This is a genomic window from Arthrobacter sp. FW305-BF8, from assembly GCF_021789315.1.
GTDB lineage: Bacteria > Actinomycetota > Actinomycetes > Actinomycetales > Micrococcaceae > Arthrobacter.
Window position 1 is genome coordinate 3,380,011 of the sequence record NZ_CP084561.1, and the last position, 455,954, is coordinate 3,835,964.

The 455,954-nt window shown below is 65.5% G+C and carries 421 protein-coding genes, 5 tRNA genes and 4 pseudogenes (2 of these 430 only partly in view); 164 read left to right on the forward strand and 266 right to left on the reverse strand.

Annotation, left to right across the window (positions count from 1 at the left end; genetic code table 11):
* Positions 1 to 718: the beginning of an ABC transporter family substrate-binding protein gene (locus LFT45_RS15185; protein WP_236804311.1), read on the reverse strand. 1,061 nt of this gene lie to the left of the window's left edge; only the first 718 of its 1,779 coding nucleotides appear in the window; the start codon lies at positions 716 to 718; its stop codon lies off the left edge, out of view.
* Positions 719 to 1,044: 326 nt separating this feature from the next.
* Entirely contained in the window at positions 1,045 to 2,130 is a 1,086-nt protein-coding gene (gene ychF / locus LFT45_RS15190; RefSeq protein ID WP_111905334.1) for a redox-regulated ATPase YchF, read from the reverse strand.
* A gap of 90 nt (positions 2,131 to 2,220) precedes the next feature.
* Between ychF and LFT45_RS15195 the strand changes: the two genes are divergently transcribed.
* The gene (locus LFT45_RS15195) at positions 2,221 to 3,471 is read left to right on the forward strand and encodes a DNA recombination protein RmuC (RefSeq protein WP_236804313.1); all 1,251 of its coding nucleotides are present in this window, start codon (positions 2,221 to 2,223) and stop codon (positions 3,469 to 3,471) included.
* Between the two features lie 65 nt (positions 3,472 to 3,536).
* On the opposite strand, the gene LFT45_RS15200 is transcribed toward LFT45_RS15195, so the two are convergent.
* Positions 3,537 to 4,613 (reverse strand): 4-hydroxy-3-methylbut-2-enyl diphosphate reductase, encoded by a 1,077-nt coding sequence (locus LFT45_RS15200; protein WP_102973795.1) that lies wholly within the window; start codon positions 4,611 to 4,613, stop codon positions 3,537 to 3,539.
* Between the two features lie 41 nt (positions 4,614 to 4,654).
* A complete protein-coding gene (locus tag LFT45_RS15205; RefSeq protein WP_236804315.1) occupies positions 4,655 to 5,503 on the reverse strand; it encodes a hypothetical protein in 849 nt (282 codons plus the stop codon).
* 301 nt (positions 5,504 to 5,804) lie between these two features.
* Between LFT45_RS15205 and xseA the strand changes: the two genes are divergently transcribed.
* Both xseA and LFT45_RS15215 read left to right on the forward strand, forming a co-directional pair.
* A complete protein-coding gene (gene xseA, locus LFT45_RS15210) occupies positions 5,805 to 7,106 on the forward strand; it encodes an exodeoxyribonuclease VII large subunit (protein ID WP_236804317.1) in 1,302 nt (433 codons plus the stop codon).
* 78 nt (positions 7,107 to 7,184) lie between these two features.
* Positions 7,185 to 7,460, forward strand: coding sequence for an exodeoxyribonuclease VII small subunit (locus tag LFT45_RS15215; protein ID WP_236804319.1), 276 nt, complete (start codon positions 7,185 to 7,187; stop codon positions 7,458 to 7,460).
* A 54-nt stretch (positions 7,461 to 7,514) separates the two neighbouring features.
* On the opposite strand, the gene LFT45_RS15220 is transcribed toward LFT45_RS15215, so the two are convergent.
* The 8 genes from LFT45_RS15220 to LFT45_RS15255 form a co-directional block, all read right to left on the reverse strand.
* Entirely contained in the window at positions 7,515 to 8,369 is an 855-nt protein-coding gene (locus LFT45_RS15220; protein WP_236804321.1) for a PPK2 family polyphosphate kinase, read from the reverse strand.
* 35 nt (positions 8,370 to 8,404) lie between these two features.
* The gene (locus LFT45_RS15225) at positions 8,405 to 9,625 is read right to left on the reverse strand and encodes a pyridoxal phosphate-dependent aminotransferase (protein WP_111905289.1); all 1,221 of its coding nucleotides are present in this window, start codon (positions 9,623 to 9,625) and stop codon (positions 8,405 to 8,407) included.
* Between the two features lie 162 nt (positions 9,626 to 9,787).
* On the reverse strand, positions 9,788 to 10,747 hold the full coding sequence (locus LFT45_RS15230; protein ID WP_236804323.1) for an ABC transporter substrate-binding protein: 960 nt from the start codon (positions 10,745 to 10,747) through the stop codon (positions 9,788 to 9,790).
* Complete coding sequence (locus LFT45_RS15235; RefSeq protein ID WP_236804325.1) at positions 10,744 to 11,487, reverse strand: ABC transporter permease; 744 nt, start codon at positions 11,485 to 11,487, stop codon at positions 10,744 to 10,746. The genes LFT45_RS15230 and LFT45_RS15235 overlap by 4 nt, the downstream gene beginning before the upstream one ends.
* Positions 11,484 to 12,197 (reverse strand): ABC transporter permease, encoded by a 714-nt coding sequence (locus tag LFT45_RS15240; protein ID WP_236804326.1) that lies wholly within the window; start codon positions 12,195 to 12,197, stop codon positions 11,484 to 11,486. Before LFT45_RS15240 ends, LFT45_RS15235 begins: the two co-directional genes overlap by 4 nt.
* Positions 12,197 to 13,285 (reverse strand): ABC transporter ATP-binding protein, encoded by a 1,089-nt coding sequence (locus LFT45_RS15245; RefSeq protein ID WP_272912719.1) that lies wholly within the window; start codon positions 13,283 to 13,285, stop codon positions 12,197 to 12,199. Before LFT45_RS15245 ends, LFT45_RS15240 begins: the two co-directional genes overlap by 1 nt.
* A gap of 266 nt (positions 13,286 to 13,551) precedes the next feature.
* The gene (gene rsgA, locus LFT45_RS15250) at positions 13,552 to 14,577 is read right to left on the reverse strand and encodes a ribosome small subunit-dependent GTPase A (protein ID WP_236804328.1); all 1,026 of its coding nucleotides are present in this window, start codon (positions 14,575 to 14,577) and stop codon (positions 13,552 to 13,554) included.
* A 434-nt stretch (positions 14,578 to 15,011) separates the two neighbouring features.
* On the reverse strand, positions 15,012 to 15,473 hold the full coding sequence (locus tag LFT45_RS15255) for an NUDIX hydrolase (protein WP_236804330.1): 462 nt from the start codon (positions 15,471 to 15,473) through the stop codon (positions 15,012 to 15,014).
* Between the two features lie 56 nt (positions 15,474 to 15,529).
* On the opposite strand from LFT45_RS15255, the gene LFT45_RS15260 reads away from it, so the two are divergent.
* Positions 15,530 to 16,558 (forward strand): pirin family protein, encoded by a 1,029-nt coding sequence (locus LFT45_RS15260; protein ID WP_236804332.1) that lies wholly within the window; start codon positions 15,530 to 15,532, stop codon positions 16,556 to 16,558.
* 51 nt (positions 16,559 to 16,609) lie between these two features.
* Here the strand turns inward: LFT45_RS15260 and LFT45_RS15265 are convergent, their stop codons facing one another.
* On the reverse strand, positions 16,610 to 17,653 hold the full coding sequence (locus LFT45_RS15265) for an N-acetylglucosamine kinase (protein ID WP_442863563.1): 1,044 nt from the start codon (positions 17,651 to 17,653) through the stop codon (positions 16,610 to 16,612).
* 36 nt (positions 17,654 to 17,689) lie between these two features.
* Between LFT45_RS15265 and LFT45_RS15270 the strand changes: the two genes are divergently transcribed.
* Positions 17,690 to 18,721: a nitronate monooxygenase gene (locus LFT45_RS15270; RefSeq protein ID WP_236804334.1), complete on the forward strand. Its 1,032-nt coding sequence runs from the start codon at positions 17,690 to 17,692 to the stop codon at positions 18,719 to 18,721.
* A 79-nt stretch (positions 18,722 to 18,800) separates the two neighbouring features.
* On the opposite strand, the gene LFT45_RS15275 is transcribed toward LFT45_RS15270, so the two are convergent.
* A complete protein-coding gene (locus tag LFT45_RS15275) occupies positions 18,801 to 19,787 on the reverse strand; it encodes a LysR family transcriptional regulator (protein WP_236804336.1) in 987 nt (328 codons plus the stop codon).
* A 91-nt stretch (positions 19,788 to 19,878) separates the two neighbouring features.
* Between LFT45_RS15275 and LFT45_RS15280 the strand changes: the two genes are divergently transcribed.
* Both LFT45_RS15280 and LFT45_RS15285 read left to right on the forward strand, forming a co-directional pair.
* The gene (locus LFT45_RS15280; protein WP_236804338.1) at positions 19,879 to 21,141 is read left to right on the forward strand and encodes an MFS transporter; all 1,263 of its coding nucleotides are present in this window, start codon (positions 19,879 to 19,881) and stop codon (positions 21,139 to 21,141) included.
* 118 nt (positions 21,142 to 21,259) lie between these two features.
* Positions 21,260 to 21,769 carry an Lrp/AsnC family transcriptional regulator gene (locus tag LFT45_RS15285; RefSeq protein WP_236804340.1) on the forward strand — a complete coding sequence of 170 codons (510 nt, stop codon included), beginning with the start codon at positions 21,260 to 21,262 and terminating at the stop codon, positions 21,767 to 21,769.
* A 73-nt stretch (positions 21,770 to 21,842) separates the two neighbouring features.
* Here LFT45_RS15285 and LFT45_RS15290 read toward each other — a convergent pair whose 3' ends face one another.
* The 3 genes from LFT45_RS15290 to LFT45_RS15300 all read right to left on the reverse strand — a co-directional run bounded on the left by LFT45_RS15290 (position 21,843) and on the right by LFT45_RS15300 (position 24,153).
* A complete protein-coding gene (locus tag LFT45_RS15290) occupies positions 21,843 to 22,079 on the reverse strand; it encodes a 2-nitropropane dioxygenase (RefSeq protein WP_236804341.1) in 237 nt (78 codons plus the stop codon).
* Positions 22,076 to 22,807, reverse strand: coding sequence for an ArsR/SmtB family transcription factor (locus LFT45_RS15295; protein ID WP_236804343.1), 732 nt, complete (start codon positions 22,805 to 22,807; stop codon positions 22,076 to 22,078). The genes LFT45_RS15290 and LFT45_RS15295 overlap by 4 nt, the downstream gene beginning before the upstream one ends.
* A gap of 110 nt (positions 22,808 to 22,917) precedes the next feature.
* The gene (locus tag LFT45_RS15300) at positions 22,918 to 24,153 is read right to left on the reverse strand and encodes an MFS transporter (protein ID WP_236804345.1); all 1,236 of its coding nucleotides are present in this window, start codon (positions 24,151 to 24,153) and stop codon (positions 22,918 to 22,920) included.
* Between the two features lie 156 nt (positions 24,154 to 24,309).
* Here LFT45_RS15300 and LFT45_RS15305 point away from each other — a divergent pair, with 156 nt between their 5' ends.
* The 7 genes from LFT45_RS15305 (at position 24,310) to LFT45_RS15335 (ending at position 29,244) form a co-directional block, all read left to right on the forward strand.
* Complete coding sequence (locus LFT45_RS15305; protein ID WP_236804347.1) at positions 24,310 to 24,816, forward strand: Lrp/AsnC family transcriptional regulator; 507 nt, start codon at positions 24,310 to 24,312, stop codon at positions 24,814 to 24,816.
* Positions 24,817 to 24,825: 9 nt separating this feature from the next.
* Positions 24,826 to 25,251: a DUF1761 domain-containing protein gene (locus tag LFT45_RS15310; RefSeq protein ID WP_236804348.1), complete on the forward strand. Its 426-nt coding sequence runs from the start codon at positions 24,826 to 24,828 to the stop codon at positions 25,249 to 25,251.
* Between the two features lie 25 nt (positions 25,252 to 25,276).
* A complete protein-coding gene (gene corA / locus LFT45_RS15315; RefSeq protein ID WP_236804350.1) occupies positions 25,277 to 26,272 on the forward strand; it encodes a magnesium/cobalt transporter CorA in 996 nt (331 codons plus the stop codon).
* Positions 26,272 to 26,778, forward strand: coding sequence for an AFG1/ZapE family ATPase (gene zapE / locus LFT45_RS15320; protein WP_236804352.1), 507 nt, complete (start codon positions 26,272 to 26,274; stop codon positions 26,776 to 26,778). The genes corA and zapE overlap by 1 nt, the downstream gene beginning before the upstream one ends.
* Positions 26,779 to 26,853: 75 nt before the next feature.
* Positions 26,854 to 27,195: a hypothetical protein gene (locus tag LFT45_RS15325; protein WP_236804354.1), complete on the forward strand. Its 342-nt coding sequence runs from the start codon at positions 26,854 to 26,856 to the stop codon at positions 27,193 to 27,195.
* Positions 27,196 to 27,468: 273 nt separating this feature from the next.
* On the forward strand, positions 27,469 to 27,870 hold the full coding sequence (locus LFT45_RS15330) for a hypothetical protein (protein ID WP_236804355.1): 402 nt from the start codon (positions 27,469 to 27,471) through the stop codon (positions 27,868 to 27,870).
* A 195-nt stretch (positions 27,871 to 28,065) separates the two neighbouring features.
* Complete coding sequence (locus LFT45_RS15335; protein ID WP_236804357.1) at positions 28,066 to 29,244, forward strand: IS481 family transposase; 1,179 nt, start codon at positions 28,066 to 28,068, stop codon at positions 29,242 to 29,244.
* Positions 29,245 to 29,304: 60 nt separating this feature from the next.
* On the opposite strand, the gene LFT45_RS15340 is transcribed toward LFT45_RS15335, so the two are convergent.
* From LFT45_RS15340 to galU, 5 genes are all read right to left on the reverse strand, one after another.
* A tRNA-Ala gene (locus tag LFT45_RS15340) sits at positions 29,305 to 29,377 on the reverse strand.
* Positions 29,378 to 29,420: 43 nt separating this feature from the next.
* Complete coding sequence (locus LFT45_RS15345) at positions 29,421 to 30,221, reverse strand: SDR family oxidoreductase (protein WP_236804359.1); 801 nt, start codon at positions 30,219 to 30,221, stop codon at positions 29,421 to 29,423.
* Between the two features lie 33 nt (positions 30,222 to 30,254).
* Complete coding sequence (locus tag LFT45_RS15350) at positions 30,255 to 31,244, reverse strand: hypothetical protein (protein WP_236804361.1); 990 nt, start codon at positions 31,242 to 31,244, stop codon at positions 30,255 to 30,257.
* 127 nt (positions 31,245 to 31,371) lie between these two features.
* On the reverse strand, positions 31,372 to 31,992 hold the full coding sequence (locus LFT45_RS15355; RefSeq protein ID WP_236804363.1) for a GNAT family N-acetyltransferase: 621 nt from the start codon (positions 31,990 to 31,992) through the stop codon (positions 31,372 to 31,374).
* A gap of 6 nt (positions 31,993 to 31,998) precedes the next feature.
* The gene (gene galU / locus LFT45_RS15360) at positions 31,999 to 32,904 is read right to left on the reverse strand and encodes a UTP--glucose-1-phosphate uridylyltransferase GalU (RefSeq protein WP_236804365.1); all 906 of its coding nucleotides are present in this window, start codon (positions 32,902 to 32,904) and stop codon (positions 31,999 to 32,001) included.
* 88 nt (positions 32,905 to 32,992) lie between these two features.
* Here galU and LFT45_RS15365 point away from each other — a divergent pair, with 88 nt between their 5' ends.
* From LFT45_RS15365 to cpaB (LFT45_RS15375), 3 genes are all read left to right on the forward strand, one after another.
* Positions 32,993 to 33,604, forward strand: a complete 612-nt coding sequence (locus LFT45_RS15365; RefSeq protein WP_236804367.1) for a 5-formyltetrahydrofolate cyclo-ligase — start codon at positions 32,993 to 32,995, stop codon at positions 33,602 to 33,604.
* 147 nt (positions 33,605 to 33,751) lie between these two features.
* Positions 33,752 to 34,039 carry an FmdB family zinc ribbon protein gene (locus LFT45_RS15370; RefSeq protein ID WP_102973764.1) on the forward strand — a complete coding sequence of 96 codons (288 nt, stop codon included), beginning with the start codon at positions 33,752 to 33,754 and terminating at the stop codon, positions 34,037 to 34,039.
* Between the two features lie 352 nt (positions 34,040 to 34,391).
* Entirely contained in the window at positions 34,392 to 34,991 is a 600-nt protein-coding gene (cpaB, locus tag LFT45_RS15375; protein WP_336885578.1) for a Flp pilus assembly protein CpaB, read from the forward strand.
* Between the two features lie 72 nt (positions 34,992 to 35,063).
* On the opposite strand, the gene LFT45_RS15380 is transcribed toward cpaB (LFT45_RS15375), so the two are convergent.
* The 8 genes from LFT45_RS15380 to LFT45_RS15415 form a co-directional block, all read right to left on the reverse strand.
* A complete protein-coding gene (locus LFT45_RS15380) occupies positions 35,064 to 35,327 on the reverse strand; it encodes a hypothetical protein (RefSeq protein WP_236804370.1) in 264 nt (87 codons plus the stop codon).
* The gene (locus LFT45_RS15385) at positions 35,324 to 39,499 is read right to left on the reverse strand and encodes an AAA family ATPase (protein ID WP_236804372.1); all 4,176 of its coding nucleotides are present in this window, start codon (positions 39,497 to 39,499) and stop codon (positions 35,324 to 35,326) included. The genes LFT45_RS15380 and LFT45_RS15385 overlap by 4 nt, the downstream gene beginning before the upstream one ends.
* A gap of 158 nt (positions 39,500 to 39,657) precedes the next feature.
* Positions 39,658 to 41,247: a glutamine-hydrolyzing GMP synthase gene (gene guaA / locus LFT45_RS15390; protein WP_236804383.1), complete on the reverse strand. Its 1,590-nt coding sequence runs from the start codon at positions 41,245 to 41,247 to the stop codon at positions 39,658 to 39,660.
* Positions 41,248 to 41,335: 88 nt separating this feature from the next.
* Positions 41,336 to 41,836 carry a DUF3817 domain-containing protein gene (locus LFT45_RS15395; protein WP_236804384.1) on the reverse strand — a complete coding sequence of 167 codons (501 nt, stop codon included), beginning with the start codon at positions 41,834 to 41,836 and terminating at the stop codon, positions 41,336 to 41,338.
* Complete coding sequence (locus LFT45_RS15400; protein ID WP_236804386.1) at positions 41,833 to 42,693, reverse strand: SURF1 family protein; 861 nt, start codon at positions 42,691 to 42,693, stop codon at positions 41,833 to 41,835. The genes LFT45_RS15395 and LFT45_RS15400 overlap by 4 nt, the downstream gene beginning before the upstream one ends.
* A 110-nt stretch (positions 42,694 to 42,803) precedes the next feature.
* Positions 42,804 to 43,292: a PTS sugar transporter subunit IIA gene (locus LFT45_RS15405; RefSeq protein ID WP_111905253.1), complete on the reverse strand. Its 489-nt coding sequence runs from the start codon at positions 43,290 to 43,292 to the stop codon at positions 42,804 to 42,806.
* Positions 43,293 to 43,342: 50 nt separating this feature from the next.
* On the reverse strand, positions 43,343 to 45,094 hold the full coding sequence (locus tag LFT45_RS15410; RefSeq protein WP_236804388.1) for a glycerol-3-phosphate dehydrogenase/oxidase: 1,752 nt from the start codon (positions 45,092 to 45,094) through the stop codon (positions 43,343 to 43,345).
* Positions 45,095 to 45,191: 97 nt separating this feature from the next.
* Positions 45,192 to 46,328 (reverse strand): GuaB3 family IMP dehydrogenase-related protein, encoded by a 1,137-nt coding sequence (locus LFT45_RS15415; protein ID WP_236804390.1) that lies wholly within the window; start codon positions 46,326 to 46,328, stop codon positions 45,192 to 45,194.
* A 104-nt stretch (positions 46,329 to 46,432) separates the two neighbouring features.
* Here LFT45_RS15415 and LFT45_RS15420 point away from each other — a divergent pair, with 104 nt between their 5' ends.
* The gene (locus LFT45_RS15420; RefSeq protein ID WP_236804392.1) at positions 46,433 to 47,116 is read left to right on the forward strand and encodes a hypothetical protein; all 684 of its coding nucleotides are present in this window, start codon (positions 46,433 to 46,435) and stop codon (positions 47,114 to 47,116) included.
* Here LFT45_RS15420 and LFT45_RS15425 read toward each other — a convergent pair.
* The 7 genes from LFT45_RS15425 to LFT45_RS15455 form a co-directional block, all read right to left on the reverse strand.
* Entirely contained in the window at positions 47,034 to 48,947 is a 1,914-nt protein-coding gene (locus LFT45_RS15425; protein WP_236804394.1) for an ABC transporter ATP-binding protein, read from the reverse strand. The two genes, LFT45_RS15420 and LFT45_RS15425, sit on opposite strands and share 83 nt — an antisense overlap.
* A 37-nt stretch (positions 48,948 to 48,984) precedes the next feature.
* On the reverse strand, positions 48,985 to 49,497 hold the full coding sequence (locus LFT45_RS15430; protein ID WP_236804397.1) for a hypothetical protein: 513 nt from the start codon (positions 49,495 to 49,497) through the stop codon (positions 48,985 to 48,987).
* Positions 49,498 to 49,656: 159 nt separating this feature from the next.
* A complete protein-coding gene (gene guaB / locus LFT45_RS15435; protein WP_190604970.1) occupies positions 49,657 to 51,168 on the reverse strand; it encodes an IMP dehydrogenase in 1,512 nt (503 codons plus the stop codon).
* Positions 51,169 to 51,336: 168 nt separating this feature from the next.
* The gene (locus LFT45_RS15440; RefSeq protein WP_236804399.1) at positions 51,337 to 53,397 is read right to left on the reverse strand and encodes an acyltransferase family protein; all 2,061 of its coding nucleotides are present in this window, start codon (positions 53,395 to 53,397) and stop codon (positions 51,337 to 51,339) included.
* Positions 53,398 to 53,580: 183 nt separating this feature from the next.
* Positions 53,581 to 55,191: a chaperonin GroEL gene (gene groL / locus LFT45_RS15445; protein WP_236804401.1), complete on the reverse strand. Its 1,611-nt coding sequence runs from the start codon at positions 55,189 to 55,191 to the stop codon at positions 53,581 to 53,583.
* A gap of 84 nt (positions 55,192 to 55,275) precedes the next feature.
* Complete coding sequence (gene groES / locus LFT45_RS15450; protein WP_003805290.1) at positions 55,276 to 55,569, reverse strand: co-chaperone GroES; 294 nt, start codon at positions 55,567 to 55,569, stop codon at positions 55,276 to 55,278.
* 229 nt (positions 55,570 to 55,798) lie between these two features.
* Positions 55,799 to 56,215, reverse strand: a complete 417-nt coding sequence (locus LFT45_RS15455; RefSeq protein ID WP_236804403.1) for a hypothetical protein — start codon at positions 56,213 to 56,215, stop codon at positions 55,799 to 55,801.
* Between the two features lie 72 nt (positions 56,216 to 56,287).
* Between LFT45_RS15455 and LFT45_RS15460 the strand changes: the two genes are divergently transcribed.
* The gene (locus LFT45_RS15460) at positions 56,288 to 57,529 is read left to right on the forward strand and encodes a class I SAM-dependent methyltransferase (RefSeq protein ID WP_236804405.1); all 1,242 of its coding nucleotides are present in this window, start codon (positions 56,288 to 56,290) and stop codon (positions 57,527 to 57,529) included.
* A gap of 19 nt (positions 57,530 to 57,548) precedes the next feature.
* Here the strand turns inward: LFT45_RS15460 and LFT45_RS15465 are convergent, their stop codons facing one another.
* The gene (locus LFT45_RS15465; protein WP_236804407.1) at positions 57,549 to 58,355 is read right to left on the reverse strand and encodes a shikimate 5-dehydrogenase; all 807 of its coding nucleotides are present in this window, start codon (positions 58,353 to 58,355) and stop codon (positions 57,549 to 57,551) included.
* A 67-nt stretch (positions 58,356 to 58,422) separates the two neighbouring features.
* Entirely contained in the window at positions 58,423 to 60,234 is a 1,812-nt protein-coding gene (locus LFT45_RS15470) for a glycoside hydrolase family 3 N-terminal domain-containing protein (RefSeq protein ID WP_336885579.1), read from the reverse strand.
* A 115-nt stretch (positions 60,235 to 60,349) separates the two neighbouring features.
* Here LFT45_RS15470 and LFT45_RS15475 point away from each other — a divergent pair, with 115 nt between their 5' ends.
* On the forward strand, positions 60,350 to 61,501 hold the full coding sequence (locus LFT45_RS15475) for a glutamate--cysteine ligase (protein ID WP_236804409.1): 1,152 nt from the start codon (positions 60,350 to 60,352) through the stop codon (positions 61,499 to 61,501).
* Positions 61,502 to 61,584: 83 nt separating this feature from the next.
* Here LFT45_RS15475 and tsaD read toward each other — a convergent pair whose 3' ends face one another.
* From tsaD to LFT45_RS15505, 6 genes are all read right to left on the reverse strand, one after another.
* On the reverse strand, positions 61,585 to 62,745 hold the full coding sequence (gene tsaD / locus LFT45_RS15480) for a tRNA (adenosine(37)-N6)-threonylcarbamoyltransferase complex transferase subunit TsaD (RefSeq protein ID WP_236804411.1): 1,161 nt from the start codon (positions 62,743 to 62,745) through the stop codon (positions 61,585 to 61,587).
* Complete coding sequence (gene rimI / locus LFT45_RS15485) at positions 62,742 to 63,293, reverse strand: ribosomal protein S18-alanine N-acetyltransferase (protein WP_236809377.1); 552 nt, start codon at positions 63,291 to 63,293, stop codon at positions 62,742 to 62,744. The genes tsaD and rimI overlap by 4 nt, the downstream gene beginning before the upstream one ends.
* Before the next feature lie 44 nt (positions 63,294 to 63,337).
* Entirely contained in the window at positions 63,338 to 64,009 is a 672-nt protein-coding gene (gene tsaB / locus LFT45_RS15490) for a tRNA (adenosine(37)-N6)-threonylcarbamoyltransferase complex dimerization subunit type 1 TsaB (RefSeq protein WP_236804413.1), read from the reverse strand.
* Complete coding sequence (gene tsaE, locus LFT45_RS15495) at positions 64,009 to 64,611, reverse strand: tRNA (adenosine(37)-N6)-threonylcarbamoyltransferase complex ATPase subunit type 1 TsaE (RefSeq protein WP_236804415.1); 603 nt, start codon at positions 64,609 to 64,611, stop codon at positions 64,009 to 64,011. Before tsaE ends, tsaB begins: the two co-directional genes overlap by 1 nt.
* The gene (gene alr, locus LFT45_RS15500; protein ID WP_236804417.1) at positions 64,608 to 65,891 is read right to left on the reverse strand and encodes an alanine racemase; all 1,284 of its coding nucleotides are present in this window, start codon (positions 65,889 to 65,891) and stop codon (positions 64,608 to 64,610) included. Before alr ends, tsaE begins: the two co-directional genes overlap by 4 nt.
* Before the next feature lie 64 nt (positions 65,892 to 65,955).
* Entirely contained in the window at positions 65,956 to 67,047 is a 1,092-nt protein-coding gene (locus tag LFT45_RS15505; protein ID WP_236804419.1) for a carbohydrate kinase family protein, read from the reverse strand.
* Between the two features lie 125 nt (positions 67,048 to 67,172).
* Here LFT45_RS15505 and LFT45_RS15510 point away from each other — a divergent pair, with 125 nt between their 5' ends.
* The 3 genes from LFT45_RS15510 to LFT45_RS15520 all read left to right on the forward strand — a co-directional run bounded on the left by LFT45_RS15510 (position 67,173) and on the right by LFT45_RS15520 (position 71,834).
* Positions 67,173 to 68,624 carry a family 4 glycosyl hydrolase gene (locus tag LFT45_RS15510; protein ID WP_236804421.1) on the forward strand — a complete coding sequence of 484 codons (1,452 nt, stop codon included), beginning with the start codon at positions 67,173 to 67,175 and terminating at the stop codon, positions 68,622 to 68,624.
* Positions 68,625 to 68,822: 198 nt separating this feature from the next.
* Positions 68,823 to 70,100 carry a D-inositol-3-phosphate glycosyltransferase gene (gene mshA, locus LFT45_RS15515; RefSeq protein WP_236804423.1) on the forward strand — a complete coding sequence of 426 codons (1,278 nt, stop codon included), beginning with the start codon at positions 68,823 to 68,825 and terminating at the stop codon, positions 70,098 to 70,100.
* A 21-nt stretch (positions 70,101 to 70,121) separates the two neighbouring features.
* The gene (locus LFT45_RS15520; protein ID WP_236804425.1) at positions 70,122 to 71,834 is read left to right on the forward strand and encodes a formate--tetrahydrofolate ligase; all 1,713 of its coding nucleotides are present in this window, start codon (positions 70,122 to 70,124) and stop codon (positions 71,832 to 71,834) included.
* 239 nt (positions 71,835 to 72,073) lie between these two features.
* On the opposite strand, the gene LFT45_RS15525 is transcribed toward LFT45_RS15520, so the two are convergent.
* On the reverse strand, positions 72,074 to 73,033 hold the full coding sequence (locus tag LFT45_RS15525) for an endonuclease domain-containing protein (RefSeq protein ID WP_236804427.1): 960 nt from the start codon (positions 73,031 to 73,033) through the stop codon (positions 72,074 to 72,076).
* Between the two features lie 192 nt (positions 73,034 to 73,225).
* A complete protein-coding gene (locus LFT45_RS15530) occupies positions 73,226 to 73,762 on the reverse strand; it encodes a DUF2306 domain-containing protein (protein ID WP_236804429.1) in 537 nt (178 codons plus the stop codon).
* 98 nt (positions 73,763 to 73,860) lie between these two features.
* On the opposite strand from LFT45_RS15530, the gene LFT45_RS15535 reads away from it, so the two are divergent.
* Positions 73,861 to 74,484 carry a MerR family transcriptional regulator gene (locus tag LFT45_RS15535; RefSeq protein WP_236804431.1) on the forward strand — a complete coding sequence of 208 codons (624 nt, stop codon included), beginning with the start codon at positions 73,861 to 73,863 and terminating at the stop codon, positions 74,482 to 74,484.
* Positions 74,485 to 74,565: 81 nt separating this feature from the next.
* On the opposite strand, the gene LFT45_RS15540 is transcribed toward LFT45_RS15535, so the two are convergent.
* From LFT45_RS15540 to glmS, 8 genes are all read right to left on the reverse strand, one after another.
* Positions 74,566 to 75,651 (reverse strand): inositol-3-phosphate synthase, encoded by a 1,086-nt coding sequence (locus LFT45_RS15540; RefSeq protein WP_236804433.1) that lies wholly within the window; start codon positions 75,649 to 75,651, stop codon positions 74,566 to 74,568.
* A gap of 180 nt (positions 75,652 to 75,831) precedes the next feature.
* Positions 75,832 to 76,872, reverse strand: coding sequence for an L-glyceraldehyde 3-phosphate reductase (mgrA, locus tag LFT45_RS15545; RefSeq protein WP_236804435.1), 1,041 nt, complete (start codon positions 76,870 to 76,872; stop codon positions 75,832 to 75,834).
* Positions 76,873 to 76,959: 87 nt separating this feature from the next.
* Entirely contained in the window at positions 76,960 to 78,768 is a 1,809-nt protein-coding gene (gene treZ / locus LFT45_RS15550; protein ID WP_442863564.1) for a malto-oligosyltrehalose trehalohydrolase, read from the reverse strand.
* Entirely contained in the window at positions 78,765 to 81,107 is a 2,343-nt protein-coding gene (gene treY / locus LFT45_RS15555) for a malto-oligosyltrehalose synthase (protein ID WP_236804438.1), read from the reverse strand. The genes treZ and treY overlap by 4 nt, the downstream gene beginning before the upstream one ends.
* Positions 81,104 to 83,554: a glycogen debranching protein GlgX gene (glgX, locus tag LFT45_RS15560; RefSeq protein WP_236804440.1), complete on the reverse strand. Its 2,451-nt coding sequence runs from the start codon at positions 83,552 to 83,554 to the stop codon at positions 81,104 to 81,106. Before glgX (LFT45_RS15560) ends, treY begins: the two co-directional genes overlap by 4 nt.
* A gap of 110 nt (positions 83,555 to 83,664) precedes the next feature.
* The gene (locus LFT45_RS15565) at positions 83,665 to 85,194 is read right to left on the reverse strand and encodes an NAD(P)H-hydrate epimerase (RefSeq protein WP_236804442.1); all 1,530 of its coding nucleotides are present in this window, start codon (positions 85,192 to 85,194) and stop codon (positions 83,665 to 83,667) included.
* Between the two features lie 20 nt (positions 85,195 to 85,214).
* Complete coding sequence (locus LFT45_RS15570; protein ID WP_066277757.1) at positions 85,215 to 85,562, reverse strand: holo-ACP synthase; 348 nt, start codon at positions 85,560 to 85,562, stop codon at positions 85,215 to 85,217.
* Positions 85,563 to 85,566: 4 nt separating this feature from the next.
* Positions 85,567 to 87,459 (reverse strand): glutamine--fructose-6-phosphate transaminase (isomerizing), encoded by a 1,893-nt coding sequence (gene glmS, locus LFT45_RS15575; protein ID WP_236804444.1) that lies wholly within the window; start codon positions 87,457 to 87,459, stop codon positions 85,567 to 85,569.
* 181 nt (positions 87,460 to 87,640) lie between these two features.
* Between glmS and coaA the strand changes: the two genes are divergently transcribed.
* Positions 87,641 to 88,606 carry a type I pantothenate kinase gene (gene coaA, locus LFT45_RS15580; RefSeq protein WP_236804446.1) on the forward strand — a complete coding sequence of 322 codons (966 nt, stop codon included), beginning with the start codon at positions 87,641 to 87,643 and terminating at the stop codon, positions 88,604 to 88,606.
* A gap of 10 nt (positions 88,607 to 88,616) precedes the next feature.
* On the opposite strand, the gene LFT45_RS23535 is transcribed toward coaA, so the two are convergent.
* Complete coding sequence (locus tag LFT45_RS23535) at positions 88,617 to 89,012, reverse strand: hypothetical protein (protein WP_442863565.1); 396 nt, start codon at positions 89,010 to 89,012, stop codon at positions 88,617 to 88,619.
* Between the two features lie 25 nt (positions 89,013 to 89,037).
* On the opposite strand from LFT45_RS23535, the gene LFT45_RS23540 reads away from it, so the two are divergent.
* Positions 89,038 to 89,601, forward strand: a complete 564-nt coding sequence (locus LFT45_RS23540; RefSeq protein WP_442863566.1) for a M15 family metallopeptidase — start codon at positions 89,038 to 89,040, stop codon at positions 89,599 to 89,601.
* A gap of 74 nt (positions 89,602 to 89,675) precedes the next feature.
* Entirely contained in the window at positions 89,676 to 90,077 is a 402-nt protein-coding gene (gene mscL / locus LFT45_RS15590) for a large conductance mechanosensitive channel protein MscL (RefSeq protein ID WP_236804450.1), read from the forward strand.
* 110 nt (positions 90,078 to 90,187) lie between these two features.
* Here the strand turns inward: mscL and glmM are convergent, their stop codons facing one another.
* From glmM to rplM, 3 genes are all read right to left on the reverse strand, one after another.
* Positions 90,188 to 91,549, reverse strand: a complete 1,362-nt coding sequence (glmM, locus tag LFT45_RS15595) for a phosphoglucosamine mutase (RefSeq protein WP_236804452.1) — start codon at positions 91,547 to 91,549, stop codon at positions 90,188 to 90,190.
* Positions 91,550 to 91,744: 195 nt separating this feature from the next.
* A complete protein-coding gene (gene rpsI / locus LFT45_RS15600) occupies positions 91,745 to 92,251 on the reverse strand; it encodes a 30S ribosomal protein S9 (protein ID WP_102973654.1) in 507 nt (168 codons plus the stop codon).
* Positions 92,252 to 92,287: 36 nt separating this feature from the next.
* The gene (gene rplM / locus LFT45_RS15605) at positions 92,288 to 92,731 is read right to left on the reverse strand and encodes a 50S ribosomal protein L13 (protein WP_003805351.1); all 444 of its coding nucleotides are present in this window, start codon (positions 92,729 to 92,731) and stop codon (positions 92,288 to 92,290) included.
* Positions 92,732 to 93,036: 305 nt separating this feature from the next.
* On the opposite strand from rplM, the gene LFT45_RS15610 reads away from it, so the two are divergent.
* The 19 genes from LFT45_RS15610 (at position 93,037) to LFT45_RS15700 (ending at position 109,700) form a co-directional block, all read left to right on the forward strand.
* Positions 93,037 to 93,690, forward strand: coding sequence for a prepilin peptidase (locus LFT45_RS15610; RefSeq protein WP_236804454.1), 654 nt, complete (start codon positions 93,037 to 93,039; stop codon positions 93,688 to 93,690).
* A gap of 271 nt (positions 93,691 to 93,961) precedes the next feature.
* Positions 93,962 to 94,168, forward strand: a complete 207-nt coding sequence (locus LFT45_RS15615) for a Flp family type IVb pilin (protein WP_236804456.1) — start codon at positions 93,962 to 93,964, stop codon at positions 94,166 to 94,168.
* Positions 94,169 to 94,268: 100 nt separating this feature from the next.
* Positions 94,269 to 94,673, forward strand: a complete 405-nt coding sequence (locus tag LFT45_RS15620; protein ID WP_236804459.1) for a TadE/TadG family type IV pilus assembly protein — start codon at positions 94,269 to 94,271, stop codon at positions 94,671 to 94,673.
* Positions 94,661 to 95,677, forward strand: a complete 1,017-nt coding sequence (locus LFT45_RS15625; protein ID WP_236804461.1) for a Tad domain-containing protein — start codon at positions 94,661 to 94,663, stop codon at positions 95,675 to 95,677. The genes LFT45_RS15620 and LFT45_RS15625 overlap by 13 nt, the downstream gene beginning before the upstream one ends.
* A 56-nt stretch (positions 95,678 to 95,733) precedes the next feature.
* On the forward strand, positions 95,734 to 96,462 hold the full coding sequence (cpaB, locus tag LFT45_RS15630; protein ID WP_236804463.1) for a Flp pilus assembly protein CpaB: 729 nt from the start codon (positions 95,734 to 95,736) through the stop codon (positions 96,460 to 96,462).
* Positions 96,459 to 97,664: an AAA family ATPase gene (locus LFT45_RS15635; protein ID WP_236804466.1), complete on the forward strand. Its 1,206-nt coding sequence runs from the start codon at positions 96,459 to 96,461 to the stop codon at positions 97,662 to 97,664. Before cpaB (LFT45_RS15630) ends, LFT45_RS15635 begins: the two co-directional genes overlap by 4 nt.
* Positions 97,661 to 99,151 (forward strand): CpaF family protein, encoded by a 1,491-nt coding sequence (locus tag LFT45_RS15640; protein ID WP_236804468.1) that lies wholly within the window; start codon positions 97,661 to 97,663, stop codon positions 99,149 to 99,151. Before LFT45_RS15635 ends, LFT45_RS15640 begins: the two co-directional genes overlap by 4 nt.
* 2 nt (positions 99,152 to 99,153) lie before the next feature.
* Positions 99,154 to 100,098, forward strand: a complete 945-nt coding sequence (locus LFT45_RS15645; protein WP_336885580.1) for a type II secretion system F family protein — start codon at positions 99,154 to 99,156, stop codon at positions 100,096 to 100,098.
* Positions 100,099 to 100,114: 16 nt separating this feature from the next.
* Positions 100,115 to 100,993 (forward strand): type II secretion system F family protein, encoded by an 879-nt coding sequence (locus tag LFT45_RS15650; protein WP_236804473.1) that lies wholly within the window; start codon positions 100,115 to 100,117, stop codon positions 100,991 to 100,993.
* A 248-nt stretch (positions 100,994 to 101,241) separates the two neighbouring features.
* Positions 101,242 to 101,478: a Flp family type IVb pilin gene (locus LFT45_RS15655; RefSeq protein ID WP_236804476.1), complete on the forward strand. Its 237-nt coding sequence runs from the start codon at positions 101,242 to 101,244 to the stop codon at positions 101,476 to 101,478.
* Between the two features lie 619 nt (positions 101,479 to 102,097).
* Positions 102,098 to 102,334 carry a Flp family type IVb pilin gene (locus LFT45_RS15660; protein ID WP_236804478.1) on the forward strand — a complete coding sequence of 79 codons (237 nt, stop codon included), beginning with the start codon at positions 102,098 to 102,100 and terminating at the stop codon, positions 102,332 to 102,334.
* A gap of 135 nt (positions 102,335 to 102,469) precedes the next feature.
* On the forward strand, positions 102,470 to 102,859 hold the full coding sequence (locus LFT45_RS15665) for a TadE/TadG family type IV pilus assembly protein (RefSeq protein ID WP_236804480.1): 390 nt from the start codon (positions 102,470 to 102,472) through the stop codon (positions 102,857 to 102,859).
* A gap of 47 nt (positions 102,860 to 102,906) precedes the next feature.
* Positions 102,907 to 103,866, forward strand: coding sequence for a Tad domain-containing protein (locus LFT45_RS15670; protein ID WP_236804482.1), 960 nt, complete (start codon positions 102,907 to 102,909; stop codon positions 103,864 to 103,866).
* 9 nt (positions 103,867 to 103,875) lie between these two features.
* Positions 103,876 to 104,628 carry a hypothetical protein gene (locus LFT45_RS15675; protein WP_236804484.1) on the forward strand — a complete coding sequence of 251 codons (753 nt, stop codon included), beginning with the start codon at positions 103,876 to 103,878 and terminating at the stop codon, positions 104,626 to 104,628.
* A complete protein-coding gene (locus LFT45_RS15680; protein ID WP_236804486.1) occupies positions 104,625 to 105,824 on the forward strand; it encodes an AAA family ATPase in 1,200 nt (399 codons plus the stop codon). Before LFT45_RS15675 ends, LFT45_RS15680 begins: the two co-directional genes overlap by 4 nt.
* Before the next feature lie 188 nt (positions 105,825 to 106,012).
* Positions 106,013 to 107,299, forward strand: a complete 1,287-nt coding sequence (locus tag LFT45_RS15685; protein WP_236804488.1) for a CpaF family protein — start codon at positions 106,013 to 106,015, stop codon at positions 107,297 to 107,299.
* Positions 107,300 to 107,308: 9 nt separating this feature from the next.
* The gene (locus LFT45_RS15690; protein ID WP_236804490.1) at positions 107,309 to 108,241 is read left to right on the forward strand and encodes a type II secretion system F family protein; all 933 of its coding nucleotides are present in this window, start codon (positions 107,309 to 107,311) and stop codon (positions 108,239 to 108,241) included.
* A gap of 6 nt (positions 108,242 to 108,247) precedes the next feature.
* Entirely contained in the window at positions 108,248 to 109,129 is an 882-nt protein-coding gene (locus tag LFT45_RS15695) for a type II secretion system F family protein (RefSeq protein ID WP_236804492.1), read from the forward strand.
* Between the two features lie 109 nt (positions 109,130 to 109,238).
* Positions 109,239 to 109,700, forward strand: coding sequence for an Hpt domain-containing protein (locus LFT45_RS15700; protein ID WP_236804494.1), 462 nt, complete (start codon positions 109,239 to 109,241; stop codon positions 109,698 to 109,700).
* Positions 109,701 to 109,726: 26 nt separating this feature from the next.
* On the opposite strand, the gene LFT45_RS15705 is transcribed toward LFT45_RS15700, so the two are convergent.
* Positions 109,727 to 110,482 (reverse strand): response regulator transcription factor, encoded by a 756-nt coding sequence (locus tag LFT45_RS15705; RefSeq protein WP_236809382.1) that lies wholly within the window; start codon positions 110,480 to 110,482, stop codon positions 109,727 to 109,729.
* Between LFT45_RS15705 and LFT45_RS15710 the strand changes: the two genes are divergently transcribed.
* The 3 genes and pseudogenes from LFT45_RS15710 (at position 110,414) to LFT45_RS15720 (ending at position 114,322) form a co-directional block, all read left to right on the forward strand.
* A complete protein-coding gene (locus tag LFT45_RS15710; protein WP_236809491.1) occupies positions 110,414 to 110,560 on the forward strand; it encodes a hypothetical protein in 147 nt (48 codons plus the stop codon). The genes LFT45_RS15705 and LFT45_RS15710 overlap by 69 nt on opposite strands.
* Before the next feature lie 200 nt (positions 110,561 to 110,760).
* Positions 110,761 to 112,428: a sensor histidine kinase gene (locus LFT45_RS15715; protein ID WP_236804496.1), complete on the forward strand. Its 1,668-nt coding sequence runs from the start codon at positions 110,761 to 110,763 to the stop codon at positions 112,426 to 112,428.
* A gap of 83 nt (positions 112,429 to 112,511) precedes the next feature.
* Positions 112,512 to 114,322, forward strand: a pseudogene (locus tag LFT45_RS15720) (DUF222 domain-containing protein).
* Positions 114,323 to 114,348: 26 nt separating this feature from the next.
* Here the strand turns inward: LFT45_RS15720 and LFT45_RS15725 are convergent.
* From LFT45_RS15725 to rpsJ, 33 genes are all read right to left on the reverse strand, one after another.
* Complete coding sequence (locus LFT45_RS15725; RefSeq protein WP_236804498.1) at positions 114,349 to 114,834, reverse strand: sensor histidine kinase; 486 nt, start codon at positions 114,832 to 114,834, stop codon at positions 114,349 to 114,351.
* A 141-nt stretch (positions 114,835 to 114,975) separates the two neighbouring features.
* The gene (locus LFT45_RS15730; protein ID WP_236804500.1) at positions 114,976 to 115,854 is read right to left on the reverse strand and encodes a response regulator transcription factor; all 879 of its coding nucleotides are present in this window, start codon (positions 115,852 to 115,854) and stop codon (positions 114,976 to 114,978) included.
* A gap of 80 nt (positions 115,855 to 115,934) precedes the next feature.
* A complete protein-coding gene (gene truA / locus LFT45_RS15735) occupies positions 115,935 to 116,825 on the reverse strand; it encodes a tRNA pseudouridine(38-40) synthase TruA (RefSeq protein ID WP_236804502.1) in 891 nt (296 codons plus the stop codon).
* Between the two features lie 31 nt (positions 116,826 to 116,856).
* On the reverse strand, positions 116,857 to 117,432 hold the full coding sequence (rplQ, locus tag LFT45_RS15740; RefSeq protein WP_236804504.1) for a 50S ribosomal protein L17: 576 nt from the start codon (positions 117,430 to 117,432) through the stop codon (positions 116,857 to 116,859).
* 78 nt (positions 117,433 to 117,510) lie between these two features.
* On the reverse strand, positions 117,511 to 118,521 hold the full coding sequence (locus tag LFT45_RS15745) for a DNA-directed RNA polymerase subunit alpha (protein ID WP_003803733.1): 1,011 nt from the start codon (positions 118,519 to 118,521) through the stop codon (positions 117,511 to 117,513).
* 131 nt (positions 118,522 to 118,652) lie between these two features.
* The gene (gene rpsK, locus LFT45_RS15750; protein WP_003803734.1) at positions 118,653 to 119,054 is read right to left on the reverse strand and encodes a 30S ribosomal protein S11; all 402 of its coding nucleotides are present in this window, start codon (positions 119,052 to 119,054) and stop codon (positions 118,653 to 118,655) included.
* Positions 119,055 to 119,125: 71 nt separating this feature from the next.
* Entirely contained in the window at positions 119,126 to 119,500 is a 375-nt protein-coding gene (rpsM, locus tag LFT45_RS15755; RefSeq protein WP_003803743.1) for a 30S ribosomal protein S13, read from the reverse strand.
* Positions 119,501 to 119,672: 172 nt separating this feature from the next.
* Positions 119,673 to 119,786, reverse strand: a complete 114-nt coding sequence (gene rpmJ / locus LFT45_RS15760; protein ID WP_009358722.1) for a 50S ribosomal protein L36 — start codon at positions 119,784 to 119,786, stop codon at positions 119,673 to 119,675.
* 70 nt (positions 119,787 to 119,856) lie between these two features.
* Positions 119,857 to 120,078: a translation initiation factor IF-1 gene (gene infA / locus LFT45_RS15765; protein ID WP_011775571.1), complete on the reverse strand. Its 222-nt coding sequence runs from the start codon at positions 120,076 to 120,078 to the stop codon at positions 119,857 to 119,859.
* 169 nt (positions 120,079 to 120,247) lie between these two features.
* Positions 120,248 to 121,297: a P1 family peptidase gene (locus LFT45_RS15770; protein WP_236804506.1), complete on the reverse strand. Its 1,050-nt coding sequence runs from the start codon at positions 121,295 to 121,297 to the stop codon at positions 120,248 to 120,250.
* A 148-nt stretch (positions 121,298 to 121,445) separates the two neighbouring features.
* A complete protein-coding gene (map, locus tag LFT45_RS15775; RefSeq protein WP_111905200.1) occupies positions 121,446 to 122,273 on the reverse strand; it encodes a type I methionyl aminopeptidase in 828 nt (275 codons plus the stop codon).
* A 127-nt stretch (positions 122,274 to 122,400) separates the two neighbouring features.
* Positions 122,401 to 122,970, reverse strand: a complete 570-nt coding sequence (locus tag LFT45_RS15780) for an adenylate kinase (RefSeq protein WP_236809384.1) — start codon at positions 122,968 to 122,970, stop codon at positions 122,401 to 122,403.
* Between the two features lie 5 nt (positions 122,971 to 122,975).
* Complete coding sequence (gene secY / locus LFT45_RS15785; RefSeq protein WP_236804508.1) at positions 122,976 to 124,286, reverse strand: preprotein translocase subunit SecY; 1,311 nt, start codon at positions 124,284 to 124,286, stop codon at positions 122,976 to 122,978.
* A gap of 196 nt (positions 124,287 to 124,482) precedes the next feature.
* Positions 124,483 to 124,968: a 50S ribosomal protein L15 gene (rplO, locus tag LFT45_RS15790; RefSeq protein WP_102973683.1), complete on the reverse strand. Its 486-nt coding sequence runs from the start codon at positions 124,966 to 124,968 to the stop codon at positions 124,483 to 124,485.
* The gene (rpmD, locus tag LFT45_RS15795) at positions 124,968 to 125,174 is read right to left on the reverse strand and encodes a 50S ribosomal protein L30 (RefSeq protein ID WP_003803757.1); all 207 of its coding nucleotides are present in this window, start codon (positions 125,172 to 125,174) and stop codon (positions 124,968 to 124,970) included. Before rpmD ends, rplO begins: the two co-directional genes overlap by 1 nt.
* Positions 125,175 to 125,177: 3 nt before the next feature.
* Entirely contained in the window at positions 125,178 to 125,897 is a 720-nt protein-coding gene (rpsE, locus tag LFT45_RS15800) for a 30S ribosomal protein S5 (protein WP_111905197.1), read from the reverse strand.
* A complete protein-coding gene (rplR, locus tag LFT45_RS15805; protein WP_003803763.1) occupies positions 125,894 to 126,277 on the reverse strand; it encodes a 50S ribosomal protein L18 in 384 nt (127 codons plus the stop codon). Before rplR ends, rpsE begins: the two co-directional genes overlap by 4 nt.
* 2 nt (positions 126,278 to 126,279) lie before the next feature.
* On the reverse strand, positions 126,280 to 126,816 hold the full coding sequence (rplF, locus tag LFT45_RS15810) for a 50S ribosomal protein L6 (protein ID WP_111905196.1): 537 nt from the start codon (positions 126,814 to 126,816) through the stop codon (positions 126,280 to 126,282).
* An 18-nt stretch (positions 126,817 to 126,834) separates the two neighbouring features.
* Positions 126,835 to 127,233, reverse strand: a complete 399-nt coding sequence (gene rpsH / locus LFT45_RS15815) for a 30S ribosomal protein S8 (RefSeq protein ID WP_015937843.1) — start codon at positions 127,231 to 127,233, stop codon at positions 126,835 to 126,837.
* Positions 127,234 to 127,315: 82 nt separating this feature from the next.
* A complete protein-coding gene (gene rplE, locus LFT45_RS15820) occupies positions 127,316 to 127,897 on the reverse strand; it encodes a 50S ribosomal protein L5 (protein WP_003803769.1) in 582 nt (193 codons plus the stop codon).
* Entirely contained in the window at positions 127,897 to 128,256 is a 360-nt protein-coding gene (gene rplX / locus LFT45_RS15825; RefSeq protein ID WP_102973687.1) for a 50S ribosomal protein L24, read from the reverse strand. Before rplX ends, rplE begins: the two co-directional genes overlap by 1 nt.
* 3 nt (positions 128,257 to 128,259) lie before the next feature.
* On the reverse strand, positions 128,260 to 128,628 hold the full coding sequence (gene rplN / locus LFT45_RS15830; protein ID WP_003803789.1) for a 50S ribosomal protein L14: 369 nt from the start codon (positions 128,626 to 128,628) through the stop codon (positions 128,260 to 128,262).
* Between the two features lie 422 nt (positions 128,629 to 129,050).
* On the reverse strand, positions 129,051 to 129,356 hold the full coding sequence (gene rpsQ / locus LFT45_RS15835) for a 30S ribosomal protein S17 (RefSeq protein WP_076801234.1): 306 nt from the start codon (positions 129,354 to 129,356) through the stop codon (positions 129,051 to 129,053).
* Positions 129,353 to 129,682 carry a 50S ribosomal protein L29 gene (gene rpmC / locus LFT45_RS23295; RefSeq protein WP_003803792.1) on the reverse strand — a complete coding sequence of 110 codons (330 nt, stop codon included), beginning with the start codon at positions 129,680 to 129,682 and terminating at the stop codon, positions 129,353 to 129,355. Before rpmC ends, rpsQ begins: the two co-directional genes overlap by 4 nt.
* Positions 129,683 to 129,684: 2 nt before the next feature.
* Positions 129,685 to 130,101: a 50S ribosomal protein L16 gene (rplP, locus tag LFT45_RS15845; protein WP_102973688.1), complete on the reverse strand. Its 417-nt coding sequence runs from the start codon at positions 130,099 to 130,101 to the stop codon at positions 129,685 to 129,687.
* A complete protein-coding gene (gene rpsC / locus LFT45_RS15850; RefSeq protein ID WP_003803796.1) occupies positions 130,102 to 130,938 on the reverse strand; it encodes a 30S ribosomal protein S3 in 837 nt (278 codons plus the stop codon).
* Positions 130,939 to 131,304 carry a 50S ribosomal protein L22 gene (gene rplV / locus LFT45_RS15855; protein ID WP_003803798.1) on the reverse strand — a complete coding sequence of 122 codons (366 nt, stop codon included), beginning with the start codon at positions 131,302 to 131,304 and terminating at the stop codon, positions 130,939 to 130,941.
* Between the two features lie 38 nt (positions 131,305 to 131,342).
* Entirely contained in the window at positions 131,343 to 131,624 is a 282-nt protein-coding gene (gene rpsS / locus LFT45_RS15860) for a 30S ribosomal protein S19 (RefSeq protein ID WP_003803803.1), read from the reverse strand.
* A 12-nt stretch (positions 131,625 to 131,636) separates the two neighbouring features.
* Entirely contained in the window at positions 131,637 to 132,476 is an 840-nt protein-coding gene (gene rplB, locus LFT45_RS15865) for a 50S ribosomal protein L2 (protein WP_003803804.1), read from the reverse strand.
* A 29-nt stretch (positions 132,477 to 132,505) separates the two neighbouring features.
* Positions 132,506 to 132,811 carry a 50S ribosomal protein L23 gene (gene rplW / locus LFT45_RS15870; RefSeq protein ID WP_011692807.1) on the reverse strand — a complete coding sequence of 102 codons (306 nt, stop codon included), beginning with the start codon at positions 132,809 to 132,811 and terminating at the stop codon, positions 132,506 to 132,508.
* Positions 132,808 to 133,428, reverse strand: coding sequence for a 50S ribosomal protein L4 (gene rplD / locus LFT45_RS15875; protein WP_236804510.1), 621 nt, complete (start codon positions 133,426 to 133,428; stop codon positions 132,808 to 132,810). Before rplD ends, rplW begins: the two co-directional genes overlap by 4 nt.
* A 4-nt stretch (positions 133,429 to 133,432) precedes the next feature.
* Positions 133,433 to 134,083, reverse strand: coding sequence for a 50S ribosomal protein L3 (gene rplC, locus LFT45_RS15880; protein WP_102973689.1), 651 nt, complete (start codon positions 134,081 to 134,083; stop codon positions 133,433 to 133,435).
* Positions 134,084 to 134,100: 17 nt separating this feature from the next.
* Positions 134,101 to 134,409 carry a 30S ribosomal protein S10 gene (gene rpsJ / locus LFT45_RS15885; protein WP_003803825.1) on the reverse strand — a complete coding sequence of 103 codons (309 nt, stop codon included), beginning with the start codon at positions 134,407 to 134,409 and terminating at the stop codon, positions 134,101 to 134,103.
* A gap of 406 nt (positions 134,410 to 134,815) precedes the next feature.
* Between rpsJ and LFT45_RS15890 the strand changes: the two genes are divergently transcribed.
* Positions 134,816 to 136,276 (forward strand): GH1 family beta-glucosidase, encoded by a 1,461-nt coding sequence (locus tag LFT45_RS15890; protein WP_236804512.1) that lies wholly within the window; start codon positions 134,816 to 134,818, stop codon positions 136,274 to 136,276.
* Positions 136,277 to 136,305: 29 nt separating this feature from the next.
* On the opposite strand, the gene LFT45_RS23300 is transcribed toward LFT45_RS15890, so the two are convergent.
* The 7 genes from LFT45_RS23300 to rpoB form a co-directional block, all read right to left on the reverse strand.
* On the reverse strand, positions 136,306 to 136,431 hold the full coding sequence (locus tag LFT45_RS23300) for a hypothetical protein (protein ID WP_262982871.1): 126 nt from the start codon (positions 136,429 to 136,431) through the stop codon (positions 136,306 to 136,308).
* 162 nt (positions 136,432 to 136,593) lie between these two features.
* Positions 136,594 to 137,784 carry an elongation factor Tu gene (gene tuf / locus LFT45_RS15895; RefSeq protein ID WP_102973690.1) on the reverse strand — a complete coding sequence of 397 codons (1,191 nt, stop codon included), beginning with the start codon at positions 137,782 to 137,784 and terminating at the stop codon, positions 136,594 to 136,596.
* A gap of 255 nt (positions 137,785 to 138,039) precedes the next feature.
* Positions 138,040 to 140,154, reverse strand: coding sequence for an elongation factor G (gene fusA, locus LFT45_RS15900; protein ID WP_236804514.1), 2,115 nt, complete (start codon positions 140,152 to 140,154; stop codon positions 138,040 to 138,042).
* 69 nt (positions 140,155 to 140,223) lie between these two features.
* Complete coding sequence (gene rpsG / locus LFT45_RS15905) at positions 140,224 to 140,694, reverse strand: 30S ribosomal protein S7 (RefSeq protein ID WP_003803829.1); 471 nt, start codon at positions 140,692 to 140,694, stop codon at positions 140,224 to 140,226.
* A gap of 1 nt (position 140,695) precedes the next feature.
* Positions 140,696 to 141,070, reverse strand: a complete 375-nt coding sequence (gene rpsL / locus LFT45_RS15910) for a 30S ribosomal protein S12 (protein ID WP_003803830.1) — start codon at positions 141,068 to 141,070, stop codon at positions 140,696 to 140,698.
* 346 nt (positions 141,071 to 141,416) lie between these two features.
* Positions 141,417 to 145,316 carry a DNA-directed RNA polymerase subunit beta' gene (locus tag LFT45_RS15915; protein WP_236804516.1) on the reverse strand — a complete coding sequence of 1,300 codons (3,900 nt, stop codon included), beginning with the start codon at positions 145,314 to 145,316 and terminating at the stop codon, positions 141,417 to 141,419.
* Positions 145,317 to 145,454: 138 nt separating this feature from the next.
* On the reverse strand, positions 145,455 to 148,961 hold the full coding sequence (gene rpoB / locus LFT45_RS15920; RefSeq protein ID WP_102973693.1) for a DNA-directed RNA polymerase subunit beta: 3,507 nt from the start codon (positions 148,959 to 148,961) through the stop codon (positions 145,455 to 145,457).
* A gap of 393 nt (positions 148,962 to 149,354) precedes the next feature.
* Here rpoB and LFT45_RS15925 point away from each other — a divergent pair, with 393 nt between their 5' ends.
* Together LFT45_RS15925 and LFT45_RS15930 are read left to right on the forward strand one after the other, a co-directional pair.
* A complete protein-coding gene (locus tag LFT45_RS15925; RefSeq protein WP_236804518.1) occupies positions 149,355 to 150,554 on the forward strand; it encodes an acetyl-CoA C-acetyltransferase in 1,200 nt (399 codons plus the stop codon).
* Positions 150,554 to 151,036 (forward strand): aminoacyl-tRNA deacylase, encoded by a 483-nt coding sequence (locus LFT45_RS15930; RefSeq protein ID WP_236804520.1) that lies wholly within the window; start codon positions 150,554 to 150,556, stop codon positions 151,034 to 151,036. Before LFT45_RS15925 ends, LFT45_RS15930 begins: the two co-directional genes overlap by 1 nt.
* Positions 151,037 to 151,180: 144 nt before the next feature.
* Here the strand turns inward: LFT45_RS15930 and rplL are convergent, their stop codons facing one another.
* The 9 genes from rplL to LFT45_RS15975 all read right to left on the reverse strand — a co-directional run bounded on the left by rplL (position 151,181) and on the right by LFT45_RS15975 (position 157,862).
* On the reverse strand, positions 151,181 to 151,558 hold the full coding sequence (gene rplL, locus LFT45_RS15935; RefSeq protein WP_102973696.1) for a 50S ribosomal protein L7/L12: 378 nt from the start codon (positions 151,556 to 151,558) through the stop codon (positions 151,181 to 151,183).
* Positions 151,559 to 151,635: 77 nt separating this feature from the next.
* Positions 151,636 to 152,232: a 50S ribosomal protein L10 gene (rplJ, locus tag LFT45_RS15940; RefSeq protein WP_111905186.1), complete on the reverse strand. Its 597-nt coding sequence runs from the start codon at positions 152,230 to 152,232 to the stop codon at positions 151,636 to 151,638.
* A gap of 343 nt (positions 152,233 to 152,575) precedes the next feature.
* Positions 152,576 to 153,685 carry a GNAT family N-acetyltransferase gene (locus LFT45_RS15945; RefSeq protein ID WP_236804522.1) on the reverse strand — a complete coding sequence of 370 codons (1,110 nt, stop codon included), beginning with the start codon at positions 153,683 to 153,685 and terminating at the stop codon, positions 152,576 to 152,578.
* A gap of 80 nt (positions 153,686 to 153,765) precedes the next feature.
* Entirely contained in the window at positions 153,766 to 154,857 is a 1,092-nt protein-coding gene (locus tag LFT45_RS15950; RefSeq protein ID WP_236804524.1) for a GNAT family N-acetyltransferase, read from the reverse strand.
* Positions 154,858 to 155,043: 186 nt separating this feature from the next.
* On the reverse strand, positions 155,044 to 155,751 hold the full coding sequence (rplA, locus tag LFT45_RS15955) for a 50S ribosomal protein L1 (protein WP_111905184.1): 708 nt from the start codon (positions 155,749 to 155,751) through the stop codon (positions 155,044 to 155,046).
* A gap of 127 nt (positions 155,752 to 155,878) precedes the next feature.
* A complete protein-coding gene (gene rplK, locus LFT45_RS15960; RefSeq protein ID WP_018773647.1) occupies positions 155,879 to 156,310 on the reverse strand; it encodes a 50S ribosomal protein L11 in 432 nt (143 codons plus the stop codon).
* A gap of 132 nt (positions 156,311 to 156,442) precedes the next feature.
* The gene (gene nusG / locus LFT45_RS15965; RefSeq protein WP_236804526.1) at positions 156,443 to 157,309 is read right to left on the reverse strand and encodes a transcription termination/antitermination protein NusG; all 867 of its coding nucleotides are present in this window, start codon (positions 157,307 to 157,309) and stop codon (positions 156,443 to 156,445) included.
* A gap of 114 nt (positions 157,310 to 157,423) precedes the next feature.
* Positions 157,424 to 157,708 carry a preprotein translocase subunit SecE gene (secE, locus tag LFT45_RS15970; protein ID WP_236804528.1) on the reverse strand — a complete coding sequence of 95 codons (285 nt, stop codon included), beginning with the start codon at positions 157,706 to 157,708 and terminating at the stop codon, positions 157,424 to 157,426.
* A gap of 81 nt (positions 157,709 to 157,789) precedes the next feature.
* A tRNA-Trp gene (locus tag LFT45_RS15975) sits at positions 157,790 to 157,862 on the reverse strand.
* Positions 157,863 to 158,135: 273 nt separating this feature from the next.
* On the opposite strand from LFT45_RS15975, the gene LFT45_RS15980 reads away from it, so the two are divergent.
* From LFT45_RS15980 to LFT45_RS15990, 3 genes are all read left to right on the forward strand, one after another.
* Positions 158,136 to 159,353: a pyridoxal phosphate-dependent aminotransferase gene (locus LFT45_RS15980; protein ID WP_236804530.1), complete on the forward strand. Its 1,218-nt coding sequence runs from the start codon at positions 158,136 to 158,138 to the stop codon at positions 159,351 to 159,353.
* 242 nt (positions 159,354 to 159,595) lie between these two features.
* The gene (locus tag LFT45_RS15985) at positions 159,596 to 159,919 is read left to right on the forward strand and encodes a helix-turn-helix domain-containing protein (protein WP_236804532.1); all 324 of its coding nucleotides are present in this window, start codon (positions 159,596 to 159,598) and stop codon (positions 159,917 to 159,919) included.
* Positions 159,916 to 160,770, forward strand: a complete 855-nt coding sequence (locus LFT45_RS15990; RefSeq protein WP_236804533.1) for an IS3 family transposase — start codon at positions 159,916 to 159,918, stop codon at positions 160,768 to 160,770. Before LFT45_RS15985 ends, LFT45_RS15990 begins: the two co-directional genes overlap by 4 nt.
* Positions 160,771 to 160,996: 226 nt before the next feature.
* Here LFT45_RS15990 and LFT45_RS15995 read toward each other — a convergent pair whose 3' ends face one another.
* Both LFT45_RS15995 and LFT45_RS16000 read right to left on the reverse strand, forming a co-directional pair.
* Positions 160,997 to 161,674, reverse strand: coding sequence for a LuxR C-terminal-related transcriptional regulator (locus tag LFT45_RS15995; protein WP_236804535.1), 678 nt, complete (start codon positions 161,672 to 161,674; stop codon positions 160,997 to 160,999).
* Entirely contained in the window at positions 161,671 to 163,071 is a 1,401-nt protein-coding gene (locus LFT45_RS16000; RefSeq protein ID WP_236804537.1) for an ATP-binding protein, read from the reverse strand. Before LFT45_RS16000 ends, LFT45_RS15995 begins: the two co-directional genes overlap by 4 nt.
* 125 nt (positions 163,072 to 163,196) lie before the next feature.
* On the opposite strand from LFT45_RS16000, the gene LFT45_RS16005 reads away from it, so the two are divergent.
* The 5 genes from LFT45_RS16005 (at position 163,197) to LFT45_RS16025 (ending at position 167,586) form a co-directional block, all read left to right on the forward strand.
* Positions 163,197 to 164,870: a PspC domain-containing protein gene (locus tag LFT45_RS16005; protein ID WP_236804539.1), complete on the forward strand. Its 1,674-nt coding sequence runs from the start codon at positions 163,197 to 163,199 to the stop codon at positions 164,868 to 164,870.
* A gap of 1 nt (position 164,871) precedes the next feature.
* Positions 164,872 to 165,156, forward strand: a complete 285-nt coding sequence (locus tag LFT45_RS16010; protein WP_236804541.1) for a hypothetical protein — start codon at positions 164,872 to 164,874, stop codon at positions 165,154 to 165,156.
* 3 nt (positions 165,157 to 165,159) lie between these two features.
* Positions 165,160 to 165,414 carry a PspC domain-containing protein gene (locus tag LFT45_RS16015; RefSeq protein ID WP_236804543.1) on the forward strand — a complete coding sequence of 85 codons (255 nt, stop codon included), beginning with the start codon at positions 165,160 to 165,162 and terminating at the stop codon, positions 165,412 to 165,414.
* A gap of 315 nt (positions 165,415 to 165,729) precedes the next feature.
* Complete coding sequence (locus tag LFT45_RS16020; RefSeq protein WP_236804544.1) at positions 165,730 to 166,755, forward strand: 6-phosphofructokinase; 1,026 nt, start codon at positions 165,730 to 165,732, stop codon at positions 166,753 to 166,755.
* A gap of 114 nt (positions 166,756 to 166,869) precedes the next feature.
* Positions 166,870 to 167,586: a GNAT family N-acetyltransferase gene (locus tag LFT45_RS16025; protein WP_236804546.1), complete on the forward strand. Its 717-nt coding sequence runs from the start codon at positions 166,870 to 166,872 to the stop codon at positions 167,584 to 167,586.
* 14 nt (positions 167,587 to 167,600) lie between these two features.
* Here LFT45_RS16025 and LFT45_RS16030 read toward each other — a convergent pair whose 3' ends face one another.
* From LFT45_RS16030 to LFT45_RS16055, 6 genes are all read right to left on the reverse strand, one after another.
* Positions 167,601 to 169,118 carry a DHA2 family efflux MFS transporter permease subunit gene (locus LFT45_RS16030; protein WP_236804548.1) on the reverse strand — a complete coding sequence of 506 codons (1,518 nt, stop codon included), beginning with the start codon at positions 169,116 to 169,118 and terminating at the stop codon, positions 167,601 to 167,603.
* A 4-nt stretch (positions 169,119 to 169,122) separates the two neighbouring features.
* On the reverse strand, positions 169,123 to 169,539 hold the full coding sequence (locus LFT45_RS16035; protein ID WP_236804550.1) for an ankyrin repeat domain-containing protein: 417 nt from the start codon (positions 169,537 to 169,539) through the stop codon (positions 169,123 to 169,125).
* On the reverse strand, positions 169,536 to 170,621 hold the full coding sequence (gene ygfZ / locus LFT45_RS16040; RefSeq protein WP_236804552.1) for a CAF17-like 4Fe-4S cluster assembly/insertion protein YgfZ: 1,086 nt from the start codon (positions 170,619 to 170,621) through the stop codon (positions 169,536 to 169,538). The genes LFT45_RS16035 and ygfZ overlap by 4 nt, the downstream gene beginning before the upstream one ends.
* A 41-nt stretch (positions 170,622 to 170,662) precedes the next feature.
* Positions 170,663 to 171,385 (reverse strand): flavodoxin family protein, encoded by a 723-nt coding sequence (locus LFT45_RS16045; RefSeq protein WP_236804554.1) that lies wholly within the window; start codon positions 171,383 to 171,385, stop codon positions 170,663 to 170,665.
* A 133-nt stretch (positions 171,386 to 171,518) separates the two neighbouring features.
* Positions 171,519 to 172,151 carry an FABP family protein gene (locus LFT45_RS16050; protein WP_236804556.1) on the reverse strand — a complete coding sequence of 211 codons (633 nt, stop codon included), beginning with the start codon at positions 172,149 to 172,151 and terminating at the stop codon, positions 171,519 to 171,521.
* Positions 172,152 to 172,315: 164 nt separating this feature from the next.
* Positions 172,316 to 173,107: a permease gene (locus LFT45_RS16055; RefSeq protein WP_236804557.1), complete on the reverse strand. Its 792-nt coding sequence runs from the start codon at positions 173,105 to 173,107 to the stop codon at positions 172,316 to 172,318.
* Between the two features lie 222 nt (positions 173,108 to 173,329).
* Here LFT45_RS16055 and LFT45_RS16060 point away from each other — a divergent pair, with 222 nt between their 5' ends.
* The 13 genes from LFT45_RS16060 to asd all read left to right on the forward strand — a co-directional run bounded on the left by LFT45_RS16060 (position 173,330) and on the right by asd (position 185,911).
* The gene (locus LFT45_RS16060) at positions 173,330 to 174,028 is read left to right on the forward strand and encodes a winged helix-turn-helix transcriptional regulator (RefSeq protein WP_236804559.1); all 699 of its coding nucleotides are present in this window, start codon (positions 173,330 to 173,332) and stop codon (positions 174,026 to 174,028) included.
* Positions 174,029 to 174,291: 263 nt separating this feature from the next.
* Positions 174,292 to 175,263, forward strand: coding sequence for a mycothiol synthase (gene mshD, locus LFT45_RS16065; RefSeq protein WP_236804560.1), 972 nt, complete (start codon positions 174,292 to 174,294; stop codon positions 175,261 to 175,263).
* Between the two features lie 104 nt (positions 175,264 to 175,367).
* Positions 175,368 to 177,617 (forward strand): RNA degradosome polyphosphate kinase, encoded by a 2,250-nt coding sequence (locus LFT45_RS16070; RefSeq protein ID WP_236804562.1) that lies wholly within the window; start codon positions 175,368 to 175,370, stop codon positions 177,615 to 177,617.
* 11 nt (positions 177,618 to 177,628) lie between these two features.
* Positions 177,629 to 178,600, forward strand: a complete 972-nt coding sequence (locus LFT45_RS16075; RefSeq protein ID WP_236804564.1) for an NUDIX hydrolase — start codon at positions 177,629 to 177,631, stop codon at positions 178,598 to 178,600.
* A gap of 96 nt (positions 178,601 to 178,696) precedes the next feature.
* The gene (locus LFT45_RS16080; protein WP_236804566.1) at positions 178,697 to 180,370 is read left to right on the forward strand and encodes a hypothetical protein; all 1,674 of its coding nucleotides are present in this window, start codon (positions 178,697 to 178,699) and stop codon (positions 180,368 to 180,370) included.
* On the forward strand, positions 180,367 to 180,819 hold the full coding sequence (locus LFT45_RS16085) for a GntR family transcriptional regulator (protein WP_236804568.1): 453 nt from the start codon (positions 180,367 to 180,369) through the stop codon (positions 180,817 to 180,819). Before LFT45_RS16080 ends, LFT45_RS16085 begins: the two co-directional genes overlap by 4 nt.
* A gap of 9 nt (positions 180,820 to 180,828) precedes the next feature.
* Positions 180,829 to 181,632, forward strand: coding sequence for a thymidylate synthase (locus LFT45_RS16090; RefSeq protein WP_236804570.1), 804 nt, complete (start codon positions 180,829 to 180,831; stop codon positions 181,630 to 181,632).
* The gene (locus LFT45_RS16095; protein WP_236804572.1) at positions 181,629 to 182,213 is read left to right on the forward strand and encodes a dihydrofolate reductase; all 585 of its coding nucleotides are present in this window, start codon (positions 181,629 to 181,631) and stop codon (positions 182,211 to 182,213) included. The genes LFT45_RS16090 and LFT45_RS16095 overlap by 4 nt, the downstream gene beginning before the upstream one ends.
* Before the next feature lie 3 nt (positions 182,214 to 182,216).
* Positions 182,217 to 182,435, forward strand: a complete 219-nt coding sequence (locus LFT45_RS16100; RefSeq protein WP_236804574.1) for an NF038396 family protein — start codon at positions 182,217 to 182,219, stop codon at positions 182,433 to 182,435.
* A gap of 76 nt (positions 182,436 to 182,511) precedes the next feature.
* The gene (locus LFT45_RS16105; RefSeq protein ID WP_236804576.1) at positions 182,512 to 183,600 is read left to right on the forward strand and encodes a WXG100 family type VII secretion target; all 1,089 of its coding nucleotides are present in this window, start codon (positions 182,512 to 182,514) and stop codon (positions 183,598 to 183,600) included.
* A gap of 14 nt (positions 183,601 to 183,614) precedes the next feature.
* The gene (locus LFT45_RS16110) at positions 183,615 to 184,277 is read left to right on the forward strand and encodes a hypothetical protein (protein ID WP_236804577.1); all 663 of its coding nucleotides are present in this window, start codon (positions 183,615 to 183,617) and stop codon (positions 184,275 to 184,277) included.
* The gene (locus tag LFT45_RS16115; RefSeq protein WP_236804579.1) at positions 184,277 to 184,687 is read left to right on the forward strand and encodes a hypothetical protein; all 411 of its coding nucleotides are present in this window, start codon (positions 184,277 to 184,279) and stop codon (positions 184,685 to 184,687) included. The genes LFT45_RS16110 and LFT45_RS16115 overlap by 1 nt, the downstream gene beginning before the upstream one ends.
* 93 nt (positions 184,688 to 184,780) lie before the next feature.
* Complete coding sequence (gene asd, locus LFT45_RS16120) at positions 184,781 to 185,911, forward strand: aspartate-semialdehyde dehydrogenase (protein ID WP_236804581.1); 1,131 nt, start codon at positions 184,781 to 184,783, stop codon at positions 185,909 to 185,911.
* A gap of 130 nt (positions 185,912 to 186,041) precedes the next feature.
* On the opposite strand, the gene LFT45_RS16125 is transcribed toward asd, so the two are convergent.
* From LFT45_RS16125 to LFT45_RS16155, 7 genes are all read right to left on the reverse strand, one after another.
* Entirely contained in the window at positions 186,042 to 187,148 is a 1,107-nt protein-coding gene (locus tag LFT45_RS16125) for a winged helix DNA-binding domain-containing protein (RefSeq protein WP_236804583.1), read from the reverse strand.
* 62 nt (positions 187,149 to 187,210) lie between these two features.
* On the reverse strand, positions 187,211 to 188,266 hold the full coding sequence (locus LFT45_RS16130; RefSeq protein WP_236804585.1) for a UDP-N-acetylmuramate dehydrogenase: 1,056 nt from the start codon (positions 188,264 to 188,266) through the stop codon (positions 187,211 to 187,213).
* Positions 188,267 to 188,285: 19 nt separating this feature from the next.
* On the reverse strand, positions 188,286 to 188,723 hold the full coding sequence (locus tag LFT45_RS16135; protein WP_236804586.1) for a MaoC family dehydratase: 438 nt from the start codon (positions 188,721 to 188,723) through the stop codon (positions 188,286 to 188,288).
* A gap of 2 nt (positions 188,724 to 188,725) precedes the next feature.
* The gene (locus LFT45_RS16140; RefSeq protein ID WP_236804588.1) at positions 188,726 to 189,187 is read right to left on the reverse strand and encodes an FAS1-like dehydratase domain-containing protein; all 462 of its coding nucleotides are present in this window, start codon (positions 189,185 to 189,187) and stop codon (positions 188,726 to 188,728) included.
* A 45-nt stretch (positions 189,188 to 189,232) separates the two neighbouring features.
* Positions 189,233 to 189,457: a DUF3188 domain-containing protein gene (locus tag LFT45_RS16145; RefSeq protein WP_236804589.1), complete on the reverse strand. Its 225-nt coding sequence runs from the start codon at positions 189,455 to 189,457 to the stop codon at positions 189,233 to 189,235.
* 46 nt (positions 189,458 to 189,503) lie between these two features.
* Complete coding sequence (locus LFT45_RS16150; protein WP_236804591.1) at positions 189,504 to 190,463, reverse strand: DUF2797 domain-containing protein; 960 nt, start codon at positions 190,461 to 190,463, stop codon at positions 189,504 to 189,506.
* Positions 190,464 to 190,490: 27 nt separating this feature from the next.
* On the reverse strand, positions 190,491 to 191,354 hold the full coding sequence (locus tag LFT45_RS16155; RefSeq protein ID WP_111905150.1) for an HpcH/HpaI aldolase/citrate lyase family protein: 864 nt from the start codon (positions 191,352 to 191,354) through the stop codon (positions 190,491 to 190,493).
* 341 nt (positions 191,355 to 191,695) lie between these two features.
* Here LFT45_RS16155 and LFT45_RS16160 point away from each other — a divergent pair, with 341 nt between their 5' ends.
* Together LFT45_RS16160 and LFT45_RS16165 are read left to right on the forward strand one after the other, a co-directional pair.
* Positions 191,696 to 192,763, forward strand: coding sequence for an ABC transporter substrate-binding protein (locus LFT45_RS16160; RefSeq protein WP_236804593.1), 1,068 nt, complete (start codon positions 191,696 to 191,698; stop codon positions 192,761 to 192,763).
* A pseudogene (locus LFT45_RS16165) lies at positions 192,760 to 193,679 on the forward strand (TauD/TfdA dioxygenase family protein). The gene LFT45_RS16160 and the pseudogene LFT45_RS16165 overlap by 4 nt, the downstream one beginning before the upstream one ends.
* A gap of 94 nt (positions 193,680 to 193,773) precedes the next feature.
* Here the strand turns inward: LFT45_RS16165 and LFT45_RS16170 are convergent.
* From LFT45_RS16170 to LFT45_RS16190, 5 genes are all read right to left on the reverse strand, one after another.
* Complete coding sequence (locus tag LFT45_RS16170; RefSeq protein WP_236804595.1) at positions 193,774 to 194,739, reverse strand: aldo/keto reductase; 966 nt, start codon at positions 194,737 to 194,739, stop codon at positions 193,774 to 193,776.
* Positions 194,740 to 194,877: 138 nt separating this feature from the next.
* The gene (locus LFT45_RS16175; protein WP_236804597.1) at positions 194,878 to 196,587 is read right to left on the reverse strand and encodes a glycoside hydrolase family 13 protein; all 1,710 of its coding nucleotides are present in this window, start codon (positions 196,585 to 196,587) and stop codon (positions 194,878 to 194,880) included.
* A 52-nt stretch (positions 196,588 to 196,639) separates the two neighbouring features.
* Entirely contained in the window at positions 196,640 to 197,551 is a 912-nt protein-coding gene (locus LFT45_RS16180) for a carbohydrate ABC transporter permease (RefSeq protein ID WP_272912720.1), read from the reverse strand.
* Positions 197,551 to 198,498: a carbohydrate ABC transporter permease gene (locus LFT45_RS16185; protein ID WP_236804599.1), complete on the reverse strand. Its 948-nt coding sequence runs from the start codon at positions 198,496 to 198,498 to the stop codon at positions 197,551 to 197,553. The genes LFT45_RS16180 and LFT45_RS16185 overlap by 1 nt, the downstream gene beginning before the upstream one ends.
* A gap of 23 nt (positions 198,499 to 198,521) precedes the next feature.
* Positions 198,522 to 199,844 (reverse strand): ABC transporter substrate-binding protein, encoded by a 1,323-nt coding sequence (locus LFT45_RS16190; protein WP_236804601.1) that lies wholly within the window; start codon positions 199,842 to 199,844, stop codon positions 198,522 to 198,524.
* Positions 199,845 to 200,071: 227 nt separating this feature from the next.
* On the opposite strand from LFT45_RS16190, the gene LFT45_RS16195 reads away from it, so the two are divergent.
* Positions 200,072 to 201,274: an ROK family protein gene (locus LFT45_RS16195; protein WP_236804603.1), complete on the forward strand. Its 1,203-nt coding sequence runs from the start codon at positions 200,072 to 200,074 to the stop codon at positions 201,272 to 201,274.
* A gap of 49 nt (positions 201,275 to 201,323) precedes the next feature.
* Here the strand turns inward: LFT45_RS16195 and LFT45_RS16200 are convergent, their stop codons facing one another.
* The 3 genes from LFT45_RS16200 to LFT45_RS16210 all read right to left on the reverse strand — a co-directional run bounded on the left by LFT45_RS16200 (position 201,324) and on the right by LFT45_RS16210 (position 204,299).
* Positions 201,324 to 202,895: a Na+/H+ antiporter gene (locus LFT45_RS16200; RefSeq protein WP_236804605.1), complete on the reverse strand. Its 1,572-nt coding sequence runs from the start codon at positions 202,893 to 202,895 to the stop codon at positions 201,324 to 201,326.
* Between the two features lie 136 nt (positions 202,896 to 203,031).
* Positions 203,032 to 203,691, reverse strand: a complete 660-nt coding sequence (locus tag LFT45_RS16205) for an NAD(P)H-binding protein (protein WP_236804607.1) — start codon at positions 203,689 to 203,691, stop codon at positions 203,032 to 203,034.
* 35 nt (positions 203,692 to 203,726) lie between these two features.
* Entirely contained in the window at positions 203,727 to 204,299 is a 573-nt protein-coding gene (locus tag LFT45_RS16210) for a dihydrofolate reductase family protein (RefSeq protein WP_236804609.1), read from the reverse strand.
* 230 nt (positions 204,300 to 204,529) lie between these two features.
* On the opposite strand from LFT45_RS16210, the gene LFT45_RS16215 reads away from it, so the two are divergent.
* Positions 204,530 to 205,291: an HNH endonuclease family protein gene (locus LFT45_RS16215; RefSeq protein WP_236804610.1), complete on the forward strand. Its 762-nt coding sequence runs from the start codon at positions 204,530 to 204,532 to the stop codon at positions 205,289 to 205,291.
* Between the two features lie 284 nt (positions 205,292 to 205,575).
* Here the strand turns inward: LFT45_RS16215 and LFT45_RS16220 are convergent.
* The 4 genes from LFT45_RS16220 to LFT45_RS16235 form a co-directional block, all read right to left on the reverse strand.
* Positions 205,576 to 205,649, reverse strand: a tRNA-Met gene (locus LFT45_RS16220).
* A gap of 61 nt (positions 205,650 to 205,710) precedes the next feature.
* Positions 205,711 to 205,782: transfer RNA gene (locus LFT45_RS16225), tRNA-Thr, on the reverse strand.
* A gap of 282 nt (positions 205,783 to 206,064) precedes the next feature.
* Positions 206,065 to 208,173, reverse strand: coding sequence for a DEAD/DEAH box helicase (locus tag LFT45_RS16230; RefSeq protein ID WP_236804611.1), 2,109 nt, complete (start codon positions 208,171 to 208,173; stop codon positions 206,065 to 206,067).
* Positions 208,174 to 208,676: 503 nt separating this feature from the next.
* Positions 208,677 to 209,330, reverse strand: coding sequence for an MOSC domain-containing protein (locus LFT45_RS16235; protein WP_236804612.1), 654 nt, complete (start codon positions 209,328 to 209,330; stop codon positions 208,677 to 208,679).
* A 242-nt stretch (positions 209,331 to 209,572) separates the two neighbouring features.
* On the opposite strand from LFT45_RS16235, the gene LFT45_RS16240 reads away from it, so the two are divergent.
* From LFT45_RS16240 to LFT45_RS16260, 5 genes are all read left to right on the forward strand, one after another.
* Positions 209,573 to 210,265 (forward strand): Tat pathway signal protein, encoded by a 693-nt coding sequence (locus LFT45_RS16240; protein ID WP_236804613.1) that lies wholly within the window; start codon positions 209,573 to 209,575, stop codon positions 210,263 to 210,265.
* A gap of 2 nt (positions 210,266 to 210,267) precedes the next feature.
* Positions 210,268 to 211,488, forward strand: coding sequence for a glutathionylspermidine synthase family protein (locus LFT45_RS16245; protein ID WP_236804614.1), 1,221 nt, complete (start codon positions 210,268 to 210,270; stop codon positions 211,486 to 211,488).
* Complete coding sequence (locus LFT45_RS16250) at positions 211,485 to 213,008, forward strand: APC family permease (RefSeq protein ID WP_236804615.1); 1,524 nt, start codon at positions 211,485 to 211,487, stop codon at positions 213,006 to 213,008. Before LFT45_RS16245 ends, LFT45_RS16250 begins: the two co-directional genes overlap by 4 nt.
* Positions 213,009 to 213,030: 22 nt before the next feature.
* On the forward strand, positions 213,031 to 214,269 hold the full coding sequence (locus LFT45_RS16255) for an acyl-CoA dehydrogenase family protein (RefSeq protein ID WP_236804616.1): 1,239 nt from the start codon (positions 213,031 to 213,033) through the stop codon (positions 214,267 to 214,269).
* Between the two features lie 75 nt (positions 214,270 to 214,344).
* Positions 214,345 to 214,827, forward strand: coding sequence for a methyltransferase family protein (locus LFT45_RS16260; protein WP_236804617.1), 483 nt, complete (start codon positions 214,345 to 214,347; stop codon positions 214,825 to 214,827).
* A gap of 19 nt (positions 214,828 to 214,846) precedes the next feature.
* On the opposite strand, the gene LFT45_RS16265 is transcribed toward LFT45_RS16260, so the two are convergent.
* From LFT45_RS16265 to LFT45_RS16315, 11 genes are all read right to left on the reverse strand, one after another.
* Complete coding sequence (locus tag LFT45_RS16265; protein WP_236804618.1) at positions 214,847 to 215,479, reverse strand: hypothetical protein; 633 nt, start codon at positions 215,477 to 215,479, stop codon at positions 214,847 to 214,849.
* Positions 215,480 to 215,557: 78 nt separating this feature from the next.
* Positions 215,558 to 216,310, reverse strand: coding sequence for a DUF4386 domain-containing protein (locus tag LFT45_RS16270; RefSeq protein WP_236804619.1), 753 nt, complete (start codon positions 216,308 to 216,310; stop codon positions 215,558 to 215,560).
* A 35-nt stretch (positions 216,311 to 216,345) separates the two neighbouring features.
* Positions 216,346 to 216,615, reverse strand: a complete 270-nt coding sequence (locus tag LFT45_RS16275; RefSeq protein WP_440156507.1) for a hypothetical protein — start codon at positions 216,613 to 216,615, stop codon at positions 216,346 to 216,348.
* A gap of 182 nt (positions 216,616 to 216,797) precedes the next feature.
* A complete protein-coding gene (locus tag LFT45_RS16280) occupies positions 216,798 to 219,536 on the reverse strand; it encodes a LuxR C-terminal-related transcriptional regulator (protein ID WP_236804620.1) in 2,739 nt (912 codons plus the stop codon).
* Between the two features lie 58 nt (positions 219,537 to 219,594).
* Positions 219,595 to 220,338: an SDR family oxidoreductase gene (locus tag LFT45_RS16285; RefSeq protein ID WP_236804621.1), complete on the reverse strand. Its 744-nt coding sequence runs from the start codon at positions 220,336 to 220,338 to the stop codon at positions 219,595 to 219,597.
* Positions 220,335 to 221,714: a glycosyltransferase 87 family protein gene (locus LFT45_RS16290; protein ID WP_236804622.1), complete on the reverse strand. Its 1,380-nt coding sequence runs from the start codon at positions 221,712 to 221,714 to the stop codon at positions 220,335 to 220,337. The genes LFT45_RS16285 and LFT45_RS16290 overlap by 4 nt, the downstream gene beginning before the upstream one ends.
* A 92-nt stretch (positions 221,715 to 221,806) precedes the next feature.
* Positions 221,807 to 223,288: an MFS transporter gene (locus tag LFT45_RS16295; protein ID WP_236804623.1), complete on the reverse strand. Its 1,482-nt coding sequence runs from the start codon at positions 223,286 to 223,288 to the stop codon at positions 221,807 to 221,809.
* Positions 223,275 to 223,844 carry a winged helix-turn-helix transcriptional regulator gene (locus LFT45_RS16300; protein ID WP_236804624.1) on the reverse strand — a complete coding sequence of 190 codons (570 nt, stop codon included), beginning with the start codon at positions 223,842 to 223,844 and terminating at the stop codon, positions 223,275 to 223,277. Before LFT45_RS16300 ends, LFT45_RS16295 begins: the two co-directional genes overlap by 14 nt.
* A 32-nt stretch (positions 223,845 to 223,876) precedes the next feature.
* Positions 223,877 to 225,205, reverse strand: coding sequence for a glycosyltransferase 87 family protein (locus LFT45_RS16305; protein ID WP_236804625.1), 1,329 nt, complete (start codon positions 225,203 to 225,205; stop codon positions 223,877 to 223,879).
* On the reverse strand, positions 225,202 to 226,362 hold the full coding sequence (locus LFT45_RS16310; RefSeq protein ID WP_236804626.1) for a cystathionine gamma-synthase: 1,161 nt from the start codon (positions 226,360 to 226,362) through the stop codon (positions 225,202 to 225,204). The genes LFT45_RS16305 and LFT45_RS16310 overlap by 4 nt, the downstream gene beginning before the upstream one ends.
* A 13-nt stretch (positions 226,363 to 226,375) precedes the next feature.
* On the reverse strand, positions 226,376 to 227,761 hold the full coding sequence (locus LFT45_RS16315) for a cystathionine beta-synthase (RefSeq protein ID WP_236804627.1): 1,386 nt from the start codon (positions 227,759 to 227,761) through the stop codon (positions 226,376 to 226,378).
* Between the two features lie 119 nt (positions 227,762 to 227,880).
* Here LFT45_RS16315 and LFT45_RS16320 point away from each other — a divergent pair, with 119 nt between their 5' ends.
* The gene (locus LFT45_RS16320) at positions 227,881 to 229,014 is read left to right on the forward strand and encodes an SLC13 family permease (RefSeq protein WP_236809389.1); all 1,134 of its coding nucleotides are present in this window, start codon (positions 227,881 to 227,883) and stop codon (positions 229,012 to 229,014) included.
* Positions 229,015 to 229,151: 137 nt separating this feature from the next.
* Positions 229,152 to 229,583 carry a VOC family protein gene (locus LFT45_RS16325; protein ID WP_236804628.1) on the forward strand — a complete coding sequence of 144 codons (432 nt, stop codon included), beginning with the start codon at positions 229,152 to 229,154 and terminating at the stop codon, positions 229,581 to 229,583.
* A 19-nt stretch (positions 229,584 to 229,602) separates the two neighbouring features.
* Here the strand turns inward: LFT45_RS16325 and LFT45_RS16330 are convergent, their stop codons facing one another.
* Positions 229,603 to 230,007: a VOC family protein gene (locus LFT45_RS16330; protein WP_236804629.1), complete on the reverse strand. Its 405-nt coding sequence runs from the start codon at positions 230,005 to 230,007 to the stop codon at positions 229,603 to 229,605.
* Between the two features lie 152 nt (positions 230,008 to 230,159).
* Between LFT45_RS16330 and LFT45_RS16335 the strand changes: the two genes are divergently transcribed.
* Entirely contained in the window at positions 230,160 to 231,140 is a 981-nt protein-coding gene (locus LFT45_RS16335; protein ID WP_236804630.1) for a DNA-3-methyladenine glycosylase family protein, read from the forward strand.
* Positions 231,141 to 231,222: 82 nt separating this feature from the next.
* Here the strand turns inward: LFT45_RS16335 and LFT45_RS16340 are convergent, their stop codons facing one another.
* The 3 genes from LFT45_RS16340 to LFT45_RS16350 all read right to left on the reverse strand — a co-directional run bounded on the left by LFT45_RS16340 (position 231,223) and on the right by LFT45_RS16350 (position 235,215).
* The gene (locus tag LFT45_RS16340; RefSeq protein WP_236804631.1) at positions 231,223 to 232,140 is read right to left on the reverse strand and encodes a hypothetical protein; all 918 of its coding nucleotides are present in this window, start codon (positions 232,138 to 232,140) and stop codon (positions 231,223 to 231,225) included.
* Between the two features lie 129 nt (positions 232,141 to 232,269).
* The gene (locus LFT45_RS16345; protein WP_442863567.1) at positions 232,270 to 233,466 is read right to left on the reverse strand and encodes an IS30 family transposase; all 1,197 of its coding nucleotides are present in this window, start codon (positions 233,464 to 233,466) and stop codon (positions 232,270 to 232,272) included.
* A 75-nt stretch (positions 233,467 to 233,541) separates the two neighbouring features.
* The gene (locus LFT45_RS16350) at positions 233,542 to 235,215 is read right to left on the reverse strand and encodes an AMP-binding protein (protein WP_236804633.1); all 1,674 of its coding nucleotides are present in this window, start codon (positions 235,213 to 235,215) and stop codon (positions 233,542 to 233,544) included.
* Positions 235,216 to 235,249: 34 nt separating this feature from the next.
* On the opposite strand from LFT45_RS16350, the gene LFT45_RS16355 reads away from it, so the two are divergent.
* Positions 235,250 to 235,528 (forward strand): putative quinol monooxygenase, encoded by a 279-nt coding sequence (locus LFT45_RS16355; protein WP_111905119.1) that lies wholly within the window; start codon positions 235,250 to 235,252, stop codon positions 235,526 to 235,528.
* A gap of 119 nt (positions 235,529 to 235,647) precedes the next feature.
* Here LFT45_RS16355 and LFT45_RS16360 read toward each other — a convergent pair whose 3' ends face one another.
* The gene (locus tag LFT45_RS16360) at positions 235,648 to 236,097 is read right to left on the reverse strand and encodes a thioredoxin family protein (protein ID WP_236804634.1); all 450 of its coding nucleotides are present in this window, start codon (positions 236,095 to 236,097) and stop codon (positions 235,648 to 235,650) included.
* A gap of 406 nt (positions 236,098 to 236,503) precedes the next feature.
* Here LFT45_RS16360 and LFT45_RS16365 point away from each other — a divergent pair, with 406 nt between their 5' ends.
* Positions 236,504 to 237,592: a LysM peptidoglycan-binding domain-containing protein gene (locus tag LFT45_RS16365; RefSeq protein ID WP_236804635.1), complete on the forward strand. Its 1,089-nt coding sequence runs from the start codon at positions 236,504 to 236,506 to the stop codon at positions 237,590 to 237,592.
* Positions 237,593 to 237,838: 246 nt separating this feature from the next.
* Entirely contained in the window at positions 237,839 to 239,017 is a 1,179-nt protein-coding gene (locus LFT45_RS16370; RefSeq protein WP_236804357.1) for an IS481 family transposase, read from the forward strand.
* A 61-nt stretch (positions 239,018 to 239,078) separates the two neighbouring features.
* Here the strand turns inward: LFT45_RS16370 and LFT45_RS16375 are convergent.
* Together LFT45_RS16375 and LFT45_RS16380 are read right to left on the reverse strand one after the other, a co-directional pair.
* Positions 239,079 to 239,160 (reverse strand) — tRNA-Tyr (locus tag LFT45_RS16375).
* Positions 239,161 to 239,275: 115 nt separating this feature from the next.
* A complete protein-coding gene (locus tag LFT45_RS16380) occupies positions 239,276 to 239,530 on the reverse strand; it encodes a hypothetical protein (protein ID WP_102973875.1) in 255 nt (84 codons plus the stop codon).
* Positions 239,531 to 239,728: 198 nt separating this feature from the next.
* On the opposite strand from LFT45_RS16380, the gene LFT45_RS16385 reads away from it, so the two are divergent.
* Both LFT45_RS16385 and LFT45_RS16390 read left to right on the forward strand, forming a co-directional pair.
* The gene (locus LFT45_RS16385; protein WP_102973874.1) at positions 239,729 to 240,220 is read left to right on the forward strand and encodes a YajQ family cyclic di-GMP-binding protein; all 492 of its coding nucleotides are present in this window, start codon (positions 239,729 to 239,731) and stop codon (positions 240,218 to 240,220) included.
* Between the two features lie 98 nt (positions 240,221 to 240,318).
* Positions 240,319 to 240,774, forward strand: a complete 456-nt coding sequence (locus tag LFT45_RS16390; RefSeq protein ID WP_236804636.1) for a GNAT family N-acetyltransferase — start codon at positions 240,319 to 240,321, stop codon at positions 240,772 to 240,774.
* Positions 240,775 to 240,800: 26 nt separating this feature from the next.
* On the opposite strand, the gene htpX is transcribed toward LFT45_RS16390, so the two are convergent.
* Entirely contained in the window at positions 240,801 to 241,670 is an 870-nt protein-coding gene (htpX, locus tag LFT45_RS16395) for a zinc metalloprotease HtpX (protein ID WP_236804637.1), read from the reverse strand.
* A gap of 39 nt (positions 241,671 to 241,709) precedes the next feature.
* Positions 241,710 to 242,981: an MFS transporter gene (locus LFT45_RS16400; RefSeq protein ID WP_236804638.1), complete on the reverse strand. Its 1,272-nt coding sequence runs from the start codon at positions 242,979 to 242,981 to the stop codon at positions 241,710 to 241,712.
* A gap of 76 nt (positions 242,982 to 243,057) precedes the next feature.
* On the opposite strand from LFT45_RS16400, the gene LFT45_RS16405 reads away from it, so the two are divergent.
* The 3 genes from LFT45_RS16405 (at position 243,058) to LFT45_RS16415 (ending at position 245,935) form a co-directional block, all read left to right on the forward strand.
* Positions 243,058 to 243,552 carry a Fur family transcriptional regulator gene (locus LFT45_RS16405; RefSeq protein WP_236804639.1) on the forward strand — a complete coding sequence of 165 codons (495 nt, stop codon included), beginning with the start codon at positions 243,058 to 243,060 and terminating at the stop codon, positions 243,550 to 243,552.
* Positions 243,553 to 243,582: 30 nt separating this feature from the next.
* On the forward strand, positions 243,583 to 245,082 hold the full coding sequence (locus LFT45_RS16410) for a catalase (protein ID WP_236804640.1): 1,500 nt from the start codon (positions 243,583 to 243,585) through the stop codon (positions 245,080 to 245,082).
* A 217-nt stretch (positions 245,083 to 245,299) separates the two neighbouring features.
* Positions 245,300 to 245,935, forward strand: coding sequence for a DUF2461 domain-containing protein (locus LFT45_RS16415; RefSeq protein ID WP_236804641.1), 636 nt, complete (start codon positions 245,300 to 245,302; stop codon positions 245,933 to 245,935).
* 55 nt (positions 245,936 to 245,990) lie between these two features.
* On the opposite strand, the gene LFT45_RS16420 is transcribed toward LFT45_RS16415, so the two are convergent.
* The 7 genes from LFT45_RS16420 to LFT45_RS16450 all read right to left on the reverse strand — a co-directional run bounded on the left by LFT45_RS16420 (position 245,991) and on the right by LFT45_RS16450 (position 259,834).
* Entirely contained in the window at positions 245,991 to 247,538 is a 1,548-nt protein-coding gene (locus LFT45_RS16420) for an amino acid permease (RefSeq protein ID WP_236804642.1), read from the reverse strand.
* Between the two features lie 248 nt (positions 247,539 to 247,786).
* A complete protein-coding gene (locus tag LFT45_RS16425; protein WP_236804643.1) occupies positions 247,787 to 253,387 on the reverse strand; it encodes a peroxidase family protein in 5,601 nt (1,866 codons plus the stop codon).
* A 321-nt stretch (positions 253,388 to 253,708) separates the two neighbouring features.
* Positions 253,709 to 254,113: a DUF779 domain-containing protein gene (locus LFT45_RS16430; RefSeq protein WP_442863568.1), complete on the reverse strand. Its 405-nt coding sequence runs from the start codon at positions 254,111 to 254,113 to the stop codon at positions 253,709 to 253,711.
* A 13-nt stretch (positions 254,114 to 254,126) separates the two neighbouring features.
* A complete protein-coding gene (gene exaC, locus LFT45_RS16435) occupies positions 254,127 to 255,650 on the reverse strand; it encodes an acetaldehyde dehydrogenase ExaC (protein ID WP_236804644.1) in 1,524 nt (507 codons plus the stop codon).
* Positions 255,651 to 255,872: 222 nt separating this feature from the next.
* On the reverse strand, positions 255,873 to 257,246 hold the full coding sequence (locus LFT45_RS16440) for a GAF domain-containing protein (protein ID WP_236804645.1): 1,374 nt from the start codon (positions 257,244 to 257,246) through the stop codon (positions 255,873 to 255,875).
* A 61-nt stretch (positions 257,247 to 257,307) separates the two neighbouring features.
* On the reverse strand, positions 257,308 to 258,753 hold the full coding sequence (locus LFT45_RS16445; protein ID WP_236804646.1) for an FAD-dependent oxidoreductase: 1,446 nt from the start codon (positions 258,751 to 258,753) through the stop codon (positions 257,308 to 257,310).
* A gap of 82 nt (positions 258,754 to 258,835) precedes the next feature.
* Positions 258,836 to 259,834, reverse strand: a complete 999-nt coding sequence (locus LFT45_RS16450; protein ID WP_236804647.1) for a DNA topoisomerase IB — start codon at positions 259,832 to 259,834, stop codon at positions 258,836 to 258,838.
* Positions 259,835 to 259,949: 115 nt separating this feature from the next.
* On the opposite strand from LFT45_RS16450, the gene rarD reads away from it, so the two are divergent.
* The gene (gene rarD, locus LFT45_RS16455; RefSeq protein ID WP_236804648.1) at positions 259,950 to 261,050 is read left to right on the forward strand and encodes an EamA family transporter RarD; all 1,101 of its coding nucleotides are present in this window, start codon (positions 259,950 to 259,952) and stop codon (positions 261,048 to 261,050) included.
* Positions 261,051 to 261,104: 54 nt separating this feature from the next.
* On the opposite strand, the gene LFT45_RS16460 is transcribed toward rarD, so the two are convergent.
* The 3 genes from LFT45_RS16460 to LFT45_RS16470 all read right to left on the reverse strand — a co-directional run bounded on the left by LFT45_RS16460 (position 261,105) and on the right by LFT45_RS16470 (position 265,074).
* Positions 261,105 to 261,971 carry a universal stress protein gene (locus tag LFT45_RS16460; protein WP_236804649.1) on the reverse strand — a complete coding sequence of 289 codons (867 nt, stop codon included), beginning with the start codon at positions 261,969 to 261,971 and terminating at the stop codon, positions 261,105 to 261,107.
* A 285-nt stretch (positions 261,972 to 262,256) separates the two neighbouring features.
* Entirely contained in the window at positions 262,257 to 263,612 is a 1,356-nt protein-coding gene (gabT, locus tag LFT45_RS16465; protein ID WP_236804650.1) for a 4-aminobutyrate--2-oxoglutarate transaminase, read from the reverse strand.
* A 31-nt stretch (positions 263,613 to 263,643) separates the two neighbouring features.
* Positions 263,644 to 265,074, reverse strand: a complete 1,431-nt coding sequence (locus LFT45_RS16470; protein WP_236804651.1) for an aminobutyraldehyde dehydrogenase — start codon at positions 265,072 to 265,074, stop codon at positions 263,644 to 263,646.
* 142 nt (positions 265,075 to 265,216) lie between these two features.
* Between LFT45_RS16470 and LFT45_RS16475 the strand changes: the two genes are divergently transcribed.
* Positions 265,217 to 266,653 (forward strand): PucR family transcriptional regulator, encoded by a 1,437-nt coding sequence (locus LFT45_RS16475; RefSeq protein ID WP_236804652.1) that lies wholly within the window; start codon positions 265,217 to 265,219, stop codon positions 266,651 to 266,653.
* A 23-nt stretch (positions 266,654 to 266,676) separates the two neighbouring features.
* Here the strand turns inward: LFT45_RS16475 and LFT45_RS16480 are convergent, their stop codons facing one another.
* The 4 genes from LFT45_RS16480 to LFT45_RS16495 are packed head-to-tail and all read right to left on the reverse strand — an operon-like array spanning position 266,677 to position 272,072.
* Positions 266,677 to 267,351 carry an alpha/beta fold hydrolase gene (locus tag LFT45_RS16480; protein WP_236804653.1) on the reverse strand — a complete coding sequence of 225 codons (675 nt, stop codon included), beginning with the start codon at positions 267,349 to 267,351 and terminating at the stop codon, positions 266,677 to 266,679.
* Positions 267,352 to 267,385: 34 nt separating this feature from the next.
* Positions 267,386 to 267,664: a YciI family protein gene (locus LFT45_RS16485; protein WP_236804654.1), complete on the reverse strand. Its 279-nt coding sequence runs from the start codon at positions 267,662 to 267,664 to the stop codon at positions 267,386 to 267,388.
* A gap of 10 nt (positions 267,665 to 267,674) precedes the next feature.
* Complete coding sequence (locus tag LFT45_RS16490) at positions 267,675 to 270,380, reverse strand: PEP/pyruvate-binding domain-containing protein (protein WP_236804655.1); 2,706 nt, start codon at positions 270,378 to 270,380, stop codon at positions 267,675 to 267,677.
* 9 nt (positions 270,381 to 270,389) lie between these two features.
* Complete coding sequence (locus LFT45_RS16495; protein ID WP_236804656.1) at positions 270,390 to 272,072, reverse strand: CYTH and CHAD domain-containing protein; 1,683 nt, start codon at positions 272,070 to 272,072, stop codon at positions 270,390 to 270,392.
* A gap of 141 nt (positions 272,073 to 272,213) precedes the next feature.
* On the opposite strand from LFT45_RS16495, the gene LFT45_RS16500 reads away from it, so the two are divergent.
* The 3 genes from LFT45_RS16500 (at position 272,214) to LFT45_RS16510 (ending at position 275,427) form a co-directional block, all read left to right on the forward strand.
* Positions 272,214 to 273,467 carry an MFS transporter gene (locus LFT45_RS16500; RefSeq protein WP_236804657.1) on the forward strand — a complete coding sequence of 418 codons (1,254 nt, stop codon included), beginning with the start codon at positions 272,214 to 272,216 and terminating at the stop codon, positions 273,465 to 273,467.
* A gap of 6 nt (positions 273,468 to 273,473) precedes the next feature.
* Positions 273,474 to 274,154, forward strand: coding sequence for a FadR/GntR family transcriptional regulator (locus LFT45_RS16505; protein ID WP_236804658.1), 681 nt, complete (start codon positions 273,474 to 273,476; stop codon positions 274,152 to 274,154).
* An 82-nt stretch (positions 274,155 to 274,236) separates the two neighbouring features.
* A complete protein-coding gene (locus LFT45_RS16510) occupies positions 274,237 to 275,427 on the forward strand; it encodes an AI-2E family transporter (protein ID WP_236804659.1) in 1,191 nt (396 codons plus the stop codon).
* A gap of 115 nt (positions 275,428 to 275,542) precedes the next feature.
* Here LFT45_RS16510 and LFT45_RS16515 read toward each other — a convergent pair whose 3' ends face one another.
* The gene (locus LFT45_RS16515) at positions 275,543 to 276,076 is read right to left on the reverse strand and encodes a hypothetical protein (protein ID WP_236804660.1); all 534 of its coding nucleotides are present in this window, start codon (positions 276,074 to 276,076) and stop codon (positions 275,543 to 275,545) included.
* A gap of 167 nt (positions 276,077 to 276,243) precedes the next feature.
* On the opposite strand from LFT45_RS16515, the gene LFT45_RS16520 reads away from it, so the two are divergent.
* The 3 genes from LFT45_RS16520 to LFT45_RS16530 all read left to right on the forward strand — a co-directional run bounded on the left by LFT45_RS16520 (position 276,244) and on the right by LFT45_RS16530 (position 278,875).
* On the forward strand, positions 276,244 to 276,534 hold the full coding sequence (locus LFT45_RS16520; protein ID WP_190603679.1) for a hypothetical protein: 291 nt from the start codon (positions 276,244 to 276,246) through the stop codon (positions 276,532 to 276,534).
* A 180-nt stretch (positions 276,535 to 276,714) separates the two neighbouring features.
* Positions 276,715 to 277,440 (forward strand): DUF1206 domain-containing protein, encoded by a 726-nt coding sequence (locus LFT45_RS16525; protein WP_236804661.1) that lies wholly within the window; start codon positions 276,715 to 276,717, stop codon positions 277,438 to 277,440.
* 34 nt (positions 277,441 to 277,474) lie between these two features.
* Positions 277,475 to 278,875, forward strand: coding sequence for an SRPBCC family protein (locus LFT45_RS16530; RefSeq protein WP_236804662.1), 1,401 nt, complete (start codon positions 277,475 to 277,477; stop codon positions 278,873 to 278,875).
* Between the two features lie 149 nt (positions 278,876 to 279,024).
* Here LFT45_RS16530 and LFT45_RS16535 read toward each other — a convergent pair whose 3' ends face one another.
* Together LFT45_RS16535 and cobA are read right to left on the reverse strand one after the other, a co-directional pair.
* Positions 279,025 to 280,491 carry an FAD-dependent oxidoreductase gene (locus tag LFT45_RS16535; RefSeq protein ID WP_236804664.1) on the reverse strand — a complete coding sequence of 489 codons (1,467 nt, stop codon included), beginning with the start codon at positions 280,489 to 280,491 and terminating at the stop codon, positions 279,025 to 279,027.
* A 101-nt stretch (positions 280,492 to 280,592) separates the two neighbouring features.
* Positions 280,593 to 281,864, reverse strand: coding sequence for a uroporphyrinogen-III C-methyltransferase (cobA, locus tag LFT45_RS16540; RefSeq protein WP_236804666.1), 1,272 nt, complete (start codon positions 281,862 to 281,864; stop codon positions 280,593 to 280,595).
* Between the two features lie 268 nt (positions 281,865 to 282,132).
* On the opposite strand from cobA, the gene LFT45_RS16545 reads away from it, so the two are divergent.
* Positions 282,133 to 284,235 carry a hypothetical protein gene (locus LFT45_RS16545; protein ID WP_236804668.1) on the forward strand — a complete coding sequence of 701 codons (2,103 nt, stop codon included), beginning with the start codon at positions 282,133 to 282,135 and terminating at the stop codon, positions 284,233 to 284,235.
* A gap of 83 nt (positions 284,236 to 284,318) precedes the next feature.
* Here the strand turns inward: LFT45_RS16545 and LFT45_RS16550 are convergent, their stop codons facing one another.
* The 9 genes from LFT45_RS16550 to LFT45_RS16590 form a co-directional block, all read right to left on the reverse strand.
* A complete protein-coding gene (locus LFT45_RS16550; RefSeq protein WP_236804670.1) occupies positions 284,319 to 285,323 on the reverse strand; it encodes an ABC transporter permease in 1,005 nt (334 codons plus the stop codon).
* Positions 285,313 to 286,038 carry an ABC transporter ATP-binding protein gene (locus tag LFT45_RS16555; RefSeq protein WP_003804180.1) on the reverse strand — a complete coding sequence of 242 codons (726 nt, stop codon included), beginning with the start codon at positions 286,036 to 286,038 and terminating at the stop codon, positions 285,313 to 285,315. Before LFT45_RS16555 ends, LFT45_RS16550 begins: the two co-directional genes overlap by 11 nt.
* Positions 286,039 to 286,093: 55 nt before the next feature.
* Positions 286,094 to 287,227: an ABC transporter substrate-binding protein gene (locus LFT45_RS16560; protein ID WP_236809391.1), complete on the reverse strand. Its 1,134-nt coding sequence runs from the start codon at positions 287,225 to 287,227 to the stop codon at positions 286,094 to 286,096.
* 146 nt (positions 287,228 to 287,373) lie between these two features.
* A complete protein-coding gene (locus tag LFT45_RS16565; protein ID WP_236804671.1) occupies positions 287,374 to 288,540 on the reverse strand; it encodes an RtcB family protein in 1,167 nt (388 codons plus the stop codon).
* A 150-nt stretch (positions 288,541 to 288,690) separates the two neighbouring features.
* Positions 288,691 to 290,112, reverse strand: coding sequence for a sulfate adenylyltransferase subunit 1 (locus tag LFT45_RS16570; protein WP_236804673.1), 1,422 nt, complete (start codon positions 290,110 to 290,112; stop codon positions 288,691 to 288,693).
* The gene (gene cysD / locus LFT45_RS16575; protein WP_102971351.1) at positions 290,112 to 291,059 is read right to left on the reverse strand and encodes a sulfate adenylyltransferase subunit CysD; all 948 of its coding nucleotides are present in this window, start codon (positions 291,057 to 291,059) and stop codon (positions 290,112 to 290,114) included. Before cysD ends, LFT45_RS16570 begins: the two co-directional genes overlap by 1 nt.
* Positions 291,056 to 291,790 carry a phosphoadenylyl-sulfate reductase gene (locus LFT45_RS16580; protein WP_236809392.1) on the reverse strand — a complete coding sequence of 245 codons (735 nt, stop codon included), beginning with the start codon at positions 291,788 to 291,790 and terminating at the stop codon, positions 291,056 to 291,058. The genes cysD and LFT45_RS16580 overlap by 4 nt, the downstream gene beginning before the upstream one ends.
* Before the next feature lie 77 nt (positions 291,791 to 291,867).
* The gene (locus LFT45_RS16585; protein ID WP_236804675.1) at positions 291,868 to 293,607 is read right to left on the reverse strand and encodes a nitrite/sulfite reductase; all 1,740 of its coding nucleotides are present in this window, start codon (positions 293,605 to 293,607) and stop codon (positions 291,868 to 291,870) included.
* A 144-nt stretch (positions 293,608 to 293,751) separates the two neighbouring features.
* Entirely contained in the window at positions 293,752 to 294,555 is an 804-nt protein-coding gene (locus tag LFT45_RS16590) for a sirohydrochlorin chelatase (RefSeq protein ID WP_236804677.1), read from the reverse strand.
* Positions 294,556 to 294,615: 60 nt separating this feature from the next.
* Between LFT45_RS16590 and LFT45_RS16595 the strand changes: the two genes are divergently transcribed.
* Together LFT45_RS16595 and LFT45_RS16600 are read left to right on the forward strand one after the other, a co-directional pair.
* Positions 294,616 to 295,287, forward strand: a complete 672-nt coding sequence (locus LFT45_RS16595; protein ID WP_236804678.1) for a trimeric intracellular cation channel family protein — start codon at positions 294,616 to 294,618, stop codon at positions 295,285 to 295,287.
* A gap of 14 nt (positions 295,288 to 295,301) precedes the next feature.
* On the forward strand, positions 295,302 to 295,724 hold the full coding sequence (locus LFT45_RS16600; RefSeq protein ID WP_236804680.1) for a hypothetical protein: 423 nt from the start codon (positions 295,302 to 295,304) through the stop codon (positions 295,722 to 295,724).
* 106 nt (positions 295,725 to 295,830) lie between these two features.
* On the opposite strand, the gene LFT45_RS16605 is transcribed toward LFT45_RS16600, so the two are convergent.
* The 4 genes from LFT45_RS16605 to LFT45_RS16620 form a co-directional block, all read right to left on the reverse strand.
* Positions 295,831 to 296,670: a DUF559 domain-containing protein gene (locus LFT45_RS16605; RefSeq protein WP_236804681.1), complete on the reverse strand. Its 840-nt coding sequence runs from the start codon at positions 296,668 to 296,670 to the stop codon at positions 295,831 to 295,833.
* Positions 296,671 to 297,086: 416 nt separating this feature from the next.
* Complete coding sequence (locus LFT45_RS16610; RefSeq protein WP_236804682.1) at positions 297,087 to 298,187, reverse strand: polyprenyl synthetase family protein; 1,101 nt, start codon at positions 298,185 to 298,187, stop codon at positions 297,087 to 297,089.
* A 9-nt stretch (positions 298,188 to 298,196) separates the two neighbouring features.
* A complete protein-coding gene (locus tag LFT45_RS16615) occupies positions 298,197 to 299,543 on the reverse strand; it encodes a geranylgeranyl reductase family protein (protein WP_236804683.1) in 1,347 nt (448 codons plus the stop codon).
* Between the two features lie 4 nt (positions 299,544 to 299,547).
* On the reverse strand, positions 299,548 to 300,327 hold the full coding sequence (locus LFT45_RS16620; RefSeq protein WP_236804684.1) for a demethylmenaquinone methyltransferase: 780 nt from the start codon (positions 300,325 to 300,327) through the stop codon (positions 299,548 to 299,550).
* 118 nt (positions 300,328 to 300,445) lie between these two features.
* On the opposite strand from LFT45_RS16620, the gene LFT45_RS16625 reads away from it, so the two are divergent.
* From LFT45_RS16625 to LFT45_RS16640, 4 genes are all read left to right on the forward strand, one after another.
* A complete protein-coding gene (locus tag LFT45_RS16625) occupies positions 300,446 to 301,768 on the forward strand; it encodes an isochorismate synthase (RefSeq protein WP_236804686.1) in 1,323 nt (440 codons plus the stop codon).
* A gap of 208 nt (positions 301,769 to 301,976) precedes the next feature.
* Entirely contained in the window at positions 301,977 to 302,783 is an 807-nt protein-coding gene (locus LFT45_RS16630) for an ABC transporter substrate-binding protein (RefSeq protein ID WP_236804688.1), read from the forward strand.
* Between the two features lie 97 nt (positions 302,784 to 302,880).
* On the forward strand, positions 302,881 to 303,672 hold the full coding sequence (locus tag LFT45_RS16635; protein ID WP_236804690.1) for an amino acid ABC transporter permease: 792 nt from the start codon (positions 302,881 to 302,883) through the stop codon (positions 303,670 to 303,672).
* A gap of 11 nt (positions 303,673 to 303,683) precedes the next feature.
* Complete coding sequence (locus LFT45_RS16640; RefSeq protein WP_236804692.1) at positions 303,684 to 304,487, forward strand: amino acid ABC transporter ATP-binding protein; 804 nt, start codon at positions 303,684 to 303,686, stop codon at positions 304,485 to 304,487.
* A gap of 150 nt (positions 304,488 to 304,637) precedes the next feature.
* Here LFT45_RS16640 and LFT45_RS23370 read toward each other — a convergent pair whose 3' ends face one another.
* From LFT45_RS23370 to LFT45_RS16680, 8 genes are all read right to left on the reverse strand, one after another.
* Positions 304,638 to 305,240, reverse strand: coding sequence for a hypothetical protein (locus tag LFT45_RS23370; protein WP_336885582.1), 603 nt, complete (start codon positions 305,238 to 305,240; stop codon positions 304,638 to 304,640).
* 547 nt (positions 305,241 to 305,787) lie between these two features.
* Complete coding sequence (gene menD / locus LFT45_RS16650) at positions 305,788 to 307,467, reverse strand: 2-succinyl-5-enolpyruvyl-6-hydroxy-3-cyclohexene-1-carboxylic-acid synthase (RefSeq protein WP_236809394.1); 1,680 nt, start codon at positions 307,465 to 307,467, stop codon at positions 305,788 to 305,790.
* A gap of 361 nt (positions 307,468 to 307,828) precedes the next feature.
* A complete protein-coding gene (locus LFT45_RS16655) occupies positions 307,829 to 308,683 on the reverse strand; it encodes an IS3 family transposase (protein WP_236804533.1) in 855 nt (284 codons plus the stop codon).
* A complete protein-coding gene (locus tag LFT45_RS16660) occupies positions 308,680 to 309,003 on the reverse strand; it encodes a helix-turn-helix domain-containing protein (protein ID WP_236804532.1) in 324 nt (107 codons plus the stop codon). The genes LFT45_RS16655 and LFT45_RS16660 overlap by 4 nt, the downstream gene beginning before the upstream one ends.
* Positions 309,004 to 309,264: 261 nt before the next feature.
* Positions 309,265 to 311,349 carry a PhoX family protein gene (locus LFT45_RS16665; RefSeq protein ID WP_236804695.1) on the reverse strand — a complete coding sequence of 695 codons (2,085 nt, stop codon included), beginning with the start codon at positions 311,347 to 311,349 and terminating at the stop codon, positions 309,265 to 309,267.
* Positions 311,350 to 311,501: 152 nt separating this feature from the next.
* Positions 311,502 to 312,524: an o-succinylbenzoate synthase gene (locus tag LFT45_RS16670; RefSeq protein ID WP_236804697.1), complete on the reverse strand. Its 1,023-nt coding sequence runs from the start codon at positions 312,522 to 312,524 to the stop codon at positions 311,502 to 311,504.
* Positions 312,525 to 312,562: 38 nt separating this feature from the next.
* Positions 312,563 to 313,954, reverse strand: a complete 1,392-nt coding sequence (locus LFT45_RS16675) for a sensor histidine kinase (protein WP_236804699.1) — start codon at positions 313,952 to 313,954, stop codon at positions 312,563 to 312,565.
* A complete protein-coding gene (locus tag LFT45_RS16680; protein ID WP_236804700.1) occupies positions 313,947 to 315,521 on the reverse strand; it encodes a BTAD domain-containing putative transcriptional regulator in 1,575 nt (524 codons plus the stop codon). Before LFT45_RS16680 ends, LFT45_RS16675 begins: the two co-directional genes overlap by 8 nt.
* Before the next feature lie 486 nt (positions 315,522 to 316,007).
* On the opposite strand from LFT45_RS16680, the gene LFT45_RS16685 reads away from it, so the two are divergent.
* The 4 genes from LFT45_RS16685 (at position 316,008) to LFT45_RS16700 (ending at position 319,351) form a co-directional block, all read left to right on the forward strand.
* Positions 316,008 to 317,681, forward strand: coding sequence for a sensor histidine kinase (locus LFT45_RS16685; protein WP_236804703.1), 1,674 nt, complete (start codon positions 316,008 to 316,010; stop codon positions 317,679 to 317,681).
* Entirely contained in the window at positions 317,678 to 318,388 is a 711-nt protein-coding gene (locus LFT45_RS16690) for a response regulator transcription factor (RefSeq protein WP_236804705.1), read from the forward strand. The genes LFT45_RS16685 and LFT45_RS16690 overlap by 4 nt, the downstream gene beginning before the upstream one ends.
* Positions 318,389 to 318,489: 101 nt before the next feature.
* The gene (locus LFT45_RS16695; RefSeq protein ID WP_236804707.1) at positions 318,490 to 318,978 is read left to right on the forward strand and encodes a hypothetical protein; all 489 of its coding nucleotides are present in this window, start codon (positions 318,490 to 318,492) and stop codon (positions 318,976 to 318,978) included.
* A gap of 55 nt (positions 318,979 to 319,033) precedes the next feature.
* The gene (locus LFT45_RS16700) at positions 319,034 to 319,351 is read left to right on the forward strand and encodes a hypothetical protein (RefSeq protein ID WP_236804708.1); all 318 of its coding nucleotides are present in this window, start codon (positions 319,034 to 319,036) and stop codon (positions 319,349 to 319,351) included.
* 92 nt (positions 319,352 to 319,443) lie between these two features.
* Here the strand turns inward: LFT45_RS16700 and LFT45_RS16705 are convergent, their stop codons facing one another.
* Positions 319,444 to 319,839, reverse strand: coding sequence for a hypothetical protein (locus tag LFT45_RS16705; protein ID WP_236804710.1), 396 nt, complete (start codon positions 319,837 to 319,839; stop codon positions 319,444 to 319,446).
* A gap of 63 nt (positions 319,840 to 319,902) precedes the next feature.
* A complete protein-coding gene (locus tag LFT45_RS16710; protein WP_236804712.1) occupies positions 319,903 to 320,076 on the reverse strand; it encodes a hypothetical protein in 174 nt (57 codons plus the stop codon).
* Positions 320,077 to 320,192: 116 nt separating this feature from the next.
* Here LFT45_RS16710 and LFT45_RS16715 point away from each other — a divergent pair, with 116 nt between their 5' ends.
* The 7 genes from LFT45_RS16715 to LFT45_RS16745 all read left to right on the forward strand — a co-directional run bounded on the left by LFT45_RS16715 (position 320,193) and on the right by LFT45_RS16745 (position 327,125).
* Entirely contained in the window at positions 320,193 to 321,143 is a 951-nt protein-coding gene (locus tag LFT45_RS16715; RefSeq protein WP_442863569.1) for a phosphatase PAP2 family protein, read from the forward strand.
* A gap of 146 nt (positions 321,144 to 321,289) precedes the next feature.
* Positions 321,290 to 322,147: a class I SAM-dependent methyltransferase gene (locus LFT45_RS16720; protein ID WP_236804714.1), complete on the forward strand. Its 858-nt coding sequence runs from the start codon at positions 321,290 to 321,292 to the stop codon at positions 322,145 to 322,147.
* Positions 322,144 to 323,415, forward strand: a complete 1,272-nt coding sequence (locus tag LFT45_RS16725) for an aminotransferase class I/II-fold pyridoxal phosphate-dependent enzyme (protein WP_236804716.1) — start codon at positions 322,144 to 322,146, stop codon at positions 323,413 to 323,415. Before LFT45_RS16720 ends, LFT45_RS16725 begins: the two co-directional genes overlap by 4 nt.
* A gap of 207 nt (positions 323,416 to 323,622) precedes the next feature.
* On the forward strand, positions 323,623 to 324,729 hold the full coding sequence (locus LFT45_RS16730) for a serine hydrolase (protein WP_236804718.1): 1,107 nt from the start codon (positions 323,623 to 323,625) through the stop codon (positions 324,727 to 324,729).
* 542 nt (positions 324,730 to 325,271) lie between these two features.
* The gene (locus LFT45_RS16735; protein ID WP_236804720.1) at positions 325,272 to 325,430 is read left to right on the forward strand and encodes a hypothetical protein; all 159 of its coding nucleotides are present in this window, start codon (positions 325,272 to 325,274) and stop codon (positions 325,428 to 325,430) included.
* Between the two features lie 56 nt (positions 325,431 to 325,486).
* Positions 325,487 to 326,080: a hypothetical protein gene (locus LFT45_RS16740; RefSeq protein WP_236804722.1), complete on the forward strand. Its 594-nt coding sequence runs from the start codon at positions 325,487 to 325,489 to the stop codon at positions 326,078 to 326,080.
* Between the two features lie 364 nt (positions 326,081 to 326,444).
* Complete coding sequence (locus LFT45_RS16745; protein WP_236804724.1) at positions 326,445 to 327,125, forward strand: hypothetical protein; 681 nt, start codon at positions 326,445 to 326,447, stop codon at positions 327,123 to 327,125.
* 8 nt (positions 327,126 to 327,133) lie between these two features.
* Here the strand turns inward: LFT45_RS16745 and LFT45_RS16750 are convergent, their stop codons facing one another.
* The 6 genes from LFT45_RS16750 to LFT45_RS16775 all read right to left on the reverse strand — a co-directional run bounded on the left by LFT45_RS16750 (position 327,134) and on the right by LFT45_RS16775 (position 334,994).
* Positions 327,134 to 328,525: an MFS transporter gene (locus LFT45_RS16750; RefSeq protein WP_236804726.1), complete on the reverse strand. Its 1,392-nt coding sequence runs from the start codon at positions 328,523 to 328,525 to the stop codon at positions 327,134 to 327,136.
* A 12-nt stretch (positions 328,526 to 328,537) separates the two neighbouring features.
* Positions 328,538 to 330,280: an ATP-binding cassette domain-containing protein gene (locus LFT45_RS16755; RefSeq protein WP_236804727.1), complete on the reverse strand. Its 1,743-nt coding sequence runs from the start codon at positions 330,278 to 330,280 to the stop codon at positions 328,538 to 328,540.
* Entirely contained in the window at positions 330,273 to 331,118 is an 846-nt protein-coding gene (locus tag LFT45_RS16760) for an ABC transporter permease (protein ID WP_236804729.1), read from the reverse strand. Before LFT45_RS16760 ends, LFT45_RS16755 begins: the two co-directional genes overlap by 8 nt.
* Positions 331,111 to 332,052: an ABC transporter permease gene (locus tag LFT45_RS16765; protein ID WP_236804731.1), complete on the reverse strand. Its 942-nt coding sequence runs from the start codon at positions 332,050 to 332,052 to the stop codon at positions 331,111 to 331,113. The genes LFT45_RS16760 and LFT45_RS16765 overlap by 8 nt, the downstream gene beginning before the upstream one ends.
* A gap of 37 nt (positions 332,053 to 332,089) precedes the next feature.
* On the reverse strand, positions 332,090 to 333,637 hold the full coding sequence (locus LFT45_RS16770; protein WP_236804733.1) for an ABC transporter substrate-binding protein: 1,548 nt from the start codon (positions 333,635 to 333,637) through the stop codon (positions 332,090 to 332,092).
* A 145-nt stretch (positions 333,638 to 333,782) separates the two neighbouring features.
* On the reverse strand, positions 333,783 to 334,994 hold the full coding sequence (locus tag LFT45_RS16775; protein ID WP_236804734.1) for an MFS transporter: 1,212 nt from the start codon (positions 334,992 to 334,994) through the stop codon (positions 333,783 to 333,785).
* A 214-nt stretch (positions 334,995 to 335,208) separates the two neighbouring features.
* Here LFT45_RS16775 and glgX (LFT45_RS16780) point away from each other — a divergent pair, with 214 nt between their 5' ends.
* The 5 genes from glgX (LFT45_RS16780) (at position 335,209) to LFT45_RS16800 (ending at position 340,643) form a co-directional block, all read left to right on the forward strand.
* Positions 335,209 to 337,374, forward strand: coding sequence for a glycogen debranching protein GlgX (gene glgX / locus LFT45_RS16780; protein WP_236804735.1), 2,166 nt, complete (start codon positions 335,209 to 335,211; stop codon positions 337,372 to 337,374).
* 304 nt (positions 337,375 to 337,678) lie between these two features.
* Positions 337,679 to 338,332 carry a SipW-dependent-type signal peptide-containing protein gene (locus LFT45_RS16785; protein ID WP_236804736.1) on the forward strand — a complete coding sequence of 218 codons (654 nt, stop codon included), beginning with the start codon at positions 337,679 to 337,681 and terminating at the stop codon, positions 338,330 to 338,332.
* Between the two features lie 2 nt (positions 338,333 to 338,334).
* Positions 338,335 to 338,955: a SipW-dependent-type signal peptide-containing protein gene (locus LFT45_RS16790; RefSeq protein ID WP_236804737.1), complete on the forward strand. Its 621-nt coding sequence runs from the start codon at positions 338,335 to 338,337 to the stop codon at positions 338,953 to 338,955.
* Between the two features lie 13 nt (positions 338,956 to 338,968).
* Complete coding sequence (locus LFT45_RS16795) at positions 338,969 to 339,508, forward strand: signal peptidase I (RefSeq protein WP_236804738.1); 540 nt, start codon at positions 338,969 to 338,971, stop codon at positions 339,506 to 339,508.
* Positions 339,509 to 339,950: 442 nt separating this feature from the next.
* The gene (locus LFT45_RS16800) at positions 339,951 to 340,643 is read left to right on the forward strand and encodes a hypothetical protein (protein WP_236804739.1); all 693 of its coding nucleotides are present in this window, start codon (positions 339,951 to 339,953) and stop codon (positions 340,641 to 340,643) included.
* A 41-nt stretch (positions 340,644 to 340,684) separates the two neighbouring features.
* Here LFT45_RS16800 and LFT45_RS16805 read toward each other — a convergent pair whose 3' ends face one another.
* Together LFT45_RS16805 and LFT45_RS16810 are read right to left on the reverse strand one after the other, a co-directional pair.
* Positions 340,685 to 341,524, reverse strand: a complete 840-nt coding sequence (locus LFT45_RS16805) for a phosphatidylinositol-specific phospholipase C/glycerophosphodiester phosphodiesterase family protein (RefSeq protein WP_236804740.1) — start codon at positions 341,522 to 341,524, stop codon at positions 340,685 to 340,687.
* Between the two features lie 241 nt (positions 341,525 to 341,765).
* Positions 341,766 to 343,748, reverse strand: coding sequence for an amino acid transporter (locus LFT45_RS16810; protein WP_236804741.1), 1,983 nt, complete (start codon positions 343,746 to 343,748; stop codon positions 341,766 to 341,768).
* Positions 343,749 to 344,151: 403 nt separating this feature from the next.
* Here LFT45_RS16810 and LFT45_RS16815 point away from each other — a divergent pair, with 403 nt between their 5' ends.
* Positions 344,152 to 345,588, forward strand: coding sequence for a TrkH family potassium uptake protein (locus tag LFT45_RS16815; protein WP_236804742.1), 1,437 nt, complete (start codon positions 344,152 to 344,154; stop codon positions 345,586 to 345,588).
* Positions 345,581 to 346,273 (forward strand): potassium channel family protein, encoded by a 693-nt coding sequence (locus LFT45_RS16820; protein ID WP_111905044.1) that lies wholly within the window; start codon positions 345,581 to 345,583, stop codon positions 346,271 to 346,273. Before LFT45_RS16815 ends, LFT45_RS16820 begins: the two co-directional genes overlap by 8 nt.
* 33 nt (positions 346,274 to 346,306) lie before the next feature.
* Here LFT45_RS16820 and LFT45_RS16825 read toward each other — a convergent pair whose 3' ends face one another.
* A complete protein-coding gene (locus LFT45_RS16825; RefSeq protein ID WP_236804743.1) occupies positions 346,307 to 346,678 on the reverse strand; it encodes a hypothetical protein in 372 nt (123 codons plus the stop codon).
* 560 nt (positions 346,679 to 347,238) lie between these two features.
* Here LFT45_RS16825 and LFT45_RS16830 point away from each other — a divergent pair.
* A complete protein-coding gene (locus tag LFT45_RS16830) occupies positions 347,239 to 352,968 on the forward strand; it encodes a carboxypeptidase regulatory-like domain-containing protein (protein ID WP_236804744.1) in 5,730 nt (1,909 codons plus the stop codon).
* Between the two features lie 254 nt (positions 352,969 to 353,222).
* Complete coding sequence (locus LFT45_RS16835; protein ID WP_102971564.1) at positions 353,223 to 353,399, forward strand: CsbD family protein; 177 nt, start codon at positions 353,223 to 353,225, stop codon at positions 353,397 to 353,399.
* 12 nt (positions 353,400 to 353,411) lie between these two features.
* Here the strand turns inward: LFT45_RS16835 and LFT45_RS16840 are convergent, their stop codons facing one another.
* Together LFT45_RS16840 and LFT45_RS16845 are read right to left on the reverse strand one after the other, a co-directional pair.
* Positions 353,412 to 353,651 (reverse strand): carboxymuconolactone decarboxylase family protein, encoded by a 240-nt coding sequence (locus tag LFT45_RS16840; RefSeq protein WP_236804745.1) that lies wholly within the window; start codon positions 353,649 to 353,651, stop codon positions 353,412 to 353,414.
* A gap of 18 nt (positions 353,652 to 353,669) precedes the next feature.
* Positions 353,670 to 354,083 (reverse strand): (R)-mandelonitrile lyase, encoded by a 414-nt coding sequence (locus LFT45_RS16845; RefSeq protein ID WP_236804746.1) that lies wholly within the window; start codon positions 354,081 to 354,083, stop codon positions 353,670 to 353,672.
* Positions 354,084 to 354,212: 129 nt separating this feature from the next.
* Between LFT45_RS16845 and LFT45_RS16850 the strand changes: the two genes are divergently transcribed.
* Together LFT45_RS16850 and LFT45_RS16855 are read left to right on the forward strand one after the other, a co-directional pair.
* Complete coding sequence (locus LFT45_RS16850; RefSeq protein ID WP_236804747.1) at positions 354,213 to 355,121, forward strand: helix-turn-helix transcriptional regulator; 909 nt, start codon at positions 354,213 to 354,215, stop codon at positions 355,119 to 355,121.
* A 395-nt stretch (positions 355,122 to 355,516) separates the two neighbouring features.
* A complete protein-coding gene (locus tag LFT45_RS16855; protein WP_236804748.1) occupies positions 355,517 to 356,743 on the forward strand; it encodes a glycoside hydrolase family 3 N-terminal domain-containing protein in 1,227 nt (408 codons plus the stop codon).
* A gap of 83 nt (positions 356,744 to 356,826) precedes the next feature.
* On the opposite strand, the gene LFT45_RS16860 is transcribed toward LFT45_RS16855, so the two are convergent.
* Complete coding sequence (locus LFT45_RS16860) at positions 356,827 to 357,792, reverse strand: polysaccharide deacetylase family protein (RefSeq protein ID WP_236804749.1); 966 nt, start codon at positions 357,790 to 357,792, stop codon at positions 356,827 to 356,829.
* A 48-nt stretch (positions 357,793 to 357,840) separates the two neighbouring features.
* Entirely contained in the window at positions 357,841 to 359,373 is a 1,533-nt protein-coding gene (locus LFT45_RS16865) for a purine-cytosine permease family protein (protein ID WP_236804750.1), read from the reverse strand.
* Positions 359,374 to 359,500: 127 nt separating this feature from the next.
* Between LFT45_RS16865 and LFT45_RS16870 the strand changes: the two genes are divergently transcribed.
* The 4 genes from LFT45_RS16870 to LFT45_RS16885 all read left to right on the forward strand — a co-directional run bounded on the left by LFT45_RS16870 (position 359,501) and on the right by LFT45_RS16885 (position 362,778).
* Positions 359,501 to 361,039 (forward strand): PucR family transcriptional regulator, encoded by a 1,539-nt coding sequence (locus LFT45_RS16870; protein WP_236804751.1) that lies wholly within the window; start codon positions 359,501 to 359,503, stop codon positions 361,037 to 361,039.
* A 217-nt stretch (positions 361,040 to 361,256) separates the two neighbouring features.
* Entirely contained in the window at positions 361,257 to 361,601 is a 345-nt protein-coding gene (locus LFT45_RS16875) for a PadR family transcriptional regulator (RefSeq protein WP_236804752.1), read from the forward strand.
* The gene (locus LFT45_RS16880) at positions 361,598 to 361,993 is read left to right on the forward strand and encodes a hypothetical protein (RefSeq protein WP_236804753.1); all 396 of its coding nucleotides are present in this window, start codon (positions 361,598 to 361,600) and stop codon (positions 361,991 to 361,993) included. Before LFT45_RS16875 ends, LFT45_RS16880 begins: the two co-directional genes overlap by 4 nt.
* Before the next feature lie 89 nt (positions 361,994 to 362,082).
* On the forward strand, positions 362,083 to 362,778 hold the full coding sequence (locus LFT45_RS16885; RefSeq protein ID WP_236804754.1) for a maleylpyruvate isomerase family mycothiol-dependent enzyme: 696 nt from the start codon (positions 362,083 to 362,085) through the stop codon (positions 362,776 to 362,778).
* Positions 362,779 to 362,829: 51 nt separating this feature from the next.
* On the opposite strand, the gene LFT45_RS16890 is transcribed toward LFT45_RS16885, so the two are convergent.
* From LFT45_RS16890 to LFT45_RS16910, 5 genes are all read right to left on the reverse strand, one after another.
* A complete protein-coding gene (locus LFT45_RS16890; protein WP_236804755.1) occupies positions 362,830 to 363,411 on the reverse strand; it encodes a dihydrofolate reductase family protein in 582 nt (193 codons plus the stop codon).
* Positions 363,412 to 363,758: 347 nt separating this feature from the next.
* A complete protein-coding gene (locus LFT45_RS16895; RefSeq protein ID WP_236804756.1) occupies positions 363,759 to 364,520 on the reverse strand; it encodes an ABC transporter permease in 762 nt (253 codons plus the stop codon).
* Entirely contained in the window at positions 364,517 to 365,311 is a 795-nt protein-coding gene (locus tag LFT45_RS16900; protein WP_236804757.1) for an ABC transporter ATP-binding protein, read from the reverse strand. The genes LFT45_RS16895 and LFT45_RS16900 overlap by 4 nt, the downstream gene beginning before the upstream one ends.
* Positions 365,308 to 365,676, reverse strand: a complete 369-nt coding sequence (locus tag LFT45_RS16905) for a DUF1048 domain-containing protein (protein ID WP_236804758.1) — start codon at positions 365,674 to 365,676, stop codon at positions 365,308 to 365,310. Before LFT45_RS16905 ends, LFT45_RS16900 begins: the two co-directional genes overlap by 4 nt.
* 2 nt (positions 365,677 to 365,678) lie before the next feature.
* Entirely contained in the window at positions 365,679 to 366,008 is a 330-nt protein-coding gene (locus tag LFT45_RS16910) for a PadR family transcriptional regulator (RefSeq protein ID WP_272912721.1), read from the reverse strand.
* 128 nt (positions 366,009 to 366,136) lie between these two features.
* Between LFT45_RS16910 and LFT45_RS16915 the strand changes: the two genes are divergently transcribed.
* Positions 366,137 to 366,394, forward strand: a complete 258-nt coding sequence (locus LFT45_RS16915; RefSeq protein WP_236804760.1) for a hypothetical protein — start codon at positions 366,137 to 366,139, stop codon at positions 366,392 to 366,394.
* An 87-nt stretch (positions 366,395 to 366,481) separates the two neighbouring features.
* Here LFT45_RS16915 and LFT45_RS16920 read toward each other — a convergent pair whose 3' ends face one another.
* The 4 genes from LFT45_RS16920 to LFT45_RS16935 all read right to left on the reverse strand — a co-directional run bounded on the left by LFT45_RS16920 (position 366,482) and on the right by LFT45_RS16935 (position 370,125).
* Positions 366,482 to 366,856: a hypothetical protein gene (locus tag LFT45_RS16920; RefSeq protein WP_236804761.1), complete on the reverse strand. Its 375-nt coding sequence runs from the start codon at positions 366,854 to 366,856 to the stop codon at positions 366,482 to 366,484.
* Positions 366,857 to 366,980: 124 nt separating this feature from the next.
* Positions 366,981 to 367,307, reverse strand: coding sequence for a YciI family protein (locus LFT45_RS16925; protein ID WP_236809399.1), 327 nt, complete (start codon positions 367,305 to 367,307; stop codon positions 366,981 to 366,983).
* A 336-nt stretch (positions 367,308 to 367,643) separates the two neighbouring features.
* Entirely contained in the window at positions 367,644 to 369,305 is a 1,662-nt protein-coding gene (locus tag LFT45_RS16930; RefSeq protein WP_236804762.1) for an amino acid permease, read from the reverse strand.
* Between the two features lie 52 nt (positions 369,306 to 369,357).
* Complete coding sequence (locus LFT45_RS16935; protein ID WP_236804763.1) at positions 369,358 to 370,125, reverse strand: SDR family NAD(P)-dependent oxidoreductase; 768 nt, start codon at positions 370,123 to 370,125, stop codon at positions 369,358 to 369,360.
* A 362-nt stretch (positions 370,126 to 370,487) separates the two neighbouring features.
* Here LFT45_RS16935 and LFT45_RS16940 point away from each other — a divergent pair, with 362 nt between their 5' ends.
* The 7 genes from LFT45_RS16940 to LFT45_RS16970 all read left to right on the forward strand — a co-directional run bounded on the left by LFT45_RS16940 (position 370,488) and on the right by LFT45_RS16970 (position 376,014).
* Positions 370,488 to 371,279, forward strand: coding sequence for an amino acid ABC transporter ATP-binding protein (locus LFT45_RS16940; RefSeq protein WP_236804764.1), 792 nt, complete (start codon positions 370,488 to 370,490; stop codon positions 371,277 to 371,279).
* 5 nt (positions 371,280 to 371,284) lie between these two features.
* Positions 371,285 to 371,932, forward strand: coding sequence for an amino acid ABC transporter permease (locus tag LFT45_RS16945; RefSeq protein WP_236804765.1), 648 nt, complete (start codon positions 371,285 to 371,287; stop codon positions 371,930 to 371,932).
* Positions 371,932 to 372,594: an amino acid ABC transporter permease gene (locus LFT45_RS16950; protein ID WP_236804766.1), complete on the forward strand. Its 663-nt coding sequence runs from the start codon at positions 371,932 to 371,934 to the stop codon at positions 372,592 to 372,594. The genes LFT45_RS16945 and LFT45_RS16950 overlap by 1 nt, the downstream gene beginning before the upstream one ends.
* A gap of 56 nt (positions 372,595 to 372,650) precedes the next feature.
* Positions 372,651 to 373,517: a substrate-binding periplasmic protein gene (locus LFT45_RS16955; RefSeq protein ID WP_236804767.1), complete on the forward strand. Its 867-nt coding sequence runs from the start codon at positions 372,651 to 372,653 to the stop codon at positions 373,515 to 373,517.
* 120 nt (positions 373,518 to 373,637) lie between these two features.
* On the forward strand, positions 373,638 to 374,063 hold the full coding sequence (locus tag LFT45_RS16960) for a universal stress protein (protein WP_236804768.1): 426 nt from the start codon (positions 373,638 to 373,640) through the stop codon (positions 374,061 to 374,063).
* A 44-nt stretch (positions 374,064 to 374,107) separates the two neighbouring features.
* Positions 374,108 to 375,436 (forward strand): flavin monoamine oxidase family protein, encoded by a 1,329-nt coding sequence (locus LFT45_RS16965; RefSeq protein ID WP_236804769.1) that lies wholly within the window; start codon positions 374,108 to 374,110, stop codon positions 375,434 to 375,436.
* 146 nt (positions 375,437 to 375,582) lie between these two features.
* The gene (locus LFT45_RS16970) at positions 375,583 to 376,014 is read left to right on the forward strand and encodes a hypothetical protein (protein ID WP_236804770.1); all 432 of its coding nucleotides are present in this window, start codon (positions 375,583 to 375,585) and stop codon (positions 376,012 to 376,014) included.
* A 125-nt stretch (positions 376,015 to 376,139) separates the two neighbouring features.
* Here LFT45_RS16970 and LFT45_RS16975 read toward each other — a convergent pair whose 3' ends face one another.
* Positions 376,140 to 376,598, reverse strand: coding sequence for a hypothetical protein (locus LFT45_RS16975; protein WP_236804771.1), 459 nt, complete (start codon positions 376,596 to 376,598; stop codon positions 376,140 to 376,142).
* 1 nt (position 376,599) lies between these two features.
* On the reverse strand, positions 376,600 to 376,791 hold the full coding sequence (locus LFT45_RS16980) for a hypothetical protein (protein WP_236804772.1): 192 nt from the start codon (positions 376,789 to 376,791) through the stop codon (positions 376,600 to 376,602).
* A 220-nt stretch (positions 376,792 to 377,011) separates the two neighbouring features.
* Between LFT45_RS16980 and LFT45_RS16985 the strand changes: the two genes are divergently transcribed.
* The 3 genes from LFT45_RS16985 (at position 377,012) to LFT45_RS16995 (ending at position 378,933) form a co-directional block, all read left to right on the forward strand.
* The gene (locus tag LFT45_RS16985) at positions 377,012 to 377,563 is read left to right on the forward strand and encodes a dihydrofolate reductase family protein (RefSeq protein ID WP_236809400.1); all 552 of its coding nucleotides are present in this window, start codon (positions 377,012 to 377,014) and stop codon (positions 377,561 to 377,563) included.
* Between the two features lie 96 nt (positions 377,564 to 377,659).
* Positions 377,660 to 377,896, forward strand: a complete 237-nt coding sequence (locus tag LFT45_RS16990; RefSeq protein WP_236804773.1) for a hypothetical protein — start codon at positions 377,660 to 377,662, stop codon at positions 377,894 to 377,896.
* A 527-nt stretch (positions 377,897 to 378,423) separates the two neighbouring features.
* On the forward strand, positions 378,424 to 378,933 hold the full coding sequence (locus LFT45_RS16995; protein ID WP_236804774.1) for a hypothetical protein: 510 nt from the start codon (positions 378,424 to 378,426) through the stop codon (positions 378,931 to 378,933).
* Positions 378,934 to 379,448: 515 nt separating this feature from the next.
* Here the strand turns inward: LFT45_RS16995 and LFT45_RS17000 are convergent.
* Positions 379,449 to 380,645, reverse strand: coding sequence for an IS30 family transposase (locus tag LFT45_RS17000; RefSeq protein ID WP_442863567.1), 1,197 nt, complete (start codon positions 380,643 to 380,645; stop codon positions 379,449 to 379,451).
* 276 nt (positions 380,646 to 380,921) lie between these two features.
* Between LFT45_RS17000 and LFT45_RS17005 the strand changes: the two genes are divergently transcribed.
* From LFT45_RS17005 to LFT45_RS17015, 3 genes are all read left to right on the forward strand, one after another.
* Entirely contained in the window at positions 380,922 to 382,286 is a 1,365-nt protein-coding gene (locus LFT45_RS17005) for an MFS transporter (protein ID WP_236804775.1), read from the forward strand.
* Positions 382,287 to 382,319: 33 nt separating this feature from the next.
* Positions 382,320 to 383,591, forward strand: coding sequence for an aminopeptidase P family protein (locus tag LFT45_RS17010; protein WP_236804776.1), 1,272 nt, complete (start codon positions 382,320 to 382,322; stop codon positions 383,589 to 383,591).
* Positions 383,592 to 383,762: 171 nt separating this feature from the next.
* Positions 383,763 to 384,617, forward strand: a complete 855-nt coding sequence (locus tag LFT45_RS17015; protein ID WP_236804777.1) for an IclR family transcriptional regulator — start codon at positions 383,763 to 383,765, stop codon at positions 384,615 to 384,617.
* A gap of 104 nt (positions 384,618 to 384,721) precedes the next feature.
* Here LFT45_RS17015 and LFT45_RS17020 read toward each other — a convergent pair whose 3' ends face one another.
* Positions 384,722 to 385,024, reverse strand: a complete 303-nt coding sequence (locus tag LFT45_RS17020) for a helix-turn-helix domain-containing protein (protein ID WP_236804778.1) — start codon at positions 385,022 to 385,024, stop codon at positions 384,722 to 384,724.
* A 66-nt stretch (positions 385,025 to 385,090) separates the two neighbouring features.
* On the opposite strand from LFT45_RS17020, the gene map (LFT45_RS17025) reads away from it, so the two are divergent.
* Positions 385,091 to 385,867 (forward strand): type I methionyl aminopeptidase, encoded by a 777-nt coding sequence (gene map / locus LFT45_RS17025; protein ID WP_236804779.1) that lies wholly within the window; start codon positions 385,091 to 385,093, stop codon positions 385,865 to 385,867.
* Positions 385,868 to 385,914: 47 nt separating this feature from the next.
* On the opposite strand, the gene LFT45_RS17030 is transcribed toward map (LFT45_RS17025), so the two are convergent.
* Together LFT45_RS17030 and LFT45_RS17035 are read right to left on the reverse strand one after the other, a co-directional pair.
* Complete coding sequence (locus LFT45_RS17030) at positions 385,915 to 386,361, reverse strand: nucleoside deaminase (protein ID WP_236804780.1); 447 nt, start codon at positions 386,359 to 386,361, stop codon at positions 385,915 to 385,917.
* A gap of 113 nt (positions 386,362 to 386,474) precedes the next feature.
* Positions 386,475 to 388,049, reverse strand: a complete 1,575-nt coding sequence (locus LFT45_RS17035) for a M23 family metallopeptidase (protein WP_236804781.1) — start codon at positions 388,047 to 388,049, stop codon at positions 386,475 to 386,477.
* A 440-nt stretch (positions 388,050 to 388,489) separates the two neighbouring features.
* Here LFT45_RS17035 and LFT45_RS17040 point away from each other — a divergent pair, with 440 nt between their 5' ends.
* Positions 388,490 to 391,744 (forward strand): bifunctional cytochrome P450/NADPH--P450 reductase, encoded by a 3,255-nt coding sequence (locus tag LFT45_RS17040; RefSeq protein WP_236804782.1) that lies wholly within the window; start codon positions 388,490 to 388,492, stop codon positions 391,742 to 391,744.
* 55 nt (positions 391,745 to 391,799) lie between these two features.
* Here LFT45_RS17040 and LFT45_RS17045 read toward each other — a convergent pair whose 3' ends face one another.
* The 16 genes and pseudogenes from LFT45_RS17045 to LFT45_RS17115 form a co-directional block, all read right to left on the reverse strand.
* Positions 391,800 to 393,098: a PT domain-containing protein gene (locus LFT45_RS17045; protein WP_236804783.1), complete on the reverse strand. Its 1,299-nt coding sequence runs from the start codon at positions 393,096 to 393,098 to the stop codon at positions 391,800 to 391,802.
* Positions 393,099 to 393,272: 174 nt separating this feature from the next.
* Positions 393,273 to 393,425: pseudogene (locus tag LFT45_RS23545) on the reverse strand (hypothetical protein); the annotation flags it as partial.
* Positions 393,426 to 393,739: 314 nt separating this feature from the next.
* Positions 393,740 to 394,510 (reverse strand): toxin glutamine deamidase domain-containing protein, encoded by a 771-nt coding sequence (locus LFT45_RS17050; protein ID WP_236804784.1) that lies wholly within the window; start codon positions 394,508 to 394,510, stop codon positions 393,740 to 393,742.
* A 97-nt stretch (positions 394,511 to 394,607) separates the two neighbouring features.
* The gene (locus LFT45_RS17055) at positions 394,608 to 394,868 is read right to left on the reverse strand and encodes a hypothetical protein (RefSeq protein ID WP_236804785.1); all 261 of its coding nucleotides are present in this window, start codon (positions 394,866 to 394,868) and stop codon (positions 394,608 to 394,610) included.
* A gap of 13 nt (positions 394,869 to 394,881) precedes the next feature.
* Positions 394,882 to 395,469 (reverse strand): hypothetical protein, encoded by a 588-nt coding sequence (locus tag LFT45_RS17060; protein ID WP_236804786.1) that lies wholly within the window; start codon positions 395,467 to 395,469, stop codon positions 394,882 to 394,884.
* Positions 395,466 to 398,213 carry an FtsK/SpoIIIE domain-containing protein gene (locus LFT45_RS17065; RefSeq protein ID WP_236804787.1) on the reverse strand — a complete coding sequence of 916 codons (2,748 nt, stop codon included), beginning with the start codon at positions 398,211 to 398,213 and terminating at the stop codon, positions 395,466 to 395,468. The genes LFT45_RS17060 and LFT45_RS17065 overlap by 4 nt, the downstream gene beginning before the upstream one ends.
* A complete protein-coding gene (locus tag LFT45_RS17070) occupies positions 398,213 to 398,608 on the reverse strand; it encodes a nucleotide exchange factor GrpE (RefSeq protein ID WP_236804788.1) in 396 nt (131 codons plus the stop codon). Before LFT45_RS17070 ends, LFT45_RS17065 begins: the two co-directional genes overlap by 1 nt.
* A 97-nt stretch (positions 398,609 to 398,705) precedes the next feature.
* The gene (locus tag LFT45_RS17075) at positions 398,706 to 399,857 is read right to left on the reverse strand and encodes a tetratricopeptide repeat protein (protein ID WP_236804789.1); all 1,152 of its coding nucleotides are present in this window, start codon (positions 399,855 to 399,857) and stop codon (positions 398,706 to 398,708) included.
* Between the two features lie 37 nt (positions 399,858 to 399,894).
* A complete protein-coding gene (locus tag LFT45_RS17080; protein ID WP_236804790.1) occupies positions 399,895 to 401,427 on the reverse strand; it encodes an Hsp70 family protein in 1,533 nt (510 codons plus the stop codon).
* A 238-nt stretch (positions 401,428 to 401,665) separates the two neighbouring features.
* Positions 401,666 to 402,451, reverse strand: a complete 786-nt coding sequence (istB, locus tag LFT45_RS17085; RefSeq protein ID WP_236804791.1) for an IS21-like element helper ATPase IstB — start codon at positions 402,449 to 402,451, stop codon at positions 401,666 to 401,668.
* Positions 402,448 to 403,968, reverse strand: coding sequence for an IS21 family transposase (gene istA, locus LFT45_RS17090; protein ID WP_336885583.1), 1,521 nt, complete (start codon positions 403,966 to 403,968; stop codon positions 402,448 to 402,450). The genes istB and istA overlap by 4 nt, the downstream gene beginning before the upstream one ends.
* A gap of 186 nt (positions 403,969 to 404,154) precedes the next feature.
* Positions 404,155 to 404,481, reverse strand: a complete 327-nt coding sequence (locus LFT45_RS17095; RefSeq protein ID WP_236804793.1) for a hypothetical protein — start codon at positions 404,479 to 404,481, stop codon at positions 404,155 to 404,157.
* Positions 404,482 to 404,590: 109 nt separating this feature from the next.
* Complete coding sequence (locus tag LFT45_RS17100; protein WP_236804794.1) at positions 404,591 to 405,364, reverse strand: hypothetical protein; 774 nt, start codon at positions 405,362 to 405,364, stop codon at positions 404,591 to 404,593.
* 572 nt (positions 405,365 to 405,936) lie between these two features.
* A complete protein-coding gene (locus LFT45_RS17105) occupies positions 405,937 to 406,920 on the reverse strand; it encodes a hypothetical protein (protein WP_236804795.1) in 984 nt (327 codons plus the stop codon).
* Complete coding sequence (locus LFT45_RS17110; protein WP_236804796.1) at positions 406,913 to 408,121, reverse strand: sensor histidine kinase; 1,209 nt, start codon at positions 408,119 to 408,121, stop codon at positions 406,913 to 406,915. The genes LFT45_RS17105 and LFT45_RS17110 overlap by 8 nt, the downstream gene beginning before the upstream one ends.
* Positions 408,118 to 408,780, reverse strand: a complete 663-nt coding sequence (locus LFT45_RS17115) for a helix-turn-helix transcriptional regulator (protein ID WP_236804797.1) — start codon at positions 408,778 to 408,780, stop codon at positions 408,118 to 408,120. The genes LFT45_RS17110 and LFT45_RS17115 overlap by 4 nt, the downstream gene beginning before the upstream one ends.
* A gap of 240 nt (positions 408,781 to 409,020) precedes the next feature.
* Here LFT45_RS17115 and LFT45_RS17120 point away from each other — a divergent pair, with 240 nt between their 5' ends.
* A complete protein-coding gene (locus tag LFT45_RS17120) occupies positions 409,021 to 409,257 on the forward strand; it encodes a hypothetical protein (RefSeq protein WP_236804798.1) in 237 nt (78 codons plus the stop codon).
* An 18-nt stretch (positions 409,258 to 409,275) separates the two neighbouring features.
* On the opposite strand, the gene LFT45_RS17125 is transcribed toward LFT45_RS17120, so the two are convergent.
* Complete coding sequence (locus LFT45_RS17125) at positions 409,276 to 409,854, reverse strand: GNAT family N-acetyltransferase (protein ID WP_236804799.1); 579 nt, start codon at positions 409,852 to 409,854, stop codon at positions 409,276 to 409,278.
* Between the two features lie 210 nt (positions 409,855 to 410,064).
* Between LFT45_RS17125 and LFT45_RS17130 the strand changes: the two genes are divergently transcribed.
* On the forward strand, positions 410,065 to 411,165 hold the full coding sequence (locus tag LFT45_RS17130) for an ATP-binding protein (protein WP_236804800.1): 1,101 nt from the start codon (positions 410,065 to 410,067) through the stop codon (positions 411,163 to 411,165).
* A gap of 47 nt (positions 411,166 to 411,212) precedes the next feature.
* On the opposite strand, the gene LFT45_RS17135 is transcribed toward LFT45_RS17130, so the two are convergent.
* Both LFT45_RS17135 and LFT45_RS17140 read right to left on the reverse strand, forming a co-directional pair.
* Positions 411,213 to 412,460 carry an ABC transporter permease gene (locus LFT45_RS17135; RefSeq protein ID WP_236804801.1) on the reverse strand — a complete coding sequence of 416 codons (1,248 nt, stop codon included), beginning with the start codon at positions 412,458 to 412,460 and terminating at the stop codon, positions 411,213 to 411,215.
* A gap of 4 nt (positions 412,461 to 412,464) precedes the next feature.
* The gene (locus LFT45_RS17140) at positions 412,465 to 413,343 is read right to left on the reverse strand and encodes an ABC transporter ATP-binding protein (RefSeq protein ID WP_236804802.1); all 879 of its coding nucleotides are present in this window, start codon (positions 413,341 to 413,343) and stop codon (positions 412,465 to 412,467) included.
* 153 nt (positions 413,344 to 413,496) lie between these two features.
* On the opposite strand from LFT45_RS17140, the gene LFT45_RS17145 reads away from it, so the two are divergent.
* Complete coding sequence (locus tag LFT45_RS17145; RefSeq protein ID WP_236804803.1) at positions 413,497 to 413,916, forward strand: hypothetical protein; 420 nt, start codon at positions 413,497 to 413,499, stop codon at positions 413,914 to 413,916.
* Here the strand turns inward: LFT45_RS17145 and LFT45_RS17150 are convergent.
* Positions 413,913 to 414,158: a helix-turn-helix domain-containing protein gene (locus LFT45_RS17150; protein WP_236804804.1), complete on the reverse strand. Its 246-nt coding sequence runs from the start codon at positions 414,156 to 414,158 to the stop codon at positions 413,913 to 413,915. The genes LFT45_RS17145 and LFT45_RS17150 overlap by 4 nt on opposite strands.
* Positions 414,158 to 414,655: a DUF2975 domain-containing protein gene (locus LFT45_RS17155; protein WP_236804805.1), complete on the reverse strand. Its 498-nt coding sequence runs from the start codon at positions 414,653 to 414,655 to the stop codon at positions 414,158 to 414,160. Before LFT45_RS17155 ends, LFT45_RS17150 begins: the two co-directional genes overlap by 1 nt.
* A 205-nt stretch (positions 414,656 to 414,860) precedes the next feature.
* On the opposite strand from LFT45_RS17155, the gene rox reads away from it, so the two are divergent.
* The gene (gene rox / locus LFT45_RS17160; RefSeq protein WP_236804806.1) at positions 414,861 to 416,303 is read left to right on the forward strand and encodes a rifampin monooxygenase; all 1,443 of its coding nucleotides are present in this window, start codon (positions 414,861 to 414,863) and stop codon (positions 416,301 to 416,303) included.
* A gap of 21 nt (positions 416,304 to 416,324) precedes the next feature.
* On the opposite strand, the gene LFT45_RS17165 is transcribed toward rox, so the two are convergent.
* The 12 genes from LFT45_RS17165 to LFT45_RS17220 all read right to left on the reverse strand — a co-directional run bounded on the left by LFT45_RS17165 (position 416,325) and on the right by LFT45_RS17220 (position 433,465).
* On the reverse strand, positions 416,325 to 416,924 hold the full coding sequence (locus LFT45_RS17165; protein WP_236804807.1) for a dihydrofolate reductase family protein: 600 nt from the start codon (positions 416,922 to 416,924) through the stop codon (positions 416,325 to 416,327).
* A gap of 134 nt (positions 416,925 to 417,058) precedes the next feature.
* Positions 417,059 to 418,375, reverse strand: coding sequence for a S1C family serine protease (locus tag LFT45_RS17170; RefSeq protein WP_236804808.1), 1,317 nt, complete (start codon positions 418,373 to 418,375; stop codon positions 417,059 to 417,061).
* 130 nt (positions 418,376 to 418,505) lie between these two features.
* A complete protein-coding gene (locus LFT45_RS17175) occupies positions 418,506 to 420,677 on the reverse strand; it encodes a S8 family serine peptidase (protein WP_236804809.1) in 2,172 nt (723 codons plus the stop codon).
* A 244-nt stretch (positions 420,678 to 420,921) separates the two neighbouring features.
* Entirely contained in the window at positions 420,922 to 422,679 is a 1,758-nt protein-coding gene (locus LFT45_RS17180) for a CAP domain-containing protein (protein WP_236804810.1), read from the reverse strand.
* A 153-nt stretch (positions 422,680 to 422,832) separates the two neighbouring features.
* Positions 422,833 to 422,994 carry a hypothetical protein gene (locus LFT45_RS17185; RefSeq protein ID WP_236804811.1) on the reverse strand — a complete coding sequence of 54 codons (162 nt, stop codon included), beginning with the start codon at positions 422,992 to 422,994 and terminating at the stop codon, positions 422,833 to 422,835.
* A 161-nt stretch (positions 422,995 to 423,155) separates the two neighbouring features.
* Positions 423,156 to 423,620: a hypothetical protein gene (locus LFT45_RS17190; RefSeq protein ID WP_236804812.1), complete on the reverse strand. Its 465-nt coding sequence runs from the start codon at positions 423,618 to 423,620 to the stop codon at positions 423,156 to 423,158.
* A gap of 33 nt (positions 423,621 to 423,653) precedes the next feature.
* Positions 423,654 to 424,256, reverse strand: a complete 603-nt coding sequence (locus LFT45_RS17195) for a signal peptidase I (RefSeq protein ID WP_236804813.1) — start codon at positions 424,254 to 424,256, stop codon at positions 423,654 to 423,656.
* Positions 424,246 to 424,854 carry a hypothetical protein gene (locus LFT45_RS17200; protein ID WP_236804814.1) on the reverse strand — a complete coding sequence of 203 codons (609 nt, stop codon included), beginning with the start codon at positions 424,852 to 424,854 and terminating at the stop codon, positions 424,246 to 424,248. The genes LFT45_RS17195 and LFT45_RS17200 overlap by 11 nt, the downstream gene beginning before the upstream one ends.
* 70 nt (positions 424,855 to 424,924) lie before the next feature.
* The gene (locus LFT45_RS17205) at positions 424,925 to 425,476 is read right to left on the reverse strand and encodes an alternate-type signal peptide domain-containing protein (RefSeq protein ID WP_236804815.1); all 552 of its coding nucleotides are present in this window, start codon (positions 425,474 to 425,476) and stop codon (positions 424,925 to 424,927) included.
* 272 nt (positions 425,477 to 425,748) lie between these two features.
* The gene (locus LFT45_RS17210) at positions 425,749 to 426,795 is read right to left on the reverse strand and encodes an acyltransferase family protein (protein WP_236804816.1); all 1,047 of its coding nucleotides are present in this window, start codon (positions 426,793 to 426,795) and stop codon (positions 425,749 to 425,751) included.
* 127 nt (positions 426,796 to 426,922) lie between these two features.
* Complete coding sequence (locus tag LFT45_RS17215; RefSeq protein ID WP_236804817.1) at positions 426,923 to 429,028, reverse strand: acyltransferase family protein; 2,106 nt, start codon at positions 429,026 to 429,028, stop codon at positions 426,923 to 426,925.
* Between the two features lie 255 nt (positions 429,029 to 429,283).
* Positions 429,284 to 433,465 carry an FG-GAP-like repeat-containing protein gene (locus LFT45_RS17220; protein ID WP_236804818.1) on the reverse strand — a complete coding sequence of 1,394 codons (4,182 nt, stop codon included), beginning with the start codon at positions 433,463 to 433,465 and terminating at the stop codon, positions 429,284 to 429,286.
* Between the two features lie 771 nt (positions 433,466 to 434,236).
* On the opposite strand from LFT45_RS17220, the gene LFT45_RS17225 reads away from it, so the two are divergent.
* From LFT45_RS17225 to LFT45_RS17235, 3 genes and pseudogenes are all read left to right on the forward strand, one after another.
* Positions 434,237 to 434,527 (forward strand): hypothetical protein, encoded by a 291-nt coding sequence (locus LFT45_RS17225; protein WP_236804819.1) that lies wholly within the window; start codon positions 434,237 to 434,239, stop codon positions 434,525 to 434,527.
* Positions 434,528 to 434,772: 245 nt separating this feature from the next.
* Positions 434,773 to 436,010: pseudogene (locus LFT45_RS17230) on the forward strand (IS110 family transposase).
* Positions 436,011 to 436,052: 42 nt separating this feature from the next.
* Positions 436,053 to 437,390: an O-antigen polymerase gene (locus tag LFT45_RS17235; protein ID WP_236804820.1), complete on the forward strand. Its 1,338-nt coding sequence runs from the start codon at positions 436,053 to 436,055 to the stop codon at positions 437,388 to 437,390.
* Between the two features lie 347 nt (positions 437,391 to 437,737).
* Here LFT45_RS17235 and LFT45_RS17240 read toward each other — a convergent pair whose 3' ends face one another.
* The 7 genes from LFT45_RS17240 to pdhA all read right to left on the reverse strand — a co-directional run bounded on the left by LFT45_RS17240 (position 437,738) and on the right by pdhA (position 445,234).
* Entirely contained in the window at positions 437,738 to 438,973 is a 1,236-nt protein-coding gene (locus LFT45_RS17240; RefSeq protein WP_236804821.1) for a MinD/ParA family ATP-binding protein, read from the reverse strand.
* A gap of 266 nt (positions 438,974 to 439,239) precedes the next feature.
* Positions 439,240 to 439,392, reverse strand: coding sequence for a hypothetical protein (locus tag LFT45_RS17245; protein WP_236804822.1), 153 nt, complete (start codon positions 439,390 to 439,392; stop codon positions 439,240 to 439,242).
* Between the two features lie 427 nt (positions 439,393 to 439,819).
* Entirely contained in the window at positions 439,820 to 440,083 is a 264-nt protein-coding gene (locus LFT45_RS17250; RefSeq protein WP_236804823.1) for a hypothetical protein, read from the reverse strand.
* A 94-nt stretch (positions 440,084 to 440,177) separates the two neighbouring features.
* On the reverse strand, positions 440,178 to 440,993 hold the full coding sequence (locus tag LFT45_RS17255; RefSeq protein WP_236804824.1) for an MBL fold metallo-hydrolase: 816 nt from the start codon (positions 440,991 to 440,993) through the stop codon (positions 440,178 to 440,180).
* A gap of 365 nt (positions 440,994 to 441,358) precedes the next feature.
* Positions 441,359 to 442,861 (reverse strand): dihydrolipoamide acetyltransferase family protein, encoded by a 1,503-nt coding sequence (locus LFT45_RS17260; RefSeq protein WP_236804825.1) that lies wholly within the window; start codon positions 442,859 to 442,861, stop codon positions 441,359 to 441,361.
* A gap of 4 nt (positions 442,862 to 442,865) precedes the next feature.
* Positions 442,866 to 443,978 carry an alpha-ketoacid dehydrogenase subunit beta gene (locus LFT45_RS17265; protein WP_236804826.1) on the reverse strand — a complete coding sequence of 371 codons (1,113 nt, stop codon included), beginning with the start codon at positions 443,976 to 443,978 and terminating at the stop codon, positions 442,866 to 442,868.
* Positions 443,975 to 445,234 carry a pyruvate dehydrogenase (acetyl-transferring) E1 component subunit alpha gene (pdhA, locus tag LFT45_RS17270; protein WP_236804827.1) on the reverse strand — a complete coding sequence of 420 codons (1,260 nt, stop codon included), beginning with the start codon at positions 445,232 to 445,234 and terminating at the stop codon, positions 443,975 to 443,977. The genes LFT45_RS17265 and pdhA overlap by 4 nt, the downstream gene beginning before the upstream one ends.
* 159 nt (positions 445,235 to 445,393) lie before the next feature.
* Between pdhA and LFT45_RS17275 the strand changes: the two genes are divergently transcribed.
* The gene (locus LFT45_RS17275) at positions 445,394 to 445,864 is read left to right on the forward strand and encodes an Lrp/AsnC family transcriptional regulator (protein WP_236804828.1); all 471 of its coding nucleotides are present in this window, start codon (positions 445,394 to 445,396) and stop codon (positions 445,862 to 445,864) included.
* A gap of 34 nt (positions 445,865 to 445,898) precedes the next feature.
* Here the strand turns inward: LFT45_RS17275 and LFT45_RS17280 are convergent, their stop codons facing one another.
* Both LFT45_RS17280 and LFT45_RS17285 read right to left on the reverse strand, forming a co-directional pair.
* Positions 445,899 to 447,245: a hypothetical protein gene (locus LFT45_RS17280; protein ID WP_236804829.1), complete on the reverse strand. Its 1,347-nt coding sequence runs from the start codon at positions 447,243 to 447,245 to the stop codon at positions 445,899 to 445,901.
* A gap of 55 nt (positions 447,246 to 447,300) precedes the next feature.
* Complete coding sequence (locus LFT45_RS17285; RefSeq protein WP_236804830.1) at positions 447,301 to 448,776, reverse strand: polysaccharide biosynthesis tyrosine autokinase; 1,476 nt, start codon at positions 448,774 to 448,776, stop codon at positions 447,301 to 447,303.
* A 1,696-nt stretch (positions 448,777 to 450,472) separates the two neighbouring features.
* Here LFT45_RS17285 and LFT45_RS17290 point away from each other — a divergent pair.
* The 6 genes from LFT45_RS17290 to LFT45_RS17315 form a co-directional block, all read left to right on the forward strand.
* The gene (locus tag LFT45_RS17290; protein WP_236804831.1) at positions 450,473 to 451,309 is read left to right on the forward strand and encodes a glycosyltransferase family 2 protein; all 837 of its coding nucleotides are present in this window, start codon (positions 450,473 to 450,475) and stop codon (positions 451,307 to 451,309) included.
* Positions 451,309 to 452,457: a glycosyltransferase family 4 protein gene (locus LFT45_RS17295; RefSeq protein ID WP_236804832.1), complete on the forward strand. Its 1,149-nt coding sequence runs from the start codon at positions 451,309 to 451,311 to the stop codon at positions 452,455 to 452,457. Before LFT45_RS17290 ends, LFT45_RS17295 begins: the two co-directional genes overlap by 1 nt.
* A gap of 107 nt (positions 452,458 to 452,564) precedes the next feature.
* On the forward strand, positions 452,565 to 453,767 hold the full coding sequence (locus tag LFT45_RS17300; protein WP_236809401.1) for a glycosyltransferase family 4 protein: 1,203 nt from the start codon (positions 452,565 to 452,567) through the stop codon (positions 453,765 to 453,767).
* Between the two features lie 37 nt (positions 453,768 to 453,804).
* The gene (gene gmd / locus LFT45_RS17305; RefSeq protein ID WP_236809403.1) at positions 453,805 to 454,833 is read left to right on the forward strand and encodes a GDP-mannose 4,6-dehydratase; all 1,029 of its coding nucleotides are present in this window, start codon (positions 453,805 to 453,807) and stop codon (positions 454,831 to 454,833) included.
* Entirely contained in the window at positions 454,833 to 455,804 is a 972-nt protein-coding gene (locus tag LFT45_RS17310) for a GDP-L-fucose synthase family protein (RefSeq protein WP_272912722.1), read from the forward strand. The genes gmd and LFT45_RS17310 overlap by 1 nt, the downstream gene beginning before the upstream one ends.
* Before the next feature lie 27 nt (positions 455,805 to 455,831).
* A protein-coding gene (locus tag LFT45_RS17315; protein ID WP_236804833.1) for a sugar transferase crosses the window boundary here: on the forward strand, positions 455,832 to 455,954 show its start. It continues 1,350 nt past the right edge of the window; 123 of the gene's 1,473 nt are visible here — the first part of the coding sequence; the start codon lies at positions 455,832 to 455,834; its stop codon lies off the right edge, out of view.

Below are 455,954 nucleotides of genomic sequence, written 5' to 3' on the forward strand. Positions count from 1 at the left end.
TGGCCTTGAGCTTGGCATCAGCGGCCTTGGGCGCCTTGGCGTCGCCGCGGGGCATGCTCTTGAGATGGTCAATGAAGGCCTGCGTGTCGGCCAGCCCGGCCTTCTTGGCCAGGACGTGGGCCGGGATGTCGATGCCCGGTCCGCCCAGTGCGATCTCCCAGTCAGCGAACGGCTTGGAGTACTTGATGGTCATGGAGCGGTTGTTGTCGCCGATTTCGGGGAAATCGGTGAGCGCCAGACCGGTGGGGTCGCCGGCGTAGGAGAAGTAGGACGTTCCCGCCTTGCCGTCGGCGTCGGCGTCGTTGTAGTAACCGGAGAAGGCTGCCCACTGCAGGAGCAGGTCAGCTGCGGTGACGGGCGTGCCGTCCGACCACTTCACACCTTCGTTGATGGTGTACTTGACGGTCAGCGGATCGTCGGACGTCTTTTCCATCTTGCCGAATTTGTCGTTGTGGACAATGTTCAGCTGGTTGTCGATGTAGTAGAACCCGGAGTGTGTGGCGTAGCTGACCTTCGAGTTGATGTCAGTGTTGCCGTCGGCCGTGTTGGGGTTGAAGGTGTTGAACGCGTTGACCTCAACTACAGTGGCTGTTCCCCCCTGCTTGCCGGCCGCATTACTGGACGGGGTTGTCCCGCCATTGGTGCTCGCGCAGGCGCTGAGCGCCAGTGCAGCCGCGGCTGCAACGCCTACTGCTTTGGAAATACGACTGAATCGCATTCCGCCTCCTATGTTTCTGTGAGTGTGGAAAGGACCTTCGCTGTGGGCGCCGGCCAGACCCGCTACATCCCCCCAGTGAGATGTGGCGAGTCTCACATGACAAGTAGCCTAGACCCGAACCCGCCACCTGCGGTCCGAAAGTTGTCCCTCAGTAAAGGTTGTTACCGAGATGCAACCAAGCTGTTGCCGTGCGAAAAGTTCGCGCCCTTTTTCCTTGACGCCGTGTTGCACGGAGGGTAGGGGAGCCAATCACAGAAAAAGCCCCGGTCAAAAGGACCGGGGCTTTTTGCCGTTAATACTCAATCACTGAGTTGCTCAGCGCATACTCACACGTTGAAGCGGAACTCCACCACATCGCCGTCGGACATGACGTATTCCTTGCCCTCAATGCGGACCTTGCCGCGCGACTTGGCCTCCGCCATGGAACCGGCGTCGATGAGGTCCTCGAAGGAGACAACCTCTGCCTTGATGAAGCCGCGCTGGAAGTCCGAGTGGATGACGCCGGCTGCCTGCGGGGCGGTGTCGCCCTGGTGGATGGTCCAGGCGCGCGCCTCCTTGGGCCCCGCCGTGAGGTAGGTCTGCAGCCCCAGCGTGTGGAACCCGACGCGGGCCAACTGGTCCAGCCCGGATTCGTCCTGCCCGTTCATTTCGAGCATTTCACGCGCCTCGGCCTCGTCCAGTTCCACGAGGTCGGACTCGAGCTTGGCGTCCAGGAAGATGCAGTCGGCCGGCGCAACCATCGCGCGCAGCTCGGCCTGCTTCTCCTCGCTGCCGAGAATTCCTTCGTCCGCGTTGAAGACATAGATGAAGGGCTTGGCCGTCAGAAGGCTGAGCTCCTTGAGGTGCTCCATCTCGAGCTTGTCGCTCGTGACTGAGGAGTAGATGGTGTCACCGCGCTCCAGAACTGCCTGCGCGGCCTTGATGGCAGCGAGTTCCGCGGCCTCGCGCTTCTTGATCTTGACCTCTTTTTCGATCCGGGGAATGGCCTTCTCGATGGTCTGCAGATCGGCGAGGATCAGCTCGGTGTTGATGGTTTCCATGTCGGAGCGGGGGTCCACCTTGCCGTCGACGTGGATGACGTCGGGGTCGTCGAAGACGCGCACCACCTCGGCGATGGCTTCCGCTTCACGGATGTTGGCGAGGAACTGGTTGCCCAGGCCTTCCCCTTCGGAGGCGCCCTTGACGATGCCGGCGATGTCGACGAAGGAGACGGCCGCGGGCAGTACGCGCTGCGAGCCGAAGATCCCGGCCAGCTGCTGGAGCCTGGGGTCGGGCAGGTTCACGACGCCGACATTGGGTTCGATGGTGGCGAACGGGTAGTTCGCGGCCAGGACCTGGTTGCGGGTCAGTGCGTTGAAAAGAGTTGATTTGCCGACGTTGGGCAGGCCGACGATGCCAATAGTAAGAGCCACGGACATTGATTCTACCTGTTCGGCCCCCGCACCCCGTGCCGGGCTGTTGCCTTTCCAATAAATGTCACAGCCCCGTGCCACAGTGAAGGCATGGAACCTTTTGCAGTCATTCTGGCCCTTTTGATGCTGTTGCTGGGCGCCGTGTCCGGCGCTGGCGCGGTATACGTGGTGTTGCGTCGGCGGGGCGCCGCCGTGGAAGCGGATTTCGACGGCGTTTCGGCGCGGCTTTCGGAAGTCAGCGCCCAGTTTGCTGCCGCGGATGCCGAGCGGAGGCTCCTGTCGGCCCAGAACCGGGAGCTGGGCATGTCGCGTGAGCAGGATGGGAGCGTACTGCGGGCCTTGGCGCCGGTGGCTGAAAAGCTGACGGCGGTGCAGCAGCAGGTAGCCCTGCTGGAACGGGACCGGCTCGAACAGTACGGGCAGCTGGCCCAGCAGCTGCAGGAAGCCCGCCTCACGGACGAGCAGCTGATGCGCTCCACGCATGCCCTTGAGTCGGCGCTCCGGTCGAACAGCGCGCGCGGCCAGTGGGGGGAAGTGCAGCTGCGCCGTGTTGTGGAGGCGGCCGGCATGATGCGGCATGTTGATTTCCATGAGCAGCAGCACGGCACGTCAGGCGCCGAGGCCGCCGTCCGTCCGGACCTTGTGGTCCAGCTGCCGGGCGACAAGCAGCTCGTTGTCGACGCTAAGGTCCCCCTGTCCGCCTACCTTGAGGCGCAGGAGCTGGGGCAGTCGGCCGGCGACAAGCCCGGGCTTAGCCAGGCGGCATTGCAAAACCTCATGGCGGCACACGCCAAGGCGCTGAAGTCCCACGTGGACGCCCTCAGCACCAAGAAGTACTGGGACATTTCGGGGAATTCGCCAGAGCTGGTGATCTGTTTCGTCCCGGCCGAATCCATCCTCGCGGCCGCTCTCTCCGCCGATCCCGCGCTCCTGGATCACGCCCTCTCCAGGAATGTGGTGCTTGCGTCCCCCGGCACGCTGCTCGCGGTGCTCAAATCCGTAGCGTTCACGTGGCGCCAGGACGTTCTAACGGACAGTGCGCGGGAGCTCTTCGAACTTGCCCGGCAGCTGTACGAGCGGATGGGCACGCTCGGGGACAACGTCGGCAAGCTCGGGTCCTCGCTGAAAAGCTCCGTGGACCGCTACAACGCGTTGGTCGGCACGCTGGAGGCACGCGTACTACCCACGGCGCGGAAACTGAACGCCCTGGACACCAGCGGACTGGTCACGCCGCCGGCTGTGCAGGTCACGCCGCGGTCCCTCGCAGCCCCTGAGCTGCAGGGCACGGAACCGGGGGCCGCCGAGCTGCGGGCGGCCGTGAAGGAAGAGGACGCCGCTTAAAGCGCCGAAACCCAACGACGCCGGAACTCAACGTGAGTTCCGGCGTCGTGCGTTATCCGCGGCTGCTAGCGCGAGCGGCGTCCGCCGAGGGCGCGGGATACGTCCCCCGCCTCCTTGAGCGTGGCGCGGAGCTCCTTCGGCAGGGAGAAGAGCAGGTCCTCCTCCGCAGTCACAATTTCCTCGACAGCGTCGTAGCCGTAGTCGGCCAGGAGCCGGAGCACGTCCTTGACCAGGACCTCCGGAACGGACGCGCCCGAGGTGACGCCCACCGTGGCAACACCCTCGAACCAGGACTCGTCCACCTCGTTGGCGAAGTCAACCCGGTACGACGCCTTGGCGCCGTACTCCAGCGCCACCTCGACGAGTCGCACCGAGTTGGAGGAGTTGGCCGAACCAACCACGATTACCAGATCGGCCTGGGGCGCGATCTTCTTGATGGCCACCTGGCGGTTGGTCGTGGCGTAGCAAATGTCGTCGCTGGGCGGGTCCTGGAGCGTGGGGAACCGGTCCTTGAGCAGCCGGACGGTCTCCATGGTCTCGTCCACGCTGAGCGTGGTCTGCGAAAGCCAGATGACCTTTTCGGGATCCCGTACCGTCACCTTGTCCACCTCATGGGGGCCGTTGATGATCTGGATGTGTTCGGGAGCTTCGCCGGCCGTTCCTTCAACCTCTTCGTGGCCGTCGTGGCCGATCAGGAGGATGTCGAAGTCGTCCTTGGCGAAGCGGACGGCTTCCTTGTGGACCTTGGTCACGAGGGGGCAGGTGGCATCGATGGTTCGCAGTCCGCGGTCCTCTGCGGACTGGACCACGGCCGGGGACACGCCGTGGGCCGAGAAGATGACCAGGGCGCCCTCGGGCACTTCGTCAGTTTCGTCCACGAAGATGGCGCCCTGCTCCTCAAGGGAGCTGACCACGTGCACGTTATGGACAATCTGTTTCCGGACGTAAACGGGCGGTCCGTAGTGCTGCAGGGCCTTTTCGACGGCGATGACCGCGCGGTCCACGCCCGCGCAGTATCCGCGGGGAGCCGCCAGCAGAACCCTCTTCGGGCCCGGGACCGGTGCCGCCGCGAGCACTTCCTCCGGCGAACGCCGCCGGCGCGGGACGGTTGGCATCGAAAGGGAAACTGCAGAGGAAGTCATTGCTCCATGCTACCGGTTGGGCTGCAGGCATCCGGGCATGCTCATCGTCCGCGGGCAGGACCGCCGACCAGCCTGAGCAGCAGGCCTGCCGCCACCAGTGCCGCACCGGCGATCGCCGCCGCCAGCGTCCAGGACGCAAACCCGGCGGCGGAAGCCGCAACGAACTCCCGCTTGAACAGGTCTGCCATTTCGTTTCCGCTCGCGGTGCCCGTCACGGCGTCGGAGGCCCAGCGGGACGCCAGCGTCCACAGTCCGGAAAGCGCCAGTGCGCCCACTCCAATGCCGGCCAGGACTTTCCACCGCCGGCGGGCAGTCACGAGCGCCAGGAGGAACGCCACGCCGGCACCGACGGCCAGGCTGTATCCCAGCGGAGAGTATGCCGAAACCCGTTCAATGAGCTGGCGCTGGTTCGTCTGGCCGATGCTCACCAGGGTCTGGCCCGGGGCTTCCAGCTGAACACCAACCTGGCTGGAAATCTGCTTGGCCGCGAGGGCGACGAGCGGGGCCACGTCCAGGGTCAGCGAGGTGCTCGAATCAGCTTCGGGGGGAAGGGACGCCGGATCGGCGAAGTTGAGCCGGTGGCTCTTTCGCAGCGTCTCTTCCCAGGCCGCCGGATACTCGGGCAAGCCGGTGAGGGAGGTTGCCGCCTTCTCCAGCACCGGCCGGATCAGTTCCGCCGCCTGCGCCGGGATGCTTCCGCCGGTATCGATGCTGTTAACGGCGGCGGTCGCCAGGCGCTTCTGGAAATCCGGATCCTTGCCCAGCGGTGCCGCCAGGGCTACGAAGCCATCTTCCTGCACGATGTTGCGGTCCACCCAGATGGCCGGAACGGCGGCGGCGGAGAGGAGAAGACCAAGGATGACGGCCAAGGCCGCAAGAAATGAGCGCAAGGGGTTCCTAGCTGGTCGGGTTTCTCGGCTGGTCGGGTGCCTGGCTGGTCAGCAGGCCACTGCAATCCTAGGCGCGCCGTCCCGCTATCGGAAAAGTAGGGCGGTCAAAGGTGCCAGCGACCAAAATGCCGGCCACCCAGTCTGCCGGGTCTTCAGCGGTCCCGGCAAATGCCCCGAAACCAACAATGTCCGAGGCCGGTGATACAGCTATGGATAGAGTTGATTAACCCACCGCGCACGCACCACCACAGGCAAAGGACCGCGACCATGCAACTGGCATTCGCCGCCACCGGGGCTGCACATGGCTGAAAACGCCACCGTCCCTGTACCCGGCACCGCCCCTGCAGCCGGCACCCCCGCTGCGTCCGGCCCCAGCACGGTGCCGGCCACCGCCGCCGACACGAGCCCGGACAACCCCTGGCCGCTGCAGTTGCTCTCCCAGAAGCTCAAGGTCCACATCGAGCGGGCGCCGGCAGCGTGGGTTGAAGGTCAGGTCATCGAACTCAACCGGCGCGGCGGCAATGCGTTCCTCACCCTCCGGGATGTGGACGCGGAGATCTCCCTGCCTGCTTCCATCTGGTCCAAACTGCTCGACCGGCAGGAGACGCCGCTTGAGCGCGGAAGCCGGGTGGTGGCCCTGCTCAAGCCCGAGTTCTGGCTGAAGACCGGGCGCCTGAACATGTCCGTGAAGGATATCCGCCCCGTTGGACTGGGCGATCTCCTCGCACGGATTGAACGGCTCCGCCATGCCCTGGCCGCTGAAGGCCTGTTCGCCGAGTCCCGGAAGAAGCGCCTGCCCCTGCTCCCCCACCGGATCGGGCTCATCACCGGCCGCGATTCCGATGCGAAGAAGGACGTTCTGCGCAACGCTGCCCTGCGCTGGCCGGCAGTCGAATTCGAGATCCGCGAGGTCGCAGTGCAGGGCAACACCGCCGTATCCCAGATGATCAAGGCGCTTCGCGAACTTGATGCCCGTCCCGAGGTGGACGTGATCGTCATCGCCCGCGGCGGCGGCGCGCTGGAGGACCTGCTGCCGTTCAGCAGCGAGGAACTCATCCGCGCCGTGGCGGCCGCGGTGACTCCGGTGGTCAGCGCAATCGGGCACGAAGCGGACCGGCCCATCCTGGACGACGTCGCCGACCTCCGGGCCTCCACGCCCACGGATGCAGCTAAGCGCATCGTGCCGGAAGTCTCGGAGGAACTTGCCCGGGTCCGGCAGGCTGAAGCCCAGCTTCGCCGCTCCGTGACGCTTCTGGTTGCCAGGGAAACGGACCGCCTGGCGGCCATCCGTTCCCGTCCGGTCCTAGCAGCCCCGGACAGCATGATCACGGCGCGCGCGGACGATGTGGAACGGCTGGCCCGCCGGTCCACGGCGGCCATCAGTGCAGCCGTGACGAGGGCTTCCGACCAGCTGGTCCACCTCCAGGCGCAGGTCCGGGCATTGTCACCGCAGCAGACCCTGGACCGCGGCTACGCCGTAGTGCAGCTTTCCGGGCCTGCCGGGGCAGTTGTCCGCCAGCCGTCCCAGGCCCCAGCGGGAACACCACTCGCGGTCAGGGTGGCCGGCGGGCGGTTCGGTGCGGAATCCACGGGCGCCCCATAGGCCGGACGCATACGGACCAGCACCTCAAATGACGCCAGCACCGAATGACAGCACCACCTACACGACAGGCCAGTGACCATGACAGATCCGACCATCAACACAGACCAGCCCCACAGCACGGAACAAAATACCGCAGCCCAGCCCGGCCCCGCACTCCCTCCGGAGATCGATGCCCTCAGCTATGAGGAAGCACGGGAACAGCTGGTTGCCGTGGTTTCCAAGCTCGAGGCCGGCGGGACCAGCCTTGAGGATTCCCTGGCGCTGTGGGAGCGGGGCGAGGCCCTGGCCCGGCGCTGCGAGGACTGGCTGGAGGGCGCCAGGAAGAGGCTCGCCGCTGCCCGCAAGGACAGCTGACCGCCAGCTGGGATCGATCCGGAGGTTAAGCGGCCTGACGACCGCCCGGCCGGGTCAGGACCGCTCGACGAGTCGGCGCTCGGCCTCAACGTCGAACTCAGCCTTGGGCCACTCCAGTTCGAGCTCGCCGAGCCCCTCCAGCAACAGTTGCTGCACTGCGATGCGCGCGTACCATTTCTTGCTGGCAGGCACCACATACCAGGGCGCCTGTTCGGTGTTGGTGGCGTCGAAGGCAGCCTGGTAAGCGGCCATGTAGTCGTCCCAGAAAGCGCGCTGCTTCAGGTCCTCGGTGTTGTACTTCCAGTGCTTGGCGGGGTTGTCCAGCCGGGCCAGCAGCCGTTCCTTCTGCTCCTCATTGCTGATGTGCAGCATGACTTTGATGACTTTCGTGCCCACGGCCGCCTGCCTGGCCTCGAACTCGTTGATCGCCCGGTAACGGCGTTCCAGCTCCTTGGGGTCGGCCCAGCGGTGTACCCGGTGGATCAGGACGTCCTCGTAGTGGGACCTGTCGAAAACCCCCAGCATGCCGGCGGCCGGGACCTCGCGTTCGATGCGCCACAGAAAGTCGTAGGCCTTTTCCTCGGGCGTGGGGGCCTTGAAGGACTTGAACTGGACACCCTGCGGATCCATGGCGCCCAGCACGTGCTTCACGATTCCGCCTTTGCCGGCAGTATCCATTCCCTGCAGGATCAGCAGGACGCGCTTGGTGCCGCCGAACTTGGACTCGGCAAACAGCCTCTCCTGAAGATCCGTGAGTTTGTCATCGAGTTCCTCAAGGAGCAGCTCGCCGTCGGCCTTGTTCCCCGGATAGCCCAAGGTGGCATCAGGGTCAACGTCGGCCAGCTGGAATCCCTTGCCGACCTTCAGGGTCTCGGAGGGGAGCTTCGTGAATTCCACAATGCCGGCCATCGGGTCCTCTTTCCACGGTTGAGTGTGGGTAAAGGCTAGTTCCCCTGATACCTGCTGAGGAAGTCTCCCATCCGGCCAATTGCTTCCTCGATGTCCTTCACGTTCGGCAGGGTCACCATCCGGAAGTGGTCGGGCCGGACCCAGTTGAACGCCCGGCCGTGGGAGACCAGGATCTTCTGTTCCTTGAGCAGGTCCAGCACAAACTTTTCGTCGTCCCGGATGCTGTAGACCTCCGGGTCCAGCTTGGGGAACAGGTACAGGGCGCCCCGTGCCTGCTGGGTGCTGACGCCGGGGATCGCGTTGAGCATGTCGTACGCCTTGTTGCGCTGTTCCAGCAGCCGGCCGCCGGGCAGGATGAGGTCGTTGATGCTCTGGTACCCGCCCAGGGCAGTCTGGATGGCATGCTGGGCCGGAACGTTGGCGCAGAGCCGCATGTTGGCCAGCAGGTTGATGCCTTCGAGGTAGTCCGCGGCCTCCTTCTTGGGCCCGGAGATGGCCATCCATCCTGCCCGGTAGCCGCAGACGCGGTAGGCCTTGGACAGTCCGCTGAAGGTCAGGCACAGCACGTCGTCGCCCGTGAGCCCGGCCATGTTTACGTGCACGGCGTCCTCGTAGAGGATCTTTTCGTAGATCTCATCGGCAAAGATGACCAGCCCGTGCTTTTCAGCCAGGGCAACAATCTTGCGCAGCGTGCTTTCCGGGTACACGGCGCCGGTGGGGTTGTTCGGGTTGATGACCACGATGCCCTTTGTCCGGGGCGTAATTTTGGCCTCGAGGTCCTCCAGGTCAGGCTGCCAGCCGGACTCCTCGTCGCAGAGGTAGTGCACCGGACGGCCGCCGGCCAGCGCCACCGAGGCGGTCCACAGCGGGTAGTCCGGGGTGGGGATCAGGATCTCGTCGCCCTCTTCGAGCAGGGCCATCAGTGACATGGTGATGAGTTCGCTGACGCCGTTGCCGAGGTAGATGTCGTCCACGTGGATGCTCTGGATGCCGCGTGTCTGGTAGTACTGCGAGACGGCGGTGCGGGCGGAGAAGATGCCGCGTGAATCGCTGTATCCCTGGGCGTGGGGCAGGTGGCGGATCATGTCCACCAGGATCGCGTCCGGCGCTTCAAACCCGAAGGGTGCGGGGTTGCCGATGTTCAGTTTGAGGATGCGGTGACCCTCTGCCTCCATCTGCTGGGCGGCCTGAAGAATCGGTCCACGGATGTCGTAAAGGACATTATGAAGCTTGGTGGACTGCTTGAATTCTGCCATTCATCAAATATGCCACAAGCGGGATGTACTTCCGGGGAGACGTGCCTCACACGGTGTTGACCGGACTGCGCCGCCATCCGCCCCCCACATAACGCCGACGGCGGCTGCCGGTCCCCGCGGAACCGGCAGCCGCCGTCGTACTTTCCTAGTGAGCCACCGGGCCTACTTGACGATGCCCTTGTCCTTGAGCCACGCAGCGGCCGCGTCCTTGGCGTTCTGCTTCTGGCTTCCGCTCACCGCACGGTTGAGGTTGATCAGGTCCTCAGTGGTGAGGGTTTTGGAGACATTGTTGAGCGCCTCCTTGGCTTTGTCCGTCACCTTGGCGTCGTTGTAGAGCGGCAGCACCTGCTGGGCCTTGAAGTTGTTCTTCGGGTCCTCCAGCACAACGAGGTCGTTGTCGGCGATGGACGGCGTGGTGGTGAAGATGTCGGCCACCTGGACCTCATCGCTCAGGAGTGCCTGCAGGGTCAGGTTGCCGCCGCCGTCGCTAAAGGGCTTCAGCGCCTTGAGTTCGCAGCCGTAATTCTTCTTGAGCCCCGGGAAGCCGTAGGACCGGGTTTCAAACGTGGCCGGCGCGGCCATGGTCAGGTCCTTGCAGACCTTGGCCAGGTCCTCGATCGACTTCAGCTGATACTTTTCGGCGGTGGCCTTGGTGACCACCATGGCGTCCTTGTCCTCGGCCTTGGACGGCTCCAGCACGGCGAGTCCCTTCGGCAGCTTGCCGGGCAAAGCCTTGACGATGTCCTCCGGGGTGACCTCGGCGGCCTGCGCGTCGACGTGGGACAGGAGGTTGCCGGAGTAATCGGGAACCACATCCACCGATCCGTCCTGGACGGCCTTGAAGTAGATCTCCCGCGAGCCGATGTTGGGCTTGGTGGTGGCGGTGACTCCGGCCGCGGTCAGGGCACCGGCGTAGATCTCGGCGATGATCTGGCTCTCCGGGAAGTCCGCGGAGCCGACGACGAGGGAACCGCCGGAGGTGGCGCCCCCGGTAGCACTCGTGGAGGGGGACGACAGCGGATTGCCGCTGCTGCAGGCGGACAGGGCGAGGGCGACGCCGACACCGGCGGCGAGGCCGCCCAGGCCACGGCGGGTAAGAGTCGTGCGGACGGGGTGCTTCATGCGGTGCCTCCTTGAACAGCGGCGGCCGCGGGCGCGGCAGCCGAGAGATCGGTGGCGGCCTTGCGGCCACCGCTGGAACGTGCGGAAAGTCCCGGTGAAACGACCAGCCGCTGCACGGCGGCCAGGACAAGGTCGACGACGATCGCCAGTGCCGCTATGAGGAGCGAACCTGCCAGCATCCGCGGGAAGTCCTGGAGCACCAGCCCGTCGAACAGGTAGCGTCCCAGGCCGCCGAGCGGAAGGTAGGCCACCACCGACACAGTGGCGATCACCTGCAGCACGGCGGTGCGGATGCCGCCGAACATCACCAGTAGCCCGTTGGGAACCTCCACGCCGAACAGGACCTGCAGCTCTTTCATGCCCATGGCTCGGGCGGCGTCCACCACGTTTGAATCCACGCTGGAAATGCCGGCGTAGGTGCCGGCCAGCAGCGGCGGCACCGTAAGGATGACCAGGGCCCACACCGGCGGCATGAGGCCGCTGCCGGCGACGAGGGCGAACAGCACCAGGAGCCCGAGCGTTGGCAGCGCGCGGAGGGCGCCGGCCACGGCCACGGCCACGACGCGGCCCCTGCCGGTGTGGCCGATGTAGAGGCCCACCGGGACGGCGATGGCGGCGGCGATGATCAGGACCAGGAAGCTGTACTGCAGGTGTTCGAGCAGGCGGACGGGTATCCCGCCCGGACCGGACCAATGCAAGGGATCGGCGAGCCAGGCGAACGTTTCGGTGAAGATGTTCATGAGCCCGCCCCAGCGTGGACTTTGGCATCGGCAATGAACTCAGCGCCGGACCGGGCGTGCGCGTCCGTCTTTACGGAGCCGGCCCTGGTCCACGGCGTGAGGACGCGTTCCAGGATTACCAGCAGCGCGTCCATCACCACTGCCAGCAGCAGGATGGCGATGATGCCCACCACCACTTCGGTGACGAAGTTCCGCTGCAGTCCGTCCGTGAACAGCATCCCGAGGTTTCCCACGCCCAGCAGGGCGGCGACGCTCACCAGCGAAATGTTGCTCACCGACACCACGCGGAGGCCTGCGAACATCACGGGCAGGGACAGCGGCAGGTCGATCTGCAGGAACCGGGCGGCCGGCTTGTAGCCCATGGCCACAGCCGCCTGCCGGAGGTCGTCATCGACGGAATCGAAGGCGTCCATGGCAGCCCGCACCAGCAGCGCCACGGCGTAGATGGTCAGGGCGACGATGACGTTCAGCGGGTCGAGGATCCGCGTCCCCAGCAGCGGCGGGAGAATGATGAAAAGCGCCAGGGACGGGATGGTGTAGAGCAGGGAGCTCACGGTGGCCACGAGCTGCCGCAGCGCGCTGTGCCGCCTCGAGAACTGTGCCAGCGGGATGGAAATCAGCAGGCCCAGGACCATCGGAACCAGGGCCAGGACCAGGTGCTGGCCGGCCCGTTCAAAGACCATGGGGCTGTTCGCCAGGAACCACTCCATCAGAGGGCGCCCTGCCGGACCTGGCGTGCGGACTCGATGACGGCCAGAACCTCCGCGCCCTTGACGACGCCGGCAACCTTGCCGTCGCCGTCGACCGCCACGCCGAGCCCCGAGGGCGAGGACAGCGCCGCGTCCAGGGCCCGCCGGAGGGTGTCGCCCGGCCGGAACAGGGAGCCTCCGGGGATGAGCTGGGAGTCGAGGCCGGGGCCTTCCCAGCCCAGCGGGCGCTGCTGGTCATCCACCACCAGGCGCCAGTCGTCTGCGTTGGCCCTGGCATCCCCGCCCCGGGTGACCGTGTCAACGGGGTGGACCGCGACGCCGTCGGCCGTGGTGAAGGCGAGGTGGCGGAACCCTCGGTCCCTGCCCACAAAGGAAGCCACGAACTCGTTGGCCGGTGCCCGCAGGATCTCCTCGGGCGTGGCGTACTGCGCCAGCTTGCCGCCGACGGCGAAGACTGCCACCTTGTCCCCCAGCACGGTGGCCTCATCGATGTCGTGGGTGACAAAGACGATGGTCTTGGCCAGGTCCCGCTGCAGGCGCAGGAGTTCCTGCTGGAGTTCGTCACGGACCACGGGATCCACGGCGCTGAAGGGCTCGTCCATCAGCAGGACGGGCGGGTCGGCAGCGAGCGCCCGGGCCACGCCAACGCGCTGCTGCTGGCCGCCCGAAAGCTGCGACGGGTAGCGCTTGCCCAGCGAGGGGGCCAGCCCCACGACGTCGAGCAGTTCTTCCGCGCGTTTGCGGGCGTCGGCTTTTGGCACGCCGTTAAGCCGGGGCACGGTGGCGATGTTGTCCACGACGGAGCGGTGCGGCATCAGGCCTGAGGACTGCATGACGTAACCCATGGATCGCCGGAGTTCGGCCGCCGGCACGGAGGTGACGTCGCGCCCGCCGACCGTGATGGTCCCGGACGTGGGCTCCACCATCCTGTTGATCATGCGCAGGGAGGTGGTCTTGCCGCAGCCTGATGGTCCGACGAACACCGTGATGGAGCCACGGTCAATGGACATGCTCAGCTGGTCCACGGCCGGTTGCCCGCTCTGGTACTGCTTGGTGACGCTCTGGAACTCGATCATGGCTTCGGCCATACCCGGCTTACCTAACTGTTGGGCGGCAACATCGGACGGTAAAGCGAATTGATCATAAGCACGCTGTTTTTGGCTGTAAAGCGCACCTTTACCCAGCGTAACCAGCGCCCGAAGCAAAACCGCCGCAGGCACGGATACCGTAATCATTCGGAGATAAACACGATTGATTCGGTGCCCTCCCCCGCCCGGATGGGTGGTGGAGTTTTTGTCCAGATAATGGGCGCTCCGTGCGCTTTTCGAGCCATTATCCGGACAAAAACTCCGGTCTAGGAATGGCGGTAGCGTTCGGCGGCCCGCTGGCTCCGCCCGGCCACCACCACCTTCTGGTGCCACTCCCGCTGGTACGCCCTTCTCGCCGCTGCGTCGTGACGCCGTTCCAGGGCGGCGAGCTCGCGCTGGAGCTTGAGGTAGCTGGCCCACCGTCTCTCCTCGAGGGATCCGTCGTCGAGTGCCGCGCGGACGGCGCACCCGGGTTCCCGGTCATGGGCGCAGTCGGAGAAGCGGCACTGCTCGAAGAGCACCTGCAGGTCGCCGAACATTTCCTCCATGCCGTCCTCGGCGTCGAACAGGCCGAAGCCGCGGACTCCGGGAGTGTCCATCAGCACGGCGCCATTGGGCAGCGGCACCAGCTCCCGCGACGTCGTGGTGTGCCGCCCCCTGCCGTCGGTGGCCCGCACATCCCCGGTCGACTGGACGTGGTGCCCCACGAGTGCGTTGATGAGGGTGGACTTCCCGGCGCCGGAGGGGCCAAGCACGGCGAGCGTCCACCCCGGCTGCACCCTGGCGAGCAGGTCGTCGATGCCGTCGCCTTGCTCTGCGGAGGTGGTCACCACGTCCACGCCGGCGGCTTGCAGGACCACCTTCCCGACGACGTCGTCCGCGATGTCTGCCAGGTCCGCCTTCGTGATGATCACCAGCGGGGTGGCGCCGGAATCCCAGACGGCCACCAGGGTCCGTTCGAGCCTGTTGTGGCTCAGCGGACGGTCGACGGGAACCACCACGCCCACCATGTCGATGTTCGCGGCGAGGACCTGCGCCTCCGTGGACGGGTCGAAGGCACGTTTGCGGCTGAGCTCGGACGTGCGCGGAAGCACCCCGACGACGGCCGGTTCGGCAGCCCGGTTGCGGCCGAGCCAGACCCAGTCGCCGGTGGCCGGCACGGTACCGGGCGGATACGGCAGGTGCACCAGCCCGTCGGCCGTGGCTGCGACGATCCGGTTCCGGTCCACCCGGACGACGCGGGCGGCAGCCTCGGCCCCGCTGGCCGGATGGGCCGCGAAGTGCTGCGCCATGGCCTCCGTGAAACCATACTGGCTGGGGCCGGGCAGGGGCTCAGGATTGACGAGCTCAGTGTTGAGAAAAGGGTTTGGGTTATGCGTTTGGGTTTGAAGCTGGTTGGCACGAGTGCCGGAAGAATTTTTCACTGGAAACCTCGGGTTGGCCCCGAAATGCCGCCGGCCGGCAAGCAGTGCGCCGTGATCAGTGTGCTGGGCGCGCTGGGCTGGCTACGAGTGGGCAGCAGCGGGGGCAGGAGTGATGAAGGTGTTGTCGAGAAGGCGCGGGGCGCGCACAAAATCTGCAATCATCAGGTCCACCTCCCCCGTACGAAGTTCATGCCGGACTGGCTGCCGCCGGACAGAAGGTCCGGGGACTCCCCCAGAATAGCCAGCGCGGCGCCGGCTGGCTAGGGCAATCGGGCGGCGGCAGGCAAATCAGTCCAACAGGCTCAGTCCAGTGAACCCAGCTTGCCGTTGACCGGCCGCTCCGAGAACAGCCGAAGGGCGGCGTCAACCAGGGACACCCTGTTCAGCGAACCGACGTCCTGCAGCGGAATCCACGCGGCATGTGTGGTGGTGCCGTTCGTCTCGTGGGTGAGCTCCCCGCCCGTCACCCTCGCCTCATAGACCAGGCGGAGCGCCTGGAAGTCCCGGTCCGCTCCGTCCAGCCGCGAATCAGCCGGCCAGTGCCCGACGTCGATCCCGAGCATCTCACCGATTTCGGCGTGATAGCCCGTCTCCTCGAAGACCTCACGGATGCAGCCGTCCACGGGGTGCTCGGCCAGGTCCAACCCGCCACCGGGCAGCGTCCAGCCTTCCTTGCCGTCCTGCTTCCAGTACGCCAGGAGGATGGCGCCGTCGCGGATGATGACCGCGTAGGCGGCAGGGCGGGTGTCGAAGAGAACGGTCATGGCTCCAGCGTAGCCCTGCGCTGTCCGCGTGCAGGCAGCCGTCCTAGAGTGGGACTGTGACGAATTTGGAGCTTCTCCCGCAGGAGGAAACCTGCCCGCCCGCCGGCCCGGACACAGGAACGGGAGGCGGGCCGTGCCTGCAGCTGTGGCCGGCACGCGAGGTGCCGCTGGGCGGGGTCCGCGCGATGTCGGTGCTCCGAACCCTGCCACAGCGCGGCCTGCCGACGGTGGGTGCCTGGTGCTTCCTGGACAGTTTCGGCCCCGACCGGAAAGCGATGTCCGTGCTGCCGCACCCGCATACCGGGCTGCAGACCGTGACGTGGCCGCTGGCCGGGCAGATCAGGCACCGGGACAGCGTGGGCAGCGACGTCATTGTCCGCCCCGGCGAGCTGAACATCATGACCGCGGGCCACGGCGTCTCGCACTCCGAGTTTGCCGTGCTGCCGGAAACGGCCGACGGCGGTGCAGGGCTTCCGCTGCAGCGCGGGCTGCAGCTGTGGGTCGCATTGCCGGACGCGGAGCGGGACAGGCCCCCGGCCTTCGAGCAGCACCGCGAACTGCCCACGGTTCAGGGCCCGGGCTTCACCGCAACGGTGATGGTGGGAACCTTCGGCGGCGCTTCCTCGCCGGCCACGATGTACACGCCGATCGTCGGTGCCGACATCAGCTGCGGCGGTGCCGCCTCCTTCCCGCTGGACCCGGCGTTCGAGCACGCCGTCCTGGTGCTCGACGGCGGCCTGACGGTGGACGGGCAGGAGATCGGCCCGGGGCCGCTGGGCTACCTGGGGGCCGGGCGCGAAGTCCTGTCCGTGGACGCCCTGCCGGAGACCCGGTTCGTACTGATCGGCGGTGAGCCGCTCCAAGAGGAGCTGCTGATGTGGTGGAACTTCGTGGGCCGGACCCATGAGGAGGTGGCCCAGGCACGGGCGGACTGGGAGGCCCAGGCAGAGCTTTCCGACACGGCCGCGAAAAGTGCCCGCTTCGGGCTGGTCCGCGGCCACGGGCCCGATGCGGGGCGCGAGGCAGGCAGGATCCCCGCGCCGCCCTTGCCCGGAGTGAAGCTCAGGCCGCGGACCCGTTCCTAGGGCCCGGTGTCAGCGCCCGGTATCAGCGCCCGGTATCAGGGCTGGTCGCGGTCAGGGCTGGTCGCGGACCAGCAGCGGGACACCGAAAACGGGGTCCTGCTCGAGGATCCGCACGTCGCTGACTCCTGCTGCGGCCAGGTGCTTCCGGAACGACTCCTGCAGCCGGACCACGTTCATGCCCAGGCCGCTGCCCAGGATGACAGGCCCGTCCAGCCCGAGCTGCTGCAAAACCTGGGCGGCCATCTCCGCCAGGTCCTTGCCCGCCTGGTCGATCAGGTCGCGGCTGACGCTGTGGCCGGCGTCGGCCGCCTCCACCACCAGCCGGGCCTGCTGCGCCCAGAACCGGCGACCGGTCTCCGGGGAGTGGAACAGCGCGATCAGCTTGTTCGGGTCATCGGTGCGGCAGGAGTCCAGGAGCGCACGTGTCAGCTCGTCCGGTTCCTGCCCCTGATTCATGCGCCGCAGGCTGTGCCGGACCGCCTCGCGGCCCAGCCAGTAACCGCTGCCTTCGTCGCCCAAGAGGTAGCCCCAGCCGCCGGCCCGCGCCTCGGCCCCGTCCCCGTTCGTGCCCCAGGCCGCCGAGCCGGTGCCCGCGATGACTGCAACGCCGGTGCTGGCGCCGCCGGCCGCGAGCAGGAGCCGGGAGTCGTGGACCACGGTAATCCGGGCCCCCGGGGCGTGCGGCTCGATGAGGGCGGCCAGGGCGGCGGCATCCTCATCGGTGTCGATCCCGCCGGCGCCGGCGTAGACCTGGGCCACCGGCCCCTGGCCGATTTTGGCGAAAAGCTCCGCAAGGTGTGCCGCGGCTTCCGCACCGCTGACGTTCTGGACGTTGGCGCTTCCCACGCTCTCGTCAGCCACCGGTTCCCCGTGCTCGAAGCGGACTCCCCGCGTCTTGGTGCCGCCGATGTCGAGGCCGATCACGACGTTGGCGCCACCCATGCTGGAACCGGCGGCGCCGGCCGGGACTTCGCCGGCCGGGACTGTGCTGGGCGGAACAGCATTGGACGGGACTGCATTGGACGGGACTGCATTGGACGCGCCTGCGCTGGACGAAGCAGGGGCCGCACCGGATAGGTTGTCAGAGTTAGTCACCTGAACAGATTACTGATTAGCCCGAAGGAGCCGGCCATGCCCCACGCCGAGATTGATTCCCGCATCATTGCAGCGCCCATGGCAGGCGGGACGTCCACGCCGGGCTTCGTCCAGGCCGTCCATCACGCCGGAGGACTGGGCTTTCTCGCCGCGGGGTATAAGAGTGCGGATGCGGTCAGTGCGGAGATCCGCGCCTGCCGGGACGCCGGCGTCCGGTTCGGCGTCAACGTTTTTGTGCCTGACCATGCCCAGCTGAACCCCTCGCCCGACGCCGTGGCAAGACTGGAGGATTACCGCAGCAGCCTTAGCCAGGACGCCAGCCGCTACGGCGTGGCCGTGCCGCCCCTGGTGCTTGACGACGACGACGCCTGGCAGGCGAAGATCGACCTCCTGCTGCGGGACCCGGCTGAACTGGTCAGCTTCGCCTTCGGTTTGCCCGGTTCCGACGTTGTCGAGGCGCTTCGGAAGGCGGGGTCGACGGTCATCGCCACGGTCACCAGCCGTGCCGAGGCCGGGCTGGCAGCGGACCGCGGGGTCGACGCCCTCGTCGTCCAGCACAGCAGCGCGGGCGCCCACTCCGGCGCGTTCCTGGCTGCGACGCGAACTGGCGGCATGCCGCCGTCGACCGCTGACCTGATCCGGGAGGTGGCGGCCGCCGTCGACCTGCCGCTGATCGCCGCCGGCGCCGTGTCCGACGCCGCCGCTGTCAGATCGGTCATTGCCGCCGGGGCGGTGGCCGCGCAGGTGGGAACGGCGCTGCTGCGGACGGACGAAAGCGGTGCGCGGCAGTTGCACAAGGACGCCCTTGGCGATCGCCGTTTCACCGAGACAACACCCACCCGCGCGTTCACCGGCCGTTATGCCAGGGCGCTGGTCAATGACTTTGTCCGCGACCACGGGGACGCCCCCGAGGGCTACCCTGCCATCCACCATCTGACCGCTCCAATCCGCGCGGCGGCAGCCGCGGCAGGTGACCAGGATCGGCTGAACCTTTGGGCAGGCAAGGGGTGGCGCTCGGCCAGGACGGGACCGGTGGCCGAGGCCGTGGGCGCGCTCCTGGACGGTTAACGCCCGGCGCCCGGTTAGGCCTATGCACCCGGTTAGGCCCCGGCGCGGGTGCAGGCCCCCGGCACGAGGGAAAGGCCGGTCAGGCGCCTGAGCGGGCCCGGACCAGCCCCGCCAGAAGCCGTGGCCCCTCCTCCAGCACCAGTTCCCGGAAGAGCCGGACGGCGTCGGGTTCGCTCTCCCGTACGCTGCGGCGCTGCCTCCAGGCCAGGCCGATCTCGCGGTATGCCAGTTCCGATTCCAGCGCAATTTCGACCCAGCCAAGGTCGCCGGTGTCCGCCGTGACGCCGAGGCCCGGCCCGCTGCCTCCTTCCGGAGGGAGGATGCTGACACCCAGCCCGGCGGACACCAGACCACGCGCGGTGTGTGAATCCTGGCTTTCAAAAGCAATCCGCGGCCTGAAGCCTGCCTCCCTGAACAGGGCATCCGTAAGGGAGCGCAGCCCGTAGCCGGATCCGAGAGCCACGAACGGATCTTTCCGGATGTCGCCCATGGCCACCGATTTCCGGTCCGCCAGCGGGTGCCGGTGGTGCACCACGAGCCGCAGCGGCTCCCGGTACAGCGCCGCAGAGCCGATGGCCCTGCTGGCTGGCGCCACGGGTGCGGTCAGGGCGAGATCGGCGGCGCCGGAGGCGAGTTCTGCGAGGCAGCTGTCGCGGGAGCCCTGCCGGAGATCGAACTCTGTCTGCGGGTAGCGGCTCCGGAATGCGCTGATAAGCAGGGGCAGCGTCGCCTCGCCGAACGTGTGCTGGAAGGTCACGGCGACCCGGCCGCGCACCACTTCCGATTCGTGCCGGACAAGGTCCAGACCGGCACGGAACTCGGCGAGCGCCGCTTCCACATAGGGCAGCAGCGTCGTGGCGGCAGGTGTCAGCCGGACTCCCCTGCCGTCCCTGGCCAGCAGCTCGGTTCCCACCACGGCGCTGGCGCGTGCCAGGGCCCGGCTCACCGTCGACTGCGGAACGCCGAGCAGCTCGGCGGTTTCGGTGATGTGCTGGGTCCGCCCAAGTTCCGCCAGCAGCGGCAGAATCGGCAGGAGCTGCACCAGCTGCCTGTGCTCGATGTCCACTGTTTTCCTCCGTCATTCAATCCCGCTAGAGCATGAATTACTGACGAACCATGCATTGGATACTAAGTCAGCATAGATCTACCCTGAAGGCATGCCAACGTCCCGCAAGCGCGCCCCCGGAAACCTGGAGTGGAACGGGCACCCCAAGGGGTCACAGGCCTACGGCAGGATCCTGGCCGGCCTCGCGTTCGCCGGCGTGGCCACCTTCGCCCAGCTCTATTCCACCCAGGCTGTGCTCCCCGTGATGGCCGCCGAGCTTAGGGTGACGGCGGCTGAAGCCGCGCTGACCATTTCGCTGGCAACGGTCGGCCTCGCCGTCACCGTCATTCCCTGGTCGTTCCTCGCTGACCGGATCGGCAGGGTGAAGGCCATGACCTGGGGAATCTGCCTGGCGACGGCGCTGGGCCTGCTGGTGCCGCTGGCCACGTCCTTCCCCGTCCTGCTGGGCCTCCGGATGCTGGAGGGAATGGCCCTGGGCGGCATTCCTGCCATCGCCATCGCCTACCTCAACGAGGAAATCGACAGGGCACACGCCGCCGTGGCCGCGGGCAGCTACGTTGCGGGCACCGCACTGGGCGGCTTGGCGGGAAGGCTCGTCGCCGGGCCGGCCGGGGAATTATGGGGATGGCGCGCGGCCGCGCTCGCGGTCTCCATCCTGGCCACTGTGGCCGCCGTGCTCTTCCTGGTCCTGATCCCCATGGCCCGCGGCTTCAGCCCGGTCCGGGGCAGAGGCCTCCGGGGCGCGGCCACGACCCTGTCCGGCCATCTGGCCAACCCGAGGCTGCTGGCGCTTTACGTGCAGGCCTTCCTGCTGATGGGCGGCTTCGTGGCCGTCTACAACTATCTTGGGTTCCGGCTCTCCGGCGAACCGTTCAGCCTTCCCACCACGCTCATCAGCCTCATCTTCCTGGCCTACCTGTCGGGCACCGCGACCTCGCGCTGGGCGGGCGCCCTGACGCAGCGCTTCGGCCGGCGCACGGTGCTGCTGGCCGGCATTGCGGTCATGGCGGCGGGCCTGGCCCTCACCCTCACCCAGGTACTGGCGCTGATACTGGCCGGGCTCGTCATCTTCACCGGCGGCTTCTTCGCGGCCCACAGCATCGGCGCGGGCTGGACCGGAGCCATCGCCCAGACAGGCCGGGCACAGGCGGCGTCACTGTACAACCTCGCGTACTACCTCGGCTCCAGCATCCTGGGCTGGGCAGGAGGACTGGTGTTCCAGTCCCTCGGCTGGCAGGCGCTGGCTGCTGCCGTCATCACCCTCGGGTGTACGACGGCGGTGATCACCGCCGTCGTACATCCCGCCTCAGGGCGGCAGCGGCGGCAGGACAAGGCGAGCCTGCAGCATCCGTGAATAATCCGCCGCCCGATAAGGCAGGACACCTGCAGATGTTCGGGAGTGCCGCCCGAAGGTGAATGTCTTGGCAACATTCGCGCCGCTAAGATGAACGGAGACCACTTCAGGAGGATCCGTGAGCAGCAACGCGAAGAATATTCGCCCGGCGGCGGGGCACGAACCCCTCGACGCCATCGACGAGCGGCTGCTGGCAGCCCTCGTGGACGACGCCCGGATATCCAACAAGCAACTGGCTGAACTGGTGGGCATTGCCCCCTCCACCGCCCTCATGCGCACCCGCGCTCTCTCGGACCGGGGCATCATCCAGGGGTTTGAGGCGAAACTGAGCCTTTCCGCGATTGGCCGATCGGTGCAGGCCCTCATCGCCGTCCGTCTCCGCGCCCACGACCGGGAGCAGATCGACCGGTTCACCTCCCGCGTCCCCAAGCTACCTGCCGTGCTGTCGACCTTCCACACGTCGGGCTCGGTCGACTACCTGCTGCACATCGCCGTCGCCACCACCGAGGACCTGCGGGACTGGGTTCTGGACAACCTCGCCACGGACCCTGTGGTGGGCCACACCGAAACCACGCTGGTGTTCGAGCACATGCCAGGGAACCAGGGGCCACTGCCGGATCAGGACTGAGCCCGCACCGGGACTGAACAGGCACCGGGACAGCGCGTCGGGACTGAGCAGCACCGGGACAACTCGAGGCTGCCTAGCGGCGCGAAAGCAGCAGGCCTGAGTGGGCTGCGCCGAGTATGTCACCGCGGAGAAGGTTCAGTTCATCCCGGCGCCGCGCAGCATCCCGCTGCAACCGGACGGTTTCCTCCGGAACTACCCTGCGCCGCTCCGCCCATTCCACCAGGCCGGCGCCGATACGCACGGCCACGGCTTCCAGCACGGAGGCACGGCGGTAACCGGGGACGGACTGGTTGACCGATAGAGCACTCATGGCTCTTTCCTTTCGGGGCTCATTGACTGTCGTGTGCTGATGGATTCCGACTTGGCTGTGTTGTGCTCCGCGGGCTGCGCCTTACGCTGGCCGCGGCTGCCGGCGGACGCCGGGACACCCAGGATGGGGAAGGCGTTGAAGTGGATCTGGACCGGCCGGGCGCCTTCCTGCTCGTCTTCACCCCGGACCTCCTCCAGGAGGCGGTAGGAGTAGGCGTCCATCGCCCGCGTGTAGGCGGCCAGCTGCTCTTCGTTCATTCGCACGTTGGCGGTGCTGACGATGGCCGCTTCCAGCCACCCGCGGTCCAGGGTGTCCGCCCCGTGCGCCATGAAATCGGCCAGCACGGCCTGCCGGCGGTGTTCGAACTCCCGGTTGACCAGCCGCGACGCTTCCTGGGTGGCGGGAGAACCTGCAAGCTCAGGTGACGAGACCTCAATGGCGCCCCGCGGACGCTCCCACCACCGCTCACGTGCCGTGCCTTTTCCTTCCACTTCCCGAACGAAGTCGTGCTTGGCTAGCTGGCGCAGGTGATAGCTCGTGGAACCGCTGGACTCCCCGAGCAGCTCGCCGAGGCTGCACGCCGTCTGTGCGCCGTACCGGGACAGCATTTCCAGGATCTGGACGCGCAACGGATGCGCAAGGGCCTTGAGGGAGGCCGGGTCCATCTTGCGGACGGGGTACGGCAACGCCTGCTCGTCGGCGGTTTCGGTGTTGTGCTTACTGGCCATACGGCAAGGCTACTCTTGCAAAGATTTCTTTGCAACGGTTATTTTGCAATCAATTCTTCGCAACTGTTTCTTTGCATTCCGCGTGTCCGACGGCGGCGCCTCCCCCGCTGCTACTGACGGAGGCTACGGCGCAAGGTAATCGCGGCCAGCAGCCCCGCCGCACAGGCGCAGGCAGTCACGAATGCGGCGACGGCCGCGTCGAGGCCGTACGATGCCGTCGCGAGCCCCAGTCCCACCACCGGCACGGCACTTCCGAGGTAGGTGATCACATAAACGGTGCTGACGATCTGTGCATGCCGGGACGCCTCCACCTTGCCCGCCACGTCGTTGAAGACGGTCCGGAAGGCGACGCCCTGCCCGGCGCCTGCGGCCACGCTCGCCGCAACCAGCAGCCACGGGTTGCCGGCGGCAGCCGCCGCCGCGAGGAGCGCCACGGCGCCGCTCAGCACCGCCAGCCCCGCCGGCACTGCGAACCTGCTGCGGACGGCGACCAACTGGCTCAGGGCGGAAGCGCCCAGGGTGAGCCCGGCCAGCAGGCCGATCAGTGGCCGCGAGTCGGTGCCGAGAATTTTCGCGAAGTAACTCGGCGCAAGAGACAGGCAGAAGCCGAAAACGGCAAAGCTGAGGAAGCCGACGGCGGCCGCCAGCCAGAATGCACCACGGGCCTCCCGGGACACCGTCGGCCGGCGCGGCGCCAAGGCCTTCAGCGGGCGGGGGCCGGCAGCAGGTTTGATGGCGGGACGGGCACGCAGCAGGTACAGCGGGATCAACAGGGCGGCCAGGACGAGCGAATGGATGAGGTACGGCGTGGTGGTGGCGCCGGGCAGGAGGGAAAGGATCCCGCCGATCGCGGGGCCGGCCGCCACTCCCCCCGCCGAGGCCAGCAGCGTGAAACGGGAAGCCCACTCCGGGCGCTCCGGCAGCAGCTCGCGCAGGGCTGCCGAGCTCGCCCCCGTGGCCAGTGCGACGGCTACGCCCTGCAGCGCCCGGCCGCCGCACAGCCCGGCGAGACTGTCCGCGTTCGCAAAGAGCAGGCCACCGGCGAGGCCCGTAAGCACGGCAAGCAGGAGTGCCGCCCGGCGCCCGATGTGGTCGGACCAGTGTCCCGCGAGCATTAGCGTTGCCACCAGCGCCAGGACATAAGCGGAGAACGCGACGGTGATGCCAAGGGAACTGATGCCGAGCCGCACCTGCAGCAGCGGGTACAGAGGGGTCGCCAGGTTTGCTCCCACCAGGAGCGTGAAAATGACGACGCCGGCCATGGCCAGCCGTGAGGTGGTAGACGCATCCCAGCCCCAGCGGGTAGCTGTGGCCGGACGCATTCGAAGTTCACTAAAGACGGTCATGCCCGTGCCCTTGCCTATGTGCCCGGCGAACCTGCCCGTTGTGGGGGCTGCTCGCACGGATTGAATCCTGGTACCTCAAGAATGCGGCAGGAGTGCGTACCCGGTACGTGATTCTGTGCGAATATTGAGCAAAACCATCAATCTTTGGCCGGATTCATGAACCGGAGTGACGTTTTGAACACCTTGGACCCTACGGATCTGAAGATCCTGCTCGAGCTGATCCGCGACCCACGCGTCCAGATCGGCGAGCTGAGCGAAAAACTCGGCATTGCGAGGAACACCGCCCAGTCACGCGTGCGCCGGATGCTGCGCTCCGGCATCCTGCACGACGGCGGCCGTGAGATCGACCTTGAGGCGGTGGGATACGACGTCGTCGCCTTCGTGACGATTGAAGTGACCCACCGGGAGCTCGACGGCGTGATCGCCGCGTTGCGGCTGATACCCCAGGTCCTGGAAGTGCACGAGATTTCCGGCCGGGGCGACGTCTGGTGCCGGGTGGTGGCCACGGACACTCAGAATCTCCAGGCCGCGCTCCGCTCGATCCTGCGCATTAAGGGTGTGATCCGCACCGAAACCGTGCTGGCCCTCCACACGCACATCCCGTACCGGACCGAGCCGCTGATCAGCCGCCTCGTGCAGTCTGCCGGGGCTCAGTCGGAATAGGATTCGAGGATGGATTGGCTCTCTTACTTCTTTCAGGTCAACTGGCTCGCGGTGTTTCTTGCCTTCACCGCGAGCATGGCCATCGGCTTCATCTGGTATTTGCCCGCCGTGCTCGGCAACCGGTGGATGGAGGCCGTGCGCAAGACGGAAGAGGACCTTAGGAACTCGGAGGGCGGCGCCGCGGTCTGGGTTCCCATGATGGCGGCCGCAGCCCTGACAGCAATCCTCCTCGCAGTGCTGATCAGCAAGCTTGGCCTCGACACCGCACTGGCCGGCGGATGGTTCGCTTTTGTGCTGGCCGTGGTATTCCGGGTGGGAGGCCACGTAATCCACAACGGTTTCGCCGGACGCCCTGTTGCCGTGACGCTCATCGACTCCGGCCATGATGTCCTCGCTGTGACCGCAGCGGGAGTGATCATCGGCGCGATGTCCTGACCCAACAGACGGAGACCTGCAGACTGTGACCATCATTGACAACGCCGTCTATGTCGACGGTGTCCGCACAGCGGAGCCCGAAAACCTGGAACAGACGTTTGAAACGCTGGAGAGCCATGGCGGGATGGCCTGGATAGGCCTGTACCGTCCCTCGAAAGCCGAGATGGCCGCCGTCGCCGAGGAGTTTGGGCTGCACGACCTGGCCGTCGAGGACGCCATCTCGGCCCACCAGCGGCCGAAGCTGGAGCGCTACGGTGACAACCTCTTCACTGTTCTGCGGCCGGCCCGGTACCGCGACGACACCGAAACCGTGGAATTCGGCGAGCTCCATATTTTCGTTGGCAGGAACTTCGTGGTGACCGTCCGCCATGCGGAGATGTCCGGCGTCGGACAGGTACGCCGCCGCCTGGAGTCCAGGCCGGATCTCCTCCGCCACGGACCGCCGGCAGTACTGTACGGCCTGCTGGACCAGGTGGTGGATGATTACGCTCCCGTGGTGGCCGGGCTGGAGAACGACATCGACGAAATCGAGGACCAGCTCTTCTCCGGTGACTCCGCGGTGTCCCGCCGCATCTATGAACTCGCCCGCGAGGTCATCCAGTTCCAGCGGGCCATCCATCCGCTGCCGGCCATCATGCAGCAGCTCAACGAGGGTTTCGATGACTTCGCTGCCGACGCGGAGCTGCAGCACAACCTTCGGGACGTCGAGGACCACGTGGAGCGGGTGATTTCGCGGGCCGACTCCTTCCGTGACCTCCTGCAAAACGCGCTGACCCTGGACGGCACGCTCACCGCCAACCGGCAGAACGAGGCCAGCGCGCAGCAGAACGAGCAGGTAAAGAAGATCTCGTCCTGGGCGGCCATCTTCTTCGCCCCGTCCTTTGTGGCCGGCGTGTACGGCATGAACTTTGACCATATGCCGGAGCTGCACTGGGCCTACGGCTATCCCATGGCCATGCTGCTGATGGCCGCCACCGCCGCGCTGATGTATGTCATCTTCAAGCGGAAGGGCTGGCTCTAGTGGCAGGTTTCGACCAGGGCCTGGTCATCACGCCCGGCACGGAACGGCAGCTGGGCACCTACGGGCTGTTCAGGCCCTCAGCTTCCCAGCGGGACGTCCTGGCACTGCCCACCGGTCCGCTGCCCGTCAAGGGCGCCGACCCGGACATCCTGTGGGCCAGCTTCGCCGAGCTGTGCAGCGGGGGTCGGGCGGCGGCGGACTATGTCTTGCTGGCGGGAACGTTCCCCGCGTGGGTGGTGGACGGCATCCCTTCACCTTCAGCGGAATCAGCGGCCGGCCCGGCCGACTGGCAGCGGTTCCTTGTTTTGCTGGACGTCCTCCACGAGCGGGACATCACTCCGTTCCTCATCGCCCCTGCCCCGCTTGGCGATCCCTTTGGCGCGCCGGAGGACAGCGTTCCCGTGGACCTGGCCGCCGTCCTGTCACGGATAGACGAGCGGCTCTCCGCGCTTCGCCGGATCGAGTCGGACGAACAGTTGGCGGATGAGCAGTCCCGCGGCTGCTAGCAACAGCCGTAACCCGTCCGTCCTGACCCGGTTGCGTCTGCTTACAATCGATTGACATCAACTACTGAGGGAAACATGAAGAAACTCACCACCGCCCTGCTTGCTGCCGGGTTCGTCCTCTCCGCTTCCGCCTGCGCCGCACCGCAGCTCACCACCGCACAGACGTGCGACCGGATCCGGACGGTTGTCTCGAACCCCGCGAACTCCGTCGGCAAGACCGGCATGACCCGCCTGGCCAACCAGATCCGTCCCATCGAGGCAGTGTCCTCGGACGAGCTGCGGCCCGCCCTGCAGGCCATCCTGGAATACACGGACGAGTCCGCTAAGGAAACCCCGGACGAAGCAAAGCTCACCGAGCTGAAGACCGGCTACGAGCAGGCCGGCAGCACCTACAGCAGGTTCTGCGGCGGCCAGTAGCCCGCATCTCGTACTCATCTGGCGGCCACGGACAGGACACCCCTCCTGCACGTGGCCGCTTTTCGCGTCACCAAGACAACCCCGCCCCCGCGCTGCTTGAGGCGGCCAAGGGCCCTGGAGCTTGCTGTCTGCGAAACCGGATGCCGCTCCTGAATTGATACTGGCCAACTCTTGATCCGAACCTGCGACGACGGTGGCAGGTTCTTGAGCCGCGTCCGGGACCATTTCATTGAGAATCACAGGACGGCGTGGACAAATGGATGAGGTGGCTGCATGGCGGAGGACCCGGACGCGGGCCAGGACCTTCCGGTCCTGGATGACGCGGCGTTGCAGGACCTCAGCGACGAAGCCGGCGAGGATGCGGCGCAGAAGTTTATGGAGGAGTATCTGGTGATGCTTCCCGTGCGGGCAGCCAGGATTTTCAAGGGCCTTACCCGCGGTGATACCGCGACGACTTTGGAGGCGATCATCAGCCTCAGGGTCAGCTCCGGGATGGCCGGCGCGCGGCGCCTTGAATCCTATTGCGGCAGTCTCGAGAGCGCACTGAAGCACGGCCATAGCCCTGACATGACAGCAGTGAAGGCCGTGCTGTTCGCGAACATCCGGCAGGTGGTCCGTGAAGCGTCGCGGCGCGGACACCTCCCGCCCAGAGCACATGGTCCTTCCGGCCCATGAGCTGCCGCCTCGGATTCCCTCGGTGGCCTCACGGAAAACAAAACACCCCGGTCCGAAGACCAGGGTGTAACTGTGGAGCTAAGGGTGTGTAGTTTCACGACATAGTTCTCACATGAGTCGGGACATTGTTCCCAGCTGACGCTTCGCCGGTGAGTCGGGACATAGTTCATACCCGGTACAGGCTGAGCATGATTCATGTCGAAGCAAAAAGTCATCGTCCTCGCCGTCCGGAACCAAGGGCTGAGCGTCGCTGACGCAGCCCGCCGATATGGTGTCAGCCGCCGCTGGGTGCACGAGCTCCTGCGGCGTGAAGCAACAGGAGGCATCGCGGCCGTCGAACCCCGATCAAAACGGCCTCTCAGCAATCCCCGCCGCACTGACGACGTAGTCACAGCACGTATCCTGGCCCTGCGCCAGGAACTGCAGACAGCCGGACTCGACGCCGGTCCAGTCACGATCGCCTGGCACCTCGAACGCGAAAACCTCCCCGCGCCCTCAACGTCCACGATCCGCCGGATCCTCCACGCGGCCCACCTGATCACTCCCGAGCCAAAGAAACGCCCGAGGACCTCCCTGCACCGTTTCGAAGCGCACCAGCCCAACGAGACCTGGCAGTCCGACTTCACCCACTGGCCCCTGGCCGACGGGACCGACACAGAGATCTTGAACTTCCTCGATGACCATTCCCGCTACCTGCTCGCATGCACCGCCTACCGGCCCGTCACCGTCATCGCCGTGGTGACCACGTTCCTCACAGCTGCCGCCGAATACGGCCTTCCGGCCTCGACCCTGACAGACAACGGCATGGTCTACACGACCCGGCTCGCCGGCGGCAAAGGAGGCCGGAACGCTTTTGAACACCAACTCCACACGCTGGGCATCACGCAGAAGAACGGCTCCCCAAGCCACCCGCAGACCCAGGGCAAAATCGAACGGTTCCACCAGACGCTGAAGAAATGGCTTGACGGACAGCCGCGCGCCCACACCCTCGAGGACCTCAACGAACAGCTCGGCAAATTCCGGCACATCTACAACCATGAACGCCCGCACCGCGCCCTGGACCGACGCACGCCGGCCACCGCCTACACCGCCACCCCCAAAGCAGAACCCGTAGGAGCGAGGCAAGGGGACCACTGGCGCCAGCGCATCGACCGCGTGGACCGGTTCGGGAAACTAACCCTCCGCCACGCAGGACGCCTGCACCACATCGGCATCGGCCGCGCCCACGCCGGGAAACACATCCTGATGCTCATCCACGACACCGACGTCATCATCAGCGACACCGCCACCGCCACCGGAGAGATCATCCGGGAACTCACCATCGACCCCGACCGGGATTACCAATCCAGACAAAGAAAAACACCCCGGTCCTAAGACCGGGGTGTTACCGATGACTCGACTCATCCGTGAAGGATGTCCCGACTCACCACACTGTGGAGCTAAGGGGATTCGAACCCCTGACCTCTTCGATGCGAACGAAGCGCTCTACCAACTGAGCTATAACCCCGTGGCGCCGTTTTCCTGAGAAATTCAACGCCGGTTTCCCTAGGCTACAAATTTTCCTGCCGGTTTGCCAACCAGGCCTCAAATGTCGCGTGTCCGTAACGCTGTTCGGGCGCCAGGTTCTTTCCTTCCCGCAGAAACTTGCCTGTCGATCCGGGCAGCGGCAGTTCGGTCACGAGGCCCCTGGCTCCGGTTATCCGCTTCCAGGCACCGGCCAGCCAGTCCATGCCCAGCACCTCCGGGCCTCCGACCGTCTGCACCGAGTGGGAAGCACCTGACGGCTGGCCCAGTGCCGCTTCCACCAGCGCCGACGCCACATCGGCCGGCGAGATCGTCTGGAACCGGGCACCTTTGATCACCGGCACCAAGCCAACGCGGGAACCCGCACCGAAAATCCCCGCCACCAGGCTGTGGAACTGCGTTGCCCGCACCGTGTGGGTTTCGAGCGGCGACCTCGCGTACACACGTTCCTTGTCCGCCTTGGACCGGTAATACGCGAGAGTGCTCTGATCGCAGTTGACGATGGAAAGCTGCACGGCCCGAGCCACGCCAGCCGCCGCGGCTTCGCCCAGCAGCAGGGCGCCGCCGGCAGCATAGTGCCTGAGTGCCTTGCCGGTCCGGGCTTCGAGGCAATCGACGACGACGTCGGCACCCGCCAGCGCTTCCGGCAACCCTTCTCCGGTGGTGACGTCCGCACGGAAGTAGGCGGCGCCGTCGTAATACTCCCGGGCACCCGGGAGCGGCGGGTTCCTGGTCAAGACGGCGACGGCGTGACCCTGGCTAAGTGCCTGGCGCACCACTTCACGGCCGGCCTCGCCCGTGCCGCCGGCAACGCAGATGCGGACCATTACTGTGACGCCTGGTGCTGCACGGACGCCGGGCTATGCGCGCCGGCGCTGCAGGACGTCATCAAGGTTGCTCAGCGCGCTCTGGGCCTTGGTCAGCGGCTTGGCGGGCACGGCATTCGGGGAGGCCACAGGAGGTGCGGCGGCCGGACCCTGCTTGAGTGAAGGCTTGCCCATGGACTTCGGAGCCTCGGGCAGCGCCAGCGGCTCGGGTGCCGGACGCTCCGCTTTGGGCGCTTCGACGTAGGTCGGCTTGGGAACTTCCACCGGCTCCCAGCTGGATTCAAGCGGAGCTGTTGGGCCCTGCACCGGGGCTGCGGCGCTTTCGTCGCCGGCGGCAAGGGCAACTGCCAGTGCAGCCTCGCGAAGCTCGATTGCCGTCAGGGGCTTGGGCTTCGGCGCTTCCAACTCGGCATCGAAGAGTGCGCTTTCGCGGGGCTTCTCGGGCTCCGAAGCGGGTGCCGCTTCCGAAAGGCGCTCGGCGGCCGGCGCCTGGTCCTGCGTCCGGTCGGAGGGCGAGCCCATGGCTGCCCTGAAGGCGGCGCTGACTTTCCTGCGCCGGTCGCGCACGGCAAGCCGCCGCAAGACCACGACGGCGGCAATACCGGTCAGGAGCGCCGCAACCGGAACCCAGGGGTTGCCGATCCCGAAGAGACGCAAGAGACCGGCAATGATCGCCGTCAGGAAGGACAGCAACCCAACGAACGCGATTGCCGTCCGCCCGTACCGGATCCGGAAAGCGCCGGCCCCCAGGGCGGCAGGCCTGCTGCCGGACGGAGCCGGGGTAAGGCCTGTTGCGGGTTCGCTGCTCTTCCTGGTGTCCATGCGTTTCTCCTGCTGGGCGGCCATATACACAACCGTCCCGGCTTGCGGGTTTGCAGTTTCGGCGTCGACGCTCTCCAGCGTCAGGTCACCGGCAGTCTGGAACTGATGCCGGCCGTTGCGGAGCACGTAAGGGGCGACCCAAACGATCCAGAGCGCAACAGCAGCCACAAGGATGACTGAGCTGCTAAGGGGGAAGTCCACACACAAAACCGTATGAGGAATGATGGGGCTCTTGTGGCATTCGTCTCGGTGTGTCGCGGCCGAGCTTCAAATCAATGGACTTATGCGCGGAATCCGGTCCTGACCAGCGGCTCTGCCGGTCTGCGGGTCAGGCGGGCCGGACCCGCAGCCAGCGGCTGAGGAGTCCTTCGGGAACTTCCTCTGACGTCAGTGCGAACGAGCGGTGGTCGGCCCATTCCCCGTTGATGTGCAGGTAACGCGGGCGGTAGCCCTCGTCCCTGAAGCCGAGCTTTTCCACGACGCGCAGGCTTGGGCCGTTTTCCGGACGGATGTTGATTTCCATCCGGTGCAGGCCAAGGGTCCGGAAACAATGGTCGGTTGCCATCGCCACCGCTGTCGGGGCGATCCCGTGTCCGGCCCGGCCCTGGTCCACCCAGTAGCCGAGGGTCGCCATCAGGGCGGATCCCCACACAATGGAGGAGACGGTCAACTGCCCCACGATGACCGGGTCACGGAACCCGGGTGTCCACTCCGCGATCACAAACGGCAGCGCCGTGGCCTGGGCCGCCTGAGTGTTCAGGGACCTGACCATCTGCCGGTAATCGGGCAGGGCCCCGCCCGCGATCGGATTGGAGGCCTCCCATGGCGCCAGCCAGTCGCTGTTACGCGAACGGACCTCGGTCCATTCCTTCCGGTCACGGTACCTGATGGGCCGCAGGACAATATCCCCGCACTCCAGCGTGACCGGCCAGATGTGGCTGACCCTCATGAAAGGTTACTCGGACAAACGGGCAGCAACCTGCGGAAGCCAGTCACGCAGGCCAGGTCCGAGGTCGTCGCTGTCGATGGCGAGCTCCACACAGGCCTTGAGGTAGCTGAGCTTGTCCCCCGTGTCGTAACGGCGGCCACGGAAGACCACGCCATACACGCCGCCGCCTTCACCGTCCCTGCTGGCCAGTTCCTGCAGCGCGTCCGTCAGCTGGATTTCGCCGCCGCGGCCGGGTTCTGTCTTTTCCAGCACATCGAAGACATCGGGGTGGAGCACGTAGCGGCCGATGACGGCCAGGTTGGAGGGCGCGTCGGCGACGTCCGGCTTCTCCACCAGCTTGTTGATTTTAACGAAGCCTTCGCCGCTAATCTCGGAGATGTCCGCGCACCCATAGGCACTGATCTGGGACGGCTCCACCTCGATGAGGGCCACGACCGAACCGCCGGTCTTCGCCTGCACATCGATCATGATGTTGAGGAGATCGTCGCGGGCATCGATGAGGTCGTCGCCGAGGAGAACGGCAAACGGCTCATGGCCCACATGCTGGCGTGCACGCAACACCGCGTGGCCAAGGCCCTTGGGGTCACCCTGCCGGACGTAGTGGATGTCGCCCAGGTTGCTCGCGGCCTGGATCGACTCCAGCTTGGCGGTGTCGCCCTTGGCCTCCAGCGTCGCCTCCAGCGTCGGAACACGGTCGAAGTGGTCCTCGAGCGCGCGCTTGTTGCGGCCGGTGATCATCAGGACGTCGCTCAGGCCGACCTTGACGGCCTCCTCGACGACGTACTGGATGGCCGGCTTGTCAACCACCGGCAGCATCTCCTTGGGCATGGCCTTGGTGGCCGGCAGGAACCTGGTGCCGAGCCCAGCAGCGGGGATTACGGCCTTGCGGACTGAACAATTAGTGGAAGTCACTGGTCTAATCTATCCGAGGGAACATTCATACGGTAAATGCTTCCGGCAGCGGCCCGGCCGCCTGCCGCTGCGACAAAGGAAGACACCCATGCCAACAGGGACCATGCCTTCGAAGGACGTTATCCGCTCACGGCACCGGCAACTCCGGGCCACGATGACGGCGGCGGACCTATCCAACGCCGGCGACGGCATCGCGTCCCATGGCCTGCCATGGGCCGAGGCTATCGCCGCGGGCAACCCGGCCACGTTCACCGCCTACCTCGGCGTCGATTTCGAACCCCCGACCCTGCCGCTGCTGCACGCCCTGCATGAGGCCGGGCACAGTATCCTGCTCCCGGTCTGCGAGCCTGACCGCGAGCTCAGCTGGGTCTTCTGGACCCCGGACAGCGAGTTCGTACGCAGCCGGTATGCGCCCATCCAGGAGCCGGCCGGTGAGCGCCACGGCCTGGACACGGTGCGGAGCGCGGCCGGGATGTTCATGCCCGCGACGGCCGTGGACCGCAGCGGCAACAGGATCGGGCAGGGCGGCGGCTACTATGACAAGTTCCTGGCTGCAGCCAACGCGGGCGGCCTGCACCTTCCCAAGGCCGCCATCATCTACGACTCCGAGCTCCTGCCCGCACAGACCATCCCCGCTGAAGACTTTGACCGCCCCGTCGAGGCAGTGCTCACGCCATCGGGGCTGATAGCCTTCGCGTGACCTCGCGGGGGCGGGGTGATAGAATTGGCACTCAGGCCCTGCGACTGCTAATGGAGTCATTTTCACCGCGGTGATCCGTCAAGGAGAATCCGGCAAATGAAACCAGGCAGCACGGGACCTGTCGTTTGTCCAAGAGGAGGATCTACAGTGCCCACGTATGCCTATGCCTGCAAAGATTGCAGCCATGCCTTCGACATCGTGCAGTCTTTTACCGACAGCACTCTGACGTCCTGCCCCGAATGCCAGGGCACGCTTCGCAAGAAGTTCAACAGCGTCGGCGTGGTCTTCAAGGGCTCCGGCTTCTACCGGACTGATTCGCGCGATTCCAAGGGAAGCACCGTCTCACCCTCCCCTGCTGCGTCAGCACCGGCCGCTCCGGCCGCCACCTCCTCGTCGGCATCGTCCGCTGCCCCGGCAGCTGCAGCCGCGAGCTAGGCGAGTTCCCGCGGCACGTGCCGCCTTCAAGCTACAGGAGTCCGGCCGGGTGTACCCGGCCGGACTCCTTTGCTTTTGCGCGGGTTCCGGGTCCCAAGTGGCTGTTCGCGATTGCAGGGCAATCCGTTGAGCGTTACGGGGTGGCTTTTCCACATACCGCTCCCGGTGCCTGTCGACGGCCAACCGGGGCCCGTAGCGTGGCGGCATGCCAGCTACCGGAATTTTCCCCGCAAGGGCATCCCGCCCGGCCGTACGTCCTGGGCGCCGCAACGCATTGCCCGGTTCCGCCGGACGCCCGCGTCCGCGCGGCAGGCGCCTTGCGGGATGGCTGAACCGTAACCGGCGCCTTGCCGTGGCATTGCTCCTCTGTGCGGCTGCGGGCATCGCGGTTCACCAGCTGACTCCTGCCCCTGCCCGGACCGTGAGCGTCCTGGCAGCCGCCCGTGATCTTCCGGCCGGGGCAACCCTGAACGGCAGTGATGTCACGATTGTCAGCGTTCCGCCGGCCATGATGCCGGACGGGACTTTCGCTGACGGCTCCGCCGTGGACGGCAAGCAGCTGGCAGCCCCGCTCCGCGAGGGACAGCTCCTCACCGATGCGCAGTTGGTGGGTCCAGGCCTGCTGACAGGAGCGCCGCCCGGGTCCGCGGCGGTGCCGCTGCGGATGGCAGACCCGTCATCCATCCAGCTGGTTTCCCCCGGACAACTCGTGAACGTGGTCCTGACAAGCGGCAACGGCTATGAGCAGGCCTCAGCCTCGAAGGTACTCGCCAAGTCCGTGCCGGTCCTGTGGACCTCCGGTCAGGAAGGCCAAAGCGGCCAGTGGCTTGCTGCCGGGGATTCGGACGGGCTGCTGGTCGTGGCCGCCACCCCCGCCCAGGCCGTCGCCCTGGCGGGCGCGTCAACCCAGGGAAAGCTGTTTTTCGTTCTCGTGGGATCCGGCGCCCGGTGAATCAACCCGTGCTCGTCCTCGGCCCCCGGCGCCTAAGCTACGCGCAAATCCGCGGCGTGTTTGCCCGGTTGCTCAGCCCCAGTGCGGGGGCTTCTGCTCTTTCAGCCACGCGTCGTGGTCGTTGCCGGATGCTGCATCGCCCCAGGTGCGCGGATCGTCCTCGGCAGCCCTCTTGGGCACGACGCCTGTCCCCTGCTGCGCGCCGGTTTTGGCACGGCGCGCCTTTGGGGGCTTCTCCCCCGCGGCGGCCTGCTCGTCTTTGGGCTCGTCTTTGGGCTCGGTTCCGTCCTTGCGCTCAGCCCCGTCTTTGCGTTCGGCCCCGCCGTCGGATGTCACAGCGGGCCCTCCTTCCGCTCCGCGGCTGCTCCGTCCCGGCCAGCCTCAGAACCGAAGCCTACTCCGGCGCCCGCGGCCTCGGAACCGGAAGTGTCGTGATCCGCCTGGTCAACGTCCGTCTGATCGGTGCCGGCCCGATCCACCTCAATCCGATCAATGTGTGTCAGCTCCCGGTCGGCCCGATCGGTGCGGGCCTGATCGGCGCCCGACGACACCGCATCGTGCTGATCGGCTTCCAGTTGATCCACATCCGACGCGTCCGCCTCGTCCCGGCTCAGCTCTTCGCCGAAACCGTCATCCAGGTTCTCGTACGCGGTCTCCTGTCCCGGCTCTGGCTCAAGGTCGCCCACAGCGAGGGTACTGACGTCCTCATCCAGGAAGAATCCCGGTGCGCCAACCGAGCGCACCGAAGGCGACGGCTTCTCCAACCCGAGGTACCCGCCGATCCTGTCGGCGCACGCCGAGGGATCGGTGAAAACCTCGATGGTCCACAGCGGCATGTACCGCCAGCCGAGCCGCTCCAGCAACTGGGGCCGCAGCCGGCTGCGTTCCCGGACTGTCATCTGCCGGTACTGCTCGGTGCCGTCCGATTCGATGGCTACCGGCCGCGGAATGTCGGCGTCGTCCTGGCCCATGGTGCTGAGCGGATCCGCCGCGGCCACCACATCGATGGCGCCGTCGTACTGGTGCCATACGCGGGCACCGCGGGCCCGCAGCCGGTCGCCGAGATCAGCAACCAGCGGATCGGCGCCCAGCGCCTGTTCACTTGCCGCTGCCCGGGACGCCGGAGTCCCGAGATCGGTGTTGCCGGAGATCTCACGGTCCAGAAGTTCGAAGAGGTCGACGGCGCCGTGGGCCAGCCGCGTCCGGTCAAGGTCCTCCGGCTTGAAGCACGTCAGGACGTGCAGCGACTGCCGGGCCCGGGTCATGGCCAGGGCAAACTTGGCCCGGCCGCCCTCGGCGGACAGCGGACCGAAGCTGTGCAGGGCCCGGCCGTGGGGCGTCCGCCCGTAGCCCGGCGAGAAGATCACCCGGTCGCGGACCAGCCCCTGGGCGCGTTCCAGATCCACCACCCTGAAGGATTCTTCACCTGCCGTGAAGAATCCGGACAGGGATGGATGGTTGGGCAGCTGCAGCCGGATGGACTCGCCGATGCGTGCCGCGTGCCGGAGGCTGGCGGTCACCACAGCCAGCGAGGTCCGGGGCCGGAGCCGCGCGTGTTCGAACACGAGTTCAACTACCCGGTTGACTTCGGCCACCACCGATTCGACGCCCTCATGGTCCGCGCTGGGCAAACCGGTGCCGTCGGGCAGGTACTCCACCGTCAGCGCCCGGTCCAGCCCGGTAGCCGACTGGCCCTCCGGCAGCCGGCGGAGGCCGCCGTCGTAGAAGTTCTTGCTCAGCTGCAGCACCAGGTCCTCGTCCACCGCGCGGTAGACGGAGCGGAGCGGCGCCGTCGGCAGCACCGCCGACAGTGCGGTGAACGCGCTTTCGACACTCTGGTGCGACTGTTCGCCGGCGGCAAGACGCTCCACCGCGACCGTGAAGGTGCGCGGGCTGGCGATCCTGTCGTCGCCGAAGGCGATCACCTGCCGGGCGCGGGCGACGGCCGGAAGCACCGCCTGCAGCGACGTCGCCTCGGCGTCGAGGATCACCACGGCATCAAACTTCTGCTCGGCCGGGAGGAGTCCTGTCATGAGGTAAGGGCTGACCGACCAGACGGGCACCAGCATGGGAACCAGCCCGGGGGCCTGCGCCGTCAGCGCAGCCAGCGTGACGCGCCCGTCCTTGAGCAGGCTCCGGAGCAGGTCGGCCTGCCGGGCATGCTCCTCGATCCCCGCGCGCCACCGCTCGGCCAGCTTCCACCGGAGCCGCCCGGCGCCGCTGGCGATGTGCGCGTTATCCGCGAGCCGGTACTCGGCCTCAAGCTGGCGCAGCGCATCGCCGTCGGACATGGCGAGGTAGTCGTCTCCGCTGATCATCGCTTCGAGCGCAGACTGCCACCAGGCCAGGTCAAGTTCGGCCGCGACCGAGCCGGCCCCGACCTCGCGCTCGGAGAGGTCCGCCAGCAGCTCCCCCAGCCCGTGCTCGCGCATGTTCTCGATGAGCAGTGTGCGCTCGGGCAAGGTCTGCAGCGTCTGTGTGTCCGCGACCAGCCGTTCCAGCCGCTCCATGAGCTCCGGGTACGGAATGTTTTCCAGCGAACCGCCGGCGGCCGTGTGGCGCAGGGCGTCGCCCAGCATCTTCATCTCGCGGGTCAGTCCGCGGTGCATGATGCTGATCTCGGCCAGGCCGGACGGCACCGCCGGATGCCGCTGCGTGGTGGCATACCCAGCCCACTGGGAACGCTGTTCCTGGACCAGCACCAACGAACTGTGCAGGTCGGCGATGTGCACTCCCGGCCGGACGTACTCCTTGGCCACCCGTCGCAGGCGCGACCGCTGCATCGAGGCCATGTCGATGCCACGCTCCCTGCGCCAGGACGAGGAGGCCGTGGCGGAAATCAGGTCGGTCACGGGCCGGTCAAAGATGTCGGGGGTGAACTTGTCCAGGCTTTCCCGGACGGCCACCAGGAGTTTGAGCTGGGAGCCCCATTCTGCGAAGGTGGTGCCCAGGCGGATTTCGGCGTGGCTGGCCACATCCTTCATCCGTTCCTGGAGCAGCGGCAGCTTTTTCGCCACCGCACGCGTCAGCTCCTGCGCTTCCTCGGTTTCCTTGCGCGTCACCAGCCTCGCACCGTGCCAGGGGCTGGTGGTCGACGCCCTGCTGAACGCACCGAGTTCGGCGGCGCGCTTCAGCCGTCCGGCGAGCTCCTCGCGGTCCCGGATGCTGTCCAGGACGCTGCGCTTCAGGCGGACGGTGGTGGCCGGGGCGGGCTGGATGGAGGTGAGTTCCGCGAGCGACTGCATCGCCTGGTAGGGCGAGCAGCCCCACCGCTGCCGGACGTTGTGCAGCGACGCGACGTGGTCCAGCAGGGCATGGCGGTGCTCGGTGAGAGTCTTGTGCAGGCCGCCGAGCTGCGGCTCCTGGGCCTTCTCGTTGCGCACGATGGCGCGCACCAACTGGCCCTTGAGCTGCTGGGGTGTTGCGTTTCCGGACAATTGGAAAAGGATGGAGTCCAGTCCCAGGCCCTCGAGGCGCCCGGCCACCTCATTGAGGCTGGCTCGTCTGTCCCCCACCACCAGGACGGTCTTGCCTTCGTCCACGAGCGCACCGATCGTGTTGATGGCCGTCTGGGTCTGGCCGGTGCCGGGCGGGCTGCTTACCACCAGTGAGTCCCCTGCACGGACGGCGTCAATCACATACTGCTGGTCGGCGTCGGCGTCGAGGAGCAGCAGCTCTTCCGCCGGGTCCCGCTCGTCCACGCTGGGGAAGCGCCCGGGCTGGAGCGCGGGCACGTCGACGATCTCACCCGACGCTGTCTTGGCCAGCGAGGCCACCAGCTCGTTCTGGCCGTTGATCCACGGATCGTCGAGGTTCCCGGAAAGGTCCGCGAAGGTGGAGACGAGCAGGTTGTGCTCCACGTCGGCGCCGTGGATCGGCTTGACCAGGGTGCTGATCCGGTCCAGCACGGGCAGGGGGTCGAACCGCGCGGTGCTGTACGCCATCCGGGTCACCGCGTTGACGTCGAACACGATCCCGTGGATGGTTTTCAGGTGGCGGATCAGGGCCGGGTTGATCTGCGCCTGTTCCGTGAGCTGCAGTTCATAGTCGTCTTCGCCGGGGCGGATGGTGAGCGACATGGCGGTCAGCATCACCGGTGCCGAGACACGCTGCGGTTTGCCGCCGACGGCTGAGGTCCACACCACGGTGCCGGCCGAGAAGTACCCGGCCTCGATGCCGCGGTCATTGGCCAGTTCGAAGATCTTGGAGCGCAGGTTCCGGCAGGCCCGCGCAGCCACGACGTACTGCTGCTGGTCACGGATCAGGGTGGAAAGCCTTGTGCGGCGCCCGGCCATAAGCTGCGCCAGGCCCGAAGGATGCGCATGCGTGAGGTCGATGGAACCCTCGGGCGTCTTGGTGAAGCGCAGCATGGTGTCTGCCCCCGTAACGGGCTTGAGCCCGGACAGCCACTTCCTGAGCTCCTCCGAACCCTCGGAGTCGACCTGACCTACTGACACTGCTGCCTTCTTTTCTGTGCTTGCGCGTGACGCCTTGGACCATACGGGCATAGTTTCGAGCGTAGCCGGAAACCGCCGCGGTTGAGAGACCGCAACACTGGGACGGCCCAAGTTGCGGCGCATTTCGCACCGTTGCGGCCATGCCGGACGCCACACCCGGGTAAGCAAAATGGCCGGCCTCCCTGCGGAGGCCGGCCATTCTTACAACGCTATTCCCACTCGATGGTTCCCGGCGGCTTGCTGGTGACGTCGAGCACCACCCGGTTGACGCCGTCCACCTCGTTGGTGATCCGGTTGGAGATCCGGGCCAGCAGCTCATACGGAAGCCGCGACCAGTCGGCCGTCATGGCGTCCTCGGAGGAGACGGGGCGCAGCACGATCGGGTGGCCGTACGTGCGGCCGTCGCCCTGGACGCCGACGCTGCGGACGTCCGCCAGCAGCACCACGGGCATCTGCCAGACGTCGTTGTCGAGTCCGGCAGCGGTCAGTTCGGCGCGGGCGATGGCGTCAGCCTTGCGCAGCAGGTCCAGGCGTTCCTTGGTGACTTCGCCGACGATGCGGATTCCCAGGCCGGGGCCGGGGAAGGGCTGGCGGCCGACGATTTCCTGCGGCAGGCCGAGCTGGGCGCCCACGGCACGCACCTCGTCCTTGAACAGGGCACGCAGCGGCTCGACGAGCTCGAACTGCAGGTCCTCCGGCAGGCCTCCCACGTTGTGGTGGCTCTTGATGTTGGCCGCGCCCTCGCCGCCGCCGGATTCGACGACGTCCGGGTACAGTGTGCCCTGCACGAGGAACTTGATCTTTTCGCCGTGCGCCGCGGCGTCCGCGATGATGGCACGCTCGGCCTCTTCGAAGGCCCTGATGAATTCCCGGCCGATGATCTTGCGCTTGGTTTCGGGGTCACTGACGCCTGCCAGCGCCGCCTGGAAACGCTCCTGCTCATTGGCCACGTAGAGGTTCACGCCGGTGGCGGCAACGAAGTCGCGCTCCACCTGCTCGGCCTCGCCTTCGCGCAGCAGCCCGTGGTCAACGAAGACACAGGTCAGCTGGTCGCCGACGGCACGCTGGACGAGGGCCGCGGCAACGGCCGAGTCCACGCCGCCGGAGAGTCCGCAGATTACGCGGGAGTCGCCGATCTGCTTGCGGATGCGCTCCACCTGCTCCTCAAGGATGTTGCCCGTGGTCCAGTTCGGTTCCAGTTTGGCGCCCTTGAAGAGGAAGTTTTCCAGCACCTGCTGGCCGTAGGCGGAGTGCTTCACCTCGGGGTGCCATTGCACGCCGTACAGGCACTTCTCCTCGTTGGCGAAAGCGGCAACTTCCGCGCCCGCCGTGGTGGCCAGCACCTCGAAGCCCTCGGGAGCCTCGTGGACGGAGTCGCCGTGGCTCATCCAGGTGTTCTGGTGCTGGGGCATTCCCTCGAGGACGGAACGGCCTTCGCCGAGGATGGTGGTCTGGGTGGAGCCGTACTCTCGCAGGCCGGTCCTGTCCACCTTGCCGCCGAGGGCGTTGGCCATGGCCTGGAAGCCGTAGCAGATGCCGAAGACCGGGACGCCGGCCTCAAAAAGGTCAGCGCCGACGCTCGGGGCGCCGTCCGCGTAAACGCTGGCGGGGCCGCCGGAGAGGATGATGGCGGCAGGGTTCTTGGCCAGGAGCTGCTCAGTGCTGTGGGTATGCGGAACCACTTCCGAATACACATTCGCTTCCCGGACGCGGCGGGCAATCAGCTGCGCGTACTGGGCACCGTAGTCAACAACCAGCACCGGCTTCTGGGAAGTCTGGGATGCAGTGGGAGTAGTCACCGTACTAGCCTACTTTGCGCGCTTGCCCCGACGCATCTTGAGCGGCCCCGCTGTGACGCACGGAACGCGGTGAAGCGCGGAACGCGGATCAGTAGCGGCTGGCGGCCTGCGGGTTGGCGGCCAGTTCAGCCTCAACCTCGGCGTGGAACTTCTTCTCCACGATGAAGGACAGCAACGGGACCACGCCGCCGAGTGCCAGCAGGATCATCTTGCCGAACGGCCACCGCATCAGTGTCCACAGTCGGAAGTTTGACATCAGGTACACGACGTACATCCAGCCGTGGACGATGAGCACGGTCACGGACACGTTGAATCCGCCGAGGACGCCCTTCGGTTCCGCCTGGGCGAAGCCGAAGCCGAACGGCTGGCCGGTCAGGGCGTCCGTTCCGCCGGCGAAGAGGTACTGGCCGAAGCCGTAGCGGGCCACCAGCTCCGCGCACAGCAGCAGCAGCATGGCACCCGTGAGGTAGGCCATGACCTTGTAGAACTTCAGGGCGGAGCGGATCTGCGCCTCCGTGCCGCCGAAGCGTCGCTTCTTCGCCGCCCCGGTCGGGTTCGAGGGCTGGATGGCCGGCTTGGGTTCGATCATGGCTGTACCTTTTGTTGGATCTCGTTGGGTTGGGTAGGTTCTGGTCCGCCGCCAGCGGCGTCGTTGTCCCCGCTGGCGTAATCGTCAGCGTCCTCGAGGCTTCTGCGGTAGTCGTCCTTGACCAGCCGCCACCAGATGAACAGGGCGAAGCCGGCGAAAACAATCCACTCCACGGAGTAGAACAGGTTCAGCCAGTTGACCTTCGCGGCCGGGGGCTGGGCCGCGATGCTGAGCGGCTCCAGGCCGCTGCCGGCGGCAGCACCGACGTCGGCCGTTCCCGCCTTTTCCGCCGTGGCGGAAACGAAGGCCGGGTAGCTGCTGACGTTCCAGGCATTGATGAGTTCGGCCACGGACACGGCCGTCGCCCGGCCGGGCTCAGGGGCCGTGTTGGGCACCGGGGCCTCGGACGGCAGCAGCCGTCCGGTCAGCCGGATAACGCCCGACGGCGGGGCGCTGGCGTCGGCGGGATCGGCGATCCAGCCGCGGGCCACCGGTATGTAGGTTTTCGGCGAGGCAGCCGCGCCCTTGAGGACCGGGGCGTCTGCCACCGCGAAGGCCGTGACCACCCAGTATCCGGTCTTGCCGTCCTTGAGGCGGCCCGGAACCAGGACCTGCTTGGCAGGATCGTAGGTGCCGGATGCCGTGACCATCTGGTCCGCCACCGAGCCGCGGAAGAAGTCGCCGGGCTGGAGGGTTTTCGTCAGGGCCTGGACCTGCTCCGTGGTGGGGCTTACAGGCACTTCCGGCTGCGTGGAACGGCCGAACTGCCATTGGCTCAGTAGCACAAAGACACCCGAAACGGCGATCGCAAAGACCAGGCCTGCGATCCACCGGGGCTGGAGGGCTGTTTTCCACACCCCTTAACGTTACTTCGTCCGTGTGTAGAACAACGAAACGCCTGCCCAGAGTGGGGCAGCCGGGTCCCTGCGTGGCGACGGAGTCGACACGAAAGGGCCTGCCGCAATCTTTAGTGATCGAAGAAGACGAGGCTTGAGTTGATGAGCTCTGCGATGATGTCGGCATCGTAGGCCCGCCGCAGCGACTCGCGGAAGGATTCCTTGGACAGGGACCGCGCCAGGGTGGCGAGCACTTCCAGGTGGTCGGAGAACGAGCTCGCCGGCGTGGCAATGAGCAGGACCACGGTGGCGGGGCCGTCCGCGGCCCCGAAGTCGAGAGCCTTGCCGTACTTGGTGATCCCGACGGCGATCGAGGTCTCGGAGACAAACTCGCTGCGGGCGTGCGGCAGGCCCACGCCCCCGGGCAGGCCGGTGGCCAGCTGGTGCTCACGGGCGTTGACGTGCGCCAGGAAACCCTCGAGGTCCGAGACGCGGCCGGCGTCGAACAGCTTCCGGGCCAGCTGGCCGGCTGCGTCCACCTTGTCCTCGGCGTCCATTTCGAGGATCACCATGTCCGGTGTGGTGAGCTCGGCATCGTAACGGTCCAGTGGTTCCGCCAAGTGGTGTCCCTTCAGTGAGGCCGGGGCCCGTCCGGCGGCGGTCTGCGATCTCAGCGCAGCGGGACGATGTCCTCCGCGCCCAGCCGGGCAGCATCGGCCGATTCGTCATCGGGCTGCTGCTGGCTGAGCCGTTCGGCTTCCACCCGCGCAAGGTAATGCTTGATTTCGCTTTCCCGCTGCGCATCGCTCCAGCCAAGAATTTCTCCCATAAGCTTAGCGACTACCGGGACGGCAGACACACCGCGGTCCCACGCCTCGATGGAAATCCGGGTGCGCCGGGTCAGGACGTCATGCACATGCCGGGCGCCCTCATGGGTTGCCGCGTAGACCGCCTCGGCCTGCAGGTAGTCGTCGGCGCCGGGCAGCGGTTCGGCCAGTTCGGGCCGGTCCTGGATGATGGCCAGCACCTCAGAGGTCATGGATCCGTAGCGGTTCAGCAGGTGCTCCACGCGGGCGACGTGCACCCCTGATTCCTCGGCGGTCCGGTTCCGGCGGTTCCAGGCGGCCCTGAACCCGCTGGCTCCGAGCAGCGGAATGGTCTCGGTGCAGCTCGGGGGCACGCGCTCGTCCATGCTGCGGACGGCTTCGTCCACGGCGTCCTTGGCCATGACGCGGTAGGTGGTCCATTTGCCGCCCGCCACCACCACCAGGCCCGGCACGGGGTGGGCCACGATGTGCTCGCGGGAGAGCTTGGCCGTGGAGTCGCTCTCTCCGGCCAGCAGCGGCCTCAGCCCGGCGTAGACACCCTCCACGTCCTCCCGGGTCAGGGGCCGTTTGAGGACCTTGTTGACGTGCTCCAGGAGGTAGTCGATGTCCTTGCTGGACGCGGCCGGGTGGGCCTTGTCCAGGTGCCAGTCGGTGTCCGTGGTGCCGATGATCCAGTGCCGTCCCCACGGAATGACGAACAGCACGGACTTCTCCGTCCGCAGGATCAGCCCGACCGTTGACTGGAAGCGGTCGCGCGGCACCACCAGGTGGATGCCCTTGGACGCGCGCACCTTCAGCTGGCCGCGGTCGGTGACCATGGCCTGCGTTTCGTCGGTCCAGACCCCGGTGGCGTTGATGACCTGCTTTGCGCGGATGTTGAAGTTGGAGCCGTCCTCGCGGTTCACCACCTTGGCGCCCACCACACGTTCGCCTTCGCGCAGGAAATCGACGACGGCGGTCTGGTTGACCGCGTGCGCACCGTAGTAGGCGGCGGTCCGCACCAGGTTGGCCACGTACTTGGCGTCGTCCACCTGGCCGTCGTAGTACCGGATGGAACCGACGAAGGCGTCGTCCTTCAGGCTCGGGGCGGCGCGCAGGGTGCCCCGGCGCGACAGGTGCTTGTGGAACGGCACGCCCCGCTTGTGCCCGCCCGAGATGGACATGGCGTCGTACAGCGCGATGCCGGCGCCGATGTACGGCCGCTCGACGAAGTGTTTGGTCAGCGGGTACAGGAAAGGCACCGGCCGGGCCAGGTGCGGCGCCAGCTCGGAAAGCAGCAGCCCCCGCTCCTGCAGCGCTTCCTTCACCAGTGCAAAGTCGAGCATTTCGAGGTAACGGAGGCCGCCGTGGATGAGCTTGGAGGACCGTGATGAGGTCCCGGCCGCCCAGTCGCTGGCTTCCACGATGCCGACGCTCAGGCCACGGGTGACGGCGTCGAGGGCCACCCCGGCGCCGACGATGCCGCCGCCGACGATGAGGATGTCCAGTTCCTTGCCCGGCTCCGTTGAAGCCTTGAGCGCGGCCAGCGCGGACTCCCGCGCTTCGGGGCCCAAGGCTCCCCTGGTCGCCGGCGGACGTTCACCGAAACCGGTCATGACAGGCCTCCATCCTCATGGAACGTTGTAGTTCACCAGAGTACTTCGTACGCCTGCCGATGGGCAGGGCGCGGACTGTGTTGCCGGGGGCCGCAGGTCAGTTTCCGGCGTAGGGTGACACCACGACGTCGACCCGCTGGAACTCTTTGAGGTCCGAATAGCCGGTGGTGGCCATGGAGCGGCGGAGCGCGCCGATCAGGTTGGAGGTTCCGTCGGTGTGGTGGCCCGGCCCGAAGAGCACCTCTTCCAGCGGACCGACAGTTCCGATGTTGACCCTGTCGCCGCGGGGCAGTTCCAGGTGGTGCGCCTCCTGGCCCCAGTGCCAGCCCTTTCCGGGGGCCTCTTCCGCCCGGGCGAGGGCGGTGCCGAGCATGACGGCGTCTGCGCCCATGGCGATGGCCTTGACGATGTCGCCCGAGGTGCCCATGCCGCCGTCGGCAATTACGTGGACGTAGCGTCCCCCGGACTCATCCATGTAGTCGCGGCGGGCGGCGGTCACGTCGGAGATGGCGGAGGCCATGGGCGAGTGGATGCCCAGGGCGCGGCGCGTGGTAGTGGTGGCACCGCCGCCGAACCCGACCAGGACACCGGCCGCGCCGGTGCGCATGAGGTGCAGTGCGGGCGTGTAGCCGGCAGCGCCGCCCACGATCACGGGGACGTCGAGTTCGTAGATGAACTGCTTCAGGTTCAGCGGTTCGTGGTCCTTGGAGACGTGCTCGGCGGACACCGTGGTTCCGCGGATCACAAAAATGTCGACGCCGGCGGCCACCACGGTCTTGTAGTGTTCCTGCGTGCGCTGCGGGGTCAGGGACCCGGCCACGGTGATGCCCGCGGCGCGGATTTCGGCCAGGCGCGAGGTGATCAGCTCAGGCTGGATGGGTGCTTTGTAGAGCTCCTGCATCCTGCGCGTGACGGCGGGGCTGTTGGTTTCGTCCGCAAGAGCGCCGATCTCGTCCAGCACGGGCTGCGGGTCCTCGTACCGGGTCCAGAGGCCCTCGAGGTCCAGGACGCCCAGGCCGCCGAGCTTGCCCAGCGCGATGGCCGTCGCCGGGGACATGGCGGAATCCATCGGGGCCGCGATAACCGGCATGTCGAACTTGTAGGCATCGATCTGCCACGAGACGGAGACGTCCTTGGGGTCACGGGTGCGACGGTTGGGGACGATCGCAATGTCATCCAGGGAGTAGGCACGACGCCCACGCTTGCCACGGCCAATCTCAATCTCGTAAGTCACTGCTCTAGGTTATCCCAGTCGAACGCCTGTCCGAGGATAGAGTGGGCCCACGCCAGCGGGGTTCCCTGGCCGAGCTTGCGAGGTTAGGGAGCTGGTGGGGACGAATGGGCGGACGCTGGGTCTTCGACGGCCACATCGGAGGGATCGGGACCGGCTCCGGCCTGCGCGCGGTGGTCGGGATCTGGCAGGAATCGCCCTTCGGCCCGTTCGCGGACGTGATGGTCCAGCTGCCGTCGGGGCGGCGGATACTGCTGGCTCCCGCTGAGGAGGTGGCTGAGTTCATCGCCGCCACCTACAGCTTCGAGGAGGTCCGCGTCCTGGACGTCGCTGCCGTGCTGGCCGGGAAGTGGTTGACGGTCGACGCCGGTCCCTTGGCTCTCCGGGCCAGTGTCGGCGGCAGGGCCCTCCTTGGTTCGCTGCTGCGTACGGTCCCCCGGCCCGTTGCCGTCCACACCCGCTGGCTGGCCGCGGTCAACCCGCTCGTGGCTGCAGCCAGCCCCGGAACCCGGACCTTCGGCACGGCGGGGAACGGCAGGCTGGAGTATTACGGGGTGAGCGACCTCCACCACATCAGCTCCGCCGTCGTCAGCTGGGAAGGCGAGGACGCCGGACCGCTGTCCCCCGTCAGCCCAGCGGTGACCTTCGGGTTCAGCAGTGTTCCGCCGCGGCCCAGCCTTGCCCGGGTCCGAACCACGGTCGTGGAAGCTAGATCCCGCCGGCTTCTGGGCCCACGCCAGCAGGGTTACCTGGCCGAGCGTGCGAGGTTAGGGGGCTGGTGGGGACGCTGAGCTGGGACTCGAACATCCGGAAGTAGCGGCCGCGGAGCGCCACCAGTTCCCGGTGCGTTCCCTGCTCCACGATCCGGCCGTCCTCCAGCATGTACACGATGTCAGCCTTCTCGATCGTGGCGAGCCGGTGGCTGATGGCGATGATGGTGCTGCTGCGCTCCGCGAACAGCCGGGTGAAGATGCGGTGCTCCGCCAGCGCGTCGATGGCGGACGTGGGCTCGTCCATGACCATGAAGGAGGCGTTCCGGTAGAAGTTCCGTGCCATGGCCAGTCGCTGCCACTGTCCGCCGCTCAGCCCGCTCCCCTTCCGGCCGCGCGGATCCTCCATCCAGTTGCTGACGTGGTTGTCGAGGCCGTTGGGCAGTTTGTTGAGAAATTCCAGCGCCTCGGCATCGGCGGCCGCCCGGCTGATCCGCTCGTCGTCGCGGGGTGAGTCGACGTCGCCGAAGAGGATGTTTTCGGCTGCGGTGGCGAACTCGTACTTGAGGAACTCCTGGCTCAGCACCGCCAGGTGGCGGTGCCAGGAGGTGACGTCGACGGCGGCGAGGTCCACGCCGTCGAGCATCACCTGGCCAGAATCCGGGCGGTAAAGCCCGGCAAGGATGCGGATCAGCGTGGACTTTCCGGCGCCGTTCTCCCCCACGATCGCGATGTGCTGGCCCTCGCGGATGGTCATGCTGATCCCGCGGATCACTTCGATGTCGCTGCCGGTGTATGTGAAGCGGATGTCCCGGAGCTCGACTGTCTTTGGCGCCTCCAGCAGCGGCGGCGCGTAACTGGAGTGCACGGGCAGTGCCATGAACAGCTCGTAGTCCTTGAGGTTGGCGAGATCCTCATCGATCGAGCTGAGCGAGGACACCAGGCTGTTCGCCGTGGACAGGGCCCGGCTGACGATCTGCTGGACGTAGAGGAACTGCCCCACGGGCTGGGCGCGGGCGATGATCTGGCCGACCACCCAGATGAGCGAGACGACCTCCGCGGCGTACTGCAGGGCGTCGGCGGCCAGCTGCTTGGGGATGTACCGCTTCTGGAAGTCCAGACGGCGCTTCTCGTCGGCGTCGCGTAGCCGGGAGCGCAGCCCCATGAGGTACCCGACGATGCCGTAGAGGCGCATCTCGGCGATGTGCTGCGGCCGGAGCAGGTTGGTCTCGATCATCCGCCGCTGCCGCCGCGAATCCACCTGCGTGTTCCAGTGCGCGATCTGCTCGCGGGACAGCTTGAACTGCAGGTAGACGCTGGGGACGATCGCAACAAGGACGATCACGGCGATCCACCAGCTCACCAGCAGGAGCGCGCCGATGGCCAGGATCACCGACACCAGCTGCGTGAAGATGGCCGCGATCCTGTCCAGGACCCTCGCATAGGAATCGGAGAACCGCTTGGCGCGGTCGTAGAGGTCCACCGTTTCCTTGTCGTCGTAACGCCAGAAGTCCAGCGCGAGGAACCGCTCGTACATCAGGTCCCCCACGATGGCACCCACCCGGAAACTCATGAGCTGCTGAATGTAGCGGTCCACGCTGCCGAACGCGCCCCAGAACAGACCAAGGGCGGCGGTGATGACGACGTACACGATGGCCTGCTGCCCGGCGGCGGCGTCCCCGCTGTAGGCGGCCGCCAAGGCGGTGGTGGTCAGGCCCGCGAAGTACGTGGTGACCAGGGGCAGCACGGCCGAGATCAGCGATCCGGCCACCTTCATGAGGACGGCACCGGGCGACGCACGGAAGCTGACGCGGAGCACCTGGGCGACGGCGCGGGCGTAGGGCTTCAGTGCCAGCCGCCGCTGGGGTTCCTTTTTCGGGTTCAGTTCGGCGGGATGGCGTGGTTGGGACATGGCTCCAGCCTAGTCCCGCGCCCGTGGACGGCGTCTGTCAATACTTCTCGCCGTATTCGTACTCCGGGAAGTCGAAGCAGGCACTGTAGCCCTCGACCCGCAGCGATTCAGGACCGTCCACGAAGAACACGAACAGGTGGGTGCCGTCGGTGTGCAGGAGGTCGATGCGCCGGGCTCCATCCGGGGCCGCCCCGTCTTTCACCGTCCAGCCGTCCCTGGCCTGCATCAGCTCTACCACCTCATCGAGGGTGGCATCGCGGTCCACGCCTGCCCCGACTTCGGCAACAGCGTCCCCGGTCCACTTCCACCTTTCCCCGTCAGTGCAGGGCATGAGGCTGGACGTATCGTGAGCGAACGTGGACAAAACCGCATGATCAGGCAGCAGCCCCAGGATTTCCTGTTCTGAGGACATGACTTTGGATTTGGCCGATTCGAGGCTGACGTCCGTATTCTGTCCGGTTCCAGGCTGGCCGCAGGAGACCACCATTGCCAGGAGTGCAGCTGCTCCGGCCAGACGCCATGCCAGCGCAGGCCTGGACCTACCGTTCACGGACACTCGCTCCCCCAGTTTTCAGCCCGGTGTTCCTTGACCGAATATACAAGGCGGGAACGCAAAAGGAGGTGGGGAGAACTCCCCACCTCCTTTCTGCGCTGGATGGGCCCAGGGCGCCCGCGTTCCCTGGCCGAGCCGGCGAGGCCAGGGAACCGGTCAGCGTGAACCGTAGTTCGGTGCCTCGACCGTCATCTGGATGTCGTGCGGGTGCGATTCCTTCAGGCCGGCCGGGGTGATGCGGACGAACTTGCCGCGGGCCTTCAGCTCGGGAACGGTGGGAGCACCGGTGTAGAACATGGTCTGCCGGAGGCCGCCCACCAGCTGGTACGCCACCGAGGCCAGCGGTCCGCGGTAGGCCACGCGGCCCTCGATGCCCTCGGGGATGAGCTTGTCATCGCCGGAGACGTCAGCCTGGAAGTAACGGTCCTTCGAGTAGGACGTGTTCTTGCCGCGGGACTGCATGGCACCGAGGGAGCCCATGCCGCGGTAGCTCTTGAACTGCTTGCCGTTGACGAAGATGAGCTCACCCGGGGATTCGTCACAGCCGGCCAGCAGGGAGCCGAGCATCACGGTGTCGGCACCGGCGACCAGCGCCTTGCCGATGTCGCCCGAGTACTGGAGGCCGCCGTCGGCGATCAGCGGAACGCCGGCCGGAATAGCGGCCTTGGCGGATTCGTAGATGGCGGTGATCTGCGGGACGCCCACACCGGCCACGACGCGGGTGGTGCAGATGGAGCCCGGACCGACGCCCACCTTGATGCCGTCCGCACCGGCATCGATCAGGGCCTGGGCGCCTTCGCGGGTGGCAGCCTGACCGCCGATGATGTCCACGTGCGCGGCAACCGGATCGGACTTCAGGCGGCGGATCATGTCCAGCACACCCTGCGAGTGGCCGTTCGCGGTGTCCACGAAGAGGGCGTCAACGCCGGCGTCCACCAGCTTCATGGCGCGCTCCCAGCCGTCACCGAAGAAGCCGATGGCAGCACCGACACGCAGCCGGCCCTCGTCGTCCTTGGTGGCCAGCGGGTACTGCTCGGCCTTGGTGAAGTCCTTGGTGGTGATGAGGCCCTTCAGGCGCCCCTGCTCGTCCACCAGCGGGAGCTTCTCGATCTTGTTCGTGGCCAGCTTGTGCGAGGCTTCCTCGCGGCTAATGCCGACGTGGCCGGTGACGAGCGGCATCTTGGTCATGACGTCGCTGACCAAACGGATCGGGAAGTCGGATTCCGGCACGAAGCGCGTGTCGCGGTTGGTGACGATGCCGAGGAGCCGGTTGCCGTCGTCCACCACGGGAAGGCCGGAGACGCGGTAACGGGCGCACAGCTCGTCGAGTTCCAGCAGCGTGGCCTCGGGTCCGATGGTGAGCGGGTTGGTGATCATGCCCGACTCGCTGCGCTTGACGCGGTCCACCTGGTCGGCCTGGTCGTCGATCGCGAGGTTGCGGTGGACGACGCCGAGGCCGCCTTGGCGTGCCATGGCGATGGCCATCCTGGACTCGGTGACGGTGTCCATGGCCGCCGAAAGCAGCGGCGTCTGGACGGTGATGCGCTTGGAGATCCGGGACGACGTGTCCGCCTCGGAGGGGATCACGTCGGTGTGGCCGGGAAGCAGCAGGACGTCGTCATACGTCAGGCCGATGAAGCCGAAGGGGTCGTGCTCGGGCTGGGTCATGAGTGCGCCTCTTACCTTGGTTTACAGGTTCACGGGTAGGGGTTGCAGCCGATGACCAGCCCGTCATTACGGGACTGGCCTGTGCAGAAGTATTGAATAAATTCTAGAACCTCCGCGGCGATCCCCATATTCCGGGACGGCTTTGTGAGCAAAGGCACGACCGTGGCGCTATTTCCAGCCGGTCGCCTTCAGCAGCCGCTTCTCGAACATCGGAATCATGGACTGGACGTAGGTCTTGGTGAGGTGGTTGTCGTCCTTGTAGACGTAGACGTTGCCCACCACGGCCGGGCAGATGCCGCCGGCGCAGATGAAGTCGCTCATGTCCATCAGGTGCAGCCCGTCCACCTTGCCCCGGTACGCGTCCAGCGGCGATGTGGCCGCAAGGGATTCGCCGAGCGGCGGGTTGCACTCGGGAGCGTCGGTGCCGTACTTCTGGACGCATTCCGGCATGTTGATGGCGAACCGTGGGTTGTCCCGGACCCCCACCACGTCAATCCCGGCGTCGGTGAACGGCTTGATGCCGTCCAGGTAGCCGGGCACCTCCGTTTCGAACGGGGCTTCCTTGTGCGTGAGGGATGCCACAGTAAACACTGCGTCCGGCTTGTGTTTACTGACGTACGCGGCGCTGGCCTTGTTGAAGGCGTTGCAGTCGGCGTCCCGTTCCGGGGATTCGGCGCCGAACCGGCAGTTCCCCTTTAGGAGGGTGACCACCTCCCAGCCGTGGTCCCTTGCGATGGGGCCGAGCGCAGCCATGTACTGCTGTGCGTGGGAGTCGCCAAGCACCACGATTCGTTTGGTGACCTTGTCCGGCTTGCTGTTCTGCAGGCAGCCGTTGAGCAGCGGGTCGCTGGGGACGTTTTCGCCCGTGCACAGCCCGTCGATGTCCGCCCACTCGTTTTTCATGGCGGCAGGTGCAGGGATGACGGTGGCTTCCGGCGTCGCCTTTCCGGCGTTCTCCGGCGCCAGCGCGGCCGCACCGGGCGTCAGCTCGCGCGGTTGCGCGGCTGCTGCCGCTTCCTCAGCGGTCAGCTTGGTCTGCCACACCGCGACCGGCCCGGCCAGCAGGGCGCCGCAGGCAACAATCACGACGGCGGTGCGCCAGGCCCGCAGTTGCGGCCAGTGCCATTCGCGCAGGGGCTTTTCCACGAAGCGGGTGGTGAGCACGGCCAGCACCACGGAACCGGCCACAATGGCGAGGCCCTGGACCAGGTTGGGCTTTTCGATGCCGGTGGCCGCGAGGGACAGGACCAGGACCGGCCAGTGCCAGAGGTACAGGGCGTAGGAGTTGTCCCCCAGCCCGACCAGAGGCCTTGCGGTCAGGAGCCTGTCCACGCCGAACCGGCTGCCGCTTTGACCAGCCACGATGATGGCAGCCGCGGCCAGAGTGGGCCACAGCGCAATGAAGCCCGGGAAGGACCGGTCAACGGTGAGCAGCAGCCCGCAGGAGATCATGGCGGCGAGCCCGGCCCAGCCCAGCACGACGCGCAGCGCCTTCCTCGGCTTCAGGTAGGGCAGCACCAGTGCCAGCAGCGATCCCAGCGCGAACTCCCACAACCGGGTGCGCGTATCGAAGTAGGCGTAGGCCTGGTTGCCGGCCGTCTGATCGATGGAGTACAGCAGGGAAGCGATGAAGATGCCGCCGAAGGCAACCATCAGGACGGTCCGGTAGCTGACATCCCGGCGGGCCCGCAGCAGCCGCCACACCAGGGCGGAGCCAGCGAAGATGAGCGGCCAGAGAATGAAGACCTGGCCCTGGATGGACAGCGACCAGAAATGCTGGAGGGGGCTGGCTCCGGAGTGGTCCTGCGCGTAGTAGTCCACTGCTGTGTTGGCCAGCAGCCAGTTCTGCCCGTAGAGGAGCGATGCCCAGGCCTCGTCGAGGACGTCGGGCCAGCGGCTCTGCGGCAGGACCAGCCAGGTTCCGGCCAGCACACCCAGGATCACCACGACGGCGGCCGGGATCAGCCGCTTGGAGAGGTGCAGCCAGTGGCTCACGAGGCGCAGCGGCGTGCCCTTCTCCACCTTGCGGACGAAGGACATGGTCAGCAGGAATGCCGAGATGAGGAGGAAGATATCCACGCCGCCGGAAACCCGGCCAAGCCACACGTGGTACGTGACCACCATGAGCACCGCGAGGGCGCGAAGCCCCTGGACCTCGGGACGGTAGCCCGGTTTGGCCTTCAGCCGGGCAACCCGTGGCTCTTGGGTGTGTTCCTTGGTTTTTGGCACAAATAACCCCTCAAACGGCAGCACAAAGTAACCACGTTACCGTTTCGTGATTTTTCAGACCAATCTGACGCGCTGGATGTGATCCCCGTCTCAACTGGGGAAACGCCACAGAAAACGCCAAGAAGGCCCGCCCAGCGGCTGCTGGACGGGCCTTCTTGTGAAGCCGCGAGGGCGGGCTGCAGCCTAGTGGCTGTGGCCTGCGTGCTCGTCTTCCTCGGCCGGCTTGTCAGCCACGAGGGTTTCGGTGGTGAGCACCAGCGCAGCGATGGAGGCTGCGTTGCGAAGAGCGGCACGGGTGACCTTGACGGGGTCAATGACGCCCGCCGCGATCAGATCCTCGTACTCGCCGGACTTGGCGTTGAAGCCGTGGTTGTTGTCCTGCTCGGCAACCCGTGCGGTCACAACGTAGCCGTCGTGGCCGGCGTTCTGGGCGATCCAGCGCAGCGGCTGGACCAGGGCACGGCGGACGATGCCGACGGCGGCAGCCGCGTCACCTTCGAGTGCCGTGACGGCCGGGTCCTCGTCGAGCGCCTTCAGCGCGTGGATCAGGGCGGAACCGCCACCGGCCACGATGCCTTCTTCGAGGGCGGCGCGGGTGGAGGACACTGCATCTTCGATGCGGTGCTTCTTTTCCTTCAGCTCAACCTCGGTGGCTGCGCCGACCTTGATCACGCCGATGCCGCCGGCCAGCTTGGCCAGGCGTTCCTGCAGCTTTTCCCGGTCCCAGTCGGAATCGGTGCGGGTCAGCTCGGCGCGCAGCTGCGCAACGCGTGCTGCAACGTCCTCGGCCGAACCTGCGCCGTCGACGATGGTGGTGTTGTCCTTGGTCACCGTGATGCGGCGGGCGGTACCCAGCACCTCGAGGCCAACGGAGTCCAGGCTCAGGCCCAGTTCCGGGGACACAACCTGGGCGCCTGTCAGCGTCGCGATGTCCTGCAGCATGGCCTTGCGGCGGTCACCGAAGCCCGGAGCCTTGACGGCAACCACGTTCAGGGTGCCGCGGATGCGGTTGACGATCAGCGTGGACAGGGCCTCGCCGTCGACGTCCTCGGCGATGATGAACAGCGGCTTGGAGCTCTGCAGCGCCTTCTCCAGCAGCGGCAGGAATTCCTGCACCGAGGAGATCTTGCCCTGGTTGATCAGGATAAGGGCGTCCTCGAGGACGGCTTCCTGGCGCTCGGTGTCGGTGATGAAGTACGGGGACAGGTAGCCCTTGTCGAACTGCATGCCCTCGGTCAGCGCCAGCTCGGTCTGCGTGGTGGAGGATTCCTCGATGGTGATCACACCATCCTTGCCGACCTTGCCGAATGCCTCGGCGAGCAGCTCGCCAACCTCGTCGCTCTGCGCGGAAATGGCGGCAACGTTGGCCACCTGGGTGCCCTCGACGGGACGGGCGTTCTCCAGCAGGCGCGCTGCGATGGCCTCGACAGAGACCTCGATGCCGCGCTTGATCTGGCCAGGAGCGGCGCCGGCGGCAACATTGCGCAGGCCTTCCTTGACCAGTGCCTGGGCGAGCACGGTTGCGGTGGTGGTGCCGTCACCGGCGACGTCATTCGTCTTGGTGGCGACTTCCTTGGCCAGCTGGGCGCCAAGGTTCTCGTACGGGTCGTCCAGTTCGACTTCCCGGGCGATGGTCACGCCGTCGTTGGTGATGGTGGGGGCGCCCCACTTCTTGTCCAGCACGACGTTGCGGCCGCGGGGACCAAGCGTCACCTTAACCGTGTTGGCGAGCTTGTCGATGCCGGCTTCAAGCGACCGGCGGGCAGCGTCGTTAAACGCAAGCTGCTTTGCCATGGTTTGTCCTTTCAAGACAGAACCCCGCGCAGCCGCCCGGTCCGACAGAATCAGACTCGGGCAGCGGCACGGGGATCCAAAGAGTTACTTAACGACGATCGCCAGAACGTCGCGGGCGGAGAGCACGAGGTACTCGGTGCCGCCGGTCTTGACTTCGGTTCCGCCGTACTTGGAGTAGATGACGACGTCGCCAACAGCTACGTCGACCGGTACGCGGTTGCCATCTTCGAAGCGGCCGGGGCCTACTGCAACAACTTCGCCTTCCTGCGGCTTCTCCTGGGCGGAGTCCGGAATGACCAGGCCGGAAGCCGTGGTCTGCTCGGCTTCGAGCGGGCGGACAACAATACGATCCTCAAGAGGCTTAATAGAGACCGACACTCGGACCTCTCCTTTTCGTCAAAATTCATGGACAGTAAAAACTGTTGCGCCGTGGCGGCAGACCGTCGTCGCGGTGCCGGCAGCAGCCAGGCTGGCAGCTCTTCGTGTGTTAGCACCCTCCTAGGGAGAGTGCTAATGATGACTCTATGTAAGGGGTTAGCACTCGGTCAAGGTGAGTGCCAGAATTTCATCCGCCGTAACCCGCACGGACCCGATTTCGGCGGGCGGTTCAGCGCCCGGCGAGGTCGTCGAACCCCAGGTCCGGGCCGCCGTCGGCCTCTTCGTCCCCGGCTTTCCGCTGTTCGCGGACAAGCACGACGGCGGCCGCCGCCGCGGTCACGACCGACACGATGAGCGCCACGATGCCGCCAACGCGCGCCCCCAGGTACAGGTCCCGGATCTGCCGGGCTTCCTCAGTGGCGTCGCTGATGTTCTTGCCGCCCACCGAGTAGACGGTGGCATTGAAGGAATCCAGCAGGAAGATGATCACCAGCAGGACAAGACAGACGACGGCGGCAACGGCTCCGGCGATCAGCACCGGACGTGCGTACCGGACCAGGCGGCTATGCTGTGCCGGACCGGGGCCGGTGCTTTCGGGCTGACCTGAATCGGACTGACCTGGGGTTGGCGTTGCGCTGGATTCCATTCAGACCACCCTATCGGGAAGAGCAGGCCGATCGGGAAGAGCACGGGCGGCCGCTCCACTAGGCTTGATCCCATGTCTGAAGCACCGCAGGACCAGATCGCCCCGCTCCTAACCGAAGAAGGATGGGAGCTGCTGGCCTCGCTCGGACCCTACCGGGAAGACGACTCCTTCAGCCTCAACTCAAGCCTCCGCAAGGGCGGCCACTCCCCCGAACTCGTGTCCGCCGTCCTGACACAGTCACGGCTCCGGACCAGGGCCGAGGCCAAGTTCGGTGAGTTTGCCCGGCAGATGCTCTTCACCCAGGCCGGCCTGGAGCAGGCCACCCGGCTCAACGTCGCTGCCAGGCACGCCCAGCGCTTTGCCCAGGCTGGCGTCAGCCACGTTGCGGACCTCGGCTGCGGCCTCGGCGCGGACGCCATGGCCCTGGCATCCCTGGACATCGCCGTGACCGCCGTGGAGGTCGACGAGACCACCGCCGCCTGCGCCACGATCAACCTCATTCCCTTTCCCCACGCCACGGTGGTCCATTCGGACGCAACGTCCGTGGAGCTGGAGGACGGGGCCGGCGTCTGGCTGGACCCCGCCCGGCGCACCACCACCACGTCCGGCACCAAGCGGATCTGGGACCCCGAGGCGTTCTCTCCGCCGCTGTCCTTCGTGGAGTCGCTGGCCGCCGCCGGGCGCGCCGTCGGCGTCAAGATGGGCCCCGGCATGCCGCACGAGTCGGTGCCTGCCGGCTGCGAGGCACAGTGGGTCTCGGTGAACGGCGACGTGACGGAAGTCACGCTGTGGTTCAACGCCGTGGCCCGCCCGGGCATCCGCCGGGCCGCCCTGGTCATCGGTGCAGAGGGCGCCGCCGAACTCACCAGCGGGGAGGAGTTCGACGCCGGACCCGTGGCCCCGGTTGGCCCGGTGGAGGGTTTCCTGTTCGAGCCGGACGGCGCCGTCATCCGCGCCGGGCTCGTGGCAGACCTCGCCCTCGGACTGGGCGGCCACCTCGTGGACGAGCACATCGCCTACATTTGCGCCCCGGAGCTGGTGGACACGCCGTACGCCCGGGCCTACCGGGTTCTGGAAGTCATGCCGTACAACGTCAAGGCGCTCAAAGCCTGGGTCCGGGAGAACGGCGTCGGCGTGCTGGACATCAAGAAGCGCGGCACGTCCGTCACTCCTGAGGAGCTGCGCAGGCAGCTACTGCCGGCAGGCAAGGGGGCGGGTAAAGCCGGCGGCAAGGGCGCAGCCAAGAAGACAGCCACCCTGGTCCTCACCCGGATCGGGGAAGAAAGAGTGGCTGTCTCCGTGGAGCCCGTGTAACCGCTGGCTGCTACAGGGCTTACTGGGCGCGGACGAACGCTTCGGCGTCGCGGACCTGCTCCTCGGTGGGGCGGATTCCCGTGTACAGCACAAACTGCTCCAGCGCCTGAATCGTGGCCACCTCCGCTCCGGTGATGACCTGCTTGCCGGCCGCCCGCGCCGCCTTGATGAGCGGTGTTTCTGCCGGCAGCGCCACGACGTCGAAGACGATCTTGGCGGCCTCGATGGTTTCAGCGGGGAAGGACAGCGCGTCCGCCTCCGGTCCCCCGGCCATCCCCACCGGCGTGACGTTGATGACCATGTCCGCTGTGGCCTCCGGGCCGCTGCCTAGCTCGGCGCGCCAGGCAAAGCCGTATAGATCGGCGAGCGCCCGGCCGGTTGCTTCGTTGCGGGCGATGATGGTCACGTCCTTGAACCCCGCGTCGCGCAGGGCCGCGGCTGTGGCCTTCGCCATGCCGCCGGCGCCCTTGAGCAGCACCGATGACCCGGCAGGAACGGCGTTGCCCTCCAGCAGCTGCTCGATCGCCGTGTAGTCCGTGTTGTACGCCGTCAGGCGGCCGCCGTCGTTGACGATGGTGTTGACGGAATCGATGGCCTTGGCGGACGGGTCCATGGCGTCCACCAGGGCGATCACGTCCTCCTTGTAGGGCATGGAGACGGCGCAGCCGCGGATCCCCAGGCCGCGGACGCCCGCGATCGCCTGGGCTAGGTCGGTGGGCGCGAAGGCCTTGTAGATCCAGTTGAGGCCCAGCTGGTCGTACAGGTGGTTGTGGAAGCGGGTCCCGTTGTTGCTCGGCCGGGCCGAGAGGGAAATGCACAGGGTCATGTCTTTATTCAGAATCGGCACCCCTCCATTAAACGGCGGGGCCGGGTTTATTACCTGAAGCCGGTTGTTATTTGCAGCCCGTGCCGGCCCGGTAGGGTCCGACGGCGGCCGGCAGCTTTCCGGGGGCGGTGGCCTTCCCCATCAGGACGGCCAGCAGCGCCTTGTACGCTCCGGGCGTGCGGCCGTAGAGGGCGATCTTCGTGGGCGCGACGGACTGCGCCAAGGGCCACGGGGCATCCAGTGCCACCGCAATGTCGCCCTTCGCGGGGCCGCCACCATAGCCGATGAGAGCGACCAGGGGCCCCGTTCCGAGCGCGATCCCCGCGTCCTTGGCCGCGGCGGCGAAGCGGGCCCGGTCCACTGCCGTGCCGCCCGCCACCCGGACGTGGCCGGCCACGGAGGCGCCCTTGCATCTCCCCGTGACCACCGTGATGGCCCGCGCCGAGACCTTTGCGGAAAGCGCCTCGCCGCTTCCCGGCGCTGCCGTCGGCTGCGGCTGGGCCGTCCGGCCCCGCCAGATCATCATGGTGACCACGCGGCGGGCCGCCTCCTCGAGTCGTGACAGCGGGAGCTTCCCCCCGGTGACCGCCCTGACGACGGCGGCATGAGCGGCGGCTGCATCCGCCGGCATCAGCAGCAGGTCTGCCCCGGCTGCCAGCGCGGCCGGCGCTGCGGAACCGTGGGGATGGCGGCCTGTCACCGCGCCCATGTTCAGCCCGTCCGTGACCGCCACGCCCTTGAATCCCAGGCCGCGCAACGCAGAGTACGTCGCCTTTGAGAGGGACGCGGGCACGCCCGGATCAAGGGCGCGTGTGGCAATGTGGCCGGTCATGACCATCGGTGCTCCCGCCTTGACCGCGGCCTGGAACGGCTTCCAGTCCCGCGCCTTCAACTGCGCGAGGGTGGCGTTCTGGACGGGGAGGTCCTTGTGGGAATCGGTGGTCACCGAACCGTGCCCGGGAAAATGCTTGACGGCGGGCAGCACGCCGCCGGCCAGCATGCCTTTGGCGAAGCCGGCACTCAACGATGCGGCGGCACGGGCGTCGGCGGACAGGGACCGCGCCCCGATGGTGGGATCAGCGGGGCCCATGGTGACGTCGGCCGCGGGGGCGAAGTCCACGGTGAAACCCAGGGGCGCGAGTTCCGCCGCCAGCCCGGTGCCGGCCTCGGCCGCGAGGGGCACGCTGCCGGCGGCGCCGTAGCTCATGGGCGTGGGCCAGCGGGTCAGCGGAGCGCCGACGCGGCTCACCGCTCCGCCTTCCTGGTCAACGCCGATCAGGCCGGGCCAGGTGCGGCCGCCGGAGCGGGACGCGTTGTCCAGCCGGCGCGTCACCCCCGCCAGCGCCCGGACGTCCACCAGGCCGGTGGCTGTTCCGGGCACGTTGTCGGCCATGATCATGGACCCGGCCAGGTGAAGCCGTTCCACCGTGGCGGCCTGGGTTTCGTGGTCAAGGCCGGTGTAGAAGGGCAGGAGCACCTGCCCGGCCTTCTCCTCCAGGGTCATTGTGGCCACCGCCGCGGCGGCCGCGTCGGCGTCCCGCTGCTGCGGGCCCCAGCCCAGCGCCGCCCTGTCCTTCGGTGCGGGCGCCGCCGTGGACGGGGCCTGACTCGGTGTATTTTCCTGGGGTGAACCGGGGTGCGGTGCAGAACTCTGTGCCGTCTGCGGCGAGCCGGAAGCGGAAGCCGCGGGCGCCGTCGTCGTTCCCTCTCCTGGGTCGGGTGCTGCCGGCGTACACGACGCAACCGCGAACAGCGCCGCGAGCGCTGCCGCAGACGCCGCCGGTGCGTTGCGCGCACGTGCACTGCCGGGACGTTTCCTGGGGGATGTGGGGCGGCTGGTGGTGTGAACACTCTCACGCGCCCTGTGTAGCCAAGCCATCACTTCGATGCTACCCCTGCACTAGACTTGGATGACCGTTCCCCTGCCAGCCGTTCGCCAGGAACGGACGGCGACCGGACCCGACGTCATTAGGCCAGCACACAGCGAGGAACACATGAAGATTGATTTCGCTTCATCCAGGCAATCAACTCTTGGTGTGGAATGGGAACTCGCGCTGGTGGATTCGCAGACCGGTGAACTGTCGTCCGTGGCCAACGAGGTCCTGCGCGGGGTCGTGGCACGCCACCCCGAGCTGAACGAGGATGACGAGCATCCCCACATCAAGCAGGAGCTGCTGCTTAACACCGTGGAGCTGGTAACCGGCATCTGCGAGACCGCCGCGGAAGCGAAGGAAGACCTCGCCCGTTCCCTGGCCGCCGTCCGCGAAGTGACGGACCCGATGGGCGTGGAAGTGTTCTGCGCCGGTAGCCACCCGTTCAGCCCGCCGCAGCTGCAGCCGGTCACGGACAAGGAACGCTACGCCAAGCTGATCGACCGCACGCAGTGGTGGGGCCGGCAGATGGTCATCTACGGAGTACACGTCCATGTTGGCCTGGACCGGCGCAGCAAGGTCCTCCCCGTGCTCGACGGCCTGGTCAACTACTTCCCGCATTTCCAGGCCCTGTCCGCGTCCAGCCCGTTCTGGGGCGGCGAGGACACCGGCTACGCCTCGCACCGCGCCCTCATGTTCCAGCAGCTGCCGACGGCGGGGCTGCCCTTCCAGTTCGCCAGTTGGGAAGAGTACGAGTCCTACGTCCAGGACATGTTTACCACCGGCGTGATCGACACCATCTCGGAGATCCGCTGGGACATCCGCCCCGTGCCGGCCCTCGGAACCATTGAGATGCGCATCTGCGACGGCCTGGCCACACTGGAGGAAGTGGGCGCCGTGGCAGCCCTGACGCAGTGCCTGGTCCACGAGTTCTCCACCATCCTCGACGCCGGCGGCAGCATTCCCACCATGCCGCCCTGGCACGTCCAGGAAAACAAGTGGCGGGCCGCCCGCTACGGCATGGATGCGATCATCATCCTAGACGCCGAGGGCAACGAGCAGCTCGTCACCGACCACCTGTTGGAGACACTCAACCGGCTCGAACCGATTGCCGCAAAGCTGCGCTGCTCCGATGAGCTGGCCGACGTCGAAAAGATCATCAGCCGCGGCGCCGGGTACCAGCGCCAGCGCCGGGTGGCCGCCGAGAGCGGCGGAAACCTGCAGGCCGTGGTCCTCGACCTCGTAAAGCAGATGCGGAACGGCCCCACCGCGTAACCCGACGTCCGCTCTCGCCTCCGCGTCACCCAACCTCCGCGGGGCGGGCCCAACTAGGTAGCAGTTGAGGGCGTTCCCAGCTCTCAGAACGCCCTGATCTGCGACCTACTTGGCGCCGAGACCGTGGTCACCGGCATGGAGGAGTCCGGCGCGAAGCTGATTCCGCTGGGTTCGATGCCCGCCATCACCAGCTGCGCTCCGAGCGCGGCCACCATCGCGCCGTTGTCCGTGCACAGATCCAGCGGCGGAACGTGCAGCGTGATGCCGGCGGCCGAGCAGCGCTGTTCTGTCAGCTGCCGCAGCCGCGAATTCGCGGCCACTCCCCCGCCCAGCAGCACATCCGTGATGCCACGCTCCCGGCAGGCCAGGACCGCCTTGGAGGTAATGACGTCCACCACGGCTTCCTGGAATGCTGCTGCGATGTCCGCAACCGGCACGGGATCACCCGCGGCTTCGAACTGCTCCACGCAGCGGGCCACCGCGGTCTTCAGGCCGCTGAAGGACCAGTCGTAGCGGTGCTTGCCGGGCTCTTCCGCGGTGCCCATGTATTTGGGCTGCGTCAGTCCGCGCGGGAACCTGATGGCCTTGGCGTTGCCTTCGCGCGCCAGCCGGTCAATGGCCGGGCCGCCGGGATAGCCGAGGCCGAGGATCCTGGCGACCTTGTCGTACGCCTCGCCGGCGGCGTCGTCGATGGTGGAACCGAGCAACTCGACGTCGTCCGTGATGCGGCGGATCCGCAAAATCTCGGTGTGCCCGCCGGAAACCAGCAGGGCGCCAAGGTTGTCGGGAAGTTTGGGCTTGCCGGGCAGAATGCGATGGTCCGCGCCGCCGCCGGTGTTGCCGTCCGTTCCGACGCCGGGCCGCGGGTTGAGCAGGCCGACCCCCACATGGGCCACCAGGTGGTTAATGGCGTAGAGCGGTTTGCCGGTGGCGACGGCGAGCGCCTTGGCGGCGCACACGCCAACCATCAATGCACCCGCCAGCCCCGGACCGGACGTCACGGCGATGGCGTCGATCTCGTCCAGCGTCACGTCTGCCTCGGCCAGTGCGGCCTTCAGGGCTGGAACGAAGGCGTCCAGGTGGGCGCGTGAGGCAATTTCGGGGATGACCCCGCCAAACCGGACGTGCTCCTCCATGGACGAGGACACCGTGTTGGTCAGGAGTTCTGTGCCGCGGACGATACCTACGCCCGTTTCGTCGCACGATGACTCAATGCCGAGTACTAGCGGCTGCGTGCGGTTCATTTCTGGTCTGCCTCCGTCGGAGCGGTATCGCCGGCGCGGCCGGCTTCGTCGGTCTGCCCAGGCTGGGGTTCGGCGTCATGCACGACGTCCTGGTGCACGATGTCACGGTGCACAGCGAGCACGTCCTCCAGCTGAAGACGCATGATCAGGGCATCGACGCCGTCGCGGTAGTACTTTTTCCGCACGTGGATCTGCTCGAACCCGAAGCGGATGTACAGCTGCTGGGCGCGCGGGTTGTCGGCCCGGACCTCCAGCAGGATGTCGGCTGCGCCGCGGCGCCGCCCCTCGGCGATCAGGTCGGTGAGGAGCGCCGTGCCGATGCCCCTGCCCTCATACTCGGGAACCACGGCGATGGTCTGGACGTCGGCGATCGGCTCCACGCACATCAGTCCCGCATAGCCGACGATGCCGTCCGCAGCCTCCGCCACGAAGTACCGGCGGGTTTCGGGCTGCACCAGTTCGTCCCAGAACATCTGCAGCGGCCATGCGTCCACCGGGAACAGCCGGACCTCCAGCTCGTGAACGGCAGGGATGTCCGCAGGAAGCATGTCGCGGATGGTCACGCCCGAGTCCAGCCGGCGGGGCAGGACGTTCACAGGGCACGCTTCCGAGGGCCGGGGACCTGCGCGTCGGATTCACGGAGGTAGAGGGGCGTGGAGTCCAGGAGCTCCTCGTCGGCCTCCAGCCTCGCCAGCGCAAACTGGCCCAGATACAGCGCGTCAGGCTGTTCAGTGCTGAAGTCCGGATCCGCGCGGAGGGCCTCGGGGTAGAGCCCGGCGCCCGCGCCGTAGGCCGGGAGGTCGGGGAGGTCCGCGGCGAAGCCCACGTGCGGGCCGTCCGTAAGCTTTGGCAGCTGGCCCGCCGCCAGGGTGTAGCGCGCCCAGTAGACCTCTTTGCGCCGGGCGTCCGTGGCAACGAGGAACTCGGCCGGCGCATCGGTGGACTCGGCCACTTCGAGGGCGACGGCGTCGAGGCTCATCATGCCGTGCAGCGGGGTGTTCCAGACAAAGGCGAGGGTACGCGCCGTCGCAATGCCGGACCGGAGCCCGGTGAAGGGACCGGGGCCAACGCCTACAACGATCGCGTCGATGTCGGCCCCGGTCACCCCGGCGTCTGCCAGCAAGCGTTCGATTCCGGGCGCAAGGACCTCGGCGTGGCTCCTCGTGTCCTCAGTGGAGAAGCTGCCCACCACGCCTTCCAGGGCGTCGTCCGACACCAGCGCGGCGCTGGCCACGGCTGAGGTGTCAATGGCAAGAATAAGCATCAGGAGATTCCTTCCGCGGCGAGAGCGGGCTGTTCCGCCCAGCGCGGCCCGAAGCCGCGGATGATAATGGTGCGTGGTTCGTCGTCGTCCTCGGACTCGAAGTCCAGGGCTCCGTTCCCGGTATGGTGGGCCGCGGCGGCGCCGCCCAGCTGGCGGTGCAGCTCCACCTCGAGCCGGCTCTCGGTCAGGTGCTCCACGCGGTCCCGGCCCCACTCCACCACAGTCACGGCAGAGTCCAGCGTGTTCTCCAGGTCAATGTCGTCGATTTCCGACGCCGATCCCAGCCGGTAGGCGTCCACGTGCACCAGGTCCGGCCCGCCCGGGCGCGGCCCGTCGGGGAGGTTGGGGTGAATGCGCACCAGCACGAACGTCGGGGAAATGATGCCCTCACGGACGCCCAGGCCCTCACCGAGGCCCTGCGTGAAGGTGGTCTTGCCGGCGCCCAGTTCGCCCGTGAGCACCAGGAGGTCCCCGGCCCGGAGCACCTCTGCCAGAGCCGCGCCGAGCGCGTGCGTCTGGTCCGCCGTCGTGACCGTCAGGTTCTGGACCCACAGTGGAGCACTGCCGGTTTCCGGGATGCCGCCGGTTTCCGGAACACTCATGGCGCCGGGGTTCCGGTTGCGGTCGGTTCACCTGCGGGCGGTTCGCCGGCCGGCGCTTCGCCGCTGGGCGATTCGTTGATGTAGGTGCGGGGCACGCGGGGGCTGATGCGGGTGACGATCTCGTAGTTGTTGGTGCCGGCAGCGCGGGCCCAGTCGTCAGCTATGGGGCCGCCGTCGGCACCGTCACCGAAGAGGACGGCCTCTGCTCCGAGGACGCTGTGGCCGCCCCGGGACACGTCCAGCGGGCCGAGGTCAATCACCATCTGGTCCATCGCGATCCGTCCCACCACGGGATAGGTGACGCCCTCCACCCGGACGGGGCCGCCGGTGGCGACGCGGGGAACGCCGTCGGCATAACCGAGCGGAATGAGCCCCAGCGTGCTCTCGCCCGAGGTGCGGTAGTTGAAGCCGTAGGAGACGCCCTGGCCCGAGTGCACGTCCTTGCAGTGGGACACGACGGTGCGCAGGGTCATCGCGGGCCGGAGGCCCAGTTCCGCGGAGTTCTGCCCTTCGAAGGGCGAGAGGCCGTAGATTCCCAGCCCCACGCGGACCAGGTCAAAGTGCGTATCCGGCCTGGACAGCGTGGCCGGGGTGTTGGCCAGGTGGCGGACTTCGGGGTCCACACCGGCGTCCTCGGCGATGGCCAGCACCTCGCGGAACGCGGCGAGCTGGTCATCCGTTTCCGGGCGCTCGGGCTCGTCGGCCACGGCAAGATGGGAGAAGATGCCCACCACGCGCAGCAGCCCCTGGTCCTGGTACTCCACGGCTTCACCCACCAGCCGGTCCCACGCCTCGACGGTGGCACCGTTGCGCCCCAGTCCGGTGTCCACCTTCAGGTGGACGCGCGCCGGCCGTTCCTGTTCCCGGGCGGCAGCCACGATCTGTTCCAGCTCCCAGCCGGAACACCCGATGTCGATGCCGGCGGCGACCGCCGCGCCAAAGTTGCTTTCCGGGGTGTGCAGCCAGGCGAGCAGCGGGGCTTCGATGCCTGCCGCGCGCAGCGCCAGCGCTTCGGAGATGTGCGCGACGCCGAGCCAGCTGGCGCCCGCCTCGAGGGCTGCACGCGCCACCGGCACCGCCCCGTGGCCGTAGGCGTCGGCCTTGACGACTGCCATGACCTTGGCCGGCTCGGCGGCCGCGGCGAGCCGGCGCACGTTGTGCCGGATGGCCCCGAGGTCGATCACTGCGGAGCGTTCATGGGCCGTCCGGTTGTAACCGTGGGACGTCCCGGCCGGGCCCGTTACTGCCGGGCGGTCTCCTGTTGCTGCTGGATAAATCACGCTATTGATTCTAGTGCTGGCGCTTCGGGCCGGATAATTGCCGGGCCGGCGGCGTGCCGGGCGCTCAGGCGTCCGAGAGGTGCGCAATGGTGGCGGCCGCGCGCCGCTGCGCCTGCAGAGGAACGTCCCGGACGATGTCGGCGAGGAAGGAGTAGCGGCGCAGCCACTGGCTGCCGCGGCGTTCCGGCCGGGCGTTGGCGCGCTTCCACCAGTCAGCGATGTCGCCCCAGCCCGGCGCCGCGAGGGAGCCGCCCACCTCCTGGACCGCCAGCGCGGCACAGAGGTTGGCGAACCGCAGCCGGTCGCCGAGGGGCCACCCTGCCAAACTGCCGACGATGAACGCGGCTCCGAAGCAGTCCCCGGCACCGGTGGGATCATAGGCGGCCACGGGCAGGGAAGGCACCCACTCCTCCTCGCCGGTTTCCGAATCCACGGCCACGGCCCCCTGCGCCCCCAGGGTCACCACCGCCACCGGCACCCGGTCCGCCAGGGAGTACAGCGCCGCCCAGGGATCGTCCTTGCCGGTGAAGGCCATGGCCTCGCGCTGGTTGGGCATGAAGGCGTGGAAGTGCTGCAGGTTCGCCAGCCGCGCGTGGGCCCACTCGCCGGTGGGGTCCCAGCCGACGTCGCCGAACAGCTTCACGCCCTCCTTGTGCGCCGCGAGCGCCCATGGCTCCAGTTCATGCCCGAGGTCCGCCACTGCTGCCAGCGCGCGGGGCGGATTCCCGATCAGTTCGGAGGAGGTCACCGGCGCCGGGTGCCCGTGCGTGACCATCGAGCGGTCGTGGTTCACGCTGAGGGATACGGTCACCGGCGAGTGCCAGCCCGGGACCCGGCGGGACAGGGACAGGTCCACATGCTCCTGCCGGTCCAGGATTTTCCAGTTGTAGTCGCCGTAGCCGTCGTCGCCGAAGGCCGCCGCCAGTCCGGTCCGCAAGCCAAGGCGCGCAGCTGCGATGGCCTGGTTGGCCACGCCACCGGGGCAGCTGCCCATCCCTTCACTCCAGATTTCTGTTCCGGGCTCGGGCGCATGCGGCAGGCCGGTGAAGATGATGTCCTGAAAAACGGTCCCGGCCAGCAGCAGGTCGAACTCGCCGGCCGCCTGGGTACGGACGGCCGAGAGCGGGTCGAAACGGCGTGCGGGATTCGCCTCCATGTTCGGCACATTACGCCGTGTACCTTGGCGTTGAAACCCCGCGATGTGGGGGTTGGGACGGGACGGCGGGACTGCGCCGCCGCAGTTCAGGCCATATTGTCGGCTGCTGCGCATAGACTCCTGCCATGCGGCTCATGATCGCCGGCGGCGGCGGATTCCGGGTTCCCCTCGTTTACCGTGCCCTGTGTTCCGGGCCCTATTCTGGCCTGGTCAGCGAGGTGGTGCTGTTCGACGTCGACGGCGGCCGGCTGGCCGCCATCGAGGCTGTGCTTCGGTCCATGTCTTCGGACGTGAGGGGCGCTCCGGACGGAAGTTCCGCCGTCGAACGTTCATGGCTTCCGCCCGCGGTGACGTCCACGACCTCCCTCCCCCACGCCCTCAAGGGGACGGACATCGTATTCGCCGCCATCCGCCCGGGCGGCACCGCGGGGCGTGTTGCCGACGAACGTGTGCCCCAGGACCTCGGGCTGCTGGGCCAGGAAACCACCGGCGCGGGCGGCATCTCCTACGCGCTGCGGTCCATCCCCGCCATGCTGGAGCTGGCCGCCAGCATGCGCACGCACTGCCCGGACGCCTGGCTGATCAACTTCACCAACCCCGCCGGGATGGTCACCGAGGCGCTGGTTCCCGTGCTGGGCCGGAAGGTGATCGGCATCTGCGATTCCGCCAGCGCCCTGGTACACCGCGCCGCCCGGGCGGCCGGGGCGCCGCTGCCAGCGGGAAGGCTCGACGGCGTGGGCTACTACGGGCTGAACCATCTTGGCTGGCTGTACCGGCTGGAGAGCGGCGGGCGGGATGTCCTCCCCGGCCTGCTGGCCGACGCGGAGGCTCTCGCCGGCTTCGAGGAGGGCAGTCTGTTTCCGCAGCCGTTCCTGCGCGATCTGGGGCTGCTGCCGAACGAGTACCTGTTTTACTACTACGAGACTGTGCGCGCGGCCGCGGGCATGCGGGCCATGGCCAGGACCCGCGGCGAGTCGATCCACGGCCAGCAGGCGGAGCTGTATCCGCGGCTGGCCACGGCAGGCGACGAAGCGTACGGCATGTGGGAGGCCGCGAGGCGGTCCCGCGAGGAAGGGTATCTGGCCGAGGCCAGGTCCGGCGGCGAGGCACGGCACCCCGAGGACCTTGCCGGCGGCGGCTACGAGCAGGTGGCGCTGGCGGTGATGCGGGCGCTGGCTGGGGGTCCCGGCGTCGACGGGGCGGGGGTGGCCAGCGCCGCGGAGCTGATCCTCAACACACCGAACTCCGCTGGACAGTCCCCCGCCTTGGCGGGCGGCTCCCAAGCCGCGATTCCCGGTTTGCCGGCGGACGCCGTCGTCGAAATTCCCTGCACGGTCACGCCGGAGGGGGCAGTGCCCATTCCGCAGGCTCGGCCCGCCCCACCGCAACTCAGCCTGCTGCAGCAGGTCAAGAAAGTGGAGCTGCTCGCTGTCCGTGCGGCTTCTACCGGCGACCGCGAAGCAGCGCTGGAAGCCTTCGCCGAACACCCGCTGGTCGGCTCGGCGGCGCTGGCCAACGCGCTGCTCACCGGCTACGAAGGCGCGTTTCCGGAGTTGCCGCAGTTGTGGCGGCGCTGAGGCGCGCATGGGTGGCCCCCCGTGGGCCGCGGGCATCCCCTGAGCGGTTTTAGCAGGAGCGTGCCACATCCGCTGCCCGCCCTGGTTGGCGTGGGAAACGCCACGTCTGGAGCAACTGAACCCCCACCGTTGCCGGGACGGTTCAGGAGTAGTGTTTTATCCGATGCAGTTCCAGCAGTACGGAGAGGAGGGAGGCTCGTGTCTGTGATCAAACGTGTGGCCCTCCTATCGCTGCACACCTCCCCCATGGAACAGCCCGGTTCAGGGGATGCGGGCGGCATGAACGTCTACATCCGCGGCCTCGCCTCCGCCTTGGCCGAAACCGGCATCGAAGTGGAAATTTTCACCCGCTCCACCGCCACCGGCCAGCCCGCCGTCGAGCACCCCGACCCCGGCGTCTGCGTCCACAACGTCCTCGCCGGGCCGCCCCGCAAACTTCCCAAGGAAGAACTCCCCGAACTGCTGCACAGCATGGTCGCCGAAATCGAACGCATCCGCGCCCAGCAGCCCCACGGCCGCTACGACCTCATCCACTCCCACTACTGGGTCTCTGGCGTCGCCGGCCTCGAACTCTCAGGCCTCTGGAACATCCCCCTCGTGCACACCATGCACACCATGGCCAAAGTCAAGAACCTCCTCCTGACCTCCGGCGAACAACCCGAACCCCGCCGCCGCGAAGACGGCGAACACCGCATCGTCGACGGCGCCACCCGCCTGATCGCCAACACCACGGCCGAAGCCGCCGAACTCGTCTCCCACTACGGCGCCGACTTCGACCACATCGACGTCGCACCGCCCGGCGTCGACCTCTCCGTCTACACCCCCGCGTTCCGCACCCGAGCGCGGACTGAACACGGCATCAGCCCCGGCACCTTCCACCTGCTCTTCGCCGGCCGGATCCAACGCCTCAAAGGCCCGCAGATCCTGCTCAAGGCCGCTGCTCTCCTCCGCCAACGCCGCCCCGACATCGACCTCAAACTGACCATCCTTGGTGCGCTCAGCGGCGCCAAGGATTTCAACCTCAAAACCCTCATCAGCTCCGCCGGGCTGGACGACGCCGTCACCCACCACCCGCCGGTCGGCGCACCGGAACTGGCCACCTGGTACCGCTCGGCCGACGTCGTCGTCATGCCCTCCTACAGTGAATCCTTCGGCCTCGTGGCGCTGGAAGCCCAGGCCTGCGGCACCCCCGTGGTCGCCACCCGCGTCGGCGGACTCGCCCGCGCGGTCAGCCACGGCCGCACCGGGCTTCTGGTGGACGGCCACCGGGCATCAGACTGGGCCGACGCCCTTGAAGCCCTCCACGACGACCCCGCCACCCGCCACCACATGGGCGCTGCCGCTGCCATCCACGCGGCAAACTCCGGCTGGCAACGCACCGCCGCCATCACCCTCGACAGCTACCACGCCGCCGTCGACGAATATGCCTCCAGCCATCCCATGGCCGCCATCTACGGGTCACGGCTCACCGGGTAAACACCTTCGGAAAGGACGACGATGTCTAACAGCACTCCCCTGAGCGATACCGGCCAGAGCAGCACTCCCCTGAGCGACCTGGACATTGCCCGCAGGGCAGTGCTCCGGCCGATCGAGGAAATCGCCGCGGCCGCCGGCATCGACGCAGGGGCTGTGGAGCTGTATGGCCGCTTCAAAGCCAAAATCGACCCCGCGAAGCTGTCAGCGCCGGCGCCCGCCGGAAAAGTGGTCCTGGTTTCGGCGATGTCGCCAACGCCCGCCGGGGAAGGAAAATCGACAACGACGGTGGGACTTGCGGATTCATTGGCGCGGGCGGGCCACAAGGTGATGGTCGCACTGCGGGAGCCCTCGCTCGGGCCGATCCTCGGCATGAAGGGCGGGGCCACGGGCGGCGGGCTGTCCCAGGTGCTGCCCATGGACGAGATCAACTTGCACTTCACCGGCGACTTCCATGCCGTCACGTCCGCCAACAATGCCCTCATGGCCCTCGTGGACAACCACATCTACCAGGGCAACGAACTAAACATCGATCCGCGCCGGATGACGTTCAAGCGGGTCCTGGACATGAACGACCGTTCCCTTCGCGAGGTGGTCGTTGGTCTCGGCGGGCCTTCACAGGGTGTACCCCGCCAGGACGGCTTCGACATCACGGTCGCATCAGAAATCATGGCGGTCTTTTGCCTCGCCACCGACGTGGCCGATCTCCGGGACCGGCTGGGCCGCATCACCTTCGGCTACACCTATGACCGGACGCCGGTCACCGTGGCGGACCTGGGCGTGCAGGGCGCGCTGACGCTGCTGCTGAAGGACGCGATCAAGCCGAACCTCGTCCAGACCATCGCGGGCACTCCCGCACTGGTCCATGGCGGGCCGTTCGCGAACATTGCCCACGGCTGCAACTCGCTGATCGCCACGCAGACCGCCCGCCGGCTTGCCGACATCGTGGTGACGGAGGCGGGGTTCGGGGCCGACCTCGGCGCGGAAAAATTCATGGACATCAAGGCGCGCATCGCTGATGTGGCGCCGGCCGCCGTCGTGGTGGTGGCGACCGTTCGCGCACTCAAGATGCAAGGCGGGGTTCACAAGGACCGGCTGAAGGAGGCGAATGTCGAGGCCTTGGCCGCGGGCGTGGTGAACTTGCGCCGGCATGTCCGTAATGTGGAGCGGTTCGGCGTGACGCCGGTGGTGGCGATCAACAAATTCCCCGCGGATACCTTGGAGGAGCTTAACTGGCTGCTCGGCTGGTGCGCCGGCGAGGGCATCCAGGCTGCGGTGGCTGACATCTGGGGAAAGGGCGGGGGCGGCGACGGCGGCGATGAGTTGGCTGCCAAGGTTGCCGCTGCGGTGAGCGGACCGTCGTCGTTCCGGCATCTCTACCCGCTGGGCATGTCTGTGGAGGACAAGATCCGCACCATCGTCCAGGAAATCTACGGCGCCGACGGCGTGGACTTTTCCGTGCCCGCACTGCGCCGGCTGGCAGACATCGAGAAAAATGGCTGGTCCGGGCTGCCAGTCTGCATGGCAAAGACGCAATACTCATTCACGGACGACGCCTCTCGGCTGGGGGCTCCCAAGGGCTTCACCATCCATGTCCGCGACCTCATCCCCAAGACCGGCGCCGGCTTCATCGTGGCCCTGACCGGAGCGGTGATGACCATGCCAGGCCTTCCGGCCGTCCCCGCGGCAATGCGCATGGACGTGGACGACGACGGCAACCCCATCGGCCTCTTCTAGCCCCCCATCCCTTCCTCACCTTTCGCCGCTTCAAACCCATCCCTTCCTCACCTTTCGCCGCCCCAAACCCAACGCCTCCTCACCTTTCGCCGCCCCAAACCCATCCCTTCCTCACCTTTCGCCGCCCCAAACCCATCCCTTCCTCACCTTTCGCCGCCCCAAACCCATCCCTTCCTCACCTTTCGCCGCCCCAAACCCATCCCTTCCTCACCTTTCGTCGTTTCAAACGCATCCATTCCTCAGTCGGCATCGGCGAAACCCGACGCCTGAGGATGATCCAGCCGACTCCTGCGCATTCCCCGTCTGATCAGGCGGATGGCACGCTCGAAGCCGTCCGCCAAATCCTTCTTGCCAAACACAACAACGGTCCACCCGGCTGCCTCGAAGGCTTTGTCACGCCGCCTATCGCTGAAGACTTGGGGCTCGAGAAGGTGGTGGTCGCCGTCGTACTGTATGGCCAGCTTCCGGTGCCTGTACCCGAGATCGGCAGTCGGCCCGATGGTCTTGTCCTCTCGCAGCGGCACCTGCAGCTGAGGCTCCGGAAGGCCTGCGTCCTCCATCGCGAGGCGGAGTAGTGACTCAGGCGCAGAATCCGCCCCGACGCGCATTCGCTCGATCGCGGCGCGCGCCCGGACCACTCCCTGAAGATTCGGATGGCGGCCCACGAGGGACCGCAATCCCTCCAGCGTGTCGAACGGCTCGGTGCGGTCTTCGAATTCCGCTCTCGGAACGCGAATCAGTTCATCGCCCATGCAGACCAGTTCACTCTCCGACAGCCGTCTCGCCATATCGAGCCAGGTGCGGGACCTGCTGCTGATTCGGATGCCGTCGACGAATTCGATCTCACCCTCCGCTGCCAGCACGCTGTGCCCGATCACCCCTTTTCGCCGCACTTCCGGCAGGGAATGCGGTTTGCTCAGATGCAGCTCCGTCGAGTCCGCCAGCCACGGCGGGAGGATCTGGCTTCGAATCCGAGCCGCTGTGACGTGCGAGATCCAAGCGCCGGGCGATGCCGCAGAAAGTGCCCGTGCCGCCGCCTCAAGCTCGAAGCTCCAGGCAGTCGGGCGGTACAGATCACGACTTACATGCGCGACATCGGACCGGCGCAGTCTGTTGGGTGGAACACCTGAAGCTTTCGCGGATCCCAAGGTGAAGGGGGCAGACACCAGGCTGACAGGTAGATCGGTTCGTCTTTGCATACGGCATTGTTGCTCGAAACGGCCCCGCCCTGCAGAAGTTATCCACAGGCTCGAGTATGCGCCAGCCACATCTGAGGAGGCGTTTGGGGTGAAGCGACGAGACGTGAAGAAGCGTCCCTGTTGAAGCGACGAAAGGTGACGAGGCGTTTGGGCTGAAGCGACGAAAGGTGAGGAAGCGTTGGGGGGCGGGGACTACTGAGGACTCGTCGCGGTCCCTGCTGGGGACGCCGCCGCCGGGAGCTGGTCAGCCGGGCGCCCTGCGCCCTGGATGCGACGGCCCTCGCCGCGCCGAAGCGAAATGAAGACGACGGCGACGCTGAGCGCCACCAGCGCGGCAACGTACAGGGCCGTCGGCAGATCCTCGGCCAGGAGGCGCGGAATAGTACGACCTGGCACAGAGACTGCGAAGCCGAACGCCACAGCGATGCCGATGTAGCTGCCGATCATGTTTCCCCTATGCGCGGGTATGTTCCGGCGAACCGCACTGACCAGCCCAAGGGTGACCGTCACGATGGTGAACGCGGAGAGCCCGTGAAGCCAGCTGAAGTGCCCGTTACTGACGATCCAGAAACTGCTGAGGCAGACGTAGTACATGGCCGCGACCCACAGGTGTCCCATGGTGCGGTGGATGCGGTCCCGGCGGCGGCGAAGGATCTGGAACGGGCCAATGGCAAGGACAAAAAGGGCGGCAATAACGTGGCTGGCAAGCAGTACATTCCAAGGCTCCATGCGTCTAGGATAGGAGCACTATCCAGTGGTGTAAATCAAGATAGCCAGCGCGGCAGCAGCTATCCAAGAGGCTCCCGTCCGCCGAGGAAGGAGCAAACATGCAGCTGAAGGAACTCAGCGAGCGGACGGGAGTCTCCCCCGCCAGCATCAAGTTCTACCTCCGCGAGGGGCTGCTGCCCGCGGGCCGATCGGTGCACGCCACCCGGGCGGAGTATGCGGAACTCCACGTGAGCCGGCTGGAACTTATCCAGGCGCTGCGGCGTGTGGTCGGACTGAATATCGCCCAGATCGGTTCCCTGCTCAGGATGGCCGACGACGGCGTCCCCCGCCTTGAGCTCTTGGCCGCAGTCCAGCGCACGGTGCTGGGCCTCGACGCGGTGGGCACCGAGCATGGCGACATGCAGTCATGGGCGGGAGACGCCGTCGTCCGTTTCCGGAACTGGCCGGACGTGCCGAGCGACGCCAGAAACTCGCTCAATGCCCACTTGGCCCTGATGGAAAGTCTCGGCGTGCAGGTGCCCGACACCTTGCTCGACGCCTACAGCCAAGCGGTGGACGCCATTGCCACGGTGGACATATCGGCCACCACGGCGCCGGACGACGTCAATGAGCTGATCATGACTGCGGCTGTCGGCATGCACCTCCACGGCCAACTGGTCCTGAAGCTGCTGGCCCTTGCCCAGGCGAGCCACGCGATTCGGCGCTACACAAAGGACGCTTAAGCAGCGATGCTCCCCCACCGAAAGGTGAGGGAGCATCGCGTCGAAACCTGCAGGACCTGAGGACGCGTCCGGGGGCGGGGTTTAGCGGTCGAGGTCGCCGCGGATGAAGGCCTCGACCTTTTCGCGGGCGAGGTCGTCGTTGAACTGCTCCGGCGGGGACTTCATGAAGTAGCTCGAGGCCGAGACCAACGGGCCGCCGATGCCACGGTCCAGGCCGATCTTCGCCGCACGGATCGCATCGATGATCACACCCGCGGAGTTCGGCGAATCCCAGACCTCCAGCTTGTACTCCAAAGACACCGGCGCGTCACCGAAGTTCCGGCCCTCCAGGCGGACGAAGGCCCACTTGCGGTCATCCAGCCACTGCACATAATCGGACGGGCCGATGTGGACATCCTTCGCGGCCAACTCGGCCTCAACATTGGACGTCACGGCCTGGGTCTTGGAAATCTTCTTCGACTCCAGCCGGTCCCGCTCGAGCATGTTCTTGAAGTCCATGTTGCCGCCCACGTTCAGCTGGTACGTGCGGTCCAGCGTCACACCCCGGTCCTCGAACAGCTTCGCCATCACACGGTGCGTGATGGTCGCACCGATCTGGCTCTTGATGTCATCACCCACGATCGGCACACCCGCAGCAGTGAACTTATCAGCCCACTGCTTCGTCCCGGCAATGAACACCGGCAGCGCGTTCACGAACGCCACACCCGCGTCGATCGCGGCCTGCGCGTAGAACTCCGCGGCCTCCTGCGACCCGACCGGCAGGTAGCAGACCATCACATCGGCCCTGGCGTCCTTCAGGGCCTGGACAACATCGACCGGCTCCTCCGTGGACTGCTCGATGGTCTCCAGGTAGTACCGGCCCAGCCCGTCCAGGGTGTGCCCGCGCTGGACCGTCACACCGGTCGGCGGGACCTCGGCGAGCTTGATGGTGTTGTTCTCGCTGGCCAGGATCGCATCGGCCAGGTCATGTCCGACCTTCTTGCCATCCACATCGAACGCGGCCACGAACTGCACATCATTGACGTGGTACTTGCCGAACTCCACGTGCATCAGACCCGGAATCGTGGCCTGGGGGTCGGCATCCCGGTAGTAATGGACACCCTGGACCAGCGAAGCGGCACAGTTACCCACGCCGACGATAGCTACACGAATCGGATTTGAAGACACGGAACTCCTTTGAGAACAAACTTCATGTGCCCTGCGCGTCCGTACCTTGTTGTACGACGGCGTCTGACGGGCACCGCGCCACGCGGCGCGCTTATCAGTCTAACCAAACGCCGCCGGCGCCGGCTTTGTTCCCGCCGGCCCCGGCAGCTTGATTACGTGCCGCTTTGTTGACGTGGGGAATCAGACCCGCTGCGCCCAGAGGTTAATGTCGGATTCGACGGCGAACTCGTCGATCGCGGTCAGCTCCTCGCCGCTGAACTCAAGGTTGGTGATCGCGGCCAGGCTGTCCTCGAGCTGCCTGACGCTGGAGGCACCGATGAGCGCTGAGGTCACCGGGGAACCCTTGGGCTGGTCGCGCAGGATCCAGGCGATGGCCATCTGCGCCAGCGACTGTCCGCGGCCGGCGGCGATGGCGTTCAGCCCCCGGACCCTGTCCAGCTTGTCCTCCGTCAACGAAGATTCGGACAGGAACCTGGCCTTGGCGGCGCGGGAGTCGGCCGGGACGCCGTTGAGGTAGCGGTCGGTCAGCAGGCCCTGGGCCAGCGGGGAGAACGCGATGGAGCCGGCGCCCACCTGGTCCAGCGCCTCGTAGAGGTTGGGTGCGCCGTTCTCGGTCCAGCGGTTCAGCATGGAGTAGCTGGGCTGGTGGATGAGCAGCGGGGTGCCGAGCTCCTTCAGGATGCGGGCAGCCTCGAGCGTCTGCTCCGGGGTGTAGGAGGAGATGCCCGCGTACAGCGCTTTGCCCGAACGGACAGCGTAATCCAGCGCGCCCATGGTCTCCTCCAGCGGCGTCTCCGGGTCCGGGCGGTGGCTGTAGAAGATGTCCACGTAGTCCAGGCCCATCCGTTGCAGCGACTGGTCCAGGCTGGAGATCAGGTACTTCCGGGAGCCCCACTCGCCGTACGGGCCGGGCCACATGTAGTAACCGGCCTTGGTGGAGATGACCAGCTCGTCGCGGTAAGGCTTGAAGTCGTCCTGCAGGTGCCGGCCGAAATTGGTCTCCGCGGAGCCGTCCGGCGGGCCGTAGTTGTTGGCGAGGTCGAAGTGGTTGACGCCGAGGTCGAAGGCGCGGCGCAGGATGGCGCGCTGTTCGTCGAAGCGCTTGTCGTCGCCGAAGTTGTGCCACAGGCCCAGCGAGATGGCCGGCAGTTTCAGGCCGCTGCGTCCGACGCGGCGGTACGGCATGGTGTCATAGCGGGTGTCCGAGGCCACATAAGTCATACGTTCCATCCTGCCAGCCGCACCAAAGCTGCGGGGCTGGCGTCCACCATCCGGTCACCGGCGGTGGACGCCGCCCCAGCAGTTCACTCAGTCACTGACGACGGCGGCGCTCAGCGGGCCGAGCACCGCGCGCTCACCTTCCAGCCGGACAGCGTCGTCGGTGGCCAGCAGCAGGGCCGTCCCCGCACCCTCCAGGCTCACCGGCTGCTCCGAGAAGTTGAGCAGCACCTGTACGCCACCGCGCCGGAACCGCAGCCAGCGGGCGTCGTCGTCGAACTCCACCTGCGTGTCCTCAAAGCCCAGCTTGGTGAGGTCCGGCGTGGAGCGGCGCAGCGCGGTGAGCGAACGGTACAGCTCCAGCAGCCGGGCGTGGTCGCCTTCGCCGGCTTCCGCCCAGTCCAGCTTGGACCGGCGGAACGTCTCCGGATCCTGGGGATCGGGCACGACGGCGGGATCCCACCCCATGCGCTCGAACTCTTTGATCCGTCCTTCCGCGGTAGCCTTGCCGAGCTCCGGCTCCGGGTGGGAGGTGAAGAACTGCCACGGCGTGCTGGCCCCGTATTCCTCGCCCATGAACAGCATGGGCGTGAAGGGTCCCGTCAGGGTCAGCACGGCGGCGAGCGCCAGGCTCCCGTACGGCAGGGTCTGCGAGAGCCTGTCGCCGGTGGCGCGGTTGCCGATCTGGTCGTGGTTCTGCGAGCAAACCACCAGGGCGGCCGGGTGGACGGCGCCGAAATTGATCGGCCTGCCGTGGTGCCGTTCACGGAAGCTGGAGTAGCTGCCGTCGTGGAAGAAACCGTCCCGGAGCACCTTGGCGAGGGCACCCAGCGAGTCGAAGTCGCTGTAGTAGCCCGTGGTCTCACCGGTGACGTTGACGTGGACGGCATGGTGGAAGTCGTCGCTCCACTGCCCTTCCAGCCCGTACCCGTTGGCGTCCCGCGAATACAGCAACCGCGGGTTGTTGAGGTCGGATTCGGCAATAAGCGTCAGCGGCCGTCCCACCTCGGCGGAGATCTGGCTGGCCAGCGCCCCGAAGTCCTCAAGGATGTGGACTGCGCGCTCGTCCTTCAGGGCGTGGACGGCGTCGAGCCGCAGGCCGTCCACGCGGTAGTCGCGCAGCCACATGGCCAGGTTGTCCAGGATGAACCGGCGCACATGGTCGGAGCCGGACCCGTCCAGGTTAACGGAGTCGCCCCACGTGTTGCCCTCGCCCTGCTTGAGGTAGGGCCCGAACCGCGGCAGGTAGTTCCCGCTGGGGCCGAGGTGGTTGTAGACGACGTCCTGGATCACGCCGAGGCCTGCCGCGTGGGCCGCGTCGACGAACCGCTGGTACGCCTCCGGTCCGCCGTAAGCCTCGTGGACGGCGAACCACTGCACGCCGTCATAGCCCCAGTTGTGCGTGCCGTTGAACGCGTTCACGGGCAGCAGCTCGATGAAGTCCACGCCCAGGCGGGCGAGGTAGTCCAGCTTGCCGGCGGCCGCATCCAGCGTCCCCTCGGGCGTGAACGTCCCGAGGTGGAGCTCGTAGATGACCGCACCTTGCAGTTCCCGGCCCTGCCAGCCGTCCTCCTGCCAGGTGTGCTCCCCGGGGTCGAACGTACGGGACAGTGCGTGGACGCCGTCGGGCTGGCGCCGGGTCCTGGGGTCCGGCAGCGGGGTTTCGTCGCCGTCCAGGAGGTACCCGTAGTCGACTTCACCGCCAGCGGGTGCGTCGGCGGCGGTCCACCAGCCCTCGTCCTCGGGTCCGGTGCCGGGCCGGCGCTGCATGGCGTAGCGCTCTCCGCCGGCCAGCAGCGTCACGGATCCGGCCTCAGGGGCCCAGACGTCGAAGCGCCCGGGACCCTGCACGGGCTTTGCGGCTTCGCGAGGGTAGGTTGCCTGGCCTGTCTGCGTCACGACTTTCCTCCTGTCTGCGTTACTTCTGTATCGGGCACCAGCAGAGCCACGGGGTAGGTCCGGAAGATGTCAGCGATCTTCACGGTCCCCGGTCCGAAGCCGGCGCCGGTCAGTTCGTCCTGCATGGCGGTCTCAAGTTCGACGGCGGTGTCCCGCCAGCCGCCGTCACGTTCCAGTCCGTAGGGCAGCCGGGTAGCGAGGGTCAATGCACCCGGCGCTCCCGGGGTGCCACGCTGGAACGCGAGCAGGTGCCCGGCGGCCGCCCCGTTCGCCTGCACCGGGCGGTAGCCGGTGAACAGCTCCGGCCGGTCCCGGCGCAGCCGCAGTGCACGCGAGGTCACCAGCAGCTTGGTCCGCTCATCTGTGAATGACGGGGGCAGGTCGCCGGCATCAAGCTGCTCCAGTGCGGCACGCCGGTCATCGAAGCTGAACGGGCGCCGGTTGTCCGGGTCCGTCAGCGACCGGTCCCAGAACTCCGTGCCCTGGTACACGTCCGGGACGCCGGGCATGGTGAGCTGCACGAGCTTGGCCGAGAGGGAATTCGAGGCACCATGCGGCGCCAGGAGTTCCACGAGCGACTCAACTTCCGCCCGGACCGCAGGATTGTCGAACGCGGCATCGACGGCGGCGGCCAGCTTCTCCTCGAACGCAGGATCCGGATCGGTCCAGTTGGTCGAGTTTCCGGCTTCGCGCGCGGCCTTCAGCGCGTAGGACTGCAGGCGCTCCCGGCTGGCGGGCCAGGCGCCGGCGATGGCCTGCCACAGCAGCGCGGACAGCGGGCCGTCAGGCAGCGGAGCCAGCTCGCGGAGCCGGTTCAGGGCCTTCTCCCATTCGCCGGCAACCTCGGAGATGACCGAGATCCGCGCCCGGGTGTCCTCGCTGCGTTTGGTGTCGTGCGTGCTGAGTGTGGTCATGGACAGCGGCAGCTCGGCCTGCCGGCGGGCCATTCTGGTGTGGAACTCGTCGGGCTTCACGGCGAACTCAGTGGGGTCGGCGCCCACTTCCGTGAGCGTGCCCAGGCGGTTGTAGCGGAAGAACGCGGTGTCCTCCACGCCCTTGGCCATGACCATTCCCGAGGTCTGCTGGAAGCGCCGGGCCAGTTCCAGGTCGGTGTCCAGCAGCAGCGGCTGCAAAGCCTGGATGCTCTGGTCGAGTTCCGGACGCCGGCGCGCGGCAAGTTCGCACGCCTCCTTCAGGACCTCCGCCCCCTCGGGCAGGTAGGTGCGGTAGACCGGAAACGCCGCGATGATTTCGGCGATCGCGTCGGCCGCGGCGTCGGCGGCAAGTCCGGCGTCGCTGGGAACGAGCCGGGCCAACCGCAGGATCTCGGAGTGGAGGATGCCGTCGGTGATCCGGCGCTTGGTCCCCCGGATCATGTCCTCGTAGTCCGCAGGCTCGCCGCCGCGCAGCGAGGCATCCAGCCGGTCCAGAGCTTCCTGGCCCCGAGGGTCCACGAGAACCCGGTCGACGTCGGCGAGGGCGTCGTAGCCCGTGGTGCCCTCGCATTCGAAGCTGGCAGGCAGCTGCTCCCCGGGCTCGAGGATCTTTTCGACCAGCAGGTACGCGCCGCCGGTGGCTTCCCGGAGCCGCTTCAGGTACCCCTCGGGGTCGGCCAGGCCGTCCGGGTGGTCGATCCGGAGGCCGTCCGCGAGCCCCTCACGGAACCAGCGCACCACCTCCTGGTGTGCCTCGTCGAAGACGGCAGGGATCTCCACACGGACGCCGGCGAGCGTGTTCACCGCGAAGAAGCGGCGGTAGTTCAGCTCGTTGTCCGCGCGCCGCCAGCCCATCAGTTCGTAGTGCTGCCGGGCGTGGACGTCGCGCGGGGAGTCGCCTTCGGTGTAGCTGCCGTCGGCCAGCGGAAAGCGGTGGTCGTAGTACCGGAGCTCCCCGTCCTTGATTTCCAGCTGGTCCAGGTCATCGTCGCTGCCGAGGATCGGGAGGCGAATGCGTCCTCCGCCAAGGTCCCAGTCGACGTCGAACGCTTCCGCGTACGGGGACTGGCGCCCCTCCTTGAGCAGCGACCACCACCAGGGGTTCTGCACCGGCGTGGCGACACCGACGTGGTTGGGCACGATGTCGATCAGCACGCCCATGCCGGCGGCGCGAGCCGCCTTGGAAACGGCCGCCAGCCCCTCCGGGCCGCCCCGTTCGGGGTCGACGGCGGAGGGGTCGGTGACGTCGTACCCGTGGTCGGAGCCCTGTTCGGCGGTCAGGACGGGAGAGAGGTAGACCCAGTCGACGCCGAGCGAGTGCAGGTACGGCACGGTTTCGGCGGCGTCGAACAGCGTGAATCCCTGCCGGATCTGCAGCCGGTACGTGGAGACTGGCGTTCTCATGCGTCCTCCCCTGCGGGCTTGACCGCCTTCAGGTGGCCGTCCCGCCGGCCGGCAGGCTTCCGCGCCGGCTTCTCCCCCGGCTGTTCCTCCGCGGCCTTCGCAGGCTCGGAAGCCGGCTCGGCGGCCGGTTCAACCGCAGGCTCCGCTACAGGCTCAGCAGCCGGCTCGGCGGCCGGTGCAACCGCAGGCTCCGCCGCAGACTCTGCAGCCGGATCAGCGGGCTGCTTCGTCTTGGCCGGATCCGGGACCGCAGGCGCGGTGAGCGCTGCCGTCTCGGCGGTGGCGGTCTGCGTCAGTGCTGCCAGCGAGGCAGCGACGGAGTGGTCGGGTTCCTCTTCCGGGGCGCTGTGGGCGCGGAGTACCACGAGGGACTTGGCGGCGACGGACAGCAGGCTGCCCGCGTTGGCCGGCTTGGAGTCCGCGCCTTCACCCGCGGTGTCAATGATGACGTCCCAGGCCGGTGCGTATTCGTCCGGCGGCAGCGTGAACTCAACGTCGCCGTCGTGGGCGTTGAAGTACAGCAGAAAGTTCACGTCCGTGATCCGGCGGCCGCGGTCATCGTGGCCCTGGATGCCGTCGCCGTTGAGGAACATGCCCACCGAACGGCCGAAGCCGCTGTCCCAGTCCTCCGGGGACATGAGGTTGCCGTCAGGATCGAGCCATACGATGTCCGGCAGCCGCTCGCCTTCGCCCCGCCGGACGGGCCGGCCGTCGAAGAAGCGGCTGCGCCGGAACGTGGGGTGCTTGGCGCGCAGCGAGTTGACCGCCGCGGTGAACTCGATGAGGGGCTGGTCCACGCTGTCCCAGTTGACCCAGGTCAGCTCCGAGTCCTGGCAGTACCCGTTGTTGTTGCCCAGCTGGGTGCGGCCCATCTCGTCGCCGTGCAGGATCATGGGCACGCCCTGTGAGAGCAGCATGGTGGCGATGAAGTTGCGCTGCTGCCGCGCCCTCAGTGCCAGGACCTTGGGATCGTCCGACGGGCCCTCGGCTCCGCAGTTCCAGGAGCGGTTGTGCGACTCGCCGTCCTTGTTGTCCTCGCCGTTGGCGTCGTTGTGCTTCTCGTTGTAGGACACCAGGTCCCGCAGCGTGAAGCCGTCGTGCGCGGTGACGAAGTTGATGGACGCTACGGGGCGGCGGCCGGAGTGCTCGTAAAGATCGGCCGAGCCGGTGATGCGCGAGGCGAACTCGCCGAGCGTGGCAGGTTCGCCGCGCCAGAAATCGCGGACGGTGTCGCGGTACTTGCCGTTCCACTCCGTCCACTGAGGCGGGAAGTTGCCCACCTGGTAGCCGCCGGGCCCGACGTCCCACGGCTCGGCGATGAGCTTGACCTGGGACACCACCGGGTCCTGCTGAATGAGTTCGAAGAACGTGGAGAGCCGGTCGACGTCGTAAAATTCGCGGGCCAAAGCGGCGGCGAGGTCGAAGCGGAACCCGTCCACGTGCATCTCGGTGACCCAGTAACGCAGCGAGTCCATCAGCAGCTGCAGGGAGTGCGGCTGGCGGACGTTCAGGGTGTTGCCTGTGCCCGTGTAATCCATGTAGTACTGCTTGTCGTCCTCCACCAGGCGGTAGTAGGCCTCGTTGTCGATGCCCTTGAAGCTCAGGGTGGGCCCGAGGTGGTTGCCTTCGGCGGTGTGGTTGTAGACGACGTCGAGGATGACCTCAATGCCTGCCCGGTGCAGCGAACGCACCATCGCCTTGAAGTCCTGCACCTGCTGGCCGGTGTCCCCGGTAGAGCTGTAGGTGTTCTGCGGCGCGAAGAAGCCGATGGTGTTGTAGCCCCAGTAGTTGCTCAGGCCCTTCTCCTGCAGCGTCCCGTCATTGACGAACTGATGCACGGGCATGAGCTCGATCGCGGTGACGCCCAGCTTCTGCAGGTGGGAGATCACGGCCGGGTGTGCCACGCCGGCATACGTGCCGCGCTGCTCCTCCGGAATCTCCGGGTGCAACTCGGTGAGCCCCCGGACGTGCGCCTCGTAGATCACCGACTTGTGGTACGGGATGCGCAGGTTCTGGTCGTTGTCCCAGTCGAAGAACGGGTTGATGACCACGCCCATCATCATGTGCGGCGCGGAATCGGCGTCGTTCTTGGATGCGGGGTCGCCCAAGTTGTACGAGAACAGGGCCGGGTCCCAGTCGATTTGGCCGGCGACTGCCTTGGCGTACGGGTCAAGGAGCAGCTTGTTGGCGTTGAAGCGCTGGCCGTTGTCGGGGTCGTAAGGACCGTGGACGCGGTAGCCGTACTTCTGCCCGGGCTGGATCTGCGGCAGGTAGCAGTGCCACACATAGCCGTCGACTTCGCGGAGGGTGACGCGGGTTTCGGTCCCCTCCTCGTCGAAGAGGCAGAGCTCAACCTTTTCCGCGTGCTCGCTGAACAATGCGAAGTTGGTTCCGGTGCCGTCAAACGTGGCTCCCAGCGGGTAAGCCGATCCGGGCCAGATTTCCATTCGTGCTCCTATACCTCGTCCAACACTGCGTCCGGCAGGTCTTCACGCACGACCTGCACGGAACTTGGTCTTACCGTAACTGGTGGGTGTGACTATTACGTGACCCACCGTTAATTACTAAGCGTGCTGACTTTACCCCATATTTCGGGTAGGGCGTCGCAAATCCGCCCCGCCGTCAGCGGGCCGCCAGCTCCAGCCGACGCTCCGGCCAGGCCGTGCAGGCTCGCCCCCATGGCGGCAATGGCCGCCCAGCGTTCGTCCGGATCGATGCCCATCCCCCGGAAGCGTCCGACGTCGGACCCCACCTGGGCGAGCAGCGCACCGATGATTCCAGCCAGCACGTCACCGCTTCCGGCGGTGGCCAGCCAGGGCGTCCCTTCGGACTGGCTGTAGAAATCCTGGTACGGCGACGCCACGAGCGTGCTGGCGCCCTTCAGGAGAACGGTGGCCTCGGTCAGGCCTGCGGCGCGGCGCACGGCAGAGAGGGTGGAGGCCTCGACGGCCTCGCGGTCCAGTTCGGCGCCGAGGCGCTGCAGCAGGGTGGCCAGTTCCCCGGCGTGCGGCGTCAGCACCACCTGCGGGGCCAGCACGTCGGGCAGCACGGGCAGGGCGCCCGCGTCGGCCACGGTGGGCAGGCCGGAGTCGACGGCGTCACGGACGCGCTGCATCTCTTCCTCGTCCTTGCCGTCCATCCCGGACCCGACGAGCCACGCCTGGACGTGCGTCTCCGCCACGGTGCCGGTACTGCAGACCACCTCGGGGCAGCTGTGGCGGACGAGGTCCGCGACCTCCGCCGGCCCGACGTAGCGAACCATCCCGACGCCGGCGGCAAGCGCCCCGCGGCAGGCGAGCACGGCGGCGCCGGGGTAGGCCGGGGATCCGGCCACCACGCCGAGGACTCCGCGCGAATACTTGTGGGCGCGCCTCGCGGGGCGAGGGAGCAGGACGGCCAGGTCTGCGGCCTCCAGGCGGCGCAGGGCGGGCCACGGGAGCGAATCCTCGATGCCGATCGGGACCACCACCACCCGGCCGGCGAAGTCCGCCCCGGGGTCCGACAGCAAACCGGCTTTGGCCCCACCGAAGGTGACGGTGATGTCAGCGGCCAGCACGGGGCCGGCGGCCTCGCCTGTGTCCGCATCCACGCCGCTGGGCACGTCACAGGCCACAACGAGGCCTCGGGTGCCGTCGGAAAGCTGGGACACGAGTTCCGCCGTTGCTCCCCGGAGTCCGCCCTGGGCGCCGGTTCCGAGCAGCGCGTCAATAACGACGTCGGCCCTGCCGGCCAACGTTGCCAGCTCGCCGGCGTTCCCGTCAGTCAGCGCCAGCACCCGGCCGCCGGCGCGCCGAAAGGCCGCCAGGCCGTCGGGGTGGGCCGTGGCGGAGGCGAGCACCGCCGTCGTCCGCATTCCCCGTCCGGCAAGGTGCGCGGCGGCGAACAGTCCGTCGCCGCCGTTGTTGCCCTTGCCGGCCAGGACAACAATGCTGGACCCGTACAGGCGGCGTCCGCGGCTGCGCAGCTCTGCAATGGCAGCATTGGCCATGCCGCGGGCTGCCCGCTGCATGAGAACAGCGCCCATACCTGAATCCAGCAGGGGCTTTTCAGCCTCCCTGATCTGGGTTCCGGTATAGGCGCTGATCATCTTGGTCAGTCGGTCCGGGGTCAGCCCTCGGCCAGGACGGTGGCCGTGGCGATGCCGCCGTCGTGGCTCATGGACAGGTGCCACCGTTTGACGCCCTTGGCCTCGGCCACGGCGAGCACCGTTCCCTTGACCTGGACGGTGGGGCCGTTCTGGTCCAGCCCGATCCAGCAGTCCTGCCAGTTCATGCCGGCAGGCGCGCCCAGGACCTTGGCCACGGCCTCCTTGGCGGCAAACCGCGCCGCCAGGGACCGGGTGTTCAGTTCCCGTTCGGCCGGCACGAACAGCCTGTCCCGGAGCCCGGGGGTGCGCTCCAACTGCCGTCCGAAGCGCTCGATGTCCACTACGTCTACGCCGATGCCAACAATCATGGGCTTACTCTACTGTGACGCTCTTGGCCAGGTTGCGGGGCTGGTCCACGTCGTATCCCTTGCCGGCGGCAAGTTCGCACGCGAAGATCTGCAGCGGAACGGTGGTCAGCAGCGGCATCAGCAGCGTCGGGGTTTCCGGGACGTAGAACACGTGCTCGGCGTAATCCCGGACCGCTTCATCGCCTTCCTCGGCGATCACCAGGGTGCGGGCACCGCGGGCCCGGATCTCCTGGATGTTGGAGACCACCTTCGCATGGAGCGAGTTGCGCCCGCGCGGGGACGGGACCACCACGAACACCGGCTGGCCCTCGTCGATCAGCGCGATCGGGCCGTGCTTCAGCTCACCGGCGGCGAAGCCCTCGGCGTGGATGTACGCGATTTCCTTCAGCTTCAAAGCGCCCTCCAAAGCGACCGGGTAGCCCACGTGGCGGCCCAGGAACAGCACGGACTTCTCGTCCTTCATGCTCCGGGCCAGCTCGCGCAGTTCCTCGGCGGAGTCCAGGATCTGCTGGATCTTCGCCGGGATCTTGCCCAGGTCAGCCAGCACATCCTTGACCTGCCCGGAGAAGATGTTCCCGCGCAGCTGCGCCAAGTACAGGCCCAGCAGGTACGCCGCGGTGATCTGGGCCAGGAACGCCTTGGTGGAGGCCACAGCGATCTCCGGACCGGCGTGCGTGTACAGCACCGCGTCGGACTCCCGGGGAATGGTCGAACCGTTGGTGTTGCAGATCGACACCGTCTTGGCACCCTGCTCCCGGGCGTAGCGGACGGCCATCAGCGTGTCCATCGTCTCGCCGGACTGGCTGATGGAGACCACCAGGGTGTTCTCGGTGACGATCGGGTCCCGGTAACGGAACTCGTGCGCGAGCTCCACCTCGGTGGGGATCCGGCACCAGTTCTCGATCGCGTACTTGGCCACCAGGCCCGCGTACGCGGCCGTGCCGCACGCCAGCACGATGATCTTGTCGACCTTCTTCAACAGCTCCGGATCAATCCGCAGCTCATCCAGGGTCAGCCGGCCGTTCGCATCCGAGCGTCCCAGCAGCGTCTGCGCCACGGCGTCGGGCTGGTCATGGATTTCCTTCTCCATGAACGAGGCGAAGCCGCCCTTCTCCGCAGAAGCCGGGTCCCAGTCAACGTGGTACTCCTTGCCCTCTGCCGGGGCGCCGAAGAAATCGGTGATCTCCACCGTGTCAGCGGTGATCGTCACGATCTGGTCCTGGCCCAGCTCCACCGCACGCCGGGTGTAGTCGATGAACCCGGACACGTCCGAACCCAGGAAGTTCTCACCCTCACCCAGGCCCACCACCAGCGGGGAGTTCCGCCGCGCAGCCACGACGACCTCAGGCTGGTCAGCGTGCACCGCAAGGAGCGTGAACGCACCCTCGAGCCGCTGGCAGGCCAGCTCCATCGCCCGGGTCAGGCCGCCGTCGGAGACGTCCCCGCCCAGCTTGTTCCGGAAAATGTCGCCCAGCAGCGCCGCGGCCACCTCGGTGTCCGTCTCCGACGCGAAGACAACACCCTTGGCCAGCAGCTCCTGCTTCAGCTCAGCAAAGTTTTCAATAATGCCGTTGTGGATCACCGCGAGCTTCCCACCATCAGACAGATGCGGGTGCGCGTTCTGATCCGTCGGGCCACCATGCGTGGCCCACCGCGTGTGCCCGATGCCGGTCAGCGACTCCGGCAACGGCCGCTCCTCCAGCTCAGCCAGCAGGTTGCTCAGCTTCCCGGACTTCTTCCGCGAGGAAATCTCCCCGTCAGCCACGACAGCGACACCGGCCGAGTCATAGCCCCGGTACTCCAGGCGGCGCAGCCCCTCAAGAACAACATCCAACGCACCGTGCCCGGCATCAGCCCGGCCCGACGTACGGCCTACATAACCCACGATTCCACACATGGGTATAAGCCTAACCGGCTTTGGAGTGAACCAACGTCCGATGACATCCCCGGGCGTGCTCCGGCAAAACAACGTTCTGGCCCTGCCCACAGGACGCCCATGGCCCCGGCGAGCCCTTCATCAGGGGCTTTACGGCAGGGTGCATTTCGCTCTCGGCGCCGGGCGGGGCAGAATCTCTAGGGTGACTTTGCAACGCAACGAAGCGAACGGAGAGGGTGTTTCCCCGTTCGTGGAGCTGGACCGGCAGACCTGGTCCCGGCTTTCGGCCCAGATGGAGCAGCCCCTTAATGAAGAGGACGTGCTGCGCCTCCGCGGCCTCGGTGACCCCTTGGACATCAGCGAGGTGCGCGAGGTCTACCTCCCACTGTCACGGCTGTTGCACCTCTATGTGGAGGCCGCCGGGCAGCTGCATGCGGCCACCACCACGTTCCTCGGTGAGCGGACCGAACGCACCCCGTTTGTTATCGGCGTCGCCGGGTCCGTTGCCGTGGGCAAGTCCACCATCGCGCGTGTTCTCCGCGAGATGCTGCGGCGCTGGCCGGGCACGCCGAACGTGGAGCTCATCACCACCGACGGCTTCCTTTATCCGCTGGCCGAGCTCAAGCGCCGCCAGCTGCTCGACCGCAAGGGTTTCCCGGAGTCCTATGACCGCCGGGCGCTGCTGCGCTTCGTGAGCGAAATCAAGGGCGGCGCCGAGGAAGTGCGGGCACCCTGGTACTCGCACGTCACCTATGACATCGTCCCCGGCAAGGAAGTGGTGGTCCGGCGTCCGGACGTCCTCATTGTCGAGGGCCTGAACGTGCTGGCACCCGCCCGGCCCCGGCACGACGGCCGGCAGGGTCTCGCGCTGAGCGACTTCTTCGACTTCTCCATCTATGTGGACGCCAAGACGTCGTACATCGAGGAATGGTACGTGGACCGCTTTCGCAAACTCCGTACCACCGCCTTCGCGCAGCCGGAGTCCTACTTCCACCGCTACGCCACGCTTTCCGACTCCGAGGCCGAGGAGACGGCCCGCGGCATCTGGAAGCGCATCAACGAACCCAATCTGGAAGAGAACGTGCTGCCCACCCGGGGACGGGCCCAGCTGGTGCTCACCAAGGAAGCGGACCATTCCGTCCGCCGGATGCTGCTGAGAAAGGTCTAGCACGCATGTGCTACAACTGCGCTTCCGAGCCCTCTGCCGAGGCCCGGCCCGGGGATCGGCCCAGCCGCCGCGCGGTGGCGCGGCTGCTGATGGCGGGTGCCGGCCTGTCTGCCCTGGCGGCCTGCACTCCTGCCCCTGCGCCGGAAGCCTCGGGGACCATTTCGGCTTCGGGCACCGCGTCCCCAGCCGCTTCCGGCGAAGCCTCTCCGGTCCCGTCCGGGTCCGGTTCCGCCTCCTCCGGCTCCCCGGCAAGAACCAGCGGCGCCGCCTCCCCCACAGCCCCCGCTTCCGCTGCGTCCCCAGCCAGCGCATCCGCCACGCCGCCGTCAGCAACCGCACCAACCACGACGGCGGCGGCAGCCCCGCCGTCGGCCGCCTCCCGCCTGCCCAAGCAGTACTCGCTCACGGCCCCCGCCAGCCCCTGGGTGATCGTGAACAAGCACCGCCCGCTCAAGCCGGCCAACTACGTCCCGGTCGATCTGGTCCAGCCCCGCGTCGCCCTCGCTGTCACCGGCGAGGCGGCACAGCTGAACCGGACGACGGCGGCTGCCGCAGAAAAGATGTTCGCCGCGGCAGCGGCGGACGGCGTGACAATGACACTGGCGAGCGGCTACCGCTCCTACGCGACGCAGGTCGTAACGTACAACGGCTGGGTTAGCTCCGAGGGGCGGGCGGCGGCGGACACCGCCTCGGCACGGCCGGGCTATTCGGAGCACCAGACAGGCTGGGCGTTCGACATCGGCGATGGCGGCGGCGCCTGCAGCTTCCAGCCGTGCTTTGCTGAGCAGCCGGCCGCCGTCTGGGCCAAGGCCAACGCGCACCGCTTCGGCTTCGTGGTGCGATACCCGTTTATGCAGCACACCATCACCGGGTACTTCTACGAATCGTGGCACCTGCGGTATGTCGGTGTGGATGCGGCCACGGACATGCGGAAACGCGGCATCGCCACCCTGGAGCAGTATTTCGGCCTGGAGGCCGCCCCCGGCTACCGCTGACGCCGCTGCCGCCGGCACCTGTGCTCTACGGGCCGGTCCCTGTCCCGTCAACCCGGTGCGGTAGTTTGGTTGGCATGCTTAGTGGATTTAAGAAGTTCATTCTCAAGGGAAACGTCATCGATCTGGCCGTGGCGGTGGTCATCGGATCGGCGTTCAGCGCCGTGGTGGATGCGCTGGTCAAGAGCGTGCTGATGCCGCTGATCTCGGTGCTGGTCGGCGAGCCGAACTTCGATGATTTCCTGGCGTTCGGAGACGTGCGGTTCGGCGTGCTGCTCACCGCGGTGGTCAACTTCCTGCTGGTTGCCTCCGCGCTCTACTTCGTCATCGTCGCCCCGATGAACCGGCTCATCGAGCACCGCAACCGCAAGCTGGGCATCGGGCAGGACGCGAAGAAGGAGGCTGCCGAGGATCCGCAGATCGCCCTGCTCAAGGAGATCCGTGACGCCCTGCAGGCCCAGAACCAGGCGGCTAAGTAGCGCCAGCCGGGAAGTAGCGCCAACCCGCCGCGCGCCAACCGGCAGCAAAAAAGCAGCCCGTCTCCGTCAGGGAGGCGGGCTGCTTTTTGCATTTTGAGGCGAGGCGGAACCTAGTCGCCGACCAGCTCGAGGGCTAGCTGGGTCTTCACAACCTGGGCGAGGCGCTCGGCGATGACCTGGGCGGTCTGCTGATCGCCGGCCTCCACCATGACGCGCACCACTGGCTCCGTGCCGGAGGGGCGCAGGAGCACCCGGCCAGTGTCGCCCAGCTCGGCTTCGGCTGCCGCCACGGCTGCAGCCAGGGTTGCATCGCCGCTGACCCGGCTTCGGTCCACGTCCTTCACGTTGATGAGGACCTGGGGCAGTTTGGTCATGACCGTCGCGAGTTCCTTGAGCGGGCGGCCGGTCAGGGCCACCTGCGCGGCCAGCTGCAGGCCGGTCAGCACACCGTCGCCCGTGGTGGCGTAGTCGGCGAGGATCACGTGGCCGGACTGTTCCCCACCCAGGTTGTAGCCGCCGTCGCGCATCTGCTCCAGCACGTACCTGTCTCCCACGCCCGTCTCGCGGATGGCGATACCAGCGTCCCGGAGGGCGATCTTGAGGCCGAGGTTACTCATCACGGTGGCTACGAGGACATCGTCCTTGAGCTTGCCGGCCTTCTTCAGTGCAACGGCGAGGATGGCCATGATCTGGTCGCCGTCCACCTCGTTGCCTTCGTGGTCCACGGCGAGGCAGCGGTCGGCGTCGCCGTCGTGAGCGATGCCGAGGTCGGCGCGGTGCTCCACCACGGCGGCCTTAAGCGGGCCGAGGTGCGTGGAGCCTACGCCTTCGTTGATGTTCAGGCCGTCAGGTTCGGCGCCAATGACAATCACGTCAGCGCCGGCATCCTTGAAGACCTGGGGGGAACAGCCGCTGGCGGCACCGTGCGCACAGTCCAGCACCACTTTGATGCCGTTGAGGTTGTGCGGGAGGGTTCCCAGGAGGTGGACGATGTACCGGTCCTCGGCGTCGGAGAAACGCTGGATGCGGCCCACCTCTCCGCCCACCGGACGGAAAGGCTCCTTGCCCATCTGGACCTCGATGGCGTCCTCCACCTCATCGGGGAGCTTCTGGCCACCGCGGGCGAAGAACTTGATCCCGTTGTCGGGAGCCGGGTTGTGCGAGGCGGAGATCATGACGCCGAAGTCAGCCTTCAGGTCTGCTACCAGGTAGGCGGCGGCAGGCGTGGGCAGGACACCGGCGTCGTAGACGTCGATGCCGGAGCTGGAAAGCCCCGCCTCAACGGCCGCGGCGATGAACTCGCCGCTTGCACGGGGATCCCTCGCCACTACGGCGCGCGGCCGTGCACCTTCGCTGGTGCGTTCATGGCCAAGCACGACGGCGGCGGCCTGGGCCAGCTGCAATGCGAGCTCGGCTGTCAGCAGGCCATTCGCCAGGCCACGGACACCGTCTGTTCCAAATAATGTAGACATCGCGTCCAAGTTTAGACGATTCAGGCGCCTGCCCCTGCCTTGAACCCGCCTTGGACGGCGTCATCTGGCAGCGCCGGGGACGTTTTGCCTGCTCGCCGTGGACCATGTCCCGTAACTCTGGTTAACGGCAGAAGCCCGCCCCGCCACATGGCGGAACGGGCTTCTGATCGAGGCGAAACGCCCCGGCAAGCGGATTTAGCGCTTGGAGTACTGCTGAGCCTTGCGTGCCTTCTTGAGACCGGCCTTCTTACGCTCGATGACGCGGGCGTCACGGGTGAGGTAGCCGGCCTTCTTCAGGGTGGCGCGGTTGTTCTCGACGTCGATCTCGTTCAGCGAACGGGCGATGCCGAGGCGCAGTGCACCGGCCTGGCCGGAGGGGCCACCGCCGTGGATGCGGGCAATGACGTCGTAGGCGCCTTCGAGATCCAGGATCTTGAAGGGCTCGTTGACGTCCTGCTGGTGCAGCTTGTTCGGGAAGTAGTTATCCAGCTCGCGGCCGTTGATGGTCCACTTGCCGGAGCCCGGCACAACGCGAACGCGTGCAACGGCTTCCTTGCGGCGGCCAACAGCTGCGCCGGCAACGGTCAGTGCCGGGCGCTCCTTCTTCGGAGCAGCTTCAGTAGCGCCGCTTTCCGAGGTGTAGCTGGTCAGGTTTTCCTCAGCCTCAACGGCTTCGGTGGTCAGTTCATCGTTCTGAGCCACGGTTCTCCTTGTAGATAAAAGTGTTGGTGGCCAGGACTACTGGGCGACCTGGGTGATTTCGAAAGTCTTGGGCTGCTGGGCTGCGTGGGGGTGCTCGGCGCCACGGTAGACCTTCAGCTTGCTCAGCTGCTGGGCAGCGAGGGAGTTCTTCGGGAGCATGCCCTTGATGGCCTTCTCAACGGCGCGGACCGGGTTGGACTCCAGGAGCTCCGCGTAGTTGACGGAGGTCAGGCCGCCCGGGTAACCGGAGTGGCGGTATGCGCGCTTCTGCTCCAGCTTGGCGCCGGTGAGGGCAACCTTTTCAGCGTTGATGATGATGACGAAGTCGCCCATGTCCATGTGGGACGCAAAGGTCGGCTTGTGCTTTCCGCGCAGCAGTGTTGCGGTCTGGCTGGCAAGACGACCCAGGACAACGTCGGTGGCGTCAATGACGTGCCACTGGCGGTTGATATCGCCGGGCTTCGGGGTGTACGTACGCACGGTGTTTGCCTCGTTCTTGTTCTGGCGTTCTTGTTTTAGGCGTCACACGGGGTGCACCTACTATCTATGCGCGACCGGAACAGAGGTGAGGGCTCTATGGACCAGTTATCCCCTAGTCCCGAAAATGCCCGTCGGGTAGTGATCCTGCAACTGGATCCCCAAGCGGGCACGCATCATCGAGAAAGGACACGCACAACGACTACCAAGAATAGCGCCAACCGGAGGCCCGGGTCAAAATGGGGTATCCGGTGGCGGGGGTCGTGGAGTCCTGCGCCAGCGCCGGGCCCTTCCAACCAGGAGTGCACGTGACTTCAGCAGGTATCGCCACGCTTATTGCCCTGGCCGTGGGACTCATTGGTATTTTACTGAGCCTCCTTGCTGAGTACGTCATAGCACGCACCCTTCCCCGCCTCGGCGGGCTTCCGGGCGCACGGACAAGAATTACGACGGCGGCACTCACCGGACTGCTCTTCGCCGCCCTTGCGCTGCGGCTGGGACTGGACTGGTCCCTGCCGGCTTTTCTCCTGCTGGCTGTCGTCGGCGTGCAGCTGGCCCGCGTTGATGTGGCCCATCATCTGTTGCCTAATCCCCTCGTGCTCACCCTGCTGGTGGCCGGCCTGGCGCTCCTCTTGCTGGGCAGCTTCGCCACAGCAGAGTGGGCGGAACTGCTCCGTGCGGCCGCTGGGGCGGCCATCCTGTTCGTCATTTTCCTGATTCTGGCCCTGATTTCGCCAAATGGCATCGGCATGGGCGATGTCAAGCTCGCCGCCCCCGTGGGCCTGTACTTGGGCTACTTGGGGTGGAGCCACTTGTTCTATGGCGGAGCACTCGGCTTTGTTCTGGGCGGTATTTTATCCGTCGTTTTGATTAGGCTAAAGCGCGCAAATTTAAGCTCGGAAATTGCCTTTGGGCCCTCGATGCTCGCCGCAGCCCTGGGGACTGTATTACTGGCATCCTAAAGACCGGTATTTGTGGTGAAAGGTTGAATTTCCTACAACGGCCTTGATGATTTCTTGAGTTTCCAAGTAGTCGAGTGCTTGCAGTTTTCCTAGTGTGAGTACCCGTTTGGGGGGAATACTTATTTCCTTGGGGGGAAAGTCGGGTAGAACTACGCATTGTTGCCGGCCTGCTTTCCGGTGGATTCTTTAGCTATCGAAGCACCAGCCCTTTCGCGGTACGGGGGAGGCTGGAATTCGAAAGCATTTATTCCATCGAACTTAAGGAAAAACAATGTCTACTCTCATGGTCTCGGTTCTTGCCTTCGTTTCCGGAATCAAGGACCGGCTGGCATCAGAAAAAGGCGCCACCGCAACCGAATACTCGCTGCTCGTGGCCTTCATCGCATTCATCATCGTCGCCGGCGTGACCGCCTTCGGCAACGGCCTGAGCGGCTGGTTCACCGAACTCGGCACTAACGTCCGCGCATGGTCTAACTAATAGCGTTCGCACATTTTCCCCAGCCGGTGCGCCGCGTGAGTCTGATTGCGAACGCGGCGCACCACCCCAAATTCAGCTGCACCTACTCGCGGAGGGTCCAGTGAAAGGCAGAAGTTCACGCTCGAACAAGGGAGAGCGCCACCGGAAAGAGCGCGGCGCAGTTGCCGTCGAGTTCGCCCTGGTCGCCCCCATCCTTCTGGCCTTGGTGGCCGGTATTGTCGAGTTTTCGCACGCTTACAACCTGCAGATTTCCATCACTCAGGCTGCCCGGGAGGCTGCCCGGGAAATGGCTATCGAGGACGACCAGAGTGCAGCCGCCGTTGCCGCAACCGCCGGCGCGCCCGGCCTGAACGGTGCGGATTTTGGGTACGCCTTCTCCCCCGCGTCCTGCACCGCTGGCGAGAACATGACCGTCACCATCACCTACCCCGCCCCAACACTGACGGGCATCTTCGGGAGCACGGTCACAGTTGCCGGGATAGGGGCCATGCGATGCGAGGGCTGAGTCGTGGCCAACAGGATGGCGAACGCGGCGCGGCCGGCGTCCTGGTAGCCGTCATGATGCTGGTCCTCATCGGCGCGGGCGCCCTGGCCGTGGACGTGGGCCAAATCTATTCTGAGCGGGCGCAGCTCCAAAATGGTGCAGACGCCGGCGCCCTGGGGGTTGCCCAGGCCTGCCACAAGTCAGGCTGCACGCAGGCGGAGGCCCAGGCATTCGCCGACGCGCTGGCGTCCGGAAACGCCAACGACGGCGACGCGAACGTCTCCGAAGTTGACCTTTCCGTGCCGGACCAGGTGACGGTCCGGACCACGACGAAGAACGGCAGCAGCAGCGTGCTCGCCAAGCTCTTCGCCAGTGCCCTAGACGCACCGGCAGTCAGCGTCGGTGCCCATGCCACTGCTTCTGTTGAAGTTCCGGGATCGGGCGCCGGCTTCCCGCTGGCCCTGTCCGAATGCCAGTACGACCTCAGCGACGCAGTGGAAACCGGCGTCCTTCAACAGATCCGTTACAAGCCTGGAATGGGTGACTGCACGTCGACGTCCGGGCACGCAATTCCCGGCGGGTTCGGCTGGCTGGACCAGAACGACGGCCAGTGCCAGGCTGCCACCGACACGGAGGACAACGCTGCATACGACCCCGGTGCCGACTATCCCAACAAGCCCGGCGAGAACTGCGATTCGGTCCTCCAGGGCTGGATCAACACCATCCAGGCCGGCGACGAAGTCCTCGGTATATTTCCGGTCTTCGACAACGCCGGCAAGGACAAGGGCGATGGCTGGTTCCACATCCGTGGATATGCGACGTTCCAAATGGTCGGTTGGAAGTTTGGCGGCGGCTCCACCAGGCCGCAAACGTACAACAGCTCTCCCACTCCGGCTACCGCCTGTGTGGATCCTTGCCGAGCCATTATCGGCAAATTTAAGAAATTCGAGTCCATTGAGGCATTCGAAGGAAATTCCGGCAGCGGAGACGACCTTGGAACCGTCTACATCCGCCTCACCGATTAAGACTGTAGGGGGATAAAATGAAAACTCGCCTCATTGGAGGAATTGCCGCTTTATTGGTGGCGATTATTGGAACCGTCCTGCTCGTCAATTATGTGCAGAATGCAGATAAACGCGCCCTCGCGGACACGGAAACCGAATCTGTTTACGTAGTCGAGAAAACCATCACGGCCGGCACCGGCATCAATAAGGCGGCAGGCGCCGTCGTCCGGAAAGAAGTACCGAAACTGGCCGTGGCCGCCGGCGCCGTGACCGACCTGAACCAGGTAGGCCAAAAAGTGGCCGCAGTGGACCTGATGCCCGGCGAGCAGCTTCTCGCCACGCGCATGGTGGACGCCAATGCCCTGCTCGGGCCGGCCCGGGCGCAGGTTCCGGGGGGCATGCAGGAGATCTCCCTCAAGTTGCCGATCGAACGCGTAGTGGGCGGCACGCTTGCCGCAGGAGATACCGTGGGTGTCTTCCTCTCCGTGGACGACTCCACGGCGAAGACCGGTCGCACTCAACTTACCTTCCACAAAGTGCTGGTCACAGCGGCGCAGTTCAGCAACGGAAGCACGGCCAAGTCCCAAGAGGCCGCGGCCGAGGAAGAGGCCGCAGCCGGTTCCCTCAATACGAAGAAGTCCTCCTCCTCGGATGACACCTACCTCATCACATTGGCCCGCAACTCCGCTGACGCCGAACGCATCGTCTTTGCGACCGAATTTGGCAAGGTTTATCTTTCCAGGGAACCGGCAAATGCCGTCGAGTCAACCTCCGGCGTTGTGACTGGCGCAAGGCTGTTCCGATGAGCCGCTTTGTCCTCATCACCCCAAACGCCGACTTCGAGCGGCGCATCCAGCTGGCAGTGTCCGGGATGCACGGCTCGCTGCGGGTGTTCCAGGCGGACTACCTTCCCGAGAGCCCGCAGGATTTTCTCCGGCAGCTCGTAGGTGAGCCGCCGGAGGTGCTGATCCTCGGACCCGGCCTGCCGGTCGACGGCTCCTTAAAGCTGGCGTCGGTCATGGATCTGCAGTACCCCGAAATCAGCGTTGTCCTGGTGGTGCCTGAAACCAAGGAAGTAGTCCTCCAAGCAATGCGTTCCGGGGTCCGTGACCTCCTCGATCCGTCCGCGGACCCGGATGCCATCCGCGTCCTGCTGGAACGGGCGAGCCTTGCGGCAGCAGGCCGCCGTCGTGGTTTGGCCCCAGGGGCGTCGGAGCACGCCGACCACGGCGAGGGCGGGCGTGTCATCGCGGTCATGTCCCCCAAAGGTGGGGTTGGCAAGACCACCGTGGCAACCAATCTCGCCGTCGGCCTGGGCAGGGCTGCACCGATGAGCGTGGTGATCGTGGATCTGGACCTCCAGTTCGGCGACGTTGCCAGCGGGCTGATGCTGGACCCGGAACACACCATCACCGATGCCGTCGTGGGCGCCGCAAGCCAGGACTCCATGGTCCTGAAGGCGTACCTCACCGTCCACCCCGCGGGGATCTACGCCCTCTGTGCGCCGAGAAACCCGATCGAAATGGACAGGATCTCCGGCGAACAGGTCAGCAGGCTCCTGAAGCAGTTGCGCGAGGAGTTCCACTATATCGTGGTGGACACGGCCCCGGGTTTGGGTGAGCACGTCCTGGCAACACTGGAGCAGGCCACGGACGCCGTTTGGATCTGTGGCATGGACATTCCCAGCATTCGGGGCCTCAGGACGGGGTTCCAGATCCTGGCCGAGCTTGGCCTGCTCCCGGAGAAACGGCACGTGGTGCTGAACATGGCGGACCGCCGGGCGGGACTTACGCTGCAGGACATCGAGACCACCATTGGCTCACCTGTTGACGTTGCGCTCCCCCGCTCCAAGACCCTGCCCTACTCCACTAACAAGGGAGTGCCCATCCTCCAGGACGGCAGCCGGGACTCGGCCGGCAAAGGCCTCCGCCAGCTGGTGGAGCGCTTCAAACCGAACTGGGAAGAAAGACCCCACAAGAAGCTGCACAGAAGGGCGGTAGTCCAGTGAACCTCACCGACCGGTTCCAGAACCTCCGGGGCGAGCCCAAAGGCGATCCCGAGAAGCCACAGCCCGCTGACGTCTTCAAGCCCAAGCCGGCTGCCGCCACGCTTGGCAAGAAGCATGAGGAGCAGGCGGCGGGCTCGGCGGCGAGCGCCACCGCAGCCCTGGAAACGCCAGCCGTCGCCTCTGTTGCCAGCGAAGCCCTGAACGCCCTGAAGGAACGGGCCACCCAGACGCTCTTTGAACGGCTGGGTTCACGGCTTACCGATTCCACCCTCGAGGACGAGGAACTGCATCAGTTTGTCCGCGATGAACTGAAGATCGTCGTGGACGAGGAGCAGGTCCCGCTGTCGGGCCCCGAGAGGCAGCGGCTCATCCGGGACATCATCGACGACGTCCTGGGCCACGGACCCATCCAGCGGTTCCTCGACGACCCCTCCATTACGGAGGTCATGGTCAATCGCTATGACCAGGTCTATGTGGAACGCCAGGGCCGCATCTTGCCCACGGACACGAAATTTAGCTCCGATGATGCGCTGCGCAGGGTGATCGACCGGATCGTGTCCAAGGTGGGGCGCCGCATCGATGAGTCCTCACCGTTGGTGGATGCACGGCTTGCAGACGGCTCCCGCGTCAATGCGATCATCCCGCCGCTGGCAGTCAACGGGCCGGCCTTGACCATCCGAAAGTTTGGCAGGGAAGCTCTGACGGTCAATGATCTGGTGTCCCTGGGCAGTCTCTCCCCCGAGATGGCGGAACTCCTGCACGCCTGCGTCGCCGCCAGGATGAACATCATCGTTTCCGGTGGCACCGGTACCGGCAAGACCACCCTCCTCAACGTGCTGTCAGGCTTTATCCCGCCGGAGGACAGGATAGTGACCATCGAGGACGCCGTGGAACTCCAGCTTCAGCAGGAGCACGTCATCCGGCTCGAAAGCCGTCCGCAGAACATAGAAGGCAGGGGTGAGGTTTCCATCAGGGATTTGGTCCGGAACTCGCTGCGGATGCGGCCGGACAGGATTGTGGTGGGTGAGGTCCGTGGCGGCGAATGCCTTGACATGCTGCAGGCCATGAACACCGGCCACGACGGTTCCATCTCCACCGTGCATGCCAATTCGCCGCGGGACGCCATAGCCAGGCTCGAGACGCTGGTGCTGATGGCAGGAATGGACATCCCGCTCCGCGCGGTGCGCGAACAGTTGGCCTCCGCCGTCAACCTCGTGGTCCACATCACCAGGATGCGCGACGGCTCGCGACGGGTCACCCACATCACCGAGGTACAGGGCATGGAGGGCGACATCGTCACCCTCCAGGACGCCTTCGTGTTTGACTACTCGGCCGGCGTGGACGCCAACGGGCGGTTCCTCGGGAAACCAGTGCCCACGGGCGTCCGGCCACGGTTCACCGAGCGTTTCGCCGAACTCGGCATCGAGATCTCCCCTGCCGTGTTCGGGGGATCCCTCATCGGCGTTGCGCCGGCAAGGGGGCGGTGACAGTGCCCGGCGACTCCGGCGTTTTCGTGGTGGCGCTGGTGCTGCTCTACCTCGCCATCTTCCTGGTCTTCGGCGTAGCCCTCCGGCCCAACTCGGGCATCCCGATGTCACGCCGCCGACCGGATGTCCCCAACGAGACCTCGCCGCTGACCAGGCTGACCGGCCAGGCCGTGGGCGCACTGAACAAGGGCCTCAGGAAGCGCGGACCGGGCCTGCTGACCCAGGACCGGCTGGATGAGTGCGGGCTCAAGAAAGAACCGGGCGACTACCTCATCATGGCCGGGGTCATCGCCCTGACTGCCGCCGTCGTCGGATTCTTCCTTGGCGGCCTGTTCGCCGCGGTCCTCCTGACTCTGCTGACCCCGCTTGGGCTGCACCTGATGCTGAATGCCCTGGCCGGACGCCGCCGTCGGCAGTTTGACCAGCAGGTGCCGGATGCGCTGCAGATGTTCTCCGGTGGCCTGAGGGCCGGGCACAGTCTGCTTCGGGCCGTGGACGCGGCCGGGCAGGAAAGCCAGCCCCCGATGTCGGAGGAACTGGGCCGGATCGTCAATGAGACCAGGATTGGACGCGACCTCGGCGAATCGCTGGCGGATGTGGCGAGACGCACCCAGAGCGAGGATTTCCTCTCCGTCTCGCAGGCCATCGAGATCCACCGAGAGGTGGGCGGGGACCTGGCGGAGGTACTGGACCATCTGGGCAATACGGTCCGCGACCGCAACCAGGTGCGCGGCCAGATCCGGGCGCTGAGCGCTGAGGGCCGGATGTCGGCGATCGTCCTCATGGCTCTGCCCGTGGTGATGTTCATCGGGCTAACGCTGTTCAACGAGATGTATTCCCGCACGTTTACCGGCACAGTTCCCGGCTATTTCATGATCGCCGGGGCAGTTGTTCTGCTCACCGCCGGCGGTTTTTGGCTCAGCCGGATCGTCAAACCCAAGTTCTAGAAAGAAGGTGGTCATTATGCAGCCTGTGGCTTATGCGGCGATTCTGGCAGTGATCGCACCCGTAACTGTCATGACGTGGTTTGTGTTCACCGGCGACCGGGCGGGGCTCCGCAACATCCAGGCAAACCTGGGTCGTGTGTCCAAAGCCAAGGAGCCTGCGCTCAGCGTCAATGAGAAACTGATGCTGGCCAGCCAGCGCATCATGCCGAAGGGCTATGCCGCTTGGTTGGACCGGCAACTCGCGGGCGCTGGCCGGCCCAAGGACTGGCCACTGGCCCGGCTGATCATGGTCAAGCCGCTGCTTGCCTTTGCGGGCGCCGTCCCCGGGTACCTGTTCTTTGCCGGCAGCCCGTCACCCCAGCGGTTCCTGATCCTGTCGGGTGTGACGGCCCTCTGCTACTTCACCCCAGACCTGCTGGTGCGCAACCGGGCGCAGAAGCGGCGGGAAGCCATCCGGCTGGAACTGCCTGTCGCCCTGGACCACATGCTCATCTCGGTCCAGGCCGGCCTCGGGTTCGAAGCAGCGATGGGACGCGCCGGCACCAACGGCAACGGTCCGATGGCCGAGGAGCTGATCCGCACGCTTCAGGACATCCAGGTGGGCAGGTCGCGGAAGGACGCCTACCTCGCGATGGCAGAGCGCGTGGATGTGCCGGACGTTCGCAGCTTCATCCGGGCAGTGGTCCAAGCTGACGCGTACGGCGTAGCCATCGCTGGCGTCCTCAAGACCCAGGCCGAAGACATGCGGATCAAGCGGAAGCAGCGCGCGGAGGAGCACGCCATGAAAATGCCGGTGAAGATGCTGTTCCCGCTGATCTTCTTCATCCTGCCCACGCTGTTCATCGTGGTTCTCGGGCCGACGGTGATGAGCATTATTTCGATGTTCGCGGGGTAGCTTTTCGTTTGCAGGGCCCTTCGGTTCGTGGAACCGAAGGGCCCTTTTGTCTTTTCACTGCTGTCTGCGCGGCCCACGATATCCGCATCAACTCCGCAGGAAATGTGCAGTAAACGCAGTAACAACCCCGTTTGGCAAGGCTTGGCGCAGGATGCTGCAAGATCCCGGTTCGATGGCGAAATCCGTTGCTAATTTTATTTCAGCGCTGGTGACGGACCAGCTCCCCCCAACTCGCTCAGGAGTCCAACATGCTTTCTCTCATCGCAAAGTTCCAGACCCTCGGATTCACCATCAAGAACCGCCTCCAGGAAGAAAAGGGCGCCACCGCCGTCGAATACGGCATCATGGTCGGCCTCATCGCAGTCGTCATCATCGCAGTCGTCGTCATCCTCGGCCCGCAGCTGGCCGCCATGTTCCAGGGCGTCAGCGACTCGCTCCCTGAAGCACCGGCCACTACCGCCCCCGCAAACACAAATGGTGGCTAACCCGCAGACAGCTACACCACTTAGTCGATACGGCCGGACGGCAAGGCAAAACCTAGCCACCCGGCCGTATCGGCGTTTAACGCGGGCCGACGACGCACACCATCATTTTGAAACGGTAACGTCCAAGCTGGCAGTGCAAATGACGATCAGTGATGCCCAGAGCAGCTTCCTGCGTAGACGGTCGCCGTCGGACGGGTGCGGACGCGGCCCTCGGTGCCGCGAGCGTCCACGTCGGCTTCGCCACAGGGAGGGGACTATTGCTGCCAAACGCCGGGTTCACCGCCGGCATCGAACCATCGTGCTGCGCCCATTCCGCGGGCCGCGAAGCGAGCCGCGAGGATCTGCCCAGAGTCGGCACCACAGGCGGCAGCGATCCAACAGGCCGGCCCACTCGATCCACTGACCGAGGAATTCTGTTTGTGCCCGGACACGGCAAATACGCGTCCCTCCAGCAGCGCACTAAATACGCAGGTTTAGCGCAGAAATCATGGGAATTGCATGGTTAGGCAAGGCTTGGCGCAGGATGCTGCAAGATCCCGGTCCAGCCCCGAATTCGCTTGCTAATTTTATTTCAGCGCTGGTGACGGACCAGCTCACCCAACTCGCTCAGGAGTCCAAAATGCTTTCTCTCATCGCAAAGTTCCAGACCCTCGGATTCATCGCCAAGAACCGCCTCCAGGACGAAAAGGGCGCCACCGCCGTCGAATACGGCATCATGGTCGGCCTCATCGCCGTCGTCATCATCGCAGTCGTCGTCATCCTCGGCCCGCAGCTGGCCGCCATGTTCCAGGGCGTCAGCGACTCGCTCCCTGAAGCACCGGCCACTACCGCCCCCGCAAACACAAATGGTGGCTAACCCGCAGACAGCTACACCAATTAGTCGATACGGCCGGACGGCAAGGCAAAACCTAGCCACCCGGCCGTTTTGGCGCCTAACGTGGCTGACGACGCCCAAACATGCGCTAGCAAACGAAAAGGAGGGCCACCGCAAGTGCACGACTCATCAGAACGTGGCGCGGCCGCGGTTGAATTTGCAATCTTGCTCCCGCTCCTCGTTATGCTCGTGATGGGAATTATCGAATTCGGCCGGGCTTATAACGCGCAGATTTCCCTCACAAGCGCTGCCCGTGAGAGCGTCCGCGTCATGGCGATTTCAAACAATCCGGCTTCGGCAAAAACGGCGGCCGTCAACGCTGCCGTTTCCTTGCGGCCCGCGCTCCGACCAACCGACGTCGCCATTACTACGAATGGGCCTTCTGCCGGGCTCTGCGTCACCGGGGCCACCGCCACCGTCACCCTGAACTATTCCCTCAGCACCATGACAGGCATCGCCGGACCGTTCACCTTGACAGCCAAGGGCGTGATGCAATGCGGAGGCTAAGTGAGGACGGCGAGCGCGGTGCAATAGCCGTCATCGTAGCCGTTCTAATGGTCGCACTGCTGGGCTTCGTAGCCATCGCGGTCGATGTTGGAATGCTGTATGCCGAACGCGCCCAGCTTCAGAACGGTGCGGACGCTGCGGCGTTGTCCATAGCCCAGACCTGCGCCCGAGATTTGAATGGTCCCGTCTGCACGTCGCCGGCTAGCCAGGCCAAGACGTTCGCGGACGGAAACGCCCTGGACGGACAAAGCAACGTGCAGGCCGTCCAGATGAACCGCTCAGGCGGCAACGTTACGGTGGTCGTCGGAGCCCAGGAATCGGGCGGCGAACCCAACGAAGTTTCGCTGCTCTTCGCCCGCGCCCTCGGCATACCAACGGCTGAGGTCGGAGCGAAAGCCTCCGCCATTTGGGGTAGTCCCCAAGCAGGCCGCACTCCCTTTCCCCTGGCCTTCTCCGTTTGTCAGGTCCAGGGAAGCGTTGAGGGTGGACTCCAGAGACTGCAGAGTCACGGCACCGGGGCCAACACAAGCTGCAACTATGGTCCGAACGGCGCGGCAGTTTCTGGAGGCTACGGGTGGCTTGTGCAGGATACAGGCCTGTGCGGAGGCACTGTGGACATCCTTGTTATGGAAGGTGGAAGCGCAACGGGCAACGACGGTCCCTCAAACTGCGGGCCCACCATGCAGCGCTGGGTTGATGAACTGACTGCCGGACGTGACGTCATCGTCCTCCTTCCCGTATTCAACCAAGTTACTGGCACCGGGTCGGGGGCCACTTACAAACTGATCGCTTTTGCTGCCTTCAGCGTCAAAGGATGGAAATTCGCTGGTAGCGACAAGACGCCCATAACCTTCCGCAACACGTCCCAATATGCCGGAACACTGGCTTGTACAAACAACTGCCGCGGAATTATTGGTAGGTTCGTAAAATACGTTTCCTTGGAGGATGGTTACAGGCTGGGGCCCCTGGACGCCTACGGATCTGCGGTCGTCCGAATGAACGGTTAGGAGTGCTGGGTGAAGTCGCGCTTATTGGCCGGTGTTGCCGCTGTTGTCGTGGCAATAGTCGGAATCCTTCTGATCTTCTCCTACGCGCAGGCGGCCGATAGCCGGGCCATGCAGAACCTAGAACCCACTAAAGTCCTGGTCGTCCAGAAGCCCGTTCCCGCCGGCACGTCTGCGGAAGCCCTGGCCAAACTCGTGGCAGTGGAAGAATTACCGCGCACCGGCGTTCCCGGATCAGCGCTCGGAAGTCTCGATGGCCAGGCCGGAAAAGTCACGGCGACAAACTTAGTTCCCGGTGAACAACTCCTCACCGAGCGGCTCATTGAGCCCTCCGCCCTTGACGTGCCAGGTTCAGTTCCCGTTCCCAAGGGTTTGCAGGAAGTGACCTTTGCCCTCGAACCGCAACGCCTAGTGGGCGGCCGGGTCGTTGCCGGGGACACGGTCGGGTTGTTCGCCACCTTTGATGGCGACATCAAAGATTCAGTATTCCCGCCAACGACCGGCCGCGTCCTGCACAAGGTTCTGGTCACAAGCCTCCAGCGCGCCGAAGCGACCCAACAGAGAGCCCCAGCGTCGCCGTCCTCGGGACCAAATCCCCAGGTGCTCCCCGCCGGAGGCATGCTCGTCACAGTCGCCGTTGCTGACACCGCGGCAGCAAAGGTTATCTATTCGGCCGAATTCGGCAGAATTTGGCTGACGAAAGAGCCGGCGGAAGCCAAAGCCGATCCGCCCACCCAAATCAAGCGGGGTGACGTTTACCCGTGAGCCGTTTCGTCCTGATCAGTCCAAACACTGACTTTGACCACCGCTTACGCCAGGCGGTGGTCGGAGGTCTGCAAGGCAGCGTGCAGACATTCTTGACGGCCGCCATGCCAGCACAGCCGGAGGACCTGTTCGCGCAACTCAGCGGAGAACCCATGGAGGTGCTGATTCTTGGGCCAGATGTCGCTCTGGAGGATGCCCTGCGTCTCGCAACAATCTTCGATGTCCAGCTGCCGGAAGTCAGCGTTATCCTCGTCCGGCAAAGCGATGCAGAGCTGGTGCTTCATGCCATGCGCGCAGGCATCCGGGACATCATGGACCCTTCGGCTGACCCTGCCTTTATACGCATCATCCTCGAACGGGCCTGCCAGGCTTTCGCCAGCCGCTACCGCAGCCAGGATGCATCGCCCAGGGTAGCCTCCAACAGCGGCCTGGTCATCGGTGTGTTCTCCCCCAAGGGCGGCGTCGGCAAGACCACGGTTGCCACCAACATCGCAGTCGGGCTGGGCAAGATTGCGCCCATGAAAGTCGTCATCGTCGACCTCGATCTTCAGTTTGGGGACGTGGCTTCAGGGCTGTATCTGGAACCGGAACACACAATCACTGACGCTGTGACCACTTCGGCGAGCCAGGATTCCCTGGTACTCAAGGCCTTCCTGGCGGTCCATCCCGCCAGCATCTATTCACTCTGTGCTCCCAGGAATCCGGCTGATGCCGACCACATCACCCCAGAGCAGATCACCCGTCTATTGGAGCAGTTGGCCAGCGAGTTTGATTACGTCGTGGTGGACACCGCGCCGGGACTCGGCGAAGTGGGCCTGGCTGCTATGGAGCAGTGTACTGACGTGGTTTGGGTCACTGGTATGGACATCCCCAGCGTCCGCGGCCTCCGCTCAGGATTGGAAATCCTTCAGCAGCTGGAAATCCTGCCCGAGACCCGGCACGTGGTTCTGAACATGGCTGACTCCAAGTCGGGGCTTACTGTGCGGGACGTCGAAGCATCCATCGGCGCACCGGTGGATGTGAGCATCCGGCGGTCTAAAGCGGTCGCTTTTTCAACAAACCGCGGTGTCCCGATCCTGCAGGATTCGCGGCGTGATCCCGCCGTTAAGGGCTTCAAACAACTGGTCCAGCGGTTCGATCCGGCCTGGCGGACCAGCGACCAGCGGAAGCAGCATCGACGAGTGGTGGTGAAGTGAAACTTTCTGAACGGCTTTCTGCAGCCCAAGTCAAGGCGAATCCTGCCCTGCCGGAACACACTGTGAACCCACCTGAAGAACCGGATGCCGACGAGACTGATCACAGTTTGGAGGAACCCGTAACCTCCCCCTTCACGCCGAGCAGCCAAAGGCCGCCCACCGCGCCTGCAGCCAAGTCACAACGGCCGGTGGACGCATTGGCAGGCTTAAAACAACGCGCAGCGGATGCTCTGTTCGAGCGCATGGGCGCCCGGTACAGCGACTCGGGGCTTGGTGAGCACGAACTGCGAGCAAGCGCCCGCGACGAACTCTCCCAGATTATCGACGCGGAGCGCGTTCCTCTGACGCCCGAAGAAAGAATCCGGTTGGTCCAGGATGTAGCGGATGACGTGCTGGGCTTTGGTCCCCTACAACGGCTTCTCGATGACCCCAACGTCACGGAGATCATGGTCAACAGAATGGACCAGATCTACGTTGAAAGGAACGGCAAGCTGAGCCTCGCAGACGCGCAATTCACCTCAGAGGATCACCTGAGACGCGTCATCGAACGCATCGTTTCCAAGGTAGGCCGCCGCATTGACGAATCCTCACCGCTGGTGGACGCGCGCCTCGAAGATGGCTCCCGTGTAAACGCCGTAATTCCACCCCTCGCCGTCGGCGGATCCTCGCTGACCATTCGAAAGTTCAGCAAGATTCCACTGACTGTGCGGAACCTCATTGATTTCGGGACGCTGACTCCGGAAATGGCCGAACTCCTGAACGCCTGCGTCAAGGCCAAGCTGAACATCATCGTTTCAGGTGGCACGGGAACCGGAAAAACCACACTGTTGAACGTCCTCTCGTCCTTCATCCAGGACAACCAACGGATCGTCACCATCGAAGACGCCGTGGAGCTGCAAATCCAGCAGGAACATGTTGTCCGTCTCGAAAGCCGGCCTCCCAACACAGAAGGCAAGGGCGAAGTCACCATTCGGGAACTGTTGCGCAACTCTCTCCGGATGCGTCCGGACCGCATCGTCGTGGGCGAGGTCCGCGGCGGCGAGGCACTGGACATGCTTCAGGCCATGAACACGGGCCACGACGGTTCCCTTTCCACTGTTCACTCAAACTCTCCGCGGGACGCCGTCGCGCGGCTGGAGACCCTTGTCCTGATGGCCGGCATGGATCTACCGCTCCGTGCCATCCGCGAGCAAATAGCCTCCGCCGTACACCTGATCGTACAAATCTCGAGGCTCCGCGACGGAAGTAGAAGAATCACGCACGTGACCGAGGTCCAAGGCATGGAAGGGGACATCGTGACCTTGCAGGATGCCTTCGTTTTCGACTTCGCGGCGGGGGTGGATGAAAGGGGAAGGTTCCGGGGCAAGCCGGTTGCCACCGGCATCCGCCCCCACTTCATCGACCGCTTTGAGGACATGGGCATCCACGTGTCCCCTGGTGTGTTCGCCGCCAAGTCCGCGGCCGGGCGGCGGTAGGATCCCGCCATGTTTCTTGTGTCAGGCCTTATCCTGCTGTTGTCCGCCGCCATCCTGACGCTGGTCCTGATCCTGATCCCCGGCCCGCCGCGCATTCCCACGGAACGGCGGCGGCCTGTCGATGATGACTCGATCTCTACGGTGTCGCGCTTTGCAGGCTCTGCAACCGCCGTCCTCGAAAGGTACCTGTCCTCTCGGGATTTGAAGCTGTACAGCAAGGAATCCCTCGAACTCGCGGGCCTGCGTTTGAGCCAAGCGGACTACATCATTCTTGTACTGGCCGGGGGCTGTGTCGGCTCGCTCATGGGGCTGATTGCTGGTGGACCCGCGCTTGCCCTGGTGTTCTTTCTGTTCGCCCCGCCCGCCGGCATTCTCTTTTTGAGCTACCGGACAGGCAAACGCCGCGCCGCTTTCGACCAGCAGCTCAGTGACACGCTGCAACTTCTTACCGGAAGCCTTCGAGCCGGGCACAGCATCTTGCGGGCGATTGAGGCAGCCGCCGTCGAGTCCGCCAGCCCAACAGCCGAAGAGATGCGGAGAGTAGTCGCTGAAACGAGCCTGGGCAAGGACCTCCTCTCCGCACTGAATGATACGGCGACCCGGATGATTAACGAAGACTTCACCTGGATAGCCCAGGCCATTCAAATAAACCGCGAAGTCGGAGGTAACCTGGCGGAGGTACTCGACCAGGTCGGGGATACCATTCGCGAGCGGAGCGAAATCAAAGGACAGATAAAGGCCCTGGCCGCGGAAGGTAAGTTTTCGGCCTATATCCTTATGGGCCTTCCCGTCGGGATTATCCTCATCCTTTTGGTTGTGAGCCCGGGTTACATGAACCCGATGTTCGGGCACCCGCTGGGCTGGGGCATGATGGTTGTTTCGGTCATATTCATGACAATCGGCGGCTTATGGCTCCGCAAGATCATCGATCTGAAGTTCTAGGCAGCCATGTCAATACTTGTGCCCCTCTCAGCAGGAATGATTGCCCTGCCATTCGCCTATCTTGCCTGGGCCGCATTGTCGGCCGACAAGAAATCGGCTGCAGCCATCCAGGAGAACCTCAAACGCAGTGCTCCCGCACGGGCACCTGGGGAAGCACCAGAAGACGGATTCTTCCTTCGCTTAGGCAGGCGAATCACCCCTGCCAGCTATGTCCGTCGGTTGGATAAGTTACTCTCGCTGGCCGGAAGGCCTCCCAGCATTCCCTTGGGTCGGGTTCTTGCGGCGAAACCGGCACTGGCCGCCGTCGGCTTCGCAGTGGGAATCTTCCTCAGTTCAACAAGTCCGTCGCCGATCCTGAAGCTTCTGGGTCTGTTCATCTTGGCCATGGGCTACTTCATTCCGGACCTGCTGTTGGTCAGCAAAGGCCAGGAGCGGCAGAAAGCCATTCAACTTGAGCTGCCCAACACGCTGGACCAAATGCTTATCGCTGTGGACGCCGGGCTTGGGTTTGAAGGAGCCATGGCCAGGGCCGGCGGGACTGGCAAGGGCCCATTGGCTGAGGAACTGGTCCGCACCCTGCAAGACATGCAAGTGGGGCGTAGCCGCCGTGAAGCCTATTTGGCACTCACGGAGCGCACTAACGTGCCGGAGCTGCGGAGCTTCGTGCAGGCCGTCGTGCAGGCCGACGCCTACGGCATTGCAATCAGCGGCGTTCTCAGAGTGCAGGCTAAAGTCATGCGCGTGAAAAGGCGCCAGCGCGCGGAAGAAAAGGCCATGAAGCTGCCGGTCAGTGTGCTGTTCCCGTTGCTTTTCTTCATCTTTCCGGTCCTGTTCATTGCCATCTTGGGCCCTGCCGTCATCAAGAGTATCGAGACTCTCGGCAGCTAGTAAGGTGGGGACTTCCGCAGGTTTGGCGCCACCACAAGGTACCCGCAAGGTTTCCACAGGATCCAAGCTCAATCAGGGTTTTCCCAACCTCACAAAGTAGCCTTAACTCATGTCCATTTCGAGTTCCGGAGCAGCCGACAGCAACGCCAGCGGCGTCTGCGTTCCGGCCCCTGCGAGCCATGATGGCATGCTTCACGACGAATCGGAGAGTGCAGCCTTGCCCGTATTAGACCTGGACGTCCTTCATGACCTCGAAGATGACATGGGCAGCACCGGAGTGGCACACAACTTCGCTAGGGACTACATCAGGATCTGGGACAAGCGCCGGACCTACCTCGAAGCCTCGGTCGAACACGACGACGCTGACGCAGCTATGGACGCCGTCCTCAGCCTGAAGAACTCGGCCATTATGGTGGGTGCCTCTCGGCTGGCTCAGCTGGCGGTAAACCTGGAACGCCTCGTGAAGAGCGGAGACCTGCCCGCTGTCCGCCGGCTGCTGCCCTTTGTGGCGCTTACCGGCGACCAAACCGTGTGCGGCCTCAAGAATGGTTACCTCCCGCCGGAGGCCTAGACGCACTAGGAGCCCAGGTAAGCGCCCTACTCAGCCCGCTTCGGGGCGAGCCGGTACCCCACGCCCCGCACCGTCACGAGCCACCGGGGATCCTGGGGGTCCTCGCGTAGCTTGCGGCGCAGGTTGCCGATATGGACTTCAACGGCCCTTTCGTCAGCTTCGCTGATATAGGTGTCCTCGCCGTAGTACTCGCCCCGCACTACCCGCACCAGATCGGCCCGGGTGCGCACCGCGCCCGTTCCCCTCAGCAGCTCGTGCAGCAGGTCGAATTCGCTCCGGGTCAGCCCCAGGGGCGTGCCGCGCAGGGCGACGGTCCGGGTTTCGGTGTCAAGTGCCAGGCCATTGTGCTGCAGCACGGCGCCGCGGCGCGAACCGGCGGGAGCGGCGGAGCCAACGGGCCCGGACTCTGCAGCAGACGGAGCATCATCTGCAGAAGAAACACGGGGCCTGCGCAGCATCGCCGTTATCCGGGCCCGCAGTTCCCGCGGCCGGAAGGGCTTGACGATGTAGTCGTCCGCCCCGCCCTGGAGTGCCGTGATGGTGTCAAGCTCCTCATCGCGGCCGGTGAGCATCACAACGTAGGCGTCACTGAACTGCCGGATGCGCCGAAGGACTTCAAAGCCGTCAATGTCCGGAAGACCGACGTCGAGAGTAATGACGTTCGCCTGGCGCTGCTTAGCCATGTCAACCCCGTCGCGGCCGTTCCCTGCAGAGTGCACCTCAAAACCCGCCTGCTGCAAAACCGCGTCGAGGAGATTCCGAACGTCGACATCATCCTCGATGACCACGGCAACACCAAGATCACCCACCACTACCTCTATCCAGGCAAAACCACCGCACAGCCCAGCGCAATGCGGTAAGCGTTACCAGATTACCTACGCTACAACGTAGAAGGGCCGAAAGAACGAAAATTACCCATATCTTTTAGGCTTACGCCGCTCACCGGCGCCGCCCCCTGCAAATACCGAAGAATAGGTGTGCATAATGGGCATCATGTCTTCGTATAACCACGAGCGGTCTTGGAATTCGGAAGTGCAGGCCAGAACCGGGCGCAGCCGCATTGGGTGAGCACGTGCTGGTCCGCGACACGGACCGATTCTTCCGCCGGCTGCGGCCCCGCGTCCAGGTGGCGCTCTGCCAGCTCCCGGTTACGGTCATTCTCGCCGCGCTGGCGATTGCCGCCCCCGCGGTGTGGCCAACGCTGATCGAGAGCCCGGTGTTTATTGCCGCCATCGTCATGATGGTGACGACGTTCCTCGCCTGCTTTCTGGTTCCTTGGGAACGGCTACCGCCCAACGCCTACTTAGTTATTCCGATACTCGACATGGTGGTCATCGGGCTCGCCCGCAACGGCGCGGTTCCCGCCGTTGCCGGACTTGGAGTTCTGGCGATATTCCCGGTGATCTGGCTTTCCAGCTCCGACAACTTCCCGCGCACCACCATCTTCCTGAGCTTTTTCGGCACCCTCCTCATCGGCATTCCCACGCTGGTGCAAAAGTTTCCCAAGATTTCACCTTCGGACATTGCCACCGCAATTCTGCTGCCGCTAATGATGCTGGCCGTCTCGCTGGCAATAAGGTTCGCCACCGCCAACGTCCGCCTGCAGCGCCAGCGACTGGAGAAGAAGGACGCCGAACTCCGCGAACTGCTCGTGGAAAGCCGGAACCGCGAACGGCTGCTCAAGACCATCCTGGACACCACCGACGTTGGGATTGTGGCCGTGGATGCGGACGGCCAGAAGGTTCTGGTCAACAACCAGCAGCAAACCTTCCGGCAGGCGGCAGCCCCGGCCGGCACTGAGCAGCCGCTGGAAGCCCAGCAGCTCATGTTCGGGCAGGACCGAGTAACGCCGCTTCCATTGGACAAACGCCCGATCAGCCGTGCTGTGGCCGGTGAGACCTTCGCCGATTACCTGGTGTGGCTGGGCGAGGGACCCTCGCAGCGGGCGGTCGCCACTGCTGCCCGGATTATCAAGAACGACGACGGCGGGTTCAGTGGGGCGGTCGTCGTCTACAGTGACGTCACGGGCCTGGTGGAAGCGCTCTCCGCCAAGGAAGAATTGATCTCCAACGTCTCCCACGAGTTCCGCAGTCCCCTGATGTCTGTGCTCGGGAACGTGGACCTGGTGCTGGACGAAGCGGACGCCTTGAGCCCCGATTCCGTGCGCCGGCTGGAGGTGGTCCAGCGCAATGCCGAACGCCTGCTCTCCCTCGTCTCGGAGCTTCTGGTGTCGGCCTCGGCCGTTCTGGCCGTGCATCCCCGCCGGACCGATCTGGCCGGCCTCATCGAGAACAGCATCGGCTCGGTCCAGGCGCAGGCAGACGCGAGCAACGTTTCGCTCAGCACCGACGTTCCGGCGCCGCTGTGGGCGCACGCTGACCCGCTTCGCATCAGTCAGGCGCTGGACAACCTGGTGTCCAATGCCGTCAAATACTCTCCCGACGGCGGCAAAGTCACCGTCAGTGCCCGGCGTAGCGAATCGTGGGTGCAGCTGAAGGTCCAGGACACAGGCATGGGCATCAGCGAAGAGGAAACTTCGCGTATCTTCACGCGGTTCTTCCGCACCCAGGCGGCGCGCCAGGCTGCCATTCCAGGGGTGGGGCTGGGTCTGTCCATTACCAAAACCATCGTGGAGCGGCACGGCGGGGACATCTCCTGCCAGAGCAAACCCGGCGCAGGCACCACCTTCACCCTCACCCTGCCGGCTGAGGGAACGCCCGAGTCCTGACGCGGGGATCAGGCCCAATCCGGTTTTCCACATAGCCCCGGGGCAGAGTCGTTTTTGTCATAGGCCGATGGCATGCTTTGGGTATGGATAACAGTGCGGCTGCGGATGCGCTTGAGGCTATCAGTGCTTCTGCCGCGGCGCTGGCTGCCAAGCTCCGCAAGGCCGCTGATCCGGGCACTGGGGGCGCGGACCCTCTGCCGAATTACGCCGATCCACTGCAGGAGCGGGCCGATGCCGTCTTGGACGGACTGGCCGAGGCGGCCAAACTGGAGGCCCGGGCTGCTGCCCTTAAGGTCCACCTCACGGCCGAATACGCCGACATTTCCGCGGCCATGGCACCGCCGGCTGAGAGCCTGCGGGACCGTGAGATCCGGCAGATGTCCTTAACGGCCGAAGTCGCCGGCGCCCTGACTGTGAGCGAAGGTGCGGCGACACGGCTGCTTGTTGAATCCGCCGCCCTCAGCCATACCCTGCCGTTGGCGCTGGAGGCACTGCACGCCGGAACAATTTCGTGGCAGCATGCCCGGGTGATGTGCGATGAAACCATCGGGCTGGATCCCGCGTCCACAGCTGGGTTGGAGGCGCGCACTTCCTGGACCCGGACGCGCCCGGGGCCGCCCGCGGATGCCCGGCCGGAGAGTTGGTGCCCTCCAGGTTCCGGGCGAAGGTACGTGCCTGGCGGGAGCGGCATCATCCGGACAGCATCGAAACCCGCCATGCGAAGAGTGCAAAGGACCGGCGGCTGGAGTACACACCGGACCGGGACGGCATGGCCTGGCTCTCGGCGTTTCTGCCGGCGGACCAGGCTGCGGCGATCTGGAACCGCACCACCGCCGCGGGCCGCGCCATGCAAAGTCCCACCGAATCCCGCACCTTGACGCAGCTGCGCGTCGATGCTGCCGCCACGTGGCTGCTCACAGCAGGTCACCAGCTTGATGGCGCGGTTGACGGCCCGCCCGCTGAGCCGGTTCCCGCAGACTCCGCGCCGGCAGGTTCAACGCCTGCGGGTTCTGTTCCCGTAGGTGGTGCGCCGTCCGGTCTTGTACCGGTCGGCGGGGTGCCGTCCCCCACGGCGCAGGTCCTGGTAACCGTTCCGGTGTTCTCGTTGCTCGGCCTGACGGAGGAACCGGCCATGCTGGACGGGTACGGTCCCATTCCCGCGTCCATGGCCCGCCGGCTCGTCGCCGACGGCGGAACGTCATTCCTGCGGGTCCTTACAGACCCGCGGAACGGGGCGCCGTTGGAGATCGGACGCACAAGCTACCGGTTGACGAAGCCGATGCGCCAGTGGCTGCGGCTGCGCGATGCTCGATGCACGTTCCCGAGCTGCAACAACCACTCCATGGACAATGACGCCGACCACATTTTGGCCTGGTCCGACGGAGGGACCACCAGCATCAGGAACCTCGGCCAGCCCTGCCCCAAGCACCACCGTCTGAAACACTCCACAGCGTGGAAACCGGTCGGCGCCACCAAGGACACGCCGCCCGGCTGGATCTCACCGTCGGGACGTTCCTACCCCAGCGAACATCAGGACTGGGAACCACCCCACTGGCCCGAACCGCGGCTGGCTCTGGAGGCTGGCCAGGACTGGCCGCTGCCGCCCGACGTGCCTGATGCACCGGACGGGCAAGAACTCGCCGCTTGGCCCGAACCGCCCTCCTGGCCGGAGTCGCAGATGGACCAAGACTCTCCGGAGCTGCCGGACTGGCTCATGCCACCAGGCTTGCCCGAGCCGCCGGACTATTCTGACGCCGTCGGTTTCGAGGGCTACCCCGACCCCGCGGACATCATCGATCCCGACACCTTCGACGGCCTCGACGCCCTCAACGGCGCCGAACCACCACTGCCAACGGATCCTTGGCCCAGCTGGGCATCAGTCACAGCCGCGTAGGAAGCGCGTGCCAGTCTGGAGAGGGCCTAGTCCAGCGGCAGGGTCACGGTCACGCGGGTTCCCGCGGCGGGGGCCGACTCAATTGCCATTTTGCCTCCGGCGGAACCGACGGCAAGGGTCATGAGCCTCAGCCCCATGCCCGAGTGCCTGCCGTGGGTCGCGGCCTCAACGTCGAAGCCGCCACCGTCGTCGGTGACGCGGAGCTGGACCGCATGGTTGTCCCCGGAACGGCAGACGCAGCAGAGCCGGACGGTCACGGAGGACGCGTCGGCGTATTTATGGATGTTGCTCAGGAGCTCCTGCGCCGCCCGGTAGAGCAGCGCGGCGGACTTCCTGTCCACTTCCATTCCATGGTGGGGCGCCTCGAGGTGCACGGTGATCCCACGTTCGCGCAGCGGGAGGGCCAAACGGTCAATCGCCCCCGCGACGCCAAGCACGTAGAAATCGACCGGATGCGTATCGGTAAGAACGCCACGGACTGCGACGACGTCGTCGCTTGTTAGTGATTTCATGCCTTAAGGGTGCGCCCGCTGCCTTGTTATTTTCTTGTAACCTTGGCGGCGTGTCCCCCGTTTGAAGGGGCGCATTCTGAGCGTCCTGGAAAGCAGCGGAGCAGCCGCGTTCTGAGCTGCGGCTACGTCCGGACGACGGCCCTACGCCAGGGTGTAGCCGGCCCCGCGGACAGTCTTAAGCCAGCGGGGCTGCCTCGCGTCGTCCCCCAGCTTGCGGCGCAGGTTACCGACGTGGGTTTCGATAATTCTGCCAGCGTCCCGCACACCGGCATCGCTGCCGCCCATGGTGCCCGCTTCCCGCTTCGCAAGACCCAAAAGCCCGACGAGTTCCGCCTTGCTGACAACGCCGCTCCCCCGCTGCAGCAGGATGTACAGGAGGTCGAACTCAGTACGGGTCAGCTGCAGGGCGCGACCGCCGAGCGTCGCGGCCCGCGTTGCGCTGTTGATCGCCAGCCCGTTGTGCTCGAAGGCCTGGGCAGCTGGCAGGCCCTGGGCAGCTGGAACGTCCAGCGCTACTCCAAGGCCCCGCGCTACTGGCAGACCGTGGGCCGGAGCGGGTCCAGGCGCGATCTCCGCCCTGGCCGAGGCCCGCAGCCGGGGCGAAACCAGTGGTGCCTGCCGCGGCGTCACGATCGGCGGGACCGTCAGTTGCCGGGGCCGGCGCAGCATGCCGTCAACACGGGCACGCAGCTCCCGCGGCCGGATGGGTTTGACCATGTAATCGTCAGCACCGGCGTCGAAGCCCTTCAAGGTCGCTCCAAGGCCGCTTCGCGCGGTGATAATCAGAATGTAGGTGTGGCTGAATTCGCGGATGCGCCGCAGCACCTCATAGCCATCCATGTCCGGAAGCACCAGATCCAGCGTGACGGTGTCCGGCTGCTTGGCACGGACCAGCGCAAGCCCGGCTTCGCCGGTGGCAGCGCAGTGCACCACGAAGCCGGCCTCCCCGAGCGTGGTCCGCAAAAGGGACCGGACTTCCTCGTCCCGGTCGATAACCACAACGACGCGACGATCATTCATCCCTTACCCCCTGTAAGGACCGCATGATTTAAGACTGCGTCTCAGCCTACTAGCCGCGCGGCGAAAACCGGGGCAGGGCCCTACTGGCGCACTGCCCGTGTGAGCTCTGCCCGGGCCAGCAGCTCGCCGTCGGAGGGGTAGGCCACTTCCTCGAACACCAGGGGGTGCGGTGCAGCCAGGACGGAACGGGCGTCGCGCATCCTTGCCAGCAGGCGCTCGTGCAGCCACTCCGGACGTTCCTGTCCCTCCCCCACGTACAGCGCCGAGCCCACCAGGGCACGCACCATGTTGTGGCAGAAGGCGTCCGCCTGGACCGTGACGACAATGACGCCGTCCTGCCCGCGCCCAAACTCGAAGCGCTGCAGTTCCCGGACGGTGGTGGAACCTTCCCGCGGCTTGCAAAAAGACAGGAAGTTGTGCAGGCCCAGCAGCTGCGCCGCCCCTTCGTTCAGCAGGTCCACGTCCAGGGCCGTCTTGTGCCAGAGCGTGCTGTACCGGCCAAGCGGATCCCACTTCTCCGGGCCGTCCGCGATGCGGTAGCTGTAGCGGCGCCACAGGGCGGAGAACCGGGCGTCGAACCCTTCAGGGGCGACGGCGGCCTTGTGCACCATGATGGCGCCGGTCTGGTCTTCCAGCCCGCGGCTGAGCGTGCCCCGCAGGCGGCGCAGGAGGGCGACGGCGGGATCGACGTCCGCACCACGGTTCAGTCCCAGCCACTCGGCTTCCGTCAGATCCAGGTGGACCACCTGACCACGGGCGTGCACGCCCGCGTCGGTGCGGCCGGCCACCGTGACTCGTATGGGGCGGCGGAGCAGCAGCTCCAGCGCCCCCTCCAAAACTCCCTGGACGGTACGGCGCCCCGGCTGCACTGCCCACCCGCTGAACGGACCGCCGTCGTACGCGAGATCGAGCCGGATACGCAAAAACCCGCCGCCCCCCAAAACGGGGGCAGCGGGTTCTTGGTGGGTCATAGACTCAAGTCTATGCGAAGGATTTAGCGAATTACTTCGCGTCCTTCTCCTCGGCCGCAGCCTCTTCAGCAGCAGCCTCTTCAACCGGAGCTTCCTCAGCAGCAGCTTCTTCAGCCGGAGCTTCTTCAGCAGCGGGAGCCTCAGCAGCTTCGGTCTCAACGACCTCTGCCTCGGGTGCTTCCTCAGCGGCCGGAGCAGCAGCGGCAGCAGCCTGGGTGGCCTCGGCTACAACAGCCTGCTTGGCGGAAACCGGATCGAGAACCAGCTCGATGACAGCCATGGGAGCGTTGTCGCCCTTACGGTTGCCGATCTTGGTGATGCGGGTGTAGCCGCCGTTGCGGTTCTCCACAGCCTGCGCGATGTCGGTGAACAGCTCGTGGACGACGCCCTTGTTGCTGATCAGGCCGAGAACGCGGCGGCGGGAAGCGAGGTCGCCACGCTTGGCGAAGGTGACCAGGCGCTCTGCGTACGGCTTCAGGCGCTTGGCCTTGGTGACCGTGGTGGTGATCCGCTTGTGCTCGAACAGTGCTGCTGCCAGGTTCGCGAGCATGAGACGCTCGTGAGCCGGGCCGCCTCCGAGGCGCGGACCCTTAGTGGGGGTAGGCATATTTGTTTCTCCTCATATGGAAGCCGGGAGGCTGCGCACTACGCGGTGCGGGCCAGCCTCTCGGCCAAGATCTGCTTGTTAGAGCTCGTCGTCGCTGAACGCGGCGTCGTCCTCTTCGATGGCTGCGGCGCGGGCTGCCAGGTCGAAACCGGGAGGGGAGTCCTTCAGGGACAGACCCAGTTCAACCAGCTTTGCCTTGACCTCATCGATGGACTTCGCACCGAAGTTGCGGATGTCCATCAGGTCAGCCTCGGAGCGGGCAACGAGTTCACCCACGGTGTGGATGCCCTCACGCTTGAGGCAGTTGTAGGAACGGACGGTGAGGTCCAGATCCTCGATCGGCAGAGCCATGTCTGCTGCCAGGGCAGCATCCGTCGGCGACGGGCCAATCTCGATACCCTCAGCTGCGGTGTTCAGCTCGCGGGCCAGACCGAACAGTTCCACCAGGGTGGTGCCTGCGGAAGCAACGGCATCGCGCGGGGCGATGGCCTGCTTGGTCTCGACGTCGACAATCAGCTTGTCGAAGTCGGTGCGCTGCTCAACACGGGTGGCTTCCACGCGGAAAGTAACCTTCAGCACCGGCGAGTAGATGGAGTCAACCGGAATACGGCCGATCTCTGCGTCGCCGGACTTGTTCTGAGCTGCCGAAACGTAGCCGCGGCCGCGCTCGATGGTCAGTTCGAGTTCGAACTTGCCCTTCGAGTTCAGCGTGGCAATGTGCAGATCCGGGTTGTGGAACTCGACGCCGGCCGGCGGAGCGATGTCCGCGGCGGTGACGACTCCGGGGCCCTGCTTGCGCAGGTAAGCAACAACCGGCTCGTCGTGCTCGGAGGACACGGACAGGTTCTTGATGTTGAGGATGATCTCGGTGACATCTTCCTTGACACCCGGAACCGTCGTGAACTCGTGCAGCACGCCATCGATCCGGATGCTGGTTACAGCGGCACCGGGGATGGAGGAGAGCAGGGTACGGCGGAGGGAGTTTCCGAGGGTGTAACCGAAGCCCGGCTCCAGCGGTTCAATGATGAACCGGGAGCGGTTTTCGGAGACGACCTCTTCGGAGAGGGTGGGGCGCTGTGCAATGAGCACTTAGGTTTCCTTTCGGCGAGCATCCGCTATATGACGCAACACAGGTGGTGGAAAATCGGTCTGAGGACTTAACGCGGCGGGCTTGCCCGGACCCGAAACGGGTCCGGGCAAGCTCCGGCTGCGGAAAATACTTAGACGCGGCGGCGCTTCGGCGGACGGCAGCCGTTGTGCGCGGCGGGGGTGACGTCCTGGATGGAGCCAACCTCGAGGCCGGCAGCCTGCAGCGAACGGATGGCGGTTTCGCGTCCGGAACCCGGTCCCTTGACGAACACGTCAACCTTCTTCAGGCCGTGCTCCTGTGCACGCTTGGCGGCGGCTTCGGCAGCCATCTGCGCAGCGAACGGGGTGGACTTACGCGAGCCCTTGAATCCAACCTCACCGGCGGAAGCCCAGCTGATCACAGCACCGGTCGGGTCCGTGATGGACACGATGGTGTTGTTGAACGTGCTCTTGATGTGCGCCTGGCCAAGCGCGATATTCTTCTTGTCCTTCTTACGCGGCTTGCGAACCGCGCCACGAGTCTTCGGGGGCATTTCTTCTCCTACAGAAAGTTATTTGGGGGAAGGCCTTGCTGATCCCACATTTGCCGTCAGGCAAGTGCGGTTTAGCGGGCCTTCTTCTTGCCGGCGACGGTACGCTTCGGGCCCTTGCGGGTACGAGCGTTGGTCTTCGTACGCTGACCGCGTACGGGCAGGCCCTTGCGGTGACGCAGGCCTTCGTAGCTGCCGATTTCAACCTTGCGGCGGATATCTGCTGCTACTTCGCGGCGAAGGTCACCCTCAACCTTGTAGTTGCCTTCAATGTAGTCACGCAGCTCTACCAGCTGCGCATCCGTCAGGTCCTTGACCCGAACGTCAGCGCTGATGCCGGTGGCAGCCAGGGTTTCGTGTGCACGGGTCTTGCCCACGCCGTAGATGTAAGTAAGCGCAATTTCCAGCCGCTTTTCGCGGGGAATGTCTACGCCAGCGAGACGAGCCATAGTGGCGGTACTCCTTGAATAAACCGGAGGTCGTAGGCAGTACACCCGCACTTTCAGTGCGGCCCCAGCCTCCGACCGGGGGTTAGCTGTCCGGGCTCATGCGTCCCAGTTCAGCTTGTGCTGCCTTTATTTACTTGCGTGGGTTAGCAACCCAGGGATTCCCTGACGGGAATTAGCCCTGGCGCTGCTTGTGGCGCGGGTTCTCGCAGATCACCATGACCCGGCCGTTACGGCGGATCACTTTGCACTTTTCGCAGATCTGCTTGACGCTCGGCTTGACCTTCATGGCGTTCCTTTGCGTGATAGCAGTTGGGCCGTTGGAGCGGTCTTAGGCAATTGCCTTGGCCGCCCAACGTTTACTTGTAGCGGTAGACGATACGACCACGTGTCAGGTCATAAGGGCTCAGCTCCACCACTACGCGGTCCTCAGGAAGAATCCTGATGTAGTGCTGACGCATCTTCCCAGAGATGTGTGCGAGGACAACGTGCTTGTTGGTGAGCTCAACGCGAAACATCGCGTTGGGCAGCGCCTCAGTCACTACGCCCTCGATCTCAATGACCCCGTCCTTCTTGGCCATATCCTCCGCTAACTGTTGTTTGCCACAGCCTTCGGGTTTGCACCATGAAAGACTGCGGACGTTTTTGATTTGATTGACCGTCGCCCTCCGGCCGCAAATGGGCGCGGCAGGGCAGACAACCAACATGCAACTCTACGGCATTAGGCCCGGAAAGTTAAATCCAGCCATGTTAGCGCACATTGCCCGGGTATGCACCAAATTCGCCCGCCGGAGTTGTTACCGCCTGGGCGCTGCTGATCCCGTCAAGGATGGCCAAACGTACGACGTCGGCTGCCGCACTCTGCAGGGTAATGAGACTTATCTGCCGGGCGGCTTCCGTACTCCTGTCCAGCTCGTGGCCCCCGGTGGCGAGGCAGAACACGGTGTCCCCGTCGGCCAGAGTGTGGCTCGGATTCAGCGCCCGCGCCAGCCCCGCGTGGGCAGCCGAGGCGGTCCGCTTGCACTCAGCCACGTCGAGCACGGCATTCGTGGCGACGACGACGAGGGTGGTGTTAAGCGCTGGGCCGGGTTCCGTCCCAACGGCCGAAACCCTCTGCGTGCTCGCTTGTTCCTCGCTTAGACGCACGCTGGCGGGTTCCACCCGCTGCTCCGGTGTGCCGGGCTCACCGCAAGCCTCTGCTGCCAGCGGAAGGCCGAGCGCATTGACCACTGCCAGGGCACCCACCACCACGCCGTTCTCCAGGGTGATGGACGCTGTGCCCACGCCGCCTTTGTATTTCCCTCGTCCGATGACGGCTCCGGTGCCGGCACCCACGTTGCCGCGTTCGACGTCGTGTCCTTCCGCCTGTCCGCCGGCGGCCGCTGCCGCCGCGTAGCCCATGGCCTCATCCGGGCGGGCGCTGAAGGCGCCGCCGCGGCCGAGGTCGAAGATGGCGGCTGCCGGCACGATGGGCACCACCCCGCCCGTCACGGCGAAGCCGCGGCCCTGCTCCTCGCACCAGCGCTGGACGCCATGCGCTGTAACCAGGCCGTAGGCGCTGCCGCCTGTGAGCACCACGGCGTCCACGGTGCGCACCAGGGTGGTGGGGTCCAGCGCATCGGTCTCATGGGTGCCTGGCCCTCCCCCGCGAACGTCCACCGAACCCACTGTCCCCGCAGGGGGCAGCACCACGGTCACCCCGCTCAGCCACCCGCCGTCGGACTTCTGCTGGTGCCCCACACGCACGCCTGGCACGTCGGTGATCTGTCCCTGCGCTGCGGCTCCGCCACTCGGTCCCATGGCTCCCATTCTGCCCCGGGAGCTGACACGGCGACGCAGAAAGATCCCCATGACGCGCAAAATCCCTGGCGACACCGGAATTCCGGTAGCGTCAGGGATTTTGCGAGTCGCCAGGCTAGGTGCGAGTCGCCCAACTAAAAGCGTGTCCTCAGGGGATCGGGACCGGCACCACGCCAAGGGGCGCGAGCCTGGCCGCGCCGCCGTCCGGCGAGGACAGCACCCAGATGCCCTTCTCGTGGACGGCCACGGAATGCTCCCACTGGCACGAACGCTTGCCGTCGGTGGTGACCACGGTCCAGTCGTCCTCCAGCACTGCCGTCTCGATGCCGCCGCGAACCAGCATCGGTTCGATGGCCAGGCACAGGCCGGGGCGGATCTTCGGACCGCGGTGGCTGGTGCGGTAGTTCAGGACGTCGGGGGCCATGTGCATCTCGGAGCCGATGCCGTGGCCCACGTAGTCCTCAAGGATGCCCAGGGGCTTGCCCGGGACGGAGGAGACATAGTCGTCCACTGCCGCACCGATGTCGCCCACGAACTTGCCCTTGGCCAGGGCTGCGATGCCGTGCCACATGGCCGTCTCGGTGACGTCGGAGAGGCGCTGGTCCTCCGGGTCCGGCGTTCCCACGATCACAGTCCGCGCCGAGTCGGAGTGCCAGCCGTTGACGATCGCGCCGCCGTCGATGGAGATGATGTCCCCGTCCTGGAGGACCTTGTCGCCCGGGATGCCGTGGACCACTTCCTCATTGACGGAAGTGCAGATGGTGGCGGGGAACCCGTGGTAGCCCAGGAAGTTGGACTTGGCGCCCGCCTCGAGCAGCACGGCAGCGAAGACCTCGTCGAGCTGCTTCGTGGTGACCCCCGGGGCAGCCGCGGCCACGGCCGCATCGAGGGCGCGGCTCAGGACGAGCCCGGCCTCGTGCATGGTGCGCATCTGGGCGTTGGTCTTGTATTCAATCCGTGGCTGGCCGAATGCCATCAGCGGTTTTTCCTCTCGGTGTGCCTCGCCCTTGCGGCCGCAGGATGCGGGACCGGAAAGCGCGGGGCTAAATGCCGGAGGCCCCTCCCCATGATCCGGGAGGAGCCTCGCAGCGTTGGAACTAATTTCAGGCGGCCTGAGCTTCCTTGATGGCCTGCATGACGCGGTCGGTGACCTCGTCGATCTGGCCGATGCCGTCAACCTGGGTCAGGATGCCGCGTTCGGCGTACTTGGCCACAACGGCTTCGGTCTGCTCGTGGTACAGATCCAGGCGGTGGCGGATGACGGCTTCGTTGTCGTCACTGCGTCCGGTTTCCTTCGCACGGCCCAGCAGGCGGGCAACGAGTTCCTCGTCATCGGCCGTGAGCTGCAGGACAACGTCCAACTTCTGGTCGCCGTCGGCCAGGATCTGGTCCAGGTAGTCAACCTGGGCGGTGGTGCGCGGGTAGCCGTCCAGCAGGAAGCCGTCCTCTACGTCGGCTTCGCTGAGACGGTCGCGGACCATCTTGTTGGTCACGCTGTCCGGCACGAAGTCGCCCGCGTCCATGTACTTCTTGGCCTCGACGCCGAGCGGCGTCTCACCCTTGACGTTGGCGCGGAAGATGTCGCCGGTGGAGATCGCAACGACGCCGAGGCGGCCTGAGATGCGTTCCGCCTGCGTGCCCTTGCCCGAACCCGGTGGTCCGATAATCAACATTCTGGTCATCGCAATAGCCCTTCGTAGTGACGCTGCTGTAGCTGCGCGTCAATTTGCTTGACGGTTTCCAGGCCAACGCCCACCATGATCAGGATCGAGGTGCCACCGAACGGGAAGTTCTGGTTTGCGTTGATCAGCACGAGCGCCACCAGCGGGATCAGTGCCACGAAGCCAAGGTAAATGGCACCGGGCAGCGTGATGCGCGACAGGACGTACTGCAGGTAATCCGCGGTCGGCTTGCCGGCACGGATACCCGGGATAAAGCCGCCGTATTTCTTCATGTTGTCGCTGACCTCTTCAGGGTTGAAGGTGATCGCGACATAGAAGTAGGTAAAGAAAACGATCATGGCGAAATAGAGCGCCATGTAGATGGGGTGGTCCCCGCGGGTCAGGTTGTTGTTGATCCACTCAACCCACGGCTGGAGGGACTCCCCCGGTTTCGGCTGGTTGAACTGTGAGATCAACGCCGGCAGGTAGAGCATCGAGGAAGCGAAGATGACGGGAATGACGCCGGCCATGTTCACCTTGATGGGAATGTAGGTGCTGGTGCCGCCCACTGTGCGGCGGCCGATCATGCGCTTGGCGTACTGCACCGGGATGCGGCGCTGGGACTGCTCCACGAAGACCACCAGGGCAACGGTCAGCAGGCCGATGGCCAGGACGATGAAGAACGTGCCCGGACCCTGCGCGGACCAGATGGCGCCCAGCGAGGTGGGGAAGCCGGCAGCGATGGCCGTGAAGATCAGCAGGGACATGCCGTTGCCGACGCCCTTCTCGGTCACGAGCTCACCCATCCACATGATGAGGCCGGTGCCGGCCGTCAGCGTGATGACGATGAGGATCGTGGTGATGACGCTCTGGTCCGGGATGATCGGCAGGTTGCAGCCGGGCAGCAGCTGGCCGGACCTTGCCAGCGACACCAGTGTCGTGGCGTTCAGCAGGCCAAGGGCGATCGTCAGATAGCGAGTGTACTGCGTCAGCTTGGACTGCCCGGAGGCACCCTCTTCGTACAGCTGCTGGAACCGCGGGATGACCACGCGCAACAACTGCACAATGATGCTTGCCGTGATGTACGGCATGATTCCCAAGGCGAAGATGGAGACCTGCAGCAACGCACCGCCGCTGAAAAGATTGACGAGCTGGTAGATCCCGCCCTGGGTCTGCCCGTTCGACAAGCATTGCTGGACATTCTGGTAGCTCACACCGGGCGAGGGGATAAAGGCTCCCAAGCGGAAGATTGTGATGATTCCCAGCGTGAACAACAACTTGCGTCGCAGATCAGGCGTCCGAAACGCCCGGCCGAATGCGCTTAGCAAGCGTCCTCCTCAGTTGTTAATAAGTCTCGTGATGCAGGTCTATAAACCCAACAACCGAGTCTAACCGGTGTTTGCGGCATGCGAACAATCCGGAAGACCCAATAGGTATGAAAAAACTCCCGGCACAGGGGCCTCGGCCCCCGTGCCGGGAGTTTGCGCAGCGGGCTATTGCCCACCGGCTCCGGGACGGAATCCCTTAGAGCGCGGTGGTGCTGCCGCCGGCTGCTGCGATCTTTTCTGCGGCGCTGGCCGAGAATGCGTGGACGGTGACGTCAACCTTGACGGTGATGTCGCCGGTGCCCAGCACCTTGACGGGCTGGTTCTTGCGAACGGCACCCTTTTCGACCAGGTTCTCCACGGTGACAGCGCCACCTTCGGGGAACAGCTCGTTGAGCTTGTCCAGGTTTACAACCTGGAACTCAACCCGGAACGGGTTCTTGAAGCCGCGCAGCTTCGGCAGGCGCATGTGCAGCGGCAGCTGGCCGCCGGCAAAGCCAGCCTTGATCTGGTAGCGGGCCTTCGTACCCTTGGTACCGCGACCTGCGGTCTTACCCTTGGAACCCTCACCACGACCAACACGGGTCTTGGCAGTCTTGGAACCCGGGGCGGGACGCAGGTGGTGAACCTTCAGAGCGCTCTGCTTCTCAGCAGCGGCGGTCTCGGCGGTGTTCTTCTCTGCCATTACTTCGCCTCCTCAACATTCACGAGGTGCGGAACCGTGTTGAGCATTCCGACGGTCACGGCGTCAGCGGTGCGGACAACGGTGTGTCCGATGCGCTTGAGGCCGAGCGACCGAAGGGTGTCGCGCTGGTTCTGCTTGGCGCCAATGACGCCCTTGATCTGGGTGATCTCCAACTTGGCGTCGGAGGGAGTCAGGTTCTTAGCCATAACCTAGACACCTGCCTTTTGGTTCATCAGAGCCTTCACCAGTGCCGGCGGAGCGATCTCGTCGAGGGGCAGGCCGCGGCGTGCTGCCACAGCTGCCGGCTCTTCGAGGCGCTTCAGGGCATCAACGGTCGCGTGAACGATGTTGATGGCGTTGGAGGAACCGAGCGACTTGGAGAGGATGTCGTGGATGCCCACGCACTCCAGTACTGCACGGACCGGACCACCGGCGATAACACCGGTACCGGCGGAAGCCGGACGCAGCATTACGACACCAGCGGCGGCTTCACCCTGAACGCGGTGAGGAATGGTGTTGCCAACGCGGGGAACGCGGAAGAAGGACTTCTTGGCCTCTTCAACGCCCTTGGCGATAGCAGCGGGAACTTCCTTGGCCTTGCCGTAGCCGACGCCGACCATACCGTTGCCGTCACCAACGACGACGAGTGCGGTGAAGCTGAAGCGACGACCACCCTTGACGACCTTGGAAACGCGGTTGATGGTGACAACGCGCTCTACGAACTGGTTCTTCTCGGCTTCACGTCCGCCATCGCGGCCGCCACGGCCACCGCGGTCGCCGCGGCCCTGGCCACGGTCGCCACGCTCGCCGCGACGGGCGCCACCACGGCGGTCGTCGGCAGCGGCGGGGGCAGTGGTCTCAGCAGCTGCGGCTTCGGGAGCCTTCTCTTCTGCAGACACAGTGTCCTTTTCCTTGTTTGCTTCGGTCACAGTGACAGCCCACCTTCGCGTGCACCGTCAGCGACGGCAGCGATCCGGCCGTGGTACTTGTTACCACCACGGTCGAAGACAACAGCTTCGACACCGGCAGCCTTGGCACGCTCGGCTACGAGCTCGCCAACGCGCTTGGCCTTGGCGGTCTTGTCACCGTCGAATGCACGAAGGTCAGCTTCCAGAGTGGACGCGCTTGCTACGGTCTGGCCAATGGTGTCGTCGACAACCTGGACAAATACGTGGCGTGCGGAGCGGTTGACGACCAGGCGAGGACGTACAGCCGTTCCGGAGATGCGCTTGCGGATACGAAGCTGGCGGCGGCTGCGCGAAGCAGACTTGCTCTTGTTCGTACGCTTCTTGTTAATGGCGATGGCCATGGTTACTTACCAGCCTTTCCGACCTTGCGGCGGATGACTTCGCCCGCGTAGCGGATGCCCTTGCCCTTGTACGGGTCAGGCTTGCGCAGCTTGCGAATGTTGGCAGCAACCTCGCCGACCTGCTGCTTGTTGATGCCTGAGACAGAGAGCTTGGTCGGTCCCTCTACTGCAAAGGTGATGCCGGCCGGAGCGGTAACGCTGACCGGGTGGCTGTAGCCGAGAGCGAACTCAAGGTCAGATCCCTTGGCCTGAACGCGGTAACCGGTACCGACGATTTCAAGCTTCTTCTCGTAGCCTGCGGTGACGCCCTGGATCATGTTGGAGATCAGGGTGCGGGTCAGGCCGTGGAGCGAACGGGAGGCGCGCTCGTCGTTCGGGCGGGTGACGGTCAGGGTGCTGTCTTCCAGCGCAACCTCGATCGGGCTGGCCACAGTGTGGCTCAGCTCGCCCTTGGAACCCTTGACGTTGACGACAGAGCCGTCAACCTTGACCTCAACGCCGGCAGGAACGGTGATGGGGAGACGTCCAATACGTGACATTATTCTCTTCCTTTCCCGTTACCAGACGTAAGCGAGGACTTCGCCGCCCACGCCCTTCTTGCCGGCCTGCTTGTCAGTCAGGAGGCCGGAAGAGGTGGACAGAATTGCGATACCCAGGCCACCCAGCACGTGCGGCAGGTTGGTGGACTTCGCGTAAACGCGGAGACCCGGCTTGGAGATGCGACGGACACCCGCGATTGAACGCTCGCGGTTCGGACCGAACTTCAGGTCAAGGGTCAGCTTCTTGCCGACTTCTGCGTCCTCTTCCTTCCAGCCGGCGATGAAACCTTCGGCCTTCAGGATGTCAGCAACGCGAGCCTTGAGCTTGCTGTAAGGCATAGACACGGAATCGTGGTATGCCGAGTTTGCGTTACGCAGGCGCGTAAGCATATCTGCGACAGGATCTGTCATAGTCATTTGGGCACTTGCCCTTCCTCGTAACGGTTTCCGCCGTCCTCTTCCCAGGGAAGCAGAGCGGCCGGACCTTTTACGTAGTTAATTAAGCTTCGGTTTTGAACGGGAAACCAAGCGCCTTGAGCAGCGCGCGGCCTTCGTCGTCGGTCTTGGCGGTGGTCACGACCGTGATGTCCATACCGCGGGTGCGGTCGATGGAGTCCTGGTCGATCTCGTGGAACATAACCTGCTCGGTCAGACCGAAGGTGTAGTTGCCGTTGCCATCAAACTGCTTGCCGCTGAGGCCGCGGAAGTCGCGGATACGGGGCAGGGCCAGCGTAACCAGACGGTCCACGAATTCCCACATGCGGTCGCCACGCAGGGTTGCGTGTGCACCAATGGGCATGCCTTCGCGCAGCTTGAACTGGGCGATCGACTTGCGGGCCTTGGTGACCTGCGGCTTCTGGCCGGTGATCAGGGTGAGGTCGCGGACAGCGCCGTCGATCAGCTTGGAGTCCTTGGCGGCATCTCCAACACCCATGTTCACTACAACCTTGACCAGACGGGGAACCTGGTTCACGTTCTCGTACTTGAATTCCTCAAGAAGCGCGCTCTTGATGGAATCGGCGTACTTGGTCTTCAGACGAGGAACGATCTTCGTTGCCGGAGTCTCGAGAGTCTCAGTCATTAGATGTCCTTCCCGGAGCTCTTGGCCACGCGGATGCGGACGGTCTTCTTGACGCCGTCCTTCTCTACGGTGTCGAGGCGGAAACCAACGCGGGTCGGCTTCTTGGTGGACGGGTCAACCAGGGCCACGTTGGAAACGTGGATGGAAGCCTCGACAACCTCGATGCCGCCGGTCTTGGTGCCGCGCTGCGACTGTCCGACCTTGGTGTGCTTGGTTACGCGGTTGATACCCTCAACCAGCACGCGGTTGGTTTCCGGGAACACGCGCAGGACCTTGCCCTGCTTGCCACGGTCGCCGCCGCGCTCAGCCTTGGCGCCAGTGATGACCTGAACCAGGTCACCCTTCTTGATCTTAGCCATGGACTAGAGCACCTCCGGAGCCAGAGAAACGATCTTCATGAACTTCTTGTCACGGAGTTCACGACCAACCGGTCCGAAGATACGGGTACCGCGGGGGTCACCGTCGTTCTTCAGGATGACGGCTGCGTTCTCGTCAAACTTGATGTAGGAACCATCCGCACGGCGGCGTTCCTTCTTGGTACGGACGATGACAGCCTTGACGACGTCGCCCTTCTTTACGTTGCCGCCCGGAATTGCATCCTTGACGGTTGCGACGATTACGTCGCCAATGCCTGCGTAGCGACGGCCAGATCCACCGAGAACGCGAATGGTAAGGATTTCCTTAGCACCCGTGTTGTCGGCGACCTTGAGTCGCGACTCCTGCTGAATCACTATTTACTCCTTGCGTCGCGCCGGTTCTCAGACCGAAAATCTTCCTACGGAATGAGCCTTGCGGAACGGTTGATCGGGGTGTCTCTTGACCTGACTGGATTTTGCCAGACCAGGCCTAAACGCCCGTGCCACAAACAGTTGCTTCCCAGCCCTTCGAGGCGCAGGGGAACACTATGCCGTGGCACGATTGTTTACGAGGTTTGCTGTCGGCGCACAAAAGGCGCCATACAAACTCAATATCCTAGCACAGTTCAGGGCAGACTCCATATCACCAGTCGGGGCTCCCCCGCAACGTACGACGGCGACATGTACGGCCGGCATTCGTCCCGCCGTCGGCCGCGTCCCCACTTAGACGCGGAAACCCCCGCTCCCAAAGGGAACGGGGGTTTCCGTTACAGCCGCCGGGGGCGATGCTGCAGGTGTTACTTAGCCTTCTCGAGGATCTCCACGAGCCGCCAGTTCTTGGTGGCGGACAGCGGGCGGGTCTCGGCGATGACAACCAGGTCGCCGATGCCGGCGGTGTTCTGCTCGTCGTGTGCCTTGACCTTGGAGGTGCGGCGGATAACCTTGCCGTACAGGGCGTGCTTCACGCGGTCTTCAACCTGAACAACGATGGTCTTGTCCATCTTGTCAGAGACCACGTAGCCGCGACGCGTCTTACGGTAACCGCGCTGCTCAGCCGTAGCTGCCGTAGCAGTTTCCGTCACGTTCTCGTCCTTTTCACTCACTTGGCGTCCTCCTCGGTCTCAGCCTCGGCAGGCTTTTCAGCCTTCTTAGCTGCAGACTTCTTGGACTTCTTTTCTTCCTTGGCTTCCACAACCGGTGCGGCAACCTCGGCACGAATGCCCAGCTCGCGCTCACGGAGAACGGTGTAGATGCGTGCGATGTCCTTCTTTACCGCGCGCAGACGACCGTGGTTCTCCAGCTGTCCGGTGGCGGACTGGAAACGCAGGTTGAACAGCTCTTCCTTGGACTTGCGGAGTTCTTCAACGAGACGCTCGTTGTCGAAACCGTCCAGCTGTGCGGGTGCAAGATCCTTTGACCCAACTGCCATTTCTATTCACCACCTTCGCGACGCACAATGCGTGCCTTCAACGGGAGCTTGTGGATCGCCAGGCGCAGGGCCTCGCGAGCTACCTCATCACTGACACCGGAGAGTTCAAAGAGAACCCGGCCCGGCTTGACGTTGGCGACCCACCATTCCGGCGAACCCTTACCGGAACCCATGCGGGTTTCGGCAGGCTTCTTGGTCAGCGGACGGTCCGGGTAGATGTTGATCCAGACCTTACCGCCACGCTTGATGTGGCGGGTCATCGCGATACGGGCAGATTCGATCTGACGGTTCGTGACGTATGCCGGGCTCAGGGCCTGGATGCCGTACTCACCGAAGGAGACCTTGGTACCGCCCGTGGCAGCGCCGGAACGACCCGGGTGGTGCTGCTTACGGTGCTTGACTCGACGTGGGATAAGCATTTAAGCCTGTCCTCCTTCTGCTGCCTGTGCCGGAGCTGCTGCCTCGGCTGCCGGAGCTGCGGCAGCCGGTGCTGCGTCGGCTGCCGGACGGTCGTTACGACGACGGCGGTCACCACGGTCAGCGCCACCCGGGCGGCCCGGACGGTCGCCGGAACGGCCACGGGACGGAGCAGCAGCTGCCTGCTGAGCCAGTTCCTTGGAGGTGACGTCGCCCTTGTAGATCCAGACCTTCACGCCGATGCGGCCGAAGGTGGTCTTGGCTTCGTAGAAGCCGTAGTCGATGTTCGCGCGGAGGGTGTGCAGGGGCACACGGCCTTCGCGGTAGAACTCCGAGCGGGACATTTCTGCGCCACCCAGACGGCCCGAGCAAGCGATACGGATACCCTTGGCACCGGCACGCTGTGCGGACTGCATGGCCTTCTTCATCGCACGGCGGAATGCCACGCGGGAAGTAAGCTGCTCTGCAACACCCTGGGCAACAAGCTGGGCTTCCATCTCGGGGTTCTTGACCTCGAGGATGTTCAGCTGGACCTGCTTGCCGGTGAGCTTTTCGAGCTCGCCGCGGATGCGGTCTGCCTCGGCGCCGCGGCGGCCGATGACGATGCCCGGACGTGCCGTGTGGATGTCCACGCGGACACGGTCGCGGGTGCGCTCGATCTCGACCTTGGCGATGCCGGCGCGCTCCATGCCCGTGGACATGAGCTGGCGGATACGGATGTCTTCGCGAACGAAGTCCTTGTACCGCTGGCCGGACTTGGTGCTGTCAGCGAACCAGTGCGATACGTGATCGGTGGTGATGCCGAGTCGGAACCCGTGCGGGTTTACTTTCTGTCCCACTTAGCGAGCCTCCTCTTTCTCCGGGGTAGCGACTACCACGGTGATGTGGCTGGTGCGCTTCTTGATCTGAAATGCACGACCCTGAGCACGCGGCTGGAACCGCTTCATGGTCGGGCCTTCATCAACAAACGCTTCGCTGATGATGAGGTCACCTTCGTCGAACGCAACACCGTCGCGGTCCGCGAGGACCCGGGCGTTGGAGATCGCCGACTGAACTACCTTGAATACCGGCTCCGAAGCTGCCTGGGGGGCAAACTTCAGAATTGCCAGAGCCTCGTTCGCTTGCTTACCACGAACAAGGTTGACGACGCGCCGGGCCTTCATAGGCGTTACGCGGATGTGGCGCGCAATTGCCTTGGCTTCCATTGCTTTCCTTCTCTCGTCTTTGACGTAAGTGCAGGCGCCTAGCGGCGCTTGCCCTTACGGTCGTCCTTGACATGGCCGCGGAATGTCCGCGTGGGAGCGAATTCGCCGAGCTTGTGCCCGACCATCGACTCGGTGACAAACACCGGGATGTGCTTGCGTCCGTCGTGCACGGCGATCGTGTGCCCGAGCATGTCGGGGATGATCATCGAGCGGCGGGACCAGGTCTTGATGACGTTCTTGGTGCCCTTTTCGTTTTCCCTTGCGACCTTCACAAAGAGGTGCTGGTCAACGAAAGGACCTTTTTTCAGGCTGCGTGGCATATGTCCAGGCTCCTATCGCTTGTTCTTGCCAGTACGACGGCGACGAACAATAAGCTTGTCGCTCTCTTTGTTGGGGCGGCGGGTACGGCCTTCAGGCTTACCGTTCGGGTTGACCGGGTGACGACCACCGGAGGTCTTACCTTCACCACCACCGTGCGGGTGGTCAACCGGGTTCATGGCGACACCACGGACGGTCGGGCGAACGCCCTTCCACCGCATACGGCCGGCCTTGCCCCAGTTGATGTTCGACTGCTCGGCGTTGCCGACCTCGCCGATCGTGGCGCGGCAGCGCACGTCAACGTTGCGGATTTCGCCGGAGGGCAGACGCAGCTGGGCGAAACGGCCTTCCTTGGCGACGAGCTGAACAGAAGCACCGGCGGAACGGGCCATCTTGGCACCGCCGCCCGGGCGCAGCTCCACCGCGTGGATAACCGTACCCACGGGGATGTTGCGCAGGGGCAGGTTGTTGCCAGGCTTGATGTCAGCGTTGGCGCCGGCTTCCACGAAGTCGCCCTGGGAGAGCTTGTTCGGGGCGATGATGTAACGCTTGGTGCCATCAACGTAGTGCAGGAGGGCGATGCGAGCCGTGCGGTTCGGATCGTACTCGATTTCGGCAACGCGGGCGTTGACGCCGTCCTTGTCGTGGCGACGGAAGTCGATCAGACGGTACTGGCGCTTGTGGCCACCACCCTTGTGACGGGTCGTGATCTTACCGGTGTTGTTACGGCCGCCCTTTTTGGGCAGCGGACGTACCAACGACTTTTCCGGCGTCGACCGCGTGATTTCGGTGAAGTCCGCTACGCTCGAGCCGCGACGGCCCGGGGTAGTCGGCTTATATTTACGGATTCCCATAATTCATTTCCTCGTTAAAGTGGTCTCCGCTACGCGAGCGGACCGCCGAAGATGTCGATCGTGCCTTCTTTGAGGGTCACAATGGCACGCTTGGTGTTCTTGCGGGTTCCCCAGCCGAATTTGGTGCGCTTGCGCTTACCGGCACGGTTGATGGTGTTGATCGATTCGACCTTGACGGAGAAAATCTTCTCCACGGCCAGCTTGATCTCGGTCTTGTTCGAGCGGGGGTCCACCAGGAAGGTGTACTTGCCCTCATCGATCAGGCCGTAGCTCTTTTCCGAGACGACGGGTGCAAGCACGACGTCGCGCGGGTCTTTGATGGTGGCTGCGCTCACTTGGCATCCTCCTCGTTCTTTGCAGCCTTGTCAGCAACGAATGCTTCGTAGGCAGCCTTGGTGAAGACTACGTCGTCGGAAACGAGCACGTCGTAGGTGTTCAGCTGGTCCACGTACAGGACGTGAACTTCGGCGAGGTTGCGCACGGAGAGTGCAGCAACGTCGTTCGCGCGCTCGATGACGACCAGCAGGTTCTTGCGCTCGGAAACTCCGCGCAGGGCTGCCAGTGCTGCCTTGGAGGACGGCTTGTCGCCGGCAACCAGTTCAGAAACGACGTGGACGCGGCCGTTGCGGGCGCGGTCAGAGAGAGCGCCGCGCAGTGCAGCAGCAATCATCTTCTTGGGGGTGCGCTGGCTGTAGTCACGCGGGGTGGGACCGTGGACAACGCCACCGCCGGTCATGTGCGGAGCACGGATCGAGCCCTGACGGGCGCGGCCGGTACCCTTCTGCTTGAACGGCTTGCGGCCTGCACCGGAAACTTCGGCGCGGGTCTTGGTCTTGTGGGTACCCTGGCGAGCAGCAGCGAGCTGGGCAACGACGACCTGGTGCAGCAGCGGCACGTTGGTCTGAACGTCGAAGATCTCTGCAGGCAGGTCAACCTTGACAGTGTTAGCCATTGAACTAGGCTCCCTTCACGGCGGTGCGTACGAGTACGACCTGGCCGCGGGCACCGGGAACGGCGCCCTTGATCAGGAGCAGCGACTTCTCGACGTCAACCGCGTGGACCGTGAGGTTCAGCGTGGTGTGACGAACGGCGCCCATGCGGCCGGCCATTTTCATGCCCTTGAAGACGCGGCTCGGGGTGGATGCTCCACCGATAGAACCGGGCTTACGGTGGTTCTTGTGGGCACCGTGGGAAGCTCCAACGCCGTGGAAGCCGTGACGCTTCATAACACCGGCGAAGCCCTTACCCTTGGTGGTGCCTACGACGTCGATCTTCTGGCCGGCTTCGAAGACCTCTACGGAGAGCTCCTGGCCCAGCTCGTACTCAGCAGCATCTGCGGTACGGAGTTCGACGACGTGACGGCGAGGCGTGACGCCTGCCTTTTCAAAGTGACCAGCCAGCGGCTTGGTGACCTTGCGGGGATCGATCTGGCCGTAGCCGATCTGAACGGCGACGTAGCCATCAACTTCTGCGTTCCGCAGCTGGGTGATGACGTTCGAGTCAGCCTGGACAACAGTGACGGGGATGAGCTTGTTGTTCTCGTCCCAGACCTGGGTCATGCCGAGCTTCGTGCCCAGCAGGCCCTTTACGTTACGGGTTGCGGTCATAGTCTCTCAGCACCTCCCTACAGCTTGATTTCGATGTTCACGTCGGCCGGCAGGTCGAGACGCATGAGCGAGTCAACAGCCTTGGGCGTGGGGTCGATAATGTCGATCAGACGCTTGTGCGTGCGCATTTCAAAGTGCTCGCGGCTGTCCTTGTACTTGTGGGGAGAGCGGATAACGCAGTACACGTTCTTCTCCGTGGGCAGCGGCACGGGGCCGACTACCGTTGCGCCTGCGCGCGTGACCGTCTCAACGATCTTCCGTGCTGAAACGTCAATGACCTCGTGGTCGTATGACTTCAGCCGGATGCGGATTTTTTGTCCCGCCATGTCGCCTGACTCTCTTTCAGTAAGTGCTGCTCTGTTTACTTGCGTGTTGCATGTGGCTGCCGAAGCATTTGAAGTCGTAACTACCACCCGCCGCACAAGCTGAATCCGGATGAATCCGGGTTCCTCAACCTGCCGACGTAACCGACCCCCGCGGTCGGGCGTGTCGCGCCGTGCAAAACGCACGAGCCCGCATTTCCTTGGGGGGTGGGTTATGTTTGGGCTCCAACCTGGACCCTGGCACCCGGCATTATCCGGATCGGGACGCGAAGAAGCGCTTGAACAACTCATCTAGTATGCCGGAATTTGTCCGAGGAAGCGAATCGGGCCCCGGAGGGCATCACCTGCCGCCTCAATCCCCGCCTGCCCGGTCGTTGCCGACGGCCACCTCCGGTTGGATGATGGGTTGATGGCCGCGCAGAACGCCGACGCCGGCAGCGACGTAGTGAACGCAGATGCAGTGCAGGACCTCGCCCGGCGCCTGCGCCCGGATTTCACGCTGGGCGTTGCTGCCGCCGCCTTCCAGATCGAAGGTTCCCTGGCAGCGGACGGGCGCGGGCCGGCAGGCTGGGATGCCTTTGCGGCCACACCGGGCAACATCCTCAACGGGCATTCGCCGGCGGTGGCCTGTGACCACTATAACCGCGTGCCGGAGGACGTTGCCCTCATGCGCGAACTCGGCATCGACTCGTACCGCTTCTCGATCTCGTGGCCCAGGATCCATCCGGAGGGCCGCGGCTCAGCCAACCCGCGGGGCCTGGACTTCTACGACCGGCTGGTGGACCTGCTGCTGGCGGCCGGAATAGCCCCCATGGCCACGCTCTACCACTGGGACACTCCCCTCCCCCTCGAGCGCGGCGGCGGCTGGATGAACCGCACTACGGCTGAGCACTTCGCGGAGTATGCGGCAGCCGCCGGAAAGCGGCTCGGCGACCGCGTGGCGCAGTGGGTCACGCTCAACGAACCCGTCTCCGTCACACTGAACGGCTACGCACTCGGCGTCCATGCGCCCGGCCGCGACCTGCTGTTCAACGCGCTGCCCTCGGTCCACCACCAGCTGCTCGGCCACGGACTCGCGGTCCAGGCGCTGCGCTCCGCCGGCGTGGCCGGGACCGTCGGCGTGACCAACCTGCACTCCCCCGTTCGCCCTGCCACACGTCGGCTGGCGGACAGGCTGCTGGCCAAGGTCTGCGACCTTGTCCTCAATCGTGTGAACGCCGATCCCATCCTCCTGGGACGCTACCCCGCCCCGCCACTTGCCGCCCGCCCCTGGTTCAGATTCTTGTCCCGGACGTCCGACGACGACCTCCGCCTGATCAGCCAGCCGCTCGACTTCTACGGGGTGAACTACTACTACCCTGTGCGCGTTGCAGCAGGCCAAGGACCACCTGACACCCCGGCAGGCAACGCCCGGGCCATGGCACGCCTGCCGTTCCACTTTGAAGCTTTCCCTGAATATCCCACCACGGGCTTCGGGTGGCCTGTGGCGCCGGACCATCTGGGCATCCTGCTGCGGGAGCTTAAGGACAGGTACGGGGCAGCCTTGCCGCCCGTGTACATCACCGAGAGCGGCGCAAGCTTTCCGGAGCCCGAGCATGTCACCGGTCCCATAGCGGACTCGAAGCGCATCGAATACCTGGCCCGCCACTTGGACCAGGCAGTGAACTCGACTGCGCCCGGCGGCATCGCGCACGATGTGCGGCTGCTCGGCTACTTCGTCTGGACGTTGATGGACAACTTCGAGTGGGCCGCCGGGTATTCACAGCGCTTCGGTCTGGTGCACGTGGACTTCGACACCCTGAAAAGGACGCCCAAGAAGTCCTTCTACTGGCTGCAGGCGGTCAGCCAGGCGCGGGCCCGGCCTGCCTGACGCCGCCTGATGCCGTGCGCGCGGCGCGCCTACTGGTTCTTGTTCGCCCGGTTGATCCGCTTGGCGCGTTCAATCTCGTGGCGGAAGTGCTTCTTCGCCCAAACAACGCCTACCACCACGGCGGCAACCACCAGCAGGAAAATAAGCCAACCCATGATGTTCCTCTCTTTCGCGAGCACTAACCCTATCAGGCCGGCTGGCGGCCCACTATTGGGAACCGCGGATACAAAAACAGCCCCGCTGCGAGTAGCAGCGGGGCTGTTTTCGAACATCACGTCAGGCCGTTAGCCGGCCCTTCGATCCGCAATCAGCAAGAGTTACTTGTTGATCTTGGTGACACGTCCCGAACCAACGGTGCGGCCGCCTTCACGGATAGCGAAGCCGAGGCCCTCTTCCATAGCGATCGGCTGGATGAGCGCAACGGTCATCTCAGTGTTGTCGCCGGGCATAACCATTTCCGTGCCTTCCGGCAGGGTGATAACGCCGGTTACGTCCGTGGTACGGAAGTAGAACTGCGGGCGGTAGTTCGAGTAGAACGGGTTGTGACGTCCGCCTTCGTCCTTGGAAAGGATGTAGACGTTGGCCTCGAAGTCGGTGTGCGGGGTGATGGAACCCGGCTTGACGACAACCTGGCCACGCTCGACGTCGTCGCGCTTCAGACCGCGGAGCAGCAGGCCACAGTTCTCGCCGGCCCATGCCTCGTCGAGCTGCTTGTGGAACATCTCGATACCGGTAACCGTGGTCTTCTGGACCGGGCGGATACCGACGATCTCGACCTCAGAGTTGATGGCGAGGGTACCGCGCTCGGCGCGGCCCGTCACAACGGTGCCACGACCGGTGATGGTGAAGACATCTTCGATCGGCATCAGGAACGGCTTGTCACGGTCACGTACGGGGTCCGGAACGGACTCGTCGACAGCAGCCATCAGGTCCTCAACGGACTTGACCCACTCCGGGTCGCCTTCCAGAGCCTTCAGGCCGGAAACGCGGACAACCGGTGCTTCGTCGCCATCGAAGCCCTGCGAGCTCAGGAGCTCACGAACTTCCATTTCAACGAGGTCGAGGAGTTCCTCGTCGTCAACCATGTCTGCCTTGTTCAGCGCGACCAGCAGGTAGGGAACACCAACCTGGCGGGCGAGCAGAACGTGCTCGCGGGTCTGGGCCATCGGACCGTCAGTAGCGGCAACCACGAGGATTGCGCCGTCCATCTGAGCAGCACCGGTGATCATGTTCTTGATGTAGTCAGCGTGACCCGGAGCGTCTACGTGTGCGTAGTGGCGCTTCTCGGTCTGGTACTCAACGTGGGAGATGTTGATGGTAATGCCGCGCTGACGCTCTTCGGGAGCAGAGTCGATCGACGCGAAGTCACGCTTCTCGTTGAGAGTCGGGTACTTGTCGTACAGCACCTTGGAAATGGCGGCCGTCAACGTCGTCTTACCGTGGTCAACGTGACCGATGGTACCGATGTTAACGTGCGGCTTAGTCCGCTCGAACTTTGCCTTTGCCACAGGTTCCTCCTAGAACGTTTTTCAAATGGCTTACCTTCGACCGCGCTTATCGCGGCAGAAACTCCAGTAAGTCTACTTGGGGGCTTTGGATTGGTGAAATTTCAGATTCAGGAACTAATACTAGTGCCTAGAGCCTGTTCGTGCTGATGGCCGGAACCAGGACGGAACCAGTGTTCCGGCCATCCGCACTAGGTGTGTTCCGCAGGGGGAACCCACCCGGTTTTTCGCAGCTTGTCGCGTGGACAGTCCTAAGGACTACTCGCCGCGGGACTTCTGGATGATCTCGTCGGCAACTGCCTTCGGGACCTCGGCGTAGCTGTTGAACGTCATGGAGTACACAGCGCGGCCCTGGGTCTTTGAACGCAGGTCACCGATGTAGCCGAACATGCCGGACAGCGGTACGTGTGCGCGGACAACCTTGACGCCCTGGGCATCCTCCATGGACTGCATCTGGCCACGGCGGGAGTTGAGGTCACCGATAACTTCACCCATGTATTCCTCAGGGGTGCGGACCTCGACATCCATCAGCGGTTCGAGCAGAACAGGATTCGCCTTGCGTGCAGCTTCCTTGAAAGCCATACGGCCGGCGATCTTGAACGCCATTTCCGAGGAGTCAACATCGTGGTACGCGCCGTCAACCAGCGTCGCCTTGATGCCAACAACCGGGTAGCCAGCCAGGACACCGTCGTTCAGTGCGTCCTGGATACCGGCGTCCACCGACGGGATGTACTCGCGCGGAACGCGGCCACCGGTGACCTTGTTCTCGAACTCGTACAGCTCGCCTTCGGCAGTGTCCAGAGGCTCGATCGCGATCTGGATCTTTGCGAACTGGCCGGAACCACCGGTCTGCTTCTTGTGCGTGTAGTCGTGACGCTCAACAGCACGCTTGATGGTTTCGCGGTAAGCAACCTGCGGCTTGCCAACGTTGGCCTCGACCTTGAACTCGCGGCGCATGCGGTCCACCAGGATGTCCAGGTGGAGCTCGCCCATGCCGGCGATGATGGTCTGGCCGGTGTCTTCGTTGAGGGAGACCTGGAAGGTCGGGTCCTCAGCGGAGAGCTTCTGGATGGCCGTGGAGAGCTTCTCCTGGTCACCCTTGGTGTTCGGCTCGATGGCAACCGAGATCACGGGCTCCGGGAAGCTCATGGACTCGAGGACGATCTGGTTGCTGGAGTCGCACAGGGTGTCGCCCGTGGTGGTGTCCTTCAGACCGATCGCTGCGTAGATGTGGCCAGCGGTAGCGCCCTCAACAGGCATTTCCTTGTTGGCGTGCATCTGGAACAGCTTGCCGATGCGCTCCTTCTTGCCCTTGGTGGAGTTGACCACCTGTGCGCCTGCTTCCACGTGACCGGAGTACACGCGGACGAAGGTGAGCTGGCCGAAGAACGGGTGCGCAGCAATCTTGAACGCCAGAGCGGAGAACGGCTCTTCGGCAGACGGCTTGCGGGTCAGTTCCTTCTCTTCGTCGCGGGGATCGTGACCGATCATCGGCGGGACGTCGAGCGGGTTCGGCAGGTAGTCGACGACTGCATCGAGCATCGGCTGAACGCCACGGTTCTTGAACGCGGAACCACAGAACACCGGGTAGATCTCGGAGTTGATCGTCATCTTGCGGATGCCGGCCTTGAGTTCGTCGATGGTGATTTCTTCACCTTCGAGGTACTTCTCCATGAGTTCTTCGGAGGACTCTGCGACGGCTTCCACGAGGTTTGCGCGGTATTCCTCGGCCTTGGCCTTGAGGTCTTCCGGGATCTCGCGGATTTCGTACTTGGCGCCCATGGTGACGTCACCCTTGGCATCGCCAGGCCATACGAGCGAACGCATGTACAGCAGGTCGACGACGCCGATGAAGTCGTTCTCGGCACCGATCGGCAGCTGCATGACCAGCGGCTTGGCGCCGAGGCGGCTGATGATGGTGTCCACGGTGAAGTAGAAGTCAGCGCCGAGCTTGTCCATTTTGTTGACGAAGCAGATACGCGGAACGTTGTACTTGTCAGCCTGGCGCCAAACGGTCTCAGACTGCGGCTCAACGCCTTCCTTGCCATCGAAGACGGCAACTGCACCGTCGAGGACGCGCAGGGAGCGCTCAACCTCAACCGTGAAGTCCACGTGGCCGGGGGTGTCGATGATGTTGATCTGGTTGTTTTCCCAGAAGCAGGTCACGGCGGCAGACGTGATGGTGATGCCGCGTTCCTTCTCCTGTTCCATCCAGTCAGTGGTCGAAGCGCCGTCGTGCGTTTCGCCAATCTTGTGGTTCACACCTGTGTAGAACAGGATGCGCTCGGTGGTGGTGGTCTTGCCGGCATCGATGTGGGCCATGATGCCGATGTTGCGGACCTTACTAAGGTCTGTAAGCACGTCCTGTGCCACGGTGTCTCCCTTTCGGATGGACTACGCGTTCGCCGCCGGCTCGTGTGAGCCGGCGGCGTACGGGAAGTTTTACCAGCGGTAGTGGGCGAAGGCCTTGTTGGACTCGGCCATCTTGTGGGTGTCTTCGCGACGCTTCACAGCGGCACCGAGACCGTTCGAGGCATCCAGGATTTCGTTCTGGAGACGCTCGGTCATCGTCTTTTCGCGGCGGGCCTTGGAGTAGCCGACCAGCCAACGCAGGGCGAGTGCGGTGGAGCGGCCCGGCTTGACCTCAACCGGAACCTGGTAGGTGGCGCCACCGACACGGCGGGAGCGGACCTCGAGGGAAGGCTTGACGTTGTCCATGGCCTTCTTGAGGGCTGCAACGGGGTCGCCGCCGGACTTCGCGCGGGCACCTTCAAGGGCACCGTAAACGATGCGCTCGGCGGTGGACTTCTTGCCGTCAACCAGCACCTTGTTGATCAGCTGGGTAACCAGCGGGGAGCCGTAGACGGGATCTGATACGAGCGGCCGCTTCGGGGCCGGACCCTTGCGAGGCATATTACTTCTTCTCCATCTTTGCGCCGTAGCGGCTGCGCGCCTGCTTACGGTTCTTCACACCCTGGGTATCGAGGGCACCACGGACGATCTTGTAGCGGACACCGGGGAGGTCCTTCACACGACCACCACGAACGAGCACAATGGAGTGCTCCTGGAGGTTGTGGCCAACACCGGGGATGTAGGCGGTAACTTCGATACCACCGTTGAGGCGCACACGTGCAACCTTACGCAGAGCCGAGTTCGGCTTCTTCGGGGTGGTGGTGTAAACGCGGGTGCAAACACCGCGGCGCATCGGGCTGCCCTTAAGCGCGGGAGCCTTGGTCTTGGAGACCTTCGGCGTGCGGCCCTTGCGGACCAGCTGGTTAATCGTAGGCACTTTCGTGTTCTCCGTTGGTTGATCTCTGCCCCGCGCCAGGCGACAGCCTGTGTTGCGTGAGAGCTTTGGCGTTGTCCCTGCGGCTTCGGATCCGAAAGGGTCCGTGGGCGTGCAAAAGTGCGGCATTCGTTGCGCACGTAGCCCGCAACCCGGAAACAGGCTCCACCCAACATCATGAGAACAAAACCGAAATGATGCTGCGGCGGCCTTCATCCACTGCCACACAGAACAATTACACAAAGTCTAGCATGGCTTGATCTGGAGCCTTAATCGGGTGTAGGGCACAAACGGGGAAGGACCCCGCACTCAGTGAGCGCGGGGTCCTTCCTTCGCGAAGCGACTACTTTCAGCGGAAGTCGTTTCCGAGGTCGTAGTCATCCAGCGGGATGGCGTGGAACTCAGGAGCTCCGTCACCGCCCAGCGTGTCGTAGGAGAAATCGCTGAACGCGCTCGGGCCGGTGAACAGGTTGGCCTTTGCTTCTTCAGTCGGTTCCACCGAGATCTCGGTGTAGCGCGGGAGGCCCGTGCCGGCCGGGATCAGCTTACCGATGATGACGTTCTCCTTGAGGCCGAGCAGCGGATCGCTCTTGCCTTCCATGGCCGCCTGCGTCAGGACGCGGGTGGTCTCCTGGAAGGAAGCTGCGGACAGCCAGGACTCGGTGGCCAGCGACGCCTTGGTGATACCCATGAGCTCGGGACGTCCGGAAGCCGGAGTCTTGCCCTCGGATACAACGCGGCGGTTGGCGTCCTCGAACCGGCTGCGCTCGGCCAGCTCACCGGGGAGCAGGTCGGAGTCGCCGGATTCGATGACCGTGACGCGGCGCAGCATCTGGCGGACGATGACTTCCACGTGCTTGTCGTGGATGCCAATGCCCTGGCTGCGGTACACGCCCTGCACTTCGTCCACGAGGAACTTCTGTGCGGCACGCGGGCCCATGATGCGCAGGACCTGCTTCGGGTCGACCGGACCGTTGATGAGCTTCTGGCCCACCGTGACGTGCTGGCCGTCTTCGATCAGGAGGCGCGACCGGCGCAGGACCGGGTAGGCGATCTCTTCGGAACCGTCGTCCGGAGTGATCACCAGACGCATCTGGCGCTCGGATTCCTCGATGGTGATGCGGCCGGCTGCTTCCGCAATCGGCGCCACACCCTTCGGGGTACGGGCTTCGAAGAGCTCCTGGATACGGGGCAGACCCTGGGTGATGTCGTCGCCACCGCTGGCGGAGACAGCACCACCGGTGTGGAACGTACGCATGGTCAGCTGGGTACCGGGCTCACCGATCGACTGGGCGGCGATGATGCCGACAGCCTCTCCGATGTCCACGGTCTTGCCGGTGGCCAGCGAACGGCCGTAGCACAGGGCACAGGTGCCGACGCTGGACTCACAGGTGAGCACAGAGCGGACCTTGACCTCGGTGATGCCGGCTGCGAACAGCTCAGCGATCACGACGTCGCCGCAGTCGGTACCGCCGGCAGCCAGGACGTTGCCCTTGGAGTCGACGACGTCCACGGCGAGCGTACGGGCGTAGGCGCTGTTCTCGACGTTCTCGTCCAGTGCCAGCTCACCGTTGGCGTCGGCCACGGCGATCGGGGTGACAAGGCCGCGCTCGGTGCCGCAGTCCTCTTCACGGACAATGACGTCCTGCGAGACGTCCACCAGACGACGGGTCAGGTAACCCGAGTTGGCGGTACGCAGCGCGGTGTCGGCAAGACCCTTACGTGCACCGTGCGTCGCGATGAAGTACTCCAGCACCGACAGGCCCTCACGGTAGGAGGACTTGATCGGACGCGGGATGATTTCACCCTTCGGGTTGGCCACCAGGCCACGGATACCCGCGATCTGGCGGACCTGCATCCAGTTACCACGTGCACCGGAGGACACCATGCGGTTGATGGTGTTCATCGGCGACAGGCTGTCGCGCATGACCTGGGCGATCTCGTTGGTCGCCTTGTTCCAGATCTCGATCAGTTCCTGGCGACGCTCGTCGTCGTCGATCAGGCCCTTGTCGTACTGGCCCTGGATCTTGGCGGCGCGCTCCTCGTAACCGGCAAGGATGGCCGGCTTCTCTTCCGGAACCTCGATGTCGGAGATGGCGACGGTGACGCCCGAGCGGGTGGCCCAGTAGAAACCGGCGTCCTTCAGGTTGTCCAGCGTTGCGGCCGTGACAACCTTCGGGTAGCGCTCCGCGAGGTCGTTGACGATGCGGGAGAGCTCGCCCTTGTCCGCGACAGCCTCAACCCACGGGTAGTCCTCAGGCAGGGTCTCGTTGAAGAGAACCTGGCCCAGGGAAGTGTCCACCAGTGCGGGCTGGCCCTGCTCCCAGCCTTCCGGAGCTTCCCAGCCGGCGTAAGGAACAAAGCCCTCGAGACGGATCTTGACCTGGGAGTTCAGGTGCAGCTCGTGTGCGTCGAAGGCCATGATGGCCTCGGACACCGAGCCGAAGACACGGCCTTCACCGGCTGAACCCACACGCTTGGTGGTCAGGTGGTAGAGGCCGATGATCATATCCTGCGAAGGCAGGGTCACCGGACGGCCGTCGGACGGCTTCAGGATGTTGTTGGACGACAGCATCAGGATGCGTGCCTCAGCCTGGGCTTCGGGGCTCAGCGGCAGGTGGACTGCCATCTGGTCGCCGTCGAAGTCAGCGTTGAACGCGCCACAAACCAGCGGGTGGAGCTGGATGGCCTTGCCTTCAACAAGCTGCGGCTCGAATGCCTGGATGCCGAGGCGGTGCAGGGTAGGTGCACGGTTGAGCAGCACCGGGTGTTCGGTGATGATCTCTTCCAGCACGTCCCAGACCTGCGGACGGTAACGCTCGACCATGCGCTTTGCCGACTTGATGTTCTGCGCGTGGTTAAGGTCAACCAGGCGCTTCATCACGAACGGCTTGAAGAGCTCCAGTGCCATCTGCTTGGGCAGGCCACACTGGTGCAGCTTCAGCTGCGGGCCGACGACGATGACCGAACGGCCGGAGTAGTCAACGCGCTTGCCGAGGAGGTTCTGGCGGAAACGGCCCTGCTTGCCCTTGAGCATGTCGCTCAGGGACTTCAGCGGACGGTTGCCCGGTCCGGTGACCGGACGGCCGCGGCGGCCGTTGTCGAAGAGGCTGTCAACAGCTTCCTGAAGCATGCGCTTCTCGTTGTTGACGATGATCTCCGGAGCACCCAGGTCAAGCAGGCGCTTGAGTCGGTTGTTGCGGTTGATCACGCGGCGGTAGAGGTCGTTGAGGTCGGAGGTCGCGAAGCGGCCACCGTCCAGCTGGACCATCGGGCGCAGTTCCGGCGGGATCACCGGGACGGCGTCCAGCACCATGCCGAGCGGGCTGTTGTTGGTGGTCAGGAACGCGTTGACCACCTTCAGGCGCTTCAGGGCGCGGGTCTTGCGCTGGCCCTTGCCGTTGGCGATGATGTCGCGCAGGTTGTCGGACTCGGCCTGCATGTCGAAGTTCTCAAGACGCTTCTTGATGGCCTCGGCACCCATGGAGCCTTCGAAGTACATGCCGTAGCGGTCACGCAGCTCGCGGTACAGGCCCTCGTCACCTTCGAGGTCGGCGACCTTCAGGTTCTTGAAGCGGTCCCAGACCTGCTCGAGGCGCTCGATCTCGGCGTCGGCGCGCTTGCGGACGTTGGCCATCTGGCGGTCGGCGGAGTCGCGTGCCTTCTTCTTGTCGGCAGCCTTCGCACCCTCACCCTCGAGACGGGCAAGCTCGTTCTCAAGGTCGCGGGCGATCGCGGCGATGTCCGAGTCGCGGTTGTCGATCAGCTGCTTCTTCTCGACGTCATGCTCAACCTGCAGGTTGGGCAGTTCCGCGTGGCGGTTTTCTTCGTCGACGCTGGTGATCATGTAGGCAGCGAAGTAGATGACCTTTTCGAGGTCCTTCGGAGCCAGGTCAAGGAGGTAGCCCAGGCGGGACGGAACACCCTTGAAGTACCAGATGTGGGTGACGGGAGCAGCCAGCTCGATGTGGCCCATGCGCTCACGGCGCACCTTGGCGCGGGTGACCTCAACGCCACACCGCTCACAGATGATGCCCTTGAAGCGCACGCGCTTGTACTTGCCGCAGTAGCATTCCCAGTCGCGGGACGGGCCGAAGATCTTCTCGCAGAAGAGGCCGTCCTTCTCGGGCTTGAGCGTGCGGTAGTTGATGGTTTCCGGCTTCTTAACCTCGCCGTACGACCAGCCGCGGATGTCTTCCGCGGTGGCGAGGCCGATCTGCATGAGGCCGAAGGAGGATTCGCTGGACATATGGTCCCTGTTCTCTCTTGTTCTCTAAATTCTGAAGTCTTGTTTCCGGGGTTTCGACAAGCTCAACCACCGGTCCCTTGGTTGCGGGATGAGGGAGGAGGACGACGGCGGACGGCCCGCCCGCCGTCGTCGGACTCCTTAGACCTCTTCTACGGAGCTGGGCTCTGCACGAGACAGATCGATGCCCAGTTCTTCCGCAGCCGTGAAGACTGCGTCATCAGAGTCACGCATTTCAATTGTGGTTCCGTCGGTGGAAAGAACTTCCACGTTCAGGCACAGCGACTGCATTTCCTTGATCAACACCTTGAAGGATTCGGGAACACCCGGCTCAGGGATGTTCTCGCCCTTGACGATCGCCTCGTAGACCTTCACGCGGCCGTGAATGTCATCGGACTTGATCGTGAGCAGTTCCTGGAGCGTGTAGGCGGCGCCATAAGCTTCGAGCGCCCACACTTCCATTTCACCGAAGCGCTGGCCACCGAACTGTGCCTTACCACCCAGCGGCTGCTGCGTGATCATGGAGTACGGGCCGGTGGAGCGGGCGTGGATCTTGTCGTCCACCAGGTGGTGGAGCTTCAGGATGTACATGTAGCCGACCGAGATCGGGTCCGGGAACGGCTCGCCGGAGCGGCCGTCGAACAGGCGCGTCTTGCCCGAGGAGTCGATCAGGCGGTCACCGTCGCGGGTCACGTTGGTGGAGTCGAGCAGGCCCGTGATTTCCTCTTCGCGGGCGCCGTCGAAGACCGGCGTTGCAACAGTGGTCTGGCCACTCTCGCGCGGCAGGTTCGGCAGCTGCTTGACCCACTCGGGCTCGCCTTCGATCTTCCAGCCGGTCTTGGCGACCCAGCCGAGGTGCGTTTCCAGCACCTGGCCGACGTTCATACGGCCCGGAACACCCAGCGGGTTCAGGACGATATCAACGGGGGTACCGTCGGCAAGGAAGGGCATGTCCTCGATCGGCAGGATCTTGGAGATGACACCCTTGTTGCCGTGACGGCCGGCGAGCTTGTCGCCGTCGGTGATCTTGCGCTTGGCAGCCACGTAGACGCGGACCAGCTGGTTGACGCCCGGGGGCAGTTCGTCGTCGTTGTCGCGGTCGAAGACGCGGACGCCGATGACGGTGCCGGACTCGCCGTGCGGAACCTTCAGGGACGTGTCGCGCACTTCGCGGGACTTCTCACCGAAGATGGCGCGGAGCAGGCGCTCTTCCGGGGTCAGCTCGGTTTCACCCTTCGGGGTGACCTTTCCGACCAGGATGTCGCCGGCTTCAACCTCGGCACCGATGTGGATGATGCCGCGCTCGTCCAGGCCTGCCAGGACTTCCTCGGACACGTTGGGGATGTCACGGGTGATTTCCTCGGCACCAAGCTTGGTGTCGCGGGCATCGATCTCGTGCTCCTCGATGTGGATGGACGAAAGGACATCCTCGGCAACGATGCGCTGCGAGAGGATGATGGCGTCCTCGAAGTTGTGGCCTTCCCATGACATGAATGCCACGAGAAGGTTCTTACCGAGGGCGAGCTCGCCCTGGTCCGTTGCCGGGCCGTCGGCGATGATGCCGCCAACTTCCAGGCGCTGGCCTTCGTTCACCAGGACACGGTTGTTGTAGCAGTTGCCCTGGTTGGAGCGGGCGAACTTGTTGATGCGGTAGTTGGTTTCCGTGCCGTCGTCGTTGAGCATGATGACGAGCTCGGCGGAGACCTCGGTAACCACACCGGCCTTCTTGGCGATGGTGACGTCACCGGCGTCGACGGCTGCTGCACGTTCCATGCCGGTACCCACGAACGGGGCCTCGGAACGGACCAGCGGCACAGCCTGGCGCTGCATGTTGGCACCCATGAGTGCGCGGTTGGCGTCGTCGTGCTCGAGGAACGGAATCAGGGCCGTTGCCACGGACACCATCTGGCGCGGGGAGACGTCCATGAACTGCACGTCAGCGGCGGGAACGAGCACGGGCTCGCCTCCACCACCGCGGGCACGGACCAGGACGGTCTCTTCAGCGAAGCTCTTGTTCTCGTCGAGCGGAGCGTTGGCCTGTGCGATCAGGACCTCTGCCTCGTCGTCGGCCGTCAGGTACTGGACATCGTCGGAAACGACGCCGTCCTTGACCAGGCGGTACGGAGTCTCGATGAAACCGAACGGGTTGATGCGGCCGTAAGACGCCAGCGAACCGATCAGACCAATGTTCGGGCCTTCAGGGGTTTCAATGGGACACATACGTCCGTAGTGGGACGGGTGGACGTCTCGGACTTCCATGCCTGCACGGTCACGGGACAGACCGCCCGGGCCCAGCGCCGAAAGGCGGCGCTTGTGGGTCAGGCCCGAGAGCGGGTTGTTCTGGTCCATGAACTGGGACAGCTGGGAGGTTCCGAAGAACTCCTTGATGGCTGCCACCACGGGACGGATGTTGATCAGGGTCTGCGGCGTGATGGCCTCGACGTCCTGCGTGGTCATGCGTTCGCGGACGACGCGCTCCATGCGGGACAGGCCAGTGCGGACCTGGTTCTCGATGAGCTCGCCGACGGCGCGGATGCGGCGGTTGCCGAAGTGGTCGATGTCATCGATCTCGACGCGCAGCTCGTGGTCTTCGCCATCGCGCTTGCCCATGAGGGTCTTCTCGCCGGCGTGCAGCGCGACGAGGAACTTGATCATGGCGACGATGTCTTCAACGTGCAGGACCGAAGCTTCCTTGTCACCAAGGGAGCGGTCGATGCCAAGCTTGCGGTTGATCTTGTAGCGGCCAACCTTGGCCAGATCGTAGCGCTTGGAGTTGAAGTACAGGTTGTCCAGCAGGGACTGGGCAGCCTCGACTGTGGGCGGCTCGCCCGGACGCAGCTTGCGGTAGATGTCCAGCAGGGCGTCTTCGCGGGTTTCGGTGGCGTCCTTCTCCAGCGTGGCACGCATGGAGTCGTACTGGCCGAACTCCTCGAGGATCTGGCCTTCGGTCCAGCCGAGGGCCTTCAGCAGCACCGTGACGGACTGCTTGCGCTTGCGGTCGAGGCGCACGCCGACCTGGTCGCGCTTGTCGATCTCGAGCTCGAACCAGGCGCCGCGGGACGGGATGATCTTTGCGGTAAAGATGTCCTTGTCGCTGGTCTTGTCAGCGGCGCGCTCGAAGTAGGCGCCCGGGGAACGGACCAGCTGGGAAACGACGACACGCTCGGTGCCGTTGACGACGAAGGTGCCCTTCTCGGTCATCAGCGGGAAGTCACCCATGAACACGGTCTGCTGCTTGATTTCGCCCGTGTTGTTGTTCATGAATTCGGCCTTGACGTACAGCGGTGCCGAGTACGTAGCGTCCCGGTCCTTGCATTCAGCCATGGTGTACTTCGGATCAGCGAACTCCGGATCGGAGAAGCTCAGGGACATGGTGCCCTGGAAGTCCTCAATCGGGGAGATCTCTTCGAAGATGTCGGAAAGACCGGAGGTGGTGGCGACGCTCAGGTCGCCTTCTTCGACGGCCTTCGCAACGCGGGCCTGCCAGCGTTCATTTCCGACCAGCCAGTCGAAGCTGTCCGTCTGCAGGGCAAGCAGATTCGGAACGTCAAGAGGTTCGTGAATCTTTGCGAATGAGAGCCGGCGAGTCGCACCATCGGTGCTTGCCGTGTTAGCGGTTTCGTTATTAGAGGTGCTCGAGGCGACCAAGAGGGATCCTTCCACAGACCTTCAGGCGTTTTCAGATCTCCCCCGCTTTTCACCCTGCGAAGTGACTTCGCAGTGCTACCATCCGGTTCCGCTATATGACCCGGGACCTGGTCCTGCCCATGCTGGTGACGTTGTTCACGGCACATTGATGGAGCAGCTAACAGGCTAAGCCCACCGCTATATGAAGGCTGAAGGTAAACAGGGAAGACGCAAATATCTACGATACGGCAAAACCCCACGCGTGTCTACCCCACTTACCAGCAGAATGCAAGCACCGTTGCTGCGGGCACCTAACCGGAATGCGCCCCGCTTCCCCAGCGTTTGAATGGATAGGTGACCGGGCTCACGATACCCTTAGGCCAACCAACGACCAAAGATCGGAAGAGAACAACCATGAGCAATTCCGTGGACAACAGCGATGTTGTCATCCTGTCCGGCGCGCGCACCCCGCAGGGCCGGCTGAACGGGCAACTGGCGAGCTTCAGCGCCGTCGAGCTCGGGGCGCACGCCATCAAGGCGGCCATCGCGGCCAGTGGGCTGGAAGCAGATCGGGTGGACGCCGTCATTATGGGCCAGGTCCTGCAGGCCGGGGCCGGCCAGAACCCGGCACGCCAGAGCGCTATCGGCGCAGGCATCGGCTGGAACGTCCCCACGGTGACCATCAACAAGGTCTGCCTCTCCGGGCTTACGGCCGTGATCGACGCCGCGCGGCTGATCCGTGCCGGTGAAGCCACCGTGGTCGTCGCCGGCGGCCAGGAATCAATGACGCGGGCTCCGCACGTCCTTCCGGGTTCCCGCCAGGGCTGGAATTACGGCGCCGTCCAGGCGCTGGACGTTGCGGCTCACGACGGCCTGACCGATGCCTTCGACGGCCACTCGATGGGCCTTTCCACCGAATCCAAGAACCTCACCTTGGGCATTGACCGGACCGCCCAGGACAACGTGGCTGCCAATTCACACCAGCGCGCAGCGATCGCCTCGAAGAACGGCGTGTTCGACGACGAGATCTCACCGATCAGCGTCAAGCAGCGCAAGGGTGATCCCGTGGTGGTCTCCACCGATGAGGGCGTCCGGCCGGACACCACCGTTGAGTCCCTGGCCGGGCTGCGTGCCGCCTTCGTCACCGACGGCACCATCACGGCCGGCAACTCCTCTCCCCTGTCCGACGGCGCCTCCGCCCTGGTCCTGACCTCGCGCAAGTTCGCGGAGGAGAACGGCCTGGAGTACCTGGCCGTGGTGGGCAAGCCCGGGCAGGTGGCCGGGCCGGACAACTCCCTGCACTCACAGCCCTCCAACGCGATCGCGCAAGCTCTGGAGCGTGCCGGCTGGAGCACTTCCGACCTCGACTTCATCGAAATCAATGAAGCATTCGGTTCGGTGGCCGTGCAGTCCCTCAAGGACCTGGACTACCCGCTGGAGCAGTGCAACATCCATGGCGGCGCCATCGCGCTGGGACACCCGATCGGTGCCTCCGGTGCGCGGCTGGCACTCCACGCGGCGCATGAGCTGAAGCGGCGCGGCCAGGGCAAGGCGGCAGTCTCGCTCTGCGGAGGCGGCGGCCAGGGCGAGGCCCTCCTGCTGTACCGCGACTGATGAACGCCGTTCCGGCGTCGGGCAGGGAGCGCTTCCTCTCCGACGCCGCGGCGCGCGGCCTGGACGTCCAGCTCGTCGAACGGCTGGCCGCCCGCAGCCTCGAGGAGGCGGCCGCGATCCTTGGCATCAGCCCGGCGGACATCGTGAAGTCCCTCGTGGTGAAGCATAAGGACGGCAGCTTCCTCTTCGCCCTTATCCCGGGCGACCGCCAGATCTCCTGGCCCAAGCTGCGCAGCCTGGTGGGCGTCAACAAGCTCTCGCTGCCGGCAGCGGACGTTGCTCTGGAGGCGACCGGCTATGAGCGCGGCACCATCACGCCCCTGGGCAGCACCACGGCCTGGCCCGTCTATGCGGACCGGTCCATCGCCGGCAGGCGGATTTCCATGGGTGCCGGGCAGCACGGCTACAGCGCCTTCGTCGACGCCGACGCCCTGATCTCCGCCCTCGGCGCCGTCCTCGCCGACATCAGCGAGCCCAACTGACGCGCCCTAAAGCAACGCGAGGTCACTTAGCGCCCAATTCGACGTCCCGACTGGGCGCTAAGTGACCCCGCGTCGCTGCTACTTGCCGTTAAACGCAGGAATCCCCGCCCACCGGAGTGGACGGGGATTCCTGAACAAGCAGTGTTACTTGAGGGTAACGGTGGCGCCAGCTTCTTCGAGCTGAGCCTTTGCCTTCTCGGCAGCTTCCTTGGTGGCGCCTTCGAGAACAGCCTTGGGAGCGCTGTCAACCAGGTCCTTGGCTTCCTTGAGGCCCAGGGAGGTGATGGCGCGAACTTCCTTGATCACTGCGATCTTCTTGTCGCCAGCAGCTTCGAGGATGACGTCGAAGTCGGTCTTCTCTTCGGCTTCCTCAGCGGCGCCGCCACCGGCGGGGCCGGCAACAGCTACAGCAGCAGCGGTAACTTCGAAGGTCTCTTCGAAGAGCTTGACGAACTCGGAGAGCTCGATGATGGTCAGTTCCTTGAAAGCTTCAATGAGCTCTTCGTTGCTGAGCTTCGCCATGGTGTGGCGTCCTTCCTATAAAGGTGGCCGGGGCTTGATGCCGTTCCGATCCACCGGAGTCTTTTTGGGAGAGAGAACTAGTTCTCTTCGGCAGCGGCTTCGGCCGGAGCCTCAGCTGCGGCTTCTGCGTCAGCCTCTGCGGCAGGAGCTTCTTCAGCGGCGGGAGCTTCGGCTTCAGCCGGAGCACCGTTCTCTTCTTCAAGCTTGAGGCGCAGTGCGTCGATGATGCGTGCAGCAGCGGCAGCAGGGGCCTTGAGGATGCCTGCAACCTTTGCGAGCTGCAGCTCGCGGGACTCGAGTGCTGCCAGGGCAGCAACTTCGCTGGCGTTCAGTGCCTTGCCTTCGAAGTAACCGGTCTTGATGACCAGCTGCTTGTTAGCCTTGGCAAAATCCGTCAGGCTCTTGGCAGCTGCAACTGCGTCACCCTTGATGAACGCGATTGCAGTGGGGCCGGCGAGCTGGCCGTCGAATGCTTCGACACCAGCTTCCTTGGCTGCAATGGCGGTCAGGGTGTTCTTGACGACCGCGAACTTGGTGTCCTGGCCGAGAGAAACACGCAGCTGCTTGAGCTGTGCAACGGTGAGCCCACGGTATTCGGTCAGGACAGCGGCGTTCGATTCCTTGAAATCGTTAGTGATCTCAGCTACTGCTGAAACCTTGGTAGGCGTTGCCATAACCCTCCTTCCGGGGATAGTGCCGGTATTCCGGGTCCCCGCTCAGGTGAGCTAAAACTAAAAACGCCCCGCGCAGATGCACGGGGCTTGGCTCAACGCTGTTCAAACAGCGGAACTTTGCTTCGTTCACCTGCGCCGGCCGCCCTATGTTCAGGGTCCTTCGTCCGGAAACCCACTGGCTCTTTCGCACACAACTGCAGAGTTGAGCTGAGCTCGAAAGAGTGGGAATCCAACAACCGACGGTCTTTGGTAGTTCAAGCTTAGGGGACGGCCCTGTGCATTACCAAATCGGGCATTACCAAATCGGGCATTACCAAATCGGCCGCTCCTCCGCCGCCAGGACCTAGCTCCTCCTCGGTCCAAGGTCCGGCAGTTCCTTCTGCCAGATCCCGGTGACTCCCGCCGTCGTGAACCCAAGCTGGAGGTTAACCGTCAGGAGGTACCGGTTCTCCGGTGCGTTCCAGGTGTAGATCACCCGCGCAGCGGGGAACTGCTCGGTGAGGCGCTCCATATTGGCCACCTTGATAAGCAGGCCGAGCTTGTTGCCGCGGTGCGCCTGCAGGACCACCGTGTCGTCCTGGAAGACGACGTCCTGCCGCTGCGCCAGGACGCTGATGGTCGTCAGCCCCACAAGCGTCCCGGTAGCAATGTGTTCGACGGCGGTCACCACCGTGCGCCGTCCCTGCGAGATAGTGACCTCCTCGGCTTCCCGCAGGATCCGGGCATCGAAGACGATGTCGTCGGTCCCCTCGACCGGTCCGGCGTCGCCGCCGGCCTGGTTTTCGAGGGCCGCCACCGATTCCAGCCAGCGCTCCGGGCAGCGGTCGGTCCAGTGATGCAGGCGGTAGCGGCCGTTGTTGGCCTCCTCCGCCTCCGCCTCGAGCTCGGCCACAAGCTTGCTGTCCAGCGGCAGCACGCACGAGCTGAACTGTTCGATGTGCTGCAGCGTGTAACCGGTGCGCTGGGCGAATTCCACCTCACGGCTCCCCAAGGGCACATAGCCTTGGCCCGATCCGGGCACCAGCTGCTCGGGCTCGAATTCGTGCAGGGACGCACCGGGGTGGTTGGTGTCCACCAGGATCATGGTGCGGCCCTCGTTGCGGGCGAACTGCTCGGCAGCTTCCAGCAACTGCCTGCCCACGCCCTGGCGCTGGTACTCGGGGAGGATGTCCAGGGTAAATTCGGCGAGGTCCAGGTTGTCGGCGAGGGGCAGGGCGATGTCCACGGTGCCCACGATGTCGTCACCGACCTTTGCGACGAGGATGACCTGGCGTTCGTACGGGTCTTCCAGTTCGAGGAGCTTTTCCAGCGGCGTATAGGCGAGGTCGTCACTCCCCCAGGTATCCATCCTGACCTTGCGCCCCACCTCCACCGCGGCAAGGAAATCCGCTGCATCGGCAGCATCCACTGAGTCAGGAATCCACAGCCGCTCGATCCGCACCTCTATTGCCATCATCCCCAGCCGTTCCGCCGCTTGCCATGAAGGCTGCGGGCTTGAGTCCACGCGGTGTATCCGTCGCCAGCATATGCCGGTTAGCGCCGGCGCTGCCACTCACCGTCGTACCCTGCCGGACGGAAGCCCAACGCCACATTGATGGCCAGCATGTGGTCATTCTCTGCAGCGTTGAACGTCAGGACCCGTTCCACTTCGGGGTGGTCCTGCTGCAGGCGCCGCAGGTTGCGCACCTTGACCAGCATCCCCAGCCGGTGTCCGCGGTGCGCCTTGGCCACCAGCGTGTCGTCCTGCTCCGCCAGCCACGGCTTTTCGTCCGAGTGCTGCAGCACGGAGTAGGCCGCCAGCTCGCCGCTCCCCTTATGCCGGGCCACCGCCACCAGCGACTCCAGGCCCGCCCGCTTCCACTCGTCCTCGACGTGCCGGACGCGCGGGGCGTCCCACACCTCGGCGTCGTAATGCAGCGCACCTGCCGGGGAGTCCGTGCTCATCCTGGACATGAGCGCGGCCATCTGTTCCACGTACTCATCCGGGCACCGGTCCGTCCAGCCGAGGATTTCATACTGGTCCCCGGCGATGCCGGCGGCCTCGCCTTCCAGTGCGTCCAAGGCACCGTCCGACGGCGGCATGTCCAGTGCGCTGAAACGCGTCACCTGCTCGAGGGTGTACCCGGCCGCCACGGCGAAACGGACGCCACGCGCCGCGGCCGGGACCCCGCCCGTCCCGGTTCCGGGCCTTAGGATCCCCGGGCCGTCCAGGTCGAACCCGGGGGCGTGTTCAGTGAAACTCTGCAGGGTGCTGCGTCCGTCCTCCGTTGCCAGTGCCTCTGCGTGCCCGAGGAGGGCCAGTCCGATGCCGCGGCCGCTGAACCCGTTGAGGACGTCCACCCTGAGGAACGCATCCTGGAGGTTTTCCTTTTGCGTGAGCCTGACCCAGGACCTTGCCACCATGCGGCCGTCCAGCCGTACGAAGAAGAGCCGCAGCTTCACGTAGTCGTCGTCACGCCACGATTCCAGCCTGGCCTTCGGCGGCGCTGCCCGGTCCAAATTGCCCCATAGTTCCAGCGCCACCGCATCACTGAGGTCGCTGAACTCCAGGAAGTCCGTGGCGTCTGGCGCGTCAAGTGACGCAGGCAGGAAAAGCGGCTCGATCCGGTAGGAGGGCGTCGTCACCGGATCAGCCTAGCCGCAACGCCCGGGGTCCGACAGAGCCCCTGCAAGAGCGAGCCGGCGCACTTACCGGAGTCCCGTCGTCGTACTTCAGAAAACGAAAACGCCACCGGAATACAAAAGGACCGCCCGGCAAACGCCGGACGGTCCTTCTGTTTTGGCCGGATATCCGGCCGAGGTTCGCGAGACTTATGCCTCGATGAGAACCTTGGTGACGTTGGGGTCGACGGAGATGCCGGGACCGAACGTGGTGGCAACCGTTGCCTTCTGGATGTAGCGGCCCTTGGAAGCGGACGGCTTCAGGCGGAGCACCTCTTCGAGGGCAGCGGCGTAGTTCTCGGCCAGCTTGACGGAGTCGAACGAAACCTTGCCGATGATGAAGTGCAGGTTGGAGTGCTTGTCGACGCGGAAGTCGATCTTGCCGCCCTTGATGTCGTTGACAGCCTTGGTGACATCGGGGGTGACGGTGCCGGTCTTCGGGTTCGGCATCAGGTTACGCGGACCCAGGACCTTACCGAGGCGGCCAACCTTGCCCATGAGGTCAGGGGTGGCAACGGCTGCGTCGAAGTCGGTCCAGCCGCCGGCGATCTTTTCGATCAGGTCGTCGGAACCAACGAAGTCGGCGCCGGCAGCGATTGCTGCTTCAGCCTTCTCGCCGGTGGCGAACACGAGGACGCGGGCGGTCTTACCGGTGCCGTGAGGCAGGTTGACGGTGCCGCGGACCATCTGGTCAGCCTTACGAGGGTCAACACCCAAGCGGAAGGCAACCTCAACGGTGGCGTCGAACTTGGACGGGTTGGTGTCCTTGGCGAGCGTCACTGCCTCGAACGGCGCGTAGAACTTCTCCGCGTCGATCTTGGCTGCGGCTGCCTCGTATGCTTTGCTGCGCTTTGCCATGCTGCTTATTTCTCCTTGTGCAGTTGTGGTCTGCGGACCGCGCTGGGCCCTGCCACAGTCAGCTGCCCGGGATGGACTGCTGACATTTCAATGTTCAATGGTGCCGGTTTCCCGGCGGGTAAGGGAATTAACCCTCGACGGTGATACCCATGGAGCGGGCGGTGCCGGCGATGATCTTCGCTGCGCCTTCGAGGCTGGTGGCGTTGAGGTCTTCCATCTTGGTGGTGGCGATCTCGTTGACCTGTGCCTGGGTCAGCTTGGCAACCTTGACGGTGTGCGGGGTAGCCGAACCCTTGGCGACGCCTGCAGCCTTCTTGATGAGCTCTGCAGCCGGCGGGGTCTTGGTGATGAACGTGAACGAACGGTCTTCGTAAACGGTGATTTCAACAGGAATAACGTTGCCGCGCTGGGCTTCCGTCGCAGCGTTGTACGCCTTGCAGAATTCCATGATGTTGACACCGTGCTGGCCAAGCGCAGGACCGATCGGCGGGGCCGGGTTAGCGGCACCTGCCTGGATCTGCAGCTTGATGAGGCCGGTGACCTTCTTCTTGGGAGCCAATGTAGGGTCCTTCTCTCAAATGCGTCCTGGGACACAGGAGCGTGCCTCAGGTGGTTGACCGCCATGGCGAGGCGGCCGGCCGTTCCGGAACTGCTAAGCGGGCCGTTCCGGAGCGAAATCTGTGGTGATCAGCTAGATCTTGGTGACCTGGTTGAAGGCCAGCGTGACCGGGGTCTCGCGTTCGAAGATGGACACCAGGACCACGAGAGTCTGGGAATCGATCTTGATCTCGGAGATCGTGGCGGGAAGGGTCTCGAACGGACCTTCCTTGACGATGACCGACTCGCCGACCTCGAAGTCGACGTCGACCTGCGCGGCAGCCTGCTTGGCGGGCTTGCCCTTCTCTGCCTGCTCCTCTTCGAAGACAGGAGCCAGCATGGAGAAGACCTCATCGAGGCGCAGCGGAACGGGGTTGTGGGCGTTGCCCACGAAGCCGGTGACACCCGGGGTGTGGCGGACGGCGCCCCAGGAGGCGTCGGTCAGGTCCATGCGGACCAGCACGTAGCCGGGGATGCGGACGCGGTTGATGACCTTGCGCTGAGCGTTCTTGATCTCAACGACTTCTTCCATCGGAACCTGGATCTCGAAGATGTAATCTTCCATGTCCAGGGTCTGGATGCGGGTCTCAAGGTTGGCCTTGACGCGGTTTTCGTAGCCGGCGTAGGAGTGGATGACGTACCAGTCACCCTCCTGGCGGCGCAGCTTGGACTTGAACTCTGCGGCAGGATCAGAGGCCTGGGCGGCAGCGGCGGCCAGGACATCGGTCCCTTCGGCGCCTTCCTCGGCGTCCTCTCCGGTCACGGCGTCAGCGTCAGCGGCGTCGGTCTCGGCCTCATCAGCGTCGGTCTCGTCGTCGGCGTCAGCGTCGCCGTCGTACTCGGCATCGCCTTCGGATTCGGGCGCAGCAGACTCAACCTCGGAGCCCTCGGCGGACTCAGCCGCGGGGTTCTGGGTTTCATCCAGCTCAGTCTCAGTTACCTCGAGCTCCTGCTCAGACACTTGGTCTCCTGCTTCCTCATTGCCTAATTGCCTATTTAAATGGCTCAATTCCGCACACCCCGCAGCTCCTGCCGATTCCGGCCGGGAGTCCACGCAGTCTGCGGACCGATCGCCTTAGCGGTCCAGGGCGCCTGTGCCGCCGAAGACCCAGCTCACCGCGGTGCCGAACCCCAGGTCCAGCAGCGTGACGATCACCATCATGATGACCACAAATACGAGCACCACGAGCGTGTAATTGATCAGTTCCTTGCGGGTGGGAGCGACGACCTTCTTCAGTTCGCCAATGACCTGGCGGACGAAGAGTGCGATGCGAGCGAAGAAGCCGGCCTTGGCGGCCTTCTTTGCGGGGCGGCCCTTGGAGCTGCTTGCAGCTGTTTCGGTCACCTGTTCCTCACTCATCCTCGCAAGTCGGATTACCCGGCTCTGAACTGAACCTTTGGTTGCTGCGCTTGCTCCGGCATTTCGCCGGAACAGCCTGCGCAGGGCAGACAGGACTCGAACCTGCAACCTGCGGTTTTGGAGACCGCTGCGCTACCAATTGCGCCACTACCCTATGGATCAAAAACCGATGAAGGCCGCACTTTCCCAAGGACATCTGGGGCGCACGTCATCATCTGTGTTTTCAACACCGGAGAACCAGTCTACGCAACAACTGCGCTTACGTCGAACCAGCCTCATTCCGGACCGTTTTTCAGCTTCAGAATCCGCGCCGCACCGCAGTCACAAATCCGCGTTCCACCTCGAACGATCCGGTGAACAGCATAGAGTAGATTCCGTCGAATTCCACCATTCAGCTTTCCAGCTGCAAGCGAAGAACGGACCCGCCATGTCTGCCGCCCGCGTTTCCCAACGCATTTCCGCTATTGCCGAATCCGCCACCCTGGCTGTCGACGCCAAGGCCAAGGCGCTGAAGGCCGCGGGCCGGCCGGTGATTGGTTTCGGTGCGGGCGAGCCCGACTTCCCCACTCCGGACTACATCGTCCAGGCAGCCATCGAAGCCGCCAGCCAGCCGAAGTATCACCGCTACTCCCCCGCCGGCGGCCTGCCCGAACTGAAGAAGGCAATCGCCGAGAAGACGTTCCGGGACTCCGGCTACAAGGCGGACGCGTCCCAGGTACTGGTCACCAACGGCGGCAAGCAGGCCGTCTACAACACGTTCGCCACCCTCGTGGATCCGGGCGACGAAGTGATCGTGCCCACGCCGTTCTGGACCACCTACCCCGAGGCCATCCGCCTCGCCGGCGGCGTCCCGGTGGAGGTCTTTGCCGGCCCGGAGCAGGACTACCTGGTGACCGTGGAGCAGCTCGAAGCGGCTATCACGGACCGCACCAAGATCCTGCTGTTCGTGTCGCCGTCGAACCCCACCGGCTCCGTCTACTCGCCCGAGCAGGTCGCCGAAATCGGAAAGTGGGCCGCCGCCAAGGGCCTGTGGGTGGTCACCGACGAGATTTACGAGCACCTGACGTACGACGGCGTCCCCTTCACCTCCATCGCCACCGCCGCCCCCGAACTGGGCGACAAGGTTGTGATCCTCAACGGAGTGGCCAAGACCTATGCGATGACCGGCTGGCGCGTGGGCTGGATGATCGGACCGGCGGACGTCATCAAGGCAGCCACCAACCTGCAGTCGCACGCCACCTCAAACGTGTCCAACATCCCGCAGATCGCCGCCCTGGCAGCCGTCTCCGGTCCGCTCACGGCAGTGGACGAGATGAAGGTCGCCTTTGACCGCCGCCGGAAGGCCATCGTGGACGGGCTTAACGCGATCGAGGGCGTTGAATGCCCGACGCCGAAGGGCGCCTTTTACGTGTACGCGGACGTCCGCGCGCTGCTGGGCAAGGAATTCCCGACGGCGAACGGCACCGTCCGCCCGGAGACTTCGGCCGCGCTGGCCGCGTTGATCCTGGACGAGGTGGAGGTGGCCGTGGTTCCCGGCGAGGCCTTCGGCCCGTCCGGCTTCTTGCGCCTTTCCTACGCCCTGGGCGACGAGGACCTTGCCACCGGCGTAGGCCGCCTGCAGGACTTCCTCGGCAAGGCGCAGTAACCTAACGCTTCCTCACGTCCTGTACTGCTCCCCGGAAGTTGGACTGAGATATTCAGTTCCGACTTGTGGGGAGCAGTTTTATGCGTGCGTCTAGTTCGTTGTCTGAGGTCCAGCGCAAGGCCGCTGTAGCGTGGTTCGAGAAGGGCATCGCAGCTAGAGCGACGGCCGGAGTGCTGGGTGTGCCCTTGCCGCCGGTTCGGGGTCTCTACCTGCGGTGGAGGATTCATGGTCGAGGAGTTTTGATGCCGCAGCCGCCAACGTCGTACTCATTCGAGTTCAAACTCGCCTTGGTGGAACGGTTCCTAGCGGGCGAGACCGCCCCGGACCTGGCAGTGGAAGCCGGCCTGTCCTCACCTCGCGTGCTGCAAAAGTGGGTACGGGGCTACCGGGAGGAGGGTGCTGATGCATTGCGGCCGAAGCCCAAAGGCAGGCCCCGTAAGTCCGACGCCCCGCCGCCGCCGGATACACCGGAGATGGAACGGTTACGCCGGGAGAACGAGCGGTTGCGGGCGGAGGTGGCCTATCTGGGAAAACTGCGGGCCTTGAGGGAACAGGGACGACGGTGAAGGTCCAGGCCGTCATCTCCCTCAAGGCTGATTATCCGCTGGGCGTCCTGCTGGACGTCGCCGGGCTTGCCCGGTCCACGTTCTTCTATCACCAGGCCCGCCTCCAGGCCCCCGATCCGCGGGCGTCGCTCAAGACCACGATCACCGAGATTTTCAACGACAGCCAGGCCCGGTACGGGCACCGGCGCATTCACACAGAGCTGCTCAAGAAAGGGTGGACGGTCGCGAAGAAGACCGTTCTGAAGCTGATGCGTGTCCTGGGGCTGGTCTGCAAGGTCCGGCGGAGGAAGCGCTACAACTCCTACCAGGGCGAGCAGGGCAGGATCGCCCCGAACCTGCTGAACCGGGAGTTCGACGCCACCGCCCCGAACCAGAAGTGGGTTACCGACGTGACAGAGTTCAGCGTCGGAGGCCGAAAGCTTTACTTCTCCCCGATCATGGACCTCTTCGACCGGCAGATCATCTCCTACGCCATCGGCTCGTCCCCGAACCTGGAGCTGACCAACGCGTCGCTGCGCGACGCCTTGGCCACGCTCGAGGACGGGCAGAAACCGCTGGTGCACTCGGACCAGGGCGTCCAGTACCAGCACATCTCCTGGCGCACTCTCCTCAAGGAAGCCGGCGCGGTCCAATCAATGTCCCGCAAGGGCAACTGCTACGACAACGCCGTGATGGAGAACTTCTTCGGCCACCTCAAGGAAGAACTCTTCCACCACGTCCGGTTCCTCAGCCCCGGCGCCCTGGCAACAGCACTGCACGAGTACATCCGCTGGTACAACACCGACAGAATCTCAACGAAGCTCAACGGCCTGAGCCCGATACAATACCGAAGCCAGGCCCTTGCAGCCTAGGCCTTACTAACCAGGTCCAACTATCGGGGACCAGTTCATCCTGCAGGAAATCCACGGACCCTTCCTCAGATCCTGCAGGAAACGCTCAACGCTCCCGCACCAATTAATTTTTGGTGCGGGAGCGTTTGCGTTTCGGCAGCAGGAGGTGAGGACGCGTTAGGAAGAAGGCGGCAGGACGTGAGGACGCGTTTGGAGAAAGGCGACGGGAGGTGGGGACGCGTTTGGGCTAGAGGAGGCGGCGCTCGGCGGCCCACTTGGTCAGTTCGTGGCGGCTGGACAGCTGCAGCTTCCGCAGCACGGCCGAGACGTGGGTTTCCACGGTTTTGATCGAGATGAAGAGCTCCTTGGCCACTTCCTTGTAGCTGTAGCCGCGGGCGATCAGCCGCATCACCTCGAGTTCCCGGGCGGAGAGCTTGTCGAGTTCGTCGTCGGCAATGTCCGCCGGGGCGGTGCCGAACGCGTCCAGGACAAAGCCTGCCAGCCGCGGCGAGAACACGGCGTCGCCGCCGGCAACCCGGAACACGGCGTCGGTGATCTCCGCACCGGAAATGGTCTTCGTAACATAGCCGCGGGCTCCGGCGCGGATGACGGCTACCACGTCCTCGGCGGCGTCGGAGACGCTCAGGGCAAGAAAACGCGTGGTTGCCAGGAGTGCCGCGGAGCCGCTGATGACCTCCCGTCCTCCCCCGCCGCGGCCGCCGGGCAGGTGTACGTCCAGCAGCACGACGTCGGGCCGTGCTGCGGCAATAACTTCGACGGCCTGTTCCACGGTGCCGGCCTCGCCAACCACCACCACGCTTGGGTCCAGGTCAGCTTTGAGACCTGACCTGAAAATCGCGTGGTCATCCACGATCACCACCCGCACGGTTCTTCTCGCCGCGCCTGTCCCTGCTGGTGTACTCATGACTTCCCTTCCCCGTTGTCCGCGACGTCCGCAGGCAGCCTGAGGCGCACCTCCGTGCCGTCCGGACCGCTGTTGATTGCGGCGTTGCCGCCGTGCCGTTTCATCCGGCCAATGATCGATTCGCGCACGCCCAGCCTGTCGTGCGGGACGTTGTGCAGTTCAAAGCCCGGGCCACGGTCCTTGACGAAGACTTCCGCGCCGCCGTCGGACACCTCCAGGTAGACAGAGACGGGACCGCCGCCGTGGCGGGCGGCGTTCAGCATGGCCTCGCGGCTGGCCTGGACCAGCGCTTCGTGGCGCTCGGTCATCTCCGTGTCCCCCACGGTCACGACGTCGACGGCGTTTCCGAGGCCGTCCTCAACCTCCGCGGCGGCCGCTTTGATCCGGTCCGAGAGCTGGCCGGCGTCGCGGGCCGGATCCTTGAAAAGCCAGCCTCGCAGCTCGCGCTCCTGCGCCCTGGCCAGGCGGACGACGTCGTGCTCGTTGCCGGCTCGGCGCTGAATGAGGGCAAGGGTCTGCAGCACGGAGTCGTGCAGGTGGGCGGCGATCTCGGCCCGCTCGGTCTCCCGCACGCGGCCAGCCCGTTCGGTCTCCAGGTCGCGCCAGAACTTCAGGCCCCAGGGCAGCAGCACCAGCGCCACGCCGCCCAGCACGGCCACGGACGCAAGCAGCGCGAGCCAGGTCTGCTGCCATGAGCCGGACCCGGAGACCATGACCAGGACCCCCGCCACCACGAGCGCCAGGCCCGCCGCCAGCCGCGCCCAGCCGCCGGCCTGGTCCGCCTTGGTCTTATCCACCAGTCCGGCGCGGCGGGTTTCATCCAGCTGCATCCACGCGATTGCGGCGCCGCCGAGTATCGCAGCCGCGGGGATCAGCGTCCCGAGGGGCACTTCCACGCCCAGCAGCCTGGCGATCAGGATAGCGGCGACGAGCAGGAGCCCGGCGCCGAGCAGGATCTCCTTGCCGTAGCGCATGCTCCGGATCCGGAACCATGTGCCGGTCCCGGGAGCTGCGGCAGGCGCCCGGAGCTGGAAGGCGGTGCCGGCGTCGTACTCACCTGCGGGCGGAGGGACAGACGGAGGAAAAGGAACTGTGCCGAATGAAGGGGCGGGGGCCTGGCCGGGCTGCAAACCCGCGGGCGGCAGGCTCACGGCGGGGGCAATGGGCGACACCGGGCGGCGGGCATTACGCTTGGCGTTCTCGTCCGCGGTGGGAACCATGATCCACAGCCATCCATAGAAGGCGAGCCCCGCACCCCCGGCGAAAGCGGCCACCACCATGCCGATCCGGACCATGCGCACCGGCCAGCCAAGATGGACCGCCAGGCCGGAGCAGACGCCGGCGATCACGCGGTCGCTGCTGCGGACCAGAGGTGGGCGGACAGGGGCTGTGGTCATGCATCAATCCAAACACGGATCAGGGTTCCGGAGTCCCGTTGTGAGGGTGAACCCGGGGTAAGTCAGGGACGGCTCAGGGTGTTCCCCAATAGAGGACTGACCAGCCCAAACGGCACTATCGAAGTATGAACTCGCAGAACCCCAACCCCAATGAAGGCCAGCAGCCGGGCACCCCGTCCGAGGGCAACACCGGCCAGGAACCGGAACAGCCGGCAGCGGCAGAAATTACCGGGCCGGACAACGCGGAAGCGCAAAACACCGCGCCGGAAAATCCTGCGCCGGAAAATCCCACGGAGCCGCTGTTCCCGTCTCCCGCCGCCGACGAACCTCCGCACACTTCCGCTGGAGCCACCCCTCCCTCCGGAACCCACGCCGGGTCCGCGTACGGTGCTCCCGGTTATAGCGCTCCCGCCTATGGCTCTCCCGGCTACGGCCGTGCCGCACAGCCGGTGAACTTCTTCGACTGGATCCGAAGCCACGGAGTACACCGGGGACGCGACCGGTGGATCGGCGGCGTCTCGAGCGGCATCGCTGAGAGGATGGGCATCGATCCCCTGATCGTGCGCGGCATCTTCATCGTGCTGACGCTGTTCGCAGGCATCGGCGTCCTGCTGTATGGCCTCGGCTGGGCACTGCTGCCGGAGCCGGATGGCCGGATCCACACCCAGGAGGCAGGCGCCGGCCGCTGGAGCACGGGCATGACGGGGGCGCTCATCACCTCAATCATCGGGCTCACCGGCATGGGCGGCGGCTTCTGGGGATGGGGCCACGACGGCTTCGGCTTCTTCTGGGCGCTGTTCTGGATCGGCGGTGTCATCTACCTCATCTACTTCCTGACCCAGCGCAACAAGAACCGAAGCGGAGCGCCAATGGACGCCACCACCGTCGGCCGGGCGGCCTACGGCTACACCGGCAACACACCCGCGGCTGCCGCAGCCGGATCTTCCGCGTCTCCGTCCGCTACGTCACAGTTCCAGGCGTCCGCCTTCGCTGCCGGAAGCCATACGCCCACCCAGCCGTACACGGTGCCGCCGACTCCGGACGCCATCCCGTCGTACGGCTCCGCCACCTCGTACGGCCCCACCGCCCCGTACAGCTCCACAGCCCGTTACGGGGGCGGCACTCCGCCCCGCCGGCCCGCTCCGGTCCCGACGCCGGCACCCAAGCCGCGGCCGAGCGGCCCGGGCGCTCCCGCCGTAGCCATCACCGCCGGACTGGCGCTGCTGGCGGGCGGCACGCTCAAGGCGCTCGACGCCGGCAACCTGATTGATCTCGGCGACTCGGCAAACGCCGTGGTCTGGGCAGCCGGCGCAGCGGTCCTTGGCCTAGGCATCCTACTGGCCGGGATGCGCGGCAGGACCTCGGGTGTGCTCGGGTTCTTCGCCGTGGTGGCGCTCATCGTCGGCGGCGTCTTCAGCGCAGTGCCCAACGGTGACCGGTTCCGCTTCCAGAACGCGGACTGGAACCCGGTCAGCATCGAACAGGCCCGCCAAGGCTTCCAGATCACCGGAGGCCACGGAACTGTGGACCTGACCGGCCTGAACCTGAACCCGCCCCTGGGCACCGACGTCGTAATTCCCCTCGACGCCACAGCAAGCAACCTGACGGTGGTCATTCCGAGCACAGTGCCGGTGGATGTCCGGGCCGACATGACCCTGGGCAACCTGAACGAGGGCGCGGGTAACCGAAGCGGCATCACCTCCCGGCAAAGCAGCTACAACTCGGACAAGCCGGGCGCCCGGCTGATCCTCCAGATCGACGGCACCGTGAGTAACGTAACCATCCAGGAAGGAAACTGACATGAGCAGTTTTGATCCGTCACCGGAAACAAACCCTGCGCCCAAACCGCCCACCGTGGGCAACAACGAACCCGCCGAAGCGCCCGCACGGGTGGGCACCATCGTCTGGGGACTCGTGGTCCTCGCCCTGGCCGTCCTGATCACCGTCTCCCAGCTGGGGATCGTGGTCCTGAACGGGACCTATGTGCTGATCGGCCTGATGATCGGAGCCGGGGCCGCGCTGGTGATCGGCGGGCTGCTCTCAGCTCGCAAACGTGACAACAGCACAACAAACGGGAAGTCTTAAACCATGGAAAAGTTCTACAGCATTGTCAGGGGCATTGGCCTGAAGCGCGGACCCCAGCGCTGGCTGGGCGGCGTGTGCGGCGGAATCGCCGAGAAGCTGAACGTGGACGTGGCATTCGTCCGGATCGCCTTTCTCCTCTTTTGCCTGCTGCCGGGCCCGGCCGTCGTGTTCTACCTCGCGGCATGGCTGATCCTGCCGGACCAGAACGACTCGATCGCGCTTGAGTCCTTCCTCGCAAAGCGCGGCACAGGCCGGTAGTACCCCGCTCCGGCCGGCCGGAACCGCCCAGCGGAAACCCGCCGTCATCCGTTTTATCCGCGTACACCGTTTTACGCAGCGCCCCTGTTCCCGCCGGAACGGGGGCGCTCTGCCGTCCCGGCCGTTACCGGTCCCGTATTCGGGTCCCGGTCTCCGGGCCCCGGCGTCCTGACCGCCGCGTCCAGACCCCTGCGTCCGGACCACCGGGGCTGTAACCGTTTGTGTCCTACCCCACACTCCGCACTAGAATCTCTAATTGAGCTCAGCGTGGCGCTCTGCCCGTAAAACCTTCGAACCAGGATTTGAGCCAAGAAAATGAAAATCGGAATCCTCACCAGCGGCGGCGACTGCCCCGGACTTAACGCGGTTATCCGCGGCGCTGTCCTCAAGGGCATTGCCATCCACGGCCACGAATTCGTGGGGTTCCTCGACGGTTGGCGCGGAGTGGTTGAGGGTGACATCATCCCTATTCCCCGTACTCTTGTCCGCGGTATTGCCAAGCAGGGCGGCACCATTCTGGGCACCTCCCGCACCAACCCGTTCGAGAACGGCGGCGGACCGGACGTCATCAAGGCCCACATGGACCGGCTGGGAATCGACGCCATCATCGCCATCGGCGGCGAGGGAACCCTTGCGGCCGCAAAACGCCTCACCGACGCCGGCCTGAAGATCGTCGGCGTTCCCAAGACCGTTGACAACGACCTCGACGCCACGGACTACACCTTCGGTTTCGACACCGCCGTCCAGATTGCCACCGAGGCCATCGACCGGCTGCGGACCACCGGCGAATCCCACCACCGCTGCATGATCGCCGAGGTCATGGGCCGCCACGTCGGCTGGATCGCCCTGCACGCAGGCATGGCCTCGGGCGCCCACGCCATCCTGATTCCGGAGCAGAAGACCAGCATCGAGCAGATCACCAAATGGGTGACCGAGGCCCATGACCGTGGTCGTGCGCCGCTGGTGGTGGTGGCCGAGGGATTCGTGCCGGAGCACATGGAATCGCCGCACTCCGAACGCGGGCTGGACACTTTCGGCCGGCCGCGGCTGGGCGGGATCGCCGACCAGCTGGCCCCGGAAATCGAAGCCAGGACCGGCATCGAGACCCGCGCCACTATCCTGGGCCACATCCAGCGCGGCGGCGTCCCGTCCGCTTTCGACCGCGTCCTGGCCACCCGGCTGGGCATGGCCGCCGTCGACTCCGTGGTCGAAGGGCGCTGGGGCACCATGGTGTCGCTGAGCGGCACCGACATTGACCATGTGGGCTTCGAAGCCGCGCTGGGCAAGCTCAAGACCGTCCCGCAGCACCGCTACGACGAGGCCGCGGTCCTGTTCGGCTAAGCCCCGCTCCCACTCCCGTCCGGCTTCCAGCGGCGCGAACTGGCAGTTAATGCCCTGTTTTTTGGTTTTTGAGGGCATTATCTGCCAGTTCGCGCTTCTCGGTAGGCTGGGATCATGAGTCTTGACCCCGGATCCGCCGCCATCATCCAGCTTGCCTGGGCGCGCCGCCTGGGGCTCGACGACGGCGCGTTCGCCCGTGCGCTGGAAACCGGCGAGCGGATCACCAGGGTGGACGACTCCGCGCACTCGGTCGAATTCGTGCGGCTGTTCGGCAGCTCGGCCCTGGTGGGTCCGCAGTGGGCGCTGGACGCCGCGGCCGGAATCTCGGACGAGGAGATGGCCCAGCACGTTACCCTGCTGACCATCACCCGCCGGCACGGCGGACATGGCCAGGGCTCCGCCGCGCTCTTCTTTGCCGACGACCTGCCGCTGCTGCAGCCGGCGGAGGACCTGACGGTATCGCACGGCAACCCCGAGGCCATTGAGCTTGAAGGCCTGTGCCCGCCCGATGACGTGAACGAGGTGGGCCTGTCTGACCTCGAGAACCGGTACACCATCATGCACGACGACGAGGGGCAGCGCGCGCCGGTGGCCTGCGGCGCCTACTCGGAATGGGAAGGCATCCTGGCGAACATGGGGGTTCTCGTGGCCCCCGGGTGGCGCCGCCGCGGACTGGGATCGCTCGCGGCCTCCGTGGCTGCCCACGAAGCGCTGGCCTCCGGGCTGACGCTGCAGTGGCGCACCGACGTGAGCAACAAGGGCTCGCTGGCCACGGCACGCAGCCTGGGCTTTTCCACCGGCGGCATCCAAACCAGCGCGCTGCTCGGCTAGCCGCCGCCAGGCTGCTAGCGCGTTGTCGCCTCCGCGTCCTGGTCGGCGGCCGGCTGCTGTCCGCCCCAGCCCTGTACTGCCTTGGGCCGGGCGAAGAACAGTGCCACCGCTGCGCCGAGCACGATCACAGCTGCAGGCAACATGATCGACTGGCCCATCGCCGTCGCGAAGCCCTCATGGAGGGCCGGAGGCAGCTGGCCGCCGAAGCCGCCGGCTTCACCCCCGGCTCCGTCGGATGCGCCCGGTGCCGCCGGGAGTTCCGCCGCGAGCCGGGCCTGCATGAGGACGGCGATGGCGGCACTGCCGAGGACAGCGCCGATCTGCCGGGTGGTGTTGTAGACGCCCGCCCCGGCCCCCGCCTGCCGCACGGGCAGGTTGCGGGTGGCGGTGGAACTTAGGGGCGCCCAGATGCCTGCGTTCGCGAAGCCAAGCACCGCGCTGGGGAGCAGGAACAGCCACACCGGGGTGTCCGGGTGCATGAGGGCTGAATTCCAGAACAGCGCCGCGGCCATGAGCAGCAGCCCGGTGGATGTGATGTATTTGGGGTTGACCCTGTCGATAATCCGCCCCACAACGGGCGCCAGTCCGCCGGAAATCAGCGCCATCGGCACCATCATCAGGGCCGACTGCGTCGGGGTCATGTCCCGCACCATCTGGTAATAGAAAATTAGCGGCAGCCCAAAAGCTGTGACGGTGAACCCCACCGTGGTGATCCCGATGTTGGCAAGCGAGAAATTTCGGTCCTTGAAGAGACCCAGCGGAAGCAGCGGCTCACCCTTGTTGACCGCCTGCCACACGACAAAAAGCACCAGCACAACGAGGCCGCTGATGATCAGCCCCCACACCGTGACCGGACCGGTGATGGTGCCCCAGTTGTAGGTCTCGCCCTCCTGGATGCCAAAGACAAGCAGGAAAAGCCCGACGGCGCTGAGCACCACGCCGGGGATGTCGAACTTATGCGGGTGGGTGGTCAGGGACGGCACCAGCCGCCAGGCGAGGATGAAGCCGACGATCCCGATGGGTACGTTGATGAAGAAGATCCACTCCCAGCCAAGCCCGTCCACCAGCACGCCGCCGAGAATCGGGCCCACCAGCGTGGCCACGCCGGCAGTGGCACCCCACAGACCCATGGCGGCGCCGCGCCGGTCCGGCGGGAAGATGCGCGTGATCACGGCCATGGTCTGCGGCGTCATCAGCGCTGCACCCAGCCCCTGGAGAACGCGCGCCGCGATCAGCATCTGCACATTGCCGGAGAGTCCGCACCACAGCGAGGCGAGGGTGAAGACCACCAGGCCGGACAGGTACAGCCGCTTGGGCCCGAACCTGTCACCGAGCCTGCCGGTGATCAGCAACGGCACCGCATAGGCCAACAGATAGGCGCTGGTGACCCAGATGACGGCGTTGATGTCCGTGTCCAGCCCCTCCATGATGCGCGGGTTGGCCACCGAAACGATCGTGGTGTCGATCAGGATCATGAAGAATCCGATGACGAGGGACCAGAGTGCAGGCCACGGCCTGCTGACGTTCTCCAAGTGCTCAGCCCAGCAATTCCAGGATGTCGGTCCGGGCGAACATCTGGGCGGCGGCACGCGCGGAGGGGGTGCCGGCGTCGGGATCTGCTCCGGCGTCAAGCAGCACCCGGGCGACGTCCGAGTAGCCCTTGAAGACGGCGCCGGCCAGCGGTGTCTGTCCGCGGTCGTTGGCTCCGTTGGCGTCACCGCCGTGGTGGAGGATCAGCTGCACGGTCTCGGCAAAGCCGTGGTAGGCGGCGAGCATGAGCAGCGAGTCGCCCGCGGAGTTGGTCAGCGTGGCCGGGGCGCCGGCGTTGAGGTAGCTGCGCAGCAGCTCCGTCTCGCCGTTGCGGGCGGCGTCGAAGAGGGTGTGCGCCAGGGCGAGGGTTTCCTCATCCGGCTGCTGCTGAGCCTGGTCTCCGGGCGCGGTGGAGTCTGTCATCTGTGGGTCCCCCTCAGGAATCCTGTCTGCCTTCCGACCACCTGGCCGGCGTCGGGCGCCACGATTACTTCCTGCGCGGCTGTGTACGGTTCATCCCCGTCCATTACCGTCAGTATTTCATCCGGCGCGACAGAACGCTTGATGACGGCCAGCGCGATGGGGCCCATCTCATAGTGCTGCGCCACGGACGTCACGGCGCCCACCTTGCGCTCCCCCACCAGGACCTCGCTGCCGGCGGCCGGCAAGGTGTGCTGGGACCCGTCGAGCTGCAGGAACACCAGGCGCCGCGGCGGGTGGCCAAGGTTGTGGACGCGGGCGATGGTCTCCTGGCCTTTGTAGCAGCCCTTGGCCAGGTGCACGGCGGTGCGCAGCAGGTCCAGTTCGTGCGGGATGGTCTTGTCGTCCGTTTCGGCACCGAGCCGCGGACGCCAGGCAGCCACGCGCAGGGCTTCGGCGGAGAGGACGCCGGCGAGCTTGCGGTCCCCCACCGTCTGCTCAAGCTCCGCCGCGGGCACGAGATATTCAAACCACGGGCGTTCGGCCCCCGGGTGGGTGTCCTCCGGAACCACGGAGTAGGCGTACCCGCCCGCACCGACGTGCGGCCAGGGGTCCTGCCACACTTGCAGGCCGGACCATTCGGGCACGGCCTTGGTGGACCCAACAACTGCCCAGTCGGCCGACACGTCCGCCACCTCGACGCGGAGCATGAACTTCATCCTGGTCAGCCACTCGGCCAGGGGACCCGCTTCGGCCGCCTCGACAATCAGCCAGGTGGTCCCGCCGTCGTCCACCACGCGCGCATCGAATTCGATGCGGCCCTGCACACTCAGGAGCAGCAGTTCGCTGGACTCGCCGGGCTTGAGATTGGTGACCTGCTGGGACGACAGGGTGTTCAGCCAGCTCAGGCGGTCCGGTCCGGTGACCGTCACCACGCCGCGGTGGGAAAGATCAACGACGGCGGTCCCTGCCGCGAGGGCGCGCTGCTCCCGCAGCGGTTCGCCGTAATGGGACGCGACGCCGGCGTCGGCGCCGCCCGCTTCAACGGCGCCAGGGCGCGACAACAGAGGGCTCTTGGTAGTCATATGAAGGGGAACGTCCTTGGCTGGGAGGGTATTCCGGCCACCTAGCGGTATTCCGGGTTTTCGAAACCGAACTTGGTTCCGGCCTTCCATTCTTCCGGAAGGTTGCCATAGGCGGGAATTCCGCCGGCGTCCTTGAGCGTCCGGGCCAGGTGCAGGAGGTTCCACGTCATGAACGTGGTGTTCCGGTTCGTGAAGTCGCTCTCCGGACCGCCCGAACCCTCGTCCAGGTAGCTGGGTCCCGGCCCGACGGGGCCGATCCAGCCCGCGTCGGCCTGCGGCGGGATGGAGAAGCCGATGTGCTGCAGGCTGTAGAGGACGTTCATGGAACAGTGCTTGATGCCGTCCTCGTTGCCGGTGATCAGGCAACCGCCCACCTTCGGATAAAAGGCCCACTGGCCCTTCTCGTTGAGCTGGCCCGAATGGGCGTAGAGCCGCTCGATGAGCTTCTTGGTCTGTGAGGAGTTGTCCCCCAGCCAGATGGGTCCGGCCACCACCACGATGTCCGCGTCCTTGACGGCCGGGTACAGCTCCGGCCATTCATCGGTCGCCCAGCCATGCTCGCGCATGTCCGGGTAAACGCCGCTGGCGATGTCGTGGTCGACAGTCCGGATGACCCGGGTGGTCACGCCCTGCTTCTCCATGATCAGCCGGCTCACCGTGATCAGGCCCTCGGTGTTGCTCTTCTCCGGCGAACGCTTGAGGGTGCCGTTGAAGTACACGGCCTTGAGGTCGCTGTAGTCAGCCGGCGGCTGGGACTCATCCATCGGACACTCCATCGGGTTACTTTGGACTCAGGCGTGGAGACCTGAGGCCAAAGTAACCGAAAGGAGCGCGGCGGAACAGGGTTTCGGAGCAGCCGGGTGCAGCAGCGGTGTGCGCAGCAGCGGGTGGCTGAGTTCAGGAGACCTTGTTAAGGAACGCCGAGGCGTGGGCCTCCAGGCCATTGCCCGGTTCAGCAGCCGCGGTGCCTGCGGACGGGCTGCCGGTGGCCACATCCCACCGCCAGAGGAGGTTGCCCTCGACCAGCCCGAAGATCCGGGTGGCCGCGCTGTAGTCCTTGGAGTGGCTGCCGCGCATCACCATGTCGGTGCTGAGCTGGATCTGCGGGCCCTTGATCTGCCCGTAGTACAGCTCCGAGATGCCGCCCGGGTGGCTGATGGACACCGAGATGTCGAAGCCACCGTCCTTGTTGCGGAGCGCCTCAACCTCGTCAGCGCTTTTCAGCACGGGCACGATGTCCCCGGGAACAAGGCCGGGGCCGCTGTCGGCCTCCAGCTGTTTGCGCTCCAGGGCCCAAAAACCGGTCTCAACTGTGAGGGGCCGGAGCTTGGTGCCGTCCTCGTCGGTCAGCCAGCTTTCCGCACGGTACTGCAGGTACGGCAGACCATTGTGGGTGAAGGAAACATGCTGCAGGAAGTGCTCTGAGCTTTCATCACCGGCCCCGAGCCGGCCACGGCCCTCCCACTCACCGATGAGCCAGGAGAGGGGAACCAGTTCGGGGGTCAGGTCTGTAGGAATTTCAATAGGCACAGCCGCTACCTCTCGAAACCGCTAAGCAGGGGTTTACCGCTGTCCCTTGAACAGGCGGTAGACAACAAAACCGGCAAACCAGGCCATGGAAAGGCTGGCAACGCCGAGCAGGACAAGGAAGAAGATTTCAAATGCAAGTACGGACATGATGCCATCCTAACCCGTCAGGAGATGAGTAGTTTGTCTATGAAGTAGGCGAGCGAACCGACCGCCGAAATGGGCGCCAGGCCCATGCCCAGGGCAGCCGGAAAGTTCAGCGGAGCGCCCCGGAGAGTCACGAGCCGGCGGAAACTGACTAGGACCGCCCCGACCACCACACCGAACACTGCCGCGGGCAAAACGGCGATGTCGGAGAACACCAGCCCGGCGAGCGGCCCGGCCAGTCCGGCCAGGGTGATGCCCAGTGGCGCAATGATCCGGTCCGGCCAGCGGATGAGGCCGGCGAGCAGTGCGACGGCGGCGCTGATGCCGGCCACCAGCACCATCTCCTTGACACCGTTGAACCTGGTGCCGGCGATCCATCCGGACCCCAGGCAGGAGAGGAGGACGCCCACGCTGCAGCCGAGTGTCGACTCGAGGCGCTGCGCCTGGCCAGTGCCTCGCATCAGCTGGACGATGAAGACAGCCGTGACACCGAGGGCAATGAAGCCGGGCGTCCAGTTGAGGTAGCCGGGGGCGGCCGCGAAAGTGGCCGCAACGGCCGAGCCGGCCCCGGACAGTCCGATCACGGCAGCGAGGGTTTTCTTGGCAGGGATTCCCAGGTAGTGGGGCCAGCCGACGCCGATCCCCAGGGCAAAAAGCACGGCAACCGCGAGGAGGACGTCCGGAGTCCGGAAGACGCTGGCCACCAGCGTTGCCAGGCCCGCCAGGCCAACGACTCCAATGCTCCATGACCGGAGCGTCCGGCCGCCAGTGGCAGGAGCGCTCACCTCGGGGGCAGGCCCTGGCGTACTCATCTCGGACTCTGCACTCAAATCTGCTGCGACCTCATCCTGGCTGTGCCGTTGACGGGCAGGGGCTCGGCCCCCTGACGGTTTCAATCCTGCCCTATGTGACCGCCATATGTCGTAAACAAGGCGCGCGGGCCTGGCCCACCCATGTCCGTCAGGGAGCCGTTGGGTATACTCAGACATCAGCTCAGTCGCCCGACGATGCGCGGACAGCCCCTTGGAGGAATAATGTCGCACATCCTGTTACTGACCAACAGCACCGGGTCATCGGTGGACATTCTGCCTGCCCTGGAGCTCCTAAACCACCGGGTGCATATCCTTCCCGCCGAGCCCACCGCCCTGCTCGAGACAGATCCTTGCGACGTCGTCCTCCTGGACGCGCGCAAGGACCTAGTGGGCGCCCGCTCCCTGACCCAGCTCCTGAAGGCGACCGGCCTCAGCGCACCTCTGGTGCTGATCCTCACCGAGGGCGGCATGGCGGCCGTATCCTCAGCCTGGGCCGTCGACGACATCGTGCTCGACTCGGCCGGCCCCGCCGAGGTGGAGGCACGGATCCGCCTCTCTGTCGCCCGGGCTGTACCGGAGCAGGAGGAGGCTCCCTCCGAGATCCGGGCCGCCGGCGTCGTTATTGACGAGGCGAGCTACACGGCGCGCGTCAACGGCGCGGCACTGAACCTGACCTTCAAGGAGTTCGAACTCCTGAAGTACCTGGCGCAGCACCCCGGCCGGGTATTTACCCGGCAGCAGCTCCTCACCGAGGTCTGGGGCTACGACTACTACGGCGGCACCCGGACCGTGGACGTCCACGTCCGGCGGCTGCGCGCCAAGCTGGGCGCCGACCACGAGAACCTGATCAGCACGGTGCGCAACGTCGGCTACCGGCTCACCCTGATCCGCCAGCAGGAGGACGAACTCACCGAGGCGTAGGCCCCGGGCCGGACCCCCAGGGGCCGGCGGAGAGTGCCTGGACCTGCAGTAGAAATACAGAACGGCCCGGCTCACCAGAGCCGGGCCGTTCTGTATTTCTACTTATCAGTGGAGGACATACGGGTCGAACGTATCGAGGCCACCCCAGTGGTGGATCCCCCTCACAACCTGCCATGAATGGCGGCTGAGGTAACGACTATACGGGGCGCCACGGCATGTTCCAAATCGGGCGCGCGTGGGTGGCGTCCGTATAGCCTTACAGCATGAGTCCTGCGCACCCGGAGAAATGGCCCGTCCTAGTCATCAGGGGCGGCGTGGATGAAGAGCTGCTGCGGGACGTCCGCGCCCTGCTGGCCGCCGCCGAGGAATCGGACGGCAATCCGCCCATTTCCGAACAGACCCTCGTGACCATGCGCGCGGCGGACACGGGCCCGCACATGCTGCTGACCCTTGCCCTCTACGCCCCGGACGAGCAGTCGGACCCCGCCACGGCACAGGACCTGGCCGGATTCGCCGTGGTCGTCGAGGAGCCGGACGGGACAGGCGTGGCGGAAATCGCAGTGCACCCCAGCTACCGGAACCAGGGCGTGGCAGACCGGCTCGTCAGCACGCTCAAGTCATCGCGCGGCCTGGACGGGCTCAAGGCATGGTCGCACGGCAACCATGAGGCCGCCGCGGACCTGGCGGCCCGGTACGGCTATGGCCCGGTGCGGGAACTGTGGAAGATGCGGCTCACCACCGCCGCCGCTGACCTGCCCGACGTCGGCCTTCCGGACGGCGTCTCGATCCGCGCCTTCGCGCCGGGGAAAGACGAAGAAGCCTGGCTCGTGGCCAACCGGGAAGCGTTCGCGCACCACCCGGAGCAAGGATCCCTGACCAGGGCCGACCTGCAGGCCCGGATGGACGAACCCTGGTTCGACCCCGCCGGTTTCCTGCTGGCGGAGGGCCGGGACGGGCGGCTCCTGGGCTACCACTGGACCAAAGTGCATCCGCAGCACGGGTCACACCCTGCCATCGGTGAGGTTTACGTGGTGGGCGTCACGCCCGCAGCCCAGGGCATGGGCCTCGGCAAGGCGCTGACCATCGCGGGGATCCGGCATCTCCAGCAGCAGGGCCTGCACGCCGTGATGCTGTACACGGATGCGGACAACACTCCGGCTGTCTCGCTGTACCGGCGGCTGGGCTTCACCCGCTGGGATATGGACGTGATGTACGGGCCGGTTGACGGGCGTTAATCGGCTCTTTAACGCTTGGTCCGGCCGCCCCGAAATCTTCGGGTCCCGGACCCCTGAATGCTTGTAAGGTTGAAACTAAACCCGCCAGTACTCAAGGAGAGCGCATGCAACCGGAATCCGCCGGAACAGCCACCACCGAAATCAAGGCTGCGCCTGTGCGCGCCCGGTTCGGCTCCTCCGAAGTGCCGGCCTCCCGCGCCACACAGGACCGGATCGACATTCCTGAGTTCGCCGCCATCCTGGAGCCGGATGGAGAGATCAGCCCGGACCGGTTCCTGGACCGCGAGCTGAGCTGGCTTGCGTTCAACGCCCGGGTCCTCGAACTGGCAGAAGACCCCACCCTGTACCTGCTGGAGCGCGTCAACTTCCTCTCGATCTTCGCGTCCAACCTCGATGAATTCTTCATGGTCCGCGTGGCCGGCCTGAAGCGCCGCATCGCCACCGGACTCGCCGTCCCGTCCCCGGCGGGCCTGAGCCCCGTCCAGGTCCTGGAGCAAATCGGCGAGGCGGCCCACCGCCTGCAGCAGCGGCACGCCCAGGTCTACGCGGAGCAGATCCGGCCGGCCCTGGCCTATGAGCACATCCACCTCATGCACTGGGATGAACTCGACGACGAGGCCCGGCACCGGCTCAGCGCCATGTTCGCGGAGAAGGTCTTCCCCATCCTCACCCCGCTGGCCGTGGACCCCGCCCACCCCTTCCCCTACATCTCGGGCCTTTCCCTGAACCTGGCCGTGGTGGTCCGGAACCCGGTCAGTGACAAGGAGCTGTTCGCCCGCGTCAAGGTGCCGGACCAGCTGCCCCGCCTGATTTCCATCGACGGTCCCCGGGCCGGCTCGGTGCCCGGCCGCGTGGCACGGTTCATCGCCCTCGAGGAAGTCATCGCCGTCCACCTGGACCAGCTCTTCGCCGGCATGGAGGTCCTGGAGCACCACACCTTCCGTGTGACCCGCAACGAGGACGTCGAGGTGGAAGAGGACGACGCCGAGAACCTCCTGCAGGCGCTTGAGAAGGAACTGCTGCGCCGCCGGTTCGGCCCGCCCGTCCGGCTCGAGGTCACCAACGACATCAACCCGAACATCCGCGCCCTGCTCATCCGCGAGCTCGGTGTGGACGAGTCCGAGGTCTACTCAGTTCCGGCACCACTGGACCTGCGCGGCTTGTCCGTGATCGGCAACATCGACCGCGCGGACCTGCACTACCCCAAGCACGTGCCCCACACCTCGCGGTACCTGAACGAGTCCGAGACATCCAAGGCCGCGAACGTCTTCGCCGCGATGCGCCGCCGCGACATCCTGCTGCACCACCCCTACGATTCGTTCTCCACGTCGGTTCAGGCATTCCTGGAACAGGCGGCGGCGGACCCCAAGGTGCAGGCCATCAAGCAGACCCTGTACCGCACGTCCGGCGACTCCCCCATCGTCGACGCCCTGATCGACGCTGCCGAGGCGGGCAAGCAGGTGCTGGCCCTCGTGGAGATCAAGGCCCGCTTCGACGAGCAGGCGAACATCTCCTGGGCGCGCAAGCTGGAGCAGGCCGGCGTCCATGTGGTCTACGGCATCGTGGGCCTGAAGACCCACTGCAAGCTGTCCCTCGTGGTCCGCCAGGAAGTGGACGGGCTGCGCCGCTACTGCCACATCGGAACCGGCAACTACCACCCGCGCACCGCGCGCTACTACGAGGACCTCGGGCTCCTGACGGCCAACGAGCAGGTGGGCGAGGACCTGTCCAAGCTGTTCAACCAGCTCTCCGGGTACGCCCCCAAGTCGACCTTCAAGCGGCTCCTGGTGGCCCCCCGGTCCGTGCGTTCGGGACTGATCGAAAGGATCGAGGCCGAAATCCGCAATGCCCGCGCAGGCATCCCCGCGCGCGTGCAGATCAAGGTCAACTCCATGGTGGACGAGTCCATCATCGATTCCCTGTACCGCGCTTCCCAGGCCGGCGTGAAGGTGGACGTCATTGTCCGCGGCATCTGCTCCCTGCGCCCCGGCATCCCCGGGCTGAGCGAGAACATCACGGTCCGCTCCATCCTTGGCCGCTTCCTTGAACACTCCCGCGTGTTCGCCTTCAGCAACGGAGGCGACCCCGTGGTGTACATCGGCTCCGCGGACATGATGCACCGCAACCTGGACCGCCGGGTGGAGGCGCTGGTGCAGCTGTCCGGCGGCGAGGACACCGCCTACGTCCTTGACCTGATGCGCCGGTACATGGACCCGGAGACGTCCAGCTGGCACCTGGACAGCGACGGCGAGTGGACCCGCCACCACATCGGCGATGACGGCAGCAAGCTGGACGATGTCCAGTCCTGGCTGCTGGCATCACGATCCCGGCAGCGCGCCGTCGTCCGGCGGTAGGAACCCGGCCTTTGAAGAGCAGCGACTCACCCATAGCGGATCAGACCGATCACCCGGGCGAGCCGGTCGCCGTCACGGCCGCCGGCGCCCTGCCTTGGCGCGTCAAGAAGGACCAGCTGGAGGTCCTCCTGATCCACCGGCCGCGGTACGACGACTGGTCCTGGCCCAAGGGCAAGCTCGACCCGGGCGAGACTGTGCCCGAGTGCGCAGTCCGCGAGGTGGAGGAGGAGATCGGGCTCGTTGCGCCGCTGGGCATCCCGCTCCCGCCCATCCATTACCATGTCGCCGCCGGGCTGAAGGTTGTGCACTACTGGGCCGTTGAGGTCACCGGCAATTCCCTGCGGCCCGACGGCAAGGAAGTGGACAGCGTCATGTGGTGCGTACCGGAGCGTGCCGCCGAGCTGCTGTCCAACCCCTCGGACCGGGCCCCGCTGGAATACCTGGCCGCGGCGCACGCCCGCAAGGAACTGCAGACCTGGCCGCTGGTCATCGTGCGCCATGCCAAGGCCAAACCGCGGTCGTCATGGACCAAAGCGGAAGGCGAACGGCCCCTGGCAGCCACCGGCATCCGCCAGGCCCAGGCCGTGCACCGGCTGCTGAAGGCGTGGAAGCCGCTGCGCGTGGTCAGCAGCCCGTGGCTTCGCTGCGTGGCGACCATCGCCCCCTACGTCAAGTCAGCGGACGCCAAGGTGAAGCTCGTGGATGCGCTCACGGAGCACCGGCATGCCCGCAATCCCAAGAAGACCGCTGCCGTGGTGGACGCGTTATTCGACAAGCAGCGCGCCGTGGTGCTGTGCACGCACCGTCCGGCCCTCCCCACCGTGCTGGGCCAGCTCGCCGGCTACATGCCCCCGCGGCTCAGGGGCCTGCTGCCGGTAGCAGACCCCTATCTCGCCCCCGGGGAAATGATCATCTGCCACGTGGCGCACGGCAGCAAGAGCAGGATCGTCTCGGTGGAGCAGTTCAAGCCCTTCGACGACTGAGCCTCCACCGCCGTCCAGGCCTTCACCTTGACCCCGCCATCTTTGTATCGAATACTTGATACAAAGATGGCGCTTCGGGATCATTTGGGGGGTCTGATGCCACTACAGTTTGAGTTGCCGCCCATGGCGCTGCTGGGACCGCTGCTGGCCGCAGTGGGCATTTACGGGCTGTTGCGCTGGGTTGTCTGGGCGCCGGGCGGCGGCACCTCGCCCAGGTCCATTTCGGACCATGCGCTCTGGGTCGGCGTGATCGGCTGGCTGGCGAGCACCCTGCAAGGGGCAGCAAACGCCGGCATCATTCTCCTCAACCCCCAGACGCCGTCGCTGGCGCAACCTGCGGACATCCTGGAGGCGCTCGCCTGGCCGGTCGTCGGCTGTCTTGGGGTCCATGCGCTGGGCCAGCTCAGCTATCCCGGTCCCCGGGGTTCGCGCCGGCTGGCAACCCTGTCCGTCCGGCGCGTCAGGGACTTTCTTCCGCGGAAACTGGCGTGGACCACGCTCGGCATTTTCGCTGCCTCCGCCGCAACCATCGCGTGGGCAGCCACGCTACCGGCGTACCGTCCCTTGCCCTACACTTCCCCGCCCCGCGGGGAAGCTGGCCCCACGGTGGGCGGCGACGGACGGATTCCCGGCACAGAACTGGCGGCCTGCCTGGCTACCGCGCTGCTGCTGCTCGCGGCCGGCACGGTTCTGGTGCTGTGGCTGATTTCCCGACGCCGGCAGCTGGAAGCCCTTGATGCCGACGACAACGTCCTCCTCCGCACCATCGCGATGAACCGGCTGCTGCGGACGGTCTCGACTGTCGCCGCAGGACTGGCAGCCATCGCCGGCAACTTTGCTTCCCGGCCGGATCCCACAGTTACCACTGATTGGACCAACCCGGCCGCACTGGTCGCCATGATGGTGCTGTTCGTGATGTGGCTGTGGCAGCCGCCGCAGCTGGCGAGCCTCCGGCCCCGGAAAGCCCAAATCCGCCGGGCTTCGTCTTCCGCCCGGAAAATCGTCCGGAATCTGCCCGGCGAGAAGCATCCCGCCGCGGTGCTCACCGTGTCCCTCGGCGCCCTCCTCGGGCTGGCCGCGGTGGCGCCGGGCATGGGAGTTTTGTTCTTGCTGGGCTCCACCAATCCGGTCCGTGCCACCATCATCTCGGCTGTGATGGCCGGGTGCGTCCTGCTGGCCATCCTGGCCGGCGAGCTGCTACTGGAACGGAATTACGGCGCCGCCTCAGCAGTCCGCGGCTGGCCCGTCCAGCCGGTGGCGCCCGCCCTCCTCACCGCTGCGATCATTGGCCTGCTGCTGCTGGCAGTCCTGGTTGTTCTGACCGCCGTCGGAGAAGCGGCCGTTCCGTCCGGAACACCTGGAGCCCCGAGCTGGATTCCGACGGCGGTGGCCACTGCGGCCGTCGCCGCCACGGCTGTGCCCGCCGCCCAAGCCGTTCGCCGGCGCCGCGGCATCGTCACCGTGGGCAGCGTCACCGTGGATGACGGACTGGACGCGGCGCTCCGCGCCGTCACGCTCAACAGGATCGTTCGGATTCTGGCCGCCTTCCTGCTGGCACAAGCAGGTGGCCTGCTGATTTCGGCAGGCCCGGCATGGAGTGCGCTGCTGGGAATGCAGACGGCTCCGGCGGGACTGTGGGAAGGGACGGCAGCCGCCTGCGGGTACGTGCTGGTAGTAGCCGCCGTGGTGCTTTCCCTGGTTCCCGTGACCGCTTTCGGCCCCAGGAGCACGCCGGCCACCCGGCGTACACCGGTGGAACCTGCCCGATGACCGCGGGCATCTCGGTGGACCTCGGTTCCCCCACTCCCCCTTATGAGCAAATCCGGCTGCAGGTCAGCGCGCTGATCGCCGCAGGCGGGCTCACTGCCGGCACTCGCTTGCCGGCAGTCCGCAGCCTCGCGGCAGATCTGGGTCTTGCTGCCGGGACCGTCGCCCGGGCGTACAAGGAACTGGAACAGTCGGGGCTGATCGAGACCCGGCGCAGGAACGGAACCGTCGTCGTCGGGCTACCGGCGTACAGTGCGTCGGACGCCGAGGCGCCCGGGTCCGATGCATCCGGCTCCGGTGCCTCCGCAGCGGAAGTGGCTGCCGCCGTCGAACATCTCATCAAAGCGGGGGCCAAGGCGGGTCTGCCCGACGAGGAGCTTCTTGCGCTGGTCCGTGTTGGTCTGCAGCGGCGCCGCGGCCTGCCTTCGGGCCCGCCCTCGAGCTCCGACTAGACTGGACGGGTGAGCACCCCAACGCCCTATGAAGACCTTCTGCGCGACGTCATGGCAAACGGCACGCACAAATCAGACCGCACCGGCACCGGAACCAGCAGCGTTTTCGGCCGGCAAATCCGCTTTGATCTGAGCGAAAGCTTCCCGCTGATCACCACCAAGCGGGTGCACTTCAAGTCCGTAGCCGCCGAGCTGCTGTGGTTCCTCCGCGGCGACTCCAACGTGAAGTGGATGCAGGACCAGGGCGTGACCATCTGGAACGAATGGGCCGACGCCGACGGCGAACTCGGGCCGGTCTACGGCGTCCAGTGGCGCAGCTGGCCCACGCCCGACGGCGGCCACATTGACCAGATCGCCGAGCTCTTGGAGAGCCTGAAGTCGAACCCGGACTCGCGCCGGCACATCGTCTCAGCCTGGAACGTGAGCGAGCTCAAGGACATGGCACTGCCGCCCTGCCACGCTTTCTTCCAGTTCTACGTCGCGGACGGCAAGCTCTCCTGCCAGCTGTACCAGCGGTCCGCGGACATGTTCCTTGGCGTGCCGTTCAACATCGCCTCCTACGCGCTGCTGACCTGCATGCTGGCCCAGCAGACCGGCCTCGAGCCCGGCGAATTCGTCTGGACCGGCGGCGACGTGCACATCTACGACAACCACATGGACCAGGTCCTGAAGCAGCTGGATCGGGAACCGTACGCGTACCCGCAGCTGAAGATCACCCGCAAGCCGGAATCGATCTTCGACTACACCCTGGACGACTTCGAAGTGGTGGGCTACCGGCACCACCCCACCATCAAGGCGCCGATCGCCGTATGAGCACGGAGGGCACTATGGATGCGCAGGCTTTCAGCGAGGACATCGCCGCGGGGATGTCCGGGATCGGACTCGTGTGGGCCCAGACGCCGGCCGGCGTCATCGGCAAAGACGGCGACATGCCGTGGAACTTGCCCGAGGACCTGAAGCACTTCACCAAAGTCACCACCGGCCATCCCGTTATCATGGGCCGGAAAACCTGGCTGTCCTTCCCGGCGAAGTACCGTCCCCTGCCCAACCGGACGAACATCGTCATTACCCGGCAGGAGAACTGGGGCAGCTCGCCTGAGGCGGAGGGCGCCGTCGTCGTCAAATCCCTCGATGATGCCCTGCTGGAATCACAGTTCGCCCCAGGCTGCGAAGCAGTCTGGATCCTCGGCGGCGGCGAAATCTTCAAGGAGTCCACGGGCCTGGCCAACGTTGCCGTGGTCACCACCATCGACGTGGACGCCGACGGCGACACGTACGCCCCGGAGCTCGGCGACGGCTGGGTGGCCGGCGCCTCTGTGCCGGCCGACGGCTGGTTCACGGGAGCCAACGGCACCCGCTACCGGTTCACCAAATGGAACCGCCCGGAAGGTTAGAACATGCTGCGTAAACCCGAAACCCTCTTCGTGCTCGGCTACATGCTGCTGCCGCTGTTTGCCCTGCTGTCCGCGATTGTCGGGCTCACAATGATCCTCGGCGGCAACAAAATTGCCGGCATCATCGTCCTGGTGGTGGTGACGCAGGCGTTCGCCTTCGGCGCCTTCTTCGCCCTGCGCGCCCGCAAGACCGCCCTGATGGAGGAGCCCGACCGCCAGTAGCGCCCGGATGGGGAGTGCTGCCCATCGCGGCGGCCCGGGGCGCGAATTAGAGTGATGGCTGGACTTAGCAGCAACCGTGCCCGTTTGGAACGGTCAAATTTTGGGGGACGATGTGACAGGTAATTTGTGGGGCGCCGACGTTGCGCAACTTCGCACACTCGCGCAGCAGTTTGGAAGCGTCTCCGACCACCTGATGCAGACATCGTTGCAGCTGACCAACCAGATCAACAGCAACCCTTCCTGGAAGGGCAACGACGCCACCCAGTTCCGTTCGGACTGGAACGGCAACCACAGGGCTCTTATCCAGCGGACGGTGCGCGCCCTCAAGGACGAATCCCGCAAGCTGCTGGACAACGCCAACGAGCAGGAGAAGGCCAGCGACGCCGCCCCGGGGTCCGGCGGCGGGCCGATCGGCGTGTTCGCCGGTGATCCGGGGTGGACAGGGGACTCCGCCGGCGACGGCAAACCCTTTCAGTTGGGTCCGGACTGGCTTGCCGACGGCGAGAACTCTCCCTTCCGCAAAGGCTGGGAAACTTACAACCTGATCAAGGCCTTCCCGAACCTTCGTGCGGGCATCTACGACATGGCCTCGATGCTGGACAAGTCCCATGTGAACCAGTTCCTGTCAAAGGCCGCCTGGGAAACTTTTAAAGAGTCGAACGCAATCAGCAGATACTTCAATATGTCGTCCGATCTGTTCGATGGGAAGCTCCATACGGCGCTGAATCTGGCGCCGGACACTACTGCGTTTAAAGCTCTCGGTGCTTTCGGTCACGCCCTCGGCGGGGTAGGCGTCGGCCTCGACGCCCTAGACGCAGTGAACAAGTTTCAGACCGGGGACACAGGCGGCGCCTACTATTCCAGCGCGAAGGTGATTCTCGGCGTCGGATCCTTCTTTCCTCCACCTGCCGGAACAGTGTGCATGGTAGCCAGTGGAGCACTTGCTATCTACGACAACGTCCCCGCCGTGAAGAACTTCGTGAATGGGGTGGGCGGCAAGATCGCTGAAGGCTGGAACGCGGCCGGCGGCGCCGTCGAACAAGGCGCGGAAGCGGCTGGAGAAGCGGTTCTCGATGTCGGAGAAGCGGTGGGCGATGCCGGAGAAGCGGTGGGCCATGCCGTTAGCGACGGAGCGAAGGCCGTGTCGAAATTCTTTGGATTCTAGAAAAGGGAAGCTAAGTGACTGAGACCATCACTGAACCAGCAGACTCAAGGGACAACCAGTACCCCGATTCAATCGGTTTCGGTTTCGCCGAGATCATAACCCTCCTGAACCTTCACCGAGGGGAGGCAGCCACCGCTACCGCCCACGCCCTCCGCGTTGGAGACGAACTGGATGACATTAGAATCATTTCCGCGGGCGCTTCATCCTTGGTTGCCAGGGGATTGGCCACCGTTGAGCCTGACGGAGAACTGTCCGTAGCAGGCCCCGTGGCCGCGGTCACGTCGGCGCTTACTTCGGCTATCAGACGCATGGAAATATCCCTCCTGGTTCCCGGATCAGGAGACAGCGTCTTGTCCGTCGAATCCGAGGACTACCAGATCATCCTGCAGCCACGTGCGTACTTCACTTGGTTCGCAATGGCACAAAACCCGGATATCTCCGCCGCTGAAGCGAACTTTTTCGTTATGCGGAAACATCTCTCGGACAACCCTGCGGGAGGAGCAACCATTTTACGGCGCGAAGATCCCGCCAAGCGCCGGCTCCTCCTCAAACATGGAATCGGTGGCTGGAGCGTCGGCTTTATCAACCAAGGCGACGACGAGGTCGTGGGGGAACTTTCCGGGCTCTCGGACTCCGAGGTCCTCGAACAAATACGCAAGATTAGGAACGAGACATAATGCACAGCAACCCGGAACGCTCGGCCCGCGACGAAGAAGTGTGGGAGTGGCACAAGCAAGCCTTGGCTGCGGGGCAGCATCGGGTTATTTCCCGGACCATGAGCGGTGAACTCTACAGCTACGCGAAAGACGAAATCGGTTTCCGGCGCAATGGCCCGGGATATGGGGTTTCTACGCTCTGGGGTCTCAGCGTCGTAACTATTGTGATGGCTGTGGTTGGCGTCTTCATGATCGTGGTGGCAACCGGCGCACTGTCGCCAGACGGTAAGCCAGCCTGGGGGTTTCTCGTACTCAGCGTTTTTGCAGCAGGGATGGTCTGGTGGGGCGTTCACTGTGCCATGTCCGAATTCAAGGCCAGGAAGATCCGGGAACAACGCGGGGTACCCACGCCCAGCAGCGCGCCGCTCTGAGCGAAGCGGCTCGTCGATCCCGTCGTCGTGTCTATCTGCCCGGCAGTGACGTAACCGACTGCGGCCCGCCAAATCCAAAGATAAACTGTCCCAATGACTACAGCAGCTACTCCGTCCGTTGGACTGGTCGGTTGGCGTGGCATGGTCGGCTCCGTCCTGATGCAGCGCATGCAGGAAGAGGGCGACTTCGCCAACATCAACCCCGTATTTTTCTCCACCTCAAACGCAGGAGGTGCCGCGCCTTCGTTTGCTGAAGGCGCAGGCAAGCTCGAGGACGCGTTCGACGTTGACACGCTGGCGAAGCTGCCCATTATTGTCACCGCCCAGGGCGGTGATTACACCAAGCAGGTCCACGGCGAGCTGCGCAGCCGCGGCTGGGACGGCCTCTGGATCGACGCCGCCTCCACCCTGCGCATGAATGACGACTCCATCATCGTCCTGGACCCGATCAACCGCGATGTCATCGACAAGGGGCTCGCCAACGGCACCAAGGACTTCGTCGGCGGCAACTGCACCGTGTCCTGCATGCTGATGGGCCTCGGCGGCCTCTTCAAGAACGGCCTCGTCGAGTGGGGCACGTCCATGACCTACCAGGCGGCTTCCGGCGGCGGCGCGCGGCACATGCGCGAGCTGCTGAGCCAGTTCGGCACCCTCAACGCCGAGGTCAGCACGGAACTGGACGACCCGGCGTCGGCCATCCTGGACATCGACCGCAAGGTGTTGGCCCACCAGCGGAGCGACATCGACGCCACCCAGTTCGGTGTGCCGCTGGCCGGCTCGCTGATCCCCTGGATCGACGCGGACCTCGGCAACGGACAGTCCAAGGAGGAGTGGAAGGCCGGCGTCGAGACGAACAAGATCCTCGGCACCTCGGATGACAACCACGTGATCATGGACGGCCTCTGCGTGCGGATCGGGGCCATGCGCTCGCACTCGCAGGCTCTCACCCTGAAGCTCCGCGAGGACCTCTCCGTTGCCGAAATCGAGACGCTGCTGGCCGAGGACAACGAGTGGGCCAAGGTGGTGCCCAACTCCAAGGAAGCCTCCATGGCCGACCTGACCCCCGTGGCTGCCTCGGGCACGCTGACCATCCCCGTGGGACGCATCCGCAAGCTCGAGATGGGCCCGCAGTACATCAGCGCCTTCACCGTCGGCGACCAGCTCCTCTGGGGTGCCGCCGAACCGCTGCGCCGCATGCTCAACATCGCCACCGGCACGCTGTAACCTGCTTCGCGCCACTCGACCGGCCCTGCCCCGAACGACCGGCCTGCCCTAGCTGTATCAGGGCCGGCCGCTCATGCGGAGCGGGGCCGGTTTTGCGTCTGCGCCCGGACGGTCGCGGGGCCGAGGCCGGTCAGGAAACGAGGAAGCCCTCGTACCGTTCGGCGGCCCGGCGGAAGCCCGCCAGCGCCGCCGGGCCCAGGGGCTTGGTGTCATCGAACGGCACGGGTACGACGGCGGAGGTCCGCCCGCTCCCCTGCCTCGCCCAGGTGCCGGTCACCTCGCCGCCGGCTACGACGGTCTTCTTGAACACGCCGTTGCCGCCAGGGACGACCTTCTGCGCATGCTCGGGCGGCAGCACGATGCTCCGGTCCGTGTAGCCGAGGACAAACTCATCGAACCCCGGAAGGGCTAGAACCGAGCGTTGGCCCGGCACTCCCTCGTCCAGCAGTGCTGCGGCCTCAGGGGACGTCCAGTACTGCGTCCCGTCGTACTCAAGCTCCGCCAACTCGCTCTTCACCGCTGGCAGGGCCCGCCGCACCTCGGTCAGGGGAATGCTGGACCACCACGCGAAGTCGCGCAGCGTGGCGGGTCCGTGGCCGCGCAGGTACCTCAGCAGCAGCTCGGCGATCCCCTCCTCACGGTCCAGGTCGCGGGACGTGGTGATCCACTGGTCGAACGCAACGAACTTCTGCTGGTTGCCGTCCAGCGGCCCGGGCACCAGTGTGGCGCTCTGGCACAGCATCCACAGCAGGTGGATGCCGCGCTGCGCCCTGGTTGGCTGCCCGGCCGCCTCGAAGGCTGCGAACAGCTCCTCCCGGCTGGCGGCCCGTCCGCCGTCAACCAAGCCGAGTGCTGCCTCCCGGCACGCTTCGATGTCGCTGCCCGTGATTTCCAGTTGCCGGTGCCGGCCGGCCGTGCCCTGGACCATCCGTGCCGTGGTGATGTTCAGGATCCAACGCAGATCCTCGGGCGCCAGCAGGTGCAGCGTCCCTCTCATGGGCCAGGAGCGGACCAAGGACCCGTCGTCCAGGGCGCGGCGGACGTCACTCAAGCCTGCGCCGGGAACCCGGATACCCACCGCCCACAGCGCGGCTTGGAGATCCTGGGCCTGCATCGCGGCCATCGAGCGGACTGCCTCCGGCACCCCGGTGAATCCGGCCCCCAGCAGGCCCTGCGATGCCAGCCTCAGCCGGCCCATCACCTTGGGCGTAACCCGGACCCTCACCGTTGCAGCCATGGACCCATCCTAGGGCTCCCCGTATCCGAGCAGCCCGGTTACCGGAGCAGGCGCGGCCAGACCTAGAGCGAGAGGCCGATCAGGAGCGGTTCGGGGTGCAGTTCGATGCCAAAACGCCCGACGACGCCGGCACGCACCTCGCGTGCGATCGCCACCATGTCTGTGGCGCTGGCAGAGCCGCGGTTGGTGATGGCCAGGGTGTGCTTCGTGGACAGCGAGGCACGGCCGCCGGAGACACTGCCGGCCTCCAGCCCGAAGCCCTTGCCGAATCCGGCGTTGTCGATCAACCACGCCGCAGACAGTTTGACCGCACCGCCGGGGCCGCCCGGATACCGGGGAGCGTTGTTGGGCAGTCCGTCCGCCACGGAAGGCGGCACGATCGGGTTGGTGAAGAAGGAGCCCGTGGAGTAGGTGTCGCGGTCCGCCGGGTCCAGCACCATGCCCTTGGACGCGCGCAGACGGAGCACCTCGCGGCGCACGTCGTTGGAGTAGGCCCGCTGCCCCTGCTCGACGCCCAGGACCCTCGCCAGCTCGGCGTAGCGAATGGGTGCGCTCATGCGGCCCAGCGGCAGCTGGAACTCGACGGTCAGCACGACGTAGCGCGGAGAGCCGTTGACGGTGGTCTGCTTGAGGATCGAATCCCGGTACCCGAACTTCAGCTCCGAGGTGGTGAAGGTCTTCACGGCGTTGCGCTCCCGGTCCCAGGTGCGGACCGCAGCAATGGTCTGCGACACGTCCGCGCCGTAGGCACCGACGTTCTGCACCGGTGTGGCTCCCGTGGCGCCGGGGATCCCGGACAGCGCTTCAATGCCGGACCAGGCGTGGAGCACGGCGTGCTGTACCAGCGCGTCCCAGTTGTGGCCGGCCTGGACCACCACGGATACGCCGCCGCAGGAGTCCTCGGCGTTGACGGTGAACCCCTCCGAGGCGATCTTCAGGACGGTTCCGGGGAACCCGTCGTCGGAAATCAGGAGGTTGGATCCGCCGCCGATGATCAGCAGCTGCTCACCGGCGGCGTCCGCGGCACGCACCGCCTCGATGATCTCTGCCTCGGTGCGGGCCTCGACGTATTTGCCGGCGGGACCGCCAACGGCGGCCGTGGTCAGATCGGAAAGCATTGGAGGGTTCGCCATCACGTCACGTCAACCGGACGAGGGCCTGGGCTTTCATGAGGACCTTCTGACCTTCGAACACCACAGTGAGGTCCACGCGGGCGGTGCGCGCATCGGCATCCAGCGCGCCGACCGCGCCGCTGACGTCGATGACGGCACCGGCGTCGCCGGTTCCCGTGGTGTCGGAGACCAGCACCGGCTTGGTAAACCGGGTCTGGTAGTCGACGACGGCGGCCGGGTCACCGGCCCAGTCGCTGACCAGCTGCACGGCGGCGCCCATGGTGAACATGCCGTGGGCGATCACGCCGGGAAGCTCGACGCCCGTAGCGAAGGCCTCGTTCCAGTGGATGGGGTTGAAGTCTCCCGACGCGCCGGCGTACTTGACCAGGTCCTGCCGGGTCACCTCGATGCTGCGGCCGCCAATGTCCTGGCCGACGCTGAGTTCTTCGAATGTGGGGCTCATGGCTACTGTCCCTCTCCGCGGACCAGGATGGATGACTTGGTGGTGGCTACCGGCTCGCGCCCGTCCCCGTCCGTCAGTGCAAAAATCTCGCTGCGGGTGGTGATCATGGCACCTCCGCCCATGGCGCGCACGCCGTCGACGTGCAGTTCCGCCACGAGCCGGTCGCCGGCGAAGATGGGGCGGTGGTGGGTGAAGCGCTGGTCCGCGTGGACGACGCGGGAAAAGTCGATGCCGGCCTCCGGATCCTCGACCAGCTGGGCGTCGGCACGCTGCGCGATGATGATCGCAAACGTGGGCGGTGCCACGAGGTCGGGGTGGCCCAGGCCCTGCGCGGCGTCAACATCGAAGTGGGCGGGGTGGGTGGCCTTGACGGCGCGGGCGAACTCGCGGATTTTCTCTCGGCCAACGTCATACACCTCAGCGGCAGGGTAGCTTCGTCCCTGCAGGTCCGGATTGATAGTCATGGGTTCAACCCTATCGGGGCGGGCGTGCAGGTCGGATACGTGTCGTTATTTCCTGATGTTCTTCCGGATCCTCTGGCCGCGGACCACCATGCCGACCATGTGCAGCACGAGGCCCAGGCCGATCACAGGCAGGGACGCGATCATGAGCACCTGGTTGGCGGTGACGTTGCCCACGATGTTGAGGATCAGGCCGACGGCGATGAGGCCCATTGCGATGAAGACCAGGATTTTGTAGGACTTGGGTGCGGTGACCCAGAATTCGTGCAGCACCGTGCCAGTTTACCCAGTCAGGCCTGCGCGTTCGGAACGGTGCGCCTCAGAAAAGGGCTTCCTGCACGGCGGGCACCTCCGAGCTGTACTCCCCCGGTTCCACCAGGCGTCCCTTCAGCAGCCCGAGGTTCACCACGAAGTCCAGCTCCGACCCGTCCAGGCCGGCCAGGCCGTGGCTGCCGCACAGGGCCCTGAGGGTGAAGCCGTGGCTTCCGCCGTGCATCCGGTGCGGGTAGGCGTGCCGGGAAGCAGCCGCGCACAACGCCCCTGCCTGCGCCGGGCGGACCCACTGCTCATCCACAACGGCGAAACCCCCGACGGCGGTGACCGCCAACAGGGTCCGCACCTCCTCCGCCCGGCGCCGGTTGAGGAGGTCAAGCTCACCGGCGGGGAGCGGGTCCGTCAGGGCGGCAGCCTTCGCCGCGCCGCGAACCTGCTGGGCAAGGCCCACTTCGCTCGTGGCCAGGTCCTCCAGGACGCGCACCAGCCGCCCGTCCTCGGCCAGGGCGACGTAACGGGCAACCACCGCACCCTGCTCGGCCAACCGGTTCCATTTGCGCGGCTGCGAGGCCGTGCCGATCTTGCTGGCACCGTTGGCGAACGTGGCAACGTAGAGCCAGTGCGGCTGCATGAGATAGTCCCGGAGGCCCGCCGGGACCCGTCCACCACGGTGAAAGTCGTGGATCAGCCGGGTGTCGTCTGCCAGCTGGCAGGGCTCACACTGGCTGCCCCGTACCGCGTGGGCACTGTCCGGGCAGGTGGCGTGCCGGCGCTCGGCGGCGGAGAAAACCCTGGTGTGGCCCAGGCAGTGTTTGACGCCGTCCGCCACCCGGAACCCGAGGCGGGTGCCGGCGTCGAGCGCCATCTCACTGAACCCGCCGGAACGGTGCTGGAGGCGCAAAACGGGCCTGCCGCCGTCGGAGGCTGCGGAAATAGCTGGCGGCCCATCCCAAAAGACCCCGTGCACCAAAAAGACCCCGTGCACCAGATAACGGGTATCGGTCACGGGGTCTCCTGGTAATGCTGATGGCGCTTACAGCGCGGGCTGCACGCCGAACGCTACCGCGAGCTTCATGATCTTCTCTGCGCGGCCGAGGCGGGGCAGGTCGGAGCCGTCGCGGATGACGCGGCCGTTGGCCTCGAAGTCGGCCATGAAGTCGGTGGCCCAGGCGACGTCCGACGGCGTGGGGCTGATGACCTCGTTGATGACGCTGGTCTGGTCGATGGCCAGGCACAGCTTTCCGGTCATGCCCATCATCACCGTGACGCCCGTCTGCTCGCGCAGGATCGGGTGGTTGGTACCCACGGTGGGTCCGTCGATGGGGCCCGGCAGGTTCCCGACGCGGCTGGCGACGACGAGCTTGGCGCGCGGGTAGGCCATGGCCTCCTGGGTGTTCGCCATGCCGGTGTCGCGGCGGAAGTCTCCGGAGCCGAACGCCAGACGGAACGCACCCTGGGCCTTGGCGATGTGGTTGGCCTCCTCGATGCCGAGCGCGGACTCCACGAGCGGGATGACCGGCGTCTTGCCGTCCATCCGGTGGAAGCTTTCGGTCACCTGGTCAGCCGACTCCGTCTTGGCCAACATGACCCCGAGCAGCCCCGGTGTGCCGCGCAGGCCCGCGAGGTCGTCTGCCCAGAACTTGCTGGTGGCGTCATTGATCCGCACCCAGGCCTGGCCGCCGCCGGAAAGCCAGTTCACGACGTTCTCGCGGGCCGCATCCTTCTGCGAGGGGTCCACGGCGTCTTCGATGTCCAGGATGATCGAGTCCGCGCGGGACACGGCGGACTGGTCGAAAAGCTCGGTTTTCATTGCGTTGACAAGCAGCCACGAGCGGGCGATCTCGGCGGGGATATTGCGTTCTTGCCGGGTGATCTCGGCTGTGGAAGAAGACGTCATGGTTCTACCGTATCGGGCGGGCGCACGTCTGCGCGACGCAGATCGGCCCCGCAGGGCAGACCAATACGAACAAAAGCCGTCCGCGGAGGGCCCAGATCCCACAGTGTACAGCCCAGCGCGGGGATCTTTACTGCCGTCGGTCACGGGGCAACACCTGCCGCAACGGGGCGCCTCATGTCCCGCTGTTGCGCCGTGTTTCCGCGGATTTCCAACGGTTTCCCGCCGTGACCGCCGCACTTTTCTGCTTCGTCAGAGTGCGCTTACATCGATCCATCGGCCGTTGCAGCGGCCGGAGCGAACGTGGCGAACCAGCCAAACCAAACCCCCTGAAGGAACCCCCAATGAAACGACACCTGACCATCCTGAGTGCTGCGGCCGCCGTCGTCATCGCGCTGACGGTGTCCGGCTGCGGTGGGAGCGCCGCCGGTGATGTCACAGGCGGCACCGGCGCTCCCGGCGCCAACGAAGTCAAGGAGCTCCGCTACCAGGGATGGGCCAACAACGTGACCCTTCCCGAGTTGGCGGAGGACCTCGGCTACCTGGGCGACGTCAAGCTGAACTGGGTGGGCAACACCATCAGCGGCCCCCAGGACATCCAGTCCGCAGCCACGGGCCAGACCGACTTCGGCGGCGCGTTCGCCGGCGCCGTAGTGAAGCTCGTGGAGGCCGGCGCCCCGGTGAAGGCCGTCATCAACTACTACGGCGAGGACAGCAAGTCCTTCAACGGCTTCTATGTAAAAGAAGACAGCCCGATCAAGACCGCCCGGGACTTCATCGGCAAGAAGGTCGCCGTGAACACCCTCGGCGCCCACTCCGAGGCGGTCATCAACACCTACCTCCGCAAGAACGGCCTGAGCGCAGACGAGATCAAGCAGGTCCAGCTGGTGGTGGTTCCGCCGAACGACACGGAGGAAGCCATCCGCCGCGGCCAGGTGGACGCCGGCTCCCTCGGCAGCATCCTGCAGGACCGGGCCGTCGCCAACGGCGGGCTGCGGTCCGTCTTCAGCGACTTCGACCTGTTCGGAACGTTTGCCGGCGGGCCCTACGTCTTCCGGGAGGACTTCCTCGCCCAGAACCCCAACCGTCCGGACCTTCACCACGGGTGTGGCGAAGGCCATCGAGTGGGAACGGGCCACGCCCCGCAAGGAAGTGATTGCCCGGCTCACCAAGATCCTGAAGGAACGCGGCCGCAACGAGAACCCGGCCGCCCTGCAGTACTGGAAGAGCGTCGGTGTCCCCGCCAAGGGCGAAATCAAGGACGAGGATTTCACCCGCTGGGAGGAATACCTGAAGTCCGTGGGCATCATCCAGTCCGACCTGGACACCAAGAAGCTGTACACCAACGAGTTCAACGGTCTCCTGACGAAGTAATCCATCGCAGCGACACAACAGTAAGGAAGAAGACATGACTGTCATTACCGAAACAAAGCTCGAATTCTCCAAGCTGGGCTCCCGCATCGGCGCCGAGATCCGCGGCCTGGACCTCAGCGGCGACCTGCCGGCAGAGACCGTTGCACAGATCCGTGCTGCCCTCAACGAGCACAAGGCCCTCGTGTTCCGCGAAGCCAACATCCTTACCGACGAGGCGCAGGTGAAATTCGCCAGCCACTTCGGCCCGCTCACCAAGGCACACCCCACCGTGGCGTCCGTGCAGGGCGAGGAGAACGTCCTCCCCGTGGACAGCGAGAACGGTTCGGCCAACAACTGGCACACCGATGTCACGTTCGTGGTCAACCCGCCGCAGGCATCCACGCTGCGCAGCATCGACCTGCCGGCGTACGGCGGCGAGACGCTGATCGCCTCCTCCGCCGGGGCCTACAGCGACCTGCCGGACGAGCTGCGGAACTTCGCCGACACCCTGTGGGCCATCCACTCCAACGACTACGACTACTCCGTACCCAAGAACCTGGAGCACGCGAACGCCGAGGAGCGCCGCAAGGAGTTCACCCGGCTCAAGTTCGAGACGGCCCACCCCGTGGTCCGCGTGCACCCGCTGACCGGCGAGCGCGGGCTGTTCATCGGCGGCTTCGCGCAGCGCCTGCGGATCGTGGGTCTGTCCAACACCGAGTCCAGGGACATCATCCGGCTGCTCCAGGCCTACGTGACCCGACCCGAAAACGTGGTCCGGGTGAACTGGGAGCCGAACCAGCTGGTGCTCTTCGACAACCGGATCACCCAGCACTACGCCCCGGACAACTACGACGGCCAGCCGCGCAAGCTCAACCGCGTCACCATCGCCGGGGACATCCCGGTGGGCGTGGACGGCAAGCAGAGCCAGGCCTGAAGGGTGATGCCTCCACATACTCGGAGATCGCCCCGCTCTAGGGTCGCTTCCCGCCGGGAGCACGCCGGCCCAACTAGCTCGCAGTTGTTGTCGTTTTGAAGGCTCATAACGACAACAACTGCGAGCTAGTTGGGTTTAGGGGATGTTGCTGCCGCGGGCCGTGACCCACAGCCGGTACCACTCGGCCCGGGTCATGGTCCCGGCCACGCGGGCGGCCCCGGCGCAGGCACGGATCCGGTCCGGGTTGGCGCTGCCGATGACCGGCGCGATCCCGGCCGGATGCTTCATCAGCCATCCCAGCAGCACCGCCTCCACCGTGGTGTCCTTCTCCCGGGCCATCTCCGCCAGCAGCGCGGCCGTGGCGCTCTCGGCCGGGGTGGGCCGTTCGGGCGGGTTGCCGGTGTAGTGGCCGCGGGCCAGTGCACCGTAGGCCTGCAGGGTGATCCCCTGCCGGGCGCAGTACTCCAGCGTCCCGTGCGGAAAGCTGTAGCTGTGGGCATCCGGATGGTTCACCAGCACGGTGCTCTCCAGCCAGTCCCGCTTGAGCAGGCTGAGCTCCAGCTGGTTGGCCACCACCGGGGTTTCCAGGCTGTCCTGCAGGAACTCGATCTGCGCGGCGGACATGTTGGACACGCCCAGTGCCCGCACCTTCCCGTCAGCCATCAGTTTTCCGACGGCGGCCGCCACTTCCGCGGGGTCCATCAGGGGATCCGGGCGGTGCAGCAGGAGGATGTCCACGTAATCGGTACGCAGGCGCTCGAGGCTGCCGTTCACACGCTCGACGATGGCGTCGGCGCTCAGGTCGTAGTGGGTCTCCAGCCCCCGCTCGTTCAACCGGATCCCGCACTTGGTCTGCAGCTGGATGCGCTCCCGCAGGCCGCTGGTGCCGGCCAGGACCTCGCCGAAGACGGCCTCGGCCTTTCCATGCCGGTAGATGTCGGCATGGTCGAACAGCGTGACGCCGATGTCCAGCGCCGCCTCGATAGCCTCAGCCGCGGCTTCGACGTCGGTGATTTCGTGGGGGTCAGTCGACCAGTCCCCGCCCAGGCCCATGCAGCCGTAAAGCAGCCGGCCATTCGGGACTGCAGTCTGTTCAGTCATGGCATCACTCTTTCACTTGTTGCCGGCCCCGCCCAGAGGCTGGCCTGCAGAGGGGTGTTAACGAACCGCTGGCGGCCCCACGTGGGACCGCCAGCAGCGTGTCATTCAGTCACCGGCTGCCAGCGCAGCCAGTCAGGTTCAGCGCAGCCAGGCCGTGGTGTTGGCCGGCAGCTTGCCGCCTTCCAGCGGTACGCTGCTCACCAGCACCGTGCCGGCGGGGAGTTCGACGGCGGTGTCCCCGAAGTTGGTGACCGCCTGCCAGCCGCCGGGGCGGCTGAAGTGCAGGACCTCCGGGTTGCCGGTTTCGATCCATTCCAGCTCTTCGTCCGCCTGCAGCTCGCGGCGGAGCTTCAGTGCCGTGCGGTAGAGCTCGAGCGTGGAGCCCTGGGTGCCGTCCTGCGCCTCGACGGCGTACTTGCTGAACCAGTCAGGCTGCGGCAGGTGGGCGCCGCCGTCGCCGAACCCGAAGGAGGTGCCCTCCACGGCCCACGGCAGCGGCACGCGGCAGCCGTCGCGGCCCACTTCCACTCCCCTGTTGCGGAAGAACGACGGGTCCTGGCGCTCGGACTCAGGGATATCCGCCACTTCCTGCAGGCCCAGTTCCTCGCCCTGGTACAGGTAGGCGGAGCCGGGCAGCGCGAGCATGAGGAGCGTGGCGGCGCGGGCACGGCGCTGGCCGAGCTCGGCGTCGAGTTCCTCCTCGGGTCCGCCGGCCAGCAGCCAGGCCTTGCCGTCCTGGCCCTTGGCGTGCTTGCCCTTGGACCCCTTGGGCAGGCCGTAGCGGGTGGCGTGCCGGACGACGTCGTGGTTGGAGAACACCCAGGTGGAGGAGGCGCCGGTGGCGGCCGCCTCGGCCAGGTTGCGGGTGATGATCTCGTGGAACTCCTCGGCGTCGAAGTCCGCCTGCAGGAGGTCGAAGTTGAACGCCTGGCCGAGGCCCTCGGGGCTGGCATAGCGAGCGCGCCGGGTGGCGTGCACCCAGGCTTCGGCGACGGCGGTGCGCGGCGGGTTGTATTCGTTGAAGACCTCGCGCCATTCGGCGTAGACCTCGTGCACTTCGTCGCGGTCCCAGAACGGGTGGGACCCGTCGTCGAACCCGTCCGTGCCGGTGTTTGCGGCGCTCAGCTCCAGCTTGGAGAGCAGAGGCTCGGTGAGGTCCTTGGTGAGCGCGTGCGCCACGTCAACGCGGAAGCCGTCCACGCCGCGGTCGGACCAGAAGCGCAGGGTCTTGAGGAAGTCGTCGCGGATTTCCCGGTTGGCCCAATTCAGGTCCGGCTGCTCCTTGGCGAAGATGTGCATGTACCACTGGCCGGGGGTGCCGTCCGGTTCGGTGATGCGCTCCCAGGCGGGGCCACCGAAGACGGAGTCCCAGTCCGACGGCGGGAACTCGCCGTTCGGGCCCTTGCCGTCCCGGAAGATGTACCGGTCCCGCGCGGCGGAGCCCTTCGGGGAGGCCAGGGCTTCCCTGAACCATTCGTGCCGGTCGGAGGAGTGGTTCGGGACGATGTCCGCGATCAGCTTGATGCCGGCGGCGTGGAGCGCGTTGGCCATCTCGTCGAAGTCGTCCAGTGTGCCGAGCTTCGGGTCCACGTTGCGGTAGTCGTCCACGTCGTAGCCGCCGTCGGCGAGCGCCGAGGGGTAGAACGGGCTGAGCCAGACGGCGTCGATCCCGAGGGACTTCAGGTACGGGACCTTGGCCGTGATGCCCTTGATGTCGCCCAGGCCGTCGCCGTTCGAATCGGAAAAGCTGCGGGGGTAGATCTGGTAGACGGACGCCTGGCGCCACCAGTTCGGATCGGCCAGGCGGTCGGAATCGGACAGGGTTGCCAGCGTGGCGGTGGTGGACAAGGGATGATCCTTTTCTTGTGGGTGGGGTTGTTGCTGGACTGGTTTGATGGGTCTACTTGACGGCCCCGCGCATGACTCCGGACAGTACCCAACGCTGGGCCAGGATGTAAACCACCAAGGTGGGGGCCATGGCCATCAGGTAGGACGCGAACGCGAGGCTGTAGTTGGTGTTGAACTCTCCCTGGAAGAGCATCTGCACCACCGGAAGGGTCTGCAGGGCGGGATCGGCGATCATCATCTGCGGCAGCAGGAAGTCGTTCCACGAGCCGAGGAAGGCGAAGATGCCCACGGTGGCGTTCATGGGGGCCAGCAGCGGGAAGATGATCTTGCGGAACACCTGCCAGGTGGTGGCGCCGTCGAGCCTGGCCGATTCCTCCAGCTCCACCGGAATGGAGCGGACGAAGGCGATGTACAGCAGCGTGTTGAACGAGATGCCGCCCAGCACGTGCAGGAACACCACGCCGCCCGGGTTGTCCAGGCCGAGAAGGGCCGTCTGCTTGATCAGGGGCAGGATGATCACCGGGAACGGGATGAACATGGCCGAGAGCAGGTAGACGAATGAGCCCCGGAAGAACCTCCGGTTCCAGTTCCTGGCGATGGCGTAGGCCACCAGCGAGCTGCAGGCCAGCGAACCGAGGACGCTGAACACAGTGACGAACGCCGTCGACATGAAGGCAACCGGGAAGTTGGTGGCCACGTACGCGGCGGCGAAGTTCTCCCAGTTCATCGGGTTCGGCCAGGCCAGGCCCGTGCCCGTTCCAATCTGATCCGGGGACTTCAGAGCCATGGCCACGGTGAAGTACAGCGGCAGCAGGACGGTCAGGGACGCCACCAGCATCAGCGCGGTGAGCCACCAGTTGACCTTGTAGCCCTCCCGGTTGGAGCGACGGGTCCTGCCGGACCGGCCGTTCCGGCGGAGCGGGGCCATGCTGTTCACGGGCTTGGCAAATGTGGATGCGGTCATTAGAGAGAAACCCCCCGGCGCTGGATGAGGCGCAGCTGGATGACGGAGATGAGCAGGGTGATCAGGAAGTAGATGACCGCGTTCGCCATCTGGTAGGAGTAGTCCCCTCCCGTGAAGCCGGAGAAGATCCGCATGGCCACGGACTGGGTAGCCATGCCGGGCCCTCCGCCGGTGAGGCCCACGATGATTTCGTAGGTCCCCAGGAAGCCCTTGAAGCCGAGGATCACGTTGATGACGAGGTATCCGAGGATCAGCGGCAGGGTCAGGCTCAGGAGCTGACGGAAGCTGCCGGCGCCGTCGAGGTCGGCGGCTTCATACACCTCGGCCGGGACGCTCTGCAGCCCGGCCAGGTAGATGATGGTGGCCCCGGGAGCCGCCTGCCAGACCGTGACCAGCACGATAGCCAGCCAGGCGAGGTTTTCGTCGGCCAGGATGCTCGTGGCCAACGGCGTCACGCCGAAGCGCTCCGCCAGCACGGGCAGGGTGTTGGAGAACAGGTAGTTGAACACGAAGGACACCACCAGGGCCGAGAGCACCATGGGGATGAAGAACACGGTGCGGACGCCGGTGCGCCACTTGATTTTGGCGTTCAGGCCGAGGGCGATCGCGAGTGCCACGATGTTGACCACCACGGTGGTGGTCAGGGCGAAAACGAACGTGAAAATGTAGGACTGCAGGACGGCCGGGTCCCGGAAGATGTTGACGTAGTTGGACAGCCCGATGAACTTCCAGTCACCGTAGCCGGCGTAGTTTGTGAGGCTGAAGAACACGCCCACGAGTGCCGGCAGGGTGATGAAGAAGGCGAACAGCGCCAGGACCGGCACCACCATCCAGTAGTAGGCGGGGTCGATCCTGTTTTTGGGCCTGACAGCCCGCGACATGGCTTTCGGGGGGACGGTGGAAGCGGCGGGCGGTGCTGCCTGCGCCGTCTCTGAGGTTGTGGTCATGGGGGCTCCTGGATTCGGGCGGGTCAGACCGCGGTGCGCTCGGCGACCCGGCGCCATTCGTCGTCGAGGGCGGAAAGGAACTGTTCGCCGTTCTTGCCGTACACAAAGGACTGGACGTAGTTGTACAGAGGGACCGACGGCGGGAAGTAGGTGGTGGCCCCCTGGTAGTACCGCCCCTCCCGCACCGAGGCGGCGAGGCCGGTGATCTGGGGATTCCCGACGGCGGGAGCTTCCCTGAGCGGCGAGAACGCCGCGTTCTTCTCGTTGTAGGCGTTCACCACCGAGGGGTCCAGCAGGTAGCTGACGAAGCGCCGTGCCGCCGCCATGTTCGGGGTGTTGCGTGTGATGGACAGGGCCATGTCCACGTTCACCCGGACCTTGGTGTCCGCGGGGTTGTTGGTGACGGGCAGCGGGAAGCTGCCGAGCCTGACGTTCTTGTTGGCGGCCACAAGCTGGGAGAGCGCCCACGGGCCCTGCAGGTACATAGCCGCCTGGCCCTTGGCGAACGCGGCATTTCCGTCCGCGTAGTTCTTGCTGGCGGCACCCTTCTGCGAGAACGAAGCCAGCTCGAGCATCTTGGGCAGGGCCGGGCCGAAGTTACTGGTGAACGACTCCGGGGCGTCCGCGCTGATGGCGGCGCCCTTGGCCGTGAGCCTGGCGAAGAAGTCCGCGATGTCCAGGGCGCCGCCGGCCACGTAGTCGAACATGCCCTGCCCGAGGGTCCAGTTGTCCTTGAAGGTGCCGTAGACGGGGGTGATGCCGGCGGCCTTGAACTTTTCGCAGGCAGCGATGAACTCGTCCCACGTCGTGGGGACGGACACGCCCTGGGCCTCGAAGATGTCCCGGCGGTGGATGACCCCGGCAGCGGCCAGGGAGAACGGAAGGGCGCTGGTTTCATGCCCGTTGTACTGTCCCCATGACCTGACCAGGTCCTGGATCTTGGGGTCGATCGTGGCCGCGGCCGGCAGGTCGGAGAGGTCCGCGAACACGCCCTTCCGGACGAAGTCGGCGGTGGCCTGGGCGAAGCCGCGGGTCACGACGTCGGGCGGGTCGTTGCGGACCAGGCCCGGAACGAAGTTGCCCTCGTTGAAGTCTTGGATGACGCGGATGTCCGGGTTGAGGGCCTCGAAGTCCTTGATGACCCGGTTGAAGTAGGCCACCACCTCGGGCTTGTTCTGCATGAAGCGGAGCGTGGTGACGCCGTTCTGGCTGCTGGGCCCAGAACCGGTGGGCACGGAGCCGCAGCCCGCCAGCGGAAGGACGGCTGCCGCGCCGGCGAGCCCGGCCGCCTTGAAGAGCGCGCGGCGGCTGAGGTGAGTGCCGCGGGTAAGAGAAGTTGCGTTCACAGCGCAGAGGCCGGGGCGGAGTGCTGGCAGGTGGCGCGCCGTAGCGGGTTGCGGAATCGGGAGTACTTCAAAGGGCTGATCACAGTTGCTCCTTTGCAAAAGGCGGAGGAAAAGCTGGAAGGAAATTCCGTGGCCGGTGGCCGTCCGGCCTACGTAGTCAATTTATATGGAATCTAAATTTAGTTCCTCAAGTATTATGTGGGGCAGAGCACAAGGAGGTCAACACCATGTCCGAAATGACGGCGGCCACGCCCCAGCTGCTGCGGCGCGTGAGCGCCGGGGCGGTCCTGGACTTCATGCGCGCCTCGGGTGCGGTGACGGTTACTGAGGTCATCCAGGCAACCGGACTCACCCGGGCCACCGCCATCTCCGTGTGCGAGGACCTCATGCAGCGCGGGTGGATCACCGAACTGGAGAACCAGCGCGCCTTCGGCGGCTACCAGAAGGGGCGGCCTGCCCGGCGGTTCGAACTCAACGAGCGGGCCGGGTACGTCCTCGGAATGGACGTGGGTTTCTCGAAGGCAACGGTGGTGGTATCCGATCTTCGCGGCAAGGCGCTGGGACGGGCCAGCCAGCCGTTTGACATTGAGGTCATTTCCGCCGAGGAACGGGTGGCGGTCATTGACCGGGCCGCCATGATGGCGCTGGACGGGGTGGGGGCCTCCCCCGACGCCGTGCTGGCCGTGAGCGCCGGCATCGCCGCCCCGGTGGACCGGAAAGGCAACGTCCTCGCGTCCCAGCACTTCTGGGGGCTGTTCGACGTGGGCCTTGGGTCCGCGCTGCACAAACTCCGGGGATGGACGGTACTGCTGGAGAACGACGCCAACCTGGCCGCCCTGGGCGACCGGTGGCGGGGTGCGGCGGCGGGTGTGGACGACGTCGTCGTAATCCTGGCGAGTGAGCGCTTCGGTTCCGGCGTCATCGAAGGCGGCCGCCTGCTCCACGGCAGCGGCGGCGGCGCGGGTGAACTCGCGTACCTGGACCTGCTGGAGGGTGTGGGCGACACGTTCGGCATCGCGACGCTGGCGCGGACCTGGGCCGCGGAGGCGCTGGAGGGCACCGCAGAGACGTCCCTTCGCGACCATGCGGCCACGGGCGCGGAAGCGGAGCACGTCTTTGCCGCGGCGGCCGCCGGTGACTCGGAGGCGCTGAAAATCCTGGACCGGCTGGCCGACAGGATGGCCCGCGTCATCGGCTCGGTGGCCACCATGATCAACCCCGAACTCGTGGTGATCGGCGGGGCCGTGGCCAACTCTGCCGGGGTTCTGCTCAGGCCCATCGCCGCCCGGCTGCCGGAGTTCACCGCCACCCCGCCGCGGGTGGCGGTCTCGCCGCTGGGCGATTCAATCGTGACAGTGGGCGCGGTCCGGCGTGCCCTGGACTACGTGGAGACGAACACGCTGGACCTGGAGCTCAACCTCCCGGCGTGACCTGTGCCGCCCGGCCACCGGTCCAAGACGAGCGCGAACGTCATGATCCCTACTCCGGCATGATCATGGTCCGCAGGTCGAGCTGGCGCAGCACCCTGTCCGCCACCTCGGGGTCCATGTCCGGTTCACTGCGGGCCGCGACGACTTCCTGCCGAGCAGCATCCAGCGCGATGGTCTGGACAGCGATAGCCAGCTCCCTGCCCCGCTCCCGCTTCTCGGCCAGGCTCTCGTTGCGGAGGCTGCCGTCCAGCAGTTCGGCATGGAGCCGGGTCATCTTCTCCTTCACGAGTGCCACCTTCTCCGGCGGCAGCTCCTTCATGAGCTCGTTGTCCTTCAGGGCAGCGACGGCGGCTGCCTGCGCACGGCGGGCCAGGAGCCGGGCGGCGTCGCGCTCCTCGGTTCCGTCCTGGGACGCGTTCAGGACCTTCATCAGCCAGGGCAGGGTCAGCCCCGGCAGCACCAGGGTGGCCAGCAGCACCGCGCAGGCGATGACCAGCAGTTCATCCCGGGCCGGGAACGGCGTGCCGTCGGCGAGTGTCAGCGGCAGTGCCAGCGCAAGTGCCAGGGTGGCGAGGCCGCGCATGCCGCACCAGGTCAGGATCAGGACCTCCTTTGCAGAGGTTGGCTGCAGCAGGTTCTTCCGTTTGCGGGCGGATACGGCCAGCAGTCCCAGCCAGCCGAACCGTACTGCGAACACCAGGACACAGACCACGACGGCAGTTCCCGCCATGCCGAAGATTGCCGCACCCTCCGTATGGACCACGTCCTGGATCTCGAGCCCCACGAGCCCGAAGGCAAGCCCCGTCACCAGGAGCTCCACCACGTCCCAGAAGGCCGTCCGGGTCACCCGCTCCGCGGCGTCCTGCGGGCGGGTGTGCCGCTGCATCTCCAGGGCGGTGACCACAACGGCGATGACGCCGGAGGCATGGAATTCCTCCGCCAGGATGTAGGCGGCAAAGGGCACCACCAGGGTCACGGCGCTTCGGGCCACCATGGAGGCCACGAGCCGGGTGATCAGCGCCGTCAGCCAGCCCATGGCGATGCCGACCACGACGGCAAGCGCAGCGCCCACGACGAACTTGAGGACGACGTCGGGCCCTATCCGTGTACCGCCGACGGCGGCGGCAACAGCTGCCTGGAAAATGACGATGGCGGCGGCGTCGTTGAAAAGGCCTTCGCTCTGCAGCACCGTGATCAGCCGCCGGGGCATGTGCACGCGGCCGGCAACGGACTCCACCGCGACCGGGTCAGGCGGGGCCACCATGGCTCCGAGCGCGATGGCGGCGGGGATCCCGATGCCCGGGATCATGAGCCAGGCGGCGCCGGCGACCACCGCGGTGGAGATGACCACCAGGGCCACGGCGAGCATGATGAGCGTGCGCCACCGGACCCGGAAGACGGCCCAGGAGCTCCGCTGCGCCGTGGCGAACAGCAGCGGCGGGAGGAAGATCGGCAGGATCAGCTCCGGCGGAATCTCGATGTCCGGGAAGCCCGGGATGAAGGTCAGCGCCACGGCCAGCAGCAGCATCAGGACCGGATAAGGCAGCCGCAGCCGGTCCCCGAGGCCCACTGCCACGACGGTGGCGAGCAGGAGCCCGATGATGAGTGCCAGCTGGTCCATGTGCCCACTTTCCCCGGAGTGCGCCGCGCCTCTGGACGGAGGGCGGCCGTGCCTTTCAACCCTACCGGGAACACCCGCTCGGCCTGCGTACGGGGCCCGCGTCAGCTTCGCTGCTTGCTGCCGGGCTACTCCTGGACTACTGCAGGGCGTCCAGCGCGGCCGCGACCGGCTCGGTGCCGTCGCGGAATTCGATGGTCTTACCGGCGCTTCCGGGCCGGTCCAGCACCGCGGCGGCAACGATGGCCACGTTGGCGCGCGAGGTGTGCGTGCCGGTGCCGGCATCCTCGGGGTTCACATCGATCAGCCCGTTCCCCGGCCCCTCTGTCAGGGAGCCCGGCCCCAGGATGGTCCATTCGAGGTTGGTGCCGCGGAGGTACTCGTCGGCGGCGGCCTTGGCCTCGGCGTACGCGTGGAAGCTGTGGCCCTCAGGAACCCCGTGGTCCGGGCCGGCGCCAAAGTAGGACACCATCACGTAGCGCCCGACGCCGGCCTCCGCGGCCGCGTCCATGGAACGGATGGCGGCGTCCCGGTCCACCGCGTACGTGCGGGCCGGGTTCCCTCCCCCGGCTCCGGCTGACCAGACCACCGCGTCGTGGTTCCGGAGCGCGGCGGCGATGTCCGCCGTCGTCGAGTTTTCAACGTCGAGGACCGACGGCGATGCACCGGAGGCGGCGACGTCGGCCGCATGGTCCGGGTTGCGGATGAAGGACGTGACGCTGTGCCCCTGTTCCGTGAGGAGGGCGGACAGTTGGAGGGCCACCTTGCCGTGGCCGCCGATGATTGCGATACGGGTCATGTTCCCATTGTGTCCCAACCCTGCGTTCCGGCCGTTTATCCCGTCCGGTTGGCGTAGCGGAGGAACACCGTGCCGTTGCCGAACCGCCGCTCCTCGAGCAGCTCAAGCCGGAGGCGGACGTCGTCCGGGAGGAAGCGCTTGCCGCCGCCCACTGTCACGGGCGAGAGGCACATCTGGAACTCGTCCACCAGACCCGCGCGGATGGCCGCCGCGGCGAGCTCCGCGCCGCCCACCGCCAGGTCCCGGCTGGCGTCTGCCTTGAGCCGTCCGACGGCGTCGGCGCTGAACTCCCGCTCGATCCTGGTCCGTGCGGTGGTCACGTCCTGCAGGGTGCGGGAGAAGACCACCTTGTCCACTGCCTTCCAGAGGTCGGCGAAGTCGCGGATGTGGGCGGGCAGGCCGGCAATCTCGCCGAAGTCCTCCGGATGCTCCCAGGCGGCCATCACCTCATACATCCGGCGGCCGAGCAAGTGGGTTCCCGCCGGCCGCATCAGGTCATTAACGAAGGAATGCACCTCAGCGTCCGGCTCAGCCCAGTCGAAGTTGCCGTCCCGGTCCGCAATGTACCCGTCGACGGATAGAAGTCCGGAGTAGATCAGTTTGGCCATGCCGGTTCCTGTCGTCCGCCTGCCTGTTTTGTGAGCCTCCTGCAGCAGTCCGACCTTAGGTTCATGCCGCCCGAAAGACAACGGTTGCGCTGATTTTGGCCGCAGTCGCAGCGTTCCCACAGGATTGCGTCAAGACCTGATCAAGGATCCGATTCTCCCGTAATCCGGCTGACATGCTGGTTGATGCATCAAGCAATTCGTACCGTTCCAGGAATCATCATGGGGGAATCATGCCGCTAGGCACGTTCAATCACACTGTCCCGCCTAAACCCGCAGGCCCGTTCAAACGGGCCCGACGCCGGGCTGTTGCCGTTACGGCGTCCATCACACACGGCCTGTGGGTCCGGTCGCTCTCCGCTACCGCCGTGGCCGCTGGCCTGCTGCTCACCGGGCTGGCCGTCCCCGCCGAGGCTGCCACGTACTATTCCGCGCCGCTGCGCACCGCCGCCCGCGCCCTTACGGTGGCCGCGGAGAACAACGCAGGCTACGACCGGACCCGCGACTTCGGCACCTGGCTGGACACCAACCGTGACTGCCAGAACACCCGTGCGGAGGTCCTGCTGCAGGAGGCCAAAGTCGCCGCAACGTACACCACTACGCGCCGCTGCACGGTGCGCACGGCCCGCTGGGTCACCAGGTGGGACAACCGCACGCACACCTTGGCGTCGGCCGTAGAGATCGACCACACCGTTCCCGTCCACGAGGCGTGGGGCTCAGGTGCCCGCTACTGGTCGCAGGCTCGCCGTGTGGCGTTCTACAACGACCTCGGCGACGGACGGTCACTGAACGCCCAGACCGCGGCGTTGAACTCCTCGAAGCAGGCGAAGGGGCCTGAGGCCTGGATGCCGCCGGCCAACCGCTGCGAGTACGTCGGCAACTGGATCGCGGTGAAGATCCGCTGGGGCCTGCGGGTGGACAGCGCCGAGAAGGCAGCGCTGATCCGCTACGCCGACTCCTGCCCAAACGTGCGCATCAGCGTCACCAAGGTTTAGCCCTGCGCGGAGCCCCGCAGCCGAATAGCCCCGCACCACCCAACTGAGCAGTTCAGAACGGCGGTGCGGGGCTTTTTCGTGCTTTGGGCCTGGGGCCCGTTCTAGACGGGGCACTTCGGCACGGGACGAGCCGGCCGCCGTCGTGATTTACGACGCCGACTCCCCCCAAAGTGCCCCACGACGGTTCGGAGCGGGCGCTGACCCGGCGACACGGGTCCAGGACCAGAACATGCCCAAAGACAAAAGCAGGCCAGGGGCTGAATGCCTCTGACCTGCAGTCTCTGTAGCGGTGGGGAGGCTCGATCTCCCGACCTCACGATTATGAGTCGTGCGCTCTAACCAACTGAGCTACACCGCCATGAATGAGAAAAACCTGTGTCAAGCCGGTCAAGACCGCCTTGACACAGGCCCTCATTCAGAGCCCCCCACCGGAATCGATCCGGTGACCTCGTTCTTACCAAGAACGCGCTCTACCACTGAGCTAGGGGGGCAACGAGTAAATACTCTACCGGAAGATTTCGCACTCAACAAATCGGCGGCTGAATGGGGTCCGTAGGGCCGAAAAAGCCCGGAAATACGGGCTCGGAGCTGGCTGCAGGGCACCTCCGGATGCTTCTTCAGGACCTTTTCGGACGTGGATGTGACCAAGGAAACACGCCGCCAGGCAGAACAGCCTTAAATAAAAACAGGCCGGCTGATCAGCCGGCCTGTTTCTATTCGGATGCGGAATTCACCGCAGCGTCATCATCGCGGAAATTATCGCGATGAGGTGACTACCACTTGCCCTTGCGGTTGAAGTCGCGGTGGCCGCCCTCGTTGCCGTGGCGCGGCTTGCGCGAGCCGTCGCCGTGGCCGCCGAAGCGGGAGTCGCTCGACTGCCCGCGCTCACCGAAGGAACGTTCGGAACGCTCGCTGTACGAACGGCCGCCGCGGTCCGCGGAGGAACGCTCGCCGTCGTTCTTGCGGAACTCCTTCTTGAAGCCCCCGCCGCCCTTGAAGTTGCCGCCGCGGCCGCCGCCCTGGTAGCCGCCGCGGTCACCGCGGTCGCCCCGGTCGCCGGAGGGCTTCCGGCCGGAGTCCAGCTCGAGGTGGATCAGCTCGCCGCCGATCCGCGTGCGGGACAGGGCCTTCAGCTGATCGGGGCTCAGGTCGGCCGGGAGCTCCACGAGGGAGTGGTCCGAGCGGATGTCGATGCCGCCGATCTGCGACGAGGAGATGCCGCCTTCGTTGGCGATGGCGCCCACGATGGAACCCGGCATGACGCGCTGGCGGCGTCCGACGGCGATCCGGTAGGTGGCATTGCCCTCAGTGAGCGCACGGGTCGGGCCGCGCGAGCCGAAACCGTCCTTGGACCGTTCGCGCTTCTGGTACTCCGGAGCAGCAGGCAGTTCCTTGACCAGCAGCGGCTGGCCGCCTTGGGCCATCACGGCCAGTGCCGCAGCGATTTCTGCTGCCGGCACGTTGTGCTCTTCTTCGTAGGATGCGATGAGGTCACGGAATGCCGCCACGTCTTCGGACTCGAGCGTCTCGGTGATGCGCTCGGCGAACTTGCCCAGACGCAGGGTGTTGACGGTCTCAGCGGTGGGCAGGTGCATCTGCTCCACCGGCTGGCGCGTGGCCTTCTCAATGGAACGCAGCAGGTACTTCTCGCGCGGAGTCATGAACAGGATTGCGTCGCCGGAGCGGCCGGCGCGGCCGGTCCGGCCGATGCGGTGTACATAGGACTCGGTGTCGTGCGGGATGTCGTAGTTGACCACGTGGCTGATGCGCTCGACGTCCAGGCCGCGGGCGGCGACGTCGGTGGCAACCAGGATGTCGATGCGGCCTTCCTTGAGCGCGTCAACGGTGCGTTCGCGCTGCTGCTGTGGGATGTCGCCGTTGATGGCGGCAGCCTGGAAGCCGCGGGCGCGCAGCTTGTCGGCGAGGTCCTCGGTGGCCATCTTGGTGCGGACGAACGCGATGACGCCGTCGAACTCTTCGACCTCGAGGATACGGGTCATGGCGTCGAGCTTGTGCGGGCCCATGACCTGCAGGTAGCGCTGGCGGGTGTTGGCGCCGGTGGTGGTCTTGGACTTCACCGAGATCTCGGCCGGGTTGTTCAGGTACTGCTTGGACATCCGGCGGATCTGGCTCGGCATGGTGGCGGAGAACAGTGCCACCTGGCGGTCCGACGGGGTCTGCTGGAAGATCTGCTCGACGTCTTCGGCGAAGCCCATGCGGAGCATTTCGTCGGCCTCGTCCAGAACCAGGTACTGGAGCTCGGACAGGTCCAGGGAGCCCTTGGCAATGTGGTCGATCACTCGGCCGGGAGTACCGACGACAACCTGTGCACCGCGGCGCAGGCCGGCGAGCTGGGGGCCGTAGGCGGAGCCGCCGTAGACGGGGAGGACAGTGAAGTCATCGATGTGCTTGGCGTACGAAGTGAAGGCCTCGGCAACCTGAAGCGCGAGTTCGCGGGTCGGGGCGAGAACCAGGGCCTGCGTCTTGCGGGACGGGCCGTTGAGGTCGTGGAGCTCGGCCAGGCGGGACAGAGCCGGTACTGCGAATGCTGCAGTCTTACCGGTGCCGGTCTGGGCGAGGCCCACGACGTCGCGGCCTTCGAGCAGCAGCGGGATGGTTGCTGCCTGGATCGGGGAAGGCTTTTCGTAGCCGACGTCCTGCAGGGCGGCCAGCACGCGGCCGTCGATGCCGAGATCGGCGAACTTCACGCCTTCTTCATCGTTTTCATCGGCCTTGGCAGCAGGGGCCTCAGCGGGAGGGGCGGCGGCTTCGGCGGGCTCGGCTGCGGGGACAGCAGCCTCGGTGAATTCGACGTTTGCGGTTTCGGCGGTTGCCGTCTCGGTGGCGTCGGTGTTCTGGGCGTCGTCGTGATTTTCGGGCATAGGGAAATGTTCCTCATCCATAGGGGGCCAGGCGGCACAACCCGAGGTGAGCGGAGCCGCAGTACATGTGCCGTGGGCGCCGGGCATACATTGACCGGCCGGTCACGTAGAAGTCCGGCGCTTTCGCAATCCCGTGGCAGGACTTCACACTGCATCTCTTGGCTGCTATCCCAGCAGTCTGTACAGCGTTTTCTTCAGCCGGCTCTCCCTATGAAACTGCCCGCATCACATTTGCGGGCCCCAACACTTGCCAGTCCTGCCTCAAAAATTGGGCAGGAATAAGGGATTTCCGGAGTGGGGGATGTTTCAAGTGTAGGGCATGACCCCGCATGCGGGCGAACCGAGGGGCCGGCAGGGGCGGTGAGCTTGCGCACACGCGGCACTTCTGCACCTGTTTACGCAGCAACCGCAGCCCGCGTCCGCGCCGGTTCAGGGGCACCTCCGGCGGAACCCCGCCAAAGCGGTGCAGAAATGCGGCAGGTCCAGCGGCCAGGTTCTGCGTACTAGCGGCCCTCGCGGCGCAGCATCTTCTCGAACCGGTCGTGGTATTCGGGCTGCAGCCGGATTTCGCCGTCGGCCTCGGCGTCGCGCAGGGCCTCCATGGCGTCGACGTCGGGCTCGCTGAACCAGCGGCCGACGGTCACTCCGTGCTTCGGAACGAAGAGGCGGTGGATGTGGTCGCCGGCCTGCACGGAGCCGGTCTTAGTGACGCGCAGGTAGGCGCCCACCCGGCCTGCCTGCGTGAAGCGCTTGACCCACTGGGCCTCGTCCATGCGCCGCTGGAAGGCCGCGCACGGAACTCGCGGCGAGGTCACCTCAACTTCGACATCCAGCCCGATCCGCCAACGTTCACCGATGACGGCACCCGTGGTTTCGATCCCTGCCACGCGCAGGTTCTCCCCGAAGATCCCCGGTGGCAGTTCACGCTGCAGCTCACCGGTCCAGTAGTCGGCGTCGGCCTGGGAGTAAGCGTAGAGTGCCTGGTCCTCTCCCCCGTGGTGGATGCGGCTGGCCTGGACATCGGCGTGCAAGCCGAGCTTGTGCACCTTCACCGGACCGTCCACCGGCCGTTTGTCGATGGCCGTGACGCCCACGCTTCCCTCGTCCGGAAGGAGCTGGTGGACCCGGCAAACGGCAAGAAGAGTGGCTGTGTGCATGGCCTTAGTCTAGGTTCTCGTCCTGACCAGCGCTTTTGGTGGTACCAACGGATAGTTGAGCAGGGAAATTTATTCACCGCAGCACCTTCCAGCCACTAGGCTTGCTGCAGTGTTCACCGGCTGGACGGACAGCCGGTTCCGCCGGGCGCAGCCAAGCGTTCCGGCCGCCAACAGCACCGCGTTCAGCAGCACGCGTATTCAACAGCACCCGTATTCAACAGCATGGAGCAGCAGGGGGAACCATGGACCCGGAGAAGGACCCGAGCAAGGACGCTCACGGGGGCCGCAGCGACGACGTGTCCGGCGGGGACGGCACCTCCGGCAACCAGGCGGGCGGCCCGTCCGGCGGCCAGGCCAAGCCGCCGCCGTGGCAGGTGCCAAAGCCTGAGCTCCACCCCGAACTGCTGACCCCCGGCACGCCGGAACAGGAAAGCCCACGGCAGGAAAGCTCCCGACCGGAAGGCCCCGGAAACCAGAACCAAACAGGCTTCCCCCAGCCCAGCCCCATCTTCGACCCGTTCGCCCGTGACCGCGAGCGCGACGCCGCAGCACGGAAGAAGCGGTCGCAGCGCCGCACGGTGGTGGTGGGCCTCGGCGTCACGGCGCTCCTGGCCGGCACCATCACGGCCATCGTGGCCAGCAACGAGCAGGATCCCGACTATGCCCAAGTCTGCTTCAACGAGGAAACGGGTGAGCGGGTCGAGGATACCCAGTGCAACAGCTCGGCCGGGCGCGGCGGGGCCCTCTATGCCTGGTACTTCTACGCGCGCGGGGCCAGTGTCCCGGGCATCGGCCAGAACCGGACGGCCTACCCGAACTTCACCAGGACCGTGCCGCAGGGAGCCAAAACGTCCACGGGCTACAGCAGCAAGGGCGGCACAGTCAGCAGGGGCGGCTTCGGCAGCAGCTCCAAGGGCGGAAGCACGGGAGGCTAGTCGTGAAGCGGTTACTTTCGGAGCCCCGGCCGGACTGGAAGCACAAGATTGAAGAGCAGGGCCTGGTGTTCTCCACCACCACCCTGCCCGGCGGCAAGAAGATCGAGTACTGGAACGAGGCCGCCTACTACGAATTCACCATGGACGAGGTGGAGGCGCTCGAGGTCACCGCCGAGGACATGCACAGGATGTGCTTGGAGGCCGCGAAGTTCCTGGCCACGGGTGCCATGGGCCCGATCGGCATCGGTCCGCAGGCGCTGGAACTGGCCGCAGAGTCGCTGCAGGCCGGGGACGTGGACATCTACGGCCGCTTCGACTTCATCTATGACGGCCAGGGCGGCGCCGCCAAGATGCTCGAGTACAACGCGGACACCCCCACCGGTCTCATTGAGGCGGCCGTGGCCCAGTGGTTCTGGCTGCAGGACGTCTTCCCGGAGAAGGACCAGTGGAACGGGATCCACGAGGCACTGATCCGGCAGTGGAAGAAGCTGCAGTACCGCACGGGAATGAGCACGCTGCACGTGGCCCACTCCGAGGCCGAGGAATCCGGTGAGGACTGGATGACGGCCGCCTACATGCGGGACGTCGCCGGCCAGGCCGGGTGGACCACCATCGGGATCAACATGTCGGACATCGGCTGGGACCCGAACCTGAACCGGTTCGTGGACATGGACAACTTCATGATCAGCACCATCTTCAAGCTCTACCCCTGGGAGCTGATGATGAAGGAGCCGTTCGGCCACCGCCTGCTGCAGCGCTCCCACAATCCCCGCTGGGTGGAGCCGGCCTGGAAAATGCTGCTCTCCAACAAGGCGCTCCTGGCCGCCCTTTGGCACCTCTACCCGGACCACCCGAACCTGCTGCCCGCCTACCTCAACGACCCCGGACCTTTAAAGGAGTGGGTGGCCAAGCCGCTGCACGGCCGCGAAGGCGACAACATCCGGATCCATGCTGAGGGCATCAGCCTGGAGAAACCGGGCGGATACGGCCGCGAAGGGTGGTGCTACCAGCAGTACCACTCCCTCCCCGACTTCGACGGCAACCACCCGGTCCTGGGCCTGTGGGTGGTGGACGGCGAATCGGTGGGTTGCGGCATCCGCGAGTCGGACGGGCCGGTCACCGATTATTTCTGCCGCTTTGTCCCGAACACCATTGACGCGCCGGCGCCGCTGAGCGTCCAGGCGGCACAGGCCAACGCGAACAAGGCAGGTATAGCTTTATGAGAACCCGAACGACAGCTGCGGCCGGCGGCGCCGGGGCCCAGCCCGGCGGTGCCGTCCCCGGCAAGGGGCTGCGCGCCGGGATCCTGGATCTTGGGGATTCGGTGATGCTCGGGCTCGCCTCCACCGCGCCGGTGTACTCGCTGGCCGCGACCCTGGGCCTGATCGTGGCCGTCAACGGGAACTACACCCCGCTGATCCTGGTTTTGGGCTTCATTCCCGTGCTGTTCATCGCCTACGCATTCCGCGAGCTCAACAGCGCCATGCCGGACTGCGGCACCACCTTCATCTGGGCCCGCCGCGCCTTCGGCCCGTGGGCGGGATGGCTGGGCGGCTGGGGCGTGGCCCTGGCCGGCGTCGTGGTCCTGGCCAACCTGGCGCAGGTGGCGGGCCAGTACCTTTGGCTCCTCATCGGTGACGGGTCGCTGGCGGAGAACAAGGCGGTGGTGACGGCCACCGGCGTCGTTTTCATCGTCTTCATGACCATGGTCAACTACCGCGGGATCCGGCTGGGTGAGCACGTCCAGCGCACCCTGACGTACGTGCAGTACATCTCGCTGGGCATCTTTGCCGTGGCGATCATCCTGCGGATCACCGGCCTGACGGGCGGCACTCCGGCGGGCCAGCCGTTCGATATCGAGTGGTTCAACCCGGCCGGGGCGTTCGCCGATCCCGGCGCGGTGGTGCACGGCATCCTCCTGGCCCTGTTCATCTACTGGGGCTGGGACACGTGCCTGGCGGTGAACGAGGAGACCGAAAATCCCGCCACCACCCCGGGCCGCGGGGCAGTGATCTCGGCATTCGTGCTGGTGGCCATCTACGTCTCCGTGGCCTTGCTGGTAATGATGTACGCGTCCGTGGGAACAGAGGGAATCGGGCTTGCCAACGCCGAAAACCAGGACGACGTGTTCCTTGCGATGAAGGACGTAGTGCTGGGTCCGTGGGGCTGGCTGATTGTGGTGGCAGTGCTGGCATCCGTGCTGTCCTCCACCCAGACCACCATCCTGCCCACCGCCCGCGGCACCCTGTCCATGGGCGTGCACCGGGCCCTGCCGCCGAAGTTTGGGGCGGTCCACGAGCGCAACCAGACCCCCGGCTTCTCCACCCAGGTGATGGGCGCCGCCGCGGTGGTCTACTACGTGGCCATGAGCTTCCTCAGCGAGAACCTGCTGTCCGATTCCATCAGCTCCATCAGCCTGTTTATCGCGTTCTACTACGCCCTGACCGGCTTTGCCTGCACCTGGTACTTCCGGAACACCCTGCGTGAATCCACCCGCAACCTGTGGTTCCGCGGCATCCTTCCGCTGTTCGGGGCCCTGCTGCTGACCGCGGCATTCTTTGTCTCTGCCGCGCAGATGTGGGATCCGGCCTACGGGAACACGCAGATCTTCGGCGTGGGCGGCGCCTTCGTCAGCGGCGTGGTGCTGCTGGCCCTGGGCGTCGTGCTTGCCGCGGTCTGCCGGTTCCTGCCGTCAACCCGCGAGTACTTTGTGGGCCGGAAGCAGGATCCCGCAGGAAGATAGGGCCGGCACGTAGGATGCTGCAATGAGCAACGACGCCCTTGATCCTGTGGAAGCCACGGCTGAGTACGGGCTCCCGGACCCCTCGGATGTCCTGGCGCTGGATTCCCTGCTGTCCCCTAATGAACTGGCCCTCCGGCAGCGCATCCGGGACTTCACCGACCAGCAGATCCGCCCCGACATCGCCGACTGGTACGAGCAGGGTGTCTTCCCGCTGCACCTGCCCGCCCAGCTGGGCGAGCTGGGCGTGCTGGGCATGCATCTGGAGGGCTACGGCTGCCCCGGCCGGTCCGCCGTCGAGTACGGCCTGGCCGCGATGGAGCTGGAGGCCGGCGACTCCGGAATCCGCACGTTCGTCTCGGTCCAGGGTTCACTGGCGATGAGTGCCATCCACAAATGGGGCTCCGAGGACCAGAAACAGGAGTGGCTCCCCCGGATGGCCGCCGGCGAGGTGATCGGCTGTTTCGCGTTGACGGAGCCGACGGCGGGCTCGGACCCGTCGTCGATGACCACCACAGCGCGCCGGGACACCGCCGCGCGGCGGGACGGAACCGGCGAGGACGCCGGCTGGATCCTGGACGGCGCCAAGCGCTGGATCGGGCTCGCTTCCGTGGCCGACGTCCTGGTGGTCTGGGCGAGGACCGACGACGGCGTCCGCGGCTTCCTCGTTCCCGCCGCCACGGCGGGCGTCACCGCCACCCCGATCGGCCGGAAACTGTCCATGCGCGCATCGATCCAGTGCGATGTGACGTTCGACGGCGTCCGGCTGGGTCCGGAGGCAATGCTGCCGGGTGCGCGGGGACTCAGCGGCCCGTTCAGCTGCCTCAACGAGGCAAGGTACGGCATCGCCTGGGGTGCCATGGGCGCGGCCCGCGATTCCTACGAGGCGGCACTGCGGTATTCGATGGAGCGCCAGCAGTTCGGCAAGCCACTGGCCGGGTACCAGCTGACGCAGGAGAAGCTCGTCAACATGCTGCTCGAGGTCCAGAAGGGCACCATGCTTGCGCTGCACCTGGGCCGGCTCAAGGACGCCGGGCGTCTCCGTCCCGAGCAGATTTCGCTGGCCAAGCTGAACAACGTCCGCGAGGCCATCAAGGTGGCGCGGGAAGCCCGGACCATTTTGGGCGGCAACGGCATCACGCTTGACTATTCGCCTCTGCGGCACGCCGCCAACCTCGAGTCTGTGCGCACCTACGAAGGGACGGACGAGGTGCACACCCTCATCTTGGGCCAGCACATCACGGGGCTCCCGGCCTTCCGCTGATGACAGTGACCGCTGGTTGAGCTGGGCCCACGCCGGCAGGGTGCCCTGGCCGAGCTTTGCGAGGTTAGGGTGCCGGTGGGGACGGCGCTGTTCGCTTTGGCTCCGGCGACGGCGGCCGGCCTCGTCCCGTGGCTGCTGACGCGTTGGGAGGTGCAGGGTCCGGTGCCCGGAGGCGCCGTGGCCCAGGCGGCCGGCGCGCTCCTCGTGGGGGCGGGCGCTTCCGTCGTCGCAAACTCCTTTGTGCGGTTTGCCATCGAAGGCGTGGGAACGCCGGCACCCTTCGCGCCACCGAAGCATCTTGTAGTCAGCGGGCTGTACCGCCACGTCCGGAATCCCATGTACGTGCCCATCGCCGCCGCCGTGGTTGGCCAGGGCCTGCTGCTGGGCCAGCCGAAACTCTTCGGCTACGCCGCGCTGGCGGCGGTCCCGGTTGCGGCCTTCGTCAGGTTCTACGAGGAGCCCGCGCTCGCGCGCAAGTTCGGGGCTGAGTATGGGGAGTACCGAAAGAACGTTCCGCGCTGGCTGCCGCGGCTGACGCCGTGGCGGCCGGACAACTGACGAAATGGGGGTCCGGCGCCTAAAACGCGTTCGGCAAGCTCCGGGAAGATGCCTCTGCTGGGCGGCTTGTGAGCATCCAGAGGGCCAGCCAGATAACTGAGGCGCCAAGCAGCGCCAGGGCTGCATCGAGGGCGAGCTCCGGGACGAGGTTGCGCAGCGCGATGGGAATGGCGGCCATGGCGTAGGCGATTGTCGGGGTCCGGGGTGCCCTGCCGTCCCGCAGCAGCGCCAGGCAGTACAGGATTGATCCGACTAGGAAGATCATCGAGGCTGCCACCAATGCTGTTCCGAGCGGCCCGCCCCGCAACGCAGCGATTTGGGAGGGATCGAGCCGGACGAACACCAGGTTGATCACCCACTCCGCGCCGGTCGCGGCGCTGAGCCCCACGACGTTCACCGCGAGGGCGACCGAGGAAAACTTTGATGATCGGCGCAGGGCGACCCGGGCGAGGCCGACAACCAGGATGATAGCGAATGCCTGTGCCAGGGGCGCGGCAAGCTGCGTCGCGGAGCTGACCGGTATCAGTTCGGCGCGCTTGGCCGCATTGACGAACAAGACGGCGGCTGCGGCCAGGCCCGTAACTGCTGCGAGGCGGGCCGGAAGCAAGGTAGTGGACTGTTTTTCCAGGGATGGGCTGGCGAGCGTGAGCATGGCGTTCATCTTTCGCAAGAGTGCAATGGGGGGGGTCTTGATGGCCCGGCGGTGTTCGGGACGCCGGTCCTTCGGTAATCAAGCGGGGACGTCTCTGGGGGTGGGAGCTGCGACGGCGGGCGTCGTGCCATTAGTGATGGGACTGGGGCTAAAGCCTTTGACGATCAGCCAAACGCCCAGCGAAAACTCCCAAAGCGCGATCGGGGCCGTCGCGATCAACGACCACACGGAGAGGGTGTTATTGATGCCGAAATAAGTTGCGGCGGTGGAAGCGAGGAGCAACGGGGCGCCCACCAGTCCCAGCAACGGAAGAACCCGGGGCACCAGGCGGGACCGGTACAGGAGGGAGCCCAGGAGAAGGGCGTTCATGGCCGGCATGAGGGTTTGTCCGAGGAGGAACGTCCAGCCATACATCGCAGCCAGCGCCTGGCCCGTGGGCAAAGCGCTTGCTCCGGCTCCGGCCTGCCGCAGGGTCACGACCGAGAGAAGGCAAACAACGCCGGTGACAATGACAGCAGCTTCGAGGACGCGTGCGCCGACGAAGCCAAGCGCGACCGCTTCGTTTTGCTTTTTAACCACCGGGTACAGTGCGACCGCGGTCCCGATGCAGGCAAGGGCTACGATCATTTCAAGGGCACCGCCCCAGAGTGTGGCGGTGTCCGGGCCGGGGCCGGTGATGTAGTTGGAGTCTGTTCGCACCGCCCTGTAGAGGGTGAGTGTCGGGATTGAGACGAAGGTGATCAGGTAGAGCACGCCCGCGGCCAGCGCGGTCTTCCGTAGCGGGTCCATCGGCACTCGTTTCGTTGCGGCTTCTGGCCGGATGCTGGTCATGATGTCGTTCTCCTTCGTGGGATGCGGGTGGAAGATTAGCTTCGGGGCTTTGCGGTGGATCCTGGCTTGTCGGCTTCAACCTGGGCTACAGAGAGCAGGGGCAGGCCGATATCGCGCACTTTCTGGAGCAGGCCATACAGGGCGGCCTGGTCTGCCACCTGACTCCGGAAGACTGTGGTGCCGTCGCTCTCATTCGTCAGGCTCAGTGCGTCGAACCAGGCAGCCCACCGGGAATCCAGGTGGCCCTCGATCCGGACCTCGTACCATCCGGAGTCGTGGTGATGTCCGATCGGCATGTCATGCACGGGCCCTCCTTTCGCTTTATCCGGCCGATGGACCTCGGCCGGCGTTGCTTCTGTTCGTTGTCCTGATCGAACAGTAGAAGGAGATCTAAGGACCGCGCCTCACCACATGTGGTGATTGGCGTGGTGATTTAGTTACGGGCGTTGGCAGCGTTCCCCGGCCGTCGGCGTCGTCGCGGCTTGGGCTACCGGTCGCTGGCTCGGGAGAACAGACCGAGTTCCTGGCCCTGACGGACCGCGGCCCGGCGGTTGTTCACGCCGAGCTTGGCGTAGATGTGTCTGGTGTGAGTGCGCACCGTGTTCAGGGACACCACGAGCACGCGGGCAATGTCCGGACCGTCGAGGTCCGTTCCGAGCAGCTGGAGAACGTCCAGCTCACGTTCACTCAGCGGCTCGATCAGGCCCCCACTGACACGCGTGGGCACCTCGGCAATGTTCATGAACGTCATGAGCCGGCGCAGGTAACCCGGGGCTATCCGTTGGTTCGCAGCCGCTCTCAGCAGTGAACCCATCGGGGCGCCCTCATCAGCGAAAACGCGAACGTAGCCCTCCGGCTCCGCCAACGCTACTGCTCGACGCAGTGATGCAAGCGCCGCAGGGATGTCGCCCCGTGCCTGGTCGGCCAGGGCCTGCAGCACGAGAATCTCGATGACGCTTCCCGTTCGGCCGCCGTCGTCTGCCGCCCGCAGCAGGCGCCCCAGCAGGCGGATGGCCTCCTGGAGCGAGGACGCCGCGCCCTCTTCCGCATGCCGGGCCAGGAGCACCCTGGCAAGGGTGATGTGCTCGAACTCCCGAAGGTAACTGAGGTCATCGTCCACCGACAAGTCTCGCTCCCGCACCCAGCCGAGGGCTTCACCCAACCGCCCTTGCGCGAGCTGGATCCGGGCCCTCAAAGCCGGCACCGGACGTACATTGGGAAAGTAATCGCCCACGTAGAGTCGCTCCGCCTCAGCCAGGAGGTCGAGCACACCGGCCAAGTCACCTTCCCCCTCGAGGATCCGCGCCATGGCGACCCGCCCGCGATACAGGTTCTGAGGCAGCTCGCCAAGGGGCCCCAACTCCTGGCTGCGCTCTAGGAGTCGGATGGCTTCCTGCTGGTCGCCGCGCTCCCGGCAGACCCCGCTCATCCCCACATACATGTCAGCTTCCCCGCGCAGAACCGATCCGCGCCGTCCAGAAGCAGCCTCCAAAGCTTGCTCGTAGGTGCACATGGCATCGGTGAGACGCCCTTGCGCCAGGCGTATGTCCGCCAAGGCAATCGCGCATCCCAAGGTGTCCGCGAGGTGCCCTGCACGGCGCAGGCCAGCCATGCATTCGTCATACCCCCGATGGGCTGCCTCGAGCTCCCCACGCCCCCAGTAGGCGAGTCCCAGCAATCCGGAGGCTGCGGCGCGGCCGACATTGTCGTCCTCAGGTGCAAGATCAAGCGCACGCTGGGCGTGGCTTACCGTCCCGGGTCCATCGCCCCGGCCCAGCGCCAGCGCGGCCCGGTACACTTCAATCGTCTCGGGAAGGCGGCGAAATTCCTCGTCGTCGGCTACGACCATCTCCGTTGCTCGGCCTTGAATTTCTTTGCCCACACCTGGGGGTGGATCCAGCCACCGTTCGACGTCCCGCAGCCGGTCTTCGACTCCCCCGACATCGCCGCACACCACCAGCGCGCCCACCAGTCCCACGCCCAGCACCGGCCTGACACGGACCACATCGTACGGGAGCACCATCAGCCAGCCGCGCAGCAGGGCCTCCTGCCTGTTCCGCCGGATGTCCGGCACCGCCAGCTCGATAAGGTCCGCCGCCCGTTCGAAATCCTCCGCAGCCAAGGCATGGCGGATGGCATCGAACGCCTCGCCGTTCTGTTCGTACCAAATGCTCGCCCGCCGATGGAGACCCGGGAGCTCGTCGCCGCGCTCCTCCACGAGGCGCGCCTGCAGAACATCCGCAAAAAGCTGGTGATAGCGGTACCACTGACGGCGGTCATCCAAGGGAACCAGAAACAGGTTCGCCCGCTCCAGTGCCGCCAGCCTGAGCTTGCCATTGTCCTGTCCTGTGACGGCATCGCACAGAGGGCCGCTGAGCCGATCCAGGATGGACGTCTGGAACAGGAAGTGTTGAACATCCTCTGGCTGGCGCTGCAGGACCTCCTCAGCCAGGTAGTCGACGATATATCGGTCGTCCCCGGCGAAGCCTGCGATGAATGCGGCGACGTCCTCGCGGCCCTGCATCGAAAGCGCAGCGAGCTGGAGTGCCACGATCCACCCTTCGGTGCGGTCTTCCAGCGCCGCTACGTCCCGGCCCGTCAGCTCCAAGCCCATGGAGCCGTTAAGGTAGGCCTCCGCCTCATTTACGGTAAATCGCAGATCGGCGGCGCGGAGCTCGACGAGCTCGCCCCGGGCCCGTAACCGCGCCAGCGGCAGCACCGGGTCGGCTCGGCTGGCGATGACCAGGTGCACCTGCGGGGGCAGGTGCTCCACCAGGAATGCGATCCCGTCCTGCACCTCGTGCGCGTCGATCACATGATAGTCATCGAGAACCAGGACGACATCGTTCGAGACAGCGTGGAGGTCATTGAGAAGAGTGGCAAGGAGCACTTCGATGGGGGGCTGCGCCGACTGCAGGAGCGAGAGCGCAGGGGCGCCAACCCCGATGGACGCCCTCCTCAGCGCCGTGACGAAGTAAGTCCAAAACAGCGCGGAATCGTTGTCACGCTTCTCGAGCGAGAGCCACGCTGCCGACCACCCATTAGCGGAAACGGTTGCCAGCCACTCAGTCAGCAGCGTCGTCTTACCGAACCCGGCCGGAGCCGACACGAGCGTTAGCGTGGCATCAGCTCCACGGTTCAGGCGCTCGATCAACCTCGGGCGCGTCGCCAGGCCGGGTCGCTGTCTGGGAACGTGGAACTTGGTCTCGAGAAGTAGTCCCGTCATGACCGCCTCCCCTCACGGACAGTGTACGGCTGCCGCGGTCCCTCGGCACCCGAGAGCGTTAGGCCGAGAACCCGCCGTCGGCCTTAATGAGCTGACCGGACACCCAGCGGCCCGCCGGGGACAGCAGGAAAGCCACCGTTCCCGCCACCTCGGCGGGGGTGCCCAGGCGGCCGCCGGGCTGGCGCCGGGCGAGCTCGGCGCGGGTCTGGCCGTCCATCCAGCCGGTGTCCACCGGCCCGGGGTTGAGGACATTGGCGCTGATGCCGAGCGGTCCAAGTTCACGCGCCGCGGCGATCACGATCCGGTCCAGGGCCCCCTTGGACGCACCGTACGGCAGGTTGAACGCTGTGTGGTCACTGGTCAGCGCGACGATCGCGCCGCCGTCGTCCGCCGCCTGCTGCGCGAAGGCGCGGACTAGCTGCCAGCTGGCCCGCGTATTCACGGCGAAATGCCGCTCAAAGCTTTCGAGGGTGGTGTCCAGGATGCCGGAATCGACGGATTCGGCGTGGCTGAGGACCATTCCGTGCAGGGTCCCCGCCTGCGCGGCCACGTCTGCCATCATCCGGTCGACGGCGCCCGGGTCCTGGAAGTTGGCGGGCAGGGCCACCACCCTGGAGCCGATGGCCTCCAGTTCGGCGGTGAGCCGGCCGACGTCGTCCGGCTGGATTCCCCAAGGCATGCGGGCGTCGTAGTCCTGCCAGTAGGTCAGCACCAGGTCCCAGCCGTCGGCGGCCAGTAGGCGGGCGATCCCCGCACCGATTCCGGCGAGCCGCCCGGCGCCGGTGACCAGCGCCGTGCTCATTCCGCCAGCTCCGCCACCGCATCGCGCCGCAGGGCCACGAGCCAGCACACCATGATGGCCAGCGCGCAGAAGACTCCGGCACTGGAGGCCATGATCCACAGCACCGGCGTCTGGAGGTTGAGGTTTTCGGCGCCGAGGGCCGTGCCGATGGTCTTCGGCGAAAACAGGAACACCACGGTGGACATGCCCAGGACGGCGCCCATCACCGCGCGCTGCAGCCGGTACCGCTGGGGCGTTTCGCGCAGCGTCCAGGCGAACGCCGGAAGCACCGCGGCCATCCACACCCAGTGGTGCGACCAGGAGACGGGGCTGATCAGGAGCATGGTGAGGGCCGTGGCGGATATAGCCACCACCCTGGCACCCTGGCTGCTGGCCACCTTGATGAGGGCGGCGCCCAGACCCACAGCGAGCAGGCTCAGGACCAGCCAGGGCACGTTCACTGCGTCCGCCGGAACTCCGAAGTGGAGCAGCGCACCCTTGATGGAAAGGTTGTCCACGTAACCGGCGCCGCCGATCCGGGACGTGTCGGGAAGAATCTCCAGCCAGAAGGTGAGGGATTCGGCCGGGCGGAGCAGCCAGCCGAGCAGCACGGTGAACGCGAACCCGGCGCACATGTTCAGCAGGCCGCGCCAGTCCTTGCGCACCAGGAAATACAGGCCGAAGACCAGCGGTGTCAGCTTGATCCCGGCGGCAACGCCCACCAGGAAGCCGCCGCCGGGCAGGCCATGCCGCCAACGGGGACTGCGGGCCAGCAGGTCCGCCGTCATCAGCCCCAGCAGGAGGATGTTGATCTGGCCGAAGGCCAACGTTTCGCGCCACGGCCCAAGATTCAGGACGGCCAGGAACAGCACGACGGCGGCGAGCCGGTTGAGCGCGGACCGGAAGGTCAGCGAAGCGAAGGTGCTGCGCCAGGTGGGCTTGCTGTTCCAGTAGCGGACGCCGAGCGCCGCCACCCAAGCGGCGACAGCGACGCCGGCGGCGTTGAACAGCAGCAGCGCCGTGGCCTGCGGCACTTTCGCGAGCAGGCTGAAGAGGAGGGCCGCGAATGGCGGGTAGGTGAAGGGCAGTTCGGGGCCGCCCGCCCAGTTCACCGTCGGCTGGTAGAGGCCCGACGGTGCCAGGCCGGCGTCGTTGAGGATCTTGCCGCCGAACCAGTAGACGCTGAAGTCCAGGCCCTTCTCGCCCCAGGCGTTCAGCCGGGACGCGACGAAGACGGCGGTGGCCGCCACCGTCAAAAGGACACCAAGTTCGACGGCGGCCAGTACGGGCCCGCGCCGGCGCGGCTGCAGTTCAGTGGTCTGATCCAGCCCCTGGCCGGGCCCTCCTGCGGCGCTGTCTGGCCTGTCGTTCCTTGTTCGGGCAGTAAGCAGTGCCATTCAGTGTCCCCCAGCTGTAGTCCGGCAGTGTGCGCCTCCGGGACGCGTAGCGCGTTCTGCCGCAAGAGCCGGCGCCGCAGAGGGCGCCCCGCTTAGTCTACTGAAGCCACGGCCACCGCTGCGGGCTTCCGTCGCCCGGCGTCTTTGCGGATGGTGGCGCTGATCACCGCGGCGATGGTGCACATCGCGGCGGCACCGAACCACGCGTAGGTGTAGTGGCCGGTGGCGTCCCGGATGGCTCCGGCGGCCAGGGCTGCCGCGGCGGCACCGAGCTGGTGCGCGGCGAACACCCACCCGAACACCACGCTGCCGTCGGCTCCGAACACCTGGCGGCAGATCGCGGCGGTCGGCGGAACCGTGGCCACCCAGTCCAGGCCATAGATCACGACGAACACGATCATGCTGGGCTGGACCGAGGAGCCCAGCAGCAGCGGGAGCACCAGGAGCCCGATCCCGCGGAACTGGTAGTACACGGCGAGCAGGACCCGGGGGTTGAACCGGTCGGTCAGCCAGCCGGAGGCGATGGTGCCCAGGATGTCGAAGATCCCGACGACGGCGAGCAGCCCGGCCGCGGTGGTCTCCGGCATGCCGTGGTCATGCGCGGACGGGATGAAGTGCGTCCCGATCAGCCCGTTCGTCGTGGCGCCGCAGATGGCGAACCCGGCGGCCAAGGCCCAGAAGGTGCGGTTCCTGCTGGCGCTCCGCAGCACCTGCAGTGCCCGGACGGCCGCGTTGCGGCGGGGCTCCGCAGCCTCCGGGGCAGCGGCTGCTTCCGGCTCTCCGGTGGGGGCGCCGGACGGTTCCTCTGCCCCGTAAGGCAACGCCCCGACGTCGGCCGGTGAATTTTTCAGGAACTTCAGCACCAGAGGAACCACGACCAGGGCACCGGCGGCGATGAGCAGCGAGGCCTGGCGCCAGCCCGGGTCCTGGGCGAGCATCGCGATGAACGGCAGGAAGACCAACTGCCCGGCGGCGCTGCCGGCGGTCAGGATGCCGATCACCAGCCCCCGGCTCTTGCTGAACCAGGTGTTGGCGATGGTCGCCGCGAACACCAGCGCCATGGAGCCGGTACCCAGGCCGATGAGCAGGCCCCAGGTGAGAAGGATCTGCCAGGACTGGTTGACCAGCACAGTCAGGGCGCTGCCGGCCCCGATCATCCCCAGCGCGACGGCGGTGACGGTCCGGACGCCGAACCGTTCCATGAGCGCAGCGGCGAAGGGGGCCGTCAGCCCGAACAGCACCAGGTTGATGCTGACCGCGGCGGACAGCACGGTGGTGGACCAGCCGAACTCCTGCTGCAGCGGCACCATGAGCACGCCGGGCGCGGCACGGAAGCCGGCGGCTCCGACGAGCGCCAGGAACGCCACCGCGGCAACGGCCCACGCAGGGTGCAGCCGGCCCCGCTTCTTCGGCCGCCCCTCCCCTGGAGTCCCCGGCCCCGCCCCTGGAGTCCTCGCCCCCTCCTCAGGACTTTTGCCCGCCTCCTCAGGACTTTTTGTCCAGATATCGTCCTCTAATGCCCCCTCAGGGCGCGCTATCTGGACAAAAACTCCCGGGTCCTCAGAGGTGCTCATGCGGCTGTTCCTTTTTCTCCGCCGCCTTGTACGCGGTTGGTGGGTGTGTTGGACGGTGTCGAGGTTGCCGGGGCGCCGTCGCCAGCGGGAGCGGATCGTCGCTTCGGGTGAGGCTGTGCCAGCTGGTGTTGTCCGCGGTGAGGCGCTCCCCGCATTCGGTGCAGGTGTCGGCCGAGCCCGTGCTCTGCCCGCACGTTGCGTGGATGACGTACATGTGGGCCTGCTCGGACGGCGCCTGCAGGTGCTTTTCTGACCAGATCACGACGGCGTTGAGCACCGGCAGGGCGTCCTCACCCTTGGCGGTGAGGACGTACTCCTGGCGGGTCCGTCCGCCGTCGTCGTAGGGCTGTTTTGCCAGCAGGCCGGACTCCACGAGGGAGGCGAGCCGCCGGGTGAGGACTGAGTCCGCCACCTGGAGGCGCGTCTTCATCGCGTCGAAGCGGCCGTTGCCGAAGAAGACCTCGCGGAGGACCAGCATGCCCCAGGGGTCGCCGAAAATGTCCAGGCCGCGGGCCATGCTGCAGTTGCGCGTCGACCAGTCGGAGCGGAGAGCCATGCTGCGACACTAGCTGACTTTCTTGAAGAAAGCTACCCTTCGCCGTGTGGGCGGATCCCCGACCGCGAGGGCCGGTACGCAGCGGCCCAGTACACCAGAAGCGCCACGCCGCAGAGCACGCCCAGGCTGGAGACCATGAGCGGCCATTGCGTCTGCGGGTTCACGCCCCACACCTCGGCCCCGGCGGCCATCGCGAGGTCCTTGGGCGCAAGGTAGAAGGCCACGGCCGACGCCGCCACCACCAGCCAGCCGGCCAGCCGCATCAGGCCGGTCCTGGAGGGCACGCGGTGCATCGCGAAGGCCATGGACGGCAGTGCCACGGCGATCCATACCCAGTGGTGGGACCACGAGACGGGGCTGACCAGGAGCATGAGCACGGCGGTCGCGGACACCGCCACGAAGTTTTCCTCCACGGCCACCGCCCACCTGATCACCAGGGCCGTGAGTCCGGCCAGGGCCAGGGCCAGCACCAACCAAAGCAGGCTGGTGAACCCCGAGTCCGGCAGCCCGGCGTGGAGCAGCAACCCCTTCAGCGACAGGTTGTCCACGTACCCCGGATCACCGATGCGCCCCGTGTTGGGCAGGATCTCGGTCCAGAACGTCACCGAGGCGTGGGGCAGTGCGGCCCAGGCCACGGCGATGGAGCCGAGGAAGCCGGCCGCCATCCAGCCCAGTGCCTTGAAATCGCGGCGCACCAGGAAATACAGGCCAAACGCCAGCGGTGTCAGCTTGATGCCGGCAGCGACGCCGACCAGCAGGCCGGCAGGCCACCGGATCCCACCCGCCCGCGTTTTCCCGTGCAGCGCGAAGTCGGTCAGGATCAGGCCCATCAGGATGATGTTGATCTGCCCGAATACGAAGGTGTCACGCCACGGCCCCAGCAGCACGATGGCCCCGGTTCCGGCCAGGGCCACAGTCCGGAACCGCCAGTCCGCAAAGGCCTCCTGCCAGCGGGTCAGGCCGAAGTAGTGCCGGGCGAGCCAGGCGGATACCACCGCGGCCCCGCCCAGCGCGGCCCAGATGAAGAGCTGCCCGCTTTGGCCCAGACCCATGGTGGCCAGACCAGCGAACAGCAGCGCGGCGAACGGCGGATAGGTGAACGGCAGGCCGTCCCGGGGCGCGTACAGCTCGCTGATGCCGGTCTCGCCGGTTTGCAGCACCTTGGTGCCGCCGTAGTAGTAGACCTCGAAGTCGTTCATGGCCGGGGCATACCCGGCGTACAGCCACAGCAAAGCGAGGACGACGGCGGCGGCACCGCCCGCCGTCGCCAGCCAGCCGAGGACAACCCGGCGCGCATTACCCTGGCTGCCGGCCCCCTCTCGGGTCCCGGCACCCTCCTGCGTCCGCGGCGAGGCCGTCACTGGATGTGCGTGAAGGCTTGCTCAAGGTCGGCGATGAGATCCTCGACGTCCTCGATGCCGCAGGAGAGCCTGATGAGGTTCACGGGGACGGCCAGCTCGGTGCCCTTGACCGAGGCATGGGTCATCTCCGACGGGTAGTTCATCAGCGACTCGATGCCGCCCAGCGATTCCGCCAGGGTGAAGACCGACGTCGATTCGGCCACCTTCCGGGCAGCGGCCTCGCCGCCCTTGAACTGCACGGAGATCATGCCGCCGAACTTCTTCATCTGCTTCTTGGCCAGCTCGTGCCCGGGGTGCGAGGGCAGGCCCGGGTACAGGACCGCTTCCACCTCGGGGCGTTCGAGGAGCCATTCGGCCACGGCCTGGGCGTTGTCGCTGTGCCGGTCCATGCGCACGCCCAGGGTCTTGAGCCCGCGCGTGGTGAGGAACGCGTCCATCGGGCCGGACACGGCACCCACGGCGAACTGCACGAAGCCAATCTTCTCGGCCAGCTCGGCGTCCTTGACCACGATCGCGCCGCCCACCACGTCGGAGTGGCCGCCGATGTACTTGGTGGTGGAGTGCACCACGACGTCGGCACCCAGGTCCAGCGGGGTCTGCAGGTAGGGCGACGCGAAGGTGTTGTCGACGATCAGGAGGGCCCCGGCGTCGTGCGCCACCTTGGCGAGCGCCTCAATATCGGTGATTTTCATCATCGGGTTGGACGGGGTCTCCACCCAGACGAACCGGGTCTTGTTGGCGGCAACCGCGGCCTGCACGGCATCGAGGTCGGCCATGTCCACCGGGGTGTTGCCGATCCCCCAGTCCCCCAGCACGCGGCTGATCAGCCGGTAAGTGCCGCCGTAGGCGTCGTTGCCGAGCACGATGTGGTCGCCGGGCCGCATCAGGGCGCGGATGAGGGAATCCTCGGCGGCGAGTCCTGAGCTGAAGGAGTAGGCGTGCGTACCCCGCTCCAGCGCCGCGAGCTGCTGCTGCAGGGCGTCGCGGGTGGGGTTGCCGCCGCGGCCGTATTCGTAGCCGTCCCGCAGATTGCCGATGCCGTCCTGGGCATAGGTCGAGCTGAAGTGCAGGGGCGGAACGACGGCGCCGGTGCGCGGCTCGAATGCCTGGCCGGCGTGCACGGCGCGGGTGTTGAATCCGTGGTTCTCTTCAGACATGGGGCTCCTTCGATCAGTTGCTGAGGTAGGCGAGGAGGTCGTGGCGGGTCAGGATGCCGATGGGCGCGCCAACGAATGTCACCATCACGGTGTCGACGTCGGAGAGCAGCTCGCGGGCGGCGGAAATGGTTTCGAGCGAGCCGATCACCGGCAGCTTCTCCCCCATGTGCTCGGCGATCTTGTCCGTCAGCTTGGCCTCGCCGCGGAACAGCTTAGCGGTCAGGGTCCGTTCATCCACGGCCCCGAGGACTTCGCCCATCACCACGGGCGGCTCCGCGGAGAGGACCGGGATGTGGCTGACGCCGAACTCGTTCATGATGTTGATGACGTCGCGGACAGTTTCGTTGGGGTGGATGTGCACCAGGTCCGGCAGTTCGCCCGTCTTGGACTTGATGACCTCGCCGACGGAGGCCTCCTCGCCGCCGGAGAGGAAGCCGTAGGAGCGCATCCACTGGTCGTTGAAGATCTTGGCAAGGTAGCCGCGGCCGGAGTCGGGCAGGATCACCACCACCACAGCGTCCTCGGGGAGGTCCCGGGCCGTGCGCAGGGCGGCCACCACGGCCATGCCGGAGGACCCGCCCACCAGCAGGCCCTCTTCGCGCGCCAGCCGCCGGGTCATCTCGAAGGAGTCGGCGTCGCTGACCGCCAGGACCTCGTCCGGGACCGACTTGTCGTAGTTGCCGGGCCACATGTCCTCGCCCACGCCCTCGACGAAGTAGGGGCGACCGGAGCCGCCCGAGTAGACAGAGCCTTCGGGATCGGCCCCGATGATCCTGACCCGGCCGCCGTCTGACTCCGGTCGGTCCGCCGACACTTCCTTGAGGTAGCGGCCGGTGCCGGTGATGGTGCCGCCGGTGCCGGCGCCGATGACGCAGTGGGTCACCTTGCCGTCGGTGTCCCGCCAGATCTCGGGGCCAGTGGTCTCGTAGTGGCTCAGCGGCGCTGCGGGGTTGGAGAACTGGTCCGGCTTGTACGCGCCGGGGATCTCCGTGACCAGGCGGTCGGACACGCCGTAGTAACTTTGCGGGCTGTCAGGCTCGACGGCGGTGGGCGTCACCACCACTTCGGCGCCGTAGGCCGCCAGGACAGCACGTTTGTCCTCACCCACCTTGTCCGGGACCACGAAGATGCACTTGTAGCCCTTTTGCTGCGCCACCAGAGCCAGGCCGACGCCGGTGTTCCCGGAGGTGGGCTCGATGATGGTGCCGCCTGGCTTGAGCTTGCCGTCACGCTCGGCTTCCTCGACCATCTTCGCCGCGATGCGGTCCTTTATGGAGCCGCCGGGGTTCACGTATTCCAGCTTCACGAGGACGGTGGCCTTGACGCCCTCGGTGACGTGGTTGAGCTTGATGAGCGGGGTGTTGCCGATGAGGTCCAGGACAGACTGGGCGTACTTCATGGGTACCAACTTACCGTCTTGGGCTGGCTGGTTGTCCCAGCGGCTTTCGGTGCGAAGATTGGGCCGTGGCGCGCCTGCAAATACCGAAGAATGTGCGGAGCTATCTTCTGCCAGGCTTTATGCTGCTTGCCGGGACCGGCTGCCTGGCTGGCGGCCTCCTGCCCTGGCCCGCGTTCGGGCAGCTGGCCGGACGCACGGCCCCCATCCTGGCCTTCGTCGTGGCGATGACCGTCGTCACGGAGCTGGTTGATGCTGCGGGCCTGTTCCGCGTGGTGACGGACCGCATTGCGGCACTCGGCCGGGGCAGGGTCTTCCTGCTGTGGCTCTTGGTGCTGGCCTTGTCCTCCGTCGCCACGGCTTTTCTGTCGCTCGATACCACCGCGGTGCTGGTGACTCCCGTGGTGGTGCTGCTCGCCGTCCACGCGAAGATCCCGCCCCTGCCCTTCGCCCTGACCACGGTGTGGCTGGCCAACACCGCGTCGCTGTTCCTGCCGGTCTCCAACCTCACGAACCTGTTGGCGCAGTCAAACATGTCACTGAGCCCGCTGGGATTCGCCAAACTGATGTGGGCGCCTGCCGTCGTCGGCCTCCTGGTGCCTGCGCTGCTGCTCTGGCTGGCCTTCCACCGGGAACTGAGTGGCCGTTACGGGCCGCAGCCGGCCCACGCGCCCGGCGACCGGACACTGCTCCGGGCATCGGGCGGAATGCTGCTCGTGCTGCTGCCGGCACTGGTTTCGGGGATTCCCGTGGCGGTGCCTGCGGCGCTCGCGGCCGGGTTCCTGGTGGCTCTGTTCCTGTGGCGGCGGCCGGCGGCCCTACGCTGGTCGATGCTGCCATGGCGCCCGCTGATACTGACCGCCGGGCTGTTCATGGTGGTTGAAACTTTCCACGCGCACGGCCTCACCGAGGCACTGGCACCGGCCGCCGGGGCCGGCGAGACCTTCCTGGACCTGCTGCGCCTCGCAGCGCTGGGCGCCGCCTCCGCGAACATCGCCAACAACCTTCCCGCCTACCTGGCCCTGGAGCCCGTGGCCGGATCGCCGCTGCGGCTGGGCGCACTCCTGATCGGGGTGAACCTGGGCCCGCTCATTTCGCCCTGGGCGTCCCTCGCCACACTCCTGTGGCACGAGCGGCTGCAGAGCCTCAACCTGCGCGTGCGCTGGGGCGGCTTCGCTGTTGCCGGCCTGGCCGCCGTTGTCCTCGCCCTTCCGTTGGCCGTCCTGGCACTGTGGCTGGGGAACGGGATGCCATAGTCGCTTCCCTGCGCCGTGCCGTTGCCGTTCCCGCGCTCTGGCTAAGGTACTAGCCACGGCCTGCCTGGGCAGGGCAAGCTGGCATCGGCACCCGTGGCCGGGCGCCGCTCCTCAGCGTCGTTGAAAGGAACTGTGCCTTGGACTGGACCCTCGAAGTTGTTGTGCTGCCCGTGAGTGACATCAGCCGTGCCGTGGAGTTCTACCGGGACAAAGTCGGCTTCAACCTTGACCACGACACGCAGAACGAGCACATGCACGTGGTGCAGCTGACGCCTCCGGGTTCGGGGTGTTCGATCGTGATCGGCGACCTGCCCTCGCAGAACGAGATGGCCCCCGGCTCCATGCGGGGCCTGCAGCTCGTGGTGGCGGATGCCCGGGCGGCGCGCGACGAGCTGCTCAGCCGCGGCGTGGAGGCGAGCGAGATCACCGTTTTCGACGAGCGCGACGGCGGCACCTTCTTCGGGTTCAGCGACCCGGACGGGAACACCTGGGCGGTGCAGGAGCTCAGGATCCGTGCCCAGAAGCCGCTGATCCCGGTGGAGGCCCGCAGCCGCTTCGGCGAGGAGTAGCGGCAGCCGGGCCCCTGGCTCAGCCGGTGGCACCGCCGGCGTCTGCGGGCAGGTTCTCCCAGAGCCCCAGGATGTTCCCCTCGGTGTCCTTGAAGTAGGCGTAGTGGCCCATTCCCGGGATGGTGTCCTTGGGCTTCACCACGGAACCGCCCAGCTGCTCGACAGTCCGCAGGGTCGCATCAATGTCCTCGACGTCCACGGTGATGACGGGCGTGGTTAGCTCCCCCTCCCGGGCCATCATGCCGCCGTTGATGGCCCCCGGCTCCGTGGGCCTGCCCGTCTTTTCGTCCATCGGGGTGGTGATCACCACGTTGTAGTCCATCTCCGGCATGGGGTCGATCCGCCAGCCGAGCGCCTGATTGTAGAAGTTCCTCGCCCGGTCCTGGTCGTCCGCGGGAATTTCAAAATGCACCACTCCACCCATTGCGATCACCTACAACTCGAAGGAAGGGACACGGCCGACCCGCGCCACACTGGGGATTGTAGTCCTGGCACCGTCCCCGGTTAAGGGCCTGGTGAAACCCTCCCCGCGGGCCCGGCGGCAGCTTTGTCGGTCCGGCGTGGGACGATGAATGCATGACCATTGCTGACGCCCCCGCCCGGCTGGCAGCCGCGGCGGACGCGTCCCTGAGGTGGCATCCGGGCGGCCCATATGACCTTCGCCGCACCCTGGGGATCCTGCTGCGCGGCAACGGCGACCCCTCCTTCTCCTCGCGGCCGAACGGGCTGTGGATGACCTTCACGACGCCGGATGGCCCGGTGACGCTGCGTCTCACCGCTGCCGGAGAGGGCCTGGAATGCTGTGTCGATGCCCAGGCCTGGGGTCCCGGTTCGGGAGCTGCCCTCGCAGGACTTCCCCGGCTGCTCGGCGCCGGTGATGACTGGTCGGAGTTCGATGAGCCGTCCTTCGCCGCGACGCTCCCCCGCATGGTCCGTGAGGCGCGACGCCGGAACTCCGACGTGCGCCTGCCGTCCACCGGGCGGATGGTTGATTCCCTCGTGCCCACCATTCTGGAGCAAAAGGTCACCGTCATTGAGGCGCGGCGGGGTTTCCGTTACCTCATGTACCGCCACGGAACGCCCGCCCCCGGCGCCGGTACCATCGCACCTCCCGGGCTGCTGGTCCGGCCCACCGCAGAGGCCTGGCTCCGCATACCTTCGTGGGAATGGCACAAGGCAGGTGTCGGGCCGCAGCGCTCGGCGACCGTCATGCGCGCCTTGCGCTCCGCCGTCGCACTTGAACGTCTGGCTGCCCTGCCGGCGGCAGAGGCCGCCGCCAAGATGCAGACCATCCCGGGAATCGGGGTGTGGACGGCGGCCGAGGTGGTGCAGCGGACGCACGGCTGCCCCGACTCAATCGCGGTGGGCGACTACCATCTGGCCGCCTATGTGGGCGCGGCGCTGACCGGGCGGCGCACTGACGACGCCGGCATGCTGGCCCTGCTGGCACCGTGGACGGGGCACCGGCAGCGGGTGGTCCGGATGCTCGGCCTGAGCGGCTTCCGGAAGCCCACGTTCGGCCCGCGGATGACCATCCAGGACCACCGCGCCCACTGATGCTCCCCCGCTAACTGCAACGCGGGGTCACTTAGCGCCCAATAAACCACCTCCACCGGGCGATACCTGACCCCGCGTTGCTTCAGGCGGCGCGGCGCTTTGCCCTTTTGATCCGGCCGATGACGCCTTGGAACCCCTCCTCCAGGTCGTCGGCGTTCACCTTGAAAGAGGACCAGCCGGCGCGAATGAATGCTTCGTCCCGCCGGTTGTCGCGTGACTGCTGTTCACGCGACAGGTGATGGGCACCGTCGTACTGGAGGGCGATGCGAAAACGCCTGTACCCGATGTCAGCTGTGGGCGACCAGGGGTCGTGCGGGTCGAGGCGCAGTTGCAGTTCCGGCTCCGGCAGGTGGGCATCCAGCATCGCGATCCGGAGGAAAGTCTCCGGATAGGAGTCGGCGCCCACCCGCATTTCATCCAGGGCTAGCCGTGCCTTCTCAACACCCTTCATGTTGGGGTGCTGCCTTATGAGCAGGCGCAGTCCCTCCTTGTAGGCATAAGGCGTGGTGCGGCCCTCGAACTCAGGCCTGGGAATCCTGATGAGCTGGTCGCCCATCGCGACGACGTAGCGGAGCGGCAACACGGCTGCCAGGTCCAGCCAGGTCCGGGGCGGCAGCGAGATGGGGATGCCGCCGCATTCCCCGATCTCCCCGGGAATGACACGGACGCGGTGGCCAATGGCTCCGCCGCGGCGGACCCTCGGCAGCTCATGGGGTTTGCTGAGGTGGATGGCGTCCTCATCCATCCACGGCGGGTGGCCCAAATGCGTGAGCTCGGCCGCGGTCTGGTGGGATACCCACGCTCCCGGCGTTGCCGCCGCCATGACCCTGGCACATTCCCGCAGGTCGGGGGCGCGTCCCTGCGGCAGATAGATCAGGCGGCCGCCGTCGGCCAAGTCTTTGGCACGGAGCCGCTTCGCAGGGACGCCCAGCGCCCTCGACGCGTACACCGTAAACGGCGAACAGTGCAGGATATCGGGGAGCGGCGTTGTCCGGGCCATGGAAATATTCTGGCTGCCCGCCGGAGGCCTTACGGAGTTATCCACAGCCCAAAGCCTTAACGGGCAACGCGGGGTCACTTAGCGCCCAATAGACACCGGCGGATTCCAGCGGTCGTTGCAACACGCGTCCTAAGCTGCTGATTCTTCCAGAATTTGCTCGAGGGCTTGTGCGGGGGTTTTCCAGCCGAGTGTTTTGCGTAGGCGGCCGTTGAGCCCGGCGGCGGCGTAGTCGAGGTCCTCACGCGTGACGGTGGTCAGGTCCATCCCTTTGGGGAAGTACTGGCGCAAGAGCCCGTTGGTGTTCTCGTTCGTGCCGCGCTGCCAGGGCGAGTGAGGGTCGCAAAAGTACACATCCGCTCCGGTGGCGACCTTGACGCGGTCATGGATTCCGACCATCTCCGCGCCCTGGTCCCAGGTCAGGGACCGGCGCAAGTGGGCGGGCAGCATGGGCAGGGTTTCCTGGATGGCGGCCAGAACCTGCTCGCCGGTGTGGCCGTTGGGCAGGTGCAGGAGCATCACGAAGCGGCTGCTGCGTTCCACTAGCGTTCCGATCGCCCCGGTGCCGGGGGTGCCGATGACCAGGTCGCCCTCCCAGTGTCCGGGAACGGCCCGATCATCGGCCTCCGCCGGGCGCTCACTGATCAGCAGCTCCTTCGGGACCCGTGGCTTCCGCATCCCGGCCCGCCGGTTTGGTTGGCGCACCGCACGCCCGGTCCGCAGGGCCGCGGAGAGCTCGGCTCTCAGCCCTCCGCGGCCCTGGATGTAAATGCACTGATAGATCGTCTCCGGGCTGATGCGCATGCTCTCATCATCAGGGAAATCGATCCGCAGCCGGACACTGATCTGCTCCGGAGACAACCGCTCACGGGCCGTCAGCATCCCGGCAACGTAGAGCGCCAGGGCCTCGTTGGATGCCAGCTTCCGGGCCTTGGGCCGCCGTGCCAGCTTCTGGGCCCGGTTCTGGGCCGCGGACGCCAGGTAGGGGCGGTGGCCCCCGTTGCGGACGTTCCGGGCCAGCTCCCGGCTAATGGTGGACGGGCTCCGGCCCAGACGACGGCCGATCTCGCGCGCACTGCACCCTTCCGCGCGCCACACAGCGATCAACTCACGCTCATCAAAGGACAGGTACCGCCCACACGGGGGCGCAATCGAAGGATCCACCCCACCATGCTGACGGACGATCCCTCGCGCCGCCGTAGCGGAAAGCCCGGCAACCTCCGCGGCCACCTCATCGGACAACCCGGAAGACCTCGCCTCCCAGAACACCCGCACAACCTCACGCAACACCTCAGGCCGACCAAAACGTCCCACAACACCACCAATCACTCAGGTGTTGCAACGACACCTAGAACCTGCCACCCTCTATTGGGCGCTAAGTGACCCCGCGTTGGTTGAGTTGGCTCAGAGGCCCAGCCGGGCGACGGCTTCCTCGCGCATCTCCACCTTGCGGACCTTCCCGGACACCGTCATGGGGAAGCTCTCGCGCACATCGACGTAGCGGGGCACCTTGTAGTGCGCCAGCTTGCCGCGGCAGAACTCAGCGACCGCGGCCGCATCCAGCGGTTCGGCGCCGGGTTTGAGGATGATGCAGGCCATGAGCTCCTCGCCGTACCTGACGTCGGGCACCCCGATCACCTGCACGTCCTGGATGGACGGATGCGTATAGAGGTACTCCTCGATCTCCCGCGGGTAGATGTTTTCGCCGCCGCGGATCACCATGTCCTTCATCCGGCCTTCGATCACCACGTACCCGCCGTCGTCCATGCGGGCCAGGTCGCCGGTGTGCATCCAGCCGTCGGCGTCGATGGCCTCCGCTGTCTTGTCGGGCTGGTTCCAGTACCCCTGCATGACGGCGTAGCCCCGGGTGCACAGCTCACCGATTTCGCCGCGCTCCAGAACTTCCCCAGCCGGGTCAACGATCTTGCTTTCCAGCCGGGGCATGGTCCGCCCTACAGTTTCCGTCCGCTGCTGCAGTGTGTCGCCGGTGCGGGTCATGGTGGACACCGGCGACGTCTCGGTCATGCCGTAGCAGATGGCCACGTCCAACATGTTCATCTCGGAAATCACGCGGTTCATCACCTCGATGGGGCACAGCGAACCGGCCATCACCCCGGTGCGGAGGGTGGAGAGGTCGTACGAGGCGAAGTCGGGCAGCGCGAGTTCGGCGATGAACATGGTGGGAACCCCGTACAGGGAAGTACCGCCGAAATCCTGCACGGCCTCCAGCGCGGCGGCCGGGGTGAACCCGCGTCCCGGAATGATGGTGGCGGCGCCGTGGCTCAGCGCGTTCAGGTTGCCGATCACCATCCCGAAGCAGTGGTAGAACGGCACCGGAATCACCACGCGGTCGTGCTCGGTGTACTTGAGCAGTTCGCCGATGGAATACCCGTTGTTGAGGATGTTGTGGTGGGTCAGCGTGGCGCCCTTGGGGAAGCCCGTGGTTCCGGAGGTGTACTGCAGGTTGATCGGGTCGTGCGGATCCAGGTCCGCCATGCGGGCTCTCAGCTCTGACTGCCCGACGGCGTCCGCCCGCTTGAGCAGCTCGGCGTACGTGAGCTCCTGCTCACCCAGGGGGACGCCGGCGTCGAGCCCTTCCAATTCAAAGTCCGGCAGGAACACGAGCTCTTGGAGGTCCGGGCATCCGGCGAGCGCCTGGCGCGCCATCCCCACGTAGTCGCTGTTCCGGTCCGACGGCGCCGTGACCAGCATCCGCATGCCGTTCTGCTTTACCACGAACTCCAGTTCGTGGCTGCGGTAGGAAGGATTCACGTTGACCAGGACCGCCCCGATCTTCGCGGTCGCGTACTGCAGGATGGTCCATTCCGCGCAGTTCGGGCTCCAGATGCCGATTCGCTCCCCCTTCGCGACGCCAAGGGCGAGGAGCGCGCGGGCCAGCCGGTCGACGTCGTCATTCAGTTTGGTGTAGCTCCAGCGGCGGGCGTCCGCGCCCGGCACTGCGGCAGCCTCGATCAGCGCGTCGCGCAGGGGGAACTGCGCCACCACGCGCTCAAAGTTCTCGCCGATGGTTTCCTCGAGCAGGGGGACGTCCGCGTCCCCGGCGGTGTAAGCGCGCATGATGGCACGCTATCAAGCCGGTATTGTGAAATCCATGAGTGCACCCATCGACCTGCAGGCCACGTTTATCCCCAACGACGGCGAGTTCTTCCGCGTGAAGCTCGCCCTGGAAATCGCCATTGACGAGGTAGTCAACGAACCTGGCTGCATCCGCTACGAGCTCACCGAGGCGACGGAGGAGAAGCTGGTCCTGACCGAGCGGTGGGAATCGGAAGAGGCCCTCGACGCGCACTCCAAGGGCATTGCCCTGCAGGACCTGAACGAATCCCTCAGCGCCCTCCTGGCCGAACCTGCCCAGGTGGAACGACTCTAGTCCTTCTTTAGAACAGCAGCCCTCCGCAACATAGCGACGCGGGGTCACTCTGCGCCCAATGAACCGAGTCTATTGGGCGCAGAGTGACCCCGCGTTGCTGTTGCTTTTTAAGCGAGGGTTTAGAAGTCGGGGATCTGCGAGCCGTCCTGAGGCCCGGCGCTCTTGCCGGCGCTCTTGCCGGCGCTGTTGCCCGCGGCCGCAGCCGCCTCGGCCTGGGAGCGGGCCACATGGGCGTGGACTTCCTCCATGTCGAGCGCCTTGACCGCGTCAATGACCTGCTCGAGCTGCGGGGCACCCAGCGCACCCGGCTGTGAGAAGACCAGCACCTTCTCGCGGAATGCCATCAGCGTGGGGATCGAGGAAATGCCCGCCTCCGCTGCCAGCTGCTGCTCGGCCTCAGTGTCCACTTTCGCGAAAACGACGTCCGGGTGCTTTTCCGAAACCGCGGAGTACGTGGGGGCGAACTGGCGGCACGGGCCACACCATTCAGCCCAGAAGTCCACCAGGACAATGTCGTTGCCCTCGATGGTCGATGCGAACTGTTCACCTGTGATGTCAACGGTAGCCATGGTTCAACCGTACGCGAGCCGTGTCCGTAAGTCCCGCGGCCCGGCAGCTTGTTCGCTCCCCGCGTCACCGGGAATATTCTGCGCCCGCTGTGTGCCCCCCCCCGGCAGGCGTGGGCTGCCGGGCGTACGGGCAACGACGGATACTGCGGAAAAACCTGCGGGAAACAAGTGCCCGCTCCCGGAAAAACAGGTATTCCCTACTCGTGCAGTGCCTGTGTGGTGGTTCCATACTCGAATCAGGCTGGGGCCGGCACGTTAGCGAGCAGCGTGCACCACTCATGAATAGCGGTCATGCGCCCCATATGCCGTGCTTCCGCCCCCGTGGGCCCCAGCGCCTCCTGTGTCTGCGCGTCACCGTCCGCCGCGCACCCGGACACCCGCCTGCGCACGAAGCAAAAGGTCCGCCATGAACCAGCAGGAGACGCCAGATCCCCAGAGCACCCCTGGCCACGAGAACGATCCGCAGCGCCTGCCGTCGGGACCCACGAGCTTCGTCAGGCCCGCCCCGGGGCGGCATGGACCACTGGCCCGCAGGCCCGGCGCGCGGGTGCTGCTCATCTCGGCAGCGGTGGCCGCTGCCCTGCTGGCGGCGTCGGCGGGCGTCAACGCGCTGGTGGCGTCCGACGCCGGTAGCCCGGCTGCCGCCGTCGGCCAACCGGCCGCCGTCGAACAGTCGCCCGCCTCCGCTCAGTCGGCAGCAGAAGCCGCGGCACCTGCCGCTAACACGCCGACCGCCGCTGCGCCTGCTGTGGCGCCAGCCGTCAAGGCGCCCGCCGTGGCACCGGTTGCCAAGGCACCGGCGAAAGTACCCGTCAAGGCGGCGGTCAAGGCACCAGTGGCTGCCAAGGCGCCGGCACCGAAACCGGCAACGGCACCAAGAACGGCAACGGTCCGCAAGGTTGCGCCGGCCCCTGCGCCCAAGCCCACCACGTACCGGGTGGTTGCCGGTGACACTGTCAGTTCCATTGCGGCACGCTTCGGTGTCAGCGCCGGGGGTGTGCTGGCAGCCAACGGCCTCGCACCCAGCTCCGTGATTTTTCCTGGCCAGACGCTCAAGCTCACCGGACCCGCGGTGGCCGTACCGGCGCCGGTCCCGGCACCTGCCCCGGCGGCACCTGCGCCCGCACCTGCCCCAGCGCCCGCACCTGCCCCGGCACCGGCTCCGGCGGTGCGGACCATCTATGTGGCTGGGGCCGGCGGCCAGGCGATGGTGGATAGCTGCATCGGTCCCATCCATTTCACGCCCACTGACGGATACTCGCTCTTCATCACCGAGCACGACTTCTGCGGCGGCTGGGCGCGGTTCTCCGGAATCAGCGTCGGTGAACGCGTCGACATCCCGGGCTACGGCTCCTACACGGTCTCGGCCCGGAGCCAGGTACCCAACCCCGGCACCACCAACGACGTCGCTGCGGTGTTCGGCGGGTTCCCACGGGCAGTCCTCCAGACGTGCATTCCGGGCACCACCCAGATGCTCGTCATCGCCCTAAACTGATTGGTGACCGGAACGCGGCCCTGGTTATTCGTGGCCCGGTACCCGGGCGCTCCCCAGCCCCGATCCGAGAACCGGAAAGCAAAAGACCTCCGGAACCAATAGGTTCCGGAGGTCTTTTCCAAGGTGGCAGATGAGGTGTGTAGTTTCACGACATAGTTCTCACATGAGTCGGGACATTGTTCCCAGCTGACGCTTCGCCGGTGAGTCGGGACATAGTTCATACCCGGTACAGGCTGAGCATGATTCATGTCGAAGCAAAAAGTCATCGTCCTCGCCGTCCGGAACCAAGGGCTGAGCGTCGCTGACGCAGCCCGCCGATATGGTGTCAGCCGCCGCTGGGTGCACGAGCTCCTGCGGCGTGAAGCAACAGGAGGCATCGCGGCCGTCGAACCCCGATCAAAACGGCCTCTCAGCAATCCCCGCCGCACTGACGACGTAGTCACAGCACGTATCCTGGCCCTGCGCCAGGAACTGCAGACAGCCGGACTCGACGCCGGTCCAGTCACGATCGCCTGGCACCTCGAACGCGAAAACCTCCCCGCGCCCTCAACGTCCACGATCCGCCGGATCCTCCACGCGGCCCACCTGATCACTCCCGAGCCAAAGAAACGCCCGAGGACCTCCCTGCACCGTTTCGAAGCGCACCAGCCCAACGAGACCTGGCAGTCCGACTTCACCCACTGGCCCCTGGCCGACGGGACCGACACAGAGATCTTGAACTTCCTCGATGACCATTCCCGCTACCTGCTCGCATGCACCGCCTACCGGCCCGTCACCGTCATCGCCGTGGTGACCACGTTCCTCACAGCTGCCGCCGAATACGGCCTTCCGGCCTCGACCCTGACAGACAACGGCATGGTCTACACGACCCGGCTCGCCGGCGGCAAAGGAGGCCGGAACGCTTTTGAACACCAACTCCACACGCTGGGCATCACGCAGAAGAACGGCTCCCCAAGCCACCCGCAGACCCAGGGCAAAATCGAACGGTTCCACCAGACGCTGAAGAAATGGCTTGACGGACAGCCGCGCGCCCACACCCTCGAGGACCTCAACGAACAGCTCGGCAAATTCCGGCACATCTACAACCATGAACGCCCGCACCGCGCCCTGGACCGACGCACGCCGGCCACCGCCTACACCGCCACCCCCAAAGCAGAACCCGTAGGAGCGAGGCAAGGGGACCACTGGCGCCAGCGCATCGACCGCGTGGACCGGTTCGGGAAACTAACCCTCCGCCACGCAGGACGCCTGCACCACATCGGCATCGGCCGCGCCCACGCCGGGAAACACATCCTGATGCTCATCCACGACACCGACGTCATCATCAGCGACACCGCCACCGCCACCGGAGAGATCATCCGGGAACTCACCATCGACCCCGACCGGGATTACCAATCCAGACAAAGAAAAACACCCCGGTCCTAAGACCGGGGTGTTACCGATGACTCGACTCATCCGTGAAGGATGTCCCGACTCACCACAAAGGTGGCAGATGAGGGATTCGAACCCCCGTAGGCGTTGCCAGCTGATTTACAGTCAGCCCCCTTTGGCCGCTCGGGTAATCTGCCGAACTTCAAAAGAAGATCACCACGGTTTTGTTTCCATCACCGCGGCAAGACAACCTTACAGAACTTCTGCCGAAGAATGAAATCGGGGACCTACAGGCCAAAAAGCCGGAGAAAATCAGGCTTCGCCGAGAATCCGGCCGGCGAGCTTTGCCTCGAACCGCAGCGCCTGCTCCTCGGTGATCTGGTTGAGCTGCACCGCCCGCTGAAGATCCGCCTGCACTCCCTCCAGCCGGGTTGAGGCGTCGGCGACGGGGCTGAGGATAATGGATGCGGCCACGGCAGCGGCGGCCACGGACGAGGCCGCGGTGGCGATGGTTCCGGCGGCTGCGGCCGTGGACCGGGTGACGTAGCGGACGGCCTTATGGGACATTGCTTTCCTTCCGAGCGGCTTCCAACTGCTACAACTCTGGGCGCCGAAACTTCGTTCCCGCCATGACTTGGCTATGAGTGAACTGTGAATGCCCCCACCTTCACTTCCCCGCCATCCGTACTACGCTGGAAGCCAGCTATCAGCACCCTGCCCGGAGCCTCACAGCCCGGGCGACGCAGGCACCAGCAAAGGAGAGTCATGGCAGGCGAGTCCACATTCGACGTCGTAAGCAAGGTAGACAAGCAGGAGGTGGCCAACGCGCTGAACCAGGCGCAGAAGGAACTCGCCCAGCGGTACGACTTCAAGGGCGTCGGCGCCGAGGTCGATTTCAGCGGCGAGAAGATCCTGATGAAGGCGAACTCCGAGGAGCGCGTCCTGGCCGTGCTGGACGTGCTGCAGTCCAAGCTCATCCGCCGCGGCATCTCGCTTAAGTCGCTGGACACCGGCGAACCGTACGCGTCCGGCAAGGAATACCGGCTGGAGTCCTCCATCAAGGAAGGCATCGCGCAGGACCTCGCCAAGAAGATCAACAAGCTCATCCGCGACGAGGCCCCGAAGTCCGTCAAGTCCCAGATCCAGGGCGACGAGCTCCGCGTCACCTCCAAGTCCCGCGACGACCTCCAGGCCACCATGGCCCTCCTGAAGGACTTCGATGAGGCCGACCTTCAGTTCGTGAACTTCCGGAGCTAGACCCCCAGCGGTTTTACGACACGCAAATGGACTGGCGACACGGGAATGCAGGTGTCGCCAGTCCATTTGCGCATCCCGAGCCGAAAGACAGGAAAGCCGTGAATTACTCCGTGACGCCCGAGCCGTGGGACGCCGAGGACGGGGTCAGGCTCCGCAGCATGCAGCGGGCCGAACTCGATGCCCGCTACGGCAGCGACGACCACGAGCCGGGATCCGCGCCCAGTGCCGAGGACATCACCGTGTTCCTGGTGGCCCGGAGCCGCGAAGGAACGGCCGTTGCCTGTGGCGCCCTGCGCCGGCTGGACGCCCGGTCCGCGGAAATCAAGAGGATGTTCGTGCTGCCCGGCTACCGCGGAAGTGGCGCAGCCACGGCGGTCCTGCGAAGCCTGGAGGCCGAGGCCGCCCGCCTGGGCCTCACCGAGCTCAAGCTGGAGACCGGCACAGCCCAGCCCGATGCCATCCGTTTCTATGAGCGTGAGGGCTACCGCCTGATCGACAACTTCGGGCCGTACGCGGGCGAGCCGCTGTCCGTCTGTTACGCCCGCCCGCTCTGAAGCAACGGGAAGTACGACGGCGGCGCTCAGCTGAGCGGCCGGCCCGCCATCCGCTCCAGGCGGCTGATGCGGTCCTGCATCGGTGGGTGCGTCGCGAAGAGCTTGCTGAGCCCGCCGCCGCGGAACGGGTTGGCGATCATCAGGTGCGAGGCGTTGACCAGCCTCTGGTCCTGCGGCAGCGGCGCGGCCTGGACGCCCTGGTGGATCTCGCGCAGGGCGGAGGCGAGCGCCAGCGGGTCGCCGGTGAGCTGCGAACCGTCCTCGTCGGCGTCGTACTCCCTGGTCCGGGAGATGGCCACCTGGATCAGGGAGGCTGCCAGCGGTGCCAACAGCGCCATCGCGATGAGGGCCAGCGGGTTCGAATTGCGCCGGTCCCCGCCGCCAAAGAACAGCAGCATCTGCCCCACCGAGGTGATGACGCCGGCCACCGCCGCCGCCACGGACGACGTCAGGATGTCGCGGTTGTAGACGTGCATGAGCTCGTGCCCGAGGACGCCGCGCAGTTCCCTCGGGGTGAGGAGCTGCAGGATCCCCTCCGTGCAGCAGACCGCGGCGTTTTGCGGGTTGCGCCCGGTGGCGAAGGCGTTGGGCGCCATGGTGGGCGAGACGTAAATCCGCGGCATCGGCTGGCTCGCGCGGGCGGAGAGCTCACGGACCATCTGGTACAGCTGCGGCGCCTGGGCTTCGGAGACGGGGTACGCCTGCATGGAGCGGAGCGCGATCTTGTCGCTGTTCCAGTAGCCGTAGGCCGTGGTCCCCAGGCCGATCAGCGCCATGATCAGGATCGGGGCCGAGCTGCGCGTATTGGCGGCAATCAGGGCACCCAAGCCCAGCAGGATCGCCCACAGCACGCCGAACAGCGCCGCCGTTTTCAGTCCGTTGTGGTGATTGTGCACATTTGCCTCCACAGCTCAGAAGTCGAACAGGCACCGCCGCTACGGAACGGGATTCCGCGCGTCGTACTCCAAAAAGCCGGATTGCCACCGCGCCACCATCCAGGCCACCACGATGCACAGGATGCCGCCGAGTAGCAGAACCCAGCCCTCAGTAAGAATTTTAGTGCCGCCGCCTGCGAGCATGTCGCCCAGCCGCGGCCCGCCGGCGACCACCACAATGAAGACCCCCTGCAGCCGGCCGCGCAGGTGGTCCGGGGTGGCAGCCTGCAGGATGGTGGTGCGGAACACGGCGCTCACCGAGTCGGCAATTCCCGCCAGGGCGCAGCAGATCGCCGCCGGAACCAGCCAGACGGTCACGCCGCCGGAACCGGACCGCCCGGCCAGCACCACCACGAGGCCGAACGCCGCAAACGAGGCGCCCCAGCCCATGACCGACCACACCACAGCACTCCCCTGCCGCCGGACTGCGCCGAGCGGGCCGGAAAAGAGGCCGGCGAGGAAGGCGCCCACCGCTACGGACGCCAGCAGGATGCCTACCGTCGTTTCCCCGCCGCCGATCATGAGCGCACCGATGGCCGGCAGCAGGGCGCGGGGCTGGGCCAGGATCATGGCGATGAGGTCGAGGATGAACGTCATCCGCAGGTTGGGCCGCGTGCCCAGGAACCGGAAGCCCTCCACCACGGACCGCATCCCGGCACGCCCTCCCTCTTTGCCAGGCGGCATGGGCGGAAGTTTCAGCAGGGCCCAGAAGGCGAAGACAAAGCTGACCACGTCCAGCGTGTAGGTCCACCCGAAGCCGACGCTGGCCACCAGGACCCCGGCGAGGAGTGGCCCAGCGGTCATGGACAGTCCGAATGTCACCATGTTCAGCGCGTTGGCTGCCGGCAGGAGCTCCTTCCGCAGCAGTGCGGGAATGATGGCACTGCGGGCAGGCTGGTTGATCGCCTGGGCGCCGCTTTGCACTGCCACGAGGGCGTAGAGGAGCCACACGTTGCCCACCTGCAGCCAGGCCTGGAGGGCGAGTCCGCCGGTGGTTAGCCACAGCACCGCGGACGACAGAAGCGCCACCGTCCGGCGGTCGTGGGAGTCGGCGATGGACCCGCCCAGCAGCCCGCCGACCACCAGCGGCACCAGGGCAAAGATGCTGAGCAGTCCCACATACAGACTGTCCTGGGTCAGCCGGTACACTTCGAGGCCAACCGCCACGAGGGTGAGCTGGCTGCCAACGTTCGATACTGCCGACCCCAGCCAAAGCCGCCGGAAATCGGGGCTCTCGCGCAGCGGCGTGATGTCAGCCAGAAGTTTTCCCACCCGGTAACTCTAGTCCCAGCAGAAACTTAGTCTCGCCTTATTGTGATCTAGTCAAAATAAGTGTTTCAATAGAGTCATGACCGATCACCCGGAAAGCCACGAAGCATGGGCCGCGGCCCTGCGCGCCCACGGCCGCCGGGTGACCAAGCAGCGGCTGGCGGTGCTGGCCGCCGTCGAACATCACCCGCACTCCCCGGCGGAAAATATCTTGGCGGCTGCCCGCGAGGAACTGCCGGAACTGACGGCGCAGTCCGTGTACGTGGTGCTGGGTGACCTGACGGATCTGCACATGCTGCGCCGGTTCGAACCTCCGCATTCCCCGGCGCTGTATGAGACGCGGGTGGGCGACAACCACCACCACGCGATCTGCATCAGCTGCGGCCGGGTGGAGGACGTCGACTGCGCTGTCGGCCATGCCCCGTGCCTGACCCCGCACTGGAACGAGGATTCCCACCCCATGACCATCCAGATTGCGGATGTCATGTACCAGGGGATCTGCGGAGAGTGCCAGCGGGCCCAAAAACTTCCTGCAAACGTAACTGACAAATCCTCGACAGCCGTCGAAAACTGACACTGTCGAAAACCAACTAATAGGAGAAAGATGACCTCGAACATCTCTGCGCCTGCCGTGTCCACCACGCAGTCGGGTGCCCCGGTGACGTCCGATGCACATTCCAAGGCTGTCGGCGCTGACGGCGCGATCATCCTCACGGACCACTACCTGGTGGAAAAGCTCGCCCAGTTTAACCGCGAGCGGGTTCCGGAGCGCGTAGTGCACGCCAAGGGCGGCGGCGCTTTCGGTACCTTCAAGGCCACCGAGGACATCTCCAAGTACACCAAGGCCGCGTTCCTGCAGCCGGGCGTCGAGACCGAGATGCTGATCCGTTTCTCCTCCGTCGCGGGCGAGAACGGCTCCCCCGACACCTGGCGTGACCCCCGCGGTTTCGCGGTGAAGTTCTACACGTCCGAGGGCAACTACGACCTGGTGGGCAACAACACCCCGGTGTTCTTCATCCGCGACGGCATCAAGTTCCCGGACTTCATCCACTCCCAGAAGCGCCTGCCCGGCTCGCACCTGCGCGACGCCGACATGCAGTGGGACTTCTGGACCCTCTCCCCCGAGTCCGCACACCAGGTTACCTGGCTGATGGGTGACCGCGGCCTGCCCGCGTCCTGGCGTGAAATGCAGGGCTACGGCTCGCACACCTACCAGTGGATCAACGCCGAGGGCGAGCGGTTCTGGGTCAAGTACCACTTCCACTCCAACCAGGGCGTGAAGAACATCACGGGCGAAGAAGCCGAGGCCCTCGCCGGCTCCGACGCGGACTTCTACATCCGCGACCTGCACGAGAACATCGAAGCCGGCAACCTCCCCGCCTGGGACCTGCACGTCCAGGTCATGCCGTACGAGGACGCCAAGACCTACCGTTTCAACCCGTTCGACCTGACCAAGGTCTGGCCGCACGCGGACTACCCGCTGATCAAGGTCGGCACCATGGAGCTGAACCGGAACCCGGAGAACTACTTCGCGCAGATCGAGCAGGCCACCTTCGCGCCGTCGAACTTCGTGCCCGGCATCGCCGCGTCCCCGGACAAGATGCTCCAGGCCCGGATCTTCTCCTACGCGGACGCACACCGCTACCGCGTGGGCACCAACCACGCCCAGATCCCGGTGAACCAGCCCAAGAGCCAGGTCAACAACTACAGCCAGGACGGCGCCGGACGCTTCCTGTTCAACGCTCCTTCGGTTCCGGTCTACGCACCGAACACGTTCGGCGGCCCCGCCGCCGTGGAGCCGCAGAGCCCGGCAGGCGGCTGGGAGAACGACGGCGAGCTGACGCACGCTGCGCACTCCCTGCACGCCGAGGACAGCGACTTCGTTCAGGCCGGCGCGCTGTACCGCGAGGTTTACAACGACGCCGAAAAGGCCCGCTTCCTGGACACCATCACCGGTGCCGTGGGCGGCGTGAAGAGCCCCGGTATCAAGGAACGCGCCATCCAGTACTGGACCAACGTTGACGCCGAGCTCGGCGCCAAGCTCCGCGCCAACCTCGGCGCAGCAGCCCTCTCCGATGCCGAAGCCGCCAACAAGATCGGCTAACAGCACCAGATAGCGACCGGAACCCCGCCGCGGCACAGTGACCCGTTCACAGCCGCGGCGGGGTTTCCTGCGTCCGGGGGTTCCCCGGGCAGGCCCTCCGTTACGCCGCGCCGCTGCCGCAGCCGAAGTGAGGCAGGTTGAGCCGGTCCCCGGGCATGTTTTCCACATGGGCAAGGTGCCCGTAGCCCAGGCGGGTCAGCTTACCTAGGCTTCATTCATGAGCACATTCGAGGGCATTCCCGCAGCAGCAGCGGAATTTTATGCTGAGCTGGAAGAGAACAACAGCCGGGAGTGGTGGCAGGCCCACTCGGAGCTGTACCGCGAGTCCGTGAAAGAGCCCCTTGCCGCACTGCTGGCCGCGCTCGAGCCCCGCTTCGGACCGTGGAAAATGTTCCGGCCCAACCGGGACGTCCGCTTCTCGCAGGATAAATCTCCGTACAAGACGGCCCAGGGCGCTTTCGCGTCGTACCAGGAAGGCGTGGGTTTCTACCTTCAGATCAGCGCGGACGGCCTGCTGCTCGGCGGCGGCTACCACTCACATTCTCCCGCGCAGCTGGTCCGATACCGGAACTCGGTGGACGCAGCAGGCAGCGGCGGCCAGCTGCAGCACATCGTGGACGCCGTCGCAGCAGCCGGCTTCGCTATTGAAGGCGAAAAGCTAAAGACGGTGCCACGGGGCTTCCCGAAAGACCACCCGCGCGCCGAGTTGCTCAAGCACAAGTCGCTGTCCGCGGGTGTTGCGCTGGGCGAGCCGAACTGGCTCAGGTCATCGGAAGCGGAACGGGAGATCGCCGCCCGGTGGGAACAGCTCCGTCCGCTGGTGGACTGGGTGGGACGGCACGCCGCCCCCTGACGGAATCAGGGGGCGGCGGACCCGAGGAACAGGGATGGCTCGGGCCGTGGTTGCGCTAAACCTTGCTCAGCTCGTCGTCATCCCGGTCGCCGAGGTCGCTTGTAGGGCCGTCCACAGCTGCCTTGGCGCCGGCGAACTTCTCGTTGAGGCGGGAGTGGCGCTGCCCGTACGCGAAGTAGATGGCAATGCCCAGCAGCAGCCAGATGCCGAAGAAGATCCAGGTCTCCACGGCGAGGTTGGTCATCAGGTACAGGCACAGCACCGCGGATACGACGGGAAGCACCTTGCCGAACGGGACCCGGAAGGCCGGCTTCAGGTCGGGGCGCTTCTTGCGCAGCACAAGGATGCCCAGGCTGACCATCACGAACGCGGACAGGGTGCCAATGTTGATCATTTCCTCGAGCAGGTCCACGTTGGTGAGTCCGGCAACCAGTGCAACGGCGGCGCCGCAGATGATCTGCAGGCGGACCGGCGTCGAGCGCTTTTCGCTGGTCTTGGATAGGGAGCGCGGCAGCAGGCCGTCGCGGCTCATGGCCAGCACCACGCGGGACAGGCCCATGAGCAGCACCATGATCACAGTGGTCAGGCCCACGAGCGAGCCGAAGGCGATCACCTTCGCGGCGTCGGTGTTGCCAACGGCCTCGAAGGCCGTGGTGAGTGTGGGGCTTTCCGCCTCGGCAAGCTGCGTGTAGGAGACCATGCCGGTCAGGGCGAGGGACACGAGGATGTACAGCAGCGTCACCAGGGCCAGCCCGCCGAAGATGCCGCGGGGCAGCGTCTTCTGAGGGTTCTTGACCTCTTCTGCGGAGGTGGCCACCACGTCGAAGCCAATGAAGGCGAAGAACACCAGCGCGGCGCCGGCGAAGATGCCCATGGTGCCGTACTGCGCGGGGGCAGCACCCGTGAGGAAGCCGAAGAACGACTGCTTGAGAACGTCGGCCGCACCAGCGTTGGCCGTAGGCTCAGAGGCCGGGACAAAGGGGGTGTAGTTGGAGAACTTCACGTAGCTGAACCCCACGATGATCACGAACACCACCACGGCGATCTTGATCAGCGTGAAGATATTGCCCACGCGGGCGGACAGCTTGGTTCCGAGCACCAGCAGCACGGTGAAAACGGCAACGATGAGGAAGGCGCCCCAGTACAGGTCAACGCCGCCGATCGAGATGGCAGGCGGCATTTCGACTCCCATGAGGGCGAAAACCTTGCTGAGGTAGATGCCCCAGTACTTGGCGATCACCGCAGCCGCCGTAAAGAGCTCGAGGATCAGGTTCCAGCCGATGATCCAGGCCAAAATCTCGCCCATGGTGGCGTAGGTGAAAACGTAGGCCGAGCCGGCCACCGGGATGGCGGTGGCAAATTCGGCGTAGCACATGATGGCCAGGGCACACGTGACGGCGGCGACCAGGAAGGAGATGGTGACGGCGGGGCCTGCGAAGTTCGCGGCGGCCTTGGCGCCCACGGAGAAGATGCCGGCGCCCACAGCAACAGCGACGCCCATGATCATGAGGTCCCACGTGCTCAGGGAGCGCTTCAGCTTGCGTCCGGGCTCATCGGCGTCGGCAATCGACTGCTCGATGGATTTGGTCCGGAAAAGGTTCATTGGAAGTCCACAGTCCTGATAGGGGATGGAAACAGACCTATCAAGGATAGTGTCCATCCAGTGGACGGCCACATTTGTCCCGAATACTGAGACGATCGGCACGCAAAACCACGCCCGACCTTCCTCCGCGCTGCGGCTGCGCGGTGTGGTGGAGGGCCGGGCGTGGGTCCTTGGAGCGCAACAGCGAAGTGGCTGCTGCTGTCGCAACCGCCGCCCGGTCCGGGGGACACGGGCGGCGGTTGACCGTTCTAGCTGATGCGGCTCATGAGGTTCCAGCCGCCGCCGGCCGAGACCCGCGTCGGGAAGACGCCGCTGCCGTTGCCGAAGTAGGACCAAAGCGTCCCGTTCGACTGTCGGGCCACCAGGTCGGACCTGCCGTCACCGTTGACATCGCCGGCGCCGGTGATGACGTTCATGCCGTTCCAGCCGGTGCCGACCCGGATGCGGTTCGGGAATGTTCCGGAGCCGTTGCCCAGGTAGGACCACAAGACACCGTTCGATTCCCTGGCCAGCAGGTCAGCCCTGCCGTCATCGTTCACGTCGCTGGTGGAGGTGATGGCGTTCATGATGTTCCAGCCGCCGCCGACCCGGATGCGGGTCGGGAAGGTCCCGGCGCCGCTGCCCCGGTAGGACCACAGCACGCCCGCGTTGTCACGGGCAACGAGGTCAGCACGGCCATCCCCGTTCAAGTCAGCGGAGGCGCTGATGGTGTTCATGCCGTTCCAGCCGCTGCCGACCCGAATGCGGGTCGGGAACGTTCCGGAGCCGTTGCCCAGGTAGGACCACAGCACGCCGTTCGACTCCCGCGCCAGCAGGTCGGACCTGCCGTCACCGTTCACGTCGCCGGAGGCGCTGATGATGTTCATGCCGTTCCAGCCGCCGCCGGCCCGGACGCGGGTCGGGAAGGTCCCGGACCCGTTGCCCAGGTAGGTCCACAGCACACCCGCGTTGTCCCGGGCGACGATGTCGGCGTTACCGTCACCGTTGAAGTCCCGGAGAGCGCTGGGGGAAGTGACCGGAAGAGCCGCTACCTGTACGGCCGCCGAGGTGGTCGATACCGACTCGTACCCGTCCTTGGCTCCGGTGACCGTGACGGTTACCGGCTGACCGGCATCTGCAGGCCTAACAGTGTAGGTGGACAGGGTAGCGCCGACTACGGCAACTCCGTTGCTGAACCACTGGAAGGACATTGTCACCGGCGCCGGCCCCCAGACTCCTGTAGCTGCCGTCAGGGTGCTGCCGGCTGCCGCGGTTCCCGTGATGGACGGAACAGCGGTGACGAGCACGGGGACTGCCGGGGTCACCATGTTGGACATTGCGGAGAAGGCGCTGGTGCCGATGGCGTTCTCCGCCTGCACCTGGAACCGGAACGCCTGACCATTGGCCAGACCTGTCACCACCAGGCTGGTGGCGTCGGCGTCGGCGGTGCGGAGTGCACCCACCTGCGCTCCTGCGGCATCGACGACCCGGACGTTGAAGCCCGTGACCGCCCCTGCCGCCGGGGTGAAGTTCACCGTTGCCTGGGTGTTGCCGGCGGTTGCCGCGCCAATGACGGGCGCTGCCGGAGCAACACTGTCGGAGAAGAGGAGGCGTTCGACGTTCCGCAGGGTGTCGGTGCCGTCGGTGCCGCCGTTGTGGACCACGGTGGTGACCGAGCCCGGCGAGCCGAGCTGGCCGTTGCCGCCGGTGGTGGTCACGGTGTAGTTGGCTTCGACGTCAGAGAACACGGCCGAGTCCGTTCCGCCAGTGCCCGTGAGGATCTCGCGGACCGCCACGATGTTGCCCGGGTTCACGGTTCCTGCGAAGACAGCCTCCTGGAGCGTCGGTCCCGTGAGGTTGCCGTTAGCGTCCTTCTGGTACCGGCTGGTCATCGCGCTCTGGCCCGGTGCGTCAGCAGCAGCACTGCCGATCTCGGTGGCCGGATCATTGGGGTTGGTGCGGACACTGAGCCGGACCGAGAGGTACCGGTCACCGTCAATGATGTCGTCAGCCCCGCGTCCCTCCAGGACGTCAGAGCCACCGCCGCCGAGGAGGATGTTGCCACCGCCCCAGACGTTCGAACCGGGAGTCAGGAGCGGGCAGTCCTTCGACGCCGATGCTCCAATGACCGTGTCCGCCGGGGTGCTGAGCGTCGGCACCAGATCGTCCAAGCCAGCAATGCGGTCAAGGCCCTCCTGGTTCAGCACGTTGCAGCCGATGAAGCCGCCACCGCCTACGCCACTGGGAACTACGTCGTCTCCGCGGATCTTGTCATCGAATTTCCAGCCTGAGGCCGCCTCAACTTCGTTGAACTTGTCACGGACATCAGCAGTAAGGATGTCAAGCGGAACAAGCGGCAGGTCAAGATCCAGGTTCTGCGGCTGGGGGTCCCCAAGGCCGATCTCCCAGTCGTAGCCGGACGCTCCAGCAACCTTTTCGATGCCGGGGCCGCCGAGGCCGATGTCGTCGCCGCCCTCCATGTCGTAGTCGTCGTCACCGCCCTGGCCGATCAGGATGTCGTGTCCGGGCTTCTGAGAGTCGTCCAGGAAGAACAGGTTGCCGCTGTCCCCCTGCATGAGGTCCGGCTGGTCGCCGCCTTCTTCCCAGTCATCGCCACTGTCGCCGAATGCGGCGTCAAGGCTTTGACCAAGCATGACGAAGTCGTCACCGGCTCCGGCGAAGGTCTCGTTGGCGTTGGCTCCGCCGTTAGTGAAGTCCTTGCCATCGCCGCCCATGACGATGTCCAGGCCGGGGCCGGCGTCGATCGCGTCATTGCCCGGGCCGCCCTTCGGGACGTCGTCACCGGCGAGGTCAGTGATGATGTCGTCACCGTCACCGCCGAGTGCGACGTCGGCGCCGTCACCACCTTCGATGATGTCATTGCCTTCGCCACCCCAGAAGGTGTCGCTGTCGTTGCCGCCGAAGATACGGTCCACGCCGGCGGTGCCGGTGTAGACGCTCTGTCCGTTGATACCGGAGGGATCAACTGTGTTTCTTGCACGGTACTTGATCGTGCCGTCGGGCATACGGATCAGCAGGTCTGGCTCACTGCATTCTGAATCCGGGTCATTCGCCACTGTGTTGCCGTCGGCAGCAAAGCCAGCAGGGGTGCCTGCCAGTTTCTTGAGGTCAAACTTGCAGTCCGAGGTGGCGAACACGTCGGCCTTCAGGCTGTGAACGTTGGTGTTGCGCATCATCATTTCGGCGAAGGAGTTGCCTTCCAGCTGCGCCCTCAGGTTCATGCCCGGGGTGCGCGCCAGGTAGTACAGGCGGTCGCCGTTCTGCAGGTCCGTCAACTGGTTCTCAAACACGTAGTTGAACGTGCTGCCCAGCAGGCCACCAAATACCACCGTCTGCTCCGCGAGGCCGCCCACCCAGAGGTCGACGTTGTCGAGGCCGGTCTTCGAGTTGACGCCGTCGTTGCTCCAGTTAAGACCCGTGCTGTTCATGAATTCCGCTGCATCAGCCGGAGCGACTTCCCCGGCGGCGGGGCTGACGATGAGCCGTGCGGCCTCCCGCTTGGCTGCCAGCGTCGTGGCGCCCGTGATGGACGGGTGCTGGCCGTACGCTGCGACGAAGTTCACCAGGGACTCCGGGTGCTTCAGGTTCTCTCCGAAGTCGACCCAGCTGATGTAGGGCTTGAGCTGGCTGTCATTCGTGGAGTTGAACAGCTCCCGCCGAAGGACGTTCAACCGCGGAATGCCTTCAGAACGTGCACGCGTCATGTTGATCGCGGCAAGGTCCAGGGGCAGGCCCAGCAGGTTGCTGCGGAGCGTGTCCGTCACGAACTCGTCCAGCTCGTTGCCTGCCTGGTCCGACATTCCCATGATGATGCTACCGGCAGCCTCTTCCGAGGTCAGCGGACCGGCAGTGCCGCCATTGGTGTACTCCGGCGGGTTAAGGAAGCCCTCGAGCAGCGAGATGTCGTTCTGGCTGCCTTTGGTGTCGTCGGACGTGCCGTATGCGGCGTCTGCGCCGGGCCCGTCCTCATTCCTGCGCGAGATTGTTTCCGTCAGCATGGAGTGGCCGAAGCGGTACACGGCGTGCGCGAACTCCGCCTTGACGGCGGGGTTGAGCTCGGTCTGCGTGAACGCAAACGGTTCAAAGGGGTTGATGGCAGGCTGGACCTTCCGGGCAAATTCCTCGAAGACCAGGTGCTGGTACTCCATCTCCGTGATGAACCGCGCCGCCTGGAAAAGCCGCTCACCGTTCCAGCCGTCGGCGCCGGCGGCCAGCTTCCACTCGGCCAGGGCCTTGACGCCGCTGGCAGATGTGTCGGTTGTCAGGACGTTTTCAATGTCGTCGACGAGCCTGTCGTGCTCTGAGTGGAAGATCTGATGGATCGCGGTCAGGCCGATGTTCTCATTGACACGGCCATCACCGGCGATGAAGTGTGCATTCAGCATCTCGTCGTCGTAGGTGCCGGGTGCCTGGCTGGCGAAGTCGGCCGAGGCCGTGGTGTCCGCATCCGGAGTTGGAGAAACCGGCGGGGTTACGGGGTTGTGATCGGCGTCCTGCGGGGACGGATCCGCGTTGTGCGCGATGTCCGTCAGGAACGGGGTGTCAAAGTACTTGACGTTCGCTGGCACCAGGGTGCCGGCGCCGCCGTTGTCGGCGCGGTTGGCTTCAACAAGTCCGGTTGCAGTCACGAACTGCGGCAGCCCGCGTGCCGGACCGGGAATGAATTTGCCGTAAGCGTCTGCGGCGATCATTGGAACGTTCAGGACGTCCTTGTCCCTCAACTGGATACCGAGAAGCGCCGCAGCCTGGGCCTTGGTGGTGGTCCAGGTTGCCATGCCGCCGGCGGTGGGGCCGTCAGGACCGCCGAGCAGCTTGCCAGTCGCAACCGGCTTGCCGTCGGCGTTGTTGACGTATTCCCGCAGGAAAACCTGGTGTGACGAGTGCGAGGTGTAGGTCTGGCTCTGGTCGACCCAGGGCGAGTCCGTGTTGTTCGCGTCCTGGACATCATCTGCGGTGCCCATGATTCCGTCCGTACCGGGCTGGTTCTGGCCGCGGGTCAGGACCATGAAGGCCTGGCTCGCCGGAACTTCGTCGCCCGTGTTTGCTTTGCGGTCGGGGCCAACGGTGCGCAGCGGGTCGTCGGCCTTCAGAGGCACGAAGACGGTGCCGCCGCCCTTGACCGTCTGGTCAACGCCGTGGTCGAAGAACTGGCCAAAGAGGGTGAACATCGAGTTGTAGGGCGGGGAGAGACCGACGTCAGTGGTCACGTTCTCGATGAACAGCGTGCTGTGGGACGGCACGCAGTCTGCGGGAACGCCGGCGACAGGCGGCGTGGCCAGGGGATCCGGGTCGCTGGTGCAGGGAACAACGCCTTCGTTGCCCTGCGTCCTGACCGGGTTGCCGGCCGCGGCCACCGCGGCCGGGTTGGTGGAGGTCTGGTCCACGATGAGGTTGCTGATCACCCGCGGCTCAGAGTCCACGACAGTCCCGGACTTCTGGCTGTACGACGAGGCGGCCGGGCCGCCGAAGGTCGTTGCGTTCTCTGCACCCTTAAACACCGGAGTGGTCAGGCGCGGGAACTTCTGATCAGCTGCTCCGAAGGTCTCCTGGCCGGGCTGCAGGTTGTTGCAGGACCCGTCGACCGTCCGCAGCCCGGCTGACACCAGGGGGCTCGGGATCTGGTTGGGGCCCGTGCCGACCAGCGCGCCACAGGGGCCGGTAGCCGAGGTCGTGTTGGCCACGTGGGCTTCGGCGATCTTGATCTGCTTCAGGATGTAGGAGAGGTCGGAAGCGGTGATGGTAAAGCCTTCCCCCACCGGCGCCTGGACCGCGTTTGCTGCAACCACGGGCAGCCCCATCGCTGCCGGCATGGCCAAGGTGGTGGCTGCCGCAATCAGGCGGAATGACATTGATTGCTTGCGTTTTTTGCTGCGTCGTTGACGCCGGTTTGTTGGTGGATCCACGGGGGCCCAGGATCGACTCTGATCCGGGTCCCCCTCTGACTTCAAGGCTGAGTTGTTCATGGCACACCTGCCGCTAGGAGGAATGTAACGGTGCCATCGTCCGGTGGAGTGCCCGTGAAAACCTTGGGGGTGTGGCTGGTCGGCCCGCTGAGCCACCCAAATTGGGGGTTCCCAATCGCGGTTTGAATATGCAAAGCCCGGACGAAGCCCCTTAGTTGGGGCCCCGTCCGGGCGTAACAATTTGGAGTTTTGCTGGGCAAAGCTTGTCTACACGGGCCAGTCCATGAGCGTGGAGCGGATCAAGAAGCGTTTGCCTTCCGGCGCCTCGACGGAAAACCCGCTCCCCCGGCCCTCCACCACATCCACCGTCAGGTGGGTGTGGCTCCAGTAGCCGAACTGTTCCCGGGACATCCAGAACTCCAGCGGCTGCCCGCCGTCGTCCGCGGAGAGATCAAACCGCCCCAGCAGCACGTCGGAATCCCCCGTGAGGAACTCGCCCGCCGGGTAGCACATGGGCGCCGAGCCGTCGCAGCAGCCGCCGGACTGGTGGAACATGAGCGGTCCGTGCTGCGCCCAGAGCTTCCGCAGCAGCCCCACCGCCTCGGCGGTGAGCGCCACCCGGGAGAAGTCCTCCCCGGGCAGCGTCACCGCGGCGTCCAGCCTCGTCGTCATCAGTTCGCCCGGTCTAGAAGAAGCCGAGCTTGTTTTCGCTGTAGCTGACCAGCAGGTTTTTGGTCTGCTGGTAGTGGTCCAACATCATGGCGTGGTTCTCGCGTCCGATGCCGGAGGACTTGTAGCCGCCGAACGCGGCACCGGCCGGGTAGGCGTGGTAGTTGTTGACCCAGACACGGCCGGCCTGGATTTCGCGGCCCGCCCGGTATGCGACGTTGCCGTTGCGGGACCAGACGCCGGCGCCGAGTCCGTAAAGGGTGTCGTTGGCGATGCCCATGGCGTCGTTGTAGTCGCTGAAACGGGTCACGGACACCACAGGGCCGAAGATTTCCTCCTGGAAGATGCGCATCCGGTTATGGCCCTCAAAAATCGTCGGCTGGACGTAGTAGCCGCCGGCCAGGTCCCCTTCGAGCTGGGCGCGGGCTCCACCGGTGAGTACCTTGGCACCCTCCTGCTTTCCGATGTCGATGTAGGAAAGAATCTTCTCCAGCTGGTCGTTCGAGGCCTGCGCTCCGATCTGGGTTTCGGTGTCCAGCGGGTTGCCCTGGATGATCTTCTCGGTCCGGGCCAGGGCGTCGGCCATGAAGGAGTCATAGATATCTTCCTGGACCAGGGCGCGGGACGGGCAGGTGCAGACTTCGCCCTGGTTGAAGGCGAACAATGCGAAGCCTTCCAGTGCCTTGTCGTAGAACGCATCGTTGGACTGGGCGACGTCGTTGAAGAAGATGTTCGGGCTCTTGCCGCCGAGTTCCAGCGTCACGGGGATCAGGTTGTTGGAGGCGTACTGGCTGATCAGGCGGCCGGTGGTTGTCTCGCCGGTAAAGGCGATCTTGCGGATCCGCGGGCTGGAGGCCAGCGGCTTCCCCGCCTCGACGCCGAAGCCGTTGACCACGTTGACCACGCCGGCCGGCAGCAGGTCGCTGATCAGTTCCATCAGCACCAGAATGGACGTCGGCGTCTGTTCCGCGGGCTTGAGGACGACGGCGTTGCCTGCCGCGAGCGCCGGGGCCAGCTTCCAGACGGCCATCAGGATGGGGAAGTTCCACGGGATGATCTGGCCGACGACGCCCAGCGGCTCGTGGAAGTGGTACGCGGTGGTGTCGTCGTCGAGCTGCGACAGCCGGCCCTCCTGGGCGCGCACGGCGGAGGCGAAGTAGCGGAAGTGGTCGGCGGCCAACGGGATGTCCGCGTTGAGGGTCTCGCGGATCGGCTTGCCGTTGTCCCAGGTTTCGGCGACGGCGAGCAGTTCGACGTTCTCGTCGATGCGGTCGGCGATCTTGTTCAGGATCGCCGCGCGCTCTGCAACGGAAGTCTTGCCCCAGGAAGGGGCCACCTTATGCGCGGCGTCGAGGGCGAGTTCGATGTCCTCGGCGGTGCCGCGGGCCACCTCGCAGAAGGGTTTGCCGGTCACCGGCGTGATGTTCTCGAAGTACTGGCCCTTCACGGGTGCAACCCACTCGCCACCGATCCAGTTCTCGTAGCGGTCCTGGAACGTGACCTTCGAACCTTCGGTGCCGGGCTGTGCGTAAACGGTCATTGCTAGCTCCTTTGCTGTGCAACACGGTGGCGATATGTCATGGGGATCGCCGATGCATCGAGCCTAGGAGCGGGCAGGTTGCAGCAAGGTTGCAACCCTGTCCCCACCTGCCCCCTAACCTCCCCACCCGCCCCCTAACCTCGCAAGCTCGGCCAGGAAACCCGGCAGTCGTGGGCCCAGCTCGGTCAGGGAACCCGGCAGGCGTGGGCCCAAGGTCGGACGTTAGCCGAGTTCGGCTTCCAGCCGCTCCAGATCGGCGACGACGGCGGCCCGCTTGGGTGAGCGCGGCGGCAGGAGCTTCAGGGCGGCGCGGCGGACGTCGACGTCGTCCGCCGCCTCCGGCAGTTCCGCATACGTGAGCAGCGACTCCGCGCTGCCGTCCGTCAGGACGGCCTCCCGCAGCAGCGCTGACACGCGGTTCCGGAGCTCGACGACGCCGGGCGCCTCCGACCGGGGCAGGACAGCGCCGCGGTAGATGTCGAGGGCGATCCGGTGGGCGCCGCGCTGCAGGCAGGTGAGCACCTGGCTGCTGTCCGGCAGGAGATCCAGCACCAGCCTGTACGGCCGCGATTCCGGCACCGCGGCGGGGTTTAGCTGCTGCAGGACCTTCCGGAGGCGCACCATCTCGGCCCGCAAGGTGATCGTGGACCCGTCCCCCGGATACAAAAGGACGCTCAGTTCCTCGGCACTGAGCCCGTCCGGACGGGCGCTGAGCAGGGCCAGGATCTCGCTGTGCCGGGCGGACAGCACCACGCTGCGGCCCTCGACGCTGAGCAGTGCCTGGTCTCGGCCCAGCAGCTGCAGGCTGTTGCGGTACAGGCTGCCTTCGCGCGCAGGACCGCCGCCTGCCCCGGCACCCGCGTGCCGCCGTCGTGCCTTAACGCGTTCCTGGGCGGCCGCGAGCTGCAGGCGTTCCACGCGCAACTGGGCCTGGGCGGCCGCCACGGTGGCCTCCACGAGGGAGAGCGTGTGCGGCGCGACGGCCGCCTCGGTGCCCGTGATGTCCACGACCCCCAGCAGCGCGCCGGAATCGGGGTCCTGGAACGGCACCGCCGTGCAGCTCCAGGGGTGGACTGAACGTTTGTAGTGCTCGGCGCCCGAAATCTGGATGCCGCGGCCCAGGGCGAGCGCCGTCCCGGGGGCGCTGGTCCCCACTGTCGCCTCCGACCAGTCGGCGCCGGGAACGAACATCATGCCCTCGGCCCGGCTGCGCGCGCCGGCATCGCCCTCCACCCAGAGAAGGCGACCCACTTCGTCGCCGACGGCAACCAGCAGGCCGCTGTCATGGCTGGGCCGGATGAGGAGCTTCTGGATGACGGGCATGATGGCGGCCAGGGGGTGTTGGCGGCGGTACTCGTCAAGCTCGTCCGCGGCGATGGCCAGCGGGGCTTCGGGGTGATCGGGGTTGGCCCGCAGCTTGGCCGACCGCTGCCAGGATTCACGGATGAGCCGGCGCAGCCCTGGGATTTCTTCGGCATCGGGGAACGCTTCGCTCGGCGCGTGGCTGTCCAGGAGTTCATGGCCGGCCAGGGCGCGGCGCTGCAGCAGCACCGGATCCTCCGTTCCGGGTGCCGCCAGCTGGATCAGGTTCTTCATCGAACTCCCACTCGCCCAAACGCTTGCCCGCGACAGTCTAGTTCACCGCACGACGCTCGGCTCAGGCGCGGGAGATCTGGATCATCTCCTCGCGCGGCACCACCTTGACGCGTTCTCGCACGACGCCGTCGGACGCGGCGGATTCCGTCCAGGATGCGCCGAGGGCAGCCTCGTGGGCGTTCAGCTTGTTCCAGCCCTCCCAGGTGGTGTACTCGATGCCTCGCTCCTCGAGCAGGTCGATGATCGCCTGCGGGTCCGGGTTCTGCGCCGGCGGAAGGGTGAGCCGGTCCTCGAGGAGGAAGCCAATGGTCTCCAGGGCGTCGCCCTTGGTGTGCCCGATCAGTCCGACCGGGCCGCGCTTGATCCAGCCGGTGGTGTAGATGCCGGGGACGGGGTTCCCGTCGGCGTCGAGGACTCGCCCGCCCTCATTGGGGATGACCCCCCGCTTGGCGTCGTATTCCAGTTCGTCCAGGGCGGAGCCGTGGTACCCGATGGCGCGGTAGACGGCCTGCACCGGGTAGTCGATGAACTCCCCCGTGCCCTTGACGTTGCCGGTGCCGTCCAGCTGCATTCGCTCGAACTTGATGCCGGCAACCTTGCCCTGCCCGCCGTCGTCGCTATCGCTCCCATAGATCTCGACCGGGCTGTGCAGGAAGTGCAGATGCAGGCGGCGCGACGACGGCTGCTCGGCCTCTGCGTGCTCCTCGACGAGCCAGTTGGTCATGGTGTTGACCATGGTCTTGGTCTGGTTGTTGCTCCGGATCGCGTCATCGGAGGCCTCGTCGAATTCGAAGTCCTCCGGGTACAGCACAATGTCGACGTCGCGGGCGTGGCTGAGTTCGCGCAGCTCCAGCGGGGTGAACTTCACCTGGGCGGGGCCGCGGCGGCCGAAGACGTGGACGTCCGTCACCGGCGAGTTCTTCAGGCCCTGGTAGACGTTGTCCGGGATCTCGGTGACGAGCAGTTCGTCGGCATGCTTCACCAGCATTCGGGCTACGTCCAGAGCCACGTTGCCGTTGCCGATCACGGCGACTTCCTTGGCATCCAGCGGCCAGTCCCGCGGAACGTCGGGGTGGCCGTCGTACCAGGACACGAAGTCGGCGGCACCGAAGGAGCCGTCGAGATCAATGCCGGGGATGTCCATATCGGCGTCCTTGATGGCGCCGGTGGAGAAGATGACGGCGTCGTAGAAGGCACGGAAGTCGTGCAGCGTCAGGTCCCGGCCGTAGGTGACGTTGCCCAGGAACCGGATGTCTCCGCGGTCCAGGACCTTGTGCAGGGCGTTGACGATGCCCTTGATGCGCGGGTGGTCCGGGGCCACGCCGTAGCGGATCAGGCCGTACGGTGCCGGATAGGCCTCGAAGAGGTCGATGCTGACCTCAAAGTCGCCGTCCTTGACCTCGTTGGACTTGGTCAGGATGTCCGCGGCATAGACGCCTGCGGGCCCGGCGCCGACGATCGCGACGCGGAGCGGGCGCTTGGCCGTGGATTCAGCTGTGTTGGACACCGTAAGCCCTTCCGGAACGGGAGACCGCGCCCCACCGGCGCGCAGTTTTCAATTCTAATTGTCCGCCCGGCCCCCGCCCGCATCAGCCGCTCTTGCGCAGGTCCACCACGTCGCCCTCGCGGTACAGCAATGCCCGCAGCTCCGACTCCGCCGAGGCCAGGCGCTTGGGGTCTATGGTCTCCCCGGCTGCGAAGTGGTCCAGCAGGCGGGGGTCCACGTAGCTCTTTCGGGCGATCGACGGCGTGTTGCCCAGCACCGCTGCCGCCTCCATCATGGCGACGCTGACGGCACGCTTCCGCTTCCCCTCCGTTTTCTGCGGGCCGCTCTGGGCCAGGCTGACGGCGGCCGCGACGGTGCCGCGCAGGGTGCGGAAGTCCTTTGCCGTGAAGTCGTCGCCAGTGCGTTCCTTGACATAGCCGTTGATGTCGGCGCTGGTCACCGGGTGCCACGTCCTGCCGTTCTTGTAGGCCAGCAGCCGCGCGTTGCCGCCACGCCGCTTGAGGGCCTGGGCGAGAGGCGCCAGGTCCGGGTCATCGATGCGGGACTCCCAGGTTTTGCCGCTCTTGGCCGGGAAACTGAGGTGCAGGCATTCCTTGCGGACACGGACGTGGGCGCAGAGCAGCGTGGCGAGCCCGTGGCTGCCGTTTTCGTTCGTGTACCGCTCTGACCCCACCCGCAGGGAGCCGCTGTCCAGCAGCCTGAAGGCCGCGGCCAAAACCCTCTCGCGGGTGAAGCCGTCGGACCTCAGATCCAGGGTGACCAGCCGGCGGGCGGTGGGCAGCGACTCGGCGAGCTGGAGCGCGCGGTCGAATTTCAAGCGGTCCTTCCGCTCGCGCCACTCCGGATGGTAGATGTACTGCCGGCGGCCCACGGCATCCAGCCCCGTGGCCTGGATATGCCCGTTCTCGAAGGGCGCTATCCATACGTCCGTCCAGGCGGGCGGAATGCCGATGCTTTCCAGCCGGTCCCGGACCGGACCGGGCGGCAGCGTGGAGCCGTCCAGGTCCCTGTAACTGAACCCGGCGCCGGCCCGCACCCTCCGGTAACCGCGGCCGGAGGCGTTGCTGTGACGGAGCCTCATCGGGCCGGTGCCCTGCGGTGAGTCGTACTCATAATGGCAAGCCTACTGACTAATTCGTTTCCGTAGGCAGCTTTTGGCTCGGCTCAGGCGGAATACCGCTCCTTAGGATGGTGTTATGGGACTTGTGCCTAACCCCGACGGATCCGTCTCCTCCGCTGTTCCGACTGCCCCTACACCCGGCGCCGCGCCCCCGGGCGCGAGCGGCTCCGGCATGACCGGCGCCGGTAGGGCCGGGTCACCCGGTTTGCCCGGCTCACCCAAGTTGCCCGGCGCACCGAAGCCGGTGGACAAGGAGACGACGGCGGGAATCCTGTTCGGCATCGGCGCCTACGGCCTGTGGGGGCTGCTTCCGCTGTACTTCTACGTTCTCCAGCCCGCCGGTGCGGTGGAAATCGTGGCCAACCGGGTGGTCTGGTCCCTGATTTTCTGCGCCCTCCTGATCACGGTGACCAGGGCGTGGCGCGTCCTGGGGGCTGCCCTGCGGAACCGCGCCATCCTCGGAACCCTGGCGCTTGCCGCCGGCCTCATCGCGGTGAACTGGCTGACGTACACCTACGGAGTCACCACCGGGCAGGCGGTTGAGGCCTCACTTGGCTACTTCATCAACCCGCTCGTTTCCGTCCTCCTCGGCGTCTTCGTCCTTAAGGAAACGCTCCGGCCGCTGCAGTGGGCCGCCGTCGGAATCGGTTTCGTCGCCGTCGGGGTGCTGACCGTGTCCTACGGAAAACTGCCGTGGATCGCCCTGACCCTGGCCGTCAGCTTCGGCCTGTACGGCTTCGTGAAGAAGCGGGTGGGACCGCGTGCCGACGCCGTCACCAGCCTTACCGTGGAAACGATCGTCCTCGCTCCCCTGGCCGCTGCCACCATGATTTTCCTCGCGGCGAGCGGCACTGCCTCGCTGACCACCCACGGACCGGGGCACTTCTGGCTGCTCCTGGCGTCCGGCGTCATCACGGCCGTTCCCTTGGTGTTCTTCGGGGCCTCCGCCCGCCGGCTGCCCATGACCACTATCGGGCTGCTGCAGTACTTCGCGCCGGTGCTGCAGTTCATCGTTGCCCTGGTGGTGTTCCGGGAGGCCATGACGCTGGACCGCTGGATCGGCTTCGGCGTCGTGTGGCTCGCCCTGCTGGTGCTCACGGCGGACATGCTGGCCGCGACGCGGAAAAGCTCAGCGGCCAAGCGCCTCGCCCGCAGGGAAGCGCGAACGGACAGTTAAGGCCCCGGGCAAGGGGCCACAACTGTCCGTTCGCGCTCGGAAGGGCTGCACCGGTCAGGGGGCCGAGTCCTCCCGGTCGTAGTCGCGTGGAACAACCACCATGGGAACCGGCAGGGCCCGCAGCACCTTGTTGGCCGTGCTGCCCAGGAACATGCGGTTCTTCTCGGCCAGGCGTGAGGAGCCCACGATGAGGATTTCGCCGTCGTCCCATTCGAGTCCGTCGATGGCTTCCTCGATGGTGCGGCCATGGGCCACAGCGACGCCGACCTCGTGACCGGCGGGCACCTTCCCCGATGCGGCCGTCAGTACGGTGTTCGCGTGGATGTGCGCGGCATTGATGGCCTCCCCTGCGTCGCCGGCGGCGTCGAGCTCCACCAGCGACGCCAGCCGTAGCGGCACACCGCGCCTCTTTGCGGCCCGGATGGCGGTTTCGATTGCCGCCTCGGCCCCGGCACGCTGCCCCACGGCCAGCGTCAGGCGGGTAACGGGTGCCGTCCGCTGGTAGCCGCGCGGCGCGAGTGCCACCGGGACCGTTGAGGCGTGCAGCAGCGCGTTGGCCACGCTGCCCACGGTGTGCCGCTTGAACAGGCCTGCGCTGGCGGCGCCGACCGCGATGAGTCCGGCTTCGAACTCCACCGCTGCGTCGATGAGTCCCCCGGCGAAGGAATCCGCCTCCCGCACATGGAATCTTGCGGGCAACCCCTGCGGCACGAGGGCCAGGCCCTGCCGTTCTGCCGTCAGCACCTCCTGCTCCGCGGCGCTGACCCGGCTGCCCTCCGGGTTGAGTGCCACGTACGGCGTGCCCGGCTTCACCACGTAGACCAGATCCAGTTCGGCGCCCTGGGCCAGGGCCAGTGACGTGGCCAGGGCGACGGCGTCCGCGCCGCGCTCGGTGGGTGTGTAGCCGACTACGTATCGCATGCGAAACCCCTCTTTGGGTAGTGCAGACCGGCGCCCGGATCGCGGCGGTGCCCACCGGCCTGCGGCGTGAAGTGCAGTGGTGAGGATGACTCTACCGCGGCGCCCGTGCCGGCGGGCGGCAACGCAACGGGAGTTCGACGGCGGCGAGAACGACGGCGGGCCGGGCACCTTTCGGTACCCGGCCCGCCGTCGTCGTACGTCCCCGCGCGCGAACTGGCAGCTAATGCCCTGTTGCGAGGATTTAGGGGGCATTACCTGCCAGTTCGCGCTAAAGGAAGGAGGAAACTATGCGTTGGCCTTGATGGCCGCGGCGAGTACTTCCAGGCCGTCCAGCAGCAGCTCGTCGCTGATCACCAGCGGCGGCAGCAGGCGGATGACGTTGCCGTAGGTTCCGCAGGTCAGGATGATGACGCCTTCCTTGAGGCAAGCGGCGGCAACAGCCTTGGTGAGCTCCGGGTTGGGCTCCTTCGAACCGGCCTGGACCAGCTCGATGGCCAGCATGGCGCCGCGGCCACGAATGTCGCCGATCACGGAAACTTCTTCGGCGAGCTCGCGCAGCTTGCCGAAGGACAGGTCCTCGATGTGCTTGGCGCGGGCGTTGAGGTCGTACTCCTGCATGGAGCCGATGGAGGCCAGTGCGGCGGCGCAGGCCACCGGGTTGCCGCCGTAGGTGCCCCCGAGGCCGCCCGGGTGGACGGCGTCGAGCAGGTCGGCGCGGCCGGTGATGGCGGAAAGCGGCATGCCGCCGGCGATGCCCTTGGCCATGGTGATGATGTCCGGAACGATGCCCTCGTGGTCCACCGCGAACCATTCACCGGTGCGGCAGAAACCGGACTGGACCTCGTCGGCGATGAAGACGATGCCCTTTTCCTTGGCCCAGGCGGACAAAGCCGGCAGGAAGCCTTCGGCCGGGACGATGAAGCCGCCCTCACCCTGGATCGGTTCGATGATGATGGCGGCCACCTGGTCGCCGCCGATCTGCTTTTCGATCGCCGTGATGGCGCGCTTGGCGGCCTCGGCACCGGTGATCTCCGGGTTCTCCTCGCGGAACGGGTAGCTCATGGGCATGCGGTACACCTCGGGCGCGAACGGGCCGAAGTTGGTCTTGTACGGCATGGCCTTCGCGGTCAGCGCCATGGTCAGGTTGGTGCGGCCGTGGTAGGCGTGGTCAAAGGCGACGACGGCGTCCCGGCCGGTGGCCAGGCGGGCCACCTTGATGGCGTTTTCCACGGCTTCGGCGCCGGAGTTGAAGAGGACGGTGCGCTTCTCGTGGCTGCCGGGGGTGAGCTTGTTCAGCTGCTCGGCAACCGCGACGTAGCCCTCGTACGGGGTGACCATGAAGCAGGTGTGGGTGAAGTGCTCCACGGCCTCCTTCACGGCACCGACGACGGCGGGATCGGACGCGCCGACGCTGGTCACCGCGATGCCCGAGCCGAGGTCGATGAAGGAGTTGCCATCGACGTCATGGATGATGCCGCCGTCGGCGTCTGCGACGTAAACGGGAACGCTGGAGGCGACGCCGGCGGCGACCACTGCCTTGCGGCGTTCGGTCAGGGCCACGGACTTAGGGCCCGGGAAGTCGGCCTGGACGCGGCGCTTCTGCTCGAGGCGGTAAGTGATTTCTGATGCTGTTGCGGTCATCGTGTTTCTTTCTTTACTGAATGAGGGCCGGTCAGGCGTCGAGGGCGGACATGACGTGCTTGATGCGCGTGTAGTCCTCGACGCCGTACATGGAGAGGTCCTTGCCGTAACCGGACTGCTTGAAGCCGCCGTGGGGCATTTCGGCGGTGAGGAGAATGTGCGTGTTGATCCAGACCGCACCGAAGTCCAGATCGCGGCTGAGCCTCATGGCCGTGCCGTGGTCGCTTGTCCAGACGCTGGAGGCCAGGGCGTATTCGACGTCGTTGGCCAGTTCGACGGCTTCGGCCTCCGTGCTGAACTTCTGGACCGTGATGACCGGGCCGAAGGTTTCCTTCTGCACGATGTCGTCCGTCTGCTTGGCGCCGGTGATGATGGTGGGCTCGAAGAAGAACCCCTTCTCGCCGGCGCGGTGGCCGCCGGTTTCGATCCGGCAGTGCACCGGCAGCGAATCGACGACGGAGCTGACCGCCTTGAAGTGGTTGACGTTGTTCAGCGGACCGAAGTAGTTGTCCTCGTCGTTCTGGGAGCCGGTGTGCAGGGTCTTGGTGTGCTCCACCATGGCGGCCACGACGTCGTCGTGCACGGAGTCCTCCACCAGCACACGGGTGATGGCCGTGCAGTCCTGGCCTGCGTTGAAGAACGCGAACTCGGCGATGGCCGCGGCGCTCTTCTTGATGTCGGCGTCCTTGAAGACAATGGCCGGGGCCTTGCCGCCGAGCTCCAGGTGGGCGCGCTTGAGGCCCTTCGCGGCGCCCGAGGCGACGGCGATGCCGGCACGCACGGATCCGGTGATGGACACCAGGCCCGGGACCTTGTGCTCCACCATCAGCGCGCCGGTTTCCCCGGTGCCGAGGATGACGTTCAGGACGCCAGCGGGCAGGATGTCCGCGGCCAGCCGCGCCAAGACCAGGGTGGACTCGGGCGTCGTGTCGGACGGCTTCAGGACCACCGTGTTACCGGCTGCGAGCGCGGGGCCGATCTTCCAGATGGCCATCAGGAACGGGTAGTTCCACGGCGCCACCTGGGCCACGACGCCGATCGGCTCGCGGCGGACGAAGGAGGTGTGGCCCTCAAAGTACTCGCCGGCGGACTTGCCTTCGAGGATGCGAGCGGCGCCGGCGAAGAAGCGGAGCTGATCGGCGCCGGCGGCGACTTCCTCTGACGCGATCAGGGAACGGACCTGCCCGGTGTTGCGGTGCTGCGCGTCGACGAGCTCGTCGCTGTTGGCCTCGATGGCGTCGGCGAGCTTGAGCAGCATGAGCTGCCGCTGCCCGGGGGTCACGTGCTTCCAGGACTTGAAGGCGTCCTTGGCGGCGGCCATGGCGGCGTCGACGTCGGCCTCCACGGAAACGGGCGACTTGGCCACGACGTCGCCGGTCACGGGGTTCACGATGTCGATCAGGCCCGTGCCCGCAGGCGTGACGAACTCTCCGTTGATGAAGTTCTGCAAGGTTTGAACCACGGTGTACAACCTCTTTCGTCCTGAATAGTGTGATGCGGCTGACTCGAGCCTATTCCAGCCCGATACCGGGGGGAATAGCCACCTGCACACCGTCGAAGCGGCGCTTTAGTGCGATCGGCCAGCCTCCGGCTACCCTTGATCCATGGCAATTTCCCTCGCGGCGCTGCTGGCCGTGCAGTCTCTGGGACTCAAGAAATCCAGCCTCGCGGAGACCACCTCGCACCAGGACATCCGCTGGGTCGCGGTCACCGAACTGGAGGACCCGCAGCGCTTCCTCAACGGCGGCGAGCTGGTGCTGACCACCGGGCTGCGGATGAAAAGCGCGCCCGAACAGCGCCGCTTTGTCCGCCAGGTCCAGCGCGCCGGCGCCGTCGGGATCGGGTTCGGCGTGGGGCTCTCGCACGACGCCGTTCCCCCGGCTCTGGTCGCCGAGGCGAACCGCTGGGGACTGCCCGTGGTCGAAGTGCCGTATGGCACCCCGTTTATTGCCATCAGCAAGCTGGTGGCGGACGCACAGTCGGCGGACCACTACTCCAAGCTTGAGCGGCTCATCGCCGGGCACCAGATCCTGGCCCGCGCGCTGCTCACCGGCGGCGGGCTGGCTGAGCTCCTGCGCCACCTAGGCGGCATGCTCCGCACCGAGATCGCACTGACGCAGTTCACTGCCCAGTTGTACAACAGCGCCAGTGAGCCGCCGTCCGCGGACTCCTGGACCACGTACCCCATTCCCACCGGACGCCGCGATGCCTGCACGCTGTGGGTGAAGCAGCCGTTCGAGGATTCCGGCATCATCGGCTACGCGCAGAACCTCATCAGCGTGGAGCTCAACAACATGGTCAAGCAGCGCCAGGCCGAGCGGGCGCTCTGCGGGCAGGTGCTCGAGGACGTGATCCACGGGACCCTGGACCCCAGCGAGGCACAGCGCCGTCTCGCCGGGACGGGCATCAACAGCACGCGCAAGAATGTGGTGATTCTGGCCGGTTCTGAGGCGCACCACAAGCAACTGGTCAGCTCCTCGCTGCCGCAGGCGTTGGAGACGGCGGTGACCGCCGTCGTCGGAAAGGATCTGGTCACCGTGGTGCCCGACGACGGACGCGGCGCCACGGTCATGGCCAGGAGCCTCAGCGACCACCTTGCCGAGGCCGGGATCCACGCCACCATCGGCATCGGCGGCGCCTACACCAAGCCGAACGGCCTGCGTTGGAGCTACTTCGAGGCGCGCGACGCAGCCAGCCACGGGCTGCCGGTGAATGAACCCGAGCGGCTCAGCCTGACCTCCCTGCTCCTGGCGAGCGAGGACGTGCCGCTGGCGGACATGGCCAACGAGTCGCTGGATCCGCTCCGGAGCTTCGATGCCGCCCATGGCGCCGAGCTGATGGCTACGCTGGAGAGCTACCTGAACAGCAACGGCTCCGTTGCCGCCGTCGCCGAGGCCCTCACCCTCCACCGCAACACGGTCCGCTACCGGCTGGCGCAGATCACCGAACTCACCGGGTACGACCCCTCCGTCACCGCGGACCGGGTCCAGCTGTGGCTGGCCCTGGCGGTTGCCAGGCTCGGGGCGCGGCACGCCGGCTGAGCGGGGTACCCGCAGCCACGGGGTCAGCGGGCGTAGTTGTCCAGCCGGCGCGCGAGTTCAACCGGGTTGCTCAGGGCGACCAAGTGTCCGCCCGGGATTTCGTCAATTCCCAAGCCCAGCCGGGTCCGGACAACACGCCGCTGAAACTCCAAGGGGAAGAACCGATCATCGCGCCCAACCAGGACCCTGGTGGGCACGTCAGGCCAGCGGTCGATCTCGCAGGGCTGCCCGAACGGCGTACCGGACGGGCCTCGCTGCTCGCCGGCGCCCGCGGCGATCACCTCCGGGGGAACGTCGTGCAGAAAGTGCACGCGTTCATCAAAGTCACCCCTGCGCCCGTTCAGCCTGTCATTGAGTTCGCGTGCCGCAGGCTGGCCGGTGGCCTCCCACCACTCTCCGGGTGTCTCACCCGGCAGAGGCACCATCGGGTTGAGCAGGACGATGAGGTCCACCGGCACCCGGGCAGCGACAACCGGGACCGTGAAGGCGCCCAGGGACTGGCCCACGAGAACCACGTTGCGGTGTTCACCAATCGCCGCGACGACGGTGTCGGCGTAGTCCGGCAGCCCCAAGTGTGGGTCGTCCTCGCGGATATCCACGGCAATGGCCTGGTGCCCCAGCCGTTCCAGCTCCGGCACCAGCCGGTGCCAGTACCAGCCCACTCCTCCGGCGCCCGGGACAAGAACGAAGGTGGTCACGTGGCCTCCATGACTTAGATCGCTGGGCCGGGCGTTACTCGAAACGCACGGCGTCCCAGTCGAGAATGCGCGGGTCTGCAAGGCCCTCGGTGACGAAGGGGTCGTCGGCGATGAAGCGTTCAGCGTCCTCGCGCGATGTGAAGATTCCCATGGAGGAGCCGGCCGGGTCCGGGGCTTGGAAGGGGCCGAGCGCGACGAGCCCGCCGCCGGCGGCGCGGAATTCCTCGTAGTAGGCCTTGTGGCGGGGATAAGTCTCAAGAACGCGGGAGCGGTCGACGCCCTCACGCAGGCTGTACATGACGACGGATTCCATGGACGCGATCCTACCGGCCGCCGTCGGCCTCAAGGGAGGTGTCAATCACAACCGTCCCCGCCGCTCCGTCCACGGTGACGGTGTCCCCGGTTCGAATCCGCAGGGTTGCGTCGGGGACACCGACGACGGCGGGAATCCCGTATTCGCGTGCCACCACAGCTCCGTGCGAAATGGGTCCGCCCATTTCCATGACCAGCGCCCCGGCGGTCATGAACAGAGGCGTCCAGCCCGGATCGGTCGACGGCGTCACGAGGATTTCACCCGGCTCCAGGTGGGCGCCGGCCGGGTCCAGGACGACCCTCGCTTTGCCTGTCACGGTACCGGCCGACGCCGGCGCCCCCGCCAAAGCTCCAGGCTCTGCGTCCGAAGACGCCCGGGACTGCGCGGCCATGGCCGCCTCAACGTCGGTACCGTCCGAAAGCAGCAGGCGGGGGATGTGCCGGCGCCGCATCTCGCGCTGGTAGCTCCGGCGCCGTTCGGCGGCGAGGCCGCGCAGGTCAGCGCCGCGCAGACCCACGCGGGCTTCGGTGAGGTCCAGGACGAAGACGTCGTCCGATACCTGGATTCGGCCCGCGTCCGCGAGTTCCTCACCCACCAGCTGGAGCTGGTGGCGGAGGACGGCAAACGCCACAATGAGCCGGAACTTGGGATACTCGCGCATGCCGGCGGTTTCCCGTGCGCGCCGCAGGCTGTGGGCAACGATCCTGCCGAACAGCCTGCCCCTGGACCGGGCAGCGCGTGCGGCCAGCTCGGCTGCCTTGGCTTCGGCGTTTTCTGCGGCCCGCCGGAATGCCCGGTCCGGTGCGAGTTCCGGGTCCGCAAGCTTCAGGTAGTTGGCTAGGGCGTTGATGATGTGGGCGGGGTCCTCACTCCAGCGGGGAACGCCGAGGTCAATTTCTGCCACGGCGCGGTGACCGTACCTGGCGAGGAAGGCACGCAGCGCGCCCTGGCAGGCGGCAGGCAACGTCCCGTCCGCGTAGCGGCCGGCAAGTATCTGGGGTTCTTCCCCGGTCAGCGTGCGGACCGACTCCGGGTCCTCCCGGATTAGGGTGGCGGTCCGCCAGAGCTCCAGATCCATCTCTGTTGTCACGTTGTGCGGCAAGCCTCGCAGCACGGTCTGCAGCTCGCCGGCCTGCGCAAACCGGCCCAGCAGCAGCCGGGCCAGACCCAGCCAGACATACCCGGCGGCGGCAGGCGGCAGTACCCGCATCACGGCGGGCGCGATCTCTTTGGTGAGGAGGCGTTCCACGAAATCCAGCCGCCGGGCGCCGGAGACCGGCTCCGGCAACAGCAGCATCCGGTCCAGCTCATGGTCCGCTTCCCTGACCCGCTCAAGCGCGGCGGCGGGATTGACCATCGCGCGCAGGACCTGCCCAACCAGGCCAAAGGGCGGTGAGGCCCCGAGCCCCGCCTTCAGCGACGCCAGCTTGGATGCCTTGGTGAGGGCGAAGCGGGGGTCGGCCGCCAAATAGGCCAACACATCCACAGACCTGGCATCGGCCACTTTCATGGCTCGCAGCAGGCCGCGCCTCCCGCCCTTGCTCCGCAGCAGGGACGTGACATCCACATACATGCGCATCCCGATCTGGGCGGAACGGTAAGCCGCCGGTTCGTTGCCTGCCGACCGGGAGCTGTCGCTCATCAGGGTGAAGGATGCCAAGCCCATGGGTGTCAGCGGCCTGGTCAGCCCCTGCAGCAGGCTGGCGCACAGGTAGGCGCGGGCGCCGCCGTCGCGGTTGTCAGGCTCGGGCAGGGGAAACAGCGTAGTGACGGGACGGGATTGCACCACCCGGATCCCGCCGTCCGCCGCGATGGCCCACTCCACGTCCTGCGGCTCGCCGTAGAGTTCTTCCACACGGGTCCCTACCCTGGCCAGCGAGCGGACCTGCTCATCCGTCAGGCACGCCTGCTGTCCGTCCTGCCGTGCACTGTCCTGGCGCGCACCGTCCTGCCGGCGCAACACCCGTGTCCCGCCGCCCGGCACGGGCCGGATTTCGGCCCGTTTGTCACCCAGGCTCCGCTGAAGAATCGCTCCGGTGGCCGCGTCAACCGTGAACTGGTCCGGGTTCACAGCCCCGCTGACCAGCGCCTCGCCGAGTCCGGGCGCTGCGTCGATGACAGTTTCCCTCCTCCGGCCGGTCAGCGGGTTCGCCGTGAACATCACGCCGGCCACCTCGGCGTCGACCATTTCCTGGACAACGACGGCAATGCTGATCGGGTGCTGGCCGATCCCGTGGTCTGCCCGGTAGGCCACCGCCCGGTCCCTCCACAGGGAGGCCCAGCAGCGGCGGACCGCGTCCAGCAGCGAGTCGGGGCCCACGACGTTGAGGTACGTGTCCAGCTGGCCGGCGAAGCTTGCTTCGGGAAGGTCCTCGGCGGTGGCAGAGGAGCGCACGGCCACCGGGATGTCCTCCCCCAGGCCGGCGTAGGCGGCAAGAACGTCTTCGGCAATGTCCCCGGGCATGGGAGCCGACTCCAGCCTCCCGCGTGTCTGCTCCGCCGGCTCGGAAGGTTGCACTCCTGCCGCGGCCGCCGCCCGCCCATAGGCCACGGTGGTGACGCAGAAGCCACGCGGGACCGGCATTCCGGCGGCCAGAAGGACACCGAGGTTGGCAGCCTTGCCGCCCACCTCAGGCACCATGTGCGCGTCCACGCCGGCCAGGCTGATGACAGTCCCCACCGGGCGTGATGCGCGCCGCTCTGCCCGCTCAGCCACCGGCCGCCGCTATCCCACTCCGCGCCGGACCAGCTTCCGGGACTTCCGGTGCGCCTTGCGGTACTTGGCTTCGGCCTTGGCCGCGCTCTTCTGCTCCCGCTCCAGCAGCGAGCCGTAGGCCGCCGCCACGGGCTCCGGCAGGTCCGGGCCGCCGGCGAGCTTTCCCAGGAAGATCCGCGCCATCACGCTGTCGTGATGGTCGCCAAGGATCTTCTGCTGTTTGTGCGCCACTTTGGCGAGCTTCGCCGCGCGCTTGCCGAAGACGGGGTCGACGGTCTCGGCGGCGTGCCGCAGCCGTTTGGCGTCCTTCCGCACCTGGTGCAGCGCGGTTTCGTGCCCGGTAGCGTCTTTGAGCTCCATGCCCGGCTTTCCGCCAGCGTCGGCTTTGACCCGCAGGGCCGCCTTGTGGGCGCGGCGCAGCCGTTTTGCCGACTTGCCCACCAGCTTGCGGGCGGCCTTACGTGCAGGTGCTGCAGCAGCCGGGCGTACGGGCGGGTGGTCACGGAAGTCTTCGAGGTCGTCGAGGAGGCGGAAGTAACGGTCGGTCAGGAGCACCTCCTGCGTCTTGCGGTAACCGGCCTCCAACCTGGTGACCAGTTCCCGCTCGATGCGCCGCTTCACGTCGTCTGCCGCTTCCCCCGGCGGGAGCTTCTCCGCATGGGTCCGCAGCCGGTCCAGCATGACTTCAGCGTCACGCGGCGTGCCGAGGATCCGGCCCAGCCACTTGAGCTCGTCGCGCAGCCTGCCCACCGCTGCCCTGCCGTAGAGCTTCCGGTAAGCCGCCAGGGCAGACCGCACGCGGCGCGTGGCCGAGCGCATCGCATGGACCGCGTCCGGCTCCTCCAGCCGCACCCGGGGGTCGTTGGCCAGGATTTCGCTGATCTGCCCGTCCAGGTACGCGGTGACGACGGCGGATGCCGGCCACTTCTTGCCCGGTTTCCTGCCGCCGGGCTGCTTTACGCCGCCTTCGGCTGCCGCCGTGCGGTCAGTTTCGGCAGTCCCTTCACGTTCCTTGCCTTGAGCTTTCGGCGTCGCCTCCCCCAATGCGCGCCGCAGCTTGGACCCGTGCGCGGACGGCCGGGCACCTGCCGCGGCCAAGACCGCTGCGGCTGCCTTGAACACCCCCGGCTGGCCGTGGACCAGCTCAAGTTCCCATTCGCGCCACTGCTGCTCCCGGCCGGCGGACTCACCTGCCGGTTTCTGGTCCGCACCCAGAAGAAGCTTGGCGACCACGGTGTCGTCTGCAAAGTCGGCGAGGTGCACGCCGTCGTCCCCGTACAGGGCAAGTATCGTGCGCCGCGTGCTGAGGCGGGCCACGGGCACGGGATCCGATCCGCGGAGGTAAGCGTGCAGGTGGGCCAGCAGTTTCCCCGGAACGACGTCGGCCTGGCCCAGCGGGGCGTGGATCTCCCGGCGGGCTTCGGGCAGCTCGTCCGATGCCGGTCCGGTGCCAGCCGCGGTCTCGGGTGGCAGTTTCACGTGCCAGCCGGCGTCGGCTCCGCCGCTCCTGCGCCGCAGCGTGATGCGGCGGGAGGCGAGAACCAGATCCTCCGTGTCGAAGTAGACGGCTTCCAGTTCAGTATCGTGCGGCTCGCCCACGCGGCCCACCCCGGGGATGGCGGCGAGGTCGGGCAGCTCCGTGGCGGCGTCGACGTCGTACTTCTTCTCCGTTTCAAGGCCTTCGGCGGTCATGGCCGGACGGCGTCCTTTCCCCTTGCCGGGTTGCTGCGAGTGATGCGCCTGCTGGCCTGAGTCTATGCCCGGGCCGAAGGGCCCGCGAGAGGTTCCCCACAAAACTCTAGACATCAAACGTCAAACGTCTAACGTTAAGGAATGGCGACCACTTCCTCAGCACCCCCGACCACGGCCAGTTATACAACCAAGCCGCGTGCCGCCGTCGTCGCCGCCGTCATTGCCCTGGTCCTCATCGGGCTGAACCTGCGCGCGGGCATCACCGGCGCCTCGGCGCTGCTGCACGACTTGCAGCAGGTGCTGGGCTACGGGCCGCTGGTCGCCTCGCTCATTCCCTCCATTCCCACGCTGTGCTTCGCGGTGGCCGGTGCCGCGACGTCGTGGCTGACCGGGAAGCTCGGCGTCGAGAAAGCCATCCTGCTCTCGCTCGGCATGCTGGCAGGCGGGCTGCTGCTCCGGGGCATTCCCACCACCGGGATGCTGGTGGCGGGCACGGTGGTTGGGATGTCCGGCCTTGCTGTCTGCAACGTGTCCATGCCGTCCTTCATCCGGGAGCACTTCGCCGCGCGCACCTCGCTCATGACGGGCGTCTACACGGTGACCATGACCAGCGGCGCCACCACCATGGCCGTAGCCGTGGTTCCGTTGTCGCAGGCGCTGGGGTCGCCGTCGGCCGGGCTGGGCACCATCGGGGTCCTCGCCCTGTCAGCATTCCTCGGCTTCCTGCCCGTGACGCTGCACGCCCACCGCAACACGGCCCGCAAAACAGCCGGACACATCTCCCCGTGGCCGCTGCTGCGGACCAAGACCGGGCGGCTGCTCACCGGCATCTTCACCCTGCAGGCGCTGCTGGCCTACGCGCTGCTCAGCTGGTTCCCGTATATGCTCACCACCATGGGCCTCAGCCCGGCGGACAGCGCCCTCATGTTCGGCGTCATGCAGCTGGTCTCGGTCCCTGCCGGAATGGTGCTGATCGCCATCGGATCCCGGCCGCGGATGCTCCGCCCCGCCGTCTACCTGGCCACCCTCACTATGACGGCCGGCATCACCGCGCTGCTCTTCCTTCCCGTGTCACTGGCCGTCATCCCGGCGGTGCTGCTGGGCTTCGGGCTGGGCATCTTCCCCCTGGTGATGGTGATCATCAGCCGCAGCGGGCGGAGCACCGCCGAGACCACGGCACTGTCCACGCTGGCCCAGTCCACCGGCTACCTCCTCGCCACCGTCGGGCCGTTCGGCATGGGCCTGCTGCACAGCGCGACGGGCAGCTGGACACTGCCGCTGGCGCTACTGCTGGTCATCGCCGTGGTGCAGATCGTCGTGGCCCACCTGCTCAGCAGCCGGCGGGCTGCCGGAGTGAGCGCCACCGGCACGGGCGCTGCCGGAATGAAAGAATAGGACGCCATGACCCTGAGCACGTCGCACCGCCAGCCGCTGGCGGACGAAGTCACTGCCAAACTCCGAGAAATGATCCAGACGGGCGAGTGGCCGCTGCAGCAGCGCATCCCGTCCGAAACCGAACTCATGACCGGACTAGGCGTGTCCCGCGGGACACTCCGGGAGGCGGTCAAGGCGCTGGCCCACAGCGGGATGCTCGAAGTCCGCCGCGGCGACGGAACCTATGTCCGTGCCACCAGCGAAATCTCGGGGGCCGCGCGCCGGCTGTACAAGGAGCACACGGACGAACACGTCCTCGAGGTCCGCGTGGGGCTGGACACGCAAGCGGCGCGCCTTGCCGCCCGGCATGCAACGGCCGACGACGTCGCCGCCATGCGCGTGCTGCTCACAGACGGCGAGGAGGCCTGGCGCGCCGAGGACTTCGCCCGCTGGGCCCGCGCGGACTGGGGCTTCCACGAGCGGGTGGCACAGGCCTCCGGCAATCCCCTCCTGCACGAGCTGTACGTCAGCTTCGGCGACGTGTTCCACGCCGACCTGCTGAAGCAGCACCGGCGCCCCGGCTTCAACGGTCTGCCGCAGGCGGGCCACGGTGAGCTCGTGAATGCCATCGAAGCACACGACAGCGAGGCGGCCGTGGCCAGCGTGCACCGGAACCTCAATTCCTGCGCAGAGTGGCTCCGGGAGTAAGGGGCTTTCACCCCCACGGGGAACATCAGTAGGCTTACTAATCAAGCCGGTTGGCTGATTGCCCTGATGAGTAGGAGTTCCAATGGCCCGAACAGCCCGACTGTCCGAGCAAGATCCACCCCAAGAGCTCACGTCCGGTCCGCTCCTGCGCCGTAAGGCACCCGGGCAGCCGGACCACAAACCGCCCCGGGAGCTGTGGTCCGACAACCTCGGCAGGGTCGGCATCCGGTGCGCCCAGATCCTGCTGATCCTGGCCGTGGCAGCCGTGTCCGTGTACGGACTCCTGCAGGTCCGGCTGCTGGTCATTCCCGTGCTGATCGCATTGATCCTTGCCGCCGCCATCGGGCCGTTCGTCAACCTGCTGCGGCGCCGGGGACTGCCCGGCGGGGCCGCCACGGCCGTGGCCTTTGTGGCCCTGCTGCTCCTGCTGGCCGGGGTCGGCACCGTGATCTACTTCTCCGTCCGCAGCCAGTGGGGCGACCTGGTCCAGCAGGCCTCCGGGGGGCTCGACGAACTCGAAAGCTTCCTCCTCTCCGGCCCGGTCCCCATTGACCGCGAGCAGCTGAACCAGGCCCGGGAAGGCGCCGTCCAGTTCGCCACGAGCAGCCAGGTGCGGTCAGGAGCCATCACCGGCCTGTCGGTGGTGACGGAGTTCCTGGCCGGCGCGAGCCTCATGGTGGTGATCCTCTTCTTCTTCCTCAAGGACGGCGCGAAGATCTGGAACTTCCTCCTGCGGCCCTTCTCCGGGGACCGGGAAGCCAGGCTGCGGCGTGTGGGCAAGCGGACCCTCGAGGTTCTGGGCGGCTACGTCCGCGGCACGGCCATTGTGGCACTGGTGGACACCGTGGCCATCGGCGCAGCGCTGCTCATCATGCAGGTGCCGCTGGCCATTCCCCTCGCCATCATCGTCTTCATCGGCGCCTTTGTTCCGCTCGTCGGAGCGACCGTGGCCGGCATCCTGGCAGCCCTGGTGGCCCTGGTCGCCAACGGCCCGGTGGTGGCGCTGGTGGTGGTGGCAGTGGTCATCGCCGTCAACCAGCTCGAAGGCGACCTGCTGCAGCCGGTCGTCATGGGCAAGTCCCTGCAGCTCCACGCCCTCGTCATCCTCATGGCCCTGACAGCGGGCACCATCCTGGCCGGCATCATCGGCGCCGTCCTGTCCGTGCCGCTGGCGGCCGTGGCGTGGGCGATCATCCAGGTGTGGACGGCCGAGGACCCCCACCTCCAGGACATGAACCCGGACCTCCCGCCGGCGGACAGCCAGCCTACGTAGGACAACCCTCTTCAGTTGAGCTGATCCGCGCACGACGGCGGCCGGGCACGTTGGGTGCCCGGCCGCCGTCGCGCGTTATTTACTTAGAGTCCGTTGTCGCCTGAAGGGAACGCCGTCAGCGCAGCCCCTTGAACACATTCTTGGGCCGCTGCATCTCGCCATGCTTGGCGCCAAGGACGATGACGGAGGCGGCGAAGGCGGGGATGGTCCACTGCAGCACCTTCAGCTGCTTCTGCGCCGCCTGCAGTTTCTCGGAAGAGCCGGGCCGTGGCTCTGTGGCACCTTCGGCCCCCTCATCGGCCAGCTTGTCCACCTTCTTCCCCAACACACCCGCATACAGGGTGACCGCGGCCCCCGCCACCGTGACGGCCGTCTTGTAGATGGTGTCCCGGGCCACGCCCTCCTGGCTTGCGATCCTGTCCTTGTTTTCCAGCGCAATGAACAGGTCTGCCAGCAGGTGGGTTGCGAATGCGGCCGTCTGGACCGGGGCCCATTTCATCCAGCCGCGGCTCGAGAGGCGCGTGCGCTCAGCGGGGTCCTTCGCCTCCGCAGTGGCTCCGTTGAGGCCGACCGCCCCCATCAGGGAGCCGCCAAACCAGGCCGCTGCCGTGAGGTCATGAACAGACCGTGCAAAGAGATTTCCAGCCATGATGTCCTTCCTAATACGAGAGCTTCAATCCGGAACAGTGGCTGCGGCGGGCCCTGGGTCCAGGTGCCCGGCAGCCGTACCAAAGACATGGTCTGCACATGGTAAGCACACTTACTAACGTTACGATAGCCCGTAATATCGATGGTTCTGTGCGTAAAATCGACGCCATGGGATCAACAGGAACACTGTTCGGCTGGGCATTCGGCGACTCCGAACGCGAGGACGACCAGGCTTACGTGGACGGGCTGAAGGGCGAGGCGCTGGCGAACGCGACGCAGGCCGCCAAAAGCAAGGGCTTCGATGTCGAGGCGGGCTCGGAAGTATTCACCGTCCTCAGCGCCGGCGACGCCCTCGTGGACATTGACACGGCGCCCGACGACCTCGTGGTGCGCTGTACCGTGAAACTCGTGGGTGAGGGCGCGGAGCGCATCCACGCGGAAGGGCCGATGAACGGCTGAACGCCGTAAGGCAAATGCAGTACGGCTGAACGCCGGACAAAGGCGGGACGGCTAAGCGGGGAACGGCTACCGGAGGGCACTACGGACAACGACTCGACGATCAGCGAGGCGGCCGACGCCGCGGAGGCTGCATCGAACACCAAGGCGCTCGACGTCGTCGCGCGTTCCGGCTTCGCTGTGATGGCCCTGCTGCACATCATTCTCGGCGCCATCGCGATTGCCCTGGCCTTCGGTCATCCCGGGGAGGCCGAGCCCACCGGCGCCATCGAACAGCTGGCCGCCAATCCCTGGGGCCCGGCAGTCATGTGGGCGTGCCTGATCGGGTGCTGGGGGCTCGCCCTCTGGCAGCTGAGCGAGGCCACTCTCCGGGCCCGCCATCTGCCGCGCAAGGAACGGATCGGGAAGCTGATCTCCTCCGGCTTCCTCGCGATCGCTTATGGCAGCGTGGGGCTCAGCTTCGGCGGTTTCGCTGTGGGGCTTCGCGGCGACTCCGGCGAATCAACACGGGACGTGAGCGCGGCTCTCCTCAGCAACCCCTTTGGAGGCGTGATCCTCAGCGCCCTGGGCCTGACCGTCATCGGCGTGGGCATCTACTTCGTGGCGAAGGGCTTCCGACGCGGCTTCAAGGAGGAGCTCTTCCACTTTGACGGCACCCGCCGGGGCAAACTCATCGACACCCTGGGTGTGACCGGACACGTGGCAAAAGGCGTCGCGCTGTTCCTTGCCGGGCTGCTTTTCGCCATCGCGGCTGCCAAACACACCCCCGAAGAATCCACCGGCCTCGACGGCAGCCTGAAGGCCTTGCGCGACCATCCGTACGGGCCCTACCTGCTGTTTGCCATCGGTGCAGGCTTCATTTGCTACGGAATCTTCGCCCTGGTCCGGTCAAAGTTCGGCAGGATGTAGCGATGGGAAGGGTCTAGCCTTGGGAGGACGACGCATGAGTAGACGGTTCAGCGGTGATCCGGGCGGAGCGCCCAATCGGTCATCCAACCGGGCGGCAGACCTCGCCGGCCGCGGTTTCGCCGCCGTGTTCCGGGGCCTGAAGGCAGTGCGCCCCGGACGCCCCATTCATCCGCGGGGCATCAGCCTGGTCGGGGAGCTGACCCTCACCGGCTCCGCGGGCCGGGCAGCGGCAGGTCTTCCGGCGGCCAGCGGAGTCGCCTGGCTCGACGACACCGGGACCCGCCAGGTGCGCGGGCGTTTCTCCCGCTCGGTGGGCCTTCCCGAGGACCTGCCGGACATACTGGGTTTGGCGCTGCGGACTTCGGGCGCATCCGGAGATCCCGGGGTTTCCGGCGCCCGTGACCTTGACGCCTTTGGTGACAGTGCCGACGTCGGAGATGTCCTGTTCGCCTCGACCGGCTGGGGCCTGCCGGGCCGGTTTATGCTGGTGCCCAAGCTGGATGTCGGGACCGCGAAATTCACCACGCTAATGCCCTACAAGGGGTCCAACGGTCCCGTGCTTCTGGGGCTGCGCACGCTGTCCCTGCCCGGGCGTGCGACCGGCCGGGCGGACACTGGGGGTAACTTCAGGGAGTCGTTGGCCACGGGTGACTGGACCCTGGCCCTGTCATATACCACCCCGGCCGGCCGGTGGGTGCAGGCCGGCGTGCTGCACCTGCGGGCCGCTGCTCCGGAGAGTCCGGACACCGCCCGTGCTGGCACAGCCGGCGGGGACACGGCCAGCGGAGACACCGTCATCCGCTTCGATCCGCTGAAGCACCCGCTCCCCGGCGCCGGAACGTATGCCTGGACGCGTCGGCTCCGGGAGCGCTCCTACCGTGCCGCCCGGCGCCCCGCCGCGCGCATCATCGGCGCGCCGGACCCCACCGGACTCACAGCTGCAAACGCGAACGCCGCCACCCGGCGTCGGGCTTCGGCCGACGAAAGGAACACCATGTCAACCGTCACGCAGGTCTTCAATTCACCGGCATCAGCAGTCTGGAAAGTGATAGCGGACGGCTGGCTCTATTCCGGCTGGGTGGTCGGTGCCTCGAGAATTCGGGACGTGGATGCCCGCTGGCCGGAGGTTGGCGCACTGCTCCACCACTCGGTGGGCGCCTGGCCGCTGCTCATCAACGACTCAACGAAGGTGACGGCGGTGGAACCGGAGCGGCGGCTGGAGCTGATCGCCCGCGGCTGGCCCGTTGGCGAGGCCAAGGTGGTCATCACCCTCGAGGACCTCGGCGAGCAGTGCCGGGTGACGATCATCGAGGACGCGGTCCGCGGCCCGGGCCTGGCTGTTCCCAAAGCGCTGCGGGATCCGGTCATCACGGTCCGCAACCGGGAAACCCTGAACCGGCTGGAGCTCATGGCCGCCGGCGGCGCGGGAGCCTGAACCAACGCGGGTTAAACCAACGCGGGTGGGCCCACAGCCGCAGGGTTCCCTGGCCGAGCTTGCGAGGCTAGGGCGCGGCTGGGGCCACTTGGCGCCCAATATTCCGTAGGGAATGGGCGCGAAGTGACCCCGCGTTGCTTTAAAAGCTCTCAGACGCTGGCGGCAATACCGTCGCGGGAGATGGAAACCATGTCCTCGCGCGGCACCACCTTGATGCGCTCACGCACAACCTCAACACCGTGCGAGCCGCCGGCCGCGGTCGCCTCGGCGCCCAGGGCGAGCTCGTGCGCGTCCAGGGCCAGCCAGCCTTCCCAGGTGGTGTATTCCACGCCGCGGCTTTCGAGCAGGTCGATGACGGCGCTGGCAGCGGGTGCCGCGGCAACCGGCAGGTTCTCGCGGTCTTCCAGCAGGAAGGTCACGGTCTCGAGGGCATCGCCCTTGGTGTGGCCGATCAGGCCGACCGGTCCGCGCTTAATCCAGCCGGTGGCGTAGATGCCCGGGACGTGCTCGCCGGAGGCGTCCAGGACGCGGCCGCCGGCGTTCGGGACAACACCCTTCGTGTGGTCGAACTCGATCTCCGGCAGCGCGGAACCGAAGTAGCCGATGGCCCGGTAGACAGCCTGGACCGGGTAATCGACGAATTCACCGGTGCCGCGGGCGTTGCCCGTGCCGTCCAGTTCGGTGCGTTCAAACTTCATGCCGCTGACGCGCCCGGGGTTCTCGGCGTCGTCGTAAATTTCCACCGGGCTGTGCAGGAAGTGCAGGTGCAGGCGGCGGGAGGCCTTGAGCTCGGAGAGGTCCTCGGGCTGCTCGGCGATCCAGTTGGTGAGCGTTCCAACCATGGTCTTGATCTGGTTGTTGCTCTGGATCTGGCGGTCTGATTCCTCGTCGAACTCGAAGTCCTCCGGGTACAGGATGATGTCCACGTCCTTGGAGTGGGACAGCTCGCGCAGCTCCAGCGGGGTGAACTTGACCTGGGCCGGGCCGCGGCGGCCGAAGACGTGGACGTCCGTGACCGGCGATGCCTTCAGGCCGGCGTAGACGTTGTCCGGGATTTCGGAGACCAGCAGGTCGTCGGCGTGCTTGGACAGGACACGGGCCACGTCGAGGGCCACGTTGCCGTTGCCGATCACGGCGATTTCCTTGGCGTCCAGCGGCCATTCGCGGGACACGTCAGGGTGGCCGTCGTACCAGGACACGAAGTCGGCGCCGCCGAAGGAGCCCTCGAGTTCGATGCCGGGGATGTTCAGGTCGGCGTCCTTGATGGCGCCGGTGGCGAAGATGACGGCGTCGTAGTGCGCCTTCAGGTCCTCTATCGAAAGGTCCGTGCCGTAGTCCACGTTGCCGAAGAAGCGGATGTCGCCGCGGTCCAGGACCTTGTGCAGGGCGTTGACGATGCCCTTGATGCGCGGGTGATCCGGGGCCACACCGTAGCGGATCAGGCCGTAGGGTGCCGGGTAGCGGTCAAAGAGGTCGATGCTCACGGTCAGCTCGCCGCTCTTGACGGCCTCGCTCTTAGTGAGGATGTCCGCTGCGTAGACGCCGGCCGGGCCGGATCCGATGACGGCCACGCGCAACGGGCGGGCGGCGGTTCCTACGGGGGTGCTGGTTGACACGGCTGTGTTCCTTTTCTTCGGTCCCACCCAAATAGCTCGCACTTGTTGTCGTTTTGAGGGCTCATAACGACAACAACTGCCAGCCAGTTGGGATTCGGGGGCTAGGGGGTGAGAACGCGGGTGGTGCTGGTGCGGGGCTTGTTGGGGCTGGTGGTGCTGTAGTCAGCGGTTTTGAAGTGCGACGGCGCGAAGGGGCTGACGCGGACAACGTCACCGATGACGATCACTGCAGGATTGGCGACGCCGGCGGCCTCGGCTTGGTCGGCGATGGTGCCGAGGGTGCCGATGGTGACGCGCTGGTCCGGCAGGTAGCCGTTTTCAACAATACCAATTGGTGTGTCACCGGGCAGGCCGGCTTTGCCGAGAGCGGACGCTGATTCGCGCAGCTGGCCGACGCCCATGAGCAGGACGACCGTGTGGTCGGGGCGGGCCGGGACCTCTGACAGTTCCTCGTGGCCTGTGACAACGCTGAAGCCCTTCGCCAGGCCGCGGTGTGTGACGGGGATGCCGGCGGCGGCGGGTACGGAGATCGCGGAGGTCACACCGGAAACCACTTCGACTTCGACGCCGTGCCGGCGGCAGAATTCTGCTTCCTCGCCGCCGCGGCCCAAGACGTACGGGTCGCCGCCCTTGAGGCGCACCACGCGGTGGCCTTGGAGGGCCTCGTCGACGAGGATGCGGTTGATCTCGGCCTGTGGCACGGGGTGGTGGCCGGGGGTCTTGCCGACCTCGATAACGCGCACGTCCGGGGCAAGTTCGTTGAGCAGTTCACGCGGGCCGAGGCGGTCGGCGACGACGACGTCGGCCTGACCGAGCAGCCGGCGGCCGCGGACGGTGATGAGGCCGGTGTCGCCGGGGCCTCCGCCGACGAGGGCGACGGATCCGCGGTGGGCACGCCGACGGCGCAGCGGTAGGTCGCCGGATTCCAAAGCGGTGGCGACGGCGTCGCGGAGCGCCATGGCGCGGCGCGGGTCTCCCCCGGCGTTGACGGCGATCTTGACGTCGTCCACTTCGGCCACGGCGGGCGTCCAGGCGGCTGAGGATTCGTGGTCGGAGGCGTTGACGCACCAGACGCGCTGCGCCTCGGCGTCGGCTGCCACGCGGGTGTCGACGGCGGGATCGCCGGTGGCGGTCTGAACGAACCAGACGCCGTCGACGTCGTCCGAGCGGTAGATGCGCGGTTCCCAGGTGAGAAGGCCGGCGTCGGCGAGTTCGCGGAGCGCGGGGGTGGCTTCGGGGGCAACCACGGTGACGCGGGCACCGGCGTCGAGCAGGCCCTTCGCGCGGCGCGCAGCAACGCGTCCGCCGCCCACCACCAGCACGGGGCGGCCGAGGAGGCGCAGCGCCGTGGGGTAAATGTCCTGAATTGCCATGGATCAACGGTAGGGCTGTGTTACGGGCCCGGCCAACGGCGCGGAAACACCAGTTCACGCAAGGTAATGCTGCGTCACATTGGAACAGGATGTTAGCGCGCCGCCGTCGCCGGACTACCGGAACGAAAATGTCTGTGACCGGCCCTACAATAACTGGGATCGGGATCTCCGATCGGTCTCAGATCGGTCTCAAGTCGGTCTCAACATGGGGGAAGGGGACTCGTTGTCTCTGCATGAAATCGTCCGTTCGCGGACGCGCCCTGGTCTTTTGACCAGGAGCATTGCCACAGCCGGCAGCATCGCGCTGCTTGCCGGACTTCTGATGGCTCCGGCAGCACAGGCGCTGCCGATGGAAACAGGCGCAGTCACGGAGCCCGCAACGGCTCCGGTTGATTCGGCCCCGGCCGATTCCGTGCCGGAAGAAACAGTTCCAACGGCCGAGGTAACACCGGCGGAAACCGTGCCGGCCGAGGTAACACCGGCGGAACCGGTGCCCACGGAAGTGACGCCGGCCGCTCCTGAAAACCTCAGCCTTCCTGTTATTGAGGGGGACGCCGTCGTCGGCGGCACTCTTTCCTCCACAGGAGGTCAGTGGAGCGGGGATGCAGGCTGGATCCAGTACACCTGGATCATCGACGGCGTTCCCGTCCAGACCGCCGGTCATCCGGTTGGCGAAGCGGATGTCCTGCACCTCGTCCCGTCGATGGCCGGCAAGAGCGTCCAGCTCACGGTTCTGGCGTCGTCGGAGGCCACAGCTCCCGGAACCGAAGCATCAGCAGCGGCCGTCACAGTGCGCACGGCCGCCTTCACGGGCGTTGCCTGGAGCACCCTCGTGACCGGCAGGCCGGCCGTCGGACAGGATCTGTCGTTGAGCGCCCCCCAGTGGGACAACTCAGCCACCGACGGTGCCGTGACCTACCAGTGGTTCCGCGGCACCTTGGCTATCGAGTCGGCCACATCCCCGCGCTACACAGTCACAGCCGCCGATGTTGGGCAGAAGCTGTGGGCGAAGATGACCCTGTCCGCCCCGGGCTTCACCTCGGTGGAGCTCTCCTCCGGTCAGGTCACCGGTGTCGCTGCGACCTTCACAACCGCACCGGTGCCCACCGTCAGCGGAACCGCCCGCGTGGGCCAGGTGCAGACGGCCAACGCCGGAACGTGGGCTCCCGGCGGCGCGGTGCTGTCCTACCAGTGGTACCGCGGAACGGCAGCCATCACCGGCGCGGTCGCCCGCACTTACACCACCACAGCGGCCGACTACGGGAAGGCCCTCAAAGTGCGGGTCCGGGCAACCAAAGCCGGCTTCGTAACGATGGACAAGGTCTCCGCCCCGCGCACTATTGCAGCCGGGACGATCGTTGCAACCAAGTCCCTGAGCGTAGTGGGAACCCACCGGTACGGCCAGACTGTGAAGGTATCCCAGGGTTGGCCTGCCGGCACCACCATCCGCTACCAGTGGTACCGGAACGGCGTGGCAGTCAGGGGCGGCACCGGGTATGCCCTCTACCTCAACACCAGCTACATCGGTGCACGGGTGAACGTGAAGGTCACGGTCTCCAAGCCCGGCTATGCAACACGGTCGGTCACCACAGCAACCCGCACAGTTGGCAAGGCACTTATCACCCTGAGGACGGCGCCCAGGGTCACCGGCGGAACGTCGCTGGGCTCCACCCTGACCGCCAACGTTGGCACCTACTCCCCCGCGCCGTCGGCCTACGCATACCAGTGGTACCGCAATGGCGCCACGATCTCCGGCGCGCGCTACCGCACGTACCGCCTCAACGCCGCCGACAATGGCAAGTCGCTCTCCGTGCGGGTCTGGGTAAGCAGGACCTACTACGAGACACGGGCAGTTGGCAGTGCCGCCGTCAAACTCCCGGTATGGGCTGTGACAGTGCTCCGCGGCGACGGCACCTACCGGGTCGGGACCCAGATCAAGCCGGGGCTGTATAAGGCGACTGGAACAGGCAACGGCTGCTATTGGGAACGGCTCAGCGGCTTCTCCGGCAGCTTCAGCCAGATCAAGGCCAACTACTTTGGCTCCGCCCGGACATACGTTCAAATCCTTCCCGGCGATGTCGGGTTCCGGTCAAGTGGTTGTGGCGCTTGGACGACGGTCCCTTCCACGGGGGCAAGGGCAACGAGCATCACCAAAGACGGAATCTACCGGGTAGGCATCGACATACTGCCGGGCGACTATGACGGATACGGATCCGGCAGTTCCTGCTACATGGCGCTGCTGACTGGCTTCGGCGGAACCCTTGACGACATCTACGACAACTACTTCGGTTCAGCCTCGGTTATCGTGACCGTTCCGTCCTGGGCCAAGGGTTTCGAAGTCCGCGGCTGCGGCACGTTGATTCGGGAGTGACAGTGACCCGCCGCTGACTCATAGGACAGCAGAAAGCCCGACGGCGAGTCGCCGTCGGGCTTTCTGGTTCGGTGCGGGGGTGCTTAGCGGGTGCTGCCTGCCAGGAGGCCGCGGCGCTGGAGCAGGCGCTTTTCGATCGGCGCGAACACCAGGAGTTCGATCAGGATGCCGACCGCCAGGATCAGGAGGATCGCGGACATCACGATGGTCATGTCGGCCAGGTCGCGGCCCTGGTTCAGCATGGAGCCTAGGCCGAAGCCGATGGTGCCGCCCACCGCGATGATCTCAGCAGCCATGAGCGAACGCCAGGAGAAGGCCCACCCCTGCTTCAGGCCGCTGAGGTAGCCCGGAAGTGCAGCGGGGAGGATGATCTGCAAAGCCATCTGCAGCCGAGAGGCGCCTAGGACGGTGCCCACGCTGCGGTACTGCGGCGGGATCTGGTCCACACCAGAGATCAGGCCGTTGATTATGGACGGGATGGCGCCCATGAATACCACGAAGTACACCGTGGCGTCGGTGAGGCCGAACCAGATGATGGCGGCCGGGACCCAGGCCACCGACGGCAGAACCTGCAGGCCAGAAATCAGCGGACCGAACGCCCGGCGCAGCGGAGCCACCTGGGCCAGGAGCAGCCCGACCGGCGTGGCGATCGCGACGCTGATCAGGAACCCCAGAAGCCCGCGCTGCAACGATGTCCAGACGGCTTCCTGCAGCGATCCCTCGGCCCACAGCGTGCCGAACTGCTCCAGCACGTCCATGGGGCCGGGCACCTGGTCCCGGCGCTTGAGGCCCAGCGAGACGTAGAACTGCCAGATGATGATGAGCACCACGACGGCGGCGACCGGCAGCAGGATCCGGCTCCAGTCGATGCGCGCCTTGCGGACCGCATCCGACTGCAGCGAGTCCAGCCCGGACTCGAGTTCTCGCAGGTCCGCAGAGCCGGTGGAGGACCGGGTCAGCGCGGCATGCACCTTCTCGGCGGCGCCGGTTGAGCGCTTGGTTTCAAGACGCGGGGTCTCGACAGGCTCGACCAGCGGGGTTTCGGTTGCCTCGGGTGTCTCGGCCACGGGAGATGAGTTACTTGGCATGGCGGCGGATCTCCTCTCGCAGCCGGGCGGTGATGACCCCGGTCAGCTGTCCGGCAAGACCGGCGTCGGTACGGTGTTCTTCGGTGACTTCCCATTCCTGCACCACGCGGCCGGGCCGGGAGGACAGCAAGAGGACGCGCTGGCCCAGGCGGACCGCCTCGCGGACGTTGTGGGTCACAAAGACGATGGTGCGCCCGGTTTCCTTCCAAATGCGCTCGAGTTCGTCGTGCAGCAGGTCGCGAGTGATGGCGTCCAGCGCCGCAAACGGCTCATCCATGAGGAGCAGCTGGCGGTCCTGCGCGAGCGAGCGGGCCAGGGCCACGCGCTGGCGCATGCCGCCGGACAGCTCGTGCGGACGCCGGTCAGCGGCCTCGGCCAAGTGGACCAGTTCCAGCAGTTCGGCGGCCTTGACCCGGCGTTCGGCCTTGCCCACGCCGCGCAGCTTCAGCGCCAGCTCCACGTTCTCGCGGGCAGTGAGCCACGGGAACAGGGCAGAGTCCTGGAACATGAAGGCGGCGCCGTCGCTGGGCACCTCGAGGGCTCCCGACGTCGGGAGCTCCAGTCCCGCCATGATGTTCAGCAGGGTGGACTTGCCACAGCCGGACGCACCGAGGAGGGCGACGAACTCGCCTTTGCCGATGGTGGCGTTGACGTCGTCCAGCACCGGGGCGCCTTCGCCGAAGCGCTTGCCCAGGTTCTCCAGTACGACTGGCATGGTCCCGTCCTTTGTTCGAGGTGCAGTGAATGCGACGGTGCAGATGCGGGGCGGGCTAGTCCCGGCCCAGCCCTGCAGCCGAGGTTTTTTCCGGGGACACTGCGTTCAGCGCCCGGAGGTCGAAGAGTCCGCTGAGGTCCGCCTGCTTGGTGGTGCCGGCATCCACACCGTCCTGCAGAAGCTTCTTGTAGGTTCCCGCCAGCGGGTCCACGGTGAAGACGATGTTTTTCAGCGAGCGGTCAATGACATTCTGCGCCAGTGCCTTGCCGGCGTCCTGTTTGAGGGCGGCGTTGACGACGGCGGACTTCTCGGCGGACGGGGTGTCATGGAGCCACTTCACGGCTTCGACATGGCCTTTGAGCAAGGCTTTCACGGTCTGCGGGTGCTCCGCGGCGAACTTCTTGTTCACGATCAGGATGGTGGTGGGGAACTCGCCCGGCTTTCCGGTCAGCGACCCGTCCCACAGGTCCTTCTCGTCCACCAGGACCTTCGCCCCGGCCTGCAGCACCAGACGGGACGCCCACGGCTCGGGCACCCACGCGCCGTCGAGCTTGCCGTCCTGGAACAGCTTCAAAGTCTGGGCGTTCTCGGTGGGGTTGATGGCAACGTCCCCACCGCCGTCGGGAGTGGTCTTGTAACCCTGCTTGCCCAGCCAGGCGCGCAGCGCCACATCCTGGGTGCCGCCCAGCTGCGGGGAGGCCAGGGTCTTGCCCTTGAGGTCGGCCGCGGACCTGATCTCCGGCTTCACCACGAGCTGCGCGCCGCCGGAAGCCGCCCCGGCGATAACGCTGACGGACTCGCCCTTGCTCTTGACGAAGGAATTGATGGCCGGGTTCGGACCGATGTAGGTGGCGTCAATCGCGCCGGCGTTCAGCGCCTCTATGGCGGCCGGACCGGCGTTGAACACCTGCGTGCTGAGCTTGGTGCTGCCCAGGTTCTTGGCAATGAGGCCTTGCTTCACTCCGACGAGCGCCGGTGCGTGGGTGATGTTTCCGAAGTAGCCCAGCTTCAGCTCCGCCGCCGGGGTGCCGGCCCCGTCCGTGGCCGCCGAGGCATTCGAATCCCGGGCCACCGCCGACGCAACAACCGCTCCAACACTGATCAGCAGGACCAGGCCGACGGCCAGCGCGACTTCCAGGGCGCGGCGGCGCTTGGGCGTCTGGCTTTCGCCGGCCACAATGCGGGTCATGCCCGGCCTGGAAGTACTCATGGATTCACCATAGGGACTGGCATAAACACGGTTCAACGGAGCGGAAACCCGGGGTCACGCACGTTCATGCAGCGTCACATTCAGCCACAAAATCGGCTTGCCCGTGCGCCCTTAAGATTTCAGGGCTAATCCCCCTTGACATTAACGAGCTGGCGCAGCCGGTGCCGTACCTTCACGAGGTCCGCGGCGTCGTGCATGACCTGGTCGATGGGCTTGTAGGCTGCCGGGATCTCGTCGATGAACGCCTCGGTGGCCCGGAACTCGATGCCGTGCATGGCCTCCTTCAGCTGGGCCAGCGAGAACGTCTTGCGCGCCGCGTTACGGGAATACTCCCGGCCGGCACCGTGCGGCGAGGAGTTCAGGGAAGCGGTGTTGCCGAGTCCCTCCACCACGTAGGAGGCTGTCCCCATGGACCCCGGGATCAGGCCGGGGTCGCCGGCTTCGGCCTTGATGGCGCCCTTGCGCGACACCCAGACCGACTTTCCGTAATGCGTTTCCTGCTGGGTGAAGTTGTGGTGGCAGTTGATCCGCTCCGTCTCCTTGACCGTTCCGCCGACCCAGTCACCGAACTGCCGGATTACGCGGTCCATCATCTCCTCGCGGTTCAGGAGGGCGAAGTGCTGGGCCCAGCGCAGCTCCTTGATGTACCGCGTGAACTCGGGCGTGCCCTCCTCCAGGTACGCGAGGTCCGGGTCCTCCAGGGTGATGCGCTTGTCCCTTGCGACTCCCTGCGCCACCCTGATGTGGTGCTGGGCGATCTTGTTGCCGATCCCCCGGGAGCCGGAGTGCAGGAACAGCCAGACGGCGTCCGTCTCGTCGGTGCACACCTCAATGAAGTGGTTGCCGGAGCCGAGTGAGCCAAGCTGCAGGTCCCATTTCGCCACATACTGCGCCGGGTTGAACCCTGCCTTTTCGGCGCGCCTGTGCAGTTCGGCGATGCGCGGCTCCGCGGTGGCCGTCACTTTGCGGTTGTTGTGACCGGCGGACAGCGGAACGGCGCGCTCAATGTTCTCGCGCAGCGGCTTCCGGTCCCGCGGCAGGTCCTTAAGGCTGTACTGGGTACGGACCGCGATCATGCCGCAGCCGATGTCCACGCCGACGGCGGCCGGAATGATCGCGCCGAGCGTCGGGATAACGGACCCCACCGTTGCGCCCTTGCCCAGGTGTGCGTCCGGCATCAGCGCCAGGTGCGGGTAGATGAAGGGCAGGCGGGACGTGGTCAGTGCCTGCTCACGGGTCTTGTCGTCCAGGATCGATGCCCAGTTGATGAGCCGGCTGGTGATGGATTCCATGCTTCGCCTCCCACTGACGATCATGGTGGGGCGGGAGGCAGGTGGCAAGGGCAGCGCGGCTCATCGGGCTGAACCGCGGACTCGCCGGAACGCAGCGAGGCCGCCGTATCGCCACGGCGGCCTCGCAGGTTTCCGGCGAATTCGGCGGGATCAGATCGAGTAGCGCTCGTCCTCGTGGTCGCCCGGGTGGTCCTTGACCAGGCCGGCGGCGAGGGTGTTGCCGTCGAGCGGGTCGATCACCAGGAACGCGCCCGTGCGGCGGTGGTGCAGGTAGTTCTCGAGCGGCAGCGGGGCGGCGAGCCGGAGCTGCGCGTGCCCGATGTCGTTGAGCTCCAGGCTGGAGGCACCCTCGAGGTTGAAGGTGGCCAGGTCCAGCTTTCCGTTGACGCTGCGGACCAGGGCCTGCACGGTGCGGGTGCCGTGCTTGACCAGGACCTTGGCGCCCTCGCGGAGCGGCTTCGGGGACAGCCAGCACAGCTGCGCGTACAGGTCGGCGGTGCTTTCGCGGACAGTGCCGGCGGCGGCGATGGTGTCACCGCGGGCGACGTCGAACTCCTCGGCCAGCCGGATCGCTACCGACTGCGGGGCGGTGGCTTCTTCCAGCGAGGCGCCGGCGAAGTCGATGCCGGTCACGGTGGTGGTCCGCGGGTCTTGGCCGGGGGTCAGCACACTGACCTTGTCCCCCACCTTCACGGAGCCCTCGGTGATCTGTCCAGCGTAGGCGCGGTAGTCGCGGTACTCTTCTACGTCGAGCCCGCCGGCAACAGCGTCCGGTGCCAGTGCGCCCTGCGGCCGGATCACCAGCTGCACCGGGAAGCGGAAACTCTCCAGGTGGCTCTCGAGCTCATCGGCGGCGGGCAGAGTCTCGAGCACCTCGAGCAGCGCCGGGCCGGTGTACCACGGGGTGCGCTCCGAGCGCTCCACCACGTTGTCGCCGTCGAGCGCCGAAACGGGAACCACCAGCAGGTCGGCGATCCCATCGGAGCCCAGGCCCAGCTCACGGCCAACCTTTTGAACGTCGGCCTCGATCTCACGGAACACGGACTCGCTGAAGTCCACCAGGTCGATCTTGTTCACGGCCACGATCACGTGGGCCACGCGCAGCAGCTGCAGCACGGACAGGTGCCGGCGGGTCTGCTCCAGGACACCCTTGCGGGCGTCAATGAGTACGACGACGGCATCCGCAGTGGACGCGCCGGTCACCGTGTTCTTGGTGTACTGAACGTGCCCGGGGCAGTCCGCGAGGATGAAGCTGCGGCGGTCCGTGGCGAAGTAGCGGTAGGCCACGTCGATGGTGATGCCCTGCTCGCGCTCGGCACGCAGGCCGTCGGTCAGCAGCGCCAGGTCGATGCCGCCAGCCGAACCGCCGAAGCCGCGGTCCGAGGACGTGCGGGCAACAGCCTCGAGCTGGTCGGCAAGGATCGCCTTGGAGTCGTGCAGGAGGCGGCCCACCAAAGTGGACTTCCCGTCGTCGACCGATCCTGCGGTGGCGAAACGGAACAGCGAGGCGGACGCGAGCGGGGCCTCGTCCAGGAGCGCCGCGGCGCGGGCGGTGTCAATGTCGGTAGTCATTAGAAGTAGCCGTCCTTCTTGCGGTCTTCCATGGCTGCCTCGGAGATGCGGTCATCCGCACGAGTGGCGCCACGTTCAGTGATGGTGGAGGCGGCAACTTCGATCACGACGTCGCGCACAGTGGCGGCAGCCGATTCGACGGCGCCGGTGCAGGACATGTCACCGACGGTCCGGTAGCGGACGGTCTTGGTGATGACTTCCTCATGCGGCAGCGGCTGGGACACCTCGCCCACCGCACGCCACATGCCGTCGCGGGCGAAGACCTCGCGGTCGTGGGCGTAGTACAGGCCCGGAAGTTCGATGTTTTCGCGCTCGATGTAGCGCCACACGTCCAGCTCGGTCCAGTTGCTGATGGGGAACGCACGGACGTGCTGGCCCACGGTGTGGCGGCCGTTGTACAGGTTCCACAGCTCCGGGCGCTGGTTGCGCGGGTCCCACTGGCCGAACTCGTCGCGCAGGCTCAGGATGCGCTCCTTGGCGCGGGCCTTGTCCTCGTCGCGGCGGCCGCCGCCGAAGACGGCGTCGAACTTGTTGGACTGAATGGCGTCCAGCAGCGGGACGGTCTGCAACGGGTTGCGGGTGCCGTCGGCACGCTCGGCCAGCTCGCCCCGGTCGATGAACTCCTGCACGGAGCCGACGACGAGCTTCAGGCCCAGCCGCTCAACGGTCCGGTCGCGGAAGTCGATGACCTCGGGGAAGTTGTGGCCGGTGTCCACGTGCAGCACCGGGAAGGGGACCTTGCCCGGCCAGAACGCCTTGGTGGCCAGGTGCAGCATGACCACGGAGTCCTTGCCGCCGGAGAACAGCAGGGCCGGCTTCTCGAACTCGGCCACAACCTCGCGGATGATGTGGATCGCTTCGGATTCGAGGGTGTCCAGGCTGGAGAGGCGCGTGGATTCAGCGGCGTCGGTCACCAGGGTGGGCTCCTCAGTAATGAAAGTGCTCATACGTGTAGTCCGCATTCTGTCTTGTTGGTTCCTGCCCAGCGGCCGGCGCGGGGGTCCTCGCCGGCGGCCACCTTGCGGGTGCAGGGCTGGCAACCGATGGAGGGGTAGCCCTGGGACAGGAGCGGGTTGACGGGCAGGAGGTTGTCGTCGGAGTACTGGACCAGCTGGTCGAACGTCCAGGCGGCCATCGGGTTGACCTTGACCAGGCCGTTGGCTTCGTCCCAGGTCACCAGCGGCGTGTTGGTGCGGGTGGGGGCCTCGTCGCGGCGGACGCCGGTGAACCAGAGTTCGTAGCCGGCGAGCGTGCGGCGGAGCGGGGCCACCTTGCGGAGGGCGCAGCACTGCGCGGCGTCACGGGCGAACAGGTCCTTGCCCAGGAGCCGGTCCTGCTGCTCCACGGTGTTCTCCGGGAGTACCTCAACCACGTTGACGCGGAGGTTCGCGGCCACCTCGTCGCGCGTGGCGTAGGTTTCCGGGAAGTGGTAGCCGGTCTCCAGGAACAGGACGTCGACGCCGGGAAGCTGGTCGGCAACCAGCGCCGGCAGGACGGCGTCGGCCATGGAGCAGGCAACGGCGACGGCGGGCATCTCGAAGTTGCGCTCCACCCAGGCGATGACGTCGCGGGCCGGGGCGTCCCAGCCGAGCTCGGCGGCGCCGGCCTCGGCCAGGGCCTTCAGCTCTTCGGCGGGGCGCTTTGTACCGCTGGTCGGGGTTTCGACGGGCTCAACCACCGGGTCGATTCCAAATGAGGGCCCACGGCCACCGGGAGCCCCGGCCGAGCTTGCGAGGTTGGGGAGTGGCTGGGGATTCACTGGAGTGCCTCCTCGTCAGCTGCGTGGGCCCACTCGGCGAAGGTCTGGCCTTCGGCGCGGTCGGCGACGAACTTGCGGACAACACGCTCGACGTAGTCGGGCAGGTCGGCGACGTAAACCTTCAGGCCGCGGACGGTGCGTCCCAGGCCGGCCTCGTCGCGTTCAACGGAAGCCAGCCCGCCGCCCAGGTGGACCTGGAAACCCGGGGTGGGGTCGCCGTCGGGCGTGGGAAGCATCATGCCCTTGAGCCCGATGTCCGCGGTCTGGATGCGGGCGCACGAGTTGGGGCAGCCGTTGATGTGCAGCGACAGTGCCTGCGGGAGCTGGCCGCTGTCCGCGAGGTCGGCGAGGCGGCGTTCCAGCTCGGCGACGGCAGTGGCCGCGGTGACCTTGGTTTCCACGATGGCCAGCTTGCAGTATTCGATGCCGGTGCAGGCGATGGTGCCGCGGCGGAACACGGACGGGCGGGCAGACAGGCCCAGGGCGTCGAGTTCGGCCACAAGCGGCTCCACTTCGTCCTTGGGAACGTCCAGCACCACGAGCTTCTGGTGCGGGGTGGTGCGCAGGCGGTAGGAGCCGCGGGCCTCGAGGGTGTCGGCGAGCTTGACCAGCTGCGCCCCGGAGAGGCGGCCGGCAATGGGGGTGGCACCGATGAAGAACTTGCCGTCCTTCTGCTCGTGCACGCCCACGTGGTCGCCCGGAGTGGAGGGCTTGGGCGCGGCAGGGCCATCAGCCAGCTTGTAGCCGAGGTATTCGTCCTCAAGGATCTGGCGGAACTTCTCCGGACCCCAGTCGGCCATGAGGAACTTCAGGCGGGCCTTGGTGCGCATGCGGCGGTAGCCGTAATCACGGAAGATGCTGGTGACGCCGAGCCACACGTCCGCGGCCTGCTCCGGCTTCACGAAGGCGCCCAGGCGCTTGCCGAGCATCGGGTTGGTGGAGAGGGCGCCGCCGGCCCAGAGGTCGTAGCCGATGCCGAGTTCGGGATGCTTGACGCCGACGAGGGCGAAGTCGTTGATCTCGTGCACCACGTCCTGGCTGGGGTGGCCGGTGATGGCGGTCTTGTACTTGCGCGGCAGGTTGGACAGCAGCGGGTTGCCGATGAACCGCTCGCCCAGCTCTTCGATGAGCGGGGTGGGGTCGATGATCTCGTCCTTGGCGATGCCGGCGACGGGCGAGCCGAGGATGACGCGCGGAACGTCGCCGCAGGCTTCGGTGGTGGACAGGCCGTTGCTCTCGAGGCGGCGCCAGATCTCCGGAATGTCTTCGACACGGATCCAGTGCAGCTGGATGTTCTGGCGGTCCGTGAGGTCTGCGGAATCGCGTGCGAAGTCCACGGAAATCTGGCCGATGACGCGCAACTGCTCGGTAGTCAGCGCGCCGCCGTCAATCCGGACGCGGAGCATGAAGTACTTGTCCTCAAGCTCGTGCGGCTCCAGCGTTGCTGTCTTGCCGCCGTCGATCCCGGGCTTGCGCTGCGTGTACAGCCCCCACCAGCGGAAGCGGCCGTGCAGGTCCTGGCCGGGGATGGCGTCGAAGCCTTCCTTGGCATAGATGGACTCGATACGCTCGCGGACGTTGAGGCCGTCGTCTTCCTGCTTCCAGGTTTCGTTGGCGTTCAGCGGGGTGGTTCCGTCCACCTTCCACTGGCCGTGAGGCTTGGCGGCGGGTCGGGAGGCACGGGCTGGGCGCGCGGGCTTGTCCGTGGCCGCTCCGGCTAGAGCTGTATCAGTCATGCATCGACTGTAGGGCCGCCCCGAAATACGTCACAAAGGCCCGGAAATGCTAAGTCACCTAAGGAAACATTTCGTCATGACTCGCCGGGAGGCCTTGAACGGCGCCGTCGGCTGTGCTTCGGACGGCTGTGGCTACCCCGCTTTTCAGGACCTGACGGCGTGGGCCGCCAGCGCGGCGTCGTACCGTTCCAGCGCGATCTCCGCGAGCACCGGCGAGGGCAGCAGCGGCTCGGTCACCAGGTCCGCCCCGGCCTTGGCGAGCTGGTCGTGAAAGAAGCCCGGCGCAAGGAGGTACGAGGCCACCACCACGCGGCCGCCAACGCTCACGCCCCCGGCCGACTCCCCCGCGCCGGCGCCGCCCGCGGCTTCCTCGCGGAGCATGGCGACGGCCTCAGGTACGGACGGCCTGGCCGAGGCACCGTACGCCGGGACGATCCGGTTGGAGCGCAGGGTCCTTAGCTGGTCAGCCAGTTCCTCGACGCTGACCGCGGCGTTCGGGTTGGACGAGCCCGCGGCGGCGAGCACGATCGCGTCGTTGTCCGTAACCCCGGATTCCCGCAGCCGCTGGTCCAGCAGGGCGGCGAGGCGCGGGTCGGGTCCCAGCGGCCCCGCGGCCGCCGTGCCGGGCCGGCTCTTGACGGCCTTCGCGATATCTACCTTGACGTGATAGCCCACGCTGAGCAGCAAGGGCACGACGACGGCGGAAATACCGGCTGCGGCCGGCTCACCGGCGGCAGCACCGCCGTCGGCCGTTGCAGCAGAGCCGGGGTCCGCCGGGAGCCCTGCCACCACGTCCACCAGATCGGGCTGCTGGACGTCCACATAAGCTTCGCGGACGTCGAGCCCGGGACGCAGCGCGGCGATGGCGTCGCGGAGGGCGTTGACCTCGGCGGCTCCTTGCGCGTTGGAGGTCCCATGGGCACAGGCGATCAGGATCGGGCTATTCATAGGGGCTAGCGTAACGTTGGAGCTGCACTGTCCGCCCCTTGAAATATGCCGGGACGCTCCATGACATTCTCTTTTGACATCGCCCTGGCATGGCTGGACCTGGCCGGCATCTTCTTTTTCGCGGTGTCCGGATCGCTGCTCGCCGCACGGAAACAATTCGACCTCCTCGGGTCCCTGCTGCTCGCCTCCCTGGTCTCGTTGGGCGGCGGTGTGATCCGCGACATTATCCTCAACTCCGGCCCGCCCGCCGCGTTCAGCAACCCGGCCTACCTGGTGCCGCCGCTGCTGGCCACCGGGCTGGTGTACTTCCTGTTCTCCAGCGTGCAGCGCTACACCTCGCTCCTCACCCTGTTCGACGCCGCCGGCCTGGCCCTGTTCTGCATCACGGGGACACTCAAGGCGCTTTCCTTTGGCATGAATCCCACTGCGGCCGTCCTGCTTGGGGTCACAACCGCGGTGGGCGGCGGCCTGCTGCGCGACATCACCGCCAATGTGGTGCCCCAGCTATTCGATGCCCGGGATCTGTACGCGCTGCCCGCCTTCCTGGGCGCCGGACTCACCACAGTCCTCTGGCTGCTGGGTGCGTTCAACGCCCTCTCGGCATTCGCCGTGGCGGCCCTGGTCTTCGCGTTCCGGGTGGTGGCCTGGCGCCGGTCATGGCGCATCCCGCTGGCTGTCCGCGGGTGGCACCGGCTGGGCTTGGAACCCGGCAATTCGAGGGGCCGGGATTAGCTAGGATAAGAGCCATGACTGACATGTTCCTCGAGAAGTTCCGTGCGCTTGTTCCGAAGTATCTCGAAGACGAATGGCAGGAAGAGGACGGGCTGTCCGCCGAGGAACTGGACGCGGAGCTCGCCGACCACAAATTCACCATCCCCCTGGTGCTGCGCGAGTTCTACCTTGCACTCGGCGGGTGCGAGGACCTCATGGAGGCCTACCACTACTTCTGGGACCCCGAGGAACTCGAGGTGGACGACGAAGGCTTCCTTATGTTCCTTGAGGACGAGGAAGAAAACTTTACGTGGGGCTTCCGCACCGGCGACCTGAGCGTCCCCGACCCTATCGTCTACCGCCGGAACAACGCCCGCGGCCAGTGGAAGAGCGAGGAAGGCACCTTCTCGGAGTTCGTCTTCGACATGTTCGACTGGGCCTTCAACGACGAAGACTAGTTTTTGTCGGGCCGTCGTGACCCTGTTTGACCCCCTCCGGGCAGCGGCTCGCCGCTTTCGTCGGCGTGTCGCGAGGCTCCCGGCCGCAAAGTAGGTCACGACGGCGTCACTCAGGAGCAAATCTGCCCAGTGCCCGCAGCTGGAGTACCGCACGGACCTCTTCCACCATCGCCTCGGGGTGATACACCACGTCGTCGTAGTAATAGCGGAGCGTGAGAAAGCCCCCGCGCATGCCGGCGTTGTTCCTCCGGTGATCCTTCTTAACCTGGCGGGGTTCAAAGTGCGTAGACCCGTCCAACTCCACCACGAGGCATTCCTCAACCAAGCAGTCAACCTCGCCCACCCCGGGCAGGGGAACATGCACTCGGACTTTGAGTCCGGCCCGGACAAAGTGCGTATGGGCCAGCACCTCCAACACGGAGTCTGATCGCGGAATCAGCAGACCCAGCACCGCGCGGGCGCGGCCATTCCTGTTCCCAATGAGTTTGTCCCTCAGGAAGTCGGCGGATATCTCGCCCCGACCGGTGGCTGACTGTACCAGCGCGAGCGCTTCAAGCTCCGGGAGGCACCTCAGCGCATGCAGTAGCACGTCGGCCAAACCCGCCACCGGAAAGCCGGGTGGGGTTGGGTGCCCACATGGTGCGTGGTCAATGATCCCGGGCTTGGGCACCCCGTTGCCGCAACTCAGGTGAACCTCGCCGGGCGGGTGAAGGGCCCACAGGCTGTAGAAGGGGGCCGCCGACACGCACGTGAGCCTGCCGTTCGCCCTGAAGGCGGCCAGGACGCCGTCGTCCGCGGTGTTCAGCGCGTAGACTCCGCGCAGCGGCCGGTACAGTCGGCCGGATTCTACGGCAGCCTCAATGGCGGGACGGCGGAACCCGGCGCGCAGCAGATCACCCCTTTTGGCCGCTCCCGCGCGGCGAACCAGATATTTCTCAAGGTCCATCGCTCCACGGCGCGCGCGCCCGGGGCTGTTGGGGAGCCGCAGGTTTGCCTATGTGCACAAAGCAGACCCGGCCCGTCATGACCCGTTTTCACGGCGGGCTCCTCAGTACGCCGCATGTTGACGGCGTGTCTTCCGGGGCGGGTGACCAAACAGGGTCAGGACGGCGGGGCCTCGAAGGAGTGGGCTGTGTGACACGCCGCTTAACAAGAGATTTGTGGATGTGACAAATCTGTCATAGAGTGTTTCTCGGATCCACTGAATGCCTCCGGTGGATCTGATGCGAACGGAGAGACGGCCCCGGTTCCGCGCAGCGTTTGACTCGTTTACGCTGCAGGGAAACGGGGCCGTTCCGTTTAAGCCGGATAAGCCAGAAGGGCCCGGCACCTCACGGATACCGGACCCAAAGCGATGCCAAGTTAGCTGGCGCGGTCCACCACGGCATGCGCGAAGCTGGACAGCGAGGCCTTCACAACACCCTCGGGCAGCGGGGCCAGCGCGGCGATGGCCTCGGCCGCCCACGCACGGGCTACCACCCAGGACTCCGCCGCGACGGGGTGCTCGCGCAGCCCGGCGACGGCTTCGGCGAGGGCCTCATCCGAGGAGAGGTCGCCGTCGATCAGCTTAAGAAGTTCGACGGCGGACTGGTCACCGTCGGCCGCGGCCTTGCGGAGCAGCAGCACAGGCAAGGTGGGAACGCCTTCACGCAGGTCCGTGCCCGGGGATTTGCCGGATTTGACCTTGACACCCGTGACGTCGATGACGTCGTCGGCAAGCTGGAAGGCGACGCCCACCTTCTCGCCGTACTCCACCAGGATGTTCTCGTAGGCCTCGTCGGCGCCGGAGAAGATAGCCCCGAACTGGCCCGAGGCGGCCACCAGCGAACCGGTCTTGTCCGCGATTACGGACAGGTAGTGCTCCACCGGGTCCTCGTCCGGGCGCGGCCCCACGGTTTCGTGCAGCTGGCCGAGGCACAGCCGCTCGAAGGTGCGGGCCTGGATGCCGAGCGCGCGGCCGCCCAGCTCGGACACGAGGATGGACGCGCGGGCGAAGATCAGGTCGCCGGTGAGGACGGCCACTGAGTTGCCCCAGACTTCGTGGGCCGTGGGGGCGCCCCGGCGGAACGGCGCTGAGTCCATCACGTCGTCGTGGTACAGCGTGGCCAGGTGAGTCAGCTCAACCACGACCGCGGCCTGCACCACGGAGGGCAGCGACGCGTCACCCAGGTGGGCGCAGAGCAGAGTCAGCAGGGGGCGGATGCGCTTGCCGCCGGCTTCCACGAGGTGACGCGACGTTGCGTCAGCCAGGGGGTCGGAGTTGGCGATGGCTTCGCGGAGTTTCTTCTCCACCCGGGCCAGATTGGTGGTGAGGGCAGGACCCAGGTCGGGGTCTTCCGCGATGGCCGCGAAGCCTGCCGGCAGCTGCAGTCCGGTGGCGATGGCAGTGGTGTTGAGGCTGGGTTCGGAGTCCGGCAGGCCATGCCCGGCGTGCGTCCAGCTGTGGTTCGCGGAGTTGGTCACGGGTTAACCCTAACTTTTTGTTGCGGAAACCGCTGATTTGGAGCCGGAGGGGGCAAGGACGGAGGTGTTGGAGGTGGCCGGGACCAGCAGTTCGAGGAGGCGGATCACGCGGTCTTCGAAGCCCTTGGCCGACGGGTCGGTCAGGTTGGCCAGCAGCCGGACCACGAAGCGCATCAGCACCGGAATGGGCATCCCGGTCCGCAGCGCCAGCTTCATGACAGCGGGCTTGCCGATCAGCGCGGCGAAGGCACGCCCCAGCGTGAAGTGGGATCCCCACTGTTCACGCACATAGTCCGCGTACCCCGAGAGGCGGGCGTCGGCGTCGGACGCGTTCCAGCCCCCGGAGGCGGGCCGGCTGCAAGCAGACCCACTGGCGTCAATGATGAACTCGGCCGCGAAGCGGGCGGACTCCATGGCGTAGGAGATACCCTCGCCGTTGAACGGGGACACCATGCCGCCGGCATCGCCGAGCAGCAGCAGGCCGGGCGAGTAGTGCGGGGTGCGGTTGAAGCCCATGGGGAGGGCGGCACCGCGGATCTCCCCCACCTGGTTCTCCGGGGTGAAGCCCCACTCGGCGGGCATGCCGGCGGTCCACTCGCGGAGCACCTGCTTGTAGTCCAGCTTGCCGAATTCCTTGGAGGAGTTGAGGATGCCGAGGCCCACGTTGGAGGTGCCGTCGCCGACGCCGAACACCCAGCCGTAGCCAGGCAGGAGCTTGCCGTCGCGGCCGGGAAGTTCCAGCCAGCCTTCCATCCAGTCGTCGTCGTGCCGCGGCGAGGTGAAGTAGGTGCGGACGGCGACGCCCAGGGGCCGGTCGTCGCGCTTCTGGATGCCGAGCGAGACGGCGGTGCGGGTGGAGTTGCCGTCGGCAGCAAGCACGACGTCGGCGCTGAAGTCGAGCGTCTCCCCCGTCTTCCGTCCGGACTCGTCCAGGATCGCTGCGCGCGCACCAGTCACCCGGCCGTCACCGTTGCGGAGCGCCTCCGTCACGCTGTGGCGTTCCAGAACAGTGGCGCCGGCCGCCTGCGCGTGCCGGGCGAGTTCCTCGTCAAAACCCAGGCGGGTGCGGATCAGGCCGTACTGCGGGAAATCGGACACCTCGGGCCACGGCAGTTCGATGCTGCGGCCGCCGGCGAGCAGGCGGAGCCCCTTGTTTCGGCGCCAGCCGTCCTGTTCGGGGTGCGGCAGGCCCAGCTTCTGGATTTCGCGGACAGCCCGCGGAGTGAGGCCGTCACCGCACACTTTTTCGCGCGGGAAACTGGTTTTTTCCAGGACCGTGACGTCGATGCCGGCTTTGGCGAGGTAATACGCGGCGGTGGATCCGGCGGGACCCGCGCCAACAATCAGTACTTTCACAGTGTCAGCGGGCGGTCCGCGGGAGGTTGCGGCGCAGTTTGGCCACCGGGCCGGTGTGGGCTGCGATGGCTTCCGCCGAGCCGTTGCCCGTGCGGGGCTTGTGGGCACGGTGGACGGCCACGATGCCGCCGCTCAGGTTGCGGTAGGTGACATCTTCCCAGCCGGCGTCCTGCAGCCATGCGGCGAGGTTGTCCTGGTCCGGCCAGGCCCGGATGGACTCGGCGAGGTAGACGTACGCATCCGGGTTGGAGGACACCTTGGTGGCAATGGCCGGCAGGGCGCGCATGAGGTACTCGGTGTACATGGTGCGCCACAGCGGAACGACGGGCTGGGAGAACTCGGCGATGACCAGCTTGCCGCCCGGCTTGGTCACCCGGAGCATCTCGGCCAGGGCCTTCTTGGGTTCGTTGACGTTGCGCAGGCCGAAGGAGATGGTGCTGGCATCGAAGGTGTTGTCGGCGAAGGGCAGGTTGGTGGCGTCACCGGCGATGAAGTCGATGTCGGGGCGGCGGCGCTTTCCGACCTTGAGCATGCCGAGGGAGAAATCGCAGGCCACCACGTCTATGCCTGCATCGGCATATGGCTCGCTGGAGGTTCCTGTTCCGGCGGCCAGGTCCAGCACCCGCTGGCCGGCCCGTACGTCCATGGCTTCGACCACAACCTTGCGCCACCGGCGCGTCTGCCCCATCGAGAGGACATCGTTGACGACGTCGTATTTGGGTGCGACGTCGTCAAACATCGTGGCTACTTCGTCCGGACGCTTATCCAAGGATGCTCGGTTCACCATGTCATTGTCTCAAAAGTTCCGCGGGCTCCGTGACACGGCCGCCGCCGGGCGTGGTGGCCCGGCTGGATTACTGCGAATCACCGTAAATTGCTGCGCGGAGTAGTGTTGACCCATCATGACCAGCACGCTCCGCACCCTGACAGTCCCTTTGGATGGAGATTCGGCTCCCGAGGGGCTGCCGTCGTATCTGGTCCGCGATGACGTTCTGTGCTGGACCCGGCGCGAGGCCGGCCTGGTGGGCTTCGGCGAGGCGGCGCGCTTTACCGCCACGGGCCCCGAGCGGTTCCTCGAAGCGGACATCTGGTGGCGCCACCTGGTCATCGAGGCAGACATCACCGACCATGTGGAATGCCCCGGCACCGGCCCGGTGGCTTTCGGGTCCTTTGCATTCTCCAAGGCTTCCGCCCAGGAATCCCGCCTGATCGTGCCGGAGATCGTGGTGGGCGTCCGGGACGGCCGCGCCTGGCTCACACAGATAACGGCCGACGACGGCGAGCTCACCGAGGCGGGCGCGTTCGCCGCCCTGAAGGGGTGGCTGGAGTCGGACCCGGCTGGCGCCGTCGAACTTACTGACCCGGCCGCGCGTCCGGATCAGGCCACGCTGAAAACCGGATCCCTCAGCGAACAGGACTGGATGGACGCCGTCACCGCCGGCGTCGCGGAGATCCGCACCGGGAAACTGGAGAAGCTGGTCCTGGCCCGGGACGTCGTGGCGACGGTTCCCGAGGGCGTGAACGCCGCCGAGGTGTTGCGGCAGCTCGCCGGCCGTTACCGGGAATGCTGGACCTACGGCGTGGACGGCCTCGTGGGGGCGACGCCGGAAATGCTCATCCAGGTGGAGGGCCGCACGGCCCAAGCCCGGGTGCTCGCCGGGACGCTGGACCGCCGGGACGCCGTCGGCGAGGCCGGGCTGCCGCTGGAGTATGCCGAGCGGGTCCTGGCCGGCTCGGAGAAGCAGCGGCACGAGCACGAGATCGCCATCCAGTCGCTGACCACCCAGCTCGCACCCTTCTCCGAGGCCATGAATGCGCACGACGAGCCGTTCATCCTGGAGCTGCCCAACGTGTGGCATCTCGCATCCGACGTCAAGGCCGAGCTCGCCGAGGTTGAGGGCCACGTCCCCACCTGCCTGGCGCTGATCAATGCGCTCCACCCCACCGCCGCCGTGTGCGGCACGCCAACGCAGGTTGCGGGGGCACTGATCCGGAAACTCGAGCACTTAGACCGGGGACCATATGCCGGACCGGTGGGCTGGCTTGACGCCGCGGGCAACGGCGAGTGGGGCATCGCGCTGCGCGGCGCCGTGATCGAGACCCCCACTACCGTCCGGCTATATGCCGGGTGCGGCATCGTCGAGGGATCGCAGCCGGAGGCGGAGCTCGCGGAGACGTGGGCCAAGTTCCGGCCGATGCTGGAGTCGCTGGGGATCAGCAGCTGATTCGAGCCGGGCGGCCATCTGCGCACCCTTTGGCCGGGGCCCCAACGCGTCCGGTATCCCGGACAGGCCTAAGATTAAAGCCCTTGAAAAACGCTGTGGTTTAGTTATCAAATAGTGAAACTTAGTTTTCTGTGATGCACATCTCCTCTTCGGCGATACACTATGAACCGATTTAGTTCCGCATACCCCTGCAACAAAAGGTAATCAAATGCAGCTCAAGTCCCGTGCCACGGCCAAATTCAGCGCCAAGGCAGCCGCAATCCTCGCCGTCGGGGCCATCAGTCTCACCGCTTGCGGCGGCGGAAGCTCCACCCCGGCTGCCACCAGCAGCAGCGGCGTGCAGCTCATCAATGCCGGAAAGCTCACCATCTGCTCCGACGTCCCCTACGAGCCCTTCGAATTCCAGAAGGATGGCAAGATCGTGGGCTTCGACATGGACATCGCCGCCGAACTGGCGAAGGACATGAAGGCCGAAGTCAACGTGGTGGACAGCTCCTTCGAGGCCATCGAGACCGGCACCGCACTCACCGGCTGCGACGTCTCCATCTCCTCCGTTTCCATCACGGATACCCGCAAGGCCCTCATGGACTTCTCCGACCCCTACCTGAACGACGACCTGACCCTCGTGGCATCCGAGGCCTCCGGCATCACGAACATCGACGGCGCCAAGGGCAAGAAGGTTGGCGTCCAGCAGGCCACCACGGGGGCCAAGTACGCCAAGGACAAGGGCCTCGACGCGCAGCAGTTTGAGGACACCGGCCTCCTGGTCCAGGCGCTCAAGGCGGGCACCATCGATGCCGCCCTGGGCAACCAGTCGGTCCTCGGGTACGCCATCAAGGATGACTCCAAGTTCAAGCGTGTCGAGAACTACGCCACCGGGGAAAAGCTCGGCATCGCGGTCAAGAAGGGCAACACCGCCATGCTCGACCAGGTCAACACGACGCTGAAGCGCCTGACCGACGACGGAAGCCTCAAGAAGTTCGAGACCAGCTGGTTCGGCGAAGCCACCAAGTAACCGGCGCGCCTGACACCTACGCGGCAGGGGCCTCGTCCGGGATCTGTTCAACAGTCCGTGCGAGGCCTCCACTGCGCAAAACGAATGTGAGTACACCATGGCAATGACCGCACGACAGCGGGCCAGAGTAAGTCTGTACGTCCAGGCAGGGATTTTTGTTGTGGCCGTGGCCGCACTGATCCTGGCCACCGACTGGAAGACCCTCACCACCAACGTCTTCAACTTCGGCAAGATCGGCCCGATGTTCCCGGACATCTTCTTCTCGGGCCTGAAAAACACCCTGATCTACACGTTCCTGGGGTTCGTCGTGGGCCTGTCCGGGGGCCTGCTGCTGGCCCTCATGAAGCTCTCCAGCTTCCCTTTGTACCGCTGGATCGCCACCGGTTACATTGAATTCTTCCGCGGCATCCCGGCGCTGCTGGTCTTCATCGCCTTCGGCTACGGCGTTCCGCTGGCGTTCGGTGTCCAGTGGAACGTGGCCGTCGTGGTGATGGTTTCGCTGGGCATGGTGGCGGCCGCCTACATCGCCGAGACACTTCGTGCCGGGCTGCAGGCCGTGCCCAAGGGCCAGACGGAAGCCGCGCGGTCGCTGGGCATGCCGCAGTGGCGCGCCATGGTCACGATCGTCATCCCGCAGGCCTTCAGGATTGTCCTGCCGCCGCTGACCAACGAGGTCATCCTGCTGACCAAGGACTCCTCGCTGATCTACGTGCTGGGCCTGACGGCGGCACAGTACGAACTCACCAAGTTCGGCCGCGACGGCATTTCCAGCCTCGGTGCAGGGCTCACCCCGCTCCTCGTGGCGGGTGCGTTCTACCTCGTGGTCACCATCCCGCTGAGCCTCCTGGCCCGGAAGTTCGAAAGCCGCTCCGCGCGGACCAAGCGTTAGGCAGGGAAGTCATGAACGACGTCGAAATTCACTCCCGCACCCAAAGCGGGCGCGTCCACGCCGCCGGTGTGGCCATCAAGGGCCTGCGCAAGTCGTACGGCTCCAACGAGGTCCTCAAAGGCATCAGCCTGGACGTCGCACCGGGCGAAGTGGTGTGCCTCATCGGCCCGTCAGGTTCCGGCAAGTCCACCCTGCTGCGGTGCGTCAATCTGTTGGAGCAGCCGAATGAAGGCAGCGTCCACGTGGGCGGCTTCGATGCCACGGATGCCGACGTAGACATCGACAAGATGCGCCGCAAGGTGGGCATGGTGTTCCAGCAGTTCAACCTGTTTCCGCACCTGAACGCGCTGCGCAACTGCACGATCGCCCAGACCAAGGTGCTGAAGCGCCCGCAGGCAGAAGCCGACAAGATCGCCCGGGCCAATCTTGAGCGCGTGGGGCTCGGCCACCTCGCCGACCGGTTCCCGGACCAGCTCTCCGGCGGTCAGCAGCAGCGTGTGGCGATCGCCCGCGCGCTGAGCATGGACCCGGAGCTGATGCTTTTTGACGAGCCCACCTCCGCCCTCGACCCTGAGACGGTCGGCGACGTGCTCTCGGTCATGCGGAACCTGGCCAAGGAAGGCATGACCATGCTGGTCGTCACGCACGAGATGGGCTTCGCCCGCGAAGTCGCGGATCGCGTGGTGTTCATGGACGGCGGCGTAGTGGTCGAGGAGGGCGTGGCCGAGCAGGTCATCGGCTCCCCCACCCAGGGCCGCACCAAGGAATTCCTCCGCCGCGTGCTGGACCCGACCCACATCGAGATCGCCGAGTAGGCCACTCTTCGCTCCTGCGACGCGGGGAACCGCCCTGCGACCCGCAAATGCCCCGGCGCTACTGGAATTCCGGTAGCGCCGGGGCATTCCCGCATCGCGGGCAAATTTGCGCGTCGCCAGGAAATTTGCGCGTCGCCAGGAGGAGCGACGTCACTGTGCGGACCGGGCACGACGGCGGGGCAGGCCTGCCGCCGCCAGCTTCCGTTCCAGCCGTCCCGGCGTCATCAGGTCGGGCCACACCCATCGGACGACACTGCGGCCAGTCGCCCGGATCCTGTCCTCCCGGTATTTCTCGTCCACCGCTGCCTGGGAAGGCGTGCGGCCCTTCAGGTGCTCCGGCTTCATGTACTTTTCCACGCCGTCGAATTCCCCGGCGACACGGGCACCGTCCCAGTAGTAGTCCGAGTAGCCGATTAGCCCGGCCCCGTCCCGGATCTCGTGCTGGAGGGCAGGCGCCTCGAAGCCTGCCACATACATGAGTGCCCGGCTGTACGACTCCCCCGCTGAGGCCGACAGCGGATCGGCGAAATCGATGGCGAGGGCAATCCGCCGTGCTGCTGCGGCTGTGTAGTTTCCCTCGATCTCCGCCAGGAGCTGTTCCTTGGACAGTGCCGGCAACTGCTTGGAACTGTCAGGACGGAGCACGTGGTCAAGCGGAACGATGGCTTTGGCGATGGGCGTGAACGCCGCAAGGTCCAGGACAGTGCGCGCGCGGCTCGTCACCAAAAGGCCGTCGCGCCGGATTACTTTCACGCCGGCCGGATCCGCATAGTGCCTGTGGACGCCCGCCCGGGAACGGCCGCCGTCGTTCTGAAACGTCAGTGCATGCACCGGTGGTGGTGGCCGACAGTCGGAACGCCCCACACACTGGCCGCCGAATGCCAGGCGAACACTGTCGGCGCAACGAAGGTCTCGGCCGCTGCCTGCACCTGCAACCGGTACTGTTCCCATGGCTGGAGGGAGCCCCACTCGTCCCCGTCCGCGTACACTCCGTGCCGCAACCCGGACGAGCGCACCGGAACTACAGCGGCGGGCCAGCATTTTTGGCGTCAATCCCTGCTGAATGTGCTCGCGGGCGAGGACGAGCCTTGGCAGTTCCGTCATGGCTCGTACTCTGGCAGTTCCTGGTGCCGCCCCGACAGATGTGCGTGCCGCCATGTGGATACTCCCGCCGCCCATGACGCCGCCGCAGCCCGACGATGCCGAGATCACCCCGCGACGCGCACATTCCCCTGCGCGCAGGGAATTCCGCCCGCGTGGGGTATTTTGCGCGTCGCCAGACGAGAAGCGCGTCGCCGGCCTAGCCGGCAAGCACCCCGGCCACGGCCGAACCCACCGCAGCCTTGATCCTGCCGTGCAGGGCACGGAGTTCATGCCGGTCCGTGCGCACCTCGATGATGGTGCGTCCCGTGAACGGTGCCGCCAGCGCCTCGGCGAGTCCCGCCGTCGTACTCACCGAACAATGCCCCACGCCGTACGCCGCGGCGAGTGCCGCGATGTCCACCGAGTGCGGGGTGCCGAAGAGACGTTCGACGGCGTCCCCGTAGCCGCCGGACTCGGCGACGGCGCCGTGTTCCAGGAGGCTGAAGATGGCGCCGCCCGAGTCGTTGAGGACCACGATGCGCAGCTGCGGCTGTTCCTCGCCGGCGCCGAGGAAGAGGCCGCCGGCGTCGTGCAGGAAGGTGACGTCGCCGAGCAGCAGGGTGGTTGCCTGGTGGCCGCCGAGGGCGATGCCGGTGGCCGTGGAAATGGTGCCGTCAATGCCGGCGAGGCCCCGGCTGGCAAAGACCGTGGCCGACGGCTCGGGTGCGGGCTGGCCGGCGAGGTCGACGTCGCGGATGCCGTTGGATGAGCCGAGGACCAGCTGTCCGCGGGCGTGCTGCCAGACCAAGGAGCCGACGGCAGGACCGGTTGCGGCCTCTTCGGCGGAAAGTATGCCGTCCACGGCATGCTGGGCCGCGGCGCCCGCGAGCAGCCAGGCGTCGAGCCAGGCGGACGAACCCCGGCCTGCGAACTCCGCAAGTTGGGCCAGGCTGGATATCGGCGTTTCCTGGCGCCGGCCCGGCTCGTACCAAGCGACCGGCACCGGCTCGTAGAGGGCTGCCGGGACGTCCGTCCGGGCCAGCAGCGCCGACACCGGCCGGGAAAGCGTGGGGCGCCCGAACACCACGGCACGCTCGATGGGCAGCGCCGAGTCCGGGCCGAAGTGCTCCAGCAGCAGGCGGTACGGTCCCACGGCGTTAGACCCGAAACGGGAGTTGGACGACGGCTCGGCCAGCAGCGGCAGGCCATGGGCACGGGCAAAGGCCTCCGCGACCGGACCGGCGTCGTGCCCGGCAAAGACCACGGTGCGCCGCTCCGGGAGGTCGGCCGGGGCCGGATCGAGCGTCATGGTGAGCGGTTCAGTGCCGATCCGGAAGGTCCCGTGACCGCGCTGTTCGGGCAGCCGCTCCCCCGTCTCAGGCACCAGAGGATCACGGAAGGCGAGGTTGAGCTGCACCGGCCCCGGCGGTGTGTCCTCGAAGGCACCCGTCGCGGCGGCAAGCGATGTTTCCACCGCACGCTGCGGGCTCTCGCCGGCGGGAACGTCGACGGCGAAGCGGACGTGCTCGCCGAAGAGGTCCAGCTGGACGGTGGTCTGGTTCGCGCCCGTGCCGCGCAGCTCTTCCGGCCGGTCGGCCGAGACCACCACCAGCGGGACGGCGGCGTGGTTGGCCTCCATCACGGCAGGGAGGAGATTCCCGACGGCGGTTCCCGACGTCGTCAGCACAGCCACCGGCGCGCCGGTGGCCAGGGCCAGGCCGAGTGCTGTGAAGCCGGCCGAACGCTCATCGATGCGGACCAGCAGTTCAACCTTCCCCGCTGCCGACGCCTCCGCAAGTGCATAGGCCATGGGGGCGGACCGTGAGCCCGGGGCCACGACGACGTAGCGGATGCCTCCTGCGACCAGCGTAGCGACGGCAATCCGTGCGGAAGCCATGGACGTCAGGGCGGGCTCGGGGTGGGCCGTGGCAGCTGCGGGTTGGGCAGTGCCGGCGGGGTCTGCGGGGGCGCCGATGGTGTTGGCGGACGGCTCAGTGGGTTCGTGCGAAGTCACCGAACCAGTCTGCCACCAACCGACGCTCCATCAGATCCTGCCGCCCAACGCCAAACGCGTCCTCACATCCCGCCGCCCAACGCCAAACGCTCCATCAGATCCCGCCGTCTAACCACAAACGCGTCCTCACTTTCCCAAGGAAAGTGAGGACGCGTTGGCCTAAAAGCGGCAGGATCTGACGGAGCGTCGGGAAAAAACCGACCGGATGAACTGGTCCCCGATAGTTGGACCCGGTTAGTAAGGCCTAGGCTGCAAGGGCCTGGCTTCGGTATTGTATCGGGCTCAGGCCGTTGAGCTTCGTTGAGATTCTGTCGGTGTTGTACCAGCGGATGTACTCGTGCAGTGCTGTTGCCAGGGCGCCGGGGCTGAGGAACCGGACGTGGTGGAAGAGTTCTTCCTTGAGGTGGCCGAAGAAGTTCTCCATCACGGCGTTGTCGTAGCAGTTGCCCTTGCGGGACATTGATTGGACCGCGCCGGCTTCCTTGAGGAGAGTGCGCCAGGAGATGTGCTGGTACTGGACGCCCTGGTCCGAGTGCACCAGCGGTTTCTGCCCGTCCTCGAGCGTGGCCAAGGCGTCGCGCAGCGACGCGTTGGTCAGCTCCAGGTTCGGGGACGAGCCGATGGCGTAGGAGATGATCTGCCGGTCGAAGAGGTCCATGATCGGGGAGAAGTAAAGCTTTCGGCCTCCGACGCTGAACTCTGTCACGTCGGTAACCCACTTCTGGTTCGGGGCGGTGGCGTCGAACTCCCGGTTCAGCAGGTTCGGGGCGATCCTGCCCTGCTCGCCCTGGTAGGAGTTGTAGCGCTTCCTCCGCCGGACCTTGCAGACCAGCCCCAGGACACGCATCAGCTTCAGAACGGTCTTCTTCGCGACCGTCCACCCTTTCTTGAGCAGCTCTGTGTGAATGCGCCGGTGCCCGTACCGGGCCTGGCTGTCGTTGAAAATCTCGGTGATCGTGGTCTTGAGCGACGCCCGCGGATCGGGGGCCTGGAGGCGGGCCTGGTGATAGAAGAACGTGGACCGGGCAAGCCCGGCGACGTCCAGCAGGACGCCCAGCGGATAATCAGCCTTGAGGGAGATGACGGCCTGGACCTTCACCGTCGTCCCTGTTCCCTCAAGGCCCGCAGTTTTCCCAGATAGGCCACCTCCGCCCGCAACCGCTCGTTCTCCCGGCGTAACCGTTCCATCTCCGGTGTATCCGGCGGCGGCGGGGCGTCGGACTTACGGGGCCTGCCTTTGGGCTTCGGCCGCAATGCATCAGCACCCTCCTCCCGGTAGCCCCGTACCCACTTTTGCAGCACGCGAGGTGAGGACAGGCCGGCTTCCACTGCCAGGTCCGGGGCGGTCTCGCCCGCTAGGAACCGTTCCACCAAGGCGAGTTTGAACTCGAATGAGTACGACGTTGGCGGCTGCGGCATCAAAACTCCTCGACCATGAATCCTCCACCGCAGGTAGAGACCCCGAACCGGCGGCAAGGGCACACCCAGCACTCCGGCCGTCGCTCTAGCTGCGATGCCCTTCTCGAACCACGCTACAGCGGCCTTGCGCTGGACCTCAGACAACGAACTAGACGCACGCATAAAACTGCTCCCCACAAGTCGGAACTGAATATCTCAGTCCAACTTCCGGGGAGCAGTACAGGATGTGAGGAAGCGTCTGGTACGGAAGGGAGGCGGAGCCTAGGAGCGGAACACCTGGATCACGGCCGGGCGGGGAGCCCGGACCTGGCCAGGGCGGGGAGTCGCGCCGGCGCGCACGTAGTCCGGGAAGTACGAGTTCGGTGCCTCGAAGGTACCCTCCTCGCCCGGGTGCTGCACGGACACGAAGACGCTGCGTTCGGTGTCGTGGACGATCGGTCCGCAGGTTTCGGCGTCGCGGGGCACTGCGAGGAACTGCTCCACGCGGCCGCGCTCGGGGCCATCCAGGGTGACCTTGAACAGACCGTCAGCCTTACCGATGCCGGAGGGAGCGCCGTCGGTGGAGATCCAGAGGTTGCCTACGGAGTCGAAGGCCAGGTTGTCCGGGCAGGAAATCGGCGAGACCTGGTCAGCCGGGAAACCGGAGAAGTAGGTGACGTCGCCGGTGGAGGGATCGCCGCAGACCATCAGCAGGTTCCACGTGAACTTCCTGGAGGTCTGGTCGCCGGTCTCCGTGATTTCGACGATGTGGCCGTCGCGGTTCTCGTTGCGCGGGTTGACCTCGGTGGCACCTTCCTTCCCCGGCTTGCCGCGGTCCGAGTTGTTGGTGCAGGCCACGTAGACCTTGCCGGTGTGCAGGCTGGGCTGGACGTCCTCGCAGCGGTCCATCTTGGTGGGGCCCACCTTGTCCGCCGCCAGCCGCGTGTATACGAGGACTTCCTCGACGGACATGCCAGCCACCATGGACTTGCCGCCGACCACTAGGGGCAGCCATTCGCCGGTGCCGTCGAAGGATCCGTCCGCCGGAACGGAGCCCTTGCCGTCGATCTCGGCGGCCGGGGCGCTGCCCGCGAACTTCGCAACGTACAGGTCGCCCTCGGAGAGGAGTGTCATGTTGTGCTTGCGGTCGCCCTCGCGGTACTTGGCCTTGGAGACGAACTTGTAGAGGTAGTCGAAGCGCTCGTCGTCGCCGGAGTAGGCAACCACGTGGCCGGACTTGGCCACGATCACGTTGGCGCCCTCGTGCTTGAAGCGGCCCAGCGAGGAGTGCTTCTTCGGAGTGGACGTGGGGTCGAACGGGTCCACCTCCACGATCCAGCCGAAGCGGTTGGTTTCGTTTTCGTAGCCGGCGTTGTTGGCGTTGAAACGCGGGTCGTCCAGCTCCCACTGCCGCGCCGTGGCCTTGTTGGTGAGGCCGTAGCGCTTGTCCGAGGCGGAAGTGCCCGGAGCGACGAAGTAACCGTTGAAGTTTTCCTCGCCCGAAAGGATCGTGCCCCACGGGGTGGTTCCGCCGGAGCAGTTGCCCAGCGTGCCGTTGATCCAGCGGCCCGCGGGGTCGGCCACGGTCTTGACCAGGTCCGAGCCGGCGACGGGCCCGGTCAGCTCGTAGCGGGTGCTGTTCAGGTACCGGCGGTTCAGCGGGGCGCCTTGGACGTAGCTCCACGGCTTGTTCTTGTTCTTGCGCTCCAGCTCGACGACGGTCAGGCCGTGGGCCGCCGCACCGACCGCACGCATCTGCTCGGCGGGCATGCTGGCCGGGAACATGATGTTCTCGTTCGTGTATTCGTGGTTCGCGAACAGCAGCGCACGGCGGCCCTTGCTTCCAGGGATCTCGAGGATGTCCGAGTAGTCGTTGTTGTAGCCGAACTGGCGCTCCTGTGCTGCTGCGGTCTGGTTGCCCAGCTCGAACGCCGGGGCATCCTTGAAGATCGGGTCACCCCAGCGGATCACCGGCTGCCAGGCGAATCCTGCCGGCACCGTCACCGCATCAACCTCGGACGCAATGGAAGGGATGGCGGTGAACTGCAGCTTGGACGCGCCCGGGCCAAAACCGTTCTTCGCGGCGGCGGAAAGTCCCGTCCCGCCGTCGGCGACGGCCTTCTCAGGGGACGTCGCGGCACCGCCAAGTACGACGGCGAGGGCACCGGCGGCGCCAAAGCCCAGGGCGGCGCGGCGGGACAGCGTGGTGGAAGCAATGTCGCGGAAGTAGCTGTTGGAGCTCGTGTTGCAGACGTCGCCCGCGCAGGCGTTGTCGCACTTGAGCGCGCAGGTGACAGGGCTGCGTTTGCCTTTGGTGTGACCGAGCATGGGCAGCAGTGCGAACTTGCGTCCGGAGATTTCAGACATGGGAGAGAGACCTTCCGAGGGTTTAGATGCGGCACCGCCACCTTGCCAGCGAAAGCCAACCGGAAGCCGACACTCAGATGAAGATCCGGTGAACTCGACGCGCAGGTGAGGACGCGTCGCGGGAAAACCCGCAGGAGGTGAGGACGCGTCGGTCAAAAACCTGCAGGAAGTGAGGGAGCGTCTGTTGCCGGGAGTGCAGCGTACGCGCGGCGGAGCCGGGCGAGCCACCAGTCCCGGCGCTCGGACGGGGCTGCGTACTGCTCAAGCAGCCCCTCGTCGGCGACGGCATCGCGCAGGGTGATGGCGCCGTCGTCGGCCACCAAGGGCGCAGTGGAAACGTCCGCCGCGAGCAGCGACACCGTTCCCAGCCCGCACGCAAACGGCAGTTCCGGCAGTGCGGCAGCGAGCGCGAGCCCGGCCCGGATCCCCACTGACGTATCCAGGGCGGAACTCACGACGGCGGGCATCCGCGCCTGCGCCACCAGCTCCAGTGCACGCCGGACTCCCCCGAGCGGCGCCACCTTCACGACGAGGAGATCGGCCGCACCTGCACGGGCCACCCTGAGGGGATCGTCTTCCTTGCGGACACTTTCGTCGGCCGCGATCAGGACAGACACGCCCGCCGCGCGGAGCCGCCGCCGCACCTCCGCCAGGCCCTCGATCTCCGGCACGGGCTGCTCAGCGTATTCGAGACCGACGTCGGACAGCCGGGTCAGCGCCTCCACGGCCGCCGGAACGTCCCAGCCGCCGTTGGCGTCCACACGGACGGCAGCGTCCGGAAGAGCGGCGCGGACAGCGGCGACGCGGGCCGCGTCGTCGTCGAGCGTCTGGCCGCGTTCTGCCACCTTGACCTTGACGGCGTCCACGCGGCCGAACCGGGCCAGTATTTCCGGTACGGCGTCTGCGGAGACGGCGGGCACGGTGGCGTTGACGGGGATGCTGGTCCGCAGGGGCTCCGGGAACCCGTGCCAGCTGGCCTCGATGGCGGAGGCAAGCCAGCGGGAGGCCTCGGCGTCGCCGTACTCGGGGAACGCACCGAACTCGCCCCATCCCATTGGACCGCGGAGGAGCAGCGTTTCGCGTTCCAGGATCCCGCGGAACTTCACGCGCATGGGCAGAGCCACCACGCGGGCGCTGTGCAGCAGTTCCTCGAGGGGCGGGTACGGGAGAGGCATGGATTCACTGTACCGGCGCGCCCGCCACCTTCAGGGAGTCATGCCGAGGGGATCGGTTCCTGTTCGTGCTCGACGGCGGCCGGAAGCTTGGTGCCCCCCACTCCGAAGCGCGCGATCACCGTGGTCCCCCGACCGGGAGCGGACATCAACTGGAGCGTCCCGCCGGCCTCGCCGATGGTGTCCTTCATGATGCGTAGGCCGAAGTGTCCTTCCGGCGACCCCTGGCTCTGGTCGAAGCCGCAACCGTCGTCCTGGATGCGGATCTCCGAACGGTGGCTGTCCTGATGGAGGTGGAGTTCAGCCCTGGTCGCCCTGGAATGTTTCGCGGTGTTGGCCAGGGCCTCACGGGCTACCCGGTAGAACAGTGCCGCGCGGTCCCGGTCCAGCTCGCACTTCTCCGGCAGGTCCAGCTCCACGCTGATCCCCCGTTCCTCGAGCGGATCGCCGAGCCGGGCAAGCGCCCCGGGGAGGCCGAGGCGGTTCAGGTCCGGCGGGTACAGCTCGCTGGTCATGGCCCGCAGGCTGCGGACGTTGTCCTGCAGGATCCGCCGGGCGTCGGAGAACAGCCCACGCTGCCCCACCGGGCTGTGCAGTTCCTCGGACTCCATCACGTAGGACAGGCCCGAAAGCTCCTGGATCACCTCGTCGTGCAGGTCCCGGGCAATGCGCTGGCGCTCGAGCTCGGAGGCTTCGATGGCCCGGCGCAGCAGGCGGCTCCGGCCGGCTTCGTAGGCCTGGATCCTGCGTGCGAGCCGGACTGCCGGGAACAGCTGCGCCAGCTGCAGGACGGCAAGTGAGAGCAGGAACGGCGGGGCCATGCCGAACAGAACGGCAGCCTGCTCCTGGCGGACACCGTCGTCGTCGTAATAAGTCTCAAACACCAGCTTCTGCCCGTCGGGGGCCGTGACGGGCACGTAGACCTCCACGAGCTCGCCGTTTTCGACGTCGGGCGTGTTGACCTCGTCCTTCTGCATTTCGAGGTTGGCGGGGACGTCCCCGCCGTCCAGAATTTCCTGTGCCTCGTGCGGCAGGTCGAAGGTCTTGCCGATCAGTTTTGGATCGTCCGAGTAGACGATGCGCCCGTCCTTGTCCCACAGCCTGATCTCAAAGACGGACCGCCTCTCCATCCAGGGGCGGAGGCGCTCGTCGAGCCGCTCAACGGCGGTGGGGTCGCCGGACAGGACTTCCTTGTCCAGCAGCGGCCCCACCACGTTGTTGGCCAGGTGGTCGGTGGCCTCCTTGGAGTTCTCCAGCGCGTGGCGTTCCGCCTCGGACCAGATCCAGAAGGCCACCGGGGTGGTGACCACCACCAGGGCAACCAGCCCCATCAGCAGGAACCGCCGGACGGCCTTGAAAACTTCGGAATTGTGGTAGGCCGGCGATTCGAACGGGCGGAACAAGGCAGGTTTACGGAGCGATGGCCTAGCCATTTGACGGCTGCTCGAGCATGCCGCGCCGTGACGCTTCCATGACCGATTCGAGCTGCGAGTGGGTTCCGAGCTTGGCGAAGATTGCCTTCACGTAGCCGCGGCAGGTGTTGAGGGAGATGTCCAGCTTGCTGGCTACTTCCTTTGACCCGTGGCCACCGGCCATCAGTCGGAGCACGTCCAGTTCCCGGGGCGTCAGGACGGGTCCGCCGGGCTCCACTTCACGGACCGCGGGGGCCGGAGCGGGGGTGGACATGCCCAGCTGGGCCACCAGCGAGGGGTGCACCACCATGTTGCCCGCCCGCGCATAGCGGAGGGTGTCCAGGAGGGTGGAGAGCGATCCGCCCTTCGGCAGGAAGGCGCAGATGCCCATGGAAGCGGCGGTCCGCAGCGCTTCCGGCGTCGGGTCGCCGGTGAGCATGACGATCCGGGTGTTCGGGGCGTCAGCCAGGATGCGGGCAGCGGCGGTAAGGCCGTCGCCGTCGGGCAGGTGGAAGTCCATGATCACGACGTCGGGCTTGAGGGCGATGCTCTGCTCCACCCCGCTCTTGGCCGTGGTGGCCGAGGCGACGCTCCGCAGGTCGGGCTCGCGGTCGAGGGCCGCCGTCAGCAGTTCGGTGAACGTGCTGTGGTCGTCGATGGTCAGGATGCTGATTTCCCGGGTGACCTGGGAAGTTGCCGGGGCCTGGGCACCCGAATCTGTGAGGTCCATGTCATCCTCGCTGGCGGCTGTTGCCTGGAGCAGCCGGGCGTGCGCTTCCCGGAGCGGGCGTCCGGGGAGGCAGCCGATCTCCTGGTCCATGACCCGGCGGCAGCGCCCGTAGGCCCGCAGTGCTTCCATGTACTGCCCGGATTCTTCCAGACCCAGGATCAAGGCGGTCCAGGCACGCTCGTTGATGGGGTCGTCCACGAGCAGTTCGCTGGCGAGGGCCACGGCGCGCTCCGGGTGTCCGACGGCGACGGCTGCTTCCGCTGCCCGTGCCTTGATGCTCGCAACGCGTGCTGAGTGGAGCGACCGCTCTTCCTCTGCCCAGCCGGCCAGCAGCTCATCGCTGAGCAGTGGCACGGAGGCGATGCCGAGGGCCTTCTCGAGCAGCCGGAAGGATTCCTCCGGTGAGGCGTGCCCCGCCTGCTTCAGAAGCTCATCGAACCGATCGAGGTCAAGGTCAACCATGGTGCGGTCGATCATGTAGCCGCCGGTGACCGTGCGGAGGGCTCCCCCCTTGCCGCTTCCGGGCTGAAGGTGCCGGCGCAGGACGCTGACGTAGCTTTCCAAAGTGGACAGTGCCTCGGACGGCGGCTGGCCATTCCACAAGACTTCAATCAGGTGGTTCTTGGAGACCGGGGTCCCCAGCTTGAGCAACAGGATTTCAAGGACCTGGCGCGGCTTGGGCCCGCCAAGCTCGTGGGATCCGATCTCCTCGCCGCCGCGGCGGACACGGAGCGGTCCCAGGATGTTGATGGACAACTTCGTCGTTGTTCCACCGGCGTCTTCCATTGAGTTCGGAAGGTACTCGTCGTCGTTGGCTCTCCGGGACCAACGAGTATCTTCTGCAACAGTTTGTACCATTTTGTGCACCTACTATCCCCATGAACTGCATTCCCCATGAATGGCTTGGATTCATACTTGTCACTCGGGCAAGTATGGGCACGAGTAGCGAGTACTCGAATTTCGGCTCGGCCACTACTTGGTAGCTTTCCCATCAGGCGGGCCACCACCGGGTTGGGGCGGCCTACGGCTCCCCTGGAACCTCTTAGCGGGAATGCAGCGCCGGTGCAGACAACAAGTTTTTCCCAAGAATTCGGGGCTAGATTCGTAATACCGCAGTAACAGCGGTGCTATTGCGATCCTCGTCCCCGGAGGACCGCCGAATCAGCGTGAAATGGGTGATCCAATGAGACAGACCATGGCCGGCCCGGGTACAACCAAGTATTCCGAGTACTCGGCGATGAGCGTCTTTGCCGGCGACCCCCGATTTCAAAAAAAATTTGCTTGGCCGGCTCTGGCTTGCAACGTGTTACGTGCATCACACGTCAGATTCGGCCCGGTGGTCCCATGAACACGGCCGGCGCACTGCGCGCGGAAGTGCATTCCGTCCGCTTCCGGCTGCTGGCCACGCTGCTCGTCTTCATGGCCGTGGGCCTGTTTGTCGCCGGCGCCGCCACCCATGCGGCCCAGCTGAACAGCCTCAATGACCGGGTCAATGCCGAGCTCCAGTTGCCGCGCAAGAACCTGGACGCGCTGGCCAAGCGCGGCCAGCCCAATTCCGGCGCACCTTATGCCTCCCTGGACAGCCTGTTTACAACTTATCTGCGTAGCGGGGCTCCCGGGGGCTACGAGTCGGTGATGACCGTGGTCCGCGGCCGCAGCGTCATACTGCCCTTCGGCGAGCAGCCCACCGAGCTCAACACGGCCGCTATTACCGACAACATGTGGGACTGGAGTGTGCCCCGTCAGACCGTGATGCGGGACATCGACCTCGACGGCCGGCAGGTTCGCCTGGCCATCACGTCGGTGTCCCTGCCGGGCGGGCGCCCAGATCAGGGCCTCCTCATTGCCTCGAGCGAGATCGGCTCCCGGCGCGCGGAGGTTTTCGGTTCGATGTGGACCTTCGCCTTGGCCTCCACCGCAACGCTCACAATGACCGGCCTGGTTGGGTACCTGGTCACCGGGCGGCTGTTGCGCCCCGTTCGGCGGCTCCGCGAGGCCACCGAGGCCACCACATTTGAGGACCTGTCCAAGCGGGTGGAAGTGCCGGACAGCACCGACGACATCGCTCAGCTGGCCATGAACTTCAACCGAATGCTCGAACGGCTGGAGTCCGGATCGGAGAACCAGCGTCGCTTCGTCCACGACGCCAGCCACGAACTGCGCACCCCCATGACAATCATCCGCGGCTACCTGGAGCTGCTCCGCAGCGGGGACCCCGACGATGTGGACCAGACCCGCGAGCTGCTCCTGGATGAGCTTGACCGGATGCAGGTGCTGGTGGATGACCTGCTGCTGCTTGCCCGCAGCGGACGGCCCGACTTCGTGACGCCCGGCTGGGTGGAGGCGGATGACCTTCTGGAGGACGTCCTGAACCGCGTCCGGGTCCTCGGCGAGCGCCAGTGGCGGCTGGAGGCCAGGCCCGGCGGCCTGATCCGCGCTGACCGCCGCCGGCTCACCCAGGCGCTGGAGCAGCTCGCTTCCAACGCAGTCAACCACACCTCCGAGTCGGACCGGATATCCGTTGGCGGCGCCTGGGTAGAGGACGACGGCGGCGCTCCCCAGGGCGGGCGGGCAGGAGTTCTGCGGGATCTGGCAGCGCGGCAATCCGCATCCAGGGAGCTGGAAATCTGGGTCTCGGACACCGGCACCGGCATTCCGGCGGACGAGCATGAGCGCATATTCGAGCGCTTCGGCAAGGGCCGCAACTCGGCGGCCATGGAGGGCTCGGGCCTGGGCCTTTCCATCGTCAAAGCCATCGCCGAGGCACACGGCGGCACGGTGCTTCTGGAGTCGGAGGAGGGCAAAGGCAGCCGCTTCACCCTCCGGATACCATCCGGCGGCACAGATGAGGGCGATGAAACCGATGGCTCCATTGCTGCGGACACCGGCGGCGACACCGAGGGCTTCGACGCCAAGGAGGATGTGCGGACCAAGAAACGGCGCCGCGGCGAGCAACCGAACCTGGCCGGACCGGCGTCGGGCATTGAATGGGCCATCCGGACGGGAGGTACGCCTTGACGCGGATCCTGATCGCCGACGACGAACCCCGCATTGCCGCCTTCCTCGCCAAAGGGCTCACAGCGGCCGGCTACACCACCACCCAGGTCTCCGACGGGGTGAAGGCGCTGGATTACGCGACGTCCGGGGAGTTTGACCTCCTCATACTGGACATCACCATGCCGAGGATGGACGGCCTTACCGTCCTCAAGAACCTCAGGAACATGCACTCGACGATTCCGGTGATCGTGCTGACGGCGGCGGACAGCCTCGAGAGCACTGTGGCGGCGCTCGACGGCGGTGCGGATGACCACATGACCAAGCCCTTCCGGTTCGAGGAACTGCTCTCCCGCATCAAGCTCCGGCTCCGCGGCGCGCAGGCGGTTGCTTACGCCCCGACGTTCGTCTGCGGCGACCTGTCCCTCGACGTGAACCTCCGCACGGCAGAGATCCGCGGCCGCGTGATCGACCTGTCCGCGAGGGAGTTCGTCATGGCCCGGACATTCATGGAGAACGCCGGCAAGGTGCTCAGCCGCGAGCAGCTTCTGAGCAGGGTATGGGGCTACCACTTCGAGGGGTCGTCCAACGTGGTGGACGTCTACGTACGGTACCTGCGGCACAAGCTGGGCGCGGACCGCATCCAAACTGTCCGGGGCGTGGGTTACCGTCTCGTGTGCCTTGGCGCTGATGGCGTGAACGGCCATGGCGGTCCGGCTCAAAACCCTTAACCTCGCTAAGCCCACCCGGCGATGAGAAGACTCTCATCTGCCTCTCATCCCTGCCTCACCTTCACGCTTCAAAGTGAAAGCACAAGGAGGTGTGCCGGCCAATGAAGAAGTGGTCGTTGCTGAGCATTCCGCTGATTGGTTTCGCCGGAATAACTGTCTGGGCGCAGGCTGTTGCCGGGGCTCCAACCGGCCAGGAGCCGGGCGTGACTGTTAGCGAAGAGGCACCCCGCCACTCGGTCGAAAAGCTCGAGGGATCCACAGGAAATCGGCGGTTGTCGCCAGCCACCGCCCCCACTGCCTCGCCCAAGACCACCTCACCGGCGCTTAAATCGGCTCCGCTGAACGATGCTTCTTCCTCTCTGCTCTCGACGAAAGCAGCCGAACCGTCCCCGACGGCACCGGCATCCGATGACCCTTCCTCCGATTCCAGCGACGAGTCCGGCGACGAGTCCGGCGTCGAGTTCGTGGAACCGGCCCAGGTCACTTCCCCGGCACCGGCACCCACCGACGATTCAACGTCCTCGAGCCAGCTCGAAGACCAAGGCGGTCTCTCCAGCAACGACGGCAGGAGTGGCAGCAGCAATGGCTAGGCGTACCCGGAGGCAATCCGCGGAAGCAGTTTCTCCCCGCAAGAAGGAGCCAGTGATGCACACGGAATTCCGCGACCTGTATGAACCCATCCCGCCGGAACGGTGGGGGGCGACGGTCGACGCTGCCTCTGGCGAACCGACGACCGTGCTGGTTGATGACTCTGAACTCCATCAGCAGGTCCTGGATATTATCCACAACGTGCTCGCCACGGCTGATCCGCGATCGGAGGTCCGGCGCCGGCTCCTGCGGCATCTGGCAGAGAACCCCGGGCATCCCGAACAGGCGCTGCTGGACCATCTGCGGGACCGGAACCGGCGCGGCGGACGCCCCGCACGCGGCGGCCGGGCTGCAACAGTGGATCCGCACGCCTAGCAGGAGAACAGCGCAGCACCGCCGCCCCACAGACCGGGTACCCGCCGCGGCACGGGTACCCGACGCATGTTCGGCCCCGGGTTGGTTCATCCTCAGAAGAGCAGCAGCACGAAACCCCCGACGGTGCTCAGGATGCCCACTCCGGTGAGGATCCAGCCGAGGACCAGGATGACGTTGTCGTGCTTAGGCGGTTTCAGGCCCCAGCGTGAAGGGTGGCAGAGGTCGTAATGGAGCTCCACCTGGGTGCCGGCCACGAGGCCCCGGGCGACGTCGGAGTCCACCAGGGTCTGGCGCGGGACGTTCTCCTGGTCGGTCCAGCGGAAGCCGGTGAATCCGCCGGCCGTGTAAACCTCACCCGTGGTCTTGGTCCAGGCGCAACGGCGCCGTTCGATAATGAGTCCCCACACGAGCAACGGCACGCCTGGGAGGAAGCCCACCCACGTCATTATTTCCAGGATGGGGCCAAGTACATCCGCGAGACCGCCCATGCACCAACTTTAGCCGTCAGCCGGCCTGCGTTTAGCCCCCGGGACCGGCCCCGGTGCAGGGCGTCAGCTACCGGTTTCCTCGGGATGCTCCCGGGCGCGCTTGGCTTCGGGCGTCTCGCCCTGCTGCGGGATGAAATCCGGATCCAGCTTGGTGCTGAGGTCGGTTTCGTCGCGGTCGGATCCTGCGCGACCGGGCTCTTCGGAAACAGTGCGGGTCTCGTCTGGTTTTTCGGTCATGCCCCAAACGTAATCCCCCCGCCCCACGGAGTCGAGCATCAGGAAAAGCCGGGCGAGCAGGATCCACTCACCCGCCGGACAGGCGCCTCCCAGCAAACTGTGACACCCTTGTGACGATGACTTTCCAGCTCAGGGACCCCCGCCGTAAGAAACAGGGCCGCCAGCAGCAGGGCCGTCAGAAGCCCCGCCGGCCTGCAGGACGAATGCGCCTCGCGGCGGGCACAGGCTTCCTCTTCGCCGTGGCCACGCTGGCTTGCGCCGCCGGGCTCGCGGCCACCTATTACTACTTCGTCCGCACCACGACGGGCCAGTTCATCGACGAGTCCGCCCTGGTGGAGGCCGTGGACATCCACGGGCCCGCGGGCAAGGTGACCACCAGGTTCCTGGACTGGCTGCCTACCATCTCCCTGGTGATGGCCGCCGTCGTTGTTCTTCTGGTAACGGTGATTCACCGCCGGTGGCGGGCCGCGGGTATTGCCGTTGCGGCGTGCGTCGCGGCGAACATCGCAACGCAGGTGCTCAAGGACCTGCTGCCGGTGCGGCCGTACCGGGGCGTAGAGACGCTGGAGCTGAACTCTTTGCCGTCCGGTCACACCACACTGGCGGCGTCCGCGGCGGCGGCCGTGTTCCTGATGTCGTCCCCGCGGTGGCGGCCGCTGGCCGGCTTTGTCGGCGGCACTTTTGCTATCGCCTCGGGCATGTCCACACTCGTGAACCAGTGGCACCGGCCGGCGGATGTGGTGGCGGCATTCCTGGTGGTGGGCTGCTTCATGATTCCCGCGGGCTGGCTGATTCTCCGCAATGACGGCCACGAATGGAACGTCTGGGACGGCTTCGGCGGGCACTGGGGATCGGCCCGGCTGTGGATCGGGCTGCCGATGGTGCTGGGGCTGGCCTCGGCAGCGGTGTCCGTGTATTCGCTGGTCATGATCGCCCCGGGCATCGGCCACGAGGCCAGCACCACCAACTACTTCTGGGCGGGTATCTCACTGATCGTGATAGCCGGGTACCTGGCCACCGTGGCCACGACGTCGCTGTTCGCGTACGCCGTCCGACGCCGGAACTGACCAGGGCGCTGACCTCCCCTCCCCCTGTCCCCACCGCCCGCAACCTTTACAACCCCGGCCGCGGAGCCCACAATAAGTCGCACCACAGCCTCCACTGACTGGGCAGTGCGCTGGAACTGGACCTGCGAAAGCAGAGGTGCGCGGACATGAATGACCAGGCCGGGGCGGACAAAGCCCTGAAGGAAAAGCACCGGGCCATGTGGGCGCAGGGCGACTACCCTGCCCTCGCGAGCGAGCTCCTCCTGGACCTGGGCGCCATCCTGGTGCAGGCCTGCAACATCAAACCGCGCCAGCGCGTCCTGGATGTCGGCGCGGGCGCCGGCAATGCGGCCATTCCCGCGGCCATGATGGGCGCCCGCGTGATCGCCAGCGACCTCACCCCGGAGATGTTCGACGCCGGGCGGCGGCAGGCTGCCGACCGCGGGGTTGAGCTCGAGTGGGTGGAGGCCGACGCCGAGAATCTCCCCTTTGCGGACGGTGAGTTCGACGTCGTCATGTCCTGCCTCGGTGCCATGTTCGCCCCGCACCACCAGGCGAGCGCCGACGAACTGGTCCGCGTCTGCAGGCCGGGCGGGACCGTCGGGCTGCTGCACTGGACCCCGGAAGGCTTCATCGGGCAGATGTTCGCCGCCATGAAACCCTTCGCGCCGCCCCCGCCGCCCGGCGCACAGCCGCCACCGCTGTGGGGCAGCGAGGACCACGTCCGTGAGCTGTTCGGCGGACGGCTGGACGACATCCGGGCGCAGAAGCGGACCGTTGCCATCACGAGCTTCCGTCAGCCCGAAGACTTCGTGCACTATTTCAAGTCGCACTACGGGCCCACCATCTCCGTGTACAAGTCCCTGTCAGGCGACGACCAGAAAGCCAAGGCCCTGGACGAGGCCCTGACGGAGCTTGCCAGCACGTACATCGAAGCCCACGGCGATACGCCCGCACAGATGGAATGGGAGTATCTGCTGCTCACGGCGAAGGCCAACGCCAAGCCCCAGGAAACCGGGCTGTGACGGACTCCCCCGCCTCGCGCCGCGCCCTTGAGGTGGCCTCCATTCCGTCCTTCCAGAGGATCTCCGAGCACCTCAACCATTCCACCTACGCTCGCCGCAAACATCATCCCGGCATCTGCGACTTCACCTTGGGCAACCCGCACCAGATGCCGCAGGACGCCTACGTGGATGCGCTCCGGGACGCGCTCCACCCGCATGACGACCAGTGGTTCGCGTACAAAACCAATGAGGCGGATGCCCGGGAGGCGGCCGCGGACTCGCTAAGCCGGCTGCTCGATGTTCCGTTCGAAGCCGAGGACCTGTACCTCACCACCGGCGGCTTCACCGCAATCGCCCTCGCGCTGAAGGCGGTTACTGATCCTGGCGACGAGGTCATCTACAGCCTGCCGCCCTGGTTCCTCTACGAACCGCTGGCTGTCGAGGCCGGACTGGTCCCGGTGAAGGTCCGGATCGACCTCGAGACCTTCGACCTCGATCTGGCGGCCATTGAAGCGGCCATCACGGAGCGGACCCGGGTGGTGATCATCAATTCGCCGAACAACCCCACCGGCAGGATCTACCCGCCCGAACTCCTCCGCCAGCTGGCAACCCTCCTCGACGAGGCATCGGCACGGATAGGGCGGCGCATCTACCTGGTCTCCGACGAGCCGTACAACAGGATCGTCTTCGACGGCGCCCGCTTCCACAGCCCCGCGGAGTTCTATCCCTATACCCTCCTGGCCTATTCGTACGGCAAGACGCACTTGGCGCCGGGCGAGCGGATCGGGTACCTGGCGCTGCCGCCGAGCATGCCGGACCGCAAGGAGCTCGGCACCGCCGTCGAGGCGATGCAGCTGGCCATGGGCTGGATCTACCCCAACGCGGTGCTGCAGTACGCGCTTCGGCGGCTGGAGACGTTCACCATCGACGTCGGCCAGCTGCAGCAGAAGCGGGACCGGCTGGTCCAGGAGCTGGGCGGGATGGGATACCGGCTCCGGCCGCCCGAAGGCACCTTCTACCTGTTCATCCATGCCCCCATTGAAGACGACGAGGCCTTCACCGAGGCGCTCGGCCAGGAGGACGTCTTTGTGCTTCCGGGCGTCCTGTTCGAGACACCGGGGTTTTTCCGGATGTCCCTCACTGCCAGCGAGGACATGGTGGAGCGCAGCCTGCCCCACTTCCGGGCGGCCATGGAACGGGCGGGGCAGGACCGCCCCGAAGACGCCGACATCAAGCTCCCCACCGGCCTGATCCCCATCATTCCGGCGAGCCCGAGAAAACTGCCCTGACCGGCCCATCCCCCATTTTGGTGGCCTAGGTCAACTGTTTTCCAACCAGAGTTCCACCTTTTCCCAACCTCCGAGTGCCAGCGTGGCCGTATGCCGCCCCTGACGAAGCGGCAGACGAAGTGGGGTGAGGCGGGTGGCAGTCGGTACACATTTCCGGACCGGGTCCGGAAATCCGGGCAATGATCTCCGGGCAATGAGGACCCGGTAATGAGCAGGGCTCCGGGCCGGCATCGCGTCCGCAGCCGCCGCCGGCCAGGCGCGGCAGCAACCACCCAAACAGTTCCCCGGCCTGCAGAGCCGCGCGGCCGGCTGCTGATCATCTGCGCCGCGATGGTGCTGACCGCAACCACTGCCTACGCGTCAGCCGTGGCGCCGTCACCGGTGCCATCAAGGGTCATGCCGGCGGCGGCCTCCCCTTCCGGAACCCCCGCAGGGCAGGCAACCAAGCCTGTTCAACAAGCGACGACGCAGGTCCCCAGCCCAGCAAAAGCTACCAAACCCAAGGCGACGGCCACTAAGCGGGCGGCACCTTCCCCGCGCGCCGCCGTCGTCCGTCCCACCCCGGCACCCGCCGCGCCAGAACCAAAGGCGGCCCCTGGCCCACCGCCGCCGCAGCCGGTGGCCCCCGCCAATGCAACTCTCAAGCAGCAGCTCAGCGCCATCATCGCGGCTAACAGCAGGTACCAGATGGGGGTTGCCCTGGTTGACATGTCCGACGGCGTTGTCCGCCAGTATGGAGTCGAAGAGAAGTTCGTCGCGGCCAGCACGGGCAAGATCCTTGCCGCCGCCGCGTACTACCACCTGGCCGAAGCAGGTGTGGTGTCCCTTGCAGCGCCAATGGGCGGCACTACCGCGGCCTTCCAGATCCGCCAGATGATCCAGCAGAGCAACAACACATCCTGGGCCCTGATCCTGGGGGCAGTCGGCTACCAGGGGATCCACGACTACGCGGCGTCGCTCGGCATTCCCTACGACAGGACCTACAACACCCTGTCCGCGGCGGAGACGGCCAGGATTCTGGTCCAGCTGTACAACGGGCGTCTGCTCAACGCGCCCCACACCGCCGAGCTGCTGTCCTACATGCAGAACACGAACTTTGAGTCGCTGATCCCTGCCGCCGTGCCGCCGGCCGTTACCGTTTTCCATAAGTACGGGCTGCTCAACGGGAACCTGCACGACGCCAGCATCCTGGTCCAGGGCCAGCGCGCCTTCGCATTCGTCGTGTACTCCCGGGGCCCCAGCGTTGCAGACATCCCCGTACAGACGGCCATCATCCGCCAACTCACCCAGGTGGTCGTGGAACAGCTGTTCTGACCGGATGGGGGGTGCCGGCCCGGCATGTCAGGGGGTGCAATGCCGGGCCGGCCAGCTGGCCGAACGACCACTCGCGGCTGTGGCTTCGGACCAGATGGAAAAAGAGTGCCAGCGGCTCCTAGGAAATTCCCGGTCAACCTTGGAGAAATGCGACCCCCCACCCAGCAGCGGCCGCTCGCCGCCGCGCTCTTGCTGCCGCGCCCTCCGTTTTGGGGGGCCTCACCCTCTTCGGCGGTCCAAGGTTCACCGGTAAATCCACCATGACCTGGCGCAACAATTACCGCAGACGGCACTTTCCCTTCATACCGGGATTCTGCCGGCAACGCCGCCGGTCTCAGCGCATGCCGGAAGGGCCCGCGGGGCGGCGAAGGTGGAAGGTGAATAAGATGATGACCCCGGACCCGCACTCACCCGGTGACAGCCTCTGGCAGTCCCACAAGCAAGAGAGGCTGCCTTCTCACCACGCTGCCGGCGGCCCAGCACTTCCTGACCCGGCCTGGCCAAACCAGCGGCCAGCGCACCGCGCTCCCGAGGGCGGCATAATGCAGCGCCAACTCATGCGGCTCATCGGCGAAATCCTCGGCGACGAAAGTCTGGGATCGGACCTCCGGTTGTCACTGCTCAGGCACGTCTCCGAGCATCCGGGACACCCGGAACAGGCAATGCTGGCGCATTTGCAGGAGATCCAGGACGGAGGATGATGGCCGCCGGTTCCTGACCTCCCAACAAAGCCCTTCCCGACGACCCAGGAGGATCCATGAAAACCAGAGCAGCCCTCGCGCTTTCCGTTGCCGGGATCCTCGTAACAGGATCCGCCGCTCTCGCCGTCAACACGCAGGTGCTGGGCACCAGGCCGTCCGGTACCGGCGACGCGAACAGCGTCCTCCTGCCGCACAACTCCAGCAGCACTGCGGTACCGACCGCCGCCGCGAGCGCGAAGGCCACGCCTAATGTGACGTCCGTGGTCGATGGCGGCAGCACAACTTCCACCCTGGCGAAGACTACCGGGGCGCCGGAGTTAGGTGACGGCAAGGGCGGCCGGCGGGCGGCGACATCGCCGTCGCTTACGCCGTCGCCGTCGTCCGAGCCCGGTGACGATCGGGATCACAACAAGGACGGCACTGTTACGGACACGTCCGACGCCGGCCCTGCCGCGCCCCAGCCCGGCGGCACCTTCGGTTCTCTGTCCGAAGGCGCCGGCACTGCCGGGGATCCCGCCGTCGTCACCGGCCAGCCGGGCGACGACAAAGGCGGCCTTCGGACCCTCCCGGAACCCGGCGATGACAAGGGCGGGCAGCGCAAGGACTCCGGATCCAGGGAAGACAGCGGCGGCCACGGTTCGGACGACTGAAGCGCGATTAACCCGGGGCGCAAACCCCCAATAGCGGGCCTTCTGCACACACGCGGGAGGCCCACGCACATTGCGCGTGCTACCTGAAACCTTGCGTAAATCAGAACCGCCACGCCGAGGAATACAGAACTATTTCTTTGCTTAATCCATAAATCAACCTGTATCGTATTCATTTAGGTAGACCGAAACTCCTCTGGAGCACCTCCAGGGGCCTCGCCCTGCATCGCAGCGCGCCAGCCACTCCCGGCCCCCCACAAAAATCCCCAATCAAGCCCAGCAATGCCCTGCTGTCCGGAACGCCCCGGTCAGCCCAGCTCCCGGCACCACTCTCAGGGGAGCACAACAGTGATGAAAGGCCGGCATTATGTTCGCCGACACCCGCACCACCTTGACCCGCCCTGAAACCCGTACCGCCACAAACCCCGCACCCAGGTATCAACCGCAGCGCCGACTAGTCCCCGCCCGCCGCGACCGCGCCGCGCTGAGGACTCCCACGTCCCGCAAGCAGACCGTCCGGCTGTTCCTGCTGGGCGTCCTCTGCACCGCAGGCTGGCTCGCCTCCCTGTTGGTGGGGCACTTCGTGGAGTTCGGTCCGGTACTGCACCGCATCGGGCTTGCCGGCCATATCCTCGCCCTCGTGCTGGCCTTCGGCACCATCCTTGTTGTCGACTGGCTGGGCCTGCTGTGGCTTATGGGCAAGGTGCACATGCATGCATCTCCCAAGCTTGAACGCGCAACAAAGCCGCTGATTTGGGGCGGCCTGGCGCTTCTGCTGGCTTCCGGAGCGCTCATCCAGCCCGACATCACCAATCCTGTGACCGCCGTGAAGCTCGGCTGCGTGCTCATTCTGATGCTGAACGGCCTGAGCATCGCGCCGGCCATGCACAAGATGTTCGCGCTTCCGCGGGAAACCAGCTTCAGCGAACTGGGCCGCCGGCTGCGCACGCGCCTGCTGATCGCACTCAGCATCTCGCAGGCCTGCTGGTGGACCGCCGTCCTGATCGGCCTCGTGAACAGCACACTCCGCCGCTGGTCAGGGATGTAACCCGAACCCTAACGGCTCTGCTCCCGCAGGCCGCCCTTGGGTATGGGGGCCGGGTCCGTCGCCGTCCCGAGGGTGCTGGGGCGGTGAATCCCGTGCAGCAGCCGCGGCAGCAACAGGGCAGCCAGGACCGCGAGGCCCACCATCGGCAGCCAGGGCGTTCCCGGCCACCAGTGGTTCCGGTCCGTCAGATCCAGCAGCCAGCCCAGCAGCGCATTCCCCGCCAGGACGGCAATGCCGCCGCAGGTGGCGGACAGCCCGTAATACGCGCCGCGCCCCGAGTCCGCCCCTTCCGGCGGGATAAACCGCGGGATCAGCGACAGGATGGTGGGCCGCAGGAGCATGTGGCCGAGGATCAGCGCGCCGACGATGCCCGCCATCAGCACCAGGGAGCCGGCCTCCGCCGAACCAGCCGGTACGGGCCCTCCCACTCCAGAATTTTCCGCCCCAGCACCGCCGGCTTCCGTCTGCACGGACGTGAAAGCGGCGGCCGCCAAGGCAGCTGCCACCAGCAGGAAACCCGCCGACATGGCCCGGCCCGGCCCCAGCCGCTGGCCCACCGCGGCCACCGGCAGCTGCAGCAGCAGTGTCAGCACGGACGCGAGCAGGAACAGCATGGCCAGCCACGAAGCGTCCAGCCCCCGCCGGTCAAGCTCAAGCGGGAACGCGAAGTAGAGCTGGTTGTAGGCCACCATGTTGGTGCTGGCGAGCAGGCAGAACGCCACGAAGCGCCGGTTCTTCAGGCACCCGAGTGCGTTGCGGGACTGGCCCGGTGCGGCTTCCGGGTCCCGCGCTCCGGCAGTTTCCGGCTTCCCTGGTGGCCCTGCGGGGAGGCGGAACCACAGCAGGACCGTCACGGCAACGAAGATTGCGATTCCCGCCGCCAGCGCCGCGTCAAAGCCCCACCCCAGCAGGGCCGCCCCCAGCAGCGGGCCGACGAGGGCGCCCATCTCCCCCGTGATGGCCAGCCAGACGAACACCGAGCGCCGGCCCTTGCCTGGAGCGCGCTCCTCGGCGCTGGCATGCGCACGGTCCGCGTGCGACAGCCGGGACTCCAGCGCGGGCGAGAACAGCGCACCTCCCGCACCGGTGAGCGCGGCGCCGAGGAGGAACAGCGTGAAATCCGACGCAGCCGCCAGGGTGGCGTATCCGGCGATGCGTACCAGGCAGCCAGCCAGGATCGCCCGCCGGGCACCCCACCGGTCGGCCAGCAGGCCCCCGAACAGGAACATCCCCTGCTGGCTAAAGGTGCGGGCGCCCAGAACAAGGCCGACGGCGGCGGCGTCCAGTCCGTAATCCCCGCCCATGGCGCCGGCGAGGAAGGGAATCACTGCGTAGAACCCCAGATTGAACACCATCTGGGTGCCGAGCAGAACACGCGTTTCAGGCAGGTATGACTTCAAAACAAGGCGTCCCTAGGCGTCCGGGGCGCTGACGAGTTCCAGGGCGCCGGAAATCCCGGGCCGGCCGCCAGCAACGTTCGCGCCCAGCACCCGATGAGCACAGGCGGCAAGGTCACTGCAGGCAACGGGAGCAGCGCAGGCCGTCGGATGCACGCGGGCCGCCGCCACCAGCTCCTTGCTGTGCCCGTGCCGGGGGTTGGCGAAGAACTCGGAGGTGCCGGCCAGCTCCACTAGGGCGCCCTGGTACAGCACGGCCACCCTGTGGCTCATGTACCGGATGACGTTCATGTCGTGGGAAATCATGATCAGCGAAAGCCGGCGGTCCCGGTGCAGGCGCAGCAGCAGATCCAGGACCTTGCGCTGCGTGACGGCATCCAGCGCCGACGTCGCCTCGTCGCAGATCAGCACTGCCGGGTCCAGCAGCAGGGCCCGGGCGATCGTCAGCCGCTGCAGCTGGCCGCCCGAACACTGGCTTGGGTACCTGTCCAGCAGGTCGGTGTCCAGCTCAACATCCCGGACGGTCTGGTGGATGCGCTCCCGGCGCCCGTCCGGCGTCCCCGTCCGCTGCCTGAGCAGCGGCGCTTCGAGGCTGGCGAACAGTCTCATCCGCGGGTCGAACGCGTCGTGCGGTTCCTGGAAGACGAGCTGCACCTCGGTGCCGGGGACACCGAGAGTGCTGCCGCCGCCGTCGCCCTTGCCGTCCCCTGCCGGCAGTGTCCGGGTAATGCTGCCGCGGTCGGGGGCCTCAACCTCCACCAGCAGCCGGGCCAGCGTGCTCTTCCCGGAGCCTGACTGGCCCAGGACGCCGAGGATCTCGCCTTCGCGGAGGCTCAGCGAGACGTCCTCCAGAGCCGGCCGGGCGCCGCGCCCCTTGGCGAACCGCTTGGTGACGCCGTCCAGCGCAAGGATGTCGCGGGACGGGGCGAGGCCGAGGGCCTCCCCGGCCACCACAATTCGACGGCGGGTGAGGGCGCACGCCTCCAGCAGCTCCCTGGCACAAGCAGTTTGGGGTGCGCCGAGGACGGACCTGGCCGGGCCTTCCTCCTGGACGCGGCCGGCATCCATCACCACCACGCGGTCAGCGAAGGCGGAGACGGTGGCCAGGTCGTGCGTGATGTAGAGGACGCCGAGCCCGTGCTGGCGCCGCTGGGAGTCGATCAGTTCCAGGATCTGCCGCTCCAGCACCTTGTCCAGCGCGGACGTCGGCTCGTCGGCGAGCAGCAGCTCCGGCTGTCCGGCCATGGCCAGTGCCAGCATGGCCCGCTGCGCCATGCCGCCGGACAGCTGGTGCGGATACGCCCGGGCAACCCGTTCCGGGTCCTCAAACCCGGCGTTGGTGAGCAGCTCCAGCGACTGCGCCCTGGCCAGGCGTCCGCGCAGGCCGCGGTGCAGCTTCAACGGCTCCGCCAGATGACTGCCAATGGTCATGCGGGGGTTGAACATGCGCTTGGGCTGCTGGTACAGCATCCCGATCCGGCCGCCGCGCAGGCGGTTGAGCTCGGCGCCGCTGGCCGCAAGCAGGTCGGTTCCGCCCAGGGTGATGGACCCCGACACGGCCTGGATCTGCGGCGGCAGCAGCCCCAGGACGGACAGCGCGGTCATCGTCTTGCCGCTTCCGGAGGCCCCCACCAGGGCTACAAACTCGCCAGGAGCCACGGTGAGGCCGACGCCGGACAGCACCGGACGGACGGATGGACCCCCGGCGGGAGCCCGCAGGCTGAGGTGCAGGTCCTCGATGATCAGGCCCTCACGCATGGGTGACCTCCGGGGCAGGGGCGGAAGCCAGCAGCAGCCGGCTGCTGGACATGCGCGCCAGGTGCTGTCCGATGAGCGTGACGCACAGCGCCACCGTGAAGATCACTAGGCCGGGCGCGAGGATGGTCATCGGCGATCTCACGGCGTATGGCTGGGCGGCGGCGAGCATCGAGCCCCAGTCGGACTGCGGGGGCTGCACACCGAGTCCCAGGTAGGACAGGGCGCCGACGCTGATCAGGAACTGCCCGAACCGGAGCGTGGCCTGTCCCAGCAGCGGCGCGGCCAGGTGCGGCAGGATGTGCCGCCGCACCGTGAACCAGGGAGTGCAGCCCAGCACGCGGGCCGCCTCGATGAAGCCGCGGGCGGAAACGTCGTAGGCCAGGGCCCGGGCGAGCCGCGCGAAGGGTGTCCAGCCTGTGACGGTCAGGGCCAGCAGCAGGGACGGATAGCCTGCTCCCAGCGCGGCCACCAGGAACAGTGCCACCACCATCTCCGGCATGGCCAGCAGGATGTCGTTGGTGCGGGTGAAGAACTCGTCCAGCCACCCCCGCCGGCGCGCGCTGAGGACGCCGATCGCCGTGCCGATGACCGCGGTGAGCACCGTGGCCAGGGCGGCGATGGTCAGGGAGAAGCGGCCGCCGTCGAGCAGCCTGCTCAGGGTGTCACGGCCTAGGTGGTCGGTGCCCAGCCAGTGGGCTCCGGTGGGCGCGGACAGGCGTGAGGCGAGGTCCTGTTCGGCGGACGGATAAGGCGCGATCCAGCCGGCCAGGGCCACGGACAGCACCACGACGGCCAGCACACAGCAGGCGAGCCGGATGTGCAGGGGAAGTTTACGCATGCCGCATCCTGACCTGGGGGTTGAGGAGCCCGTGGACCAGGTCCGCGGCCGTGGTCAGCAGGACAGCCAGCCCGACGACGACCACCACTGCTCCCTGTGCCAGCGGGATGTCGCTGTTCAAGACGCCGTCGAACAGCAGCCGTCCCATCCCGGGGATCGCGAAGATGACCTCGACGATGACCGACCCGCCCAGCAGGCCGGCGAACCACACGGCCGCGAGCGTGGTGAGCGGCAGCAGGCCGTTGGGGATCACGTGCTTGCGCACTGTGTGGAAGTAGCTCAGTCCCCTGCCCCGCGCGGCAGTGACGTGGTCGGCGCCGAGGGCGTCGAGCATTCCCTCCCGCACGGCGGACGTGAAATGGCTCGCCGGACGCAAGGCGAGGACCGCCACGGGCAGCACGGCCGACGTCGGGCCTTCCCACCCGGCCGAGGGCAGAACGGACAGTTCCAGCGCGAAGACCAGCACCAGCATGGGTGCCAGCCAGTACTCCGGCATGGCGATGAACGCCTGCGAGACGGCGGTGATGGCCTTGTCCGCGGCGCGGCCCTCGTTCAGCGCGGCGGCGATGCCGAGGACCACGGCGATCAGGGCCGCCACGGCGAGCGTCATGACCACCAGGCTGAGCGTGACCCAGAGGGCGGGCAGCACCTGATCCACCACCGGGGTGCGGCTGGTGTAGGACAGGCCCATGTCGCCGCTGGCGAAGCGTCCCAGCCAGCGCAGGTACTGCGTCCACAGGGGGTCCTGGAGCCCCAGCTGGGCGGACAGCGCCTGGATGGCGGAGTCATCAATCGCGTCACCGGCCACCCGCGAGCGGATGATCTTGCGCACCGGATCGCCCGGGGTGACGTACGGGATGAGGAACACCACGAAAGACGCCAGAAGAACGGCGACCACCAGGGCCGCCGTTCTCCTGGCGAGGAACAGCATCATGCCGGACCCTGCTCTGGGGATCCGTTACAGCGAAAACTCACGAGCCTGACTTGGCCGTTTCCGCCCGGAGCACGTAGCGCGCCAGCGGGTCCTGGACGTGTGCCTGCAGGTCTGTGCGGACGGCGTCGATGGCCTGCTCGTTGACCAGCCACACGTTCACGGCCTGGTCCTGGAGGATCTGGCCGGCCTCCGCGTACAACCTGTAGCGCTCCTCGGCGTCGGCCGTCGTGGCTGCCTGGGCGATCTTCTTGTCGTACTCCGCGTTGCAGAAGTGGCTGAGGTTGTAGGTGCCGTCGCAGGTGTAGTCCGCGGTGAGGAAGCCGATGGGGTCGGCGATGTCGATCAGGCGGTTGCGCTGGCTCAGCACCATGTCGTAGTTGCCGGACAGCAGGTCCGGTTCCACGGCGGCGTACTCCTTGGTGGTGATTTTCACTGGAACGCCCACGGCCTTCAGGTTCTCCTGGATGACGGTGGCCACGTCAGCGAACTCCGCGCGCTCCACGATCGCGATGATCTCCAGCGGCCGGCCGGCGGTGTAGCCGGCGGAGGCGAGCAGCTTCTTGGCGGCGTCGAGGTCCTGCTTCGGCGTCTGGGCACCCTCAGCGGCCCACGGCTCCGACGGCGCGAACGGACCGGTAGCCGGGACCGCAGCGCCCTCGTAGACGCTGGCGGCCAAGGCGTCCAGATCGAGAGCCGAGCGCACCGCCTTGCGGAAGTCGACGTCGTCGAACGGGGCCTTGCCGTTGTTCATGTACAGCGTGGCGGTCCGCGGCGAATCCGCCTTCAGGACCTTGACGTTGGAGTCCGACTCCAGGGCAGCCAGTCCCGAGACGGGGATGGACAGGGACACGTCCGCTTCGCCGGTCTGGACCTGCGCGGTGCGGGTGGCGCCATCGGTGATGAACCGGATCTCGGCGCCGGCAAGCTGCACCTGCCCACCCCAGTAGTTTTCGTTGCGGTCCAGCGTCAGGGACTGCTTCGGCTTCTCGGACACCGGCTTGAAGGGGCCGGTGCAGTGGCCGAACGGGTCGACGGTCTCGCCCTTGAAGGCGGCCGGGGACAGCACGCCGGTGTTGACGCTTGCCAGCCGGTAGGGAACCAGCGGGCTCTCCGTCGGCGTGGTCAGGCGGACGGTGTTTTCGTCGACGGCCTTGACCGCCTTGACCACCTTGGGGCTGAACGCGCGGGCGGGGACTTCGGCGTCAAGGACGTTCTGCAGCGAGGTCACCACCGCTTTGGCGTCCAGCGCGGCACCGTCCTGGAACTTGACGCCCTCGCGAATCTTGAAGTCCCACTCGAGGTCGGAGACCTGCTTCCACTCCGTGGCGAGCGACGGCACGATTTTGCCCTGGGTCTCGTCGTAGCGCGTCAGCGTCTCGAGGCAACCGGACAGGGACAGGATGTAGGCGGCGTCGCTCTCCAGCGCCCAGTCCGCCACGGGTGCGCGGAAGTTGTCGACGACGATCCGCTGGTCAGGGTCGGCCGCCTGGCTGGATTTGCCGGACTCGCCGCTGAAGCCGCAGGCGGACAGGGAAAGAAGCGCCACGAGCCCCACGGACACGGACAGCGGGAAGGAAGAGCGCAACGAAACCACCTAGATATGAGTGCCTGCGACGCTGCAGACGAGTGAAACGGCCAGAACGGCCAAAGCTGAGTGTAGGCTAACCTAACTTCCTCCGCCAAAGCGGGCCGTCCCGCCGTCGTAATATATCAGCGTGGCTTTCCGGGCATCAGTAGTTCCGCCGGTGTTTGAGTCTGGGAAGCACGACGGCGAAAACGACTGCCGCCGCAAACCCCAGTACGCCCGTGGCCGTCACGCCGGCACCGAGGGAAGCCACGGCCGTCACCGCGGAGAGGAGAACCGGCCCGCCAGTGGAGCCGGCGTCAGCCATGAAGCGCCAGAGGCCGAGGAACTGCCCGCGGCCGCGGTCGGGCGAGAAGTCGGCGCCGAGCGTCATCACCAGGCCGGAGCTGATCCCGTTGCCAAAGCCGATCAGCAGGGCCGCGAGCAGCAGGCTGGTGAAGCCGCCGGTGAGCGGGATGAGGACCAGCGCCACGCCCATGATCAGGGTGGACGGGATGGCCACCCATTGCCGCCCGCGCCGGTCCATCACCTTGCCGGCGGGATAGAAGACCAGCATGTCGATTGCCCCGGAGAGCCCGTACACCAGAGAAGCGTGCGTGGGGTCCAGGCCCAGGTGGTCGGCCCACAGCGGGATCACCACCTGCCGGGAGGCGCGCAGGGCGCTGAGCAGCAGGATGCCCATTCCGGCGGTCAGGAAAACGCCCGCGTGTGAGACGGCCACGCCGCGCAGGGTGGGCTCCGGGCCGGTCTTGCCGTCAGATCCGTGCACCGCCACCAGGTCGGGTACTGCCACGGCCAGGATGGCGGCCGCCGCCATGCCGGCCACACCCACCCAGTACGCACCGCTGATCCCAAGGAATGCCATGGCCGCGGCACCGATGAACGGGCCGATAAAGGTTCCGATGCGGCTCACGCCGCCCAGCGTGGACAGGGCACGGGCTCGGAACTCCACCGGGACGGCTTCGGTGAGGTACTTCTGCCGGGCCAGGCTGAAGACGGCGGCGGACATCCCGACGACGGCCATCGCCACCGCGAGCAGCCAGAGCCCGTCGCTGATCACCAGCGACAGCCCGGCGGCCAGCAGCGCCAGCGCCCCCGCGGCGGCCGCACCCACGATGGACCACCGTTCGCCGAACTTCAGGGTGATCATCGACGCCGGCAGGTTGAAGAACCACGAGCCCAGCCCCATGAGCGTGACAATCAGGGCGGCCACGGCAACGGATGCGCCCAGTTCACGGGCGGACAGCGCCACAACAGGGAGGATGGCGCCCTGGCCAACGCTGAACAGGAGGGCAGGGCCGAACGCCGGAACAGCAATGCCGCGAAGGCTGAAGGGCGGCGGGCTGTTCGGAGTCATCCCCATTATCGTAGGCGGCGGCCGGGGCGGGACGGCGGAAACCCGGGCTCCGCGAGGCCAGGATCACAACGATTTGATTTACATTGCTCCGGGACCTGAATCTAGCTTGGCGAAAGTACTAAGTATGCTTAGCCTTGAACCAGGGCGAGGCGCGCGGACCCCAACTTGACATTGAGCATGGCTCCGAGACAACTGAACAGCCGCAGGAGTGATCATGGAAGTCTGGCCGGGCAGCGCGTATCCACTGGGTGCGACTTTTGACGGGATGGGGACAAACTTTGCGCTCTTCAGCGAGGTGGCCACCGCCGTCGAGCTGTGTTTGATAGCCGGAGACGGCACCGAAACGCGCGTCGAACTCCTCGAAGCGGACGGGTATGTGTGGCACTGTTACCTGCCCCAGATCCAGCCCGGGCAGAAGTACGGATACCGGGTCCACGGGCCCTATGACCCCGCCAGGGGCCAGCGCTGCAACCCCAACAAGCTGCTCCTGGACCCCTATGCCAAGGCCGTCGCCGGGCAAGTGCACTGGCACCCGGCGATGTTCTCCTACAACTTCGGCGATCCCTCCTCCCGCAACAACCAGGATTCCGCGCCGCACACCATGTTGGGCGTGGTGATCAACCCGTTCTTCGACTGGGCCGGGGACCGGCCGCCCCGGATCCCCTACCACCGCTCCGTCATCTACGAGGCACACGTCAAGGGGCTCACGGAGCTGCACCCCGAGGTGCCCAAGGAGCAGCGCGGCACTTTTGCCGGCGTCGCCCATCCTGCGGTCATTGCGCACCTACAGCGGCTGGGCGTCACGGCCATCGAGCTGATGCCGGTGCACCAGTTCGTCAATGACGGGACGTTGCAGGAGAAGGGCCTGAGCAACTACTGGGGCTACAACACCATCGGGTTTTTTGCGCCGCAGAACACGTACAGCTCGATCGGCCAGATGGGCCAGCAGGTGCAGGATTTCAAGGCGATGGTCCGCTCACTGCATCGCGCGGGCATCGAGGTGATTCTCGACGTCGTCTATAACCACACGGCGGAAGGGAACCATCTGGGACCCACCATGAGCTTCAAGGGGATCGACAACGCCGCGTACTACCGCCTGCTGGAGAATGACAAGCAGTACTACATGGACTACACCGGCACCGGCAACACCCTCAACGTGCGGCACCCGCACTCCCTCCAGCTGCTGATGGATTCGCTCCGGTACTGGGTCACCGAGATGCACGTGGACGGGTTCCGCTTCGATCTCGCCGCCGCTTTGGCCCGGGAGTTTTACGACGTCGACCGGCTCTCCACGTTCTTTGAGCTGGTGCAGCAGGACCCGATCGTGTCGCAGGTGAAGCTGATCGCGGAGCCGTGGGACGTTGGCCCGGGCGGGTACCAGGTGGGCAACTTCCCGCCGCAGTGGACGGAGTGGAACGGCAAGTACCGCGACACCGTGCGTGACTTCTGGCGGGGCGAGCCGGCCACTCTGGGTGAGTTCGCGTCGCGGCTGACCGGCTCCGCCGACTTGTACGAGCGGTCGGGGCGGCGTCCGGTGGCGTCCATCAACTTCGTCACCGCGCACGACGGCTTCACGCTGCGTGACCTGGTGTCCTACAACGAGAAGCACAATGAGGACAACGGCGAGGGAAACCGCGACGGCGAATCCCACAACCGCTCGTGGAACTGCGGTGTTGAGGGGCCGACGGCGGATCCGAAGGTGCTGGCGCTGCGGGCGCGGCAGCAGCGGAACTTCATTGCCACCATGCTGCTCTCGCAGGGGGTGCCGATGATCCTGCACGGCGACGAGCTCGGCCGGACGCAGCAGGGCAACAACAACGTCTACTGCCAGGACTCCAAGCTCAGCTGGGTCAACTGGGACGCCATCGACATGCCGCTCATGGACTTCACGGCAGCGGTGAACCGGCTGCGGGCCCAGCACCCTACTTTCCGGCGCAGCACCTTCTTCGACGGCCGGCCGGTCCGGCGCGGCAAGGGCGAGAAGCTGCCGGACATCGTGTGGCTGAACGAGGACGGCATGGAGATGCTCCCCGAGGACTGGGGCCGCGGGTTCGGCCGGACCATCGGTGTGTTCCTCAACGGGGACGGCATCCAGGGCCGGGACGACCGCGGCCGCCGCATCACGGATGTGAACTTCCTGCTGTACTTCAACGCGCACGACGACGACATCAAGTTCACGCTCCCGGCCGGCGAGTTTGCCGAGGCCTGGGACATGGTGATCAACACGGCCGGGACCGGAGTGGAAACGGGCCCGATCGACGCCGGCTCCGTACTGAAGGTGGCTGCGAAGTCCATGGCGGTCCTGCGCGCCCGCGACCTGACCCAGCCCCAACCCAATCTCTCCATAGCCCTCGGCCTGCAGTCCCCCGGCCCGGCGTAATTCCCTTCCTCACCTTCCGCCGCCCAAACCCAAACCCTTCCTCACCTCCCGCCCTGGCGCTGATACACCCGGGACCCCTTGGGCAAAATGTGGTGGTCGCGGCCTCCCCTGCGCCGGCCTAGGTCCGACGCTCTCTCAGCTTTCGCCGCTTATCCCCCAACGCTTCATCGCTCCACAGCAACCTTGACTCAATCCTGATGGAATCCTGCGCAGATCTTAGGCGTGATGGGGCAGGCAAGTGAGAGCGCTGTGACAGTATTTATCCTGTTGCAAAAAACCCGAAAGTAAATTCCTGGGGGGAACTATGTCCAAAACTGAAATCGCGCCCGTAACCGCTTTGCCTTCTGCGGATAATTCCAAGAAGAGGAAGCTCAAGGCAATTCTGGCCGGCGGCTTGGTCCTCGGCATTGGTGCGGCCGTGACCCTGGCGGCGTGGAACGACTCTGAATTTGCCTTCGGGGACTTCCGTAGTGGGAAATTCAACGTCCAGAGTAGCGTGGACGGAACAACCTTCACGGATCACTCGTCCGCAGAAGCTGCAGACAGGGCAGATCTTGATTTTTCCGCGAACTACGACAACATGAGCCCGAATGACATCGTGGCCGCTCCTTATGCACTGCGGCTCGAGGAATCAACAACCTACCGCGGATCCCTCGAAGTTGAGAGCGTGACGGCCGGCGGACTTGCAGCTCCGCACTTGTCCTACCGCATCATCAAAGTCAACTCGTTCGCTGACTGCTCGGCTACAGCAACGGGGGCCGTTATAGCCTCGGGTCCACAGCTCGACGCACGGGCGAATGTGACGCCGGTTTTCCTTGCCAAGCCGGAAAAATTGGAGGGAAATGATAACCCCGGGGAGATCACGAACCTGTGCATTCAAGTGACGGCGGGCGACGACCTTCCCCAAGGTACGGCAGCCAACGCGACCTGGAAGTTTGTCGCCACCTCAGTTTCCTAAGTATGGGCGGAGACGAAGTCTCGCTGCGGCACCGCACTTTCACGCGTGTACGCGCAGTCCTCGCTGGTGCCCTCGTCCTTGGCGTGGGCGCCAGCGTGACCCTTGCGTCCTGGTCCGACTCGGAGTATGCCGCCGGTACATTCACGGCCAGCACGTTCCGTCTGGAATCCAGCACTCAGGCTGCGGACTGGAGAGACAGCACCTCAGCAACGGACGCATCACTCACGGTAAACGCGACCGGATTGTCGCCTGGCGCATCCGCCTACTCATGGCTCAACATCCGCACCACCCCCGCATCCACAGTCGGCGGAACAATTGTCCTGACCAGTTCGACGCCGGTCGGAGACTTGTCGGATGCGCTTGAGTACCGGGCCGTGATGAAAACTTCGACGTCCAGCTGTGATGCCACCGCGTTTTCCGGCGCGCCTACGTATATAGCGGGGTCGTCGGCATATTTGCCGGTGACGGCCGTGGAGGCTCCGGCAGTAGCCACGCCGATCGCTGCCGCCGGCAGCAGCCCGTTGCGCTACTGCTTCGACATTCGAATCAAGGCCGGCACGGACAACAGCTTCCAAGGCAAGTCGGCGACGGTCACCTGGCTGTTCACTGGAACATCAAATTAGCGAGGAGGAGATCATGAATAAAAGGAAAAGCGGAGCCAGCCCGGTCGGCAATGCCCTCCTAAACGTCGCCGCACTTGGCGGCACCGTTTGCATCGTCCTGGTGATCCTCGCCTTCTTCTTCCAGATCACGCTGATCATGTTCAAGACCGGCTCCATGAGCCCGACAATTCCGGCGGGTTCGCTCGCCGTCGTCAAGAAAATCCCGGCGTCCGAGGTGCGGGTGGGAGACGTCGTCACCATTGACAGGCCGTCGGCGCTACCGGTGACGCACCGCGTCACGTCGGTATCGCCGGGAGAAAGCGGCACCGCCAGCATCAGGATGCGCGGCGACGCCAACCCCACTGACGATCCCCTGCCGTATGAAGTCGAGACGGTGCGCATCGTGCTGTGGTCCGTTCCGGAACTCGCCTACACCGTGAATGCCGCCAACAACCCCCTCGTCATGGGCGGAATGACTGTCGCAATGGCCGTCGTCGTAACGTGGGCTTTCTGGCCGCGGGATGAGCCTCGCCGTCGTCGGAATGAAAGCGACCGCCAGGAAGCGGCGACGTGAAGCGGCAGCGTCTAGCCGTCGTCGGACTGCTGACTCTGGGGGCGGCCCTGACGGTGGCTCCCCCAGAACCGACGACGGCGGCCTGGACAGTTCCGCAACTCGCTCAAGGGACGTTCCAAGCCAGAACCGTCATGCCGCCGGTGTCGCTCGCATGCAGCGAGGGTGGCCTCCTGCAGAGTGCGACCTTCTCGTGGACAGCGCCGGCAGATGGCTTGCCCGTCCTTGGATATGAATGGACCGTCACGCCTGAGGGGGGCTCGCCGTCTACCCCGGATACGACGACGGCCACGAGTCAACGCATCAGTTCAGACATACTCAATGCTGGCAAAAGTACCTTTACTCTAGTCACGGTTGGACCTGGCGGCTGGAAATCTAGCGCGGTAAAAGGGACGGTCTATAGGCTGGGGCTACTTGGCCTATCCGTGTATTCGAGCTGCAGCCCATGACCACCGAACCCGCCCCACCAGAACCGGACCCTACTGCCGACCCGGACCGTGAGCGCCTCAGCCGCAGGGAGAAGGCATTGCTCTTCCTGAACTCCCGCCGTCGGAGATTCTGGGCGGTTTTCACACTCATCGTCAGTTGGTTCTTGCTCGAGATCCTCTTCGATCGGTCCCCAGTTTTCCCGCTCAGCCTGGTCCCCAACCTCTTCCTCTACGGAGGCGGCGCGCTCCTTGTGGTCCTCTGGACGAACGGTGCCATCCTGAACCAACCCGCCCCTCTGCCCGTGGGCATCATGCGGAACACCGCAACGACGCGGTTCATGAACGAGGAAACGTGGGAGACAGACTTGTCTCGCACCCAGGCCCAGGACGCGTTGGTCCGGCTCTTTCAGCAGCCCGGCACCGAGGCGCGCGTCATTGGCAAGACCGTCTGGGTGCAGCTCGGCAAGGAATGGCACGCCGAGGAGTGGTGGCACCGAGACGCAGCCCCGCACATGAAACGCACGCCGCCGGTCCACTTCTTCCTCAACCCCACCGGCTCGGGGACAGCCATCACCGCCTTCAGCCAGGACCGCAGGCTTGCCGGGATGCACGACGTCGTCCGCCTCTCGGACGAGATGAGCGCCACCGCTGTGAAGCTGGCCCGGGACGCAACCGAGAGACCGGACGACGACGAGGGCCGGGAGCGGTAAGCGCCCGGCCCCCACCTCCGGACGCGGCCGGAAAAGACGAATTACTTGCTCAGGAACCTGTCCAGCGCGGGAAGGTCGTCGGTGTTGATGTGGTCGACGCCGGCGTCACGAAGTTCGGTCCACATCGCGTCGCGCGCAGCCCCGGCCTGGTCCGGCGTCGCCCAGAACCGCACCCGGTACCCCTGGGCATGTGCCGTCGCCACATACGCTCGCAGCTTGGCACGCTCGGCCTCCGGCATCGGCCCGACACCCTCCCACGTAAACAACTTGGTCCAGTTGTCGCTGACCAGCGGCATCAGCGCGGCAGGCATCCCCGTCGCCAGATCCGCCGAGCGGCCGTCATAGAAACCGAACCGCTTGGGCGCAGCCTGCATCGTCGCCAGCGGGCGGTTGCCGCTGATGACGGCGGTGACCGGGCCGGTGGAAACCTCGCCGTTGGCGTAGCGCGTCATCAGCGCAGGGTGCTCCGCCAGTTCCTTTTCCATGGCCGCATAGGTCATCTCGCCGTCGCTCTTAATATCGATCAGCAGCTGCAGGCTGCCGTCCCAGCCCGGGTACACGCTGTGGCCCTGCTGCCGTACGAGCTTGTCGAGCGGGTCCAGGTAGAGGCTTTCGAGGGTGACGCCGGCCCGCGCATCCGCGAGGTCGTGCGCCACGCGCAGCTCGCCATCCACCAGCCAGACGTCCGCCTCCACACTCGTGAACCCATGTTCCAGCGCGTCCAGCAGCGGCCGGTCGTGTTCGTAGTCGTTGTGCGCGTGCGCTGCGGCATGCGGCTCCCCCAGTACGACGGCGGCATCCGGCGCCGCGGTGGACGGGGCGGCGATTCCGGCGAGCGCCGTTAGGGCGACGAGTGCGGTGACGGTGCTTTTGAGCAGCACAGGGTTCTCCTTCAGTGCGGTTGGGGACGCCGCCGCGTTTCGCGGATTGGGAACGTCCGACGGCGTGCCCCACCACCCTGCCCGCCCGCAGCTAACGCTTGCCCACGCTCACCTGACGCCGCGGTGAACAGGACATGTCGTGCGCCGCGGTTGGCAACTGATAAGGCGTTGGGGGAAAACCGGCAGGAACTGATAAAGGGTTGGGGGGAACCGGCAGGAAGTGAGAGAGGGTCCCGCTGGGCTAGCCGACGTGGATGCCGGGGCGGCGGGCGGGGTCGGGCTCGTTTTCGCGGATGATCTCGCGGACCACGGGGGCGGTGTCGCCGCGGCCCAGGAGCAGGTAGCGCATCAGGTGGGCCAGCGGGTTGCCCTCGGCCCATTCGAAGTACGCGTGCGGCCGGACTCCGGTGGCCTCGTGCAGGGCCAGCAGGATCGCGGCGATGGCGTTGGGCGCGGCCGGGCTGTTCGCGCGGAGGACCCGGTGCCCGGCCACCTCGACGCCCCGGACCTCGAGCACCTCGCTGAAACCCGACGGGTCCGTGACGTCGATCTCCAGGAACATTACGTCGGCTGTGCCGGGCACCGGGTTGTTCTCCCGCTGCGCGGCTTCCTTCTCCGCGTACTCCTTGGCGTCCCTGGCCTGCGGGCGGTTGGCGATGATGTTGATCCGCCCGTCGTAGTCAATGGTGTCCGTGACGAAGCGGCGCGCGGCCTCGTCGAACTCGATCCGGTCCACCCGGAGCTCGGTGGTCCGCGAGACACGGGACACCAGCGACACCACCACGATGCCCAGGATGAAGAACCCGGAGATCGCCAGGCCGTCCGGCTTCTCGATCACGTTTTCCACGAGGGCGTAGAGCAGCACGAGTGTCAGGACGGTGAAGCCGACGGCGGCCCCGCGCTTCTTCTTGCGCGCGGCAGAGATGCTCACGGCCACCGCGCCGGAGACCATCATGAACAGGATCCCGGTGGCGTAGGCACCGGCCTGGGCATTGACGTCGGCCTTGAAACCGATGGTGATGAGGATGCTGATGGCCGTGTACACCAGGACCACGGGCCGCACCGCGCGGGACCAGTCGGGCGCCATGCCGTAGGAGGGAAGGTACCGGGGCACGATGTTGATCAGCCCGGCCATCGCGGAGGCGCCTGCGAACCACAGGATCAGGATGCTGCTGACGTCGTACACGGACCCGAAGCCGTTCCCGAGCCGCTCGTGCGCCAGGTAGGCGAGCGCACGCCCGTTCGCGGGCCCGCCCTCCTGGAACGCCTCGGCCGGGATCAGCACGGTGGTTACGAAGCTGCTGCCGATCAGGTAGACGCTCATCACCACGGCAGCCGTGGTGAGGAGCTTGCGGGTATTGCGGATCCGGTTCTGCAGCGTTTCTTCCGGCGTGGACCCGGAAGCCTTAACCAGGGGCATCATGCTGACGCCGGTTTCGAAGCCGGAGAGGCCCAGCACCAGCAGCGGGAACGCCAGGACCGCGGGCCCGGCGATGTTGCCAAAACCGCCCCCGAAGGAGCCGAGTGAAGCCATCCAGGCGGCGACGGCACCCGGCTGGGTGACGGCGTCGTAAATTCCGGTGCCAATGATGACCGCGTTCAGCAACAGAAAGACGCCCACCAACGGAATGGCCACCGCCACCGCCTCGGAGAAGCCCAGCAGGAACACCCCGCCCAGGATCAGCAGCATCACCACGGTGATGGGGACGGCCTGTCCTTCCAGGAACGGCGGCAGGTACGGGTTCTCCAGCATGTGCACGGTGGCGTCGGCGGCGGACAGGGTGATGGTGATGATCCACGACGTCGCCACGAACCCGAGCAGCACCAGCACGAACACCTTGCCGCGCCAGAACGGCAGCAGGTTCTCCAGCATGGCCACCGACCCCTGCCCGTGCGGGCTCTCGTGCGCCACCCGCCGGTACATCGGCAGCATGCCCAGCAGCGTCAGGGCCACGATCAGCAGCGTGGCCAGCGGCGACAGGGCCCCCGCGGCGAGCGCGGCGATGCCCGGCAGGTAGGACAGCGTGGAGAAGTAGTCCACGCCGGTCAGGCACATGACCTTCCACCAGCTCTGCTGGTGCCCGGTGCCCTCCGCGGATTCCGGCCCCACCGGCTGGTGCACCTTGTGTTCCAGCAGCCAGCGTGCGAACGCACCGCCGGGACCGTTCTCCCGCTCGGGGTTGGGCACGCTGGCCGGAACGGAGTACTGGGCTGGTGCGGTCATGGAGTGTCTTTCTGGTTTTTGGGAAGGTCCGCTGTTGGGCCGCTGAGAGCGGCGGGAGGTTCGCGGTCAGCGGCTCGAGGGTTCCGCCGTCGGACCGCGGGATGCCCGACGGCGGGGGCTACTTCGTTGCTCTGATAAGCCGGTAGATCATGTAACCGGTTGCTCCGATTCCGAGGATCAGCCACAGCAACGGGGCGCTTTGGGTCAGCATGGCAGGACACGGCCTTGCGTGCTTGAGGTGGCCACGGGGTCCTTCGATTCACATGGGCAGTTTGCTGATGACCACGGGAGCCTAGCACCGGCCGGAATCCGCAAAGTGCCAAAACCGGCGATCTTAACGCTTTCTTAACGCCTCGCGCTTCACACCGGCCCGGGGGAATTCAGCGGTGGTAGCGTGACGCCTATGCGCGACGTTCCTGACCCGAAGGCCCGGCCTGCGGGCAGGGACGCCAGCCCTCCCGGCAACGGTCCCCTCCACGGCGGCTCCAAAGTCTTCCCGCGCATCCTCAACGTCTTCGCACCCCAGCATCCGGCGCAGGTGATCGTGCTCGGGTTCGCTGCCGCCGTCGCCGTCGGGACAGGCCTGCTTATGCTGCCCGTCGCGCGGAACGGCCCCGAGGGTGCACCCTTCCTCGATGCCCTGTTCACGTCCACGTCCTCGGTGTGCGTCACCGGGCTGATCACCGTGGACACGCCGGTGTACTGGAGCGGCTTCGGCAAGGTGGTGATCATGGTCCTGATCCAGATCGGCGGGTTCGGGGTCATGTCCTTCGGCACTCTGCTGGGGGTGCTCATGGCCCGCCGGCTGGGCCTGCGGTCACGGCTGTCGGCGGCCGCGGAGACCAAGAGCACGGGCTTTGGTGACGTCCGCCGTGTGCTGCTCGGCGTGCTGGCGATCAGCCTCACCGTGGAGATCGTGCTCGCCGGCATCCTGGCAGCGAGGCTCGTCGCCGGTTACGGCTATGAGCCCGGCCGTGCGCTATGGCACGGCGTCTTCCACGCAGTGTCCTCCTTCAACAACGCCGGGTTCGCGCTGCATACGGACAACCTCATCGGCTTTGCCGGGGATCCGTGGATCTGCCTGCCCATCGCCGCCGCGGTAATCATCGGAGGCCTCGGCTTCCCGGTTCTGTTCGAACTGCGCCGGCAGTACCAGCGGCCCATCCACTGGAGCATGAACACCAAGCTGGTCCTGGTAGGCACCGGGGTGCTCCTGGTCAGCGGTACCGTCTTCCTCACCGCCGTCGAATGGTCCAACCCGGCCACCCTCGGCCGGCTGAACCCCGGTGAGCGCATCCTGGCCGGATTTTTCCAGTCCGTCATCACCCGCACAGCCGGGTTTAACAGCGTCGACATCGGGCAGATGCACGAGGTGTCCTGGCTGGGCATGGACATCCTGATGTTCATCGGCGGCGGCCCGGCCGGCACCGCGGGCGGCCTGAAAATCACCACCTTCAGCGTGCTGTTCTTCATCCTGCTGACCGAACTGCAGGGCGGCACGGCCGTGAATATCTTCGGCAAGCGCCTGTCCCGCGCCGTGCACCGGCAGGCCATCACCGTGGTGCTCCTGGCCATCGGCCTGGTGGTGGGCTCCACGATGTTCCTGATGATCATCACCGACTTCGGGCAGGAGCGGATCCTGTTCGAGGTGATCTCCGCGTTCGCCACAGTAGGTCTGTCCACCGGCATCACTGCCGCCATGCCGCCGGCCGGGCAAGTGGTGCTGATCCTGCTCATGTTTGTCGGCCGCCTCGGCCCGGTGACGCTCGGCGCTGCACTGGCGCTCCGCGAACGCCCGCTCCTCTACGAATACCCGAAGGAAAGGCCCCTCATTGGCTAAGAACTTCTTCTCCCGTTCCCCCGAATCCACGGCGCAGGCGGATTCTGTGGTGGTTATCGGACTGGGCCGCTTCGGCGGGTCGCTGGCGCTGGAGCTCGAGGCGCAGGGCACCGAGGTGCTGGGCATCGACTCCAACGAGGACACCGTCCAGTCCTACAACGGCCGCCTGACCCACGTGGTCCGGGCGGACTCCACCAAGGAGGAGGTGCTGCGCCAGCTCTCCGTCCACGAGTTCGACCGCGCCGTGGTGGGCATCGGCAGCGACATCGAGGCGAGCATCCTGACGACGTCGCGTCTGCTCACCTTCAAGAAGCCGCAGATCTGGGCCAAGGCCATCAGCGAACCGCACGCCGAGATCCTCAACCAGCTCGGCGTGGACCACGTGATCCGGCCAGAGCATGACATGGGCAAGCGGGTGGCCCACCTGGTCCGCGGCTCGCTGCTGGACTACGTCGAGTTCGAGGACGACTTCGTGATGATCCGCACCAGCCCGCCCACCGAGGCCCGCGACCGTCCGCTCGGCGTGCTGGGCCTGCGCGACAAGTACGGCATCACCATCGTGGCAGTCAAGCGCCCCGGCGGCATCTGGGGCCACACCACCGCGCAGACCGTCCTGTACGACGACGACCAGATCATCGTGCAGGGCAGCAAGACCCAGGCCGAACGGTTCAGCAACCTGCCCTGACGCATACCGCGTGGCCGGTTATCGTGTGGCAGCCTACCGGGTGGCCGGCGCCTCAATGAAGACCACCTGGCTCAGGCTTCTCACTGGCCTCCGCCGGGCGGCAGGCTTGCCGACGGCGTTGGCCGGGTTCCCGGCGTCGGACGCCTTTAAGCTGCCGGCACCGTTGGAATGCCCGACGGCGTTGGCCGCCTTACCGGCCGCGACCCGCCGCACGCTGAGCTGCTCGAGATCCAGCAGCCGGCGCGTGCCGGTCCGGGCGTCGATGATCCAGACAAGGTCGATGTCCCGGAATGTGCTGCTCACGGTCCCGCGGTGAGCCAGCCGTCCCCGGTGCCAGGCCTCGATCTCGTCGCCTACAGCGAGCTCCGCGCCGGACTTCACTTCAAGCTCCACAACTTCGTTCACAGCCGGTCCCCCTCCATCAGAATGTTGATGGGACCAGCCTGCACCAGGTTGTTTTCTAAGACGTTTCGAGTTGATGATGAGCTCGTGTCGTGTCCAGTGCCGCGGAGCTGCCGGGCAAGGTAACAGTTCCCGAGGGCACCGTGGTTCCATTTTCAGGAAAATGCGCCCTTTCTTGATGCAAAACTGTGGAATTCTTGCGTTTTGATTTGCAGTTGGGCTATCCATTACAAGCCGCGGAAATAGACAGGCCTTAGCCGCCTTGTCAGCTCATTACACCCTATTTTTCCACTCGGTTTATATACTTCTATTCGCGGGTTACACTAAGTCGTTCTTTGACAATTGAATGGCGCAGCCGTACCGCTGCCGTACCCGTGGGGGGATGGAAAATGCTCGCTAGGAGCAGGCGATTCCGCATGAGAATCGCAATATTGTTATCGGTGTTTTCGGCACTCATAGTTACGGGGTTAACGCCGGCGGCCGCAGTAGAGGTCGGAGGCGACGCCACTGCCTCCATCAGCGGAAAAATCACCGCCGACCTCTCTGGGGACAGCCAAGGGAACATGGGCGTTCACGTGACCAACGCCGAAACTTCTGAATATGTCACCAGCGGCTACGCAGATGCGGACGGCAATTACAGTGCCGGAAATCTTCCTGCAGGCTCGTACAAGCTTCAGTTCTTTGACTACGGCCGCCACAACCTCGGACAGTGGTACGGCGGCACCGCGGGTCAGGAAGGCGCCACGGTTGTGGTGCTCGCCGCTGGCCAGCAACTCACCGGGATTGATGTAACTCTCGCCAAGGGCGCGACCATCAGCGGTCACGTAGAAGCCTCCGCTGGAGTTGACCTCAGCGGCACTGAGGTCAGGGTCCATACTGCGGACGGCATGTCAACGCCGGGGTATGCGGCTGTGGCGGAGGATGGCAGCTACAAGGTCTATGGCCTTCCCGCGGGATCCTACAAAGTCCAGCTCGGCGGATACGGCTCGGGAGCACTGGACCAGTGGTACGGGGGCGCCGATTCTTTTGAGGCCGCCACCCCGCTGACGCTTACTGCGGGCCAGGATGCCACAGGAATCGATGCCAGCCTGGTCAAGGCGGCCACAATCAGCGGACGCGTCAGCGCACCCGAAGGCGTCGACCTCAGCGCCGTGACAGTCGCGGTTCACGAAGCCGACCGCATCTCCTACACCGGGTACGACTGGGTCAGGCCGGACGGCACCTTCAAGGTCACGGGTCTCCGCGCGGGAACCTACAAGCTGCAGTTCCAGGGAAGTAACTCCGGGGCACTGGACCAGTGGCACGCAGAAGCCGACTCCATTGAAACTGCCACGGCAATTACCCTCGCCGCGGGCCAGGACCTCACCGGCATCGATGCCGCCCTGGTGAAGGGGGCGACAATTAGCGGCCAGGCCACCGTACCGGCGGGCACCGAGATTAGTTCCGTAAGTGTCCTGGTGAGCCAGGCGGATAACATGTACTACTTCAACAGGTACGCGTCTGTGGGCCAGGACGGCAGCTACAAGGTCACCGGCCTTCCTGCAGGAACCTACAAGGTTCAGTTCCAGGGGAACGACTCCGGCGCACTGGACCAGTGGTACGCCAATGCGGAATCGGCCGAGACCGCAACACCTGTAAGTGTCACTGCAAACCAGGATCTGGCCGGAATCGACGCGACACTGGTCAAGGCCGCAACGATCGGCGGCAAGATCACCGCGCCAGCAGGGGTCAACCTCAGTGACGTAAGTGTCAGGGTCCACGGGACTGACGGCATGCCGATCGCCGCATCCGTCTCGGTCAACGCAGACGGCAGCTATCGGATCGGAGGCCTGGCGGCGGGCAGTTACAAACTTCAGTTCGAGACGGGCAACTCGGGCGCTCTGGAGCAGTGGTATTCCGGTGCTGGCACCTTTGAGACCGCCACCGTGTTGGCACTCGAAACAGGCCAGGACCTCACCGGAATTGACGCGGCCCTGGTCAAGGGTGGATCCATCAGCGGATCGGTCACTGCACCCGCGGGCGTCGATCCGACGTCGCTGCGCGCGTACGTGTACCCGTCAGAGAACCAGTACCGTAGCTGGTCTGCCAGAGTAATGGCCGACGGCAGCTACACTGTCCTCGGGCTCGCCGCAGGTAGCTACAAGGTCGAGTTTTCGGGCTACAACACGGGAACCCTGACACAGTGGCACGCCGGGGCCTCGTCATACGAAACAGCGACCCCCGTTGCACTTTCCGCCGGCCAGGACGTTACTGCCATCGACGCCGACCTCGTAATTGGCGCCTCCATTACCGGCCGCGTTAGCGCGCCCGCGGGAGTCGACGTGGCCCGGGTGCAGGCTTACGTGTTCCCGGAAAGCACGGACTGGAACTGGTTGGCACAAGTCGACCTTGGCGCCGACGGCTCGTACAAGTTCAGCGGACTTCCTGCCGGCCCGTACAAGATACGGTTCACTGCGGGCAGCTCCGGCGCCCTGGACGTATGGTACGGCGGCGCGGCGACGTCAGCCGGCGCTACCGTCATTGCGCTCACAGACGGCCAAGCTAAGTCGAATGTCGACGCCACTCTCACAAAGGGCGCATCCATCAGCGGCAAGATGTCGGGAGCTCCCGGCGTCGACATTTCCGCAGTCAACGTGGAACTGTACAACGTTGATAATTTCCGCGCGTACCCGGTTAATGCAGATGTCCGCCCGGACGGAAGTTTCTCACTGGTCGGGCTCCAGGCCGGCAACTACAAGATCCGCTACTACGGGTTTGACTCTGGCGCTCTGGAGCAATGGCACGAAAATGCCACCAGCATGGAGTCCGCCACTGCTGTGGCACTTGCCCCAGGGCAGGACGTGACAGGGATCAAAGCCTCGCTCGCCAAGGGCGCCTCCATCAGTGGCACCGTGAAGGCACCTGACGGTGTCAGCCTGACATCGACGTATGTACGGGCCATCTCCGAGACAGAGCCGAACGGACCGAGTGCAAACGTGCGCACCGACGGGATCTACAAGCTGCGCGGCCTCCCGGCCGGAACCTACAAACTGCAGTTCTACGGCTACGGCTCGGGGGCCTTGGAAGAGTGGTACCAGGATGCCCGGACCTCCGCTGAAGCAACTCCAGTAACAGTAACGGCGGGCCAGGATCTCACAGGCATCGACGCGACTTTGGCCAAGGGCGCCAGCATCAGCGGCAAGGTCACGCTCCCTGAAGGCGTTCCCGCCTACTCGGTGTACGTCAGCCTTTACCAGGGCGGCGAGTTGATGCCTCTGAGCACCACCTCGCTCAATGACTACGACGGCTCCTATTCTTTCCGCGGGCTTGCTGCGGGAAGTTACAAGCTGCAGTTCCAGAGCTACGGTTACGCGGGACTCCTTCAGCAGCAGTGGTACAGCGATGCTTCCTCCATTGACACCGCTACGGAAGTGGCAGTCACGGACGGCCAGGACCGCACGGCCATTGATGCGACCATGAAGAAGAGCGCCTCCATCAGCGGCAAGATAACTGCCCCTGAGTCAGTGAACCTCAGCAAGGCCGTGGTCTACGCGGTACCGGCCGGATCAACGGACCAGACCGCAGCCGTCGCACCGGTATCGGCAAACGGAACTTACACGCTTAGCGGCCTCGAACCGGGTACCTACAAGGTGCGGTTCTCAGGCGAACAGAGTGGAGCCACAGATTCCTGGTACGGCGGCACCACCCCGGACACCGCAACCGCTGTGATCCTTGCGGCGGAAGAAGCCAAAGCATCAATCAACATGACAGTCACCACCGGCGCATCCATAAGCGGCACCGTGACGGGCTCCGGAAGCCAGTACGGCTACCCGGTCACTGTTTATGATCAGGCAGGTAAGACAGTAAGGACCATGCAGACGGACGCGGCCGGCAAGTACAGCGTGGTCGGCCTCGCTGCAGGGTCCTACAAGATGGCATTCAACCGCTCCAGCGGGACCTACCAGGACGAGGCGCAGTTCTACTCGAACAAGCCGGAGTCCGCGGGTCTGGAACAGGCCCAAACCATCACCCTCGCCCAGAACCAGTCACTGCAGAACATCGACGCAACGCTCAAAACGGGCGGATTGGTAACCGGAACGTTGCTGGACAAAGCCGGAAAGCCTTTGCAGTACGCGTACGTTGAGGCCTACACCCGCGACGGTTCACTTGTCAGCCGGTATGGAAGCTCAGACGCCACTGGGAAATTCAGCATCGGGGGCCTCACCACAGGAAAGTACTTCCTGCACGTCTTCCGTGACGCGACACGCGGCAACCTCTACTCGGGCAACACCGCCGAGGAAACCAGCGCGACCCCGGTAACCGTGACCAGCGGGAGTGCCACCGCGTTTGACCTGTCCTACGCGGCACCCCAGCTCACCGCCCCGGCGCCCACCATCACCGGCACCGCCAAGGTGGATTCCACCCTCACCGCGGCACCCGGCACGTGGGGACCGGCACCGGTGACGCTGAGTTACCAGTGGAAGGCCGACGGCGCCGACATCGCCGGGGCCACCGCCACCACCTACAAGCCCACGGCCGCGACGGTCGGCAAGATCCTGACCGTGAGTGTCACGGGCTCGAAGGCCGGCTACGCCACGGCAACCAGGACCTCGGCGGCCACCACCAAGGTCGCGGCAGGCACCCTGACAGCACCAACGCCCACCATTTCGGGCACCGCGGCAGTGGATTCCACCCTCACCGTGGCACCCGGCACGTGGGGACCGGCACCGGTGACGCTGGGCTACCAGTGGAAGGCCGACGGCGCCGACATCGCCGGGGCCACCGCCACCACCTACAAGCCCACGACGGCGACCCTGGGCAAGATCCTGACCGTGACCGTCACCGGCACCAAGGACGGCTACACCACGGAAACCAACACGTCCGCGGCCACGGCCAAGGTGGCGGCAGCCGCCCTGACCGCCCCCACACCCACCATCAGCGGCACGGCCAAAGTGGATTCCACGCTTACCGCGGTACCCGGCATGTGGGGACCTGCGCCGGTGACGCTGAAGTATCAGTGGAACGCCGACGGCGTCAGCATCGCTGGAGCCACGGCAGGTACCTACAAAGCCACGGCGGCGACGGTCGGGAAGACCCTGACCGTCACCGTCACTGGCTCGAAAGCTGATTACGCCACGGTCACCATGACCTCGGCGGCCACCGCCAAGGTCGCAGCCGGAACCCTCACCGCGCCCACCCCTGCAGTCAAGGGCACGGCCAAGGTGGGTTCCCTGCTTACGGCAACCGTCGGTACATGGGCGCCCTCACCGGTTGCCCTGAAGTACCAGTGGAAGGCCAACGGCGTCGCCATCACCGGCGCCACCGCCGCCACGTTCAAGCCGGCCGCGGCACAGGTGGGCAAGACGCTGACCTTCAACGTGACGGGCACCAAGACCGGGTACACCACGGCAACCAAGACCTCTGCCACCACCGGCACGGTCATGGCCATCAACCCCGTCCTCACGGCCCCGACTCCGAGGATCACCGGAACCGCCAAGGTGGGCTACACCCTGACAGCAGCTCCGGGAACCTGGGGACCGGCGACGGTCACCCTGAAGTACCAGTGGAGGGCCAACGGCGTCGCCGTCGCCGGAGCCACGGCCAGCACGTACAAACCGGCCGCGGCCGTGGTGGGCAAGACCATCAGCGTCACGGTCACCGGAAGCAAGGCCGGCTACAGCACGGCGGCCAAGACGTCGGCACTCACCGCGAGGGTCGCCGTCGGAACCCTCAGCGCACCGGCTCCCAGGGTCACGGGAACGGCAAAGGTGGGCTACACGCTGACGGCGGTTCCCGGCGCGTGGGGACCGGCACCGGTCACCCTGAAGTACCAGTGGAAGGCCAACGGTGTCTCCATTTCCGGCGCCACGGCCAGCACGTATAAGCCGGGCGCGGCCGTGGTTGGCAAGACCATGAGCGTCACGGTCACCGGCAGCAAGGCGGGTTATGCGACGGCGGCCAAGACGTCCGCGGTCACCGCAAAGGTCGCCGCAGGAACCCTCAGCGCACCGGTTCCGGGCATCAGCGGTGCTGTCAGGGTGGGGTCCGTCCTCACGGCAACAGGAGCCTGGGGGCCGGCACCGGTCACGCTGAAGTACCAGTGGAAGGCGAACGGCGTTGCCATCACGGGCGCCACGGCAGGCACCTATACCCCGTCAACCGCGGTGCTCGGCAAGACCCTGACGGTCACGGTCACCGGCTCCAAGTCCGGCTTCACCACCGTTACCAAGACCAGTGCGGCGTCGGTCAAGGTGGCGGCGGGCGTGCTGACTGCTCCCGTGCCCACCGTCTCCGGTACTGCCACAGTGGGGTAACCGTCACCGGATCCAAAACCGGATTCACGACGGCGGTGAGAAATCTCCGCCGCTACCGCGGCGGTGAGCTGACGACCTGAGTGACCTGGCCGTCGTCGTAAGCTAGGCGCGTGACGGCACGGCCGCTGGAACTCCAACCGGGGTTGCGGCGGCCGTTCCGCGTTAAAGGCAGGAGCCTTCTGGAGCGGCCGCCGATAAACTGGGAGTGGCCGCCGCGGCAGCAGGCCGCCCGGCTTTCCCAACAGGAGGTCACGATGGGTTTGGGTGACAAGATCCACAATGCCGCCGAAAAACTCCACGGCAGAAGCAAGGAAGCAGCCGGACGCGCCACCGGTGACAACCGGCTCAGGGCTGAGGGCAGGGAGCGCCACATCAGGGCCGACCTCAAGCAGGCCGGCGAAAAGATCAAGGACGCCTTCAGGAGGCACTGACCAAGGTCCCGTTTAATGCTCGAGGCCCTGTCCGGTAAGAGCGGACAGGGCCTCGCCGCGTTCGACGCTCCCCCGCGCCGGCACGGCGGGGACAAGCGCACCCGGCAGGCAGGGGCTCAAACTGCGGTCGCGGGGCGGCAGCTCGGGGCGTTCCCACAGATCACCGAAAAGCACGTCGTCGGTGAGCTGCGCGAGCTTCGGGGCAAACTCGCCGAACATCTTCTGGGCGCCGGACGGTTCGTTCTCAGTCATGGGTTTTTCCTGCCCTTCCTACTTCGCCACCGTGCGGGGGCCGTTGTATTCCTCGTCGGTGACGTGTTCGAACCAGCCGCCGTCGGCCGGGTCCCCGCCGCTTTCCAGCATGGCCAGGTGCTCCATGTAGCTGTCCGGGGCGGCTCCATGCCAGTGCATTTCTCCGGGCGGCGTGTAGATGGTCTGGCCGGGGTGAACTTCGAAGAGCTCCCCGCCCCGGGACTGCACCAGCCCGATTCCCTCGGTGATGTGCAGGGTCTGGCCGTTGGAGTGGCTGTGCCAGGCAGTGCGTGCACCGGGCGCGAAGCGCACCTTGGCCACGACCATGCGCTGGTTGTCGTTCTGCGGGCTGGCGATCATGTCCAGCCACACGTCGCCGGTGAACTGCTCGGGCGGGTTCTTGACGGTGGGCGGCTTCGGCGCAATTTCCACGGTGAGTCTCCTTCTTGTTCGTATTCAGTCACCAGACAACCGCAGACAGGACGGGTATGGGAGTCTCTGTTCATAGGGGTACCGGCAGGGACTCCCTCGCAGGGCCGGAATTCCCCTAGCGTTGTAGGCATGGACAACCGCACCGAAATCCGAGACTTCCTTGCCTCCCGCAGGGCGAGGATCACCCCGGACCAGGCCGGCCTGCAGGATTACGGCGGCAACCGGCGCGTGCCTGGACTGCGCCGCGGGGAAGTTTCCTCCCTGGCCGGGGTCAGCATCGAGTACTACACCCGGCTCGAACGCGGAAACCTCGCGGGAGCCTCCGATGACGTGCTGGAGGCGGTTGCCAGGGCACTGCAGCTGGACGAAGCCGAACGAGAGCACCTGTTCGACCTGGCCCGCGCGGCCAGCGCCGGAGGCAAGTCCCGCCGTCGACCCGCCCGCAAGCAGACGGTCCGTCCCAGCCTGCAGGCGATCCTTCACGGGATGACCGGGTCGCCGGCCTTCGTGCGCAACGGGCGGCTGGACATCCTGGCCATCAACAGCCTGGGACGGGCGCTGTACTCGGAGGCGTTCGGCCGCGCGGAGCAGCCGGTCAGCCTGGCCCGGTTCTGCTTCCTCGACCCGCGCGCCCACACGTTCTATCCGGCGTGGGAAGACTCGGCGAACACCACCGTGGCCTTGCTGCGCACCGAAGCCGGCAGGGACCCGTACGACAAGGCACTGCAGGACCTCATCGGGGAACTGTCCACCCGCAGCGATGAGTTCCGCATCCGGTGGGCTGCCCACAATGTGCGCCTCCACCGGACTGGCCTCAAGCACTTCCACCACCCGGTGGTGGGCACCCTCGACCTCTCCTTCGACGCAATGGACCTGCCGGCTGATCCCGGACTGACGCTGACCGCTTACAGTGCGCAGCCAGGCTCCGCCGAGGAAGACGCCCTCAAACTGCTGGCCAGCTGGGCCGCGAGCCAGGAGCAACCCGCGGCTGGCTCGCCACGGCAGGCGGCGCTGGAGCCCAAGCCCGCCAACGGGTGACCCTCCGTGGGTTGACCTTCTGCGTCATCCCAAACGCGAAGAGGCGTTAAAAAAACGTTAAGATCCCGCCGCCACCCGCGGAAATGCTGTTGCGGCGAAGCGCGGCACAGTACCTTTGATCCATGCCGTCCTGCGATGGCCCCCAACACCGCAGGGCGGCAATTCCATGCCCTCAGCCGGGGGTCCTCAGCCGGGGGTCCACAGCCGGGGGTCCTGCGGGCTCCCGGGGTCTGCGGCAACACCAAGGGCCCCGGAGTTGAGGCTCATCGTGCCAAAACGAGGCGCGCAGGGTGGATCCGGCAGGCCAGAAACGGCGTACGCTCATTGATATATGAGTGCCCCAGCAAAGCCGCGTGAACATGCATTATCTAACTAAATTGGCAGTTGTAGGAGCCGTGCTTTTGCTCCCGCTGTCGGCATCGGGCGGCCCGTCCCAGCCCCCAGCAAACCTTCCGGCAGCAAGGTCCGAGCTCCTGCCCGCGACGCCCCGGCCCACCGTAAGCCAGCCTTCAACAGGCCAGCGCGCAGCTGTCCCCCGCGCCATCCGCAAACCCGTCGTCGGCCGTGCTCCCACCGCGACTGCTGCACCCACTCCGGCGCAGCAGCTCGCCCGGCTCACACTGGCGCAGCGTGTCGGCCAGCTGTTCATGGTGGCGGCCGCGGCCACCGGAGCGGACGCCAACACGATGTCCGGCCTCACCAGGTACCACGTCGGCAATGTGTATCTCGCCGGGCGCAGCCGCGCGGGCACTGCGGCGACGGCCGCCGTCGTTCGGCGGATGACGGCAACCGTGTCAGCGGCCACCACCGGCGGCATCCGCATTGCCGTGGCCACCGACCAGGAGGGCGGCTTCGTCCAGGTCCTCGGCGGCCCCGGGTTCTCGGCGATCCCCACAGCGCTGTCGCAGGGAACACAGCCGACGGCAGCCCTGCAGGCAAACGCGCGCGTGTGGGGTAGCCAGCTGCGCGCGGCCGGGCTCACCATGAACCTGGCGCCGGTTCTGGACACCGTGCCGAGCAGACAGTTCGCCCCGCGCAACGCGCCCATCGGGTTCTTCGCCCGGGAATACGGGTTCACGCCGCAGGCGGTCTCAACCCACGGCGGCGCCTTCGCAGCCGGCATGCGACAGGCGGGCATCGCCCCCGTCGTCAAGCACTTCCCCGGCCTGGGCCGCGTTACCCTGAACACTGACACCACCCGGAACGTGAAAGACACCGTCACCACACGCACCGACCCCTACCTGCTGCCGTTCCGGACAGCGATCCAGGTGGGTGCCCGGTGGGTGATGGTCTCCAGCGCCTACTACACGCGCATCGATGCCGGCCACATCGCGCCGTTCTCGCCGCTGGTCATGCGGACGATGTTGCGCTCGGACCTGCACTTCACCGGCGTCGTCCTGTCCGACGACCTGTGCAACGCGGTGCAGCTGGCTCCCTGGGCCTTGGGCACCCGGGCCACGAACTTCATCCACGCCGGCGGAACCATGCTGCTGTGCGCTAACCCCCGCGCCATTCCCGCCATGTACACCGCGGTGCTTCAGCTCGCCCAACACAGCCCTGCGTTCGCGGCGGAGGTCAACGCCGCTGCCCTGAAGGTTCTCACGGTCAAGGCCGGGCACTAGGGGCGATCCCTGAAGCGCGAACGGACACTTGGCGCCCTTGCCTGAAGGGCCTCAAGTGTCCGCTCGCACTAAACGAAGCCGCGCTAGCTGAGCGCGGGCACCTGCACGTGCCCCGGCTTGAACCGTGCGCCGTAACCGGGGGCGGCAGGCACGTCGATCCGCGCGTGGGTGTGCACCTCGCCGACTGTCGCCTTGGTGTGCTCCGCGATCTGCTCCAGCGTGGCCACCCACATGCCGTCCATGCCCTTGACCCGCTCGATCAGCCGTTCCAGGGCCACGGCTTTGGAGGGCCGGCCCGAGATGAACGGGTGGTTGGTGAGCACGAAGCAGCTTCCCTGCGAGTGGTGCGCCTCGGCCTCCAGGGTCCACATCTCCAGCACCTTCGCGGGGCTTTCGATCACGCCACTGCCCGTCACGCCGGGGTAGAACGCGTACTGCTCCCAGTCGTCCAGGGTCCAGTCCACCGGGATCTCCACGATGTCTCGGGTGTCGCCGGCACCAGAGGGAGAACCCGAGGAGACCGACATCCGGTACGGCGCATCGCCGTCGAGCAGGCTCGAATCGTAGAGGAAGCCGCGGTCAGCCAGCAGCGCCGGGGAGTGCCAGTTCAGTTCCCACCACGGTGCCCGGTACCCCACCGGACGGATTCCGGCGACCTTCTCGAGTGCCTCCAGTCCCCGGTCCATGTAGCTCGCCTCGGTGGCGGCGTCGATCCCCTGCATCGGCTCGTGCAGATAGCCGTGGTGCGCAACCTCGTGCCCGCCGTCGACGATCTGCCGTACGACGTCGGGGTAGCACTCCGCGGTGAACCCGGGGATGAAGAACGTCCCGCGGACCTCCTGCCGCGCCAGGATCTGCAGCAGTCGCGGCACCGCGACCTTCGGCCCGTACGACTGGTGGCTCATGAGGGACATCCGCCGCGTACTGGTGGGGTCGTGCGCGATGACGCAGGATTCGGCGTCAACATCGAAGGTGAAGGATGCGGCAGCGGTGAAGCCGGCCGGCCAGGTGATGGGGTGCTGGGAATCCGCGAAGGCGCTGGTGCTCATGCCGGGGTTCCTTTCGTCAGAGGGCGAAGTGGAGCGGTGCAGAAGGATTTAGAGTTCGACGGCGGGAACCGGCTGGGGTGCCTCGGCGGCGGAAGGCGCGTTGGCCGCAACAGCCGCGGAGCCGCCGTCGGACGTCACCGTCACGTACGGCCGGTGCAGCCGGGGCCCGAGAACCGCGTAGACCGCGGCGCTGGTGAGCCCGCCGGCCAGCCAGGACAGGTCCCAGCCGCCCAGTGCCACCGCGATGGGGCCCTGCATCACCGGAACCAGTCCGTACATGAACAGCCAGGTGGCGAAGATGCCGGCGAGCAGCGACGTCACGCCGGCCCAGTTGACGACGGGCAGGCGGCGGGTGCCGACGCCGTCGAACAGCCGTTCCACGTTGCCGGGCCAGCGCTTCTCCAGCCAGAAGAAGTGCACCAGCATCACGCCGCCCCAGGCAGCTACCCAGGCCACCAGTCCGATCAGCCAGGCGTCCAGCACGGCGGCGAAGTCCTCCTGAAAGATGAAGTAGACGACGGCGATGAGTGAGAAGACGCCGACGAACAGGTTAAGTTTCCGGCGGCTGATGGTGATGTCGAGTGCCTGCGTGGCCACCGAGAAGGTGTAGATGTTCAGGATGTTGGTGGCGATGGGCCCGTGCAGCACCATCAGGAGGACGGGCAGCGCCATGGCGCCGAAGTTCTGGACGATGAGCTTGCCGGGGTCGACCTCGCCGCTGTTGGTGGCGAGGCTGGCACCGAGGACCCCGAGCCAGACGACGGGGATGAACTGGCCCAGGACCGAGGCCAGGTAGACCTTTTTCTTGGGCACGGAGGTGCTGACGAAGCGGGAGTAGTCGGCGGCGTAGGTGAACCAAGTGATGCCCCAGCCGATGCCGATGGCCGTCATCACGGCGCTCATGGCGGCGATCCGCTCGGAGCCTTCCAGGATGTTGCCCGCGGGGCCGGCGTAGGTCCAGTCGATCTTGAGGCCGAACCATGCGACGGCGGACATGACCACCAGGATGATGATGGTGGGCGGCACGGTCCATTTTTCGAAGGCGGCGATCGCCTTGTAGCCGAACCAGGCGATGGCGACCTGCGCGGCCATGATGAACGTGGCGACTCCGATCTTCCAGGCGTAGTTGTGGGCTTGCGGGTCGACCCAGCCGAGTGTGCCGAAGAGTGCCATGACCAGGTCGAGGATGATCCAGGTGTTCACGGCGCACCAGCCCACCACCAGCAGTGCCTGGATGGCGGCCGGCAGGTAGTTGCCGCGGCGGCCGAACGCCGCGCGGGCCAGGACCATGCCGGTGGCGCCGGTCTTTTGGCCGAGCAGGACGAAGCAGCCGAAGAGCAGCATGCCGATCAGGTTGCCCAGGACCAGGACGGTGACGGTGTCGGCGAACCCGAGGCCCAGGTTGATGCCCAGGGCGCCGAGGACCCAGTTGATCGGGGCGAGGTTGGCGCCGGCCCAGATCCAGAACTGGCCGGACACCTTGCGGGTGCGCGCGGATTCGGGAATGGGCTGGAGCCAGGCTTCGAAGTCCTCAGCCTGCTCCATTGCGGGCCCGGACTGCGGTGTTGAGGAGTTGTGCATCGGAAAAGCCTCCGTATGAGGAAGAAGAGCCTCCGTGAAGAAGGGATGGATTAAGCGTATGTGCGCCGCATCACAGCAACAAGGTACGATCCGTCTAAGAGAATCCCCTTCCTTATGACGGAGTGTCATGTTCCTCGACGAAGTCCTGAAGCACCGGAGCGTTCAGGCGGCTGACCCGCTCCTCCGTGCCGCGCGGTCCGCTGTGGAGGGCAGGCAGGTGCGGTGGGTGCACTCGAGCGAGGTCCTGGACATCGCTCCCCTGCTCCGCGGCGGCGAGCTGCTCCTGACCGGCGGGCAGGCCCTGGCCGCGGCTTCCGATGAACGGCGGGTCGGCTACGTGCGCGAGCTCGCCGGACGCGGCGTGGCCGCCCTGGCCATCGAGACCGGGCCTTCGCTGCCCGACATTCCCGAGTCGATGCTGGTTGCTGCCGAGTCCAACGGGCTGCCGCTGTTCGAGCTCCGCAAGGTGGCACCCTTCGTCGGCATCATGCAGGAGATCAACTCCATCCTGGTCGGCCAGTCCGTGGAACTGCTGCAGCGCGGCGACGAGATCAGCCACGCCATGGCCGCCGAACTCGCCCACGGCGGCGGGCTGGACGAGGTGCTCGCCGTGCTCGCCGGGCAGACCGGGACCGGCGTGCGGCTGGTGTCGCCGGCGGGGCTGACGCTGGGGAGTGCCGGAGCGGCCGACGGCGGCGCTTCCGACGGCGGTCCGGGGACCGGCGGTTTGGGGACAGTCGGTTCCGGGGCCTCAACTACGACGGCGGTCGACGTTCCGGTCCGCGGAGTGCTGGCAGCGCGGCTGGAGCTGGAACTGCCTGAAGGCATCGACCCGACGTTTATCCGGGTGGCGGGCGAACGGTCCGTCGACATTCTCGGCCTGGCGTTGCTTCAGCGGATGCCGCCGGGCCTGAAGGAACTGGCGGGAGCGGAACTGATGCGCGCCGTCCATTCCGGTGCCCAGCCATGGCGGCTGGAGCAGCTGGGGGCAGCGGCGGGCTTCGCCATCGACGGTCCGGTGGCCGCCGTCATGGTCCGCTCCGCCACATCGGGCCGGCTGCGCCCGGCGCTGGACGCGGCCCTGGCAGGGGCGGTGCCGCATGCCGCGAGTTATGCGGACAAGCTGGAGCTCATTGCGCTGGCCGGCCTCCCCCGCGAGGGAACCCGGGCCGCGCGGTCGTTGCTGATCGAGGCGCTGGGCAACCTGGAAGTCCCGGAAGGTTCCGCGATCGCCGTCGGACCTCTGGGGCTGGGCATCGGCGAGGCGGCCTGGTCCATGGCGGAAGCCCGGCGGACGCTGGACCTGGCGCCGCGAACTGGCCGCGCCGGCGGTCCCGCCCGGCAGGTGCGGGATGCGGATGCCTTTGCTGCCGAGCGACTGGCTGCCGAGAGTATCGACGCCGGCGCCCGCCGCGACTTCGTCCGCCGGACACTCGGCCCGATCCTCGAGCACGACGAGCAACGGAACTCGCAGCTGCTGCACACCCTGACTGTATGGCTCGACTCCGGCTGCAACACGGCGCAGGCAGCGCGCGAGCTGCACCTGGAACGGCAGTCGATGTACCACCGGCTGCAGCGCATCTTCGACCTCTGTGGCGGCGACCCACGGGGAACCGGCCGGCTCGTCGGCCTACACCTGGCTACCCGCCTGGCCCCACTCCCCTAGCACCCCGCCAAGCGCGTCGTCACATCCCGTCGCCTCCCACCCAACGCGTCCTCACATCCCACCGCCTCCCACCCAACGCGTCCTCACATCCCACCGCCTCCCACCCGACGCGTCCTCACATCCCGTCGCTTCAAAGCATCACCTGCTGTTTCGGCTGCTGGTGCGCCCCTGTGCACCACAGCTTGCCATGCAACCTAAGTAGTGCCACTATCTAACTGTGCAAGAAATCGATTGGCAACAGGAGCTGACCAGGGCGGCTTTGCCGCACGCGGTACTAGCCGTGCTGACGAACGGCGAGATGCACGGCTACGCCATGCTCGAGGTGTTGAGCTCCCGCGGGTTCCCAAAGATTAAAGGCGGAACCTTGTATCCGCTGTTGAAACGGCTAGAAGACCAAGGCCTGGTCAGCCATGAATGGCAGCACGACACTGCAGGGCCAGGACGCAAACAGTTTGCAGTCACGGAACAGGGCCGCCAGGAGTTGGCAAGAGCGGCGAAGGCATGGTCCCAGATGGATGAAGTGCTGAAGAATTTTCGCGCAGACAGACAGGAAACTTCATGAAATACGAGCGTGACCTCGCCTTCAATCTCCGGATACGCGGATTCTCCGAACGTGAAATCGCTGAAGCGCTGGAAGATGTCCGCTCCCATGAAGCGGCTACCGGAGTACCGGCGAGAGAAGAGTTCGGCACGGCCGCAGAATACGCCCAGCAGTTTCCCAAGAAGAACCACTGGTCCCGAGGGAAGGTCGTTGGCGCCGTCGCTGCGCTGCTGGCTCTCGCTTACGTAGTGGCATCGGTTCTCCTGATGTTCGTTGGCGTTGACATCCGAACATACGTGGGCCCGGTATCGCTTATGCCAGCGCTGGCGTTGGTCCTCACCGGCACCCTCATAGGATTCTTTGTCGACTACCTGAGACCGGCACCGCGGCTCACTCAAGGTGTACGCGCGTAGGTCCTGCCTCACATCAGTCCGGCTTCCCAGTTGGTGCAAGAGTCCTACGGCGAGGAAACGCCTCTGCGCGTGAGCGTTATGCTCGACCCATGTTGCACGGTCGCTACCTTGCCGAACTCACCAGCAGCCTCGGCGCCCTCGAAGCACTGGCTCGCCAGTCCGAGGGCATGCTGAAAAGCCCAGTTCCGGCCTGTCCGGGATGGACCCTGGATGCGCTTTTCGGGCATCTCGGCTCGATTGAACGGTGGGCTGCCGCAGTGATTCGTGCCGGCAAATATGTCACGGAGCCTGACCCACCAGCGGAGAAGGCAGCAGCATGGTTCCTCGATGGAGTGCCTGACTTTCTGGCCACCATGTCTTCCCTGGATCCCGCGGCGCCGTGCTGGAACTTCGGCCCTCCCCCACGCACGGCCGGTTTCTGGCTCCGCCGGCAGGCGCACGAACACGCCATCCACCTCGTCGACGCCCACCAGTCATCCGGCCTGTCGGACCCGGAATTCACCGAGGACTTCATGCTGGACGGCATCGACGAGGCGCTGGCGATGTTTGCCCCGCGGCAGCTCCGGCTGCAGCGAATGGCCGACCCGGGAAAGGCTGTGACGTTCCGCGTACCGGGCGGCACGGCCTGGAACTTCGGAGCGGGAGAGGTCGCGGCGTCGGTCACAGCAGCGCCGCAGGAAATGTACTTGGGCCTCTGGGGCCGCGCCAGCCTTTCCGGAACGGCTGTGCTCGACGGCGACGTAGGACTCGCGTTGCGCGTCATCCGCGGTCCGCTGACGCCGTAAACGATCCGTCACCGTTCGCAGTGGACGTCTTCGCGCACCCGCTCAGACCGGTCAACGGCGCACGCGATAGCGCAGGTGAAGCACCCTGTTGCCCTGAATCACCACGTCAGGATCCTCCAACAGGTGCTGCGCGTGGACCGACCCGAAGTAGCGCTTGCCGGAGCCGAACACGACGGGTACGACGTCCATGCGCACCTCGTCGACCAGGCCCGCGGCAAGCACCTGGCCACCGACGTCGCCAGCAGCGACCTCGACCATGCGGTCACCCGCAAGCTCCTGCGCCTTGGCCACGGCTGCCTCGACGCCGTCGACGAAGTGAAATGGCGCCTCTGGGTCCCAGCCCTCAGGCTCCGGCCGGTGCGTCACGACGACCATGTAGTCGATCCCGCCTGGGGGCTTCCCGTCCCAACCGTCCGTCATGTCGAAGACGTGGCGGCCGACGACGGTCGCCCCGATCTGGTCCCAGTACGGCCGGGTGTAGTCGTAGGACGCCTGCGACACCTTCAATACGCCACTCTCATCCAACGGCACGTCCCCGCTGGTCAACCAGTCGAACAAGGGCCCGGGCTGGTCGTTCTCGTCGGCGATGAAGCCGTCCACCGACACCGAGCTGTACATGACCACCTTGCCCATGGGGCTCTCCTCTGCTTTCGGGTGCCCTCAGATTAGTTGCTCTTCGCTGCTGGTGGCGGGTTGACCTGCTTGAGGGTGTTCACGCAACGACGGTAGTTGCGCTCATTGCGGAAGCTGCAGCCTGGCCGGCAAGAGCTGAGGAAGCGTTCGGCATGAAGCGACGAAAGCTGAGGACGCGTTCGGCAGGAAGCGACGAAAAGTGAGGAAGCGTGCGGGGACCTGGAACCCTTCCTCACATCCCGTCGCTTCAAACCCAGACCCTTCCTCACGTCCCGTCGCCCAAACCGCAACGGTTCTGCAGTCCGCAGAAACGATTGGGTTTTAGGCCACCAGGGCTGGACGCGGCCCTACGAGATCTTGCGCCGGTAGACGGCCATGGCGAAGACGTAGGCCAAAACGAGGATCCCGACGCACCATGCCAGGGCGACCCAAATGTCGACGCCGACCGGCCGTTGCGCGAACAGGTCCTGGATAGTGTTGACGATCGACGTGACCGGCTGGTTTTCAGCGAAGGCCCGCACAGGACCCGGCATGGTGGCCGTAGGGACGAAGGCTGAACTGATGAACGGCAGGAAGATCAGCGGGTAGGAGAAGCCGCCGGCGCCGTCTACGGACTTCCCCGACAGGCCGGCGATCACCGCGATCCAGGTGAGTGCAAGGGTGAACAGCGTGAGGATTCCGACGACGGCGAGCCACTCCAGCGGGCCTGCAGACGTCCGGAAGCCCATGAGGAGGGCAACCAGCACGATAATCACGAGCGAGAGCCCGTTGGCCGCAAGCGACGTCAGGACATGGGCCCACAGCACGGACGAGCGGGCGATCGGCATGGACTGGAACCGCTCGAAAATGCCGCTCTTCATGTCGGTGAACAAACGGACGGCGGTGTACGCGATGCCCGACGCGATCGCGATCAGCATGATCCCGGGAAGCAGGTAATTGATGTAGTTGTCAGTGTCTGTCCGGATGGCGCCGCCGAACACGTAGACGAACAGCAGCATGAGTGCGATCGGCGTGATTGCGGTAGTGATGATCGTGTCCACGCTGCGGAAGATGTGGCGCATCGATCGGCCCAGCAAAAGGGCCGTGTCGCCGAAGAAGTGCGTGCTCATGACTGCTCCCTACTCAAGGTGACGTAGTCCTTCCCCACCAGCGCGAGGAAGATGTCCTCCAGGGACGGCTGCTTTTCGACGTACTGAATTTCCGCCGGCGGCAGGAGTTGCTTCAGCTCGCCCAACGTCCCATCAGCGATGATCCGCCCCTCATGAAGAATGGCGATCCGGTCCGCGAGCTGCTCGGCCTCGTCGAGGTACTGCGTGGTGAGCAGAACGGTTGTCCCCTGCTTGGCCAGATCCTGAACAACCTGCCACACTTCGATGCGCGCTTCGGGGTCCAGCCCCGTCGTCGGCTCGTCGAGAAAGATCACCTTCGGCTGCCCGATCAGACTCATGGCGATGTCGAGGCGGCGGCGCATGCCTCCGGAATATGTGGACACTTTCCGGTGTCCTGCATCGGCGAGGTTGAAGCGTGCCAGCAGATCATCGGCCACTTTGCCGGGGTCCTTCAGGTGCCGCAACTTGGCCACCAGCACCAGGTTCTCCCAGCCGGAGAGGATTTCGTCGACCGCCGCGAACTGTCCGGTCAGACTGATGGATTCCCGGACCCGGAGCGGATCTGAAGAAACGTCGAAGCCGTTCACGGTGGCTGTGCCGCCGTCGGGCTTTAACAGTGTGGACAGAATCCTCACCATTGTGGTCTTACCTGCTCCGTTCGAGCCGAGGAGCGCGAAGATGCTGCCCGGCGCCACGTCGAAGTCCACGCCCCGCAGCACCTGCAAAGACTTGTAGGACTTCTCCATGCCCCGCACGCGAATAGCAGGATCGGCTGAAGCGATGTGGCTCATGGGACTTCCTCCTTCGCAACGCTCTCGATTGCCTCGTTGAGCCGCTTCCGTTCCTTGTTGATCCACTGCCCCTCCGAGTAGTTCTGGAGGAATGTCTCCGCGAACTCCACAGGGTCGTCCCCGACGATGTCCCGGATCGGGGCTCCGTTCGCCGCGCTCTGCTCGAAGAGATCCGCCAGATCCTCCAGCATCTTCACCAGGGTCTCCCCTTTCGTGATCGCCCCGAAATACGTCAGGTACCGCTCCAAGGCTTCGATCGCTGTGCGGTAATTAGCGGGAAGCTGCTTGGTGCGTGCTTTGTACTGCTTGTACTGCTTCTTCTGTTCGAGCGAGCCGGTGACCTGCTCTATCCATCCCATGGCCATGTCTAATTCCCTTCATCGCGGAGCTGTTCGAGCCGCTCGGCCAGAAAGCTCCATGTTGTCCAGAACTCCTTCAGGTACTCATCGCCCTGGGTGTTGAGCGTGTACACCTTGCGCGGCGGGCCTTTCTCTGACGGACGCTTCTCGACGTCGACAAGTCCCTTTTGCTCGATCCTCACCAGCAGCGCGTACACGGTTCCCTCGGCGATATCGGCGAAGCCCCTGTCCCTGAGCAGCGTTGTGATCTCGTACCCGTACGCCGGTTTCCCGGTGAGGAGGGCAAGAACGATGCCCTCCAGCGTCCCTTTGAGCATCTCCGTCATTTGCTTGCCCACCGGACACCTCCTCCAACTACTTAGTACTACTAGCTACCAGTACATAGTAACGCTAGGTAGCGAAACCGCAAGACCTAGTGGACAGGAGCTGACACCGGTACCGTTGTCGCCGAAAGGGAGGTCCCACGATGTCAGAATCTGATTTCTCCGCACTCCAGGACCGGGCCGCCAACGGTGATCCCGATGCCGTCGACGAACTTATCGAACTCGCCGCGGAACGGGAGGACTTCGATTTACTCCGGCAGCTCGCCGCCAACGGCAGCCAGGACGCCGTAGACCAGCTCGTCGAGCTCGCCACCGAAAAGGGCGACGTCGAAGAACTTCGGCGCCTCGCCGCCGGCGGCAGCCGGGACGCAGCAGACGTTCTGTCCGAACTGGAAGGTTAAGGGCGGACCGGACGACGGCGGCCACTCACCTTTAGGGCGAATCGGACGACGGCGGCAACTCACGTTTGAGACGGAGCGAACAGGTAACTACCCCGCGGCGCGAGGAACCGTGCTCGCAACCCGGGCGGCGTCCTCATACCTGACCGGCGCATCCTGGCGGAAGGCAGCCGTGGCATCGGCCCACCGCACCCCTGACGCCAGCAGCCGCACGTGCACCACCTCATCGTGGGATTCGCTGCAGGCCAGGATGTCACCGATAACCCGGTCCCCGTGAGAACTGGATTCCGGATACGGCTGGAAAATTACCCGCCACGCATCGCCGGCCTCATCCCGCAAGAGATAACCGGCGGCGGTGGTGACAGCGGAACCGTCCACCCCACGGCCGCCATAGCCTTCCACCTCGTCAGGCTGCGCGGAAAACCTGATCCCGCCTTCTTCCCTCAGGCCCTTTGTCCAACGCATCTGCAACCCGCCTTGAAGAACACAAGTGCTTTGGTTACATCAAAGCCCCGCGCATGCCCCGCAGGATCGCCCTGCCGCGAATATTGACGGATTATTTACGCGCCCCATGCCCGAGCCATCCCGGTTACTCGCCGAGCGGCCGCACCGGCCTGATCTCGATCTTTCCGAATTTCGCCATGGGGTGCTTGGATGCCACTTCGATCGCCTCGTCGAGGTCGGTGCATTTGATGATGTCGTAGCCCGCGATCCAGCCCTGCGTCTCCGCAAACGGTCCGTCCGAAACCACCACTTCTCCCCCGCGAACCGTCACAGTGGTCGCATCCTCTACAGGACGCAGCCTGTCCCCGTGCAGGGCCACACCCCGGGATTCCATCTCGGCACCCCATTCTTCAATGTTGTCCTCATCGGCCACATACTTCGGCGCTGTGGGATCAGTACAGATGAAAAGCATGTATTCCACGATGACTCCTTCTGGCTGGCTCCGGTCGGATACCCGCAACATACCCCATCCGGAAGTCCGACGGCGGTGCCCGCCGTCGTTTTCCACGTCCAGGAAACAGCCACCCCACTGAGGAAGCGTGTGTGGCCAAGCGGCAATACGTGAGGACGCGTTGGGGAAAACTCGACGAAAGGTGAGGAAGCGTTGGCAAGAAACCGGTAACAGGTGAGGGAGCGTCGGGGACGCGGAAGGGCCCGGCTGCGCTCTCGCGCGGCCGGGCCCTTCGCTAACTATTTCGGACTGGCACTGACTGGACTGGCACTTACTGAACTACGGAATCGGTACGCATCACGCCCGGTGATTGCCGGCGTCGGACTTCTCCTGCTCGCCACCGTGGACTGCATGGTGGTGGCCGGGGTGGTGCTCCTCGTACTCGATCTCCAGCTCGTCCGCCGTGGTGAGTCCGGCGGGCAGGTCCACGGTGTGGCGGGGGCCGGTGTAGGTGTTCTTGACCCGGAGCTCCCAGGCGAGCCACAGCACCAGCAGGGTTCCGCCGACAACCAGCGGCGTGTAGTTGAAGTACTTCCACTCGAAGTCAGGGTTCCACGGAGCCCCGAGCGGGGAGGTCGGCATGAGGGCGATCACGGTGGTCAGTGCAATCTCCACGCATGCGATGGTGCCCAGCCACTTGTAGTTGCGGCCCAGATGCCAGGACCCGCGCTGGAAATCGGAACCCCTGCGGAGGCGCTGGTAGATCGGGATGGCGAAGGCCAGGTACAGGCCGACGACGCCGATGGAGACCACCGCGTTGAAGGCCACCGGCACGGGGGCGCCGTTGATGTCCACCTCGACGAGGGCGGGCAGGGCCAGGATGATTGCCAGGCCGGCGACCAGGGCCACGCTGTACAGCGGCACGCCGCTCTTGTTCAGGCGGGTCCAGAGGCGGGCGCCGGGAACGGCGCCGTCGCGGCTGAAGGCGAACAGCATGCGGGTGGTGGAGGTCATGCAGGCCATGGCGCAGAAGCACTGCCCCACGGTGGAGATCACCAGCACGGTGCTGACCCAGGGACCGCTGAGTGCCTGGTTGAGCACGGTGACCACGCTGCCGCCGCTGGCGGTGACGGCGTCGGCGTCCTGCACGGCGAAGAGGATGCCCAGCAGCAGGATCCAGCCGCCGATCGCGGAATAGAGGATGGCCTGCCAGATGCCGTTGGCGGCGGAGTTGGAGGCGCCCTTGGTCTCTTCGGACATGTGGCAGGAGGCGTCGTAGCCGGTAACGGTGAACTGCGGCAGGATCACAGCCAGCGGCAGCACCAGGAAGACGAACCCCATCCCGGTGGTGGCGCCGTCGAACCAGCCGGTGTTGTTGACCCGCTGGGTGAACACGTCAGCCATGCTGGCGTGGCGTTCCGGCACGAAGATGATGATCGCGATGATGGCCACGGTGCCGATGACATGCCACCACACCGAGATGTTGTTGAAGATCGCCAGCAGGTGGCTGGAGAAGATCGAGAGCAGGGTGACCACCACCAGGACGCCGATGAAGATCAGGAACACCCGCGTCAGCGAGTACCCGTCAGCCCAAGCTGAGCTGAACGAGGAGAGGGTGATGTCGATGAAGGTGGCGCAGCCGTAGGAGACGGCGGCGACGATGGCGAGCAGGCCCAGGAAGTCCAGCCAGCCGGTGAAGTAGCTGGAGCGGAGGCTGCCGAGCTTGGCCGCCCAGTAGTACATGCCGCCGGAGGTGGGCATCGCCGAGACGAGTTCGCCCATGCACAGGCCCACCACGAGGATGAGCGCGCACACGATTGGCCAGCCCCAGCTGATGGCGGCGGGGCCGCCGTTGTTCCAGCCGATGAAGAAGCTGATGAACGGGCCGCTGAGGATCGAGATGACGGAGAACGAAATGGCGAAGTTGGAAAAGCCGGACCACGAGCGCTTCAGTTCGGGCTTGTAGCCCAGATTGGCGAGGAGTTCGTCGTCGGACCGTTGTGGTTTGCTGACAGACATGGCAGTAAGTCCTTGGGTCTTGAGCCGGTGGTGGGGACGGGAGGGGTGGCGTCTACATTGACGTCAGTCCGCCGTCGATGGGAAGGAGCTGCCCGGTGATGTACCGGGCCCAGTCCGACGCGAGGAACACAACGGAGGGCGCGATGTCCTCCGCTGTCCCCTGGCGCCCCAGTGGCACTTGCGTTCCGACGAGATGGTCGAGCTCCTCGGTGCCCAGGTGGCCGAGAACGGGGTCGTTGAAGCCTGTTTCAATCCATCCCGGGCAGACGCCGTTGACGCGGATTCCGTGCTTGGCGTACTCGACGGCGAGCTGCCGGGTGAGGTTCACCAGTGCACCCTTGGAGGCGTTGTAGGCAACGAGGTCGGGCTCGCCGATCAGGCCGGAGACGGACGCCGTGATGATGATCGCGCCTGCTTTCTGCTTGATCATCTGCGGGAGTACGGCGCGCACCGTGAGGAACGTGCCGCGCACATTGACCGTGAAGGTCTTGTCCCACTCGTCAAGGGTCTGGGTCAGGGCGGTTCCGGCCATGAGCACACCGGCGTTGGCGTGAACAACGTCCAGCCGGCCGTGCGTGCGGACAATGTCATCGACGACGGCGGCCATCGCCTTTTCGTCGGTGACGTCGGCAACCGCTGCAACACCCTTGTTGCCTGCGTCTTTGATGAGCTGCTCGGTCTCGGCGGCGCGTGCGAAGTCGACGTCGGAGGCCACCACCAGGGCGCCGGCCTCGGCCAGCGCCAGGGCGCTGGCACGGCCGATTCCGTGGCCGGCTCCGGTCACCAGGGCCACTTGGCCGTTGAGGGTCAGGGCGTTCATTTTGTACTACCTCCGTGGGAGTTCTGCGTGGGGGGGAATGCGTCGGCGTGATGCTGGTCACGCCCCGCGGTTGCCTCTACTGTAAGGTGGACCACGTCGCTGAGCAATAGATTTTAGTTTTAAAGGTTTAAGCTCCCTAGGCTCAGCGACTTCGCGTGGCGGAGCATAAAACATATATCTCTAAAGTATTGCTCTAATACTCGTTTGTGTGATCTACTTCATGCATCTCGAGCGCGGCGTGGCTGAAGAAGTCAGGCCGAAGGTTCCGCTCTGAGGCGAAGACCAGACCGCCCTGCAGAGCACGGCACCCGCAACCGACCCACCCCAGGGACAAGGAAGTCCCGCTATCCAAAGGAAATGAAATGAGCTTCAGTTTTGGCACTAAGGCTCCCCAGATCGCGCTTTCGGGGGAGGTGGTGGTTTCCGGGCTCGGCAAGAGTTATGGAGCAGCCCGTGTGTTGTCGGATGTGAATCTGGCGATGAACGAGGGTGAGGTGGTCTCGATTATCGGGCCGTCCGGGGCAGGCAAGAGCACGTTCCTGCGGTGCCTGAACTACCTGGAAACACCGACCGAGGGCACGATCGCGATCGGTGGTGCCCGCGTCGTGGCCGGCGGGAAACTGCCGGACAAGCCAAGCCTGGACCACCTCCGGCGCGTGACCGGAATGGTCTTCCAAAGCTTCAACCTGTTCCCGCACCTGACCGTGATGGAGAACATCACCCTTCCCCAGCGAAAAGTCCTGGGCGTGAACAGGGAGCAGGCGCAGGACACCGCGGAAAAGCTGCTCCAGCGCGTTGGCCTGCCGGACAAAGCCAAGGCGTACCCGGCCAGGCTGTCGGGCGGGCAGCAGCAGCGCATCGCCATCGCCCGGGCCCTGGCCCTCTCCCCGAAGGTCATGCTCTTCGACGAACCGACCTCGGCCCTGGACCCGGAGATCGGCCTCGAGGTTCTCGCCGTCATGCGCGACCTCGCCGACGAGGGCATGACCATGCTCGTGGTCACGCACGAGATGCACTTCGCCCGTGACGTCTCGGACCGGATCATGGTGATGGGCAACGGCGGCGTGCTGGAGATCGGCCCGAGCGAGCAGGTCATGTCGGACCCCGAGAACGAACGCACCCGGCAGTTCCTCAAAGCCGTCCTGGACCGGTGACGGCCATGATTGCAGAACTCCTGCCCGCGATCGCCCGCGGCGTCGGACTCACCCTGTACGTCACCGGCGCCTCGCTCCTGATCGGCGGGCTCATCGGCCTGGTCCTCGTCGGCGCCGCCCGCTCCCCGTTCGGACTGGTCCGGGCCGCGGCGACCCTGTACATCAACGTGGTCCGGGTCATCCCGCCGATCACCTGGCTGTTCCTGATCTACTTCGGCCTGCCCCAGTACTCGCTGCGCCTGACCACCATCCAGGCCGCGATCATCGGCTTCTCCATCATCGCCTCAGCGTTCATGGCCGAAATCTACCGCTCCGGGCTGCTGAGCATCCCGGACGGCCAACGCGAAGCCGCCCACGCCCTGGGCCTGTCCACCATCACCACGGTCGGGCACATCATCACCCCGCAGGCATTCCGGGTCGCGCTGCCCGCGATCGCCACCTACGGCATCGGGCTCCTGAAAGACTCCGCCCTGGCCTCCACCATCGGCGTCCGCGAAATCACCTACTACGCCCAGCAGGCCGCCAAACAAACCCACGAGGGCCTCCTCTCGTTCGTCGTCGCCGGAGCGCTCTACATCGTGATCAGCCTCGTCGTCGCCCTCATCTCACGCCGGGTCGACCTCACCCTGCGCCGGAAGATCGGAGTCGCGTGATGGACATGCTCACCCAATGGCTGAACTGGCTGCCCAACCTCACCCCCGGACTCATTGTCAGCCTCCAGCTGACCGGACTCTCCCTGCTCTTCGGATTCCCGCTCGGGCTGCTGTTCGCCGTGATGGCAGCCTCCAAACTCGCACCCCTGCAGTGGATCTCATTCCTGTTCGTGGAGATCGGCCGCGGCCTGCCGGCCCTGGTGCTGCTCTACCTGCTCTACTTCAGCCTCCCCGACGCCGGCATCACCCTGACCTCCCTCACCACAGCGGTCATCGCGCTGACCTGGAACACCGGCGCCTACGCCTCCGAATACTTCCGCGCCGGGATCGCCTCCGTACCACTGGGGCAGAAAGAAGCAGCACTCACCTCAGGGCTGCGCGGCTGGACCGGGTTCCGGCTCATCATCCTGCCCCAGGCACTAAGGATCTCCACCCCGCCCCTGGCCGGACTCGCCGTCCTCGTCTTCCAAGGCAGCGCACTCGCGTTCGTGATCGCCGTGCCCGAACTGATGTCCAAAGCCTTCGAAATCGGATCCATCACCTTCGAATACCTCAGCGTCTACCTCCTCACCGCAGTCATCTACGGCTCCCTGACCCTCGTCTTCCTCGGCCTCGTCCGGATCCTCGAACAGCGCCTCGGCCGCCACCTGCAACGCAACTAAAACCCGCTCCGCTTATCCAGGGCATCCGCCCACACATCAACAAAGAAAGAATGACCATGTCACGAACTCCCCGTACCCTCGTGCGCGCACTTTCCGCCGGCAGCGCCGCCGGCCTGCTCGCCATCTCCCTCAGCGCCTGCGGCGGCAGCGAGACCAGCAGCGTCGCGTCCGACTGCAAGCCGGCACACAGTGACCTCAAAACCATCACGCAAGGCGAGCTCACCGTCGCCAGCTACGACTACGCACCCGCCACGATCCTTAACGGCGACGGCGTTACCGGCATGGAGGGCGACCTCATCGGCGAGATCGCCAAACTCGAGTGCCTCAAGGTCACCGTCAGCACCTCAGGCGGCGCGGGAGCCGTCATCCCCTCCGTGCAGTCCAAGCGCGTCGACATCGGTTCGGGCAACTGGCTGCGCACCAAGGAACGCTTGAAGATTGTCCACCTCAGCACGCCGCTGTGGAACGATCCCCAGGCGATTGTCTCCACCAAGGGCCTCACCAGCGACGACCTTGAGGGCAAAAAGGTCGGCTCCGTCGCCGGCAACCTTTGGAACGACAGCATGCAGAAGTGGCTTGGCGACAACTTCAAGATCTACCAGGACGACGAGTCCGTCTACGCAGACCTCAAAGCCGGCCGCATCGATGCCCTCGTGGCATCCGCCGCGTCCGCCAACTACCGGTTCAAGGACGCCCCCATCGAGGGCGCCAAGGTGATCGACGTCAAGCCCAACCCGAAGGTCCCCCAGTTCGCCGGGGTAGGCCAGGTCATGCTGCCGTCGAGCCTGGACAACGAAGCGCTCGGCAAGGCACTCGACGAGGACATCAAAACGCTCCGCGACAACGGCACCATCAAAAAGATCCTCGAGAAGTACGGAGTCGATCCCGTCGTCGGCGAGCCCGGCGCTCCCACCGAGCTCTGACCGCGGCGTTGTCTGGACCAGTGAGGCGTCGGATTTGTTGTCCGGCGCCTCCTGGTGCTTCACAGGCGTCGAAGGGGCGTCAAAATTTTCGGGATGCAAAGCACGCAAGGGAGCATGCACATGAGCGGAATAGTAGTTGTAGGGGTCGATGGCAGTGACACGGCCAGAAAGGCTGCGGAGGCCGCAAGAGACCTGGCCACAGCGCTTGGCGCGACCCTCCACGTGGTCTCAGCCTTTGACAGCGACCGATCTGACGTCTTCGGCACGGGCAGCAGCAAGTGGCTCGTGTCTGACGCCGACAAGGCCGAACACGTAGCCAGGGCCGTAGCTGACACCCTGGGCGGGGACATCAAGATCACCTACGCTGCGGCCTCCGGCCGGCCGGCGGATGCCCTTATCAGGGAAGCGCTCAGCAAAGAGGCGCGTCTTATTGTGGTGGGCAACCGCAGGATGCGGGGCATTGGACGCGTTCTGGGCAGCGTCGCCAACAGCGTGGCTCACAGCGCGCCCTGCGACGTCTACATCGCCAACACCTACGACGACTAAACGCCGTCCACGTAACGACAATCATTTTTCACTAGGAGCCCATATTGCATGACGTAGTAATTGTTGGTGGCGGTGCGGCGGGACTCGGCACTGCGTACTACCTCAGGGACTCAGGGCTGGATGTCCTGATTTTGGAGTCCGGCCATGACATAGGCGGCCGGTCGCACACGGTGCAGCTTGCGGGAACGTCGGCCAACTCCGGCGCGATGTTCGTTTACAAGGGAACAAAGTCGGAGGAGCTCGTCAACGAGCTGGGCATCCGGACCGTCCCTTTCCTCCCGGAGACGTACGGCATCCATGTCAACGGCAAGACCGTGGTGGCCGAAGCCAACGAGGACGTTGTGGCCGGCCTCAATCTTACGGAGTCGGAGAAAACGGAGCTCATCAAGTTCATTGACACCTCCCTCACGGAGTACCGGGACTACGTCAATGACAGGACCACAGCCGGCGAACTCAGCAAGCTTTCGGGTGAGACTGTGGCCGACCGGATCGCTGACCTGCAGCCGGCGGTCCGGGACATCATTGCCACCGCCATCCGCGGCGGTGCCGTAGGCGACCCGGCCAATCTCTCAGCGAAGTACGCGCTCCGCTATTTCGCCAGCTACCTCGCACGCGAAAAGAACAACCGCCTGTTCGCGCTTGAGGGGATGCAGGCCATCCCGCGGGCCATCCTGAAGCGCCTGCCTGAGCACACCGTCCGCTACAACACCCGGGTAACCGACGTGGCCCTGCTCAAAGAGGAAGGCGTCTACGAGGTGGCGGTGGCGGGCGAGGCCGGCGAAGAGAAGCTGACGGCCAGGCACGTAGTGCTAGCCGTTCCCGCCCCGGTGGTTCCCGACGTCGTCAAGGACCTGCCCGGCTGGAAGATGACGGCGCTCAACAGGGTCGCCTCCCCCGGCAGCACCACGCTGAACATCGTCGCGGACATCGAAGGGCTCCCGGAGTTCAAGGACTGGGCGTTCATCGTGACCGTCGGCATGCCCTTCGATGCCATCATCAACCCTGTCCCCGGCGGAACCGAGGACACGTCCCGGGCGAGCATCCTCCAGCTCACCTGCTACGGGAACTCCTCGGGCTACCTTCCGGGATTTGCCGACGACGAGCAAAGGGTCGCGCAGTGGATGGAGGACGTGTACACGGTGGCACCCCAGCTTCGGGGCCGGGTCCTCGGCGTGCATGCCCAGACCTGGCAGCACTGCTTCGCGCTGCTCAGCCCGGAACGGGCAGAGGCCCTTCCTGAGCTTCAGCGTTCGGTCGGGTCGCTGCACTTCGCCGGGGACTACACCTCGGAGACCGCCGGTACCCACGGCGCGTACACCGAAGCCGAACGCGTTGCGTCCCTGATTCGGGCTTCCCTGCAGCCCTCAAGTTAGCGGCGGCACAGCGGCATGGGCCCTCACCAGGGGGCCCATGCCCGGCCGGGTTCCATGGAAAACTTCGAAACGATCGTTCGAAAAGTTCTCTTGATCAGAACCGCCGTGTAGCGTCAAGGCAACACCAAGCCTGAGGGGGCAGCGCTATGAATCGTTACTCAGTTCCGCTGATTGCAGCCGTTCTGGGCGGGTTACTGCTCACCGGCTGCTCGGCCCCATCAGAACTCAAGGCACTCGACCGTCCGGCTGCGGCGGAAGACCGGCTCCCGGACGGGGTCCACGTCAGCGACGTCGATAATCCGGAAAATGTCCGCCTGCTCGCGGTTGATGACGGGGTCAAGTACTTCGCCGTCACCAAGAAGGAATCCCATGCGGCATGCCTGATTGTTGTTCCGACCGCCACTCCCCCGATGTGGGGATCGAGCTGCTCGAGCCCGGTGACCGACGGCGAGATCGTCAAGGTCGATGTCCGCGGCGCCGGGTCCACAATGCTCCTGACCGACGGCTACGACACGACCCAATTGCAGTCAGAGGGCTGGAGGAAGGTTCACGACAATCTGCTCGTCGCCCGCGGCTAGCCCGCCCGACCCTTCCTCACATCCCGCCGCTTCCGGCCTAACGCGTCCGCACGTCCTGCCGCTTCCAGCCCAACGCGTCCGCCCGTCCTGCCGCTCCCAGCCCAACGCGTCCGCACGTCCTGCCGCTATGGGCTGACGGTGGCTCTCACTACTGAGAAGAGCCTGAAGTAGTTCGGGCACACGCTCAATTTCTCGTCAGCCGGGACACGCGCACCGTCCAAGGCCACGTTATCCCCCGCGGACAGGGATGAACCGTCCGGCAATGCCAGTGACTCGCCGTTGAAAGCAGTGCCTTCGGGGAAGACCAGGGTTGTTGTTTCCCCGTCGCTAGCCCGCACCACAATGCATCCGGCACCATCCGCGGCAAGATTGCCGACGAGCTGGCCGCTTTCCTCGGGGGCGGTCGACACTCCGGCGTGCACCACGGCCTTCTTGCCTCCCGCACTCTGTACCACCGCCGTCGGCATTTCCTGCTGAACCGACGGCACAGCCGACACGGAAGCGGGCTCGCCCTGCGGTGCCGAACATGCCGAAAGAAAAAGCGCGATGGCACCGGCAATAACGAAGGCGGCGCGGTGAGCCACCTTAGGTTGCTTTCGGGCGATGAACCGCCATATCCGCCAGACCTACCAGCGTCATGGGTCTTTCCGGTTTATCTTCAAGTTTCAAGGTCACGAGGCCGGCGTCGCGGCGAGTCGAGAGAACACGCAGAGGGATCCCGCCGAACTTCACGAATTCGCCGGCCTGCACGGCCTTCAGCCGGACCTTGTGGTCCATTGTCTTTTTGATGATTGCAGCCCCGCCCATCATTCCTGGCGTGGTTCCCCACGGCAGCTTTAACGTAAAGCCGGGCAACGGGCTGCATCATTGCACGTCCACACAGTTCATCCGCCCGGCTTCGGCATGTCAAACCGCCGCGGCGCGACTGCTTCAAACCTTCCCACGCCAGCTGCGGCCGAATACGGTATTGCCTGACGACCCGATTTTGGAGGAAGCGATGCGCAAAGTGACCGCCGGACTGTTCCACTCCGTGGACGGCGTGGTGCAGGACCCGTTCAAGTTCCAGTTCGACAGCTTCGATGAAGACCTGGGCAAGGGACTGACCAAGATGATCAACACCGTGGACACGGTCGTCCTCGGGCGGGTCAGCTATCAGGAATGGGCGGGCTACTGGCCGAACGCCTCCCGGGACGAGGACTTCGCCGCCTTCATCAACCCGGTGGAAAAGTTCGTCGTATCGCGCACCCTGTCCGAGCCGCTGGAGTGGGAAAACTCGCACCTGATCGAGGCGCCGCTGGAGGAATTCGTATCAGATCTTAAAAAGCGCGACGGCGGCGAGATCGCCGTATGCGGCAGCATTTCAGTCACGCGGCAATTGCTGTTCGCCGGTCTCCTCGATGAGTTGACCCTGATGACTCACCCCGTGGTGGCCGGCAGCGGGCGGCGGCTGTTCGAGGACGGTGACCCGCTCACCAGGCTGGAACTCAAGGACCAGTACAGGACCAGCAAGGGCAACGTCGTCAGCACCTACAGCGTGCGCAACGACTGAACCAGTCAACGCTTCGGCTGTCAGAAGTTTCGCAGATGTATGGTTGTGCTGACGAAAAGTTACCGCACGTCCAACACGGGGAAGTCAGGTGCATGTGTGAACGAGTACGAGGCTTCACTGGTCATCAAGTCCGGAGCGGAACTGCTGTCTTCGGCTTCTTCCGACCCCCGCTCGGAAGAAGGCTACGCGGCGGTCAAGGCCAACATCTCGGAAGCACTGGAGCGGATAGCGGAAGCTCTTGCCAACTTTGAAGCCAGTTCGGGAGCGCCCAGCCGTTCTACCGGCTGGGTCCAGGACCTTCGCCGCGTAGCGGACGACCTGGGGGAACGATAGCGCTGAAACGCCGATGACAGCGAGTCGCCCGAAGGGGGGGCACCGGCGCGGGGCCGGACTCCGTGTACACGGGGCTTCTCGGGAGGACATGCTCCACACCAACCCCCAGGCTGGCTCAAGAGCCGGGACTACTGACCGGAGGTGCTGCAGGATCGAAAACCACGAATCCATTGATGTCTTTTATCCCACGGCAGTACATCTAATCCGTCCCTCGTGCAGGAGCGTTGCTGATTGACGCTGCCCGAACCGGCAGGCAGACGCGATGACTGGTTCGAGTTCGTCGATCACGGTACGGTCCACGGGAGAACCACATGGGCGAGAAATTCCGATTGGAGCGTAGCAACCCCGGCTGCCACGGCTGCGAGTTGGGCATGCGCCCTGGCGCCCTTCGGCTGCTTCAGCGTTTCGGCGGGGCGAATAAAGCTACAGGAACGATCTTCATGGAGAACTTCAGGTGCAATGGGGTCCGCCGGGCCTAGTGTTGGGTGTGTCGGCACATGCCGCGCAACTACCCTCAGGGAGGGTGCATGAACTTCAACCAGTCCAGCTCCGAACAATTCATGCTGTACCTGAAAAGTCTTGGTGGTTCAGAAGCTGATGTTATCGGGCCTGCCTGCGTGGTCAGCGATGAGGACACCGTGGAGACCGTAGTCTCGCGAATGAGGATGGAGCAGTACGCACACGGTTACAACCTGGTGAACCCTTCACTTCTTCAGGCCTCCGCGCAAGTCCTAATCAGTAGGCGCGACGAGAACAAACCCCTCCGCTTGCCCCGACATCCGCAAGAAGGGGACTATCAGCTGGATATCCACCTCACTGATTCCGACCCAACCAGGGAAACCATTCCCATGAAGAGCCTGAAAGAGGCCAAGGTGTGGGCAAGGGAACGACTCGACACGGTGGGCGCCCAAGCCGGTGTTATCTACCTCTCCACCCTTGGTAGCACTGGACCGGGAACGGGGACACTCGCTTCCAACTTTGAACGCTCCGTCGGCTGGCTGGTACCGATCAACACAACGCCCGCCACAACAGAATGAAGGACATCCTCGACTGGATCGGCCGATAAGGAAAGCAATCTCCACATCCCGCGTTGCCATCTGGCCTGTCAACCAGCGGCAAGTAACTCCAGCCAGTGCTTGTAAAGGACGTCCAGTTCGCTATTAAGCGTTAGTGCGCCCATGCTGGAGCAGAGCAGAGCGATGAATCGGTCACGCCAAGGGCCTTGGAATTGTGAACCTCAGGCGCTGATTAACGACGAGTTCACAGTTCCCTATCAGATCCGTTACGCAGTCAGCGGTTCTGACGGACTGCGTCGCAGCCAGCGGCAACGGCCTGTCGAGGATCAACGTATCCAGTGCCCCAGCCCAAAAGTCCTCCTAGCACGCTGTGATGCTCATCCAGGATTCGACGCCTAGAGGAGCAGGCGCTCGTGGCCGCCCGCGTCCTTAAGAAGCTTGGCAACCCGGCGAACGGTGAGGACGCGTCAGGGGAAACCCGACCAAAGGTGAGGACGCGTCAGGGGCGGATTCCAGCGGTCGTTGCAACACGCGTCCTAAGCTGCTGATTCTTCCAGAATTTGCTCGAGGGCTTGTGCGGGGGTTTTCCAGCCGAGTGTTTTGCGTAGGCGGCCGTTGAGCCCGGCGGCGGCGTAGTCGAGGTCCTCACGCGTGACGGTGGTCAGGTCCATCCCTTTGGGGAAGTACTGGCGCAAGAGCCCGTTGGTGTTCTCGTTCGTGCCGCGCTGCCAGGGCGAGTGAGGGTCGCAAAAGTACACATCCGCTCCGGTGGCGACCTTGACGCGGTCATGGATTCCGACCATCTCCGCGCCCTGGTCCCAGGTCAGGGACCGGCGCAAGTGGGCGGGCAGCATGGGCAGGGTTTCCTGGATGGCGGCCAGAACCTGCTCGCCGGTGTGGCCGTTGGGCAGGTGCAGGAGCATCACGAAGCGGCTGCTGCGTTCCACTAGCGTTCCGATCGCCCCGGTGCCGGGGGTGCCGATGACCAGGTCGCCCTCCCAGTGTCCGGGAACGGCCCGATCATCGGCCTCCGCCGGGCGCTCACTGATCAGCAGCTCCTTCGGGACCCGTGGCTTCCGCATCCCGGCCCGCCGGTTTGGTTGGCGCACCGCACGCCCGGTCCGCAGGGCCGCGGAGAGCTCGGCTCTCAGCCCTCCGCGGCCCTGGATGTAAATGCACTGATAGATCGTCTCCGGGCTGATGCGCATGCTCTCATCATCAGGGAAATCGATCCGCAGCCGGACACTGATCTGCTCCGGAGACAACCGCTCACGGGCCGTCAGCATCCCGGCAACGTAGAGCGCCAGGGCCTCGTTGGATGCCAGCTTCCGGGCCTTGGGCCGCCGTGCCAGCTTCTGGGCCCGGTTCTGGGCCGCGGACGCCAGGTAGGGGCGGTGGCCCCCGTTGCGGACGTTCCGGGCCAGCTCCCGGCTAATGGTGGACGGGCTCCGGCCCAGACGACGGCCGATCTCGCGCGCACTGCACCCTTCCGCGCGCCACACAGCGATCAACTCACGCTCATCAAAGGACAGGTACCGCCCACACGGGGGCGCAATCGAAGGATCCACCCCACCATGCTGACGGACGATCCCTCGCGCCGCCGTAGCGGAAAGCCCGGCAACCTCCGCGGCCACCTCATCGGACAACCCGGAAGACCTCGCCTCCCAGAACACCCGCACAACCTCACGCAACACCTCAGGCCGACCAAAACGTCCCACAACACCACCAATCACTCAGGTGTTGCAACGACACCTAGAACCTGCCAGGGAGAACGCGACGAGAAGTGAGGACGCGTTCCAGCTCGGCGTGCCTGCATCGCAGCCTCGCTCACAACTTAGTTGCGTTCAAAGCAACTACGACGCCCCGCTAAGAATGGCCATTCAGCAACCTCCCGAACGGGATGACTCCCCGATGGCAGCAAAAATACCCATTGACGAGTGAGGCGTGTCACGCCTACGCTGATGCAACAGTGTTGCAACAGAAGCAACCCCAAGTTTATTGGTGGACACATGGAACACCCGATAACCCAACCGGCCGGAGCAGCAGAGCCGCTGACCGGCCAGCAGCCCAACAGCACCACACCCCACACCGGCGATGACGTCAGCAAGGACACCCGGCGCCGGGTCATCACCGCGAGCTTCATCGGCAACTTCGTCGAATGGTTCGACTACGCCGTCTACGGCTACCTGGCCGGCATCATCTCCACGGTCTTCTTCCCGGAGGCCGACCGCCAGACAGCACTCCTGGCAACCTTCGGCGTCTTCGCCGTCTCCTTCTTCGTCCGCCCGCTGGGCGGCTTCTTCTGGGGCCACATCGGCGACCGGCTCGGCCGGCGGAAAGCCCTGTCGCTTTCGATCGTCATCATGTCCGTGGCCACCTTCTGCATCGCCCTGATCCCCGGCTACGGCACCATCGGCCTCCTGGCGCCGGTCCTGCTCCTGCTGGTCCGCGTCGTCCAGGAGTTCTCCGCCTCCGGCGAGTACGCCGGCGCCTCCGCCTTCCTGGTGGAGTACGCACCGGCACATCGCCGCGGACTCTATGCCGCCGTCGTACCCGCAAGCACCGCGGCGGGCCTGCTCCTCGGGAGCCTGCTGGCCGCACTGCTCACGTCAGTCCTCAGCGAATCCCAGCTGCACGAGTGGGGATGGCGCCTGCCGTTCCTGCTCGCGGCGCCGATGGGCCTGATCGGCCGGTACATCCGCACCAAGCTCGAGGACACCCCCGCCTTCCGCGCCCTGGCCGAGGACGAAAACAAAACCAAGAATCCTGCCCGGGACATGTTCCGGAACAACCGGAGGCAGCTCATCATCGCCACCGGCGCGGTGCTCCTGAACGCCGTCGGCTTCTACGTGATCCTCAGCTACATGCCCACCTACCTCTCCGAGGAACTGGGCTTCGGTGCCGGCGAATCGTTCCTGGCCACCACCATCGCCCTGGCCAGCTACATCGGCTTCATCTTCCTCACGGGCATCGCCTCGGACAGGTTCGGCCGCAAGCGGATGCTGATCACCGCGTCCGTGCTGTTCATGCTGCTGACGGTGCCGGCATTCATGCTCCTGGATACGGGCAACTTCCTGGTGATCGTCCTGGTCCAGATCCTCCTGGGCGGCATGCTCACGCTCAACGACGGAACCCTCCCCAGCTTCCTGGCCGAACTATTCCCCACGAAGACCCGGTACAGCGGCTTCGCGGTCAGCTTCAACCTCTCCAACGCCCTGTTCGGCGGCACCGCCCCGTTCATGGCCACCCTCCTGATCGGCCTCACACACAACAAGCTGGCCCCCGGCTGGTACCTCGTGGCCGCCTCCCTGGTTTCCCTCATCGCAGTCCTGTTCGCCGTGGAGACTTCCAAGAAGCCCCTGCAGCAGCACTGACAAACACCCACCCAAGAAAGAAAAGGAAACAGCATGACCATCACCGAGAACCTCACCCGTCACGGCAACGCTGTCAACGACGTCGCCAAGCTCGAGCGCCTCAAGGTCCTCAACAACGGCGAAAAGGTCGCCCTGACTTTCTCGAATGAAGAGTTCGAGCGCCGCCTCGCGGGCCTGCGCAGCATCATGGCCGAGAAGGACCTGGACGCCGTCGTCCTGACCAGCTACCACTCGATCAAGTACTACTCCGACTTCCTGTTCACCTACTTCGGCCGCTCCTACGCCATGGTGGTCACCAAGGAGGACACGGTCACCGTCACCGCAAATATCGACGCCGGGATGCCCTGGCGCCGCAGCTACGGCGAAAACCTCGTGTACACGGACTGGCGCCGGGACAACTACATCCACGCCATCCAGGAAATCCTGCGCACCCGCGGCATCAGCGTCCGCCGGCTCGGCGTCGAGGACGACTCCCTGCCGCTGGACAACCGGAACAAGATCCAGGCCGCCTTCGCTTCGGCCACCCTGGTGGACGTGGCCCAGGCCGCCATGCGCCAGCGCATGATCAAGTCCGCCGAGGAAATCGAGGTGATCAAGCACGGCGCCCGGATCGGCGACCTGGGCGGCGAGGCCATCCGCAATGCCATCACCGCCGGCATCACCGAGTACGAGGTGGCCCTCATTGGCACCGAGGCCATGGTGCACGAGATAGCCCGCACCTTCCCCGACTCGGAGATCCGCGACACCTGGGTCTGGTTCCAGTCCGGCATCAACACCGACGGTGCGCACAACTGGGCCACCACCCGGAAGATCCAGGAACACGACATCCTGTCCCTGAACTGCTTCCCCATGACCTCCGGCTACTACACCGCCCTGGAGCGGACGCTGTTCTTCGGCGAACCCGATGCCCGTTGCCTCGAGCTGTGGAACATCAACGTCGAGGTCCACCGGCGCGGCCTGGAACTCATCAAGCCCGGCGCCGTCTGCAAGGACATCGCCGCCGAGCTCAACGAGATCTACGTGTCCCACGGCCTGCTCGCCAACCGCACCTTCGGCTACGGCCACTCCTTCGGCGTCCTCAGCCACTACTACGGCCGCGAGGCCGGCCTCGAGCTGCGCGAGGACATCGACACCGTGCTCGAGCCGGGCATGGTGGTCTCCATGGAACCGATGATCACGGTCCTCGACGGCCAGCCCGGCGCCGGCGGCTACCGCGAGCACGACATCCTGGTGGTGGGCGAGGACGGCGCCGAAAACATCACCAAGTTCCCCTTCGGCCCTGAGCACAACATCATCAGCGCCTGACACCTGGGTAACTGGGGCATGCCCTCCCCGGCCGTCCGCTGTCAGCAAGGCTTTAGTTTTAGCAGCCTTGGGTTAAGTACGACGACGGCGGGCGGCCGGGAGGGCATGCCCACCCCCGCTTCCGCGGCCAATGGGCCGGAAGCACAACAGCGAAGAAATATAGTGAACACCATGACTCCCCCGGCAACACCAGCGAACCCCGCCCCCGCAAGCGGCGGCCCCGAAGGCAAAGACGCAGGCAACGGGGATGCCCGCGGCGCCTCGGTGATCGTCAACGCCATCGCCGTGCTGCGCAGCTTCACCGCGGACGAGCCCATGCTCGGCGTCACCGAGATCGCCAGCCGCGTGGGCCTGCACAAGAGCACGGTGTCCCGGATCCTCGCCACGTTCGAGCAGGAACACCTGGTGGAGCGGGACCCGGACACCCGGCGCTTCCGGCTGGGCATGGGGCTCATCGCGGTGGCCGGGCCCCTGCTGGCCGAGCTCGAGGAGCGCCGGGTGGCCTATCCGGTGCTGCGCGAACTGACCGAGCGCACCGGCGAGACCAGCGCGCTCATGGTGTGGAACGGCACCGAGTCCCTGTGCGTGGAACAGATCGCCAGCCGGCAGCAGGTCAAGCACACGGCCCCGCTCGGCGCCCGCTACAACAGTGCGCTCAGCGCCTCCGTCCAGATCTTCCTGGCCACGGAACAGCCCGAACGCGTCCGCACCCTGCTCCGCGGCGGCACCATTACGCTCCCCGGCCTCGACGACCAGTCCATTGAGGCGTACGTGCGGCGGCTCGAGGAAGTCAGCACGCGCGGCTGGGCCATCAACTATGGCGAGACGTCCATTGAGGAAGTGGGGATCGCAGCCCCCGTGCACGACCACCGCGGCGACATCGTGGCCTCCGTCCTCATCCCCGCACCGAAGTTCCGGGTCTCCCCCGACACCCTGCAAAGCCTCGGCGAAGCCTGCGCCGCAGCGGCCCGGCAGGTCACGCAGCGCTTGGGCGGCGTGGCCCCGAAGCAGCGCCGCAGCGCGTAAAGGGCCACAGCGCATAAGAAGTACAGTCATGACGTCGGCGGGATGGCGCCGAGGCGGAGGCAGCACCTGGTCGAGTGCTGCAACGGACTTGCAAGATTGCAGGTCTACGAGGCCAATCGCTCGCCTTCGTTGCCTCCAGCGCCAGCCGGCTCAACACCGGGTTCGGGCTGGTTCATCGCGGCCCACACGGCGTCGAGTGAAAGGCCCAGGACATCCGCGATCGCAGCGATCGTCGGGAAGGCAGGGGTTGCTACCCTGCCGGACTCGATCTTGCGGAGGGTCTCCGGTGAGACACGGGCATCGAGCGCGGTCTCCAGCATCGAGCGCCCTCCCCTGGCGCGGCGCAGCAGGGCACCGAGACGCTGTCCGCGTTCGACTTCTTCAGATGTGAGCGGCAACCTGACCATGGCTCCAATACTAATACCGGGATAATATGGCCGGTATAGTTATTGGTAGACGAGAAGGGCCGCCGCATGATCGAGATCCTGAACCCCGCCGAACTGGCCCGAGCAAAAGAGTCCGGCGCCTTGGTCGCTGACATTCTGCACACGCTGAAGAGCCGCAGCGCGGTGGGCACGAACCTCCTGGAGATCGACCGCTGGACCCAGGAAATGATCCGCGAGGCCGGGGCGGAGTCCTGCTACGTCGACTACGCGCCGTCCTTCGGACGCGGGCCGTTTGGCCACTACATCTGCACGGGCGTCAACGACGCCGTGCTCCACGGGCTGCCACGCGACTACACGCTTGCTGACGGCGACCTGCTGACGCTCGACCTCGCCGTCTCCAAAGACGGAGTCGCCGCAGACGCCGCCATCAGCTTCATCGTGGGGGAATCAAAGCCCGCGGAGAGCGTCGCGATGATCGACGCGACCGAACGCGCACTGACTGCGGGGATAGCGGCTGCCGGCCCCGGGGCCCGCATTGGCGACATCTCCTATGCCATCGGTTCGGTCCTCAGTGCGGCGGGGTATCCGATCAACACCGAGTTCGGAGGTCATGGCATCGGATCAACGATGCACCAGGACCCCCACGTTCCTAACACGGGACGGCCCGGCCGCGGGTACAAACTGCGGCCGGGCCTTCTGCTCGCGCTGGAGCCGTGGGTCATGGCGGACACGGCCCAGCTCGTCACTGATGCCGACGGGTGGACGCTCCGAAGTGCGACAGGCTGCCGGACAGCTCATAGCGAGCACACGATCGCCATCACCAACGACGGAGCCGAAATCCTCACCTTGCCGAACCACAGCTAGAAACTGTGAGGAGCAGGCCACAGGAGCCTTCATACTGTCGTCTAGTCCTACTCGGCGATGTCCTCTGCCCACAGGTCCGGGTTGTTGTCTTGAAAGGTGCGCATCATGTCCACGCAGCGCTGATCATCCAGGACCAAGACCTCAACACCACGTGACCGCAGCAGGTCGAATTCGCCGTCGAACGTGCTGGCCTCACCCACGATCACGCGCGGAATTTTGAACTGAATAATGGTTCCGGTGCACATGGCACACGGGGCGAGGGTGGTGTAGAGCGTGGTGTCCCGGTAGCTGGTCTGCCGGCCGGCTGCGCGAAGTGCTGACATTTCGCCGTGCGCGATCGGATCTCCGTTTTGGACGCGTTCGTTGTGGCCGCTCGCGATGACCACGCCGTCACGGGCGAGCGCTGCTCCGATGGGGATGCCGCCTTCTCGGAGGCTTTTTTGGGCGGCTTGGTAGGCGGCTTCGAAAGCGGTGCGGTGCTGTTCGTGGGTCATGCGGTCATTGTCGCAGGCGCAAGACCGGCGCCAAGTGTCCGACCCACTGATAGCTCGGCTTCAACAGGTCACTTCTTGGCGCGGTCTTGCCACCCGCTCGGAACTGCTTTGGTTTATGGTGCCGGAGCCGCCACAGGAGCAGGAGCATCAGCCGGAGCCGGCACAACCACCGGAGCCGGAGACGGAGCTGCCGGTTCCGGCACAACAATCGGAGCCGGCTCAACCACAGGAGCCGGCACAACCACAGGAGCCGGCACAACAACCGGAGCCGGGGCCGGCTCAACCGCAGGAGCCGGCGTAACAACCGGGGCGGGAGCCGGCGTAACCACAGGAGCCGGAGCCGGAGTAACCACAGGAGCGGGCGTTGCCGGCTTGGGCGCGACAACCGGTGCCGGGACCGGCTTGGCGGGCTTGGGCTTCGGTGCGGTAACCGGCTTTGCCGGCTTGGGCTTGGGCTTCGGCGAGGCCACCTTCGGTGCCGGGACAGGCTTTGCCAGCTTCGGCTTAGTCGCGGCCACCTTCGGTGCCGGCACCGGCGTTACCGGCCTAGGCGAGGCCACCCACTGCGCCGGAACCGCGGCCCACGAGTACGAAGGCTGCGCTGCTGAAACAGACGCGGCGGCAGCGGAGGAAGACCTGGCCGCCGAAACGACAACGGCGGGCGACTCATGCCCTTCGCCTGACGCTGCATGGCGGGCGGCGCTGGCCTCCACTGGAACGGCCCAGGAGGCGGTCTCCGTAGCGGTGCCGGGCTTTTGGTAGTCGGTCATCTTGATGTTGGCAACGGGTCCCGAGTGACGCAGCCGCAGCAGGGTCCAGTTGTCCGGGTCGGTGTGTTTGCCGTTCAGAATGGTTTCAAAGTGGAGGTGGCATCCGGTTGATGACCCGGTGGTCCCGACCTTCGCGATGAGTTGCCCCACCTGGACCGACTGGCCCTTCTTCACACCGATGCCCTCAAGGTGGTTGTAGGTGGTGATCAGGCCGTTGCCGTGGTCGATTTCCACCCTGTTGCCGCCGCCCCACGGATGCCATCCCACGGTCCGCACCACGCCGGAATCCGCTGCGTACACGCGGGTTCCGCAGGCGGCGGAGAAGTCCTGGCCCCAGTGAAACTCACCGGCCGAGCCGGTGATGGGACTCGTCCGCAGCCCAAAGTGCGAGGTGGGGGTAAGGACATCCAACGGTGCCATCAGGGTTCCTGCCGCGGGACGCCGCACCTTGCTTGAAGCCGCATGGAGTTTTTGGCTCACGGGCTTTGCCGCGGCGAAGACCACCGTACGGCTGTAGGAAACGTACGCGTCTGGCGAGGCCGAGACGGCACCGGCGGATGAAACGAAGGCACCTGAAACGGAGCCCTCCGCAACCGAGGCAATAGTGGCCGATCCGAGGGGCACGTTGACCGAGGCGTCACCGCGAGTGCCGGCCGTGACCTGCCCGGACGCCAGACCGGATGAAAGAACCGGGCCAGCGCCCTGGAATCCAAAAGCGTAGACCGCCAGGAATGCCGCTCCCGCGCCGATCCGAACGGCACGGCTCAGAACGGGACGGCCCGGAACGGCATGACGTAGGTCCTGAGTTTTCGTGATGCGAGGCGTGCGCCGGTCAACGGCAGGTGCCAGGTGCTTTGACAAGTAGATCTCCCCCATGAAGTTCGCCAGGTGCGAGTGAATCGCGGTCGTTCCTACCATGGGAGCATGCCGGTCAGGCCAGCGAAACCGATTCGCCCGCATATGTGGATAAGCTCAGAAAATCTTGACCGGGCCTTTGCTGAACTGCGCAAATCTTCAGCTGACGTTGAGGAATCCGGGCTGTCCTCAGCGACCAAAACCGGCCCCCAGGCCGCATAGGCGGCCGCGGCCCGGGCCGGTCATGAGGGGCAGGGCCGGTCTCACGTCTAAGCAGTGCGTAGCCGGGGCCCGGGCAGGTCTATGGAGCGAAAAACCCGCCCAAACCGCGGAAGAAAATACCCGTAGTCCCCGGCATCCAACGGGAGTATCCTAGGTCCAGCCCGGCCCGTGACGCCCGGCCCATCCCGTCAAAACAGTGGCAAGCACCGGCGCCCCTCCCGGCAACAGGAACCAACAAAACTAGTGCACAAGTGTCAATGCAGACCGCCTAGGAGGGCACCATGCCTGCGCCCGGCAACCCCAGCAACCCCACCCACAGCGCCCAAAGCAACAGCAGTAACCGCACCCCGATTCCCCAGCCGCCGCCAAAGCCTCTGGTAGGTAACCTGCCAGATATCGACGCCAGCCAGGGAGTCATGGGCCTGATGGAAGTCGCCGAGGAGTACGGCCCCATCGTCCGCATCCAGGTTTTCAACCGCAGCATGATCGCCGTGTCCTCCCAGGAGCTCGTCAACGAGATTTGCGACGAAAGCCGCTTCGGCAAGGTGCTCGGCATCTCCCTGCGCCAGGTCCGCGACTTCATCGGCGACGGACTGTTCACTGCCGAAACCGAGGAACCCAACTGGCAAAAGGCGCACCGCATCCTGATGCCCGCCTTCGGGCCGAAAGCCCTGACCAAGATGTTCTCCGGCATGGACGACATCCTGGAGCAGCTCCTGCTCAAGTGGGAGCGGCTCGGCCCGACGGCGCGGATCGACGTCGCGGACAATGCCACCCGGTTGACCCTCGACACCATTGCCCTGTGCTCGTTCAGCTACCGCTTCAACAGCCTCTACCGCGATGAGATGCATCCCTTCATCGGGGCCATGGTCCGTGCCCTGAGTGAGTCCCGGGACAGGTCCACCCGGCTTCCGGTGCAGAACAAGCTCATGATCCGCAAGCGGCACCAGCTAGAAGAGGACAACGCGCTGATGCTGGAGGTGGCCGAGCAGCTCATCAGCGACCGGCGGCGCAACCCGAACCCGCCGGGCAGCGAGGACATCCTGGACACCATGCTGAATGCGGCGGACCCGGTGACCGGCGAGCGCCTGCCCGAGGACAATGTCCGCAACCAGATGGTCACCTTCCTGGTGGCCGGGCACGAGACCACCAGCGGCCTGATCACCTTCATGATGTACGAGCTGCTGCGGCATCCCGAGGTGCTGAGAAAGGCCCGCGCGGTGGTGGACGAGGTACTGGGCACCGAAGCCGCCAGGTTCGAGCACCTGCCCAGGCTGGGGTACCTGGACCAGATCCTCAAGGAAACGCTCCGGCTGTGGCCCACCGCCCCGGCGTTCAACGTGGCGCCCTACGAGGACACCGTGATCGGCGGCCAGTACGAGATCCCCAAGGGCCAGACCCTCATGGTGCTGATCCCGCAGCTGCACCGGGACAAGACTGCGTGGGGCGAGGACGCCGAGCTCTTCAATCCGGACCGGTTCTCCCCCGAGCGGGTCGAGTCCATTCCGGCCAACGCGTGGAAGCCGTTCGGCAACGGCCAGCGCTCGTGCATCGGGCGCGGGTTTGCCCTGCAGGAGGCCCAGCTGTTCCTGGCCAAAGCCCTGCAGCGCTTCGACATCACCGCCGCGGATCCGAACTATGAGCTGCACATCAAGCACACCCTCACCATGAAGCCGGAAGGGCTGTTCATCCACGTCCGACGGCGGAACGTACGGATCGACGCAGCGGCAAGTCCCGCCGTCGGAAAGGCCGCCGGAGGACAGGAGAGCGGCAGCCAGCCAAGGACGGCGGAAGCGCTGGCGGTTGCCGCCGCCAACGGCGTTCCGGTGCGCGTGCTGTACGGGTCCAACGCGGGCACGTCCCAGGACTTTGCGCAGCGGATAGCGAACGACGCCGGGCGGCGGGGCTACAGCCCCACCATCGCCCCGCTGGACGAGGCGGCCGGCGGGCTGCCGACGGTGGGGCTGGTCGCCGTCGTCGCCTCCTCCTATGAGGGGATGCCGCCGGACAACGCCAAGAAGTTCATGACCTGGACCGAAAGCCTGCAGCCGGGCAGCCTCGCCCGGGTGCGGTACACGGTGTTCGGCAACGGCAACCGGGACTGGGCGCGGACGTACCAGGAGGTGCCCAAGGCCATCGACGCCCGGCTCGAGGCGGCCGGCGCACAGCGGATCTACGAACGCGGCGAGGCGAACGCGCGCGGCGACTTCTTCGGCGATTTCGAGGAGTGGTACGCCGGGTTCTGGCCGGCGGTGGACGCCGCCCTCGGCCAGCGGACCAGTGCGCCCACCGGCAAGCCGCAGCTGGCGGTCCAGTTCGTGGGCAACGTCCGGGACACGTTCCTGCGGCAAAACGACCTGGCCGTTGGCACCGTCGTCGTCAACCGGGAACTCGTGGACCTGACCAAGCCGGATGCACGGTCCAAACGGCATGTGGAGATCGCGCTGCCGGAGGGCATGAGCTACCGGGCCGGCGACTACCTGGCCGTGCTGCCGCTGAACCCCAGCGACCTGGTGCAGCGGGCGCTGACGCGCTTCAGCCTGGACTACGATTCCCACGTGGTGCTGGCCATGGAGCACGGGGACACGTTCCTGCCCACCGGCACGCCCGTGGCCGTGGGCGAGCTGCTGAGCAGCTACCTGGAACTCGCGGTTCCGGCCACGCGGCCGCTGCTGGAGCAGCTGGCCGAGGTGGCAGCGGACCCGGACCAGCGCGCGGAGCTTGAGGCCCTGGCGCAGGACCGGGAGCGCCATGCGGCGGAGATCGTGGACAAGCGCGTCTCACTGCTGGACCTGCTGGAGATGTACCCGTCGTGCCAGCTTCCGTTCACGTCGTTCCTGCAGCTGCTCACCCAGCTGACCCCGCGGCGGTACTCCATCTCGTCGTCGCCGCTCTGGAGCCCTGACCACGCGACGCTGACCTTCGCCGTCATCCAGGCCCCGGCATGGTCCGGACGCGGCATCTTCGAAGGGGCCGCTTCCACGTACCTGGCCCAGGCGCGGCCGGGGTCGCGGGTGGCGGTGACGGTGCGGCCGTCGAACGCGGCCTTCCACCCGCCGGAGTCCCTGGCGATGCCGGTCATCATGGTGTGCGCCGGGACCGGGCTCGCCCCCTTCCGCGGCTTCGTGCAGGACCGGGCGCTGCGGGCCCAGGCCGAAGACATCAAGCCGGCGAAGTCCCTGCTGTTCTTCGGGTGCCGGGCGCCTGACACCGATTTCCTCTACCAGGCGGAACTGGAGTCCTGGGCGGAGCAGGCCAACCTGGACCTGCGGCCGGTCTTCTCCAAGGCGCCGACCGACGGCCAGAAGTACGTGCAGCACCGGCTCTGGGCGGACCGGGCCGACGTCAAGGAACTGGTGCAGCAAGGGGCCACAGTCTTCGTCTGCGGCGACGGGAAGAACATGGCGCCGGAGGTCCGCGAGACCTGCGAGCGCATCTACCAGGAGGCCACCGGCGCTTCCGAAGCGGATGCCGATGCCTGGATGGACGAGGTGGAGCGCACGCACGGCAGGTACGTGGCGGACATCTTCACGTAGGAGGTGTCACCTGATCGAAGCAACCGTGGCCCCGGGTGCCTGGGCATGCATGCCTCTAGCCGACGCTCTCCGGTTGAAAGGTTCCGTCACTAAAGAGCACGAGCCCACCGGAGGTTGCTATTGGGCGCACTTCCCATCCGTGGATGAGCGCCTTGCCGGTAGTTGCGTCCAAGACGAGGCTCTCCGTGGAGTTCTTAGCGTAGAGCTTCCCGTCGAAGAATCCGGAAACCTCTAGTTCCAAGGCTGCTGCCTGGGCTGCGGGCACGGAAAAACCGCGTCGGCCAGTATGCGGATCGAATACGTAGGCCGGATCTGAGTCGTATGCTGTTGCGAATGCTTTTCCGCTCACTGGATCGGCCAGGACCGTGGTCCTTCTAGCATCCGGCCAGAACATCTTTTTGCCGGTAACCCCGTCAATAACGATGTTGGTGCCGGAACCGTCAATCCCGACGTACCTGTCCGGCCAGAACAGATTGCTAGGAGTAGCGTATCCGCAGGGGTTATCTGGCTCCAGGGCGGTACCATCTAGGGCCCACGCGTTGACGCCATTTCCCAATTTGATCCCATGGAAGTAGTAGCACTGTTGATCCTCTTTTGAGGTTACTTGGTAGCTGATGGCCACGTCGTGAACGGTTCTCTGAACAGTGCCGGGACGGGTCCATAGCTTGTTCCCGGTACGACTGTCGTACGCGCTACTCGTGGCTTCCAGATTCACTCCGGTTCCCAATCCGTCCGTGATCACTACAACATTCGTGCTGGAACCTATCAGCGTGAAGTTTGGACCAGAGTAGGAAGTTCCGGGGTTGGATGCCACCTTCGCTGTTGAAGTCACCCGGTTGAGATCCTCAGAGTAGAAGTTGAGCCGCAACTCGACGGTCGCGGGCTTCAGGTCGACCGCCTCAGTCTGATACTCAACCAGGGCCGCAAGGCGTTGGACCTTGCCTTCCATAAAGATCGCGCTTTGACCCGCGGACTGAGCACCAGGGCCGGATGCGGCTAGGAGGGCTGTAGTGTCCACGGTGCCCACGGGAATGAGAAACGGGGAACTACCAGAATAAATGGCACCGTTTGCGAATTCTCCGGTCCCGCTCATCACCAGCGTTGAAGTTGGGGTGGGACTTGGAATGTTCAGGCTGGTTGGGCTTGGCGGCTGGCTCCCGGTGCTGTCTGTGGGGCTAACCGACGGAGCCGACGTCGGCTGGACCTCGTTTTCTACTGCAGGCCGTGCGCTGGTGGCTGATCGCGAGCCGGTAGCGCTGACAGATGATGCTATGACAATGGCGAGGACAACGACGATGCCCGAGGCTATAGCGGTGAAGCGGTTCTTCCCCAGCCAGGCTTTCATGGCTGCCACGGGAGATGTAGGAGCGGTGTCTCGTGGATTGGATCGAGGGCCATCAGGAACAGGGACCCTACGGTCCGCGTCAGGCATCGATGGGGCCGGAGCGGCTACAGGGTGGAGGCTGCGGTCATATGCGGCCCTCCTAGCCGGTTCCAGTAGCTCCGACTCAGCATCTGCGATTTCGCGCATCCGGGTCTCTGCCTCTTGCCGGCGCTCGAGACTGGGGTGTCCTTGAAGTTGCGTCCATCGCCGGCGCTCTTCCCGTACGGCTCTCTTGATCTCATCGGATGTCGCATTTTCGGGAATGTCGAGGGTTTCGTAGTGGGTTGTTCCAGGCATGGTGTTTCCTATTCTTCTGAGACTGTAACTGCCCGTCTCAGACGTTGGGCGGGAAATCAGCCGGATCGGTTCTGCGGCCGCTCTTGAAGGCCTCGAGGTGAACGTCCCAGGTCACAGACGAGTTCGCGTACAGGACTGACCCGTCGCGCGAAACTATGAGCGACCCGCCTCCCCTCACGGGCTGCCAAAAGTGAATCGCATCGACTTCAGGCAAGCTCCGGCTGTTCGCTATTGCTTCACTTTCCGACATGCCGAGTAGCCGGGCTGCGATCGTGACTTGCTCCGAGTGCTGTTGGTTCATGAAACTTCCTCCGTTAGATTCCGGCGTCCCAAGTGGTAACCGGGCAATCCGGGGACCCGTAGTCGAGGGGCCAGCCCGAAACAGTGCCCGACTGTCCGTCGATGGCAACGACCTGTTGCCCGTCGTAGTAAGCATTGAACCAGTGACCTGGCCCCTGCTGCCTGTCAATTCCCACCACTGCGTGCGCTCCAGGGCCTTGCTGAATGAGGGCATCAGCAATTTCGCCCGGCGTCATTGGCACCTGCTTCTTGCCCGTGAGTGCCTCCATTTCCGAAATTGAAAACGTTGTCGTCCCGGCGGGACCCATGTCTCGGCCGGAAAGTTTCTCGAATACGGCAAGTGCGCAGGCCCCACAGTTAGTAGACCTCGGACTAAAGGAGTTGCTGTCATAACCTGGGTTGATGTCCCCGATCCACCCCGAAATCCCCTGCAATGTCGCGATTGCAGGTGAGCCTTGACTGGGCGCGCTGGCTCCGCCTCCGACTGAATCGCTGCTTCTGCCCGGCGAGGCCGATGCTGCAACTGTGCGGGCAACAAAAGCTTCTCCAGCTTCGGCGGCTTTATGAAGCAGGGCAGCCGCGTCTATTGCTGAGCGCGCGGCACTTTGCAGTCCATGGACTGTTTGGGCACCCAGCGGGTTTCGGGTGTCCGTACCGGCCACCGCCGCCGATTGGAGGGCCGCTGCGGACATGTTCTGGGCCCTCTCGTGAAGTCCTGCCGCCATGCGTGCCGCCTCCCTGCTAATGGCCGTGAGCGTCTCGCAAAGTTGTTGCAGTTCGCTCATTGAGGACAGCCAGAACTCGACCGCAGCCCAGTGAAGCTGAGCTCCAGGCAGATGGATGCGGGTTCTACCTTTATGTTCGTCGGCAACGGCATACCGGTCACAGCGATGATGCGAACCGCGTCGCTGCCTGTGACGCCTGCTGGAGAGCGCTGATGGCCGCGTTTACCTGTTTCTCCGCTTCCTGGAGAGTCTGGATCATGTCTTTGTCGACGCCTTGCGCCGATCCCCCGATGGTCGCCTGGACCTGATTGACGGCTTCCGAGAATTTGGTTTTGAAGCCGGCCAACCCCCCGGCTGTGGTCTTGGCATCGTTCCCGATCGAGGCGAGCTGCTGCTTGACTGCTGAAAGTTGTGACATGGTTTTCCTTTGTTTAGGCGTTTGTAATGAAGAGCAGCACGATGCTGACTATCAGTGTCGCTAGCAGGGCGGCGATGCGAACGTACTTTCGTTGCCTCGCCTGCTTCGCTGCGGCTTCTCGCTCGCGTTCAATCCTTGCCGTCAACGCTTCGGCTTTTTGCCAGTTGACGAGCTCATTTCGGCGCCTCAGCGCGGCGGCGGCCTCAGCCGCTTGAGTTTTTTGCCGGGCAGCCGCTTGCAGTTCGGCACGGATGCGGGCTTCAGCCGCGGTTTGGGCCTGAACGGACGCCTCCAGCGCAGTTGCTGATCCGTCCCTACCGAAGGCGGGTCGGACTGCCAGAGGGAGACGGCCCCCTTCACGTTGAAGAAGTGTGGCGGCGTTCTCGTAGCTGACGGCTAGGGCTTGACCGATGCCATCCAGGCGGGCTGTATCACTCCGTGCAACTGATACAGCCGTTTTCAGGTTGTCGTCCCGATGACGCTGCGCCTTTGCGGTCTCCCCTTCCAGCCCACCTGGAACAGCTGCTAAGGACTCCAAGGCGCTGTTGTACGACGCGTAGAGTTCAGTTGACCTCGCAGAAGGAGGTTTGCCCGTCTTCATGCGTTCCAGTCCATCGTGAGGAAGGCCTTGGAATCTCCAGGAGTAAGTGGTGCGAAAGGAACCACCACCGTCGGTTCGGCAAGGTGCGCCCTGTCCATGAGGAGCCCGCGGTTGTCCCGCACGGACCAACGAACGAATGGGCCGAGGAGACCTTGGGCAGCGGCTTGGTCCATCCTCAGCAGTAGGAGAGCATCGAAATATCCGTCCCCGCCGAACCCGATGTGGGACTTGTAGGTAGCGCCACTCGACCACCAGCCCAGAAAGTGCGTGGACTGAGCAGGACCGTCTCGAAGGATGGTCTGCAGATCCTCAACGGGCCGGCGGGAAAAGGAATCCGGGGTCTCCAGACCGACGGCTCGGTCAAAGGCAAACGCCATCAAATAACGGCGTCTACCACTGACCTCCCCGTCTACGAGCTCCGCGCTCAGTGTCTTTAGCTCGTCTGCAATGGATTCCCGTCCAATCCGCCGGACAGGAAAACCCAGTCTCTCCATCGTCGAATACCAGCGTTCCTGGCCGTTGTGCTCCGCCGTCACGGGATCGAGAAGATCGAAGCTCCAAAAGTCGGCATCCCCAGCCGGGTGCTGCAATGCCAATGACAGCGCCGCCGTTTGCAGCGTCCCGACTGCCACGTTGCTGGGGATATCGCCTGCCTCCGGCGTTGACGCTTTCTGCCCGCCGCCTACGATTGCTAGATGGCGTCCCGGTTCGTCTCCCAGTGGGATGTTGAGCGGGGTGCTTGTGACATCGATCGGGTAACCGAGCACGGCTGAGGGGACAGCCGCTTTTTCAGTGACCAGACGCCTCAGCGTCAGCGTCGAGTCGAGAGCCGCGCCCGGTCTAATCTCAACGCTGCCATCGAAGACGATGGGCTCAGGCACGCAGCCCCTCGTCCTTTCCCACCAGCCGGCCCTGATCTGGTTAAGCTCGGCGTCGTCGGCTGCGGCAATCACTATTTGTTTGTTGGCCCGGACAGCGCCGTAGTCGAGGTTCAACACTGCCTGCCCGCGCCCGCGCAGCATCGACGCGGCGTCATTGCCCAAAACCATGGTCGCCTGTGATTCCGCTGACGAGTTTTTCAGTGCCAGCCGAATGGGAAATTGGGCGTAGATCCCGTCGCCCGTGGTCATGAGGGCGGCAATGCCTGAGATCGACTGCGACGACAGGATAGTGTGCACGCCATAGGCACGGCCAAGCTTGGCAAGCTTCTGGAGGAGAACGGCGGCCTCCGAGGCAACCGCGTCGTTGTCTTCGAACATCACGTGGAACTCATCGATGATGACGACAATTCGGGGCATAAGTGCGTCCGGAACCGCGGCCCGGTACTTGGCGATGTTGTCGCCGAACGGCTTAAAAATGCCAGCACGGCGCGTCAACTCCTGCACGAGGTGCCGGAGCACGGCCACTCCGAACTCCCTGTCGCTCTGCAGCCCCAGCACACGCGCATGCGGCAGAAAATCAGGGGATCCAGGAGTAGGCGCGAGCGGATAAAGTGTCACACCCTCCTTGAAATCCAGCAGATAGAGCTCGAGCTCTGTCGGTGCGTAGCGTTCACAAAGACTGTGGATTATCACTTTGAGAAGGTTGGATTTTCCCTGGCCGACGGCGCCCGTGACGAGCGCGTTGTGGCGCTGATCCTTTTCGTCCCCGAAGGTGATCTCCACTGTCTCGGACCCGGAGATGCCGACGTTGAAGGTAATGCCGTCCGCCGATGAATGGTGCCACTCTCCTCTAATTGGCTGGATTGCAGTGAAGGGAACTGTGATCGCCGAGGCGTTAGCCGCCGACCTGGCGAGATGATCGACCTCTTGAGCCAGCGTCGATGAATTGTTTTCTTGCATGGTCAGTTCAAACGCTGGGTGCCTCAGCCACCTGAGCCTGCCGTTCTCTCTGACGATCACTTCTCCGACGGACCGGAGATTGTCACGTGCCATCCACTCGGGTTGTTTCTTGCCTTCGGTCAGAATCAGAAAACTGATCCCCGCTGCAGGCCCTGCAGCGGCCAGAGCCATGATTTTGCGGTGACGTTCTTCGTCAATGTCCTGCGGATAATCCAGCAGCACGACAAGGCGGAGTCGTTCTATCGGCCTGCCCGTGTGTTCCCGAAAATCGAGGAGAGTCGGATGCATGCCCCGCATGGTGTTGTTAATTCCGTGGACGGACTCGGTGAGTCGGCCCAGCGCCCTCTCCAGGTCGGTGCTGGAACTCATGATCTCGAACAACCCCCCGGAAGGTGCATTCATGGGAGCGAAGGGAGAGAGGGCTCCGGTGAGCAGCGGATCGAATACTTCCACATCCAGTTCGGCCGGGGCGGTGTTCTTGAGGGCTTCCAGAACGATAGTTCGTGTTATTTCGGCCGCAGCTCCGCGCTCGGCTTCTATGATGAGGTTCGACCTTCCGATAAGGGGAAGCACGCAGGGCGCCGATAACACTTCATTGACCCCTGCGGATTGTCCCGGCATCGAGAGGCGGCCCAGCGTTACGTATTCTGCGGCCCGGAGTGCTGACGGGCCCGCGGAATTCAGGTTCTCTCCCAGATTCCTGGCGGCAATGGAATGCTCAGCCACTTGCTGTGCCGCACGGTTTCGGGCCACCGTAAGCAGTTTCTGGTACGCGGACTGCGCAGATCGCTCGGCTGCCTGTCGACGGGACAGGGTGTCAGCCTTAGCAGATTCGACGCTTCCAAGTGCGGCGGCGTGAGCGCTGGTTAGGGCACGGGCCGCAGCTTCCAGAGAACTGGACATCAGGCTCCCACCCCCGTGTCAGCTACTGCCACTGTTACCTGGGTGGGCCGGAGGAGCCGGTCGTCGAGGATGTAGCCCGTCCGGTGGACCGCCGCTATCGTACCGGCCGGCAAATGGACGTTGGCCGGAATTGATGCGATTGCCTCGTGGAAGCGCGGGTCAAACGGGCCCCCGTCGTCAACAGCATGAAGGCTACGTCGCGAGAACACCTCCAGCAATTCGTCGACGGCAGAGCTGACGAGTTCTGGGCTGGCTGGTTCTGATCTGAGTCTGTCAATGGCGAGCAGAGCCTCGCGGAAGAGAGACTCGAAGGTGCGATGCCTTATCTGGTCCTGAGCTGCCCGTGCCTGTTCCTGCAGCGCCTCGTATAGCCCATTGCGTGCCTTATCGTCCATGAGCCTCCTGGCGAACAAGTCGCGCAGTTGCCCAACCTCAATGCGTAGAGCGTCGATTGCGGCCGCGACGTCGGTATCATCGGATGACTGTGCCAACTTATTGACCGCCGATCGGCTGCAAACCGCTGTTCCGGACCATGGCTGGAGCTTGCTTTTGCTCCCACCTCCAAGTGGGCATTCGGTGCCGCTTTACGAAAGCGATGGGAATCAGCCCCAGTGCCAGCAGGAACAAGAACCCGAAAAATCCAGCCGCTCCCCCCGACGGGCCGGACGCGATGCCGAACGAAACCAGCATTGCCACGAAGGCGCCCAGCATTCCCAAGACGTAGCCCAGCAGGTTGTCGGACCCAAACCACCTCACCCGTTCGGCGCGATCAGCCAAGCGCGCGACTTCATCAACGTCTGCCCGCAATTCGGGGTCTTGAACACCCACCGCACTGATCCGTTCCAGCGCCTCCCGCGTAGCAGCCAGTTGCACTTCGTTGAGGATGGTACTGGATTCGTCGGGAAACTGGGACCATTTCCCGGTGGCCGAGTCTAAAAGAGCCGCAGCATAGTGGAACTTGAAAAGGTCATTGTCGGGATCGGTTTCGACTGCCTTTTTGAGCGCTGGCAGGGCCTCATCCGGCCGCTCCTGCGCGGTCAGGGAGTAAGCGACGCCAACCTGGAAAAAGACGTTCTGTGGATCAAGCTCGCTGGCACGCCGGTAGGCCTGCTCGGCTCTTCTTGGTTGCCCGGCCGCTCCGTACAGATCCCCTAGCTCGCAGTGGAAGGATGCTTCCTTGGGATTAAGCCTGATAGCTTCACCTAGCTCGAATTCCGCGTCTGCGAGGTTGTTAAGAGCACGGGAGGACACGCCGCGGATGTACCAGGCCTCGGAATTTTCTGGCTGCTGACCCGTCGCTTCACGCCCGGCGTAATTTGCCTGACTTGCATGGCCCGCTGCCATATATTCGCGGGCAACCTGCACCCAGTTCCGGCCTTGCGCCTCCGGAACGGGCCCATCCGCTAGAGGGACGTGTTCGGCGAGCTGCCGGTCGTACTGTGAACGCTTGGCTGGATCCAGGAGCGTATCTTCGGCATCGGATATGTGCTGGGTCATCGCCTCAGCCATTGCCCTGGTCTCAGCCTTGGGATGGGCCTGACGGTTCCGCCATTCACGACGCTGCTTCCGTACCGCTTTGCGTACAGCGTCCGCATCGGATTCTTTGTCGATTTCGAGAATGCTGTAGAAATTGACGATTGTCACGTACGTTCCTTTTCTCGCAGGCATGATCTACCCTGGGCTAGAGCACCGAGAGTGCGGAGATCTTCTCGCCGGCAGCTTTCAGCTGTTCTTCGTTTAGATTGGCGAGACGGTCAATTTCGAAGGTCCCCATTGACGTTCCCGCCGTGCAATCGATCACCTCGACGAAGATGGTCTGGTCAATGTCGTAGGCATAAACGACTTCGATTGCGGCGCCCTTGGGGTACGGGGGTAGGGAAAGTTCCTTCTCACCGACTTCCACGACGAACCGGGGGTCGGTATCGTCGCCCTGGGTGACTCGAACAAGGACCGATGTTTGGTTATCGACCACAGTGTTGAAGCGACTTCCGGACTTTGCGGGAATCTTGCTGTTTCTGGGAATGATGATCGAGTTGACCTCTGTCACCAAATCACTTTCGACCGTTAAGACTCCGAGCGCCTGGGACGTTACGTCGGTAACGACCAAGGGCGCACCGTCGTAAAGCTCGAGGGAAACCCCGGATGCCGAGGAATTCTCAACGGCGGCCTGTATGGAAGCACCAAGGGCGACAGCTTCATCCGGGTGCACGGTACGGTCCGCCGCCTTTCCCGCCAACCCTTCGACCAGCGCACGCACCATGGGCATCCGCGTTGAACCGCCAACAAGGAGTACGTGGTCAATCTTGTCCCAGGTATAGCCGCCCTCTTCGAGGACGAGTTCGGTCAGGTCTTCGGTACGTCTGAGCAGGTCAGCGGTCAATTTTTCAAAGTGGCTTCGCTCTACCCGAACGCGGTAGGGCTTGCCTTCCACTGAGATGTGAACGGTGGTGGAGGCCACAGTGGTCAGGCTTCGTTTTGCCATTTCCGCTTTTTCACGGAGGCTCGCCACCTGAAAGGGGTCACTGAGAAGGTCGGGACCACCCTGCTCCTTGACCTGGCTCGCGAGATACTCCATCAGGCGGTTGTCGAAGTCGAAGCCCCCGAGATTGCGGTCCCCGTCCGTGCCGAGCACGTCGAATTCTCCGTTGCGGAGCCGCATGAGCGTCACATCGAACGTACCGCCGCCCAGGTCATAAACCAGGACCGTCCCTTCAACCGAAGTGTCCAGGCCGAATGACAGAGCCGCTGCTGTGGGCTCGTTCAGTACCCGGAGGACGTTTAAGCCGGCTATGGTGCCGGCATGCTTGGTGGCCGTGCGTCGGGCATCGTCGAAGTAAGCCGGAACGGTAATGACCGCATCATTCACCGGTTCTCCCAGGGCCAGTTCAGCGTCTTCCTTGAGCCGTTTGAGGATGACAGCAGAAATCTCCTCTGCGGTGTACGCCGCGCCCGAGGACGAGTCGAAGCGCCAGGCGGGGTCCCCCATGTGACGCTTCACGAACTGGACTACGTCGTGCGGTGAACTGGCCGCAGAATGCTTCGCCATGGTGCCCACGAGTGGCTCGTCCGAACCGGCAAATTCCTGAAACAGGACAACTGATGGTGTGATGTCCTCACCATCTCGGTTCGGCAGTATCTCCGGCTGGCCAGTCTCCCTAAGGACGGCGACGGCACAGTACGTCGTGCCGAGATCGATGCCAATTGATTTCGCCATGCTCCGGCCCTCAAGCCTGCTGCTCGAGAAGACGGAAGATCTTCCTCTTGCGGCCAATCATTTGGTCGGACCCAAGAATCACAAGGCCCTTTTTGGTCCAAGCAGACTGTCAACGGCCATTAGGAATTGCCCGTAGGCGGCCAGCATTTCTGCCCGCTGGTGGCCAGTAGAACTGCCCAGTGGTGGCCAGCTGGTTTGCCCGCTTGGGGATGGGGTTTGCTGGCCACCAGTTTGGGGTTTAGTTCAGTGGCATGACGCCCTTTCCGGCCAGGGCCTGGGTGAGGCGGATGGAGTCGCCGGTGGTTTGGCAGACGTGGGCGTGGTGCAGGAGCCGGTCCACAGTCGCGGTGGCCAGGGTTTTGGGCATGAGCTCGTCGAAGCCTGCGGGGTGAAGGTTCGAGGAGACCGCGACGGCCCGTTTTTCATAGGCTGCGTCGACGACCCGGTAGAGGCCTTCGGCGGCGTCGGTGGCCACGGCGAGGAGGCCGATGTCATCCACGACCACGAGATCTGCGCGCAGGATCCTAGCCACGGCCCGGGTGACGGTGTCGTCGGCCCGGTGCGAACGGATCAGGGCGCCGAGGTCCTCAAGGGTGAACCAGGCGACGCGCATCCCTTCTTCGACGGCCTGCTGGCCGAGGGCTTCGAGGAAGAATGTCTTTCCGGTCCCGGAGGGGCCGCAGACGACGAGGTTTTCTTTCCGGTGGATCCATTCCAGGGTGCGCAGGGCCTGTTGGGTCGGTGCCGGGATCGAGGACGCGGCTTCGTCCCAGAGGGCGAACGTCTTGCCGGTCGGGAACCCTGCAGCCTTGCGGCGGGTGGCGAGCATCGACCGGGCCCGGCCCTTGGTCTCCTCCGCGAGCAGTGCTTTGATGACCTCGGCCGGTTCCCAGCGCTGAGCGCGGGCGGTGGCCAACACGTCCGGGGCGATGGCGCGGGCGTGGGGCATTTTCAGTTGCCGCATGAGTGCCTCGAGGTCGGCGGGCAGAGCCGGTGCGGTGCTGTTCGCGGTCGTGATGCTCATCGGGCGCCCTCCCCGGCGCCGGTGGTGCCGAGGCCGGCCCACCCGGCGGTGCCCTGGGTGAGGGACTTGTCCTCCGCGGCGGTGCGCAGCCCGGTGTGGTTTCCGCCCGCGTTCAACAGCGACGCGAGGTCGCCGTGCGCGAAGCGGTGGTGGATCGCGGCAACGCCCAGGGCCTTATCGACCTCGGCAGTCCCCGCGATCTTGGCCAGCGCGACAGCCTCGGCCATCTTCACGTTGATCCGCTGCGCTCCGGCCGCGGCGGCCTCCAGCAGCCAGGTCCTCGCGCCGGCGCCAATGCCCAGGAATTCTGCTTCCGCCGTGGACCGCGGCACGGGTTTGTAGTCGCCGGGCACCTTCTGCTGATGGTCCGGGAAATGTGCGTCCAGGATCGCCGGGGACCCGGGCCGGGCAAGTCGGTGCCGGGCGACCTCGACCGGCCCGCCGGCACCAACATGCACGATCACGACCTGAGCATCCGGGCCGGTCCCGTGGAAGCGGGCGAACACCTCGGCGCCGAGCAGATGGGCAGGCACGGAGTATTGGGCGTTTTCGACCGAGACCATCGGCGTGTTTTCCGGCACCCGGCGCCCGACCCCGTAGGCGAGGGTATGCGCTGTGTCCGGGACGCGGTGCAGGGACGCGGCCTCCTCGGCGAGCATGTCGACCGGGCGGCGGCGGGTGGTCCGGTGCTCGCGCGTGTTGATCTGGTCCATGAACGCGGTGCAGGCCGTCTCGAGCGCGGCGAACGAGGCGTATTCGTCTCGCAGGTTGGTGTCCTTGGGCACCAGGTCTGCCTTGGCGATCTTCACAGACGATTCGACCCCGCCCTTGGATGCCGGGTCCGCCGGCTGGCAGGTGAGCACCTCGACGGAGTAGTGCCTGGCGAACGCCAGCGTCTGCTGGTTACGGACCGGCACGCCGGCCACATGCATGGTGGTGACGGTCTTCTCGTTATCGGTCAGCACATACGTTGGCGCGCCGCCGAGCAGCCGGAATGACCGGTCCAGGGCGGAGAACACGCTCGGCGCCGTCCGGTCACGCAGCGGGATCACGATGCGGAACCGGGACCAGGCCAGCCAGGCGACGAACAGTACGGTCTTGACCCCGTCGATGACGGGCCCGTCGCCGAAATCGTACTGAAGCCAGGCGCCTGGCTCGGTGATCCAGGGACGGTGGACCCTTTTGTTCCCGCGCCGGTAGGCCTCTTTGACCTGGGAAACGGCGCGGCGGGTGGAGCGGTCCGAACCTCGGTAGCCCATCGCGGCGAGCTTGTCATGGATGACATCGGCGCGGATCCGGCCCTTGGACTTTTCGACCCATTCCTCGATCTTTGGAAGCCACTCGTCGGTGACCCGGGGCCGGTCCGTCACACCGCCCGGTGCACGCCCGGCATCACGGGCCTGGACCAGCCGGTCAACAGTGTGGTGGGAACAACCCGACAGCTCCGCTGCACCGCGCAGCGACTTGGTCAGATCATAGGCAGCAAGAATTTTCACGGTTTCTAGGGCATCCTTCATTCAGGGCCTCTTCCTGTCAGCGGATTCGATTCGACACCGACATCCAAACGGGAAGAGGCCCCCGCCGTCTTACGACACGGCGGGACAAGCGAACAATGCGGGCAAACCAAGCGGCCATGGCTGGGCAGAACTCATGGCCACAGGCGGGCAGTCCCGGTGGCCATCAGCGGGCAATTCCGTGGCCATCTACGGGCAGTTTTTCATGGCCGCTAACACAGACATCCAAACGGTGACGTGGGAACCTCCGTTGGGCAAAGGTTCCACGTCTACGGAAACCACGGGCCCTGTCTCATTGAAAGTTCGACGACGTTTGTTGATCAGGCCGGGTCCGGGCACGTCCTTCCAGAGGAAAGATCCAAAGGAATCAGCCGCTATATCAGCGGCCTTCGCCGGTGAAATCGGCACCTGGGTCTCGTACTGCCGTTGCGCCAGGCCGTTCAACCAAAACGTCAGAGCAAGCACAACGATTAAGAGGGCGAATATGCCAAAAATAAATCCACTTCCTGCGTCCACCACACACTCCATTCCCCATAATTCGACGCTACCTACGAGCGCCGCTGGATAGAATTTACTTTCACGGAAGAATGCAGAGCGACGCCCTTGCTCTGCAGATAAACATGTGTTATCCGACCTCTTGATGTACATCGAAGGCCGACCGAACCACAGACCTCACCGACGGCCAAGACGGCATAGTCGGTGCGCTGCGCAACGCCGAGGAGTAGGTCGTGAAATGAGGCGCCGGAATTCCCGCAGTTTCAAGGGCCAAACGCCGCAGCACCTGCACTTGCGCACGTGAGATACCCAGATGCTGCAGCGCCGTGGCACCAGTCCATGCCTTCGGCGGGAGCTCCTTGGCCGCGCGAAGTAACGGCTCAAGCGCGCCCTCCAGGCTCAGCGAAAGTTCCTGCCGGAGCGCAAGCGGCGTGGGAAGGTGATAACTGATCGGGATATCACCACGCCGAAGACAATCCACCATGGACTCCAGATCCTCGACGCACCAGGATTGCGGTGCTAGGTATCTAACGCCAGCCTCCGCCAAACGCAGCCTGACCATCGGACTGACTGGCACGGGGTTCACGGCCACCAGAGGGACGGCGGCCGCGACAGCCGGTGGTATCTGCGTCAGGGTGTCTATGGCGGCGTATCTGTCGGGGCTTCCGTTCCGGCTCAGCCAGATCAGTACGTAGTCCCAAGAGGAAAGAGTCGCGGTGTCCAAGTGGGATATACAGTCGGCCCAAGTCAGGACCCCTTTTTGGTCGAGGACCGCACTCAGCCCAGCCCTCACTATTGGATCGTCGGCCAAGATCAGGACGCCGAGCGGTGAGGATTTTCCGCTGGCGGTGTCCTCCGTCGCCGTCAGACCAGTTCGCCGGAGCAGACGCGTCCGAATATTCATACCCGACATTTTGAGTTCCGCGGCAAAGGAACTTAGCCGTCGCTTCACTGTCGCCGGAGAACGGCCGATGCGGAACTGGTCTACTACGTACGCTAAAAGTCGTGGCTCGTTGAGGCATGACGCTGCAGGGCCCAGGCCACGCTGGGCGCACCAGGACTCGATATCTCGGAGGTCGCTTTCATAGGCTCTGACCGTCGCCCGCGCCCGCGCTGCTGTAGGCACCGTGTCTTCACCCCCACCTATGTTGATGGACGTGGCTCACATTTCTCTCATGCGCGCGGCCCACGGATGATCAACTGCATCCGCTGTAATTGCCCAGCGGCAGCAAAGCATGGTGAGCTTTCGAACACGAGGAACACGTGCACCCCTCCGTTCAGGGCTGCTGCGACGATCCCCCAAATAGCCGTCGCAGCAGACCCTGCCCAAACGCTATCGATATTCAGGGTGGAGCTGCTGTCCTGAGACGCCGTATTCGAGGAATTGTCACCACAACTGGTGACGGATGGCGCCACAAGGTCTCCCGGCGACTGAATTCGGCCTGTCGTGGCAGAATCAGGCACCCTACGGTTGAGTTACCGCTCCCTGATCTCCACGTAGACCTCATCCCGAACCGCCAGCTCATCGTAGGCGAGGATAGTCACCGCCGTCTCCGACCCGGAGGGGAGCGCCCGTCCCCTTACGAATCCCCCGTCAGCATTCTCCAGGGAGGTGCTGAGCAGCGCAGATGCTTCACTCAGTACAGCGGCTGAAAGCTCCGTCTCCCGGTCGTCCAGGATGTCCACCTTGACCCCACGCGCCCGTGCATCACGGGCAGCTCGAAGCACGTCCGGTGTTGCCAGGGCGCGGCCCCTGATCTGGTCGCGGAGCTGGGCTTCCAAAAGGGCACAGTTCTGGCGATCCTGCTCCGACAGTGAACCACTTGCGATGAGTTCCAGTGAGGGACGGGCGAGACGGTCAAGCTCGTGGATCCAGTCGGTCTGCGCCAGCCGCCGCGCTTCTTCCCGGGCCAAGCGGACGGCCGCCTCAGTCTCCTGGCTGGTGTATGTCCGGGCCTGGTCAACGCAGCGACGCAATACCTTGCTCACCGCGGTGGCAATGCCGATCCACATCAGCGGGGTGACCACCAAGGCGAGCCCGTCCACAACGCTCAGCCGGTGAAGCATCGAGCCACTGAAGTCCAAAATGGCGAACAAGCTGATGCCCAGCCAGGCCAGGGCCACCCTGTTCCTCATGGCGACGGTCACCATCAGCATCTCGATGGCTCCGCAGTGCCATGCAGCGTAACCGGGATGAACATCTGACGGGAGCGCGGTCATCACCAGCAGGTCCATCAGAACAACGCCGAAAACGGCCATCCCCGCATGAAGCCGTGGCAGGGTCCTGCCCTTGCCTGGCCAGGTAACGACGGCCATCAGCACGAGGCAGATTGCCATGGCGGCCAGCGCATTCCACATGGACGTCACCGTGCCGAGGTTGGCCAGGCCGAGCAGGATGTGGGCTGCCGGGAAGGGCAGGCCGAGGGCCAGAATGAGCGGCCGTGTAATGGCGTTATCCATGATCCGCGGGCATCCTCCACGTGAGGTGGACATGGGTGCCGCCGGTGGGGCTCGACGTGATCCGGGCTTCGCCGCCTGCCTCGCGCATCCTTTGGAGGATGGACACCCGGACGCCCAGCCGCTCCTGTGGGAGCGCGCCTGTGTCGAATCCTGGTCCACGGTCGGTAATATCAATAGCCACTTCCGGCCCCGCGGCAGCCGATCCCGGCCGGCATGCGATGGTCAGTTCTGCCGGCGCAGCCGGCGCGTGGAGGAAGCTGTTTCTTACGGCTTCTGTGGCTGCCTGGATGAGTGCACGCGCCGCGCCCAGCGGAATGGCCCACTGGGTTTCGGTTTCCGCCAGACCTGTATGAGAGCTGATGCTGGGCCCGTACCGGGCTGTGGCTGCGCGGAGCCGGCTAACCAGTTCGTCCTCACCGACGAATGCACTGTCCACGTTCGGTTCCCCGGCCAGGGTTGGCAGGTTGGAAAGGGCGTCCACGGCGGCTTTCTGCGCGGCGTCCACCACTTCGGGAGAACGGGCCTGCCCCGCCACGATGAGGGTTGCCATCACCGTATCGTGGGTCAGCGCGTCCAGCCTGGATCTTTCAACTCGGATGGCCTCTGCGCGGGCAGCGGCAGCGAAACTGGAAACGGCGGCAATCGCTGCCCGGTCTGAAGCTGAAGCTGCTCGGCGCAAGGCCGTGATCGGCGCGATTATCACTACCGCCAAAGCAGCGGTCAGGAGCGCGTCCTGAACGGCACCGGTCCCCACCTGAGTGTTACCAGCCGCCGCCAGCGGCACCAACACAATCAGGACGCAAAACACGGTTCCATACACTGCTGCCGCCCCGACGCTCGAAGCAATGGCGGCCAAGGCGATGCCAACACCGGCTACGCCCCATGGCCAGGGCCTTGACCCAATCTGGCTGCCGTCGCCTAGAAGCCCCAGAAACCACAAGAGATAGCTTGAGATCATCAGAGTAGCGGCAACGCCGGCAGCGATCCGAAGCCACACGAGCGATTTCCGAACGAGCATCATCCACAGTATTGCGGCCGGGATTCCCGCCATGAAGAGCAGATCCCACCACAAATTGTGCAACGGTATTTGGGCCAGGACAACGGGCAGCGACAGGCAGTAGAGCACGAGCGCGAAGATGCCGGTGGAGCGGCCAAGGACGAAGTCGATGCTGGCCCGGGAAATGGGCCCTGCCTTGCTCACAACCGCTCGGAGGGAACGACGCCGTCCTCCACAGCCCGGTGGTAGAGCTCCAGCTTGGTGGCGGCAGGCCTGTCGGCAGCGGCGTATTTCTCGCGGATACGCTTGATATTTGTTCCTACCGTATTGGAAGAAACGTTCATTCTTGACGCGATCTGCGTCCGCGTGAATCCAGCGGCGTACAACCCCAAGGTCTCGCGTTCCCTGTCGCTCAACGCCACGACGAATTCGGCATCTCCGTCAATGGCTGCCGCCAAGTCCTGGTTGTCGATGGTCGCCCCGTCCGCCACCTGGCGCACGAGGTTCAGCGTGTCACGGATGTCATCGGACTTCCTTGATACGCCGGAGGCACCGGCCGCGAGCGCCTCCCTAAGAGCGTCCGGCCTGTCACCGACGCTGAAGACCAAAACGGGGTACCCGGCCTGCACAATCCTGCGCACGTTGTCCCCTGGACGGGATCCGTCGGCCAGGGACATGTCCAGAGCCACCACATCGAACATCCCGTTGGAGCCAGCCAACAGTGAGCCAACTGTGTCCGCGAGCCTCACCGCAACAACCGGGACCTCCGCAGTCTTGGCCTCCACCGACGCTGCGGCCGCGAACCCAATGCGGACGGCTTCGTGATCGTCAACAACCCCGACCCTGACAACACGACGATCCATCCACTCCCCCAAGGTCAAGCTCGGAACCACCATCGCGACGGCGAGTAGGCGGCTTTCAGATCAACCTATATGCATTCAACGGATCATTCCTGATGATGTCGCGAACGGAATTGCAGATGACGCCAGTCAGGTATCACGGTGGCAATACGGAAGCAGCAGGGTGGAGGGAACACGCATGTACAGTTGTGCTGGCGGGCAGATTCCACAGCGTCAAATACCGAGAAAATCCGGGGTACGAGTGTGAACGAGTACGAGGCTTCACTGATCATCAGGGCCGGAGCGGAGCTGCTGCGGGTGGCGTCGTCTGATCCCCGCTCCGAGGAAGGCTACGAGGCCGTCAAGGCCAATATTTCAGAGGCATTGGAAGGCATGGCGGAAGCCCTCTCGAACTTCGAGGCAAGTTCGGGAGCACCCGGCCGTTCAACGGGCTGGGTTCAAGACCTGCACCGCGTGGCGGACGACATCGTGCAGAGGTAGTAGGCCACCGCCGGCAGGTCAGCGTTCAACGACGGCGGCCTGGTTCAGTTCCCACTCACTCCGGGAGATCGCGTACTCGACGTCGCCGTGTTCATCGCCGGGAATGGACACCGGCCAGTCAGCGACGAAGTTACGCACGAGGCGCATCCCCGATTTCTCCATCACCCGCCGCGAGGCGGTGTTCACTGCCATGGTCTGGGCAACGACCCGCTGCACGCCGAACTCTGCAAACCCCTTGGCGATCAGCGCACGGGAGCCCTCGGTGGCGTATCCCTTGCCCCACGCCTCGCAGCGCAGCCGGTAGCCCAGTTCCGGCTGGTCGGGCGGATCGCCGGGGGCGGGCCGGTAGTGGAACCAGCCGAGGAACTCTCCCGTCGATTTCTCCACCGCGGCCCAGAAGCCGTAGCCAGGAAATCGCTTGTAGTAGCCCAGGAACGCCGGAAGGTAGTCGCCTTCAATCTCTTCCCGGGGTGTCGGAGCGCCGCCGGTGATGTACCGCATCACGCGCGGATCGCCGTCGAGCTCCACGAGCAGGTCCGCGTCGCGGGCAGTGAACTGACGCAGCGCGAGCCGCTGTGTCTCCAGGAATATCTGCATGCGGGCATTCTCGCACCGGGCGGCAGGCCTGTCAGGGACTTTGCTCTGGCGGCCTGCAGTTTTTTCTCGAAGGATGACGACCATCGGTGGGCCCATAGCCCATGCCTTCCGCCTACTTGGAGAAAGATGAGCTCGGTCACGAGCTTGCCAAACGCGGGTAGAGTAGATTCACAAGATTCACCAGATTCACCAACATTCACAGGAGTTCATGTGAAGAACCCTTTCCGCCCTACTGCAGGCGCAACTCCTCCCGACCTCGTCGATCGTGGTGGAGTGCTAGACGAGTTCGCCTATGGTCTGACGATCGGCTCTGGGGCGCCGGGGCTTCTCACAATCTTCACCGGGGCCCGCGGCATCGGCAAGACCGTCATGCTGGGCGCGGCCGAGGACCTCGCGCTGAACAGCGGCTGGGCAGTGGTATCCGAAACGGCAACCGGGGGATTTGTAGGCCGTATCGGAGAATCCATGCGCCGACTCACGAATGAACTCGGGGAAGGACCGACGGGCCGGCGCGTTACGGCCGTTTCGGTGGCCGGCATCTCGGTCACAACCCAATTGGCGCCCGAGGAACAGGTCGACTGGCGGGCGCGCGGCGTCGCCCTCTTGCAACTGCTAACACAACGGGGGGCAGGGCTAATCATCACAGTGGATGAAATCCACGCAGCAGATCGGGCGGAACTCTCTCAGTTGGCGGCCGACGTCCAGCATTTTATTCGTGAGGGCCTCCCCATTGGCCTCATTTTCGCCGGGTTGCCTGCAGCGGTCTCCGATCTGCTCAACGAGGGAGTGGCCACCTTCCTTCGGCGTGCCGACCGCATCGATCTGCATGCTGCATCGATCACCGAAGTGGAACGGTCCTTCACAGAAACCTTTGCCAGCGCCGGCATGACGCTCAACCCTGAACTGGCAAAGGACGCCGCAGAGGCGACCGGCGGTTACCCGTTCCTGATCCAACTGATCGGCTACTACCTGTGGCAGGAAGCCGAAAAGGCGCCGGGCGGCGTGGACGCTGACGCTGTCGGCCGTGCGGTGCTGGCTGGTCGTCGCCGAAACGAACGGGTAGTCATAGAAGCAGCACTTTCCACCACGTCAGCACGAGACCAGGATTTCCTGCGGGCGATGGCGAAAGACCCGGGAGCGTCCTCCGCTACCGACATCGGCAGGCGCACCGGAATGCGGCCGAATGCCGTCGGCAACTACAGGACGCGCCTAATGGACGCCGGCCTCATCGAACCAGCCGGATACGGCCTCGTGGACTTCGCCATCCCAGGGCTGCGCGAGTACATGACATCGCATCCGTCACGGAACTAGGACCAGGCGGACTTCCGCGTAGCCTGCTCTCCTGTCAGGGGTGTCAGCTACTTGGCCGTCAGTTCCTTCCGGCGGAACGTCCCCGCGATGGAAAGCTTGCGGCCGTATTCGATGGAGCCGTAGCGGAACAGGTGCACGGCGAGGCGCAGGATGAGGATCCCGATGATGAACACCTCGGCGATCACGATGGCTGCTTCCACGGCCCCGAGGGTTCCGAAGCCGTTGCGGAGCAGCGCGGTGACTGGGGCGGTGAGCGGGAAGTAGGTGAAGACCTGCACGATCAGGGCCTCGGGGTCGCTGATGATGAGGCTGACGGCGTAGAAGGGCACGAAGATCAGGGCCATCAGCGGGCCGAAGATGGTGCCGGCTTCCTTGGCCGTGGGCATGATCGCGCCGATAGCCACGAGCACGCCGGTGAACAGGGTGAACCCGCCCAGCAGCAGCAGCGCCCCGGTGATCATCGGCACGGGCTCGAACACCAGGGAGGACAGGTCTAGATCGGGCAGCGCCACTGAGTCGCGGAAGAGCAAGTATGCGGCGGCGATCGGGGCGAGGAACACCGTTATCTGGAGGAGCCCGACGGCGAACAGCGAGATGATCTTGCCGGTCACCAGGGTGGTGGGGTTCAGCGTGGTCAGGATCATCTCCGTGACCCGGTTTTCCTTCTCCTCCAGCGTGCTGTTGAGCATCTGGTTGGACAGCAGAATCATGCTGACGTAGAAAATGACCAGGAACACCAGCGGCGGAATCACTGAGCCGATGCCTCCGGAGACCCGGCCGTCCCGGTACGTTTCGGCGTCGAACTTCACTCCCCCGCTCAGTGCCGCGGTGACTTCCGGTGCATTGACCCGGGACTGGGCAGCGGTGACCAGCAGGTGCTTGGCCACGGCCTCGTACTTGCCGTTCTCAAACATGCCCTTGTCTGCGCCATAGACCTTGACCGGCTCGGCGGCGGGATTTGCCGGGTAGGCGAAGTAGGCCTCGCTGCTGCCGTTCTTCACCGACTCGAGCGCGGCACCGGGGTTGGTTGTCAGGCTCCCGCCGGCGGCCTGGGCCAGCGGTGCGGGGATGAGGCCCGAGGCGTCCGTGTAGGTAAAGGTCAGAGCCGAGTTCTTCTGCGCATCGGCGTTAGCGGAGGTGCTGGAGTTGCTGGCGTACACGAGGGCGAAGATGATTGCGAAGACCACCGGGATGGCCAAGGTGGCGATCCCGAACCCGCGCTTCTTGATGGTCCGCATGAATTCGAACCCGACGACGGTGCCCAGGTTGTGCTGTTTGAGTGCTGTGCGTGCCACAGTCCTAGACCTCCGCCATTTCGTGCTGTTCCCCGTACACCTGGATGAAGATCTCCTCCAGCGACGCCCGTGCCGTGGAGAAGCTGCGCACCGCGACGCCGGATCCGATCAATTCCCGCAGGACGGCCGTTTCATCAGCCCCGACGGCGGGGGCCAGCTCCGCGTGCCCGTCACCGTCGCGCACCACGTCATACAGGTCCGAGGCGGGAAGGATGCCCTCGTAGCCCAGCCGGTAGACGGTGCCGCCGAACTGGTCCTGGACTTCGGCGACAGTCCCGTATGCCCGGGCCGTGCCGTCCTTGAGGAGGATCACCCGGTCGCAGAGCCGTTCCACTTCCTCCATCTGGTGGGTGACCATGATGACCGTGGCGCCGGCGAGCTTCTGTTCCTCGATGATGTCCATCAGCAGCCGCCGGTTGACAGGGTCGAATCCCTTCGTGGGCTCGTCGAGGATGAGCAGGTCGGGGTCGTTCATGATGGTGACGCCGAGCTGGACCTTCTGCTGCTGGCCGCCGGAGAGCTTGTCCAGCCGGACTGCGGCCTTGTCCGCGAGGCCGACGCGCTCCAGGTAGGTCTGCGACCAGGCGCGGGCGCTGTGTTTGCTCAGGCCCTTGAGCCGGCCGAAGTAGACCATCACGTCCAGGACGGCTTCCTTCTTGTACAGGCCCCGCTCCTCCGGCAGGTACCCCAGCCGCGCCCCGTCCCGCGGCTCGAAGACCTTCCCGCCGATGTGCAGGGTGCCGGCGGTGGGCTGGTAGATGCCCAGCAGCGCCCGCAGCGTGGTAGTCTTCCCGGACCCGTTGCTGCCCAGGAACCCGAAGGTTTCACCGGCCCGGACATCGAAGGACAGGTCTTTGACCACCGTCGTCTCCCCGAAATCCATGCGGAAGTTTTGAATTTGCACAAGCGGCTCTGCCGCGCCCCCCAACGTCATGACGCCAGCCTAGCGGAAACGATTCAGTCGTCCCGGTTACGGCCATAATTTCGCCCCCGGCGAGGTCTCGTCAGCGCCCCCGTCCACGAGTACCTTTGTGCCATGACGGAGGACTTTGACCTTTATGCGGAAGAGTCGCAGGAAATCGCCGATGATCCGCGCCGGATCGGGTATTGGTTCTTCAGGGCGCTGCATGACAGGGCAAGGAACCTGGACGACCTGCACCTGATCGTCACCCCGGAGTCCCGTCCGTTGTGGGGAGCCTTCGAGATCGCGGCAGCCCTGCTGGACTCCATCGAGGACCCCGGCATGCTCCAGGAGGCCGTCTACGCCCACGGGGACCTCGAGGTCTGCTACATGCGAGTCATCCGGGAGGCCAGGGAACATACGTTCATCACACCGGCCACCATCCTGGACGACCCCCTGCTGATCACGCTTGTGTGGCGGCCCGACCACGGCCGGTGGATGGTCCACGGCTTCGGTGACATGGTGCACCCGGACAGGGTGCCCCGCGCGGCCTAGTCCCTCAAGTCACCGGCAGCACCGTCGCCGGCAGCATCGTCGTCGACCCACTCGAGCAGGTCGCCGGCCTGGCAGCCCAGGACCCGGCACATCGCGTCCAGCGTACTGAAGCGGACCGCCTTGGCCCGGCCGTTCTTCAGCACCGCCACGTTGGCCGGGGTGATCCCCACCCGCTCGGCGAACTCCCCCACGCTCATCTTGCGCTTGGCCAGTTCGACGTCGATGCGCACCACAATGGCCATCAGATCACCCCTTCCATGTCCGTCCGCAATGACGTCGCCTGCCGCAGCAGGTCCCGCATCACCACGATCAGCAGGACCAGCACCGCACCGATCAACGTAACGCCAATCAGCACCGCAGGCAGCCCGGGATCGCGCAGCTCGGGGGTGAAATAGATGTACGCCACGAGGGAACCGGCCATGGCCGCCAGCACCAGCCACGCCGCGACGAACGCCCACATGATCACGTCCACCCACCGCAGCGACGCGGCGGTGAAGATCCGGTCACGCTGGACCAGGGTCAGCAGCCGCCAGATGCACACGATCACAACCTGCAGGCAGACGGCTTCCAGTTCCCAGAACAGCAGCATCGGCCAGCGCCAGGGGTCCGCCCCGGGGCCCTCGTCGGCTGTGGAAAGAAACTGGCCGGGGAACGACATGACCTGGGCCACCAGCAGCCCGAGGAACACCATTAACAGCAGGACCCTAAGTGGGAGAACCAATCGACTAACGATAGACATAGGGCCATGCTCTGATTATTTCTATCGAAAGTCAATATGAACGCCTCGGTGAAAGTTGCCCGACGACTGGACCGCACATGAGAAAGGCAAGGAGAACTAGGCTCCTTGCCACTTTCAGGATATAGCCCGCCCGGGGGCTTGCCGCAAGGCCCCTACCCTCGGCCAGAATGGTTGGCCGCGCCTACTTATTGGATTGGGGTTTCACATGTTTGACGTGATCATTAGCGGTGGCGGGCCGACGGGGATGATGCTGGCCAGCGAGTTGCGGCTGCACGGCGTGGACGTGCTCGTGCTGGAGAAGGACGCGGAGCCGAGCGTTGCGGTCCGCTCGCTCGGCCTGCACCCGCGCAGCATCGAGATCATGGACCAGCGCGGGCTGCTGGACCGGTTCCTCGCACAAGGGCAGCAGTACCCGGGGGTCGGCCGCTTCGCCGGGATCGACAAACCCTTGCCGGCGGACCTGGACACCGCACACGGCTACATTCTCGGCATCCAGCAGCCGGTCACCGACCGCCTGCTGGCGGAGCGCGCCGTCGAACTCGGTGCACAGGTCCGGCGCGGCTGCGAGGTGACGGGCTTCGAGCAGGACGACGACGGGGTGACCGTCGCGCTGGCCGACGGCACACAGGAACGCTCACGCTGGCTGGTCGGCTGCGACGGCGGACGCAGCCTGGTGCGCAGGCAGCTCGGCATCGGCTTCCCCGGCGACCCGGCCACCAACGAATGGATCCACAGCGAGATGGAGGTGACCACGCCGCCGGACGAACTAACCAAGATTGTGGAAGAGGTCCGCAAGACGCACCGGGGGTTCGGCGTCGGCCCGGCCGGGAACGGGCTGTTCCGCGCTGTGGTGCCGGCGGCCACGGTGGCCGAGGACCGCTCGGTGCCGCCCACGCTGGAGGAGCTAAAGACCCAGCTGCGGGCCCATGCCGGCACCGACTTCGGCGTCCATTCACCGCGCTGGATCACGCGTTTCAGCGACGCCACCCGGCTGGCCGAGCAGTACCGCGCGGGCCGGGTGTTCCTCGCCGGAGACGCGGCGCACGTCCACCCGCCGCTCGGAGGGCAGGGTCTGAACCTGGGCATCCAGGACTCGTTCAACCTCGGCTGGAAGCTCGCCGCCGAAATCAACGGCTGGGCGCCGCCAGGGCTGCTGGACACCTACTTCACGGAGCGCCATCCGGTCGCCGAAGGCGTGCTCACCATCACCCGCGCCCAGAGCGAACTGATCTCCCCCGAGCCCGGCCCCCAGGCCGTGCGCCGCCTGCTGGCCGAGCTGATGGAGTTCGACGACGTCAGCCGGTTCCTGGCCGAAAGGATCGCCTCGATCGGGGTCCGGTATGACTTCGGCGAAGGACCGGGGCTGCTCGGCAGACGGCTGCGCGACATCCCCCTCTCGCGGGGCCGGCTCTACGAGCTCACCCGCGAAGGCCGCGGGCTGCTGCTCGACCAGACCGGCAGACTAACCGTGACGGGCTGGACGGACCGGGTCAGCCACGTCGCGGACACCAGCGCGGAACTGGACGCGCCCGCGGTCCTGCTCAGGCCGGACGGTCACGTCGCCTGGATCGGCGAAGACCAGGACGAGCTGCTCCCCCAGCTGGAGAGATGGTTCGGGGCCGCTTCCGAGGGCAGCGAAGTCGGTTAAGCCCGACGACGGCGGCTGGCTTTAGGCCGACGCCGGGCGGTAGCGCAACAGGGCGTTGCCGGATCCCGGGAACGCCCGAACGTCCAACAGGGAAAGGTTCGCCGGCTGGAGGAACAGGGGCAGGCCTTTGGTGAGGGCCCCCGGACTAATAGTCAGATGCAGTTCGTCGATGAGCCCCTGGGCCAGCAGGCCGTTCCACATGATGCGACTGGCGAAGATCAGGATGTCTCCGGTCCCGTTAACCTTTTCCTGTTCCAGCCACTTGCCCACCTCTTCCCGCCGGACAACGGTGGTGGTGGCCGCCCAGGGGTGGTCCGCCGGGACGTTCAGGGAGTCGGACACCACCACTTTGGCGACGCGGTTGTAGAGGCGGCTGATTTCCCGGTTGTCCGCACTCAACGCGCGGTTGTTGGGGTCCTCGTCGGCGTCAGCGATGGATGGCCAGTAGGCGCCGAATCCTTCAAAGGATGTCCGGCCCAGCAGCACCGTTCCGGCCGACTGCAGCCGTTCAAGGTTGTAGGCGTCGAAAGTCTGGTCCATGTTCAGCACCGTCGGGTTTCCGCTTTCGTCAGCGTAGAAACCGTCCAGGGAGACGATGTTGTTCACAACTGTCCGGCGCATACACGAATCCTAGACGACTCCGGGGTCCATTTGGCGGCCAACAGCGGACAGTTTAGGCGGCTCTGTCCGCTGCCGGCCGGTTCAAGTCTTTGCCACCGTCCTTGGAAGAAAGATGGAGTTCCTTGGAAGAGGTGCTAGGAGGCCGCGCCTAGTGTGATGTCCGCGGTCTGCTCCTGGCCGTCGCGCTGGAAGGTGATCTTCACCGTGGCTCCGGCGGCCTGCTCGCGCGCGGCGGCCGTCAGCTCGGAAGCGTCGGTCACGGTCCGGCCGGCCAGGCCGGTCACCACGTCGCCGCCCTGCAGTCCGGCCTTGTCCGCCGCAGATCCGGAGGTCACCGAGGCCACTTGGGCCCCTGCAGTGAAGTCCGACGACGACCCTGACGTTTTGTCCTGAACGGACAGTCCCAGCTGGCCGTGGGTCGCCTTACCCGTGGAGATGATCTCCTCCGCCACCCGCTTCGCCTGGTTGATCGGGATGGAGAAGCCCACGCCGATGTTGCCGCTCGAGCTCGACGAAGACGACGATCCCGCCGACGCGATGGCCACGTTGACGCCGATGATCGCGCCCTGCGCGTTGACCAGGGCACCGCCCGAGTTGCCGGGGTTGATGGCTGCGTCCGTCTGGATGACATTGATGCTGATGGAGTCCTGCGCGGACGCGGAGATGCCTGACTGGGAACCGAACGGGTTCTGCAACGAGCTTTGGCCCTGGGACGAGGATCCGTCGGAGGTGGCGGAGGACTCCGTCTCGATGGTGCGGTTCACGGCGGAGACGATGCCGTCCGTGACGGTGCCGCTAAGTCCCAGGGGAGCGCCGATGGCGATGGCGGTGTCGCCCACGTTAACAGCAGAAGAGTCACCGAGGGTTGCCGGGGTCAGCCCCTGGGCATCGATCTTGATGACGGCCAGGTCGGAAAGCGGGTCCGTGCCCACGATGGTCGCTTTGTAGACCTGACCGTCGCTGGTGCGGACCTCGACGGCGGCATCCGCTGCCGCCCCGTCCAGGGTCACCACATGCGTGTTGGTCAGGATGTGGCCGTCGGTGTCCAGGATGATGCCCGATCCGGTGCCCCCTGAACTGCCGGAGCTGACGCTGATGGTTACCACGCTGGGAGAGGCCTTCCGCGCGGCGGACGTGACGGCGTTGACGCTCTCCGTGTTGTTGACGATGACCGGGCTGATCGCGGTCATCGCCGTGGTCGTGGTCTGCGCCGGCGCGGCGGGCCACAGTGCGGAAACACCGGAAGTTACCCCGCCCCCCAGGAGTCCCGCCGCCACCAGGCAGGTGACGAAGACGGCCGGGCCAACCCGGCGCCTGTTCCGCGGGCGGGCTGTCGGGGCCGGGGGCACAGGGCCAAAGGCCGAATCAGCCGGAGGGACGGAGGGTACGGATGCAGTCCCCTGCGGAGCATCGGTGTGAGGGACGGGGTTGTGGCTGGTCTCCGTGTACATGGTGGGCTCCTCGAGGTTCCGCTCCGACCGTTTCCCGGAGCTTTCCCCCAATCCTGTCCATGGGGCTTTGGCCCTTCTGTCCCGGTGCTGTGCGGAGCCTGTGAAGGCGTGACGAGGCCCGCGAAGGCGCCTACCCCCAGCCGCCGCCCATCCGGACGCGGCCACCGGAGGCGTCTGCGCCGTACAGCCAGAGGACCCCGTCGGCGTCGATGGCGAGGAGGTCGTTCCTGCCGTCGCCGCTGAAGTCGCCGCGTCCGGCCAGGGCGGACATGGTGCTCCAGCCAGCGCCCATCTGGATCCGCGGGAGCCAGCCGCTGCGGCCGTTGCCCCGGTAGAGCCACAGGTTTCCGCTGCTGTCACGGGCCACCAGGTCTGACTTCCCGTCGCCGCTCATGTCGCCGGGCCCAACGAGGGCGGTCATCACGTTCCAGCCGCCGCCCACCCGGACGCGGGTCAGCCAGCCGCCGTGCCCCTTCCCCGGGTACAGCCAAAGGGTTCCGCTGCTGTCCCGCGCCAGCAGGTCGGCCTTCCGGTCACTGTTCATGTCGCCGGATCCGACGACGGCCGTCATCACGTTCCAGCCACCGCCCATGCGGACGCGGGTCAGCCAGCCGCCGCGCCCGTTGCCCGGGTAGAGCCACAGCGTTCCGGCGGTATCCCTGGCCAGCACATCCGCCTTGCCGTCGCTGTTCATGTCGCCTGCTCCCGTCAGGGCCGTCATCACGTTCCAGCCGCCGCCCATGCGGACACGGGGCAGCCAGCCGCTCCGGCCGTTGCCGGGGTACAGCCACAGCGTGCCGCTGCTGTCCCTGGCCACGGCGTCGGCCTTCCGGTCGCCGTTCAAGTCGCCGGTTGCCACGAGCAGGGTGATGCGGACGCGGTTCGGCAGCAGTGCGGCGGCGGCGTCCACCAGTCCGGCACCGCATCCCTGCGGGCAGCCTCCGGTGATGGGCCTGGCGGTGGCCTTCAGGCGGGCTTCGACGGCGGCCGGTGTCGCCGTCGGGCCCATCTGCGCCGCGAGCAGTGCGGCCACGCCGGCAACGTGCGGTGCCGCGAAGGAGGTGCCTTCAACCCAGTAGTAGTTGGTACCGGGCAGCGCTTCTGCCTGCTTGTCGCCGTCGTTTCCGGTGGAGAGGACGCCGTTGGGGAGACCGCTGTCGGGATCCTCGGCGGAGGTGGGCGTCATGTCGCCGCCGGGGGCGGTGATGTCCACGCCGGCGCCGAAGTTCGAGTAGGGCGCCAGTCCGCCGCCGTGTCCGCTGGCGGCAACGCTGATGACGTTCCGGCAGTTAGCGGGGGTGGACGTGGAGGCCTCCGCCATTTCGTTGCCTGCCGCCGCGACCACCACTGCTCCCCTGGCGGTGGCAATGTCGATGGCGTCCTGGAACGTCTGCGGGCACGCTTCCGTGCCGCCAAGGCTCAGGTTGATCACGCGCGCCGGATGAAGGTTGGCCGGCGCGTCAGTGACGGGGGCTCCGGATGCCCAGAGGATCGCGTCGGCGATGTCCGAGACCTGCCCGCCGCAGGGGCCGAGGACGCGCAGCGGAAGGATCTTTGCCTGGGGGGCGACGCCGGCGATGCCGGACGCATTTCCGGTTACCGCCGCGATGATCCCGGCCACGTGCGTGCCGTGCCACGAGGAAATCATTTCCGCCGAGCCCTCGCTGCACTGGCCGTTGTCTGACCAGTCGCCCATGTCGGTGGCGTCCGCATCCCGGGCATCGCCGTCGCGGGCGTCTTCGGGGCTGCTGATCATGTCGTAGCCCGGCAGGACGTTCGCGTCCAGGTCAGTATGGCTGGTGATGCCGGTGTCGAGGACGGCCACCACCTGGCCCGCGCCTTTGGTGACATCCCATGCCCCGGTGACCCTGATGCCGCCAATGTTCTGGGAGAGGTTCCACTGGTCAACGAAGGCTGGATCGTTAGGGTTGGAAGCCAGCGCGTGCAGCTTCACGTCCGGCTCGGCGTATGCCACCGCGGGATCGGCGCGCAGCGAGGCAAGCAGCTTCTCGGCGTCGCCGTCGCCCAGTTCCTTGCTGGTGCGCACCACGCGTGCTCCCCCGGCGGTGCCGCGGACGTCCTTGGCGGTTGCGCCGAGCTTGCCGGCGGCGCGGCTGAAAGACTGCGCGCGGAGCGCGGAGCCGGACCGGGCAGGGTCCTTGAACTTCACGATGAACTGGTCCGTGGGCGCGGTGGCCACTGACGGCCGGCGCGGGACGGACGGGAACGTGGTGTCGTCGGACGCCGAGGCGGCCGGGGCGATGAGGGCGGCCGCCACCAGGCTGGCGATGCCAGCGGACATGACAGCAGCAGAGAAACGTGTTCGGCGCGTAAGAGACATCGAGACCATCCTGTGCGGCGCCGCTCGGCCGCTGGTGCCGGGACGCAGTTATGTGGCGCGGCCCCCGCCGCGTTCAGGACGAGTCTAGCGGGGGGCGGGCTTGGTGGGCATCACGTGACCGCGCCCCGCGCCGCCACCAGTCGTGATGGCGGCGCGTCAGTGGAAGGCGAGTCAGTGCAAGAGGCAGATCAGTGACTGGTGCAGGTCAGTGGCTGCCGATGAGGTACGCTCCCCAGCCGGTACCGAGCGTCCGCGGGGCAGCCCAGGCGGACGTGTTCGCCTGGTAGTACACCAACGTTCCGGCCTTGGTGCGCGCCAAAAGGCCCTGGGTCCCGGCCCCTCCTAGCCCGCGCGCCACCGTGAGGGAGGTGAAGCCCTGCCAGCTGGCTCCGATGACCGGGCGGTTCTCCGCGAGAAACGAACCTCGGCCGTTGGTGCGGTAGAGCAGCAGCTGGCTGGCCGCGTTCCGCGCCACGATGTCCGTGGCACCGTCCCGGTTCCAGTCGAGCAGGCTGATGTCCAGCTTCTGCCAGCCCGCGCTGATCTGGACGCCCGCGCTGGGCGCTTTCCCGGACGTGTTGGCGTAGTGGTAGAGCCTGCCGGTGGCCACGTGCTTGGCCACGATCGAGGGGTACTTGTCGGCAACCCGCCAAGGGCCGACGTCGATGGTGTAGTTCTGCCAGCCGCCCCCGCCGATCGCCTCCCTGGCGAAGCCGCCGCCGCGGAGGGCCCTATACAGGTGAAGTTGCCCGGCTTTGGTCTTGCCGAGGATGTCGAAGTAGCCGTCGCGGTTCCAGTCCGTCACGTGAATGTCGCTGAAGATGCCCCAGCCGGTGCCGATTCTGGTCCGGGCTGCCTTCAGGTTCCCGTAGTTCCACAGGGTGCCTGCTGAATCAATGGCGAGCACGCTGTCCTGCGACTTGATCGTGGGGGTTGCGGGCGGGGCCGCCGGCGGCGGTGTGGGGACCGCCGGAGCCGGAGTGGGGTCCGGGGTGCTCGGGCCGGCTACGGTGGCGTCGACCAGCTTCACCGTGTACGTGTGCTCGAGGGGCTTTCCGTCCCGCACCATGCCGGTGACCTTGACCGTGTAGTTCGTTTCATTGGCGCCGCTGGGCACCTGCACCTGCGGGACGTCGAAGACCACGGTGTTCGGGCCGTAGCCGTTCGCGGCGTGGTACGTGGTGGCCAACAGGTCCGTCCCGGCAGCATTCCTGACCGTGACAGCGGCTTTGGAAAAATCGACGCCGCGGGCGGAGGACAGCGACCAGCGACCCGGCGGCAGCAGCTGGGCCGGGAAGTAGCCGGCATTCGGGAAGGCGATGAAGTCTGGGTTGGCCCGCGCCGTGCTGGTTCCGCCGCCGATGACGTTGACGGCGTTGAACATGCTGGTGGTCCCGATGCCCATGGTGGTGGTGGCCGGGTTCAGGAGCCAGCGGCGGTGCCCCACGTCCGCGTTGCCGGAACCCTCGTCGTCCATGTATCCGCTGAGGACCGTGGCCATGGAGGGGATCCTGGGGTAGCTGTAGTGCAGGTTCGACGTGTTGGCACCGGCCTGGCCCTGCGCCGTGAAGCACTTCCAGTCGCTGGTGGGATAGTGGCTCAGCGTGCCTTGGGCATGCATCATCAGTGCCGCGGCCTGCGCCTTGGCGTTCTGCGCAGCGGTGAGTACGATGCTGTCCAGTCCCGCCAGGCCCCGGAAGAAGTTGATCGCCGCCGTTCCGCTGGCCAGCGAGTTCGGCGACTGGGTCCCCGCATTGCAGCCGGCCACCGACCCCGTCCAGTTGATGTCCTCCGCTTGGGAGGGCAGGTAGCGCGACTTGTATGCAGCCACCACGGCATCGCGCGACTGCGTGTTGATGGCGTTGCGCGTCTCCGCCGCCTGGGACGGTGCGGCCATTCCGCCAGAAATAATGCCCGCCGCAATCAGCACCGAGGCGAGCCGAGGCATAACCAAGTTATTCATTTGTTCCCCCCACGGGTCCCCCAACAGCAAAGTGAATTCAAACGTAACAGCGGATTTCACCCGGGCCGGAGGACTTGCGTCAATCCTTCGGCAACACTGTGGTGGCAGGTGCCGTCGCCGGGCCAGCCACCCCAAGCTGACGCTACTTGGCCATCAGCTCCCGCTCGGGCTCGCGTGTATCCGCCACGGCGCCGCCGCGCGCTCGGCCAGGCCCGCCGCGCGCTCGGCCAGGCCCTCCGGTTCGAGTTCCCGGGCTGTCCGCAGCACCAGCTCGTGGACCAGGTAGAGCGCGAATGACCAGTCGCCCAGTTTCACCATGGCAGGTGAACTGGCGAAGGTGGCGCGGCCCCCGCAGCGGTCACGGTCAGCGTAGGCCGCAATCAGGAGGGCGAAACCCGGGATGCAGAGCGGCGCCCGCCAACGGCCCAGCCGTATGCCGTGGCGCGACGCCGTCGACCACCTTGTACAGCGCTGGGTTAGGCCAGAGGTGAGATGCAGGTGACTTTGTTGCTGTTGTTGCCTTGTTCGAGTTGCACGACTGCGGTGGCGGTGGTCTCAGTCTGGTCTGAGTAGGTGGCAGTTACCCTGATAGTGAGCTGCGAAGTGGACCTGTTGGCGACGATCATCGGTGAGGTCATGGTCAACGCCACGCTGCTAACGGTGCCCAGGGTCACCGAGTCGGTATACGAGGGGCCGTAGGTTCCGTTGGTCTGGAGCGCAGAATAAGTCAGGGAGGCTGGGGCCCTCGTGCCGGTGGCGCGCAGGGTCGCAGTAGTTTTGTTGCTGTCATTGCTACAGACAAACCCCGAGAAGGCGGGTGCCGGCCACGTCGCCGCCGCGGTCACGGTCATCGTGGCTTTCGCGCTTTGTTGCCACAGGGCAGACGCAGCCGTGCCTCCGAGCCCCAGCATGACGGTGAGGACGAATACGCAGACAGCCACTGCTGCCCCTGGCAGATTCCGGAAGCGAAGCATCTATTCCACCTCGGCTGGAGTCGCACGGTTCCGTGACCGGCGGAGGGATTTAAAGACCGTGAAGGCCCCGTACCCGATCAGACCGACGGCGGCCACGATGGTCCAGGTGCCCCGGTCCGAGTTGCCCAGGGCGTTGGCCACGTAGCCCACGTACGGGACAGCGTAGAAGAGCTTGCCCTTGACTTGGATGGCACGGACTGACTCCGGATCGTTGGCGCCGTTGTTGTCGCCCTTGGTGATCAGGGTCTTTTCACCCTGCTGGGTGGCACCGAATCCAACAATGCGGTGGGTCTCCACGTCCGGACGGCCGGAGTACAGCTGAAAGGTAATGACATCGCCGTATTTCAGCTCGTCGAATGGCGCCGGCTTCATCACCATGAACGTCCCCGGCGGGAACTTCTGCACCATGGACTTGGTGAGGATAGTGTAGGTCTGCGATCCGGTTGCCACCGGGATCACAATCAGCACCACCGCTGCAAACGAGGCAATGAGCATCGCGGACATGCTGGCAATGCGTCCGACGGCGGACCACGGACCACCGCCCTTGCCCTTGCTATCCGTAGGTTCCGAAAGTTCCGGACGCGCGGTCAGGTCAGCAATCACCGGGCACCCCGCACTGACGGGCGGTGAGCGTCAGGGAGATGTTCACAGCTTGTCCTTTCACAGATGCCGGGGGGTTCGAATTAAGTGTGACCTGGAAACAGAGGACCGTGGACCCGCCCTTTGGAACGGTGGGAGATACAAGTCCGGAAACTCCCAGGACCGTGTAGCCGGTGGTGGTGCTGCAGTCTGCCGCAGAGGTGCCGCGTTTGGCGTTGACGGTGACATTGAGTGCCAGGCTTCCGTCTCCCGTACTGGTCACTGTTTCCTTAGTTGCGGTGATTACCGTATTAAAAGACCCGCCGGCGTTGGTGTTGTTGGTGACCACCACTCCCCCGTACGCCGAGTCGCCTGGCAGAAATGTGCCGGTGGGGGTGATGGCCAGGTTGGCGGAGGTACCGTTGGCCAGCGTCATGTTCGTGGTGGTCTGGCTGTTCGGCGTTGCGGTCATCTTTACATCGAACGATGCCGAGGAGACAGTTCCGGGGGTCGTTGAGGTGGTCGCGTTCCAGAGGGCGTAACTCCCCTGCACGGTCAGGAGGCCCAGGACCACTGCTGCGGCGATCAGTGCCGCGGCCTGCAGTGAGCGCCTGATGCGCATGCGTTTCCTCCTGGTCCTGGTTCCGATCGTCAGCGGGCGGGTGGCCGTTCAGCGACCCGCCGGCGCCGGACTAGGACAGCCCGTCGTTGGCGGAGTTCACCTGCGTGAGGGTGAAGCCGACCGTGTTGAACTTGTAGGTCGCCCCCACGTCAATCCGGTCAGCGGTGTTGGCGCTGAATTCAAACGTTACGGTAGCGGTGACCGTTTGGGTATTAGTCGAGGCGACGAGAGGGTTCACCACAGCCGCGGTGCCGACCTTCAGGCTCACGGGGGACACAGTGACGTTCGTGCCGGTGAAGCCGTTGTTCGGGTTGTTCACCCCGCTGGTCTCGATCTTCGCTGCCATCTTGTTGCCGTGAAGCGTCACCTTCAAATCCTGTGTGAAGGTCAGCTTGTCGCCAGGCACCACTGTGTAGTTGGCGATGTTGGCGATGGTCACGCCGTTACGGTCCGTCCACGTCCCTGCGGCGACGTTTTCGACGTTCAGGTCACCGGCAACGATCGTGCCCGGAGTGGTGGATGCCGAAGCATTCCAGTTGGCCAGGGTTCCGCCGCCGCCCAGCAACAGTGCTGCGCCAACGGCGATAGCTGCGGTTCCCTTGATCAGAGTGCTGTTCTTCATGATGTGTCCCCTCAGACTTTGGTGTGGCTTGGAAGTTGTCTTGCTGGAACAACAATGCGATGCGAGTCTCAGGAACAAAGGGTGTAAAGAATCAAGGATTGCTCAACTTATTTGAACTTCAACTGTTGGCTTGGGCGCCCCTAGACAAAGCGTTGGCGCCTTGCCCGATGCACCAGGCTGGTCAGTCAGCCGCGCCGTGACGCGGCCTTCCCATACCCCCGACTGAAACTGAGGTTTCTAGAAACCTACTTGGGTCTGGTGTCTCGGCGGCGCTACTTGGCCACCAGGCTCTTCTCTGGCTCGGGGGTATCCGCCGCTGGGCCGCGACTCGCGCCCCGGCTCCGCAGCCGGGCCTCAATGGGACGCTCGACGAACGTGTAGGCGGCGCCGGCCAACGGGATGGACAAGGCAATTCCGACGGCGGCGAGCGCGGCCCGCTGGGCGAGGTTCTCCGGGCCCAGTTCGAGTGCTGTCCGCAGCACGAGTTCGTGGACCAGGTAGAGCGCGAACGACCACTCCCCCAGTTTCACCAGGGCCGGGGCACTGACAAAGGTGGGGCGGCCCCCGCAGCGGTCCCGGTCCGCAAAGGCCGCGATCAGGAGGGCGAAGCCCGGAATGCTGAGCGCTCCCGCCAGCGGCCCGGCGGTATGCCACGGCGCGATGCCGTCCACCGCTTCGAGCAGAAGGAAGGAACCAAGGGCCGCGGCAGTTCCGACGCCCACGCCGACCCGGGGCTTCCAGCCCTTCCCCATGGCGATGGCCAGGCACACACCCACGGTGAACTCCGCAATCCTGAACGCCGGGAACGTGTAGAACAGGGCACCCCAGTCGAAGCCGGGGGCGAACGCCAGCAGGACGGACACAAGAGCAACAGCGGCCGCGAAAACCGTGGCGCCGGCGCGGAAGAGCTTCCCCGGCTCGAGGCGTGCCAGCCGCACCGCCAGGAACGGGAACACCGCATAGAAGAACGCCTCGCAGGACAGCGACCAGGACACCCCGTTGTAGGCGTAGACCCAGTGCTGCTCGCCGAGCCAGCCCTGCACCAGAAGCAGCGAGGACAGCAGCTGGGGAACTGACTGGTCACCCTGGGTGACCAAAACGAGGACGACGGCGGCCGCCGTCGTAAGCGCGTGGAGCGGCCAGATCCTGGCGAACCTGCGCCAGTAGAACTGGCGCCTGGACGTGCTTGGATTCATGGACCAGGCGAGCACAAACCCGGACAGCATGAAGAAGAACGTCACGCCGGTCTGCCCCATGGACACCAGCGGATACGCCTCCGGCACCAGCGTCACTGCCGCGTGGTACAAAACCACCAGCATGGCGGCGATGAACCGCAGTCCTGTCAGTGAATCCAGCCGGGTGCGTGAAATGCTTTCTCTCCGATGTGCGACGGCAATAAACGGACCAGTTTACCGGCCGGCCACATGTTGCCTCCAATCGGGTCCGCTAGTCCTTGCCGATCTTGGCCACGATCATGGGCCAGAACAGTTCGCTGAACTCCCGGTTCAAATGCATGGGGTCGTAGTAGACGGCCACGCCGCCGATCACGTTGTAGCACTTCTCCGCGTCACAGAAGTAGTCGGTCAGATCGACAAGAGTGACTTTGCTGTTGCCGGCGGATTGGGCCGCCAGGACGAGGGGATCCAGCGGCTGGGCCTTCCCACGCTCGACGGCGCACTTGGCCGGGGCAGCAACGTTGAGGACGCTGCAGTCAGCCGCCCGGACGCCCTCGCTGAGCGGCGGATCGGCCAGGACATCCACCTTCGCGCCCGCATCCGTCCATCGCTGCCACGTCCGGTGCAGCCCGGCAACAATCTGCTCGGTCCCGGAGGTGCCGGAACCGTCGTCGACGGCGACCTTCCGGGCAAAGGCGGAGGTGAAGACCCGCTGCGGGCGGTCCTCGGCAACGGCTGTGGTGACCCGGCGGGCCCAGTCCCTGCACTTCTGGGCAGGCTCGGCTTCGGTGTGCCCGTTGAAGCCAATGAAGTGGACGTCCGCTACAGGGCATCCCCCGGCCATCGCGGTTTTGACGATCCACCGGCGCTGCTTGGCGGCCGCGAAGACTGCTGCCTGCCAGTGCTGGGCGTGGGAGTCTCCCACCAGCCACACGACGTCGGCGTCAGTTGTCCCTTTCGAAAAATCACAGAGCAGCCCGATCCTGGCCTCCTCAGTGGACCGCTCACATTCCGGTGGAGTCTTCCAGTACTTCCTTGCTTCCGGACTTCCCGCCGCCGTGATGGGGCCGAACCTGTCCCCGCAGTCGGCGCCCGGTGCCATGGCGGCCGGGCCGCGGCACGGCTGGAGCGCAGCGGCCGCGGCGGCACGTTCGTCCTGCTCGCCCCTGAATTCTGCCGCCTGGACCTGCGTGAAGCACAGGGCTGCCAGCAGGGCCATGGCCGCAGCCATGGCACCAAAGGTGTTCCGCGTGGACGCGGTGAGGAAGACGGACTTCTGCCCGCGGTCTTCCACCAGTGCCTTCGTCACGGCAGCCAGCAGGATGGCGAGAACCAGAATGAGCACCTTGTCGAGCGGGGAAAGGGTCCGGCCCAGGGCGAACGGTGCCACCACAATGATGGGCCAGTGCCACAGGTACAGGGAGTACGAAACGTCGCCGAGGTACTGGACCGGCGTCCAGCCAAGCACTTTCCCCAAAGCAGGCCGCCGGCCAAAGCTGCCGGCGAGGATCACGAAGGCAGTACCCAGAACGGGAACCAGGGCGAGCCAGCCCGGGAAGGGGGTTTCGTGGTTATACGTCACGGCGGAGAAGGCGACCAGGGCCCATCCGGCAATACCGATTGCCTGGGCCCGCCGCGGTCCGAGCGTGCGACAGCCCAGGCCGAGAGCCACCAGGGCGCCGGCACCGAATTCCCAGACGCGTGCCGGGGTCACGAAATAGGCCTCGCTGGGCGACAGCGAGGTGATCACCACGGAGAAGACGAGGCTGGCCACCAGGGCGGCCGCAATCCCGATGAGCATCACCCGGGCGTTTGCCTTCCGGGACCGCACGGCGACCCAGAACAGCGCCAGGAGCAGCAACGGCCACGCCAGGTAGAACTGCTCCTCCACCGAGAGCGACCAGTAATGCTGGGCGAAGGTGGCCGATTCCGAGGAGGCCGAATAGTCGACGGCCTTCGCCGCCAGCGCCCAGTTCTCCGCATAGAAGGTGCTGGCCAGCATCTCGGCCGCGGAAGCCGCCCACCGGTCGTAGGGTTGCCACATCATGGCTGCGGCAGTTCCCACGGCCAGGACGGTGAAAGCCGCGGGGAGGAGCCTGCGGACACGGCGGGCATAGAAGGACCCGAGCCGGATCCTTCCCGTCGCGGTGAGTTCCTTGAGCAGGTGGGAGGTGATGAGGAATCCGGAGATCACGAAGAAAATGTCGACGCCGACGTAGCCGCCCGGCACCCAGCCCAGGTGATCGAGCACCACCAGCATCACGGCAACAGCGCGGAGGGCCTGGATATCGGCACGGAATGACCTGCGGGGCCGCAAGCCTGTTGCCGGCCGCCGCGACTCCGCCGGTGCCGAACGCACAGTGTCCGTGGTGCTCATGGTGTCCTTAGTGTCATCGCCATCGGGCTGTGGGACAGCAGCCGTTTTTGCAGAGCGTAACGCAGGTAGCACGCGGGTTGCCCGCCTGTTCAGCGAGTTGCCGCCCCCCACACGCGCTCTCATTTTGGCATGCCTAAAACCAATTTTTCGAACAGGGCAGGGAACCTCGACGTGCCCTCTAGGGCCGGCAGAAAGTACAACGGCCGCCGCACGAGGATTCGTGCGGCGGCCGTTCAGCTCAGCAAGGCGGAGGTGTCAGTTCCAGCCGGCGCCCATGGAGGTCCGGCCCAGCCAGTTTCCAGCACCGTTGCCCCTGTACAGCCAGAGCACGCCGGCAGCATCTATGGCCAGGGCATCTGTCCTGCCGTCGCCGTTGAAGTCGCCGCGGCCCGCGATGCTGCCCATCGCATTCCAGCCCGCACCGGTGCTGGTCCGGGAGGCGAAACCGCCCCGCCCGTTGCCACGGTAGACCCACAGGATTCCGCTCGCGTCGCGGGCCAGGATGTCAGCCTTGCGGTCACCGGTCAGGTCGCCGGGACCGACGACGGCGGTCATCGCGTTCCAGCCTCCGCCCACCCGGATCCTGGCCAGCCAGCCGCCACGCCCGTTCCCCGGGTAAGCCCACAACGTGCCAGCCGTGTCCCGGGCCAGCACATCGGACTTCCCGTCACCGTTCACATCACCCGGCCCGATGATGGAGTTCATGACGTTCCAGCCAGCGCCCACGCGGATGCGGGCCAGCCAGCCGCCGCGCCCGTTGCCCGGGTACACCCACAGCGTCCCGGCAGAGTCGCGGGCCAGCACATCGGCCCTGCGGTCCCCGTTCAGGTCGCCTGCTCCGACGAGCGAGTTCATGACGTTCCAGCCGCCGCCGACCTTTGTGCGTGCGAGCCATCCCCCGCGCCCATTACCCGGATACAGCCACAAAGTTCCCCCACTGTCGCGGGCGAGCAGGTCAGCCTTCCCGTCACTGTTCAGGTCACCAGCAGGAACCACCAAGGACATACGGAACACGGCCTTGAACGTCGCGGACCAGGATGCAACCGCCCCGGCCTTGAGCACGTAATCCGCCCTGGCCTTCGCAGTGATACTGACCGTTCCTGCCCCGGCATAGGTCCCGGCAGCAACCGCCTTACCACCGACCAAATACTCAACACCCTCACTCGCAGGGATCGTGTAGGTGTCCTGCGGGGTGCCGTCCTTGTCCGTGAATATTACGGCAGCCGGTGTCACTTCGAACGGGCCCGCCTTGAACGTCGCCGTCCACTCAGTGACCGCACCCGCCTTCAGGACGTAATCCGCTTTCGCCCGCGCCGTCACCGTCACCGAACCCGTACCTGGACGGGTCCCCGCCTCGACGACCTTGTCCCCGAGCAGGTACTCCACGCCCTCAGTCTCGGGAACGGTGTAAGTGTCCTCCGCGGCGCCGTCCTTGTCCGTGAATATAACGGCAGCCGGTGTCACTTCGAACGGGGTTGCCTTGAACGTCGCCGTCCACTCAGTGACCGCACCGGCCTTCAGCACGTAGTCCGTCTTCGCCCGCGCAACCACGGTCACCGTCCCGCTACCCGGGTGGGCGCCGGCCTCGACGACCTTGTCCCCGACCAGGTACTCCACACCCTCAGACACCGGAACCGTGTACGTGTCCTCCGCGGTGCCGTCCTTATCCGTGAACACCACCCCAGCTGGAACCACCTCAAACGGGGTCGCCTTGAACGTCGCAGACCACTCCGTCACAGCACCGGCCTTCAGGACATAATCGGCCTTCGCCCGGGCAGTCACCGTTACAGTGCCGACGCCCGGGTACGTGCCCGCCTCGACAACCTTGCCCCCGACCAGATACTCCACACCATCAACCGCAGGGACCGCGTACGTGTCCGCGGCGGTACCGTCCTTATCCGTGAACACCACCGCAGCCGGGACCACCTCAAACGGGGTCACCTTGAACGTGACGGTCCACTCCGTCACAGCACCGGCCTTCAGGACATAATCGGCCTTCGCCCGGGCAGTCACCGTTACAGTACCGACGCCCGGGTACGTGCCCGCCTCGACAACCTTGCCCCCGACCAGATACTCCACACCATCAACCGCAGGGACCGCGTACGTGTCCGCGGCGGTACCGTCCTTATCCGTGAACACCACCGCAGCCGGGACCACCTCAAACGGGGTCACCTTGAACGTGACGGTCCACTCCGTCACAGCACCGGCCTTCAGGACATAATCCGTCTTCGCCCGCGCCGTCACGGTCACCGTCCCGGAACCCGGATAGGTCCCGGCCTCGACAACCTTGCCCCCGACCAGATACTCCACACCATCAACCGCAGGGACCGCGTACGTGTCCGCGGCGGTACCGTCCTTATCCGTGAACACCACCGCAGCCGGGACCACCTCAAACGGGGTCACCTTGAACGTGACGGTCCACTCCGTCACAGCACCGGCCTTCAGGACATAATCCGTCTTCGCCCGCGCCGTCACGGTCACCGTCCCGGAACCCGGATAGGTCCCGGCCTCGACAACCTTGCCCCCGACCAGATACTCCACACCATCAACCGCAGGGACCGCGTACGTGTCCGCGGCGGTACCGTCCTTATCCGTGAACACCACCGCAGCCGGGACCACCTCAAACGGGGTCGCCTTGAACGTCGCGGACCACTCCGTCACAGCACCGGCCTTCAGGACATAATCCGTCTTCGCCCGTGCCGTCACGGTCACCGTCCCGGAACCCGGATAGGTCCCGGCCTCGACAACCTTGCCCCCGACCAGATACTCCACACCATCAACCGCAGGGACCACGTACGTGTCCGCGGCGGTACCGTCCTTATCCGTGAACACCACCGCAGCCGGGACCACCTCAAACGGGGTCGCCTTGAACGTCGCGGACCACTCCGTCACAGCACCGGCCTTCAGGACATAATCCGTCTTCGCCCGCGCCGTCACGGTCACCGTCCCGCTACCCGGGTGGGCGCCGGCCTCGACGACCTTGTCCCCGACCAGGTACTCCACACCCTCAGACACCGGAACCGTGTACGTGTCCTCCGCGGTGCCGTCCTTATCCGTGAACACCACCGCAGCCGGCGTTACCTCAAACGGGGTCGCCTTGAACGTCGCGGACCACTCAGTGACCGCACCGACCTTCAGGACATAATCCGTCTTCGCCCGCACCGTCACCGTGACCGTCCCGGAGCCCGGATACGTCCCGGCCTCGACGACCTTGTCCCCGACGAGATACTCCACACCATCCGTGGACGGAACCGTGTACGTGTCCTCCGCAGTGCCATCCTCGTCGACAAATTCCGCCGAAGCCGGCGTTACTTGGAAAGGGACTAGTGGAGATAGGTGGCTGGTGATTTGTTGGTAGTCGAACTCAGCAGCCACCGGCGAAGAGATTCCGTAGGGCCATGTATCAGCATGACCGTCCACGCCGTAGCTCGAACTGGCGTAACCGTTGCCCGCACCAAAAGTCCTCAGAACCAAATCCCCGGCCGCCAACCGCGTCTCATCCACCGCAAGCGTGGCAGTGCCGGAATAGGCGCTGGTGCCGCTGGCAGCATCCCAACGGACCTGATCAGAGGCGCCATAACGATCCACAACGTTGAAGATCACATTCGTCGCCGGACTACCCGTGACCTCCCAGTCAATCCGCACCTGATCCCCGTGCCGCACAACATCCGGCGACGAACGATGAATGCTCACCAACGACGGCGGAACAGAAATATCACGTTCACTTTCCAGGGCACTCGTGATTTGTTGGTAGTCGAACTCAGCAGCCACCGGCGAAGAGATTCCGTAGGGCCATGTATCAGCATGACCGTCCACGCCGTAGCTCGAACTGGCGTAACCGTTGCCCGCACCAAAAGTCCTCAGAACCAAATCCCCGGCCGCCAACCGCGTCTCATCCACCGCAAGCGTGGCAGTGCCGGAATAGGCGCTGGTGCCGCTGGCAGCATCCCAACGGACCTGATCAGAGGCGCCATAACGATCCACAACGTTGAAGATCACATTCGTCGCCGGACTACCCGTGACCTCCCAGTCAATCCGCACCTGATCCCCGTGCCGCACAACATCCGGCGACGAACGATGAATGCTCACCAACGACGGCGGAACAGAAATATCACGTTCACTTTCCAGGGCACTCGTGATTTGTTGGTAGTCGAACTCAGCAGCCACCGGCGAAGAGATTCCGTAGGGCCATGTATCAGCATGACCGTCCACGCCGTAGCTCGAACTGGCGTAACCGTTGCCCGCACCAAAAGTCCTCAGAACCAAATCCCCGGCCGCCAACCGCGTCTCATCCACCGCAAGCGTGGCAGTGCCGGAATAGGCGCTGGTGCCGCTGGCAGCATCCCAACGGACCTGATCAGAGGCGCCATAACGATCCACAACGTTGAAGATCACATTCGTCGCCGGACTACCCGTGACCTCCCAGTCAATCCGCACCTGATCCCCGTGCCGCACAACATCCGGCGACGAACGATGAATGCTCACCAACGACGGCGGAACAGAAATATCACGTTCGGCTGCCTGTGACGGGAGCGCGCCGCTGGTCGCAAAGAAAAGCGTGATAGCAACAAATGCTAGCCACCGAGCGGCAGATTGCAGCAGCGCCATATGGTCCTCAAGTATCAAGATTTCATTCACGCAAACGCGTGTCAGGGAGTGAGCTTACGGCATTCTCGGAAGCCCCTATTGCGCTAGCTGACCGAACGACACACCACTCGCTGTGGCAGCTCGGTTGAAACAGATCGTGAAGGCACAACTCGCTACCAGTGCAGCCTAGCCAGGTACAAAGCCAGGCGGTTACTGGGCCTGACCGGCCAACAGCAATTTCTGCCCCGTAGGCGGCCAGCGGCTGGACGCCTACGGCAACTGCACGAACCGCACGCTGAAAGCCACTAGCCCTTCACGTTGATCCATCATTAGCATCCCGTTCAGCTTCTGACCAGGTGGCCCGGGGCGTGGCAGCTATCGGATGAGTATGCTGACTACTCGGACACGGCTGCAAGGAGCCCAACGGCCCCCATATAGCCCGTTGGAATCCTTGCGCCTACTGAGAGGCTACCCAGTCCGCCCCGGCGCGGTCAGCACAGTAAACGGCCGACGGCGGAATTTGCGAGCGGAAGTGGGGACACGGGGTGCTTTGTGACAGCCGCCGGCAAATGATTGAACGCCCGCGACGGAAAGCGTTGCTCAGCCAAACAGGTGGCACAATTGCGGCAGAATTGGCGCGTCAAGCTGCGCCGCATCGCCGCCGGGGAAACCATTGACAGCCAGGAGCTCGCCTTCGCCATTGAGGTGGACACGGAGTTCATCGTAGCGAACCTGTTCGAGCGCGAATTCGTGGCGCTCTACGCCGACGGCCCGGACAGTACCAGGTGGCCCGCCGCATGGGGGTGGCCGAAAGAACCGTCAAGAAGAACATCGACAGAGTCCGGGAGAAGTACGAGGCCGCGGGCCGCCTCGCCGCTACGAAAATCGACCGTTACCACAGAGCGGTCGTAGACGGCATCCTGCCCCCTTACATTTATTCGGTCCCCGAAGGCCGAGGATTTGGTCGCTGGACCTGGTATGACTTTCTTGCCCCTGTCACTGATGATCCGGGGAGTGTTGTCGCCAGGTTCGGAGACACGCGTTGACTGCTGATAGGGACACGGCCGGCTCCTTTCGTGGGGCGAGGTCTCTTTGTAACGTGGGTGCCAGCATCGGGTGTCGTGACTGCGGCCATTAGTGGTGCAAAGGAGCGCCGGATGGACGAAGGGTACGAGGTCTACTGCGGTCTTGATGTCGGCAAGTCTGAGCACCACGCCGCGGCGTTGAACGCGGCCGGCGAACGGGTCTTCGACAAGCCGTCGCCGCAGGACGAAGTGCGGCTGCGCGAGCTTTTCACCGGCCTGCAGCGGCACGGCCGGGTGCTGGTGATCGTGGACCAGCCCAACACCATCGGCGCTCTTCCGATAGCGGTGGCCCGGGACTGCGGCTGCACCGTTGCCTACCTGCCCGGCCTGGCGATGCGCGCTGACCTGTACCCGGGAAAGTCCAAGACGGACGCGCGGGATGCGTTCATCATCGCCGAGACGGCACGGGCAATGCCTCACACGTTACGGCCGTCAACCGGGGCAGCGAGGTGCTCGCGGCACTGAAGGTGCTCTCCGGATTCGACGCGGACCTGACCCATGAATGCACCAGGGCGATCAACCGAGTGCGGTCCCTGCTGCTGCAGATTTTCCCCGCCCTGGAGCGCGTCTTCCCCGGAACAGTGCTGACCCGGCCCCTGGTCCTGGAGCTGTTCATCAAATACGCCGGACCGACCGGCCTGCGGGCCGCAAGGCGATCCAATGTGTGGCGCTGGGCCCGGAACCACACCCGGAAAGACCCGGTGAACCTGGTCGACGCGTTCTTCACGGCACTGGGCGAGCAGACCGTCACCGTGATCGGCACCGAAGCCGTCGAAGTGGTCATCCCCCGCGTCGCCGCCCAGATCAAGGAACTCAAACACCAGCGAGCCATCGTGGCCGCAGAAGTCGAAAAGCTCCTCGATGACTTCCCTCTTTCCCAGGTCTTGATGTCCATGCCGGGAGTCGGCATCAAGACTGCAGCGACTATACTCCTGACCATCGGCGATGCTGGCACCTTCACCTCTCCCGGGCACCTCGCCGCCTACGCAGGCATCGCCCCTGTCACACGCCGCTCCGGGACCTCGATACGCGCTGAATTCCCCGTACGATCAGGGAACAAACAGCTCAAGAACGCCCTCTTCAGATCCGCCTGGATCGCCTGCTGCCACCACCCCGCCTCGAAGGCCTACTACCAAAAGAAACGGGCACAGGGAAAGAAGCACAACGCCGCCGTCATCTGCCTGGCCCGGCGCAGCTGCGACGTCATCCACTCCATGCTCAAACACGGCACCTTCTACGAGGAAAGCCCGCCATGGCCGCTTGACCCACAGCGTAGGGACGCCCCCCGAGTTCCCAAAGTGTGTGGCTGATATTCTGGCCCTACGGTCACGCACTCTTGGGGGAACAAATCAATGCTCGAAATCGTCTGCGCCTTGGTTGTGTGCACAGTAACCGTCGGCATTGCCCGTAGATGCGGCATCTGGACGCTGCCCTCGTTCGCAGCGATCCTGTTCGCTGTCGGGTACTCCGTGCGGCTCGTGCTGCTTGAACAGTCCGGACAAGACGTCATCTTCGACGCTTTCACGGTTCAGGACTCCGAGTTCACAGAGATGGCAGGATACGGGATGCTTGCGTTCTTCGCGATGTGCACAGGGATGGTTATCGTTTCCCTTGCTTGGAAGAAATACGCAGCTTCGCGGCCAGCCGCGGTGCAGCCAGGCACGTACCGTCCTGGCGGGCTGCTGGCCGCGTACCTTGCGGGCGCCACGGTGCAGGCATACCTGCTCAGCTCATCCTTCGGCGGCTTAGGGGCTGCAATCACTGCCCTGTCTAAGCGCGTCTTCGTCGGAGAGTCCTTCGCGTTGGCCGCGAACCTCACCCCCATACTTTTCCCGTTGTTGCTCATGGGCATCATCCAGGCGAAACGCCAAGGCTCCCAGAAGCTGCACGCGCTCGCTCTCGCTGTGTTCGTCATTTCATTGCCGTGGATGGCAATCGTGAACGGCCGCGCCACCGTCATTGTCGCCATCTGGGCATTGGCACTCGCCTACTTCCTCGCCTTCCGAAAGAAGACCAAGGCATTCGCATTGCTCGTGGTCGCCGGGGCCGCCCTCGCCACTTCCGTCCTCGGGCTGGCTTGGCGCGCAAGTAGCCAGACCGGACGTCCGTTCGTGGCTGAAATTAGCCGTTACATGGGCAACTCGATCTACATCTCTAGTGAGTCCATCCCCCTTTTCGACCACGCACGAGTGGGCATGGAGTACGCCAGCGTCTACGGGAGCAGCGCCGAAACGTCCGTCCTCAACGCCTTCTCCGTCCTCATCCCTCGCAGCATATGGGCTGACAAGCCCGAGTTCCTACCGCAGATTCTGGGCGAACGCCTTAAGTACACGGAGCTGTCAGGACTGCCGGCTGGGTTGCTCGGAGAGGGCTTCATTACTGGTGGCTGGCTAGGCGCGGTGGCGTTCGCGCTGATCTTTGGACTATTCATCGGCTTAACCAACCGCTACCTCATCCGCTCCATGGTGCTAACGCCGCTGGCGGCGTGGGGCGTGTTCATGGCCGTCAACACGGCGCTTGTGGGGCTCCGTACCGGGGCACAGGGAGGCCTGACAACGCTTCAGATTTCGCTCGTGGCGCTGCCGCTTGTCATGGCGATTGGCTGGGCCACGAAAGTGCATGAGAAGAAGGCTTCGGTCCAGCGGGCGCCCGGCAGTGCTCTCGCCCGACCGAGGCGAGTTACTTCTTGATATACCGGAAGTAAGCGAGCCCCCTATGCCCAAGACCGACCACCAGTTGCGAGACGGCGACGTGCTTATCCGTGACAGACCATCCATGTCACGGTTCATGACCAGCCCCGGACAGAAACTAGACCCGCGATGAAAAGCTCGGCGGCCTTGCCGTAGCGGCTTCGATTGTTCTCGGCGTCACCGCGCTGACCGGTGTTCGGACGGATCCCACGCCCCAGTTGTAGGGGTCGGATAAATCCAGGTATGGGCGTACGACCGCCGGACAACGAGCCGCGGGATTCGACTTTTCGACGCTGATCGGTCAAGGTCCAGTTAGATGCCCGTTGGTAGCTACGATGGACTCGGCCCTACCGATACCCGTCCACGATCGCAGCAGCGATTTCCTTGTACGCCCGCCGGGTCTCCGGCTTCAGATGGTCCAGGGTCACCAAGTCACCGTCGGCCACTCCCCTGTCGTGCGGCACCGCGATGAGCTCGCGGCACATCCCGGCCAGGTGCTCCTCAATGGCGTCCTTGTCCACACGGTTGGAGACCTCGTCTTTGTCCGTGATCACCACGATGGCGTTGCGGGCCAGATCCTGGTAGCCGTGACCGGCGAGCCACTGCAGTGTGCTGCGTGCGCGCTTGGCGCCGCTCACTGCGTAACCGGCGGCGATGATCAGGTTGTCCGCGGATTGCAGAATCCCACTCATCGCGTTGTGCGTCACTCCGGTGCCGCAGTCGGTCAGCGCCACGGAGTAGTAGCTGGAGATGAGCTTGCGGATGCGCAGGTATTCCTCGGCGGTGAGTGAATCGGACACCTCGGGGTCCTGCTCCCCGGCGATGAGGTGCAGCCGGCCGGAGTGGTGCATGTAGCGGGAGAGCTCAGTGAGCGAGTCGACGGAGTCGATGTTCCGGAGTAGATCTGTAATCGTCCGCGGGGTGGCCTTCTGGTAGATGCCTTCCCCCAACGCGCGCTCCACGAGGTCGCCGGAGTCGGGGTTCGCGTCGATGGCGCATGGCGGGTCGCCACGGAACTCTGCAAGGGTGAGGCCGACCCCAACGGTGGTGGACGTCTTGCCGATCCCGCCCTTCAGACTGAGCACTGCGGTGTTATAGCTGCCCTGCAGCTGGCGCGAGATCCGGCGGGCCACCTCATCTTCCTCGCGTTCCAGAGCGCTAGGGCCCAGGTTCCAGGCGCCGCCGGTCGCCCGGTACAGGAAGCCCCGGAAGCCCTTCTTCGGGCGCGGCTTCTGCTCGCGGACAAACGACGTCGGCAATGCGGTGGCGTCCGCAACCGGCACCTCAGGCTCCGGAAGGCTTTCCGGTACCTTCGGCGGCGCTCCCGCAGGCTGGCGGGCCGGCGTCGGCGGAGCCGTCGGGGCGGGAGGGGTGTCGGAGAGGGCGTCGGCTGCCGCGGCAGCTTCCGCCCATGAGGAACTGCGGACAGGACGGGGTGGTGCGGTGGGCTCAGGTGTCACGGCGGGAAAGGTTCCTGTCCAGGCGTCGGAGCCGTCGTCATTGCGGCGGCGGAAGCGGCGGCGGAGCTCGGGCTGCTCGTCGGGGCTGGCCTCGGCTAATCGGTTGTCCGCTGGCTTGGGCATGGTCGTTCCCCCCGGGCTCGCAGCGGCGTCCCGCTGCAGTGGTCGATTGGTCTCGTTCAAATAGCCATTCTAGGCGCTGGCAAAGTACCTATTGATCAGCGACCTAGCTAGGGCGTTCGTCGCGGCGCCAAAAGACACGGTTTCTCAGCTGTGAATGAGGGCTGCCACAACAACAGCGGCAGTGATCGTTAGCAGAATGCCCAGCGCCACGTAGCCCCACCATTTGGGTCGACTGCGGTGCGGGTTGATGTCGACGTACGGCACAGCTATTTCAGCCCACCCGGAACGGAAGAGGCTGCCGCCGGGGCAACGGCAACGGCCCTGCGCTTGAGCCGGAGCATCCAGTAGAGCCCGGCGAACGGAATCAACAGGCTGCCGAGCAAGCCGGACAGCGCGAGAACGAAATCGGTGACAGCCACGGTTGAGACCTCCGTAAGCGGCAGCTCCTTCGACACAACCAGAGCGACCATGCTCAGGGTGCGACAAAGGGGCTGGGAATGGACCCCCCATTTTTGGGTCGTTCGCCAGCCTACTTAGCACTTAAGGGCGCTGTCCAATTGGACACGCCCATTGGTGCAACCACTGTTCATCTATTGCGCTTCATGCCTCTGCCCCTAGCGCCGGAGGGCCAGCGTCACCACCACCGCAGTCGCCACTGCCAGAACCGCCGGCCCGACGAATGACAGTGCGCGAAGCTGACGGCGGCGTACTTCGCGCCGCGATTCCCGACCGTATCGGCCTCCCCCACGGAATCCCATGGCGGAGACGCTACGGACGGAAACTCAAGGAAAGCGCAAGCAAACATCAAGGTTTGATCAAGATGTAGCGCTTCCCACCTAGATGGGCCTAGATGCCGTCGCCGTGACCAGTGGCGGCGCCGTGGCGGTGCACCGTCCGCCGCAGCCGCTGCGGGTACCCGCCATGCCTTGCGTGTCGGCCGGGAAGCGGCGACAGCGGCTCCACGGGCAAACCCCCAACGGCAGCCCTGGCACGCTCTTCCACGCCCGGCATGTCCTGCCGGTCGAGCCAGGAACGCTCGGGGAACGGGTCATCAGCCACGATGTGTGTATCAATGAAGCGGCGGATGACCGCCCTGATTCCAGTATTCATGACCCAAACCTAGAGTGGCACAGGTCACACCCACAGCGTAGTCAATACCTGTGTTTCCCTGCGTCCGATACCCGGACTGCGGCGAGTACTTGGTTCAGTGCTGTGAGCGGGTCTCCTGCAGACGCTTAATGAACCAGCGCGACTGCTCGGGCCCGTACGGCAGCACCGGGATGGCTTTGGTGGCATCAGCCGGCGTGTCGCGGATGGACTGCCGGGCCTGACGCACAGCGGTGGTCATCGTGTCGGCCATCGTCTTGACGAACCGGTCGCTGCAGGGATCGCCGTGCCCCGGGATTAGGAATTCGTAGCGGTGCCGGAGAGCCGAGAGGTGCCGGAGCGCGTCGGCCCACTCCTCCGGGTACGAATCTTCGAAGGACGGATGGGAGCCCTGCTCCACGAGATCACCGGCAAACAGCGTGGTGGTGGTTCCAACCAAGAGGTCACCGTCGGTATGCCCGCGGCCCAAATAGAACAGCGTGACAGTCTGCCCCCCGAGGTCCACGAGCACGGGCTGGTCACGGACGATTGCGTTGGGGACCACGATCTCCACGTTATCGCCGTCGCCGGCAGCCATTTCAGGTTCGGTCTCCGTGACCTCACTGCGCTGTGCGTCGCCCTCCTCACGGATTTCCTCGGCGCAGTTCTCGTGCGCCCAGAACTCTTCGACGCCGGCCTCCGTGAAGACCGCGTTGCCGAAGAAGTGGTCGTAGTGTGCGTGGGTGTTCACCACCACAAGCGGCAGCGGGGTCTTCTCCCGCACGGCGTCCAGGATTTCCTTGCCTTGCCTCGGTCCGCATCCAGTGTCGATCACCATGGCCCGTTCGGTTCCTACGATCAGACCGGTGTTGAGCTTTGAACCTTCAGTCACCAGCACATAGTTGTCCGCGCCGACGTCGAGCCATCGTGACATTGTTTCTCCATAAACCTGGGGAGTATCTGCGATCTTCTGGCCTCGATTGTACTCATCTAGCTTGGGATTATCAGGGGAGCACTATAGCGCCAGACCAGCGGGAACCCAGCGCCTAGCCGCAATTCACTCATTCGAAACACCGCGCTAGGTATGATCTGGCCATGGGGACTAAACAACAGAAGCACTTCTGCGAGACCTGCAACACGATCACCAACCACATCACGTCATACAAGGATGACGGAAGGGGCCTCGAGGCCCTCGTAAGGTGCAGCGACCACTCAGACACAACGCTGTAAGACCTGTAGTCCTTCGCCGCTGAGGAAAGGCGGCGAAGGACCGAGCACCTGAATGCCAATACTTACGTTCTACAAATCGGCCAAAAGCGAGGTCGGGGCCTCGATGGCATCCGCGACATAACGCAGGAATCCGGCGGCCGTACCGCCATCGCAGACCCGGTGGTCAAAGGTCAGCGTCAGCTCAGTGACTTTGCGCACGGCAAGTTCGTCTTCGACGACCCACGGCTTGTCGATAATCCTGCCTATACCGAGGATAGCCACCTCCGGATAATTAATGATTGCCGCGGAACCATCCACGCCAAACACGCCGTAGTTATTAACCGTGAAGGTTCCGCTGCCCAGTTCCTTGGGGGTCGCCTTGCCATTGCGCACGACGGCGGTCAGCCGCTTAATTTCTCCGTCGAGTTCGCTGGCACTCAGTTTCTCAGCGCTGCGGATAGAAGGGACAACCAACCCCCGGTCAGTTTGAGCGGCGAACCCTAGGTTCACCCCATCAAACTCCAGGATCTCCTGGGACTCCGCGCCGGAGGCGTCCTCCCTGCTCACGAAGCGCGTGTTCAGCTCCGGATACTTCTTCAATGCTGCTGTAACAAAGCGGGCTAAGAAGGCGAGCAGCCCTGGGGTGTGGTGCGGGTGGGCCTTCTTGAGTCCGGCCCGCAGGTCAACCAGTGCCGTGGCGTCGACGTCCACCCATACGGTGGCTTCTGGTATCTCTGAGCGACTGCGGGACATGTTCGCCGCCACCGCTTTGCGGACACCCCGGACGGGCGTCCGGCTGATGATCCGCAGTCCAGTGCGGGTATCGACGTTCCCGCTGATCGAGTTTGTCGAGACCGTTTCGACGGGCTCAATCAGCGCACGCAGTTTGGTTTCGGCAGGCTGGGTCTCGAAAGGCTCAACCACCGGGGACTTTATGGCCGCTTCGACGTCCCGACGCATGATCAGGCCGCTCTCTCCAGATCCCTGCATGTGGCCGAGGTCCACACCATGCTCCTTGGCCATCCGGCGGACGAGGGGAGAAACAACAGCACCGAGCTTGCCGGGGACGCGAGTGCGCAGAAGTAAGGCATCGTCTGCGGGTGTTGTCAGCTTTGTATCGTCTTGGGGCTCAGTTCCGACGGGCGCGGTTTCAACAGGCTCAGCCACCGAATTGGTGCGCCGGGGGCGGGTTCGGCGGACAGTGGTTGTGCCGCCAGGGGTTCCGTAACCGATAAGGACGTTGCCTGAGCCCGCCCTTTCTTCTGTTCGGTATGCTTCGGCTGCGGTCTCTTGGGTTTCGAGGGGCTCAACCAGCGTGGTTTCGGTTTCGACGGGCTCAAACTGTGATTCCGTTGGGGTCACTGACATAAGCGGTTTGCCCACATCCAAAGTCTCGCCCGGTTCGCCATGCAACTCGGCTACAGTGCCGGCGTACGGTGACGGTACCTCCACGACTGACTTCGCGGTTTCCACCTCAGCAATGGGCTGGTCCACGCGGATTTCGTCGCCGACCGCCACGAGCCAGTTCAAGAGCTCGGCTTCTGTCAGCCCTTCGCCGAGGTCGGGCAGGAGGAACACTTTCCGTTCGGTCATCTGATCAGTCTTCCCACTGGAGGTCGTCAACGGCGTCGAGGATGCGGTCCACGCCGGGCAAATAGTAGTGCTCGAGCTTCGGCGCCGGGTACGGCACATCGAAGCCGGTGACGCGGCGGATCGGTGCAGCGAGGTGGTGGAAGCACCGCTCCTGAATCCGGGCCACGATCTCGGAGGACACAGAAGCAAAGCCGTGAGCCTCCGCGATCACCACCGCCCGGCCGGTCTTCCGGACGGAAGCGGCCACCGTCGTGTCGTCGAACGGCACGATGGTGCGAATGTCGATGACCTCGAGTGATCGCCCTTCTTCTGCGGCTGCGGCGGCCGCGGCAAGTGCCGTCGGGACAGAGGGACCATATGCGATGAGCGTCGCATCGGTGCCGGAGCGGGCGACAGCGGCGCGGCCCTCGGTGGCCTCGCGGCCGTCGGCCTGCCGCTCGTACTCCGCCCGGAGCGCAGCCAGGTCCACCAGATCTTTGGACCAGTAGAGTTTTTTCGGCTCCATGAACATCACCGGGTCGTCAGAGTCGATCGCTTCCCGGAGCATGCGGTAGGCGTCGGTAACCGTGGCCGGTGTGTAGACCTTCAGTCCGGCGGTATGTGCGTAATAGGACTCAGAGGAGTCACAATGGTGCTCCACTCCACCGATGCCGCCGGCGTAGGGAACGCGGATGACCATGGGCAGCTTGACCCGGCCCTTGGTGCGATTGTGCATCTTGGCCACGTGGCTGATGATCTGCTCGAAAGCCGGGTAGGCGAAGGCGTCGAACTGCATTTCGATGACCGGCCGCATGCCGTTAATGGCCATGCCCACGGCCATGCCCACGATCCCTGACTCAGCCAAGGGCGTATCGAAGCAGCGCTGTTCGCCGAAGGTTTTCATGAGTCCGTCGGTGATGCGAAAGACACCACCCAGAATGCCGACATCCTCGCCGAAGACCAGAACAGAATCATCCGCATGCATGGCATCCGCCATCGCGGTGTTCAGCGCCTTGGCCATGGTGACGGGCTGCGGTCCGGCCTCCTGGGCGCTTGCCGCAGCGGAGGCAGCAGCGCGGGCGGTGGCCGAGCTGACGTTGCCGTTGGCTTCGGCGGAAGTGGTGACAGTGGGGCTCATTTGTAGGCCTCCTCTTCGGAAATTGCGCCGACCGTATCACGGGCGAGCTCGTCGGCGAGCAGAGCCGACTGCTGGTCGAGCTGCGGTGTCCGCGTTGCGAAGACGTATTTGAACAGGTCCTGGGGATCGACCGGCACGTCCTCACCGAGTCCGGTGCGGAGCTGGGTGGCTACCGCTTCTGCCTTCTCCGCGATCCGCGCGTCGCCGCCGTCGTCCAGCAAGCCTCTCTCCGTGAGGTAAGTCCTCATCCGAGTGAGCGGATCTCGCGCGACCCACTGGGCCACTTCGCTGTCCTGACGGTAGCGGGTGGCGTCGTCGGCGTTGGTGTGGGCCTGCATGCGGTAGGTGTGCGCCTCCACCAGCAGCGGGCCGGAACCTTCGCGGGCGAGCTTGACGGCACGGTCCAGCACCGCGAGGAGCGCGACGACGTCATTTCCGTCCACGCGTTCGCCGGCCATGCCGTAGCCCACGGCCTTATGCGCAAGCGACGGGGCGACCGACTGGTGGGCCAGGGGCACGGAGATGGCGTACTGGTTGTTTTGCACAAAGAAGATGACGGGCAGGTGGAATACGGCGGCGAAGTTGAGGGCCTCGTGGAAGTCACCCTCGCTGGTCGCGCCATCACCGCACATGGCCAGGACCACCGTGTCCTCGCCGCGCAGCTTGGCAGCGTGCGCGACGCCGACGGCGTGAAGCAACTGCGTAGTGAGCGGTGTGCACTGGATGCCGACTTTGTGCTTGAGGGGGTCGTAGCCCCCGTGCCAGTCCCCGCGGAAGATGGTCATGGCCTCGATCGGGTCCACGCCGCGGGCCATGACGGCGACAGCGTCGCGGTAGGTGGGGAACATCCAGTCGCCATCGGCGAGACAGAGGGCGGCAGCGACCTGGCAGGCCTCCTGGCCGTGGCTGGAGGGATAGACTGCCATGCGGCCTTGACGGACCAGGGCGGAATTCTGGTCGTTGACCCGCCGGCCAACGACGAGCTGCTCATACGCGGCGAGGAGTTCGTCGTCGCCAGGCAACGGGTACTCGTGGCCGGGTTGGGCACCCTGTTCGGAGTGGTGCCTCAGGCTACCGTCCTGATCCACCATCTGAATCTGGTGGCGCGCTGGCAGCATGTAGTCCTCAGTAGTGATGCCGAACTTGCGCACAGCTTCCGCGGTGGCACCGGGCAAGTGGGTATCCTCGTGTTGCATCGGAGCAGGCTGGCTCTGCTCTGTCGTGCCGGGTGCAGTGTGGTCTGCGGAGATCGTCATTGGTCCGTCCTTCTATAGCCACTATTCGCTTTAAGTATGGTCCCGGACGTTGTTTCGTATCCAGCTCCATCGCGAATTGTGGAGAAGCACGCCAAACTCCTCTACCTTGATAGACAAATTGCAAATGCGAGCTGCATAACGGCTAGGAGTTGTAGACGAATGGCTCTAGATGACGAGGATCAGGCTACAGTCCCTCTGGACGATGTCGACCGCAAGATCATTGCCGAGCTAACACGGGACGGCCGGATGTCCGTCACGCAAGTTGCCGAGAACGTCCACATTTCCCGAGCCCACGCCTACACGCGTATTGCGCGGCTGACAGGTCAGGGTGTGCTAACGAGGTTCACAGTACTAGTCGACCCCATCAAGGCTGGCCTCAAGTCCTCGGCCTACGTGACGCTCAAGGTTCAACAGCACTCGTGGCGGGAACTGCGGGAGCAGTTGCGCACCATTCCCGAGGTGCACCACATCGCCCTCGTAGGAGGGGACTTTGATGTCATCTTGCTGGTACGGGCCGTGGACAACGTCCACCTCCGCCGGGTGATTTTTGATCAGTTGCAATCCGTGGCAGGTGTGCTGGATACGCAGACGTTCCTGGTGTTTGAGGATCTGGATTCGCGATCCGGATGATTACCGTAGTTGGCCCAATTCGGTACACCCGCCTTTAGCGCGCAGGCCTTCTCCTCGTCGGCATGCGATGTCGCGGACCGGCCCCCCGGTGCAGCAGGAATACAGCAATGGCCTCCACGAAAATCGTCAGTCCCAGTCCGACAAGTACACCTATTAGCGCGCCTACAGCTGCCATAACAGGAAGAAGGACAAGCGATAACGCAATGCCCATGATGCTTCCTAGTGTCGTCGCGTACACCAGTTGCCTAGAACCCCCAAGTGGGATTAGACAGGCCCGACTGACCAGCCGTTCCAAGAGGATTGCTGCGCACAACGCAGCCAACACGATGCCAACCGTCGGATCAAACTCAATCTGGCTGGATCCAAGCAGGCCCCAGAGCCACGGTCCCGTAACAAAGATTCCAGCAAAAGCCACCAAGGCCAAGACAACGGAGACGAGCATCGCCTGGCGGCTGCGCTTCAATATCCGACGCCGCGTCCCGCCATTAGGCACCCACCCCTGAGCTACGCTTACTATCGGCGCGATGAGTGACATAAATTGCTTTTGAATTTTATCCGCCAGTGCGAACACTGGCAAAGCTCCAGGCGCTATGAGCCCTACGATAAATAGCGGCACTGTGATATAGACCACCGAAATAAGACTAGTAGTCATGCCATGCCCCTGAGTTCTCAGGGCAGAAATAATAACACCGAATCTTAATTTCGGTATTTCATATCCGACAGTCGCAGACACTGCCGACGCCGCACCCGACAGTTTTTTTATGCGCAAGCTGACAATACCGACTGCAGTAAGCATTCCGCATAACTGCACAGAAAGAGCTGCTTCGATGTTGGTCCCTGAATAAAGCAGAATTATGGCAACTGCAGTTGCTAATGACCGGGGGACTGTCTCTGTCCACAGAAGAGCAAACGGTTTAGAGATGCCTACGAAGACCCAATTACTACTAAGACCCGCGGCCGCCGTCCCTACTAACGAGAGCCCCGATAGACCCTTGTCGTCTGGAAACATCCACCAGAGGAGCGATAGGCTCACGACAGTTGAAGGCAGTCCTATGAGCAACCGACCAAGCAGTGATTTTCTGAACTCGGCCACTTGTTCCGAGCCATTCATCGCCGCGATCATCGCCGGGCCTGTGAGAGCCCACCCATATCCGACGAACACCGCCGTAATTATTCCAAAGGCCTGACCTAGCGCAACAGTCGCCCAGGCGTCTGGTCCTCCAGCAAAGACAATCGCGGGAACCATCAACAAGCCGCCGGCTCCGAGCAGAAGAGTCGTCAGGGCATATCCAATGACAAGGGATATGCTCCTCGGCCTGGGCCGTTCCGCAGTTGCTTCAGTGAGCTCGGCTGTGAGCGTCGTGGCCGACGTTGACCTCATGGCCGTGTTCGACGTCTCGGCGTGCAGCCGGATTCAGCTTGTGGGAAGAAACCGCTCACAGATCGCTTCTGTCTCCCCGCGAAAGCAACGCTGCCCGCCGCGCCGAGCGACTGGTCTCCATTTCGGGGCCAGGGGTGGTCATGTGGGGCGCGCCTTCTGGTCGCGACGCCGCCCCGTTGTTCAAGCTGTCAAAATAGCCAGAGTCTGGTCTCGGCTCAGTCCGACTTTCATATGAGTACGCCGAACCACCATATGCATCCGGTCCCTTGGCTGGTGTTCTGTTGAGGACCACTCCGAGTGTCTTGGAACCTACCATGTCCAACGAAGCCAGCGACCTTTCAAGCTCGTTCAGCTTTGTGCGCTTGGCTCCAACCACCAAGAGAACAGAGTCCACGGCTTGCGCAAGAACAGCGGCGTCAGTCACGGGCAGCAACGGAGGCGTGTCAATGATCACTACATCGAAAGAATTCTCCAAACGAAGCAGTATGTGTTTCATTTCGTCGGACCCCAGCAGCTCACTCGGGTTAGGGGGTATACGACCTGACGTGAGTACGACGAGGTCATCCTCGCCCCAAGGCTGCAACAGGTCCGAGACATCAGCGGTACGGATAAGGGCGGTGCTCAGACCCGCTGTCCGCTCCAATCCGAGGTAATCGCCGATCATGGGGCGGCGAAGATCTGCATCCACTAGGCATACAGAACGACCGGACTGGGCGTATGCCAGCGCCAGATTTATTGCAGTCGTGCTCTTGCCTTCACCGGGGTTGGAGGAGGTGACCAATATCGTGTTTGACGACGACGAAACTGTGGCGAATTGGAGGTTTGTTCGCAGTTGCCTAAATGACTCTGCCCGCGGACTCTGGCCTCCCGCCTGCGTAAGCAGTGGAGACTTCACTGCATCCGCATCGAAGGCTATTCCCGCAAGTATCGGCGTCTCAGTGACTTTACGAAGATCGGCCTCGCCGCGAATTTTGTTGTCCGTCGCCTTCCTAATGTAGGCCGCGCCGATTCCCATGGCCAGCCCAAGGACGGCACCAAGCAACAGGTCCAGTTTCGTGTTTGGCGCCGAAGGAACTTGGGGGGCGACGGCAGGAGCAATTACTGACAACCGTACTGGCGACGTCCCACCGTTCGCAGGAGTTTCCAACTTCTCGACAGCCTTGATCAGGCTGTCAGCGGCAGCCTGAGCAATGGACGCCGCTTGCACCGGCGACGTGTCAGATGCCGTAATACTGATCAGCACTGTGTTCAGGTCAGCGCTCGCCTTCACTCGTTGTGCAAGATCAGCGGGCTGCACTCCAAGCCCCAAAGCGTCAATTGCGGGTTGGAGGACGACCGGCGTCGTGGCAGCCTTGACGTAGGACTGGACTCGCGCCTGGCTAAAAGTATTGCCCTGCTGCAGCTCTTGGACGCTGCCGGAATTCTGGATGGCAACAAAGAGCTGTGTCTCCGCCGTATATGTTGGTTTACTGAGCAGCGACACCGCCGCCGCAACAACCAGCCCGGCCAAAGTAAACGCGACTATACCCATCCAGCTACGACGGACAAGCGCTACTAAGTCACGTATCTCCAAAGTTCCCCCTGTAATTTTCCTTGACGAGTTGGGTGCAGCGTGCACCAGAGCGGCAGTCGTCGAAGAATCGTCCTAAGTGTACCCGCCGACGGGCAAGCACCGGTCCGCAGACAAATCACCGAACGGCCCGTGGCGGCTCGATCTAGCACGGCTACAACAGGTCGTTGCGGCTGGCGCTAGACGTCGCATGCAAGTACCGGCGCCACGGTCAGAAATGCAAGATCATCCCACCGACAACGGCAAGGTGAATCACTGGCCGACGCGCATCCGGCACTACCCGTGCTCAGGGGTTGTCCGCAACCCGCCTGCCAGGCAAATGGTCTTTTGGTGGCCTAACGACGCCCTTGACGCGAGAAAAGTACTGCCCACTAAGGTCCCTCTTGACGACATCACCCCTGGGGGACACGACGAGACCGCCCGCTTCGTCCAACTTCTTGTCTACCGTTACGCCCATGCCAACTACTGACCGATCAGGAACCTTGGTCCCAGGTGTAAGGGCAACATTCGATGAAACTATGCAGTATGAACCAACCGTGATTTCAGCTACAGACTGCTCCGACTCTTTCCAGGCGATCCCGTGGGTTATAAAGGTTGACCGCACGCCGGCAATTGTCGTGTGCGTTCCAATGTGAACGCCTCCGCTGCAGTCAATGTAGTGCCGATTGGTAATTGCAGAGTGATCTCCTAGCAGCAGCTGGCCCGAAGTCGTAGTCATCCAGAGGTCGGGAGCGCTGGAGATCCAATTAAGTTGCCCGATCCGCGCTTCGACACCCAGTTGGACTTGCCTCATTCCACGAATGACGGTGAGCGCTCCGATCCGTGAGCCCTTCCCAAGCGACATCTCGTTGATATTTAGGAGCAAACACGGCGCGACGTCGGCTGTGGGATGTATATCGAACCCCTGTGCTCGTAGGAGGCCATTTTTTAACCTACTGCTGGGCAGGAGGCCCGTCAGCGCTAGTGATAGATTCATGACTCCCCATTTAGTAAACATAGTCGGACGGTGCTATCGGCTAGAAAACGTCCAACGGCGACCCCAGATAGAACAACTGGGCATTGACCTAGCTTCAGTTCCACTGTAAATCCCCAGACTTCACGCTTAGAAATTGCGCGCGCATGACCATGCGCTACGCGACGCATGAGAGCCACGCGCCCCCAGGTACAGGCACGCCCGTAAATGTTTGAGATCACCTATCAGGGCTGCCTCTGTCCATCGACCGAACTGTCCCATGAGCGGCCGCACGGACCACTCGGGCGCGACTACGACGCCTAATACTACCCATGCCCGAGCTTCCTGCTTTGCGTTGATGCTGCTGGCGTCCTCCTGATTCGCTTGGTCACTCACCCATCGCCGGAAGTCGGGGCATCCTGAAATCACGGCAGAGGGGCAGGGCCCCGTAGCAAGTCCAGTTGACCACCGACCCATGTGGCAAATGGTTATGATGAGATCCGCAGATGTTGGTAGGACAGCTGCCTTCTAGACTCTTTGGCGCAAAACAACGGAAGCGTTCGGGGAACATACGGTCGCTCAGCAAATCGAGATGCATGCCCCCTGCACGCCTCACCGGGGCATGTGAAGCCTTGGGATTTGATCGCGTTGCTTGTCCTGCATCCAGGCAATTACTTCAGCAATTTTGCGACTATAAAGGAATGCATGAGCCACGAGCAGCAACAAGCCAAGGTCAGCGCTGTAATCTTGACCCTTAATGAAGAAATCACCATTGCCTCGGCCATAAACAGCCTTCAGTGGTGTGATGAAATTTTCGTCGTTGATAGCGGCAGCCGCGACGATACCAGAAATGTCGCCGAGCAGTTAGGGGCGACCGTTGTTCAGCACAGACAGCAAGGGATCTTCCTGATTAGTGAGCAGCGAAACTGGTCGATACAGAATCTTCCCATTCGTAACGACTGGATACTTTTCCTGGATGCCGACGAGGAGTCGACGCCTGAGTTTCAGACGGCCGTGAAGTCCTTTTTATCTACCCACGAAAATAGCCCAGCTTTTTATACGGCACCGGCTTTCATGTACTATAATAGCTGGCTTAAAAATTTAAGTGGCTTCCCTAACTGGCACCCCAGAATAGTCCGACGAAGCTCGGACGTGCGATTCACTGGTGGCGTCTGGGAAGACTTTGATTCCCCCGACTTAGCCGCGAAGATCCCCGTGCCTTACATTCACAGAACCAATGCAAAGGGACTTGAAGATTGGATCGGCAAGCACATACGGTATGCGCGCTGGGAAGCATCACGGATAACTGCAGGCCGTGACGCCAGCGGCACTAAGGAAAGACGAGCAATTGGCCGGCGCATCCGTTACGCCCTAGGACCCCTGCGTAAGTACGCATCCATTTTGCATCTGGCCCTATTCCGGCGCGGCATCCTGGATGGCCCCGAGGCCATGTCTTACCTTCGCAGAATGTTTATGTACGAGCTCCTAATCGATGAATTTATAGTTGAAGAAAAGAAAAAGCGCTCCGGGGGGCAGCTGTGATGACTAACAGAGACTCAAAGCCGGCTGGGACAGATTACACGCTGGTCTTGGGAAGAGTGCACGATAAGATTGGCGGCCCAACTCGAACAATCTGGGGTTACGTCCAGGGACTTTCTCGCCTCGGAAAGACAAGTACAGTAGCTGGGCTAGGAAGCCATAACGATCTAGAAGCAAATTTCGCGGAATCGCAGGCTACCGCCCTGTTGGCATTCAACGGTCCGACTGCCGCGAGGGCGCTTCAACTGATTCGTCTTTACTGCCGTTCAAAAGGTTCGACGCTCGTTATCGTCGGCGTTTGGCACCTATCATTTTTCATTCTTGGGCTTTGTAATCTGGCCCACTGCATCGTACCGGGTGTCTCCCGCCCGCAAGTTCTGCTCGTTCCGACCATGTCGCTAACAACTTACGACTGGGCGAAACATCGATTGTTGAAGCAAGCATTACGACCGGTGGTTGCAATGATCCTCCGGGGATTGCACGGAGTTGTCTTCGCGTCTACGGGTGAATTGGAGTTGAGCCAACCAGCAGTCTGGCGAAAGGCTGCGGTGGTTCTTCATCCCTCGATCTCGATAAGTGACAATGAGCCTGCCTCAATTGAAAGTCGAGATATCGATGTATTATTCGTTGGCCGACTTGATCACCAAAAAGATCTCCCTCTTCTTATAAGAAGCTTCGCACTCCTCGAGGAGGTACGCGATTTGCATATTATCGGGTCCGGCGATGCCGCATATGTATCAGAGTTAGTCAAGCTTGCAAGTGATCTCAATATTGGTGACAGAATCCAATGGCACGGATGGAAATCGCACGAGGAAACGCTAGCGTTCCTTCGCCGCTCAAAAGTAGTTGCCGTTACGTCGATTATTGAGAATTTTTGTCATGTAGCCGTCGAGGCGCTCGTCAGCCAGAGCAACCTGGTGCTGGTCGACAGAGTTATGTCTGCGAAGGACTTTGCCAAGTACGCCGACATCGATGTGACTGAGCCGAACGAACATGAATTGGCTACCAGCTTGGGCTCGCGGCTCGCCTCCTGGGCCGATGGAGAAGCTGAGAGGATCGCGTCCGCCGCCGCCATCCGCCGAGCATGTAGTCCTGAATTCGCAGCGTCTGAGCTAGACAAGTTTTTGGCCTTGGGGAAAGAATCATCCTGAGGGGTTGTCGGTACTGAAAGTAAGCACTGTCCCGGCGAACAAGTTTCCGCATTTGTTATTCACAATTGGCCTAGGAGCCTTCCATTTCTCGTATCACTATAATTGGCCTGCACTTTACGCCAGAGCGATCTGGTAATGCACCGTACACGAGCAGCCTCGCGAGAGGATTGCAGCGGGAGGGGCATTCGGTCACGGTCATAACTGGCTATCCACACTATCCTGAATGGCGGCGACACGCCGGGTATAAGGGACGATCAATGCACGAGATGATAGATGGCGTCCGAGTGAAGCGCCTCAATCATTACGTGCCATCCAATCCGACTGGCCTCCGCCGAATCCTGATGGAGGTAAGTTTCGGCCTTCATGCAATTTTGTCGAAATGGCAGAAGCCAGATCTGGTCATTCTCGTGAGTCCCGCTCTACTTTCGACCGGACTGGCAAGCCTTCGCGCGAGCGTTGGCAAGGGGTTGCCTACGCTAGTTTGGGTCCAAGATCTTTATAGCCGAGGCATGGTCGAAACTGGCTCAACGGGTGTTGGCGGAAAAGTGGCTGCTTATATTGAGTCTTCCATTTTGCGCTCGGCTGACACCGTGGTAGCGATTCATGATCGTTTCCGAACACACATCACTCAGTCGCTTGGCGTGGATTCTCAAAGTGTCAAAGTTATCCGCAACTGGACCCATCTCGGCCACGTTGCCGCCTATGACGTCAGAGCAACTCGTAAAGCTAGAGGATGGGCTGACTCGGACGTGATTGTCCTTCACGCTGGAAACATGGGCATGAAGCAAGGTCTGGAAAATGTTGTCGAGTCTGCTCGGCTGGCGCACCAGCGTCGGAGCCTCGTCAAGTTCGTCCTCATGGGCGATGGGAACCAGCGCCAGAAGCTGGAAAGGATCGCGTCCGGCATAGACAACATCGAATTCATCGATGCCTTGCCAGATGATGAATTCCAGCAGACCCTTGGTGCCGCCAACGTCCTTCTGGTCAACGAGCTGCCGGCAGTAAGAGACATGTCAGTGCCCAGCAAGTTGACTTCTTACTTCAATGCGGGGGTCGTTGTAGTGGCGGCCACAGACGCCGAAAGCGTGACGGCAGCCGAGCTTCAAGCTTCGGGTGGGGGGATGCGCGTCAACCCTGACGATCCTGCTGCTCTCCTAGCGACTGTCGAACTGCTTGGCCAGGATGCCGTGCTTGCCCGTGATCTCGGCGCGCAGGGTCGAAAGTTCAGAGACGAAACACTGTCCGAAGCTCCGGCCATCGCCCACTACAATGAATACATCATCAGCCTGGCAACGTCGCGCGGCCGCTAGGCCGTAGGACTCTTAATTTCGCACCATGGGGGGCATTTTGAATAAGCGCGCGCTTATTACCGGAATCACCGGACAAGACGGATCGTACCTGGCAGAGCTTCTTTTGAAGAAGGGTTACGAAGTCCACGGTTTGATCCGCAGGGCGTCGACGTTTAACACTGCGAGAGTCGACCACCTCTATATTGATCCCCACGATCCCAAGGCAAAGTTGTTTTTGCACTACGGAGATCTTAGTGACGGCGCAAGATTGGTCACCCTCCTGGCAAGTATCAAGCCCGACGAGGTGTACAACTTGGCCGCGCAGTCCCATGTCCGCGTTTCCTTCGATGAACCCGAGCACACGGCCGACACCACCGGTGTGGGATCCATCAGGCTGCTGGAAGCTGTCCGCATGTCGGGGATTGAAACCAAGTTCTATCAGGCTTCTTCTTCAGAAATGTTTGGGGCCACGCCTCCCCCTCAAGATGAGGAGACTCCTTTTTATCCCCGGTCTCCGTATGGGGCAGCAAAGGTCTACAGCTACTGGGTGACAAAGAATTACCGCGAGGCCTACGGCATGTTCGCAGTTAATGGCATCCTGTTCAATCACGAATCGCCTCGACGTGGCGAAACCTTCGTCACGCGAAAAATTACGCGTGCGGTAGCCGCAATCAAGGCCGGAAAGCAAGATCTCTTGTATATGGGAAATCTCGATGCGGTCCGAGACTGGGGCTATGCAGCTGAGTATGTCGAAGGCATGTGGCGAATGCTGCAGGCAGCTGAGCCGGAGGACTTTGTCCTAGCAACCGGTGGAAACTATACCGTCCGTGACTTTCTCCAAATCTCCTTCGAGCATGCTGGACTGAATTGGGAGGAGCATGTGAGATTCGACGAAAGGTACCTCCGGCCTACGGAAGTTGACGCCTTGGTTGGGGACGCTTCTAAAGCCCAGGAAAAGCTGGGCTGGAAGGCGTCAGTGCACACCCCGGAGCTTGCACGAATTATGGTCGACGCCGACATCGAAGCACTCAAGCATGCTGGCAATCATTGGATTGACACGGTTCACCTCGACAGCTGGAACAACTGATGGGAGAAATTGACTTCGTCCCCGGGCCGTTGGACCGGGAAGCGACCTTCTACGTGGCCGGCCACCGCGGCTTGGTGGGTTCTGCGATTTGGCGGAACTTGCAGACTGCAGGCTTCGCTAAGGTAGTCGGGAGGACGTCCGCGGAGCTTGACTTGAAAAACCGTGCGGATGTTTTCTCCTTCTTTGCCGAAACCAGACCGCGGTACGTTGTCTTGGCGGCCGCGAAAGTCGGCGGAATCTTGGCAAATAACACATTCCCTGTCGATTTTCTGAGCGAAAATATCCGCATTCAGGTGAACGTTATGGACGCCGCACGAGAATTCGGTGTGGATCGACTCCTGTTCCTAGGCTCATCTTGTATATACCCCAAGTTAGCCGAGCAGCCAATACGTGAGGATGCTCTCCTTACAGGCCATCTCGAGCCTACCAACGACGCTTACGCCATTGCCAAAATTGCTGGCATATTGCAGGTCCAGGCAGTTCGCCGGCAATACGGATTGCCGTGGATTTCTGCAATGCCGACGAACCTGTACGGACCGGGCGATAATTTCTCTGCCGAGGGTTCACATGTCTTGCCTGCAATGATCCGCAGATATGACGAGGCGGCAAGATTGGGTAAGGACAGTGTCACCAACTGGGGCACTGGGAGACCGCGCCGGGAGTTCCTTCACGTAGATGACATGGCAGCAGCGTGCCTCCATCTCATGGAAAATTACGATGGCCCTGACCAGGTGAACGTTGGCACGGGATCCGATGTGACCATCCAGGAGTTGGCATCAATTGTGGCCGATGCCGTGGGGTACACAGGCGAAATCCACTGGGACACCACGAAACCGGACGGCACCCCGCAGAAGCTCTTGGACGTGTCCAAGCTTGCCACTGCCGGCTGGTCGTCAAAAATTCGCCTGGACGACGGCATCAGGGGCACGGTCGAGTGGTTCCGTGCAAATGCTGATGTCATCAGATCCTAGAGGAACAATGACTGGGGGAATGGCGGCATGAACCATCAAGCCTTGCTTGAGGGTGGCACCGAGAGTAAACGGATAGATTGGCGCAGCAAGTACTCAGCGCGCCTGCGGATCATCGATGCAGGTGTCATAGTTTGGGCCGTCATGGGTGCT

What these genes read in the sequence shown, in the direction of transcription:
- LFT45_RS16720 (WP_236804714.1), top strand. Translation starts at nt 321,290, where the DNA reads ATGAATGACCAGGCCGGGGCGGACAAAGCCCTGAAGGAAAAGCACCGG.
- mscL (WP_236804450.1), top strand. Translation starts at nt 89,676, where the DNA reads ATGCTTAGTGGATTTAAGAAGTTCATTCTCAAGGGAAACGTCATCGAT.
- groL (WP_236804401.1), bottom strand. Translation starts at nt 55,191, where the DNA reads ATGGCAAAGCAGCTTGCGTTTAACGACGCTGCCCGCCGGTCGCTTGAA.
- LFT45_RS16170 (WP_236804595.1), bottom strand. Translation starts at nt 194,739, where the DNA reads ATGACTGAACAGACTGCAGTCCCGAATGGCCGGCTGCTTTACGGCTGC.
- LFT45_RS16450 (WP_236804647.1), bottom strand. Translation starts at nt 259,834, where the DNA reads ATGAGGCTCCGTCACAGCAACGCCTCCGGCCGCGGTTACCGGAGGGTG.
- LFT45_RS15915 (WP_236804516.1), bottom strand. Translation starts at nt 145,316, where the DNA reads ATGTCCAGCGAATCCTCCTTCGGCCTCATGCAGATCGGCCTCGCCACC.
- LFT45_RS15660 (WP_236804478.1), top strand. Translation starts at nt 102,098, where the DNA reads ATGCTTTCTCTCATCGCAAAGTTCCAGACCCTCGGATTCATCGCCAAG.
- LFT45_RS15505 (WP_236804419.1), bottom strand. Translation starts at nt 67,047, where the DNA reads ATGGAGGCGAATCCCGCACGCCGTTTCGACCCGCTCTCGGCCGTCCGT.
- LFT45_RS16660 (WP_236804532.1), bottom strand. Translation starts at nt 309,003, where the DNA reads ATGCCGCAGCCGCCAACGTCGTACTCATTCGAGTTCAAACTCGCCTTG.
- LFT45_RS15890 (WP_236804512.1), top strand. Translation starts at nt 134,816, where the DNA reads ATGGCCGCGCAGAACGCCGACGCCGGCAGCGACGTAGTGAACGCAGAT.
- LFT45_RS17285 (WP_236804830.1), bottom strand. Translation starts at nt 448,776, where the DNA reads ATGGGTATAGTCGCGTTTACTTTGGCCGGGCTGGTTGTTGCGGCGGCG.
- truA (WP_236804502.1), bottom strand. Translation starts at nt 116,825, where the DNA reads ATGACCCACCAAGAACCCGCTGCCCCCGTTTTGGGGGGCGGCGGGTTT.
- LFT45_RS16380 (WP_102973875.1), bottom strand. Translation starts at nt 239,530, where the DNA reads ATGTCCCATAAGGCCGTCCGCTACGTCACCCGGTCCACGGCCGCAGCC.
- LFT45_RS16815 (WP_236804742.1), top strand. Translation starts at nt 344,152, where the DNA reads ATGCGCGACGTTCCTGACCCGAAGGCCCGGCCTGCGGGCAGGGACGCC.
- LFT45_RS17040 (WP_236804782.1), top strand. Translation starts at nt 388,490, where the DNA reads ATGCCTGCGCCCGGCAACCCCAGCAACCCCACCCACAGCGCCCAAAGC.
- LFT45_RS16595 (WP_236804678.1), top strand. Translation starts at nt 294,616, where the DNA reads ATGACATTCTCTTTTGACATCGCCCTGGCATGGCTGGACCTGGCCGGC.
- LFT45_RS16790 (WP_236804737.1), top strand. Translation starts at nt 338,335, where the DNA reads ATGGGCGGAGACGAAGTCTCGCTGCGGCACCGCACTTTCACGCGTGTA.
- LFT45_RS16280 (WP_236804620.1), bottom strand. Translation starts at nt 219,536, where the DNA reads ATGACGGGACTACTTCTCGAGACCAAGTTCCACGTTCCCAGACAGCGA.
- LFT45_RS16315 (WP_236804627.1), bottom strand. Translation starts at nt 227,761, where the DNA reads ATGAAGTACGCCCAGTCTGTCCTGGACCTCATCGGCAACACCCCGCTC.
- rplB (WP_003803804.1), bottom strand. Translation starts at nt 132,476, where the DNA reads ATGGGAATCCGTAAATATAAGCCGACTACCCCGGGCCGTCGCGGCTCG.
- LFT45_RS17175 (WP_236804809.1), bottom strand. Translation starts at nt 420,677, where the DNA reads ATGTCCGCTGGCATCGCCAGCCTGGTGGCGGCCGCCCTCATCGCCCCG.
- LFT45_RS16850 (WP_236804747.1), top strand. Translation starts at nt 354,213, where the DNA reads ATGGACAACCGCACCGAAATCCGAGACTTCCTTGCCTCCCGCAGGGCG.
- LFT45_RS16775 (WP_236804734.1), bottom strand. Translation starts at nt 334,994, where the DNA reads ATGACTCCGAACAGCCCGCCGCCCTTCAGCCTTCGCGGCATTGCTGTT.
- LFT45_RS15310 (WP_236804348.1), top strand. Translation starts at nt 24,826, where the DNA reads ATGGATTGGCTCTCTTACTTCTTTCAGGTCAACTGGCTCGCGGTGTTT.
- LFT45_RS16830 (WP_236804744.1), top strand. Translation starts at nt 347,239, where the DNA reads ATGGGCGTTCACGTGACCAACGCCGAAACTTCTGAATATGTCACCAGC.
- LFT45_RS16360 (WP_236804634.1), bottom strand. Translation starts at nt 236,097, where the DNA reads ATGGCTACCGTTGACATCACAGGTGAACAGTTCGCATCGACCATCGAG.
- LFT45_RS15335 (WP_236804357.1), top strand. Translation starts at nt 28,066, where the DNA reads ATGTCGAAGCAAAAAGTCATCGTCCTCGCCGTCCGGAACCAAGGGCTG.
- LFT45_RS17030 (WP_236804780.1), bottom strand. Translation starts at nt 386,361, where the DNA reads ATGACCCACGAACAGCACCGCACCGCTTTCGAAGCCGCCTACCAAGCC.
- LFT45_RS16235 (WP_236804612.1), bottom strand. Translation starts at nt 209,330, where the DNA reads ATGCACACAGCCACTCTTCTTGCCGTTTGCCGGGTCCACCAGCTCCTT.
- LFT45_RS15470 (WP_336885579.1), bottom strand. Translation starts at nt 60,234, where the DNA reads ATGGCTTGGCTACACAGGGCGCGTGAGAGTGTTCACACCACCAGCCGC.
- LFT45_RS15925 (WP_236804518.1), top strand. Translation starts at nt 149,355, where the DNA reads ATGAGCAATTCCGTGGACAACAGCGATGTTGTCATCCTGTCCGGCGCG.
- LFT45_RS17125 (WP_236804799.1), bottom strand. Translation starts at nt 409,854, where the DNA reads ATGCAGATATTCCTGGAGACACAGCGGCTCGCGCTGCGTCAGTTCACT.
- rpsS (WP_003803803.1), bottom strand. Translation starts at nt 131,624, where the DNA reads ATGCCACGCAGCCTGAAAAAAGGTCCTTTCGTTGACCAGCACCTCTTT.
- LFT45_RS15535 (WP_236804431.1), top strand. Translation starts at nt 73,861, where the DNA reads ATGCAGCTGAAGGAACTCAGCGAGCGGACGGGAGTCTCCCCCGCCAGC.
- LFT45_RS16795 (WP_236804738.1), top strand. Translation starts at nt 338,969, where the DNA reads ATGAATAAAAGGAAAAGCGGAGCCAGCCCGGTCGGCAATGCCCTCCTA.
- LFT45_RS16355 (WP_111905119.1), top strand. Translation starts at nt 235,250, where the DNA reads ATGAGTGCACCCATCGACCTGCAGGCCACGTTTATCCCCAACGACGGC.
- LFT45_RS16340 (WP_236804631.1), bottom strand. Translation starts at nt 232,140, where the DNA reads ATGGCCCGGACAACGCCGCTCCCCGATATCCTGCACTGTTCGCCGTTT.
- LFT45_RS16710 (WP_236804712.1), bottom strand. Translation starts at nt 320,076, where the DNA reads ATGACCGAAAAACCAGACGAGACCCGCACTGTTTCCGAAGAGCCCGGT.
- LFT45_RS16290 (WP_236804622.1), bottom strand. Translation starts at nt 221,714, where the DNA reads ATGGCACTGCTTACTGCCCGAACAAGGAACGACAGGCCAGACAGCGCC.
- LFT45_RS15695 (WP_236804492.1), top strand. Translation starts at nt 108,248, where the DNA reads ATGTCAATACTTGTGCCCCTCTCAGCAGGAATGATTGCCCTGCCATTC.
- LFT45_RS17005 (WP_236804775.1), top strand. Translation starts at nt 380,922, where the DNA reads ATGGAACACCCGATAACCCAACCGGCCGGAGCAGCAGAGCCGCTGACC.
- LFT45_RS16995 (WP_236804774.1), top strand. Translation starts at nt 378,424, where the DNA reads ATGAACTTCAACCAGTCCAGCTCCGAACAATTCATGCTGTACCTGAAA.
- LFT45_RS15290 (WP_236804341.1), bottom strand. Translation starts at nt 22,079, where the DNA reads ATGAGTGCTCTATCGGTCAACCAGTCCGTCCCCGGTTACCGCCGTGCC.
- LFT45_RS15985 (WP_236804532.1), top strand. Translation starts at nt 159,596, where the DNA reads ATGCCGCAGCCGCCAACGTCGTACTCATTCGAGTTCAAACTCGCCTTG.
- rplF (WP_111905196.1), bottom strand. Translation starts at nt 126,816, where the DNA reads ATGTCACGTATTGGACGTCTCCCCATCACCGTTCCTGCCGGCGTTGAG.
- map (WP_111905200.1), bottom strand. Translation starts at nt 122,273, where the DNA reads ATGGCATTCGGCCAGCCACGGATTGAATACAAGACCAACGCCCAGATG.
- LFT45_RS17200 (WP_236804814.1), bottom strand. Translation starts at nt 424,854, where the DNA reads ATGCGCATCAGGCGCTCACTGCAGGCCGCGGCACTGATCGCCGCAGCA.
- LFT45_RS16460 (WP_236804649.1), bottom strand. Translation starts at nt 261,971, where the DNA reads ATGCGATACGTAGTCGGCTACACACCCACCGAGCGCGGCGCGGACGCC.
- LFT45_RS16385 (WP_102973874.1), top strand. Translation starts at nt 239,729, where the DNA reads ATGGCAGGCGAGTCCACATTCGACGTCGTAAGCAAGGTAGACAAGCAG.
- LFT45_RS15475 (WP_236804409.1), top strand. Translation starts at nt 60,350, where the DNA reads ATGAAGATTGATTTCGCTTCATCCAGGCAATCAACTCTTGGTGTGGAA.
- LFT45_RS16155 (WP_111905150.1), bottom strand. Translation starts at nt 191,354, where the DNA reads ATGACGTCTTCTTCCACAGCCGAGATCACCCGGCAAGAACGCAATATC.
- LFT45_RS16265 (WP_236804618.1), bottom strand. Translation starts at nt 215,479, where the DNA reads ATGCTCACGCTCGCCAGCCCATCCCTGGAAAAACAGTCCACTACCTTG.
- LFT45_RS15270 (WP_236804334.1), top strand. Translation starts at nt 17,690, where the DNA reads ATGCCCCACGCCGAGATTGATTCCCGCATCATTGCAGCGCCCATGGCA.
- LFT45_RS16640 (WP_236804692.1), top strand. Translation starts at nt 303,684, where the DNA reads ATGAACGACGTCGAAATTCACTCCCGCACCCAAAGCGGGCGCGTCCAC.
- LFT45_RS16765 (WP_236804731.1), bottom strand. Translation starts at nt 332,052, where the DNA reads ATGATGCTGTTCCTCGCCAGGAGAACGGCGGCCCTGGTGGTCGCCGTT.
- LFT45_RS15930 (WP_236804520.1), top strand. Translation starts at nt 150,554, where the DNA reads ATGAACGCCGTTCCGGCGTCGGGCAGGGAGCGCTTCCTCTCCGACGCC.
- LFT45_RS17215 (WP_236804817.1), bottom strand. Translation starts at nt 429,028, where the DNA reads ATGAGCACCACGGACACTGTGCGTTCGGCACCGGCGGAGTCGCGGCGG.
- LFT45_RS16335 (WP_236804630.1), top strand. Translation starts at nt 230,160, where the DNA reads ATGACCATTGCTGACGCCCCCGCCCGGCTGGCAGCCGCGGCGGACGCG.
- LFT45_RS15330 (WP_236804355.1), top strand. Translation starts at nt 27,469, where the DNA reads ATGGCGGAGGACCCGGACGCGGGCCAGGACCTTCCGGTCCTGGATGAC.
- LFT45_RS15325 (WP_236804354.1), top strand. Translation starts at nt 26,854, where the DNA reads ATGAAGAAACTCACCACCGCCCTGCTTGCTGCCGGGTTCGTCCTCTCC.
- LFT45_RS16205 (WP_236804607.1), bottom strand. Translation starts at nt 203,691, where the DNA reads ATGACCCGTATCGCAATCATCGGCGGCCACGGCAAGGTGGCCCTCCAA.
- LFT45_RS16515 (WP_236804660.1), bottom strand. Translation starts at nt 276,076, where the DNA reads ATGGCTGGAAATCTCTTTGCACGGTCTGTTCATGACCTCACGGCAGCG.
- LFT45_RS15220 (WP_236804321.1), bottom strand. Translation starts at nt 8,369, where the DNA reads ATGGCCGGCATTGTGGAATTCACGAAGCTCCCCTCCGAGACCCTGAAG.
- LFT45_RS17210 (WP_236804816.1), bottom strand. Translation starts at nt 426,795, where the DNA reads ATGCTGGTGGTTTTGTACCACGCGGCAGTGACGCTGGTGCCGGAGGCG.
- LFT45_RS15455 (WP_236804403.1), bottom strand. Translation starts at nt 56,215, where the DNA reads ATGGAATCCAGCGCAACGCCAACCCCAGGTCAGTCCGATTCAGGTCAG.
- LFT45_RS15520 (WP_236804425.1), top strand. Translation starts at nt 70,122, where the DNA reads ATGTCTAACAGCACTCCCCTGAGCGATACCGGCCAGAGCAGCACTCCC.
- LFT45_RS16785 (WP_236804736.1), top strand. Translation starts at nt 337,679, where the DNA reads ATGTCCAAAACTGAAATCGCGCCCGTAACCGCTTTGCCTTCTGCGGAT.
- LFT45_RS17295 (WP_236804832.1), top strand. Translation starts at nt 451,309, where the DNA reads ATGACTAACAGAGACTCAAAGCCGGCTGGGACAGATTACACGCTGGTC.
- xseA (WP_236804317.1), top strand. Translation starts at nt 5,805, where the DNA reads ATGGCTGAAAACGCCACCGTCCCTGTACCCGGCACCGCCCCTGCAGCC.
- LFT45_RS16270 (WP_236804619.1), bottom strand. Translation starts at nt 216,310, where the DNA reads ATGACCAGCATCCGGCCAGAAGCCGCAACGAAACGAGTGCCGATGGAC.
- pdhA (WP_236804827.1), bottom strand. Translation starts at nt 445,234, where the DNA reads ATGACGATCTCCGCAGACCACACTGCACCCGGCACGACAGAGCAGAGC.
- LFT45_RS16430 (WP_442863568.1), bottom strand. Translation starts at nt 254,113, where the DNA reads ATGACGACGAGGCTGGACGCCGCGGTGACGCTGCCCGGGGAGGACTTC.
- LFT45_RS16140 (WP_236804588.1), bottom strand. Translation starts at nt 189,187, where the DNA reads ATGACTATCAATCCGGACCTGCAGGGACGAAGCTACCCTGCCGCTGAG.
- LFT45_RS16370 (WP_236804357.1), top strand. Translation starts at nt 237,839, where the DNA reads ATGTCGAAGCAAAAAGTCATCGTCCTCGCCGTCCGGAACCAAGGGCTG.
- LFT45_RS17065 (WP_236804787.1), bottom strand. Translation starts at nt 398,213, where the DNA reads ATGTCCAGTTCTCTGGAAGCTGCGGCCCGTGCCCTAACCAGCGCTCAC.
- LFT45_RS16415 (WP_236804641.1), top strand. Translation starts at nt 245,300, where the DNA reads ATGAGCACATTCGAGGGCATTCCCGCAGCAGCAGCGGAATTTTATGCT.
- rplP (WP_102973688.1), bottom strand. Translation starts at nt 130,101, where the DNA reads ATGCTTATCCCACGTCGAGTCAAGCACCGTAAGCAGCACCACCCGGGT.
- rpsG (WP_003803829.1), bottom strand. Translation starts at nt 140,694, where the DNA reads ATGCCTCGCAAGGGTCCGGCCCCGAAGCGGCCGCTCGTATCAGATCCC.
- LFT45_RS15780 (WP_236809384.1), bottom strand. Translation starts at nt 122,970, where the DNA reads ATGTTGATTATCGGACCACCGGGTTCGGGCAAGGGCACGCAGGCGGAA.
- LFT45_RS17235 (WP_236804820.1), top strand. Translation starts at nt 436,053, where the DNA reads ATGCTCGAAATCGTCTGCGCCTTGGTTGTGTGCACAGTAACCGTCGGC.
- LFT45_RS16295 (WP_236804623.1), bottom strand. Translation starts at nt 223,288, where the DNA reads ATGAGCACCTCTGAGGACCCGGGAGTTTTTGTCCAGATAGCGCGCCCT.
- LFT45_RS23300 (WP_262982871.1), bottom strand. Translation starts at nt 136,431, where the DNA reads ATGGGTTGGCTTATTTTCCTGCTGGTGGTTGCCGCCGTGGTGGTAGGC.
- LFT45_RS17265 (WP_236804826.1), bottom strand. Translation starts at nt 443,978, where the DNA reads ATGAGCCCCACTGTCACCACTTCCGCCGAAGCCAACGGCAACGTCAGC.
- LFT45_RS16560 (WP_236809391.1), bottom strand. Translation starts at nt 287,227, where the DNA reads ATGACCCGCATTGTGGCCGGCGAAAGCCAGACGCCCAAGCGCCGCCGC.
- LFT45_RS17070 (WP_236804788.1), bottom strand. Translation starts at nt 398,608, where the DNA reads ATGGACGATAAGGCACGCAATGGGCTATACGAGGCGCTGCAGGAACAG.
- infA (WP_011775571.1), bottom strand. Translation starts at nt 120,078, where the DNA reads ATGGCCAAGAAGGACGGGGTCATTGAGATCGAGGGCGTAGTGACTGAG.
- LFT45_RS16745 (WP_236804724.1), top strand. Translation starts at nt 326,445, where the DNA reads ATGTTCGCCGACACCCGCACCACCTTGACCCGCCCTGAAACCCGTACC.
- LFT45_RS16505 (WP_236804658.1), top strand. Translation starts at nt 273,474, where the DNA reads ATGACCCTGAGCACGTCGCACCGCCAGCCGCTGGCGGACGAAGTCACT.
- LFT45_RS15530 (WP_236804429.1), bottom strand. Translation starts at nt 73,762, where the DNA reads ATGGAGCCTTGGAATGTACTGCTTGCCAGCCACGTTATTGCCGCCCTT.
- LFT45_RS16935 (WP_236804763.1), bottom strand. Translation starts at nt 370,125, where the DNA reads ATGAACGCCCTGACCCTCAACGGCCAAGTGGCCCTGGTGACCGGAGCC.
- rplD (WP_236804510.1), bottom strand. Translation starts at nt 133,428, where the DNA reads ATGGCTAACACTGTCAAGGTTGACCTGCCTGCAGAGATCTTCGACGTT.
- LFT45_RS17055 (WP_236804785.1), bottom strand. Translation starts at nt 394,868, where the DNA reads ATGTCACAACTTTCAGCAGTCAAGCAGCAGCTCGCCTCGATCGGGAAC.
- LFT45_RS16520 (WP_190603679.1), top strand. Translation starts at nt 276,244, where the DNA reads ATGGGATCAACAGGAACACTGTTCGGCTGGGCATTCGGCGACTCCGAA.
- LFT45_RS16685 (WP_236804703.1), top strand. Translation starts at nt 316,008, where the DNA reads ATGAACACGGCCGGCGCACTGCGCGCGGAAGTGCATTCCGTCCGCTTC.
- LFT45_RS15215 (WP_236804319.1), top strand. Translation starts at nt 7,185, where the DNA reads ATGACAGATCCGACCATCAACACAGACCAGCCCCACAGCACGGAACAA.
- LFT45_RS16200 (WP_236804605.1), bottom strand. Translation starts at nt 202,895, where the DNA reads ATGGACCAGCTGGCACTCATCATCGGGCTCCTGCTCGCCACCGTCGTG.
- LFT45_RS16410 (WP_236804640.1), top strand. Translation starts at nt 243,583, where the DNA reads ATGACCTCGAACATCTCTGCGCCTGCCGTGTCCACCACGCAGTCGGGT.
- LFT45_RS17260 (WP_236804825.1), bottom strand. Translation starts at nt 442,861, where the DNA reads ATGACCGAACGGAAAGTGTTCCTCCTGCCCGACCTCGGCGAAGGGCTG.
- LFT45_RS16925 (WP_236809399.1), bottom strand. Translation starts at nt 367,307, where the DNA reads ATGCTTTTCATCTGTACTGATCCCACAGCGCCGAAGTATGTGGCCGAT.
- exaC (WP_236804644.1), bottom strand. Translation starts at nt 255,650, where the DNA reads ATGACCGTTTACGCACAGCCCGGCACCGAAGGTTCGAAGGTCACGTTC.
- LFT45_RS15345 (WP_236804359.1), bottom strand. Translation starts at nt 30,221, where the DNA reads ATGGTCCGCATCTGCGTTGCCGGCGGCACGGGCGAGGCCGGCCGTGAA.
- LFT45_RS15565 (WP_236804442.1), bottom strand. Translation starts at nt 85,194, where the DNA reads ATGATCAGCGCCTATACCGGAACCCAGATCAGGGAGGCTGAAAAGCCC.
- menD (WP_236809394.1), bottom strand. Translation starts at nt 307,467, where the DNA reads ATGGCTTCCGCACGGATTGCCGTCGCTACGCTGGTCGCAGGAGGCATC.
- LFT45_RS16405 (WP_236804639.1), top strand. Translation starts at nt 243,058, where the DNA reads ATGACCGATCACCCGGAAAGCCACGAAGCATGGGCCGCGGCCCTGCGC.
- LFT45_RS16600 (WP_236804680.1), top strand. Translation starts at nt 295,302, where the DNA reads ATGACTGACATGTTCCTCGAGAAGTTCCGTGCGCTTGTTCCGAAGTAT.
- LFT45_RS16590 (WP_236804677.1), bottom strand. Translation starts at nt 294,555, where the DNA reads ATGAATAGCCCGATCCTGATCGCCTGTGCCCATGGGACCTCCAACGCG.
- LFT45_RS16080 (WP_236804566.1), top strand. Translation starts at nt 178,697, where the DNA reads ATGCCACTACAGTTTGAGTTGCCGCCCATGGCGCTGCTGGGACCGCTG.
- LFT45_RS17105 (WP_236804795.1), bottom strand. Translation starts at nt 406,920, where the DNA reads ATGGATAACGCCATTACACGGCCGCTCATTCTGGCCCTCGGCCTGCCC.
- LFT45_RS16240 (WP_236804613.1), top strand. Translation starts at nt 209,573, where the DNA reads ATGGACCCGGAGAAGGACCCGAGCAAGGACGCTCACGGGGGCCGCAGC.
- LFT45_RS16180 (WP_272912720.1), bottom strand. Translation starts at nt 197,551, where the DNA reads ATGACCGCATCCACATTTGCCAAGCCCGTGAACAGCATGGCCCCGCTC.
- LFT45_RS15200 (WP_102973795.1), bottom strand. Translation starts at nt 4,613, where the DNA reads ATGACTTCCTCTGCAGTTTCCCTTTCGATGCCAACCGTCCCGCGCCGG.
- LFT45_RS16735 (WP_236804720.1), top strand. Translation starts at nt 325,272, where the DNA reads ATGCAGCGCCAACTCATGCGGCTCATCGGCGAAATCCTCGGCGACGAA.
- LFT45_RS16115 (WP_236804579.1), top strand. Translation starts at nt 184,277, where the DNA reads ATGCACAGCAACCCGGAACGCTCGGCCCGCGACGAAGAAGTGTGGGAG.
- LFT45_RS15245 (WP_272912719.1), bottom strand. Translation starts at nt 13,285, where the DNA reads ATGGCCGAAGCCATGATCGAGTTCCAGAGCGTCACCAAGCAGTACCAG.
- LFT45_RS16570 (WP_236804673.1), bottom strand. Translation starts at nt 290,112, where the DNA reads ATGACTACCGACATTGACACCGCCCGCGCCGCGGCGCTCCTGGACGAG.
- LFT45_RS16420 (WP_236804642.1), bottom strand. Translation starts at nt 247,538, where the DNA reads ATGAACCTTTTCCGGACCAAATCCATCGAGCAGTCGATTGCCGACGCC.
- LFT45_RS17180 (WP_236804810.1), bottom strand. Translation starts at nt 422,679, where the DNA reads ATGAATAACTTGGTTATGCCTCGGCTCGCCTCGGTGCTGATTGCGGCG.
- LFT45_RS16230 (WP_236804611.1), bottom strand. Translation starts at nt 208,173, where the DNA reads ATGCCCGAAAATCACGACGACGCCCAGAACACCGACGCCACCGAGACG.
- LFT45_RS16625 (WP_236804686.1), top strand. Translation starts at nt 300,446, where the DNA reads ATGACCAGCACGCTCCGCACCCTGACAGTCCCTTTGGATGGAGATTCG.
- LFT45_RS16920 (WP_236804761.1), bottom strand. Translation starts at nt 366,856, where the DNA reads ATGCGTTGGACAAAGGGCCTGAGGGAAGAAGGCGGGATCAGGTTTTCC.
- LFT45_RS15670 (WP_236804482.1), top strand. Translation starts at nt 102,907, where the DNA reads ATGGTCGCACTGCTGGGCTTCGTAGCCATCGCGGTCGATGTTGGAATG.
- rpmC (WP_003803792.1), bottom strand. Translation starts at nt 129,682, where the DNA reads ATGGCAGTTGGGTCAAAGGATCTTGCACCCGCACAGCTGGACGGTTTC.
- LFT45_RS16905 (WP_236804758.1), bottom strand. Translation starts at nt 365,676, where the DNA reads ATGGCCATGGGATGGATAGAGCAGGTCACCGGCTCGCTCGAACAGAAG.
- rpmJ (WP_009358722.1), bottom strand. Translation starts at nt 119,786, where the DNA reads ATGAAGGTCAAGCCGAGCGTCAAGCAGATCTGCGAAAAGTGCAAAGTG.
- LFT45_RS16365 (WP_236804635.1), top strand. Translation starts at nt 236,504, where the DNA reads ATGAACCAGCAGGAGACGCCAGATCCCCAGAGCACCCCTGGCCACGAG.
- LFT45_RS16250 (WP_236804615.1), top strand. Translation starts at nt 211,485, where the DNA reads ATGAGAACCCGAACGACAGCTGCGGCCGGCGGCGCCGGGGCCCAGCCC.
- LFT45_RS16350 (WP_236804633.1), bottom strand. Translation starts at nt 235,215, where the DNA reads ATGCGCGCTTACACCGCCGGGGACGCGGACGTCCCCCTGCTCGAGGAA.
- LFT45_RS16675 (WP_236804699.1), bottom strand. Translation starts at nt 313,954, where the DNA reads ATGGCTAGGCCATCGCTCCGTAAACCTGCCTTGTTCCGCCCGTTCGAA.
- rplL (WP_102973696.1), bottom strand. Translation starts at nt 151,558, where the DNA reads ATGGCGAAGCTCAGCAACGAAGAGCTCATTGAAGCTTTCAAGGAACTG.
- LFT45_RS17140 (WP_236804802.1), bottom strand. Translation starts at nt 413,343, where the DNA reads ATGGATTTCGGGGAGACGACGGTGGTCAAAGACCTGTCCTTCGATGTC.
- LFT45_RS15300 (WP_236804345.1), bottom strand. Translation starts at nt 24,153, where the DNA reads ATGACCGTCTTTAGTGAACTTCGAATGCGTCCGGCCACAGCTACCCGC.
- LFT45_RS15240 (WP_236804326.1), bottom strand. Translation starts at nt 12,197, where the DNA reads ATGGAGTGGTTCCTGGCGAACAGCCCCATGGTCTTTGAACGGGCCGGC.
- LFT45_RS15305 (WP_236804347.1), top strand. Translation starts at nt 24,310, where the DNA reads ATGAACCGGAGTGACGTTTTGAACACCTTGGACCCTACGGATCTGAAG.
- istB (WP_236804791.1), bottom strand. Translation starts at nt 402,451, where the DNA reads ATGAGCATCACGACCGCGAACAGCACCGCACCGGCTCTGCCCGCCGAC.
- LFT45_RS16000 (WP_236804537.1), bottom strand. Translation starts at nt 163,071, where the DNA reads ATGACCACAGCCCCTGTCCGCCCACCTCTGGTCCGCAGCAGCGACCGC.
- LFT45_RS15635 (WP_236804466.1), top strand. Translation starts at nt 96,459, where the DNA reads ATGAGCCGCTTTGTCCTCATCACCCCAAACGCCGACTTCGAGCGGCGC.
- LFT45_RS16945 (WP_236804765.1), top strand. Translation starts at nt 371,285, where the DNA reads ATGATTGCAGAACTCCTGCCCGCGATCGCCCGCGGCGTCGGACTCACC.
- LFT45_RS17020 (WP_236804778.1), bottom strand. Translation starts at nt 385,024, where the DNA reads ATGGTCAGGTTGCCGCTCACATCTGAAGAAGTCGAACGCGGACAGCGT.
- LFT45_RS15425 (WP_236804394.1), bottom strand. Translation starts at nt 48,947, where the DNA reads ATGTCCCAACCACGCCATCCCGCCGAACTGAACCCGAAAAAGGAACCC.
- tsaD (WP_236804411.1), bottom strand. Translation starts at nt 62,745, where the DNA reads ATGAACCGCACGCAGCCGCTAGTACTCGGCATTGAGTCATCGTGCGAC.
- LFT45_RS15510 (WP_236804421.1), top strand. Translation starts at nt 67,173, where the DNA reads ATGCGGCTCATGATCGCCGGCGGCGGCGGATTCCGGGTTCCCCTCGTT.
- rplE (WP_003803769.1), bottom strand. Translation starts at nt 127,897, where the DNA reads ATGACTGAGACTCTCGAGACTCCGGCAACGAAGATCGTTCCTCGTCTG.
- LFT45_RS17250 (WP_236804823.1), bottom strand. Translation starts at nt 440,083, where the DNA reads ATGAATACTGGAATCAGGGCGGTCATCCGCCGCTTCATTGATACACAC.
- LFT45_RS16680 (WP_236804700.1), bottom strand. Translation starts at nt 315,521, where the DNA reads ATGGTACAAACTGTTGCAGAAGATACTCGTTGGTCCCGGAGAGCCAAC.
- istA (WP_336885583.1), bottom strand. Translation starts at nt 403,968, where the DNA reads ATGAAGGATGCCCTAGAAACCGTGAAAATTCTTGCTGCCTATGATCTG.
- LFT45_RS16330 (WP_236804629.1), bottom strand. Translation starts at nt 230,007, where the DNA reads ATGGGTGGAGTGGTGCATTTTGAAATTCCCGCGGACGACCAGGACCGG.
- LFT45_RS15235 (WP_236804325.1), bottom strand. Translation starts at nt 11,487, where the DNA reads ATGAACATCTTCACCGAAACGTTCGCCTGGCTCGCCGATCCCTTGCAT.
- rpsM (WP_003803743.1), bottom strand. Translation starts at nt 119,500, where the DNA reads ATGGCTCGTCTCGCTGGCGTAGACATTCCCCGCGAAAAGCGGCTGGAA.
- LFT45_RS16010 (WP_236804541.1), top strand. Translation starts at nt 164,872, where the DNA reads ATGAGCAGTTTTGATCCGTCACCGGAAACAAACCCTGCGCCCAAACCG.
- LFT45_RS16100 (WP_236804574.1), top strand. Translation starts at nt 182,217, where the DNA reads ATGCTGCGTAAACCCGAAACCCTCTTCGTGCTCGGCTACATGCTGCTG.
- LFT45_RS15225 (WP_111905289.1), bottom strand. Translation starts at nt 9,625, where the DNA reads ATGGCAGAATTCAAGCAGTCCACCAAGCTTCATAATGTCCTTTACGAC.
- LFT45_RS16860 (WP_236804749.1), bottom strand. Translation starts at nt 357,792, where the DNA reads ATGAGCACCAGCGCCTTCGCGGATTCCCAGCACCCCATCACCTGGCCG.
- LFT45_RS17170 (WP_236804808.1), bottom strand. Translation starts at nt 418,375, where the DNA reads ATGTACACGGAGACCAGCCACAACCCCGTCCCTCACACCGATGCTCCG.
- LFT45_RS16555 (WP_003804180.1), bottom strand. Translation starts at nt 286,038, where the DNA reads ATGCCAGTCGTACTGGAGAACCTGGGCAAGCGCTTCGGCGAAGGCGCC.
- LFT45_RS17115 (WP_236804797.1), bottom strand. Translation starts at nt 408,780, where the DNA reads ATGGATCGTCGTGTTGTCAGGGTCGGGGTTGTTGACGATCACGAAGCC.
- tsaE (WP_236804415.1), bottom strand. Translation starts at nt 64,611, where the DNA reads ATGAGTGTTCCGGAAACCGGCGGCATCCCGGAAACCGGCAGTGCTCCA.
- LFT45_RS16985 (WP_236809400.1), top strand. Translation starts at nt 377,012, where the DNA reads ATGCGCAAAGTGACCGCCGGACTGTTCCACTCCGTGGACGGCGTGGTG.
- tsaB (WP_236804413.1), bottom strand. Translation starts at nt 64,009, where the DNA reads ATGCTTATTCTTGCCATTGACACCTCAGCCGTGGCCAGCGCCGCGCTG.
- LFT45_RS16320 (WP_236809389.1), top strand. Translation starts at nt 227,881, where the DNA reads ATGCTGCTTGCCGGGACCGGCTGCCTGGCTGGCGGCCTCCTGCCCTGG.
- LFT45_RS15355 (WP_236804363.1), bottom strand. Translation starts at nt 31,992, where the DNA reads ATGAGGGTCAGCCACATCTGGCCGGTCACGCTGGAGTGCGGGGATATT.
- LFT45_RS16885 (WP_236804754.1), top strand. Translation starts at nt 362,083, where the DNA reads ATGTTGCACGGTCGCTACCTTGCCGAACTCACCAGCAGCCTCGGCGCC.
- rpsH (WP_015937843.1), bottom strand. Translation starts at nt 127,233, where the DNA reads ATGACTATGACAGATCCTGTCGCAGATATGCTTACGCGCCTGCGTAAC.
- LFT45_RS16695 (WP_236804707.1), top strand. Translation starts at nt 318,490, where the DNA reads ATGAAGAAGTGGTCGTTGCTGAGCATTCCGCTGATTGGTTTCGCCGGA.
- LFT45_RS16665 (WP_236804695.1), bottom strand. Translation starts at nt 311,349, where the DNA reads ATGTCTGAAATCTCCGGACGCAAGTTCGCACTGCTGCCCATGCTCGGT.
- mshD (WP_236804560.1), top strand. Translation starts at nt 174,292, where the DNA reads ATGAGTCCTGCGCACCCGGAGAAATGGCCCGTCCTAGTCATCAGGGGC.
- LFT45_RS16900 (WP_236804757.1), bottom strand. Translation starts at nt 365,311, where the DNA reads ATGAGCCACATCGCTTCAGCCGATCCTGCTATTCGCGTGCGGGGCATG.
- LFT45_RS15980 (WP_236804530.1), top strand. Translation starts at nt 158,136, where the DNA reads ATGTCTGCCGCCCGCGTTTCCCAACGCATTTCCGCTATTGCCGAATCC.
- LFT45_RS15650 (WP_236804473.1), top strand. Translation starts at nt 100,115, where the DNA reads ATGCAGCCTGTGGCTTATGCGGCGATTCTGGCAGTGATCGCACCCGTA.
- cysD (WP_102971351.1), bottom strand. Translation starts at nt 291,059, where the DNA reads ATGAGCACTTTCATTACTGAGGAGCCCACCCTGGTGACCGACGCCGCT.
- LFT45_RS17155 (WP_236804805.1), bottom strand. Translation starts at nt 414,655, where the DNA reads ATGTCTATCGTTAGTCGATTGGTTCTCCCACTTAGGGTCCTGCTGTTA.
- rplX (WP_102973687.1), bottom strand. Translation starts at nt 128,256, where the DNA reads ATGGCTAAGATCAAGAAGGGTGACCTGGTTCAGGTCATCACTGGCGCC.
- LFT45_RS16015 (WP_236804543.1), top strand. Translation starts at nt 165,160, where the DNA reads ATGGAAAAGTTCTACAGCATTGTCAGGGGCATTGGCCTGAAGCGCGGA.
- rsgA (WP_236804328.1), bottom strand. Translation starts at nt 14,577, where the DNA reads ATGGCGCAGCACTTCGCGGCCCATCCGGCCAGCGGGGCCGAGGCTGCC.
- LFT45_RS15690 (WP_236804490.1), top strand. Translation starts at nt 107,309, where the DNA reads ATGTTTCTTGTGTCAGGCCTTATCCTGCTGTTGTCCGCCGCCATCCTG.
- LFT45_RS15230 (WP_236804323.1), bottom strand. Translation starts at nt 10,747, where the DNA reads ATGAAGCACCCCGTCCGCACGACTCTTACCCGCCGTGGCCTGGGCGGC.
- LFT45_RS16185 (WP_236804599.1), bottom strand. Translation starts at nt 198,498, where the DNA reads ATGACCACAACCTCAGAGACGGCGCAGGCAGCACCGCCCGCCGCTTCC.
- LFT45_RS16715 (WP_442863569.1), top strand. Translation starts at nt 320,193, where the DNA reads ATGACTTTCCAGCTCAGGGACCCCCGCCGTAAGAAACAGGGCCGCCAG.
- LFT45_RS16005 (WP_236804539.1), top strand. Translation starts at nt 163,197, where the DNA reads ATGAACTCGCAGAACCCCAACCCCAATGAAGGCCAGCAGCCGGGCACC.
- LFT45_RS17205 (WP_236804815.1), bottom strand. Translation starts at nt 425,476, where the DNA reads ATGAAGAACAGCACTCTGATCAAGGGAACCGCAGCTATCGCCGTTGGC.
- rplQ (WP_236804504.1), bottom strand. Translation starts at nt 117,432, where the DNA reads ATGCCTACCCCCACTAAGGGTCCGCGCCTCGGAGGCGGCCCGGCTCAC.
- LFT45_RS17290 (WP_236804831.1), top strand. Translation starts at nt 450,473, where the DNA reads ATGAGCCACGAGCAGCAACAAGCCAAGGTCAGCGCTGTAATCTTGACC.
- LFT45_RS15615 (WP_236804456.1), top strand. Translation starts at nt 93,962, where the DNA reads ATGTCTACTCTCATGGTCTCGGTTCTTGCCTTCGTTTCCGGAATCAAG.
- glgX (WP_236804440.1), bottom strand. Translation starts at nt 83,554, where the DNA reads ATGGAAATCTGGCCCGGATCGGCTTACCCGCTGGGAGCCACGTTTGAC.
- LFT45_RS16085 (WP_236804568.1), top strand. Translation starts at nt 180,367, where the DNA reads ATGACCGCGGGCATCTCGGTGGACCTCGGTTCCCCCACTCCCCCTTAT.
- LFT45_RS17310 (WP_272912722.1), top strand. Translation starts at nt 454,833, where the DNA reads ATGGGAGAAATTGACTTCGTCCCCGGGCCGTTGGACCGGGAAGCGACC.
- LFT45_RS15945 (WP_236804522.1), bottom strand. Translation starts at nt 153,685, where the DNA reads ATGGCAATAGAGGTGCGGATCGAGCGGCTGTGGATTCCTGACTCAGTG.
- LFT45_RS17275 (WP_236804828.1), top strand. Translation starts at nt 445,394, where the DNA reads ATGGCTCTAGATGACGAGGATCAGGCTACAGTCCCTCTGGACGATGTC.
- LFT45_RS15625 (WP_236804461.1), top strand. Translation starts at nt 94,661, where the DNA reads ATGCGAGGGCTGAGTCGTGGCCAACAGGATGGCGAACGCGGCGCGGCC.
- LFT45_RS16025 (WP_236804546.1), top strand. Translation starts at nt 166,870, where the DNA reads ATGAGTCTTGACCCCGGATCCGCCGCCATCATCCAGCTTGCCTGGGCG.
- LFT45_RS15295 (WP_236804343.1), bottom strand. Translation starts at nt 22,807, where the DNA reads ATGGCCAGTAAGCACAACACCGAAACCGCCGACGAGCAGGCGTTGCCG.
- LFT45_RS16915 (WP_236804760.1), top strand. Translation starts at nt 366,137, where the DNA reads ATGTCAGAATCTGATTTCTCCGCACTCCAGGACCGGGCCGCCAACGGT.
- LFT45_RS16095 (WP_236804572.1), top strand. Translation starts at nt 181,629, where the DNA reads ATGAGCACGGAGGGCACTATGGATGCGCAGGCTTTCAGCGAGGACATC.
- LFT45_RS17010 (WP_236804776.1), top strand. Translation starts at nt 382,320, where the DNA reads ATGACCATCACCGAGAACCTCACCCGTCACGGCAACGCTGTCAACGAC.
- LFT45_RS16045 (WP_236804554.1), bottom strand. Translation starts at nt 171,385, where the DNA reads ATGGATGAGTCCCAGCCGCCGGCTGACTACAGCGACCTCAAGGCCGTG.
- LFT45_RS16210 (WP_236804609.1), bottom strand. Translation starts at nt 204,299, where the DNA reads ATGGCCAAACTGATCTACTCCGGACTTCTATCCGTCGACGGGTACATT.
- LFT45_RS16060 (WP_236804559.1), top strand. Translation starts at nt 173,330, where the DNA reads ATGTCGCACATCCTGTTACTGACCAACAGCACCGGGTCATCGGTGGAC.
- rarD (WP_236804648.1), top strand. Translation starts at nt 259,950, where the DNA reads ATGGGACTTGTGCCTAACCCCGACGGATCCGTCTCCTCCGCTGTTCCG.
- rpsJ (WP_003803825.1), bottom strand. Translation starts at nt 134,409, where the DNA reads ATGGCGGGACAAAAAATCCGCATCCGGCTGAAGTCATACGACCACGAG.
- LFT45_RS16670 (WP_236804697.1), bottom strand. Translation starts at nt 312,524, where the DNA reads ATGCCTCTCCCGTACCCGCCCCTCGAGGAACTGCTGCACAGCGCCCGC.
- map (WP_236804779.1), top strand. Translation starts at nt 385,091, where the DNA reads ATGATCGAGATCCTGAACCCCGCCGAACTGGCCCGAGCAAAAGAGTCC.
- glmM (WP_236804452.1), bottom strand. Translation starts at nt 91,549, where the DNA reads ATGTCTACATTATTTGGAACAGACGGTGTCCGTGGCCTGGCGAATGGC.
- LFT45_RS17060 (WP_236804786.1), bottom strand. Translation starts at nt 395,469, where the DNA reads ATGAAGACGGGCAAACCTCCTTCTGCGAGGTCAACTGAACTCTACGCG.
- LFT45_RS16730 (WP_236804718.1), top strand. Translation starts at nt 323,623, where the DNA reads ATGAGCAGGGCTCCGGGCCGGCATCGCGTCCGCAGCCGCCGCCGGCCA.
- LFT45_RS16035 (WP_236804550.1), bottom strand. Translation starts at nt 169,539, where the DNA reads ATGACAGACTCCACCGCGCCCGGAGACCAGGCTCAGCAGCAGCCGGAT.
- LFT45_RS15730 (WP_236804500.1), bottom strand. Translation starts at nt 115,854, where the DNA reads ATGAATGATCGTCGCGTCGTTGTGGTTATCGACCGGGACGAGGAAGTC.
- LFT45_RS17080 (WP_236804790.1), bottom strand. Translation starts at nt 401,427, where the DNA reads ATGGCGAAATCAATTGGCATCGATCTCGGCACGACGTACTGTGCCGTC.
- LFT45_RS16285 (WP_236804621.1), bottom strand. Translation starts at nt 220,338, where the DNA reads ATGAGCACGGCGCTGGTCACCGGCGCCGGGCGGCTCGCCGGAATCGGT.
- LFT45_RS17165 (WP_236804807.1), bottom strand. Translation starts at nt 416,924, where the DNA reads ATGCGCCGGACAGTTGTGAACAACATCGTCTCCCTGGACGGTTTCTAC.
- LFT45_RS16125 (WP_236804583.1), bottom strand. Translation starts at nt 187,148, where the DNA reads ATGGCTGCAACGGTGAGGGTCCGGGTTACGCCCAAGGTGATGGGCCGG.
- LFT45_RS15385 (WP_236804372.1), bottom strand. Translation starts at nt 39,499, where the DNA reads ATGCCCGTATGGTCCAAGGCGTCACGCGCAAGCACAGAAAAGAAGGCA.
- LFT45_RS16930 (WP_236804762.1), bottom strand. Translation starts at nt 369,305, where the DNA reads ATGTCTGTCAGCAAACCACAACGGTCCGACGACGAACTCCTCGCCAAT.
- LFT45_RS16195 (WP_236804603.1), top strand. Translation starts at nt 200,072, where the DNA reads ATGTCCGAAATGACGGCGGCCACGCCCCAGCTGCTGCGGCGCGTGAGC.
- LFT45_RS16955 (WP_236804767.1), top strand. Translation starts at nt 372,651, where the DNA reads ATGTCACGAACTCCCCGTACCCTCGTGCGCGCACTTTCCGCCGGCAGC.
- glgX (WP_236804735.1), top strand. Translation starts at nt 335,209, where the DNA reads ATGGAAGTCTGGCCGGGCAGCGCGTATCCACTGGGTGCGACTTTTGAC.
- gabT (WP_236804650.1), bottom strand. Translation starts at nt 263,612, where the DNA reads ATGACCGCAACAGCATCAGAAATCACTTACCGCCTCGAGCAGAAGCGC.
- LFT45_RS15420 (WP_236804392.1), top strand. Translation starts at nt 46,433, where the DNA reads ATGGGCGGACGCTGGGTCTTCGACGGCCACATCGGAGGGATCGGGACC.
- LFT45_RS16970 (WP_236804770.1), top strand. Translation starts at nt 375,583, where the DNA reads ATGAATCGTTACTCAGTTCCGCTGATTGCAGCCGTTCTGGGCGGGTTA.
- LFT45_RS16740 (WP_236804722.1), top strand. Translation starts at nt 325,487, where the DNA reads ATGAAAACCAGAGCAGCCCTCGCGCTTTCCGTTGCCGGGATCCTCGTA.
- LFT45_RS16890 (WP_236804755.1), bottom strand. Translation starts at nt 363,411, where the DNA reads ATGGGCAAGGTGGTCATGTACAGCTCGGTGTCGGTGGACGGCTTCATC.
- LFT45_RS16870 (WP_236804751.1), top strand. Translation starts at nt 359,501, where the DNA reads ATGTTCCTCGACGAAGTCCTGAAGCACCGGAGCGTTCAGGCGGCTGAC.
- LFT45_RS17150 (WP_236804804.1), bottom strand. Translation starts at nt 414,158, where the DNA reads ATGGCCATTGTGGTGCGCATCGACGTCGAACTGGCCAAGCGCAAGATG.
- LFT45_RS16835 (WP_102971564.1), top strand. Translation starts at nt 353,223, where the DNA reads ATGGGTTTGGGTGACAAGATCCACAATGCCGCCGAAAAACTCCACGGC.
- LFT45_RS17100 (WP_236804794.1), bottom strand. Translation starts at nt 405,364, where the DNA reads ATGAATATTCGGACGCGTCTGCTCCGGCGAACTGGTCTGACGGCGACG.
- LFT45_RS16215 (WP_236804610.1), top strand. Translation starts at nt 204,530, where the DNA reads ATGCCGCTAGGCACGTTCAATCACACTGTCCCGCCTAAACCCGCAGGC.
- LFT45_RS16495 (WP_236804656.1), bottom strand. Translation starts at nt 272,072, where the DNA reads ATGACCGCCGAAGGCCTTGAAACGGAGAAGAAGTACGACGTCGACGCC.
- LFT45_RS16940 (WP_236804764.1), top strand. Translation starts at nt 370,488, where the DNA reads ATGAGCTTCAGTTTTGGCACTAAGGCTCCCCAGATCGCGCTTTCGGGG.
- rpsK (WP_003803734.1), bottom strand. Translation starts at nt 119,054, where the DNA reads ATGCCCCCGAAGACTCGTGGCGCGGTTCGCAAGCCGCGTAAGAAGGAC.
- guaB (WP_190604970.1), bottom strand. Translation starts at nt 51,168, where the DNA reads ATGACCCAGCCCGAGCACGACCCCTTCGGCTTCATCGGCCTGACGTAT.
- LFT45_RS16310 (WP_236804626.1), bottom strand. Translation starts at nt 226,362, where the DNA reads ATGTCTGAAGAGAACCACGGATTCAACACCCGCGCCGTGCACGCCGGC.
- LFT45_RS16020 (WP_236804544.1), top strand. Translation starts at nt 165,730, where the DNA reads ATGAAAATCGGAATCCTCACCAGCGGCGGCGACTGCCCCGGACTTAAC.
- rpmD (WP_003803757.1), bottom strand. Translation starts at nt 125,174, where the DNA reads ATGGCTAAGAACCTGACTCCCTCCGACGCCAAGTTGGAGATCACCCAG.
- LFT45_RS16135 (WP_236804586.1), bottom strand. Translation starts at nt 188,723, where the DNA reads ATGAGCCCCACATTCGAAGAACTCAGCGTCGGCCAGGACATTGGCGGC.
- LFT45_RS16525 (WP_236804661.1), top strand. Translation starts at nt 276,715, where the DNA reads ATGGCCCTGCTGCACATCATTCTCGGCGCCATCGCGATTGCCCTGGCC.
- LFT45_RS15460 (WP_236804405.1), top strand. Translation starts at nt 56,288, where the DNA reads ATGTCTGAAGCACCGCAGGACCAGATCGCCCCGCTCCTAACCGAAGAA.
- LFT45_RS16565 (WP_236804671.1), bottom strand. Translation starts at nt 288,540, where the DNA reads ATGGAATCCATCACCAGCCGGCTCATCAACTGGGCATCGATCCTGGAC.
- LFT45_RS16800 (WP_236804739.1), top strand. Translation starts at nt 339,951, where the DNA reads ATGACCACCGAACCCGCCCCACCAGAACCGGACCCTACTGCCGACCCG.
- LFT45_RS16550 (WP_236804670.1), bottom strand. Translation starts at nt 285,323, where the DNA reads ATGCCAAGTAACTCATCTCCCGTGGCCGAGACACCCGAGGCAACCGAA.
- LFT45_RS16810 (WP_236804741.1), bottom strand. Translation starts at nt 343,748, where the DNA reads ATGACCGCACCAGCCCAGTACTCCGTTCCGGCCAGCGTGCCCAACCCC.
- LFT45_RS15995 (WP_236804535.1), bottom strand. Translation starts at nt 161,674, where the DNA reads ATGAGTACACCAGCAGGGACAGGCGCGGCGAGAAGAACCGTGCGGGTG.
- rplR (WP_003803763.1), bottom strand. Translation starts at nt 126,277, where the DNA reads ATGGCCATCGCCATTAACAAGAAGCGTACGAACAAGAGCAAGTCTGCT.
- LFT45_RS15255 (WP_236804330.1), bottom strand. Translation starts at nt 15,473, where the DNA reads ATGACCGTTCTCTTCGACACCCGCCCTGCCGCCTACGCGGTCATCATC.
- LFT45_RS17280 (WP_236804829.1), bottom strand. Translation starts at nt 447,245, where the DNA reads ATGAGGTCAACGTCGGCCACGACGCTCACAGCCGAGCTCACTGAAGCA.
- LFT45_RS16440 (WP_236804645.1), bottom strand. Translation starts at nt 257,246, where the DNA reads ATGAAGAACCTGATCCAGCTGGCGGCACCCGGAACGGAGGATCCGGTG.
- LFT45_RS15195 (WP_236804313.1), top strand. Translation starts at nt 2,221, where the DNA reads ATGGAACCTTTTGCAGTCATTCTGGCCCTTTTGATGCTGTTGCTGGGC.
- LFT45_RS15570 (WP_066277757.1), bottom strand. Translation starts at nt 85,562, where the DNA reads ATGATTGTTGGCATCGGCGTAGACGTAGTGGACATCGAGCGCTTCGGA.
- LFT45_RS16630 (WP_236804688.1), top strand. Translation starts at nt 301,977, where the DNA reads ATGCAGCTCAAGTCCCGTGCCACGGCCAAATTCAGCGCCAAGGCAGCC.
- LFT45_RS17050 (WP_236804784.1), bottom strand. Translation starts at nt 394,510, where the DNA reads ATGAGCGAACTGCAACAACTTTGCGAGACGCTCACGGCCATTAGCAGG.
- LFT45_RS16880 (WP_236804753.1), top strand. Translation starts at nt 361,598, where the DNA reads ATGAAATACGAGCGTGACCTCGCCTTCAATCTCCGGATACGCGGATTC.
- LFT45_RS16705 (WP_236804710.1), bottom strand. Translation starts at nt 319,839, where the DNA reads ATGGGCGGTCTCGCGGATGTACTTGGCCCCATCCTGGAAATAATGACG.
- rplC (WP_102973689.1), bottom strand. Translation starts at nt 134,083, where the DNA reads ATGACCGCAACCCGTAACGTAAAGGGCCTGCTGGGCACGAAGCTCGGC.
- LFT45_RS16980 (WP_236804772.1), bottom strand. Translation starts at nt 376,791, where the DNA reads ATGGACCACAAGGTCCGGCTGAAGGCCGTGCAGGCCGGCGAATTCGTG.
- LFT45_RS17015 (WP_236804777.1), top strand. Translation starts at nt 383,763, where the DNA reads ATGACTCCCCCGGCAACACCAGCGAACCCCGCCCCCGCAAGCGGCGGC.
- LFT45_RS16485 (WP_236804654.1), bottom strand. Translation starts at nt 267,664, where the DNA reads ATGGAATCCGTCGTCATGTACAGCCTGCGTGAGGGCGTCGACCGCTCC.
- LFT45_RS16055 (WP_236804557.1), bottom strand. Translation starts at nt 173,107, where the DNA reads ATGAGTACGCCAGGGCCTGCCCCCGAGGTGAGCGCTCCTGCCACTGGC.
- LFT45_RS16960 (WP_236804768.1), top strand. Translation starts at nt 373,638, where the DNA reads ATGAGCGGAATAGTAGTTGTAGGGGTCGATGGCAGTGACACGGCCAGA.
- LFT45_RS16760 (WP_236804729.1), bottom strand. Translation starts at nt 331,118, where the DNA reads ATGCGTAAACTTCCCCTGCACATCCGGCTCGCCTGCTGTGTGCTGGCC.
- LFT45_RS16425 (WP_236804643.1), bottom strand. Translation starts at nt 253,387, where the DNA reads ATGTCATTCCGCCTGATTGCGGCAGCCACCACCTTGGCCATGCCGGCA.
- LFT45_RS17145 (WP_236804803.1), top strand. Translation starts at nt 413,497, where the DNA reads ATGACGGAGGACTTTGACCTTTATGCGGAAGAGTCGCAGGAAATCGCC.
- LFT45_RS16130 (WP_236804585.1), bottom strand. Translation starts at nt 188,266, where the DNA reads ATGCTTTCCGATCTGACCACGGCCGCCGTTGGCGGTCCCGCCGGCAAA.
- LFT45_RS16950 (WP_236804766.1), top strand. Translation starts at nt 371,932, where the DNA reads ATGGACATGCTCACCCAATGGCTGAACTGGCTGCCCAACCTCACCCCC.
- LFT45_RS17240 (WP_236804821.1), bottom strand. Translation starts at nt 438,973, where the DNA reads ATGCCCAAGCCAGCGGACAACCGATTAGCCGAGGCCAGCCCCGACGAG.
- LFT45_RS17035 (WP_236804781.1), bottom strand. Translation starts at nt 388,049, where the DNA reads ATGGTAGGAACGACCGCGATTCACTCGCACCTGGCGAACTTCATGGGG.
- LFT45_RS15525 (WP_236804427.1), bottom strand. Translation starts at nt 73,033, where the DNA reads ATGCAAAGACGAACCGATCTACCTGTCAGCCTGGTGTCTGCCCCCTTC.
- secE (WP_236804528.1), bottom strand. Translation starts at nt 157,708, where the DNA reads ATGAGTGAGGAACAGGTGACCGAAACAGCTGCAAGCAGCTCCAAGGGC.
- LFT45_RS16700 (WP_236804708.1), top strand. Translation starts at nt 319,034, where the DNA reads ATGCACACGGAATTCCGCGACCTGTATGAACCCATCCCGCCGGAACGG.
- LFT45_RS16585 (WP_236804675.1), bottom strand. Translation starts at nt 293,607, where the DNA reads ATGACTGATACAGCTCTAGCCGGAGCGGCCACGGACAAGCCCGCGCGC.
- LFT45_RS16255 (WP_236804616.1), top strand. Translation starts at nt 213,031, where the DNA reads ATGAGCAACGACGCCCTTGATCCTGTGGAAGCCACGGCTGAGTACGGG.
- mgrA (WP_236804435.1), bottom strand. Translation starts at nt 76,872, where the DNA reads ATGACTTATGTGGCCTCGGACACCCGCTATGACACCATGCCGTACCGC.
- asd (WP_236804581.1), top strand. Translation starts at nt 184,781, where the DNA reads ATGACTACAGCAGCTACTCCGTCCGTTGGACTGGTCGGTTGGCGTGGC.
- rox (WP_236804806.1), top strand. Translation starts at nt 414,861, where the DNA reads ATGTTTGACGTGATCATTAGCGGTGGCGGGCCGACGGGGATGATGCTG.
- LFT45_RS16840 (WP_236804745.1), bottom strand. Translation starts at nt 353,651, where the DNA reads ATGACTGAGAACGAACCGTCCGGCGCCCAGAAGATGTTCGGCGAGTTT.
- LFT45_RS15395 (WP_236804384.1), bottom strand. Translation starts at nt 41,836, where the DNA reads ATGATCGAACCCAAGCCGGCCATCCAGCCCTCGAACCCGACCGGGGCG.
- rplJ (WP_111905186.1), bottom strand. Translation starts at nt 152,232, where the DNA reads ATGGCAACGCCTACCAAGGTTTCAGCAGTAGCTGAGATCACTAACGAT.
- LFT45_RS16605 (WP_236804681.1), bottom strand. Translation starts at nt 296,670, where the DNA reads ATGGACCTTGAGAAATATCTGGTTCGCCGCGCGGGAGCGGCCAAAAGG.
- ygfZ (WP_236804552.1), bottom strand. Translation starts at nt 170,621, where the DNA reads ATGACTACCAAGAGCCCTCTGTTGTCGCGCCCTGGCGCCGTTGAAGCG.
- rimI (WP_236809377.1), bottom strand. Translation starts at nt 63,293, where the DNA reads ATGCTTCCTGCGGACATCCCTGCCGTTCACGAGCTGGAGGTCCGGCTG.
- LFT45_RS16895 (WP_236804756.1), bottom strand. Translation starts at nt 364,520, where the DNA reads ATGAGCACGCACTTCTTCGGCGACACGGCCCTTTTGCTGGGCCGATCG.
- rplV (WP_003803798.1), bottom strand. Translation starts at nt 131,304, where the DNA reads ATGGAAGCCAAGGCAATTGCGCGCCACATCCGCGTAACGCCTATGAAG.
- LFT45_RS16070 (WP_236804562.1), top strand. Translation starts at nt 175,368, where the DNA reads ATGCAACCGGAATCCGCCGGAACAGCCACCACCGAAATCAAGGCTGCG.
- LFT45_RS15280 (WP_236804338.1), top strand. Translation starts at nt 19,879, where the DNA reads ATGCCAACGTCCCGCAAGCGCGCCCCCGGAAACCTGGAGTGGAACGGG.
- LFT45_RS15770 (WP_236804506.1), bottom strand. Translation starts at nt 121,297, where the DNA reads ATGGGACCGAGTGGCGGAGCCGCAGCGCAGGGACAGATCACCGACGTG.
- LFT45_RS15700 (WP_236804494.1), top strand. Translation starts at nt 109,239, where the DNA reads ATGTCCATTTCGAGTTCCGGAGCAGCCGACAGCAACGCCAGCGGCGTC.
- treY (WP_236804438.1), bottom strand. Translation starts at nt 81,107, where the DNA reads ATGAGAACGCCAGTCTCCACGTACCGGCTGCAGATCCGGCAGGGATTC.
- LFT45_RS16300 (WP_236804624.1), bottom strand. Translation starts at nt 223,844, where the DNA reads ATGGCTCTCCGCTCCGACTGGTCGACGCGCAACTGCAGCATGGCCCGC.
- LFT45_RS16510 (WP_236804659.1), top strand. Translation starts at nt 274,237, where the DNA reads ATGGCCCGAACAGCCCGACTGTCCGAGCAAGATCCACCCCAAGAGCTC.
- rplO (WP_102973683.1), bottom strand. Translation starts at nt 124,968, where the DNA reads ATGGCAGAGAAGAACACCGCCGAGACCGCCGCTGCTGAGAAGCAGAGC.
- LFT45_RS16530 (WP_236804662.1), top strand. Translation starts at nt 277,475, where the DNA reads ATGAGTAGACGGTTCAGCGGTGATCCGGGCGGAGCGCCCAATCGGTCA.
- LFT45_RS16755 (WP_236804727.1), bottom strand. Translation starts at nt 330,280, where the DNA reads ATGCGTGAGGGCCTGATCATCGAGGACCTGCACCTCAGCCTGCGGGCT.
- LFT45_RS16160 (WP_236804593.1), top strand. Translation starts at nt 191,696, where the DNA reads ATGAAACGACACCTGACCATCCTGAGTGCTGCGGCCGCCGTCGTCATC.
- LFT45_RS15365 (WP_236804367.1), top strand. Translation starts at nt 32,993, where the DNA reads ATGCCAACAGGGACCATGCCTTCGAAGGACGTTATCCGCTCACGGCAC.
- LFT45_RS15410 (WP_236804388.1), bottom strand. Translation starts at nt 45,094, where the DNA reads ATGACCGGTTTCGGTGAACGTCCGCCGGCGACCAGGGGAGCCTTGGGC.
- LFT45_RS15465 (WP_236804407.1), bottom strand. Translation starts at nt 58,355, where the DNA reads ATGACCCTGTGCATTTCCCTCTCGGCCCGGCCGAGCAACAACGGGACC.
- LFT45_RS16475 (WP_236804652.1), top strand. Translation starts at nt 265,217, where the DNA reads ATGGCAATTTCCCTCGCGGCGCTGCTGGCCGTGCAGTCTCTGGGACTC.
- rplA (WP_111905184.1), bottom strand. Translation starts at nt 155,751, where the DNA reads ATGGCAAAGCGCAGCAAAGCATACGAGGCAGCCGCAGCCAAGATCGAC.
- glmS (WP_236804444.1), bottom strand. Translation starts at nt 87,459, where the DNA reads ATGTGTGGAATCGTGGGTTATGTAGGCCGTACGTCGGGCCGGGCTGAT.
- LFT45_RS16865 (WP_236804750.1), bottom strand. Translation starts at nt 359,373, where the DNA reads ATGCACAACTCCTCAACACCGCAGTCCGGGCCCGCAATGGAGCAGGCT.
- LFT45_RS16500 (WP_236804657.1), top strand. Translation starts at nt 272,214, where the DNA reads ATGGCGACCACTTCCTCAGCACCCCCGACCACGGCCAGTTATACAACC.
- LFT45_RS15725 (WP_236804498.1), bottom strand. Translation starts at nt 114,834, where the DNA reads ATGAAATCACTAACAAGCGACGACGTCGTCGCAGTCCGTGGCGTTCTT.
- LFT45_RS17255 (WP_236804824.1), bottom strand. Translation starts at nt 440,993, where the DNA reads ATGTCACGATGGCTCGACGTCGGCGCGGACAACTATGTGCTGGTGACT.
- cobA (WP_236804666.1), bottom strand. Translation starts at nt 281,864, where the DNA reads ATGGCAATTCAGGACATTTACCCCACGGCGCTGCGCCTCCTCGGCCGC.
- LFT45_RS16635 (WP_236804690.1), top strand. Translation starts at nt 302,881, where the DNA reads ATGGCAATGACCGCACGACAGCGGGCCAGAGTAAGTCTGTACGTCCAG.
- LFT45_RS15655 (WP_236804476.1), top strand. Translation starts at nt 101,242, where the DNA reads ATGCTTTCTCTCATCGCAAAGTTCCAGACCCTCGGATTCACCATCAAG.